The sequence below is a fragment of the Chitinophaga sp. OAE865 genome (assembly GCF_040546735.1).
Classification (GTDB): Bacteria; Bacteroidota; Bacteroidia; order Chitinophagales; family Chitinophagaceae; genus Chitinophaga; species Chitinophaga polysaccharea_A.
Map to the genome: position 1 here is coordinate 2,091,169 of NZ_JBEPOF010000001.1, position 461,373 is coordinate 2,552,541.

General features: G+C 45.7%; 347 protein-coding genes, 5 tRNA genes, 1 other RNA gene, 2 pseudogenes and 1 riboswitch (1 of these 356 only partly in view). Of the genes and pseudogenes, 227 read left to right on the plus strand and 128 right to left on the minus strand.

All coding sequences use genetic code 11. The features are described from left to right. The 3 genes in view from ABIE50_RS08715 to ABIE50_RS08725 are tightly spaced (at most 43 nt apart) and all read left to right on the plus strand, a layout consistent with a single transcriptional unit that may run on beyond the window. Positions 1-130, plus strand: the 3' portion of a protein-coding gene (locus ABIE50_RS08715) for a glycerophosphodiester phosphodiesterase family protein (RefSeq protein WP_209864521.1). Its footprint begins 809 nt before the window's first position; the window shows 130 of its 939 coding nt (coding positions 810-939); its start codon lies off the left edge, out of view; its stop codon occupies positions 128-130. Positions 131-173: 43 nt separating this feature from the next. Next, complete coding sequence (locus ABIE50_RS08720) at positions 174-3,242, plus strand: SusC/RagA family TonB-linked outer membrane protein (protein ID WP_209864518.1); 3,069 nt, start codon at positions 174-176, stop codon at positions 3,240-3,242. A gap of 20 nt (positions 3,243-3,262) precedes the next feature. After that, on the plus strand, positions 3,263-4,840 hold the full coding sequence (locus tag ABIE50_RS08725) for a RagB/SusD family nutrient uptake outer membrane protein (RefSeq protein ID WP_209864515.1): 1,578 nt from the start codon (positions 3,263-3,265) through the stop codon (positions 4,838-4,840). A gap of 234 nt (positions 4,841-5,074) precedes the next feature. Here the strand turns inward: ABIE50_RS08725 and ABIE50_RS08730 are convergent, their stop codons facing one another. Together ABIE50_RS08730 and ABIE50_RS08735 are read right to left on the minus strand one after the other, a co-directional pair. After that, complete coding sequence (locus ABIE50_RS08730) at positions 5,075-6,421, minus strand: HlyD family secretion protein (protein WP_209864512.1); 1,347 nt, start codon at positions 6,419-6,421, stop codon at positions 5,075-5,077. Between the two features lie 16 nt (positions 6,422-6,437). Beyond that, the gene (locus ABIE50_RS08735) at positions 6,438-8,624 is read right to left on the minus strand and encodes a peptidase domain-containing ABC transporter (protein WP_209864509.1); all 2,187 of its coding nucleotides are present in this window, start codon (positions 8,622-8,624) and stop codon (positions 6,438-6,440) included. A gap of 355 nt (positions 8,625-8,979) precedes the next feature. Here ABIE50_RS08735 and ABIE50_RS08740 point away from each other — a divergent pair, with 355 nt between their 5' ends. Next, positions 8,980-10,608, plus strand: a complete 1,629-nt coding sequence (locus ABIE50_RS08740; RefSeq protein WP_209864506.1) for a vitamin K epoxide reductase family protein — start codon at positions 8,980-8,982, stop codon at positions 10,606-10,608. A gap of 93 nt (positions 10,609-10,701) precedes the next feature. Here ABIE50_RS08740 and ABIE50_RS08745 read toward each other — a convergent pair whose 3' ends face one another. Continuing rightward, a complete protein-coding gene (locus ABIE50_RS08745; protein WP_209864503.1) occupies positions 10,702-10,971 on the minus strand; it encodes a hypothetical protein in 270 nt (89 codons plus the stop codon). Positions 10,972-11,112: 141 nt separating this feature from the next. On the opposite strand from ABIE50_RS08745, the gene ABIE50_RS08750 reads away from it, so the two are divergent. Both ABIE50_RS08750 and ABIE50_RS08755 read left to right on the plus strand, forming a co-directional pair. Beyond that, complete coding sequence (locus ABIE50_RS08750) at positions 11,113-11,430, plus strand: transposase (protein ID WP_354027934.1); 318 nt, start codon at positions 11,113-11,115, stop codon at positions 11,428-11,430. A gap of 139 nt (positions 11,431-11,569) precedes the next feature. After that, positions 11,570-11,785, plus strand: a complete 216-nt coding sequence (locus ABIE50_RS08755; protein ID WP_209864496.1) for a hypothetical protein — start codon at positions 11,570-11,572, stop codon at positions 11,783-11,785. A 142-nt stretch (positions 11,786-11,927) separates the two neighbouring features. Here the strand turns inward: ABIE50_RS08755 and ABIE50_RS08760 are convergent, their stop codons facing one another. Then, on the minus strand, positions 11,928-12,326 hold the full coding sequence (locus ABIE50_RS08760) for a hypothetical protein (RefSeq protein ID WP_209864493.1): 399 nt from the start codon (positions 12,324-12,326) through the stop codon (positions 11,928-11,930). A gap of 387 nt (positions 12,327-12,713) precedes the next feature. On the opposite strand from ABIE50_RS08760, the gene ABIE50_RS08765 reads away from it, so the two are divergent. The 6 genes from ABIE50_RS08765 to ABIE50_RS08790 all read left to right on the plus strand — a co-directional run bounded on the left by ABIE50_RS08765 (position 12,714) and on the right by ABIE50_RS08790 (position 23,109). Then, the gene (locus ABIE50_RS08765; RefSeq protein ID WP_209864490.1) at positions 12,714-13,730 is read left to right on the plus strand and encodes a GntR family transcriptional regulator; all 1,017 of its coding nucleotides are present in this window, start codon (positions 12,714-12,716) and stop codon (positions 13,728-13,730) included. Between the two features lie 436 nt (positions 13,731-14,166). After that, positions 14,167-17,391 carry a SusC/RagA family TonB-linked outer membrane protein gene (locus tag ABIE50_RS08770; RefSeq protein ID WP_260607319.1) on the plus strand — a complete coding sequence of 1,075 codons (3,225 nt, stop codon included), beginning with the start codon at positions 14,167-14,169 and terminating at the stop codon, positions 17,389-17,391. A 19-nt stretch (positions 17,392-17,410) separates the two neighbouring features. Next, complete coding sequence (locus ABIE50_RS08775) at positions 17,411-19,321, plus strand: RagB/SusD family nutrient uptake outer membrane protein (protein ID WP_209864487.1); 1,911 nt, start codon at positions 17,411-17,413, stop codon at positions 19,319-19,321. Between the two features lie 77 nt (positions 19,322-19,398). Next, on the plus strand, positions 19,399-20,625 hold the full coding sequence (locus ABIE50_RS08780; RefSeq protein WP_354027935.1) for a DUF4959 domain-containing protein: 1,227 nt from the start codon (positions 19,399-19,401) through the stop codon (positions 20,623-20,625). A gap of 54 nt (positions 20,626-20,679) precedes the next feature. Then, on the plus strand, positions 20,680-21,909 hold the full coding sequence (locus ABIE50_RS08785) for a DUF4998 domain-containing protein (protein ID WP_209864481.1): 1,230 nt from the start codon (positions 20,680-20,682) through the stop codon (positions 21,907-21,909). A 360-nt stretch (positions 21,910-22,269) separates the two neighbouring features. Further along, on the plus strand, positions 22,270-23,109 hold the full coding sequence (locus ABIE50_RS08790) for a DUF899 domain-containing protein (protein WP_209864478.1): 840 nt from the start codon (positions 22,270-22,272) through the stop codon (positions 23,107-23,109). Positions 23,110-23,118: 9 nt separating this feature from the next. On the opposite strand, the gene ABIE50_RS08795 is transcribed toward ABIE50_RS08790, so the two are convergent. Next, on the minus strand, positions 23,119-24,012 hold the full coding sequence (locus ABIE50_RS08795) for a hypothetical protein (protein WP_209864475.1): 894 nt from the start codon (positions 24,010-24,012) through the stop codon (positions 23,119-23,121). A gap of 357 nt (positions 24,013-24,369) precedes the next feature. On the opposite strand from ABIE50_RS08795, the gene ABIE50_RS08800 reads away from it, so the two are divergent. The 5 genes from ABIE50_RS08800 to ABIE50_RS08820 all read left to right on the plus strand — a co-directional run bounded on the left by ABIE50_RS08800 (position 24,370) and on the right by ABIE50_RS08820 (position 28,713). After that, positions 24,370-24,531: a hypothetical protein gene (locus ABIE50_RS08800; RefSeq protein WP_354027936.1), complete on the plus strand. Its 162-nt coding sequence runs from the start codon at positions 24,370-24,372 to the stop codon at positions 24,529-24,531. A 132-nt stretch (positions 24,532-24,663) separates the two neighbouring features. Beyond that, positions 24,664-25,350: a tetratricopeptide repeat protein gene (locus tag ABIE50_RS08805; RefSeq protein ID WP_354027937.1), complete on the plus strand. Its 687-nt coding sequence runs from the start codon at positions 24,664-24,666 to the stop codon at positions 25,348-25,350. A gap of 969 nt (positions 25,351-26,319) precedes the next feature. Then, positions 26,320-26,985, plus strand: a complete 666-nt coding sequence (locus ABIE50_RS08810) for a response regulator (protein WP_209864472.1) — start codon at positions 26,320-26,322, stop codon at positions 26,983-26,985. A gap of 81 nt (positions 26,986-27,066) precedes the next feature. Continuing rightward, positions 27,067-27,279 (plus strand): hypothetical protein, encoded by a 213-nt coding sequence (locus ABIE50_RS08815; RefSeq protein WP_209864469.1) that lies wholly within the window; start codon positions 27,067-27,069, stop codon positions 27,277-27,279. A gap of 342 nt (positions 27,280-27,621) precedes the next feature. After that, positions 27,622-28,713, plus strand: a complete 1,092-nt coding sequence (locus ABIE50_RS08820; protein ID WP_209864466.1) for a DUF4236 domain-containing protein — start codon at positions 27,622-27,624, stop codon at positions 28,711-28,713. Here the strand turns inward: ABIE50_RS08820 and ABIE50_RS08825 are convergent. Continuing rightward, a complete protein-coding gene (locus tag ABIE50_RS08825) occupies positions 28,710-30,098 on the minus strand; it encodes a UCP032817 domain-containing protein (protein ID WP_209864463.1) in 1,389 nt (462 codons plus the stop codon). The two genes, ABIE50_RS08820 and ABIE50_RS08825, sit on opposite strands and share 4 nt — an antisense overlap. Positions 30,099-30,190: 92 nt before the next feature. Between ABIE50_RS08825 and ABIE50_RS08830 the strand changes: the two genes are divergently transcribed. From ABIE50_RS08830 to ABIE50_RS08965, 28 genes are all read left to right on the plus strand, one after another. After that, the gene (locus tag ABIE50_RS08830; RefSeq protein ID WP_209864460.1) at positions 30,191-31,093 is read left to right on the plus strand and encodes a hypothetical protein; all 903 of its coding nucleotides are present in this window, start codon (positions 30,191-30,193) and stop codon (positions 31,091-31,093) included. Positions 31,094-31,200: 107 nt separating this feature from the next. Continuing rightward, positions 31,201-31,515, plus strand: coding sequence for a winged helix-turn-helix transcriptional regulator (locus ABIE50_RS08835; RefSeq protein ID WP_209864457.1), 315 nt, complete (start codon positions 31,201-31,203; stop codon positions 31,513-31,515). A 222-nt stretch (positions 31,516-31,737) separates the two neighbouring features. Further along, on the plus strand, positions 31,738-32,952 hold the full coding sequence (locus ABIE50_RS08840) for an alginate lyase family protein (RefSeq protein WP_209864454.1): 1,215 nt from the start codon (positions 31,738-31,740) through the stop codon (positions 32,950-32,952). Between the two features lie 404 nt (positions 32,953-33,356). After that, positions 33,357-37,445 (plus strand): hybrid sensor histidine kinase/response regulator transcription factor, encoded by a 4,089-nt coding sequence (locus ABIE50_RS08845; protein WP_209864451.1) that lies wholly within the window; start codon positions 33,357-33,359, stop codon positions 37,443-37,445. 129 nt (positions 37,446-37,574) lie between these two features. Further along, complete coding sequence (locus ABIE50_RS08850; protein ID WP_209864449.1) at positions 37,575-40,430, plus strand: TIM-barrel domain-containing protein; 2,856 nt, start codon at positions 37,575-37,577, stop codon at positions 40,428-40,430. 19 nt (positions 40,431-40,449) lie between these two features. After that, a complete protein-coding gene (locus tag ABIE50_RS08855) occupies positions 40,450-43,572 on the plus strand; it encodes a SusC/RagA family TonB-linked outer membrane protein (RefSeq protein WP_209864446.1) in 3,123 nt (1,040 codons plus the stop codon). 17 nt (positions 43,573-43,589) lie between these two features. After that, complete coding sequence (locus tag ABIE50_RS08860) at positions 43,590-45,182, plus strand: RagB/SusD family nutrient uptake outer membrane protein (RefSeq protein WP_209864443.1); 1,593 nt, start codon at positions 43,590-43,592, stop codon at positions 45,180-45,182. 614 nt (positions 45,183-45,796) lie between these two features. Then, on the plus strand, positions 45,797-48,952 hold the full coding sequence (locus ABIE50_RS08865; RefSeq protein WP_209864440.1) for a SusC/RagA family TonB-linked outer membrane protein: 3,156 nt from the start codon (positions 45,797-45,799) through the stop codon (positions 48,950-48,952). 27 nt (positions 48,953-48,979) lie between these two features. Continuing rightward, complete coding sequence (locus tag ABIE50_RS08870) at positions 48,980-50,551, plus strand: RagB/SusD family nutrient uptake outer membrane protein (protein ID WP_209864437.1); 1,572 nt, start codon at positions 48,980-48,982, stop codon at positions 50,549-50,551. 22 nt (positions 50,552-50,573) lie between these two features. Then, the gene (locus ABIE50_RS08875) at positions 50,574-51,791 is read left to right on the plus strand and encodes a glycan-binding surface protein (RefSeq protein WP_209864435.1); all 1,218 of its coding nucleotides are present in this window, start codon (positions 50,574-50,576) and stop codon (positions 51,789-51,791) included. Between the two features lie 25 nt (positions 51,792-51,816). Next, complete coding sequence (locus tag ABIE50_RS08880; protein ID WP_209864432.1) at positions 51,817-53,277, plus strand: cellulase family glycosylhydrolase; 1,461 nt, start codon at positions 51,817-51,819, stop codon at positions 53,275-53,277. A 58-nt stretch (positions 53,278-53,335) separates the two neighbouring features. Then, the gene (locus tag ABIE50_RS08885; RefSeq protein ID WP_209864430.1) at positions 53,336-55,525 is read left to right on the plus strand and encodes a glycoside hydrolase family 3 C-terminal domain-containing protein; all 2,190 of its coding nucleotides are present in this window, start codon (positions 53,336-53,338) and stop codon (positions 55,523-55,525) included. A gap of 42 nt (positions 55,526-55,567) precedes the next feature. Then, positions 55,568-56,467, plus strand: coding sequence for an alpha/beta hydrolase (locus ABIE50_RS08890; RefSeq protein ID WP_209864428.1), 900 nt, complete (start codon positions 55,568-55,570; stop codon positions 56,465-56,467). A gap of 28 nt (positions 56,468-56,495) precedes the next feature. Then, complete coding sequence (locus tag ABIE50_RS08895) at positions 56,496-58,085, plus strand: GH39 family glycosyl hydrolase (RefSeq protein WP_209864426.1); 1,590 nt, start codon at positions 56,496-56,498, stop codon at positions 58,083-58,085. A gap of 64 nt (positions 58,086-58,149) precedes the next feature. Next, entirely contained in the window at positions 58,150-60,258 is a 2,109-nt protein-coding gene (locus ABIE50_RS08900; protein ID WP_354027938.1) for an alpha-L-fucosidase, read from the plus strand. A 263-nt stretch (positions 60,259-60,521) separates the two neighbouring features. Further along, the gene (locus ABIE50_RS08905) at positions 60,522-64,745 is read left to right on the plus strand and encodes a hybrid sensor histidine kinase/response regulator (protein ID WP_209864424.1); all 4,224 of its coding nucleotides are present in this window, start codon (positions 60,522-60,524) and stop codon (positions 64,743-64,745) included. Between the two features lie 634 nt (positions 64,746-65,379). Continuing rightward, complete coding sequence (locus ABIE50_RS08910; protein WP_209864421.1) at positions 65,380-66,450, plus strand: LacI family DNA-binding transcriptional regulator; 1,071 nt, start codon at positions 65,380-65,382, stop codon at positions 66,448-66,450. 98 nt (positions 66,451-66,548) lie between these two features. After that, positions 66,549-69,428 (plus strand): SusC/RagA family TonB-linked outer membrane protein, encoded by a 2,880-nt coding sequence (locus ABIE50_RS08915; protein ID WP_209864418.1) that lies wholly within the window; start codon positions 66,549-66,551, stop codon positions 69,426-69,428. An 18-nt stretch (positions 69,429-69,446) separates the two neighbouring features. Next, positions 69,447-71,225, plus strand: coding sequence for a RagB/SusD family nutrient uptake outer membrane protein (locus ABIE50_RS08920; RefSeq protein ID WP_209864416.1), 1,779 nt, complete (start codon positions 69,447-69,449; stop codon positions 71,223-71,225). Positions 71,226-71,253: 28 nt separating this feature from the next. Beyond that, positions 71,254-74,334, plus strand: a complete 3,081-nt coding sequence (locus ABIE50_RS08925) for a SusC/RagA family TonB-linked outer membrane protein (RefSeq protein ID WP_209864414.1) — start codon at positions 71,254-71,256, stop codon at positions 74,332-74,334. Positions 74,335-74,350: 16 nt separating this feature from the next. After that, positions 74,351-76,117, plus strand: a complete 1,767-nt coding sequence (locus tag ABIE50_RS08930) for a RagB/SusD family nutrient uptake outer membrane protein (protein WP_209864412.1) — start codon at positions 74,351-74,353, stop codon at positions 76,115-76,117. 34 nt (positions 76,118-76,151) lie between these two features. Next, positions 76,152-76,640 (plus strand): CHRD domain-containing protein, encoded by a 489-nt coding sequence (locus tag ABIE50_RS08935; RefSeq protein WP_209864410.1) that lies wholly within the window; start codon positions 76,152-76,154, stop codon positions 76,638-76,640. Positions 76,641-76,737: 97 nt separating this feature from the next. Then, the gene (locus ABIE50_RS08940) at positions 76,738-78,753 is read left to right on the plus strand and encodes an alginate lyase family protein (protein ID WP_209864408.1); all 2,016 of its coding nucleotides are present in this window, start codon (positions 76,738-76,740) and stop codon (positions 78,751-78,753) included. Between the two features lie 81 nt (positions 78,754-78,834). After that, entirely contained in the window at positions 78,835-83,808 is a 4,974-nt protein-coding gene (locus ABIE50_RS08945) for a LamG-like jellyroll fold domain-containing protein (RefSeq protein ID WP_209864405.1), read from the plus strand. Positions 83,809-83,947: 139 nt separating this feature from the next. Continuing rightward, a complete protein-coding gene (locus tag ABIE50_RS08950) occupies positions 83,948-85,609 on the plus strand; it encodes an alpha-L-fucosidase (protein ID WP_209864401.1) in 1,662 nt (553 codons plus the stop codon). Positions 85,610-85,690: 81 nt separating this feature from the next. Continuing rightward, positions 85,691-87,298 (plus strand): glycoside hydrolase family 43 protein, encoded by a 1,608-nt coding sequence (locus ABIE50_RS08955; RefSeq protein ID WP_209864397.1) that lies wholly within the window; start codon positions 85,691-85,693, stop codon positions 87,296-87,298. Positions 87,299-87,353: 55 nt separating this feature from the next. Next, a complete protein-coding gene (locus ABIE50_RS08960; protein WP_209864395.1) occupies positions 87,354-89,849 on the plus strand; it encodes a glycoside hydrolase family 95 protein in 2,496 nt (831 codons plus the stop codon). A 104-nt stretch (positions 89,850-89,953) separates the two neighbouring features. Then, positions 89,954-91,348, plus strand: coding sequence for a sialate O-acetylesterase (locus ABIE50_RS08965; protein ID WP_209864392.1), 1,395 nt, complete (start codon positions 89,954-89,956; stop codon positions 91,346-91,348). 29 nt (positions 91,349-91,377) lie between these two features. Here ABIE50_RS08965 and ABIE50_RS08970 read toward each other — a convergent pair whose 3' ends face one another. Next, positions 91,378-91,902 (minus strand): DinB family protein, encoded by a 525-nt coding sequence (locus ABIE50_RS08970; RefSeq protein ID WP_209864390.1) that lies wholly within the window; start codon positions 91,900-91,902, stop codon positions 91,378-91,380. A 229-nt stretch (positions 91,903-92,131) separates the two neighbouring features. Between ABIE50_RS08970 and ABIE50_RS08975 the strand changes: the two genes are divergently transcribed. The 3 genes from ABIE50_RS08975 to ABIE50_RS08985 all read left to right on the plus strand — a co-directional run bounded on the left by ABIE50_RS08975 (position 92,132) and on the right by ABIE50_RS08985 (position 97,455). Further along, entirely contained in the window at positions 92,132-93,100 is a 969-nt protein-coding gene (locus tag ABIE50_RS08975) for an NADP-dependent oxidoreductase (protein WP_209864387.1), read from the plus strand. A 5-nt stretch (positions 93,101-93,105) separates the two neighbouring features. After that, positions 93,106-94,023 (plus strand): helix-turn-helix domain-containing protein, encoded by a 918-nt coding sequence (locus ABIE50_RS08980; RefSeq protein WP_209864384.1) that lies wholly within the window; start codon positions 93,106-93,108, stop codon positions 94,021-94,023. 351 nt (positions 94,024-94,374) lie between these two features. Next, complete coding sequence (locus tag ABIE50_RS08985; protein ID WP_209864381.1) at positions 94,375-97,455, plus strand: DEAD/DEAH box helicase; 3,081 nt, start codon at positions 94,375-94,377, stop codon at positions 97,453-97,455. 1,002 nt (positions 97,456-98,457) lie between these two features. Here ABIE50_RS08985 and ABIE50_RS08990 read toward each other — a convergent pair. The 3 genes from ABIE50_RS08990 to ABIE50_RS09000 form a co-directional block, all read right to left on the minus strand. Further along, entirely contained in the window at positions 98,458-98,991 is a 534-nt protein-coding gene (locus ABIE50_RS08990) for a hypothetical protein (RefSeq protein ID WP_209864379.1), read from the minus strand. Between the two features lie 323 nt (positions 98,992-99,314). After that, positions 99,315-99,746 carry a DMP19 family protein gene (locus tag ABIE50_RS08995; protein ID WP_209864376.1) on the minus strand — a complete coding sequence of 144 codons (432 nt, stop codon included), beginning with the start codon at positions 99,744-99,746 and terminating at the stop codon, positions 99,315-99,317. A 352-nt stretch (positions 99,747-100,098) separates the two neighbouring features. Then, the gene (locus ABIE50_RS09000; protein ID WP_209864374.1) at positions 100,099-104,082 is read right to left on the minus strand and encodes an RICIN domain-containing protein; all 3,984 of its coding nucleotides are present in this window, start codon (positions 104,080-104,082) and stop codon (positions 100,099-100,101) included. A 913-nt stretch (positions 104,083-104,995) separates the two neighbouring features. On the opposite strand from ABIE50_RS09000, the gene ABIE50_RS09005 reads away from it, so the two are divergent. After that, positions 104,996-107,962, plus strand: a complete 2,967-nt coding sequence (locus tag ABIE50_RS09005) for a TrlF family AAA-like ATPase (protein ID WP_209864371.1) — start codon at positions 104,996-104,998, stop codon at positions 107,960-107,962. Between the two features lie 398 nt (positions 107,963-108,360). Further along, complete coding sequence (locus ABIE50_RS09010; RefSeq protein ID WP_209864370.1) at positions 108,361-108,543, plus strand: hypothetical protein; 183 nt, start codon at positions 108,361-108,363, stop codon at positions 108,541-108,543. A 34-nt stretch (positions 108,544-108,577) separates the two neighbouring features. On the opposite strand, the gene ABIE50_RS09015 is transcribed toward ABIE50_RS09010, so the two are convergent. The 9 genes from ABIE50_RS09015 to ABIE50_RS09055 form a co-directional block, all read right to left on the minus strand. Further along, positions 108,578-109,054: a DUF695 domain-containing protein gene (locus tag ABIE50_RS09015; RefSeq protein ID WP_209864367.1), complete on the minus strand. Its 477-nt coding sequence runs from the start codon at positions 109,052-109,054 to the stop codon at positions 108,578-108,580. Positions 109,055-109,104: 50 nt separating this feature from the next. Further along, a complete protein-coding gene (locus ABIE50_RS09020; protein ID WP_209864365.1) occupies positions 109,105-112,077 on the minus strand; it encodes a BamA/TamA family outer membrane protein in 2,973 nt (990 codons plus the stop codon). 24 nt (positions 112,078-112,101) lie between these two features. Further along, positions 112,102-112,875 carry a hypothetical protein gene (locus ABIE50_RS09025; RefSeq protein ID WP_209864363.1) on the minus strand — a complete coding sequence of 258 codons (774 nt, stop codon included), beginning with the start codon at positions 112,873-112,875 and terminating at the stop codon, positions 112,102-112,104. Positions 112,876-113,283: 408 nt separating this feature from the next. Further along, positions 113,284-113,700, minus strand: a complete 417-nt coding sequence (locus tag ABIE50_RS09030) for an SMI1/KNR4 family protein (protein WP_209864360.1) — start codon at positions 113,698-113,700, stop codon at positions 113,284-113,286. A gap of 3 nt (positions 113,701-113,703) precedes the next feature. Further along, positions 113,704-117,774, minus strand: a complete 4,071-nt coding sequence (locus tag ABIE50_RS09035) for a DUF6443 domain-containing protein (RefSeq protein ID WP_354028283.1) — start codon at positions 117,772-117,774, stop codon at positions 113,704-113,706. A gap of 191 nt (positions 117,775-117,965) precedes the next feature. After that, positions 117,966-121,409, minus strand: coding sequence for a hypothetical protein (locus ABIE50_RS09040; protein ID WP_209864355.1), 3,444 nt, complete (start codon positions 121,407-121,409; stop codon positions 117,966-117,968). 114 nt (positions 121,410-121,523) lie between these two features. Beyond that, positions 121,524-123,068 (minus strand): hypothetical protein, encoded by a 1,545-nt coding sequence (locus tag ABIE50_RS09045; RefSeq protein ID WP_209864352.1) that lies wholly within the window; start codon positions 123,066-123,068, stop codon positions 121,524-121,526. Between the two features lie 700 nt (positions 123,069-123,768). After that, positions 123,769-124,209: a hypothetical protein gene (locus ABIE50_RS09050; RefSeq protein WP_209864349.1), complete on the minus strand. Its 441-nt coding sequence runs from the start codon at positions 124,207-124,209 to the stop codon at positions 123,769-123,771. A gap of 57 nt (positions 124,210-124,266) precedes the next feature. Continuing rightward, complete coding sequence (locus tag ABIE50_RS09055; RefSeq protein ID WP_209864346.1) at positions 124,267-124,929, minus strand: hypothetical protein; 663 nt, start codon at positions 124,927-124,929, stop codon at positions 124,267-124,269. A gap of 230 nt (positions 124,930-125,159) precedes the next feature. On the opposite strand from ABIE50_RS09055, the gene ABIE50_RS09060 reads away from it, so the two are divergent. The 14 genes from ABIE50_RS09060 to ABIE50_RS09125 all read left to right on the plus strand — a co-directional run bounded on the left by ABIE50_RS09060 (position 125,160) and on the right by ABIE50_RS09125 (position 139,782). Next, complete coding sequence (locus tag ABIE50_RS09060) at positions 125,160-126,287, plus strand: DNA cytosine methyltransferase (RefSeq protein ID WP_354027939.1); 1,128 nt, start codon at positions 125,160-125,162, stop codon at positions 126,285-126,287. Between the two features lie 38 nt (positions 126,288-126,325). Continuing rightward, entirely contained in the window at positions 126,326-127,246 is a 921-nt protein-coding gene (locus tag ABIE50_RS09065) for an amidoligase family protein (RefSeq protein ID WP_209864341.1), read from the plus strand. Beyond that, positions 127,243-127,479 (plus strand): hypothetical protein, encoded by a 237-nt coding sequence (locus ABIE50_RS09070; protein ID WP_209864339.1) that lies wholly within the window; start codon positions 127,243-127,245, stop codon positions 127,477-127,479. Before ABIE50_RS09065 ends, ABIE50_RS09070 begins: the two co-directional genes overlap by 4 nt. 229 nt (positions 127,480-127,708) lie before the next feature. Then, complete coding sequence (locus ABIE50_RS09075; protein WP_209864336.1) at positions 127,709-129,259, plus strand: hypothetical protein; 1,551 nt, start codon at positions 127,709-127,711, stop codon at positions 129,257-129,259. A gap of 70 nt (positions 129,260-129,329) precedes the next feature. Continuing rightward, positions 129,330-129,950 (plus strand): hypothetical protein, encoded by a 621-nt coding sequence (locus ABIE50_RS09080; RefSeq protein ID WP_209864334.1) that lies wholly within the window; start codon positions 129,330-129,332, stop codon positions 129,948-129,950. A 57-nt stretch (positions 129,951-130,007) separates the two neighbouring features. Further along, positions 130,008-131,594, plus strand: coding sequence for a hypothetical protein (locus tag ABIE50_RS09085; protein WP_209864332.1), 1,587 nt, complete (start codon positions 130,008-130,010; stop codon positions 131,592-131,594). A 268-nt stretch (positions 131,595-131,862) separates the two neighbouring features. Continuing rightward, positions 131,863-132,258: a plasmid mobilization protein gene (locus ABIE50_RS09090; protein WP_209864329.1), complete on the plus strand. Its 396-nt coding sequence runs from the start codon at positions 131,863-131,865 to the stop codon at positions 132,256-132,258. Then, on the plus strand, positions 132,252-133,487 hold the full coding sequence (locus tag ABIE50_RS09095; RefSeq protein ID WP_209864326.1) for a relaxase/mobilization nuclease domain-containing protein: 1,236 nt from the start codon (positions 132,252-132,254) through the stop codon (positions 133,485-133,487). The genes ABIE50_RS09090 and ABIE50_RS09095 overlap by 7 nt, the downstream gene beginning before the upstream one ends. 36 nt (positions 133,488-133,523) lie before the next feature. Then, on the plus strand, positions 133,524-134,159 hold the full coding sequence (locus ABIE50_RS09100; protein WP_354027940.1) for a YWFCY domain-containing protein: 636 nt from the start codon (positions 133,524-133,526) through the stop codon (positions 134,157-134,159). A gap of 32 nt (positions 134,160-134,191) precedes the next feature. After that, a complete protein-coding gene (locus tag ABIE50_RS09105; RefSeq protein WP_354027941.1) occupies positions 134,192-134,500 on the plus strand; it encodes a hypothetical protein in 309 nt (102 codons plus the stop codon). A 230-nt stretch (positions 134,501-134,730) separates the two neighbouring features. Continuing rightward, a complete protein-coding gene (locus ABIE50_RS09110) occupies positions 134,731-135,591 on the plus strand; it encodes a type IV secretory system conjugative DNA transfer family protein (protein WP_354027942.1) in 861 nt (286 codons plus the stop codon). 346 nt (positions 135,592-135,937) lie between these two features. Beyond that, a complete protein-coding gene (locus tag ABIE50_RS09115; RefSeq protein WP_209864324.1) occupies positions 135,938-137,548 on the plus strand; it encodes a helix-turn-helix domain-containing protein in 1,611 nt (536 codons plus the stop codon). 80 nt (positions 137,549-137,628) lie between these two features. Beyond that, positions 137,629-138,810, plus strand: a complete 1,182-nt coding sequence (locus ABIE50_RS09120; protein WP_209864321.1) for a cytochrome P450 — start codon at positions 137,629-137,631, stop codon at positions 138,808-138,810. 6 nt (positions 138,811-138,816) lie between these two features. Next, entirely contained in the window at positions 138,817-139,782 is a 966-nt protein-coding gene (locus tag ABIE50_RS09125; protein WP_209864318.1) for a terpene synthase family protein, read from the plus strand. A 23-nt stretch (positions 139,783-139,805) separates the two neighbouring features. Here ABIE50_RS09125 and ABIE50_RS09130 read toward each other — a convergent pair whose 3' ends face one another. The 6 genes from ABIE50_RS09130 to dinB all read right to left on the minus strand — a co-directional run bounded on the left by ABIE50_RS09130 (position 139,806) and on the right by dinB (position 148,652). Continuing rightward, on the minus strand, positions 139,806-141,584 hold the full coding sequence (locus ABIE50_RS09130; protein ID WP_209864315.1) for an ATP-binding response regulator: 1,779 nt from the start codon (positions 141,582-141,584) through the stop codon (positions 139,806-139,808). Positions 141,585-141,866: 282 nt separating this feature from the next. Then, positions 141,867-143,147 carry a restriction endonuclease gene (locus ABIE50_RS09135; RefSeq protein WP_209864312.1) on the minus strand — a complete coding sequence of 427 codons (1,281 nt, stop codon included), beginning with the start codon at positions 143,145-143,147 and terminating at the stop codon, positions 141,867-141,869. Between the two features lie 28 nt (positions 143,148-143,175). Further along, positions 143,176-143,967: an SOS response-associated peptidase gene (locus tag ABIE50_RS09140; RefSeq protein WP_209864309.1), complete on the minus strand. Its 792-nt coding sequence runs from the start codon at positions 143,965-143,967 to the stop codon at positions 143,176-143,178. A gap of 4 nt (positions 143,968-143,971) precedes the next feature. After that, positions 143,972-144,457, minus strand: a complete 486-nt coding sequence (locus ABIE50_RS09145; RefSeq protein WP_209864307.1) for a hypothetical protein — start codon at positions 144,455-144,457, stop codon at positions 143,972-143,974. 3 nt (positions 144,458-144,460) lie between these two features. Beyond that, entirely contained in the window at positions 144,461-147,439 is a 2,979-nt protein-coding gene (locus ABIE50_RS09150; protein ID WP_209864305.1) for a DNA polymerase III subunit alpha, read from the minus strand. 73 nt (positions 147,440-147,512) lie between these two features. Further along, positions 147,513-148,652 carry a DNA polymerase IV gene (dinB, locus tag ABIE50_RS09155; RefSeq protein WP_209864303.1) on the minus strand — a complete coding sequence of 380 codons (1,140 nt, stop codon included), beginning with the start codon at positions 148,650-148,652 and terminating at the stop codon, positions 147,513-147,515. A 73-nt stretch (positions 148,653-148,725) separates the two neighbouring features. Here dinB and ABIE50_RS09160 point away from each other — a divergent pair, with 73 nt between their 5' ends. From ABIE50_RS09160 to ABIE50_RS09195, 8 genes are all read left to right on the plus strand, one after another. Further along, complete coding sequence (locus tag ABIE50_RS09160; protein ID WP_209864300.1) at positions 148,726-149,520, plus strand: XRE family transcriptional regulator; 795 nt, start codon at positions 148,726-148,728, stop codon at positions 149,518-149,520. Between the two features lie 106 nt (positions 149,521-149,626). Further along, a complete protein-coding gene (locus tag ABIE50_RS09165) occupies positions 149,627-151,000 on the plus strand; it encodes a hypothetical protein (RefSeq protein WP_209864298.1) in 1,374 nt (457 codons plus the stop codon). Positions 151,001-151,628: 628 nt separating this feature from the next. Continuing rightward, positions 151,629-153,026, plus strand: coding sequence for a V-type ATP synthase subunit I domain-containing protein (locus ABIE50_RS09170; RefSeq protein ID WP_209864296.1), 1,398 nt, complete (start codon positions 151,629-151,631; stop codon positions 153,024-153,026). A gap of 49 nt (positions 153,027-153,075) precedes the next feature. Next, positions 153,076-157,167 carry a DUF5977 domain-containing protein gene (locus tag ABIE50_RS09175; RefSeq protein ID WP_209864294.1) on the plus strand — a complete coding sequence of 1,364 codons (4,092 nt, stop codon included), beginning with the start codon at positions 153,076-153,078 and terminating at the stop codon, positions 157,165-157,167. A 37-nt stretch (positions 157,168-157,204) separates the two neighbouring features. After that, positions 157,205-161,563: a DUF6443 domain-containing protein gene (locus ABIE50_RS09180; protein WP_209864292.1), complete on the plus strand. Its 4,359-nt coding sequence runs from the start codon at positions 157,205-157,207 to the stop codon at positions 161,561-161,563. A gap of 5 nt (positions 161,564-161,568) precedes the next feature. Beyond that, the gene (locus ABIE50_RS09185) at positions 161,569-162,213 is read left to right on the plus strand and encodes a hypothetical protein (protein WP_209864290.1); all 645 of its coding nucleotides are present in this window, start codon (positions 161,569-161,571) and stop codon (positions 162,211-162,213) included. A gap of 410 nt (positions 162,214-162,623) precedes the next feature. Continuing rightward, the gene (locus ABIE50_RS09190; RefSeq protein WP_209864288.1) at positions 162,624-163,391 is read left to right on the plus strand and encodes a hypothetical protein; all 768 of its coding nucleotides are present in this window, start codon (positions 162,624-162,626) and stop codon (positions 163,389-163,391) included. A gap of 314 nt (positions 163,392-163,705) precedes the next feature. Continuing rightward, on the plus strand, positions 163,706-165,157 hold the full coding sequence (locus ABIE50_RS09195) for a beta-helix domain-containing protein (RefSeq protein ID WP_209864285.1): 1,452 nt from the start codon (positions 163,706-163,708) through the stop codon (positions 165,155-165,157). An 81-nt stretch (positions 165,158-165,238) separates the two neighbouring features. Here the strand turns inward: ABIE50_RS09195 and ABIE50_RS09200 are convergent, their stop codons facing one another. After that, complete coding sequence (locus ABIE50_RS09200) at positions 165,239-167,533, minus strand: T9SS type B sorting domain-containing protein (RefSeq protein ID WP_209864282.1); 2,295 nt, start codon at positions 167,531-167,533, stop codon at positions 165,239-165,241. A gap of 29 nt (positions 167,534-167,562) precedes the next feature. Continuing rightward, a complete protein-coding gene (locus tag ABIE50_RS09205) occupies positions 167,563-169,494 on the minus strand; it encodes an SBBP repeat-containing protein (protein WP_209864279.1) in 1,932 nt (643 codons plus the stop codon). A gap of 221 nt (positions 169,495-169,715) precedes the next feature. On the opposite strand from ABIE50_RS09205, the gene ABIE50_RS09210 reads away from it, so the two are divergent. From ABIE50_RS09210 to ABIE50_RS09220, 3 genes are all read left to right on the plus strand, one after another. Continuing rightward, positions 169,716-171,626 carry a tetratricopeptide repeat-containing sensor histidine kinase gene (locus ABIE50_RS09210; RefSeq protein ID WP_209864276.1) on the plus strand — a complete coding sequence of 637 codons (1,911 nt, stop codon included), beginning with the start codon at positions 169,716-169,718 and terminating at the stop codon, positions 171,624-171,626. Beyond that, positions 171,623-172,255 (plus strand): response regulator, encoded by a 633-nt coding sequence (locus ABIE50_RS09215; RefSeq protein ID WP_209864273.1) that lies wholly within the window; start codon positions 171,623-171,625, stop codon positions 172,253-172,255. The genes ABIE50_RS09210 and ABIE50_RS09215 overlap by 4 nt, the downstream gene beginning before the upstream one ends. A gap of 177 nt (positions 172,256-172,432) precedes the next feature. Beyond that, positions 172,433-175,186: a lantibiotic dehydratase gene (locus ABIE50_RS09220; protein WP_209864270.1), complete on the plus strand. Its 2,754-nt coding sequence runs from the start codon at positions 172,433-172,435 to the stop codon at positions 175,184-175,186. Here ABIE50_RS09220 and ABIE50_RS09225 read toward each other — a convergent pair. Both ABIE50_RS09225 and ABIE50_RS09230 read right to left on the minus strand, forming a co-directional pair. Next, positions 175,183-175,899, minus strand: a complete 717-nt coding sequence (locus tag ABIE50_RS09225) for a LytR/AlgR family response regulator transcription factor (RefSeq protein ID WP_209864267.1) — start codon at positions 175,897-175,899, stop codon at positions 175,183-175,185. The two genes, ABIE50_RS09220 and ABIE50_RS09225, sit on opposite strands and share 4 nt — an antisense overlap. Beyond that, positions 175,896-176,933 carry a sensor histidine kinase gene (locus tag ABIE50_RS09230; RefSeq protein WP_209864265.1) on the minus strand — a complete coding sequence of 346 codons (1,038 nt, stop codon included), beginning with the start codon at positions 176,931-176,933 and terminating at the stop codon, positions 175,896-175,898. The genes ABIE50_RS09225 and ABIE50_RS09230 overlap by 4 nt, the downstream gene beginning before the upstream one ends. A gap of 579 nt (positions 176,934-177,512) precedes the next feature. Between ABIE50_RS09230 and ABIE50_RS09235 the strand changes: the two genes are divergently transcribed. Next, the gene (locus tag ABIE50_RS09235; protein WP_209864263.1) at positions 177,513-177,818 is read left to right on the plus strand and encodes a hypothetical protein; all 306 of its coding nucleotides are present in this window, start codon (positions 177,513-177,515) and stop codon (positions 177,816-177,818) included. Between the two features lie 32 nt (positions 177,819-177,850). Here the strand turns inward: ABIE50_RS09235 and ABIE50_RS09240 are convergent, their stop codons facing one another. From ABIE50_RS09240 to ABIE50_RS09265, 6 genes are all read right to left on the minus strand, one after another. Next, positions 177,851-179,329, minus strand: a complete 1,479-nt coding sequence (locus tag ABIE50_RS09240; RefSeq protein WP_209864261.1) for a TlpA family protein disulfide reductase — start codon at positions 179,327-179,329, stop codon at positions 177,851-177,853. Position 179,330: 1 nt separating this feature from the next. Next, on the minus strand, positions 179,331-180,674 hold the full coding sequence (locus tag ABIE50_RS09245; RefSeq protein ID WP_209864258.1) for a RagB/SusD family nutrient uptake outer membrane protein: 1,344 nt from the start codon (positions 180,672-180,674) through the stop codon (positions 179,331-179,333). Positions 180,675-180,719: 45 nt separating this feature from the next. Beyond that, positions 180,720-184,307, minus strand: a complete 3,588-nt coding sequence (locus ABIE50_RS09250; RefSeq protein ID WP_209864255.1) for a SusC/RagA family TonB-linked outer membrane protein — start codon at positions 184,305-184,307, stop codon at positions 180,720-180,722. A 27-nt stretch (positions 184,308-184,334) separates the two neighbouring features. Further along, positions 184,335-185,552: a FecR family protein gene (locus tag ABIE50_RS09255; RefSeq protein WP_209864252.1), complete on the minus strand. Its 1,218-nt coding sequence runs from the start codon at positions 185,550-185,552 to the stop codon at positions 184,335-184,337. 134 nt (positions 185,553-185,686) lie between these two features. After that, the gene (locus ABIE50_RS09260; protein WP_209864248.1) at positions 185,687-186,277 is read right to left on the minus strand and encodes an RNA polymerase sigma factor; all 591 of its coding nucleotides are present in this window, start codon (positions 186,275-186,277) and stop codon (positions 185,687-185,689) included. Positions 186,278-186,420: 143 nt separating this feature from the next. Beyond that, positions 186,421-186,822: a hypothetical protein gene (locus ABIE50_RS09265; RefSeq protein WP_209864245.1), complete on the minus strand. Its 402-nt coding sequence runs from the start codon at positions 186,820-186,822 to the stop codon at positions 186,421-186,423. A 143-nt stretch (positions 186,823-186,965) separates the two neighbouring features. On the opposite strand from ABIE50_RS09265, the gene ABIE50_RS09270 reads away from it, so the two are divergent. The 3 genes from ABIE50_RS09270 to ABIE50_RS09280 all read left to right on the plus strand — a co-directional run bounded on the left by ABIE50_RS09270 (position 186,966) and on the right by ABIE50_RS09280 (position 189,842). Further along, positions 186,966-187,826, plus strand: coding sequence for a LytTR family transcriptional regulator DNA-binding domain-containing protein (locus tag ABIE50_RS09270; RefSeq protein ID WP_209864243.1), 861 nt, complete (start codon positions 186,966-186,968; stop codon positions 187,824-187,826). A gap of 358 nt (positions 187,827-188,184) precedes the next feature. After that, on the plus strand, positions 188,185-189,033 hold the full coding sequence (locus ABIE50_RS09275; RefSeq protein ID WP_209864241.1) for an RteC domain-containing protein: 849 nt from the start codon (positions 188,185-188,187) through the stop codon (positions 189,031-189,033). Positions 189,034-189,056: 23 nt separating this feature from the next. Beyond that, positions 189,057-189,842, plus strand: a complete 786-nt coding sequence (locus tag ABIE50_RS09280; protein WP_209864238.1) for an RteC domain-containing protein — start codon at positions 189,057-189,059, stop codon at positions 189,840-189,842. Positions 189,843-189,853: 11 nt separating this feature from the next. Here the strand turns inward: ABIE50_RS09280 and ABIE50_RS09285 are convergent, their stop codons facing one another. Beyond that, positions 189,854-190,285, minus strand: a complete 432-nt coding sequence (locus tag ABIE50_RS09285) for a hypothetical protein (protein ID WP_209864235.1) — start codon at positions 190,283-190,285, stop codon at positions 189,854-189,856. A gap of 117 nt (positions 190,286-190,402) precedes the next feature. Here ABIE50_RS09285 and ABIE50_RS09290 point away from each other — a divergent pair, with 117 nt between their 5' ends. The 31 genes and pseudogenes from ABIE50_RS09290 to ABIE50_RS09440 all read left to right on the plus strand — a co-directional run. Then, entirely contained in the window at positions 190,403-190,825 is a 423-nt protein-coding gene (locus ABIE50_RS09290) for a hypothetical protein (RefSeq protein ID WP_209864233.1), read from the plus strand. A 73-nt stretch (positions 190,826-190,898) separates the two neighbouring features. After that, complete coding sequence (locus tag ABIE50_RS09295) at positions 190,899-191,225, plus strand: DUF4134 domain-containing protein (protein ID WP_209864231.1); 327 nt, start codon at positions 190,899-190,901, stop codon at positions 191,223-191,225. Between the two features lie 12 nt (positions 191,226-191,237). Continuing rightward, positions 191,238-191,594 (plus strand): hypothetical protein, encoded by a 357-nt coding sequence (locus tag ABIE50_RS09300; RefSeq protein WP_209864229.1) that lies wholly within the window; start codon positions 191,238-191,240, stop codon positions 191,592-191,594. Continuing rightward, the gene (locus tag ABIE50_RS09305) at positions 191,563-192,030 is read left to right on the plus strand and encodes a hypothetical protein (protein ID WP_209864227.1); all 468 of its coding nucleotides are present in this window, start codon (positions 191,563-191,565) and stop codon (positions 192,028-192,030) included. The genes ABIE50_RS09300 and ABIE50_RS09305 overlap by 32 nt, the downstream gene beginning before the upstream one ends. A 44-nt stretch (positions 192,031-192,074) precedes the next feature. After that, positions 192,075-192,845 carry a hypothetical protein gene (locus ABIE50_RS09310; RefSeq protein WP_209864225.1) on the plus strand — a complete coding sequence of 257 codons (771 nt, stop codon included), beginning with the start codon at positions 192,075-192,077 and terminating at the stop codon, positions 192,843-192,845. A gap of 6 nt (positions 192,846-192,851) precedes the next feature. Next, positions 192,852-193,268: a DUF4133 domain-containing protein gene (locus tag ABIE50_RS09315; RefSeq protein WP_209864223.1), complete on the plus strand. Its 417-nt coding sequence runs from the start codon at positions 192,852-192,854 to the stop codon at positions 193,266-193,268. Continuing rightward, positions 193,201-195,729, plus strand: a complete 2,529-nt coding sequence (locus ABIE50_RS09320; RefSeq protein WP_354027943.1) for a TraG family conjugative transposon ATPase — start codon at positions 193,201-193,203, stop codon at positions 195,727-195,729. Before ABIE50_RS09315 ends, ABIE50_RS09320 begins: the two co-directional genes overlap by 68 nt. Positions 195,730-195,780: 51 nt before the next feature. After that, a complete protein-coding gene (locus tag ABIE50_RS09325) occupies positions 195,781-196,452 on the plus strand; it encodes a conjugal transfer protein TraI (protein WP_354027944.1) in 672 nt (223 codons plus the stop codon). A 165-nt stretch (positions 196,453-196,617) separates the two neighbouring features. Continuing rightward, entirely contained in the window at positions 196,618-196,887 is a 270-nt protein-coding gene (locus ABIE50_RS09330) for a hypothetical protein (protein ID WP_209864220.1), read from the plus strand. Positions 196,888-196,904: 17 nt separating this feature from the next. Further along, positions 196,905-197,330 (plus strand): hypothetical protein, encoded by a 426-nt coding sequence (locus ABIE50_RS09335; protein ID WP_209864217.1) that lies wholly within the window; start codon positions 196,905-196,907, stop codon positions 197,328-197,330. Beyond that, complete coding sequence (locus tag ABIE50_RS09340) at positions 197,320-197,970, plus strand: hypothetical protein (protein ID WP_209864215.1); 651 nt, start codon at positions 197,320-197,322, stop codon at positions 197,968-197,970. Before ABIE50_RS09335 ends, ABIE50_RS09340 begins: the two co-directional genes overlap by 11 nt. A 42-nt stretch (positions 197,971-198,012) precedes the next feature. Next, positions 198,013-198,849, plus strand: coding sequence for an adenine nucleotide alpha hydrolase family protein (locus ABIE50_RS09345; RefSeq protein WP_209864211.1), 837 nt, complete (start codon positions 198,013-198,015; stop codon positions 198,847-198,849). 66 nt (positions 198,850-198,915) lie between these two features. After that, positions 198,916-199,542 carry a TerB family tellurite resistance protein gene (locus ABIE50_RS09350; RefSeq protein ID WP_209864208.1) on the plus strand — a complete coding sequence of 209 codons (627 nt, stop codon included), beginning with the start codon at positions 198,916-198,918 and terminating at the stop codon, positions 199,540-199,542. A 40-nt stretch (positions 199,543-199,582) separates the two neighbouring features. Further along, positions 199,583-200,584 (plus strand): conjugative transposon protein TraJ, encoded by a 1,002-nt coding sequence (traJ, locus tag ABIE50_RS09355; protein WP_209864205.1) that lies wholly within the window; start codon positions 199,583-199,585, stop codon positions 200,582-200,584. Between the two features lie 29 nt (positions 200,585-200,613). Further along, entirely contained in the window at positions 200,614-201,231 is a 618-nt protein-coding gene (gene traK / locus ABIE50_RS09360) for a conjugative transposon protein TraK (protein ID WP_209864201.1), read from the plus strand. A 2-nt stretch (positions 201,232-201,233) separates the two neighbouring features. Further along, complete coding sequence (locus tag ABIE50_RS09365; protein WP_209864198.1) at positions 201,234-201,578, plus strand: hypothetical protein; 345 nt, start codon at positions 201,234-201,236, stop codon at positions 201,576-201,578. 10 nt (positions 201,579-201,588) lie between these two features. Continuing rightward, complete coding sequence (traM, locus tag ABIE50_RS09370) at positions 201,589-202,875, plus strand: conjugative transposon protein TraM (protein ID WP_209864195.1); 1,287 nt, start codon at positions 201,589-201,591, stop codon at positions 202,873-202,875. A 24-nt stretch (positions 202,876-202,899) separates the two neighbouring features. Continuing rightward, positions 202,900-203,730: a conjugative transposon protein TraN gene (gene traN, locus ABIE50_RS09375; RefSeq protein WP_209864192.1), complete on the plus strand. Its 831-nt coding sequence runs from the start codon at positions 202,900-202,902 to the stop codon at positions 203,728-203,730. A 29-nt stretch (positions 203,731-203,759) separates the two neighbouring features. After that, complete coding sequence (locus ABIE50_RS09380; protein WP_209864189.1) at positions 203,760-204,260, plus strand: hypothetical protein; 501 nt, start codon at positions 203,760-203,762, stop codon at positions 204,258-204,260. A gap of 31 nt (positions 204,261-204,291) precedes the next feature. Continuing rightward, positions 204,292-205,131, plus strand: a complete 840-nt coding sequence (locus tag ABIE50_RS09385; RefSeq protein WP_209864186.1) for a hypothetical protein — start codon at positions 204,292-204,294, stop codon at positions 205,129-205,131. Between the two features lie 35 nt (positions 205,132-205,166). After that, positions 205,167-205,436, plus strand: coding sequence for a hypothetical protein (locus ABIE50_RS09390; protein ID WP_209864184.1), 270 nt, complete (start codon positions 205,167-205,169; stop codon positions 205,434-205,436). Between the two features lie 152 nt (positions 205,437-205,588). Next, positions 205,589-206,425: a DNA adenine methylase gene (locus ABIE50_RS09395; RefSeq protein WP_209864181.1), complete on the plus strand. Its 837-nt coding sequence runs from the start codon at positions 205,589-205,591 to the stop codon at positions 206,423-206,425. 57 nt (positions 206,426-206,482) lie between these two features. Continuing rightward, a complete protein-coding gene (locus tag ABIE50_RS09400; RefSeq protein WP_209864179.1) occupies positions 206,483-207,454 on the plus strand; it encodes a hypothetical protein in 972 nt (323 codons plus the stop codon). A gap of 39 nt (positions 207,455-207,493) precedes the next feature. Then, on the plus strand, positions 207,494-208,570 hold the full coding sequence (locus ABIE50_RS09405) for a DNA-methyltransferase (RefSeq protein ID WP_209864176.1): 1,077 nt from the start codon (positions 207,494-207,496) through the stop codon (positions 208,568-208,570). Then, entirely contained in the window at positions 208,557-208,988 is a 432-nt protein-coding gene (locus ABIE50_RS09410; protein WP_209864173.1) for a hypothetical protein, read from the plus strand. The genes ABIE50_RS09405 and ABIE50_RS09410 overlap by 14 nt, the downstream gene beginning before the upstream one ends. A gap of 74 nt (positions 208,989-209,062) precedes the next feature. Continuing rightward, a complete protein-coding gene (locus ABIE50_RS09415; RefSeq protein WP_209864171.1) occupies positions 209,063-209,491 on the plus strand; it encodes a hypothetical protein in 429 nt (142 codons plus the stop codon). Positions 209,492-209,502: 11 nt separating this feature from the next. Continuing rightward, a complete protein-coding gene (locus ABIE50_RS09420) occupies positions 209,503-210,153 on the plus strand; it encodes a hypothetical protein (protein ID WP_209864168.1) in 651 nt (216 codons plus the stop codon). Positions 210,154-210,208: 55 nt separating this feature from the next. Beyond that, entirely contained in the window at positions 210,209-210,511 is a 303-nt protein-coding gene (locus tag ABIE50_RS09425; RefSeq protein ID WP_209864165.1) for a hypothetical protein, read from the plus strand. A gap of 74 nt (positions 210,512-210,585) precedes the next feature. Further along, positions 210,586-211,038, plus strand: coding sequence for a recombinase family protein (locus ABIE50_RS09430; RefSeq protein ID WP_209864161.1), 453 nt, complete (start codon positions 210,586-210,588; stop codon positions 211,036-211,038). Positions 211,039-211,127: 89 nt separating this feature from the next. Beyond that, on the plus strand, positions 211,128-211,316 hold the full coding sequence (locus tag ABIE50_RS09435) for a hypothetical protein (RefSeq protein WP_209864158.1): 189 nt from the start codon (positions 211,128-211,130) through the stop codon (positions 211,314-211,316). Continuing rightward, positions 211,282-212,067, plus strand: a pseudogene (locus ABIE50_RS09440) (recombinase family protein); the annotation flags it as partial. The gene ABIE50_RS09435 and the pseudogene ABIE50_RS09440, both read left to right, overlap by 35 nt. A 728-nt stretch (positions 212,068-212,795) precedes the next feature. Here the strand turns inward: ABIE50_RS09440 and ABIE50_RS09445 are convergent. Next, positions 212,796-212,869: transfer RNA gene (locus tag ABIE50_RS09445), tRNA-Asp, on the minus strand. A 146-nt stretch (positions 212,870-213,015) separates the two neighbouring features. Between ABIE50_RS09445 and ABIE50_RS09450 the strand changes: the two genes are divergently transcribed. Together ABIE50_RS09450 and dapA are read left to right on the plus strand one after the other, a co-directional pair. Continuing rightward, the gene (locus ABIE50_RS09450) at positions 213,016-213,969 is read left to right on the plus strand and encodes an acetyl-CoA carboxylase carboxyltransferase subunit alpha (protein WP_185937079.1); all 954 of its coding nucleotides are present in this window, start codon (positions 213,016-213,018) and stop codon (positions 213,967-213,969) included. Between the two features lie 79 nt (positions 213,970-214,048). Beyond that, entirely contained in the window at positions 214,049-214,924 is an 876-nt protein-coding gene (gene dapA, locus ABIE50_RS09455) for a 4-hydroxy-tetrahydrodipicolinate synthase (protein WP_209864155.1), read from the plus strand. A 70-nt stretch (positions 214,925-214,994) separates the two neighbouring features. Here dapA and ABIE50_RS09460 read toward each other — a convergent pair whose 3' ends face one another. Continuing rightward, on the minus strand, positions 214,995-215,903 hold the full coding sequence (locus ABIE50_RS09460) for a ribonuclease Z (protein ID WP_209864153.1): 909 nt from the start codon (positions 215,901-215,903) through the stop codon (positions 214,995-214,997). Positions 215,904-215,983: 80 nt separating this feature from the next. Continuing rightward, positions 215,984-216,358, minus strand: coding sequence for an STAS domain-containing protein (locus ABIE50_RS09465; protein WP_209864150.1), 375 nt, complete (start codon positions 216,356-216,358; stop codon positions 215,984-215,986). Between the two features lie 298 nt (positions 216,359-216,656). On the opposite strand from ABIE50_RS09465, the gene ABIE50_RS09470 reads away from it, so the two are divergent. The 7 genes from ABIE50_RS09470 (at position 216,657) to ABIE50_RS09500 (ending at position 229,495) form a co-directional block, all read left to right on the plus strand. Next, positions 216,657-219,191, plus strand: coding sequence for an ATP-dependent Clp protease ATP-binding subunit (locus tag ABIE50_RS09470; RefSeq protein ID WP_142683475.1), 2,535 nt, complete (start codon positions 216,657-216,659; stop codon positions 219,189-219,191). A gap of 532 nt (positions 219,192-219,723) precedes the next feature. Continuing rightward, positions 219,724-221,586: a phage tail-like protein gene (locus ABIE50_RS09475; protein ID WP_209864147.1), complete on the plus strand. Its 1,863-nt coding sequence runs from the start codon at positions 219,724-219,726 to the stop codon at positions 221,584-221,586. Positions 221,587-221,664: 78 nt separating this feature from the next. Further along, complete coding sequence (locus tag ABIE50_RS09480) at positions 221,665-223,701, plus strand: hypothetical protein (RefSeq protein WP_209864143.1); 2,037 nt, start codon at positions 221,665-221,667, stop codon at positions 223,699-223,701. A 5-nt stretch (positions 223,702-223,706) separates the two neighbouring features. Then, positions 223,707-225,278, plus strand: a complete 1,572-nt coding sequence (locus tag ABIE50_RS09485) for a T9SS type A sorting domain-containing protein (RefSeq protein ID WP_209864141.1) — start codon at positions 223,707-223,709, stop codon at positions 225,276-225,278. A 113-nt stretch (positions 225,279-225,391) separates the two neighbouring features. After that, positions 225,392-226,081, plus strand: coding sequence for a (d)CMP kinase (cmk, locus tag ABIE50_RS09490; protein WP_209864139.1), 690 nt, complete (start codon positions 225,392-225,394; stop codon positions 226,079-226,081). 639 nt (positions 226,082-226,720) lie between these two features. Then, positions 226,721-228,673 carry a tetratricopeptide repeat-containing sensor histidine kinase gene (locus ABIE50_RS09495; protein ID WP_209864137.1) on the plus strand — a complete coding sequence of 651 codons (1,953 nt, stop codon included), beginning with the start codon at positions 226,721-226,723 and terminating at the stop codon, positions 228,671-228,673. A gap of 57 nt (positions 228,674-228,730) precedes the next feature. After that, on the plus strand, positions 228,731-229,495 hold the full coding sequence (locus tag ABIE50_RS09500; protein ID WP_209864134.1) for a LytR/AlgR family response regulator transcription factor: 765 nt from the start codon (positions 228,731-228,733) through the stop codon (positions 229,493-229,495). Between the two features lie 268 nt (positions 229,496-229,763). On the opposite strand, the gene ABIE50_RS09505 is transcribed toward ABIE50_RS09500, so the two are convergent. Together ABIE50_RS09505 and ABIE50_RS09510 are read right to left on the minus strand one after the other, a co-directional pair. Continuing rightward, the gene (locus ABIE50_RS09505; protein WP_209864131.1) at positions 229,764-230,987 is read right to left on the minus strand and encodes a 4-hydroxy-3-methylbut-2-enyl diphosphate reductase; all 1,224 of its coding nucleotides are present in this window, start codon (positions 230,985-230,987) and stop codon (positions 229,764-229,766) included. 36 nt (positions 230,988-231,023) lie between these two features. After that, a complete protein-coding gene (locus ABIE50_RS09510; protein ID WP_209864129.1) occupies positions 231,024-231,902 on the minus strand; it encodes a rhomboid family intramembrane serine protease in 879 nt (292 codons plus the stop codon). A 355-nt stretch (positions 231,903-232,257) separates the two neighbouring features. Between ABIE50_RS09510 and rpsA the strand changes: the two genes are divergently transcribed. Both rpsA and ABIE50_RS09520 read left to right on the plus strand, forming a co-directional pair. Continuing rightward, entirely contained in the window at positions 232,258-234,162 is a 1,905-nt protein-coding gene (gene rpsA, locus ABIE50_RS09515; RefSeq protein ID WP_142683466.1) for a 30S ribosomal protein S1, read from the plus strand. 295 nt (positions 234,163-234,457) lie between these two features. Further along, positions 234,458-234,910 carry a hypothetical protein gene (locus ABIE50_RS09520; protein ID WP_209864125.1) on the plus strand — a complete coding sequence of 151 codons (453 nt, stop codon included), beginning with the start codon at positions 234,458-234,460 and terminating at the stop codon, positions 234,908-234,910. 94 nt (positions 234,911-235,004) lie between these two features. Here ABIE50_RS09520 and hxpB read toward each other — a convergent pair whose 3' ends face one another. Then, positions 235,005-235,664 (minus strand): hexitol phosphatase HxpB, encoded by a 660-nt coding sequence (gene hxpB / locus ABIE50_RS09525; protein ID WP_209864122.1) that lies wholly within the window; start codon positions 235,662-235,664, stop codon positions 235,005-235,007. A gap of 611 nt (positions 235,665-236,275) precedes the next feature. Here hxpB and ABIE50_RS09530 point away from each other — a divergent pair. From ABIE50_RS09530 to ABIE50_RS09540, 3 genes are read left to right on the plus strand one after another with little or no spacing between them, the layout of a single operon-like run. Continuing rightward, positions 236,276-238,387: a ferredoxin-like domain-containing protein gene (locus tag ABIE50_RS09530; RefSeq protein WP_209864119.1), complete on the plus strand. Its 2,112-nt coding sequence runs from the start codon at positions 236,276-236,278 to the stop codon at positions 238,385-238,387. A 29-nt stretch (positions 238,388-238,416) separates the two neighbouring features. Then, a complete protein-coding gene (gene cobA / locus ABIE50_RS09535; RefSeq protein ID WP_079469057.1) occupies positions 238,417-239,193 on the plus strand; it encodes a uroporphyrinogen-III C-methyltransferase in 777 nt (258 codons plus the stop codon). Between the two features lie 45 nt (positions 239,194-239,238). Next, positions 239,239-239,787: a precorrin-2 dehydrogenase/sirohydrochlorin ferrochelatase family protein gene (locus tag ABIE50_RS09540; RefSeq protein ID WP_354027945.1), complete on the plus strand. Its 549-nt coding sequence runs from the start codon at positions 239,239-239,241 to the stop codon at positions 239,785-239,787. Here ABIE50_RS09540 and ABIE50_RS09545 read toward each other — a convergent pair whose 3' ends face one another. Then, on the minus strand, positions 239,788-240,129 hold the full coding sequence (locus tag ABIE50_RS09545; protein ID WP_209864114.1) for a DUF488 domain-containing protein: 342 nt from the start codon (positions 240,127-240,129) through the stop codon (positions 239,788-239,790). 74 nt (positions 240,130-240,203) lie between these two features. Here ABIE50_RS09545 and ABIE50_RS09550 point away from each other — a divergent pair, with 74 nt between their 5' ends. Then, positions 240,204-240,866 (plus strand): HD domain-containing protein, encoded by a 663-nt coding sequence (locus tag ABIE50_RS09550; protein ID WP_209864112.1) that lies wholly within the window; start codon positions 240,204-240,206, stop codon positions 240,864-240,866. Between the two features lie 146 nt (positions 240,867-241,012). Here the strand turns inward: ABIE50_RS09550 and ABIE50_RS09555 are convergent, their stop codons facing one another. Then, entirely contained in the window at positions 241,013-241,537 is a 525-nt protein-coding gene (locus ABIE50_RS09555; protein WP_209864109.1) for an acyl-CoA thioesterase, read from the minus strand. 333 nt (positions 241,538-241,870) lie between these two features. On the opposite strand from ABIE50_RS09555, the gene pyrG reads away from it, so the two are divergent. The 3 genes from pyrG (at position 241,871) to ABIE50_RS09570 (ending at position 246,858) form a co-directional block, all read left to right on the plus strand. After that, the gene (gene pyrG, locus ABIE50_RS09560) at positions 241,871-243,517 is read left to right on the plus strand and encodes a CTP synthase (protein WP_209864107.1); all 1,647 of its coding nucleotides are present in this window, start codon (positions 241,871-241,873) and stop codon (positions 243,515-243,517) included. Between the two features lie 474 nt (positions 243,518-243,991). Next, a complete protein-coding gene (gene yidC / locus ABIE50_RS09565; protein ID WP_209864104.1) occupies positions 243,992-245,842 on the plus strand; it encodes a membrane protein insertase YidC in 1,851 nt (616 codons plus the stop codon). 83 nt (positions 245,843-245,925) lie between these two features. Next, complete coding sequence (locus tag ABIE50_RS09570; RefSeq protein WP_209864102.1) at positions 245,926-246,858, plus strand: M20/M25/M40 family metallo-hydrolase; 933 nt, start codon at positions 245,926-245,928, stop codon at positions 246,856-246,858. On the opposite strand, the gene ABIE50_RS09575 is transcribed toward ABIE50_RS09570, so the two are convergent. From ABIE50_RS09575 to ABIE50_RS09595, 5 genes are all read right to left on the minus strand, one after another. After that, complete coding sequence (locus tag ABIE50_RS09575) at positions 246,855-247,475, minus strand: SprT-like domain-containing protein (protein ID WP_209864099.1); 621 nt, start codon at positions 247,473-247,475, stop codon at positions 246,855-246,857. The genes ABIE50_RS09570 and ABIE50_RS09575 overlap by 4 nt on opposite strands. A 5-nt stretch (positions 247,476-247,480) precedes the next feature. Next, on the minus strand, positions 247,481-247,867 hold the full coding sequence (locus ABIE50_RS09580) for a hypothetical protein (RefSeq protein ID WP_142683454.1): 387 nt from the start codon (positions 247,865-247,867) through the stop codon (positions 247,481-247,483). Then, complete coding sequence (locus ABIE50_RS09585; protein WP_142683453.1) at positions 247,860-248,084, minus strand: AtpZ/AtpI family protein; 225 nt, start codon at positions 248,082-248,084, stop codon at positions 247,860-247,862. The genes ABIE50_RS09580 and ABIE50_RS09585 overlap by 8 nt, the downstream gene beginning before the upstream one ends. Continuing rightward, the gene (locus tag ABIE50_RS09590) at positions 248,053-248,475 is read right to left on the minus strand and encodes a bactofilin family protein (RefSeq protein WP_142683452.1); all 423 of its coding nucleotides are present in this window, start codon (positions 248,473-248,475) and stop codon (positions 248,053-248,055) included. The genes ABIE50_RS09585 and ABIE50_RS09590 overlap by 32 nt, the downstream gene beginning before the upstream one ends. Before the next feature lie 69 nt (positions 248,476-248,544). After that, positions 248,545-248,949: a hypothetical protein gene (locus tag ABIE50_RS09595; protein WP_209864096.1), complete on the minus strand. Its 405-nt coding sequence runs from the start codon at positions 248,947-248,949 to the stop codon at positions 248,545-248,547. Positions 248,950-249,216: 267 nt separating this feature from the next. Between ABIE50_RS09595 and porW the strand changes: the two genes are divergently transcribed. Together porW and ABIE50_RS09605 are read left to right on the plus strand one after the other, a co-directional pair. Then, positions 249,217-252,315, plus strand: coding sequence for a type IX secretion system periplasmic lipoprotein PorW/SprE (gene porW / locus ABIE50_RS09600; protein WP_209864093.1), 3,099 nt, complete (start codon positions 249,217-249,219; stop codon positions 252,313-252,315). Between the two features lie 163 nt (positions 252,316-252,478). Continuing rightward, positions 252,479-254,860 carry a penicillin-binding protein 1A gene (locus tag ABIE50_RS09605; protein WP_209864090.1) on the plus strand — a complete coding sequence of 794 codons (2,382 nt, stop codon included), beginning with the start codon at positions 252,479-252,481 and terminating at the stop codon, positions 254,858-254,860. A gap of 269 nt (positions 254,861-255,129) precedes the next feature. Here ABIE50_RS09605 and sucC read toward each other — a convergent pair whose 3' ends face one another. Continuing rightward, entirely contained in the window at positions 255,130-256,341 is a 1,212-nt protein-coding gene (gene sucC / locus ABIE50_RS09610) for an ADP-forming succinate--CoA ligase subunit beta (RefSeq protein WP_142683448.1), read from the minus strand. 128 nt (positions 256,342-256,469) lie between these two features. Here sucC and ABIE50_RS09615 point away from each other — a divergent pair, with 128 nt between their 5' ends. From ABIE50_RS09615 to ABIE50_RS09645, 7 genes are all read left to right on the plus strand, one after another. Then, positions 256,470-257,291, plus strand: a complete 822-nt coding sequence (locus tag ABIE50_RS09615) for a purine-nucleoside phosphorylase (RefSeq protein ID WP_209864086.1) — start codon at positions 256,470-256,472, stop codon at positions 257,289-257,291. A gap of 73 nt (positions 257,292-257,364) precedes the next feature. Beyond that, the gene (locus ABIE50_RS09620) at positions 257,365-259,239 is read left to right on the plus strand and encodes a putative porin (RefSeq protein ID WP_354027946.1); all 1,875 of its coding nucleotides are present in this window, start codon (positions 257,365-257,367) and stop codon (positions 259,237-259,239) included. 128 nt (positions 259,240-259,367) lie between these two features. After that, positions 259,368-259,757: an HYC_CC_PP family protein gene (locus tag ABIE50_RS09625; RefSeq protein ID WP_209864081.1), complete on the plus strand. Its 390-nt coding sequence runs from the start codon at positions 259,368-259,370 to the stop codon at positions 259,755-259,757. A gap of 91 nt (positions 259,758-259,848) precedes the next feature. Continuing rightward, on the plus strand, positions 259,849-260,394 hold the full coding sequence (locus ABIE50_RS09630) for a heavy-metal-associated domain-containing protein (RefSeq protein WP_209864078.1): 546 nt from the start codon (positions 259,849-259,851) through the stop codon (positions 260,392-260,394). Between the two features lie 14 nt (positions 260,395-260,408). Further along, positions 260,409-261,272, plus strand: a complete 864-nt coding sequence (locus tag ABIE50_RS09635; protein WP_209864075.1) for a hypothetical protein — start codon at positions 260,409-260,411, stop codon at positions 261,270-261,272. A gap of 3 nt (positions 261,273-261,275) precedes the next feature. Next, the gene (locus ABIE50_RS09640) at positions 261,276-261,848 is read left to right on the plus strand and encodes a helix-turn-helix domain-containing protein (protein ID WP_142683442.1); all 573 of its coding nucleotides are present in this window, start codon (positions 261,276-261,278) and stop codon (positions 261,846-261,848) included. Between the two features lie 404 nt (positions 261,849-262,252). Continuing rightward, a complete protein-coding gene (locus ABIE50_RS09645; RefSeq protein ID WP_354028284.1) occupies positions 262,253-263,788 on the plus strand; it encodes a L,D-transpeptidase family protein in 1,536 nt (511 codons plus the stop codon). A 72-nt stretch (positions 263,789-263,860) separates the two neighbouring features. Here the strand turns inward: ABIE50_RS09645 and ABIE50_RS09650 are convergent, their stop codons facing one another. After that, complete coding sequence (locus tag ABIE50_RS09650; protein ID WP_142683440.1) at positions 263,861-265,090, minus strand: NADP-dependent isocitrate dehydrogenase; 1,230 nt, start codon at positions 265,088-265,090, stop codon at positions 263,861-263,863. Between the two features lie 442 nt (positions 265,091-265,532). Then, complete coding sequence (icd, locus tag ABIE50_RS09655; RefSeq protein ID WP_142683439.1) at positions 265,533-266,804, minus strand: NADP-dependent isocitrate dehydrogenase; 1,272 nt, start codon at positions 266,802-266,804, stop codon at positions 265,533-265,535. 190 nt (positions 266,805-266,994) lie between these two features. Here icd and ABIE50_RS09660 point away from each other — a divergent pair, with 190 nt between their 5' ends. The 6 genes from ABIE50_RS09660 (at position 266,995) to ABIE50_RS09685 (ending at position 271,383) form a co-directional block, all read left to right on the plus strand. Next, positions 266,995-267,600, plus strand: a complete 606-nt coding sequence (locus ABIE50_RS09660) for an SGNH/GDSL hydrolase family protein (RefSeq protein ID WP_354027947.1) — start codon at positions 266,995-266,997, stop codon at positions 267,598-267,600. 44 nt (positions 267,601-267,644) lie between these two features. Continuing rightward, complete coding sequence (locus ABIE50_RS09665) at positions 267,645-268,313, plus strand: ferredoxin reductase domain-containing protein (RefSeq protein ID WP_209864067.1); 669 nt, start codon at positions 267,645-267,647, stop codon at positions 268,311-268,313. Between the two features lie 117 nt (positions 268,314-268,430). Further along, on the plus strand, positions 268,431-269,165 hold the full coding sequence (locus ABIE50_RS09670; protein ID WP_209864063.1) for a LiaF transmembrane domain-containing protein: 735 nt from the start codon (positions 268,431-268,433) through the stop codon (positions 269,163-269,165). A gap of 60 nt (positions 269,166-269,225) precedes the next feature. Beyond that, positions 269,226-269,579, plus strand: a complete 354-nt coding sequence (locus tag ABIE50_RS09675; protein WP_142683436.1) for a DUF4288 domain-containing protein — start codon at positions 269,226-269,228, stop codon at positions 269,577-269,579. Positions 269,580-269,597: 18 nt separating this feature from the next. Further along, complete coding sequence (locus tag ABIE50_RS09680; protein WP_209864061.1) at positions 269,598-270,662, plus strand: sensor histidine kinase; 1,065 nt, start codon at positions 269,598-269,600, stop codon at positions 270,660-270,662. Then, positions 270,640-271,383: a LytR/AlgR family response regulator transcription factor gene (locus ABIE50_RS09685; protein WP_142683435.1), complete on the plus strand. Its 744-nt coding sequence runs from the start codon at positions 270,640-270,642 to the stop codon at positions 271,381-271,383. Before ABIE50_RS09680 ends, ABIE50_RS09685 begins: the two co-directional genes overlap by 23 nt. A 183-nt stretch (positions 271,384-271,566) precedes the next feature. On the opposite strand, the gene ABIE50_RS09690 is transcribed toward ABIE50_RS09685, so the two are convergent. Genes ABIE50_RS09690 through ABIE50_RS09700 form a run of 3 tightly spaced genes read right to left on the minus strand, consistent with a single transcriptional unit; the run spans position 271,567 to position 274,542 of the window. After that, positions 271,567-271,953, minus strand: a complete 387-nt coding sequence (locus ABIE50_RS09690) for a thioesterase family protein (protein ID WP_209864058.1) — start codon at positions 271,951-271,953, stop codon at positions 271,567-271,569. A 33-nt stretch (positions 271,954-271,986) separates the two neighbouring features. Further along, positions 271,987-273,867 carry an Nramp family divalent metal transporter gene (locus tag ABIE50_RS09695; RefSeq protein WP_209864056.1) on the minus strand — a complete coding sequence of 627 codons (1,881 nt, stop codon included), beginning with the start codon at positions 273,865-273,867 and terminating at the stop codon, positions 271,987-271,989. A 15-nt stretch (positions 273,868-273,882) separates the two neighbouring features. After that, positions 273,883-274,542, minus strand: a complete 660-nt coding sequence (locus ABIE50_RS09700; protein WP_209864053.1) for a metal-dependent transcriptional regulator — start codon at positions 274,540-274,542, stop codon at positions 273,883-273,885. A 132-nt stretch (positions 274,543-274,674) separates the two neighbouring features. Between ABIE50_RS09700 and ABIE50_RS09705 the strand changes: the two genes are divergently transcribed. From ABIE50_RS09705 to ABIE50_RS09720, 4 genes are all read left to right on the plus strand, one after another. Then, positions 274,675-275,616 (plus strand): hypothetical protein, encoded by a 942-nt coding sequence (locus ABIE50_RS09705; RefSeq protein ID WP_209864049.1) that lies wholly within the window; start codon positions 274,675-274,677, stop codon positions 275,614-275,616. A gap of 318 nt (positions 275,617-275,934) precedes the next feature. Next, a tRNA-Val gene (locus ABIE50_RS09710) sits at positions 275,935-276,009 on the plus strand. A gap of 39 nt (positions 276,010-276,048) precedes the next feature. Next, a tRNA-Val gene (locus tag ABIE50_RS09715) sits at positions 276,049-276,123 on the plus strand. Positions 276,124-276,160: 37 nt separating this feature from the next. Then, a tRNA-Val gene (locus ABIE50_RS09720) sits at positions 276,161-276,235 on the plus strand. 75 nt (positions 276,236-276,310) lie between these two features. Here the strand turns inward: ABIE50_RS09720 and ABIE50_RS09725 are convergent. Then, entirely contained in the window at positions 276,311-278,455 is a 2,145-nt protein-coding gene (locus ABIE50_RS09725) for a cation:proton antiporter (RefSeq protein ID WP_354027948.1), read from the minus strand. A gap of 104 nt (positions 278,456-278,559) precedes the next feature. On the opposite strand from ABIE50_RS09725, the gene ABIE50_RS09730 reads away from it, so the two are divergent. The 4 genes from ABIE50_RS09730 (at position 278,560) to ABIE50_RS09745 (ending at position 281,724) form a co-directional block, all read left to right on the plus strand. After that, positions 278,560-278,868 (plus strand): ATP-dependent Clp protease adaptor ClpS, encoded by a 309-nt coding sequence (locus ABIE50_RS09730; protein ID WP_142683429.1) that lies wholly within the window; start codon positions 278,560-278,562, stop codon positions 278,866-278,868. 8 nt (positions 278,869-278,876) lie between these two features. Then, positions 278,877-279,515 carry a leucyl/phenylalanyl-tRNA--protein transferase gene (gene aat, locus ABIE50_RS09735; protein WP_209864044.1) on the plus strand — a complete coding sequence of 213 codons (639 nt, stop codon included), beginning with the start codon at positions 278,877-278,879 and terminating at the stop codon, positions 279,513-279,515. Positions 279,516-279,571: 56 nt separating this feature from the next. After that, positions 279,572-280,180 carry a DinB family protein gene (locus ABIE50_RS09740; RefSeq protein ID WP_209864041.1) on the plus strand — a complete coding sequence of 203 codons (609 nt, stop codon included), beginning with the start codon at positions 279,572-279,574 and terminating at the stop codon, positions 280,178-280,180. 77 nt (positions 280,181-280,257) lie between these two features. Then, entirely contained in the window at positions 280,258-281,724 is a 1,467-nt protein-coding gene (locus tag ABIE50_RS09745; protein ID WP_209864039.1) for an MFS transporter, read from the plus strand. On the opposite strand, the gene mtaB is transcribed toward ABIE50_RS09745, so the two are convergent. Further along, positions 281,721-282,998 carry a tRNA (N(6)-L-threonylcarbamoyladenosine(37)-C(2))-methylthiotransferase MtaB gene (gene mtaB / locus ABIE50_RS09750; protein WP_209864036.1) on the minus strand — a complete coding sequence of 426 codons (1,278 nt, stop codon included), beginning with the start codon at positions 282,996-282,998 and terminating at the stop codon, positions 281,721-281,723. The genes ABIE50_RS09745 and mtaB overlap by 4 nt on opposite strands. A 91-nt stretch (positions 282,999-283,089) precedes the next feature. Between mtaB and ABIE50_RS09755 the strand changes: the two genes are divergently transcribed. The 3 genes from ABIE50_RS09755 to priA all read left to right on the plus strand — a co-directional run bounded on the left by ABIE50_RS09755 (position 283,090) and on the right by priA (position 286,800). Continuing rightward, on the plus strand, positions 283,090-283,524 hold the full coding sequence (locus tag ABIE50_RS09755) for a DUF4258 domain-containing protein (protein ID WP_209864033.1): 435 nt from the start codon (positions 283,090-283,092) through the stop codon (positions 283,522-283,524). A 73-nt stretch (positions 283,525-283,597) separates the two neighbouring features. Continuing rightward, positions 283,598-284,365, plus strand: a complete 768-nt coding sequence (locus tag ABIE50_RS09760) for a lysophospholipid acyltransferase family protein (RefSeq protein WP_209864030.1) — start codon at positions 283,598-283,600, stop codon at positions 284,363-284,365. After that, positions 284,362-286,800, plus strand: coding sequence for a replication restart helicase PriA (gene priA, locus ABIE50_RS09765; protein ID WP_209864028.1), 2,439 nt, complete (start codon positions 284,362-284,364; stop codon positions 286,798-286,800). Before ABIE50_RS09760 ends, priA begins: the two co-directional genes overlap by 4 nt. A gap of 2 nt (positions 286,801-286,802) precedes the next feature. On the opposite strand, the gene ABIE50_RS09770 is transcribed toward priA, so the two are convergent. Together ABIE50_RS09770 and ABIE50_RS09775 are read right to left on the minus strand one after the other, a co-directional pair. Continuing rightward, the gene (locus ABIE50_RS09770) at positions 286,803-288,767 is read right to left on the minus strand and encodes a hypothetical protein (protein ID WP_209864025.1); all 1,965 of its coding nucleotides are present in this window, start codon (positions 288,765-288,767) and stop codon (positions 286,803-286,805) included. Between the two features lie 32 nt (positions 288,768-288,799). Continuing rightward, positions 288,800-289,462, minus strand: coding sequence for an oxidoreductase (locus tag ABIE50_RS09775; RefSeq protein ID WP_209864022.1), 663 nt, complete (start codon positions 289,460-289,462; stop codon positions 288,800-288,802). Positions 289,463-289,535: 73 nt separating this feature from the next. Here ABIE50_RS09775 and murB point away from each other — a divergent pair, with 73 nt between their 5' ends. Next, positions 289,536-290,552, plus strand: a complete 1,017-nt coding sequence (gene murB / locus ABIE50_RS09780) for a UDP-N-acetylmuramate dehydrogenase (protein WP_209864019.1) — start codon at positions 289,536-289,538, stop codon at positions 290,550-290,552. Between the two features lie 229 nt (positions 290,553-290,781). Here the strand turns inward: murB and ABIE50_RS09785 are convergent, their stop codons facing one another. The 16 genes and pseudogenes from ABIE50_RS09785 to ABIE50_RS09860 form a co-directional block, all read right to left on the minus strand. Then, complete coding sequence (locus tag ABIE50_RS09785) at positions 290,782-291,750, minus strand: YpdA family putative bacillithiol disulfide reductase (protein WP_209864017.1); 969 nt, start codon at positions 291,748-291,750, stop codon at positions 290,782-290,784. A gap of 15 nt (positions 291,751-291,765) precedes the next feature. Next, complete coding sequence (locus tag ABIE50_RS09790; protein ID WP_209864015.1) at positions 291,766-292,461, minus strand: type 1 glutamine amidotransferase; 696 nt, start codon at positions 292,459-292,461, stop codon at positions 291,766-291,768. Positions 292,462-292,498: 37 nt separating this feature from the next. Then, positions 292,499-293,380: a class I SAM-dependent methyltransferase gene (locus tag ABIE50_RS09795; RefSeq protein WP_209864013.1), complete on the minus strand. Its 882-nt coding sequence runs from the start codon at positions 293,378-293,380 to the stop codon at positions 292,499-292,501. Positions 293,381-293,493: 113 nt separating this feature from the next. Further along, positions 293,494-294,450: a YeiH family protein gene (locus tag ABIE50_RS09800; RefSeq protein ID WP_209864011.1), complete on the minus strand. Its 957-nt coding sequence runs from the start codon at positions 294,448-294,450 to the stop codon at positions 293,494-293,496. 95 nt (positions 294,451-294,545) lie between these two features. After that, a complete protein-coding gene (locus tag ABIE50_RS09805) occupies positions 294,546-295,385 on the minus strand; it encodes a hypothetical protein (RefSeq protein ID WP_209864009.1) in 840 nt (279 codons plus the stop codon). Between the two features lie 73 nt (positions 295,386-295,458). Then, positions 295,459-295,839 carry a hypothetical protein gene (locus tag ABIE50_RS09810; protein ID WP_209864008.1) on the minus strand — a complete coding sequence of 127 codons (381 nt, stop codon included), beginning with the start codon at positions 295,837-295,839 and terminating at the stop codon, positions 295,459-295,461. A gap of 96 nt (positions 295,840-295,935) precedes the next feature. Then, positions 295,936-296,514 (minus strand): hypothetical protein, encoded by a 579-nt coding sequence (locus ABIE50_RS09815; RefSeq protein WP_209864005.1) that lies wholly within the window; start codon positions 296,512-296,514, stop codon positions 295,936-295,938. A 63-nt stretch (positions 296,515-296,577) separates the two neighbouring features. After that, positions 296,578-297,009, minus strand: a complete 432-nt coding sequence (locus ABIE50_RS09820; protein WP_209864002.1) for a phosphohydrolase — start codon at positions 297,007-297,009, stop codon at positions 296,578-296,580. A gap of 58 nt (positions 297,010-297,067) precedes the next feature. Then, a pseudogene (nagB, locus tag ABIE50_RS09825) lies at positions 297,068-298,999 on the minus strand (glucosamine-6-phosphate deaminase); the annotation flags it as partial. Between the two features lie 234 nt (positions 299,000-299,233). Beyond that, the gene (locus tag ABIE50_RS09830) at positions 299,234-301,528 is read right to left on the minus strand and encodes a glycoside hydrolase family 20 protein (RefSeq protein WP_209863999.1); all 2,295 of its coding nucleotides are present in this window, start codon (positions 301,526-301,528) and stop codon (positions 299,234-299,236) included. Between the two features lie 18 nt (positions 301,529-301,546). Then, complete coding sequence (locus ABIE50_RS09835) at positions 301,547-302,314, minus strand: endonuclease/exonuclease/phosphatase family protein (protein WP_209863996.1); 768 nt, start codon at positions 302,312-302,314, stop codon at positions 301,547-301,549. 7 nt (positions 302,315-302,321) lie between these two features. Beyond that, a complete protein-coding gene (locus ABIE50_RS09840) occupies positions 302,322-303,206 on the minus strand; it encodes an alkaline phosphatase family protein (protein WP_209863994.1) in 885 nt (294 codons plus the stop codon). Positions 303,207-303,293: 87 nt separating this feature from the next. After that, positions 303,294-304,049 carry a copper homeostasis protein CutC gene (locus ABIE50_RS09845; protein WP_209863992.1) on the minus strand — a complete coding sequence of 252 codons (756 nt, stop codon included), beginning with the start codon at positions 304,047-304,049 and terminating at the stop codon, positions 303,294-303,296. Between the two features lie 64 nt (positions 304,050-304,113). Further along, positions 304,114-305,169, minus strand: a complete 1,056-nt coding sequence (locus ABIE50_RS09850; protein WP_209863989.1) for a glycosylasparaginase — start codon at positions 305,167-305,169, stop codon at positions 304,114-304,116. Positions 305,170-305,202: 33 nt separating this feature from the next. Next, the gene (locus ABIE50_RS09855; protein ID WP_209863987.1) at positions 305,203-306,168 is read right to left on the minus strand and encodes an ROK family protein; all 966 of its coding nucleotides are present in this window, start codon (positions 306,166-306,168) and stop codon (positions 305,203-305,205) included. Beyond that, the gene (locus tag ABIE50_RS09860; RefSeq protein WP_209863983.1) at positions 306,140-308,056 is read right to left on the minus strand and encodes an MFS transporter; all 1,917 of its coding nucleotides are present in this window, start codon (positions 308,054-308,056) and stop codon (positions 306,140-306,142) included. Before ABIE50_RS09860 ends, ABIE50_RS09855 begins: the two co-directional genes overlap by 29 nt. A 197-nt stretch (positions 308,057-308,253) precedes the next feature. Here ABIE50_RS09860 and ABIE50_RS09865 point away from each other — a divergent pair, with 197 nt between their 5' ends. Both ABIE50_RS09865 and galK read left to right on the plus strand, forming a co-directional pair. Next, positions 308,254-309,576: a sugar MFS transporter gene (locus tag ABIE50_RS09865; RefSeq protein ID WP_209863981.1), complete on the plus strand. Its 1,323-nt coding sequence runs from the start codon at positions 308,254-308,256 to the stop codon at positions 309,574-309,576. A gap of 109 nt (positions 309,577-309,685) precedes the next feature. Then, entirely contained in the window at positions 309,686-310,831 is a 1,146-nt protein-coding gene (gene galK / locus ABIE50_RS09870) for a galactokinase (RefSeq protein WP_209863979.1), read from the plus strand. A gap of 228 nt (positions 310,832-311,059) precedes the next feature. On the opposite strand, the gene ABIE50_RS09875 is transcribed toward galK, so the two are convergent. Then, positions 311,060-312,454, minus strand: a complete 1,395-nt coding sequence (locus ABIE50_RS09875) for a Gfo/Idh/MocA family protein (protein ID WP_142683402.1) — start codon at positions 312,452-312,454, stop codon at positions 311,060-311,062. A gap of 471 nt (positions 312,455-312,925) precedes the next feature. Between ABIE50_RS09875 and ABIE50_RS09880 the strand changes: the two genes are divergently transcribed. The 10 genes from ABIE50_RS09880 to argH all read left to right on the plus strand — a co-directional run bounded on the left by ABIE50_RS09880 (position 312,926) and on the right by argH (position 324,432). After that, positions 312,926-314,989: an alpha-L-fucosidase gene (locus tag ABIE50_RS09880; RefSeq protein WP_209863977.1), complete on the plus strand. Its 2,064-nt coding sequence runs from the start codon at positions 312,926-312,928 to the stop codon at positions 314,987-314,989. 607 nt (positions 314,990-315,596) lie between these two features. Further along, the gene (locus ABIE50_RS09885) at positions 315,597-316,376 is read left to right on the plus strand and encodes a GNAT family N-acetyltransferase (protein ID WP_142683400.1); all 780 of its coding nucleotides are present in this window, start codon (positions 315,597-315,599) and stop codon (positions 316,374-316,376) included. A 50-nt stretch (positions 316,377-316,426) separates the two neighbouring features. Then, complete coding sequence (gene argG / locus ABIE50_RS09890; protein WP_354027949.1) at positions 316,427-317,629, plus strand: argininosuccinate synthase; 1,203 nt, start codon at positions 316,427-316,429, stop codon at positions 317,627-317,629. 65 nt (positions 317,630-317,694) lie between these two features. Then, a complete protein-coding gene (locus ABIE50_RS09895) occupies positions 317,695-317,904 on the plus strand; it encodes a four helix bundle protein (RefSeq protein WP_354028285.1) in 210 nt (69 codons plus the stop codon). A gap of 93 nt (positions 317,905-317,997) precedes the next feature. Continuing rightward, entirely contained in the window at positions 317,998-318,978 is a 981-nt protein-coding gene (gene argC, locus ABIE50_RS09900; protein WP_142683398.1) for an N-acetyl-gamma-glutamyl-phosphate reductase, read from the plus strand. Positions 318,979-319,011: 33 nt separating this feature from the next. Continuing rightward, complete coding sequence (locus ABIE50_RS09905; protein WP_209863975.1) at positions 319,012-320,139, plus strand: aspartate aminotransferase family protein; 1,128 nt, start codon at positions 319,012-319,014, stop codon at positions 320,137-320,139. Positions 320,140-320,154: 15 nt separating this feature from the next. Further along, a complete protein-coding gene (locus tag ABIE50_RS09910) occupies positions 320,155-321,162 on the plus strand; it encodes an N-acetylornithine carbamoyltransferase (protein WP_354027950.1) in 1,008 nt (335 codons plus the stop codon). Between the two features lie 2 nt (positions 321,163-321,164). Then, on the plus strand, positions 321,165-321,953 hold the full coding sequence (argB, locus tag ABIE50_RS09915; protein WP_209863973.1) for an acetylglutamate kinase: 789 nt from the start codon (positions 321,165-321,167) through the stop codon (positions 321,951-321,953). A 3-nt stretch (positions 321,954-321,956) separates the two neighbouring features. Then, complete coding sequence (locus ABIE50_RS09920) at positions 321,957-323,021, plus strand: M20 family metallo-hydrolase (RefSeq protein WP_209863972.1); 1,065 nt, start codon at positions 321,957-321,959, stop codon at positions 323,019-323,021. Positions 323,022-323,097: 76 nt separating this feature from the next. Then, positions 323,098-324,432 carry an argininosuccinate lyase gene (argH, locus tag ABIE50_RS09925; RefSeq protein WP_209863969.1) on the plus strand — a complete coding sequence of 445 codons (1,335 nt, stop codon included), beginning with the start codon at positions 323,098-323,100 and terminating at the stop codon, positions 324,430-324,432. A gap of 63 nt (positions 324,433-324,495) precedes the next feature. Here argH and ABIE50_RS09930 read toward each other — a convergent pair whose 3' ends face one another. Further along, positions 324,496-326,871 (minus strand): TonB-dependent receptor, encoded by a 2,376-nt coding sequence (locus ABIE50_RS09930; protein ID WP_209863967.1) that lies wholly within the window; start codon positions 326,869-326,871, stop codon positions 324,496-324,498. Positions 326,872-327,108: 237 nt separating this feature from the next. On the opposite strand from ABIE50_RS09930, the gene ABIE50_RS09935 reads away from it, so the two are divergent. From ABIE50_RS09935 to ABIE50_RS09955, 5 genes are all read left to right on the plus strand, one after another. Continuing rightward, a complete protein-coding gene (locus ABIE50_RS09935; RefSeq protein WP_142683391.1) occupies positions 327,109-327,516 on the plus strand; it encodes a single-stranded DNA-binding protein in 408 nt (135 codons plus the stop codon). Between the two features lie 111 nt (positions 327,517-327,627). Next, a tRNA-Met gene (locus tag ABIE50_RS09940) sits at positions 327,628-327,699 on the plus strand. Positions 327,700-327,810: 111 nt separating this feature from the next. Then, a complete protein-coding gene (gene era / locus ABIE50_RS09945) occupies positions 327,811-328,680 on the plus strand; it encodes a GTPase Era (RefSeq protein ID WP_209863964.1) in 870 nt (289 codons plus the stop codon). A gap of 57 nt (positions 328,681-328,737) precedes the next feature. Beyond that, positions 328,738-330,051 (plus strand): ribosome biogenesis GTPase Der, encoded by a 1,314-nt coding sequence (gene der, locus ABIE50_RS09950; protein ID WP_209863962.1) that lies wholly within the window; start codon positions 328,738-328,740, stop codon positions 330,049-330,051. A 90-nt stretch (positions 330,052-330,141) separates the two neighbouring features. Beyond that, positions 330,142-330,360, plus strand: a complete 219-nt coding sequence (locus tag ABIE50_RS09955) for a hypothetical protein (protein ID WP_142683388.1) — start codon at positions 330,142-330,144, stop codon at positions 330,358-330,360. Positions 330,361-330,480: 120 nt separating this feature from the next. Here ABIE50_RS09955 and ABIE50_RS09960 read toward each other — a convergent pair whose 3' ends face one another. Together ABIE50_RS09960 and topA are read right to left on the minus strand one after the other, a co-directional pair. Next, positions 330,481-331,353: a transglutaminase-like domain-containing protein gene (locus ABIE50_RS09960; RefSeq protein WP_209863959.1), complete on the minus strand. Its 873-nt coding sequence runs from the start codon at positions 331,351-331,353 to the stop codon at positions 330,481-330,483. Between the two features lie 127 nt (positions 331,354-331,480). Then, positions 331,481-333,829: a type I DNA topoisomerase gene (gene topA, locus ABIE50_RS09965; RefSeq protein WP_142683386.1), complete on the minus strand. Its 2,349-nt coding sequence runs from the start codon at positions 333,827-333,829 to the stop codon at positions 331,481-331,483. Positions 333,830-334,055: 226 nt separating this feature from the next. Between topA and ABIE50_RS09970 the strand changes: the two genes are divergently transcribed. The 4 genes from ABIE50_RS09970 to ABIE50_RS09985 are packed head-to-tail and all read left to right on the plus strand — an operon-like array spanning position 334,056 to position 336,913. Next, positions 334,056-334,820 carry a Rossmann-like and DUF2520 domain-containing protein gene (locus ABIE50_RS09970; protein ID WP_209863957.1) on the plus strand — a complete coding sequence of 255 codons (765 nt, stop codon included), beginning with the start codon at positions 334,056-334,058 and terminating at the stop codon, positions 334,818-334,820. Between the two features lie 43 nt (positions 334,821-334,863). Further along, the gene (locus ABIE50_RS09975) at positions 334,864-335,385 is read left to right on the plus strand and encodes a KdsC family phosphatase (protein WP_142683384.1); all 522 of its coding nucleotides are present in this window, start codon (positions 334,864-334,866) and stop codon (positions 335,383-335,385) included. 14 nt (positions 335,386-335,399) lie between these two features. Beyond that, on the plus strand, positions 335,400-336,341 hold the full coding sequence (locus tag ABIE50_RS09980; protein WP_209863954.1) for a geranylgeranylglycerol-phosphate geranylgeranyltransferase: 942 nt from the start codon (positions 335,400-335,402) through the stop codon (positions 336,339-336,341). A gap of 2 nt (positions 336,342-336,343) precedes the next feature. Further along, positions 336,344-336,913, plus strand: coding sequence for a Maf family nucleotide pyrophosphatase (locus ABIE50_RS09985; protein ID WP_209863952.1), 570 nt, complete (start codon positions 336,344-336,346; stop codon positions 336,911-336,913). A 65-nt stretch (positions 336,914-336,978) separates the two neighbouring features. Here the strand turns inward: ABIE50_RS09985 and ABIE50_RS09990 are convergent, their stop codons facing one another. Both ABIE50_RS09990 and ABIE50_RS09995 read right to left on the minus strand, forming a co-directional pair. After that, positions 336,979-338,160 (minus strand): homoserine dehydrogenase, encoded by a 1,182-nt coding sequence (locus ABIE50_RS09990; protein ID WP_209863949.1) that lies wholly within the window; start codon positions 338,158-338,160, stop codon positions 336,979-336,981. A gap of 98 nt (positions 338,161-338,258) precedes the next feature. Next, the gene (locus tag ABIE50_RS09995; RefSeq protein WP_209863946.1) at positions 338,259-339,437 is read right to left on the minus strand and encodes a trans-sulfuration enzyme family protein; all 1,179 of its coding nucleotides are present in this window, start codon (positions 339,435-339,437) and stop codon (positions 338,259-338,261) included. 184 nt (positions 339,438-339,621) lie between these two features. Then, positions 339,622-339,739, minus strand: a riboswitch (SAM riboswitch). 127 nt (positions 339,740-339,866) lie between these two features. Here ABIE50_RS09995 and ABIE50_RS10000 point away from each other — a divergent pair. Next, positions 339,867-341,150, plus strand: coding sequence for a DUF2851 family protein (locus ABIE50_RS10000; RefSeq protein ID WP_209863943.1), 1,284 nt, complete (start codon positions 339,867-339,869; stop codon positions 341,148-341,150). Positions 341,151-341,360: 210 nt separating this feature from the next. Here ABIE50_RS10000 and ABIE50_RS10005 read toward each other — a convergent pair whose 3' ends face one another. Then, the gene (locus ABIE50_RS10005) at positions 341,361-341,768 is read right to left on the minus strand and encodes an OsmC family protein (protein WP_142683378.1); all 408 of its coding nucleotides are present in this window, start codon (positions 341,766-341,768) and stop codon (positions 341,361-341,363) included. Positions 341,769-341,934: 166 nt separating this feature from the next. Between ABIE50_RS10005 and ABIE50_RS10010 the strand changes: the two genes are divergently transcribed. The 5 genes from ABIE50_RS10010 to ABIE50_RS10030 all read left to right on the plus strand — a co-directional run bounded on the left by ABIE50_RS10010 (position 341,935) and on the right by ABIE50_RS10030 (position 349,800). After that, the gene (locus ABIE50_RS10010) at positions 341,935-342,762 is read left to right on the plus strand and encodes a hypothetical protein (RefSeq protein ID WP_209863941.1); all 828 of its coding nucleotides are present in this window, start codon (positions 341,935-341,937) and stop codon (positions 342,760-342,762) included. A 36-nt stretch (positions 342,763-342,798) separates the two neighbouring features. Beyond that, positions 342,799-343,698: a lipoyl synthase gene (lipA, locus tag ABIE50_RS10015; RefSeq protein ID WP_079468971.1), complete on the plus strand. Its 900-nt coding sequence runs from the start codon at positions 342,799-342,801 to the stop codon at positions 343,696-343,698. Between the two features lie 403 nt (positions 343,699-344,101). Next, entirely contained in the window at positions 344,102-345,436 is a 1,335-nt protein-coding gene (locus ABIE50_RS10020) for a TolC family protein (RefSeq protein ID WP_142683376.1), read from the plus strand. A 27-nt stretch (positions 345,437-345,463) separates the two neighbouring features. Then, positions 345,464-346,588, plus strand: a complete 1,125-nt coding sequence (locus tag ABIE50_RS10025) for an efflux RND transporter periplasmic adaptor subunit (protein WP_354027951.1) — start codon at positions 345,464-345,466, stop codon at positions 346,586-346,588. 29 nt (positions 346,589-346,617) lie between these two features. Next, complete coding sequence (locus ABIE50_RS10030; protein WP_209863935.1) at positions 346,618-349,800, plus strand: efflux RND transporter permease subunit; 3,183 nt, start codon at positions 346,618-346,620, stop codon at positions 349,798-349,800. 65 nt (positions 349,801-349,865) lie between these two features. On the opposite strand, the gene ABIE50_RS10035 is transcribed toward ABIE50_RS10030, so the two are convergent. The 4 genes from ABIE50_RS10035 to ABIE50_RS10050 form a co-directional block, all read right to left on the minus strand. Then, positions 349,866-350,249 carry an SdpI family protein gene (locus tag ABIE50_RS10035; protein ID WP_209863932.1) on the minus strand — a complete coding sequence of 128 codons (384 nt, stop codon included), beginning with the start codon at positions 350,247-350,249 and terminating at the stop codon, positions 349,866-349,868. Between the two features lie 675 nt (positions 350,250-350,924). Beyond that, on the minus strand, positions 350,925-351,617 hold the full coding sequence (locus ABIE50_RS10040; RefSeq protein ID WP_209863929.1) for a hypothetical protein: 693 nt from the start codon (positions 351,615-351,617) through the stop codon (positions 350,925-350,927). An 18-nt stretch (positions 351,618-351,635) separates the two neighbouring features. Further along, positions 351,636-353,240, minus strand: a complete 1,605-nt coding sequence (locus tag ABIE50_RS10045) for an FAD-dependent oxidoreductase (protein WP_209863926.1) — start codon at positions 353,238-353,240, stop codon at positions 351,636-351,638. Between the two features lie 532 nt (positions 353,241-353,772). Beyond that, positions 353,773-356,475, minus strand: a complete 2,703-nt coding sequence (locus tag ABIE50_RS10050; RefSeq protein ID WP_209863923.1) for an AsmA-like C-terminal region-containing protein — start codon at positions 356,473-356,475, stop codon at positions 353,773-353,775. A 51-nt stretch (positions 356,476-356,526) separates the two neighbouring features. Here ABIE50_RS10050 and ABIE50_RS10055 point away from each other — a divergent pair, with 51 nt between their 5' ends. Both ABIE50_RS10055 and ABIE50_RS10060 read left to right on the plus strand, forming a co-directional pair. After that, positions 356,527-357,189, plus strand: coding sequence for a TrmH family RNA methyltransferase (locus tag ABIE50_RS10055; protein ID WP_354027952.1), 663 nt, complete (start codon positions 356,527-356,529; stop codon positions 357,187-357,189). Positions 357,190-357,198: 9 nt separating this feature from the next. Further along, on the plus strand, positions 357,199-358,026 hold the full coding sequence (locus ABIE50_RS10060) for a helix-turn-helix domain-containing protein (RefSeq protein ID WP_209863917.1): 828 nt from the start codon (positions 357,199-357,201) through the stop codon (positions 358,024-358,026). Positions 358,027-358,045: 19 nt separating this feature from the next. Here ABIE50_RS10060 and ABIE50_RS10065 read toward each other — a convergent pair whose 3' ends face one another. The 3 genes from ABIE50_RS10065 to ABIE50_RS10075 form a co-directional block, all read right to left on the minus strand. Beyond that, a complete protein-coding gene (locus ABIE50_RS10065; protein ID WP_209863914.1) occupies positions 358,046-358,507 on the minus strand; it encodes an ORF6N domain-containing protein in 462 nt (153 codons plus the stop codon). 149 nt (positions 358,508-358,656) lie between these two features. Beyond that, positions 358,657-361,029 (minus strand): ribonucleoside-diphosphate reductase subunit alpha, encoded by a 2,373-nt coding sequence (locus ABIE50_RS10070; protein WP_209863911.1) that lies wholly within the window; start codon positions 361,027-361,029, stop codon positions 358,657-358,659. Between the two features lie 39 nt (positions 361,030-361,068). Beyond that, positions 361,069-362,043, minus strand: coding sequence for a ribonucleoside-diphosphate reductase small subunit (locus tag ABIE50_RS10075; RefSeq protein WP_209863908.1), 975 nt, complete (start codon positions 362,041-362,043; stop codon positions 361,069-361,071). A gap of 447 nt (positions 362,044-362,490) precedes the next feature. Between ABIE50_RS10075 and ABIE50_RS10080 the strand changes: the two genes are divergently transcribed. Both ABIE50_RS10080 and ABIE50_RS10085 read left to right on the plus strand, forming a co-directional pair. Beyond that, complete coding sequence (locus ABIE50_RS10080) at positions 362,491-363,132, plus strand: ABC transporter ATP-binding protein (RefSeq protein WP_209863905.1); 642 nt, start codon at positions 362,491-362,493, stop codon at positions 363,130-363,132. A 1-nt stretch (position 363,133) separates the two neighbouring features. Next, complete coding sequence (locus ABIE50_RS10085; protein WP_209863901.1) at positions 363,134-364,261, plus strand: hypothetical protein; 1,128 nt, start codon at positions 363,134-363,136, stop codon at positions 364,259-364,261. Here the strand turns inward: ABIE50_RS10085 and ABIE50_RS10090 are convergent. Both ABIE50_RS10090 and ABIE50_RS10095 read right to left on the minus strand, forming a co-directional pair. Next, the gene (locus tag ABIE50_RS10090) at positions 364,240-364,818 is read right to left on the minus strand and encodes an NADPH-dependent FMN reductase (protein ID WP_142683360.1); all 579 of its coding nucleotides are present in this window, start codon (positions 364,816-364,818) and stop codon (positions 364,240-364,242) included. The genes ABIE50_RS10085 and ABIE50_RS10090 overlap by 22 nt on opposite strands. 15 nt (positions 364,819-364,833) lie before the next feature. Beyond that, the gene (locus ABIE50_RS10095; protein ID WP_142683359.1) at positions 364,834-366,387 is read right to left on the minus strand and encodes a hypothetical protein; all 1,554 of its coding nucleotides are present in this window, start codon (positions 366,385-366,387) and stop codon (positions 364,834-364,836) included. A gap of 153 nt (positions 366,388-366,540) precedes the next feature. Between ABIE50_RS10095 and leuC the strand changes: the two genes are divergently transcribed. The 6 genes from leuC (at position 366,541) to ABIE50_RS10125 (ending at position 372,610) form a co-directional block, all read left to right on the plus strand. Continuing rightward, positions 366,541-367,947, plus strand: coding sequence for a 3-isopropylmalate dehydratase large subunit (leuC, locus tag ABIE50_RS10100; protein WP_209863899.1), 1,407 nt, complete (start codon positions 366,541-366,543; stop codon positions 367,945-367,947). Positions 367,948-367,962: 15 nt separating this feature from the next. Beyond that, entirely contained in the window at positions 367,963-368,712 is a 750-nt protein-coding gene (locus ABIE50_RS10105) for a class I SAM-dependent methyltransferase (protein ID WP_209863897.1), read from the plus strand. Between the two features lie 14 nt (positions 368,713-368,726). Further along, positions 368,727-369,326, plus strand: a complete 600-nt coding sequence (gene leuD / locus ABIE50_RS10110; RefSeq protein ID WP_209863895.1) for a 3-isopropylmalate dehydratase small subunit — start codon at positions 368,727-368,729, stop codon at positions 369,324-369,326. Between the two features lie 36 nt (positions 369,327-369,362). Further along, the gene (gene leuB, locus ABIE50_RS10115; protein WP_142683355.1) at positions 369,363-370,442 is read left to right on the plus strand and encodes a 3-isopropylmalate dehydrogenase; all 1,080 of its coding nucleotides are present in this window, start codon (positions 369,363-369,365) and stop codon (positions 370,440-370,442) included. 26 nt (positions 370,443-370,468) lie between these two features. Then, a complete protein-coding gene (locus ABIE50_RS10120) occupies positions 370,469-371,974 on the plus strand; it encodes a 2-isopropylmalate synthase (RefSeq protein WP_142683354.1) in 1,506 nt (501 codons plus the stop codon). Between the two features lie 246 nt (positions 371,975-372,220). Then, positions 372,221-372,610: a hypothetical protein gene (locus tag ABIE50_RS10125; RefSeq protein WP_209863892.1), complete on the plus strand. Its 390-nt coding sequence runs from the start codon at positions 372,221-372,223 to the stop codon at positions 372,608-372,610. A gap of 162 nt (positions 372,611-372,772) precedes the next feature. Here ABIE50_RS10125 and ABIE50_RS10130 read toward each other — a convergent pair whose 3' ends face one another. Beyond that, a complete protein-coding gene (locus ABIE50_RS10130) occupies positions 372,773-373,483 on the minus strand; it encodes a M15 family metallopeptidase (protein WP_209863890.1) in 711 nt (236 codons plus the stop codon). Between the two features lie 146 nt (positions 373,484-373,629). Between ABIE50_RS10130 and ABIE50_RS10135 the strand changes: the two genes are divergently transcribed. The 9 genes from ABIE50_RS10135 to ABIE50_RS10175 all read left to right on the plus strand — a co-directional run bounded on the left by ABIE50_RS10135 (position 373,630) and on the right by ABIE50_RS10175 (position 381,301). After that, positions 373,630-374,412, plus strand: coding sequence for an SDR family NAD(P)-dependent oxidoreductase (locus tag ABIE50_RS10135; protein ID WP_209863888.1), 783 nt, complete (start codon positions 373,630-373,632; stop codon positions 374,410-374,412). Positions 374,413-374,494: 82 nt separating this feature from the next. Then, on the plus strand, positions 374,495-375,241 hold the full coding sequence (locus ABIE50_RS10140; RefSeq protein ID WP_209863885.1) for a hypothetical protein: 747 nt from the start codon (positions 374,495-374,497) through the stop codon (positions 375,239-375,241). Between the two features lie 19 nt (positions 375,242-375,260). Continuing rightward, positions 375,261-376,115: a fumarylacetoacetate hydrolase family protein gene (locus ABIE50_RS10145; RefSeq protein ID WP_209863882.1), complete on the plus strand. Its 855-nt coding sequence runs from the start codon at positions 375,261-375,263 to the stop codon at positions 376,113-376,115. A 2-nt stretch (positions 376,116-376,117) separates the two neighbouring features. Next, positions 376,118-376,447, plus strand: coding sequence for an L-rhamnose mutarotase (locus ABIE50_RS10150; protein WP_142683349.1), 330 nt, complete (start codon positions 376,118-376,120; stop codon positions 376,445-376,447). A 48-nt stretch (positions 376,448-376,495) separates the two neighbouring features. After that, positions 376,496-377,323, plus strand: a complete 828-nt coding sequence (locus ABIE50_RS10155) for an amidohydrolase family protein (protein ID WP_209863879.1) — start codon at positions 376,496-376,498, stop codon at positions 377,321-377,323. Between the two features lie 20 nt (positions 377,324-377,343). Continuing rightward, positions 377,344-378,126, plus strand: coding sequence for an L-fucose dehydrogenase (locus ABIE50_RS10160; protein ID WP_209863877.1), 783 nt, complete (start codon positions 377,344-377,346; stop codon positions 378,124-378,126). A gap of 58 nt (positions 378,127-378,184) precedes the next feature. Then, positions 378,185-379,423 carry a sugar MFS transporter gene (locus tag ABIE50_RS10165; RefSeq protein ID WP_209863874.1) on the plus strand — a complete coding sequence of 413 codons (1,239 nt, stop codon included), beginning with the start codon at positions 378,185-378,187 and terminating at the stop codon, positions 379,421-379,423. Positions 379,424-379,490: 67 nt separating this feature from the next. Beyond that, positions 379,491-380,246, plus strand: coding sequence for an MbnP family protein (locus tag ABIE50_RS10170; RefSeq protein WP_209863871.1), 756 nt, complete (start codon positions 379,491-379,493; stop codon positions 380,244-380,246). A gap of 5 nt (positions 380,247-380,251) precedes the next feature. Then, a complete protein-coding gene (locus ABIE50_RS10175) occupies positions 380,252-381,301 on the plus strand; it encodes a cytochrome-c peroxidase (protein ID WP_209863868.1) in 1,050 nt (349 codons plus the stop codon). A gap of 266 nt (positions 381,302-381,567) precedes the next feature. Here ABIE50_RS10175 and ABIE50_RS10180 read toward each other — a convergent pair whose 3' ends face one another. From ABIE50_RS10180 to ABIE50_RS10195, 4 genes are all read right to left on the minus strand, one after another. Next, positions 381,568-382,134: a DNA-3-methyladenine glycosylase I gene (locus ABIE50_RS10180; RefSeq protein ID WP_209863865.1), complete on the minus strand. Its 567-nt coding sequence runs from the start codon at positions 382,132-382,134 to the stop codon at positions 381,568-381,570. Next, positions 382,122-384,314: a DUF4954 family protein gene (locus ABIE50_RS10185; RefSeq protein ID WP_209863863.1), complete on the minus strand. Its 2,193-nt coding sequence runs from the start codon at positions 384,312-384,314 to the stop codon at positions 382,122-382,124. The genes ABIE50_RS10180 and ABIE50_RS10185 overlap by 13 nt, the downstream gene beginning before the upstream one ends. A gap of 89 nt (positions 384,315-384,403) precedes the next feature. Next, complete coding sequence (gene glmS / locus ABIE50_RS10190) at positions 384,404-386,239, minus strand: glutamine--fructose-6-phosphate transaminase (isomerizing) (RefSeq protein WP_142683341.1); 1,836 nt, start codon at positions 386,237-386,239, stop codon at positions 384,404-384,406. Between the two features lie 262 nt (positions 386,240-386,501). Next, positions 386,502-388,865, minus strand: coding sequence for a S9 family peptidase (locus ABIE50_RS10195; RefSeq protein WP_209863860.1), 2,364 nt, complete (start codon positions 388,863-388,865; stop codon positions 386,502-386,504). 102 nt (positions 388,866-388,967) lie between these two features. On the opposite strand from ABIE50_RS10195, the gene ABIE50_RS10200 reads away from it, so the two are divergent. Next, positions 388,968-389,501: a histidine phosphatase family protein gene (locus ABIE50_RS10200; protein WP_209863857.1), complete on the plus strand. Its 534-nt coding sequence runs from the start codon at positions 388,968-388,970 to the stop codon at positions 389,499-389,501. A 35-nt stretch (positions 389,502-389,536) separates the two neighbouring features. Here ABIE50_RS10200 and mgtE read toward each other — a convergent pair whose 3' ends face one another. Together mgtE and ABIE50_RS10210 are read right to left on the minus strand one after the other, a co-directional pair. Next, positions 389,537-390,913, minus strand: coding sequence for a magnesium transporter (gene mgtE, locus ABIE50_RS10205; protein WP_209863855.1), 1,377 nt, complete (start codon positions 390,911-390,913; stop codon positions 389,537-389,539). A 58-nt stretch (positions 390,914-390,971) separates the two neighbouring features. Further along, entirely contained in the window at positions 390,972-391,850 is an 879-nt protein-coding gene (locus ABIE50_RS10210; protein ID WP_142683337.1) for a bestrophin family protein, read from the minus strand. 127 nt (positions 391,851-391,977) lie between these two features. Between ABIE50_RS10210 and ABIE50_RS10215 the strand changes: the two genes are divergently transcribed. The 6 genes from ABIE50_RS10215 (at position 391,978) to hutG (ending at position 398,679) form a co-directional block, all read left to right on the plus strand. After that, on the plus strand, positions 391,978-392,382 hold the full coding sequence (locus ABIE50_RS10215; protein WP_209863852.1) for an SET domain-containing protein: 405 nt from the start codon (positions 391,978-391,980) through the stop codon (positions 392,380-392,382). A 130-nt stretch (positions 392,383-392,512) separates the two neighbouring features. Further along, on the plus strand, positions 392,513-392,992 hold the full coding sequence (locus tag ABIE50_RS10220; RefSeq protein ID WP_142683335.1) for a MarR family winged helix-turn-helix transcriptional regulator: 480 nt from the start codon (positions 392,513-392,515) through the stop codon (positions 392,990-392,992). A gap of 29 nt (positions 392,993-393,021) precedes the next feature. After that, positions 393,022-394,590, plus strand: coding sequence for a histidine ammonia-lyase (hutH, locus tag ABIE50_RS10225; protein WP_209863849.1), 1,569 nt, complete (start codon positions 393,022-393,024; stop codon positions 394,588-394,590). Then, entirely contained in the window at positions 394,568-396,238 is a 1,671-nt protein-coding gene (gene hutU / locus ABIE50_RS10230; RefSeq protein WP_209863847.1) for a urocanate hydratase, read from the plus strand. The genes hutH and hutU overlap by 23 nt, the downstream gene beginning before the upstream one ends. A gap of 213 nt (positions 396,239-396,451) precedes the next feature. Continuing rightward, positions 396,452-397,678: an imidazolonepropionase gene (gene hutI / locus ABIE50_RS10235; RefSeq protein WP_209863844.1), complete on the plus strand. Its 1,227-nt coding sequence runs from the start codon at positions 396,452-396,454 to the stop codon at positions 397,676-397,678. After that, entirely contained in the window at positions 397,675-398,679 is a 1,005-nt protein-coding gene (gene hutG, locus ABIE50_RS10240) for a formimidoylglutamase (protein ID WP_209863841.1), read from the plus strand. The genes hutI and hutG overlap by 4 nt, the downstream gene beginning before the upstream one ends. Before the next feature lie 30 nt (positions 398,680-398,709). On the opposite strand, the gene ABIE50_RS10245 is transcribed toward hutG, so the two are convergent. After that, a complete protein-coding gene (locus ABIE50_RS10245) occupies positions 398,710-399,543 on the minus strand; it encodes a CHAD domain-containing protein (RefSeq protein WP_209863838.1) in 834 nt (277 codons plus the stop codon). A gap of 33 nt (positions 399,544-399,576) precedes the next feature. Further along, on the minus strand, positions 399,577-400,446 hold the full coding sequence (gene purU / locus ABIE50_RS10250) for a formyltetrahydrofolate deformylase (protein ID WP_209863835.1): 870 nt from the start codon (positions 400,444-400,446) through the stop codon (positions 399,577-399,579). Between the two features lie 36 nt (positions 400,447-400,482). On the opposite strand from purU, the gene ABIE50_RS10255 reads away from it, so the two are divergent. After that, on the plus strand, positions 400,483-400,971 hold the full coding sequence (locus tag ABIE50_RS10255) for a metallophosphoesterase family protein (protein ID WP_209863832.1): 489 nt from the start codon (positions 400,483-400,485) through the stop codon (positions 400,969-400,971). Positions 400,972-401,001: 30 nt separating this feature from the next. Then, positions 401,002-402,051, plus strand: a complete 1,050-nt coding sequence (locus ABIE50_RS10260) for a DUF4421 domain-containing protein (RefSeq protein ID WP_209863830.1) — start codon at positions 401,002-401,004, stop codon at positions 402,049-402,051. On the opposite strand, the gene ABIE50_RS10265 is transcribed toward ABIE50_RS10260, so the two are convergent. The 3 genes from ABIE50_RS10265 to ABIE50_RS10275 form a co-directional block, all read right to left on the minus strand. Continuing rightward, entirely contained in the window at positions 402,048-402,629 is a 582-nt protein-coding gene (locus ABIE50_RS10265) for an LOG family protein (protein WP_209863827.1), read from the minus strand. The two genes, ABIE50_RS10260 and ABIE50_RS10265, sit on opposite strands and share 4 nt — an antisense overlap. A gap of 9 nt (positions 402,630-402,638) precedes the next feature. Next, a complete protein-coding gene (locus ABIE50_RS10270) occupies positions 402,639-403,253 on the minus strand; it encodes an HD domain-containing protein (protein ID WP_209863824.1) in 615 nt (204 codons plus the stop codon). Positions 403,254-403,333: 80 nt separating this feature from the next. Then, positions 403,334-405,604: an aconitate hydratase gene (locus ABIE50_RS10275; protein WP_209863821.1), complete on the minus strand. Its 2,271-nt coding sequence runs from the start codon at positions 405,602-405,604 to the stop codon at positions 403,334-403,336. Positions 405,605-405,950: 346 nt separating this feature from the next. Here ABIE50_RS10275 and ABIE50_RS10280 point away from each other — a divergent pair, with 346 nt between their 5' ends. Then, on the plus strand, positions 405,951-406,172 hold the full coding sequence (locus ABIE50_RS10280; protein WP_089894158.1) for a PspC domain-containing protein: 222 nt from the start codon (positions 405,951-405,953) through the stop codon (positions 406,170-406,172). Positions 406,173-406,247: 75 nt separating this feature from the next. Here the strand turns inward: ABIE50_RS10280 and ABIE50_RS10285 are convergent, their stop codons facing one another. Together ABIE50_RS10285 and kdsA are read right to left on the minus strand one after the other, a co-directional pair. After that, a complete protein-coding gene (locus ABIE50_RS10285; RefSeq protein ID WP_209863818.1) occupies positions 406,248-406,676 on the minus strand; it encodes a hypothetical protein in 429 nt (142 codons plus the stop codon). 94 nt (positions 406,677-406,770) lie between these two features. Beyond that, positions 406,771-407,592: a 3-deoxy-8-phosphooctulonate synthase gene (kdsA, locus tag ABIE50_RS10290; RefSeq protein WP_185937072.1), complete on the minus strand. Its 822-nt coding sequence runs from the start codon at positions 407,590-407,592 to the stop codon at positions 406,771-406,773. A gap of 249 nt (positions 407,593-407,841) precedes the next feature. Between kdsA and ABIE50_RS10295 the strand changes: the two genes are divergently transcribed. Continuing rightward, positions 407,842-408,780: an NAD-dependent epimerase/dehydratase family protein gene (locus tag ABIE50_RS10295; protein WP_209863815.1), complete on the plus strand. Its 939-nt coding sequence runs from the start codon at positions 407,842-407,844 to the stop codon at positions 408,778-408,780. 233 nt (positions 408,781-409,013) lie between these two features. Here the strand turns inward: ABIE50_RS10295 and ABIE50_RS10300 are convergent, their stop codons facing one another. The 3 genes from ABIE50_RS10300 to ABIE50_RS10310 form a co-directional block, all read right to left on the minus strand. Further along, the gene (locus tag ABIE50_RS10300; RefSeq protein ID WP_209863813.1) at positions 409,014-410,261 is read right to left on the minus strand and encodes a sulfate adenylyltransferase subunit 1; all 1,248 of its coding nucleotides are present in this window, start codon (positions 410,259-410,261) and stop codon (positions 409,014-409,016) included. An 80-nt stretch (positions 410,262-410,341) separates the two neighbouring features. Next, positions 410,342-411,250 (minus strand): sulfate adenylyltransferase subunit CysD, encoded by a 909-nt coding sequence (gene cysD, locus ABIE50_RS10305; RefSeq protein ID WP_209863810.1) that lies wholly within the window; start codon positions 411,248-411,250, stop codon positions 410,342-410,344. A gap of 35 nt (positions 411,251-411,285) precedes the next feature. Then, entirely contained in the window at positions 411,286-411,969 is a 684-nt protein-coding gene (locus ABIE50_RS10310; protein WP_142683318.1) for a phosphoadenylyl-sulfate reductase, read from the minus strand. Between the two features lie 209 nt (positions 411,970-412,178). Here ABIE50_RS10310 and ABIE50_RS10315 point away from each other — a divergent pair, with 209 nt between their 5' ends. After that, complete coding sequence (locus ABIE50_RS10315; protein WP_209863808.1) at positions 412,179-412,412, plus strand: hypothetical protein; 234 nt, start codon at positions 412,179-412,181, stop codon at positions 412,410-412,412. Here the strand turns inward: ABIE50_RS10315 and ABIE50_RS10320 are convergent. From ABIE50_RS10320 to ABIE50_RS10345, 6 genes are all read right to left on the minus strand, one after another. Next, positions 412,396-412,815: an RrF2 family transcriptional regulator gene (locus tag ABIE50_RS10320; RefSeq protein ID WP_142683316.1), complete on the minus strand. Its 420-nt coding sequence runs from the start codon at positions 412,813-412,815 to the stop codon at positions 412,396-412,398. The two genes, ABIE50_RS10315 and ABIE50_RS10320, sit on opposite strands and share 17 nt — an antisense overlap. Positions 412,816-412,966: 151 nt before the next feature. Further along, positions 412,967-413,686, minus strand: a complete 720-nt coding sequence (dapB, locus tag ABIE50_RS10325) for a 4-hydroxy-tetrahydrodipicolinate reductase (protein WP_209863806.1) — start codon at positions 413,684-413,686, stop codon at positions 412,967-412,969. 42 nt (positions 413,687-413,728) lie between these two features. After that, positions 413,729-414,367, minus strand: coding sequence for a DUF5683 domain-containing protein (locus tag ABIE50_RS10330; RefSeq protein ID WP_142683314.1), 639 nt, complete (start codon positions 414,365-414,367; stop codon positions 413,729-413,731). A gap of 61 nt (positions 414,368-414,428) precedes the next feature. Beyond that, positions 414,429-415,346, minus strand: coding sequence for a ParB/RepB/Spo0J family partition protein (locus ABIE50_RS10335; RefSeq protein ID WP_142683313.1), 918 nt, complete (start codon positions 415,344-415,346; stop codon positions 414,429-414,431). Then, on the minus strand, positions 415,330-416,151 hold the full coding sequence (locus ABIE50_RS10340) for a ParA family protein (protein WP_142683312.1): 822 nt from the start codon (positions 416,149-416,151) through the stop codon (positions 415,330-415,332). The genes ABIE50_RS10335 and ABIE50_RS10340 overlap by 17 nt, the downstream gene beginning before the upstream one ends. A 67-nt stretch (positions 416,152-416,218) precedes the next feature. After that, positions 416,219-416,899: a metal-dependent hydrolase gene (locus ABIE50_RS10345; protein WP_209863803.1), complete on the minus strand. Its 681-nt coding sequence runs from the start codon at positions 416,897-416,899 to the stop codon at positions 416,219-416,221. A gap of 445 nt (positions 416,900-417,344) precedes the next feature. Here ABIE50_RS10345 and ABIE50_RS10350 point away from each other — a divergent pair, with 445 nt between their 5' ends. The 4 genes from ABIE50_RS10350 to lon all read left to right on the plus strand — a co-directional run bounded on the left by ABIE50_RS10350 (position 417,345) and on the right by lon (position 423,003). Beyond that, complete coding sequence (locus ABIE50_RS10350) at positions 417,345-418,610, plus strand: metallophosphoesterase (protein ID WP_209863800.1); 1,266 nt, start codon at positions 417,345-417,347, stop codon at positions 418,608-418,610. Between the two features lie 123 nt (positions 418,611-418,733). After that, a complete protein-coding gene (locus ABIE50_RS10355; protein WP_209863797.1) occupies positions 418,734-419,642 on the plus strand; it encodes a TorF family putative porin in 909 nt (302 codons plus the stop codon). A gap of 112 nt (positions 419,643-419,754) precedes the next feature. Then, positions 419,755-420,375 (plus strand): porin family protein, encoded by a 621-nt coding sequence (locus ABIE50_RS10360; protein WP_209863794.1) that lies wholly within the window; start codon positions 419,755-419,757, stop codon positions 420,373-420,375. A 225-nt stretch (positions 420,376-420,600) separates the two neighbouring features. Continuing rightward, on the plus strand, positions 420,601-423,003 hold the full coding sequence (gene lon, locus ABIE50_RS10365) for an endopeptidase La (RefSeq protein WP_209863791.1): 2,403 nt from the start codon (positions 420,601-420,603) through the stop codon (positions 423,001-423,003). A 148-nt stretch (positions 423,004-423,151) separates the two neighbouring features. Here the strand turns inward: lon and ABIE50_RS10370 are convergent, their stop codons facing one another. Together ABIE50_RS10370 and ahcY are read right to left on the minus strand one after the other, a co-directional pair. Beyond that, the gene (locus ABIE50_RS10370) at positions 423,152-423,883 is read right to left on the minus strand and encodes a pyridoxine 5'-phosphate synthase (protein ID WP_209863789.1); all 732 of its coding nucleotides are present in this window, start codon (positions 423,881-423,883) and stop codon (positions 423,152-423,154) included. A 97-nt stretch (positions 423,884-423,980) separates the two neighbouring features. Beyond that, entirely contained in the window at positions 423,981-425,309 is a 1,329-nt protein-coding gene (gene ahcY, locus ABIE50_RS10375; RefSeq protein ID WP_142683305.1) for an adenosylhomocysteinase, read from the minus strand. A 518-nt stretch (positions 425,310-425,827) separates the two neighbouring features. Between ahcY and ABIE50_RS10380 the strand changes: the two genes are divergently transcribed. Genes ABIE50_RS10380 through ABIE50_RS10395 form a run of 4 tightly spaced genes read left to right on the plus strand, consistent with a single transcriptional unit; the run spans position 425,828 to position 440,766 of the window. Then, positions 425,828-435,100, plus strand: a complete 9,273-nt coding sequence (locus tag ABIE50_RS10380; RefSeq protein WP_209863786.1) for a Calx-beta domain-containing protein — start codon at positions 425,828-425,830, stop codon at positions 435,098-435,100. 56 nt (positions 435,101-435,156) lie between these two features. Further along, entirely contained in the window at positions 435,157-436,071 is a 915-nt protein-coding gene (locus tag ABIE50_RS10385; RefSeq protein WP_209863783.1) for a PorP/SprF family type IX secretion system membrane protein, read from the plus strand. Between the two features lie 20 nt (positions 436,072-436,091). Beyond that, positions 436,092-438,239 (plus strand): OmpA family protein, encoded by a 2,148-nt coding sequence (locus ABIE50_RS10390; protein WP_209863780.1) that lies wholly within the window; start codon positions 436,092-436,094, stop codon positions 438,237-438,239. A 43-nt stretch (positions 438,240-438,282) separates the two neighbouring features. Beyond that, positions 438,283-440,766: a Calx-beta domain-containing protein gene (locus tag ABIE50_RS10395; RefSeq protein ID WP_209863777.1), complete on the plus strand. Its 2,484-nt coding sequence runs from the start codon at positions 438,283-438,285 to the stop codon at positions 440,764-440,766. Positions 440,767-441,035: 269 nt separating this feature from the next. Here the strand turns inward: ABIE50_RS10395 and ABIE50_RS10400 are convergent, their stop codons facing one another. The 7 genes from ABIE50_RS10400 to rplU form a co-directional block, all read right to left on the minus strand. Then, positions 441,036-441,530: a GNAT family N-acetyltransferase gene (locus ABIE50_RS10400; protein WP_209863774.1), complete on the minus strand. Its 495-nt coding sequence runs from the start codon at positions 441,528-441,530 to the stop codon at positions 441,036-441,038. A 4-nt stretch (positions 441,531-441,534) separates the two neighbouring features. Then, positions 441,535-442,170, minus strand: coding sequence for a DsbA family protein (locus ABIE50_RS10405; protein ID WP_209863771.1), 636 nt, complete (start codon positions 442,168-442,170; stop codon positions 441,535-441,537). A 59-nt stretch (positions 442,171-442,229) separates the two neighbouring features. After that, entirely contained in the window at positions 442,230-442,934 is a 705-nt protein-coding gene (locus ABIE50_RS10410; RefSeq protein ID WP_209863769.1) for a PrsW family intramembrane metalloprotease, read from the minus strand. After that, entirely contained in the window at positions 442,931-444,619 is a 1,689-nt protein-coding gene (locus tag ABIE50_RS10415) for a helix-hairpin-helix domain-containing protein (RefSeq protein ID WP_209863766.1), read from the minus strand. The genes ABIE50_RS10410 and ABIE50_RS10415 overlap by 4 nt, the downstream gene beginning before the upstream one ends. A gap of 105 nt (positions 444,620-444,724) precedes the next feature. Further along, entirely contained in the window at positions 444,725-445,156 is a 432-nt protein-coding gene (locus ABIE50_RS10420; RefSeq protein ID WP_209863763.1) for a hypothetical protein, read from the minus strand. A 64-nt stretch (positions 445,157-445,220) separates the two neighbouring features. Beyond that, the gene (gene rpmA, locus ABIE50_RS10425; RefSeq protein ID WP_079468897.1) at positions 445,221-445,499 is read right to left on the minus strand and encodes a 50S ribosomal protein L27; all 279 of its coding nucleotides are present in this window, start codon (positions 445,497-445,499) and stop codon (positions 445,221-445,223) included. Between the two features lie 52 nt (positions 445,500-445,551). Further along, positions 445,552-445,908, minus strand: coding sequence for a 50S ribosomal protein L21 (rplU, locus tag ABIE50_RS10430; protein ID WP_246121200.1), 357 nt, complete (start codon positions 445,906-445,908; stop codon positions 445,552-445,554). A 375-nt stretch (positions 445,909-446,283) separates the two neighbouring features. Here rplU and ABIE50_RS10435 point away from each other — a divergent pair, with 375 nt between their 5' ends. From ABIE50_RS10435 to ABIE50_RS10460, 6 genes are all read left to right on the plus strand, one after another. After that, complete coding sequence (locus tag ABIE50_RS10435; protein WP_209863761.1) at positions 446,284-447,783, plus strand: GH3 auxin-responsive promoter family protein; 1,500 nt, start codon at positions 446,284-446,286, stop codon at positions 447,781-447,783. Positions 447,784-447,792: 9 nt separating this feature from the next. After that, the gene (locus ABIE50_RS10440) at positions 447,793-448,959 is read left to right on the plus strand and encodes a 1-deoxy-D-xylulose-5-phosphate reductoisomerase (RefSeq protein WP_142683294.1); all 1,167 of its coding nucleotides are present in this window, start codon (positions 447,793-447,795) and stop codon (positions 448,957-448,959) included. Between the two features lie 84 nt (positions 448,960-449,043). Then, a complete protein-coding gene (gene rseP / locus ABIE50_RS10445; protein ID WP_209863758.1) occupies positions 449,044-450,378 on the plus strand; it encodes an RIP metalloprotease RseP in 1,335 nt (444 codons plus the stop codon). A gap of 70 nt (positions 450,379-450,448) precedes the next feature. Beyond that, positions 450,449-450,820, plus strand: a transfer-messenger RNA (tmRNA) gene (ssrA, locus tag ABIE50_RS10450). 211 nt (positions 450,821-451,031) lie between these two features. Then, positions 451,032-451,772 (plus strand): phage integrase SAM-like domain and Arm DNA-binding domain-containing protein, encoded by a 741-nt coding sequence (locus ABIE50_RS10455; protein ID WP_209863754.1) that lies wholly within the window; start codon positions 451,032-451,034, stop codon positions 451,770-451,772. Between the two features lie 486 nt (positions 451,773-452,258). Beyond that, positions 452,259-452,741, plus strand: a complete 483-nt coding sequence (locus ABIE50_RS10460; protein WP_209863751.1) for a DUF6705 family protein — start codon at positions 452,259-452,261, stop codon at positions 452,739-452,741. A gap of 1,435 nt (positions 452,742-454,176) precedes the next feature. Here ABIE50_RS10460 and ABIE50_RS10465 read toward each other — a convergent pair. From ABIE50_RS10465 to ABIE50_RS10485, 5 genes are all read right to left on the minus strand, one after another. Beyond that, the gene (locus ABIE50_RS10465; protein WP_209863748.1) at positions 454,177-454,965 is read right to left on the minus strand and encodes a hypothetical protein; all 789 of its coding nucleotides are present in this window, start codon (positions 454,963-454,965) and stop codon (positions 454,177-454,179) included. A gap of 11 nt (positions 454,966-454,976) precedes the next feature. After that, positions 454,977-455,765: a hypothetical protein gene (locus tag ABIE50_RS10470; protein ID WP_209863745.1), complete on the minus strand. Its 789-nt coding sequence runs from the start codon at positions 455,763-455,765 to the stop codon at positions 454,977-454,979. Between the two features lie 26 nt (positions 455,766-455,791). Further along, positions 455,792-459,229 carry a TonB-dependent receptor gene (locus ABIE50_RS10475; RefSeq protein WP_209863742.1) on the minus strand — a complete coding sequence of 1,146 codons (3,438 nt, stop codon included), beginning with the start codon at positions 459,227-459,229 and terminating at the stop codon, positions 455,792-455,794. Positions 459,230-459,397: 168 nt separating this feature from the next. Continuing rightward, positions 459,398-460,360, minus strand: a complete 963-nt coding sequence (locus ABIE50_RS10480) for a FecR family protein (protein WP_209863739.1) — start codon at positions 460,358-460,360, stop codon at positions 459,398-459,400. A 96-nt stretch (positions 460,361-460,456) separates the two neighbouring features. Beyond that, on the minus strand, positions 460,457-461,035 hold the full coding sequence (locus tag ABIE50_RS10485; protein WP_209863735.1) for an RNA polymerase sigma factor: 579 nt from the start codon (positions 461,033-461,035) through the stop codon (positions 460,457-460,459). Positions 461,036-461,373: the final 338 nt, after the last annotated feature.

Sequence of the window (461,373 nt, forward strand, 5' to 3'; positions counted from 1 at the left end):
CCACGCTAAACATATTCAGATTGTTCCATGGACAGTGGACGATGTTAATGAAATGAAGAAATTAAAAGGACTGGGCGTTGATGGTATTATTACCGACTACCCAAACAGGTTACGCGAAGCAGGGCTCTGACCATTATTTTATCTACCAAAACACTTAAAAAAAACACGCACTTATGAAATGGTTTTCACGACTCCGCCAGTTAAAACCGGCGATTTTTCTGTTGCTGTGTATCGGGATCACAGGCATTGGCAGCCTGTCCCTGCAGGCACAGGATATTCCCGTTACCGGTAAGGTAACTGCCGCCAATGGTACGCCACTGATAGGGGTGAATGTACAGGTAGCAGGTACCAGCCGCGGCGCCGCTACTGATGTAAACGGCGCTTTTAAATTGAATGCACCCAAAGAAGCTACACTGAAATTTACCTTTATTGGTTACCTGCCAAAAGAAGTAAAAGTAAAATCTTCCACTGTTCAGGTAGTGCTGCAGGAAGATATCCAGAAACTAAACGATGTTGTGGTGGTAGGTTATGGTACACAGAAGAAAGCCACTCTCACCGGCGCCATCACCACGGTAAATATGGTAGACAAGGAAGGGCAGCCGCTTACCAACGTGAGTAACGCCCTGCATGGTGTGCCCGGCGTATTCGCCAACCTGAGCAACAGCCAGCCTGGTGTAGATCGCAGCACCATCCGTATCAGGGGAGTGAATACTTTTGGCAGTACGGATCCCAGGGCCAACGATCCGCTGGTGCTGGTAGATGGTATTGAATATTCTATGGACGAGCTCAATCCAAATGATATTGAAACCGTTACGGTACTGAAAGATGCTGCTGCTGCCATTTATGGCTCCCGTGGCTCCAACGGCGTTATCCTTGTTACCACAAAAAAAGGAAGAGGCAGTTCCCGCGTAAACTACAGCTATTATTACGGCCAGCAGAAAGCTACTTACCTGCCGGATGTGATCAGTGATCCCATTGTTTACATGAAACTGAAGAACCAGGCCCTCATTAACGAAGGCAAAGCAATCGAATACAAAGAATCTGATATCGAGGAATATCAAAAAGGAATGGCGACAGATCCTTTCACTTACCCGGCCAACAACTGGTATGATATTGCGCTGAAGAATGGTGTAATTCAAAAACATGACCTGAGCATTTCCGGCAGCGGCGAAAAGTATAATTACCGCTTATCTCTTGGTTATCTCGACAGGAACGGCATTCTTTTCGGGCCCGGTAACCATGAGAAGAAATATTCTGTAGGACTGAATGCTTCCATGGATGTAACCAAACGCCTGCGCGCCGGTATTACTATGGACGGCTATTACAGAACCTACACCACACCGTTTTACACTGATACCTGGACCTACCTGGCCCGTACATTGCCTATCCTTACAGATACGCTGCGGGACGGCCGTTATGGCAACTCCTGGCTCAGAACCGCCGGCCGTAACAACTGGGAGAACCCCCGCATGCTGGCATACAACGGGTTGCAGACAAAACAGATCCAACGTTTCCTGACCACCGTTTTTGCAGAATATAAACTGCCCTTCGATATCAACTATAATATTAAGTTCGGTGTGGATAAATACGATGGCTTGCTGAGCGGCTTCACGCCACGTATGCAGACCTTTAATCCGAAAAACGGCGATGCCATTAACTGGAATAGCCCGGCCACCGCGCCACGGTCGGCCAAAACGGATTATAACGATATGAACATCCACTTCTATAATACGCTCGACTGGAAGCACCAGTTCAAAGAGAAACATAATGTTTCCGCCATGGTGGGCGCCAGTTACGATAACTTCGATTCCGACTCCTGGGCAGCCAGTATGTATGGTTACCTGGATGGCCGGCTGGATGCGTTAAGTGCTGGTACTATCTGGAATGCAACATCGGGCAATCTTACCCGCGATGTACTGGAATCTTATTTTGGCCGTTTCAATTACGACTATGATGGGAAATACCTGCTGGAGGCTACTTTCCGTTATGATGGCTCCAGTCGCCTTGGAAGACATAGCCGTTGGGCATTTTTCCCTTCTGTATCTGCCGGCTGGCGCATTGATAAAGAATCCTTTTTTCACTCTGATTTCATAAACGTACTGAAGCTGCGGGCTTCCGTCGGCAAATTAGGCAACCAGGCCATCGCATTGTACACCACAGAGCCAACAGTAAACCTTGGTGAAGACTACAGTTTTGGCGGCGTACTGAATTCCGGTGCGGCCAAAACGGCTGATGCGGATTCCACACTTAAATGGGAAATCACCACTGCATACAATGTTGGCGTTGATCTTAACTTCTGGAATAATCGTATAGGCCTTACCGTTGATGCCTACAAAAAACGTACTGATGGTATCCTGCGCGAAGTGGGCATGCCATCACAGGTAGGAAACCTGGCCGGCGCAAAACAGAATGTGGGCGTGGTAGATAACACCGGTTTTGAAGTAACCGCCCAGTACCGGGATCATATCGGTGAAGTAGATCTGAATGTTTATGGAAGCGTTGCCTATAATAAAAACGAAGTGGTGGATCTGCATGGTGAAATTATTTATGGTTCAGGTACCATCACGCAGGCCGGATCTCCTATTGAGTCTTTTTATGTATTACAGGCAGAGGGTATTTTCCAGAGCCAGGCAGAAGTGAATGCCAGCGCAAAGCAATCTGCCAATACAAAACCAGGCTACATTAAATTCAGGGATGTTAATAACGACGGGATCATCAATGGCGATGACCGTGTAGTTGTGAACAGCTCTTCTTCCGTGCCGAAATATACTTATGGTTTCGGATTTAACGTGGGTTATAATGGGATCACCCTCAGCGCTTCCTTCCAGGGTATAGGCGGCATAAAAGTATTGCCTACCGCTAACCTGGCATATCCGTTCAATAATGGCGCCAATGCCACCTGGGAATGGACAAGGGATGCCTGGACCCCGGAGAAGCCAAACGCACGCCTGCCTATCATAACCACCAGCACCGGCAGCATCGACAATTTCCAGCGCTCTACTTTCTGGTTAAGGGATAACTCCTACCTGAGAATGAAGAATATACAGCTGGGGTATGCGCTGCCACAGCAATGGTTGTCGAAAGCAAAGATCCAGAAAGTAAGTGTGTTTATTAATGCGGAAAACCTGCTCACTTTCTCCCGTTATAAGGATTTCGATCCGGAATCCATACTGGATCAAACAACGTTGTATACTTATCCCATGTTGAAAACCTTTAACGGTGGTATTAACGTTACCTTCTAAACATCCAAATCATGAATAGTATGAAAAAGATATATCTCTTACTTTCCTGCACCGGTCTCCTGGCTGCAGGTTGCAACAAGGACCTGCTGAACACCTCCCCGCACGACCGTTACCCGGAATCAACTTTCTGGCAAACGCCGGAAGCAGCCAACGCCGGCCTGGTAGGCTGTTACTCCGTACTGCGCAACCAGGGCATATTTGGTGGTAAAACATCCAACAATGCCACTGCCCTCTGGGAAGAAACCATTTCTCCGAATGCTTATAACCAAACGGATGCAATGAGCTTTAACTCCATTGCACGTGGTACCCAGATGTCCAGCACAGGCGGTATCGTTACCTCCCGTTATTCTGATTGCTACAGCGGCATTGGGCGTTGTAATACATTTCTGAAGAAGGTAGATGAAGTGACAGCGCTTGATGAGGATACCCGGAAGACGATGAAAGGAGAGGCTTATTTCCTGCGTGGGCTTTATTACTTTATATTGGAGAATTATTATGGCGCAGTGCCGTTGATCCTGGATCCACCTGATAGAAACGCACAGGCCAAACTTCCACGTACACCACGTGCAGAAGTGGTAGCCAATGTGTTGAAAGACCTCGATATGGCTGCTTCGCGGCTGCCGGTGAAATTCACCGGGGCGGATCTCGGTCGCGCTACAAAGGGCGCTGCAATGGCACTGAAAGCAAGAGTGTTGCTGTACGAAGCCAGCCCCCTGCTAAACCCTTCCAACGATGTGGCCAAATGGAAAGCCGCAGCTGATGCAGCCAAGGCGGTAATGGACCTGGGAGGTACCGGCTACGGGCTGTTTGCAAATTACCGTGGGTTGTTCCTGCAACCCAACGAAAATAACAAGGAAGTTATTTTTGATGTGCAGTATATTTTCCCGCAACAAGGTAGTTCGTTCGACCTGATCTGTACGCAATACAATACCAACGCACCGCTGCTGGACCTGGCCAAAACCTATTACATGAACAATGGGTTGCCCATCACCGATCCGGCTTCCGGGTATAAGGCAGATAGCCCTTACCTGCGCCGTGATCCCCGTTTATACGGTACCTTCACTTATCCCGGCGATATGTACCGTGGCGCCATTATCCCTGCTACCCGCTTTGCTATTACCGGTTATGGTATGAAGAAATATAGCCTTTACGACAGCATTGCACCGCCAAAAGATAAGTCGGATCTGAAAGACGGTCAGTCTGATATTAACTTTATTGTGCTGAGATATGCCGATGTCCTGATGATGTATGCAGAAGCGCAGAACGAAGTAAGCGGCCCGGATGCCACCATCTTTGCCGCGCTCGACGCTATCCGCGACAGGGTGAAAATGCCGCATATTTCCAATACCTTATCTAAAGACGCGCTGCGTGCAGAGATCCGTCATGAGAGACGCGTGGAGTTTGCAGGGGAGGGATTGTATTACAATGATATCCGCCGTTGGAAAACTGCTGAAACAGTAATGAACGGGCCTATTGAAAATTATGCCGGTAAAAAGATAGAAACCCGTACGTTTGATAAACTACGCGACTATTGGTGGCCGATACCGGTAGGTGAAAGAGATCTGAACCCTAACCTGGAACAGAACCCGGGTTACTAATTGTCAGGTATAGTAGGGCTGACCAAAAAGTAAAAGAACGCTTTTTTGGTCAGCCTTCTTTTTCAGGTGATAATTTTCCTGAGTGCCAGAAATACTGTCTGCAATGAAGTTTTCCGGGATGTGGAACCATGCTCCTGCTGTTGTTCCGGATGTTCTTTAAAACAGGCGCCGTCATTGGTTTTTTGATGAACGCTGTAACCGGTAATGAACTGTTTTTCCGTGGCAATTAACACATTATTTGTTCCCCACGGTAACAGACTTGTTTAAATTAAACCATAACCGTTGTAAAAGGCGCAGATCCCGGGTGATAACAATGGCCTGGGCTGTGAGGCCACTCTTGTAAGAAATGGGGCGGCCGGTATTGGTCACAAGGCCGTGGTCTAGCTGTACAGTTGCCAGGAAACCACTGTCGGAGGCCACATGAGAGATATAGTTGATGGTGCCATCCACAAATCCTGCTTCCTGGTAGGGGTAAGCGTCAAAGCGCAGTTGCACCTTTAATCCTATACTTGCCTTCCCAAAATTATTTTGCGGTAAATAGGTTTCCGCGTAAAAACGGGAATCATCAGGATTAATATATCCGATTAATTTGCCGGGCTGCAGGAATTGGTTTTCCTGTAATGGAATGATAAAAAAGATATTGCCATCAACAGGTGATTGCAACACATATCTTTTTTTCCAATCGTCGATCACACTTTTAAGTGATTGCAATGCCTGCTGGAATATGATACGTTGTTGTGCGATATCATGATTCAACTGGTAGATCTCTTTCAGTTTATCGCGCTTTTGAGTTTCATTCCCAATTAATGATACTTCCAGTTGCGGTAACTGCATTTGCTTACTGAGATATTTGCTTCTTTCTACCCTGAACTCTTCTTTCGACAACACTTTTTCATCCGACAGGGCCCGGTTCATATCAAACGTTTCTTCCGCAAGCTTAACATCCTGCTCTATCAGTAATTTCTGACGTTGCATTTTTTCACTGGTGACTTCCAGTGCCCGGATATCATCCCGGAGCATATTGACTTTCCGTGGGTAGAAACCATTTACCAGGTAATCATTGAACTGTTGCCACACTGTAATAAATGACTGGTATCGTTCCTGTATCTCTCCCAAATTATTATAGGGCCTGTTAAAAAGGCCGGACACCCTGGGCACTTCACCCGACTCCAGAAAAGCAACGCTGCTATCCACCCGGCTGGAGAGTTCCATTACTTCATGATGATCGGCGGTACTTTCTATCCATCCAATGACATCTCCCCTTTTTACTTTTTCATTGTTCCGGACAAATAATTTTACCAGTCGCCCTTCCTGTCGCGGAACGATCTCTTTAGGAGCATTGGCGGCAGTGAGGGACGCACGGGTTTCAATGAAGTCGGGATACCTGATGAACCAGCTGAGGGCAAGCAGGAACACCAATATTCCCAGGAAGATGAGCAGAGCCCACCGCTCTATAAATCCTGCCTTGTGCGAGATGATCTCTTCTGCAATTTCAGAGCGCCTGTTAACGCTGCTGATTATTCTTGCCTCCTGATTCGCCTGTTCGGCGGTAACAGTCACTTCCATTGGTAGTTCTTCCATAAACATTTTTATGTGATCAGGAACCGAGTTCCAATTGATTTCTTACCAGTTCATAATATTGTCCCCTGATGGCGGTCAGACGGTCATGTGTCCCTTCCTCTGCGACTTTCCCTTTATGCAGCACGATGATGTTGTCAGCATGCCTGACGGTGCTGAGCCGGTGAGCAACGATGATCACTGTTTTTCCTTTGAAGAATCGCTGAAGATTTTCCACAATCACTTTTTCGTTATTGGCATCCAGGCTGTTGGTAGCTTCATCAAACAACAGAAATTGCGGGTCTTTATAAACCGCGCGGGCGATCAGTAAACGCTGTCGCTGGCCCTGGCTCAGCCCTACCCCTTCTGATCCCAGCAAGGCGTTAAAACCGTTGGGGAGCGTTTCTATAAAAGATAATATATTGGCCATCCTGCAACTATGGACCAGCTTTTCGTGGTCTATATATTCATCCCCTACGGCTATGTTACGTGCAATGGAATCATTAAAAATATAGCCATCCTGCAGCACAGCACCACATTGTCGTCGCCAGAATGAGGGACTGAAATGTTCGAAGCCGGTTTGCCCAATCCTGATCTCTCCTTCATAACCCTGGTACACTTTCAATAGCAGTTTCAGGAGGGTAGTTTTACCACTGCCGCTTACCCCCACAATGGCCGTGACTTTGCCTTCCGGTACGTTGAATGAAATATTTTCCAGCACGGGGTCATTACCGGCGCCGGGATAAGTGAAAGACAATTCTTTTAGATGAATACCGGTATTTTCCGGCAGATAGTTCATCATCATTTTGCCTGCAGGTTCCTCATCTTCCATTTGATGGATCTCGTTGAGGCGCTCCATACTGATTTTTGCATCCTGGATACTTTGCGATAAGCCGATAAACTGTTGCACCGGAGCGCTTAACTGACCAATGATATATTGAACGGCCAGCATAGCGCCAAAGGTGAGCTGCCCTTGTACTACCAACTGCGCCACCATAAAACTGATCACAATATCTTTTCCCTGGTTGATGAACAAAGCCCCTGTAGACTGCCATTGCCCATAGTTCAGGCTTTTGAAGTTGAGTTTGAATACACTGGCCTGAATACTTTCCCATTCCCAGCGCTTTCTCCGCTCCGCATTGTTCAGCCGTATTTCCTGCATGCCCTGAATCAATTCCAGCGTCGCATTATTTTCTTTGGCCGCTACATGAAAGATTTCGTAGTTGATCTTACGCCTGATGCGCAGGAATAACCTGATCCACGCAAAATACAACAGGTTGCCAAGGGTGAATACCAGGAATAGCGGAATACTATAGATGATCAGTATCACTGAGTAGATAAGGAAGTTGAGCACAGAGAAGGCAGTAGTGATGGCTTCCCCTGTAAAGAATTCCTGTATCTGCCTGTTGTCGCCGATCCGTTGCAGCACATCACCGGTATGCCGGGTATCAAAGTAAGCCAGCGGTAGCCGGGTGAGCTTGATCCAGAAATCAGATAATATGGAGATATTGATGCTATTGGAGATCCGGAGCTGTAAACGGCTGCGGATAAATCCCACCACGGTGCTGCTAAACGTGAGCATCAGCTGTGCGATCAACACCATAGAAATGTATTGCATATTCCTGGTATTGATACCCGTATCTACCATGCTCTGGGTAAGGAAAGGTAATACCAGCTGCAACAGGGAGCCGATCAGCAACGCAATAAAGATTTGGGAGAGCTGCCACCTGCTTTGCCGGAGATATTGCGTAACCCTGCTCCAGGTGAGCTTCTGTTCCTCTTCTCCCGTAGCTGCATAAAATGAAGGAGTAGGTTCCAACAGCAGCACAGTACCGATATCTTCATTGCCTTCCAGATTGTTGGAAACCCAGTGACGTTCTAATTCTTTTTTTGTGTATGTAAGTATCCCTTTTGCAGGATCGGCTACTTTCGCGCCTTTTTGATCCACTTCAATCAGTATCAGGAAATGGTTCTGATCCCAATGCAATATAGCCGGCAATGGCGCGCTTTGCAATTTACTGTAACTAATCTGTACGCCCCTGGTACGGAAACCGATCTTCTCTGCTACGTCACTGATGCCCAGCAAAGAAACACCGGTCTTGCTGAAACCTGCCAGTTCCCTGATGGTATCGGCATTATAATGCTTCCCGTAATGCTTAGCGATCATTCTTAAACAGGTAGGCCCACAATCCATTGTATTCAACTGTTTGTAAAAGATAAACGACATAGTGAAGATGAATATTTTTTTGGGTTAAAAGGGGCATATTGATAGCCATCGAAAATTTCATTGTTCTAAAAGTGATATAATATTAGGAGAAATTTCTTGCTGAAAAAAAATTTTGCCGGAAAGTTTTTTTCTCCTAGTTTCGATTTAGGTTCATGGATACCCGTTTCAACAACAGTGAATAATTCTGGAACGATTTGTCGATGTGATGATCACCCTGATCACCTCTTTTTTAATCTGTCAGTGAGCAATATACACAATGATTGATTGTTATTTGCGTTCTCTGTTTGTGCTTTGTTAAACCTTTTTAATCCGTGAATATTGTATTGTTTTGTTTGATAACTCATAACTGAATCCTTTGATTTCCTTTTTCAACAAGCCGTTATTACCCGAAAGAAGTGGACCGGAAGCTGCAAAGCTCCTGCTGCAGCTGCTCCATGTGCAGGTATCGCAGGATACGCTCTTCAAAGAAATGGAAGAGCATCCTGATCACACCAGCCTTGCCTGTATCAGCGATGTGCTCAGTCGGTTCGGAGTAGAAAATATTACGGCACGCTTTGAGCCGGAAAAATTCATCCAGGTACCTGGGCCCTTTATTACACAGATCAGAAGTAGTACAGGCAAGGATCAGTTTTTTACCGTCGTTAAAACAATAACAGCGGATAGCATCCATTTTTTTGAGCCGGAGAAAAAATGTTGGGTAACACAACAACTGCAAGACTTTTTTGATCGTTGCCAGGGCATCCTGCTAATGGCCGAAGCCACGTCAGGAGCAGGTGAGAAAGACTATCAGAGAAAAGTAAGGGAAAAAAACGAGGAGCGAATCAAACGATACCTGCTGATCTTCAGCGTGCCTGCTGTCACCTTGTTTACCGTAGCGGCAACTGTTAGTGAAGGAGGTGCTGGTGCTATACTACCTTGCCTGTTCTTATTACTACTACTCGCCGGTGCTGTTGTCTCCACTTTGTTGCTTTGGTATGAGTGGGATCAGGATCATCCTGTATTACAACAGATCTGCCATGCAGGTAGTGGCGCCAACTGCCATGCAGTGCTTCAGTCCTCCGCATCGAAGATCGCGGGCATTAGCTGGAGTACAATCTCGTTCAGTTATTTTGGAGGTGGCCTTCTCTTACTGCTGATGTCGGGCCTGCATCCTGCGGGCCTGTCGATTGTTGCCTGGATGAACGTGATGGCATTGCCTTATACAGTTTTTTCCATCTATTATCAATGGCGCATCGCCAGACAATGGTGTGTATTATGCCTTGCCGTGCAGGCCATCCTGCTGTTACAGTTTGCCACTGCCTGTACAACCGGTTGGTACAGTACGCCATTCGGCGATATAGACCTGGTGCAGGTTATCTTATGCTTTCTGCTGCCATTTGTCGTGGCCAGTTTACTGGTGCCTGCCTACCGGTCGGCCGCCATTGGTAAGCGCCATTACATTGCCCTTCAAAGGTTGAAACACAACCCCCAATTTTTTGATGGAGTACTGAGTAAGCAGAAAATGATCACTTCAGGCACGGAAGGACTGGGCATCAATCTCGGCAACCCCGCGGCGCCCTACCAGATCGTCAAGGTATGTAATCCCTATTGTGCTCCTTGCGCACAAAGCCACGTGGTGATCGATGAATTGCTTAGCAATAACCCGGATGTTCAGGTGAAGATTATATTCGCTGCCAGCAGCCAGCCAGAAGATATCAAAGCACCTCCGGTTAAGCACTTGCTGGCTATTGCCGGTAAAGAAGATGAGAGTTTGCTCAAACAGGCACTCGACGACTGGTACCTGGCCCCGGAAAAGGAATATACCAGCTTTGCAACCAAATACCCCATGAACGGCGAGTTAAACATGCAGGACGATAAGATAAAAGCAATGGAACAATGGTGCAGCCAAATGGAGATCTCATTCACTCCCGTATTTTTTATTAATGGATATCAATTGCCTGAAATATACAGTGTAAGCGATCTGAAATATTTCCTTACTGTTTAAACTCGAGTAACAACAGCAAGGAATATTCTTTATCCCTGATGGATAAAGTCTCATTTTGTTAATTATCAAAGTACAAACATGAAAAACCTACAGTTAAAAGCAATGCAGTTTGGTGCAAATGAGATCCTCACCAGACAGCAATTGAAGAACACCATTGGTGGCACTGCGCAAGCTACTTGCCGATGTCGTGACGAACGGCAGTGGATTACTTTTACCGCTGATAACCACGCGAAACTCATAGACAAGATCAACGCCCGTTGCCCCGACAAGGTAACGAGCCTCGAGTTGGCCTACAGGTGCAGAATAAATTAAATCATGGGGCTGACTAAAAAGTGAAATGTAGGTGCTGAGAATGGCGTGCACGCTGTTTTGTCTCCATCGCCTACCCGAGAGGGTGCCTTTTTTTGTCAGCCCCTTTTTTAACCGGTCTGTTTATGGACGAATCGATTTAAACGCCGCCCGCAACTCTGCGGCATACAATTCCGGCTCTTCCCACGATGCAAAGTGGCCTCCTTTATTTACTTCATTAAAATAAACCGGTTTCGGAGCGGAGGTACCAGTGCCTATCATCCCCGTATGATGATTAAGATATTACTAAATGCATATTCAGTTAAAATTTACACCGGTCGTCGTACTGCCGGGGCATTACGGCAAGATGTTGCCTTCGGGTGGTTGGCAGGCCACAACCGTCCTGGTTTTCGGACGATCAATAATTTTCGTAGTGGGTGCTTAAAACGACAATTGAGGAGCTATTTACGCAAAAGCAATGGAACAATGGTGCAGCCAAATGGAGATCTCATTCACTCCCGTATTTTTTATTAATGGATATCAATTGCCTGAAATATACAGTGTAAGCGATCTGAAATATTTTCTTACTGTTTAAACTCGAGTAACAACAGCAAGGAATATTCTTTATCCCTGACGGATAAAGTCTCATTCTGTTAATCATCAAAGTAAAAACATGAAAAAACTACAATTAAAAGCAATGCAGTTTGGTGCAAATGAGATCCTCACCAGACAACAGTTGAAGAACACCATTGGTGGCTATGCTTGCTTATGTCAGAACGCAGGGCCACGCCCCCCTAAATTGACGCAGGGCGCGAATGAAACCATCCTCCAGTTTAAAGCTAGAGTCATAGCCCGTTGCGGCGCAGGAAACTTTACCTGCGGCTTGTAGTGACCTTGATTTTAATTAAATCATGGGGCTGACTAAAAAGTGAAATGAAGGCGCTAGGAACGGCGTACAAGCTGTTTTGTTTCCATCGCCTGCCCTAGAGAGGGGTTGACTTTTGGGTCAGCCCCTTTTTTAACCGGTCTGTTTATGGACGAAGCGATTTAAACGCCGTCCGCAGCTCTGCGGCATACAATTCCGGCTCTTCCCACGATGCAAAGTGGCCTCCTTTATTTACTTCATTGAAATAAACCAGTTTCGGATAGGCCCGCTCCGCCCATGTTTTAAGCGCCTGATAAATTTCTCCGGGAAATACGGTAATGGCAACGGGCACTTTAATATCAGCTGTTTTCTGTTCTGCTGCGTTAAAGTTGTTGTTGTTATTTTCCCGGTACAACTGTGTACCGGAAACGGCGGTATTCGTAAGCCAATACAGCATGATGTCGTCCATTATCTCATCTTTTGTCAGCGACTTCATTGCATTTGCATCGCTGTAAATCCATCTCAAAAACATCCATACAGCTGCCTGAAAGTCAAAATTGACCACAAAAACACTGTTTACTTCTTTTGAATTGCTCTACAGTTATTTATGCCCAAAAAAACTATAAAGCCAGTCGAAAAAAATTGAGGCTGACCAAAAAGCCCTTTTTTACTTTTGGGTCAGCCAGAAACGGGCTTCTGTATGGCAGCTGTTTTATTTTGCCCGTAAGCATATTATCTTCAATGCGGCCGTCTGTAATATGCCGGGCCAAAGTGATTGCCGGATGCCATTTTATTGAACTTTCCGGGAATATAAAGCAAAACATAGGGTATCAGTGGATTTTTTATCAGGGAGATATAAAAAGGGAATATTATTTTTGTCGGAATAGAATAGGACAGCAGCTATTGCTTTCCCGGAAAAACACTATTAACAGTGACAACTTAATTAACCCTTATGAACCACGTATTTGAACAGATTTATGAGATGGAGGCAGTGAGCGGATTATCCAAACATGAACAACTGGTAAATGGTATTTTAAATGCCATACAAAATAAAGGGCTTGCACAGGGCGATATGCTGCCTTCTGTGAATGAGCTGATCAATGAATTCGGGTTCGCCCGGGAAACAATTGCCAAGGCCTACAAGGAACTGGTAAGCCGGGGAATTGTGGAGCCCAGGAACCGCGTTGGGTTTTTCGTGGCCAATGTGAATATAAAGCAACACCTGCGCATCGCATTGGTGCTATTTGCATTCGATGCTTTCCAGGAGATGTTCTATAAAACATTTCGTGCCGGTTTGGGAAAAGATGTGCATATAGATATTTTCTTCCACCACAATAACATAGAAGTACTGCAAAGCATTGTGAACAGCGTGAAAGGTAAATACGGCATGTACGTGGTAGCGCCCATCCCGCATAACAAAACTGCCGGCATCCTGGGCACGCTCCCGATGGATAAGTTCCTGATGATTGACCGTTATGAACCCATTCCGGGTGATTATTCCTATGTAGCGCAGGAGTTTAAACATGCCTCCTATAAAGCCTTTTCTGCGCTGGCAGGCGTGATCAAACAATATAAAGGCATGATATATTATCATCGCCCGGTGGCAGATACACCCATAGAAATTCTCCAGGCGTTTAAGAAGTTTGTAAAAGATTTTAATATTAAAAGTGAGATAAAGCCCGAATACCTTCCCGGCACCCTCGAAAAGGGAAAGGTATATTTCACTATTAACAACGCAGAGCTTTGGACCATGCTCAAAGACTGTAAACAGATGAAACTAAAACCGGGCAAAGACATCGGTATCCTGTCGCACAACGACGACATTGTAAAAGAACTGATCTTCGACGGTATCACCACCTATACTACCGATTTCAAACTGATGGCGGAAAAGGCCGCTGCTTTTGTATTAACCCGGGAGAAGATCCGGGAAATCATTCCCACTGTACTCATCAGGAGGAAGTCGTTATAACCCCACTTTATTAATTGCCGCGCAAAAGGGACCGTTGTTAAACGTGCCCTTATGCCTGTTCTGGTACTCTTTTAGCCTAACCTGATTGCCGTTTAACCTGCTCCCCGTTTTTTTGCGGATACGCAAAAAATAATCGCGCATTTCTTTTGGCGGTTATGAAAAAAATATATATTTGCTATAGGATAGTATAGGATAGTACAGAATAGAATTCCTATTTCACGTGATACCAGAATCAATCATTAATTACTTAGGATCAGTTTCCAGGTTAAGATGGAATGAATGAAGTAAACGTTATGAAATAAAACTTTTTTCTCCCTTTTATTGCTGAATGCCACGTACACTCATGATGGCCGTTTGCCCCGCCGGGCGCGGAAAACACCGTTATGCACATAAACGCACGTTATGTTTTTTTATTCTTCCAATAATTGCTCTTAATATGTTCAGGAAATTTACTTGCTACAAGAAGAGATTTATTGCCGTGTTGCCAACGGCATTATCCGCTCCCTGCTACCTTTTGATCCTGCTGTTTATGATAATGGCAGGAAGCGCCACTGCGCAAACACCCGCCCGGGTAACTATTACGGGGTCGGTGTCCGATACCGCCGGAAGGGCGCTGGAAGGCGCCACCATTGCTGTAGACGGCAGAAGCTCCGCTGGAACAGCCACCGACAGGAATGGTAAATTTATCCTTGATGTAGCAGTAGGCGCTACCATCCAGGTAACTTTCGTAGGCTTTATTGAACAACGCTTCGTGGTAAACGCCACACAAAAAGATTATCACATCCGGCTGAAAAGTGTGATCGCTTCGGTAGATGAAGTAGTGGTAACGGCATTCGGCCGCAAACAAAGAAAAGAAGCCGTAGTAGGCTCTGTTACCAGCATCAATCCCGGCGACCTGAAGATCCCCACCAGTAACCTTACCAATGCCCTGGCCGGGCAGATGGCCGGCGTAATCGCCTTCCAGCGGGGAGGGCAGCCCGGGGCCGATAACTCACAGTTCTTTATCCGCGGGGTTACCACCCTCGGGTACAGCGCCAGCCCCCTCATCCTGGTGGATAACGTGGAGCTGAGCGCCAATGACCTGGCCCGCCTGCAGGTAGATGATATCGCCAGCTTTTCTATCCTGAAAGATGCCAGCGCAGCAGCCCTCTACGGCGCCAGGGGCGCCAATGGCGTGATCCTCGTTACTACCAAGGAAGGTAAGCCGGGCAAAGCCAGGGTAAGCGTTCGCCTGGAAGATGCCATTTCCACACCCACACAAAACCTGAAACTGGCAGATCCTATCACCTTCATGAAACAATACAATGAAGCTGTAACAACCAGGAACCCACTTGCTACACCCTATTTCACCCCCAATACCATACTCGCTACCCAGGCTACCATCGATAAAGCACCGGGCAGTAATCCGTATGTATACCCGGCGGTAGACTGGATGAAGACATTGTTCAAAGACCAGACCACCACCAAACGCGCTAACTTCAGCGTACAGGGAGGATCTGATGTTACCAAATATTATATGGCCGGATCCTATTCCCGCGACAACGGTATCTTACAGGTAAACCCGGTGAATAATTTTAACTCCGGGATGAAGTTTGAAAACTACCAGCTACGCTCCAATGTGAACGTAAAGATCACCAAAACAACGGAGGCAGTGGTACGCCTCTGGGGTAACTTCAACGACTATACGGGGCCTATTACCGGCGATGCTTCCGGTTTGGCCACCGACCTGTACTCAAGAGCGCTGCATACCAGTCCCGTGGCATTTCCTGCCTACTATGAACCGGATGCAAATAATGTGAATACCAAACATATCCTGTTCGGCAGCGCTTATGGCAACGATGGTTCCCTGCTGAATAATCCCTACGCCAGCCTGATGTACGGGTATAAGAACTTTTCAGAATCCAGGATGTCGGCGCAGTTTGAACTGAACCAGGACTTTAACTTCCTAACAGAAGGGCTCACCTTCAGGGGTATTTTTAGTACCAACCGTTACTCTTATTTTGATCTGAGCCGTTCCTACAAACCATTTTATTATGGTGTGGGAAGCTACGATCCCGATGCCAATACCTATGTGCTTAACTGGCTGAACAGCTCACCTGGCCAGGCCCAGGAGTTTCTCGGGTATTCAGAGGGCGCCAAAAATATTTATAGCTATATCTATTTGCAGGGCGCACTGGATTATAACCGCGACTTTGGAAAAAATAACCTGAGCGGCACACTGATTGGTACCCGGCAGCAAACGCTATACGGCAATGCAGGAAGTTTGTTAGGATCCCTTCCTTACAGGAACCTGGGCTTTTCCGGCCGCGCTACCTACTCATTCGATAAGAAATATTTCCTTGAATTTAACTTCGGTTATAATGGCTCGGAAAGATTTGCACCACAACACCGCTGGGGATTCTTTCCCACTATCGGTGGCGCCTGGGTGGTATCCAACGAATCATTCTGGGAAGGTGGTATCGCTAAAATCATTTCCCGCCTGAAGGTCCGCGGAAGCTATGGCCTGGTGGGGAACGACAATATCGGCAACCAGCGCTTTTTCTATCTTTCCAGCGTAACGCCGGATGATGGCAACGGCCCCGGCGCCACTTTTGGCACTAACAACAGCTTTACCCTCAAAGGCACTACCATACAGGCATACCCCAACCCGGATGTAACCTGGGAAACTTCCAGAAAAGGTAACCTTGCAGTGGAAATGACCATTGCCGATAAACTGAATGTAACAGCGGAAGTATACAATGAGAACCGTTATAATATCCTGATCAGGCGTGGCTACATCCCTGTTACCGCAGGTATCGAAGGCTCTGCCTCCGCCAATCTCCAGGCAAACCTCGGTAAAGTGGATTCAAAAGGATTTGATCTTCATCTTGATTACAAACAGAATTTTTCAAAAGATATGTGGTTATCTGTGATGGCCAACCTCACGGTAACAGATAACAAGGTGCGATATTATGAAGAACCGGAGTATAAATATGCTTACCGTTTCTCTACCGGTAACCCGGTTAACCAGCAGTTTGGATATGTGGCAGAACGGCTTTTTGTAGATGATAAAGAAGCCGCCAACTCACCCGTGCAGAACTTTGGCAGCGAGTTTCCCAAAGGCGGTGATATCAAGTACAGGGATATTAATGGTGATGGCGTAATTAATCAGGACGACCAGGTACCCATCGGCCTTCCTACCACACCGCAGATCATTTATGGTTTCGGTTTTTCATTCGGGTATAAAAGCTTTGATGTAAGCGCCTTTTTCCAGGGACTGGCCAGGGAATCTTTTTTCATTGATCCCAAAGCTACAGCGCCATTTGCAGATAATGCCCAGCTGCTGCAGGTGTATGCAGATAATCACTGGTCTGAGGAAAACCAGAACCTGTACGCTCTTTGGCCGCGCTTGTCGACCACGCACATTGCCAACAACGAACAAAGCAGCACCTGGTGGTTGCGCGACGGCAGTTTTATGCGGTTGAAGTCTGTTGAAATGGGTTATTCACTGCCCAAAAGATGGATCGCACCATTGAAGTTAACCAGCTTCCGTGTGTATTTCAGTGGCCTGAACCTGCTCACCTTCAGCAAATTCAAACTGTGGGATCCTGAGCAGGCGGGTAACGGCTTTGCTTACCCTATCCAGAAAGTATTCAACCTGGGCGTAAATCTTAATTTCTAAGTATAAAAAATATAAAACAATGAGATTTTTTAAAAGAACATTGTTGGTAGTATTGCCGGTCATCTTATCAGTATCCTGTAAAAAATACTTAGATGTAACACCGGATAATGTGGCTACGCTGAACAGTTCATTTGCCAACGCAAATGAAACACAGGCTTACCTGTTTGGTTGTTATTCCAACATGCAGGGCCTGGCGGATGTAAGGCGCAATGCGGGTTTTACCAGCTCCGGTGAAGTGATTTTCCCGATAGACCTGCTGGATAAGAACACACTCGGCGGCGCAGGCGGTGATAATGGTTTTAATGTGATGCGCGGCCTGCAGAACAGCCCCAATCCTTTATTAAACTTCTGGGATGGTTATAACATGGGATTAAACCTGTGGCAATCCATCCGCATGTGCAATACCTTTCTCGACAACGTAGACCAGCCGCTGGACCTGCCACAGTTCCAACGCAACAGGTGGGTGGCGGAAGCAAAATTCCTGAAGGCGTATTATCATTACTGGCTTATCAGGATGTATGGTCCCATTCCAATTTCTGATGTGGCATTACCGGTAAATACGCCCACGGAAGAAACCCGGCTGAAACAACAATCCGTCGACTCCTGCTTTGGCTATGTAGTAAGCCTGCTGGACCAGGCCATTCCCGACCTGCCGGATGTGATCCAGAATGCAGGAGCAGAAGCAGGACGTATTACCTCCGTAATTGCAAAAGCCGTGAAAGCAGAGGTACTGGCTACGCAGGCAAGCCCGTTGTTTAACGGCAACCCTGATTATGCCGCTATCAAAGGAAAAGAAGGACAAAGCCTTTTCCCCGTAGCCTATGATGCCTCAAAATGGCAACGCGCCGCTACCGCCTGTAAAGCAGCCATTGATGCGGCGGTGGCCACAGGCGCCGCTATTTACCAGTTCAGGGCCAGCGGCGGGATTGTACATATGTCCGACAGTACCAAACAACTGGTAACACTGCAGGGCGCCGTTACCGACCCGTGGAACACCGAACAGGTATGGACCCTCAACCCCCAATTCGGATGGCAGTACATGGCTTCACCAAGAGTTACGGCGGATGCAGCCTCCAACGGTTTTGCGGTGTATTCCAACTTCTCCGTTCCAATAGCGCAATCCGAATTGTTCTATACACAAAACGGCGTGCCTATAAATGAAGACAGGACCTGGGATTACGCCAACCGCTATAAAACACAGGCCGGCGACGATGCCCACAGGTATTATATCCGCAAGGGTTATACCACCGCCCGTGGCAACTTCTACCGGGAAGCCCGCTACTACGCAGATGTAGCCTTTGACGGCAGCATCTGGTTCGGCTCCGCCAATACCGACGATAACAACGCCAATTATGTAAATGCCGTGAATGGTTTTGCTGCGTATACCCCTACCCGTTATAACATCACCGGCTATTGGCCAAAGAAACTGGTGCCATGGCAAACAGCTTTCGGTCAAACTACCGTGCAAACCAACTACTCCTGGCCCTTCATGCGCTTGCCGGCCCTATGGCTCCTGTATGCAGAATGCTTGAATGAAGTGAGCGGCCCCGGTGCGGAAGTGTACAGCTATATCGACAAAGTAAGGGAAAGAGCCGGTTTACCGGGAGTAGTACAGGCCTGGTCCAACTTCTCCCGAAATCCCACCAAATACAGCTCCAAAGAAGGGCTAAGAGCCATCATCCACCAGGAAAGAAGAATAGAACTGGCCTTTGAAGGACAGGCAGGATGGGATCTCCGGAGATGGAAAGAACTGCAGGCAGTGCTCAACGGACCTTTCCAGGGCTGGAATGCAAAACAGCGCACTATACAAGGTTTCTACCAGCTCACCAACGTATACCAACCGGTATTCGGGCTGAGGGATTACCTGTTCCCCATCCAGGACTACGACATGCTGACCAATCCCAACCTGGTACAAACACCATACTGGTGATAACAGGCAGGTAAGGACAAAATCATTTCAAACCAGTTTTAATTTTTTATATGGATGCTATATATAAAATATGCCGTGTGTTAATACCGGTAGTTACCATACTGATGATCCAGTTCTCCTGTAAGAAGAGTGATGGATACAATGATATTATCTCCGGTGATAAAACAAAACCACAACCGGTTACCAATATAAAAGTGATCAATAAGAATGGCGGCGCATACATCACTTATACATTGCCGCCATCAAAAAATGTATTGTATGTGCAGGCAGAGTATATGATCAACGATACGAAAAGCAGGCAAACCAAATCCTCTTTTTATTCAGATACAATTGCGGTTGGTGGATTTGCCAAAAGCCAGGATTATACAGTAACACTCTACACGGTTACACGTGCAGATGTTAAGTCGGATCCCGTGCAGGTAACCGTACACCCCGGCACGCCCACTTACCTGGAGGCATTGCCTACAGTAGTGTTGCGCCCTGATTTTGGAGGGATTAATATCAATGTTACCAATACAACAAAGGATAATATAGGGGTGATCACCATCACAGAAGACGCGACCACAAAAAAAATGGAGATCAAGAACCAGAATTATACCAACCTGGAGAATATCAACTATAGTATCAGGGGATATGATACCATCCCGAGGAAATTTGGCGTATACCTGACAGATGAGTTCGGGAATATTTCTGATACGGTGTATGCTACTATTAAACCGATCTACGAAACGATCATGGATAAATCGAAGTTCAACGTTTATAAGCTCAATTCCGATGATGGATCCAGCTTTGGATGGGAACTGCGTTACATGTGGGATAACAACCTGGGCAGACCAGGTTATCACTCCACCTATCCAACTACAGTGCCACTGCCTAAATGGGTAACGTTTGATATGGGCCAGGCGGCAAAGCTTAGCCGGTTCACGCTCTGGGGCCGGGGCCTGGATGATGGCAATTACCTCTGGGGATACGGCAACCCCGATACCTGGGTAATGTGGGGCCGTGCAGATGAACCGGTGGATGAAATATTACCCGATACCATGCACCTGCCGGCAGTAGGACAGGCAACACCAGGAGGCTGGATCAACATGGGCATTTATCATCTGCCCGCGCAGCCATCCGGACTGGTATCGCCGGCATATAACAATGCCGACCTGGCTTTCTGGAATGCAGGCTTTGGTTACAATTTTTCCCTGAACCTGCCCAAGGTAAGATACATGCGGTTTGAATGTGTAACCAATGCAGCGCACAGTAATGAATTCTTTCACATCATGGAGCTCAGCATATGGGGCGATAACAGGTAGCGTATTTCCTTTATTGATATTGTTTTAAAGTTATTTTATTAAAAATATAAAGAGATGAGAAAGTATCTTATTGCTGCAAAACTCCTCTTACCACTTTGCGGCTTATTTTTCTTCATAGCCTGTACACGGAAGGCCACTGATTTCCGCGACTTCCTGGGTAATACGGAAGTCCAGTATCCGGGCACGGTATCAGGGATTACCATACTTCCAGGCAACGGCCGGCTGGCCATTGCCTGGAAGCCCAGCCCGGACCCCGGTATCAGCAAATATGTGCTGTTCTGGAACAACCGCCAGGATTCCGTAACCATCAATGCCACTTCACATAACCCTTCAGATACGGTACATTGCCTCATCACTGGTTTGAACGAATACGCCTATACGTTTTTCCTGTATTCGTATGATGCTGAAGGCAACCGCTCTATTGTAACGGAAATAGATAATGCGCATGTATATGGCAATATCTATAGAAGCACACTGCACAACCGTTTGCCTGATGCCGCTACACCATATAAAATACGTGACGACGGTTCCGTAACCCTGTTCTTCTCCGTGCCTGATACCATTAATATCAATACTGTTATTAAGTATACCAACGCCGCAGGGGTAGCTGCCATCGCTACTATTGCAGGCAACCAGGATTCTGTTAACATACCGGGCTACAAAGCCGGGCAGCCGGTAACCTATCAATCGTCCTATATCCCGTCTAAAGGCGCCCTGGATACTTTTTATACCAACAGCTACGATACTTTCCCCGACATTTACAAACTGGTAGCCTGCGATAAAAGCCTGTTCCAGGAACATGACCTGCCAAATGATATGGGCATCTACCAGTCAGATACCCGTGTCAGCAAATTATGGGATGGGAGTGTAGGGCCACAGGGATATCCCAACATTTTCCATAGCGATGATAACGGTTCCAATTCCCCGCTGCCGCGCACCCTTACTTTTGATATGGGGAAAACGTACAACCTTGGCCAGATAGAAGAAACAGGCAGGGATTGCTGTAATAATCCTTCCGAATTTGAAGTATGGGGAATTGCAGATATCACCAATGCCGCCACCTCGCTGAAAAGTACCGATCCGGGCTGGGCCGCTGAAATGAGCAGCAAAGGATGGACGCTTTTAACCACTGCTGTCAGGGGCGATAACGGTAACGACCCTATGAAATTTAACTTCATCCCCCAGGCGCCACCTGTACGCTATATCCGCATAAGGGTTTTGCATACGGTGAATAATTCCAACTCTGTCAACATGAGCGAAATAACCATGTTCAGCAAGCAGTAAACCTGTTTTCAAAGCAGCAGGAAGTTTATCTCCCTGCTGCTTCGCTGTGCAATAACCATAACATACCAGGCAAGCTGCCAGGAGATAAGCAGGTGATAACCCGCATCTATTAAGATATGGCTTATATGTGGCGTATATATGGCTTATATATGGGGGAACTATGGGGTATACCGGGAGTAGCCATATAGTTTGCATACAGGAACATGTCCCTGTTTATAAATATAAGCAGGAATAGCGATAATGAATAACCTTTATCGCCCATTAATTTCAATATCCCCCGGCGGCAGGTTTAAGGCAGGAATTTTGTGGCTTACAAAATCCTGTGTTCCAGGTATTGTATAACCTTTAAAAAGCAACATGATGGCAAACATGAAAACCGTTGACGGAGCTGAAAACCATAAAGTGGTCTCAAAAGAAGAGTGGCTGGCCGCCAGGCTTGAGCTGCTGGAAGCCGAGAAGGAACTGACAAGGCGCAGCGACGAACTGGCAGTGCGCCGCCAGTCGCTTCCCTGGGTGAAAATAGACAAAGACTACCAGTTTGAAACAGCAGAAGGGAAGGTTTCCCTCGCAGATCTGTTCAGGGGATGCTCCCAGCTGCTGATCTATCACTTTATGTTCGGGCCGGACTATGCGGCCGGTTGTCCCAGTTGCACGGCTATTGCCGACGGTTTTAACGGTTTTGCTACCCATCTGGCCAATCATGATGTGATGCTTTGGGCGGTATCCCGTGCGCCAATCGAAAAGCTGCTGGTTTACAGGCAAAGGATGGGCTGGAGCTTTCCATGGGCTTCCTCCTATAACAGCGATTTTAACTACGATTTCAACGTCAGTTTCACAGTGGAGCAGCAGCAATCGGGCGATATTGATTATAACTACAGGAAACCTGTATTTGAATGGCGCCCGGGCCAGGAGGGAGGCGGCGCCGAAGCAGAAGATAAGTTTGCCGCAATGGCCGGTACAGATACAGCCACCTATCACCGGGAAAGGCCCGGTATGAGCGCTTTCGTGCTGGAAGATGGGGTTATTTATCACACCTATTCCACCTACGCCCGCGGATTGGATGGGCTTTGGGGAATGTACCAATGGCTGGACCGCGCCCCAAGAGGACGGAATGAAACAGGAGGCATATGGTGGCGCCGGAACGATGAATATGGTAATGACTCCGCTGGTAACATGGGTGTAAAAGATTGCTGCAGGTAACTGATCCATCTAGTTGGGACGGACATATTTATATATAATGTAGTCGGTTAACGGTCTTAGCCTCTTCTGGTGGTATATGGGATGGTATCCGTCGGATGTATAAAACTCTATTCCCTCATCTACCTTTACATACCAAACATATCCCTTTGCCCTTCCGGTGATGGTATCAGGTTTGGTTATTTTTTTGAAACGATGCAGCATTACGGAGTCTAAGGCCACTACCAGCGTATCCTTAAATTTCTGATTGCAGGAAACGGGTTCATAATGGTCACCCGCCCAATACATACAGCTTTCTTTACCGGTTAAAACTATTTTAGACGTTTTACGATTCAGTAACCAATAAGAACCACCACCAATAAATATAATCAGGAATGCTAATATAATAATGACCCGGTTCTTAGAGCCGGGTTTTGTTTTTTCAGGAACATGCTCAAACATCTTCATTACCCCTACGTTTGCTCCACTCTTATCAACTTTCCCTGTAGCAACTTCCTGTTCCTCTTCTTCTTTTTCTTCTTCAACGGGCTCCGGACCAGCACCGGCGGCATCATACTTTTTCCCTAATTGAAATGGCCTTGGCTCAAAATTGATCAGCCAGGCCAGCAGCTCAGTATTTTTCTGATCGGTGCTTGCAACCTGGCCTCTCAGGTAATTCACCAGGGGCTTAAACCTGTCTGTGTCATGTTTTTTTATCGCCAGGATATAGCCCGCCACATCATCCCTCTTTCCAAAAAAAGTTCTCAACACCTGTTCATCTTTTGCCTGGTACCGCTCTTCACATACGGCAATACATTCATCTCTGATTTGGGCAGGCGTAGGAGATCTCAGGCGTAGTGAAAGTGCATTCCCTGCCTTTTTTTCCTGGTAATCTTTAAGGACTAACGACTGATAATCAGGATACATTTTACAAGTATAAGGGTGAAAACTGTCGGAATTTATGGAATCCGTCCGGCATTTCAGGAATCTTCCCGGAATTACCGGAATTATCGGAATATGTTGCTAATCAACCACTTACCCCGGAATATCTTTGCTTTGAAATCAATTGGATCCCGCATTAGCTAGCGGTTTTTACTGCGCAGAATTGGTTTCACCCCGAGCAACGAAAGCGGTGGTTGATAGCCGGCCTGGGAAGCGATTACCAGCTTCCGCAATCAATGCTCTCCCTCTCTTCCCAAAAGTGTAAGAAGCGCTTCTTACCCCTTTGCAGTGCGGCCTTTGGGCTGACTGCCCCCCAATTCTTTCACTTTAAACTTAACTACAATGTTTTCTATTTTTATAGCCTTGTTTTGGGCATTGGTGTGCCCCGATCATACTAACACGACAAAAAATTGCGATCATGGTTCACAGGTAACCACTATGGATGATACCGGCGGAGAAACAGGTCATGTGCCTCCTCATCCCCCGATTCCACCAAAAGGATAACAGACAATAAAGATAAGGCAAGTTTTTACTTGCCTTATCTTTTATCCCATACCTGAGCATTGTAGCCCTCTTTTTTATTTTTATTCCTTATTTTTCCATAGACAATCCTATTTTTTAAGCAAAATTGTCGTTTTGAGAACGCCCCTTTTTTCCCTTATACTAACCGCCTGCCTTTTTGCATGTAACAGGAAGAACAGTATTGTTGCTGTAGAAAGAGAGCCTGATTTTAAAAAGGCAGAGTCTTTTTTATACTATAGGAACGATTCTGCTTTTTATTACTTTAATAAAGTTGTTTCCAATTCAAAAGACAGTCTGCAAATTGCGATGGCCTATAATGGCATGGCAGTAATCCTGTCTGATGCCGGTGATTACTTCGGCGCCCAGGAGAACCTCTTAATATCTCTCAGTTATCTGGATGAGCAAAAGGAAAAGGACCGCTATTGTATTTCGTCGGATTATAATGAACTGGGCGGCACCAGTTTAAATTTAAAAAATTACGACGCAGCCATTGATTATTATGACCGTGCATTAAAATTTGCAGAAGATGATGGGTTTAAGCTGATGTTTTTGAACAATAAAGCAGTTGTTTACCAAAAGACACGGGATTTTGCAAAGGCTATTGCCATATATGACTCCATACTGGGCAAAGGTAAGAAAGATGAAAAGGCATATGCAATGGTGTTATCCAACAAGGGCCCGGACGAGATGGCTGCAGGATTCCGGTTACCGCGCCACCCCGGAGTTACTGGAGGCATTACAGATCAGGGTGAATCAAAAGGATTACTGGGGACAAAATGCCAGTTACGCTCATTTGTCTGATTATTACGCCAATTCCCATCCTGATTCCGCATTGATGTATGCAGATAAAATGTATGCAATTACCCGTTATCTTAACAGTCCTGACGATGAAATAGAGGCGCTGCAAAAATTAATATTACTCAGTCCCCCGCAAAATATCCGGCAATACTACAAGCGCTACCAGTATTTAAACGATAGTGTTCAAACCGCCCGCAATACGGCTAAGAATCAATTTGCGCTTATCCGTTATGATGTGGAGAAAAATAAGGTTGAAAACCTGAAGCTGCAAAAGGAGAATGCTGATAAAAAAGTGCAGATTATACAGCAACGTTTAATGATCTATGGTGCGGCAGCAGCCATGATTTTAGGTGTTTTTCTTGTTGTCATCTGGAGCCGGAAACGCAGGCAGCAAATGGCATGGAGGATTCATGAACATAAACTGAAAACTTCGCAGAAAGTGCACGACGTGGTGGCCAATGGCCTGTACCGTATTATGACTGAAATTGAGCATCAGCCCATAAAAAAGGAGATCCTGCTGGATAAGATCGAGGATATGTATGAGCGGTCGCGCGATATTTCTTACGAACAACCTGAAATTACCAGTACCGATTTCCAGGCGGAGATAGCCTGGCTGCTGAAAACTTTCAATACAGATACTACCAGGGTAGTGACTGTTGGAAACGATGAAGGATTATGGGAAAAAGTAGATGCTAATATAAAAAAGGAAGTAAAATATATCCTGCAGGAATTAATGGTTAATATGAAAAAGCATAGCCGTGCCAGTCACGTGGCTATCCGGTTTAAGCAATCAGGCAACCGGGTGGAAATTCAATATACTGATAACGGCGTGGGGCTGCCGGCAGCCCATAGTTTGGGAAACGGATTAACCAATACGGGAACCCGTATCAGGAATATAAATGGTGAGATTACTTTTACCAATATAAATACAGGGCTTAAAATCCTGGTTTCTTTTCCAATAGTATTGATAAAATGATTAAAAAAGTACTTATAGCAGAAGATCACGAAAGCGCAAATTTTTCTGTACAGAAAACCCTGGAAGAGTTGGGGATTACTGATCCGGATTATGTGTACTATTGTGACGACGCACTGGCAAGGATACAAAAAGGTGTGCAGGATGGTCAGTCTTACGACCTGCTGATCACGGATCTTTATTTTGAAGAAGATACACGGGTACAGAAAATTTCCAGTGGCCTGTTGCTCATACCGGCTGTTCGCCAGGTTCAGCCGGATTTAAAAATAATCGTTTTCTCAGCGGAGAACAAGCCCTCAGTTATTGAAATGTTGTTTGAGAAATCAGATATCGATGGTTATGTGCGTAAAGCGAGGAATGATGCAAAGGATCTTAAAGCGGCTATTGAAACTGTTGCCAGGAACCAACGCTATTTCCCGCGGCATCTTACACAGATGATCAGGCAAAAGAACGTTTATGATTTCACAGAGTACGATATCACTATTATCTCCCTGCTTGCAAACGGCATGCGCCAGAAGGATATTCCTGCTTTCCTGCTCGAAAAGCAGATCACTCCATCGGGCTTAAGCAGTATAGAGAAGCGATTGAATTATATAAAAGAAACATTGGAATTTACAAAGAATGAACAGCTGATCGCGTTTTGCAAAGACATGGGCATTATATAAAAAGAAGGAAGTGTTACGGTTTCCCGTAAGAATTATCATCGGCAGATATCTACTTTTGATATATAACAATTGTGAAAAACTATGAAACGGAATTATTATGTATCAAAGGTTGCACAAAACAGCAGTGGCGATCATGAAGTACATGATCAAACCTGCAGGTACCTGCCGGCATCTGAGCACCGGTTATTCCTGGGGGAATTTGAATCCTGCCGCGAGGCAGTAAGCACAGCTAAAAAGATCTATTATAATGCTGATGGCTGCAGGTTTTGCTCACCGGAGTGTCATAGAAGATAAGGTGTTTAATATTCCGCTGGATGAAAACTTTTTTACTCATATTCTTTCTTTTCAGTACCGCCGGATGCGCCGGTCCCAAAACGGTGTATATCTGTAACAGTAAGAATGCCCGGAAGTATCATTATACAGCGGACTGCAGGGGACTAAGCGATTGCCAGTACCGGATTGTAAAAACAACGCTGAAGAGCGCAGTTAGCAAGAACAAAACACTTTGTGACTGGGAGCGTGATTCCTCGGGTACTGCGTCGCGGGGTCGCTGAGCACAATACTTTATTACATCCCATACCCCCGTCAACCCTGAATTATCCTGGCTATTATTTCATCTGAACACAATCTTTTATTATGGGCTGGTCTTACCGGAAATCTTTTGGTGTATCACCATTCAGAATAAATTTGTCCAAAAAAGGCATTAGTTATTCGATGGGCGTGAAAGGAGCGCGCGTTAATATAAGCTCCCGGGGAACATATGTCAGCTTAAGCTCTCATGGCATTACCTATCGTCAGAAGATATCCGGGCCTGCTGCTCCTGCGCGGCAGACAGCGCCCCCGATACCATCAGGCGGAATAACTGATAATATAACATCCGCCCATGTTGATCAGCTGACAGATGCGGATTCACAGGCATTCATTACGGAATTGAATCAGAAAAGCAGGCAGGCCTCCTATGTAAAGCGATGGGGCATTTTACCATTATGCACCATATTGCTGATATTGTTATTAACTCCGTATGGCCGGCAGGAAGAAGTAATGAAACCGGCATTGATCCTCTGCTTTTGTTGCTTTGCGCCCCTTATTTATTGGTTGGGGAAACTGGACAGGAAGCGGTTCACTATGGAACTTCATTATGATATGGACGACAGGTATCAACAGGTGTACCGGCAGTTTAAGGATCATTTTGCCACCTTTTCCCAATCTTCAAGGATCTGGCAGTATCTCAATACAAAAAATATAACTGATTATAAGCGGAACGCAGGCGCAGGCAGGTTGATCAAAAGGGCCAGGCTACGCGGGGTATCGGCCAGCAAAATGCCTATGCCATACTTTATGACCAATGTGGCCATTCCCTGTATCTCCCTTAATAATATGGATCTGTTTTTTTTGCCTGAACGCCTGTTGATAAAACGTGGTAAAACTTTTGCCGCCGTATTTTATAAGAATTTGCGCATTACCAGCAATGTTACCAGGTTTATTGAATCCGAGCTTTTGCCTGGCGATGCCAAAGTGGTTGACTACACCTGGCGGTACGTGAATAAAAGCGGAGGGCCCGACAGGCGCTTTAGCAGTAACCAACGGCTCCCCATATGCGCCTACTCAGAATATATGTTTACCTCAGACACGGGGGTCTTTGAAGTGATTTCTACTTCAAAGCCATTAGCCATGAATGATTTTGCAGATTTTCTTTCAAAAATAGGACAGATGCAGAGGTACCGTTAACAACCGCAACTGCAACTTGGGCGGGCGGCTCCGCAACCAGCTCCTGTACTAAAGAAATTAGCTGTTTTTTTGAAGAAGGGAACATCCCAAACGCCGTTTAAGCGATCCAGGATGATCGCCCGCTGTTGTACGGTACTGATATTGTTAAGAACAGCACGTTGTTTCCTGATTGCTTTTTCCATAATAGTGTGATCACTGTCCGGGCAAAGCCAGGAAATAAATGAAATGAAGCACAGGAAGAAAAATATGCCATATAAGAGACCGGTGAACAAATTAACTTCTTCGGCAGGGAAACAAAAAAACAACATAAGGGATAACGCCGGCCAGACAAGGTAAAGCATGTTATCCCTTTGCGGGGGTGCTGTTTGTACGGTAGCAATGGGATGCAGGTAGCCGTTTACCGCAGCCGACAGCTGGGCAAGACTGAATTTTGATTTATTATGCAGTTGATCCATGGATTGAAGTAAAATTTCCGGCCGGATGAAATTTTGATTTCCGGGAGATGTTGTTTGATCAGTTATGAGCGAAGAGTATTTTTTTGCAAATTCATTTTTTGTATCGCGTATCCTGATCCAGTTGTTTTCCACCAGGTCATTTACCAACAGTAAAAATGCATTGTTATAGCCACCCGATAAATAAGCCAGTTGATACCTGTTGTAAAGTGGCAGGTTCCTTATAACAGGTTTAAGATGCCTTTCCTCTCTCATGGCAACAAGTTTTCTGATGATAAAGAGCAGGGGGGTGAAAAGAACGAAGTACTGCAGCACGGAAAGATCATGAAGCGGCAACTCACCAAATACCAGCCAGGTGAATATAAAAGGGAGCGCTATTGTAAGATAATAAGCCAATTGGCCTGTACCGGTGCGGGAGCCCACGGGGGATGGCTGAATGCCGGGAATTTTGTCTGGATACAGGAACGGCGTTAACGCCGGGGGAATGCGCCAGAACTTCGCTGGCGGATTTTGTTTAAACACCTTTATGTATAATAGGAGGGTTTCCAGGTACCAGTCGTGATGTTTTGTATAATCTATAATACCGCCCACATTGGGAAAATGGTGAAGCTCGCGTTGCAGGATATTGGGGCAGAAGTTTTTCCAGTATTCGGTAGTATACAATAAATGCATATGCCAAACCTTATCTACAATAACAGACGGGGAAGCTCCGTTTCCGGATATACAACAGAGATAAACAAACCGCTTATATTCCAGGATAGCATCTTTCGTAAAATCACCGGTCCAGTTCTCTGTTTGTGCCAGCTTTTTTGAAAAAGGAATGGCGGCATTGGCGTCATCAATAGCATAATTCTCAATCCTTATCCAAAGCGCATTTTCCCGGTAGTTTATATGTTCGTCGGTTAACAGAATATTTGAATGCAGCGGTTTCATGGCGTTGTTTTAATACTAACTTCTGCAAATTGTAAAACATAAAAGTCTTACATTGGTATTATCTGACGCTGTTTTTATCTTATATTCGTCTTATGAAAAAAGAAGACCTGTTACACCTTGAAAAGCTGATGAGTTTTCTGGCGGCTCATTTTATCCGGAAGAGCTCATGGAAAGATGTCTCAAAATCGGAGTGGATGTATATTGCCGGGGAGCTGAACAGGTTGCTGCTGGAGCAGCACAGGAAACTCAGGATAGGAAAGGAAGCGGATTTAATGGGTGCAAATTATCTTTACGAGCATCTCATCATTAATAAGCTAAAAGCCTATGAAGGGAAGAAAAACCTTGCCGGTGCCAGTACGCCTAACCTCAGTAAATTAAACCGGATCGTGCAGGTTTTAGGATACGATAATTACTTCGATTTTATTAACTCACACAAGGAGGCTTTTAGTTTTAATGATTTAAAGATCGAGATTCCAAAGGCAACGGTGAATACCAAACTATTGGATGAATTAGTTGGATTCTGGTATTCCTATAACCGTAATTTACCCGATAACCCGGATAAGATAAATGAAGAAAGGATCTGGCGCTCATCAGTGGAAATATACAGGTCAGAATCTTCAGGCGAATACCTGATAGAGAGGAGCGGAGGCGACAATCATAAGTATTACGGCAAAATAACGGCTTATGCGGATTATGTTTTCATTATTATGAACAGCAATACCTTTATCAGGCAGCGGCATTTTATTTCCCGTCTGAAAGATATTAATGAGAAGCTAAAGCAACCGGGTTATAAATTAAGCGAGATGCATTTTATCAGCACCTGTATCAGTTTTAACCAGGAACCGATAGCGTTGTTTGAAATCTTCCAGAAAGTAAACAATACCAGGAACTTTGTTGCCGATTCTATCAGTTTCCTTATAGAAAGCAAGGAGCTTCCGGCAAGCGTAGTGGCCCATTTAAAGAATACGGAAGGGAGCCGTATTAATTACAGGTAAATCAGAGTTTTGGGGGTAACACAATGGATATGATAAATCCTTTAATGTCTATATTTGCTGTCCAAAGGTTCTGAATTTAATTCAATCAAACAATAAGTCAGATTAATATGACCACACGCAATAGCACTGCCAACCAGGAAACCTGTCCCGCGCAGGCACTGCTTAAATTGTTATCCGGAAAGTATAAAGCGGAAATTTTCCGTCTTGCTACCACCGGCCCTGTACGCTTTAGCAGCTTACTACGCGATATCCCTGAAGCCAACCGGCAATCCATATCGGTAGCCCTGCGTGAGCTGGAGGAGCATGGATTGCTGAAAAAGGACATTATTAAAAACAAGCCGCTTCACATTGAATATCAGCTAAGCCCAAGAGGTGTGGAGGTCATTTCTGTTTTTAAGCAATTGGAAGGATTGATAGGATAACATTATGCTAACCCTGGTCCGGCTTTAAGATACCTCACTCCCCCGGTAAAATAAACACCGGAGATCCGCGTCCCCGCCCGGGAAGCCGCGGTATAACAATATGCCATAGAGAAACTTTCAGCTACATGTTTTGTCACACTGTAAAATATCAGCAGGCAACCTGCGTTAATGACTTGCCGTATAATATATATTGTCATTTTAACAATTATAATTGGAAAACCTATGAAAACTAAGAGGCTATGCACTGTTGGAGTAATATTTTTATTTTTCGTGGCAGCGGCATGTAAAAAAGAGATGGGCAGCGCAGCGGAGAAGCTGGCGTTAAATAATCATGACACTGTTTTTGTGCATCCGGGATTATTGCATAAACAATCGGATTTTGACCGCATGAAAAGTAAAGTGGGCGCAGGAGCGGAGCCCTGGCTGTCGGGCTGGCATCAGCTGACCGCCAATCCGCATAGTGCGCTCAGCTGGCAGCCCCACCCGGCAGATACCGTTTACCGCGGTAGTGATGGTGTTCACAGGGAAAACTACGCTCAGCTATATAATGATATCGCTGCGGCCTATGCCACGGCATTAAGATGGAAGATCTCGGGGGAAGATGCTTATGCCGATAAGTCGATACAGATCATGAACGCATGGTCGGGCACACTTAAAGGCCTTGGCGGGAATAACGATGTTAACCTGGCTGCGGGCTTATACGGCTATCAGTTTGCAAATGCGGCCGAAATCATGAGGACTTACAAGGGCTGGGCGCCGGCGGACTTTTCCCGGTTTCAGAAAATGATGCGTAACATTTTTTACCCGATGAATCACGCTTTCCTGACAAGGAGGGAGCGGTGTATGAGTCATTTCTATGCCAACTGGGACTTATGCGTCATGAATTCCATCCTGGCAATAGGCGTGTTATGCGACGACCGGGACCTTTACAATGAGGCCATCAGCTATTTTAAATATGGTGCCGGTAACGGCGCTGTTAGGAATGCCGTTTACTTTGTTCATCCGGATGGCCTGGGGCAATGGCAGGAAAGTGGCCGTGACCAGGGGCATACCACCCTTGGCATCGGTTTAATGGGCGCTTTTTGCGAAATGGCCTGGAATCAGAACGACGATATGTATGGTTATGATAATAACCGCTTCCTGAAAGGCGCAGAGTATGTAGCTGCATATAACCTCGGCGACGCTGTGCCCTATAAACCTTACACCAACTGCGTGGGAGTAGTACAGAATGAGATCAGCAGTGGCAGCCGTGGAAATAACCGCCCGGTGTGGGAACTGGTATACAATCATTATGTAAACCGCAAAGGGCTGGCTGCTCCGAATTGTGCGCGCTTTGCCCAAAGGGTACGGCCGGAGGGCGGCGGTGGAAATTACGGGCCTAACAGCGGAGGCTATGACCAACTTGGTTATGGAACATTAACCTGCACACTGAAATAGGAAGAGGCCCTGGCTTAAAAAAAGGAGGAGGTATCAGATTTGATCGTATACCTGATGAAGAAAATTTCCTCTCAGTGTTATCAGGTTATTTTTGATATAACCTCCTATTGGTATAGTTGAACATACCGGATCAGTTGTATAGGTATTGGCTATGGCAAAAGTTCACTGTAGTTAGAACCGGGATTTAAATACCTGCCGGGGATCCCGTGTCAGCCCGGAATTTGTTGTAATAATATTTATATGTTATTTTGACACTTAAATATGAATATGCTGAATTATGGTATAAAATGTTACAGTGCCCTGGAAATAAGTATCTTTCCGGCAAACATGAATGGAGCGCAGTGCGTGCGGAAAGCGCATTGATGCCGGGCGGGCTAAGTTTTTTATACCTAAAACCTACAGTGATGCGTTACCTTTTAGGAGTTGTTTTATTGTTGCAATCCGTTGCAGCTTTATCACAAAGTGTGCATTTTAATTTTTCAAAGTTCAATACCTTTAATGGACTGTCTAATAACCAGGTAAACGCAGTGTTAAAAGACCAGGATGGTTTCCTGTGGTTTGGAACTGTTTATGGGCTGAACCGTTATGATGGGTATTCCTGCAGGATATTTCGCAACGATCACAACGACAGCACTTCTCTCAGGGCTAATAATATCATCAATTTTTATGAGCTGCCCGGCCGGAAAATGTGGGTATCTACCACGGGAGGCCCCTGTATCTATAACGCAGATACGGAGAAGTTTGATGCTGACTATGATGGTTATTTATCTTCCATTGGTTTGCCTGCAGGTACAATTTCCAATATAGTAAAGGGAAAGGAGGGGAGATACTGGTTCCTTTATGATTACAAGGGACTATATTTATATTCAGCCAATGATAAACGTGCAAAGCCATTTAATCCGGCGGGAACAACTTCCCCTGCTGAAAAGATCACCTCCATAAAAGAAACAGCGGATGGGAAGCTATGGCTGGTATATCAGTCAGGATTTTTACAGGAGTATGATATAAGATCGGAGAAAGTTATTTTTTCCAGTACAGCAATACAAAAGCAGCATAAGGGCGGGGATAATCCGTTATCCCTTTTGGTTGACAATGATGGTGACCTATGGTGCTGGAACTACAATAGTGGCCTCTTCTTTTTCCGTCCGGGGAATAATACTGCTACCCGGATAGGCAAAAATTCGTTTCCTGCCAAGCTGAAATCGGAACTGGTAAGCCAGGTTGTTCAGGACAATAATGGCCTGCTCTGGGTAGGAACAGACCATGGAGGTGTAACCCTGATCGATAAAAAAAATAATTTCAGTTCCAGTTACCTGCTGAATAATCCCAATGACCCCAAGAGCATCAGCCAGAACAGCATCACTGCAATTTATAAAGATGATCAGGGGATCATCTGGCTGGGCACCTACAAGCAAGGTGTAAATTACTACAACAGCAGCGTTATCCAGTTCCCCTATTATCATCACGTTGAGTCAGATCCAAGGAGTTTGCAGTTTGACGATGTAAACCGTTTTGTTGAAGACAGATGGGGTAATATATGGATAGGTACCAATGGAGGAGGGCTGATTTATTTTGACAGGAAAAATAATACTTTCAGGCAATACCTGCACGACCCCAATAATAGCAATAGCCTGAGCAATAATGTAATTGTGAGCCTGTGGATCGACAGGGAAAACGTCCTTTGGGTGGGCACTTATCTTGGCGGGCTCGATAGATTTGACGGCAGGAAATTTACAAACTACCGGCATCACGACAGTGATTCTTTCAGCCTGGCACATGATATAGTGTGGGAGATATTTGAGGATAAGGACCGGCAAATATGGATAGGTACTTTAGGGGCAGGACTGGATCGCTTTGACAGAGCAACCAACCGGTTTACGCATTATAGAAGCAGCGGAGGAGGGAATTATGTTTCAGTTGTTATGCAGGATAAAAAAGGTGATTTATGGATCGGTTCAAGTGGAGGGATCACTGTTCTTGGAAAAGATAATACGACCACTACTTATCAGCATACAAACGGGAAGAACAGCCTGAGCGACAATGGTATCTTCTGCCTGCTGGAAGACAGCAAAGGCCGGATCTGGGCAGGAACGAGGGAAGGACTTAATTTGTTTAACAGGCAAACAGGGGAATTTCAGACTTTTACCACATCAGACGGGCTGCTGGACAATATGATATTGGATATCCTGGAAGACGAACATCAAACACTCTGGATTTCCACCCCTAGTGGTTTATGCAACGCAATTCCCAGGCAAAATAATGGCCATATTAGTTTTTCTGTTATTAATTACGATGCCACCAATAACCTGCAGAACCGGGAGTTCAATAATAGAGCCGCACTAAGAACACGGGGAGGTGAATTGATCTTCGGGGGCCCATCCGGGTTTAATATCATTAACCCTGCTTCCATTAAGCAACCTGTAAGGCACTCAGCAATTACTTTCACGGGTTTCCAGATACTGGATAAACATATTGAGCCTGGTGAACGGGTTAATAACCGGGTATTGTTAAACCGTGCTTTATCGCAGTTGCAAAGTATTGACCTGAAATATAAGGAGAATGTTTTCTCTATCGACTTTGCCTCTCTCGATTTTTCCCATAGCCCCAATGATAAGTATGCATACATGCTGGAAGGATTTAACACCGGCTGGCTGTATACGGACGATAACCAACGGAGAGCCACCTATACCAATCTCAGCCCGGGCCATTATATTTTCAAAGTAAAAGTAATGGACAGAACAGGAGCCTGGAGTGAAGTAAAGACTTTACAGATCAATATTGAGCCGCCATTCTGGCGAACTCCCCTTGCTTACTTTATATATTTGCTGATTGCTGCGGGCCTCTTTCTGCTCATCCGGCGTATTACTTTAGACAGGATTCACATGCGCTTTGAAGTCAGGCAGCAACGTAAAGAGGCGGAAAGGGCCCATGCACTGGAGCAGTTAAAGACAAAGTTCTTTACCAATGTAAGCCATGAATTCCGTACGCCGTTAAGTCTTATCATAGCGCCATTGGACAGGATCATTAAACATGCTACCGACGATGAACAGATCGCACAATTGAATCTGGTACAACGGAATGCCAAACGTCTTTTGAACCTGGTAAACCAGCTGCTTGATTTCAGGAAGATGGAAGTACAGGAGATAAAGCTGCATCCCGCCGTAGGAGATATTATCAGTTTTTGCAGGGAAACCAGCCTTTCTTTCACCGATATTGCGGAAAAGAAGAAAATCCTGTTTTCATTCTCAAGTAACATTGATCACCTGGAAATTTACTTTGATAAGGATAAAATAGAGAAAATTTTATTTAACCTGCTGTCTAACGCATTTAAGTATACATATGATAATGGAAATATAAGTGTCAAAATGACATATAACGCGCCGGATACATATGACACAGATGGAACGCTGGCCATCAGCATAAGCGATTCGGGTATCGGTATCCCGGCAGATCAGCATGGGAAGATATTCGAACGCTTTTTTCAGACAGAGGTACCGGATAGCATGGTGAACCAGGGAACAGGTATAGGTTTAGCCATCACAAAGGAGTTTGTGAAATTACATAATGGTACCATCACCGTAGAAAGTGAGCCGGATAAGGGAACCTGTTTTACGGTACTGCTCCCTGCAAAAAGGATGCATGTTCCGCCCCGTCCTGTAACTCATCCATCACCTGTGGATGAAGGGGAACAGATAATAGTGGAGGAAGGGAAAAAGGGTTCCGGCAAGAAAGTAATAATGATAGTGGAAGACAATGAGGATTTGCGCTTTTATCTGAAAGACAATTTAAAGGAGCAGTATCATGTTGAGGAAGCTACTAACGGAAAGGAAGGCTGGGAGAAAATAAAACGGCTGAATCCCGATCTCGTGGTAAGCGACATTATGATGCCATTGATGGATGGGGTTGAACTGGCCGGAAAAATTAAGTCGGAAATGCTCACCGCGCATATCCCTGTTATTTTACTTACCGCCATAGGCAGCGAGGAGAAGCAACTGGAGGGATTGAAAGCAGGAGCCAATGATTACATTACAAAACCTTTCACCTTTGAGATCCTGGCCTCCCGTATTAATAACCTGCTGGCACAGCAACAGTTATTGAAAAAAAGATTCAAGAAGCAGATAGAGGTCAATCCGGAAGAGGTGACCATAACGCCTGTAGACGAAAAATTCCTGAAGCAGGCAATGGAGATAATTGAAAAGCAAATGGATAACCCGGATTTTTCGGTAGATGAATTTAGCAGGGAGATGTTTATGAGCCGGGTGACCTTATATAGAAAGATCAATTCCCTCACCGGCAAATCGCCGTTGGATTTTATCCGGTCCATCCGTTTGAAAAGAGCGGCTCAGTTATTAGATAAAAGTGGAATGTCTATATCAGAAGTAACCTACCAGGTAGGGTTTAATAATCCCAAGGTATTCCGTAAACTATTCAAGGATGAATTCGGAATGACACCTTCCGACTATGCAGCAAATCTCAGGAAGAAAACCTCATAGTCACCCGCCTGCCGGCATTATAGGCGGTAATATTCATTCATTTGTAACATTTGAATCCTGTTGTTGAATCATTTGAGCCCCTGTCCTTTTGTAGTGTAGCAGTAGTTTTACAGCAACTAATCCACGTGTATGAAATTGCGATTGTTGCTACTGGGTATGCTAACCTTTGTATTATTAAATAAGTTGGTAGCTGTACCGCCGTCCTATATTACTTTCCCCAACGGGGTAATGATTTTCACAGATTCTCTTAATACGGGCTCTCCGTATGCCGTTAAGCTGGAGGTGATAGCAGATAATATTATAAGGGTGATTGCGGCGCCGGGTAAAGAAATAGCAGCCGGAAACAGCCTGGTCACCGTGTATGACAAGAGGCCGGGACTTACCTGGGATATCATCCCGTCTAAAGAGAACCTGGTGCTCAGGACCAAAAAACTGGTTGCTACAGTCAACCGTAAAACCGGGGCTGTTACTTTCACAGACCTGGCAGGCAAAAAAATATTGGCTGAAAAGCAACTCTTCGGGAGAAATTTTCAATCGGCCGTATTTGACGGCAAGCGGTACTATACGCTTACTCAAACATTTCAGGCCACAGCCGGAGAGGCGTGGTACGGACTTGGTCAGCACCAGGATGGTGTTATGAATTACCGGGGGCAGCAGGTTACCTTCTTCCAGAATAATACCGAGGTAGCCGTTCCCTTTTTGATCTCCAATAAAAACTATGGTATCCTGTGGGATAATTATTCCCTGACCAGGGCAGGCGATATCAGGCCGCTTCATCCACTTTCTTCCATGCAGATCTTTTCGAAAAAAGGCGAACCGGGATGGCTTACTGCCAGCTATGCCAACGATTTGAATAAACCACAGGAGATAAGTGTTGAAAGGGCTGAGGCCAATATTAATATGGAGTTCCTTGGAGAGTCGAAGATCCAGCTGCCACGGGAATTTACACCTGCCACCGGCATGGTTACCTGGGAAGGTATGCTTTCCAGTAACCTGGAAGGTGTTCACCAGTTCAGGTTTGTTTATGGAGGTTCCCTGAAAGTATGGCTGAACGGAAAACTGGTACTGGATCGATGGAGAAAGGCCTGGAACCCTGCGTCTGCGGTAATTCCCTGGGATTTCGCAAAAGGGGCAAAAGTGCCTGTGAAAATTTTATGGATACCGGAAGGGGCTGAATCTTATCTCTCTTTAAAATGGCAGGAGCCGTTGAGCGAAGAACAACAAAACAGCTTTGGCTTTTGCTCCGAAGCGGGTAAACAGGTTGATTATTATTTTGTGTACGGTAATAATATGGATGAGGTCATCTCCGGTTATAGAACGCTTACAGGTAAAGCGCCTATTGTACCAAAATGGGCATTGGGCTTCTGGCAAAGCAGGGAGAGATACAAAACGCAGGAAGAAATAGTTACTACTATAGATGAATTCCGGAAAAGGAAAATCCCCATTGATAACATCGTGCTCGACTGGAGCTACTGGAAGGAAGCCGAATGGGGCAGCCAGGAGTTTGACGAAAAACGTTTCCCCTCTCCCGATAGTATGATTGATCTGTTGCATAAAAAATACAATGCCCGGATCATGATATCGGTGTGGCCCAAATTTTATGATGGGATATCCACCTATAAGGAGTTTGATAAGAACGGCTGGCTCTATAAAAGAAATATAGCGGATCAGCAAAGAGACTGGATAGGCAAAGGATATATTTCTACTTTTTACGATGCTTTCAATAAATCCGCCAGGAAAGGATTCTGGGATCTGATCAATAAAAAGATTTACAGTAAGGGAATTGACGCATGGTGGATGGACGCCAGTGAGCCGGATATCTTATCCAATGTAAACCCCGAGAGAAGAAAGCTGCAGATGACGCCAACAGCTTTAGGCAGCGCAGCAGAGTTCCTGAATGCTTATCCATTGCAGAATGCAAAAGGGATTTATGAAGGGCAACGCTCCACAGATCCTGATAAAAGAGTTTTCCTGCTAACACGTTCCGGCTTTGCGGGCTCACAACGTTATGCTGCAGCCATATGGAGCGGGGATATTGGTTCCACCTGGGTGGATATGAAGGCGCAAATAGCTGCAGGCATTAATTTCTCTATGTCGGGGCTTCCGTATTGGACCATGGATATAGGTGGTTTTGTGGTGCCGGCGAAGTTTGAAAAACCCGATAGCGAAAGCAGGGAAGAATGGAGGGAGCTGATGACCCGCTGGTCGCAGTTTGGGGCATTTGTTCCTTTGTTCCGTTCGCATGGGCAGTTCCCATATCGGGAGGTATTTAACACTGCACCGGAGGATCATCCTGCCTATAAAAGCTTTCTCTATTATGACAAACTGCGTTACCGTTTGCTGCCTTATATCTATTCGCTGGCAGGATGGGCATATCACGACGACTATACCATCATGCGCGGCCTGCCGATGGACTTTTCAAAGGATACTGCCGTATTAAACATCGCGGATCAATATATGTTTGGTCCTGCTCTCCTGGTAAACCCGGTTTATAACTACAGGCAAACCGAGCGTAGACTGTATCTGCCGGAGTGCGCAGGGTGGTATGATCTCTACTCAGGAAAATGGTACGCGGGCGGGCAAAGCATTACTGCCGCTGCTCCATATGAACGCATGCCTTTATTCGTGAAAGCCGGATCTATACTCCCTTTCGGCCCCGAATTACAGTACACTGCCGAAAAACAGGCGGACACCATCACCCTAAATATTTATACCGGCGCCGACGCATCTTTTAATCTTTATGAAGATGAGGGAACCAATTACAATTATGAGAAAGGCGCTTTTTCCATCATCCCGATAAAGTATAGCGAAGGAACCTCAACAGTTACTATCGGGGACCGGAAAGGCTCATATAGCAATATGTTAGCCAAAAGAACATTCCGTATTAATATGATAACGCCAAATAAAGCCATGCACCTTGATCCTGGTACAACATGCGATAAAGAAGTAGTGTATGAAGGAAAGTATATAACTATAAAAAAGTAGCCAATTTAAATCCACACGTATGAACTCAGCCAGATTTATTCGCTTGCGAATATTATTGCTATGGGGTATTATTTTACTGTTTGCCCATAGTAAAAGCACTTTTGCTCAAACTGCGAAAGTAAGTGGGACAATAACCAGCCAGACCACTGCCTCGCCGGTTTTGGGAGCCTCAGTTACTGTAAAAAGCACTCATGTCTCTACTGTTGCTGATGAAGCCGGCAAGTTTACTATTGCGGCATCCATCGGTGATGTACTTGTAATTTCTTCGGTTGGGTTTATTCAGAAGGAGGTAAAAGTTACATCATCTGAATTGAAAATTCAGTTGCAGGATGCCGAAACCCAATTAGAAAACATAGTGGTGATTGGATACGGGGTACAGAAGAAAAAGCTTGTAACGGGCGCCAATGTGCAGGTGAAGGGCGCGGATATTCAGAAACAGAATACGACCAATGCCCTGCAGGCATTACAGGGACAGGCTCCCGGCGTACAGCTCACCACCTATTCAGGACAGCCTGGAGCAGGTATGAATGTGATTATCCGTGGTAAAGGTACTGTTGGTAATTTTGGGCCTTTATATATTGTGGATGGTGTTCAGACCAGTGATATTTCCTACCTGAACCCCGCTGATATAGCATCAATAGATATTTTGAAAGATGCAGCTTCCGCCGCCATTTATGGCTCTCAGGCAGCGAATGGCGTTATACTGGTTACCACCAGAACAGGAAAAAACAATCAGAAGCCACAGGTAACCCTGGATGCTTTTTATGGTTTACAGAATGTAGCGCGTAAAGCAAAATTGCTGAATGCAAAAGAGTATGCCACTATCATCAATGAAGCAGCTACCAACTCCGGTAAGGCGCCCTACTTCAGCGACGAGGTGGTAAACAATCTTCCGGTAAATACCAACTGGATGGATCAGATGTTTAAAAGTAACGTACCTACTCAAAACTATGTATTAGGAGTACAGGGAGGCGGAGCTAACTCCACTTATTCTATGTCTCTTGGATATACCAGCCAGGGAGGTATTGTTGGTGGCTCTGATATTTCTTATTTCGACCGTTATAATTTCAGAATAAACTCTGAACATAATTTATATGAGAATATTGTTAAGATAGGAGAACATCTTACGTTCAATTATCAAAACAGTCATGGAATTTTGGTAGATGGGCAATACAATAACACTTTACGTAGTGCTTTCGGTGTTAGCCCCTTTTTGCCTATGTATGACGATGCCGGCAATTATTACCCCAGTGACAGAAAAGGCTGGTATCCCGGAAAGCCCGACCAGTCATGGAATAACGGAGAAGCCAACCCCTATGCTGTAATGGATTATACCACGAGGAACAGGAACAGCAGCCAGGGGTTATTTGGGGATGTGTACGTGCAGGTAGAACCCATTAAAGGGCTTAAGTTCCGGTCAAGCCTCGGTTTAAATTATTATTCAAACCAAAGTCATGGCTATACGCCGGTGTATCACCTGTCTATTTATTCATTTAATGACACCGCTAAAGTGACCCAGTCTATGGGTAATGGACGGACAATTCAGTTTGATAATTTACTCAGTTATGATTTCGATGTGCACGCAGATCATCATTTTAGTGTAATGGTGGGTAGTTCTTCGCTGAAACAACAAACGGTGGCTATGAACGGCAGCAACTGGGATCTGCGTATTGCCGATATGCAACACGCTTATTTATCTGTTGCCCAGAATGTGACCAGGGGCGCACCTTATATGAGTGTTGGCGGAGGGCCAACTGCAAGCGCGCTCATGTCTTATTTCGGAAGGTTTCAGTATGATTTCCAGGAGAAGTATTTACTGAATGTCACTTTCAGGGGAGACGGATCATCGAGGTTTGCGCCGGATAAACGCTGGGGCTATTTCCCTTCCGTGTCTGCAGGATGGGTAGTTACCAGGGAAAACTTCATGCAGGATGTTCACTGGCTTGATTTCCTCAAGATACGTGGTAGCTGGGGACAAGTGGGAAATCAGAATGTGGATGCTTACCAGTTTTTATCGCCTATCAGTTTCGCCAATGCAGGTTATATCTTCGGACCTGTTGAAGGGGTAAATACACAGGGCGCTTATCCCAGCCGCATTGCCAATCCCAATGTAAAATGGGAAACTTCAGAACAGACCAATATAGGCTTTGACGCTACGGTATTACAGCGCCTGAATGTGACTTTTGAGTATTATGTCAAAAAAACAAAAGACTGGTTGATCAGAGTCCCCATCCTGGCTACTGCCGGAGCTGATGCGCCTCTTATTAATGGTGGTGATGTGAAAAATACGGGTGTTGAACTGAGCCTTAGCTATAGCAACAGTATCGGTAAAGACTTTAATTACAGTATTGGTGTAAATGGTGCGTATAACAGAAACAGAATAGGAAATATACCTACCAACGATCATGTGATCCATGGTAGTACCAATTCGCTGTATGCCAATGCAGGCGAGTTTTACCGTGCTGCAAACGGAGAACCGGTTGGTTACTTCTGGGGATACAAAACTGCCGGCCTTTTCCAGACAGAAGATGAAGTACAGGCTTATAAAGGTAAAACAGGAGCGCCTATTCAACCTAATGCCAAGCCTGGCGATGTTCGTTATGTTGATTTAAATGGAGATGGTGTTATTGATGCCAGCGACAAAACAAAAATCGGGGATCCTAATCCTGATTTGACATTTGGGTTTAATATAACCCTTGGCTGGAAAGGTTTTGATTTCTCCGTACAGGCATCTGGTGTATCAGGTAATCAACTGGTGCAGTCATGGAGAAGCCCGGGTGGTTTTGCCAATTACTCTACTGAGATCCTTGGTCGCTGGCACGGCGCGGGAACATCTAATAGAATTCCGAGGGTAACGGAAGATGGTGTCAACTGGGCCCAGTTCTCCGACCTGTATATTTACGACGGTAAATTTCTTCGTATCAACAATATTACGCTGGGCTATGATTTTTCCAGATTGGCAAAGAAAAGTTACCTGGGTAAATTGAGAGTTTATGCGTCTGTACAAAATGCCTTCACCTTTACCAAATATAATGGCATGGACCCTGAGGTAGGATATAATGAAGGTTTTTCATCCGGAGTGGATGTAGGTTATTATCCCCGGCCCAGAACTTTTATGGTAGGCGCAAATATCCGTTTTTAATTTAAAATGAATTGGCGATGAAAAACTTAAAATCTTATATACTGGTTACCGCATTGTTATCATTGATGGCCTGTAAAAAGAGCTTTCTGGATACAGAAGACGTGACCTCTGCTACTGAGCAGAACTTTTACAAAACACCGAATGATGCCTGGAAAGCGCAGGTAGGTGTTTATGACGGATTACAACGTGTATGGTCCGGTGGGGTAGCCTTTCCTGTTGCCTCCACCATCATGTCTGACGAAGCGTTTGGCGCTACAGGCAATGCTGATGGCTTCGGCTATCAGATGATGGATGAATTTGACAAGCTCCGTTCTCCTTCCGACCAGGATATGTTTGGTGATTCATGGAGCCTTTATTATAAGGCTATTTACCGCGCCAATATGTTGTTGTCGCACCTCGACGGGATAGATTGGCAGGGGAATACCAGTTTGCGCAATACCTATGAAGCGGAAACAAGATTTATCCGTGCCTATTGTTACTTTGATATGGTAAGGTTATGGGGTAATGTTCCATTGATCACTAAGCCTACCACTGATAATGTGCCACAGGCCAATCCGGACGATGTTTACAAACTGATTACCGACGACCTGAAATTTGCGGCTGCTAACCTTGCAGCCACCAGTTATGGCAGCCAGGACCCTTCCACCCGCGGACGGGTAACCAAATGGGCCGCTGAGGCACTGATTGGCCGCGTGTACCTGTACTACACCGGCTATTACAATAAGCCCGACCTGGTAGGAGCCGTGTCAAAAGCACAGGCCCTGGCTTACCTGGAGGATGTTATTAATAACGGCGGATTTGGTTTGGTCGACAAATTTGCCAACTTATGGCCCGCAGCTTCACTGAATAGTTATGTAGGGGAGGATAATAAAGAAACCATATTTGCTATCAAGTATACCTATACGAGCGACTGGAATGGAAATGTAGATGGTAACACCTGGATGGTAATGTATGGTATCCGTATTCAAAGTATTTATCCATACGGAATGGGCTGGGGAGGCGCCACAGTGAATCCAAAGCTCTGGAATGCCTATGCTCCGGGTGATAGCCGCAGAAATGCCTCTATCATCTCCATAAAGGATGAAAAGCTCGATTTTCAGAATATAAAGGATCAGCGGGAGTATACAGGCTACAACATTAAAAAATATACCCCTATGGCAGATGAGGCCGGGAGAAGCCTGGCAGAAAAAATGGGAGGAGCGAGTTTTATGATCAGCCAGTTCCAGGATTATGTGTCTATCCGCTATGCCGATGTATTGTTAATGGCAGCTGAATTGGGTGCTGCCGGTGCGCAAACTTACTTTGACGATGTTCGCAAAAGGGCATTTGGTGCTGCTTTTGTGCAGATTCCGGTAAATAAGGAGAATATTATGAACGAAAGACGACTGGAATTCGCCGCGGAAGGCATCCGTTACTGGGATTTGCTTCGCCAGGGTATAAATGTTGCCGCAGCGGCCATTGCCGAGTCTACAACGGTTCAAAATGGAGGCGTAAATACCACCAAAACCATTTTAGCCTCGAAGATCGTGGAAACAAAAGGCCTGGTACAGGTACCATATTCCCAGATTACTTTATCTAATAATGTATTGAAACAAAACGCCGGGTGGTAAGATCCCCCTGTTTCCCTTAAAATCATCCATTCTAATAATATAATATAATATAGATCAGGAAAGCCGGTTTGGGAGAAATTGCCGATGTTGGATGAATGCAAACATGACGCTTCCGGCTTTCCTGATTTTCTAATAACCGGGTGTTATTTCTATAACGCGTAACCGGGAAAACGATAATCTCTATACAGGCAGCGATCAGGGGATCTGAAGAATGACAGGCTATTTGTAACATTTGGCGCCCCTAGTTGAATCAACCAGACCCCATGAATGAGCTGCTATAACTATAGCTTTACAACATTTAATCCACGTATATGAAACTACAATTACAACCACTTCACATGCCAGCCTGTGTCCCATTTAGGGAGTTGGCAGGCCATTCTGTTCATAGGATAGAACACGGCCGTCCTTTTACCGTTATGATGTCTTTACCATTTCACTCACCTCAAAAGTACATTTTATAGTTATCAGGTCATATTTAATAAATGGATAATAAGACCAGCTCTTGAAAAAATTGCCGCTTTAATAGCCTGGCTCCCGTTATGAATGTTCTGGCCTAATGAAATGTCATCTCCGCCTATCGGGGATAATCATCCACACAAGTAAAAAATTATCAAATGAAGTCAACCAAAATGATTCGCTCGCGAATACTGCCGCTATTGGGTATCCTTTTGGGGTTCCTTTCCAGCACAAGCCTTTCTGCACAAACAATAAAAATAGCCGGTAGGGTCATCAATAAAAGTTCTTCTGCCATCCCCGGGGCAACCGTTACCTTAAAAAACACCAATCGCTTTGTTATTACCGATGAAGCGGGCAAATTTACCATTGATGCTTCTCTGGGGAACACCCTGGTAATTACCATAATAGGCTATCAGAAGAAAGAAGTAGTGATAAATAAAGCCACCCCTATCGAAATAGCGCTGACGGAAAATATTTCGCAGCTGGGAGATGTAGTGGTGATTGGCTATGGTAAGGTAAGACGCCCCGATGTAACCGGCGCTATCTCTTCTGTTTCCGGTGATGAACTCCGTAAAACGCAACCGGTGACCTTTGACCAGGCCCTGCAGGGAAAAGTTCCCGGGCTGGTAGCCCAGCAAATATCTGGTCAGCCCGGCGGAGCGGTATCTGTACAGATCCGCGGCCTGTCTTCTTTTGGAGGCGGCTCGCCTATGTACGTTATCGACGGGATTATTATTGGCGGTACTGCCACATTGGGCGCCGGTGTGAATCCACTGGCAGGGATCAACCCGTCTGAAATTGAATCTGTTGACGTATTGAAAGATGCTTCTGCAACGGCCATTTATGGTTCCCAGGCCACCAACGGTGTAATAGTGATAACCACCAAACGGGGTCAGATCGCTCCGCCCAGCATTACTTACGATATGTACACCGGCTATCAGCAGATACCTAAAAAGTTGCCCCTGATGAACCTGAGAGAATATGCCTCTTTTATAAACGACAGGAACACCGGATTGGGATGGGGATTTGATACCCGCCCGGAATTCGCGAATCCCAAGTACCTTGGCGATGGCACCGACTGGCAGAAGGAGCTTTTCAGAAATGCCCCGATGTCCAGTCACACGCTCACTATCAGCGGGGGAGATGTCAGAACCCAATACCTGCTGTCCGGTTCCTATTTCAACCAGGAAGGTATAGCCCTCGGCTCCAACTTTCGCAGGATGTCATTAAGACTGAATCTTGACAATAAAACGACCAACTGGTTGAAGATCGGTACCAGCCTGCAATTGGTTAACATAAAAGAAAGTGTGAATTCTACCAGTTCCAATGTAATTAATACGGCATTAAGTCAGACACCGGATATAGCGGTGAAAAATGAAGATGGCAGCTGGGGTGGCGCCTATAATCCGAATGGATGGGTGAATAGCACTGTAAATCCCTATGCCATCGCCCTTATTAATAAAGATGAGGTAAAGAGGAACCAGCTTTTTGGAAATTTATATGCTGAAATTGCATTTACCAAAGACCTGACCCTTCGGAACGAGCTAACAGGAAGTTTTTCGATGGCTACAGAAGACCGGTTTAATCCCTCCTATACCTTTGGGCTTGTAAAAAACACTACCAACAGCGCATCTTATAATTTTTCCCAGAACCTGTATAGTACCATAAGGAATTTCCTGACCTATGCCCATTTGTTTAAAAACAAATACAATGTAAATGTGTTGCTGGGCCATGAAGCACAATTGGGAACCAATGAAAATTCTTCTGCAGGCAGAACTAATTTCCCTTCCAACAATGTACAGGTGATCAGCAGCGGGGATCCAACCACCGCCACCAACGCTGGCAGTAAAGGACAAAATGCCCAGGAATCATACTTTGGCCGCTTAAACTTTGGTCTCAATGATAAATACCTGTTCACCGCCAATGTCAGGGCAGATGGCTCCTCTAAGTTTGCTCCTGAGAACCGCTGGGTAACTACCTACTCAGGCGCTTTTGCCTGGAAATTAAATAATGAAGAGCTCCTGAAGCAGGTTAAGGCACTGAATGAGTTAAAGCTGCGTTTGGGCTATGGTTTAACAAATAACCAGAATATCCGCGATTACGCCTATACATCAACGCTGGCTACAGTAGCTACCGGACTAACAGGTATCGCACAGCTCACCCAGAATGTGGGTAATCCATATGTACAATGGGAAAAAACAAAGTATGCAAATATAGGACTGGACGGTACGCTCTTTAACTGGAGAATAAATTTCTCTGTGGATTTCTACAATCGTAAAACGGATGGACTGGTGCTGCAGATCCCTTTGCCCCTGTATTCCGGTACGTCTATCGGTTACGCGCCGGGCGCACTGGATGCGCCTTACGTGAATGTGGGCACAGTTAATAACAAGGGCTTTGATTTCAGGATCAGTTCAACCAATATTAAAGGGAAAAATTTCACCTGGAAAACTGATGTAACCGTTTCGCGCAATATCAACGAAGTATTGAAGCTTAACACTGATGGTGCTTCGCTGGACAGGCAATATAGCAAAACCGTTGTGGGCAGGTCTATTGGAGAGTTTTACGGGTATGTGATCGATGGAGGAGTATTTGCGACACCGGAGGATTTCAAGACCCACGCTTTACCAACTAAAAATGGTGTGCCTTTACCTGTAGGGGCTGCCGGTGGAAGCATCTGGTACGGGGATCTGAAGTTCAAGGATTTTAACGGCGATGGCGTAATTGATGAACATGATCAAACGTTTTTGGGTTCTCCCATACCTAAATACCAGCTTGGTTTCAACAATACCTTCTCGTATAAAAATTTTGACCTGAATATATTTTTTGCCGCCAACGTTGGCAATAAAGTATATAACCAGCTTCGTATAAATGGTGAATATCCTGGTACCAGTTACGGATATCTCAGGTCATTAATGGACTATGCAAAACTTACATTAATTGATCCGAACGGAAGCGCCACTGATATTAATAATATAAAGGTGACCAACCCGGAAACCAGGATTGTGGGAATAAGAAATGATAATACCAATGATAATAACCGGAACTCTGATAAGTTCGTGGAAAACGGATCTTTTTTAAGATGTAAGAATATTTCTTTAGGATATACGCTTCCGGAAAGCCTGATTTCAAAGGCCAGTATTAAGTACCTGAGAGTTTATGTCAATGTTTCAAATGCTTTCATCATTACCAACTATAAGGGAATGGATCCTGAGATCGGATCATGGGACCCACTGAGCGCCGGCGTGGATGGTGGCTATTATCCGCAGCCACGGGTGTTTACCGTTGGAGCCAGCATTAAATTGAATAAATAAAATATTCATCTGTCAATATCAATAGTTATGAGATCAATATTGGACAAAATAATTGTGTTCCTGTTTATAATAATAACAATGACAGGATGCTCCAAAAGTTTTTTGGACCGTCCGCCATTGTCACAAATAAGTGCCGATAACTTTTATAAAAGCACCAATGATCTGAGGCTGGCAACGGCGGCGTTGTATGCGGGCAGCCCCTGGGCCGACTGGAACTATAACTGCTATTTGCCTGTTGGAGATGTGCTGAGTGGAAATATGGCGGTAGGTTACTGGGGAGATGCGGTACAATTGAATACTTTTACCGTTACCGGTATGAACGGGATTATGATCGCCAACTGGAAGTCGATGTATAAGATCATCGCACATTGTAATGTTACCATTAGTGCCATCCAGCAAAAAGCACCTGATACAATTCCCGATAGGGACAAGAATGCTGCAATAGCTGAAGCCCGGTTCATACGCGGGTATGCCTATTATAATCTCGCCGTGCATTGGGGCGCTGTTCCTGTGATTGAAGATAACAGCAAGTTGATTATCACTCCCCTGGTTAACCGTATAAAAACGGAAGACGTATATAAATTTGCGATCAATGACCTGACATTTGCAGCCAGTCACCTTCCCGCTGCCGATGTTGGAGGAAGAGTAACTACCTGGTCCGCGCAGGGTATGCTGGCAAAGGTTTATTTAACAGCTGCGGGGTTGAACCAGCAGGGCACCAGGAACCAGCAATTCCTTGATAGCGCAGCAAAATACGCAGGAAATGTGTGTAAGAACAGCGGGCTGGCGTTGGTAGGTAATTATGCAGATATTTTTAAAACCCAGTTTAATGATAATCCTGAGTCACTGTTTGCATTGCAATGGGCTCCGGGCGGCTCCTGGCTGGAAGGCAATATGCTGCAGATCTACTCCACGAGCCCCGAAATATCTGCCAATGGCTCGGCCGGCTGGTTTGGCATAGGGCCAACAGTGGATATGTACAAGTTATACGCTACAAGAGATTCAATAAGGCGTAAGGCTACGTTTATGATCAACGGCGACTATTATCCTGAGCTGAATGCCGCCGGCGGTGGATTTAAATATACCGGCTCATGTGCGCTGAAAAAACATATTATCGGCACAAACAAGGATAACAGCGCCCCCACCATGACTCAAACCTCTTCCACAGAGCACAATGCATTACTAAGACTGGCGGATGTTTATCTTCTGTATGCGGAGGCCATACTGGGTAACAATGGTTCCACAAGCGATGCTGATGCCCTTTTATATTTTAACAAAGTTCGCACGAGGGCAGGAATGCTCCCCGCACCTAAAATAGATGCCGATAGCGTGCTGCTTGAAAGAAGAATTGAGCTGGCAGCAGAAGGGCAGTACTGGACAGACCTGGTGAGGTTATCTTATTATAATCCCACAAAAGCAATCAATAAATTAAAAGGTGAAGCGCGCGTAACCTTTACGTTGACAGACGGTGTTTTAACACCTGCCAGTCCATACGGGGTCATCACTCCTCCCACTATCCAGAGCTTTACTTTCCCAATACCTTCTTCTGAGGTGACTGCTAATCCAAAGCTGCAGGAACCCCCGGTATCATATTATTAAAAGAAACTAAAACTATTATACCGTGAATAAAGTAACATTCCACCAAATATATAGAAGCTGGCCGCTTTTTGTGCTCGCGATGATTTTTACCTGTATACAATCTGCCTGTAAGAAGGATGTAACAACAGGAGGCCCGGAAATAACAAGCGTTAGAAATTACGCAGCGTCTCCTGCAGACACTCTTGTCAGCACTATCATTACCGGTCAGCGGGTAGTGTTGATAGGGCACAATTTAAAGGATGCAGTACAGATATCCTTTAATGGCGTACCGGCTTCCATCAACAGCGTATTGTTTTCCGATACCAGCGCTACAGTGCTGGTACCTGAGGTGATACCATTTCCATCGGTACCTGCGGAAAGCCTTAACACCATCCGCTATGTTACCCGGCAGGGGGCCACTACCTTTACATTCAGCATTGCTGCGCCACCGCCGTCCATCACCGCTGTTTCCAATGAAAATGCCAAAGAGGGTGATTCCGTGTACATCTCCGGGCTGAATTTATTTTTTATAAGTGAACTTTCCTTTGCAGGTACAGCGATCACTCATTTTTCGGAAGCTACTGATGGTACCTCTGTCGGATTTGTACTGCCTGCGCTTACCCAAAGCGGGCCGGTGGTGGTCAATACCAAATCCGGGATTGCTACCACCCCTTATAATGTGAATGATGATAAAACAGGTGTGCTCTGCAATTTTGATGATATCAACACCTTTAGCTGGGGCACCAACACCGATAACAGCAGCGTCGCTTTCCCGGGAAACAGGGGCTACTATGCGGTGCTGAAAAACGACGTATTGCCGGCAGGTGATGGTAACTGGTGGAATGGGGGACGGAGCATAAATACCAACGATGTTCAGTGGATTCCTACTGATAGTTTAGGCGTTTCCATTGATGATTATGCTTTGAAGTTTGAGATCAATGTTCCGGCTGCATGGAGCGGTACTTCTATTTATGTAGTAAAAGGTTACGCATTCGATTACCTGGCCCGGTATGAACCCTGGCAAGGCACTAATGGTGCTGTTACTCCTTTTACTACAAAAGGCTGGCATACTGTAACGATTCCTTTATCGCTGTTCAGAACCAATGATGGTAAAGGCACGGCAGCTGCTGACCTGACCACTTTGTTGGGAGCCACTGCCACCGGTGCTGTAAATATCCAGACCAAAAACTTTTCCGGCTCTCCTTCGGCTTCCGGTTTACAGGCCGCTGTTGATAATATCAGGGTGGTGAAAATTAAGTAGTATCAATAACTTTTAACCCGATTATATGAATGTGAGAATCAGCAGAAGGTATGTAATTATAGGCCTTCTCCTTTTTGCCGTGACGGCTGTGTGTTGTAGTAAGAAGAGCACTGTTACACCAGAGTTGTCAGTTTCTTTATCAGAAATTATTTTCCAGCCCGAGGGAGGCGCTACGGACGTTTCTATTGCCAGTAATGTAAACTGGAGCGTCAGCAATCCGGCTTCCGCCTGGTTGCAGGTAAGCCAGACAAGTGGTAATAGTGGAAACGCAGCTGTCAGGGTAACCACCGTACCTAATAACACCGGCGCAAGCCGGTCGGCGGTGTTGATGATCAACGCCGGAAGCAGCCAGGTACGTAGGATTAATATACAACAGTCGGGCAGTTTATATCCAAGCTACAATATATCACCGGCGCCGGCAGATGCAAGCGGTATGGGAAGCAATGCCGTACAGCTGGCGGCAAAATTCAAACTGGGCTGGAATATTGGAAATACCATGGAAGCTATTGGCGGAGAAACTGCCTGGGGAAATCCCCTGATCAGTGAAAGCTATATCCAGGCTGTAAAACAGCAGGGATTTAACGCCATCCGGCTGCCTTGCTCATGGGACCAGCATTCGGATAAAGCTACTGCCAAAATACAGGACGACTGGTTAAACCGCGTAAAGCAGGTAGTACAGTATTGCGTGAATAACGACATGTATGTGCTACTCAACATCCATTGGGATGGCGGCTGGCTGGAAAACAATATTAACAGGGCAAAGCAGGATTCTGTTAATGCAAAACAAAAAGCATTCTGGGAACAGATCGCTACCAAAATGCGGGATTTTGATGAGCACCTGATGTTTGCCAGCGCCAACGAACCTGCCGCAGAAAATGCCGAACAGATGGACGTTCTCAGCAGTTATCATCAAACTTTTGTCAATGCGGTGCGGTCTACCGGTGGGCGCAACAGTTACCGGGTACTTGTGGTGCAGGGGCCATCAACGAATATTGAAAAAAGCAATGAGCTGATGAATACACTTCCTGTTGATGCCGTGAAAGACCGCATGATGGTGGAAGTACATTATTACTCTCCTCCCCAGTTCTGTATACTGATGGACGGCGATGCATCCTGGGGCAAAATGTTTTATTACTGGGGCGCCGGCCATCATTCTACCATTGAGCCTGAACGCAATGCTACCTGGGGTGAAGAAAGCGAAGTGGATAAATCTATGAGTCTTATGAAAACGAAATTCACCGGTAAACAGATCCCTGTTATATTAGGTGAATACGGTACTTACCGGCGCGGAAACAGCAGGTACGTGCCCAAGGATCTGGCCACTCACAATGATGCTGTTGATTATTGGCTGACGTATGTAACCAGGCAGGCAATTGCCAATGGTATGAAGCCCTTTTACTGGGACACCGGCGGCGCGCTGGACAGGCGTAATAATACAGTGCTTGATCAACGCACTATGAATGCACTCAGGGCAGGTGGCAATTAACTTTACAATTCTTCCTGTTAAAGAGCGGCTTAAGCGTAATAAAAGAATTTGAAACCTGATGGAAATTAAAAGAATAGCAAGGCAACTGGTGCTGGGGCTTACCGGCCTGTTGATAGGAGGTATGGCCAGCGCACAGTTGCCGGTAAATGACAGTAAGCGGGAGGAAAAGATCCGTTCCCTGGTACGCAGGATGACCCTGGCAGAAAAGGTTAGCCTGCTGCATGGAAATTCAAAGTTTTATGTATCAGGAGTAGCGAGATTGGGGATTCCGGAATGGGCATTGAGCGATGGCCCGCATGGGGTGCGTGCGGAAATAAACCGGCACGACTGGGCTTATGCCGGGTGGACCAATGACTCTGCTACCTGCTTTCCGCCGGGAACTGCACTGGCGGCTACCTGGAATCCTAAACTGGCTTATGAGCGTGGGATTGTATTGGGAGAAGAGGCCCGTTACCGGAAAAAGGACATCTTACTGGGACCTGGTATCAACATTATCCGTTCACCGCTTTGTGGAAGGAATTTTGAGTACATGAGCGAAGATCCGTTGCTTATTTCAAAAATGTCTGTTGCCTATATCAGGGCGTTGCAGTCGAAAGATGTGGCCGCAAGCGTAAAACACTGGCTGGCCAATAACCAGGAAACACATAGAGATTCCGTTGATGTGCACATGAGTGAGCGCGCCTTACGGGAAATTTACCTGCCGGGATTTAAAGCATCGGTAACGGAAGGCGGCGCCTACACGGTAATGGCGGCGTACAATAAATTCAGGGGCGACTGGTGTTCTGAAAATGAATACCTGAACAGGGAAATTCTTCGTAAAGAGTTTGGTTTTAAAGGGGTATTGATGACCGACTGGGCAGCAGCACATTCCACTGTGAAAGCGGCATTAACCGGGCTTGACCTGGAAATGGGAACGGATAAGAAAGACTACGATGAATGGTACTTTGCCGATCCATTGATCAGCGCTGTAAAGGAGGGGAAAGTTCCCGTTGCGGTTGTTGATGAAAAGGTAGCGAACATATTGCGGGTGATGATGGCGACCAGAATGTTTGATGAAGGAAAACGGGAAAAGGGAAAAATGAATACGCCGCAGCATCAGCAGGCAGCATATAACGATGCCGTTGAAGCAGCAGTATTATTACAGAATAATGGAAATATACTTCCGGTTGATTTCAAAAAAATAAAGTCGGTTGCCATTATCGGCGATAATGCTACGCGCAGGCATTGCGATGGAGGGCTGAGCTCTGAAATAAAGGCGCTGTACGAAATTACGCCGCTGGAGGCTATCCGGAAAAAATTCGGAGCTGATGTAAAGATCAACTTTGCCCGGGGATATGAAAAGCAATCCTCTTTTAAAGAAGGCAGCAATACCGGTCAGACAAACGTTAATAAGGTTGATTGGAAATTAATTGACGAAGCCGTTAAAGTGGCAAAAGAATCAGAAGTGGTGATCGTTTTTGGAGGATTAAATCATGATTTTGATACAGAATCTTCTGATAAGCAGAATATGGACCTGCCTTATGGGCAGGATGTATTGATCCGTGAAGTAGCAAAGGCTAATCCAAATACCGTGGTGGTTATTATAGCCGGATCACCGGTAAAATTATCAGGCATTGTTCAACGGGTGCCCGCAATATTATGGTCCTGGTTTGGCGGGATGGAAGCAGGCAATGCGGTGGCTGACCTGTTGAGTGGTAAAGTGAGCCCTTCGGGTAAGCTGCCATTTACATTGCCGGTATCACTGGACCAGTCGCCTGCGCACGCATTGGGTAATTTCCCGGGAAGAGAGCTTAGTGTAAATTATGAAGAAGATATTTTAGTAGGATATCGTTGGTTTGATACAAAGAAGATTGTTCCTCAGTTTCCATTTGGATACGGGCTCTCCTATACCGGGTTTTCAATCAGTAATTTTTCTGCAGACAAAACCAGTTATGGTAAGGATGAAACTATTCATGTAAAATGCACGATAACAAATACAGGTTCCAGGGAAGGTGCAGAGGTGGTGCAGTTGTATGTAAGTGATCCGCAGTGTTCTGTGTTACGCCCTGAAAAGGAATTGAAGGCTTTTGAAAAAGTTTTTCTTCAGCCTGGCGAAACGAAAACGGTTGAACTGGTGGTGAAAGTTGCTGATCTGGCATTTTATGATGAGGCAAAGAAGTCCTGGAATGTAGAAGCAGGTGATTTTGTATTACATATTGGAAATTCATCCCGCAATATTTCATCCTCTGTGAATATCCTGGTGAAGTGAGATTAAATACCAAAGATCGTATAGAACATTATAAAAAATAAAATGAGTAACAGGTATTTATTTATTTCGATCCTATTTATTATTGCCAGCCATATTTGCCTGGCCCAAACAGATAAGGTTTCCTTTAAGGCGGATACGGTACCTACTTTTCCTGATCCGCCTGCCGGGTTTAATGCGCAGCGTAGTAATGTGCCCCGCGGGAAATTAACAGTGGTTCAGTACCAATCCAAAACGCTTGGGAAGCTCCGGGAAATGAGCGTATATACGCCTCCCGGGTATTCCCCGGATAAGAAATATCCTGTGCTGTACCTGTTGCATGGTTTGGGGGCAGATTACCGTCAATGGATTGAATGGTGCCAGGCAGATAACATTGCAGACAACCTCATTGCAGAGGGCAAAATCCAGCCTGTAGTGATGGTTTTCCCCAACTGCGATACCAGGCTTACTGTAACAGATACATCGTCTGCCAGCCGTTCAGGAAGGGCAGATAATTTTGAAGGATACAGAAAACCATTTGAGGATGACCTGTTGAAAGATATAATTCCATACATCGATTCGCATTATTCCACTATCAGTAACAGCGAACACCGTGCATTGGCAGGTTTGTCGATGGGCGGAGGACAGTCCTTAAATATAGGTTTGCATCACCTGGAAACATTTGCCTATGTAGGCGGATTCTCTTCCGCACCCAATACCAACAAGTTTGGTGGCATGTATACGGATGTTCAATTTGTTCCTGATATTAAAGCTGCCCGGGAAAAGCTGAAACTGTTATGGATAGGATGCGGTAACAAAGACGGCCTTTTCCGGATCAGTGAAAAGGCCCATCAGTACCTTAGTGAAACTGGCATCCCACATGTCTGGAATGTAGATACTAACGGGCATGATAATACTGAGTGGGATCGTAACCTGTACCTGTTTTTCCAACAGGTTTTTAAATAGTTATAAGAGGGGAAAAAAATACCAGAAGATGAAAAAAGTTGTCTTTTTTTTGTTGATCCTGCTTTCTGCGGTGGCAGAAACATTGGTTGCACAAAGAATAAAGAAACCGGTTATTCCTGAACGGATCATTAATATTGACTTCAAAAAAACAGCCGGTAAGCTCAATACCATGTTTAATGAATGCGTTGGCGCAGGCCGCGCCAATGAAGGGCTTCGGGCCGACTGGCAGCAGCAGCTTTCTTATGTAAGAAAGGAATGCGGTTTCAGGTATATCCGTATGCATGGCCTTTTAACAGACGACATGGCTGTATATACTGAAGACAGTAAGGGGAACCCGGTTTATAACTATATGTACATTGATGCTTTATTCGACTTTTTGCAGAGCATTGGAATGAAACCCTTCGTGGAGCTGGGTTTTATGCCTTCCGCGCTGGCCAGCGGGTCTAAAACAATTTTCTGGTGGAGAGGCAACGTGACTCCGCCAAAGGATTATGAAAAGTGGGGAGCATTGGTGAAGGATCTTACCCGGCATTTTACGGAGCGTTATGGCGCCGATGAAGTAAAGACCTGGTATTTTGAAGTTTGGAATGAACCTAACCTGGATGGATTCTGGGCAGGGAGCCAGAGCGACTATTTCAAATTGTATACTTACAGCGCCAGGGCGATTAAGAGCATAAACCCCTCTTACCGTGTAGGAGGGCCGGGAACTGCGGGAGCCGCCTGGGAGCCTGAAATGATTGCCTATTGTGAGAAGAATAATGTACCTATAGATTTCATCAGCACTCACGCCTATGGGGTGAAGCAGGGATACCTCGACGAATTTGGCAACTCGGGTACCGTACTCGATAAAAATCCTATGAGCGTAAGTGGCGATGTGATTCAATCACGGAAAGAGATTGCCGGTTCCGCTATGCCTCATCTGGAACTTCATTATACCGAATGGAGCGCTTCTTATACTCCGGCTGATCCTATCCACGACAGCTATCATGAAGCCGCCTATGTGCTGCAAAAAATTAAACAGGCGGGCAAAGCTGCCAATTCAATGTCTTATTGGGTTTTTACTGATATTTTTGAAGAGCCAGGTCCCCGTTTCACGCCTTTTCACGGAGGCTTTGGCATGCTGAATACGCAGGGCATTAACAAACCGGTATTCTATGCGTACCAGTTTTTGAACAGGCTGGGGAACACTGAGTTGGTAAATACCGATTCTACTTCCTGGGTATGCAGGGATTCCGCAGGAAATATTCAGGCGCTGGTCTGGGATTTTACCAATACGCATCCGGGCGACTCCGTGCACAACCAGCAATACTATATTCGTGACCTCCCTTCCAGATCTAAAGGAAAGCTGAAGGTCAATATCGCAAATGTTCCCCGCGGTACCTATGCTCTTGAAATTTATAAAGTAGGATATCATATTAACGATGCTTATTCCACCTATCTCTCCATGGGGAAACCGGCACAACTTACCAGGCAGGAAGTAGAACAAATAAAGAAGCAAAACGATGGTTCGCCGGTTACTAGGGAAATTGTTACTGTAAATGCTGATGGCTCCTTTGCACGGGAACTGGAGCTCCGTGAGAACGATGTTTTCTTTTTGAATATTATCAGGTTGCAGTGATGCCGGTTATGTAGTTCGGGTAGAGGCCGTAAAATAGTTAAGGCGGTAAAATAAATTAAAAGGAATGAATATTATTAATGAGAGGATTGTTAGCAAAATGAAGCGCTTATTGTATTGGCTTATTCTTGGTCTTTGTTCCATTGGTACTATTCATGCGCAGGTAAAAGCGCCGGCTCCGTGTGGGCCTGTGCCTACGGAGAACCAGATGAGATGGCAGGAAATGCAGTATTATGCTTTTGTTCATTTCTCATTAAACACTTATACAGATCAATCCTGGGGATTTGGTAATGAGGATATCAACTTATTTAATCCTGCAAAACTGGACTGCCGTCAGTGGGCGCGTATATGCAAAGAAGCGGGCATGAAAGGAATTATATTAACCGCGAAACATCACTGTGGCTTTTGTCTCTGGCCATCCAAATACACAGAGTATTCTGTAAAGAATGCGCCATGGAAGAATGGAAAGGGGGATATAGTGCGGGAAATGGCGGATGCCTGCAAAGAATATGGTTTGAAGTTAGGAATATATTTATCGCCCTGGGACAGGAATCACCCGGATTACGGAAAGCCTGCATACATCACCTACTTCCGGAATCAGCTCACGGAGTTACTTACCAACTATGGACCGATTTTCGAAGTATGGTTTGATGGAGCAAATGGAGGCTCAGGTTATTATGGCGGGGCCAATGAAACGCGTGTCATTGACCGGACTACCTATTATGACTGGCAGAATACCTATAAGCTGATCCGCAGATTACAACCTGATTGCGTAATATGGAATGATGGTGGCGATAGAGGAGACCTGCGGTGGGTAGGTACCGAAGGTGGCTGGGTAGGAGAAACGAACTGGAGTTTACTAAATGCCAAAGGCGAGGTGGAGTGGAATATGTTGCATCATGGTTTGGAGAATGGAGATTCGTGGGTGCCGGCCGAAGTAAATACCTCTATCAGGCCGGAGTGGTTCTATCATCCGCACGAGGATGGCCAGGTAAAAACGGTACCCCAATTAATGGAAACCTATTATAACTCCATTGGACGTAACGGCACATTGCTTCTTAATATCCCGATTATGCCCAATGGCCTGATCCATCCGAATGATGAAAAATCGGCACTTGGACTGGCCAAAGCGGTAAAGGAAGCATTTGCAGTTAACCTGGCCACAAACAGGAAAGTAAAGGCATCAAATGTTCGTGGCAATACAAACAGGTTTGGGCCGGCTATGGCAATTGATAATGATAAAAATACCTATTGGGCAACAGATGATGATATTACGGACGCTTCCCTGACCATAGATTTTGGTAAACCAACCTCATTCAACCGTTTCGTGGTACAGGAGTATATCCGGCTGGGACAACGCGTGAAATCTTTCACAGTGGAAGCGCTTGTCGACGGAAACTGGAAAGAGCTTACCAAAGCAACTACCATCGGGTATAAGCGTATTCTCCGTTTCCCGGATGTGAAGGCAACTGCAGTCCGTTTGCATATTACCGGTTCAAAAAGCAGCCCTGTGATCTCCGGCATAGGAATTTATAATGCGCCTCAGATCCTTGCAGCACCTTCTATTATCAGAGACCAATCCGGTGAAATAACCATCACACCGGCAGATGCAGCATCCGTTCTGTATTATACCTCAGACGGCCGGCAACCTACTTCAACATCAAAAAGATATAACGGCCCCTTTCATGCAGATGGAAAAATAGAGATCAGCGCTATTGCCTACGAACCTGCATCGGGTAAAAGCAGTCCTGTATCACATGAAAAATTTGACATTTCCCGGAAACACTGGACAATTGCCGGTATCAATGACGAAAAGGCAAATCTCATCCTGGATGGTAAACCATCTACTGCGTGGCATCAGGGTAATGACAAAAAAATGCCTGTTGATCTTGTGATCGATCTGGGAGAAGAACAGCATCTATGCGGGTTCAGGTACCTGCCGGACCAGGGCAATACGGCCGGTGCAATTGCAAAATATCAATTCCTGGTTTCCCAAGACAATATTGAATGGAAACAGGCAGATGAGGGAGAGTTCCCGAATATAAGAAATAACCCCGTGTGGCAAACGAGGAATTTTTCACCGGTAAAGGCCCGTTATATACAGCTCCGATCCATGCAGGATGTTTATGGTAAAAGTAATGCCGGGTATGCAGAGGTAGATGTAATTACCCGGTAAACAATAGCATTATCCCCGGAATCACCGGGTACTGTGTAACCGTGGGCAGGGCAAAAATTCACGGCCGCCAAAACATTACGGCCATTGATAAGTTAACCCAAACGGGATGGATTATGCCATTTCCTGCTTTACATTTTTTCGCCTATATTGTAAGGTGTATTTAAGCCTGTACCTGGCCAATGCGCAACTTAAAGACTGTAGATATATGATTATATAATTATACAATCGGGTGCCGTATACTTATTTGCCAATTGCCACGTTATATGAAATCTTTTTTTAAAAAGCTTGTCTTCCTTGCAGCGTTCTTTCAGTTCCCTGCCTGGTATACGTCCTTTGCCGGCTACCCGGTGAGGGCCTATCTTGGGATTGATCAGGGTTTGTCGAACAATTTTGTAAGATGTATCTACCAGGATAAAAATGGGTTTATGTGGTTTGGTACTTATGACGGACTAAACCGCTATGACGGATATGAGTTCAAGATCTTTAGAAATAGTTTCAAAAACGACCGGTCACTGATTAACAACTGGATCAATGCCATCAGTGAAGATGAGAAAGGGAATTTGTGGATAGGAACAAGACAGGGAGCATGTGTTTACCAAAGTTTGTATGACAATTTTTCTTTCCTTTATTATTACACTCCTGGAAAAAAAGCGGAACAGCTAAAATCGGTTGTCAAAGACATTGAAGCGGACCTGCAGGGAAATATGTTTGTTGCTACAGCCGACCAGGGCTTGCTTTTTTTCCCAAAAGGAGAAAGGGTTGCCTACAGCATACCACTGGAGAAGGATGCCGGTTCATCTTATGATGCTACCTCAGTCAAAACAGGAAATGATAAAAATGTTTGGTTTTTTGTTTCTAACAAAGGACTGTATGTTTATGAGTATGGAACAAACAAGGCAAAGCTTGTAAATGCAACCATCAAATCAGCTAATTGTATTGAAGCGGCGAATGGTTATTTGTGGATAGGAACAAATGAGGGGCTGTTCCGGTACAATATCAATTCCAATTCCTTCGACAAAGTTTATAATGTAGCGAATGGAAAATTGAACTACAATGTAGTTGCAGGGATCACAATGAATAAAAGCAATGAATTGTGGATTGCAACAAATGGAGGCGGGGTTGTTATTTTGAATACAGAAACCGATGAAACACAATTTTTGTCGGGTACCAAAGAGGCTGGTTCTTTATCGAGCAATGCTGTTTATTCTATCTGGATTGACAAACAATCAAGAAAATGGATTGGCTGTTTAAGAGGTGGAGTCAATGTTATTGATCCCAATAAAGAACGTTTTCAAAATATTGTTTCCGGTAATTCCACAACCAACACGCTTGTCAGTAATTATATTTTGTCGTTTTATGAAGCACCCAACAGTGATTTATGGATAGGAACGGATGGAGGCGGCTTGAGCATTTGGAACAGGAGATTGAACTCGTTTACCAATTACCGCCACGAAAGTGGGAATCCATATTCATTAAGCGACAATTTTGTTACCGACATCCGGCCGGATTTTCAAAACAATATCTGGATAACCACCTATCGTGGAGGAGTAAATCGTTTTGACAACGGAAAGTTTGAGCACTATAACTGTGTTGACCCCCATAACGCTGCGCTCACTTTACGTCCTATAGGTCCGAATCTTCTTGAAGATGCTGAGAAAAATTTCTGGCTAAGCACCCAGCAATACGGCCTGTTTAAATTGAACCGGGAGAAGAGGGTTTTCGAATTGTTTGATGACAGGCTTAAGGATCTGTTTTCGCTGAAGGAAGATAAGAATAATGTTTTTTGGGGAGGCAACATCAATCATTTGGTTCAGATTGATAAGGTCAGCAAAAAACATGTTTCTTATTTTATTGGCAAGCCGGTTAATGTTATAACAGAAGACAGCTCAGGTAATTTTTGGCTCGGTACGGAGGGGGGAGGATTAATTCTGTTTGACAGGAAGCAGGGAAAAATTATTGCGCGTTACACTACAGATGAAGGACTGTGCAGCAATTCCGTATTGACGATCCTTGAGGATGCAGAAGGTAATCTTTGGATGAGCACTTTTAATGGTATTGCCAGGTTTAATCCCGGGAGCAAAACATTTAAAAACTATTATCAGGGCGATGGATTGCAAAGCAACCAGTTTAATTACCATGCTGCATTGAAATTAAGATCCGGTGAAATTGTTTTTGGTGGTATTAAAGGATTTTCTTTGTTCCGCCCCGAAAGTATTGCCATAGTTAATGGTAATCCCAAAGTTTTTTTAACAGGTGTGAAAGTTGCCAACACTCCGCTTGAACAGGATTCTTCACTTAAAATCCAAACCAGTTCCAATCGTATTGAGCTCATCAGAATACCTTATAATAAAGCCTTTCTTTCATTTGAGTTTGCAGCGTTGGAGTATTCTGCACCGGATAAGATTCAGTATGCCTATTATATGCAGGGATCGGATAAGGACTGGATCTATTGCGGGGAGACGAGGAAAGTAACTTATAACCATCTTTCAGAAGGCGTTTACACATTCAGGGTTAAAACAACCAATACCGAGGGTCAGTGGAACCAGGAAGAGGCGCAGATCAGGATCATTGTTCTCCCTCCCTGGTACAGGAGCTGGTGGGCATACCTGATATATACAGTGATGGTTGGCGGAGCTGTTTACTTTTATCTGCAATACCGCGCAAAGCGAACCAGGCTGCAATATGAAGTGAAAATTGCAAAGCTTAATGTAGAAAATGAGCGCCTGGAAAAGGAAAGGAGCCTGGCCGAACTGGCGGTGGAGAAAACGGAGCTGGAGAAGGAGAGAGCGGAGAGGGAAAGAGAACATGCCGAGCGTGAAAAGGAAAGGATCCTGAATAAGAAAGAAAGGGAAATTCATGAGAAGAAAATTTCTTTCTTCACCAGTATATCTCATGAATTCAGAACACCACTGACATTAATTATTAATCCCGTGAAAGAGTTACTGGGGAAGCGCTCCGGTGAACAAAATGACAAAGAGGAATTAAATGTTGTTTATCGTAATGCAAGGCGGATGCTCAGTCTTGTTGATCAGCTGCTTTTATTCAGGAAAACGGAGAGTGGTTTGGATAGTATAAAACCATCCAGGCTGAACCTTCATGACCTGGCGTACGAAGTGTATTTATGTTTTGTACGGCAAGCGAAAGCGCAGCGCATTAATTATATTTTTGATTGCCCGAATAGGAACCTGGAAATATATGCCGACAGGGAGAAACTTGAGATCATATTATATAATCTTCTTTCCAATGCATTAAAATATACTCCCGCTGATGGCAGCATAAAAGTGTTGTTTGAAGAATCAGAGGAAGATGTGGTGATCAGGGTTGAAGACAATGGTGCAGGCATTCCGTCTGCAACCGGAGAAAAGATCTTTGAAAAATTTTATAAGGCAGAAAGAAAGGGAGCCAGTTCCCCGGCTGGCTTTGGTATAGGTCTGTTCCTTGTAAAGCATTTTACAGAACAACATGAAGGAACGGTTTCCTATGAAAGTGAGGAAGGACACGGAACAACTTTTATATTAAAACTTCGGAAGGGTAAAGCGCATTTTGGCGCGGATGTTATTATTTCAGAAACAGAGGCTGTACCCCAATTGATCGAAGCGCTCAAGGAAGAGGCCGAAACCGGGGAGAATAATGAGAAAGAGGAACCTTTAACGGAACTGGTTTCTGAAAAGCAATCTATTCTGATCATAGATGATGATGAATCTATCAGGCAATATCTTGTCCGCTTATTTAAAGACACATATATAACATACCAGGCAGAGAATGGGGAAGCTGGTTTGGCTATGGCCCAAAAGTATTTACCCGACCTGGTTATTTCTGATATTCACATGAAGCAGATGAGTGGGATAGAGCTTTGTAAGGCAGTTAAGGAAAGCGAGCAGTTAAGCCATATCCCCGTTATCTTACTTACCGGCGCCACGTCTGATGAGCTCAAGTTACAGGGAGTGGAGGGAGGCGCGGATGATTATATTGTAAAACCTTTTGACAGTAAACTGGTGGTTGCACTGGTTACCACTCTTCTGAAGAACCGCCATGCGATTCAAAAATATTTTTACAACGAGATAACTTTCAACAAAAGCGATTTCAAGGTTTCTGCCGAATATAAAGAGCTTTTGGACAAATGCATTCTCATTGTTGAAAAGCATTTAAGAGATAAGAACTTTAGTATTCAAACTTTGCTCAGCGAGCTGGGCATGAGCCATTCCAACCTGCTTCGTAAAGTAAAACTGGTTTCCGGGCAGCCGGTAAATACCTTTATCCGGTCCATCCGCCTCAGGAAAGCCGCCGAGCTATTTATCAATACGGATTATAGTATCAAGGAAACCGCTTACACTGTGGGCATCAGGGATATTAAATATTTCCGGGAGCAATTCAATAAGCTTTTCGGTATGAACCCGTCTGATTATGTAAAGAAGTACCGTAAGGTTCATGGAAAGCAATATACGGTTGACAAAGAGTCTATCCTTCCTCAAACTAAATCCATTTAGTGAGGGGAAGAGCGGCATCATTATTATACGGCCCTTCCCTTATCCTGCGTTATAACCTTTTGCAGTTACTCATGATAATCTTTTTTCCGTCCATTCTTTAAGCATTGAGGGAGCAAGCGATCACAGAAACCTGGCTGTAGTAGCCAGAATGTCATGTGTTGTTCCTTGTTTATATATTTATTAGTGTCATAATGACGGTTTAAATTCACCCTTAAGTATTCATCATTGAGAGTTATAATCCCGGTTCCGGATACCAAACGGTGATCATCATCACAGATCCTCTAAATCGATTATCTGAAAAGACAAGTGATCGGCATTCCCGGAAGAGCGGTCAGGATGAATATGGTTATATATTAATTGTCAGTTTTATTTGAATACCCTGTTTTGGCGTTTCCACCCCCCTTTTTGGGAGTATACCCCCCTCCTGAATTTCCCAAAACATTTATTTTAAACAGGTAGATTTACGCTATCGATTTTTTAAACCGGTTTTTCTTCCGGTTTGGAACGATTTGATTTGAATAAGGGCTTTACCTATAAGTCAGGGCTGATACATCCGATTCCACGGTTTATGTCCACTGTCCGCCACTAAATCGATTAATAAAAAAATTTATAAAGGATCCTGATTGCTGGCTAAATGAAAAAGAAGATTTCCATACACGACATAGCCAAAGAACTTAATCTTTCAGCTACCACCATATCTTTTGTATTGAATGGCAAGGGGGATGAAAAGAAAATCAGTGAGGATGTTCGCAGAAAGGTATCAGATTATATAAAAAAAGTAGGCTATCAGCCAAACATGATAGCAAAAAGCTTACGAACGGGGAAATCCAATATTATAGGAATGCTGGTGGAAGATATTTCCGATCCGTTCTTCTCCGGTATTTCCAGGGGAATTGAAGCCATCGCATATAATCATAAGTATAAAATATTCTTTGCGAGCACTGAAAATGATACCGAGAAAACAAAAGTATTGATAAAATTATTCCGGGAGCGACAGGTAGATGGGTATATTATGGCGCCCCCTTCGGGCGTAGAAGATGAAATAAAGGCGCTTATGGATGATAATGTACCGGTGATCCTTTTTGACCGCTACCTGCCTTCTCTTAATACCAGTACTGTAATCATTGATAACTACTCCGGTTCATACCAGGCGGTAAGGCATCTGAGGGAAAATGGTTATTCCAACATTGCCTTCATAACGCTTAACTCGGAGCAAACGCAGATGCATGGCCGGCTGCAGGGTTATATCAAGGCTATGGAAGAGGGCCTGTGCGATCCGATCGTTGCAAAGCTCCCATATAAATCAAGTAGCCAGGTGAGTACAGAAAAATTAGTGCAGGAGTTTATTAAGGAACATGATAAAATTGATGCGATCATTTTTGCGACTAATTATTTAGCCACAAACGGGCTAAAAGCGATCAGGGATTTGGGATTAGCGATACCGGGTGATATAGCGGTAATAGGCTATGACGATAATACCCATTTTAATTTATTTTCTCCTTCCATCACAGCCGTAGCTCAACCAATAGAAGAAATAGCACAGGAAGTAGTACAGCAACTGATCAATGCTTTATCAGATGAAAGGGAAAGCAAAAAACGAAGAACGGTAACATTACCGGTTAAGTTAATTGTAAGAGATTCTTCTTTTCCCAAAGCGAAAAAGGAAATTATTCACACAGCGCCATCAACTATGAAGAACAGTTAATCGGTTAAGTAATCAATCAAAATTTCAATAATAACTAATAGGGTAAAAAGGCGGTTTTTACCCTAACAGAATTCTTTTGTCTTTTATAAACTTCCACTATGAAAAAAAATCTAACCGCAGATGTTCTGCTACCTTCAGGTATTTGGAGGCAAGTGTACGGTAAGGTTCACCTGGTTTTCCTGGCTGCAATGCTGTTTGTATTTTCTTCTGCCAGGGCACAGGTTGCCGATACAACAAAGGTTGATCCAAAATCCGGGGCTGCAGTTGAGATGCCGGAAAACGCCGCGATTGTTCCAATTCTTTATGGAGAGCAGGCGAAAAGCAGGTTACTCCAGTCGGTAGCCACTGTTTACACCAACCAGTTAATCACAACGCCAAGCCCGCAGTTCCTGCAGGCCCTACCTGGCCGCCTGCCCGGGCTGAATATCACTTTTGGCAGCGGAGGGCCAGGCCTGGACGGCAACGGGATGAGCTTCAACATCCGCGGCGCAAGGGCGCAGATCATCCTGATTGACGGTGTGGAAAGAGGGTACCAGTCTATCGACCCGGAACAGATTGAATCTATCACCGTATTAAAAGATGCACTTTCAACAGTGATGTTCGGTCAGCGTTCCTCGTACGGAATAATCTCCGTCAGAACAAAAAAAGGAGATGTAGGCAAGCCCCGTATTTCATTTACCGCCCAATCGGGTTTTGAAACGCCAACAGCTCTTCCCAAACCTTTGCCTGCCTGGCAGTATGCTACCCTGTATAATGAGGCCAGGCAAAACGACGCCGGTATAACACCGGTTATTCCTCAATATTCCCAGGACCAGATCGATGCCTATAAAAATCAAACAGATCCCTATACCTATCCTGATGTAGACTGGTACAACACCGTGCTGAGTAAAAGAGCCGGTGTATCGCGGTACAATCTTAATATACAGGGCAGTGGAAAAGGATTCAGGTATTTTGTTGACCTGGATAATATGAAAGAAAAAGGAATTATCAGGACCAGTGATGAGAATAAGTATAATACAAATGCCCAGCTGAACAGGTATGCATTGCGTTCGAATGTTGGTGTTGATATAACACCGGTAACTTTTATGCAATTGAACCTCTTCGGCCGTTTTCAACGCTACAACCAACCGGGAGGAGGTGTTTCGGGCATTTTTTCATCCCTGTTAACTACCCCCCAACTTGCGTATCCTGTTTTCAATCCTGATGGGACATTAGGAGGGAGCGACAAATACCAGGGTAATGCGAACATCTGGGGCCAGGCCGTTGCCCGGGGATATCAGTTCCAGGATGTGAGAGATATTGCAGTTGACCTGGAGGTTACCCAGAAACTGGATGTACTTACAAAAGGTCTTGTGCTGAAGGCTAAAGCTTCCAACAACAATACCACCTATTTCACCACCAAACGGGACAAGAATTTTGAAGTATACCAGTATCTGGACGGGGCTTACACGAAGTATGGGTCAACAACCGAGCAAACAACCGGGGGAGGCGCAAATGAAAGGTATCGCATTGTATATCTGGAAGGATCGCTTGGTTATGACCGGACTTTTAAAAAGCATGCTATTTCTGTATTGACAGTGGCGAACCAGCAAAGCAGGCTGGCATTTAATACCACGAACCTTCCGGAAAATTACACTGCGTACTCGGGTAAACTGAACTATTGTTTTGATGAAAAGTATATAGCCGAAGGTGCTGTTAGCTATGGGGGATACAACTGGCTGGCGCCATCAAAACATTGGGCAACATACTGGGCCGGCGGGCTTGGCTGGAACCTGCATAAGGAAGCGTTCATCAGCCGTAACCTGCCTTTCATCAGCAATCTGAAATTAAGGGCCAATTATGGGCTCACCGGCCAGGTAAATGCCGGGTACTTTTCCTATATACAAACCTATTTCAGCGTTAATGGTTATTGGTTTGGCTCCGGCTCTTCACTTGAAAGAGGTTCAGGGGAGAATGCCATTGCCAATACAGGCCTTAATCCTGAAAAAGCCAAAAAGTTCAATGCAGGCATTGATCTTGGGCTGTGGAACAACAAGGTGACAATAACTGCGGATTATTTCTTTAATAAGTTCTATGATCTTGTTGCAGCGCCTACTTTAACAACGGCTGTTTTTGGTGCGGGATATCCGGCACAGAACTACCAGCGATTCAATTACTGGGGTACAGATATTTCCGTGAACTGGCAGCAGCGCATAAAAGCGTTTAACTATTTTGTTTCCGGTAATTTCTCTCTTGTTCAGTCGAAGGTGGTTTATAATGCGGAATTGCCCAAAAATTACGATTACCAGATCACGACAGGAAGGCCGGTAGGGCTGCAGTATGGTTATACCGCAATTGGCCTGTTTAAATCCTATGATGAGATCAATGATCCCGCTACTGCGGTGATGCCTTCCTCTCCAAAATCTTCCCTGAGACCTGGCGATATACGCTACCTGGACCGCAATGGTGACGGGCAGATTACAGTGGATGACCAGAGCCCGATTGGCAACGCAAAACCCGCAATATATTATGGTCTCTATACCGGATTTAGTTTTAAAGGTCTTGATCTCTCCATACTTATCCAGGGCACATTAAACCGCCAGAGTATTTTAAGCGGCGATTTCATGAACGGTTTTGGGAACAGCGGGCAGAATAATGCCTATGAGTATAACCTGGGCCGGTTTACAGCAGCAACCGCAGGAACTGCCAAACAACCAAGGTTGTGGTTGGGTAACAACACCAATAATACACAAACATCCTCTTTCTGGTTGAAGGATAATGATTTTGTGCGCCTGAAAAACGTAGAGATAGGCTACACTTTCCCTGAAAAATTATCCCGCAAAATTGGTCTTCCTTCTGTGCGACTGTTCACCAATGGATTGAACCTGCTTACCTGGGCAGAAATTTATGATATAAGGAAAGATCTCGATCCGGAGGCCTGGGGCGCTGCTTATCCCATTATGAAGATTTTCAATTTCGGTATCAACATTAAATTTTAACCGACAATGTATTGTTGTATGAAAAAGAATTATGGCTGGATCTGTCTTATTTTCGCTGCAGTCATTTTTACAGTATCATCCTGTAAAAGAGCGTTTGAAGACAAACCTCTTGAGCTGCTTACTATAGACTATATCTTCGATGAGAATGACCCTACCGGTGACCAGGCATATAAGTGGGTGACAAATATATATGGGAAAATCCCTTCCGGGTATAACCGGATGCTGGGTGGTTCCAGTTTTGGCGGCAATAATTCAGCCAGGAGTAATATTTCCCTGGTACCGCTGGAGTGCTTTTCTGACGATGCTGTTCCAAGCGGCGATGGAAATGAGGGATGGAATGTTATTCGCGGCGGGTACAGTCCTGTAGCTACATTTGATGACAACTGGGGCAATTGTTATAGTGCTATAAGGGCAGCGAATATTTTTTTAAAATATTACCAAAAAGTTCCGTGGGCGGATTCCTCCCGCAAAGTATGGTTGCCTAACGAGGCCCGTGCGCTCAGGGCTTACTTTTATTACGAACTGGTAAGAAGGTATGGAGGTGTGCCACTGATAGGTGATAAAATTTTTGATTCAAATGATCCCGAGTTGTTAAACCTGAAACGCAACAGCTTTGAAGAGTGTGTAAACTACATTGTATCAGAACTTGACATAGCTAAGGACAGTCTGCGTCCGGATGCCTCCCTCGCCGGCAGAACAACTGATGCCGATTTCGGAAAAATGCGCAAAAGTATTGTGATGGCAATTAAGGCAAAGGTATTGCTCCTGGCAGCGAGCCCTTTATTTAATCCTTCGCCAACTCCCGGCAGGTCTTATACCGGTTATTCTTCCTACAGTGCAGAAAGATGGAAAGCGGCTGCAGATGCTGCGAAAGCAGTGATGGATCTGGGTATTTATGACCTGGAGCCTAATCGTTATACTTTGATGTTGGCAAGGGCGAACAAGGAACACATTTTTTTCCGGATGAGTGATCCGCGTATTGATAATGTATATGCCTATTACATGTCTCCTCCCGGATACAAACCTGCCAACCGCAATAGTGAAGGACGTGTAAGTCCCACGCAGGAATTTGTTGACGCCTTCCCGATGAAGAACGGGAAAGCAATCGCTGATCAATCTTCCGGGTATGATCCATTAAACCCATATACCGGTCGCGATCCGCGTTTGGAACAGACCGTGTTTTATAATGGCGCTAAATGGCTGCAAAGACCCGTAGAAACTTTTGAAGGTGGAAAGGATAAACCAAATGATGCAACCCTTGCTCCTGTGCAGACACAAACCGGCTATTACGCGAAAAAGTTTTGTGCAAATGACAGCAGCAGTGCCAACTATACCAGCACTTTTTACCGGGACGCCGGTTTTATTCCGCCGGGGTGTATTATCAGGTATGCGGACATTCTTTTAATGTATGCCGAGGCGCAAAATGAGTATTCAGGGCCTGATGCCTCTGTATATGCAGCTGTTGAAAAAATCCGGCAGAGAGCCGGTCTTTCTCCTTATACGCTGCCTCCCGGATTGTTGCAGGGGCAGATGCGTGATGCTGTACGTAATGAGCGTCGTATCGAGTTAGCATTTGAAGAGCAGAGGTTTTGGGACATCCGCAGGTGGAAAACTGCGAAAGCCGTTTACGGAACTGCGCTTCATGGAGTTACTATTACCAAAAACGCAAACGGCACATTCAACTATTCCCCGAAGGTGGTTACCACTCCCTATTTTACAGATGCCATGTATCTGTTTCCTATCGCAATAAAGGAAACGCAGGTAAATAGCGGAATTGAGCAGAACCCCGGGTATTGAATCTTTTTGTTACAATAAACAGCATAAAATGAAAATAAAGATATTCATATTGATGTGGTTTTCGCTGATGTCAACTGTTGCATGGTCTCAGAATATGATCATAAGAGGGCGTGTTGTAAATGATAAAAATGAGGCGATAAGCGGAGCCACAATTTCAGAACTGGACAACAGGAAGAACGGGATCGTTTCTGATGAGCACGGGAATTATACCATCTCGTTAAAGCCCGGCGGTGTAAGGAAACTGGTGATCACCTGCATAGGCTATCTGCCCCAAACCATTACCGCGGTTGCAGGCGCTCCGATGCTCGTTCACCTGACGCCGGATGTAAAGGGCCTGGAAGATGTGGTGGTAGTTGGTTTTGGGCGTCAGAAAAGGATTACAAGCACAGGGGCCGTTAGTTCGGTAAAGGGTGAAGAGATCAGGACTGTTCCTACTGCCAGTATTCAGAATACGCTTATCGGCCGTTTGCCTGGTTTTTTTAGCCAGCAAAGAAGCGGGCAACCCGGGGCAGACGCCGCTGATTTTTTTATCAGGGGAGTTAATTCTATTACCGGCGATAATAAACCGCTGATCATTGTAGATGATATAGAGTATGACTATACGCAGCTTTCACAGCTGAATGTAAATGAAGTTGAATCTGTTTCCATCCTGAAAGATGCGGCTACAACATCCATTTACGGGTTAAAAGGAGCCAACGGAGTTCTGGTTGTGACTACTACAAGGGGGCGTATAGGAAAGCCACGGATTAACTTCACCGCAGAAAGCGGTATTAACCAAACTATCAGGATGCCGACATTCCTTGATTCGTATACTACAGCCCTGCTTCGCAATGAAGCAACTATAAATGATGCTTATGGCCAGTCCCAAACCCCTGTGCTTCCATTTACCCCGGAGGATCTGCAGAAGTTCAAAGACGGCTCTGATCCTTATGGTCATCCAAATGTTAACTGGGCGGATGTTTTATTTAAAAAAGCATCAACACAATCCCGTTATAACGTGGATGTAAGCGGGGGAAACTCTCTTGTGAAATATTTTACATCATTAGGTTATTTTTCCCAGAATGGTATTTTGAAAGACTTTAAGCCGGTGGGGGATTATGTTAATACCAATTATTTCTACAGGCGTTTTAATTACCGTTCGAATCTTGATATTACCCCGACAAAAACGTTAAAGATCCGGTTTGATGTCAATGGCCGCTTTGAAACAGTTAACAATCCAAGCGGACCTGTAGAGGGCGCCGGGCTTTTTTATGAGCTGGGTGCATTCCGTTACATGGCTCCTTATGCCATGCCGGTAATAAATCCCAATGGCAGCGCCAGTTACGCATCACATTTGGGAGCCACAACCAACAACGGCGCTATTAACCCGGTTTTCAGGTTGGCAAACGGCGGGTATATAAGAAGTTTCAGGAACAACTATAACATTGTGGTAGGTGCAGACCAGTTGCTTGATTTTATAACTCCGGGTTTATCTGCTAAAGTAAATGTTTCTTACGCCGGCAATAATAATGAGGGCCGCAATCTTAACCGCAGTGGTTTGCCTGCCTATAAGTATAACGCTGCCACGAACTCTTATTCAATAAGGGACGCGGGTCAATACCGCATGCTGCCATATTCAGTTGCCGCTCCAAGCAGCGCTTTTAATTCTACCACTATTCTTCAGGCGTCCCTTAATTATGATCGCACCCTTGGTGGCCATCATTTCACCGGGCTTGTGCTGTTAAATCAGCGGAATTATATAAATGGTGTAGCGATTCCCATCAACTACCGGGGCACCACTGCGCGACTGGATTATGATTTCAGGCGTAAGTATCTCCTGGGCATTACCGTTGCCCGTAATGGCAATGACCTGTTCCAGGAAAGCAACCGGTATGGAATATTCCCGGCAGTATCGTGGGGGTATAACCTGGCTGAAGAACCGTTTTTTAAAAACCTGTTTCCATTTTTCGACATGTTTAAAATCAGGGGGTCTTATGGCCTTGTGGGATCAGATGCCAGTTATCCGGGTACAGTGACCTCTGTTATCCAGTATGCTACCACGGGATCGAATTATTATGGTAATACCACGGTAGAAGGAGCATTGGTAAATCCTGATGTTACCTGGGAAAAAGAAAAGAAGACAGACCTCGGTTTGGAGTTGAACATGTTCCAGGGAAAAGTTACGCTGAGCGGCAGTTATTTTTATAACTACCGTTACGACCAGTTGATCGACCAGGGAGGCGTTCCCTTGTTGATTGGACAAGGGCTTCCAAAAAAGAATATTGGCAGATCAGAGAACCAGGGATTTGATGGAATGATCACCTACAGGAATGATAAGGGAAAGATCAATTATTCGATCAGCGCAAATGCTTCTTATGCAGTAAACCGTATAGTTTATATAAGTGAGGCTCCGGATTATCCTTACCAGGCCAGAACGGGAACCAGGCTGGGTTTAACCATGGGGTACCATAGTCTTGGATTTTACCAGCAGGATGATTTTGATGCGAATGGGAAAGTGAGAAAAGGCATTGCCGCACCGTTATGGAGTGTTATACAACCGGGCGACCTGAAGTATGCTGATATGAACGGGGATGGCGTTATTACAGATGCTGATAAAACCTGGTTATCGAAACCTAATTTACCCAGCACCGTTTTAGGAGCTGAATTTACAATTGGTTATAAGGGATTAACATTAAGAGCGCTGCTGCAGGGGTCTTTTGGTTATTCTGTACAGGTAATAGCTGAAGGCGCCGGTGATGCTTTCAACGGTAACCTACGCCCCTGGAACCTGGAACGCTGGACACCCGCAACAGCGGCTACCGCCACTTATCCCCGCATTGGTTTAAACTCCAACATAAATAATATCTCCTGGCAAACGGTTTCTGATTTCTGGTTTGCCGATACCTGGTATGCCCGGTTAAGATCACTGGAGCTGGCTTACCAGATTCCACGGGGATGGTTAAAAAGCACGAAGGTAGTTCAGAATGCGAGGGTGTATGTTTCAGGATATAATCTTGTGAATATACAGGAAATGGGTAAGTTCCAGCAGGACGCTGAAATTGCTAACGGCACCGGTGGCGCCTATCCCAATACTGCAAACTTCAACTTTGGATTGCAACTAGGCTTCTAACTCAAAAAAATTACTTATGACCAGACATATATACAGGAGAACCTTATTGGCAGGGTTGCTTATAGCTGCAGGTTTTATCACTGCCTGCAAAAAAGATTTCCTCGATCAGAAAACATTATCAGCTATTGATGAAACAGCGGTTTTTCGGGACAGCACCAGGTCACTGGGCGTGGTTAATAACCTTTATTCAAGCCTGGGAATATCTTTTAATCCCCGGAGATTCAATAATACCGGGTTAGACGCGGCTTGCGATGAATCGGAGCCTATTGCTGATCCTACTTTTTACACCTATAAAATTTCAAGTGGCGGCATTAATGCCAACAATGCCGACAGGGGGCTTTGGGGAACCACTTTCCAGATGGTGAGAGCTGCGAATATTTTTCTGAAGAATAAAGACAGCATCCCTGTATCAGTTGCAACGAGGGACTACTGGGTGGGGCAGGTACGGTTTTTAAGAGCATGGTATCTCTTTACCCTGTTAAAACATTATGGCGGCATACCATTAATAGGCGATAAAATATTTGCCGACAATGAAAAGATAGATGTTCCGCGCAGCTCATTTGAGACCTGTGTTAAATATTTAACCGATGAACTGGATGCGGCTGCTGCCTTACTCCCGCTATCTTACCGTTCCGGAGATGTAAATCAGTTGAAAGTGACAAAAGGGGCTGCATTGGCAGTAAAGGCAAGAATGCTTTTATACGCAGCCAGTCCCCTGTTCAATAGTGGGTCAAGAGCTGATGATCCCGAACATCTGCTCACTTTTGCCAGCGCAGATCCCGAACGCTGGAAACAGGCTTCAGAGGCTGCAAAGGCGGTGATCAGCCTGGGTGTTTATAGTTTGTATACCTCCTCAGCTACGCCTCTTTATACACTTTTCCTGCAAAATACGCCCCAGCAGGAGCATGTTCTCGTTTACTGGCAACCCTGGACAACTGCCAATAATTTTTATGTTGAAGCCAGCGCAAATCCAACTTCCAGGGGAGGTATGAACGGATGGGCCGGAACCAAGTATTTTCCGACGCAGGAGTTAGTAGATGAATTTGATATGATCAACGGGCTGCGGATAACAGATCCTGCTTCCGGTTATCCGGGTATAGGTGATAACATGTACAAGAACAGGGATCCACGGCTTACTTACACCATTCATTATAATGGCGCCATTCGCAGTATGGGCTCGTTTGGCGACCAGCCGGTCAATACCTATACAGGCGTAATTCCGGCAGGGAATGCAGCAGTAACCAGTGCCAGTGTTGATGGCATTTATACATCCACAGGTACATTAACCGGGTATTTCAGGTATAAGATGTGTAACGGCGGTGGCGGGGAACTGTATCGCCCATGGGTTGTGATGCGTTATGCAGAAGTGCTGTTAAATGCGGCTGAGGCAACAAATGAATTCCTGGGCCCAACTGCTGAAGTATATGACTGGTTGAAGATGATACGTAGCCGCGCAGGTATTATAGAAGGTGAAAATGGTTTGTATGGTTTGAAGGCAGGTATGACCAAAGAAGAAATGCGGGAAGCTATCTGGCACGAGCGCCGTGTGGAGCTGGCTTTTGAAGAGCATCGCTTCTGGGATGTGCGCCGCTGGAAGATCGCCCCCCGGACAGAAAATGCTGAAACACACGGAATGGAGATCACAAGGGCCGCGAATGGAAGTTTTTCTTACCGCGTGATCCCTATAAGAAAGCATGTATTTACCGAGGCAATGTATTTCTGGCCTATACCACAAAGCGAGTTAACGAAGTCGCCTGCTTTAAAACAAACGCCGGGTTATTAAAAGACAAGTTTAAAACAATTTTAATGTTCAAATTATGAGACGCATTATAACTGCCTTTACTCTTATTGCCGTTTTTTCAATCATTGGCTGTACAAAAGGAGGAACGCTGGAAAGGATCAGTGGCAGCCAATATACGGTTACATCGGCTGCGAGCAGCAAACAATTGGTGCCTGCAATAGATACCACGTCTGCCGGTACATTCACAGGTTTTTATGATGAGCAATCGAACATCCTGACCTTTACCATAACATGGACTGAGCTGTGGGGAGCAAACAAAGACACCATTACCTCGGTAAATTTTTACGGTCCTGCCGGTGTAACGGAAAATGGCGTTTTGGTGCGTTCCTTACCGTTTGTTAGCACAAACAATGAATCCAGGGTCAATTTAGGTTTAGCTGGTTTAAACGGATTCAGCGTGATCGAAAAGAAAGATTTCCTGGCAGGGGCCTATTACTTTACCATCAATACAAAGAAGTATCCCAACGGTATCATCAGGGGGCAGTTGGCTGTAAAAGAACAGTAAACCTGGCAGCCCGGAATTGAAGCGCTGCCACGAATTAAAGGCGATAGAAAATTATGGCCATACGGAATGACAATAACGATAAAAGAAAAATATTACAATGAATCAAGTAAAATACTTATCATTTTTCCTGTTCCTTTTTTACAGTATTTCAATATCAGCACAAACATTTGTGCATCCGGGAGGCTTACATACACAAAGCGATTTAGACCGGATGAAAACCCAGGTAGCAGCCGGAGCGCATCCGTGGATTGACAGCTGGAATGCATTGATTGCTCATCCCAAAGCGCAAAACACTTACACTGCGGCAGCGCAGGGCAACATGGGGGTCAGCCGTCAGCGGGCTTCCGCCGATGCTGTTGCTGCTTATCTGAATGCTTTGCGTTGGTACATCTCAGGTGATACTTCCTATGCAGCCTGTTCGCGAAGAATTCTGAACGCATGGGCCTATAGTGTAAACCAGGTTCCAAGTGGCCAGGACATTCCCGGATTAATGGGAATAGCGATTTATGAATTTGCAGTGGCAGGGGAAATACTGCGTCTTTATCCTAATTGGTCGCAGACAGATTTTAGCCGGTTTAAAAACATGATGACCACTTACCTGTATCCGAACTGTCATGATTTTTTAACCCGTCACAACAACACCTGCATCAGTCATTACTGGGCCAACTGGGATATCTGTAATATCACAGCCATTTTAAGCATTGGTGTACTGTGCGATGATACGACCAGGTTCAATGAGGCTGTTACATATTTTAAATCCGGTGCAGGCAACGGTAACATTACCAAAGCAATTCCTTTTTTGCATCCGGGAGGTTTGGCTCAGTGGCAGGAAACAGGCCGCGACCAGGAGCATGCGCTGTTGGGAGTGGGAATGCTGGCAAGCTTTTGCCAGATAGCGTGGAACCAGGGACTGGATCTGTATGGGTATGATAACAACCGCCTGCTTGCCGGTGCGGAATATACCGCCAAATACAACCTGTGGAAAGATGTACCATACACTACTTATAACAACTGTGATAACGTCCGCAATTTTTGGGCCTCGGAGCAAAATAGTGGCGGCAGGGGAAGATTGCAGCGCCCTATCTGGGAAATGATCTACAATCACTACGTGGTAAGAAAAGGATTAAGTGCTCCCAATGTAAAAGCCATGGCTGAAATAAACCGTCCGGAAGGATTTGAACATGATGATAACCTTGGCTTCGGTACGCTCTGTTATACACTAAATGCATCTGCTTCTCCTTATCCGGCGTCTCCTGCACCATCTGCGCCGGCAGGATTGCAGGCAACAGCCGGTGTGAAAAGGGTATGGCTAAGATGGAGCCCGGTGGCTACGGCAACCGGTTATAATGTATTACGTTCAACAACAGGCAGTGGCCCCTATACTACCATTGCAACCTACAGGGGAACCTTTCCTTTATATGAAGATACAAGCGTAATGAATGGTACCAGGTATTACTATGTTGTATCTGCCATTAACCAGGCAGGAACAGGCGGTAATTCTTCAGAAGTAAATGCAACGCCGGCAGCTACAGGTGCATTGCCTGCCGGTTGGAGTAAACAGGATATCGGGACGGTTGCTGTTGCAGGCACAACAGGTTATGCCAATGTAAGTAACGGAACTTTTGTAGTGAGTGGTTCCGGTGCGGGTATCGGCGGCGCGGCAGATGGTTTGAGCTATGTGTATAAAAGTATAACGGGCGATGCTACGATTACTGTACGGGTTGCAGCAGGTACATGGACTGGCGGCGGTTCACAGAAAACGGGCATCATGATCCGGGAGTCGCTTTCTTCCAATGCCGTTGCTTTCAGCATGACATCAGGAGATGGAGGTATTCGTGAAGCAAGATTTGGAAGCCGTACTTCCCCCGGCGGTTCCATGGGTTTTCAAACAGGTAATGCCTACACCCGTACACCTACCTGGTTCCGCTTGCAAAGAGCCGGAAATACTTTCACTGCCTATCAGTCGACCGACGGAAAAACATGGTTTGCCGTAGGTTCCCCGGTTACGGTATCAATGGCGCGCACCTATTATATTGGATTGGCTGTTTCCTCAAACAGTTCCGCTATAAACACAGCAACATTCGATAATATAACAATAGCAGGGCAACAGTAAGTGAAGAGGAGCTTGCAGGCATAGAAAGTATTTTGGAAATATTTACTGATACAAATTTTTTAACCTGACAAAATAAATCCTATGAACTTTTTTACACATGGTACTTTACCAAAGACCAGGAGGTTCAACTGCTTTTGGGCAGCGATCTTTATCTTTTTGTTTTCCTCAAATGTTGGGGCGCAAACCTTTGTGCACCCAGGTATTCCTCTTTCCAGCTCGGACCTGGGTATTTTGAAGGCTCATGTGCAGGCCGGTGATTATCCGTGGAAACAGGCTTATGATATCCTGGCGACAGATGGCAAGTCTCAACTGACCTATACCATGCAGGGGCCTTTTGCCTCCGTTAGCCGTAATCCTCATATAAATCGTAACCAGTGGATGAATGATATGAGCGCTGCATTTAACCTGTCGCTGATGTGGTATTTTACGGGCAATAATGCATATGCTATAAAATCGCGGGATATTTTAATGGCCTGGGCTAATACCCAAACGGAGTTTGTGGGCATTGAATCGAACCTGGACCTGGGTGATTTTGCTTATGCATACGGCGGTGCTGCCTCCATTCTCCGGGGCACCTGGAGCGGCTGGACGCCTGCCAATACCACTGCCATACAAAACCTCTTTAATAATGTGTATTGGCCCGCAACCGGTTGTGCCGGTTACGCATTAGGGCCTGCCAATAAAGGCACTTTGAGCATAGCGGCAGGTGCTGCTATCGCTGCATTTTCTGATGATCAGGCAAAAGTGGCACATATTATTTTCCTGATGAGATATATAGGTGCTACCGGGTTTAAGAACACGCTGCCCAGCGGGCAAAATGGTGAAAGCGGAAGGGATCAGGGTCATTCTCACGGTATGTGGAGCTCCCTGGCCTTTGCCGCAGAAGTTTTATGGAAGCAGGGCCTGGACCTGTATTCTGAGCTGGATAACCGGCTGCTTGCAACGGGGGAATATTTTGCCCGGAAAAATGCGGGTGAGCCCATAGGGTTTGTACCTTTTGGCCCTACTGACTGGTATTACCTAACCGACGAAACCGGCGTTTGGGATGGAGGAAGATGGGGATTAACCCTGCTGCATGGCGCTTATACAGTACGTAAAAATATAGCTTCCCCTTATGTGACAAAGCGGCTTACAGACATTCCAAGACGCTTTGATCCCGTATATACATGGTTTTATAAATCCGAGGACAATTCTACCGCCGTTGTTCCGCCGCAAACCCAGGTTGTTCCTGATCCCGGGAAAGTAGGCGCTGGTGGTTTAACAGATCTGGACGTTGGAGCCGCTTCTCCCGCAGGAGGCAGCACTTATAATAATAATGTGTGGACAGTAAGCGGAAGTGGAACGGACATATGGACACATTCTGCAGACGGCTTTCACTTCGTTTACAAAGAGGTGACCGGAAACTTTTCTATCATAGCCAAAGTGGATTCGGTTGGAAACACTGCTGCCAATGCAAGAGCCGGGGTAATGATCCGTTCTGACCTTACTGCTACATCCGCACAAAGGGCATGGATAGCGGTAACGCCCGGCAAAAAAGGAGAGGCCTTCATGCATGGATGGACGGAAGTAAGGGCAGGATCCAATTGGGAAAAACAATCGAGGGCAATCCCGGGTATTCCCTATTGGGTAAAAGTTGAACGGATCGGAGATATGATCACTACCTATTATTCTCCTGATGGCGCAAGCTGGGCAGTGGAAGTAGAGGGAAGGTTTGCCGGCTTTACCGGCAAGGCATACATAGGCCTGGCTGTTTGCTCCATGGCCAACGGCGTTCTGAACACTTCTGTTTTCAGCAATGTTAGCATTACAGGAGGACAGGGAGGCGTTGTTACCGTACCTGAAGCTCCGCATTCAGTATATGCATACGCTGGAAATAACCAGGTACGGGTTCGCTGGCTTTCTTCGTTTGGTGCAGAGAGCTATACGCTTAAACGCGCGGGCTCGGAAAATGGAACCTATACAACAATTGCGTCCAACCTTTCCGGGAACAGCTTTCTGGATAATAATGCAACGAACGGGCAAACCTATTATTACAAGGTTTGTGCTGTAAACGCTGCCGGCACAAGTCCTGATTCACCCGCAGATGCCGGTACGCCAAAAGCGCCATATGTGCCCCAAACATTAAATGGCCTGTACCGTATTATAGTAACGCATAGCGGTAAAGCCGTTGAGGTTAAAAACAGTTCGCTGGCCGACAGCGCCCTGTTGGGACAAAGAACGTATTCTTTTTCAGGTAACCAGCATTGGATCATAAGCCCCATATCTGGCACAGATTATAAGATAATTAATTTGCTCAGCGGAAAAGCTATGGATGTAGTGGGCAATGCAACAACGAATGGTGCGGGTATCGAACAACGCACCTACTCGAGTACAGATGAAGCCCAGGTTTGGTCCATAAAAGACAGGGAAAACGGAACTTTTAGTATTGTAGGAAAACCAAGTCAGAAATCCCTGGAAGTTCCCGGGTCAAATACCGCAGATGGAGTTGTAATGAACCTTAACAGGTGGCTTGACGGAACAAACCAGATCTTCAGGATAGAACCGGTTACGGACTCAGAAATGGACTCCGTTTATCTTCAAAAGCTGGCTGAGGCTATAAAATTGCGCGATACCACAGCGGTGACCACAACAAATGAACTGGGTAAATTTCCGGTAGCAGCCAAAGCCCGGTTAAATGACAGTATTATATATGTGCAGTCATCGTATAATTCCCAATCGACCGTTACCGAGGTTTGTGGTTATGTTGCTGTACTGGAAGCTGCAATTAAACGGTATAAGGCGTCTATGTATTACGGAATAAATTCCCTTGCTGATGGGAATTACTATCTTAAACCGCTTACCAATGATTCATTATGGACCAGGAACACCACCAACACGCCTTTATTTGATATAGTGAATTCCGATCCTTTACTCCAGATATGGAATGTCACAAAGCAGGGCAATGGCAGGTATAAAATTATTTGTCTCAGCGCACCGCCATCCTTCAGCAATTATATCAATGAAAGCGCACAATTTGGCCGTAGTGTTACGCCCTATTCGGATGCCTGGAATTCAATGAATATTTACTTCGACGGAACCTCGTATGCAGTTCAGAGAGCCCAAACGGCCGGCAATGGCTACTGGTATATAAGTGGTAATCAAATACAGTATATAGTTGGAAGTGATAACGATCCGGTTCCATATAGCTTTCCCTTCCGTTTTGTGCCCGTGGAAACTGTTCCTGTAAACCTGACAGTGGCCGCAGGCGATGCTAAAAATATCCTGGAATGGGACCCTGTTTTCAATTCCATTTATAACATAAAGCGTTCAACTACGCCAGGCGGACCTTATACCACTATTGCAAACCAGAGCGCCACCAGGTTCACAGACACCGCTGTGAATAATGGAACAACTTATTACTATGTAGTTGCTTCGACAGATAGTTCGGCTTTAAGCCCGGAGGTGGCGGCATTGCCGAATGTTGGCCAGATGGTTTACCTGAAGTTTGACGAAACAAGCGGAACACGTGCTATTGATAGCTGGGGGGCAACACACGGTACATTGGCAGCTGTGGCAACCCGTGCAGCCGGGAAGAAAGGAAATGCGCTTAAGCTGAATGGTACGGCCAATGCCTATGCCACATTGCCAACCGGGATCGTAAGTTCTTTATCAGATTTTACCGTTTCAGCCTGGGTGAAAATGGATGCAATGGCAAACTGGATGAGAGTATTTGATTTTGGCAATAGTACCACCCAGTATATGTTCCTTTCAGTTCAGGCAGGAACTACTACTGTCAATAATGTTAGTTCATCAATAGTCCGGTATGCTATTAAAAACGGCGGAACGGAGTTGAATGTAAGCTCCCCTTATGCCTTCCCGCTGAACACATGGGTTCACCTGGCTGTTACCCAATCAGGAGATACCGCCCGTCTGTATATAAATGGAGCTTTGGTATCAAGTAATGCGGCGATCAATATCAAGCCCTCACAACTTACCGCTGCGGGTACTGCTACCGGTACCACTTTAAACTACCTGGGTAAATCTCAATTCTCTGATCCGGTTTTCAACGGCTCTATTGATGAATTTAAGATTTACAGGAGAGCATTAAGCAATGCAGAGATTGCAGAAGGTATTGCACTAATTGTTGTAGATGATCAAAAGCCAATACTTACTGCACCTGCAGATCAGTTCTTCTGTAACGATCAATCGGGCGCCTACACCGTTCCCCCGTTAACAGCAACCGATAATAGCGGCATTGATTCGGTAAGTTATAGTGTAAGCGGAGCTACTTCAAGAAATGGAAACGGGACAGATGCCAGTGGTTCATTTAATGCCGGCCAATCAGTCATTACCTGGAAAGTAACCGACATACATGGTAATGTGAACACTGCGTCAACTACTGTAACAGTAAACGCTGCTATAAGTGCAAACATTCCTGATGTGTATGCTATGAACCCGGCAGTAGATGCAAAGAACACACTTTACATTGGCTATGGGCCAACGTCGTTGGCTGTAACTGCAAATTGTTCCGGTGGTACTGCACCATACACCTATCAATGGGGCGGTGGACAAACCACTCCGTCTGTCAGTGCAAATGCAGCCGGAACATACACGGTTGTTGCTACTGACAGCAAGGGATGTTCTTCAACCGGCGCTGTTCTCATTAAAACATTAGATGTACGTTGTGGCGGCAATAGCAATAAGGTAATGATCTGCCATAATAATAAAACGATCTGTATTTCTCCGGAAAGTGTTCAGGATCATTTGAACCATGGCGATTACCTGGGCAATTGTGCTGCGTCTGTAGTCTGGAAAGAAAATGAATCAGCGAAAGTAAGTAACGGGAATGTTATTGCTTATCCTAATCCTGTAACAGAGGTATTGAATATACAAATAAGTAAAACGGCCGCCGGTTCTGTTGTAAAATTGTATAATCAAAACGGTACGCTGGTAAGGACTTTGTTGATGAATGGAACATCCGGGGTTATTCCGGTTCATGGTTTAGCTGCCGGCCAGTATTATTTACAGATAAATACCCGGGGAGTGCTCACTGTCAGAAAGGTTGTGAAGCTATAATCCAATTATTCCGGTACTGACGGCAGTATTCGCTAATCGGCAGACAGGAAAAGCTATGGGAATAGTTTTTCCTGTCTGTTTTTATTAATCAAAAGAAGTTGATTATTATTAACCTTTTTAAACATACAGACTCTTTATAATGGAACGCAGAACATTAATTAAGGGAATGGGGATCGCGTTGCCTTCCCTGTGGTTATCCCGTGCATTGGGCAATACTTTTTTGCAAACAGAATACTTGAGCGAGCCCATTGCAAAAGGCCCGTTCAAACCTACGTGGGAATCTTTGCATAATTATAAGACGCCTGATTGGTTTCGTGACGCAAAATTTGGGATATGGGCGCACTGGGGGCCGCAATGCGAGCCTGAGGCGGGAGATTGGTATGCAAGGGGAATGTACCAGGAAGGTTCCCGGCAGTATAAAGTGCACCTGGAAAAATATGGCCATCCTTCCGCGTTTGGATTCAAGGATGTGATCAATAAGTGGAGAGGGGAGAACTGGGATCCCGAAGAATTAGTGAGTTTGTATAAAAGTGCCGGCGCACAATATTTTATGGCGATGGCTAATCATCACGACAATTTTGATTTATATGACAGTAAATACCAGAAGCATTGGAATGCTACTAAGATCGGGCCTAAGAAAGATCTGATCGGCGGGTGGGAGAAGGCCGCCAGGAATAATGGTCTTCCATTTGGTGTAAGCGTACATGCCTCACATGCGTGGAGCTGGTATGAAGTGGCGCAACGTTCTGATAAAACAGGCCAGTATGCAGGTGTTCCCTACGATGGGCATTTGACCAAGGCAGATGGCAAAGGAAAGTGGTGGGATGGTTTGGATCCGCAGGAACTGTATGCACAAAACCATCCCCTGAGTGAGAACAGCTGGAATAATAGCTCCATTCACAGGCAATGGGGATGGAGTAATGGCGTTTGTTTACCAGACAAAACCTATATTGAAAAATTTTACAACCGCACCATTGATCTTATTAATAAATACAACCCTGATGTAGTTTATTTCGATGACTCGCAACTTCCGTTCTGGCCGGTCAGCGATGCTGGTTTGCGTATCGCCGCACACCTTTACAATAAGAGCATAAAAGATCATGGAGAGCTTCGTGCAGTGATCAACGGGAAAGTATTGGATGAGAACCAGCGTAAAGCCATGGTGTGGGATATTGAAAGAGGACAGGCCAATGAGATCCAGCCGCTGCCATGGCAAACTGATACCTGCATTGGCGGATGGCACTATGAACGTAGCTTGTATGAACGTAACGGATATAAAACAGCAAAAACAGTTATTCAAACTCTTGTGGATATTGTAAGTAAGAATGGTAACTTAATGTTGAACATTCCTGTTAGGGGGGATGGAACTATTGATGAAAAGGAAAGAAAGGTTGTTGAAGAAATAGGAGCATGGATGAAAATGAACAGCGAAAGCATTTATGGCACAAGGCCGTGGAAAATATTTGGTGAAGGGCCCGCTCAGCAGGCTGCGGCACAGCTTAATGCCCAGGGTTTTAATGAAGGGAAAGGAAAATCGTTTACCCATGAGGATATTCGTTTTGCAACAAAGGGTGATGCGCTTTATGCCACTGCAATGGGCTGGCCTGAGAATGGCAGGCTGACTATCAAATGCCTGGCAAAGAACAGTCAGTATCTTCCGATAGGAATTCAAAAGCTGGAATGGGTGCCCACAAAGGAGTCGCTCACCTTTGAGAGAAATGAAGATGGTCTGATTGTTTCTCTGCCGGGAAGAACTTCTGATGAATTAACATATGCAAATGTGATAAAAATTATTTCATAGGAGTAATTGCCGTTTTTTGTAAGGATTCCGATAGCATTGAGGAGTGATATAATTTTAGAAACCAAAAGATATTCTTTTCAGATGATTTGTACCAGATTTTTATTGCTCTTGTTTTGCTGGCAACTGGCAGGTTTATGTTTGAAGGCTCAAATGAAGGGAGGCTGGGGAGACCAGGGAAATGGAACTTATGTTAATCCTGTTCTTCCGGCAGATTACAGCGATCTTGACGCTATACGCGTTGGGGATGATTATTACGCCATATCATCTACCATGCAATTTTCACCTGGCATGGTAGTGATACATTCCAAAGATCTCATCAACTGGGAAATTATTGGTCATGTGACCGGTGATCTCACACGCATTAGCCCACAATTGAACTGGGACCGGATGAATTGTTATGGCAAAGGCATTTGGGCAGGGTCCATCAGGTATTATAAGAATAAGTTTTGGGTGTATTTCGGGACGCCTGATGATGGTTTTTTTATGAGCGCTGCTAATGATCCTGCAGGGCCATGGGAGCCTGTTCAGCAATTATGGAAGGTAAGCGGTTGGGACGACTGCTGTTCATTTTGTGATGATGACGGACAACTCTATTTTATTGCTACCAATTTTGCAGTTGATGTTAAAAACAAAAAAAAGTACAATATCCATTTATTTAAAATGACGCCTGATGGAAGAAGTCTCATTATGGAGTCTGATTCCATCATCCATCAATCCAATGGGAGTGAAGCAAATAAGCTTTATAAGATCAACGGACTTTATTACCATTATTTCAGCGAAGTAAAACCGGAAGGACGTGTGATCATGATGGAACGTTCTAAAAATATATACGGCCCCTGGGAAATAAGGCAGTTAAATCATGTGGATCAAAAGCATGACAGAGAGCCCAACCAGGGTGGATTACTGCAAACACCGGCAGGTAAATGGTATTTTCTTACCCATCACGGAAGTGGAGATTGGGAAGGACGTCCTGCCAGTCTTTTACCCGTTGAATGGATCGATGGGTGGCCGGTGATTGGAGAACCAGGCGCCGATACAATAGGACGTATGGTTTGGGCTGGTAAAAAACCTATATCTTATAAAGAAAAAATTTCTATTCAGAGCAGCGATGAGTTTAAGACAGGAAAGTTAAATGTTCAATGGGAATGGAACTATCAGCCACGGGCCGGCAAATGGTCTTTAACAGAACGCAGGGGTTTTCTCCGGTTGTATGCTTTTACACCTATTTATTCAGGCAAGCAGGAAAACATAATACTCAGGGCAGGAAACACACTTACTCAACGCAGTATGCGTACGCCTGCCAATGTAGTAACGGTAAGGATCGACATCAGCCATATGGTTGACGGGCAATTCGGCGGACTGACACATTTTTCAACCACCAGCAATAGCTTGTTTGGTATCAGGCAGGAGAATGGAATACGGAGCCTGGTATATTCCGTCAACGGAAAGGATACTTCAGGGATAAGCGTTCAGGGGAAATCTATTTGGCTTCGCTCAACATGGGATGCCAACGGAACCAGTTATTATGCCTTTAGTACAGATGGAAGGGCTTACCAATCTTTCGGAGCTGCGTATCAGCTAACCTGGGGCAGTTACCGGGGAGACCGTATCGGGATTTTTAATTTTAATACTAAGGAAGATAACGGATACATTGATGTTGACTGGTTCCGATATGATTACGGGAAGTGATAAAGAATAAAAGCAGATGATCTTACAAACAGGTCTTAAATAAATTATCAGGTGTATGAAAACGACTTCTATTCATATTGTTCTAGCATCATTCATTGTTTTCCTGCTTACTGTTACCCGGCAGGTAAGTGCGCAGTCTGATCTCCGGTTATGGTATAACAGTCCGGCTACGGAATGGGTAGAGGCGTTACCGGTTGGGAACGGTCATATAGGTGGAATGGTTTTCGGGAGGGTTGAGGAGGAACTTATCCAATTGAATGAAAGTACGCTCTACAGCGGCGGACCGGTAAAGCAACAGATAAATCCGGATGCCTTTCAATATCTTCCCCGCATACGGGAAGCATTGTTGAAAGATGAGGATTATTCAAAGGCAAACGAACTGGCCAGGAAAATGCAGGGGTATTATACCGAATCGTATATGCCGCTGGGTGATCTGCTCCTGAAGCAATCGTTTAATGGCAGCGAGGTATCCGGTTACCACCGTGAACTGGATATCCGAACGGCTGTTGCCACTACCCGTTTCACTGTTAATGGCGTGAAGTATATCCGTGAGGTTTTCTGTACGGCGCCTGCCAATGTAATGGTCATTCGCATCCGCTCCAGCGTTTCCGGTGCCGTTAATCTTTCTGTGGCATTAAACAGCCCTTTGCATTACACATTGGCTGCGAAAGCAAACAATGAAGTGATCATGAGCGGGAAAGCCCCTGCGCATGTGGATCCGAGCTATTATAATCCTAAAGACCGGCAGCCTGTTATTTATGAAGATACAACCGGCTGCAACGGCATGCGCTTTCAATGCCGGGTAAGAGCCATTTCAAAAACGGGAACGATCACTGCAGATACTTCGGGGCTGAAGATAGCGAATGCATCGGAACTGGTATTGATCTTATCCGCTGCCACCAGCTTCAATGGCTTTGATAAATGTCCCGATAAAGAGGGGAAAAATGAGCAGGCTATTGTTGCTGCACTGGTCGGCCGGGCGGCAGAACGGTCCTATGCCGCATTACAACAGGAGCATGTAAAAGATTATCAGCGCTATTTCAACCGGGTTTCGTTTACATTAAAGGACACAGGAACAACAAATAATAGCGGTAATGCGCTTCCCGTCGACAAACGGTTGAAGACATATTCAGCAGGAGGATATGATCCGGGACTAGAAACCTTGTACTACCAGTATGGGCGCTATCTCCTGATCTCTTCGTCAAGGCCGGGAGGACCGCCGGCTAATTTGCAGGGCATCTGGAACAAAGAGCTGAGAGCTCCGTGGAGCTCCAACTATACGATTAATATCAACACGCAGATGAATTACTGGCCGGCAGAGAGCACCAATTTATCTGAAATGCATATGCCGCTGTTACAGTGGCTAAAGGGGCTTTCAGTAACCGGCGCCCGTGTAGCCCGTGAGTTCTATCATTGTAATGGCTGGGTAGCGCATCATAATTCAGATATATGGGGTTGTGCTAACCCGGTGGGCGACTTTGGAGCCGGTGATCCTGTGTGGGCCAACTGGTACATGGGGGGCAACTGGCTTTGCCAGCATTTGTGGGAGCACTATGCTTTTACACGGGATAAGAAATTCCTGGAAGAAGCATACCCGATCATGAAACAGGCAGCTTTATTCAGTCTTGACTGGCTGGTAAAGGATAGCAGTGGTTATTGGGTTACGGCGCCTTCTACTTCTCCCGAAAATAAGTTCCGCGATGCAAAAGGCCGTGCACAGGCTGTATCTGTTGCTACAACAATGGATTTGTCCATCATCTGGGATCTTTTTACGAATGTAATAGAAGCTTCCGAAGCGTTGGATAAGGATCAGTCATTTCGCAACCGGTTGGCCGGCGTAAGAAAGGACCTGTATCCATTGAGAAAAGGGAATAATGGGGAATTACTGGAATGGTATAAGAATTTTACCGAAACGGATCCCCAACACCGCCATGTATCCCACCTGTTTGGTTTACATCCGGGACGCCAGATATCAAAGAGTAATACGCCGGAGTTTTTTGCAGCAGCAAAGAAAACATTGGAAGTAAGAGGAGATGCCGGTACAGGCTGGAGCCGCGGATGGAAGATCAACTGGTGGGCGCGTTTGCAGGATGGGGATCATGCCTATAAGCTCATTCGCCAGCTGCTGAACTATTCCGGCGCCGATGGAAAGGGCGGAGGCGGTACTTATCCTAACCTCTTTGATGCGCATCCACCATTCCAGATAGACGGTAACTTTGCCGGAACAGCCGGCATGACGGAAATGCTGTTACAAAGCCATTTGGGAGAGATACATCTTTTACCTGCACTGCCATCTGCATGGAAAGAGGGAGAAGTAAAAGGGCTGAAGGCCCGGGGTGGATTTACGGTAGATATGCAATGGTCTGAAGGGAAACTAAGTAAAGCCACGATCATAGCCACTGCCGACGGGATCTGCCGGATCAGGAGCAACAGGGAGTTTGTTGTGAATGCAGACAGGGCAAAACAGGAGGCTGATGATTTTGTGCTTTCAGTAAAAATGAAGAAAGGGCAGCAATGCAATATCCGGCCGCTGGAACACCCTGGGAATTAAAAAACTTTGGCTCAGAAAAAGCGTATACTCAGTAAATGTTAGCCCGCATTTTCATTTGTAGGGTATGGATATTATATTTAACCCCCAAAGTATTAAGCGCGATTATGAAGAAACTTCTCCTTTACGGCATTGTATTACTGTTTCCTGCAGTACTTCATGCCGCCATCAGGTTGCCGGGGCTCGTTGGCAGCAACATGGTGCTGCAGCAAAACGACAGTATAACCATCTGGGGCTGGGCAAGCCCTTCAGAGAAAGTTACCGTATTTACGGGCTGGGATAATAAAACAGCGACTGTCACCACCAGCGGAGACGCAAAGTGGGCTTTGAAAGTACATACACCGGCAGCAGGAGGGCCTTATGAAATAAGGCTGAAAGCATCCAATGAGATTGTATTGAAAAATATTCTGATCGGCGAAGTCTGGCTATGTTCAGGGCAATCCAACATGGAATACAGCTACTATAACGGCATCCGGCAGATTACAGAGGAGCTGCCTGTTTGTAATAACAATAATATCCGGTTCTTTAACATACCCAAAACTACAGCAATATATCCCCAGGAGAATTGTCCCGGAAGCTGGGAAGTGTGCGACAGTAATAGCCTGAAATCCTTTAGTGCAGTAGGGTATTTTTTCGGGGCGAAACTACAGAAGTCCCTGGGGATACCAGTTGGACTGATCAATGCCAGCTGGGGAGGAACACCGGCAGAAGTATGGGCGCCGGAACATATTGTAACCGGTGAACCCTCACTTGCAGCAGCTGCCGCTAAGCTGGCCCCTGCTGCCTGGTGGCCGCATAAACCGGGTTATGCCTATAATGCGATGATAGCCCCTCTTACAAATTTCAACATAAAGGGAGTTATCTGGTACCAGGGAGAAGCCAATGTGAACACCGCGGATACCTATACCCCGTTGTTTACCGGCATGATAGAGGCATGGCGTGGCGCATGGCAAAAACCGCTGCCTTTTTACTATGTTCAGATAGCCCCGTTCACTTATGAAAAGGAATACCAGGCTGCACTGCTTCGCGAAGCGCAGGCGCGTAGCAGTAGTCTTGCCGGAACCGGTATGGTAGTAGTAACCGACGTTACAGAAAATGTGAAAGATATTCATCCCCAGGATAAGAGAACAGTTGGCAACAGGCTTGCCGCCTGGGCACTTGGAGAAAATTACGGTAAAACCGGGTTTACCTGGAAAAGCCCGGTATTCAAAGAAATGAGCATCAGCAAAAACAAAGCGGTACTCCGTTTCAGCAATGTTCCCACTTCTCTCAAAATCAATGGCAAGGCGCCGGCAGCCTTGTATATAGCCGGGGCAGACCACGTTTTCTATGAAGCATCCGCAAAGATGGAAAAAGATGCGTTGATCGTTTGGAGCAAAAAAGTGGATAAGCCTGAATCAGTGAGATATGAATTCTCCAATGCCGCTATCGGTAATATTTTTTCTTCGGAGGGATTACCTGTTGCCCCTTTCCGTACCGATAGCTGGCCGGTTTCACGGTAAGTGTTCAGCTGTTGGCTATATCTGGTAATTCAGGCCTTACCGTGAATATTATAAAAATTGTAATCCGTCATAGGGGCATCAGTAAAACCAAGTTGCCGGCCAATAGAGGTGATCTGGCCCCTGTGATAAGTACTGTGGTTCATCACCTGCATGATGTATTCAAAATTGGCAAAATCGCATTGGAACCATTGACTTGTTATTAAAGTAGGGTTGGTTACCTCCTCAGCGGTCATAGTATCCACAAAAGCCGCAAATTCTTCAGATTGCTTAACAAAAGTGTCCAGAACTTCATCAAGCGAGCCTCCTATGCCTTCAAAAGTTGCTTCATTCTTTTGTATAATGGATAGCCAGTATTGCTGGCATTCCAGGATGTGGGAGATGGTCTTTTTTATACTGGAAAAGCTGGAAGGCATTTCCTGTTCCAAGAGATTTTGAGGTTTGGTCCTGAGCCAGTTTACAAGGGTTTTATTAGCCCAGAAGTTGTAATTGGCGTAATTCTTCATTAAAGATACGATGGCAGTTTCAGTGATAGCGGCGGTAGTAGCTTGTTGCATATGTTTAAGGTTTTGATTGTAATACAAAGTAACAACCGCAGTGTGACAACGGTATGTCAGTTGGGTTTGAGAAAGGTAAAGTTTTTTTTCAGAAAGGACTTATTTGGGGGAGGATAACCCGGCAAGCTCCTGACATTACCTCAAAGTAGCCACTTCGGTTAAAACAAAGGGCATTCCGGTTGAATTTAGCAAGGTATGGTGGCAGACCTTTGTATAAAAAAAGGTAAATATGAAAGCAATCAGAATTTATGAGTTCGGCGAGCCGGAAGTGATGAAAATTGTTGAGGTTGAACGTCCGGTTCCCGCACCGGACGAAATCTTAATAAAAGTCTATGCTGCCAGCGTAAACCCGGCCGATTACATTATACGGAAAGGTGGGAATGAAGGTTTAAAGCCACTTTTGAAGCTACCGATGGGATTAGGTATTGATGCCGCAGGAATTGTAGAAGAACTTGGAAGCGAAGTGACTGAATTCAAAAAAGGCGACCGTGTGTATGGGGTGCCTAACTATTTAGATGGTAGCTATACTGAATATCTGGCGGCTAAATCTAACCAATTTGCCCATATGCCGCATACACTCAGCTTTAACGAAGCTGCTGCTTTACCAGCCTGCGCGCGTATGGCATGGAGCGGCATGGTAGAGAAGGCCAGGGTAAAACCTGGTCAGCTGGTACTGGTTCATGGTGCAGCGGGAGGCATCGGCAGCCTGGCATTACAATTTGCCAAAGCCTTTGGGGCCAATGTCATTGGTACAGCATCGGCACACAATGCTGATTTTTTAAAACAATTGGGAGCCGATGAAGTGATTGACTATAACACGCAAAAATTTGAGGATATTGTGAGTGATTTGGACGTGGTATTCAATGCTACCCCTACCACTACCGTTGATGAAGAGTTGCGTCTGAGGTCCGTTAAAGTTCTGAAAAAAGGCGGTATTTTTGTGTGTACGCACGGTGTATGGCCCAATGAGGAATTTAAGGAATTACTGGCCGGGAAAAATGCAACTGTGCTGATGGCTGGTGTTGATATCAATCATTATCATTGCCTGACTGAGGTGGCGAGGTTGATTGACGCAGGGAAAGTGAAACCTGTTATCAGTAAGGTTTATCCGTGGGAGCAGGCCGCAAAGGCACATCGTGATAGTGAAACAAAGCATGTCCGGGGCAAAATTGTACTTGAGATTCAGAATGAAGATTAAAATTTATGGTGCACTATAAAACTATCAGCGAATGGTTCCAGGCCTGGCAATTGCCCGGTCCTGAGCATCCGCTGATTAGTGTTATTAAGGTAGATGTTGCCAGAATCATTCATAGTAGCGATACTGTGAGATCTTTTTGCGATTTCTATTGTATAGCGCTGAAGCGGGTTACCGGTGCTGAAAGTCTCAAATTAAAATATGGACAGCGCCCTTATGATTTTAATGAAGGGATTATGTCTTTTGTATCACCCGGCCAGGTAACAAGCCTTGCCGTCGAAAAGGATACAGAAGTGAAGCAATCGGGATGGTATTTGATTGTCCATCCCGATTTTCTGTGGAATACGCCCCTGGCTAATAGTATTAAACGATATGAGTTCTGGGATTATGCTGTAAACGAATCCTTATTCCTGTCTGAAAAAGAGGAAGATATTATTATTGGTATCATTGAAAATATACACCGGGAAACACACGCAAACATTGATAAGTTCAGTAAGCAAATCATCATATCACAGTTGGAAAGCCTGCTCATCTATGCAGGACGTTTTTATAACCGTCAGTTTGTTACACGCGAAAAGGCGAATCATCAGGTACTTGATCGTCTGGAAAAAGTCTTAAATGATTATTTAAGCAGCGGCCAGCCAGCTGTAAAAGGTGTTCCTTCTGTGAACGACATTGCAGCCCTGCTCGCCATCTCTCCTAAATACTTAAGCAGCTTGTTACGGATGCATACCGGGCAAAATACGCAACATTACATCCACGAAAAGCTAATAGAAAGGGCCAAAGAAAGAATTTCCACCAGCGATCTTTCCATGAGCGAGATCGCTTACGAATTGGGGTTTGAGCATTTGCAATCTTTTAGCAGGTTGTTTAAGGCGAAAACACAACTTTCACCTCTGGAGTTCAGGCAGTTATTCAAGAATTAGTATTGGGCTATCATTATTTTTTGCTCGGTCCCAGTGGGTTTAAATAAGAAAAGCCACTTATTATGAGTGGCTTATGGGGTAGGATTGACAATTAATGAACACTCCTTTTTAATCTCTAATGTCCTTTCGCATTTGTAAACTGCGATTAACCTTACAAATCATAGGGATACTAAATTGCGCTGATTAACTGATTGTTAGTAAGTTATTGCAATATCCATACAAGTATTCTATGCGTATTAACTTTACAATGTCTTAAAAAAAGATTATTTTACCTGTTAAGTGGCTGTATAATACCGCTTAAACCCAAGAAATAACTGTCTGCTAACTCCATTTCACTGAAAACTATAAATATTGAAGCAACAAGATATTTTGGCATTTTGGAGGGATGTTGAAGTATTTAACCTTCCAGATTTTAATAAGGATTGTTACTTAGTTCGGCCCGATGTTCCTTTTCCGTGGCTAAGCGAGCGACCTCTTCGTAATCCTAAAACTAATGTATGGCGATATACCCTATTTTTTGGGAAAGTAAAAAAGCAAGATGTTATCGATACAATTGACTGGCTATTAGAGAAAACGGATATCCCTATTGATTGGGAAGATCCGGTAACCGGAGATACCTGTTTTTCAGCATTGTTGTTAAATCAATATGGGCGGCCTGATACCAAAAGTTATGTACCAGCATCTTTTATATTTGGGATAAACTGTCTTGCAGAAAAAACGCCTGTATCGAAAGTTTCTAATAAGTTAAGTGAAGCGCAGACTGAATTTGAATTGCGTTACAATATTCCGGTGCCGGTTGAAGGACAATCTGAAACTTCGGGTCCTCCTATAACCTGGCAGCATCTACAAGAAGAAATAAATTACTTAAATGGTATAACCGGTAATTGGAATAAGTCATCAATTGAAGCATATATCATTGCAAAGGAAGTCCCTAAAGATGCAGAACCCGATACCAGTTTTCTTAACAGCTTTTACCTGGATGACCTGAATCTGCTCATTACTCAACGCGAGCAGGACTATGGCATGGCGTTTCAGCGCTATGTTAGTTTGACAGTTAGTGAGCATGAACGCGAAGACCTGATTGCTAACAGGAACTATCTGTATCAAAGCATTGATCCAGGGATAATGCCAATGGGGCGATGGCCTGCTAATATTACACATGGTCTATATGCAGCTCAGTTAGGTGCGGTGAGTACAACAATAGCAGGATTGAAGGATGAAACTGGCATAAAAGGAATAAATGGCCCGCCGGGCACAGGAAAGACAACATTGTTGCTGGATGTTATTGCAGAGGTAGTAGTAACACGGGCTATCAAACTTATGGAAGAAGGTCCTGACAGGCTTTTTGCACGATTTAACCGGATAGAGAAGGAAAGTGGCTTCAGTGGTTATTTCGATTTGAAATCCAACCTGTTACATAATAATGGGATTGTAGTGGCCAGTAACAATAATGCTGCAGTTGAGAACATTACTAAAACACTGCCTTCAACCAGCAAAATTGATAAGGATACTTTTAAAGATATAGATTATTTTTCTTTGTGTGCACAACGGTTGATAGACGGAGATAGCTGGGGCATACTCAGTGCAACTCTTGGCAACGCGCAGAACAAAAGCAATTTCAAATGGAAGTTCTGGATGACAGATGCCGAAAAAGGAATGCCTGGCTTCCAGGACGTCCTTTGGGAGGTGTATAAAGATCCGGAAAATGATCAAACGTATGTATATAGGCAAAAATTTGATGAGGTAAAAGATGATCTGAAAATCCTGGTGAAGGAATTCGATGCGTTTAAAAAACAAGCTTCCCATTTTCATAATCAATACCCGATCTTTCTGGAAAACGTTGGAGAAAGGGAGAATCTAGAAAGGGATCTCCATAACATACAAGCGGAAATTAGAGGTTTGTCAAATGAAGAAAATAGTCTCAAACATCAAATAGCAGTAACAGATGATCTGATTCGCCTTTCAGAAAACATGTTGACGCATGTGAAGCAACAAAAGCCGTTATTTTTCTTTTTTCAGAAATTGTTTAATACCAAGGCTTATAAGAAGTGGAGAATTGATTATGACTATAATTTGGCGCAACTGCGGGAACATACTGAAAAAAGAATGCTGTTATCCCGACAGCTCGCCGATATTTCCTTAAAGCTGCGTATTAGTCAGGAGAAGGAGACAGGTATAAGCAGAAGCCTTACTAAAGTAAATAAAGCTATTGAGAAATATCTTGAACTGAAACAGGAATTACACCAACTATATGGAATAAACTTTCCCGTTTTTGGGGGCAGCAATTTTTACAGTGCGCCAATCGATTTAGTACAATTAAGCACTCCATATTCATCCGGGAAAATTAATACGCTTCGAAGTAATATTTTCATTAAAAGCCTGGAACTGCACCGATACTGTATTCTTTCAAATGCGAAGCAAATCAGAAATAACCTTAACCTTTTCTTTGAAATGATCGAAGGCCGGGCGGAGGTCAGTGCATCAATCTGCCAGACTTTATGGGGGACTTTATTTCTTTGCGTGCCTGTCATCTCGACGACGTTGGCTTCGGTCAGCCGTTTATTTTCATCAATGGGGAAGGAAAGTATTGGATGGCTATTGTTGGATGAGGCAGGGCAAGCTACGCCACAATCCGCCGCCGGAATTATCTGGCGTGCGAAAAGATGCATTATAGTTGGTGATCCCTTACAAATAGAACCGGTAGTTACCGTTCCTTCTAAATTGATATTTAAACTGAGGCAACAGGAAGGAATAGACCTGATATGGTCGCCAATCAACAGCTCTGTCCAGATCTTGGCAGACAGGGTGTCAGAAAAAGGTACTTATATGGGAGTAGGAGGAGAATCTGATGAAAAGATATGGACCGGTTTTCCATTGCGAACACATCGACGTTGTGAAAATCCGATGTTTAATATCGCTAATAAGATTGCATATGCTGGACAAATGGTGAAAGCAACGAAAGACATAGTAGAACATGGCTATATCGGCGAGTCGGCATGGTTTCATATTGTAGCGAATAGCGCTCCAATTAACAAACATGTATTGACAGAAGAGCTGGATTTATTGCTGGTGAAGATAAATGCGTTAAGGGTAAGTGGCTATACAAATGAAATATTTATTATTTCTCCATTTAAATCAGTTGCCAAAGCGTGTGAATCAGCATTCAAGCAGGTTGCCAAAGTTTCATGTGGTACTATTCACCGATTTCAAGGAAAAGAGGCGGACGTTGTATTTTTAGTTCTAGGTGGGAATCCCGCTTCTCAAGGAGCCAGAGATTGGGCTTCAAAAAAGCCTAATATGCTTAACGTTGCCCTTACCAGGGCGAGAAAGCGCTTTTATGTAATTGGTAATAAGAGTCTATGGGGAAAGTGTAGCTATTTTGATATTATGGCTGCCAGGTTGCCAAGTGTAAATATTTTGCCTCGTGTGTGATGTGAATTAATAAAAAGAATTTGACAGAAACCTGAGAGTTAACTGAGTGAAGCCTTTGTTGTCAACCTCCAAACACACAAATTCTATGTTATGCACCAAATTTTTTTTGCTGGCAATTTCAATTCATAATATAAGGACTACTAACTATGTTTTATATTCTCCCAACCCTTCGCTTCAGAAGTTCTTTTCGTTTATGCCTGTTCGCAGGTTTGTAGCATTGAATGAAATTGTTCAGGTCTTCCAGTTTGAGTGGGTTCTTCTTTAATGTATGAGGAACATTCCTACGGTAATCATACACCAAGACCTCTTTTGTCCGGTGATTTTTGCACGGAAGGTTTAACTTCAGGTCAACATCAATCCGTTATTCGTCCGAATTGCCCAATTACAGCGGGAGGTAACTTAAAACAAAAAAGGGGACAATCATCTTTTAGATGACTTATCCCCTTTTGCGGGCTGGGCGGGACTGCAATCGAACCCCTAGTGCCGCTTTTGACCTTTATTGGTAGTGTTGAACTCGACAAATCGATTGAAAACCATATCACAAATAATAAGACAGTTAGTAAGAAGCAAGTGAAAAAGAGAATAAAAGGCCGTCATCTATGATGCCCGCCTAGTTTCGGCAGCTATTTTCACTGCTAATACTTTTATAATTGCTGATCATTGGCAAGCGATTTCATGACAGAGGTTGATCTTTTTTTAAAGGTATTTTCCATTCCCACATTACCAGCAAAGGTCAGTACCTTGATGATAGAAATGTATATATCTTCTAGTAGGTAATAGTTTTTGTAACAGATATTTTCTGGATTCGGTTGATAAAATCTAATAGAGCAACAAAAATACGAATCTAAACAGACAACTAAATGCAAAAATGAATTTCCGTTAGTGTTTCAACCGGATTTGTCTAGCCTAAATTTATATTCGATTCAATATTCCTAAAATCTGGTTGCTTGGAAAAGCATTTATTGAGGCTAAAACTGGCATTCGTCTAATTATAGACTAAAATTACAGAGACCTTGCATATCCACCGATACAGTAATCAAATAGATAATTTTCCTTCCGAAGCTGGCTGGTGATCTTACTTAGATGTTTTTTTCCATCTTCATAAGCGACCTCGTTAAATTCATAAGATCCTTTAACCCTTATATACCGTGTGTTTGCAAGACGGTAAATATTGCCCGCTTCAAACTGTTGATTAAGAAAGGGAGATTCAAATATTATGTCCCCTCCCGCCTGAGCAAGTGAATCAGCAAGTTCAGGTATCAATTCCGGTTCTTCCCAATAGTCAGGTAAGGATGCAATATTTAAATTGACGAAATTTCGGCTAAATTCATCAGTTGAATAATTAGCAAGAGCAAATAGGCCATTATAAACGCCTTTTCTGACTAGTTGGTTCATTTCAGGCATTAATTGTTCGGATAAATGGTTCACATGAAAATCTTCCAACTCATCCCTTACCACGCGTGCGATAATCATCGAGATTTTCTTCATCGCCTCCTGATTATTTAGCTTTAGTGCCTCAAAAATCAAACTGCTCATGGTTAAAGGATTTGTTATGTCCTAAAATTATTGAAACTTTTCGTATGAGCGGTAATATGGATAACTTTAAACCGAATTAATATTGTTTTTTCGAGTCCGCTTTTGTTGTTGTGCGACTGTCAGCACGGCTTATCGGTGGAAAACCTGTTTTGAAAAAAAGTTAAATTCACTTTATACGAGAATACGTTATCCAATTCAATATGTTTGGTCGAACCTTTCGGCACTATTCCAGCCAACCGGAAAACGGCCCTCTCAACGCCAAATAAAGTTTTAGTGAAGATCTCGTTCATGACTAAAGGCTGGAACAGTGGAAGTCAATATTTTCAGTGTTCTTCAATCGAATTATCAAATAAAAAATTGCCTAGCAATTTGAAAATGTCTTCTTCCTCCAGATCCCAATACTCATCGCCTATTGAATCCAGCTCATCTATAACAGCATCTGAGTCAAATAAACCTGGTAAATTTTTAGCTACGATTTTTTCTCTAAATAGTTCCGGAGAATAGCTTTCTTCATTTACAATCTTTAGCGCATTGGCAAGCAAGTGGGCTCTTTTTGTGGCTCCTATTTCTTTTAAGGCCGGAATGGTTTCAATAGCAAACCTTCCATAAGCATTTACAAAGTATTGATCAAATCCTCCGTTATGTACTTGTTCATGCATAATCATAATCATGTAACAATAACGCTCCTTTTTGGGAAGGGATACAATATAGTCGTACCATTGGGCGCCGTTGCTTAGAATCCATTCATCTTTCAAGCCTTCGAGAACTTTGTTATAATATCTTGTAATTATTTGCTCTGCTGTAATAAGCTTTCATATTGGTTCAAATATTTAATATATTGCCTTTAGGAAGAACTCAAAGTAAATTCCGAGAACGACTATGGACACTATCAATATATTGCGAATAATAAGTGGTATAATATCCATTTCCTCAAGTTTTAGCGATTTGTAAGGCTACTTGAACATACAACAGTTCGGGCTTGATAGTTCTCCTCTTTGGGACAAGTTAGAGAAGTCTAGCCATGTGTGTTCATACCTTTTTCTGAAATGAGCCAAAAGCCATGGGCGCCGAAAGGCGCCCATGGCAGTACATATCCTTTTAGTTGTTCTAAGCAGTAATCGCAACCTCGATGAAAGCCATACCGTTAGTTCCATACTGGATTTTGATATTGCAGTTGAAGGGACTAGACTGAGAGAAGTTGCCGATAGTATAGGTCGGGGCGGGTATTTCTGCTACGGTCTTATAATCCTGCTCGGTTGTTGAGTTGTTGATGTCGAACTGCGCAACCGCTTGTCCATTGGCGGTAATGCTAACTCCTGGCGTATGTTCTGTGTACATGGCATGCGCCCAGTAATTCTTAGCTGTGCCCCCGCTCGTCATTTGATCCGGTGTCGCGAAGTCACCACCTGGAATCTGGATGGATCCGAAGGGGGCAACAGCAATTGACGATGGGTTGGTTTGGTAATCGCTTGCGGTAAGTAAACCCAGCTGTAGCGTTACAGCCAGGGCCACATTTGTAAAATTTTCGATGATAATCAGCGAGGCTGCACCCTTTGGGACATAGTCCTCCCACGGCGTGCCGTTTTCATCTTCCATCAGCCCCTGATATTCGGTGGCCAACGCCCATCCATTGAGCCCAGTAAAGAACGCGGTTTGGTTTGCCCCGCTTGCCAGCACCATGTTATACAGCTGGCTACTCAGGTTTATTCCTGTATAGGTATTCTGGGTGCCGTCAACATTGTTGATGTAAAGTGTAGAACCGTGCCACCCTTCACTAAGACGCTTGCCATAATTAATGTGCAACGTCGCATTTATCTGTATGTTAGAATTGGCCGGCAACAAAGTTTTAAGTACACCCTGGCTGTACATGGTAAGCATTTCATCAGTGTTCATGGCTGCCATGGTTGAAGGCCAAAAAAGAGAGGACATGTTGCCATAGCTGCGGCACATACCAAAGACCGCCTGAAGCTTATAGGCATCGCCAAGGATCAGTGCTTCGACGCGTCCCAAAGCATTGCCCAATTCTTCAAATTCATCGAGTAGCCCCTGCTGCAGCTGGGACACAGTCATTTCGTAGTTATAGATGTTCTGCTCGTAAGTATGCAGCTTGGTCATATCGGTCTGGGTATTGCCAGTCAGGTAGCTCTGCCCGCAGGTAAAGCCGGCTGCCATAACGTTTGCAAAGCATGGAAGCACGTTTTTGGCCACAAAGCCTGCATCTTTGATTTCACCCACGCCAGCCCCGGCCAGGTTCATACCGGTATAAAGTATTCCTTCCACAAGATCCCATATCCAGCTTTTGCTTTTTTTGCGCGGTGGCACTTTCGTATTCACCGGATCGGTAAACGAACAGTTGGTGATCAGGTTGGCAAGCGTCATAGCCTGGCCCTGGCTAAGGGAAAGGTATAATGTTGTCGCCTGCTGAAAAAGCAGTTGCACCGAAATTACGGCTGTAATTTCTTTTTGAAGCTGCTGGGCAACATCTTGCAGGATGGGGATATCAGCCGCTGTTATTGCCGAACCGTCCGGTTTTATTCTTCCTGTTGCCAGGCCGACCGCGATCATATTAATCTGGGCCTGGTAGCTGCTCATGGGCGCAGTCAGGTTCTGGTACTGGGTGCGGATGCCGTGGGGAAGTCCGAGCTCACTGCACAAATACGTATAGGCTTTCTGCTCCTCCGCTGTTCCGGTGTCGAATGCTACCGCTGGCTGCTGAAGGACAGCCTGCAGTGCCCTGCCCGGTGAAAAGTCCCATACCTGGCATGGGTTTACCATGCCGGGCTGGATCGAAGCGGTGGTTACACTGCAGGAAGATGCCGGCGGTGACGAAGGGGCAGGGACGGTTAGTGCCTTGCCGTTGCTCTGGTTGATGATCAAACCCTCGTTGGTTACCGTCCACAGCTGGAACAATTGGGCGCCAGGCTGGCGTGGATAGGCAACGATATTATCCGTAAATACTTCGTTCAATATCGTATTTCCACTGCCAAGCTCCAGGGATAGCACAAATTCGTCATTTACGCTGCTTACCAGATAGCCGGGATATTCATAGGTCCACATGGAAAAGGTGTTATTTTCCGGGATAGCCTGCGCATTGACCGGATAGACCCCAGACTGGGCCGTATTTGCCAGGGTCAAGTAAAGGCTGTTGGTTCCACCTTCCGCCCTGGTACCGATGGTAGTAGGCTGGCCAAAGGGCATCGCCTGCGGAACGATATACCACAGTTCGCTCGCGGTATAAGCCTCAGATTGCGATGGCGGGGCCTGCAAGGTCGTATTGTTCAGTATCTGGCTGAAGCCCACACTTTCAAGCGTTCCGGCGATGATTTTCTCCTCTTTACCATTTAGAGTACCGGTATTGAACTGCGAATATCCGGTAACCCATTTTTGGTTTGCATTGCCCGCATCAATCAGCGATAGGCCTAGACCGCCGTCAGATTCCAGGGCGGTAAGGGCTAAGCTGGGATTGGTAGCGCTTACGATAAAACCATCGATCGTCTTGCGCCAGAGCTGGTATATCGCTGCCTGTCCCGTTGGCGTAACGGATCCTCCTTCAGGCCCGGCAAGTGTGACGCTTCCATCTGTGGTCACGGTAAGCATTGCGCTCAGCGGCCCGTTTGGCGCGTAATTGGTATTCCGGATGGTAAACCAGAGGCCCTGCGGTTGATACGGAAGAGGCACCCAGATTTCATTACTTGGGGTGCCGAAATCATAAATAATCAGGTTTGCGCCGGAAGAGGCGTTACCTCCTTGATCCACGTTAAGGTAATAGTTTAGTCCTGGTCCTCCGGTAGCAAGCATACCGTTGGACATCAGGAACCACTGCTGGTCAAAACCTGCCTCTCCCACGCTTTGTATCGTAACATTCTGTTTGTTACCGGATTCCGCCGAAAGGCACATAGAAAGATTCAAGGCACTGATAATATCACCGTCAGGGGTCATCTTCCACAACTGTGCGGCAGCGCCGGGCAGCATGGGTTCAATCACCACAGCGGTGCCTGCGCCACCTGTACTCTGCGAAACCGTCATTACATACTCCAGGCGGTCGTTTGCATTGTTGGGCATATCCGTTTTCAGGTAGAACCAGTCTCCATTCATGATAGGTGCTGCCTCAATAAGTATCCAGGATTCATTAGTGCCCTGCGTCTGCGCATAGGTGATCACTGGTGTCCCGGAAGCAGGTCCCCCAACTCCCTGGACATTGAGGTAACAATTGTTTGGACTTTCCGCACTGCCCAGATTGACGTAAAACTGTCCGCCGTTCCAGTACCAGATCTGTTCAGCGCTTGGTGTCTGGGTGCTGCTGTCAAAGCTTTGTAGCGTTACCTGGCCGCTGCCCGAGCTGTCTGCCGTGAGTACCGAGCCGCTGTCGTTGGCGGGGCTTATCGTGCCAGTCCCATTAAACGACCAGATCTGAGCGCTGTTGCCGGGAGCGATTTGGTCTATCACCACACCATTGTTGTTTGCCAATACATACGGGTTAGCCGCATTGTTTTCTGGTCCGCTTAAGGCTGTTTGGATATAAAAACTGTGGGCCACAATCTGGACAGGAGTTGCAGGGAACAGGAACCATTTTTCGTTATCGCCATCAGAATATTCGTAGGTAACCACGATGGTACCGGGAGTTGTATTGGCCTCATACAGGTTCAGATATACTGTGCCAATACTGCCGCCCATGTTCACGGATAAATGGTTGTCATTGACCGTCCATATCTGTGCAGCAGTAAGCTGCTGACCGCTGGCAAATGCTTCAAGGGTAATCTGCACGCAACTTGTGGGGCTGGTACTTTGCGCCGTCAGTACCAGAGCGGTAGTGCCGGCGGGGCTGATGCTGCCGTCGCTGTTGAACTGCCACATCTGTTCCGGATTGCCTGGAACCCAGCCATCAATGATGATCCCATTCTTACGGGAAAGTACGAAATTAGTAGTCTGAGAGGCTACGGATCCAGTAACCTGACTGTCCGGACTTGCGCCTATGGCCGTCTGGATATAGAAAGCCGCTGAGCCCAAAATGGCAGTATCGCTTTGGGAGAAATTTTGATTATCCATCGTTTGTGCTCCAGGCACAATTTCGGGGAAAGGAGAGTTATTCATAATTTACTTTAGTTTAAACAGATTAATTTTACTAAAGATAAAAACCATCATCTTACATATTCATAATAATTAATGTAGCATTTTTGGAGATTTTAATGCATGACTTTTCGAAGAGTTTTGAATACCTCTTCGGTCTAAATTTGAATCTGCCAGGAGGAAAGATTTGCAGCGGTATGCCGTTGAAGTTTCAATTTATGTTGTAAATGATTGTGCGGAGAGGTATTTGGTAAAATAGAGGAGAAAGGAATATAACAATGAAGAAGAAAATAGGAGGTGAAAGTACATTTCATAGTGACGAGTAAAAGTGTTTGCTTAAATTTTGTACTCAAGCCGTACAACACAGTTCGGAAATGTACTTGAGAGCATGTTAATGCCGAAATGTTGCCAGGCCGCCATTAACGACGTTCAGCGCCCTGTCTACCCCTTGTACCTCTTTTGACCTTTATTGGAAGTATTGAACTTGACAAATCAATTGAAAACACTATAAGAAAGTGGACGGAAAACCAGATAAAAAGATAACAAAGGGAAGACACTTATAAAAACTTATACTTTCAAACTGTCCGGGAGTGGGAAATTCTTTGAATAGCTTCCTGAATTCATCTCCAAATTGTAACATATTATTCCAAAAAATAACGACATTGATAATCATTCAAAAAAAGGACCAGGGGAAATGAGACTTTAAAATACTAATCATGACTCCCTTCTTCCAGCGAAGAGGGATTGGATTTGAACCCACAAGTATTGGACGTATGGTCAGGTTTGCCTTCCCAGCAGTTTTCAATGATGGTACGCGGAGCGTAAACAGGCCATCTCCCAAAGGCTGCCTTTGGGAGGGCAGTTATAATTATAGATCTTTTGGCAATCAAATACCTAAAATGTAGTTTTGTTATTACACATAAACCTCCACGGTATAATGAACTATAATGAATATGCAAAAGGTAGCGAATGGCGCAGATGGGATCTGCACGTTCATACACCAAAATCCTATTTAAACGGATTCCCTGATAACTTTGACATTTATGTTGAAGAACTGATTAAGGCTGTCGACAAACACCAGATAGCGGTGATAGCTTTGGCAGACTATTTTATTATCGATGGTTATCGAGAACTTCTCAAATATTACGATAAGGCAACCCATACCTTGAGCGTAGGCAGGTATTCTACGCAGGTATATATTATTCCCGGAATCGAATTAAGGTTGAATATCTTTACTGGCAGCAATCAGTCTATCAATTACCATATCCTATTTGATCCAGAGCATTGCACACCTGACTTTATCCAGGAAAATTTTTTGGAACAGTTGAGCGTTCTCGCACGCGGCGCCACCTATAAACTGAAGGTGCGCAACATGCTCGCTATCGGCCATGCGATCGTCAATGACGGACCAATCAACGTCACCGCGGATTATTCCCACTTGCCACAGGCTGAGAAAGACAAATGCTATCAGGCGGCTTACTCTACCGTAACTCTCGAACAGCGCGATATAAAAAGTGCCCATGATGCCATTCTGGGTATATTTGAATCCCAGCAGATCGGCAAAAAACCGTATGTGAAAATAATTGCGGGAAAAGGTCATGGCTCGCTTAAATCTTTGAAATGGTTTGACGAAGAAGGGCAGTTCTCACGTGTTGGGCTGACTCGCGAAGATCTAACCAATTTTACAGATATGGTTTTTTCCAACGATCCGGACGACATTGATTTCTATGTTGGCAAGCGTGCAAAGACACCGGAAAAAGAAGTGAAAATACGTTTTGGAAGCCTGAAAGCCTGCGTATGGGGTTCAGATTGCCATGAAATCAAAACATTGCTGCATCCTTCAAATGGCAATACACAACTGTACACCTGGGTGAAAGCCGATCCATCCTTTGAAGGTTTAAAGCAACTTATATTTGAGCCCATTGACCGCGTTCGCATCCAGGAAGATAAACCCCAGGAGAGAACCGATTACCTGGTGATCGACAAGGTACGTTTTATCATGGACCCGGCTGCCAAAGACTTCGGACAGGACTATATCGAAATGAACACTAATATGAATGCCATCATTGGCGGGAAATCTTCCGGGAAGTCCATTCTGCTGCATCATATCGCCAAGGCCATCGATCCAGGCCAGGTAGCTGAGAAAGGCGGTGTTGTCAAAGAGAAGCCATATGATTTCCATAAAAAGATCAAGGCCTTTGATTTTGAAGTGGTCTGGCGGGACGGCCATGTCGACCGGCTAAGCGACGGCCCAGATCAGAAAACACGGCAGATCACCTACATTCCACAATTGTTTATCAATCATCTGGCAGAAGAAAAAGGTGAAGAAAAACTAAAGCAACTGATCGAAAGTATTCTGTTGCAAAATAAAGGTTTTAAAACGCTTTGGGATAAATATAAAGCCGATATTCAGATCATCAACACCGGTATTACCGGCAATATTGCGGGTTTGTATGCTTTGCGCGAAACACTGAAGACAGCTACCGGTGAATTAAAAGCGCTGGGTGATAAGGTCGCCATCAGCGCCAACATAGCCAAAATAAAAAGAGATATTGAAGAGCTTAGAAAGACAGCCGGATTTACGGAAGAGCAAAACAAGCGCTATGAAGCGCTGATCGCCAAGCGTGACCTGATCAACGGAAAAGTGAGCCGGGGCAACGATTATATCGAAAAACTAATAAATTATCTCGGATCACTGGAAACGCTAAAACGGTCTGCTATCATGGGTATAGAAAGCGGGATAGAAGATCTGCGGGCGTTATACCAAAATGATTATTTTGCTCACGCCTATATTGATTTTGCGGCGGGGGATAAACAACTGACCGAAAAGTTCTTTGATGGCCTGATGACACATCACCAGGCTATGATCACTGCCCTAGAAGGGCAGATCGCCACGTCGAAGGTCAAACTGGAAGCGATCCAGACGACCCTCCAACCTTTTTTGACACTTATTACCAATCAGACCCTGTTAAAGACTCTTACCGATACACTTGCGGCGGATGAAGCGAAACTGAAATCCATCGCGGATAAAGAAAAGACCAATCAGGAGCTCATTACATCGGGGAAAAAGAAAAAAGAGGAACTGGTTGAGAATTATAAATTGTTATACAATTCGTACCACGTCATAGAAACCGAACTTCAGCGCCCGGAACTGAGCCAAATCAGTGACTTGCAACTAGATTCCGCGTTGGTTTTCAATGTGACAGACTTTACCAATGGCTTCGGCAATATGTTGGATAACCGTGCGAATTTCCGTACCTTGTTCGGCGAATATTTCAGCGACAAGAATGAATACGTGTATGACGCCGCGAACCATATCGACCATTTGATAGATATCTTTGACAAGATTTCAAGCCCCGAAAAAAACGGCATCAAATTCAAGTCTGGCATTGTATCGCAGGATGCAGCCTTCAAGCTGTTCGCCGATTACTTCACGTTCAAATATAATATCAAGCAGAATGGCGACGATATTATTGATATGTCACCGGGTAAACGCGGCCTCGTGTTGATGCAGCTAATATTGCACCTAAGTAATGCCGAACACCCTATATTGATTGACCAGCCGGAGGATAACCTAGATAACCGCACTATCTTCAATGAGCTTAACCAGTTCATGAAAGACAAAAAAATTCAACGGCAGATCCTGATTGTCACCCATAACGCAAACCTTGTAGTCTCTACTGACGCTGAACAGGTGATTGTGGCAAACCAATTAGGCCAGGAAAAAGGCAAAGGGAATCGCTTTTATCAATTTGAGTACGTGAGCGGCGCCCTCGAAAACTCTTTCAAAAAGGATAAAGAAACAGGTGTTTTGTATCAGATGGGCATCCGTGAGCACGTGTGCGATATTCTCGAAGGTGGAGAGGATGCATTCCGTAAGCGAGAGGAAAAATATAACTTCTGACGAATGGATTAATCAATAAAAAGATTAGACAATATGATAAAAAATAACTCATTTAATCGAAGGTTGATAAAAGATTTTCTGGAAAGTATTTTGAAGATGATATTATTGACAAAATTATCACTCCCATTTTTTCGGAGAATGGTTGCCATGTTTTAAAGAAATATTCATGGTCCGGGAGTGATGGCCGAAATGCTCTTCCCGTAGTAGACAACATAATTTTGAAGAAAAACAGGAACAGATAAGAAAGTTAAAGATAACTTATTAGAACATTTCTTCACATTGGGCATTTCCAAATATTAGAACATGTAATCGAAATTTCCATTTCTCGAGAAATTTTAGTTATTTCATTTTTCAATTATAATCACCCTCTATCTATTTAATCCCAAAAATCTTTTCTGATGAAAAATCAATCTGACAACAAGCTTGAGATCAACAAAACAACTATCGCAAACCTTGAGACTACGAGTCCCCCATCCCAACCTGAAGATACTCCTGATAAAGATATTATTAAACAACCAGATACAGCGCTGATTAAGCCTGATCTACAGCCAGCTCCACCAGCAGAAGAAGAAAAACCTTAATAACCCTTCAAAAGGCGTAAATCAATATTTTGCGCTATTCAATGGAATAGTAATTTTGCCAGTATGGATCAAATTCATTGCAGGTCATAATCCTATATTCTTTAAAAAGAAACTGGATTCTTGAAAAGCGTTGAGTAAACTCTTCCAGGTCCTTCAGATATAAGATATACTGTCTAACCCCTTGGGTAGTTATAATTGCACTGATTACCGCTTGCATATCGGATTCAAAAACTTCGAACAACTCGTTATCCAATTTCTTCAGTCGTGGTTCCTTCATGAGATTCGGAAGCCCATCCTCTCTTGGCAATTGAAGCTTAAAAGCGAGGATACAATTAATCGGATACTCCTTTATAAAACCATAGGTGGTCACAAAACTTTCATTTTTCATAATGATTGTTGGGTGGCCATTTGTGTTAATTTTCTTTAGGCTCCACCTGTGTTGTATTAGGGTATTTAGTTGTTGCGTGGAAGAGTCTACATTCTTTTTAAATAGGCGTTTGAAAAATTTCATGGTGTTTTGAAAATATTAATACATGATGTGGTGACCGAAGCTTAACGACCTTATTTAAATGTAAAAGCCAGGTACCAAACCGGTTTCGCAGAAAAACCTTCCTGTGGCCAGGCCAGGTCGAAGCGGATAGGATAGCCGGCCAGCATCGTTCTTGCGCTGCAACCGAATGACTGCAGGTGGCTGGGCCTGGGAGGTAAAGCAGCCCGGTCGCCTGCTGTAGCCGCGATATCGGTAAACAGCCCCAGTTGTAACTGATTCAACGCAGAAAAAGACGTTCGCAATGGAATCAGTTTGCTGAACAAGGGGATATAAAGATCGATGTTCAACAGGGCGTAGCTGCTGCCATACAGGCTGTTCTGCCTGTAACCACGGAAAGGTGTGACCAGCGATTGAAAAGCATAAGGAGCATCCTGCGCAAAGCGCACGGAAGTATCGGTCCGCGGAACGATATTGTTATCGATCCCGCCGAAGTCGTAGAGTATTTTACTCTGGCCGCCGCTATGACCTGCATTGCCGCTGAGCACAAGATTGATATCGCGGAACAAAGGCTGATGCCAACTGAAACGGAACGTTGAGCCATAAAGGATAGTCGCCTTTTTACCGGTAGCAACCATACCATCCACTAAAAGCTTCGCTTCCCATCCCCGGTATAAAAATGGGATGGTTGGATGCAACTTGTTTACCGAGAGGGTCATGTTATCGATGTTCCACCAGGTTTGCAGGGCTTCATAATTGAGGCTATAACGGTCTGAGGCCAGGAATACCGTCCGGTCGCGGCGCGCGGCAGCCGTAAAGTCCAGCGACCAGTCGTACCGTATGGGATAATGGAAACCCAGCTCATAATAATGCGTCTTCACTTTAGCCTGGTGTGGGTAAGGCCTGTCCTGCTCATCTTTCCAGTCGCGTTGCGGATCGGGTTGCAGGCTTTCTACTTTGCGGAAAAACAGCACATGCCAGTCCAGTTTCCTCGCTGTATTTTCATACCGGAAAAAGAAATCACTGCCTTCCGATCCTGCAGGCATGCGATAGCCGATATTAAAATGATGGTTGTCGAACAGATCGCTAAAGCCTCCCTTAACCATGGCGCCGACATCCGGGAACTTAAAAGTACCCAGGTAGTTCTGGTAGGGTTGCAGCCGGTTGATGTAATAATCGTTATTGATGCGCGCCGAAAAATAGGCACTGTACAACTGCAGGATATAAGGCCTTACTTTCTTCGGGCTGTAAGCCAGGGCTATGGCCAGGCTATCCTTTTGCTGCTGTACCTGCTCCCTGCTGCTATTCCCTTTTAATACAGATCCCAGTATAGATGACTCCTCTTCCTTTTTCCATTTTTGTTCCAATGCAGCAATGCTGTCTTTAACATGTTTATCCTTCCTGTAATCGCGCAGCCAGGGCGCCGGCGCCTGGCTATTCAGGTCAGGTGCCGCCTCTTTTGCCATCAGGGTATCATTATGCGTAGTACCGTCAATGGTTTGTTGTAAGCTTAGCTTACCGTCCTCTACCATTTGCTGCGGCCGCCAGTTTACATATGCAGCATCTTTCAGCCATAAAGTTTCATCAGCCTTCGCGGTATTTTTCAGGTCTTCGCTGATCGCTTTGGTATAGACGCCATAAGCTTTGGTAGCAGTATCCCTGTGGTAGAGGCTATCGGCCGGGTAACCGGAGCGGTATATCAATAGGGCCTGGCTGCGATCGGCAACCAGGTCCGTATTATCCTCCGGATCGTCGGTAAGCGGGGTGAAACGGAGCTTGCCGGCATCATACAGCACAATATCGCTCTTAGCCCTTCGGTAAGCCGCAAACAGCCAGCGATCCCGGCTCCAGGTCTGCAGGGTACTGACGCCGTCCACACCATACAATTTCCTGCGGTCGGCATAAGCCCCGCCGGCATGGTATCGTTTTACCTGTATCCATCCCTGTTCCGGTAAAACGGTATACCATTTTTTTTCGGATTCCGACCAGTGCAGTAAAGGATAGGGATCGGCGCTATGTTCCGAAAGCCAGGGTGGCAGGGTATAAACCGCTGTCGCCCTGCCTTTCTTCCGTTGTTGTTGCAGCCGATCTGTTGTGGTAATGTATACTTTACGTTTATGGTCCCGCTCTGTAATGTAAGCGAGCTGTTTGCCGTCGGTGCTGTATTGCAGGTTGATCAGCCGGCTGCCGGCATGTATTATTTTAAGGATATCCCCGATGCTATCGGTTACCGCGTTTTGCTGCGGCAGACGGTCAAAGAAAAAGGAATAACACTGCGCGGTAAGGGTATCAAGCGGACGTTTGGCGATCAGGCGCACGGCACGGCTCAGCGACTTGCCGCTGCGCAACTGGAACAGGATCTGCCGGGCTGCATCCGGACGATATTTTTGTGCCAGGAAATAACAGAAGGCTTGTCCTGCCAGCCGGGGTTGGTCCGTTGAAAGCGAAGCCCAACCTGTAGTTCCGGCAAGCGATCTGTATAGCGCATCTTCATCCTCAATGCGCCAGTCATAGGCAAACCAGGCAATAGCCCCTTCTTTGAACCAGGCGGGTACCAGTGCTTTCTTTGCCAATGCCTGTTCTTCCAGGTCGCTCTTGAACTGCTCCTCCCAGGCCATCCTTACCCAGGCTTCCGAAAGCTGCTCCCGGAAACGGGCGTAGGAGCCACCGAAAGCCACCATCATCCTGTTACCTTTTAAATAAATGGTCGGGAAAGTTTGTACACCTGCTTCATATAAACCGATATTACTTTCGTATAACTGATCAGCTGAAGGATACAGGATAATATTGGGTGTTTCCCTTACGGTGCTGCCCATATTTTTTTTTACCCCGGCCATAATACCCGGCAGCTGAACGGAAGCAAAGCTGGCCAGGCTATCATAACCCACAGGAAAGCAAATGCGGTATGCATCTACCGAAAGCACCTTCCATTTGTACTTATGATACTGGAAACGGTTATACTGTTCGGCAACCTGACTGAAAGCCTTTACAAAGCAACAGATAGCCAGAACCCATGACAGGAACAGTATTTTGAATGATCGACGCAAAGCGAAAAATTTGAGTATGAAATATTATTTCCAGCGCTTGCCGAAGGACAGTCCAACAAAGAAGGACGCCTGGTAAGAATAGGACTTACGTTCGGCCATAATTTCAATTTTAGAGCTATAAAAAGCAGCATTGCCACCAATGGTGATGGTTTTCACAAATGACTTCGGTTTCTCCGGTTCCAGGGCGATAGCAAGTTCGGCAAACAAGCCCGGGACAAAGCGCGTCTCACCAAGGCCCTTGCTCCATTTTTCACTGCCCAGTATATATGAAGGGTTCAGGAAATGATCTGCATTATCTTTTGAAAATCGTTCGACCAGCATATAGGAGTGCTCTTCTGGTGTATACTCCACATACAACATTTTTAGATAATAAGGTTTCAGCATAGCCAGCGCAGGTCCTGCGGTATACCGAAGACTTAAAGACAGGTTTCCATCCAACAATGCAGGAAATAGCATCTGTTCCTGGCCATAACCCAATTGTAGGGTATAAGCATTGTTGATTTTGCCCAGGCTGTATGCCGTATTTTTGGTAAGATAATTATAAGTAGTACCCGTTCGCTGCTGCTTTATTTCCTTTTCATGCAGCAGACCGGAGAAATGCAATTGCCAGATTGTTCTCTTTCCTGCCGATTGCTGCTTCAGGTAATACGCATCGCCACTCCATCCGTTTGTATTCAGGCGTATGCCGATCGACAAGGCATGGTTATACTTCGGATCGAGCCCCCATTCCTGGACGTGTTTTTTCCATTGCTTTATTTTACTTACCTGCTTTGTACCTTTTTCTCTGATTGCCGTCATTTTTTCTTTACCGCCATCCCAAATGGATTGTTGCGAATATGCAAACTGGGTGTAAGCGGTGAAAATTGAAACTAATAGAACACACGTGTACTTCATAGCCTTAATCCTGTTTTATTGAATTAGAATCTATCGACTTTGATGGAAAAGAAGACAGGTAATTAATGCCAGACAAACTAAGTCATCACTTAGAGTTATTGCCGAGCGAACCACTATCGAATCTAAACCAGAAATTTGTAGCCTCTAACTTAGTGTGAGATGGATAAAAGGATGTTCTTGGCGGACAAAGTCGCAATTGAGAAAGCGGTATAACAAAAGTTCAAGAGATTTGGAAAATATTCTCAGACGAACCCAAACTTAGACAAGGAAGGGTTAAGTGCCTCATCTAAGTTTACTGATTCGCCTCAGGAATTATTCGTATTCAGTATCTAAAGAACTAATAAACTCATCGAAAGTACTGCCATAATTATCCAAAGTATCGAATTCAAAATTTGACATTAAACCAAAAGCATGATAACTGTGCTTTTGTTTGTGAAATGCATATCCAGTATCTGCTGCATCCTTTGCAAACAAATAGTAATCAGGGATTTGTTCCATAACAAATTCATACGCCTCGTTCATTTCTTCCAATTCATTGATTGGGAAAAGATCTAAATAACCATTTTTGCCAACTTCTCCTTTGCCAGCATGAATTTCGACCAATGCGTTTTTCAAATCATTGGGGAATATTAGACCTTGTTTTTTTTCAAACGCTTCGATCTCATTTAATGAAACTGGTTTAGCATTACTAATTACTTGTTTAAGCAATTCTTTCGTTTGACTATTCATATTTTAAGGTTTCTTTTCGATACTTTTTTGAATTCTATTCCACCATGGAGTTACCTGTTTCCGATGAAAACTGGCTTCCAAAAATACTTTATTTTGCACATTAGTTGGCGAGCCTCCAAATTTAACAGGAATTACTTCATGAATGTCAACTTCTTTTTTTGCCAAGTCTAAGGTACTGTTGAGGGCCTTATTTGCCTTGTTTGCAGCTGCCCTCGCGGCAGTATACTCCTCACCGTATAACAGTCTAAAAGGGCCTTTGGGCTTTGGTAGACCTTCCGGATAACCTGACCAATTCCAGATCGAAAAGGTACCTTCAGCGTATTGAACAACTTGGAAACTGGATTTTGCTCCGGATGCGATTGTTCCTGCAGATTGTTCTGCGATTCTTAAATCACTAGCAAGAATTGTATTTTCTGATTTAGCTACTGAACTTGGAGAAGACTCAAGAGCAAGATAAGGAGTCGACAATAGCATAATCATATCAATCCCCTTAACGAAATCACGATTGAACCTCGAAACTGCTTCTTTACTAGTTTTGGGAGCACGTTCATGAGTAGGCATAGAAAGCTGTCTTCCTACCATTCCAATCGCGCTCATAACTCCAAATATCGTCCGATCTACAACCCCTAGCTTTGTGTCATCATCCCGAGCCTTATCTCCCAATGGATCAATTTTTGAAACAGGATTATCATCCATAGAGGCATATGGACTAATGCTACTTGTCGCTTCTGCTTTGGGGTCAACTTGTCTGAATCGACCTATTTGAGGATCAAGGGCTCTATAGTGCGTTTCGTATGTTTCAAGGTTCAAATTCCGTTCTAACTCAATGCCTTGATATTTTATAGGTTGTTCTACATTGGTTGTAGGATTATTAAGGGTATTTAGGGTTAACCCATAGGGGTAGTAATGGTCCTCTGATAAAACGTTACTTGTATAATGTTCAAGATGAATATTGTCAAACCAAACTTTTTTTCCAATGCTTTGGTTGTCGACATATATTACTACATAACCAGGGAATCCTGGCCCGATTCCAGTACAGTTGCAAATACCTTTAGTCTTACTTTGAAACCCCGTGGTACCTGTTCCTTGGGGTACCTGGATACGACCACTTATTTCAGATATAAGCTCCATCTTTTCGTTAAAAAACAGATAGTTGAGATAAGCTTTGGGAGCGGCAGGATCAGCGTCTTCAACAGGTAGTGTTTCAATAATCCCACCAAGTGAGGGGTTTGTGAAAATTTCTTTGACAGTTCTGATATTATCTGGAAGTTCATTAAGTGGTACACCATCATAAGTGTTTCCTCCCATCAAAGCACCCATAACTGATTCTACAACCTCATTGCCAGAAATTGATTCTCCGGGATTAAAATCACCTTCATAATAAGAGTCTGCCCCAATAGTAAATTTATCGCCTGGTAGTACCCTAAGCATAATGGCAGTGCCAACACGTTTTGCAGGATCTTCTGCAACTAGTCCTGCGGCCATATTATCATCCGGATTTGTACTTCCTGGCTTTAGGTCCCTAACATTCGGTATGTTATCAAAAACCAATTGCTCAACATTGGCTAAAGAGATTTCATGTTTGGCTAGATAACTTGGATTTATAGGAGTGGCAGTAATTGTGCTTCTAACATTTCCTAAATGGTCTTTGACGAAATAGTCGTAGACAAATTTGGTAAGGTTGGCAGTGTTAGTATTAGCGATGGGTCTAGCTTTTCCTTCCTCATTCGAAATGTATTGCAAAACTTTGTCCTTATAAACGACGTCGCCAACATAATCATATGTAATGGCCTGCCCGTCATTTAGGATCTTTTTCCTTAGTTTATTACCAGTGGCGTCATATGTATAAATCACCTTACCCTGTGCGCCTACAACAATCTCCTCAATGTTGTTAAGGTCATTGTAAGTAATGGAAGTTATTTTTTTGTTCTCGTCATTGGTGAGATTTCCATTTTGATCATATTTGTACTCTTCTGCGCCCGTCACATTGTTCTTAAAATCGGGGAAAGAATTATCTGAAGAGCCAGCATCTTCAACTGTTTTAAGCTGGTTGGAGTTTGGATAATAATCATAACTGAGAATATCCATATTAAAGGAAGAACTTGCGCCTGAAGGATCTCCGCCCCGTTGATTCATAGTAAGTAGATTACCATTGAAATCATACGACATATTAGATGCGGTAAGATCTACTGGATCATTCGTCCACTGAGAGCCATCATACTGATTGTATTGGGCATGGGTTACTCTGTTGACCTTATCATAGCTGTAGCCATAGGCTTTTTTTATTGCATCTGAGCCACTCCAGACTATTCCGGCTATATTTCCATTATAAAGTTTACTTTTGAAACCTTTGTCGTAGCTGATGTTTTCCTCGAATATCGGCGCAAAAGGTGAAACGCTATGGTTTTCAGCAATAATACGTGAAAGCATTCCTCTGATATTGTAGTCCTGACGCACTATTCCCGCTCTAAAATCCTTAATAGTTACCCTACCTAAATGGTCATAGTCATAATTTACCAAGTTGAAAATAGGTCCATCGTTGATCTGCTGATTGATCTGCCAAACCCTATTTGTCCCACCATTTAAACCGTAATTCCTTTCATATGTCTTTACGATTTTAAAATCCTTAATTCCTGGACCATTTGCACCAGGAACTGGTTCAGAACCAGGATTCTGATGACGTAAAATTGATTTCCAAATATCTCCCTGGAAGGAATATATATTCGACGTAATGTCTACGCCACCTAAATGGTTTTGACTAAATGTTTGGATTATCTGTCCTTGGTCATCAAAGTAATTTACAGTATTTAGCCACATTTCTGAATCAGGCGATTCGGGATTTAAAACCCGGACTTTCGAACCTGTAAGTTTTCCTTTCGTGCTTTTGCAAACTTTGGGTTCGACTACAAAAGGTTTTGTGCTTGTTGCAGGGAGCTGGTTCGAAAACTGAGACTGATCAAACGCGTAGGATGGCAATTGATCATAATCATCGTAGTAATAGTAAGAGAGGAACTTGCAGCCAGCTAAATTACTAGGCGGATAAACATGATATAAATTGTACGTTTTTATGTAGTAGAGGAAATCTGTATTTGGATAAGTCGTGTTATCTTCAACATAGCTTACCAGTTGTTCCCGACTGACGGAAGCCTCTGCCATTCCTGAAACAAGTGGACGATCAAGTACATCGTAAAAAGTAAAGGCTACAAGATTTTTGGCTCGTTGATTAGCATCCTGAGTCATACAAACCCTATCCCTTAAGTCATAAATTAAATATTCAACTCCCTTTCCTGGTATTTTCCTTTCGACCACCCTTCCTTTTTTGTCATAATAGTAGCTGAAACAAAGCTCTGGCACTGATGCAACATTCCAGGAACTTTCGATTGCCTGCACAGCCTTTGGTGGGATGGTGTAACGAAGTTGTCCTTTATCGTCATAAACAAAATAGGTTGCTGCGTATCCAAGATGAGGATTATTCGTTCCATTATTTAGACGCGATTTAGATAAAATGACTTTACCATTTTTATCTTTGTACTCAATCACCGTTGAACCATCTTCATCAGTCGATTCGGTGACATACAAATTATAAGCCTTGTAGGTTCCTGTATTTACAGGAACTGCGTCACTTGCTTCGCCGATTGTCCAGATTTTTACTCCCTCGGTATCTTCATTGCCCCTGTAGTGGGTTACTATGCCGCGTCCGGTTCCTACCCAACTTTTGCCAGGAGCCAGAGACTTAAGTGTTCTATTAATTGGTGAGTTATCATAAATAGTCTTGCTATAGGGTTCTTCATCGGGACCCGCTTGGTCATAAAAGGCCCTAAGTTTAGTTTTAGGGTTTGGAACAAAATACCCGGATATTATATTGAGAGGATTGGCAAATGGTAGATATTGATACACCTCTTTGCCAGTTGAATCATATACATGGTGTTGAACAATGTCATATCCAGAAGGATGGGCATTTTGTTCTACCGATTGTAGCAACCTCCCTAATCCATCATAATAATTGGTCTTTTGATTATGGAGATAATGTACAGGCCAAATCTTAAAAGGGGTCTCAGGCGTTATTGTTCTTATATAATTTTATCTGGTCAGTCCGGTGTAATCCTTTAGTCCAGGGTAACTTACTGTCATCGGATTCGACGGAGTATTCTCCGGAATGTTTGCCTGAGGTGAAGAAGCAGGCTGCCCAAATAATGTCGTACATTCTATACAGAGCCACAGTATGGCAGATAGAAATTTGAAATTCGTTTTCATGTTTGTTTTTTTTATTGAGGGCCTTGAGATTTATAGATATAGCCTTTTATGATATTATCATTGTGATCTTTTGTAAAAATTAATCGACCAAGCAGGTCAAAATCACATTTATATCCATACCCATTGTCCTGGGTCTTACTGGTAAGCCCAATGCCATAGTTGAAAGTAAAAGTGTTGAGCTGAGATGATGCCGGCCTGACTGATAGTTCATCCATTATGGAACCATCGCCGCCAACAATGTCGGTGATGCCATTGTGATAAAAAGTATTGGTTTTATACTCCCAATCGCTGCCATTGTACTTCCACCACCCAATTAAATACTCCCCTGGAATTAAACTTCCTCCTGGAATGGTCTGAGTACCATAATTTGCGTATCTGCCGAATTTCACCTGTGAGATCGTAGGACTGGACGCTAAATCCTCAAATCCATTGTATTGAATTTGGTTGGACTTGGCATTTTTTACATAAGCCATTGGGAATACCCCGGTAAGATCATAAATGATAGTGTAAGGAATGTTGGTTTGATCCACAGCTTCGGTAAGCTTTCCAGAATAGTTGTAGGCATTGCATTCAAGTTTTTTTACAAACCGGTTATCAAAATCGAACACATTATTGGAAATCCAGCTTAATAAAGCTCCTGTATTGGGCTGCTCCAATTCTAATGAATAAATTTGCCAGGGATATATCTTTCCTGGTTTGAATTCCTTAAAAGTGTTTAAAATAGCAGCTTGAACTTGGTCAATGCCGTCTCTGTTTACGATCGTTACTTCTTCAATCACGTTGTTGAGCATATTCTTTTGCAGCATCTTATTTAGAGCATTTGCCATAGGTTCAATACTGCCTGGTGATGTAGAATAATCACTTGTATATTTTTTTCTAATCTCTTTGATTGAGCCATCACTTTGTTCTTGTCGGATACTTATCGGCAGGAGGCTTAATGGACTATAAGAGTAATTGATTTCTTCAACTACTGGATTAGGAATATTGTCATCTGGATAGGTTAAGGTCTTTTCTTTGCTTAAATAAAACCATTGGGAGTTGTAGTTCGTAAATCCAAAATTTATTTTTGTCCCTGTAACATTTGCAGCGCAATATGAACTAAAACCACCTTTTGCTCCTTTTATTTCGTGAAAATTATCTGTTGCATCAAAAGTATATTCTTTGATTTCTTCTTTAATTATTCGATCATCTTTGTTGAAGTATAATGTGTGAATGGGAAGGCCACGTTTCCATTGATTTGATGTTGCAGCAGGATAAGGGAAAAGCTGTAGTGTTGCATCGCCTGCCATCGAGAATCTATGATCGATATAACCGCCTTCACCATTTTCTCCATCATACTCTATTACTCGAGAATAGCCGACCGTGCTACCATCCGAAAATGTAATAGGTGTATTGCTGTTGCTCGATAAATTCAGATAAATCCTTTGGGAGTTACATCCAGGGAGTGTGCTTCCAGTATTACAATCAGCCCAAGTTGTGGAAACGAAGGTGTAAAGAGGTAATGCTTGAATAACTCCAGAAGACCTATTTGGGTCGCTAATGTCCAAATAACTGAAACGTTTTATGTTTACGCCCCCAAATGCGTCGAAATTTTTTATTCTCTTAACCCTCAATCCTCCGGAATACAGTTTTTGTGTATATCCGGTTTTCTTTTTGTAATTAATGTAAACGTATCCATAGTCAAGCGCTTCTGCTGTTGAAATAGTTAGCGTGTAGGTTCCAGGATTTAATTCTAAGAATTGAGTTTGGGGATTTACTACAGGTCCACTTATATTTATTGTTGCACCTCCGGGTTTAGTAATAATCATCTGGGTCATACACGGTTCGATAGTGCAATTGTTTCCGCCATTTGGCGGATTCCCGTTGCAGTTATCTCTTTTGGTGTCAAACCGCACTACGGTAGTAGTATCCAAAGTAAATGAATATGTTGTCGACCCTGCCCCGTCAGTTGTAGTTCTTCTTATTACTGTATTTGCAAAATTTGTGTATATTGGTTGGGAAACCGGTTGCAGGACCCCACCGGAAGGATTATACATACTTCCATAGTCATTTAATTCGAATTCAAATTCTGTAGTGCCACCAGTGGGATAGGTGATTGTTTTTAATATCCCATTGGCAGTTGATATTGACGGCTCCCGATTCGCCGAACCAATATATTGACTTCCGTACCACATATATGGAAAAAGAGTGGTATTGTTTGCCCCATTGTAGAAACCCCAGTGATCTATTGCTTTACTATCCTGATTTGGGATTTGTCCTGGTATATATGACAATTGATATCCGCCTATCTTCTCTCCAGACATAAAATGGGATAGTGAGTCAAGCCTAAGCTTTCCGGCACCGGAATAATAGCTTTGGTAAAATTTCCATGCATGCTTGATTCCAAAATTATTTAGGTTATTCTTTTGGATAAGTACCGAGTCTAAAGCTAAAGATTGGTCTGATCTTGGCTTATATTTTATAGCGACGCGTTCTAGAGAACTTCTAATTTCACTAATTAGAAGACTGTGGTAATCAATTGTATTATACGTTGTGGAGCCTCCTTCGTTGATCATTATAGGCGAATAATTTCCACTGCAACTTCCAACTGCATTAGCCTGCACTAACCAGGCTTGGGAATAAGAGGTTATCGGAACTTGATTTAGAAATTGATCATCCACATACGAAAACTCAAACTCTTGTGCGCCATCTGGGCCTAAGATTCTTGTCAAATACCATTGGGAGGTATAGTGACCATTAGATTCATTTTCGCCACCACTTGAAATGAAGTGATAGTCCAGTTCAGAAGTTCTATCAAATATATACTGAAAGCCCTCTTCATCGGTAACTTCGAAGGATTCAGGCGAATTAATCCTTCGTATCGAAAGTTTTGAGTAGGGCATTGTATAATATTGTCCATTAGCAGGATCATAATAGAACTTCCCACTTCTACCATTGATTGTAAAAGAGAACTCGTCTGGTGATAGATCAATCAGACCTGTTGTCGCCTTATACAGTGGGTCTGTGATCATACTAGTGGGTGAATACATTGCTGGAACACTAAGGGCATCTGTAACTTTCTGATAGTTGTCATTGTACCCCAACGATGGGCGATCATCTGGAAGGCCATTAACGGTTCTCGTAATTACGCTGGCAGCATTGAAGTTCCAGTTCATGCCGGCGCTTGTTGCTCGTTCTTGTACCCTTATTCCTTTGTGGTCATAAGATAAGGAAAGTGGATACTTAAGTCTGATACCGCTCACTTCATGCAGCGGAATCGAAATGTCGACCTGTCCAGAGGAAAGATTCAAATTATAGTTTCCATATCTTCCGAGATTTCCGGCTTCTGGATCTGGAGGTATAATTCGCTCTACCTTATCAAGTGGTCGTTGACCATGGGTTTGATGGGGATACCCAAGCATAAGGCTCACGATGAAGAGTGCCATTTTTCGGAGCCAATGTTTTAATGGATTCATATGATTGTTGATTTGTTGTGATCTTGAAAATGGTTTATTGCTAACCACTCTATTCATTTGGAGTGAACAAAGGTATATATGAGGTCCGCCATCAGTTGACGGAGCAACGGATGTTTATTTCCCCCAGCCGAATCGAAGTATAAATGGTGATTTTAAATAGTTGTCTCTCCATAAAAAATTATAGCCTGCCAGGAAGGTACCGCTCCACTTATTGCTGATACGGTAGCGCTTCATAATACCTGCATAAGCCACATGCTGCTGCCCGCCGAATGCGACTTTCAGGGCATTGTCGCTTTGTTGCGGATTTGGATTCTCGGGATCGGCCTGCTCCTTAAGATAGGGACGGTTCACAGGCCGGAAAATCTGCTCATAACCCACTTGCGCGCTGAAGCCATAAATCAGGAGCCAATCGGCATAAGCCCTTGTACTGACACCTTCATAGCTAAGTTTTATATTTTGCCAGTTCGGACCCAAGCCGATACTGGTGCCGACACCGATACCATAGCTTAGTTTAGGGGTATGTTTAAATGCTACCGAAGCGCCCAGCTCGAGCATGGCCGGTCGCAAACCATCGGGTGTGGCTCTCGTGGTCTGGAAATTGTATTGCGTCTCCAGCCGTTGCAAGAAGGGCTTTGCTCGTTCCGGGTTTTTCTTGAAGCTAGGTTTTTCGATACGTTTTAATTTGTCTTTAGCTGCCTTAGCTTCGCCAAGCCCTAGTTTCGCTTCGTTCAGCGCGGCCTTCCCTTCGTTCACCTTATCGTTCACCTCGTTCAGCTTTTCACTGAACTGCTGCACCTGCTTGCCCATGCTTTGCTGTACCGCCTGCAGGTTACCACCAAATTTCTCCTGAAGCATCTTGCCCATTTGATCTTTGGTCTGGTAACCCATACTTTGCAGGTCGGCAGCTGTTGCACTTGCACCCAAACCCCCAAACGCACCCTTGTTTGCATTTAAGTAATTTCCAAATCCTTCAACGCCCTGCAGGTACTCCATAGCTTGTTCTTCTGCTTTATCCGGATCATCGGCCAGCTCCCGCCAGGCTTTCATTTTCTCCTTGGCATAGTACACTTCTTTTTGAATGCTTTGCAGACAGGCTATGTTTTTACCGCCGGCCATTTGCTCCAATGCCTGGCTGCGTTGTTGGATCAAATCTCTTATCTGTTGTTCGGCATTCAACTTGGATTCGAGTTCAGCAATCTTCGAAGCATACTCAGCACCGGGCAATTCTTTATCGGAAAGATCTGCCATCGTATTCAGTTTACCACTTTGTTTGACTATAAATTGTTGTATGCCTTTCAAGCTATCTATTGTAGGATTCCGACTAGCTTGCCTTTTGTTTGATGCAACAATATCCAGGGATAAAGAAGATATAGAATCGTAAGTCATAGGCATATTCAGGTAGTGCTGATATGCCAGAGAATCCTTTCCTTCAAGACTCTTCATAAATCTTTCTTCTTTTTTCTTCAGGCGCCTCAATAATTTTTGTTCGATTGATTTTGATCTTTTTAAATATTTATCCAATTCAGAGGTCCGGTCATTAAGATACATGGTCGCATACCTGGCATCGGAGTTTTCTTGTGCATGCAACGAGAAACAAAATATTAAGGCGATAAATAGCAATAGAAAATACAGGCTAAAACTGAGCAAAAAGGTTCTCATAAAGTTGTCTTTATTCTTGATAATGATAATCGTCCGGCTAGATTTACGAGCATTAAAAGGGACTTCATGAGCGGACTTTAAACCGTTCAATGCATGGAAAAGTGATTCAAAAAGTCAAATTATTTTTGTTAGGCAGTAAAATGAAGTTTGAACGAAACATTTATTGCAAAGGATAATTGAAACCTTTACTGCCTATTGTCGATGCAAAGGTTCGAAATGTTTTTAATCTGATTGATAGGAGAACACCGGAATTTGGTCAGGGGAAATTTCCCCTGCCTGGTAGAGGAAAACCCCGCATCAGCTTTCTGGATAGATAGAGAAAACTGGATCAAGAGGAAAGAAAAATAAAAAAAAGCCCCGTTGATTGCAGTGACATGGTGCAATAGGGAGGGAAATTGTTTGGGGCCTTTTTTATGAGGGGAGATAACTAAAAGAACCGCTGCTACCAGCTAAAATAACAGCGGTCAGGAATATCGTAGCCTTTTGTTTAAATGGGTTGGGATAAGTGAAAGGGGCTGCAATTTTCAGATGCAAAGATTCATCAATTTTTCGGATAAAAAATACGAGTTTCCACGTATTTTTTTTATGCACCTTTTTTTACAGATAAAAACCTGAGCTTTATCAGTAAATTGAGTAAGAAGGAAATACAATTTAATTATTGTAGATACATCAATTCTAAAACCATCATAATTTATAGCTTTCAATCACTAAAATCAACATATACACTCCATTTATCAATAACATTATTTACCAGTATTCTCATTGCTTTTTCTACCAGTAAAGTTTCCCCACTTGGTATAATTCCTGTTTCTTCAGCAAGCTTATGAAGCTGTTGATCCTCATCGATCATCTTTATCATGGCAGCCATTTTTCGTCGTAGATGGTCTCCGGGGATATACGTTTTACTCAGCTCATAGAAACTATTGTAAGGTGCAATCTTTAATGGGATAGCTTTTAAAAAACTATCGCCAAGCTCCACTGCGGTCTCTGTAACCTCTGGAATATTCCAATTTGCTAATGCCGGGCTTTTATTTGAAAGATGATCGATCATAATGATGATATCTAAGAGCCCTTGTGGTGTTGTAGACCAATCTGCATTATTTTCAAGTATCAATGTAACTAATTCACGGCTTAATTTCATAGGAGATATTAGAGAGAAAAAGAATATAAGAAACAGCATTAAAATTGTGTAGAGAGACTATTCGGCAATGGCGTTTTCAGAATTTCCTAAAGATTCTGCTTTGACATTTCGTTCCATAAAAAATGCAATTCCATAAAATACATAAAGCAAAAGATTTAGGTAGCGCGTCATAACAGTAAGCAATTGATCAATTACAAATGATGTATCCTTAAAATAATTTCGGAAGCCAAACGCAAATACTAATCCTGGGTAAAATATAAAATTACCGCAATTTATCCAGAAGTTACCGTCATACCTCATTGAATAGCGTATAGGTTTAAACATTATCTCGCTAAAAAATATTCCAGTCCAGATTGAGACACAGACCGATAAAATCAAAAAGTCATAATAATTCGAACCCCAGGTGTCTGTTTCAAAGAATAAATTTATAATGAGCATAAATGCTGTAAAGAACAACAATCCTCCAAAAAGTATTAACCTTTTGTTTGTCGCTAATATTAAATAATAATAGTAAAACCAGAAGAGTAATTCTAGACGCATATAGACATGCTCAGTAAAATAAATCTGAAATTCATTTAGGAATTTCTTCAATACCTCAACAGATAGAGCCACTATAACAAGTGCTAAATTCAGTTTGACAGAGGGGCTTAGACACTTCCGTCTAACAAGCCCTATAATGACGCTACTTAGAATCAATATAATATAGAGGTACCAAAGCATTTAGATCCTGTTTAGTGAAGTGCCACTGCTTGAAAATGCAAAATAAACTTTTTCCATTAAGTCCGCGTACAATAACCCATTCCCGCACAGTAGATTCCTGTAACTATTTTTATTACCTAATACGATAGTAATACTTTCTAACTTCCGTCTATCAGACTTTTGTTCCCGTAATAACACCTGATTCCAGGACAAGCCGGGCTTCTGTATTTTTTATACAAAAGCGGTTTTAAATGGCTGAAAGAACAATTATCAGGCACGGTTCCCTTTTCAGTGGGATCGGTGGTTTTGATCTGGCAGCAGAGTGGATGGGATGGGAAAATGTATTCCATTGTGAAATAGACACATTCTGCCAACTGCTACTAAATTTTCACTTCCCAAAATCTTTACGCTATGGGGACATCAAACAAACAGATTTCAGCTGCCACAGAGGGCAGATCGATATCCTTACCGGAGGATTCCCTTGTCAGCCCTTCAGCGTTGCCGGAAAGAGAAAAGGGAAAGAGGATGACCGCCACCTGTGGCCTTTCATGCTTAAAGCAATTAAGCAGATTAGACCCAGGTGGGTCGTGGGCGAAAACGTTCGCGGCATTGTTAGTTGGAATGAAGGTCTGGTATTCGAAGAGGTGCAAGCTGACCTGGAAACTGAGGGATACTTTGTACAACCGTTCGTACTTCCTGCTGCAGGCATCGGTGCTCCCCACCGACGGGAGCGCGTCTGGTTTATTGCCTACGCCTGTGGCGATGGATACGGGAGCAACGGATTTACAGAAAATCACCAACAGGCGAGCAAAGCTCAAGGCCAAAGGCATCAATGGCAACGGTTTCGGAACAAGTCTGATGGAAATGGTACAGAGGCAGCTGCTTCCAACGCCTATAGCATCGGACTGTCATCTGAGGGAAATCCTCGGCGAAGGAGAGACCATCCGGATTTCGGGGTGCAAGGCCAGGAAAGTCATAAAAAACGGAAGCACGGCGAGCATTGGCCTGGCTTTACTGGTGAGGCTACTGCCGACGCCAGCTTCCAGAGACTGGAAGGGGCAACACGCCCGGGAATTCTATCTGAATCCAGAGCAAAGACCGTTGGCGGCCAGAAGTATTCCTGGAATTATCGAAACCAAAGATGGGACGGTTTCCCGGAAACTGAACCCACAATTTGTTGCGGAAATGATGGGGTTTCCTCCGGACTGGACCCTAGTACCTTTTTTAACGAACTCGGTAAAGCTCTGACGGGTATTACCTTCCCGAAATGGAGAAACGACAGTATTAAAGCATTGGGCAATGCCGTAGTCCCTCAAAATAGCTTATACCATCTTCAAAGCCATTCGCAAATACGAACGAAAAATAAGAAGGTAAAATGAAACCCAACATCTGGAATTGCACTTTATGGAAATGAGACATGACTGCCGAAGAAATTTTATCCGCTGAGTTAACAAAGGCCGAAAAGGCCCGCCGGCTATATGATTTGGGGCATACGCGTCGTGATGTGGCACAAATGATCTGTGGAGGCAACTTCGGCTGGGCGCATAATATCTACAAGCGACATTTCGGACTGGAAACAAGGACGCGGGTAAATAATCAAGTTTTCGATAGAGAGTTTGGAATCGAAATCGAATCGTTCGGTATCAGAAGAGGCAGACTTTCCGGATTGCTTAGAGATGCAGGTATTCAGGCAAAAGCTGAAGCCAGGAATAGAATAACGGTTTCATATTGGAAAGTCGTAAACGATTCCTCTATTTCCGGAGAAGATCGCTTTGAGCTAATTAGCCCCATACTCAGGGGACAAGCAGGGCTTCAGGAGGTAGAAAGGGTTTGTAACATACTAGGGGAAGCAGGTGCCAGGGTGAATAAGAGCTGTGGACTCCATATTCATTTTAATGCCAGGCGTCTGACGATTACGGATTGGCGGAATCTCTTTAAAAACTATATAAACCTTGAAACGGATATCGATAGTATCATGCCTGGAAGCAGAAGAGCCAGCAATAATCACTATTGTAAAAGTATGCTTCATCATTTCACTAGCAAAAATGAGGCATTTGCTGCCATTGATCGTGCAGGAGATGTAGCTGCTTTACATAATAGTGTTACCCAGCAGGATCGCCATTTTAAGCTTAACGCCGGTAGTTACCAGCGTCACGGAACAATTGAGTTCCGACAGCATAGCGGCACTATTGATTTTGAGAAGATTTCCCACTGGATAATGATCTGCGATGCAATAATAAACAGATCAGGAATCGGCTTAGTAACCAAACTAAACAACATCCTGACTGCAGATCAAAAAAGATATTTCAACCAAAGAAAACAAATATTTCGGATATGAAGGTTATTGTAAAATATGATGACGACAAGCAGGTAATTGAGGTCGCCTCATGCCAGGAATTAGTAGAACGTCTTAACGATACGGCAATATTTAGATCTGAATCGACAAGACAATATATGTTTGACTACGCCAGGCGGGCCGTCATCGCTCGTAATATCGATATCAGAGCTACCGACTATGAGTCTTTCGTTGAAGATCTGGTTAAGGCTGGGGATATTGAGTTGACTTGCTAGGTTCCATGCACGACGTCTATGCCGGCTGTGCGCTGATTCCTCGTTTGAAAATCAAGACATCTCGAAGGGCATTAGCTTTTCAAGTGGAGGAAAGAGAGTGACAATAACTTGGGAAATGCGATAAGTTCCCCAAATTGCCTATCACATTTTTAAGGCAATACATCAAACCATGAATTAATACGCTTGGAATAATAGGCCAAGGACTAATATTATTAAATGACATCAATATATGCCAGAACCAGACCGTTTCCTTATAAGGAATTTGAAAGCTTTAGGGATTGATAACCGGCGGTTATTCGAACAGGTTGACTACCTGGTGTCATTGGGGACACCATATTTTACCCTAACCTGCCCTATCAAATTTGCCGATGGCAGATTGGATATGCAGCTGCATTGCCAGCAGGATGGCGATACAGGAGAATGGGACCTTTCTGAGTATACAGCAAGATTTACGAGGCCCATTATTTTACCGACTGAGCATATTTCTGGAATTGATGTATTATCCCTGGACAGATCAATGGCAACTGTAAATTGGGGAAATGTAATGAGGGAATTGCCTATAGGAAGCCCCTATAAAAAAGAGCTATTTAGGAAGATGATAGCTCTTGAGCATGCCGGCCAAAAGGGGCGTAATGCCTTTGACTTGCTGAGCATAAAACACTGGACCGGCACCGGCCTGTATGATCCAAACTTGGACGACCTCAAAAAAAAATACGTTACCGAACAACATTTTACGGCGAAGGAACCACATATAGAGAATATAAGATTCTGCTACCAACTCTTGTCTGGAAGATTCGATCAGTATATGGCGAAATTGGAGGATATCGGCTTTTCTTCGCCCTTATACCTTAAGCGAATGCTTGCATATTCCGAAGGGGACTTCCAACTTGTTCACCATAAAGTCATGCCGGAAGGAATTATGACGGTCACTATTCCCTTATTAAAAAAAGGTGGCACCTATCAAATGGACAATTACAAGGTGAAACTTACCGCTACGCCGCCGATAATAGATGGGGTTTACAACGGTGTGGATACATCGGTGCTCCAACAGGAAATGAAACAAATAAATTGGCAAGACGAGGATAGCCACTACAAACATGTTGATGGCGAGGAACCTCGCTTTGTTGAAGAGGTAGAGCGTATCGTCGAGCAGCTTCAGTATGTGCTTGCTGATGAACCTTTCGGACGTAATGTATCTTCTCAGATTCAGTTAAAATATTGGGCAGAAAGCCCGGATTTCGGCGGCATAATCGATAATGAGACCTGGGACTACTTGAACTCATTAACATCGGAGAAGTTAATCCTTCCAATTTATATTAACATTATGCAGGGCTATCAATTGATGACCGGAAACGTGTTGTTCTATAAAGACCAATCTGAAATGGTCGGACAGTGGATGCATGCTGTCCCTGATCCGGATCAACCAGGGGCGTTGCAATTTCGTTCCGACAAGGGTATCGCCAGTAGCCAGTTAAAAAGGCTTTTGCAGCTGCTACCTTGTGGCAAAACAGAAATTGATGCAGCACTAAATGATATAAAAAATGGCCGAATGGGCTCTGTGATTCTCAATAATGGTCAACCAGTCCGGGTATCCGTCGATCCTTTTCAGGGGCAGCTTAAGCTGTTTTCTGCAGATGGCATGCCTATCCACCATCAGCTATACCAGCTATCGTCAACATCGCTCCCGCTAAAGGATACAGTAAACAAGTATGCTTTTCGGGGGGCAAAGCATCTATTGAAATTACAACAACATAAAAGGAAAAAAGGGAAAGGCCTTTAGGCTCTGTGCTGGCTGGTCATTTAGGACAGTTTATTCTGCCCTTCTATTTCATTACGCCAAAGCTATTCATATGGATATAGAACTTAAAAATATAAAGTATTCGCCGACCCTAAGCGATGACTCAAATGCCTTTAGTGCAAACTTATACATAAACGGTAAGAAAGTGTGTATGGTCAGCGACAACGGAAACGGTGGTGGACTTGACTACGGTATTGTAGACCCACAGCTCAGACCATTGTTAAATGAAGCTGAGCAATGGTGCCGGCAGCTTCCGCCCATCATTTCGTCCCTCTCAGGTGAAGAGCCCCGCTCACTGGAAATGGATCTCGAGCTTTATATCGGCGACCTTTTAGAAAAACATCTCGAGGGGAAGGAACAAGAAAGAATGGAAAAGAAAATGGTTACAGCATTCGTAATAGGCGCGACAGACAGTATTGAGTATACATCTTTCGATTTTAAGACCGTCACGCTTCAGCAAATTCTGGATCATCCGGAAGGCCATAAAAAGATGGAAGAAATGATACGTACGAAGCTCTTGCCAAAATTAACTGATGGTATGGTTCTACTCAACACCAACATTCCAGAGGATATTCTTTTGTCGGCTGGATTAAAGGAAGGACAATACGTAAAACCCCAAAATCAAACAACGGTATCTCAAAATAAACAACGAAGCCCGGGCCGGCGTCCATAACATTGCCTCGCATTGTTACTGCCTACTTTTAATATTTCTGAAAATTTGAGCTGAGTAATGGAAGAAAAAGATATTAAAAAGCTATTGGAATACCTTGCTGAAAAAGGCTTTGAGAGCCGAGAACTTGAATCGTCTCTTCGGTCTAAAATCAAAACCGGGCTGCCGGAATTTAGCCTTGAGCATACCATACATTTCAGTCACATGGAAGACCAGACCGTTATGTACCGGCTGCAATTTCAAAAAAATCAGCAGATAAATGCTTACCTCTTTCACCGGTATGAGTCCAACCTGGTTATATTGCCGGAAATTCCCAATAGGCAATACGGAGCGATAAATTCACAAGAGCTAGACCGTAAAATGCAAAAGGTTCACTGGGGTTTATACTTTAGAGGCGGAGCCGTACAGGGGGTAGACAATACAGGCATGGCAAAGGAATGCCTCCCCCTGCTCAATCAATTGTTAACTGAGAAGGGAAGTGACGAGGCAGTATTTGCTCGAACCCTGATGTTTAAATATTGGCCCAAGGATCAGTTAAATCCGGAATGGGCTGGAGCAATGGAACGGATGTACCAAAGAAAACGTGATTTTACCAGCTCCGTTCATGCTAACCTCGCTTATTATTTATTGACCGGAAAATTGGATGATCTATATGAGAAATGTGACCCTATCGGTCTAACCAGTTTTCGTGGATATCATTTCTATAATAGACTCTGTGAAAAGCTTGTTTCAAATCCGAGTTCCTTTCAAATGGATGTTGAAAAATTTTGCAAAGATGGTATTGGAGAGATTCGGCTCTATATTGATCAAGTTGGCAATAACTATAAACCGGAACAATTAATTGTAAGCTTCAGAAAATTCCCACCAATTGAGCATCGTACTTTCGCAGGTATCGATACAAAGATTCTTGACATTGAAATGTCTTCCATTGATTGGAGTAAAGATAGTGAATTGTTTATATTTGAAGATGGCGATGTGCCGGATTTTACCCCGCCGGTGGAAATGATTTCCAAGAAAATGAATAACCTTCTTTCTTATCCTGATGGCCAGAAAATTTACGACATGCTGTCGCTTAAGTATTGGGTCGGCGCAACTTTTTTTGAAGATATGGTCCGGGATGAGGCATGGGAATTGGCGAAGTCCTTTCCCGAAATCAAAATGCCGTTTCCATCTAACACGAATGCCCATGTAGCCATTAACCTGCTTGCCGGAAGAGCTGCGATGGCTACCGAACTTTTCAGGAACTATGAAGGAACAGAGCAATGGGCGCGCTTGAAACAAGGCGATCAGTATGGTCCAAAGCTGCATTTCTTTATTGGACCGACAAGCAATGATCTTGTAAATCTCATCGATAATTTTCGGTTTTTCCGGCGCCCGGAAAACCTGGCTTTAGAGCTTTCCAAGGGCGACATTTGCCAGGAAATCCATCCGAGTGGAAGGAAGATATTAATGATGTGCGTGCCTGAAGAAAAGACTTTGGCCTTCTTTGCTGAGGATAGCCGGCCGATCCCTGTAAATATAAATTTCGATCCTGATTGGCATCCACCGTCATATACACTCGACCAATCCTCCAAAATTGTGCAACCCCAGGTTCAAAAGAAACTAACACAAAGAAAATCAGACAACAGGAAACCGGGGTCCCTTTAACCAGTTGAACGCAGCAATAACTGACGGAATATTACCCCTCAGCTGTACCCGAATAATATTGCTTGCTGCCAGAAGAGCAGAATATCTGTAAGTGCTTTAGTTACAAGGTGAAGCATTTTCTGGAAATGATCGGCGCCAGCTGTGGCGCGGCAAGATGTAGGATTGTATACAATCCCATCTTGCCCTCCGCACTGCGTTGCGGCGGAGGGGGAAATGGCCTCCGGAGTCGGCCATTTCAGCACCCTTATCACAAACAGTATCTGTGTGTATGGAAAAGAAGAAGAGAGAAAAAAGACTACTGCTAACTTGTGTTGTTCCTATCCGGATCAGCGCTGAAAAATATCAGGAGTTATCCGGCCTGCTGGAGCAAAGCCGGTGCCGTTCCATGAGTGAACTGCTCCGGAAGGTGATCGATAACAGGAAGATCATCGTGGAAAATGTCGACCAGGCCAGCCGGCTGCTACTGGAAGAGCTGGCGCTGATTCGGAAGCAAATCCAGGCCATCGGCGTCAATATCAACCAGGCAACACGCGCAATCCATGTAGAAAAGCAACCGGCCCAGCGTGCAGTCTTGGCCCTGGAAGTTGTCCGGCTCTTTCAACAAGCAGACGAGCGTATCAGTATGCTCTTTACCATGATGGCTAAGCTTTCTGAGCGATGGTAGCTAAGATTATCACCGGTAAAAGTATCCGTAAGGCGCTGTATTATAATGAGCACAAGGTTTCCCTTGGCGATGCCATACTGCTGCATTCAGGCGGATACCTACAGGATCCTGCCAGCCTTTCCTTTCACCAGAAGCTGCAGCGGTTTACTGATCTTACCCAGCTAAATGAGCGGACAAAGACCAATGCAGTACATATCTCGCTCAATTTTTCGCCGGCAGATCAGCTTGGTGTCGACCGGCTCCGGAGCATTGCCAGTGAATACCTGGAGCAGATCGGCTGGGGAGAGCAGCCCTACCTTCTTTACCAGCATATGGATGCGGGGCATCCACATGTGCATATCGTCACCACCAATATTAACCGGTATGGTGAAAGATTAGAGACCCACAATATCGGAAAGATCCAGTCGGAAAGAGCCCGGAAGCAAATTGAGGAAAGCTATGGTTTAGTAAAGGCTGAGGAGCAGAAAAAGGAACCTTATTTCTCATTAAAGCCTATAGATATTGACAGCGTCGTGTATGGAAAGCAGCCGACCAAGGCAGCCATTTCCCGTGTCGTGCGAGAGGTTATAGCAACCTATAAATTCTCTTCCCTGCAGGAGTACAATGCAATCCTTTGTCAGTTTAATGTTTGTGCGGACCGGGGAAAAGAGGATAGCCTTATGTATGCCAAAAGAGGATTACAATACCGATTACTCGATAAGGAAGGTAACCTGTCTGGCGTTCCGATAAAAGCCAGCAGCATTTTTACCAGCCCAACACTGGCTAATCTGGAAAAACTTTATCCTGCTCATAAGGCAGAAAAAAAGCCTTACGGAGAGCGCATTAAGCACCTGGTATCAAAGGCGCTTACCCCTGGCGCCACCCTGGAGTCCCTGCAGCAACAGCTCAGGGAAAAGGGTATCAGAATCCTTTTGCATCGTGGCGCAGAGGGGAAGGTGTTCGGCCTTTCTTTTATTGACAACGCTACCCGCTGCATCTTCAAAGGCTCTGAGCTGGGAAAAGATTTCAGCGCAGCTAAGCTGCTGGAAAAGATAGAACGCTTTACCGGCACGGATATCAATACATCAGTAATTCAGCCCCCACAATATTCAAAAAAGCAGGCCCCCGCTCTGTTCCCGGCCCAGGCTATGCCCGTATTCTTCTCGCTTTGGCAGGAGCTAACCAGCGATGAGCATATGGAAAGCAGCCCCGGGACGCTACGGAAGAAAAAGAAAATCCCCGGGCTGTAATGGCCGGCGGACATCCGACAATTTAAAGTAATGCATATGAATACAGGAGAGAACGCCGAGGCGCTCAGGAAGATCACGGACCTAATCCGTAAATGCAGTATTGTTATTCTTGGCCTGCATTTCTATTATTATTGCTACCAGGCTTTCGTTACCTGGGGACTTACCTACAAGATCACTGAAAACATTTTGGCCAGCATCGCTGGCACAGGACTGTTCCGGCAATTCTTTATTTCAAAGGGCATGGCCCTGGGACTTTTGCTGGTATCTCTTATCGGCATCAAAGGTAAAAAGGATGAGAAACTTACCCTACAGGCTGCACTTCGTCCATTAGTTTTCGGCATTATTGTATATGGGTTAAGCCATATGCTGCTCAAACTCAATGCCTCTGTCCAGGTGCTGGCAGGGTTGTATATGGTAGTTACTGGCATTGGCTTCCTGCTCTTCCTCCACGGTGGGACGCTTCTTACCCGTATTCTCAAGGACCGCCTACAGGGTGATATTTTTAATAAGCTTCAGGAGACCTTTCCACAGGAAGAACGGCTGCTCCAAAATGAGTACAGCATCAACCTACCCGCCAAATATAACCTTAAAGGAAAAATTCACAACAGTTTTATAAACATCATCAATCCGTTCCGGGGGTCGCTGCTTTGCGGTACCCCCGGATCCCGATGAGAAAAAGAAAGAAATAAGGAAAGAGCTACTTCGTGGTGCGCCATGTCATCACGCAACATATCCAGAAAGGCTTCACCGCTTTCATCTATGATTTTAAGTTTCCGGACCTATCCCTGATTGCTTACAATACTTATCTTAAAAATAAACATGCCTATAAGAAGACACCGAAGTTTTATACGATAAACTTCGACGACCTCTCCCGATCCCATCGCTGCAACCCGTTGGACCCGGCAAGCATGACCGATATTACCGATGCTACCGAAAGCAGCAGGACTATCATGCTTGGACTTAACCGGGAATGGATAAGAAAAAGCGGGGGTGGCCGGGCCATTTTTAATTAAATGGCCCGGCCACCCCCAAAACAGGAGATTTTTTCGTGGAGTCGCCAATAAATTTCTTAACGGGAATTATCTGGTTCCTTCGCAAATACAAGTCTGGTAAGTACTGTACCCTCCCACACTGCATAGAGCTGATGCAGATGCCCTATGATCAGCTGTTCCCGGTTCTTCGGACCGAGCCCGAGATTGAGGTGTTGATCAATCCATTCGTCCTGGCTTATATAAACGGGGCGATGGAGCAGCTGGAAGGCCAGATTGCAAGTGCAAAGATAACGCTGGCGAGGCTTTCAAGCCCACAGTTATATTATGTGATCTCCGGCAATGAGTTTACGCTGGACATCAACAATCCTGATGATCCTAAGATCCTCTGTATGGGTAACAACCCACAGAAGCTTCAGGTGTACGGGCCGGTGCTTTCCTTGTTTGTTACCAGGATGCTCAAGCTGGTCAACCAGAAGGGCAAGCTCAAGTCCAGCCTGGTTATCGATGAACTGCCCACTATTTATATCGGCGGCCAATCGGGTGTTGAAGCCACCATTGCCAGTGCCAGATCCAATCGGGTCAGTACATTCTTAGCTGTCCAGGATATTAGCCAGTTGCGTAAGGACTATGGAAAGGAGATCGCCGATGTGATATTTGGCATTGTCGGCAATATTATCTCAGGGCAGGTAGGCGGCGATACTGCGAAAGCCCTTTCAGAAAGGTTTGGACGTATCATGCAGCAGCGGGAAAGCTATTCCATTAATAGCTCCGAAACCTCTGTCAGTAAGTCCACACAGCTGGAATCAGCCATACCCGCGTCTACCATTGCTTCATTATCATCGGGTGAATTCGTGGGCACCGTTGCTGACAATCCCGACATGAAGATCGCTTTGAAAACTTTTCACTGCGAGATTCAGAATGATCACGCGGCTATTGCTGCAGAAGAAAAAAGCTATAAGCCCATTCCAAAAGTCCGGGATATAACGCAGGCAGAGATTGACAGAAATTATGTTTCCATCAAAGAGGATGTCGTTCAAATCATAGAAGAGGTCATGGAACATATTTATAACACCCCTGAGCTTACTCATCTGCTTATTGCCAGAAATGACTAATAGTAAAATAATAGAAAAGTAAATTAAGTTGGTAGATGCACTGGTTACATCTGGATACTTTCCAGACACCAATAAAAAAATCTATGGCACCGATACCTAAAGCGATCACTCCCATCAAGGTTGTAAGTAAAGGCGTCGTACTTCAGCTACCATTGGAAGCATTTTTTTTGTATCTTAGCGCTGTAACGATTCTATACTTCCCTCTTTTACCGATTAAGCCGGCGAGCTAATTAGCTTCAGATAATACCAACGATAGTAATGAATATAATTATTCTATATCATGGATAAGGAATATCCATAATACGGAACTTTTTACTCATTGCTATATAGCGTAAATCTGTTAAAGTTGATCGAACCTGTTACTCTTCAATCCACAGAACAAAAAATTATAGACCTCTACAAACAAGGGGAAAGTCCGGATCGTATTGTCCGGACTTTAATTATTAGCTATGGCCTGGTAATTTCTGTGCTGAGGGCTCATTATCTTCTGCCTCCCAAAGAAGAAGAAGCCAAACGGGACTGCCGTCTTATCATTAGGTTAAGTAAGGCGGGGCTTACGGCTGCGGAAATTGCCCGAAAACTGGCAGTTGATCATGAATTTGTATTAAAGACAATAGAAACAAATCGGGTAGCGGAAGCAGCCAGGAAAACTACGGAAGTTCCGGATCATTTACGGGTTGTCAGCACAAATGTGGGCAGTCCTGCTACTCGTCCATTCACGTTTACTTTAGATCCACCCAAACCCAAAGCCTTAGATGTTAAGTTAGCGCTGTATATATTTGGTGATATGCTAAAAGGCAAGCAACCCGCCGATGTGGCAAAGTGGCGGATTGTTACCACATCACAAATTACCAGCCTGTTTAGTATTATTGGCATTGGCAAAAAAGAGGTAAAAACAATCAGGCGTCTTGCAAAATGCAGGGATACTATTGTTTGCCAGCAATTATTCTCTAATGGATATACCATCCGTGAAATCGCTTCTTATCTTCAACTGCCGGAATCTGCTGTCCGGTTGAACTTAGACCTACCGGTATCTAATCTACCGTATCCAAATGACCATGCACTAATTGAGCAACTGATCGATCTTGAAACGCAGATTAACCAAAGAGTACAGGAATATGGATTTAAGTGTTGTGGAAAATACCAGGTAAGCAAAACGTATATTACGAACTTTCTTAGAGGATCGCCCCGAAAAATTCCGTTTAAAGGAGATAAGCTGAAAAGTAAGCTGGCCGATCCTGTGAAAGTTTTGGCTATAGCTACTAATCTAAAAAAAGAAATCGAAGCTGGAAATAAGTTGAAAGTGATCGCTATCCGTTACCATATTTCCGTTCGCCTCATCCATCGCTACCTTGAAGCCACTGGCACAAGCGTAAAGACCTTGCGACAAAGCATTTCAGATCAAAGATCAATTGCAGAAAAAAATAGAATTGCGCAATTGAAGCGCCTATATAGAAGCTTAGAAAACGGCAAAGCAGTCATGGAAACTACGGGGCACTCCATCCAGGTCATGAAGCATTTGCAGAAGAAAGCCAGCATTTTTAAAAATACAAGAATCCAAGACAGGATAAAAAAAATATACCTTAAGGGTAATACAATAAAACAGATCGCTAATGATTTTTTATGTAGTTGTACGGCCATCTCCAAAATTCTTGGACGCAAATTAATTGCTGGTAACCACAAACAACATAGAAAACAGAGGGCAAGTCAATATAAGCAGTTGCTACAAGCCGGCAGGAGCCTTCAGGAAATTGCCGGTACACATAAAATATCTGTTACGACGGTAAGGAACTACCTGGAGAAATATGGGAATGTTTATATACCTGCCTTTAGGAAAACCAAGGCCCAAAAGGTAAAGGCGGCGCTGCGCAGGGGCTGGTCCAAAGAAACGATCTTACGAAAAGGAATCGCCAGTCAGGCTACCATTAATCGTTGCAGACGTGAATTAGGTTTGTAGTGTCTTTTTCTGGCTATAGTTATTCGTTACAAACAAGCAGCAAATGAACTACCGTATCCTTGATCTAGTGTACAAACTGCATGGAAATTGCAGTATCGCCAGTTATCTTACCAAGTATAATAACTGCCGACATGACAACCGCATTTCCTATAACAGCGCTGGTCCCACATTTTGATCCGGACTTTAAATTAATGCATGGTAGCTCCGGCGCCTGGCAATTTTACTGTTATGACCAGGTACAGAAAATTTTGTTTGACGCAGGTAGCTTTAGCAACAATTATATGCCCTCGGACGGCGACCAATTGCTGGGCAGCAATATCAACCAAGTAGATCCGCCCTTGCATGGCAGGCTTAGAAGCCTTATTAGCGGCTTCTTTTCTAAAGCGGCTATAGAGGCTGGGGAGCCCTGGATTCATGAGGTGGCTGGTAGCCTTTTGTCCCCTAAGACAACTTCCATGGAAGTGGCCAGCGAGTTTGCCTTTCCACTTACTACATCCGTTATCTGCCGGATCATTGGGGTACCTGAAGATTATCATAGCAAGGTCAATGGATGGGCAAAAGCTATCGTGTCTGCCGGGTATTCAGAGGGCGGACTCTTAAATGCCGCTACTGCACAAAAAGAAATGGGGCAATTATTTTTTGCTTTGCTAGAAGCCAGGACAGCTGCTCCACAAGCAGATCTGTTATCCGCACTGGCGAATGCAGAACAGTCTGATGATGCCTTCACATTGCCTGTAAAAATAGGCACTTGTATGACGCTCTTACTTGCGGGATTTGAAACAACGGCCAATTTGCTGGTTAGCTGCATTCACACCTTAACGGAAATACAAGGCCTTCAGGAGGAATTGAGCGCAGATCCTGGCATGGTTCCAACGGCTATCCTGGAAACTTTAAGGTTAAAGCCAAGCCTGGTGAGCATGTACCGGAGAGCAAGCAGCGACATGCACTTTGGCGGTTGCCACATCCGGCAAGGGGATATGGTCAATGCATGGGTCTGTGTAGCGAACAGGGATCCGGATGTCTTTACCGATCCACACCGGTTTGCATTGGACCGGCCGAATTTAAGTAAGGTATTGTCCTTTGGATATGGTATCCATCATTGTATAGGTGCTGGCCTGGCAAAAGTTCAGGTCCGTATTGCCCTGGAGCTGCTTTTAGCCAGGTTTAAAAGCATAAAGCTACGCCAGGGCGCAGTATTAATGCCCTTAAATAGCCAGATATCTTACGGTCTTCAGGCACTGCCTATTACCTTTAATTCCTAACCAGACATGGCTGAACCCTTACTGCGGTATCCCTTTGATGATAGCATAAGCACCTATGCTGATGAGATGGAGCAAATGACCAGGGAGTGGTTACAAAATGATTATTCTTTTTTGCCACCTGAAGTTAGAACGAGGTATGCCAAAACCAAGACTGGCTACCTTACCGCCCGGTTTTTTCCTCATGCCTCCAAAGAGCGGCTGGTGGCCCTTTCCATGTGCTCTCTTTGGGGATTGGCATTTGATGATTACTACGAGCACGCTGACCTGAAGACCTATGATATCCTGCGAAAAAAGATAGGCGCTATCATCCGGGGCGAAGCAGTCGCCGGTAAGGATACCAATGCCTTTTACCGGCAAATGGCAATTATCGCAAAAAAATTCAGGTCATGGATGCCGGAGCATTGGATGCATCGCTTTGCCCACAGCATGGAAAAGTATATCGATGGCATGATAGAAGAGTCGGTATACAAACGGGAGCAGCTCTTCCCCACGCCCAAGGAATACGAAAACATCCGGTGGAAAAGCGTCGATGTGCTCCAGATGATCGATGGCGTAGAAGTGGCAACCGAGCTGCCGCTTTCCGACCTTGTCCGACATCACCCCCACATGGAAGCCATAGCTGTGCTTGTCTGCAGGATAATTGCCTGGTGCAATGATTATTTCTCCGTGCAAAAAGAAACTGGCAGAGATGTGATGAACCTGATCCTTGTATTGCAGTATGCCTATAAACAAAGCCGTGCAGATGCTGTCAGCAAATTGTTACTACAACATGACGTTGATCTGGGCAAATACCGCCAACTTACCGCCACCCTGCCAGATTTTGGCCGGGAGCAAGCTGCGGTAACTAAATTCATCGAATACAATAATTTGATGATAGCCGGCCACTGGCGCTGGTACATAACCGACACGCTGCGGTATAAAAGCGGCGGCTCGCCGGCAATTGATGCCTTTGCCGACGTGCCGGCATCATAAATATTCCCCGGTGTTAAAAAAAATTAGCTACTGGTAGGGATATTATTTTTTAGAGCCCCGAGCTTGACCAGGCGGTTAATAGATCCTACAAATTCCAGATTGGTAAAGGGTTTGAAAAGAAAATCATCAGGAGCCGGATGAAATTGTTTAATGATGTCCTTACCTCGGTCTCCGGTTGCTACAAGCACAGGTATATTTCTTAGCTGCGGATCGCTGCGCAGCCTGGAAAGGACTTCCTTTCCGCTGATATCCGGCAGATTGGAGTCAAGGATAATTAAATTGGGTAGCTGTTTTTTGGCAATATCCAATCCTTCCCATCCGCCAGTGGCCAGCAGTACCTCATAATCCAAAGAAGATAAGATCAGCCTACTTGATGTCCTTGCCAGATCGTTGTCATCGATGACCAGCACGCTAACTTTAGTTTCAACTGGGCTATTGGAAAATTGGGGTGCCGACATTCTGGTATCAGTAATGTGTTCAGCGAACTTAAAGGGTATCAGCAATCGGAAGGTACTGCCCATGCCTTGTTCGCTTTCCAATTCTATCTGCCCTCCTAATGTCTCAATGGTCCTTTTTACGATATGAAGGCCCAAACCGGTTCCCTGCTGGCCTTCCGTAACGTACAGGTCAAATATTTTTTGCTGCTTTTCGGCTTTGATCCCTTGGCCCTGATCCGTTACTTCCAGGCATAAGTCGCCTGCGCAAAGGCTAATGCTTAAGGTAACCAGGCCGCACTCCCTGGTAAACTTTATGGCATTGCCCAGTAGGTTTTTCACAGCCTTTTCCAGCAGCAAAAAATCGGTATCGATAAACTGCGGCACCTCCTGCTCCAGGATCAGGACGATTTTAATCAGTTTGCTGTTTGCATTGAACTGCATGGCCTCCACCAGGTTATAGCTCCACGCCTTTAGGTCTCCCGTCGTATTTTTGGGTGCATCGAATTCTCCTGCTTCGATCCTTCTTAGGTCCAGAATATTTCCTACCAGGGAGCTCGCCCTGATACTTGCCGCATTCTGAACGGCAACCAGCTGCTGCAGGCGGCTATACTGATGGCTGGCGCTTATTTCCGTTGCAATTTGTCCTCCCATTGCCAATTGGGCGCTAAGCTCATCGTTAATATCATGGGCAATGGCCCGAAAGAACAAATTGAGGTTTTGGTTGGCTTTTTCCAGTTCGACCGTCCGCTGGCGGACCAGCAGGTCGAGGCTTTCATTTATCTTTTTGAGCTTTTCGATCAGGTTCACGACGTACTTCTTGAAAAAGCCTATTGCGGTTATGATCAGGATAAACAAGGCGATCATGCCCCAATCATGAAAAAGATTACCAGGATCCCGGACCTTCTCAGAGGTGATGAAATTTGTACGTTGATTGATCTTCGCTAGAGCAAGCCCTGTGCAGCTGATGGCTATACTGATTGAAATTTGCCAAACGGATTTAAGGATTAAAAGTGAGGTTATGATCAGGAAAACGGTAAGCATTTCTTCTTCAATGACCATACCCTTCCATACTCCAAAATAAAGGATACCAATGTTATGGACAGTTAGAAATGCCATTGCCGCGGTCATGTGCCTGTGGTAGTAATTGATCAGGATAAAGCCGCTAAAGAACAGTACCTCTAACCAGGCAGCGACGAAAATGGATAGATCTCTTAATTCGATAGCTATGCCGGTGCCGATCGTGCCGGCAAGTAAAGCCGTCATCAGGCTTAGGGTATTTACCACGATAACCTGATCTTCAAATTCTGAGGGAACGCCATCTGTTCCGGTCCTGGTGAGGGCTGAGAGTCGCTTTAATAGTTGCATTTCAGGGTAATTTTGCCAATAGGGGCTCTGCCGTTATGCGGGATTGCCTATTATTTATATTGAAAATAAATAATGGGTGCCCTTGATCTGTTAATATATATCGAATGAATCCGTATTAACAAATGGAGTAGAGAGATAAGCCCAAAAGGGCCCGCCAGCATAACCACCCTTAAATGGATTACTAGCTACAAAATCCCATAATCTTTGAGGGTACCATTGAACGGCTTTTAAAGTGTGTCTGGTTTTCTTCAGAGTAGGCCGGAATTACCTTTGGAATAGATTTTAGAAAATCTCTGTCCAACCTAATTTTCGAAGATGCGGCTGATAATTTTCTATTAGATACTGTTTAATCATCATCTTATAATTTAATCCGTCCTGATCTTTAAGCCATTCCAATGGCATTTCTGCATTCATTACGGCTGCTATTTCATCATTTAAATACTCGATTAAATCGTCCAAAGTTTCCAGCGTGTGAGGAAAATCGTCATAGTCACTGGGCGCATCGACTTCCTGACGCTCATAATCCCAATATAAATCCTGGAGTCTACTAGCAATAATTTTTTCAGGTTCTGGATAAGGATTGTATTGGTCTTCTGCAATAACAGTAATATAGTCATTCAACATAGCCAAAATCTTATCATTACTCATCCATAACGAGCGGAGATTGTTCTGGCCTTGCGTTACATCTATTGGGTTTAAAAATAAAAACAAGGGAGTTATTGGTATAGATGAGTTTTCAAATTGCTCTGTAATATTATCAAGCTTTCCTTTTGTTATTTCAGAATTAAAATCTTCCTCTAATATAATAATTACCCCCTTTGCTGAACCAAATCTTTCATAAGCACTTATAAGCGAAGGTAGCGATGCTAATGTTATCGATTCCTGAAACGACGTTATTCGATAGGATATATCACAGGTTGATCTAAAGGTTTCCATTAAATCTTTCGCAACATATATGCTATCAATGTGCTCGACAAAAACAAGAATATCTTCAATTGAAGGTATAAGACGCGCTTCGGTCTCTGAATAATTTATAGATGGTTCTGCTTGCGATGTCGAAAGTTTGCTTGCGATTGCCTTTGTATTATATGGAACATATAAACTTCCAGTGTCGCCTGCCTCCCTGAGTTTAAAGATCAGCATGTCAACAAAATCAACATGCCCCTTGAATAGTAGTTCAACGTCATTGCCATCGAAAAGCAAAATGTTCAATGTTTTTCCGAACTTCAATGCAAGTTCAGCATCTTCACTAAAGCCACCTACAGAAATAAATATCCCGCTGGTGGTATGGAATTTTCCATCTAGTTTGCCTTTAAATGAATATATACTGGAAGCCGGAATTGCTTCCTGGGTCCATTTAGCCTCTAAGAGAAAAGTTTGGCCTTGCCAAAAAAAAGAACCATCGATTTGCTCACCCTTTGCTTTATATGAACCTTTGGGGGACAATTCATTTAATTCAAATAAAGCTTTAATTAGTTTCTCAAATTCGTAACCTCTCTTTTTTGTATTTTCTAATACCTTAACTTTTTCGTATTCAGTCTGTATTTTCTTGCTTGCTAGCATAGGTCAGTTTGCGCCGGTAAGGGCAGGTTCAGAACATTTCTGTTTGTACAGAATTCATACCTAATGGGGGCAATCCCGGCCAGTCCCAGGGATCGTATTTATGACCTCCATCGGGTCGAAGCTTACCGCCCCTAAGTGTATACACTGCATGATACCCTAAATCAGTACTAGGAACTTCATAGTTTAAGATTTCCTTCATTTCAGACTCTTGGACGGAAGAAGAAATCCAGGCTTTAGCCATATCCAATGGCACAAATAAAGGCATTCTATTTTTATTAGCTCCGGAATTATGAATTTGAGACATTACATCATTTGCCTTCCTTGTAATGAGTCCAAAGCTATTGTGCTCTTGAACGACGCCATCTTCATCTGCAAATTCGATCTTCTGATATAGGCCAGGTATGTAGAAGGGCTTTGACCCATTATAGCATACAAAATAGGGTATTTTATTTTTGATCCCTTTTACCTCTCTATGCTCGTATATGCCATCAACGGGTATTAAAATCCGGTTCTTTCTGATCCTATACCAAGTCGAGCGTTTATCTTCGAATATCCGTTCACTCTGTATATTCACCATGCTCGTCCTCCGCACTGATTGTTCTTTTTTATCTTCGATCCAGGTGGGTAATACACCCCATTCCATTGTGGTTGCTTCAATTCCATCGTTTGCTTCCCGAATGACGTAACAAGGTGGGAAAGCAAATGCCATTATTTGCTCTGCGAAGTCACTGCTGAATGGTTGCGTTTTATTGATCACAATACCCGGAAAGGCCTCCTGCGTTAACTGGATATCACTATGAAAGGAAATATCAACACACATCAGATTAAGCGTTTAAAATTTTGGATATAGGAACTTTATAGTTTTGGCCTTTATCATTCTTGAGCTCAATGACCACACGACCATATTCAAGGCTGAGTGTTGCTTCTACGGCTCCTCTTCCTGCAAAATGAGCTTGACGAATATAAGCAATAAACTTGTCTTTAAAAGCTGCCTTCAGGTTTTTCTCCCAATCTTTATGAAGAGTATTGCTAAAAAAATGAAAGCCCGAATCCGGGTCCATAAGACCAGTAATTTTCGCTGCTTCTTGACTGATATCAAGCGATTTTCCTTCTCCTGGCCCCAGTGCACGGGAATGATCCATGGCATCGCTTTCCATTTTATATCTACTTACAATAAAGCCTTTTTTAAGGGGAACTCCTGGCCACTCAAAACGCTGGATTACCCAATAGATCTCCCCGGAGGAAATGCTGTACTGGATCATAGCTTCGGTCAACCGGTCGAATGGATTATATAAGACTTTACGTTTCATTCCTTACCCTAATTTAAGAAAATTTTGCTGGGCAGCATACCTCGGATCTTGCCGAATCGGCAGTTTTACCATTTCATCGACGATTATAGATGGAAATCCGAAACTTTCCGCGACCAGCCCATAGATTTTATAGATTCCGGACTGCCTGAAGGGATATTGGAGGTATGCTTTGGGAAAGTGTACTGTATCGAAAAACTGACCGTCCTGATCGAGGAAGGTGCCAAATGCCATCGCTTCCCCTTTGCGTGTGCGCGTTTGCTTCATGGTTACAAAAAGGCCCGTAATAGCTATTCTTTTGCCAACATTTCCCATTAAATCATTGCACCTGATACTTTCATCAGGTTGCTCTTGGAGCATAAAAAAAGGCGATAATGAAACTGAAAACCCGAGCAGCTCCATCTCATCAAAAAAATCCTCGTCATTTGCCCATTCAAATTGAGGCACCTCCGGCATCCTGAACGCCGGCTGAAAGAGCAGCGCCACGCCGCTATGTTTCCCTTTATGTGCCTTGTTGCCGGCAAGCAATAAATGAGCTTTCCAAAGTAGTCCTTTTTTATCCTCGCCGGTAAATCGCATGGCCCCGGTGCTGATGAGTAGCAATAGCTGCTCCAGCCCAGGTTGGCAACGGGCTACAAAGTCTTCCATGCTACTAAAATGAGCAGCCTTGCGTTGCTCCAGGATAATTTCGACCATTTTTGTCTCCAGACTGCGGACCATATTGAATCCTAAATAGATATTTTTACCGTATAGCATGGTCTTCATTTCGGAATGATTCACGCAGGGCAGGTTAATGATCGCCCCAGCCTTCCTGGCTTCCGTAACATACAGCCACCTGGAATAAAACCCACCCTCATTGTTGATTACCGCCGTCATGAATTCTATAGGATAGTGCGATTTAAGGTATAGGCTTTGGTAGCTCTCCACCGCGTAGCTGGCCGAGTGGGCCTTGGAAAAGCTATAACCGGCGAAACTCTCCATCTGCCGCCATACCTCCTGCGCTATTTTGAGGTCATGCCCAACACTTGCGCAATGACCAAAGAATTTTTCGCGTATCTCTTCCAAGTGATGGCGCCCTCTGTTCTTGCCGGACATTAACCGGCGTAGCACATCGGCGTCCGCAAGGTCAAGGCCACCGAAATGGTGCCCCACTTTAAGGACGTCTTCTTGGTAGATCATGACGCCGAATGTTTCTTTTAGCTGTTCTTCCATAATGGGATGAAGATACTGGAAGCCATCAGGGTTATGGAACCGTTTTATATACTCATCCATCATGCCAGAGGAGCCGACCCCTGGCCGGATAATACTGCTGGCCGCAACGAGCGTCAGGTAATCATTGCAATGCAGCTTTTTTAATACTCCCCGCATCGCAGGGCTTTCAATATAGAAACAACCGATGGTATCGCCCGACTGTAGCTGCGCACAGACTTTCGGATCCTTTTTGATCTCGGCTACAGCATGGACGTCTACATCCTTGCCCCGGTTTTCCCGGATGATTTCCACAGCTTCTTTGATATGGCCGATGCCGCGCTGGGAAAGGATATCCAACTTTTCAAAGCCGATCTCTTCTGCTGTATACATATCGAATTGTGTCGTTGGTAATCCCTTCGGTGGTAAATCCAGGGCAACGTAAGCTGTAATCGGTAGTTCAGAGATCAGTACCCCGCCTGCGTGAATACTACGCAAATTGGGAAAATCCTTTGGCAACTGCTCGTAGGTAGAAATAATTTTATCGACAATGTCGCTGCGATTATGAAAAGATGCGGGATGGTTGATCAGCCGGTCGATCTCGCCCTTCGGCAAACCGTATACTTTGGCGATCTCCCGAATGATGCTGCGGTCCTTAAAGGTTGACATCATTCCTAGCAAAGCAGTATGCTTCTTCCCATAGCGCATGAAAATGTATTCAAAAACCTCATCTCGGTCCTTCCAGCTGTAGTCAATGTCAAAGTCCGGTGGTGTTTTCCGTTTTGGATTCAGAAATCGTTCAAAGTACAGGTCTAGCTCCAACGGGCAGACATCCGTAATTTTTAAACAATAGGCGACTACGCTGTTGGCACCGCTACCTCTGCCTACGTGGTAAAAGCTCCTGTGCATCGAATACCGTATGACATCCCAGGTGATCAGAAAATATGATGAAAAGCCAAGACGGTCGATAACATCCAGCTCCTGTCTGACCCGCTCCAAAGCCCTTTTATTTTTGGAGCCATAGCGTTGTTTCCAACCATCCAGTGCCAGCTTTTCCAGTAGTTGACGGTCATCGTATGGACTACCAGTATAGGTTTTTTTATTCTTTACTGTCGTGAAATCAAAATCGAATGAGCACTGCTCCAGCAGCTTGCTTGTGTTGATAATAATTTGTGGAAAGCTGCTGTACCGGGAGATCAGCTCTGGCTGTGGCAAAAGTACTTCATCCCGGCTGCCGGCCTGCGCCGGCTTCAGTTGGGAAAGCAGTATATTATGGCTGATAGCCCGCAGCTGGCAATGCAACCGGAAGTCACTGAGTTCGGCAAAGCTTATAGGTGCCCAAATTACCAATCGCTCCTGAAAAGACCTCGACCTCATTACGATGCGTGTCAGCTGTGATGGTCGAATACCAATATACTCATTGTCACGCAACGGCTGCTCCTTATCTGGCAGGAATGGGTAAACGAAAAATACATCAGATAGCAGCGGAGCCTGTTCAGGCAGCGGAAGGCTTTCCAGATTATGGGTGGTCAGGAACTCATTAAGCTGCTGGAACCCGGCGTTGTTACGGGCAATGCCAATATACAATAGCGTATCCTCCCGGCGGAATTCAATACCTGCAAGCCCGTTAAACCCTTTCTGGTGACAATGTTTAATAAACTCCAGCATACCAGTGCTGTTGTTGATATCCGTAAGGACAGCCGTTTCGTATCCTTCCGACAATAATAAATCAACTAATTTCTCTAACGGTATGGTACCATACCGAAGCGAATAATATGAGTGACAATTAATTAGCATAGTACCTCCTTTTTATCCCAGGGGCCATAGGATTGTTGGGTGTGAGCTGGTAAGCGTTTGGTTGGTATTGGGTTTAAAGACAAACTGCCTTTTTCAAAAGTTCAGGCCCAAATCGTTTTTTAATGCTATCGACAGCCTGATATAAACTAATCTTCTCCAGGGAGTCGGCAAATAAGTCTATCTGATACGAACCGGAGACAAAATCGCTGAATTTAACGCCCACAAGGCGGACCAGCATCCGCTTATCATAAAGCTTTTCAAACAAGTCCAGTGCGGTTTTCATTAGTATATCGTCAGTGCTGCTGTAAGGAATGCGCGTCTGTTTTGTATAGGTATTCCAATCCGCATATCGAATTGTGATTGTCACACAAGCAGTCAACCGTTGTTGACTGCGTAATTCATATGCCAGCTCATCTACAAAACCAATAATGGTCTTGCGTAGAATCCCCATATCGGTAGTGTCACGATCGAACGTAGTTGATTTACTGATACTCTTTTGCTCCTCGTATGGGACCACGGGACTGTCGTCAAGACCATTTGCTTTATTATAGATCATCATTCCTGCCCTTCCGAAAGTTGCTTCCAGCAGCTCAGCCTGCAGTCGCTGCAAATGATAGATATGGGAAGCTCCCATTTTGCAAAGCATCTTGTAAGTCTCAGGGCCGATACCCGGGATCTTGTTTGCCGGCAGCGGTGCCAGGAACTCACGTTCCACACCATGGGCTATATCCAGCTCACCATTGGGCTTTGCCTGCCCTGTGGCTATTTTGCTGACCGTCTTATTCATTGAGAGGCCCATGCTGATGGGCAGGCCGGTTTCCCGGATCACCTTGCGGCGAAGCTCCAGCGACCATTTCCAGCAGCCGAAGAAACGGTCCATGCCGGTCAGGTCAAGGTAGTGCTCGTCTATAGAGGCCTTTTCTACCTGCGGGGCTGCACCGGTAAGGATTTCTGTAACCATTTTGGAATACTTGCTGTACTCATCATAATCTCCCTTACGGACAATAGCCTCGGGACAAAGCCGCTGAGCCAGGCGCATAGGCATAGCGCTATGCACACCGAACTGTCGGGCTTCATAGCTGCAGCTGGCGACCACAGCTCGATCGCTGTTACCGCCGACTAAAACCGGTTTGTTAATTAAACTACTATCCTTCAGGCGCTCTACGCTGACAAAGAACGTATCCATATCCATATGCACAATACTGCGGTCCATCTTTTTTCATTTACTTTCACTACCTTTGTTATTATTAATAACATTGTGATGTTATCAATAATGACATTTTTTTATGAGCGGACAAAATTTTTTCTGGGCCAGGAATTTAAAATTCCTCCGGGAACGCAAGCAACTTACTCAGGATCAGCTTTCTGTAAAGCTTGAAATTTCCAGGGCAAACTTACAGGCCTATGAGTCGGGGGCTACAAAAAATCCACCTTTTGACGTGCAAGTAAGGGTCTCGGACTTTTTTAAGATCAGTATTGATTCGCTGGTGAGAATCGACATGAGCAAACTGGGCGAATTGAAATTGCGTGATCTGGAAGCGGGAAACGACGTCTATACGGCCGGCAAAAAGCTGCGTGTTCTTGCAACGACCGTAACACCGGACAATAAAGAACAGATTGAGCTGGTGACACATAAAGCAAAGGCCGGATATGCAGCCGGCTACGGAGATCCTGATTATATCTCCAGCCTGCCCGTCTTTCATATGCCGCAGTTGCCCAAGGATAAAAAATTCCGGATGTTTCCGATAAGCGGAGATTCCATGCTCCCCGTACCGGAAGGATCTTACGTGATCGTGGAATACGTGCAGGACTGGAATCTGGTAAAGGATGGAACACCATGCGTAGTCATTACAAAAAACGAGGGAATCGTTTTTAAGATCGTCAATAATCGCATTAAAGAAGATCGTAGCTTAGCCTTGATTTCGCTGAACCCGCTTTACAAACCTTATGACCTTCCAATCCGTGAGGTCATAGAAATATGGCGATACCATAGCTACTGGACAGATGGAAAATTGTACCCACATTTTAATAAAGATCAGGTCTTACTTGCCATTGATGAGCTACGAAAAAAAATTGAGTGATACTTTTAACCGCTCTGATAAAAGGTTTAAATTTCATAAAGCTATAGATAGCCACAGTCTTGAAATCGGACAGCAAATTAACTAACGCTAAGCACTTATTTTGCGGATGAAAAATGGCAATAGGAAAATAAAAGAACTTTGTTGTTATTGCAACGAAGAACCCGCCAGCACCAGGGACCACGTTCCTCCCAAAGGTATATTCAATAAGCCACGACCCAGCGACCTGATTACAGTCCCCGCCTGCTTAAAATGTAATCAGGGAGCCTCTGTTCATGATGAACGGTTTAAGGTCTATCTGGGACTACATGTTGCCCGCTTCCGGAATGAAGGGGAAAGATTATTTAAGGAAAGGGTACTTCCTTCGGTGCGTCATAATCAGGAACTCAAAAGGAAGATTATCGAGAGTATGGAGCATGTCACCATATTAAGCCACGATGGAAAAGCTCCGGAATCAGGGACTTCAGTTCTTTGGGATTCTGAAGCCCATGATTCAATAATCCACCGGATCACCAGAGGGCTGTTCTATCATCATTTCGGATCCGCTTTACCCAAGCATGCCCATATCGTAATATACTGGTTTAAAGCGCTCCCTGAAGTGGATCATACTATCATGGAAACAAGGACTATCGCTGGAGGTTCGTTTGTTTATCACTTTGCTAAAGTTGAAGAATCGACAGATTCCATGTGGTTTTACGAATTTTACGGGGGGCATTTCGCCGGAGCAATGATCCATGATGAAGTGCCAGTCGAGGATGAAGATGAATCTGAAGAAAGCCGGCCAATCGCAAAAACCATCCCTCCGATTCACTCATCCATAATCAGCCCTTCTACTATAGATTCTTATATTGAAAAATTATTAGACAAAATGGGAGCTGAATATGAGCCGGAAATTGTTCCTGTTCAGCCAGAGTATTATGCAAAGATTGATAGTTGTTTTTATAACGTTCAGGAAAAGGTTAAGCGAGAAGGCGGAATAATTCACTATGGCTGGGCCATATTCAAGTCGCCTAATATGTATGAGGCAGAGCGGCACGCGGTATGGGAATCGCCTGATGGATCTTTGATCGACATAACACCGCGAGTTATTGATTTTTCTACAGTCATGTTTGTATCAGATAATAATTTCGTTTTCAATGGCCAGCTAACTGATAACATCCGAATAAATGCAACAAAGAATCTTGTTGTCGATGATTTTATTTTAGTCAATGAAGCCTGCACAAGATTTTACATGTTGGGAAAACGAGAGGAACAATTTAAGATTTCAATTCCAGCATATGTCGCACCGTATATCCGGGAATATGAAAAGCTGAAATCAAATTATCAAGTTTATCTAAATGCCAACGGAAATATGTCGAGTATATGTTTTTGCCATGGCCGTAAAAACTACAAGAACTGTCATGGGCAAATAATTCGGCAGAAAATACAGGAAGATTTACGTACTGTTAATGCTTTGCACCAAAAGTTTGGCAGCAAATCGTAATTCCTCGCAGGAGATTATGTCCCCAACCAGAGCTTAAAACTTTACACATGTGACGGCAAGAATTAGTAGGAAGGCCAAATCGGCCTTCTTTTTTTATAGGGTGTTTTAAAACGCACATTCAATGCGTAACGAACCTACATCTTTGTATGACTGAGCCGGAGTGGAGGATACGTATTTGTACGCAAATGGTGACAACAGTATTTATACGCATTTTTAAAACAATAGCAAAAGATATGTATTTGTTATATAATTTACAATTGGCTATAAGCATTTAATACCTATCCACGCTGTGGACACTGTATTATAGCTGCTATATCTGTGAAGTAGTTTAAGCCTTTGACACAGTAGAAGAGCGTCATGATGAATGGGACATTGTTTTGTACGTAACCTTTTAATCTTTCCTTCGATGAAAGCAATTTACTTTCCTCTGTATCATCCTTAGACCAGAAGATTTTAGCTGATTTATTATTTCAGCTTTCCTCTTTTCACCAGGTCACTTCTATTATTTACCTGTGGATGCGATTATAGCTGCAGAAACCATTGGCCTCATTTTAAATGAGCATGGTAGCTGTGGGTAAGTATTCTTGTGCCGTACCCCTGGTACATCTTTCACACCTTAATCCATAGCATGAAAACGCTATTATTTCTATTATTCCTTCTCATGACAACCCATGAAGTATGGAGTCAGGAAGCACAAAAGGACTCGGCTATCATTCCTCTTGCGTTCTTTAAAGACGTAACACGCAAATCCGACAGGTTAGCTAAAGCTCTTGACCGGAAAACGAATAAGGCCCTTAGCCAGTTTGTAAAGCAAGAGAACAAAATTAAACATAGGCTGGACAGAATTGATTCTCTTAAAGCAGCCGACCTCTTTGCACAGTCAATGACATCCCGAGTTACAGGTAAACTTGGAAAGTTTATGGGTGCCGTAACGCAAACAGACGAGCCCTATCTTGATAGCCTCAGCAATTCTTTGTCCTTCCTGAAAGACACGAAAGGTTTACTCGCCGGGAGCAAAGACATTTCAGATAAACTAAACCGTTCCCTGAGATCTGTTGATGACCTGAAAGAAAGACTCGCCCAGGCAGAGCAGATCAAAGCCTACATCCGTGAACGTAAGCAACTGTTGAAAGAACAGCTCAGCCAGTATACCGGCTTTACTAAAGACCTCCAGAAGCTAAACAAGCAAGCCTATTACTATGTACAGCAAATAAATGAGTACAAGGAAGTCTTTAAAGATAGAAGGAAAGCAGAGCAGAAGGCTATGGAAGTAATCAGAAAGATCCCAGCATTCAATGATTTTATGCAGAAACACTCCCAGATCGCCAGCCTTTTTAATATACAAGGCGCCACAACGTCTGCTCAAAGCCTCGAAGGGTTACAAACCCGCAGCCAGGTGGAAGAGCTTATCCAGCAGTGCCTGGGCAGCGGACCCAACGCCAGCGCGGCAGTAAGCCAACAAATGGCTGAAGCCCATAGCCGATTCAATGAGCTGAAAAGCAAGTTCCCAAATCTGGATAATGCTGCAGAGATGCCGGACTTCAAACCGAAGGAAATGAAAACAAAACGCTTCCTGAAAAGACTGGAATTTGGCAGCAATATCCAATTCCAACGCAGCAACCGGTTCTTTCCTACCACAAGTGATATTGCTGGCCAGGCTGCCTATAAGTTCCATAAAAACGGAAGCGCCGGTATTGGGCTTTCTTACAAACTGGGACTAGGTACAGGTTTCGATAACATTCAGTTCTCAAGTCAGGGCATGGGTATTCGCACTTTCATTGACTGGAAACTGAAAGGAACATTTTTCCTCAATGGTGGCTATGAACAAAACTATCAACCGGAATATGTCGGTGTGCCTAATGGCTTGGGGCAAAAGTGGATCGAGAGCGGGCTAATTGGGATCAGTAAGAAGTATAAGATTAACAGTAAGCTGAAAGGCAATGCAATGGTTCTTTTCGACTTTTTGTATAACAAACATATTCCAAAGACCGATCCGGTTAAATTCCGCATAGGCTATAATTTTTAAGTGCCGCATAAATTCTCTATATCATAAACAATAATTTAATATCCGTTTTATGAAATGTAACTATTTTTTTGTTCTCCTTATTCTTCAACTTGCCTTCTTTGGCGTATCAGGACAGGTTGATTTACCCACCGGACGCGCCCTATTTAATGTCCCCATTTTCAGCTATAGCGACGGAAACCGGCTGCACTTTGATATTTCCATAAACTATACTGCAGGTGGCGGTATCAAAGTAAATGATTTACCAACCTGCGTTGGATTAGGTTGGGAGCTGGCTGCCGGCGGGGTAATTTCCCGGCAAACTGTAGGTGAGCCCGATGATCAATTCGGTGGAACCTACGATGGTATACGGTATGGTGATGGTTTTATGGTGTATAATGACTGGAAGTTACAACCAATCGGACCCAGGGCCGGCTATATACCGCTAGTCCTTAATACGGGTGGCGACTCCTATTATCAGCCCGATGACCGGACACTTCGGGACTTGCAACAGGATATTTTTGTCTTCCAGTTTGGTGGAAGAACCGGTCGCTTTGTTATCAAAGAAAATGGCACTATTGTATGCCTTGACAATTCAAAACTTAAAATTGACAAAGCGGAGTTTGAGGTAGACGGGACTGATTGGAATATAACCAGCATCTATAAATTCATTATTACCGATGAAACCGGGGTCCAGTACATTTTCAGTCAGAGCGACAAATGTAACCTTATCAGCAATAAAAAGGGCACTTATGGATATTCAAGTGGAGGTAGCCGTATTTATTATACGGATTACCAGGTAAACAGCCATGGCGTCCGAAATAACTGGTACCTGTCCCAGATCAAAGATCCCTATAATAAAAATGTGATCAATCTGTGGTATGAGGATTACAATGTTGAATATATCGCTGGCTATGAAGCTGTAAAGACGACGTCTGTAGGCGATGGGAAAACCAATGAGGCTGTTCAAAGCATACCTGTGCGATTTTCAGGAACAAGGCCAAGACTTAAAGAAATTTGGTTTCCTAGTGGCAACACGAAAGTTTCATTTGTATACGATGGCACTGATTTAAAGGATTTACCTGGAGAAAAGGCACTTAAACAGATCCTGATAAAAAGAGATACAATGACCCTAAGCGGTTATAATTTTGATTATAATTATTTTTTTAAAGATTCGACCAGGGCATATAATTATGCCTTCACTGCCGCAGATCTTCCTTACGCAAGGCTTAGCCTCAAATCCATTCAGAAAATCGGCAGATTTAATAGCCTTGAAGCCCCTTACACCTTCTCCTATATAAACAAAATTGCCTATAGAGCTGGTACGCCAAACTTTGTTATAGTGGGCGTACCCGGACGCCTTATGGGAGGAAGGGATCACTGGGGATACTATAATGACACCTGGGTAAATGATCAAAACTATGCTACACACACGGACGCTTATAACAGCGCTGTTACACTGACTACGCCGGTTCGTAAAAATGTTACTCCTGGCGGCCATGCTTCATTAGGTATTCTCCGTGAGGTGAAGTATCCTACAGGGGGCAGGCTTCAATTTGAATATGAGGATAACCGGAGCTTAACCGTCGCTGTTGATACGCCTAGTGGAGGAGTTAGGGTAAAGAAGACAATTTTGCTCGATGGTATAGATACCTCCAGGAAAATTGTAAAGGAATATAGATATGTAAACGCTGATGGTACCTGTTCAGGTTGGGGTTATGAGAAACCAATTTATACCGAGGTTGGTTATACTAAAATGGTCATTCCTCCCTCCCAATATGGGTATAAGGGGGCAAATTTCTTCTTTAATATTGCTATGTCACCCTATATTATACCCAGAATCTATTCGAATTGGTCGGTGGGTTATACAGCAAACCTGAACAATATGATTGCCCAGACCATCTTTATTAACATGGTCATAGCCATCCTTATTGATATAACAACGCCGCCGCCTACCACTAAGGTTTTTACCGCGACCAATACACAGGACTTTAGCTCCCACGCTTCAAAAGGTAATATACTGCCCCACTTATATAAACGCGTAGAAGTGTTTAATGGAAGCCAGTCTTCCAATATGGGTAAGATGGTATATGAATTCACTTCACCAACAGAATTTCCCATTTTGGTACCGGTTCAAAGCCAACCTTACTCTAATGAGACAAGGTGTTTCCCATGGGTATATGGACTACCCAAAAGGCAATTAGAATATAGTAGAAATGGAAAGCTACTTTCAGAGGTAGTCAACAACTATAGCCCTGTTACCCCCTCAGAGGTAGCATTGAACGTAGCATGGCGCCCTAAAACAACCTTGATGTGCCCGGAATCAGTATTCAATGGTTACACCACTTCCATTGAACTCTACAAACAGGAATATTACACGCTTTCGGGTAGAACCGATCTTATGTCAACTGTAACGAAGGATTATGATAGCACCGGCAATTTTTCACAAGTGACAACTTCTTTTACTTATAACCCGGTAAACCTGCTACCGTCAAAGGTTACCGCTGCCAATAGCTATGGAGATACTATTCAAACAAGGACGTATTATCCCCAGGATTACGCGCCGGACAAATACCCGGTTCTCAGGGCGCTAAAAGAAAGTAATGCTGTTGGCATTCCGGTGGCAACTGAGAAATGGCAACTTAATGGACCTGTTCAGAACTTAATTAGCGCTTCCCTTACTGATTTTAAGTTCCAGCAGTGGGGGGAGATAAAAGCAGAGCAGGTTTCGGCGCTTCAAACCGATATCCCTATTACCCTTGCAAGGACCGGAAATTTTAATCCTAATCTGGTCAATAGAATTCCACTCTATATCAAGAAAATTGGGGGAGGCAGTTATGACCAGGAAGGTAATTTGCTATTGTCTACCGATCCTAGTGGCCGGGAAACAGGGTACCAATGGGGATATGGCTACTATGGAAATGGCAAGCGATTTCTCACTGCTGAAGTTAACGGCGCCCATCCTGCTCACTCCGAGAAAAATGGGCCGGTGAGCGCGGTGACCAATAGCAATATCAGGGTTCCCAGCAAGTCGCCTTACTCCTTACCGATTACACTTTCCCAAAGGGGGACGATCTACATCGCCATAGATGATTCCCTTAGTGATCAGCCGACCTTTTGCAATTATACGCTTTCGGGAGGAAACCCTGCAGTAGATTACTCAGGCAGCCTTTTTGATCTCAGATTTGTTCCCCGTAAGGGTAGCACTTATTATGACTATGCTATGAGTCTGCCCAGATACGTGGTATACTCCGATCTGCCTGCAGGTACCTATACGTTAACCACCACCTCGGACGACTATTCTGGTGCATACAACCTTCATTGTACCTACTTTACAGACCCGGTAACAAGTTTTGCTGCTGAATTTGCCTATGAAGGGTTTGAGGATAATGGGAGCACCAGTCCAGTAGCGCCCTATGCCGGCGCAGGCTGCCTTCAGGGGGATTATACCACTACCTTCCAGGCCCCTGTCGGTAGAACATATAGAGTTGACTATAGGTACTATTCCGGTGGGAAATGGTCATATACTGCCAAACCCTACACGAACGGTATGATACTTTCTGATGGAGAGGCCATCGATGAAGTCAGGATATATCCCACAGATGCAAGCATCACTACCTATACTCATGATCCGCTCGTTGGTGTTACTTCAGAAACTGATAATAACGGTAATACCGTTTTTAATGAATACGACTATCTGGGAAGATTAAGCATTGTTCGGGATCAGTATAAAAATATCATAAAGCGCATCTGTTACAATTACTACGGACAAGCGGAAACCTGTGGTGGAAAGTCCTATTCAAACACTGCACTTTCGCAAACTTTCACTAAGGAAGGATGTGGATCAGGCTTTACACCCGGAACGGCAACTTATACTGTTCCTGCCGGAAAATATACCTCGGACGATTCGCTAGCTGTAAGCGTAATGGCCCAGGAGGATATGCGGTTGAACGGGCAAGCATATGCGAACCAAACGGCGCAATGCCAATGTAATGGGGTTGATAAAAAAGTAATAAACGGTTCTTGTATTACCGGAAAATTAGAATACTTCAATGAACCCATCCCGGGAAATCCATTTAAATGCAAAGTCGGGTACCGTTACAAATTTCCTGATGGCACTTATGGCCCCAAAACTTACACAGGCGAAGAACCTTGTGCAGGATAGAAGCTCATCCATTAAATAAAACGTAACAATGTTATTTATGAGAAAGAACATTATTAAATCCGGAATTTCAGCTACTATATTGTTTCTAACGATAAATTGGAGCGCTAATGGACAAGTATCGCCGACTACTGGCTTTCATTTAGCCGCTACACCAGTGGCCCAGCCACCTGCATACATTAACCCCACCGTAAATTATATCCGCATCTGGGAGCCTATTAAGCCAACCACGGATGTGGTAGATGTAACGGGAACTGCCCGTACAGTAGGAGAAATCAGGCAGTCCACCATTTACTCCGATGGTCTCGGGCGCCCTATACAATCTGTTATAAAAGGGGTTAGCGGCTCCGGCAAAGACATGGTTACCCCATCCGTATATGATGCTTACGGCAGGCAGCAACTCCTGTATTTACCCTATGTGCAAACTACGGGTAACACTAATGACGGGAAGTTAAAACTGTCTCCATTTGCCAGCCAGCAGGTGTTCTTATCAAATCCCGGATTAAATCCATCAGGCGCAGGCGAAAGCATTTTCTATGGCCAGCAAATCTTTGAGGAATCCCCTTCTTCCCCTGTGCAGAAAAGCTATCAGCCAGGTAATAGCTGGGCATTAGAAGGAGGCAAAAAACCCGTACAACAATATACCTTCAGCAATACGGTGTCCGATTCCGTGCGCGTATGGAAAGTAGTATCTGACCTACCCACTTCTCCCAGGACGTATCCTGCAGGAGAACTCAGTAAACGGATAACGATAGATGCAAACAGCAACCAGGTGATCGAATACTTCGATAAAAGCGGCAACCTCGTGCTTAAAAAGGTGCAGAATGCCGCAAGTCCCGGCAGTGCACATATCGGTTGGCTCTGTACCTATTATGCTTACGATGATTTAGGAAGATTAAGGATTGTTTTTCCGCCGCTGGCTACAGAAAAAATGATGCCTTCCTGGTCACCCACTGCTGTTCTGGCAGGGCTCTGTACCATTTACCGGTATGACACTAGGGAAAGAAATATCGTGGTGAAGCTGCCAGGGGTCGATTCCCTCGAAACGGTCTTTGATGTTCGTGACAGGCCCATTCTATTCAGAGATGGGGCATTAAAATCCAAAGGAAAATGGCTGCTGACATTTTATGACGGGTTAGACCGTCCTGTTAAAACCGCACTTTATAGTAATGCGACCATTACCAGGGAGTCCTTACAGGTCAGTGCCAGCGCAGCTGCGGCAGGGTCGTTGCCCTTCATTGCTGCCGGAAGCTATGCAGAGGAGAACTATTATTTCTACGATGATAATTATGCCTTCCCGGGAGCGTTGGCGCCTCTTACCGGCGATTTTGGCGCGCCACAGAAAGGTACAAACTCCTACGAGGTTCCTAACACAGAATACAGCCACCGTGCAATGGGAAAGCTCACCGGGGTCAGAAGCCGGATAGCCGCTACTAACCAATGGCTTACCACCACTATTTACTATAATGATAAGGGAAGGGTATTGCAGACTATCCAGGATAACATCTATAGTGGTAAGCAGACAACTACCTTCCTGTACGACTTCAGCGGCAAGGTATTAAGTACTTATATCAGGCAAACCAATCCTCATAGTACGGTTACCCCTGAGACCAGGATACTTATTTGTGCGACATATAATCCGGTAGGTAATCTTACGGAAATTAGCACGACTATAAACGATGTGACTTCGACGAAAAGGGTGGTAGCCTCCTACACCTATGACGAGTTAGGGAATGTACGGACAAAAACACTTCCCAAAGAAAGCCAGTCCTTCGACCTTAACATTAACGGCCAACTAACGGCCATCAATAAGGCCTATGTAACAACGCCTGGTAGCAGTTCCAACTGGTTTGGAGAAGAGCTGGCGTACGATTTTGGGTTTTCAGCCAGTCAGTTTGATGGTAGTATTGCCGGAGCAAAATGGAAAGGCCGGGGAGATGGTATCGCCCGTGCACATGGATTTTCCTATGATAAGCCCGGGAGGCTATCTGTAGCAGATTTTTCACAGCAAAATCAAGGTTCGACAGCATGGTTAAATGATAAGGTGGATTTCACTGTCAATGGTTTATCCTATGACGCAAATGGCAATGTTTTATCTCTTAAACAACGAGGGCTGAAAGGTTTAGCTAAAGCCACCATTGATAGCCTTAAATATGGCTACAGTGACAACAGGCTTTTATACGTGACCGATGGTGTCAATGATCCTAACAGTAAGCTGGGAGACTTCAAAGAAGTTACCCCAGGTACCAGTATAGACTATACCTATGATATTGCAGGAAACATCCTGAAGGATTCTAACCGGGTAATATCAGAAAGAACGTATAACTATCTGAACCTGCCTGATTATATAGGCGTTACCGGCAAGGGCAAAATTGCCTATCTCTATGATGCCTCGGGAGAGAAAATCCGTAAAACGGTCACAGATGCAGCTGGTAAGGTCACTGTGTATGATTATATGGGTGGCTTTGTATATAAAAACGACTCCCTGCAGTATTTTGATCAACCGGAAGGAAGAATAAGGGCGCTGTATGCTACCGGCAAGCCCGTGCAGCTTGTCTATGATTATTTCCTTACTGATCACGTGGGAAATACCCGCGTGGTCCTCACCGAAGAATCAGGAAAGCAAACATACGCAGCCACATTAGAAACCGCCGGGTTAGCTAAAGAGAATGCGCTCTTTGCCAATATCAATACTACGCGGGTAGCCAAACCTGTAGGTTATCCGGCAGATGCAACTACAAACCCGAATGATTTTGTAGCAAAACTAAATGCCTCTGCTGGTTCTCAGAAAATTGGCCCATCGCTGGTCCTCCGCGTAATGGCTGGTGACACCGTACAGGCCGGCAGCAAGGCGTTTTATAAATCTGCTGCCGCCAGTACCTCAAGCACCACTGTGGCTAATATGTTGGCGGCCCTGATCCAGGCTTTTGCTACTGGCACCGGCCCTACAGATGGCGTCCATGGAAATGGTACCGGCGCCGGTTCCCCGATTACAAATTTCACCTCTGCAAATTACCAGTCAATCAGGGACAAAGACCCCTCTCAAAATGTTGCCACGATGCCCAAAGCCTACCTGGCGTATGTACTCTTTGATGAACAAATGAACATGGTAGATGAAAACAGTGGCGTGAGGCAGGTACAAGGAAGCCCCGATCAGCTTCAGACCCTGGCGACCAGCCTGATGGTGATGAAAAAGACCGGCTTTCTATATGTGTATACCACCAATGAAAGTATACAGGACGTATACTTTGACAATATTGTAGTCAATCATAACCCTGGGCCATTACTGGAGGAAACCCATTATTATCCCTTTGGATTAACCATGGCGGGCATCAGCTCAAAGGCGCTGAAAAACCCCTACAGTAAGAACAATTATAATTACAATGGGATAGAACAAACGGATGAATTTGGGCTGAATCAATATGATGCTTATTACCGCACCCTGGACCCGCAAATAGGCAGGTGGAACCAGGTGGATCCTGCTGCGATAAAATATCCCGGAATCAGTCCGTATAATAGTAATTTCAATAATCCCATCTCCATTTTTGACCCTTTGGGAGATGATCCTCCATTTTGGGGGCTGGTCAATGGCGTTTGGGGGTGGCAATATAGAGCCTTTGATGTAGTCGGCCAGCAAGTCGGCAGAAGTGCTGTTGAGGCAGGAATTAGAAGTTTTACTACCAACGGATTCAATCAAATTGGCGCTTATGCGGCACGTCAGCAGCAAATGCGGCAGGCCTATGAGCTGCAAAGGCTTCAGTCATTGCAAAGATCATATGATATTCAGGCCCAAATAGATCTACAACAAAGCCAGCAAATTGAAATGAATAATGGCTTTCCCGTACGTCAATTTGAAGATCCGAATACAACCGGAGCTGCCTGGCGTCGGGGAATGGGAAAAGCACATAAATCTTTTATATTTGTAACTGATTATGTTGAACCTGTTGTAACTAATGTTGCGACTCTGGGGCTGGAAGGTTTGGTCGCTTCAGGCGCAGCCAGCACAGTTGGAAGAACAGTTGTTTCACAAACAGCTGAAGGCGCAGCTGGAGGGAACAGATTGTGGCGATGGCTGCGGACTGGGGGTAAGACATTTAACGAATATAAGGCGGCACGGGGTGGAACAGAGACTTTAGCAAGAATTCGGACCACTGATGCAGCTGGGCGAGCGGTAGAACAAAGAATAAGCACCGAATTTCATCATTGGCTTATTACGCAAAGAATGCAAAGGGCATACGGAATACCAAATTGGTTAGTAAATAATAGGTTGAATGTCCTAAAGCTCAACACGGTTCAGCATTCACTTATAGATCCAATGAGATTTAGATTTTTACGTGCCGGATTCAAGCAAGAAATTGGTTGGTTCAGAGGGGAATATACATGGTTTACTAAATTTTAATAATTATGTTTGGATTGTTTAATAATAACAAGGTTACAGACGAGCAAATCGAGCTTCTTATAAGCGTTTTCAAAAAACTCCCAAGCGAATTTGATCCGTTTGTTAAGCAACTTAAATCTGGATTGCTGAATAGAAAGCTTCCAAGTTCGAAAGTAATTCCAGGTTTTATAGGTTTCTCTTACAATGGCCAAATTTCAAAGCAATACGAAAAAGCTAATATGGGCGCATACAAGTTATCGCCGATAAAAATTTACGATAAAAAGTCTCAAAAAACTGTAACCCTTGATATTTATATATCAGCTGGATTAGTAACCGGTTATACTTTGAGTACTGCTTCAATTACAAATTTGGATCTGAATAAAATAGACATTTCTGATTACAAAAAGCTTCCTTTAGATTCCGAGAATAGTGAATTCGAAACAGTCAAAAATTTATTGTCTCCAACGGATGTGAAGCTAATCGATCCAACTCAGGTCTATTCTGTTGATTTGGATGGCAAAATCTATTATCATCTAAAAGATCTTGAGGATGGCGATTTCATAGGGATTGATAACTCAGGTATTCTTTATGAGATAACACACGACCCCTATGAAATAAAAAGAATCGCTCAATCATTGACAGAATATATAGAAAGAATAAGAGGGAATTAATGCCTATCGTTAATTAACGAATTAAAATCAAAACGGCATATCAAAGGCTACCATAACACAGGTAGCCTTTTTTAATATCTGTAGGTGTTCCATCCTCCACATGTCAAACCTGCTAGTTAACTGCTACCATTTCAATATTTCATGATGCAATTTTTACACTTAAAATGGGACTTCCTACAATCACGGTTAAAAAACATCATCTTTTCTGATTTCGGATGCAGAACAAAGGAATGGCCCAAAACTATCAAACACGGATGCAAGCTTATGAATTAAACACTTTATATCTTTCCTAATGACAGATTTAATTTTTAAAGCCACAAAATTTGATACCTAATAGGATAGTAATTAAAACGTAGTTAGTATAAGAAGACCTTGGTGGGGATAATTATTCATAATTAAACCCAATCAGTATGAAAGTTTTTTTTGCAATCCCACTTACGATCTTACTTTTCGTTTCCTGCAAACGTGATTTTAAAGAAGAGAATGTACTCCAAGCTGACAATTTGAAGGGTTTGGCTGCAACTGAGATGTCACATGGCCAGATTCTTAAGCCAGATAACCCTAGAAACAAATGTGATAGCATAGGTATTATCCATAACCAGACCCTTAAATATGTTTATACGGCAATGTTGGCTAACAATGACTCCAGTTTAGCATTTATGCGGAAATCGGTGATAAGGTTTTTTATCCAAAAATACGGGTCCAACATTGGCGCCCATCTCGCTGAAAAGGATATTGCATATCAGCCTTTCAAGAACATGGACATTAAAAAGCTTCTGAGCTTGCATATTGTTCCGCAACAAATGTCTGGTTTCCTTTTAGAAATGGTGCAGGCAGCCTATCTTCTGAAGTCCCCCCAGGATTTCAATAAGTTCTATAAGATAATGGTCAATCTTGAAGAAAGAATAAATGGTAGTAATAAGGTTTTGACCCCCATACAGCGCGACCGGTTACTGCATGTTGCATCAGTCACCCGCCATTCTGCTTGGTTTTGGCTAAGTTTTATGCCCAATCAGGGACAAACTACCGATGGCTTTCTGAGGTCACTTTTAGGACTATGGGCCGATCAGCACAATGCAATTTGGGCGCTGCTAACCTTTCAGGAATTCACACACCTGGCTGAATACGCCGCGGATGAGAGTGCTATGGCACTTTGGTATTATGACGCCTGGATGTAACTCCAATTAACTATCAGTATAAATTGATACCGGTAGTTATTGCTATTGAATTAGCTACCTTTCCGTAAGTTCAAAAGCAATAAAAAAAGGTGACGTGCTGCAAAGAATACTTTCGCGATTTGTTTTTTGAGCTAATAGGCGTTCGTATTTGCTTAATTAATCCATTTTACATGGCATTTCGCGTGGCATTTCGCATGTAACGGCCCCTTTTTACCAGTTGGTAACAGTTCCAGGCTTCATTTTTCCGTCCTACCTTCTGAGCAATATATCTTCACCCTGATACCTTTTACTTCATAAACCCAAAATCATGATGTATGAAAAAACTATTCGTCGGGCTGGGCTCCGCCGCTTTTATTTGCCTGGTTTTCTTTGCCTGTAAAAAGAGTTTTCAGCAGGATGCTGAAAATAAGGACTTAGGCAGCCTATCAAAAGCCAAGGCGCTGCAGGCCTGTGTATTTGAAACATTATCCGGTAACATTGTGTCCAATCGAACACTTTCTGCTTCAACGGTATATAAGCTTGATGGCTGTGTTACTGTAAAAAGCGGTGCGACCTTAACTATTCCAGCCAACACATTGCTACAGGGGATGAAAGCGCCAAGCTCCGGGGGCAAAAGCGTACTGATCGTTGAGCGGGGTGCAAAACTCAACATTAACGGTACAGCCACGAATCCCGTTATCTTTACCAGCGACCAGGCACCGGGCTCAAGATTACCTGGTGACTGGGCCGGCCTCCGTATTTTCGGCCAGGCGCCCAACAATAACAGTAATGCTCTAAATGTTGATCTCGGTTGCGCCACCTATACTGGTGGGGGAACTAATTCTGCGGACAACTCCGGAACGATGCAGTACTTCCAGGTCCACTTTGCCGGCGCAGCGGCTAACGCCAATGACTTCAGCCAGGCGGCTGTTATGCTTAACTCTGTGGGGACGGCAACGACCTTCGATCACGTGCAGATTTCCAATCCTATCAATGATGCCCTGGCAGCCTTTGGTGGAACGGTAAAACTAAGCAATATCGCCAGCTATAATGCCGACCGGACAGATTTCCGGTATGAATTCGGGTATAGGGGTAACTCCCAATTTTTGACTGCAATGCGGCTAAATAACAGTGCTATCCCTTCCGCTTTAGCTTATGGTGTAGATATAACCAATAACAGGTTTGCACCAACTGCAGTCTTATTTACGCAGCCGGTCATCTCAAATTTTACAGCTCTTGGCCCCAACTATTGTAATGGAACCATGCCCAATGGTAATTTTAGGGCTTCCGTAAGGATAGGAAATCAAGCAGCCGGAAAAATTTATAATAGTGTTCTATCAAGTTGGAATCCAACCGCCACATCGTGTGGATTTCTTATAGATGGTGCTACATCTATTAGCAAAACTGCAACCAACGACCTGCAATTCTCTTACAATTCCTTTCATAACTCTGGTGCAACACCATATGGGATAATTGGGACATGGACTTCTGCCTGCGATGTCAGTATGCTCAACTGGATCACCGGCGCCGGCGGCTTACCTTGTGATGAAACGGGTAACCAGTTCAGTGTTTCGACACTTGGCTATAACACCAGTTTCTGTAGTAATTTCTGTAGTTCATTTACCTCCAACTTTACATTGGGTACAACGACCCTTGCAAGCCCAAATTACGGATGGGATACCGGTAGTGGTTTTGCACATCCAAGCTACCGTGGCGCATTTGGAGCAACAGACTGGACGCAGGGCTGGACTGATTGGTGTGCGCAGAATAAAATCTATTGTAATTAGCATGAGGATTAGGACTTAAGGTTAACAATAAAAGAATAACCAGGGCATCCCTTTTAAGGGAATGGCCCTTTTGTTTTGTCGTTACCGGATCAGCAACACGTCGCCTTTAAAGAATTTTAGGCTTCCATCGGGGTAATAAATACCGATATCATAATAATAGGTGCCGCTTTCGCATTGCCTTCCATTATACGTACCGTCCCATCCTTTCTTTATATCTGAAGTGGTGAAAACAAGTTGCCCATAACGATTGAATATCCGAAAGTGGTCCAGTTTCTGAAACTTTGCTCCTTCGAGGCGGAATTGATCGTTTAATCCATCTCCATTCGGGCTGAAAGCGTTGGGCAATAATTCTACAGCAGAAAAATCAATATCAACTTTTACATAACCTGTATCAGTACATCCATAATCATTCCAGCCCCTAACGGTGTACAACGTAGCCTGTACCGGATGTGCCACCGGATCGCTTTTTACAGCCGAATCAAGGCTACCCGAAGGGGTCCAGACATAAAAGAGCGCGCCGCTTGCATGTAAGGTTATGCTGTCGCCATAACGGATGGTAGCTTGTGCAGGATCCGTAATTATTTCTGGGACGGGAAGTGCAGGAATGCTAATATCAACTTTAGTCTCACAGCCACCGGCAATACTTATCTTCAGCTGGTATGCTCCGGTGTCTAAGTTAATCAGGGTATCAAAACGCCCTTTAATCCTTTGATCAATGATACCACCCTTTCCATCGTACCAGGTAAAGGTATAATGGCCCGTATCCGGTGCTTCGAAATTTACCGCAATCATACCATTAAATAATCCCGGGCAGGCAGGCGTAGCAATGGCCTCAGGTGATTTGACAAATATTACATTAAAAGTGTCGGTAGTAATATGGCAATTCTGGAAATACCGAACAAAGTATTTTCCATCCTGGTAAACAGTTCTGTACTGAGAAGTACTACTGTCATTCCATCTATAACAACTACCGGAATCATTGGCCTTAAGCGTAAGACTATCTACAAAGCAGGCTATTTTTAGCAATGAACTCCCTTCCACAGTATCAGGTCGTTCATTGTTTACAATAATGTCTTGAGGTAACCATGACTGCCCTCCCAATCCCGATCGATAAAAATCCCCTCCGTAGCTGGTAGGCGCACTTACATCAATTACATTAAGTTCTGGCCCAGTGGAAATTCCAGTAAGATTGGGATAGTTTAACCGGTGAAAGCCTGGGCCTGGATTGTAGCCTGAAACTAAAGCCCAAGGGGGCCGGCATGTTACGCTTCCATTATCAACATATAACTTGCCATCAGGCCCCATTTTAATTTCTCCCAAAGGATTTGGGGTATGGGCTAAACAAGCGCTGATATCGCCTACGATGGAATGAATATTTATTAATACCACATTCCTCGAGGCAATGATAGATGAAATGTCGAACGTGCTCAGGTCATATTGGATCAATTTGCCGCTATCGGCGGCAAACCCGGTAATATCGGGTCTATTTCTATTGTAGGTGGCATATAATTTTTTACTGTCGGGAGAGAAGGCAACATCCGTAAAGCGTCGACAATTGTAAAATGATTGTGCATATGGTAGTGGATTATTGGTCGACTCGATAATGCCAAAGTCCTTTATTTTTCCACTACACTTTTCAAATGTATATAGCTCTACTCCGTAATAGCTTGCCAGGCCCAGTAGTGAACCATCAGGAGAAGACTTCAGATAGCCTATCATGTCATAAATAGGCTGCATGCCGGCATGTGATACTATCTTCGTTGTATCGATTCCATCCCGGCTGACATGGTAACTGTAGTATCCATTCATGATCCGGGAACGAACTACCAGCCAAACCCCATCGCAGCCTTTTACCGGTGCCATTTTTTGGGCAATCACAGTTCCGTATGGTGCAATCACAATGTCTTTCTGGCCAACAACGATCCCCCCTTGTCCCCCATTAAGGCTCATATCCAATAAAGAGTATAATAACCCATTGGCATAGGGGTAGAATATATAATACTGGTTGCCATTTCCAGGCCGGGGAATAATTACAGGTTGCGCGACTTCATCTGTAACGGTACAGCGTAAGTTACTATTTGGAACAGGGCTACCATCGGCCCTTACTATATTGTAGTAGGTCGGCCCCCAAGTGAGGTAATCGCCAAGCCGGACGGTAAACCGTAGCTGACCGTTGGGGAAACATACGGCGCCACCAAACATACCATGATGGCCTGCAGTCGTATAATGGGACATTGATAACTCTGGAGTTGCAGTATTGAAATCAACTGATTTAATTCCAGATAAGCCACCATCAGAAAATGTCCAGATATTATTTTCTCCCTGCGCAAGGACCCGAAGCGGTAAAAAAAGCAGGATTAAAAAAATGGTTTTCATAAAATTAAATTTTGGGTCAATGCAATTACTTACTGGCCAGCCTTAATAAGCTTCCGGGTAAATGAGCTGCCTGATTTACAAACAAAATGGATATAGTATATTCCATCGGCGATACTTTTCAGACTTACTTGTGAGCTACCTTGCGGAATACTGCCATTAAGCATAAGTTTACCATCGAGGGAATAGATAAATATTTGAGACTCTTCGGCTACAATAATCTGGATATGATCGGCAGCAGGATTAGGAATTACAGCATACCCTTCAGCATGAGGATCGTTGATGCGGGTCACGTTGATATTTACAGAAACGGAACCAAGGGTATCGCAGCCCGGGTAATTGTTCACCTGTACGGAATAACTTCCCGATTCAGTCACGGTGTAGGTAGGGCCAGTAGCTCCTGCAATGGCAACATTATCTTTATACCATTGATAAGAAAGATAAGCATGGGTTAGGGATAGCAAATAACCTGTCGCAATAATTACCGGAGTATCTATTACGGGGCATTGTTGTAGTTTTAAAAGGAAGCCATCGCTGACACCGCCGCCGAATCCTATTTGATAGGCTCCCGGAGTTGCTATGCCCGTAGCGCTGGTTGTATTGCCTGCCAGGTATACATTTCCACTACTATCAAACACTGCTGCTTTTACCTGATCGATATCCAGCCCACCAATATAGCTGGACCACAGCTTTGTAGTACCCGAGGTATCAACCATAGATATAATTCCATCTGTTACACCGGAAAAACTGGTTTGCATTCCGTCTAAGGTTGCAATACCGGTGTCACTCGAAGTATAGCCACCGAGCAGCAGTCTGTTGTTGTTGTAATCTACGGACCACAGCAGATCACTTTCACCGCTCCCAAAATAACTTGACCATTTGCGAACACCTGCTGAATCAAAGGCTGCTACAAAACCGTCTCCGTTAGTACTGCCTCCATAACTTTGCTGAAAGCTGCCATTAGTAGCCATACCCGAATCGCTTGTCGTAAGGCCGGCAATATAGACCTTGCCCCCTCCATCGGTTGTAAGTCCATAGGCCCGGTCGAGCCCTGTTCCCCCAAGATAAGTGGACCATTGCCGGGCTCCTGTGGCAGCAAACTTAAAAAGAAACGCATCCTGGTTGCCGCCTGCTGTAGGCTGCCATGCAGAAGCCGAAGCAATGCCCGTACTGCTGGCCGTATATCCCGTTGCATATATATTGCTGTTGTCATCCACTGCAATACCGCTCACGAAATCTTCATCCTCTCCACCGAAATAAGTAGCAAATATGCGGTTGCCCGATCCGGAAAATTTAATGAGGTAAGCATCTTTAAGCCCCGCATTCGAGCTTTGGTAGGCACCCGCTGTCGTTAAAAAATCCGTGCTCTCGGTAGTGAGCGCAAGATATACCGCACCGGACATATCGGTTGTTACTGATAAAGGACTGTTGGAAAATCCGTCGCTACCACCACCAACATAAGTAGCCCAAAGCCGGTTACCTGAAGAATCGAATTTGGCAAGATAGGCATCAAACCTGTCGGCGCCGCCCCATGCACCGGCGCGGATAGGCTGGTAACAGCCCGGTGTAACTATCCCGGTATCGCTTGCGGTCCAGCCGCAGAGGTAAATGTTACCCGAAGGGTCTATGGCAAGCGCAGATCCTACGTCGGTTTGAGTACCGCCAAAATAAGTCGCCCAAAGTGGGCTACCTTCGGGGCTAAAACGTGCTATAAAAGCATCGTTTCCCAGCATGTTTGTCCCTCCTCCACTTATCGTTTGAAAAGCGCCAGGCGTTGCAATATTATCCAGGCTGGTGGTGGAGCCGGTTATATAAACAGATCCGTCCGGGCCGGTAGCGATGGACCTTATATCTTCGAAACCGATATCACCGAAATAAGTAGCCCATTGTTTTGTAATGGTAATGGCAAAAGAGAGGGAAACGCAAAGCTGGCTGAGTAACAGCAGGGTTAAGAACTTTTTCATACAAGTATTTGAGGTTACAGATAAAATTATCGTGGGACAAAACTAAAATGGTGTTTCTGAAAAATCTAAAGGGTAAACCCTCTTTTTTGAGGGGGTAAACCCTTGTTTTTTCAGAATAAAATCCGTACCCACAAGGGTTTTCCCTTGTTTTTTCAACATCTGTTCCATTTCAGAGCGCTTACTCTATTTTTGTAGGTCCCACTCGGAAAAACCATGCTGCTATGATACCTTACCCCATCATTTCTTCCATCGGAAAAACCCTTTTAGCCACTTTACTCTTCGCATCTTATTCCGCAGATTCGCGGGCTGCAATCGATACGGCTACAATAAACGAGGGTATTAATAACATGGCCGCAATGAACAATGAAAAGGCCATCCCTGGTTACGTTACCTTATTACAACAATGCAGGCAAACAGGTTATAGGCATGGCGCCATCCGGGTGCTAAACCTGTTAGGCCAGCGTTATTTCAGCTCAGGTAATGACCAGGACATGATCCGCTGCCAGCATGAGGCCATCTCTCTTTCCAGGCTAGACCCAAAAGAATACAAACAGATCGCTTTGCTTTACAATAATTTAGGGATCTGTTATCAATCCACCTTACGATATGATTCCTCGCTGTTTTATTACCAGCTTGCCATAGTAAGCCAGCAACAATTGGGTACCGTCGCGTCAAAGTCATTACCCTTTATAAATCTTGGGCTCTTATACCAAAGGATAGGCAGAATAAAAGCAGCCGCCCGCTGTTATAACCGCGGTAGGCTTTTGGCTGAAGCAGAAAAGGATTCAGGTATGATGGCCGCAGCCCTGCTCAATACAGGCGGGCTATATTCTTCGATAAGTGATAGCTTCCGGGTAGCAGAACGGCTCCTGTCCCAGGCTATTACTTTGGTGCAGGATAAAGTCCGGCCCGATATCGTTCATAAGGCTTATTATATGATGGGCGTCATGGCAGAAAAAAAAGGCATGCATGATCTGGCCGTTGAAAACTATAAGAAGGCCTTACGTACACCAATGGGTGTAAGGTATGATGACCTGATCCCGCTTATAAGCCTTGGACAGGTTTATATCCGGCAAGGAAAGCTTAAAGAAGCAGATAGTATATTGCATGCCGGACTTCGGCAGGCACTTTCTCTGAATCCGTTGCCTGATTATCTTTTGGATTTTTACCGATACCTGGCAAAAGCCAACAAGCAATTGAACCACTACAAATTAGCTGCGGCTTATTTTGACCGTTTCACGGAGTTAAATGATAGCCTATGGGGAAAAGGGGCCAATGACCGCATTGATGAGTTGGAGGCCAAAAACCGGCAGATGCAAAGTAGTAATGAACGCATTAGCCAGCAATTAGTCATTACCCGGCAACAGGCCCTTATTAAAGGTAATAGGTTGGTGATGATTATCTCCGCAATTACACTCGTTTTTTTGATCTTATTACTTTTGTTGTATTTGCGCAGCCGCTCTATAAAACAACAAAAGCTGCAGCAAAGAGCCCTTTGGCAGGCTACGCTGCAGGGGGAAGAAAAAGTCCGGGCAGCTGTTGCCCGAGACCTCCATGACCATATCGCAGGGGCACTAACAAATATTAAGACGTGGTTTGCTACTTTAAGGGCCGCCAATACTGCCTCGTCTGAAAACAACGAATATAATGGGCCCCTTCAAGAGCTGGATCAAACCATAAAGGACGTCCGCTCCATTGCCCATCAGCTTATGCCCGAATTGTTGCTCCATCAGGGTCTTGCTGTTGCTGTCATGAACCATTGCCAGTATGTAGAGAAAGCAACCGCGATAAAAGTGGGTTTCCGTTACCTCGGATTATGGGACCGGAGCCATAAGGCGCTTGAGCTGATCATTTATCGTAATATCCAGGAACTGATTCAAAATGCTATTCGCCATTCAGGAACAAATAAAATACTGGTACAACTCAGCTGTCACCAGGAACTACTTATGGTAACCGTTCAGGATTGGGGTAACGGGATGCCGGCCTCTGCTGACCATTCCATAGCGGGCATGGGCCTGATTCAGGTACGCAAAAGCATCGAGCAATTGGAAGGGACTTTTTCCATAAGCTCTAAGCCCGGCGAGGGTACCAGTATCAATTTTGAAATAGATCTTAAAACCTACAAGCTATGATCAAACTGGCAATAATCGACGATCACCCTATTGTTCTTGCAGGTTTGCGGCATTTGCTTGAGGATTATGCTGCCCTTTCCATAGTAGGAACTTTCAGTAATAGTAACCAATTACTGGATTTTATCGCACATCAGCAGGTTGCCGTTTTGCTCCTTGACCTCCAGTTGCCGGCGACAGATCCTGTTCAGTTCATTAAGGCGTTGAAGCGGGCCAGGCCCTCCATGCGTATTTTGGTGCTGACAAATATGGACCAGATATTTACGGCAAGGACAATGTTGGCAGCCGGGGCTGACGGTTACGTCCTAAAGGGAATCGATAAATATACTTTAATTGAAGCCATTGAAAGCGTATCCCAGGGTGTTCAATATATTGATGCCTGTCTTAGGGATGATTTGCGAAATACCATGTTGGGCACCGGGGACGGCTTACCCCTGCTCACAGATAGGGAACAAAGGATACTGGAAATGATAGCGAAAGAAATGACCACCAAACAGATCGCAGCCGAGATCCACCTGAGCAGTAAAAGGGTTGAATCCCTGCGTAGCGACCTTTTTCAAAAGCTTCAGGTAAAAAATACTGCAGGCCTGGTTCGCAAGGGCATAAATCTTGGCCTGCTTCCGGGGTTGTAAACTTGTCCAGTATTTCCCGTTGGACCGCTCTGTTTGCAGGTTTAGAAAATAATAAAGGCCATTAAAATATTGGGCTGTGTTCTTGCACCAAGCTTATTTTACCTTAAAGGAAAAATGCCCAAACCACAAAAGATCGTCATACTCCCCGCTGCAATTTTCAGGATACCGCAATTTCCCATGGATGCCTCCCTTGAATCCTGTTGGCCGGAACTAAAGCGATCAATCGGTGAATCCTCTGCCACTTTCCATGACATCATTAAAGACTTGAACTATGAGGACCTTTTCCACCAACCGGAAAAAGTACAAATTTCTATTGCCAAATATTTTAACCGTGCAAGGTTCCGGCCAGTACCCTATGGCAAATTCGCTGCTGTGGGAATGGTTCAAACAGGTAATGAGAGCCTGCCTATCAGAATTAAAGATGAAACCATCTGCCATACCTTTTTTGATTGGAGTCAGATAGAAGAGCTGCAGTACGAATTCTGCGATGTTGAAAATACAAATGCCAGGGTATGGGCCAACAGCACCTGGTACGAAGCCGGTCAAAATATCCGGTATGTCCATCAAAGCAATGATGGCAGCCATCAAATACTGGAGCTTGCCCGAAGTGAACAGCTGATTAATATATTGAAAAAATGTCGGCAACCAATACCGTTTCAATTGCTGATGGACCAGCTGGCACCATTAACATTAGATGTGGCGACGACCAAAGGGTTCTTAGAAGAAATGATCTCAGCAAAGCTGCTGCTTACCGAACTGGATAAAAATATCATTGGCCCTGATTATTTTAAGCGCAGATCAATGTGTAGTACCGGGCAAGTGCAAAAACAATATATACTTTGCGAGCGTCAGCTGGAATCCGGCTACCTGGACACGCGGCCCCTTAAACATCTGCCAGGGCTGGTCTCCTTGCTGCAGCAGTTATATTCCAAACCTGTATACCCGCAACTGGAAACTTTCGTAAATCTGTTCCGGGCAAAATTCGACCAACGCGAGGTGCCGCTCATGGTTGCCCTGGACCCGGAGCTGGGGGTTGGTTACGGAAACACCATTCGCAACAGTGAGGGCGATGATGCCATTTTTGATATCATCGGCGCACGAACAAGGCAGGAAGCCAGCCAGGAGCAATTTAAAAGGATCTTTGTAGAACAACTGGAATTAAATTTGCAGGTGCTTCGGTTGCAAAATCTCCGGCTAAGTGCAAATAAAGATATCCTTCCGCTGCCTAATACCTTGAGTGCTTTGTTTACCCAATGCGGTAACAACATTATTGTTGATCATATCGGTGGCACTACCGGAACTGCACTGGCTGGCCGGTTTACAAAAATCGGCGCCTCCATTCGCGAACATTGCCGAAATATGGCCGCTTTAGAACAGGCTGCCAATCCTGGGGTGTTATTTTTCGATATCGGTTATACGGCAGAACAGAAAGTGGATAATGTTAACCGTAGGGAAGCCATATACGACCTGCAGCTCAATATTCTCAACTTTGACACTACCGAGGAACCATTGACTGCTGATGATATCCTGGTAAGCCTGCGCCATAACAGCATAGTACTACGGTCCGCGTCACGAGGCAAACGGCTTATTCCAAGGCATGCTTCGGCCTATAACTATACCCGTTCAGATCTTGCCTTATTTCGCTTTCTATGTGATCTTTCCCATCAGGGCATACAAACTAACCTGATACCTGATATAAGGACAACCTACCCGGGCTTGAATTACTATCCACGCATGGAATACGAAAATATCATCGTCAGCCCGGCAACTTTGCTGGTGGAGGCTTCTGCTTTTAATGCCCCTGCAGAAATCCGTATTTACCTACAAAAGCATAAGATGGAAGGATATGTTAAAGTCGGCAGCGGGGACCAGAAACTTGTATTAAATACGGCAGCAACAGCCGACCTTGACCTGCTGTACCTGCAAATACAAAAAGCCGGTAGACTCTGGCTGGAAGAAGCCTTTATAAACGAAATGGGGATGGGCAGTGTACAAGATAGTAGTGGCCATAACTTCTTCAGCCAATTTTTAATTACCCTATACCATAAAAATCCTATTTATAGTCCTTCTGATGCTGCACCTCAGACTTCCGGGATTGAACGGTGTTTTTGCCCTGGTACCCAGTGGCTATATTTTCAGATTTACATTTCTACTAATAAGGCCGACCACCTCATTACAAACTATATTAATCGCTTTTTGCAAAATAACGGAGCGCTTATTAAAAAATGGTTTTTCATCCGCTACAACGAAGGCGGCGATCATATAAGACTCCGGCTGCAACTAAAAAGCAGCGAACAGATAGATGGCATGATGGCCAGGCTCCAGGATCTGCTCCTGCCCGAATTGGAGGCGGGAACGATCACAGATATCCAGGTAAGAACTTATCAGCGGGAACTGGAAAGATATGGCCCCGAGTATATAGAGCAGATAGAAACACATTTTTACAAAGACAGTCTTTACGTATTTACCTTACTTCGGCATGCTTTAAGCGATGATCAGAAATGCCTGTTATCTGTTCAGCTGATGAGGGACTTACAGCAGGCAGGGGTTTTTAGCCCGGACCATTACCTGGAATTTATAAAGAATAGGTATGAATCCTTCCGCGCCGAATTTGGTATCGGTGCAGAGGCCAGTAAAAAGATTGCTGCACGATATGATGTCTTTAGCAGTCAAGGGGACTTTTCCCTAAGCGAAAAGATAGCCCTTAGCCTCCATGCCTTTAAGGGCTCGCTGATTGAAGCTTTGCAAAAAAGGTTTTTACATGAAAGAAAACAATTGCTTGCCGATCTTTTGCATATGCACGTTAACCGGCTATTTGCCGAAAACCAAAGAGCGCATGAAATGCTGCTATACTATTTTTTGATCCGGGATTGGTATAAGCAAAGAAATAGTAAGGAATTGAACCATGAACCATTACAGGCCAGGGGTTAGTACCCTGGCCGGTAACGTCCCAGGAAGGCAAAGAGTGACTGTCGGTACATATCGCCAATAGGAAGCACTTTTTTGCCGGTCAGCACTACCTCAGAAGCATTTACCTGCTCGACCATATCCAAGTTGACGATATAGGAACGGTGAATTCTCAGGAATCTTGGTGGCGGAAGTAAAAGTTCCATTTGCTTTAGCTTGACGGTACAAAGGTAATCCCGGCTTTTAGTTTTTATGGTAATATAGGCAGCCGTGCCTTCAATCCAAAGGACCTCCTGTTTATAGATCTTTATCAAATTATACTTACCGGTACCATTGATAAAAAAGTAGGGTAATTGCTCATCCACATCCTTTGGTGATAGGGTCAGCCGCTGAACAATCTTTTCTACCGAACGGGAAAAGACCGGATAACTGATGGGTTTCACCAGGTAATCGGCAGCATTAACCTCAAATGCTTCAGGCCCAAATCCACGGTGTGCGGTGGTAAAGACAATTACCGGATCTGTCCTCACCGCTTTCGCAAAATCCGAACCATGTAATCCGGGCATTTCAAAATCAAGGAAAATCAGGTCCACGACTAATTTTCCTGTGTTAATTTTCTCCAATGCCCGTATCGGGTTTTGTTCAAAGCCGGCCAGTTGCAAATAGGGGTTCTCCAAAACATATTCCTTAAGCAGCTCCCCGGCATGGGGCTCATCATCTACAATCAAACTTCTCATAACCGTATATTTAGTTCAACCATAAAATGGGTATCCGTATTATCAATCGATAAGGTATGGGCATTGCCATAATGCTTTAGCAGCCTTGCCCGGGTATTTGCCAGCCCGATCCCTGTGCGGGAGGAGGGAATTCGGGCTATGTGTTGGTTCCAACTTCGGAAGTAAAGGACTTTATTTGAGACAGATATCTGAATTTGGGCAGGACGATGCTGGTCATAGAGCTGTCCATGTTTAAAAATATTTTCAACGAGATCAGAAAATAGCAAGGGTGGTATTTTCAAAGCATTGTCCTTACCTCTTATGTCGGCGGAAAAGATGACCTGCAATTTATGATCCCGCGTAGCCTGTCTTAGCTCGATTATGCGACGTAGCTGGCTGATTTCTTGCTGTAGAGAAACCCTTCCCGATTCATCGTTATGTTCGCTGCAATAGGCTAAGATATCGGCAGCCAGCAGGATAATGGAGGCCTGCTTCGGTGATGTACGGAAAATACCGGAATATACAGAGTTTAGCACATTGCCCATCAGGTGGGTGTCAAGTTGTGATCGCAGAAAACGACTTTCCAATACTGCTTCCCTTTTTTCAGATTCATGCCTGAGCTGCGCTTGCAACTTTGCTTCTTTTGCCCTGCCGATACTGTGCATTGCAAACCAATAAGACAAGGCAGCGCAGAAGAATAAAAGCCCCCTGTTAAGTAATAATATCGCGACATTAAAAGCCGACCTGAAATCCCATATACCAAAGTAAAAATGAGAGAGTAGCAGAGCTATAAAAATCGATATTATGACATAGGCCAGGATGACCAGAATCATCAGATCGATTAGAATCAGTATGTCTGAAAATCTTTTCTCACAAAACGGTATGAAAACAAGGGCTATGAAATAGAAAAAAGCGACATTATAAAGGTAATAGCATCCTGTAACAACCGGGTTAAATCTTGCACCGGTTATGGTTAACCCTAAAACTTCAAACAGAATCAAGGCTGCTATAATCAGAATATGAATTGCAATAATTCGAAAATTTCCCCTGCTCATCTTCGCTATTTTCCTGTTGAGGGTTAAGAAATGCCCGTTTACAAAACAATAAAGGGTGTTTACATTATATTTCAGCAAACAGGAGCCTTCCCGTACTATCTTTGAATTGTTATTAAACCAATCAAACCTTGAATCATGAAACAAACCAAAACTTTTTCCCAACTGGTATTAAGGCCGGTATTTTCCTTTAAATCTGTACAAGTAATTGCAAAAGACATTTCTACGACTTGCGATCCTACTACAGTCTTTACGCAGCCAACGGTAAGTTTTACCTGTCAAACCCGTTAAGAAAAATAAGTAGATGACCAGATCACCGGTAAGACTGAATCGGTACCAGCTTACCGGGATTTGATCCATGATAACCCCAATAGCGAAGTGCAATAAAAGCATTGTTACCCCATATTAATCCACCTGCCAATCCTGCTACCTCAACGCATATACGAAAATATATATTTTTACACCATAACATTACTAATAATTTATACTTTCAGTTAATCCATTTGTTTACAGGTTTTTAAAGGCGCCCGCCTTGCCGGCGCGATGACCATCCATTTCTTAACCTCCCAAAAACAACCAATTATGAAAGCTTTAAAATTCATCCCTGCACTGATCTTTGTGCTTAGCGCTTCCCTGGCCTTTGCCGGCGATAAAACCGAAACCCCGTCCAAATCGGAAGGACAAACCCAGCTCAATGTTTATTATGTTACCGGAGAAAGCGGCTCAAACTATTTGCTGAGCACTTCACCCAATCCGGAATGTGATATGGGATCCGCCCGTCCATGTGAAATCACATCCACCAGTACCCTTGGGGCAACCGTTCCCAAAGCCCAGGTAGATGGCCAGACCGGTGGTATTCATATTGAAAGCTTCCAGCCTGAATTCTAAACAATAAGGAGAGGGCGGTTTCCCTCCTCTCCTTATTTAATCTTTTCTATAAGTACAATCAAGCTGTCTTTATGGTAAAGGTCCTGGGTATTATGCTTAAATATGTATCCATCCTTGTTTACAAGAATGACAGTAGGAAATGATTTTATGAAATTATCAGATATCACGGGATGGGCCTCCCCTTTTGGGCCTGTATAAAGGTTAATGGCATCATTTGAGGTATAAAAACCTGTTCCAATGCCATCAATCCAACGCTTCCTCCATCTATCTGCTCCAATGGATAAAAATACAACAGAACTGTCATGTGCGAATTTCTCCTCAACATATTTAAGTGCCGTTTCATAAAAGAGCTTACATCCCCCGCATCCATTTGTCCAAAAGTCCAGCAATACCGTTTTGCCTTTGAAATCAGCATAGCTTACCACGTTGTTGTTGATGTCAAATAGTTCAAAACCCGTAAATAGTTTTTTGCCGGTAGCTTCTTTAATTCTTCGAAGAATGACACTAGCATCATTTTCCGATACAAAAGAGATAGCATCATCCAATGTGGTATTTGCATCCACGGGCAATCTATACCTACTGAATAAAACAGCTATACAGGCATCTTTCAATGACTGCGCTTGGTCACTGCTTTTTATCGAATTGTAAATCCACATAAAATCAAAACGGCCGTTAACCAAGATGCTTTCTGCTGCATATCTGTAACGGATAAATTTGAGGTAATCCAGTGACTGAAGCAATCCTGAAGCTGTGTACTGTTTATTAAACCGTTCCTTATAAACAGATTGGTATTTTTTTATAGCATTAGACCTTTCCGTAACACTAAGGCCTTGCCAGTAATTTTTTAATGGAACAAAGACGGAATTTCCATTAAAAAAATCAATTTTGATCCTGAGTATTTCCCAGTCCTGTTGCGATAATCCTCCTTTATGATTATCTAAAAACGCTCGTGCTATGGGACGTAAAACTTCATACGGATCTACGATCCCATGTTTAGCAATCAGATCTGAACTTGACTCTTGGGTTGGAAGAAAAAGAATAGAATCTATTGAAGCATTTAAAGTATACCGGAGCGCCCCTAAACCCTGAAATGTATAATGCCCGTTGATTCCCGCGTAGGTTTCTCTTACCGATGCATTGATAAAAATACTATCCCCATTCCTCCAAATCTGCTGGCTTATTATCATAGCAGTTCCGGCTCCAGCGCCGGTGTCGGTAAATGTTCTGGCTTTTGATACTGAGAAATATCCACTAGCTGATGTTACCGGAATCTCAAAGCGGAACAACCCGGAATCAAATGTGGCCTTATACTCCTGGCGGTAAGGATATTCAGCGGCAAAAAGGGTTGCGCTGCCCACTTTTAATTTAAGTTCATCTTTTGCTGTGGCACCAGCCAATTTAATCAGCACCTTTATCTGATTCTTAGGTACGGCTTCTGCGGACAATAAGGTAGCGGAGAGCCATACTGCCACAAGTAAAAAAATGTAATTTTTCCTTGCTTTCATTTGCATATTAATAGTTGTTTTGTTCTAATCCACTAAGCTGGATCTCATTTGGCGGTATCGGAAAGGCATACCTCGGGCTTGCAGGGCCTAAAATAAATTCCCTACCATTTATGAATCGTTTTATTTCTACCTTTCGGTCCTGATCAGCACTTAGTCTTCGGATATCATCCCACCGGCTATTGAATGTAAAAGGCAGCTCTTTGCGCCTTTCGTTTAATACAATATCCAGGGCCTGTTTTTTATCTGTTGCAGTTAGGGGAAAGAACGTCCCGGTTTTATATCTGGCAGCTAGTAACCTGTTAACTAAGGTCATTGCATCGGTAACCCGGCCACTCCGAACCAGGCATTCGGCTTTGTTTAGCAGTATCTCATTGGTTGCTATGCCGCAAAAATTATAGAAATCACCGGTGTATCCTCCTCGGAACCGTATGTTATTGTTAGTCCGTACATAAAAGGTGACCTTGCGCAGGTCGTTATCACTATAAGATCGGTATAGCGATGAATCCACGTCGGCTTTTGTTACTGTCGTAGGCCGTACCAGGCCGTTTGTTCCAGCATAAGCATAAAATTCTACTTCATTATTGCCGACACCGTTTGCTGGGAACCTGTAGGTAGTAGTTGCACTTACTTTGTCACTGTTGAAATCCAGCAGATCACTTTTTTGTTCCAGAAAATGGGTCGCATAGATTTCCGCATCTTCAAACCTGCCCATACTCATAAATACCCGTGACAGAAGGCCATAAGTAGAAAGTTTTGATGGGCGCGTAATAAATGGCTGATGTGTGGACAGCAGCTCTACGGCTTTTTTTGCATCTGTTATTATTTGACCATAGGTATCTTCTAAATCGGAACGATTATAGATAGTATTGACATCAGCACTTAGCCTCAGTGGGAGTCCTTGCAGATCCCTGGCCGATTGTGGGTCATATTGCCGGCAAAAGATAAGAGCAAGATTATAAAGGGCAAAAGAACGGTAAAACAAAGCCTGACCCAATACATTATCCTTTTGGGCGGAACCGGATTTTAGTGCGTCAAGCCCCTCAATAACAATATTGGCATAAGCGATAGTGCCATACAGGTAGTTCCACTCAACGGAAGCCCCGTTATTCTCCGACCAGGGGTTTAATCCCCATAAATAAATTTCCTTTTCATTATTTCTTAAGGTTCCGAAGGCGGCATCGCTAATAATTATATTATCGGCTGCTGCCAGACCGGTACTTACAAACCGTCCGTTTATTGCCTGGTTGTTATCCAGTATAGCTTGAAAATCTTTTAAGGTCTCAGGTTTTACATCGGACTTAATCCGTTTGGCATCCAACCATTCGTTATTATTACAGGCTATCAGGGCCATTAGACTAATTAGTATAATCCGATAGAACATATGCTTTAGCATGATTTAGAATTTTGCGTTTATACCAAATGAAAAAGAAACCGGGTTTGCCATTCCGAAGCCAAATGTATCGGGGTCGATACCTGTTTTGCTTTGCTGCCAAAGTAAACCAACATTACTCAGGTAAGCATATAAGTTCAAATACTGTATTACTTTTCCCGTACCCTTAAAGCGCACCTGATAGTCTAGGCGGATATCTTGCAACCTGATATGGTCCCCTCTTTCTACCAATACTTCAGAATAGGTGTAAAACCGGCTCCTGTTGCGGTCTTGCAGTAATACCAAAGCGGGCACTTTTGTATTGTTTTCATCGCCTGGCTTCTGCCACCTCTGTTCGTAATCCATATTTGCCCTGGACTCTATTAATTCTGAATAATTAAGCGGCGTAGATGGGCGCCTGAATACATACCCTAGTTTAAAGGTGATGTTGAAGGAAATAGCAAAATTTTTATATCTCAACTCATTTCTAAATGCCCCGTATTTTGTTGGCCTGGCTGAACCATTGTACTGCAGGGAATCAGGATTAAAATTGTTCATTACGGCTTCATAGTCCTTACTTTTTCCGCCATTCAAATAACCTACCGGGTCACCTGCTGCATCGACACCTGCGTAACGGTAAGAAAAAACGCCGTAGAGGGGCCTTCCAACAAGGCCGCTAATCTCTCCATACTTTTGGATGCTGTTGATTGTCTGCGGGGCATCGAATCGGACTAGTTTATCATTCATTATACTCAGCAGTAAGGTTGTTGTCCATTTAAGTGGGCCATCAAGGTTGCTGGTGTTCAGGGTAATATCTATCCCTTTTGTCGAGGTCAAAGCAGTATTGGCCATAACCGTGGTAAAGCCCGTTTGTGGTGCGATAAACGTTGGCTGTACGAGGTCCTTTCCATTTTTCTGATAACCTTCTATTACACCGCTTATTCTGTTATTAAGGGCTGAAAAATCAATGCCTATATTTATATTCCTTACTTTTTCCCAACGCAGCGCGGGGTTTGGGGGTGTTTCAATAGCGATACGTTCCAGTCCTGTGACCGGTGCCGTTAAATACCGGCCTGATAAATAGGCTGAGCCATAGTAAACGTTTCCGTTGAAACCATAAGAGCCCCTGATTTTTAACCGGGGCAGCCAGCGGGTATTATAAAAAGCCTCGTTGCTAATATTCCATCCCAGACCAGCCGACCACAGGGGCGTAATTTTGTCGTTTGTTTTAACGCCGAAAATGTTGGCCCCATCCCTGCGACCACTTAAATTGAGGACATAACGGTTATCATAAATTACCGAGCCATTGAAATACTGCGACAGGTACCGGGTAAGAGAGCCATTTACATCATTATCCGGCGATGGGATAAATGCGGTCCCACCGGGGTTAACGGGATAGGCAACATTGTAGTTTAAATTTGAAATGTCCGTGCCGAATTGGTCATTGTACCCGTAAGCTATGCGGGGATAGCCCTCTGTTTTACGCTCCCTGAGCTCATAACCTCCGAGTGCGTCCACGGCAAAGGAGCCGAAGTTCTGATGGTAATTAAGCTGTGCCCTCGCATTCTGGCTTCGCCAAGTATAATCAGCCGTTTCTAAAATTCCTCCCTTGGGAAATACATATTCTGCAATGCCAGTTGCAGCATCAAAGGAGGTAAACCTGTTTACCATATTGCGTACATAATATGAACTCGCGTCCCTGAAATTCCTTTGAAAGATCTGCTGTTGCTCATGCTGGTATTGAATTTCAATATCGAGTTGCGGTATGATCTTGTATTTACCCATCAAACGCAGAAGCAGGTTGCTGCTTTTAGTATTGTTATCTGCCAGGTGCAATTCCTCATAGGGCCTGAAACCCCAATCCAGAAATCCGTTCTGTGCGGCCTTTTTGACATAGCTATCCCGGTAATTAAGCGTTACCGGAAGACCGTCCCCATTTGCTGATACCAAACTGGCATAGGGATATAGATAGTTGTTTTTATAATTACCCAGCCCCAGGGCCATAAAATCTTCAAATGAATAATTATTGGGTTGGGCGGTATTACTGCTACTATAATTAATGGCTGAACTAAATTCCAGATTCTTTAAAGGCCGAAAGGAATTGAAGCTGTTAAGCGTTATCCGCTTGGAGCTATTACGGACCAGCGTTTGCCTGTCGTTATCAAAACCGGCCGACAGATAATAGGTCGTATTTTCAGATCCACCTTTTAGGTTGAGAGCATATTGTTGCATTATAGCAGGTTGATAAAACCTTGAAGACAGGGTCTTTCTGAAGTCAATCGCTGCAAGGTCATCTATAATAGATTTGGCCTTGTCCGCACTTATTTTACCAGCCCTTAACTCTGCGTAAATATCTACTCCGGGTGTAACCGGCGTCATTGAGCTTTCGTCTGCAATATCAAAATCATAGTATCCCTGATCAAATAATAGCTTTTCAACATCGAGGTAGCTTCGGGAGGAAAGAAAATTGCGATTCTTAAAAATATCCGGCTTTTTAGAAATAGTTACGTTTGTATTGACCTCCAGAGCTAGTCGCTGATTACGTCTCCCTTTTTTTGTTGTAATAACGATAACGCCGTTTGCCGCATTGGCGCCCCATATGCTGGCAGCTGCGGCATCTTTGAGGACCGTAATTGTTTCCACGTCATTGGGATTGATAAGGTTGATATCTCCTCCGAATGGGAAATTATCAAGTACGATCAAAGGATTTTTACCAGCATAAAGAGAGCTTTCCCCGCGGATATTAATACCAACATTCTGCTGGTCATATCCTAAAGGGTTTATACGTTTGTCCGTTAATCCATTAAAAAATAACCCCGTAACAACTCCATCCAGGCGATCTAAAACATTTGCAGACACTCTTCTGCTAATCAAAGCGCTGTCCAAAATGAAAAAAGAACCGGTAGCCCTTTCTATGGGTATGTTCTGATAACCGGTAGAAACAACATTAATACCTGCCAGTTTCCTTTCCTCCGGCTCAAGGCTTATCGTTAAAGCATCAGCAGGGCTTTTTATTACCATGACCTTTGAACGAAAGCCAACGTAGCTAATGGCTAAAGTCGTCCCCCGAGTTGCCTGCAAGCGAAATAATCCATCTTTATCAGTAGCCGTCCCCATTTCAGTTCCAATAACTTTTACCGAGGCGCCCTCCAGCGGCAGCCTTCCTTCAGCCGCGAGTACCCGGCCTGATACACTTATGGTATCAAGGCCAGGCATAGCCGGCAGATTGGTTTTAGGGGATGGCGTAATTAAATCTTTAGGGCCAATGGAAATATAGGAGCCATTTATCTCGTAGGTTAATGGCTGCTTTTCAAAAAGCAGTTCCAACAAAGGCTTTAAGGCGACTGCTTTAACCGAGAAAGTTACCGGGTGTGCTTTTTGGATAAGTTCATTCTTATAAGTAAAGCTGATCGTATTACCGCTGTGCTTTTCAATACTGTCCAATGCGCTGACGAAAGAATGATTTTTAAAAGTGAGTGAATACAGGCGGGATTGAGCCTCTACTTGAAGTCCTGCAAGGCAGAAGAAAATAGCCGATAGAAAAGAAGGCCTGAATTTATACCAATACATTATCATTACCCTTTGATTAAAGGGTGCAGCAATCACATTATACATGACGATTATTTTTTGCCCAAAGGGCTGTTATGGTTGATTATCTGTTCTCCGTTTTTTATAGGGAAATATTATCAGCTTTTTATCTTCGATTTTAAAGGAAGCGATGGCAGAAGCCTCCATTATCCTGAGCACCCGGCTTAAAGGTTCCTGTCTTTTGATCCTTGTACTAATTCTGGTCTCTTTTTCCATAAACGAACCGTCGTAAACAACAGTAAGATCATACCATCTGGCTACCTCCTCAAATACCTCGCCTGCAGCAGCATTATGGAATACAAACATACCGTTCTTCCAGGCCATTATGTTTGCCGTATCAGCTGTAGATAGCTTAATGCCGTTTGCATTTATCGCTGCCATCTCACCTGGTTTCAGTAAAGTACTAAAGCCATCCCCATTTACTTTGATCCTACCGCTTAGTAAAGTAATCTGCTCACTGCTTTCTATCAGATAGGATTTTACATTAAAGCGGGTACCGAGAACCTGGATGGTTCCCTGGGGGCTATGAACCCAAAACGGACGGTTTTCATCTGCTGCCACCTCCAGGTACGCTTCTCCTTCAATACTTATCTGCCGTTTGCCGTCAGCAAACCGGTCGGGGAAACTTAACCTTGTATCAGCGTTTAGCCAAATGCCAGTACCATCCATTAACCGGATAAAATAAGTTCCACCTTTTGGTGTAACTACCGATAGGCTTGCTGCAACTTGTTTGCCGGAAGCCGGTGACTTTATTGTGAGCATACCATTCTGGCTTCTTAGAATTGCAGAAGGGGTAGATAGTAAAGTATCGGCTGAAAATGGAAGGGATATTGGCTTTCCGGAATTAATGGAAAGTGTTGCCTTATTGGTTGCAGGTCCGATATCATAAGGGGGCACCCCCGCCTGCTGCTTATTGACCCTTGCAGGATGATTAGGCAATAAATATTTAAAGCCAACAGCAAATAAAATTATAACCGAGGCAGCGGCAAGAGCAGTGATTACAATAGGCCTATATGAATGTATTGATTTATTACGTTTCATGGAAAGGCGCTGCCAACCTTCTTTGACACTAACCTGATGCATCAGCGCTAATGCCTCCATTTGAAACTCTTCGCTATGTAAGCGTTCCATGGACTGCCTGTTAGCTGCTGAGGTATTTTCCCAAATTTCCAGCATATGGGCCTCTTCGGCGGATATCTCCTGGCCCATCGATTTACGACCGATGGCTTGTCCAAGCTCCAAAGCATGTAATATTTGATCATTTTCTGTCATAATGCTGATTTTCCCATCGGGTAATTAGAAAACAACACAGTCAGCAGATCCCTCGCAGTTTTTATTGCTTTTATATTAAATAATCAGTTGTGGCGACCAATAAAAAAATACGGTTAAAATAGTATAACTAATTATTAATTGCCTGAATGCAGGATAAGAAGAAGGACCAGAAAGCTTTTCCTGGAGAGTACTTTTTGGAGCAATTGGATCCCTCGGGCTTTTTGATTATCTACAGTACTCTGGTTAAGGCCGAGCCGTTCGGCTATCTCTGTATTTTTTAGCCCTTCATTAAAGGCAAGGTGAAGCACACGCCTGTAATGCTCGGGAAGAGTTGAAATCGCCTGACGAACTTCAACCAGCACCTCTGTCTCTATTATCTGATCGATGAAATTATCTTGTGTAAAGGATTCCTGGCTCACCGTCCAATCCATTTCCCGTATAACACGCCTTTTTTCCCCCTTTAGGTAATTGAGGCAGCCATTACGGATAGAAACGTAAAGAAAGGACTTGATGGCAGGCAGGGATTCAAAACCCTTATGCCGGTGCCAGAGCTTCAAAAAACAATCCCCTGTTACTTCTTCGGCTGCTGATAAATTACCAGTGATCTTCACCCCGAAGTAACACAATGGCTGATAAAGGTGCTCAAATAATGCTCGAAAGCTGGACTCGTCCCCTTTTTTTAATGCTTCGATTGAAAATCCTGAAATTATTTCCACGTTCGTCATTGGATTTATTTATGCCCAGGTTGCCATCAGGATAAAAATGCCCCAATGCTTAGAGGCAATATAGTTTAATATTGACTGAAAGCATTGAGGACAAAGGAATTTAGAGCTTGATTTTTCAGAATTATTTTGTTATCCCCAGAGTACTATGGAAGATCAATTACCTTAAATGTTATATTGATGGACTGATCTGATGTAAAGGTAGGGGCACTATTGGGATATGGAATAAAGGTTCCTTTACCGAAAATTTCCAAAGTAAATTCCTTGGTCCTGCGCGGGGGATCATATTTTTGAGGCTTAGGGATATCTATGGGTCCCCTGGTTATGACCGTTGAGGATATAAGGCCTGCCCAATAAGCCAGCACTTGTGCAGGTGCAGTGTCAAGATAACTTTTCTGATCAGCAGTAAAGCTAAAGTTTAAATCCAGCCAGGCCCGGAAATTAGTCGTCATACTTTTTGCTTCGGCAAGTAGCAAGGCATCTGTAAGGGCATATAACTCCTGTTGCTTGAGTTGAACGCCACTTTGCGTAAAGGGTTGTTGTGTCATGGTATGCTGTTTTGGGTTAAAAATCCTCTTAGGGAACATTGCTAATAAATATAAGTAAAATGGTTAGGGCTTGCAACTAAAATATAATTTAATTATATTTATTTACAGCGTTTAAATAACCATTTACAGATATCGAAATGACAATGGACTCTTATGAAAAACCTTATCAATACCATGACGGATGGATAAGATTTGCCATTTCACTTATTGGCGCTCACATCGTTACGGAATATGGTGGAGTAGAACCCTGGTATAAAAGAATATTTACGGGTGAGTATTACCGTGAGTTCGGTGCAACATTACTCATTACCCTGTTGATAACTTATCTTGTATTTAAAGTTACTGTATTGCTGGACCGCCGATTTGACTGGAATGAAAAAACACTTGTCCGCTTCATGCTGCAGCTGCTTTTAGGACTAGTTTTACCGGCCGCCATCACTTTTTTACTCGCTGCACTCTATTTTCGCATGTATGGCCTCAACATACTTGACTACAATTATCACTTATATGCATTCCCATTTATTGTTTCCCTCATTGGCATCTTCAATATCTATTATGTTATCCGGTACTTACATGCCGATAAGCTTGCTTATAAAAACAAACTTGAAAAACAGAGATCAGCAACACAGGTTAATGCCATAGGACCGGCTCCGGAACCCATAACACCAAAGCGAGGCATTACGATCCACACACCAACAGGGAGTTTTCAAATGTCCATCTCTGATATCGCATATTTTTACAGGACCTCCAGCAGGGTTTATGTCCGGTCCCTCAAAGGTGTTGATCAACTAGTTGCCCAAAGCCTTGACCAAATTGAAGAAACGCTTTCGCGAGACGATTTTTTTCGGGTTGCAAGGCATATAATAGTTAGTCACAAAGCCATTGTTCGCTACTTCCCCTTAAATTTCGGCAAGCTTGGCGTTGAATTAAACCCGCCTTTTAAAGAAGAAATAAACGTCAGTAAGCTGCAGGCCCGCGATTTCAAAAACTGGTTTGATCAGTAACTGTTTTTGCCAATCTTCCCTGCGGATATCATAAAGGTTTACGCGGATATCCGTAAAACGAAAACGAATAAAATATCTTAATAAAGCGTACGCAGCAATTTTTTTAAGTTTGCCCCTTATTATTACGGAGGCCGCTGCAAATATCAGCTACAGGTATGTTAAGTACCCAGGAAGCTTTATTTTGTAAATTTCTCCGAACACTACATCATGCATTTGAACACCTGAACCTGGAATTTTACCATTTCGTAGTTTTTTAGCGCCCCAGAATTTGTTCCAGCTCTCATTGTGACTTTCTTTTGCCTTTGCTTATTGCGTCCCGGCTACCTTTGAAACTCTTGCAGATATTAAAACGTTTCCTATGGTGCAATTTTGTAAAAGCCTTTATGCGGAACTTCAACACCTGCTTAAAACCCTCGATGAGCAAGGTCTGCCAATCTTACAAATGGCGGAAAAAGCAATTGGCATCTGCGGCCAGAGCCTTAGAAAACTCAAAGATTATATCGTCAATTATGAATTCGAGGGAAAAGAACAGGAGGTATTGTTTTTTAAAGAAACGAAGCCCATGTTTTTACAGGAGCTGATTTATTACAGGCGCCTTTTCGAGATAGAGGCTAAAATACCCAATGGCACTACTCAGATGCAGATCGAATACTATCTGGCCCAGATATCGGCATTAAATACCTTTTTTGAAAGGAACCAGTTTCTGCTGCTCTATTACTACACAGCCAAATCCTATTTTGACAGCTCCCTATTTGTCAGGCAACCGGAAGAAGTCCCTTTCCTTGCGGAATATAACCTGGAAAACGATGATAAATTCGCCAATATTTATAGCTATAAGTTTTCAAAGATACAGGCATATGAACACCTTATCGTCTATCTCCAGGGCAGGATCAGCTATCTGGAAAAGGGGGATGGTTTTGAGACCTCCGATAACAGCAAGATAAAAAAAGTCCGTTTTGTGGGCTCTAAGGCTTCATTTTACGAAGTGGTCTTATCCTTGCATGAAGCCAAACTGATCACCGGTGATATCAAAACTGCGATGGAATATTTCGGATTCTTTCTAGAGTTAAGCCCTGGCAATTATTATGCTTATCAGCAGGCCATGCGCCTTAGAAAAAAGAATATGACACCGACGCTTGATCTGATGAAATCCTCGCTGCTACAACAATGGGAAGAAACTGACCTCCATCCCAAAGGCCGAAAATAGGCAATCAGGTAAAATATTTCGACATGGCCACAAATCCACAAGCGCTGCTGCGCATGATGAACACGGACCTGAAGTGTATTGCATCCAGACCGAAGATGACTGCATTAGCCATTGCCGAACTATCACTTATTAATGCCTCCGGTCATCTGCTGGAACTGAAGGCCCAGATCAGACGGCTGCCCTTAAAAAAAATTAAAGAGCAGGTCCTATTCTTTAAATTGGTTCAGCCACAGTATTTCTGTGCTTTGCTTTATTATCAGTTCATCTGTTCGCTGGAACGTAACAAGCCTGTGGCAAGTACCAAACAGCACATGCTGTATTATCACGACGCACTCAGACAAGTCAATCATTATCTTGATTCCAGGCAGCATTTTGCCATGTACCACAAGCTAGATTGCCGCTATTTGGACAAGATACTGTTTACCCTGCCACCTGATGATCTGTCCGTTTATCCGCAAAATGGCAGTTTTCATTATACGGAGTACTTTAGTTTTTTTAGCTATTGCAAGGCAAAAGTTATGGCCTATGAACGTTTGCAGCTCTTTTTGTCAAAGGCGGTAAAGAGCGGCGCTGCACGTTTCAGAGGCGAGAAGAAGAAAACAAAGAAGGAGCCTGAAGCGAAGCTCAAAAAAATAACAAAATGGCATTTAAAGGAGCGCGATGAGATCCTGGCAAAGATCGGTTGGTTGGAAATGAAAACCGAGGCGCGATGCAATATCTTTTATAACACACTGAAATCTTGCATTTCCCGAAAAAATCGCCGGGTAACGATACTGGAATCCATCACTACGATTCTGCAAAAAGCTTAAATTCATCCATACTATACAAAATCAATATAGGGTCTTAGCGCATTGACTATGCCCCTGGACTTGTATTCAGAAAACCCCTCTTCCAGCATAGTTTCCATACTTAACTGAAGCTGTCCTTCATCGACCAGGTCATAGAACTCATCATCTGCCCGGCTTTCGTCGCGCATGTGATTTAGTATTGCTAAAAGGTCAATTTTCAGCGCCGCCTCGCGCTCAAGCTGAGCATAGTGCTTATAAGGACCAAGATCTATTTTAAAGGTGGCAATAAACACCTGGGCCAGTTCTGTTTCGTCTATGTCAGGACCAGGCAAGCCTTCAGCGTGTTTGTGTAGAGCAGATAAGGCGGCAGTTACTTTAATAAATTCCAGAAAACGCTCCGGGGAATGGCCCCAATCCGGATAAAAATCCAGGACGATCATTACCAGTTCTTCATTAAGGGTCATAAACGGAAATTAACAAAAAATAAAAATTTATTAGCTAATACGATAGATATATAAACAGAATTCGCGCTGGATCACCTTTGCCTACATCAATGAAGCGAATACCTAAAACTAAAAACTATGCTGAGCAATATTTCCTGGTCGAACTATATTATCGGAGCAATATTACTGCTTTTAGTTTATTACACAATTGTAGCATTTTTATTTTATCGCGCCGAGATTCTCCATCTCCTGCGCAACGTAAAGCCTCTACCTGATAAGATGGGATCTATGAAGGAAAGGTTGGGCGTCAACTCGATTGAAGGGCTCAAAACGGTAGTGGCTGATATCAGGGCAATCCTGGAACTGGCAGCAAAAAACAGGGTCAGCAAAGACGAGCTTTTGGGGCAGCTCGCCGACAGACTGGCAAACTTTGACGGGTTACATAATACTGCCTACAGGATTGCCCTTTCTAATTACATTATTAATAATGCTGAAAATACTAGCGGGGTGGCAATTAATGAAGATGAATTAGAGGTTGTGTTTGAGGGGCTGCCCCGCTAATTTTTAAAATAATGACTGTACAGTAAAATCAATATATGCATGGCCATGCACCTAACTTTTAAAAGGTGCATTTATGAACGAAAGAGTATGTGGGGCAAAGAAGAGGCTTGCACAAGCAGCTATTGTAACTATTTTAATAATGCTGGTTATTAATGTCCATGCGCAGGATGGCAATGCCGGTATTACAGAGGCGACAAACAAGGTCAAAGGTTATTTTGAGAAGGGAACGTTTCTGATGTACGCCATAGGGGCCGTAGTCGGATTGGTGGGTGCAGTAAAGGTTTATAACAAATGGTCAAGCGGGGAACCGGATACAGCTAAAGTGGCCAGCAGTTGGTTTGGCGCATGTATTTTTCTGGTAGTCGTTGCCACAGTGCTAAAAAGTTTCTTCGGAATATAAAATGCAGTACAAATGGAAAGACCAAGGCCCGTAGTAGATGTAAGAGGAACTGCGTTTTATGTAGACGTCCTCCATGAAGATTTGCGGCAGAAGGGCAATGAAAAAAACCGCATTTCATTTAATGCTTTCTACCAGGAAGGCGATGGTTATACCTTCCTCTATGATACATTATTGCTTAATACGCCCGAGGACCCATCCCTAATTACGGAATTCGGAGAGCGGTATGTATGGGTTACGCTTCCTGCGTTAATGGAACTTGACCCTGTCGGTATTGCCATTAAATACAACATTCCGCTGGAAGTGCTTTGTCCGGAACTCTCGGGGTTAAAAATCTTTGATGATGAAGATCAACAACCGGAAGGGTTCTGAGGGGTGTTTATTAGATGACTTGCGGCCACGTATCGATGTGTTGGGTGAAACCTTCATCGTTGCCTGGGAAGCGCGCAAATTACTTGCAGCAGAAAATACCTCCGGACCCGGCATAGTCCTCTTTAACCTGCCGCTCACGGAAGACGGAAAATCTTACCAGTGCATCTATGATCCCGTAAACAAAAAGTCCTTGGACATTATTTGCGCCCGTAAGGGTTTACCCAAAGGGGCTGTAGTGATAGAGATTCCTAATGAATTAACACTCGACCCCAAAAGTGTAGCAAGGGAAATGGGACTAAATGCAGCAGAACTTTTAAAAGTTTATCCAGCGGGAAAAGTTTTAAAAGCAAAGGCCATTTTATGGGAGGAGTCGAGATTTCCTGCCTTGTTAAAAAAGATGAATTCACTTTCTATAAAGAAAAATAAACTGCGGTAGCATGCATGCTATAATAACGTAGCACATCAGTTCAAATGCGAAACATGGAAAAACTTCCGACATACAGGATAAGGCAGGTAGATTTTATCGTAGATGTTCAGTGTTGTATACTAAGGCATCCGCTGGATGAAAATATATTCTTTCATCTTCTGAAGCAGAATCGAAATGAAGATGGAACTTATAATATAACATTCAGCTTAAAGGATTTCAAAGCTACCAAGCCAGTTAAAGGTAACGAGCGGCAACAAACTGTTGTTGTCCCGTCAATGGTAAAACTCGACCCGCTAAAAATGTCACAGAAGTTTAACCTGCACCCGAGTGATTTACCCGAAAATGATACGCTACTTCATTGTAACAATGAACTATTTCAAACCCGTAAAGCAGGAAGGCGACCCATTATTGACATTGCAGGCGAAGGCTTTATGGTCGACTGGCAAAAGCGAAATTTAATGCCGCTTAACGATCCTTTCCACCCCGGGCTTAACTTTCATAAAATGCGTTCCGATAGGTCTCATACCAGGTATTTTTTTTTTTACGACAAGGGAAAGCAACGGCAGGTAGATATTGCACCAACCCTAATGACGATACCCAATAATATTATTGGCGTAGAAATTCCCGTAATTGAATTTCTTGACCCTTATGCCAGGGCCGTTGAATACGGCTGGCAAAATCAAATGGGTTGGTTTGATCATCATCCGGTTCAATTGCACTTAAAAGCGTCTATAATACCCTTGGAACAAACGATACTACCAGACCTTGTTCGGTCTAATATTGCCCGCCATCAAATGAAAAATAAAAAGGGGTTTGGATTATAGGTCACAATGGAGCGGATAAATTATATCATAAATAAAGGAGTTAACAGGCCTGTTGAATTCCGGGGGCTGAAAGGGCAATATATCTATATCCTTGCAATAGGGCTTGCTGCATTGCTTATTGTTTTCTCCATACTTTATATAGCAAAGGTACCTGCATACCTGTTACTAGCGGTTGTTGGAATAGCAGGGTTTGGTTTGTTTACAGGTGTATACCGGCTCAGTCACAGGTTTGGCGAATTTGGGCTCATGAAAACACTAGCCCGCCGGCAGGTACCCTTTGCTATTTTTTGCCTTACAAGAAGGACTATAGAAAAATTATCTGAGCAGATAAGTGAAAAAGAAAATGTGAAATCAGATGACTTTAATATTAATACTCCTGGCGGTGACGCTGGCAGCCGTAATGCTGCAAAGCCGCACTTATAAAGAAAACGAAAAGGACCTTGCCGAAATCTTCCCATTATGGAAACTGGAGCAAAATTGTCTCCTTAGCAAAAAGGGCGATATAACCATAGGCTTGCGCCTTGAACTACCTGAAATTTTCACACTCTCCGATGAAGAGTATGAAGCCTTGCATTTCGCATGGTTAAAGGCCATAAAGGTACTTCCTGCAGGTACCATCTTCCATAAGCAAGATTGGTTTACACAAGAGCGGTACAAACCGGACTCCGGGGCTGATCCCGATAATTTTCTCATGCGGAGCAGTGACCGTTTTTTTAACGAGCGGCCGTTTTTGGCTCATCAGAGTTTTGTTTTTATTACCCTGGTTGCTGCAGACCGTAAACCTGTTACTTCCGCTTTTTCCTCCCTGCTTAAAAAAAGCATGGTCCCTTCCCGGGCTACCGACAAAGTGTTATATCAGAAACTTAAGGAAAGTATCGGCCAATTCAGCCGCATCCTTGATGATAGTGGTTTTATGAAAGTTTCTTTACTATCCTCTGTCGACCTTGTGGGTAATGGGAAACAACAGGGGATCATTGAAAACTATCTTAATCTTTCCGGCCAGGGCTATCCCGTATTAAAGGATATCACCTTTAAGCCCAATTTAAAGATCGGTGGTCAGCATTGCCTACTGTTTTCACTTGCCGATGCCGATAAGCTTCCAGCTCAATGCAGCCCACGGATAAACTATGAAAAATATGCTACGGACCGCACCCGCTTTTCTGTAGGCTTTAGTTCGCCTATCGGACAGTTGCTTCCCGTAAACCATATCTATAACCAATTTATGGTGATCGGTGACAGCCCAAAGACACTCAAAGAGATGGAAGCCAAACGTAGAAGGCTCCAGTCCCTGAGCACCTATAGCCGAGAAAATTTGATCAGCCGCGATGCCACCGCCGAATTCCTGAACGAAGCAATATCACAAGCCAGGACACCGATTCGGGCGCATTTTAATCTGATGTGCTGGACCGATAAAGAAGATGACCTGAAGGAGATCAGAAATACGGCGACAGCTGCCCTGGCTGCTATGGAGGTTATAGCACACGAGGAAACAGTTGGCGCCCCCCAGCTTTGGTGGGCAGGTATTGCCGGCAATGAAGCAGAGCTTCCCGATAACGAATGTTTCCACTCCTTTGCAGAACAGGCAAGTTGCTTTCTTAACATGGAAACAGCCTACCGGTCTTCGCAAAGTCCCTTCGGTATTCGGTTAGGCGACCGGCTCACAGGTGTGCCCCTACACGTCGATATCTCTGATGAGCCAATGCAATCTGTTTGCACCAATCGCAATAAGCTGGTAGTTGGTGGTTCTGGATCAGGAAAATCGATGTTTATGTGCCATCTTACTCGTAGCTACGTCCAACAGGGCGCCCATTGCGTCATACTCGATGTAGGACACAGTTATGAAGGGCTCTGTAAGTTACTGGGCGGGTACTACTTTACCTACACAGAAGAAAATCCCATCAAGTTCAACCCTTTTTACATCGGTCCCGGCGATGTGCTGGACACGGAGAAAAAAGAAAGTATAAAAACCTTGCTAGTAGGTCTTTGGAAGGCTAATGACGAAAGTTTCCGGCGCTCGGAATATGTCGCTGTCAGCAATTCACTGCAATCATTTTATAACTACCTGGACCGCGACCAATCCATTTTTCCCTGTTTTGATTCCTATTATGAATTCCTGCAAAACCATTTCATCCGGGAGCTGGAAGGTGACAAGGTAAAAGACCGGGATTTTGATATGCACAATTTTCTGTACGTGCTGCGTCCATTCTATAAAGGTGGTGAATTTGATTACATCCTCAATGCCCGGGAAAACCTTGATGTACTCCGCCAACCCTTTGTGGTCCTTGAACTGGATAATATTAAGGACCATCCCATCCTGTTCAGTATCGTAACGCTCTTGGCAGCAGAGCTGTTCATTTCAAAAATGCGGAATCTAAAAGGTGTCCGAAAAGTGATCGTCATCGAAGAAGCCTGGAAAGCGATCGCCAAGGCTGGGATGGCTGAATTTATTAAATACCTCTATAAAACAGTAAGAAAATATTTTGGAGAAGCTATCGTCGTTACTCAGGAAATCGACGATCTGATCACCAGCCCCATTATTAAAGAGGCCATTATTAATAATGCGGACTGCAAGATCCTATTAGACCTCAAAAAATTCACCAACAAATTCGACTCCATCCAGGCCACGCTTGGTATGACTAACAAAGGCCGGGACCTGGTACTTTCCCTGAACAGGGCCATAGAACCGGGCAAAAGATACCGAGAAATCTATATCGAACTGGGTAACACCTTGATGAAGGTATATCGTTTTGAACCCTCCCCGGAAGAGTATTACGCTTATTCCACTGAGCAAAAAGACAAACTGAAAGTGCAGCAATATACAGAACGCTATGGCGGCGACATTAAAAAAGGCCTGCGAGAACTAGTAAAAGACATGGCTGCTTAGCCCGGTATTGCAAGCAGATAGATAAATGATTTTTTCACAAATAACAGAGCGATGAAGAAGGGATTGATGGTGTTGGTACTCTGTATTGGCTTTAGCCTGGCCCCCACGCAACAAAGCCATGCTATCTGGTGGTGGGTGGCCAAGGCAGCTATAAAAAAAGCAATCAAGGCCGCTGACCTGGCCATTCAACGGCAACAAAATAAGATTATCTGGTTGCAGAATGCCCAGAAAACACTGGAAAATGCAATGGGGAAATTAAAACTTAATGAAATATCGGAATGGTCTGAAAAACAACGGAAGCTTTATGATGATTACTTCCAGGAATTATGGAAAGTAAAAAACGCTATTACTACCTATCAGAAAGTAAAGGCAATAATTAGCAGACAGCTACAAATGGTCGAGGAATATAAAAATGCATGGGCGCTTTTACAGCGGGATGAAAATTTCACGCCACGCGAGGTCCGCCAAATGTTCCAAACCTACTCCGGCATAATTGACGAGAGCCTTAAAAATATTGATGAGCTTTTGCTGGTAGCTAATTCCTTCGCCACGCAGATGTCTGATGGCAAAAGAATGGCTCTTATTTCGCAGACCGATGTTAAGCTGGAACAAAACCTTATCGATCTCAGAAAATTTAACAATCAAAATTTCAGGATCAGCTTATCCCGAACAACGGATGCGCAAAAGCTTGCTGGACTAAAAAAGCTCTATGGCCTGGATTAAGGTATTTATATGAAACAGCATGAACGGCAGCGGTATATTACTGATTTTACAACATTTATGTACCAAAAGGGTTACAGGGCGAATTATAGATTGGATCAAACAGAAACGGACCGCATATTTTTTTCCGGTAATCTTAGGAGTTGCCTGGAACAATATTTCAGCTTGATGGCGGATAAATCCTATGGCGCCGGTTTAAAGCTATCTACACACCCGGTCTATGAACCTGGCATTGACTGTCAGTTCGATATTATGTTCGATTCCGTTAAGGGTTTTAAAGTACAGGCTATGCGCATTGAAGATATAATGGCCGGGCAGCTGAGAACATACCGGTTTCAAAACAACCATCAGATCCCTGGTGCCTCCAGCCTTTACAGCCTGTTTCCAAGAAAGAAACCCTGGGATGATTTTTTGAAAGGAAAAAAGTTCCGGCCTTAATCTTTAAACCAAATTTTATGGAGCAGCAAAGATTAGATGAGTACATAAAATCCTATCAGCAGTTATTTGAAGAGAAAGGATACGGAGAAGCAGCGCTTGGCAGCGGTGTTGAGGAAGGGGAACTTAGTAAAATGGTCCGTATAGGATTTACCGCCCTATCTAATGAAAACGGGGAGGCAGACGTAAGTCTTAGGGTTTTCGGATTCTTTGGCGAAACGCGGGAACGCATAGGCATCGCCTTCCGGTTCCGGTATGACCAGCAAAAAGAAACCATTGACCTTAAACACATCATTGCGCAGACCCCGAAAGAAGATATTGTCATTGTTTCAAGACTAAACAGCAGTTTTCCAACGAGCCAGCAGTTATACGATCACGTCTTAGCGTATCGGGAACGAAATAATATGGTAAAACGTCAACCCAAAAAGAATGGACATGGCCTGTAAGCTAAAGTTATTCAGGATTAACCTTTGTTTTTTTTGCCTGGTCTGGGCCATCTCTTTTTCCTGCAATCCAGCAATTGCCCAAATCAGCATATTTAATCAGAAATCTACCCAAACCAAATACCTCTTTCAACAGATCGCTGCATTAAGGGTATATACCGATTATCTCAAGAAAGGCTACGCTGTGGTAAAGGATGGTACCGGTCTTATAAAAGATATTAAGAATGGTGAATTTGACTTGCATAAAAGCTATTTCGGTAGTTTAAAATCCGTTAGTAGCGCAATTAGGAAGCATCCCAAGGCTTCGGCCATCTATAAGATGTTATCCGAAATAGAACAGCGAAGGGGCAGTATTTATAGTCTTTGCCCCTCGTTACCGCCCGCTCAAGCTACGGAGCTTAAAGCTTTACTGGGTTCCATTGCTTCTCAGTCCTCGATTGAGCTTGATGAGTTGCTTATGGTTTTAGAAGATGGCTATGTTGAAATGACAGACGACCAACGGATAAAACGGATTGATGATATCTATACCCGGGTACAAAAGACCTGGGCCTGGCAACGGGAACTGCATAGGCGCACTGCGGCTCTTGTCAGCTATTTGCAACAGTCATTACATGACCTCGACCAACAACGAAAAATGCAATAATATCTATATAGTGATAAACAGGGTTTAAATGTGCAGTAGATTATGAAGAGGATTATATCACTTGGCCTCGGCCTCCAAAGTACCGGCATGTATTTTATGTCCTGTAAAGGACTTTTACCTAAAGCAGATTTTGCCATTTTCTCTGATACCGGGATGGAAGCCGAAGCTTCTTATAAGTACCTACAGTGGCTCCTAAACTGGCAAAGGGATAATTGCGGAATACCCATTATCGTTTGCCGTGATAAAAACCTGTTTGAAGATCTGCTACACAGCTCGCCGGATGTTCATAATGTCTCTATACCGGCATTTACTGCAAATGAAGATGGCTCCATTGGTATGCTGCGCAGGCAATGCACCCATAAATATAAAATTCAGGTCATTAATGACTATATCCGCGATCATATTTATGGACTATCCAAAGGCGCGCGCAGGCCGCCAACGGCCATATGGTTGGGTATCTCAACAGATGAAATCGAACGCATGGCATATCCCCAACAGTCATGGTGTATCAATACTTATCCTTACCTGGGTTATTATACCACCCACAAAGGGGAGTGCAACCATATAGACTGGGCACGTCCCATGAACAGTCAGGACATTGTAAGATGGCTTGTCCTACAAGGGCTTCCCATTCCTACCAAAAGTGCCTGTGTATTCTGCCCTTATAAATCGGATGCTGCCTGGGCGGCACAAAAGGAATTTGCGCCACAGGATTTTGCCTCAGCTATAAGAATAGATGAAGCCATTCGCAACAGTACCCCAAAAGGTGTCAATAGCCCGGTTTACTTGCATCGGAGCTGCACCCCGCTTGCAACAGTTGACTTTGACCCCGAGCAAAAGCAAAACTGGGGGGAATGCTCCGGCACCTGCCATATCTGAACTGCATCAATCAAAAAATGCCGCGCAAACCGGATGCTCCGGTTTGCGCTCCAAAATTCTTTGCTTATGAAACTCCTGCTTTCTTTTTTACTGATCGTCGCCTGCTGCTTACAGCTACAACTGGCTTGCGCCCAAGCGGCGGAGCTTGAACAGTTAGCCCTTAATATTGAAAAACTCGCCCAGTTTAAGTCGATACTTTCCAATATGAAAAAAGGGTATGATCTGGTCAGTAAGGGGTACACGAAAATTAAAGATGTGACCGAGGGCAATTTTAAAGTACATGAGGTTTTCCTCGATGGCCTGATGGCAGTTAACCCAAGAATCGCCCGCTATCAAAAAGTGCCGGCCATAATAGAGGACCAGATCAGCATTTTAAATGAATACACTCAGGCATGGAACCGGTTTCGGGGTGATGGAAGGTTTACCGAGAAAGAACTTACCTATCTGGCCAGGGTTTATAGCAATCTTTTTAACCGAAGCCTGGCTAGCATAGATGAGCTCACGATGATCCTTACCGCATCAACGCTACGCATGTCTGATGATGAAAGGATCGAGGCCATTGACAGGATATATGAGCAAACGCAACAAAAACTTTCCTTTTTGCGGGGCTTTAATAAAAAGGCTTCCATTATAGATCAGAAGCGCAAAAAAGCCATTGAAGACAATGAGCGGATACGCGCCCTCTATGAATAGTGAACCTCATTTTAGAATCGGGTAATAAAAATGTGTTGTAATGAAAAAGTGTTGGATCGGCTACATTATTGCCTTAATATTTTTTGCGCTCCCAATTACCGCCCAGGCCCAATCTGTAAGTGGTAGTATTTACAATCTCAATAACGTTTTAGAACGCCTGTTTGAGCAAATGCTGCCATTGTGTAAACGCATGATTGATATCGGAAGGGTAATCGGGGGCTTTGGAGCCCTTGCCTATATCGCGGTCCGGGTCTGGAAACATATTGCCCGGGCGGAAGCTATAGATTTCTTTCCGCTGCTGCGCCCTTTCGCTATTGGCCTTGTAATATTATTATATACTGATTGCATTGCCTTGATAAACGGCGTATTAAAACCTGTAGAGGTTGCTACCAGAGCGATGGGCGGTGATGCCAAGAAAGCTATTCTCTATAACATTGATCAGCAAGAACAGGCTATCAAAAAAGATGTCCCGGCAGGCGTTTACCCCGACCAGGGCAGCGATATGGATAAATATGAACAGCCCGATGGTAGCAGCGAAGATGGCATTTTCTCCGGACTAAAGAGTGCCTTTTCAATGTTCAACATTAAAAGCATTATCAAAACGTTCATTGTTGAGGTAGTGCAGATTATCTATACCGCAATTGGGCTTTGTATCAATACCATCAGGACCTTTTACCTGCTTATCCTGGCTATCCTCGGACCACTCGTATTTGGGCTTTCCATTTTCGATGGCTTTCAAAATACCCTCTCTTCCTGGTTCGCCCGGTACATCAACGTTTTCATGTGGCTGCCGGTCGCCAATCTTTTCGGTGCCATTACTTCCAAAATACTGGAAAACATGATGACCATGGACCAGGATTTTTTCTCCAGTACTGCTTACATCATATTCATGATCATCTCCATCGTAGGCTATACAACGGTCCCCAACGTTGCCGGCTATATCATTCAGGCTGGAGGAAAGGATACACTGCTGCACAAAATCAACAACATGGCCCAAACAGCAGGTAAAGGAGCCGCTGCTGGAATGGGCAAGTTATTTTAAATCATCTCCCCCCGAAAACTCATCAGTAAATGTTCCGGCAATTTCAAAATATAGAAACTGCATTCCGGCATGTGCGCCTGTTTTCTTTCGTGCTCATTGCCGCATGTATGGCCATCACCTGTTTTGCCATTATAGAAAGCTATAAAATGGTCGCTGAGCAACAACGTAAGATCTATATCCTGGCAAATGGTAAAGCCCTGGAGGCTTTTTCAGCAGAGCGAAAGGATAATATCGGTGTAGAGGCACGCGACCATATCAGGATGTTCCATTTTTATTTCTTCTCCCTTGACCCGGATGATAAGGTAATTGCTACAAATATTGGGAAGGCTTTATACCTGGCTGACGGCTCAGCGAAAAAGCAGTTCGACGACCTTACTGAAAGCGGATACTATGGAGGCGTTATTTCCGGAAATATCAGCCAGAAAGTGGAACCAGATTCAATCATTGTCAATTTAAATACCAGCCCCTATTATTTCCGGTACTATGGCAAACAGCGCATTATCAGGCCCACAGCCATTCTGGACCGCAGCCTGGTCACCGAAGGCTACCTGCGTAATGTGGAGCGATCAGATGCCAATCCCCACGGCTTTCTGATCGAACGATGGAGAATACTTGATAATCGCGACCTGGAAGTAAAAAGCAGATAGTTATGGAAATAATTAAAAAAGATATCAAAGAAACGGTTTCCGATAAAGCCGCGGCGTCGATTGCTACGATCATCATCCGTTTGCAGATAAGTGTTGCCGGATGGCTCAGCCGATATGATAAGCGCATGCGACCAGGGCAACGAAAAATACTGTATGCCACAATTGCCATTCTGGCATTTGCCTGCCTGGTATTTATACTCACCAGAGCTTTAACGGCGCCAGACCACTACCGTATAAAAGCCCAGTGGCTTAAAGTTTCCGAAGATACCTCCCGGTCCCCAAAGGATCATAGCCCTGTATTTTTTCCGCTCCGCCACGGCAACCGGGGGACATTTTTCAATCATTAAATAAAGGCATATGGAAAAAGAAGAACAGTTTTTAAAAAGAAGAAAATTTTTAATGCTCCTGCCACTACTTACTTTGCCCTTTATTACACTCGGGTTCTGGACCCTGGGCGGTGGTAAAGGTGAAGTATTGCAACAAAAACCGGAGCAGGGCCTCAATGCCGCCTTACCGGGCGCCCATCTGGGCCAGCAACCCCAGGATAAGATGGGAGTGTATGCTAAGGCCGCAAAAGATTCTGCCGGTAAAATTCCCCAGCTTTCCTTTGAATCATTTATGGAACAGGATTCGATGACAACCGCTGCATGGGATACCACCACGCCTTCTACTTCTGTTTATAGCGGAGGTATTAAAAAGGATTGGACAACGGGCATGGACCCCAATGAAATTAAAGTAAGGAGCGGATTGCAACGGCTGGAAGAAGCGATAAGCAGCCCTTTACCCCAATCAAAGATGCCTGATTATTCCCCCCTCGATCATACAACTGATGAAAACCTGGGCAGGCTCGAAGCCATGATGCAAAGCGTTACCGCTTCGCCAGGGCCTGATACCGAGATGCAGCAAATTAATGATGTACTGGAAAATATTCTAGATATTCAAAACCCTGGCAGGGTGCAGCAAAAATTAAAAGAACAAAGCCTTAAAAACCGTGGACGGGTTTATGCTGTTTCCAAACCTCAATTAGAAACTACGGCAGCCTATCTTTCCAATGGCGCTGCACCCTACGGCGCCCAATTGGTTGATTCGGGTACCATTCCCGTATATGAACCATCCCCGGCGAGAAACGCCTTTTATGATCTGCCCACCGCGGATTATGAAACAAATGAAGAAACGGCGATTCCCGCTGCTATTCATGGCACCCAAACGCTTGTTAATGGCTCGACGGTAAAAATGCGTATCCTCGAAGACATCTTAATAAACGGTGTTACCGTTCCCCAGGGCACTTTTATCTATGGCAACTGCGCGATCAGTGGGGAGCGTCTGAAAATTGAAATTCCAGGCATCCGGTATGGTAAGAATGTTTATCCAGTAGCAATGATAGCCTTTGCCCTCGATGCAATCGAAGGTATCCCCATCCCGGGAACACTCAACCGGGATGCTGCCAAGGAAGGCGCAGACCGCACCCTGCAAAGTATGCAGCTCATGAGCCTTGACCCTTCTATTGCCACGCAAGCTGCGGGAGCAGGCGTTGAAGTTGCCAAAGGATTATTTGGTAAGAAGGCCAAACTGGTGCGGGTAACCGTGAAAGCCGATTATCCGATACTACTTATGGATGAAAAAACATTACAGGACAACCATTAAATGATTCCCCAAAAACAAAATAATATGAAGTATTTAATAGTATTCGTAGTGGCCATTTTTACTACACTTCAAATCCATGCACAGACAGCAACAGCGAATACCCCCTTATCTGTTTTGCCTGCTTTCCCTCTTGAACTAAGCTGGCATAAGACCCAATTACTGATTTTTCCGGAACCGATCAAGCATGCCGATCGCGGAGACTCGTATGTTTTAGCGGAAACTTTCAAGGCCGCTGATAATATCCTTAAAGTAAAAGCAGGAAAGAAAAACTTTGAGGAAAGTAACCTCCAGGTTGTTACCAACGGAGGAAAGGTGTATTGCTTTACCGTTACGTACCGTGATGGCATAAGCGCCCAGCCAATTGATATGGGGAAAGTGAGACCGTATGCCCCAATCACCTTTCGCGGCCTGTCCCTTAACAGCAAAGAGATAGAAGATTACGCAAAGAAAATAGTAGGCAATATGCCTTTCCTTTCCGGAGGGAAATTCTCCCGATACGGCATGGAATTTTCAACAGAAGGTATCTATATAAAAAATGATGTTTTGTTTTTCCAGTTTCACCTGCATAATGATACGCATATCGGGTTTGAGAGCTCTTCGGTACGTTTTTTCATTCGCGACCGCAAAAAAGCAAAGCGTACAGCAGTACAGGATAAAGAAGTAGAACCTTTATTTGTATTACAATCCGGTATCCCGGAATCCGGTAAGGGACAGACTATTATAGCGGCATTCCCCCGCTTTACCATTGCGGAAGGTAAACTCTTTACCATTGAGATCATGGAAAAAGATGGAGACCGCAATCCAACAAACCACATCAAACAAAAAAAATTACTAAAGGCGCGAAACCTTTATTAATAAACACCCCGGAAAATTTGCCAATGAATATGGAAAACGAATTAAGGCCCGCCTATGCTAATTCCATTATGGCCGAACTCCATCAGTGGAACCAACTGGAGCGGGACCTCTCACAAGCTTTTAGAAAAGGCGGCAAGGAGCAACTTGATGACAGGGATTTTAAAAAGCTGACCCTTTCCGAGTACGACAGGATCGCAAACCTTTATGCCGGTACCCCCGCAACACGGGATGAAAAGGTATGGTTCAAGGTCTTGCAATACCAACGTGCAAAACTGGAAAAATCTCTTTATCCCGGATTAATCACGCGGCTCCTGCGTCGGATTATCCGAAAACTCCGGCAACCCTCAGAACTCAGAAATGAAGCCTATATGGCACGGCAGGCAGGTATGAACGAGTATTACACCAACAGCAATTTTCCTGCTCACAAACAAGAGCAAGGCATGGACCAACAGCAATCTCCCAAAACTTACGGCCCGGATTTAGGTGGCCGGAAATGGGATGCTGATAAGAAACAGGGAATGCACCCTTAAAAAACATTTGTAAATATAAAACATCCTAAAAATGGGAACAGATAATCTGGAAGAACTCAAGGAGGTTATGTACCGAAAAGGATTTGGTACTGACCATACCGAAGAACTGGAACAAAAGTTAAACTCCGGTGAACGGGAATTCCTTATTAAGCACAATGAGAAAGTGAAGGGTGACCACGCGGCATTCACTATTCATTTTGCCAGGGGTGGAGAAGAAAACAAGGCATACCTCAATAGCTTTGACCTTGCCTACTACCCCAATAGTGATACCGGTATGAAGCCGATGTTCCAAAATTTCCCTGCAAAGTTCCTTATCACAGCAGCAGAGGCATTGCGGCTGCTTAAACATGGAACCCATGTAGCAGTAAATAAAACGTTACATAACAAAAACCATGAAAAATACAACACCTGGATAAGTATTGATACCACCGGTGCAAAAGATGAGTACGGTAATTATCCACTAAAAACTTTCCATCAAAACTATTACGGCGGGGAAGCTTTTGATGTGAAGGAAGCTTTGAAACAACTCAAAACACCGGTCAAAGAGATTGAATTTCCTATGCAGCTGCAAAACGCGGAAACAACCCTTAAAAAAGGAAATATCCTTGAGGTTACCATTTTACATAACGGATCAGAACAGAAAGGTTATATAACAGTTGACCCGCAGCACGCCGGTGTTAAACTTTATGATCGTCATCCTGACCTCAAAGATGCTATTGTTATAGAGCATATCAGCCGTCCGAAGAACCGGCAGGGTATTGCTGATAATAATAAACAACAGGCCAATTCGGAAGCTGTGGATGAAAAAAAAAAGTACCGACCAAGCGTGAACTGGGAAAAGAAAAGCCAGAATAGGGGTTACAGACCCTGATGAGTTCCGTGTCCTGTTATTTTAGAATCAGTGTTATGACTGAAGATCAAATTGATTTTTACCGGCAGGCCGCTATAAATGGAAGCCTGCCGGATGAGTTAAATCCTATTTATATTTTCTCGCTCACCAAGGTAGATTTGTTGGTGATGATCGCTTCTCAAAAATTGGATGCTTCGTTTCTGGCCTTAAAAGAACTGGAGCAACGCGGTTTAGATCAGCATGGTGTATGGGTCGGGTTCAAGGACCATATCCAAAATGAACGGAAAGAAAAGAGCCGAAAAGGAAATCGAAAAAATAGACTTTAATTCTGATATATAACTGCTGCTTTTAATTGCAATCAGAGAAAAGTGAAGGAATAAATGCATCTATCGAAATATGGCTTGCTCCGAATAAGATGCTACATACCAAACGGAGCTAAAATAGCCGGATGAACAGTAACTAATATCCGGCATTTATTGTGGAAAGACAGAAAAGTGTAAAAATGACAAAAAACGCCATAAAACCACCCCTCTCTTATTACGGAGGTAAACAGACGCTTGCTCCATTAATATTGTCACTAATTCCACCCCATGTTCTTTATGGAGAACCATTTGCAGGTGGAGCTGCTATCCTGTTTGGTAAGGAACCATCAAAATCAGAAGTAATCAATGACACCAATGGTGAGCTGATGAATTTTTATAGGGTAGCACGGGATAATTTTAACGAGCTGCAATCCCTAGTGAGTTCTACATTACACAGCAGAGACGCCTTCCGGCAAGCTACGGTCATTAATCATAACCCCGACATGTTTGATCCTGTCAAACGGGCATGGGCAATTTGGGTGATCAGTTCGATGAGCTTTGCTTCAAAGTTGAGCGGTCCATTTGGTTTTGATAAAACGTCAGACTGTACCTCCAAAAGAATAGCCAATAAACGGCTGGCATTTACGAGTGATATTGCGGCAAGGCTTGCTCGGGTCCAGATTGAATGTGCCGATGCTCTTTATGTAATAAAAAGCAGAGATCATGAAGGCGCATTTTTCTATTGTGACCCTCCCTATGTCGGCAGCAATTGCGGGCACTACAAAGGTTATACGGAGGCAGATTTCGAGGCCTTGTTAAGCCTGCTTTCGGCTATTAAAGGCAAATTTCTCTTATCATCCTACCCATCTACAATACTGGACAAATTTGCCCGCAAATTCAAATGGAAGCAAATGTCCAGAAAGATGCTTGTTACCGTAAATGCGAAAGGTGGCAATCATAAACAAAAGGTTGAAATGCTGACCGCTAACTATCCATTGCCTGCAAACACGTAATTATCAGGCGCTCCATCCCAAAAAAAAATACATTATTTATCGATAATACTTACTCACATGACTGAAGAAAAAGCAGGTGATTTGCTTAACTATCTGGATGAGCTATGGCTGTCAACTCCCTTGATCACAAAGTCGCTACTGGAGAGCAATGGACTTACCCATATCCATGTGCGTGGACAGATTGCACCAACGGATACGGACCTGATCAAGTTCTACTATAACCTTAATAAAGTGCCGGATGGTTTCAGCGTAGTTAATTATAACTCGTTCATAACGGACAACTCCCCAATTCAGCATGTAAAGAATAACCTGGTAGACTCAGATAAAACTGAAAAAGCCATGAAGGGGATTAATTGGAATCAAAGCTATAATGAGCTCAAAGACAAGAACCCCGCCGTCGAAGATATAATAAACGAAGTTCTGTTTCTGAAGTTGTTTAATCAGACCAAAGACATTGCCGACAAGTTAATGATCAAGTATTGGTTTAATACGCCTATGCAAGAGCATGTAAACTTGGATGTCATCTCTGGTATACCTATGCCAAAGGTACTTTCCCTTCCATTAACTGGAAATTTCACAGATGTCGATCTAAAAGAAGCATTCGCCTTGCTTAGCGGAAGGGCCGTCATGAAGGTCGACACGGAAGGAATGCAACCAGGAGTAATACCGACACCTCATTGGCTGGTTTATGAAGATGGGAAACTTCAACAGCTGCCTGCCTTCGAAATGGATAAAGTTATTCGCTCCCTTAGTCATCAGACCAAACCTGATGAGCAGTCTTTAATAGCGATGATGACCCAACTGATCAAAGGAGAGCTTGCCCCGGCGAAATTAATAATCGAAGGAAAACCAATTGAAGGCTATCTGGAGGCCGACCCAAGGGCAAAGAATGTCCGCTTTTATGATGAGCAGGGAAATAAGATTGAGCTGAATCATCCATCCTTACTTAAAGCGGTGAACGAAACGGTTACTGTTAAAACAAATCAGCGGAATATAAGTAGTCAAAAGAAGAAGGGGCCGAGTTTGTAGCCTTTTGATTGAATACGTTAAGCAAAATTGATAATAAGAATGGAACCAATTAGCCCGGACAGTATAATTCCTGTTGATTGCCTTGTGGGGTTAAAGTCGTTACCCGATAATTATATTCAATGTTGTGTAACCAGCCCGCCTTATTGGCGACAGCGGGATTACCAGGTGCATGGCCAGATCGGCATGGAACAATCCCTCGATGATTACATTGAAAAATTAATGACTGTTTTTGAACAAGTACGTCGTGTCCTTAAACCGGACGGTGTCCTTTGGCTTAACATTGGAGACGTCTATTGGGGCTCAGGTAAGGGAGGCAAAAAAGTACCCTTTCTGAAGAAAGCGGCCACGATACTGCCCATTAGTGTACAATCCGGCTGGCCGACCACAGCTAGGCATCCTGAACTCAAGCCAAAGGATCTGATCGGACTACCCTGGCTGATTGCATTCAGACTAAGAAGCCAGGGTTGGTACTTACGGCAAGAGATCATATGGTACAAAAAGAATGGTATGCCGGAAAGTGTTCGTGACCGTTGTACCCGGACCCATGAGACCATCTTCATGCTTTCAAAATCCTCCAGGTATCATTATAATCATGATGCCATAAAGACCCCTTTCGCTGAAGCTACCAGGCGGGATAAGCGTTTGCTCAAAGCTGGCGCTTATAATAGAATCAAAAACTATGAGGGTAAGGCAACAGGCAATCAACTTTCTTCAGATGAATATAAATCTTCCGGAGATTTTCCTGTCGTTGGAAGAGGATCGAAGCAGGACAGCCTCGGCCCCCGCCATAAGAGATTTAATGAACGTTGGGCAAAACGGGCTGCGGAGATCCTTCCCGGAGCTGGCGCCAACCGGCGCAGTGTGTGGGTGCTTCCTTTTCAGCCTTACAAAGGAAATCATTTTGCAACTTTTCCTCCAGCCTTGCCTGAAATCTGTATCAAGGCTGGCAGCAGGCCAGGCGACATAATTTTAGATCCTTTCATGGGAGCCGGGACCACAGCGATGGTAGCTAAATCTTTAAAACGCCGTTATATTGGATTTGAACTAAATCCGGATTACGTACGACTTGCAGAAAAGCGAATCATGGAAAATTGCGATGGTTATGGTAAGAAATAAGAAATACATTTCGCTGATCGGTAAGTTGGTTATGGTGCACCCTGAATTAACCACCGATCCTATCAACATGCGAGGCAATACCGGGCGTATCGAAGAACAATTCCCGGATGAAGTTGTCAAAGTTTCCTTTGGAGATGGACGGAGTGGTGAGTATTATACCAACGCACTTCTTATGCTTAATTCGGAGTCATCCATTATTACCCGGTTCCTGGATAACCGAATAAAGTTAAGGCCTTCAGATGGAGATTTGTTTTTAAAGGTTATTAAGCTTATGTCTATCCACCAGCAAGCCTTGGCGATGAAAGAAGCAATCAGCTCTCCGGTTGTCGAATTTTATTGCATGTTAACTGCTGACCAGTGGGTTACTGAACAAAAACTAATAAAAGAAATTAAATCCGGATTGGGTTTGTCATTATAAATACTGTTGTGGCAGATATGGCGCCTAATATACCTCGTACTTATGTAAGGGGAAATAGATATACTGAAAAGGTTATGAAGTCAAAATTGAAGAATATTACCCCTTTGGATAAAATCGTGATGGTTAACCCAGACCTAACAACAGATCCAGCTAACATGCAAGGCAAAATCGGTAAAGTTACCGGGCTAATTTCTATAGACACGGTTGCAGTTTCTTTTCCCAATCTCGGCACACATACTTATGACACCGACGCTTTGGCTACATTAATACCCAGGAAAGATTTAATCGAAATGCTGCAGGTCAATTTAGATGATATGTCCGCCATTGAGCAGAAAAAGATACTTGAAATTATAAAAGCAAGCATGGATAAAAACCCTGTGGCTGCCTTGGCGAAAGCAATGGAAAATGAAACAACGAGATATTATTGTACCATGAGCCTGGTAGACTGGATGGCGCTAAAACGGGAACAAAGAGATAGGAAATCTCAGTCGCCAGGCCTTTAAATTGTTTCTACATGGGAGAGTATATTGTATATCGCGGAGAAGAAGTAATGATTGGCACATGCGAAAATCTCTATTACGTATCTTTTGGAAAATATATTGCTGCGCTAAACTCAGGTGCCCTTAAACCTTGCCCCGCCAGCGAAGATCCGGTAAATTACGTTCAGCCCGATACGGATAACCGGTTCCGTTTTCCCTTTCCTGATGAAGATAAACTTCCTTTTGGGGAAATCATAGAACCTTATGACAGGGCAATACCAATTAAAATCAATAGCCAGGACATTCCAACAAAAAGCAGGGACTTATATATTGGCGACTCTTCATTCTATGAGGTTGAGGTCTTCCAACAAAGATTAGTCCATAGGCAATCAGATGGGCAACTGTGCCTCGCCCTCGTTTTACGGGAAAAAGGGATTGGATTATTTCGAATCGAAGATGATAAAGCAATTAAGGATATTGTCAGTCAAATAATAAGAAATAACATTTCCATAGCTAAGACATTAGAAGAAAAAAACTTTCTCAGAAAAATTGCGGCCCGTATTCTAAAGGGATATCAGCTGGATCACCCCGAACAAAAAAACAGCCCAACTAAAACAATGTCCTTCAGAAAAAAGGATGGGACCCATTCCACCAGTAGGAAGAAGTCAAATAAGCTAAAGCCTTGAATGCAATATGTTCTTTTAGATTAATCCCGCATGATGAAATTTAAAATAAAGAGTTATGACTGAAATTAAAAAGCGTGTATTATCCTTCTCGTCAGGAAAGAAAATTAAACTCTTCGGAACTTGTATTGGAATCAGTCCATCACTAGAACTTGGCGAGTGCTACGTACCAAATATGCTCTCTCAAAGCGCCGGTCTGGAGAAGGAAAATCCAATAGCACTTAATAATCCCAACAGGTTTACAGTAGAGGAACTGATGGAACTTGCAGATTACAACATGCGGTTATGGTTGGAATTTAAAGAGAAAATACGCCAATGCGGAATTGCACCAAAGATTTTCAACAAGGACGCTATGGTATAATTGAAAATGAGTGGTGGCAAAAATGACAAAAAAGCAAAGTGCTGAATGCAGCATATTTAAGTAAACAGCAAACGATGAAGGCAATCGCATACACACGATCTGCAACAGTTCAGAAAGATGGAGAAAATCAACTCTTTCGACAAGAGATTGAAATAAATCTTTATTGCCAACAAAACAACTTGGAACTTCTGCAAATATTCACAGATAATGGGGCATCTGGTTCGAACTTGGATAGGGCCGGATGGAAAGCACTACAAAATCATTTAAAAAAGTACAAAGGTTTTATTAAATATCTCATTGTCGCTGATCTGAACCGCATCAGCCGTGATAGCTTTCTAACAATGTCGGCGGTGCGTGATTTGGAAAAGGAATTTGGCGTTATAGTAAAGACGGTAATGGTACCATTGATTGAAAAAGCTGGGGTGCTTTCAAAGGAAGAGGATAATAATATTTCGAAAAAGAGATCTGAGAGGATAAAACAAGGAATACGGCATGCAGCAATGAGAAGGAGCGGCGGTAAGGGATAATAGCTACGGTGAAAGAGTTGGCATTTTAAGAGTGAGAAAATATTTGAAATTATTAAGCCCGGTAAGGGCTTTTTTTAAAAAGCATGTAGATGGAGAGATTTGAAGGAGCGGATAGTGCTGACAACATTGTCGGATCACCTGGGAGGGGAGAGGTAGAAAATTCAAACCAGTTGACGCAAAGCGGAGGAAAGTTAATTTCATTGATTGTGAAAGTTATTGTTAATGCAGTAGTTAGGGAATGCAATGAAAAGAGCGATAAGATATCTGAGATTCAGTGATAAACATCAAAGTAACGGGTCAATTGAGCGGCAGGAGTTATACACTGATCAGTGGATAAAGAATAACCATGTAGAACTAGTTGACACATTTATCGATCGAGGTAAAAGTGCCAGAACATTTGACCGTCCTGACTTCAAAAAGCTTGAAGCGTTTATTCGCAAGCACTATCGTACTGTGGACTACCTTTTGGTTGATCAATTGGATCGTTTCAGCAGGGACGCGGGAGACGCGATAAAACTGGTGAAGAAGCTTCAGATGGAATTTAACATCCAAATTGTAAGTGTCACTGAAGGAATTACCTACGATTATACAACCCCGGGTAGCTTCTTTAGAACGGGCCTACAATTATTGTTAGCGGAGGAAGATAACATTAACCGTAGCGTCAAAGTGCGCGGCGGCGTTTACACTGCAAAGGCGAAGGAGGGGAGGTACATCTATAAAAATCCTCCTTTTGGTTATCGCAAAGTCGGAGTTGGCAAGGAGCGGCATTTAGAAATAGATGAGCGAGAAGCCGATGTCGTAAGATTTATTTATGACTCCTTCCTCAATGGCGTGCCTATTTATAAGATTGCCGAGAAAGCCAGGGAGATGGGTTATAATCGTCTTGGTAATGTCGCTATACAACGGACGCTGACCAGCCCCATTTATGCCGGCAAACAGTTTGTTGAGCCGTACAAGGAATATCCTGGTGGGCTATTTGATGCCATTCACCCGGCCATCATTGACTACGTTACATGGCAAAACGTTCAGCAGAAGATTGCTAAGATTGAAAAACCAAAAGTTATCGTCGTTGATGAACTGCCTCTTAGAGGTGTCTTGAAATGCCATTGTGGTAAACCACTTACCGGGGCACCTTCTCGAGGCCGTTGGGGGGGGTATTATTACTATTACAAATGTAATAAAACAACCCATCTCAATCTCAGTGCTAAGAAAGCACATGAACAGCTTGAACAGATTTTTGAGCTGATGAGCTTACCGTCAAACATTGTGAAGTTGATTAAGGATGAGAGCGAGGCTGCAATTAATCTAAGAATAAAAAATGACAAGCTTTTACTTGCGGAAAAATTGAAGGAATTGGCTGAAGAAGAGAAAAAGCTTTTTTCTATTGAGGAAAAGTGGATCAGCAACAAGATAAATCACGACACTTATCAGAAGTGGTATAATATTATATCAAATAATAAGATGGTTTTGAATGCTGCAATTAGCCGTCTAAGTCAGGATCAAGAGAAAGTGTACAAAGAACTATATAAACATATAGAATTACTGTCCGACCTTAAATATGTTTATACACATGCCGATACAACCGAAAAACAAGAGTTAATTAGACTGGGGTTCGATAACAATCTTTACTATCAAAACGGCATGTATCGAACCCCTACCATGATCGAAGAATTGTCTCATAACCATTTGATAATGAAAGAAAGAGGATTGCTTGAGTATAAAAAAAAGCGGGGGCATCTTACGATACCCCCGCTCAGCGGACCGGACGGGACTCGAACCCGCGACCTCCGCCGTGACAGGGCGGCATTCTAACCAACTGAACTACCGATCCATCCTAAGAACTTGTGTCCCAATTCGTTGTGTTCTTCCGTTTTGGGATTGCAAAGATAGCAACAAAGTTCCCAATTAAGCAAATCTTTTTTAAAAAATATTTTCAGCATTATCTTTACACCCGATCTTTAACCAATTAATCAAATTATGCAATTCCTGGATTTCGAGAAACCTATCGCTGACTTATACGATCAGCTGGAAAAGCTGAAGGAAAATGGTGCAAAATCAGGCGTAGACGTTTCTGCTACTGTAAGCGAGTATGAGCAAAAGATTGCTGATACCCGGCAGAATATCTACGATCACCTTACTCCCTTCCAGCGCGTACAGCTGAGCCGTCATCCCGATAGGCCCTATACACTGGAGTACATCGAAAAAATGTCCACCAATTTTACGGAACTGCATGGCGACCGGAATGTAAAAGATGACAAGGCCATGGTAGGCGGTTTCGCCGACCTTGATGGCGAAACAGTCATGTTTATTGGTCAGCAGAAAGGCGTAAACACTAAAATGCGCCAGCTCAGAAACTTTGGTATGGCCAACCCGGAAGGGTACCGCAAAGCGCTGCGCCTCATGAAACTGGCTGAAAGATTTAATAAGCCTATTGTTACCCTCATTGATACTCCCGGTGCTTATCCCGGTCTGGAAGCGGAAGAAAGGGGCCAGGCGGAAGCCATTGCCCGCAACCTTTTTGAAATGGTAAAGCTCCGCGTTCCGGTTATCTGCATTATCATCGGTGAAGGCGCTTCAGGTGGCGCGCTGGGCATCGGTATCGGCGACCGTGTATTTATGCTTGAAAACAGCTGGTACACTGTTATCTCCCCCGAAAACTGCTCTACTATCCTCTGGCGCAGCTGGAATTTCAAGGAAAAAGCAGCTGAAGAGCTGAAACTGACTTCTGATTATATGAGCCAGTTCGGCCTGGTAGATGGTATCGTACGTGAACCGCTGGGTGGAGCACATGTAAATCCTGATGAAATGGCCAGCCTGTTGAAGGCGCGCATCAAGGAAACACTCGCGGAATTGAAGAAAATTGATCCGGATACGCGCATAGAACAACGTATAGATAAGTTCTCCCGGATGGGTTTCTACGAAGAGAAATAAAAAATATTTAGAGATAACAATAAAAATTTCGAATTTCGGCCTTCGAAGTTCGAAATTTTTATTTTCCCGTAAACGCAATATGGAACAACTAAAAGGCACCGGGGTGGCATTGGTAACACCCTTTAAAGCAGATGAAAGCATAGATTGGAATGCTTTGGAAAAGTTGATCAACTACGTGATCGATGGCGGCGTGAACTATGTTGTGTCTTTAGGCACAACCGGCGAAACGCCTACTCTTTCTGCAGATGAAAAGCTGGATTTGATAAAATTCACTTTCGAAAAGGTGTCGAAGCGGGTGCCTGTAGTGATTGGTGTTGGCGATTATAACACACGGGATGTAGTGAAGCGCCTGGAGAAATGCCCGCTGGATGAAGCGGCCGCAGTGCTCAGCGTAGCGCCTTATTACAGCAAACCTACCCAGGAAGGTATTTACCAGCATTATAAGACCATTGCTGCTGCTTCTCCCAAACCGGTGATCCTGTATAATGTTCCGGGTCGTACCGGCCGGAATATGACGGCAGAAACCACCCTGCGCCTGGCGCATGAGGTGGAAAACATCGTGGCTATGAAGGAGGCTTCCGGCGATATGATGCAGTGTATGCAGATTATCCGCGATAAACCAAAGGATTTCCTCGTTATCAGCGGCGATGATGCCCTGGCCCTGGGTCAGCTGGCCTGCGGCATGGATGGGGTGATTTCAGTGGCAGCCAACTATTTTGCGGCCGATTTTTCCAGCATGGTGCATGCTGCCCTGGTAAATGACTACCCGGCTGCGCGTATCCTTAATAATAAAATGCTGGAAGGATTTGAACTGATGTTCTCAGAGAACAATCCTGCTGGTATCAAAGCATTCCTGCATCATGCGGGGATTGTGGAAAATAGTTTCCGTCTGCCTGTGCTGCCCGTTACGGACGGATTGTATGGCAAGATAGCTACCTATCTGAAGAAGTATTAATAATACAATATTAAAAATAAGAAAGCAGCAGCGGCTCCTTCGGGATTGCTGCTGCTTTTATTTTATAGCTTTAAATAATATAGGTTACGCCCTCTTCCGCAATTTCCGTATCCCGGAAAACCGGCCTGGATTCATCCAGGAAAGGCTGCAGGTCGGTGTATTTGGAGGAAAAGTGCCCGATCAGCAGTTTTTTTGCCGCCGCTGCTGCCGCCAGGGAGGCCGCCTGAACGGAAGTGCTGTGAAAGCGCTCTGCTGCGCGGTCTTGCAGGTTATGCAGGTAAGTGGTTTCATGATATACCAGGTCCGCATCTCTCAGGTGTGGTAAAAGGGTTACGTCATACAGGGTATCAGCACAGTACACATAACGCTTGCCCGGGGGCGGCGGGAGGGTAACCCAGTCATTTTTCACCAGGGTACCGTCTTTCCGCTGGTAATCGGCTCCATCCTGTAATTTACTGAAATAAGCAGCCGGGATCTCATAAGCCCTTGCCTGTTCAGGGATCAGTTTACGTTTACGCTTCTGCATCTCAAAAGAAAAACCAAAACAGGAAATCCGGTGCTGGGTAGGAAAACACCGCACTGTGAGCTCCTTATCCTCCAGGATAACACCGCTGAAACCTGGTTGCAATGGTATAAATGAGAGTTCAAATTTTAACACGGTGGCAGAGCAATCCAGCTGCAACTGGATGATTTGTTCCAGCTCCGGTGGCGCATATACGCTGATCGGGTCGGTACGGCCCATAAGACTGAGGGTGTTCAGCAGGCCTATAAGACCGAAATAATGATCTCCATGCAGATGACTGATGAAAATATACCTCAGCTTACTGCGCCTGATCCGGTATTTTGCGATCTGTATCTGTGTGCCTTCTCCGCAATCTACCAGCAGGAGCTGCTCATTGCAGGTAACTACCTGGGCGGTGGGGTGCCTGTCCAGGGTGGGGATAGCAGAATTGTTACCTAATATTGTGACTGCGAACATGTAAATAGCTTTAATCGTTCAATTGCCTGCTTTCCTGCATCACCCTTATGTGGGAGTCCAAAAAGCCGGGCAATCCATCTTTATTCCAATCCATCCAGCAACTCCCTTTCCAGCTCTTCCATCATAACAAGGTCGATTGCCTCTGCCATTGTAGGGGCAAGATTAAGCATATCGCCGCCGGCAGATTTCAGGGTTGCTGTTAAAGTGTTGTTAAGACCTGTAACGGCACAGGATAAATTATTGTCATACATACGCTGATAAACTGTTAAAATGGCTTCAACGCCTGTTGTATCCATTTTTTGTACCAATGTCATATCCAGTATGAGATTGCGTCCTTCCAGCTCAGGCAGCGCGGTCACTGCAGCCGTGAACTCTTCTGCCAAATTAGCATCCAGAACGGCTTCCTCCGGACAAAAAACGACTATTTTTTCTTTGGTATCAATTTTGAATTTCATGCGTTGGACGTTGTTTTATACTTTTAGTAAAAATAAATTTGAACAGAGGGAACCCGCCTATAAAATATAACCGCAAGAGATCGAAACAAAAACCTCTTTTTCTTCGTAGATATTTTTAAACGAACGTACCCGCATTAACGCAAAAATAAATCTTATACTATTAAAGTGTAAGAGGATTGAGTTTAAAAAGAAATAACTTCATTTCATTAAAAAGCGTGATAATCGTAAGTCAGAATTATTCGTTATTATTGTATAAGCAAGCCCCCGTAAGGGTTTTTGATAATTTAATAATCTCACAATGGACCAGAATTTTTCACCGCAAGTTAAGGAGATCATTTCGTTCAGCAGAGAGGAAGCTTTACGCCTGGGAAATGACTTCATAGGTACTGAACACCTGCTGTTAGGTATTATTCGAGAAGGCGAGGGCACGGCCGTAAAGATTCTGCAGGCTTTGAACGTAGATCTGTATGAGTTACGCAAGGAAGTAGAACTGGCTGTTAAAGATAAGACAGGAAAGAATATCGCTAACATCAATAGTCTCCCGCTTACCAGACAGGCAGAGAAAGTTATACGGGTTACCGTACTGGAAGCCAAGGCACTGAAAAGTGCTACGGTGGAAACGGAACACCTCATGCTTTCCATACTCAAGAATAAGGAAAACGTTTGTACACAAATCTTACAACAATTTGACGTGGACTACGATACTTTTAAAAACGAACTGGGCTTTGTAAAATCTGCGGACCCTAAGTCAGAATTTGACGATCCGGGCGAAGAAGAGTTTGAGGACGAAAGAAAGAGTTACGCATCCAAAGCCAAACAGACAAATACCAAATCCAAGACGCCCGTACTGGATAACTTTGGTAGAGATATTACCAAGCTGGCCGAAAGTGGCAGCTTAGACCCGATTGTTGGCCGCGAGCAGGAAATTGAAAGGGTATCCCAGATACTTTCCCGCCGTAAAAAGAACAATCCGATTCTTATTGGTGAACCCGGTGTGGGTAAAACCGCCATCGTGGAAGGTTTGGCGCTGCGTATCGTGCAGCGTAAAGTTTCCCGCGTGCTGTTCGACAAGCGCGTGGTAAGCCTCGACCTCGCCGCCCTGGTGGCCGGTACCAAATACCGTGGCCAGTTTGAAGAAAGAATGAAGGCCATTATGAATGAACTCGAGAAAAACAGGGATGTGATCCTGTTTATCGATGAAATTCATACCATCGTCGGCGCTGGCGGTGCTTCAGGTTCCCTGGACGCTTCCAACATCTTTAAACCGGCCCTGGCAAGGGGAGAGCTCCAATGCATTGGCGCTTCCACCCTCGATGAATACCGTATGTACATCGAGAAAGATGGCGCACTCGACCGCCGCTTCCAGAAAGTGATGGTAGAACCGCCTACAGTGGATGAAACCATCCAGATCCTCAATAACATCAAGCCCCGTTATGAAGAATACCATAACGTAAGCTATACGGATGCAGCCATTGATGCCTGCGTGAAACTGAGCGACCGCTACATGACCGACCGTCTTCTGCCCGACAAGGCAATTGATGTGCTGGACGAAGTAGGAGCAAGGGTGCACCTGAAAAACATCAATGTTCCCCAGAATATCCTCGACCTGGAAAAACAGATCGAAGATATCAAGCAGGAAAAAAACAAAGTGGTAAAAAGCCAACGCTTCGAAGAAGCCGCTGCCTTACGCGATACTGAAAAGAAACTGGGTGAAGACCTGGAACGCGCTAAAGCAATGTGGGAAGAAGAAGTGAAGCATAAACGCTACCCGATCGATGAGGAAGCCATCGCGGAAGTGGTAAGCATGATGACCGGTATCCCTGTTAAAAGGATGGTACAGGCTGAAACTGAAAAACTCCGCCGTATGGGTGAAGACCTGAAAGGCGCCGTGGTTGGACAGGACGAAGCCATCAGCAAAGTCACCAAAGCCATTCAGCGTAACCGTGTGGGTCTGAAAGATCCGAAGAAACCAATTGGTACCTTCATTTTCCTCGGTCCTACCGGTGTGGGTAAAACAGAGCTTGCCAAATCACTGGCCCGCTATATGTTCGACTCAGACGAAGCGCTGATCCGCATCGATATGAGCGAATACATGGAGAAATTCTCTGTTAGCCGCCTCATTGGTGCGCCTCCGGGATATGTTGGATACGAAGAAGGTGGTCAGCTGACCGAAAAGGTTCGCCGCAAACCTTACTCCGTGATCCTCCTGGATGAAATCGAAAAAGCGCATCCGGATATTTATAATCTCCTGCTGCAGGTACTGGATGATGGTATCCTCACTGATGGCCTCGGCCGTAAAGTGGATTTCAAAAATACCCTCATCATCATGACCTCCAACATCGGAGCCCGTCAGCTGAAGGATTTCGGCGCCGGCGTAGGTTTTACCACCAGCGCAAGAGCCGTAAATGAAGAAGAGAATACCAAATCAGTGATCGAAAAAGCACTGAAACGTACCTTCTCTCCTGAATTCCTGAACAGGATCGATGACGTGATCATCTTTAACTCCCTGGCGAAAGAGCACATCTACACCATCATTGACATTACAATGAAGAGTGTACTGAAGCGCCTGAATAACCTCGGATTCAGCCTGGAACTGACAGACGAAGCAAAAGGCTTCCTGGCAGACAAAGGTTACGACCAGCAGTTTGGCGCCAGACCACTCCACAGGGCTATCCAGAAATACCTGGAAGATCCCCTGGCAGAGGAAATCCTCAACATGAACATTCATGATGGAGATATCCTGGTGGCAGACCTGGATAAGGAAAATCAAAAGCTGATCTTTACCCTGAAAAACAACTCTTCCAAGAGTAAATCAGAAAAATCAGAAGCGTAAGTAAGTACGTAGTAAATAAATGAAGGGCTGACCGATATACCGGTCAGCCCTTTTTATTTAGTTATTTGCCCCGGAAAACCAGGCAGCTTCATTTTCCGGTTGCTCCTTTTATAACATGAACATGTTAACCATCCTACTTCTACTGGATTAGTTTAAACAAACGCATCCATTTGAAGCCTTTGTAACATCCTTTATATGCAACCTTCAACCCGTTTACCGGTATCCTTATACCCGGAATTGGTGAGATAGAATATTCGTCAGAACTATTTATTCAAACTAAAATGGTATGATCATGCCATTTTTTAGAAAGCATAATATATCACATTTGCATCATGTATTTAATATGATCTATGTAATTGTTTATTTATTAAATTATAACGATTTAATAATTTTATTATTATATAGATTAATATAAAATATGGCCGATGAATTCCTTATACTTCTAATTGAATCTATCTATCCTTATGACTGTCACACCGGCAAATATTAATGCCGGAGGTGTGCTTGACATTAACTATTTATCCCTATATCTATGAGAAAATCTCTACGTATTGCAGCGCGGGTAATGCTGGCTGGCGGTGTAGGCATGATCGCCTCACAGGCGAATGCACAGCTGAAAGTTGGTAAAAATCCTACTACGATAGAAAAATCCGCTATCCTCGACCTGGATGCAGACAAACAAGGTTTATTACTGCCACGTTTAACAGACACCGTTGGCATCACGGGCTTAACCCCACCGGACGGTATGGTCATCTACCTGAAAAAAGCCGGGGAAGAAGGCTTTTATGTCAGGAATCATGGCTACTGGCAAAAAATGGCTAACTCCGGCGATGTTGCCAATACCTGGGGCCTTAGAGGAAACCCTGGTACCGCTGGCGACTTCATCGGAACTACTACCAACGTACCGCTTTCCCTCAGGGCAAACAACGTGGAAGGTTTCGTGATAGACAACGGTTATGCCTTCCTGAAAAAGCTCGACCTGGTAACTACGGGTGTTGATGTATTACTTATTGATCCCACAACCGGAAAGATCAGCAAACGTACAATTTCAGAAACCGCTTTCACTACAGCAATTAATAAGATCAACGGGTTAACTGCTGCCGATCAGAAACTGACCACTGCAGCGCCGGCAGCTACCCCCAACGATTATGTTTTTTCTACCACCGGAACAGACACGCACGTACTCACCATCGCCACACAGAAAGGCCTGACCGGCGCAGGAGAGGTGACAGCGGGATTGCTCAGTCTTGCCGACTATAAACGTTTTGATAAAGCCACGCTGGCAATGATCATCGGTGCTTTCGACGCTGTACCGGTAGCGGAAGGTCTTTCGATCGACAACACCAATCCCGCCGTTGCGCCCAAACTGGTCCTGCACGCCGCAGATGCCACGCATCCGGGTGCCATGTCAACCGGTACACAGTCGTTCGACGGTTTAAAAACCTTCCTGCAGTCGGTTACAGGTAATGAAGACCTGACCATCCTGAAGAAAGGTCAGTTCGGAACGGGGTTAACCGTGCTGGCAAATGGCGCCACTATTACGGGTAACTCTACTATTACAGGTAACCTGTCGTTACCGGGAACAACCAGCAATCTTTCTGTAGGAGGTAACTCCGCCCTGGCCGGCACCCTGGATGTAACGGGGGCCACTAAACTGGCGGGTACCCTCGGCGTTACAGGTAAAGCTACGCTGGATAACGATTTGCAGGTAAAAGGCAATACACAGCTCGACAATAACGTAGTGCTCACCAACATTGCAGATGGAACCACCCAGGATGTAGTATTGCTCCGTGATGCAACCTCCGGTAATGTTGTAAAGAGAAAGCTTTCCGCCACAGCATTTAAAGACCTGACCTTTAAATCGGATCATGCGGGTCTTGACCTCGCTGTAGCGCAGGTAGCTGATGAAGTTACCGTAAGTATTCCTGTTGCTTCACCTGCTACCACCGGTGGTTTGATGAGCAATACCGCACAGAGTTTTGCCGGTGCGAAGAAATTCGGCAACGAAGTGTCCATCAAAAAAAATGTACATATCGGTGATACCAATAACATCGGCAATTCCACCTTACAGGTGAGCGGTTCCGTGTCTATGTCTATCACTACCGTGACCGCTGCAAGCTACACAGTGGCAGCAACAGATAACACCATTCTTGTTAGCGCCGGCACTCCCAGCAGTATAGTGCTGCCCGATGCTACCACCTGCACAGGGCGTATTTATACCATTAAGAAAATACCTGCAGCATCAGCTCCGGACGATACCCAGATCAACAATGATGTGCAGATCACTTCTGCAGGCGGTACGCTCGAAGGCGGCGCCAAACTCACCATTTATAACGACTGGACCTTTTACACGCTCCAGTCGAACGGAGCAAACTGGTACGTGATCAAGAAATAAGCTGAGATATAACAGGAACGGCTATGTGAAAAATCATAGCCGTTCCATCCTTTGGGTACATTCCTAAAATGTTGATGTATGAAGCTGCAAGGGCTTATGAAAGTATGTGCTGCAATGCTGTTTTGCTTAGGTAATCAGCAGCTGGCGGCACAACAGTTAAAGCTGGGAACTAATCCTTCTCTGGTAAAACAATCTGCCTTACTTGAACTGGAAAGTAAAAAGCAGGCGCTCCTCCTTTCCCGTATCGCGGATACCAGTCAGATCGTTTCCCCGGTAAACGGGATGATCATCTACCTGGAATCCGATAACACTTTGCGTATCCGCGCCAATAACTACTGGACAAAAGTAATAGCCGAGGGCACTGCCATTCAATCTATTAACAACAGTTTTTCCCCCACTCAGGAAATTAAAGCAGTGTATACGCCAGGCGGGGCCTTTGGTTTTTCCACCACCGGCGGTATCCATACCCTTACTATCCCGGATGCTTCTCCTGCTGCTTCCGGGTTTGTTAACTACAGCTTCCAGTCGTTCAAAGGATTAAAGAATTTTACAGAAGGGCTGCAAGCTTACTCATTACGTGTAACCAACGACGTTAGTACACCCATAAAAATACTGGGAAAGGACGCCAGCGGGGATGTTGGCACCCTGACCATTGATAATAATTTATCTGTTACAGGAGGGCAGCTTGGGGTAAAGAACAGCAGCAGCTTATGGAATGCAAACAAAATAGCGAACTACGACGTACTGTTTGGTGCTGCTCCGGTAAATAATGATGTGCTTACTTTTAATGGCACGCAGTGGATCGCGAAAGCGCCCGGTGGCGTTACTTCAGTGGGATTATCACTGCCATCAGTATTTAATGTAACAACGCCATCGGTAACTTCTTCAGGAACGTTAACGGCTACACTGAACACGCAAACTCCCAATACGTTTTTTGCAGGGCCGGCTTCGGGAGCTGCTGCCGGTGTTCCGGCTTTTCGCGCGCTGGTAGCCGCAGATATTCCTGCTTTAAGCGGCTATATTCAGAACAGCACTTCCACGCAGGCAGGCTCAAATTTTAATATATCGGGGAATGGTATTATTGGCGGCACTTTGAGAGTCGCAGGCAGTTCCGGTACCGCAACAAACATACTTGGCCGCGATGGAACGGGAAATGTAAGCAATGTAGCCATTGACGCCACCACGCTTAAAATAACAACCGGTGCGCTGGGTGCAAAGAATACAGATGCAATATGGAATGCCGGCCAACTGCAGGGGAAAGCAATTGCAGCCACCGCTCCCACAGAGGGGCAGGTGTTGAAGTGGAATACAGCTACAGCTGCTTTTGTACCGGCAGACGATATCACCGGCGGTGCTTCTTACGGCACTTTACCGGATGCGGATATTATGGGCGCTATTTCTTCCGACCCTAATTACCGGATGAAGATATGGAAAGGAGGAGGATCAAAAGTTGTAAACGGCCCGGAAACTGGCTCCAATGGCGCTGCGGCATGGAGCGTATTGTCGTTTCAGAATTCATCAGGAACAAATCTTTATACCACACAACTCTATTTTGACAAAAATACACTGGCTCTCAGGGAATGGGGCGGCGCTGACCCCCTTGTTGGAAACCCCTCCAATCCCTGGTATAAGGTAGTGACAACACCCGGTAACAAACAATTTGAAAATGGAGGAGTGATATATGGTAACATGTCTTTTGATGCCACCTCTGAGGTGGACCAGGATGCTGCTAACTTTAACTGGAACAGCAGCACAAAACGCCTGGGTTTAAAAACCGGAACGCCTAATTCTACTTTACAGGTAGCAGGATCTGTTTCAACAAACATCCGTACCATTACCTCATCGACTTCATTTACCGTGGCTGACGACGATTATACAGTGATCATCAATACACCGGTCCCTGCTTTAATCACTACCACCGTTACAATCACCTTACCCAATGCCGCGGCGGCTAATAAAGGAAGGATCTATGTGATCAAAAGGATCAACGCGGGATCGAGACTCGTGGTAAATGTGACTTCAAACAGTATAGAAGCCGGTACTTCAACAACTTTAACAGCTGGAGTTAGCTACCACTTTCAATCAGACGGTACCAAATGGTGGATTATCAATTAAGCCCCATGAAATTATTCCCTGTCATATTAATCCTGCTATTGAGTGGTTTTATGAAAGCTTCTGCCCAGCAAGGCGTTTACATCCCTGCTGGCGCTACCGTATGGCTTTCCGGAAATACCAACGTAGGCATCTTCGCAGATATGACGAACAACGGTATCCTCGGCTCCAACGCTAACGCTACCTTTTATATTCTCAGCAGGTTATGGACTAACGGTAATGGATCTACGCTTCCGGACGAAAGCACGGATGGTAGTTCCGGCACGGGCGGTACCTTCCTTTTTTCGGGCACTGGTCAGCAAAGGGTATTTGGCGCCTACAGCTTCATCAGCGGAACAGGAACCAGCTTCCCCAACCTGCAGTTGAATAATCCCGCCGGCCTGTTACTGGAAGATTTCAGCGACCTGAAGATCAGGAACAACCTGCATTTCGCCAGTGGCCGCATTTATCTCAACGGCTGGAACCTCCAGGTGGGTGATAAAACGCCTGGCTCCATTACCGGCTATAACGATTACCGCTATGTGGTGACAGGGAAAAGCATTGCCGGAGGGCTGCTCTATCGTGCCGCCATTACCAATGCAAATGGAAAAGTAGTGTTCCCCATAGGAACAGACGATTATAATTATTCACCCGCCGCCGTGCTTATTACGACGGGTGCAAAGGATATGGTAGGCGCCCGTGTATACGACAGCGTATTCACGGTGGCCGCCGGCGGCGTTGCTTATGCAGACAGCTTTGTGAATAAATCCTGGAATATCCGCCGGGTAGAAAACAGTGGGGGAGAAGTGGATGTGATCCTGCAGCATATGGATGTAAGCGAGTTACCGGCATATGCTACTTCCCGCGACAGCAGTTTTATTACCCGCTTCGTGGGCGGCGTGTGGGATGCCGTACCGGCTATTACCACCCGGCCATTGCCCGGTACATTATCCACTACCGCCATGATACAGCCGGCCACCATGCACCTGCGGCATTTCGAGGGGTTGGGCGCCAGCGAATATTTTGCAAAAACAGCCCTCATCGGCTCTGCCAAACCGGCCATGTTCCTCAGCTTTGAGGCTTTCAGAACAGCCCCGCTGCTGGTACAGCTGAACTGGACCACCAGCCGCGAAATCTATAATGCTACCTTTGAAATAGAACGCCGGTATGAACGGCAGGAACAATTCGTGAAAATCGGCGTACTGCCTACAAAAGCCATTAATGGCAATAGCAGCGTGCCTTTGAGCTATATTTTCCCGGATGTGAATGATTATGAGGACTGGACCTATTACCGCATCAGGGCAATAGGCCGGAATGGAAAGGTCACGTATTCCGAAATACGCGCCGTGCCTCCGTTTGTACAGATCAAGGTATTCCCCAATCCGAATAATGGTAACTTCAGGGTCACTATCCGCGGTATCCGCGGGGATATGCTGATGCAGCTGCACGATACCTGGAGCCAGGTAATGCGCCAGTATGAAGTAAGAAGAGATGCCGACGTAAGTATTTCTGACCTGCCATCGGGCGTTTACTTCCTTATCATTTACCATAAAGACACTATGAAAGTGGCCTATACCTGCAAAGTGGTGGTTACACAATAAAAGGCCGGAGTTTCCCTGCCGGAAATTCCAGCCTTTTGTTTTGATTTTCTCGGAGATTTCCCCCAATTTTGTAGGGTTCTTCCCAACAGGCGATTCATTTTAAACAGATAGTTTTGAAAAAAATAATCATCACGATAGATGGCTACTCTTCATGTGGCAAAAGCACTTTGGCCAAGCAACTGGCTAAAAAGCTGGACTATACATACATTGACAGTGGCGCCATGTATCGTGCAATTACGCTTTATTTTATTCAGAACAGGATCGACTGGCTATCACATGAAGCAGTAGCCACTGCGTTGAAGGATGTACACCTGGATTTTGTACCTAATTCGCTCACCGGTGTTAGTGAAATGTACCTCAACAGCGAAAATGTGGAACACCTGATACGGGAAATGATAGTGGCCGAAAAAGTAAGTGAAGTGGCTGCAGTGAAGGAAGTACGTGACCTGGCGGTAGCACAGCAGAAAAAAATGGGCGTCCGCAAAGGTATTGTGATGGATGGCCGTGATATTGGTACGGTGGTATTTCCCCATGCAGAACTGAAGATCTTTATGACCGCCGATATTACTATCCGCGTGCAGCGCAGGTTTAAGGAACTTTATGAGAAGAATAAGAATATCACGCTGGAAGAAGTAAAACAAAACCTCGAACTGAGAGATTATATAGATGCCAACAGGGAAATAAGCCCGCTCCGCAAGGCAGAAGATGCTATTATCCTGGATAACAGCCACTTGAGCCCCGATGACCAGCTTCAGCTGGTGATGCAATGGGTGGAAGACGCTATAATGGCGCACTCCTCATAAAATTATTTTCTTTTATTAAAACTCTTTTATACATTTGTTATGTGGCTGTTAGTCACAAACCCGATAATTTTTCCACATCCTCCCGAATTTCCAGTAGAATTTTATTTTCATGCCTGAATGATGTCAGCTTTTTATTGACGCTTTCCGCATACCTGAACCTGATCCTCCCTGAAAAATACTGCTTAGGTAATTTTTGTATGGACAAAATAATTGTGCTGTTGATGAAGTGTGGCTGGACCTTTTAAGACATTAAGAACAAGTGCGTAAGACGCGTTATTATATATCGTGCTTCCGGGGAAGGTCTTATCCTAGCTATATCCATAAAGGACCCTTTGCTATTAACCGACTATAATATTGCTATATATAAAATACAGTCTGTTCCGGTATAACCGCTGCCGGCAGACATTTAAAGGTAATGTGGGATGGCGTGGCACGCCATAGCCGTTCCATATTTTCAGTAGGTGTATTCGGTTAATAGGAAGAAGGGGCGAATTCTTTCGCCCTTTCGCTTTTTTGAACCTTTTGATTGTCAGTGCATATAATGGCCTATAGCGTTATCCCCGTTTAACCGGATATCTTTAAATCGCTACATGTTATTCGTAATTCTTTTTTAAATTGTGTAGTCACACAGACCGGCCAATGTCTATAAAAGGTGTATGTTTTCTATACTTGCTCCTGTCGGGGGCCTGTTTTACGGCGATAGCCCAGGACTCCCTGCGTATATACAAACAGCTCGACTCAGTACACCGGCTTCCTTCAGACACCGGCAAAGTATCAGCATTGCTGAAAAAAGGCGGACAGAACAACCGCTTCTTTGAAGCGCATAAAATAGAAAACCCCTTCTGGCAGGAAGCGCTTACCTTATCACTCCAGCTTAAATATCCTAAAGGAGTATCTCAGGCTTACAATGAACTTGGCACTGCAAAACGGAATAGATCACTGTACATTATTGCAGAGGACTACCACGAAAAAGCCCTCAAAGCCGCAGAAGAGGCAAGAGATACTTTTCTCATCGTATTCTCACTGAATAATGCAGGGGTGGATTGCCGCCGGCAGGATAAATTGCAAAAGGCATTTGACTACCACGTAAAAGCCCTGATCCTTGCTGAAAAGATCAATGATATCCGCAACGTTTGTGTGGCCACCAACAGTATCGGAAATATTCAGCTTTCCACGGAAAAATATGATGATGCCATCACGCACTTTACCCATGCCCTCGAACTGGAAGAGAAAAGCAACAACCAGCTGGGGGTAGCCATTAACCTCGGCAACCTGGGATTCGCTTACCAGGGCCTGAATAAACTGGATATGGCTATCCAGTATCATAAACGTTCCCTTGCCATCAACCAGAAAATGGACCGGCCCATTGGTATGGCCATATGCTATAACGCCCTCGGCGCTGCCTACAAGGAAAAAAAAGACTATGCGGCCGCCATGGAATACCTGAAAAAAGCGCTGGAAGTAAACGATAAGGTAGATGACAAGGTACATGTGGCGGAAAGCTATTTAAGTATAGGCAAGCTGCTTAGCGCACAGGGAAAGCACGACGAAGCACGGAAAAACATTATGCAGTCGATAGATATCAGCACTTTCTGGGGCTTTAAAGCCATGCTGATGGATGCTTACAAGGCATTGGCTGCTGATTTCAAAGAAAGCGGGGAGTTTAAAAAATCGCTGGAAGCCACTGACAGATCACTGCTCTATAAAGACAGTATCCTCGACGAAAAATCCGCCATGGCCCTTACCCAGATGCAAACCATTTATGAGGTAGACCGGAAAGATAACCAGATCCGCAATCTTGAGCATGATAAAATGGTGGGGGAGCTGCGTACCAAGCGTAATGTGGTGATCACCTTTGCCCTGGCGGCATTCCTGCTGATGGCTATTGTGGGTGGCCTTTTTTATATCCGCCACCGCAACCTGAAAGCCAATAAACAAACCCTGCAACTGGAGCTGCGTTCGCTGCGCTCCCAGATGAACCCACATTTCATCTTTAACTCTCTCAGTTCCATCCACCGGTATATCTGGAGCAATAACCAGGAGGAGGCATCTGATTACCTGACCAAGTTCTCCCGGCTGATGCGCCTCATCCTTGACAACACCCAACATACTTTTGTTACACTAAATAAGGAATTGGAGTCATTAAGGTTGTATCTTGACCTGGAATCATTGCGTTGTAACGGCATCTTTGAATACCGTTTCCTGATAGATGCGGAAATTAACGACGAAGAAGTGCTGATACCCCCTATGATATTACAACCATATGTGGAAAACGCCATCTGGCATGGGCTTGTACACAAGCACCCGGATGAAAAGGGCCTGCTGGATATTGAAATCGTGTTACAAAAAAGAAGCCTGGTATGTACCATCACAGACAACGGAATAGGCAGGAAGAAAGCAATGGAAATAAAAGATAAGAAGGGACGGCTGCATAATTCTGTAGGCATGAAAGTGACGGAAGGCAGGATAGACCTGATCCGGAAAATCAATAACAAAGAAGCAAAGGTAACTGTCACAGATCTTGAAGATGAGTCCGGAAAGGCCACTGGTACAAAGGTGACCATCATTTTACCTGCGGAATTTATATTTTAATTTACTCACTGATAAACCTAAAACAGCTGATAGCTAACAGCTACAAAAGCTACTTGTATGAGCGAAATAAAAGCTATCATCATTGATGATGAGCAACACTGCATTGATGCGTTACAAACGATGCTGGAAAAAAAATGTCCCGGTGTTCAGGTGACCGGCACAGCCAAAAGCGTAAGGGAAGCAAAAGTGCTGATAGACGACCAGCAGCCGGACCTGGTATTTCTGGATGTGGAAATGCCTTATCAGAACGGGTTTGAGCTGCTGAAATTATTTGATAAGGTATACTTCGACGTTATTTTTACCACCGCATATGAACAATACGCCCTCAAAGCAATTAAGTTCAATGCGCTGGATTACCTGCTGAAACCCTTCAGCGTAAAGGAATTACAGGATGCGTTGGAAAAATGCAGGGAGAAGAAATTAAACAGGCATAAAGACCAGGGCATATCACCCATGGACGTGTTTCTGCAGAACATGAAAATCATGCAGCAAACCCATAAGAAAATTGCCCTGCCCACTATTAACGGCCTGGTGTTTATGCCCGTGCAGAACATTGTGCGTTGCGAATCTACCGGTAACTATACCCGTATCTTTTTTACCGATAAGAAAAACCTGATGGTATCCCGCCCGCTGAAAGAGTTTGAAGAGTTGTTGTCTGATGTGGATTTCTTCAGGGTACACAATTCCCACCTGATAAATATGCAGCAGATGCAGTCCTATATCCAGGGCGAGGGAGGGTTTGCGCTCATGAGTGATGGTACGCAGGTAGAAGTGTCCAGAAGACGCAAAGCAGACTTCCTGAAAAAGGCCATGCAGTTTTAAGTAGTGATTCTCAGCGGATTCTTAAAAGCGGCATTCCGATTTTATTCGTTTTTATGCCAGTTATGACTAATAACCTACCATATAATAAATGGCTATTGCGGGCATATTGCAGATAAGCTACTTTTGAATTACGATTTCAATATAACTACAATATAAAGATTTTATACTCTGCATTACTAGCGTGATTAGCCCCAAAGAAAAAAGACACCATCTGGTGTCTTTTTTGTTATGATGATTTTTTAAGCCAGTGTTATACAGATGGTTGATTTTAATCAATTATAGCCATTTCATCTGCTTTATGCTCCAGTTGGTAAAAGGAAAGCAGCCGGCGTATTACTCCTTCCACAAGGGCATCCGGGCAGGATGCGCCACTGGTGAGCAGGATGGTCACCTTTTCTTTTTCCGGTAAAAAACTATCATGGCTGATCTCTTCTTTATGATGAAAATCCCAGTGGTTGATAGCGTTTGCGGATAGTATTTTTTCGGGAGATGAAATAAAATAAGTAGGCAGCTTTTCTTCGCACAGTTCCACGAGATGCGATGTGTTGGAACTGTTGTATCCCCCTACCACGATCGCCAGGTCGGCCGGTTCCTGTAACATACCGGTAACGGCAGTCTGGTTGTCGTTTGTAGCATAGCAGAGCGTATCGCGGGTATCTGCAAACCGTTCTCCCGCTGTGGCTTCCGTAAGCTGGAAATGCGTTATCATCACCTGCCGGATATAGTCGGCAATAGCCTGTGTTTCGGTAGCCAGCATAGTAGTCTGATTTACTACGCCTACCCGTTGAAGGTCGGTAACCGGGTTAAAGCCCGGTGAGTACTGGCCTTTGAAAAGGGTATTGAACTCTGCGGGAGCGCGTTGGCCGGTAATGAATTCTGCCAGCAGTTCCGCTTCCTTAATATCTTTTACCACCACGGTAGGGGTACCGGAGGCGCTATGTGAGAAGGTAGCCCTGGTTTCCTCGTGTTTGGGTTTGCCGTGTACTATTACAGTATAGTTCTTTTTGCCGATCTGGTCGGCTTTATTCCATACCCTTTCCACAAAAGGGCAGGTAGTGTTGTATTTAAGCGGTTCAATACCCAGAGAAGACAGTTGCTGTTCGGTTTCAAGGGTAGTGCCAAAGGCAGGGATGATCACAATATCATCTGGTTGCAGGCTTTCCCAGGGGACCAGCTGTTTGCCTGCCGTATCCATAATAAACTGAACGCCGCGATCCAGCAGATCGTTATTCACATGCGGGTTATGGATCATTTCACTAAGCAGGAAGATCCGCTTGCCGGGGTTTTCATCCACTGTTTTAAAAGCAATTTCGATGGCGTTTTCCACGCCGTAACAGAACCCGAAATGCCTGGCCAGTAAAATCCGGATGGGCCCAAAATCAAGCTCAGTGGGGCTGAAGTCCTTTTTCATGCGGTCCTGCTGTTTGCGCTGGTTTTTAATGGCGCTGATCAGCGGGCTGCGATATATAACCGGGACGTTGAATGTTTTCATGTGTTAGAATAACGGAAAATTAAAGGACAAAGTTAATCAGTTTTCTTTGCTCACTTTGTCCAGCCATGCTTTTTCTTCTGCACTGAGGCTGTTGTAACCTCTCTCATTGATTTTATCCAGCAGTTGGTCCAGCCTGGAAGGATCTTTATCTTCTGTTTTTTTCACCACTTTCAGCGGTGATTTTTTGGGTTTGAATTTACGGGTAACGGGCCGTTGCTTGCGGCGGTTGTTGAAATCAAACAGCCATATCAGGGGCTGGCACAGGTCGGTGCCCGCCTGCAGGATACGTATATAAAGGAAGCCGAGCAGAGAGCCTCCCATATGGGAGATCAACCCGCCGATATTACCATCGGGAATGGAGATCAGTCCAAGCAGCACCAGGCCCAAAGCCAGCCATTTCAGTTTTACGCTGCCCAGGAACATGAGGCCGATCTCGAAATTGGGCATCAGGGTAGCGGAAGCCACCAGGATACACATGATGGCGGCGGAAGCGCCTACCATGGAACTACCTACATATTCGGGGAAAAGACTGGCGCTCAGCAGGTACAATAACCCGCCGGCTATACCGCCCAGCAGGTAAAGGGGCAGCACCCGCTTGTTGCCAAGGAAATCTCTGAACAGGTTACCAAACCAGTACAGGTTGATCATATTAAAAAGAGCATGGAAGATCGCTACGTGGGTAAACATGTAAGTAACCAGTCCCCAGGGCTTTAGTATAAATGCGCCCAGCGGCACGTTCATGGCCAGTTGCTCGTAGGTCCAGGCAAAAGGAGCGGGCTGTTTGGTGATGAACGCAATAAGTCGCAGAATATTTAATCCCAGGAAAACGACGATATTCCAGAAAAGCAGATGATTGACTGTGTTTCCTTGCCTTAGCCAGTAGCGAATATCCGATTGAAATGAGGTCCCGTTCATATATACAAATTAAAATAAAATCCGGGATTTAATAATTGTAATTAACATTTTGAATGAAGGAAAAATAAGCGCGTTCACTGCAAATGAATATCATCTTCCCATCTCCTGTTAACAACAATTAATCCGGCTGCCGGTTCTTCCCGCGTCAAAAAAAATGCCCGTTTATGCAGTTTAATTTTTTATCGTAATAAAAATATTAATAATACATTTTAAAAATATCTGAAAATACCGTTCCATACCGCAGCGAACGTTGATTTTCTTCAATAAAAATACGTATAAACGGGTATTTTTTCGTATTTTTGCCGTCCCATAAAACAGGGTATCCGGGTATTCCGGGTAAAATTTTAAATTTTTTATGAGCGAAAACAACATTTCTAACGAACAAAACGCTGAACAACAGGCTCCGCAAGCAACAGCTGCGGTTGAAACAGCGACACCAAAGGCACCTGTAGCAAAAGTTGAAACTGCACACGACGATTTCGACTGGAGCGTTGACAAACGTAACGTTTCTTCTTACAGCAAAGAAGAAAAAGAAAAGTACGACCAGACTTATGACAGCACTTTCAAGGTGTTTGAAGAAAACAGCCTGCTGACTGGTACTGTTGTAGGTTTAACCAACACAGATGTGGTGATCAACATCGGTTTCAAATCTGATGGCCTGATCTCCCTGAACGAATTCCGTGATTTACCAGGTCTGAAGATCGGCGACGAAGTAGAAGTACTGGTAGTGGAAAAAGAAGACCGCGATGGCAACCTGCACCTGAGCCGTAAACAGGCTCGCCAGAAACGTGCATGGGAAAAGATCGTGGAAGTTTACAAAACAGGCGAAGTGGTTACCGGTACCGTTACCAGCAAAACCAAAGGCGGCCTGATCGTAGATGTATACGGTATGGAAACATTCCTGCCGGGTTCTCAGATCGATGTGAAACCAGTTACAGATTACGACCAGTTTGTAGGCAAAACTATGGAGTTCAAGGTGGTGAAAGTAAACGAAACCATCCGCAACGCCGTTGTTTCCCACAAAGCGCTCATCGAAAGCGATATCGAGCAACAGAGAGTGGATATCATCAGCAAACTGGAAAAAGGCCAGGTGCTGGAAGGTACTATCAAAAATATCACCGACTTCGGTGCGTTCATCGACCTGGGTGGTCTGGACGGTTTGCTGTATATCACCGATATCAGCTGGGGCCGTATCTCCCATCCGAGCGAAGTACTGCAGATGGATCAGAAAATCAACGTTGTTGTGCTTGACTTCGACGACGAAAAACGTCGCATAAGCCTGGGCTACAAACAACTGACCCCGCATCCGTGGGATACTTTACCAGCTACTATCACCGAAGGTGCTAAAGTGAAAGGTAAAGTTGTGAACATCGAAGATTACGGTGCATTCCTGGAAATCATGCCAGGTGTGGAAGGTCTGGTTCACGTATCTGAAATCTCATGGGCTTCTACGCCTATCAACGCTAAGGAATTCTTCAAATTAGGAGAAGAATACGAAGCCGTTGTAGTTACCCTGAGCAAGGAAGAACGCAAAATGAGCCTGTCTATCAAGCAACTGACAGAAGATCCATGGTCTACTATCGAAACCAAATTCCCGGTTGAAAGCCGTCATAAAGGTATCGTGAAGAACATCACTCCTTATGGCGTTTTCGTTGAACTGGAAACCGGTATCGGCGGTATGATCCACATCTCTGACCTGAGCTGGATCAAACGTTTCAACCACCCTTCTGAATACACTAAAGTAGGTAACGAAATAGATGTAGTGATCCTGGGTATTGATAAAGACAACCGTAAACTGAGCCTCGGTCACAAACAGATCGAAGAAGATCCATGGAACACTTTTGAAACTATCTTCCCGATCAACTCTATCCATGAAGGTACTGTTGTGAAGAAAGATGATAAAGGTGCTACCGTTCAGCTCCAATACGGTCTGGAAGCATACGCTCCTGCACGTCACCTGAGAACTGAAGATGAAAAACCAATCAACGTAGAAGATGTGAAAGAATTCATGATCATCGAATTCGACCGCAGCGAAAAACGTATCCTGGTTTCTCACACCCGCGTTTGGGAAAAAGCTCAGGCTGAAGAAAAACAAGCTGTTGTTAGAGAGAAGAAAGAAGAAGCTGACAAAACCCGTAAGGCTGTGAAAAACATCCAGGGTAAAGTTGAAAAAGCTACTTTAGGTGATCTCGGCGCTTTAGCTGAACTGAGAGAAAAACTGAAACAATCTGAAGGCGGCGAAGAAAAAAGCGCGCAGTAAGATCCGGTTTCATTAAATAATAAATCCCGCTCCTGCAAAGGCAGCGGGATTTTTTTTGCCTGTAATTTGTCTTGTTAAATTATTCCCCGTAAAAAATTTGAAATAGTGAACTATTTAGCTAATTTGTTTGCTGTAGAGAATACCCCGTTGCTGCTTGATAAACCATACCCTCATTTTAAAACAGAATAATTCACAACATGAACCCTGATAACTATGGCTTTGCCCTTGTTATGTAATTACCAGTAAAACATTCAGGTTATTCCACGTTTTTCTTTAATTATAAATTATAGTATTTATGAAAACAATCCGTATTACCTGTAGCATGTTACTTGCTGCCACCCTGTTTGCTGTATTGCCTGCTATGGCAAAAACAACTTCTTCCGCCGCTGCTCCTGTAAAAGTCTGGAAGCCTATAGTAATGAAGCCTTTCGCTGTTGTAACCAAGACTTATTTTTTTAATTTTGCCAACAGCCCTTATCATTCCCTTAAGATCTCCCTGTTGTTCGATGACACGGATAACAATCTGATTGACGGTAACATCCAGAGCAATACCCCGGGCGTATACATGCAGGAAGAAACTCAGCACACCCTTACACCAAATGCCTCTTCCAATGTGAGAACTGTAAATTTCGTATTCAGAGGCTATCAGAATGTTTATGGCAACAGAACCAGCTACTGGATCGAAGGTATCTGGTATATAGACCCAACAGGCGCTGAAAACTGGTACATTACAAGAAATACCTATTAAAACAGGTGCACCTGGAAAGCAAAAGGCCGGTTAAACACTTAACCGGCCTTATAGCAATTTCATCATTATAGCACGCTTATAGCCTATAATTATCTTATTTTCTTAACAGCTCCAGCTTTGCATCATTAAATTCCAGCAAGCTGTCCAGCTTCATATTGGCCAGTGCATACCTCGGATCATGACGGTTGTGCGCTTCAGGAACCACCACTGTGGTCATTCTTGCTGCCTTGGCTGCGGTCATTCCCGTCACAGAATCCTCAAAAGCAATACAGTCCAGCGGGTCGCTTCCCAATGCTTTGGCACAGGCCAGGTATACGGCAGGATGCGGTTTACCATAATCTTCAAACTCGGCAGAATATACCGCCTGAAACGCGTCTTTTATCTGCAAATGTTCCAATGCTGCATTGATCAGGCGAAGCGGCGAAGAGGATGCCAGCCCCATTTTGAACCCTTTCTCACGGAAAAACTGAAGGATATACTGTAAACCCTCCATGGGATGCCCTTCTGTTCTGATCTTATGGATCACACTGTCGATGATCTCATTTACCACCTGCTCGGCACTTTTTCCCTCCCATTTGTAGTAATTATGCCAGTAACTTACCACCTCTTTGGTACGCAAACCAGTAGTTAAATGCGTTAGCTCAGGAGAAAGGTTCACCCCTACCGTAGCAAACACTTCCCGCATGGCAATGCCCCATAAAGGTTCTGAGTCGATCAACAGGCCATCCATATCAAATATTACCGTATCTATCATATGTTTTCCGTTTATGCGCGGCAAAGATAAGAAGTTATGGGGGAGATGACGGGCAATACAAAGCAATACCCGCCCGCCATTGAGGTGCAACTGTTAAAAACAGCCCTGATTCCCCCGGACCAGGTAAACGTCTGCCCTGGGGCGCCATTCATTCCGTCGCTCCCATAACAATAAGTTATACGCCATAAACTTTGGTTATCACATCTGCTGCAGCGGCTCATAACCCGATAGGCTCAAATCCCTTCCGGATCAGGGTTTACATCTCTTATACTGCTGTAAACCTGCTGTTTCTGCCAATTTCCCTCTTTTTTGGGGCCTTATTGAATGTGGAAAAAAGTTTTGGAAAGATGCCCTGCATTTATATCTTTGTATTACTCTACTAAAATTATAGGGAATATGGGTAATGATAGAAAGAATTGTCACAAAAACAGTTGTTGTTCATCAACACCCATGAGGCGCGTGTAATATGGAAGATCAGTGATCACATTACTGTAAATCAACATTATACGAGGCCTCCGAAAATATACCGGGGGCCTTTTGATGCTAAAAAACGACCAATACCCCCAACCAGAACAAAAATTGCTTTTTACCACCACCTGAAAATACTTTTTATGCAAAGCTTCAGAACAGAACTAGAAAATCCAATTGTTGAACAAGATATTATAGACCTGGAGAAGAAGATCCGCCTGTTCCGTGAGGGCGCTGTGACCGACGAAAAATTCCGTAGTCTTCGCCTGGCCAGAGGTATTTATGGTCAGCGTCAGCCCGGTGTGCAGATGATCCGTATCAAACTGCCATACGGTAAAATGACCCTGCAGCAATGGCACCGCATTACCGAAGTATCTGATGAATATGCTACCAGCAACCTGCACCTCACTACCCGTCAGGATATACAAATCCACTACGTGAGCCTCGACAGGACGCCTGAATTATGGTCCAAACTGGAAGAAGATGGTATCACCATCCGTGAGGCCTGCGGAAATACCGTTCGTAATGTTACGGCATCAGACCGCGCAGGCATTGATCCGGATGAGCCATTTGATGTAACGCCTTATGCAGATGCCACATTCCGCTATTTCCTGCGCAACCCTGTAAGCCAGGAAATGGGCCGTAAGATCAAGATCTCTTTCTCCTCTTCTGAAAAGGATACAGCCTGGTCATTTATGCACGACTTTGGCATGATCCCTAAAGTAAAGATCATCGACGGGAAGGAAGTGCGTGGCTTTAAAGTATTGGTAGGCGGCGGTTTGGGTGCACAACCCTTTCTCGCTAAAGTGGTGTACGAATTCTTGGAAACAGACCAGGTCATCCCATATATAGAAAACGTACTGCGCGTATTTGATCGCTACGGCGAAAGAACCAGCAGGAATAAGGCCCGCATGAAATTCCTCATCCAGAAAATAGGCATGGAGGAATTTGAGCGCCTTATCAAAGAAGAATACAAAGCCATAAAAGTAAAAAGCGTACCGGTGGATGCGGATGCATGGCAGGCTACCACACCGCCTCCACCAGCGCCGGTACCGGCTTACAGCATCAAGGATCCTAAAAAGTACGAAGCCTGGAAAACCACCAACACCTTCGAACAAAAACAAAAAGGATACATTGCCGCTTATGTTAAAATAACGCTGGGCAATATCGGTTCAGCTGTGAGCCGCAAACTCATCGAAGCCCTGCGTCCGGTAATAGCAGATGATGTGCGTGTAACCGCCAACCAGGGTCTGTTGCTGAAATACATCTCACCGGCAAATCTTCCCTATGTTTACAGTGTACTGGAAGAAGCTGGCTTTGCAGAGCCCGGGTTCGACAGCATCGCGGATATCACCGCCTGCCCCGGTACCGATACCTGCAACCTCGGTATCTCCAGCAGCACAGGCATTGCCAAAGTGCTGGAAGATGTGATCACCGGGGAATTCCCGGACCTCGTTTATAATAAAGACATCAAAATAAAGATCAGCGGATGTATGAACTCCTGCGGTCAGCACGGTATTGCCAGCATCGGTTTCCATGGCAGCTCCATGAAAAGCGGCGGTAAAGTGCTTCCCGCATTGCAGGTACTGCTTGGTGGCGGTATTGTAGGCGATGGTATTGGCCGTGTAGCAGATAAGGTGATCAAAGTACCCAGCCGCCGTGGCCCGGATGTATTGCGCAGCTTACTGCACGACTACGAAATCAACGCCGGCGAAAATGAACTGTTCAATGAATATTACGACCGCCAGGGTGAAAAGTATTTTTATGAACTGCTGAAACCACTGGCAGATCTGAGCTCTCTCACTGCGGGCGACTTTGTTGACTGGGGCCAGGCACAGGATTATGCTACTGCCATTGGCGTTGGCGAATGTGCCGGCGTGATCATCGACCTGGTAGCTACCCTGCTGCTGGAAGCGGAAGAGAAACTGGAGCTGAGCAGCGCGGCCATCATTAAGGGCGCCTACTCAGATGGTATTTACCATGCTTATTCTTCCTTTGTACAGGGTGCAAAAGCACTGTTACTCGGTGAAGCAATAAGCGGTAATACACAAATCGGTATCATCAACGATTTCGATAAACATTTTGTGACTACCGGTAAATTCAGCTTTGAGCCCGACTTTAAATCAGTTGTGTTGCAGATTAACGGTAACGAGCCTACGGAAAATTTTGCAAAAACCTATTTCCAGCAGGCGCAGTCATTTTATAACGCTGCACAGGTATACCGTCAGAAAGCCAGCGAACTGGTACAGGCTTAATTATTTTTTTATCAAAAACACAACCACTCATGCAAAAGATACAACCCAAACTCACATTGATAGGTGCAGGCCCAGGTGATCCGGAACTGATCACAGTTAAAGGGTTAAAGGCTATTCAAAACGCCAGGGTAATCCTTTATGACGCATTGTCCAGCAACGAATTGCTGGACCATGCGCCGGCTAACTGCCTTCGCCGTTTTGTGGGTAAGCGTGCAGGTATGCATGTATACTCCCAGGACGAAATAAACAGGATGATTGTAAAATATGCATTAACTTATGGCAGCGTTGTCCGCTTAAAGGGAGGCGACTCCTTTGTATTTGGCCGTGGCCAGGAGGAAATAGCCTTTGCCCAGCAGTTTGGAATTACCGCGGAAGTGATTCCCGGTATTTCCAGCGCGATCTCTGTTCCGGGTGTGAACAAAATCCCCGTTACCGCACGTAATGTAAGCGAGGGATTTTGGGTGATCACCGGTAACACACAGAACGGGAATTTATCCCGCGACCTGGATCATGCCATCAGGGCCAATACTACAGTGATTGTACTGATGGGGATGAGCAAACTGGCAGAAATTGCAGGGATCTACAGCGCAGCAGGAAAAGGGGAAACCCCTGCCGCTATTATCCAGAACGGTACGCTTCCTACTCAGAAAATGGGAGTGGGTAATGTAGCCGATCTGTTGGAAATAGCCGCTACGCACGATCTGCACAATCCTGCTGTTCTGGTAATAGGCGAGGTGGTAAGCTTCCATGAAGCTTTCCAGGCCTTGAAGAACAAGGTGTCAGAAGAACTAAAAATTGCCGTATAATGGAAGAGAATCATTTATTTCCGGTGTTATTTCAAATTACACCGTTTGCACGTACTCGTTGTAGGCGGTGGTAATATCGGACTGGAAAAAGCCAATGCCATGCTGGAAAATTGCGCAGATGCAACTATTACAGTAGTGTCATTGGATTTTTTACCTGAGCTGGAAGCGTTAACGCACCAGTATCCCAATATCACCCTTGTTCAGAAATCATTTTCATGTGGCGACCTCCTGGGAAAAGACCTGGTGATTGCCGCTACCAACAACAGGGAGTTTAATTACCACATCTGGGAAAAAGCCAAATGCAGCAAGGTGCTGATCAATGTGGCGGATACCCCGGAGCTTTGTGATTTCTACCTGGGCTCAATTGTAAAAAAGGGCAACCTGAAAATTGCTATCTCTACCAATGGTAAATCGCCCACCATTGCCAAGCGCCTGAAGCAGGTACTACAGGATGCCATTCCCGATACCCTCGATGAAGTACTGAATAAACTGTCGCTGATCCGCGAAAAACTGAGCGGTGATTTTGCCAGTAAAGTAAAGAAGCTCAACAGCATCACCGAGGTACTGGTGAAGCCGGAAAGCGAAGGTGTATAATTATTTTTTCAGCAACTCCAGCAGTACCTGTGCCTGGTTGTGTGTTTCGTCTTTAGCCCCGTATAGTAAAGTTACCCGTTGCCGTTTTGCCCTCTTTTTGATGGCGGCCAACAATTCACTTTTCTCCTGTAATTCATGTTTATATTTTGTTTTGAATTCAGCAAACCGCGTTGGATCATGGTGAAACCATTCGCGCAGTTCGTTGCTGGGAGCTATTTCTTTTGCCCATTCGTCGATATGGGCGCGCTCCTTTGAAATACCCCGCGGCCAGAGCCGGTCTACCAGGATCCGGTAGCCATCGGTATCTTCATAATCATCATAAATTCGTTTAGTCTGTAACATACTTACATAACGCCCGGGGAAACCGTATTGTTTTTCATGTTTCTGTCTTCCTGAAAATTAATATCATTGCACCTATGATACATCACGAACAGATTATTACCGCAACGGTGAATTTTGTAAAAGAGGAATTACAGGGAGCAGAAGGGGGCCACGACTGGTGGCATATTTACAGGGTATGGCAACAGGCAAAACATATTGCCGCAGCTGAAACCGCCAATGTGCTGGTAGTAGAGCTGGGCGCCCTGCTGCACGACATAGCAGATTCAAAATTTCATAACGGCAACGAAGATATTGGTCCCGCAAAAGCAACAGCGTTCCTGCAAACGCTGGAAGTACCGGCGGATATAATTGCACAGGTGGAAAATATTATCCGTCATATTTCTTTTAAGGGCGGTAACCAGGAACGGACCTTTTTTTCTGCAGAACTGGCCATTGTACAGGACGCCGACAGGCTGGATGCCATTGGGGCTATTGGTATTGCAAGGGCTTTTAATTACGGAGGCTTCAAAAACAGGCCCCTGTATGATCCTGCTGTAAAACCCAATATGCAGATGACAAAGGAAGAGTATAAGAGCAGCACGGCGCCTACCATCACGCATTTCTATGAGAAATTATTACTGCTGAAAGACAGGATGAACACTACCACGGGTAAAAAGCTGGCAGAGGAAAGACATGCGTTTATGGAATTGTTCCTGGAGCGGTTTTACAAAGAGTGGGAGGGCGGGGATTTTGTCTGACTCAGGATTAGGCTGATTTTACTGATTTTTTAAATAATAAAGGGAGATAAAAAGCAAAATATATCCGCTTTTATCTCCCTTAGTTTTTATATCTCCAAAAATAAAATCAGTGAAATCAGCCTAATCCTGAGTCAGACAAAATCCGCTTAGATCTTCTCGAAGAAAAGCGCTTTTAATTCATCCGCATCCTCGGGTTTCATTTTACCACCAAGGATCAGGCGGAGCTGGCGGCGGCGCAATGCGCCATCATATAATTTTTTTTCCTCTTCTGTGTCGGTGATGATACCTGGTACCGGGCGGGAATTGCCGTTAGGGTCCAGGGCTACGAAGGTCATGAAGGCCTCATTTGATTTATAACGGTACTGTTGTACGGGATCTTCCCCCCAAACCCTCATATGTACTTCCATGGAAGTATTGAAGGCCCGGCTTACTTTGGATTCAATATGTACCACGTTTCCCAGCTTAATGGGATTTTCGAAAGATATATTATCTACGGAAGCGGTTACTACGGGAGCGCTGCAGTGTTTCATGCAGGCCAGTGCTGCGGCAATATCCATCCAGTACATCAAACGGCCTCCCATAAGGTTGCCGAATGTATTGGTATCATTCGGTAAAACCAGTTCGGTCATCTGTATCAGCGAGTCTTGGGCTCTCTTTGGCGTTAAAGTCATCTTTAATGTATTTCGGACGCAAATTTACTGTTTATATATTTATAGTCGCGCACGCATTTACTGCGGTGTTGCACCGGCTAAAGGTTTTTAACAAATAATTTCCGGTACTTGAAAATTCTTTAAAACGCGCTACAGATCAGTGATGAGAGCTGAATATAATCTCCAAAAAATTAACAAACAAATAAAGCGCTGCCGTAAAAAACTTGGGAGCGAAGCAAATTTGTGTAACTTTGCATGACCTTCGGAAGTAGTTTACTTGATCGGTTTTACACCAAACGCAGTCCGGCACTTCCCCGTTTATAGGTCAAGTATTCTTAGCAGAATTTTAGTTTTATGGCAAAATATATCTTCGTTACAGGAGGTGTTACATCTTCTTTGGGTAAAGGAATTATAGCTGCCTCACTTGCAAAATTATTGCAGGCGCGCGGCTTTAGAGTGACTATTCAGAAATTTGATCCATATATCAATGTGGATCCGGGTACATTAAACCCTTATGAACATGGTGAATGTTATGTAACGGAAGATGGTGCGGAAACCGATCTGGATCTCGGACACTACGAACGTTTTTTGAATACTCCCACTTCGCAGGCCAACAATGTTACTACCGGCCGTATTTACCAGACAGTGATCAACAAGGAAAGGGAAGGCGCTTACCTGGGTAAAACCGTACAGGTGATCCCTCACATTACGGATGAAATCAAACGCCGTATCCTCCTGCTTGGTAAAGATGGCAAGTTTGACATCGTTATCACGGAACTTGGCGGTACAGTGGGCGATATCGAATCCCTCCCTTATATTGAGGCGGTTCGCCAGTTGCAATGGGAGCTGGGTGAAGAAGATTGCCTGGTAGTGCACCTTACACTGATCCCGTACCTGCGCGCAGCGAAAGAGCTGAAAACCAAACCTACACAACACTCTGTACGCCTGCTGAGCGAATATGGCGTACACCCCGATATTATTGTTTGCCGTACAGAAGAACCGCTGTACCGCGACCTGAAAAAGAAGATCGCCCTGTTCTGTAACGTACAGGTAGATGCTGTAATCGAAGCAAACGATGTTCCCACCATCTATGAAGTACCATTGGAAATGATGCGCGAGAAACTCGATGTGTCTGTACTGAAAAGACTGGGATTACCCGTGGAAAAAGAGCCTGAACTGGTTAAATGGCGTGAATTCCTGGATAAGCTGAAGTATCCCAAATCCAAGGTTACCATCGGTTTGATCGGTAAATACGTGGAATTGCAGGATGCCTATAAATCCATCCTGGAGTCATTTATACATGCCGGTTCCCTGAACGAATGCAAGGTAATTGTACAAAATATCCACTCAGAACATATTACGCCTGAAAATGTAAGTGAAAAACTGAAGAACCTCGACGGGCTCCTGGTAGCTCCGGGCTTTGGTCACCGCGGCATTGAAGGTAAGATCACCGCTATCCAGTATGCCCGTGAAAACCAGCTGCCGTTCTTCGGTATCTGCCTGGGAATGCAGATGAGCGTGGTGGAATATGCCCGTAACGTACTTGGCTGGAAAGATGCGCATTCCGTGGAAATGAACCCTGATACCGCTCACCCGGTGATCAACCTCATGGAAGAGCAGAAGAAAGTTACAGCAAAAGGTGGCACCATGCGTTTGGGCGCTTATGCCTGTGAACTGGCGCCAGGTTCCAAAGCAGCTGAAATATACGGCAGCACCAGCATCAGCGAAAGACACCGTCACCGCTATGAATTCAATAACGACTTCCTTCAGCAGTTTGAAGATGCCGGCCTGGTACTTTCCGGTAAAAACCCTGAAAGCGGCCTTGTTGAAATCATAGAACTGCCTGGTCATCCGTTTTTTGTGGGCGTACAGTTCCACCCTGAACTGAAAAGCACCGTAGAAAGCCCGGCTCCTGTATTTGTATCCTTTATCAAGGCTGCAAAGCAATACGCGGAGGCTAAGAATGGCAAAGCCAAAATGGAAGAGACGATCACAAAGTAAGCGCGGAGGATCGCCTTCGGCGATGGAAATTGCCTTGGCTCAGGATTAAACTTATTAACTGTGATTATCAGGATTTGATTAATATTTATTGTAAAAGACTAAGGGAGATAGCGGATTACTCGCTTATCTCCCTTAATTATTATTATCTTTTTCAGGATTAAAATGATTACGCCGATTACACCAATTCTCTTTTTGTGATCCAGGAGATATATGAATAAGTATTATTATATTTCCTTTAATCTTCTAAAATCCAATGATCAAATCAAATTAATCAGTATAATCAGCGTAATCCCGAGTCAGACAACCTTCGCTCAATCGCCGAAGGCGATCGTATTCGCTCTGATCCTCAATGTAATACGCATCTCCTTTACTTATTTATTATTTTAACCGCATTTAACAGGGGTTTCACCTAAAAAGCATGGTCATTTCATAAAATCCTGCTTACCTTTGCTGCCTAAATTTTAATTGCATTTCATGGATAGAAATTCGGTCATTGGGTTTTTACTGTTGGGCGTTTTGCTGGTAGGATATATATTCTTTAACCAGAAACAACAGGCAGGAGCCGCAAGGGAAAAAGCCAGGCAAGATTCCATCGCAGAGCTTAACAAGCCTAAAACACCTTTAGCTGATACTGTCAACCTTGCTGCAGCTGCCGCAGGAGGACAGCTGGATTCAGCCCACCAGGCGCTGTTAAACGGTGAATTCGGCACATTTGCCGCTGCCGCTACCGGCAATGTGCAAAATACAGTACTGGAAAACGACGTGGTAAAGATCACTTTTTCCAATAAAGGTGGCCAACCGGCAAGTGTACAACTGAAACAATACAAAGCTTATGATGGCGGTCCGCTGATGCTGATGGAAGGCTCCTTTAACCGTCTTTCGGTAGAAGTGCCGGCCAGCCTGACAAAAACGCTGAACAGCGCGGATCTGTTCTTTACAGCCAGCCAGCCACAGGAAGGTGGGGGTGGTGTAAAAACAATCGCTTACCGTCTTAATACCAGTAATCCAGCTTCTTACCTGGAATTTATTTACTCCCTGAAACCAGGCAGCTATGTGGTGGATTACACTATCCATGCGGTTGGTTTGCAAAACCTGCTGCCGGGTAACCAGAATTACCTGAGCCTGCAGTGGAATACCCAGGAAGATAAACAGGAGCATGATATAGAAAACGAGCGCCTGAACAACCAGGTGCACTATATGCTGGAAAATGACAAGCATGATTACTTTACCCTTAACCGTACCAGTCATGAAAAACTGGAAAACAAACTGAAATGGGTAAGTGTAAAACAGCAGTTCTTCAATACCACGCTGATTGCTAAAAAGGAACTTTTCAATAATGTGGATGTAAACACGAAAGTTCCTGTAAGCCCTAATATCGTAGGACAAACCTTCAGCACCATACAGATCCCGTACAACCGCGCCAACGATTTCTCCTTCCCGGTTGAAATCTATTATGGCCCTAACCACTATAAAACACTGAAATCTTTTGATATCGGTCTGCAGAAGATCATCCCGCTGGGTACCGGTATCTTTGCTTTTGTGAAGTATGTGAACATCTTTATTATCATCCCGGTGTTTAACTTCCTGAGCGGATTTATCAGCAACTACGGTATCATCATCATCATGCTCACCATTTTCATTCGTTTGCTGATCGCTCCTTTTACTTACCAGAGCTATGTTTCCCAGGCGAAGATGAAAGTGCTGAAACCTGAAATTGATGAACTGAAAGCGAAATACGGCGATGATCAGCAGGCATTTGGTGTAGAACAGATGAAGCTCTTTAAGAGCGCCGGCGTAAACCCGCTGGGCGGATGTTTACCTGCGTTGCTGCAGCTGCCTATCCTGGTGGCGATGTACAGCTTCTTCCCGTCGTCTATTGAGCTGCGCCAGGAAAGCTTCCTGTGGGCGAAAGACCTGTCTACTTACGATTCTATCCTGAACCTCGGCTTCAACATACCGTTCTACGGCAACCACGTGAGCCTGTTCACCATCCTTATGACCATCACCAGTTTGATCCTGGCCTTCTACAACCGTGGAATGACCGATCAGAGCAACCCGGTGATGAAGTATATGCCTTATGTGATGCCGGTAATGCTGCTGGGTATCTTTAACCGTCTCGCTGCGGCGCTTACCTTCTACTATTTCCTGTCTAACGTGATCAGTATCCTGTTACAATTCGTGATCCAGAAGTTTATCATTAACCATGATAAGATCCACGCGCAGATCCAGGAAAACAAAAAGAAACCAAAGAGCAAATCCAAATGGCAGGAAAAACTGGAAGAAGTCCAGAAACGCCAGCAGGAAATGCAACAGAAGAAAAAGTAGGATTAATACAATCTGAACATTTCAATGATATTTTTTCGCAGAAGGCTTCCCCTTAAGGAAGCCTTCTCTATTTTTGGACGGATATGATAAAGAGATGGATTTTATTGATGTGCGCTGCCGGCTCAATCACGGCCGCACAGGCACAGGATACCATTCCTGATGCCGCAAGGATACAGGGAATAGTGAACTACCTGGCCTCTGATAAGCTGAAAGGCAGGGGCACCGCGGAAAAAGGAGGGCAAACCGCCAGCCGTTATGTGGCCAAACAGTTTAAGAAACTGGGACTGCGGCCGGTGAATGGCGGCAGTTTCTTCCAGGATTTTACATTCGACAGGAAAGCGCATAAAAACATTCCCAGCCGGAATGTGATCGGGTACCTGGATAACGGGGCCGCACGTACGATTATTATTGGCGCCCACTACGATCACCTGGGAACGGCTGCATTATTTGATGGTAAATATCCGGTTGGTGAAATCCACAACGGCGCGGATGATAATGCTTCCGGCGTAGCCGGCCTGCTGGAACTGGCCAGGCATTATGTGAAAAACCGTGGCCAAGAACCGTTTAATTTTCTCTTTATTGCTTTTGGCGGAGAAGAGCTGGGACTGCAGGGATCAAAATACTACACGGCGCATCCACTGATGCCGCTGGATAAAATGCATTTCATGCTCAATATGGATATGATAGGGCGTTATAACCCGGAACGAGGAATTGGTATTGGTGGCTATGGCAGTGCGGAAGAATGGCCCGCCGTATTTAAGGAAGTGCAGCAACCCGGTATTAAGTTCTTTACAGATGCGGCTGGGAAAGGGGCGTCCGATCATCACAATTTCTATGTAAACGGAGTGCCGGTGATGTTTTTTCATACCGGTGGGCACGACGACTATCACAAGCCCACTGATGATGCGCCAAAGCTCCGGGCAAAAGCAGAAGCGGAAATCCTTCAGCTGGAAATCCAGCTGATTAACCGTGCCATGGCTTACCCGGTATTACATTATGTAGGGGAGAAGAGCTAGGGAATAAGCTCCACTTCGTATACAGGACTGAAAAGGAACCATTTTTGAGACGCTATCTCTTCACAGCGATAGCGTTTTCTTATTTTCTCCCCCCTGCGGAATACGCGTCCATCTTTGGTTTTAAACAGGCCGTGTAACGGTACCTGCTCTACGAAGAAATGATTTTCCTTTTGCCGGTCGTAGTTTTTCAACACCCGCATCAGGTTTTCATCGGCGCAGGAGCTGGCAGCAGGATTGGCCATACTTTGGCGCACGGCGGCTTCCACATCGGGAGGCAGCAGGTTCTTTCCTACAAAATCGCGCAGGATAAAAGAAAATTCCTGTTTCCATTCTTTGCCATGTGAGGCCACCCTGTTGGCATATTTATTAAAAGTGGTGAGATGTGCAATTTCGTGCAGCAGGGTAAGGAGGAATGCATATTTATTCAGGGAACCATTCACGCTGATGCGGTGACCTTTACCCTGGCCATCAGGGTGCCGGTAGTCGCCAAGTATACTGGACCGTTCGCGTGTAACAGTCAGATGTACCTTATAGGTAGTGAGAAAATCCATTACCTGTCCGAAAGTTCCTTCTGGCAGGTAGGACGCTAAAGCATTTAAAGGCGCCTCTTTTTTCAAATAGATTACTTTTTTAGCCTTGTCAGCCGGAAAAGGCTGATTGTTTCAAATACAGTATACACCAGATACAGGAACAACAGCATGAAAATAGTCAGCTTGCTTACGTTGGGCTTATAAATAAGCACATAAACAGCGATGCCTATAACGCAAAGAAAGAGTTTGCTGAGGGTGGCGCCATAAACGGCCCTGATAAAGGCATTGTGGTTGGAAGAAGCGAGTCCCCGGCGGCTCATCAGATAAGACACCAGGGAGATAACAGCCATGATCAGGTTACCGGCCATCAGCACATTCACATGCGTACCGAGGTCCAGCAACCTGGGTTTGAATATGATAACAAGTCCGTTTAAAATTCCAAAAACTGCGAATAACCGTATAAAAAATCTATCACTCATTCCGTCGGGTGTCTTTTATAATTTGCCACAAAAGTATGGCTAATGCAACTAAAGAAAAAATGATCAGGAAAACCGGGAACCGCCAGCCTATCCAGTGGTCCAGTTTATATCCTGCAAATACACCCAAACCCAGCGTGGTCATCATCTGGAAGGCCAGGCCGGCGTAACGTAACAGCGGATTCCGGTTATTCTGCTTCCTGGAGGACGGTTTTTCCATGTTTCTGATTATCAGCCGGCTGCTGATCGTCCATGTAGCAACGGCCATTGAACTTAGCAGTAGGCTCCATTTCGAAATGAGCGGTGTATACATCGCCTTTCACCAAAGCATTTCCTTTCAGGAACAGTAATTCATCCACCTTGATGATGCCTGTTACCCGGCCCAGGATATCAGCGCTCTGGCATATCAGGTCGCCAGTGATCTCCCCTTCAGGACCCACCACTATTTTAGCTTTTGTAGATACCAGCCCGTTTACCTGGCCATCGATCCTGATGTCGCCTTCACACACAATATCACCCTGGATAGATGTGCCATTGCCTATAATATTGACAGTTGATGTAGGCAGCATGGCCTTGTTGTCGCCTTTCGATTTCTGATTGTTATTAAACATAGGGAATCAGGTTTTTCAAGTTTAGTGTGTAATTTAAATAAATATATATAAATTTTTTGTATTTATATATTAATAGGTACTGTTATCTACAGCAGGCACCTTTAGCATAGTGGTGTCCACTTTCCCGTTAAAGTCGCCGTTAATCACCTGTTTGATATTGTTCAGGTACTGGTCGCGGGCGTTGATGGCGGTTTCCAGCGAGTCTGCCCTCATTTTAAGATGGATAAATTCTTTCCGTTGCTTCAGGTCTCCGTAGCCTGGTATGTAATACCGCAAAGGTGTAAACACTACGGTAGCCACTGTAATGGCCACCAGTAATACAAAAAGGGTACTGAAGGCTATATATACGCTCATCCGGGATAGTTTGAACGAGGTCACTTCTTCATAGGTATCATCATTCATAATTACCAGACGGTATTTATGACTCAGTTTCTCCAGGTTTCGTCTGCTGTTTTTATTACCCTTCTTAGCCATGTTTTGCGGTACTTCTTAAAGAACACTGTTTCTTTTAAGGCGGGCTAAAGTTAATCATTATTGTAAAATAGGAAACAGTGTTTTACGGATTACCGGCAGAAAGAGGGGTTTTTATCTGAAAACCAGGAGGTTAAAATATATGCTTTGTTGGAAAAAAGTCGGCAGCACTTCTCCCGCACTCATATTCAATCAACTATTTTATCCTATCTTTAAAATATTTTTTCAAACTATAAGTTATATATATTTAGCCTATACACCCTGGCATCCATGAATTGCATCAAACTGCTACTAAAATATCTGGGAATAATAGTATTGTCATTTTGCCTGGTTTTGCCGGCTGCCCGGGCACAAAATACGCCTCAAAATCAGCCTCAGCAAACAAATCCCCAGGCCCCCAATAAACAGCAACAGCAGCAAAGACCTGCTGTCAAGCCCCTTTTTAAACCACGTGAACAACGGGTACAGGATCGCCGTCCCCCTTCCGAAGTAATGCTGGAAAAAAAGAAATGGACCTGGAAAAGACAATTCTTCCAGAACATGGCTACCCGGTTCAATTATTACTTTCATGCCAGGGTGAAGCTCGACAGGGTGGTGAAAACCGCTAACCGGGACGGACAGGACAACTACAACATCCTTCTGCCGTTTTACCCCTTCAGCCTGCAGAGCCAGGGCTTCAGCAAAGGAGAACTGGATTCCGTTATCGATAAAACAAACATGGCCATCCAGCTTCACGATCCCCGCGGTAAATGGATCGACGACTGCTTCCTGCTCATGGGACGCGCCTACTTCTATGAAGGAGACCTGGAAAATGCCAATAAAACCTTCCAGTATATCAATATTGCTTTCGCCCCGAAAACAAAGTCGGAGTACAAAACAGTAGTGGGTGCGCATGAAAATGACCAGATCTCCATCGCCACCAAAGAAAAAAGAAAAGGCTTCTTCGGTCGCCTCAAACATACCAAAGCACGTAACGATGCCTTCCTTTGGAGGGCCCGTACCCTGTTGGAACAAAAGGAATATGATGAAGTACAGGCGCTGCTAAACATCCTGAATACGGATCCGAATTTCCCGCACCGCCTCGATGGCGACCTGGCGGAAGTACGCGCCTACAGCCATTATATCCAGAAAAGATACCCCGAAACCATAGAGCCGCTGAAAGTGGCCATCGATAAAAGCCACGATAAAGTAGCCAAAGCCAGGATGTCGTATATACTCGGCCAGCTCTATCTTCAGCAGCAACACCCGGATTCCTCGCTCGACCAGTTCCGTACGGTGATCCGCATGAAACCCGATCCCATGATGGACTTCCAGGCCCGGTTACAGATTGCCAGAACCAATGCGCAAACTACCGGTAATGTGGCCGCCAGCATTGCAGGGCTCCGCCGTATGCTCCGGAAACAGCGGTTCGAGCGCTTTCGCGACGGGATCTATTATACCATGGGCGTTCTTGAATACCCTGATCACCCCGAGGCCGCTCTCAGCTATATGACGCAATCACTGAAAATACCCAGTGACAACCTCATGCAACGCGCCATTACCTACAAAGGCATGGCCGATATTTATTATGACCTGCGTAACTACACCGAAGCAAAGAAATATTATGACAGCACCGCGGGCGTAATGACCAAGGATTTTGTGGATGCGTCTACAGTGGAAACCCGCAAAAATGTGCTCACGGAAGTGGTAGCCCGGCTGGAAACCATTCACCGGGAAGACAGCCTGCAGCGGTTAGCCGCCTTATCTCCTTCAGACCGGAACATCGTACTGTCAAAAATGGTGGCTGCAAGGGAAAGCGAAGCCGCCGAAAAGAAAAAGAAAGAGAAACTGGCCGCCGCCAATCCCCTGGAAAACCCTGCAGCTTTCAGCATGAGCGGAGGTACCGCCTATTCGCCAAAAGAGGAGACAGGCGACTGGTATTTCTATAACTCGGCCAGTAAATCGGCCGGCTATTCGGAATTCAAACGCAGGTGGGGAAACCGCCAGTCTGTAGATAACTGGCGCCGCAGCCAGAACGGCGTGGTAAATGCCACCAACAGCAATGGCCCTATAGAAATAGCAGAAGAAACAAAATCCGTTACCCTGGGTGAAGTGCCACCAGACAGCGTTAGCACGGAAACACTGGCAGCGGGCCTGCCACTCACGCCGGAGAAACTGGCTGCCTCCCAAAAAGCAGTGCAGGATGCCTGGTTTGACCTGGGTAAACTGTATTACGATAAGCTGGAAAATTACTCCCTGGGAATAGAAACCTACGACTCCCTGCTGATCCTCTTCCCGGATCACCCCCGTAAGCCGGAGGTATTATATTCCCTGTATGTATGGCATGGAAAACAAAATCATACCGCCCAGGCGAATCACTATAAAGCAATGGTACTGAACCAGTACGGCAATACCAACTTTGCAGATATTATCCGTTCCGGCGGGTTGAGGGATATTGATGCCCAGAAAAAGAAAGAGATCAGCGCGGCCTATGACGCGGCCTATGAAGCTTTCCGCAAGGGGAATTATGCGGAGTCTATGGCCATGAAAAAGCAGGCCGACAGTACCTTCGGCATCAATTTCCTGCAGTCTAAATTCGACCTGCTGGAAGCCATGCTGATCGTGAAAACCGATACATTGTTCGCTGTAGACAGCCTGCGGGCCGGAGATACCCTGCAGCTGTCGCGCAAGGCTGTGCAGGCCGTGCTTACCAAATACGCTGCAGATGAACCTGTGCGTAACCAGGCTCAGGCCCTCATGGATGCACTGAACCACCGCGCGGAACTGACCGATTACCTCGCCAAACTGGAGGTAAGGAAGAAAGACGCCAACGGCGTATTGCTGGATGAAGACATTTCCATGCGTTATCCCTGGCAGAACCCACAGCCGGTGCTGGCCGACAGGATCAATACGGCAAAAGCGCCGGCAGATTCCGCTAAAATAACTGCCGGGGTAACCGGCACATTGCCGGCTCCAATGGCCACCGTTGCGCCGCCCAAACCGGTCACCCCTTATAAATTAACCGCTGATAACCCGTTTTTTGTGGTGCTCTCTTTCCAGCGCGTGTCTAAAGAACTGATGGATGAAGGGCTTAACCAGTTTACCCGGTATAATGCGGCCAAACATGCGGCAGATAAAATTGAAGTAGGCAGTTTTGTGCTCACCCCCAATGATGTGATGCTGATATTCCGGCTTTTCCCTAACGAAGACAAGGCCCTGGCCTACTACGATGAGATCCGGGATGAAGCCGCCTCTAACATCATCCCCAGGATCAGGCCTACAGAGTACAATTTCTTTGTGATTTCCAGGGATAATTTCATCTTATTAAACAGCACTAAGGACCTGACAGGCTACCGCAAGTTTTTTACAGATAATTATGTGACCCAGTAAGTATTTTTGGAATTTTAAATAGCTTTGTCGGTCAGACTGTCACAAAACAGGCTTATTTATTGCGTATTGACCTATCGGGAAAATCATAGCCAACAGATAGTGATAAATTATTTCATATAAAAGAATTCGGGCAAATCTGGCCATAAAACAAATTAACTAGCGCATGAAAAAATCGGTGAAAATATTGTGGCGGGTGGCTTTTGGTATCTTAGCATTCCTTATTCTGTTAGTTTTACTCATTAACTTCCGGATCATTGGCAGTATGCCATCACTGGAAGAACTGGAAAACCCACGGGCAGCACTGGCCGCAGAGGTGATTGCCGACGATGGTACCATTTTGGGTAAATACTACCAGGTAGACCGCTCCAGCAGCGACTATAATGAGATCTCCAAAAACGTGATCAACGCGCTGATAGCAACTGAAGAAACCCGTTTTTATGATAATTCAGGTATTGACCCAAAAGGCACACTGGCCATCCCTTTTTACCTGCTTATTGGTAAAAAACGTGGATCCAGTACCATCACCCAACAGCTGGCACTGAACCTGCAAACGGATAACCTGGGAAAAACGCGCTCCGGTAACCCTATTGGCAGGGCCTTCCAGAAAATACAGGAATGGATCATCGCTGTAAAGCTGGAAAGGAACTTCACCAAGCAGGAGATTCTTACCCTGTATCTGAATACCGTAGCTTTCGGGGATAATGTATATGGAATAGAAAACGGGGCCAGGACTTTTTTCAGTAAAGATGCCGGGCACCTGTCTATTGAAGAAGCCGCCATCCTGGTGGGAATGCTGAAAGGCAATACTCTTTACAACCCGCGCAGGAATCCGCAAAATGCCCTCCAGCGCCGCAATACCGTTATCAGCAACATGCAGGAAGCCGGTTTCATTACCCCGGCCGAGGCAGCTGCTGCCAAAAGCAAGCCTATTGTACTGCATTATAACAAAATTGACCATAACAAAGGATTGGCTCCTTATTTCAGGGAAGTGTTGCGGGATGAGCTGAAAGGCTGGTGCAAAACACATAAGAAAGCCGATGGGTCTGAATATAACCTCTACCGCGACGGGTTGAAAATATATACCACCATCAACCCGAGAATGCAGTTATATGCAGAAGAAGCTGTGGCCAAACACCTGGCTGTACTGCAAAAGTCGCTCTCTGCACAAAACGATGTAAAAACAGGCAGCGTTTGGAAGAAATGGCCCAAATACCTGGATCAGTATATGAAAGAATCTGACCGGTATAAGGCTATGAAAGACGATGAAGCAGACGATTCTACCATTGCGCGGGCATTCAATACCCCTGTGAGAATGAAGGTGTTCGGCTGGAGAAGCTCTACTGAACCGGACCTGAATGAAATAGATACTACCATGACCCCGCTGGACTCCATTAAATATATGCGCGCTATTTTACAGGCGGGCTTTATGGCAATGGACCCCGAAAGCGGAGAAGTGAAAGCCTGGGTAGGCGGACCGGATTTCCGTTATTTCAAGAATGATCACGTGGCTAAAACCCGCCGTCAGGTTGGTTCTACCTTTAAGCCTTTCCTGTATTGCTTTGCGATCATGAATGGTATGTCGCCCAATACTATTCTGCCCAATGAGCCCATCTCCATCAACGGATGGACGCCACATAACTCGGAAGGAAGCACCGGTGGTACCATTACCATGGCTGGCGCGCTTGCCAAATCACTAAACCTGGTGGCCGCCTACCTGATCAAACAGATTGGCGCCAAACCGTTTGCTGATTTTGCCAAGAACAAAGTAGGCTTTACCAGCGATATTCCTGCTTACCCGGCCATTGCACTGGGCGCCGTGGAGTTATCGCTTTATGAACTGATGCAGGGATATACCATGTTTCCTGCCAGGGGAATTAATACCAAGCCTATTTATATTACCCGTATTGAAGACAGGAACGGCAATATCCTTGAAACATTTGCACCGGTAAAACGTGAAGTGATCAGTGAAAGGGAATCTTATACTATGGTGAAGATGATGGAAGGAGTGGTAGCGCCCGGAGGTACCGGTGCGCGTATCCGTTCCCGTTTCAACATCCAGGGCGAAATAGCCGGTAAAACCGGTACTACCAACGACAATACCGATGGCTGGTTTATGGGCTATACACCGAAATTACTGGCAGGTGCGTGGGTAGGCTGCGAAAACAACTTTATCCACTTCAGCACTACAGCCATTGGGCAGGGTGCCAATACGGGTTTACCTATCTGGGGTTATTTCATGCAGAAAGTATATGCCGACCCCACCCTGAAGATCAGCTCCAATGATCATTTCCCGGTGCCGCCGAATATGAGTGAAGACGATATTTACATGAATTACGATTCCAACGTAAAACCCGGCGCCGAATCAGAAAACGTGGGCAACGGATCTGCAGATGACTATGGCTCCGGCGATGTCAGCGATTACGCCACACCTGGCGCCGACAGCCAGGAACCTGCTCCGGCAAAGCCGAAAGAGGAACATAAGGACAATAAGGAAAACAAACCCAAGGCTACTATGCCGGCCCCGACGCCTAAGAAAGGAGAGTAGGGCGGATTTTGTCTTGGAACACTGATTTTGCTGATTAGTTTGATTCTATTTTTTAGACTTTATAAAATTAAGGGAGATAGATGCGATATCAGCATTTATCTCCCTTAACTATTTATAAAAGCCTGAAGTGAAAACCGGTAAATAATTAAGGGAGATAAAAGCAAACTTCGCTTTTCATCTCCCTTAAATATCTATAAAAATTCAAAAATAAAATCAAACTAATCAGCAAAATCAGCGTAATCAGTGTTCCAAGACAAAATCCGCTGTGATCAGCTAACCGCTTTGTTCACCAGGGCAGCTGCCTCGCTGAGCAGGATAGCTGACTGTACTTTCAGACCGCTTTCTTCGATCAGTACTTTAGCTTCTGCAGCGTTGGTACCCTGTAAACGGACGATGATAGGAACGCTGATGTTACCAATGGATTTGTAAGCATCAATAACACCCTGGGCAACCCTGTCGCAACGCACAATACCACCAAAGATATTGATCAGGATAGCTTTAACCTTTGGATCTTTCAGGATGATACGGAAGCCTGCTTCCACGGTTTGAGCGTTGGCAGTACCGCCTACGTCCAGGAAGTTGGCTGGTTCACCGCCGCTCAGTTTGATCATGTCCATGGTAGCCATGGCCAGGCCGGCGCCATTTACCATACAACCTACGTTACCATCCAGTTTTACAAAGTTCAGGTTGTATTTGCTGGCTTCTACTTCTGTAGGATCTTCTTCAGAAATATCGCGGAGCGCTTCCAGGTCGGGATGACGCATCAGGGAGTTGTCGTCCAGGTTTACTTTGGCATCAACGGCAATGATCTTGTCGTCGCTGGTTTTGAACAGCGGGTTGATTTCCAGCATGCTGCAATCCAGTCCTACGTATGCGTTATAGAGGTTGGTCACAAATTTCACCATGTTTTTGAACGCTTCACCGCTCAAACCGAAGTTGAAGGCGATGTTACGTGCCTGGAAAGGCTGCAGGGTCATATTTGGTTTTACCCACTCTTTAAATATTTTCTCAGGAGTGCTGTGTGCTACCTCTTCGATATCCATACCACCTTCAGTGGAATACATGATAACGTTCTGGCTTTTAGCACGATCCAGCAGGATAGACAGGTAAAATTCCTTTACCGGGTTAGCGCCTGGATAGTAAACATCCTGCGCTACCAGTACTTTGTTTACCAGTTTACCGGCTTCGCCGGTTTGAATGGTTACCAGGGTGCCTCCCAGGATATTTCCTGCTATGTTTTTAATATCTTCTGCATTTTTTCCTACTGCCACACCTCTCTGTTCCGTACCACGGATCTTACCCTTTCCGCGTCCACCCGCATGAATCTGGGCTTTTACAACGGCAAATTCATTACCAAATTGCACTTTCAGCTGCTTATATGCTTCCGCAGCCGCTTCAGGGGTATCCACCGGAATACCTTCCTGTACCGGTACATTATATTTTTTCAACAGTTCTTTAGCCTGGTACTCGTGTAAGTTCATCGGAATAAAATTTGCCGCTAAAATAGGTCATTATGATTTAAATATAAAACTGCAGTCATTTGTGAATTAAAAAATAACTTTGCGCGGGTTTGTTTTTTAAACCCGGCTTTTAATTAACGTATAAACAGATGAGTGAACTAACAGCAAAGATCACAGCAGCGGGGGAATATATCAGCAAATTCTGGCAGCATAAGCCGGTGGCAGGGATTATACTGGGCAGCGGCCTGGGTAACCTGACAGCGGAAATTGAGGACAGCATCGAAATTCCATACAGCAGCATACCCCATTTCCCCGAATCAACGGTGGAAGGGCATTCAGGCAAACTAATCCTGGGGCATATGCAGGGAAAGCCGGTTGTGGCGATGGCAGGGCGTTTTCACTTTTATGAAGGGTTTTCCATGCAACAGGTAACTTTTCCGGTGCGCGTTATGAAAGCCCTGGGTATTCATACCTTGTTTATTTCCAATGCCGCCGGGGGAATGAATCCATCCTTCCAGGTAGGCGATCTGATGATCATCAGGGATCATATCAACCTGCAGCCGGAGCATCCGCTGCGCGGTAAGAACGAGGACTCACTGGGCCCCCGTTTCCCCGATATGAGTGAGCCCTATGCCAAAACACTGATCGATGCAGCAGGTAAAATTGCTGCAGCCAACAATATATCTTTACATAGCGGCGTATATGTAGGGGTTCAGGGGCCCACCTTTGAAACCCGGGCAGAGTACAAATATATGCACATCATCGGTGGCGACGCCGTAGGAATGAGCACCGTACCTGAAGTAATTGTAGCGGCACATGCCGGTTTGAAAGTATTTGCCATGAGTGTGATCACCGATATCGGTATCCGTGAAGAAGAAAATGTGATCACCCATGAAGAAGTACTGGCAGCTGCGAAAGCGGCAGAACCCAAGCTTACGCTGATATTTAGTGAATTAATCCGGCAACTATAAACGCTTTTGTTACTTTCGGATGAGGCAAATTTTCATTTCCATAGCCCTGCTGTTCTTGTGCGGGAATCAATTAATGGCCCAGTTCAACTCTGGACGCTTCGGTAACATGGGCGGCGGTGGCGGCGGTACCAGCAAAATGCAGCGGGATACCTCAAAACATGAGCATGAACCGGATACGCTGACATTAACCTACCGCATCCTCGGTGAGCCCACCGATTATAAGCTCGACTCGTCCATATCGGATTTTCAGACCAATTACCTGAGGGTGCCCTCTTCATACACCACACTTGGGAATACCGGTGGCGCCGCCTATAACATGATCTTTACACCACGCATGAAACCCGGGTTTGATGCAGGGTTTCATGCTTATGACGTATATTCCAACACGCATAAGGATGCCCGTTTCTATTATACTACACGCCCCTACACAGAGCTGCAGTACCTGGTAGGCAGCAAACAGGAACAGGTAATAGGGCTTTCCCATACGCAGAACAGGACGGAGCGCTTCAACTTTGCTTTCGACTACCGCAAAATCAATGCGCCGGGATACTATCGTTCGCAAAATACCAATCATGATATTTACCGCTTTACTGCCCGGTACCAGAGCAAAAATAAACGCGCCAATACCTACCTGAGCTTCTATTATAATAAGATCAACGGTGGAGAGAACGGGGGGATCCAGAGCGATACGTTCATGACCAACAATACTTTCAAGCAACGGAAAACCATCCCGGTAAACCTCGGTAACAGCGCTTCTACAACGTATGCCTTTTTCGGGGGCTCCATCCCGGTGAAATCCAATTACCGGGAAACCGGATTCCTGATCCAGCAACAGTACGATTGGGGCCGGGGCGATAGTATCCATGTGAACGATACCACCGATTATTATAAGTACGACCCGATATTCCGTGTGCAGTACACATTCAATTACCAGAACAATAACTATGAGTTCCTCGACTCCAGCCCGGATACCGCTTTCTATTCCCGCCACTATAATTTTTTACCCGGCGATACGGTAGCCTCCAAACACCAGTGGAAGATGATTTCCAACGACCTTTCGCTCATCCAGTTCCCGGTGCTTGGCAACCTGGGGCATTTTATTAATATAGGAGCGAGGTTTGAAAGTCTTACAGGCACTTTCCTGGATGCGGATATCAATTTCAGCAACCTGGCAGTACATGGCGAATACCGTAATAAAACCCGTAACCAGAAATGGGATTTTTCTGCAAGAGGTGAGTTTTATGTAGCAGGACAGAATATCGGGGATTATGGATTTTACGGGATGTTAAAAAGACATATCAATGATTTCCTGGGAGATGTGCGCTTGTCGGTGAGCAACGTAAATAAGGAACCATCTTACGTTTTCAAGTATTTCGCCAGCACTAATGATGCCTGGTACAATACCAGCCTGTCCAAGGAAAATATTACCCAGCTGCAGTTTGCCACTGAGAATAAAAAGCTGGACTATACCCTGGCAGCCAATTATTTCCTGTTTACCAATTACACCTATTTCAGGGATTTCTATCACAGTGATCAGTATAACTCCCTGTTTAACCTGTTACAGATCACCTTTAGCAAGAAGTTCAGCATAAAACCGTTTTCCTGGTACCTGGATATCGCTTTCCAGCAGTTGCATGGCAACGGGCCGCTTAATGTACCTGCTTTCTGGACACGTAACCGGTTTGCCTTTGAGAAAAGACTGTATACGAACCTGAACCTGATGACGGGCATAGAGCTGCGCTATAACACCGGTTATTATGCAGATGACTATTCTCCGCTCACCGGTCAGTTCATTTACCAGAATACAGCGAAGATCAGCAATCCGCTCCCCGATATTGCCGCATTTGCCAATTTTCGTATCAAATCCTTCTCTGCCTATGTACGCGCAGAAAACCTGAATACTTTTATTGGCAACAACAATTATGCAGGGCGCGCTGTACCCATATAATAACTTCGCTTTCAGGGTAGGGCTCAGATGGTGGTTTATTAATTAACTTTTTGTATCTGACTATATGATGACCGGTATGGTGGCAACACGATACCGGTCATTTTTTTTATGTATCTTTGTAATTCATCATGAAGCAATTTTTTGCCATATTATTTGCCACACTGTATATTACGCTTACCAGCGGGTTTGCAGTAAACGTGCACCACTGCATGGGCAAGCTGGCGTCCATTGACCTGCAGGAAGCTCCGGCCGATCACTGCGGTAAATGCGGAAAGCCGGTAAAGGGCATGGATTGTTGTAAAGATGAGTTTAAGTTCTGTAAGGTTACCGAAACGCACCAGGCCGCAAAAGCCTTGCAATCCGATTTTGGTCCTTCCACAAACATGCAGCTGCCGGTAAGGATCTTACCTGCTTCCGTTTTGCCGGTGCAGGAAATGCTTAATGTCGGCCGCCCCCACGACCCGCCGGACATCCCGTCCGCACCTATTTTCCTCCGGAACTGTACCTTCCTGGTCTGATACAGTTTTAATGTAATGTTGGCTGCTGTCATACAGCATCCTTATTGCCTTAACTGTTATTATTCTTTTATTCAATTTTATTCATCAGACCATGAAAATAGTATCCATTATATTGCTCGCGCTGGGCCTATCTTTCGGCGCAAATGCACAATTTAAGAAAGCCAGTGTTCACGCTACAGGCCTTACCTGCGCTATGTGCTCAAAAGCTACTTACGAGGCGCTGGAATCATTGCCTTTTGTTGATAAAATAGATACGGACCTTGATAATACCACCTTTGTGCTGATCTTCAAAACCGGGGTACCGGTAAGCATCGATGCCATAAAAAATAAAGTGGAAGATGCCGGGTTTTCTGTAGGTAAACTGGTAATGACTGCCAGCTTTGACGGGGTAAGCGTACAGAACGACGCACATGTGCCGTTTGCCGGCAGCACCCTGCACTTTATGGATGTGAAGAACCAGGTATTGTCGGGTGACAAAGATCTTACGGTGATCGACAAGGACTTTGTTTCTGCCAAACAATTTAAAAAATTCAGTACCGAAACCACTATGGCCTGTTATAAAACAGGCATGATGGGCGACTGCTGCAAATCTGACGGAGCTACTGCTTCCAAAAGAATTTATCACGTCACCATTTAACAGCTGGCCGGTATATGAAAAGATTTTTAATAACAGCCCTGGTCATCATGGCCGGCTATAGTATGGCCGCTGCCCAGGAATTATATGTGAATACAGAGCCGGCGAGCAACATGCCCGCCAACTCACTGGGCATCCGGCTTTCCAATAAGGTTTTTGACATGAAGCATTCCGGTGACAATGGGATGCGTTTTGAGCCGGAAGTGATGTGGGGCGTAAATAAAAAGCTCATGTTACATGTGCTTGGATATGCCTCCAACATGATGCAGCCATCTGTAAAACTGGAGGGCGGCGGCGTATACGCCAAATACCGCTTCCTGTCGCTGGATCAGCAGCATGCGCATTTCCGTATGGCAGCCTATGTACGTGGCTCCGTGATCAATAACCCGTATTACCCGGAGATGCCGGATGGAACTCATGCCATGCGCCCGTACAACAATAAGGAACTGGATCTGGAAGGTGCCACCTCAGGCGTAAACGGAGGGATCATTGCCACACAACTGTTGCATAAACTGGCATTATCCACAACGTTAGGGTATTCCCGTTATATGAACAATGTGAAGGACAATATCCCGGACGAATTTTCCAGGAATGCAGTGAATTATAGTTTGTCGGCCGGCTACCTGGTGTTGCCCGTAAAGTATAAAAGCTTTCAGCAAACCAATTTAAACCTGTATGTGGAACTGTTGGGTAAAACCAATACAGACGCAGCAGGCAAAGGCTCCTACCTGGATATTGCCCCGGCAGTGCAGTTTATTTTTAACAGCACTACAAGACTGGACCTGTCTTACCGCACCCAGCTAACCGGAAGCATGCCGAGGAATTCCCCCAACTCTTTTTTGATCAGGGTGGAGCATAACATTTTTAATATTAAAAAGTAACCGATGTCTACAACAGATCTGTTTATAAAGAATATGGTTTGTCCGCGTTGCATCAAAGTGGTTACTAATACTATTGCCGCGCAGCAACTGAGCGTTAAGGAAATACAGCTGGGTAAAGCAGTAGTAAACGGGACCGTTTCAGAGCAACAGTTACAGCAGTTATCAGCAGCGCTTCAGCAGGAAGGATTTTTATTGATAGATGATAAAAAACAACAGCTGATCGCAGGCATAAAAAGTATTATTGTACAGGCAGTGCATCATTCAGAGCTGGATGAAATGAAGGAAAACTTCTCCACCTTACTGGCAGGGAAGTTGCAGAAGGACTATCATTATCTCAGTAATCTTTTTTCTGAAACTGAAGGTACCACCATTGAACAATATATTATTCAGCAGAAAATAGAGCGGGTGAAAGAATTACTGGTATATAACGAATTAAGCTTAAGTGAAATCAGTTACAAGCTGGGATACAGCAGTGTAGCACATCTATCGGCGCAATTCAAAAAAGTAACAGGTCTTACACCCAGTAAGTTTAAACAATTGAAGGCCCCTGAGCGTATACCAATAGACAAGATCTGAATACGCCGGGGGTAAAGAAATAAAAGTTAGTTGTTTTAGTTTTAGTTTAAAGAGAAGCTGCTGCACACCGTGGCTTCTCTTTTTAAAAAATCCGGACATGAAAAAAGTAGTTGCAGGTATATTAAAGTTTATCCAGTCACTTTTTGTGAAGAAAGACTGCTGCCGGTAGGGAATAGATGCAATAGCAGAGAAGTCCCGGGCTTCTTCGCACAAAAATTTTCAGCACAGTATTTGTAAATCCCTATCTTTACCATAGCGATTTACTGCAGATGAAGAACAAAATTTTTATTATCAGTTTGTTATGCGGATCTGGAGTGTGCTTGTTGTTAGCCTGCGTCAATAAAAAAAAGCATACCGCCCCAAAACAAAAACAGATTGTAGCAAACATCAGACAGTTGGACGAAGTGATCACCGAGAGTATCACTGAGCGATTGTCGGCCCTGAAAGATAACGAAGGCGAACTGGAAGACAGTTTGCAATCCTTCCGACCTTCAGCAATACAGGAATTTTACGGCGCTGATAAACCGGCAAGCCAATGGTCAAAGAACGGGATCACCAATCCTGCTGCGGATTCTATGCTGTATATGATCCAGCATGCGGAAGACGTGGGACTGCTGCCGGCGCAATATCATGAGCCTGCGCTGACTGCTGCATGGGAACAGATCAGCAGCGATGCTACTGCCAAAAAAGATGCCGCCCTGTGGGCAAAAGTAGACGTACTGATGACGGACGCTTTCATGAAAATGGCATCGGACCTGCGCTATGGTGTTGCGCCGCGTGATAGCATTACCCTCAGAAAGGATTCGGCATTTACGGATGAACAACTCATTACACAGTTGAAGCAGGCGCTTGAAGAGAAGAACGTAACAGGTATCCTTCATTCACTGGAACCCACCCATGAGGGATATCTTGCCCTGAAGGAAGGGATCCGGACATTCAAAGCCAAATATGCGGACTATCACTGGGATACATTACCACTTAATTATACGGATACGCTTGGCTTCCGCCAGCTGGTGTTCAACCGCCTGGTGCAAAGCGGGCATGTTGATACCACCGGCCGTGAGCTGGATTCAGCGTTGCTGAAAACGGGTGTAAAAGCATTTCAGAAAGAGTTCAATATCTATCCGGACGGGGTGGCCGGAAAAAGAACGGTGATGGCCATGAACCGCTCTGCGCACGACTGGATCATGCAGGCGGCAGTAAACCTCGATCGCTGGCGCAAACTGCCAGACACATTGCCTTCCAGGTATATCCTTGTGAACCTGCCGGGTTATAACCTGAAAGTGGTGGATAGCGGGGAAGTGGTGCTGGAATCCCGTGTAATTGTAGGCACGCCGCGCACGCGTACACCGCTGCTCAATTCCTATATGACCAATTTTATGATGTTCCCTTACTGGCGCGTTCCTTACAGCATTGTATTTAAGGAGATGCTGCCGGCTATAAAGAAGGATATCGGTTATCTCGCTAAGAAGAACCTGGAAGTAATTGATAGGAATGGTAATGCAGTGGATCCTTATACTATCGACTGGTCAAAGCTCAGTAAAGGGCATTTTCCTTATGTGCTCCGGCAAATGGATGGAATTGACAATTCACTTGGCGTGATGAAATTTAACTTCAGGAACAAGTATAGCGTATACCTGCATGATACCAACAACCGCGGGTTGTTTAAGAACGCTATGCGTGCTATGAGTCATGGTTGTGTGCGGGTGCAGCAATGGGATAGCCTGGCGCAGTACCTGGTGCGTGCTGATAGCCTGAGGCATAGTGGCGATAGTATCCGGGTATGGCTGGCACGGGAAGAAAAAAGACAGATAGATCTGCCTAAACATATTCCCATCTATCTCCGGTACTTTACTGCAGAAGGAAAGAACGGAGAGCTGGTTTTCTATGATGATATTTATGGAGAAGATAAAATATTAAGAAGGCAGATGAAGCTATAAAGTCTTCACCTGGTTAAAATAAAAAAGCAGCGGAATGATATTCATCCCGCTGCTTTTTTTATTATTGATAAATTAAGCCAGTTTCGCTTTCAGTGCGGTATCCAGCGCTTCCAGGAATTCTTCGGTATACAGGTAGTGTTTACCATGTTCTACTTTATTTCCATGGATACAAACAGCCAGGTCTTTTGTCATTTTACCACTTTCCACAGTTTCGATACAAACCTGTTCCAGTGCCTGGCAGAAGTTGATCAGTTGCTGGTTGTTATCCAGTTTACCACGGAACTCCAGGCCGCGAGTCCATGCGAAGATGGAAGCGATGGGGTTGGTGGAAGTTGGTTTACCAGCCTGGTGATCGCGGTAGTGACGGGTTACAGTACCGTGAGCGGCTTCAGCTTCCATTGTTTTACCATCAGGAGTGATGAGAGTGGAAGTCATCAGGCCGAGAGAGCCAAAGCCCTGTGCGACGGTGTCAGACTGTACGTCGCCGTCATAGTTTTTACAGGCCCATACAAAATTACCGTGCCATTTCAGCGCGCTGGCCACCATGTCATCGATCAGGCGATGCTCATAGGTTAAGCCGTTGGCCTGGAATTCAGCTTTAAATTCCTGTTGATAGATTTCTTCGAAGATATCTTTGAAACGGCCATCATATTTTTTGAGGATGGTGTTCTTGGTGCTCAGGTATAAAGGCCATTTTTTCATCAGTGCCTGGTTGAAACATGCACGGGCAAAGCCTTTGATGGATTCGTCGGTATTGTACATAGCCAGTGCAACACCATCGCCTTTGAAGTTGTATACTTCATGTTCAATCACTTCACCGTTTTCGCCTTCAAACTTAATGGTCAGTTTACCCTTTCCTTTTGTAACGAAATCGGTAGCGCGGTACTGGTCGCCAAAAGCATGACGGCCAATGCAGATCGGCGCAGTCCAGTTTGGCACCAGGCGTGGAACATTCTTTGTTACAATTGGCTCACGGAATACGGTACCATCCAGGATATTACGGATAGTTCCGTTGGGTGATTTCCACATCTGCTTCAGGTTAAATTCCTTTACACGCTCTTCATCCGGTGTAATGGTAGCGCATTTGATACCTACGCCTACTTCCCTGATAGCATTGGCTGCATCAATGGTTACCTGGTCGTTGGTAGCATCGCGGTGCTCCATGCCCAGATCAAAATATTTGATCTCAACATCCAGGTATGGAAGTATCAGTTTATCCTTGATGAATTTCCAGATGATTCGTGTCATTTCATCACCATCCAGTTCAACTACCGGATTAGCAACTTTAATTTTTTCTGCCATTTCGGGTTTTTTAAAATTAGATTAAAAGCATTTCACAACAATTATTCAAGCGAGTCCCAATTGGGATAATCACGAAAAATACGAATAGCTGTGAAAAAAACAAAATTTCACGGAAATTGTCTTGGAACACTGATTACGCTGATTATACTGATTTGTTTGATTTAAACAAGCTGGGAGATGGAAGCGGATTTTGTCTTTTCCAGGATTATGATGATTATGATGATTTCGGGGATATTTTAATAAATAATTAAAATGGGTCGGGGAGATAAAAGTGGGTTTATCCACTTCTATCTCCCCGAATTATATAAAAATTAATCAGCTTAATCAGCGTAATCCTGAGTCAGACAAACTCCGCTTCCATCTCCCCAACCTGTTTAATTCAAAAAAATAAAATCAAACAAATCAGTATAATCATCATAATCCTGAGTCAGACAAAATCCGCTTAGTGCTGCATTTGCTTGATCACTTCATCCGCAAATTCGCTGGTTTTTACCAGGGTGGCGTCATCCATCAGGTTGTAGAAGTCGATGGTAACGCGTTTGCGCATAATGGCGGTGCTGAGGCCGTGAACAATGATTTCAGCGGCTTCTTTCCAACCCATGTATTCCAGCATCATTACGCCGCTCAGGATCACTGAAGACGGGTTCATGGTGTTGGTATTGGCAAAGCGTGGCGCAGTGCCGTGAGTGGCTTCAAATACAGCATAGCCGGTGAGGTAGTTGATGTTGGCGCCCGGAGCAATACCAATACCGCCTACAGCCGCCGCTAATGCGTCGGAGATATAGTCGCCGTTCAGGTTCAGGGTAGCTACCACAGAGTAATCCTGCGGCGCCAGCAGTATCTGTTGCAGGAAGTTATCTGCAATTACATCCTTGATCAGCAGCTTTCCTTTTGCGGTGGCCACTTTCAACTCTTTATTGGCTTCTTCCTCACCCAGTTCTTTCTTGGTTTTTTCCCAGTGTTCCCAGGTATATACTTTATCGCCGAATTCTCTTTCTGCCAGTGCGTAACCCCAGTTTTTGAAACCGCCTTCGGTGAATTTCATGATATTGCCTTTATGCACCAGGGTAAGCGACGGGCGCTTATGTTCCAGCGCATAAATAATAGCGGCACGTACCAGTCGTTCTGTACCTTCAATGGATACCGGTTTAATACCCAGGGAAGAGGTTTCTGGGAACCTGATCTTCTTAACGCCCATTTCATTTTGCAGGAAATCGAGCAGTTTTTTTGCTTCAGGTGTACCCGTCATATATTCAATGCCGGCATAGATGTCTTCGGTATTTTCGCGGAAAATCACCATGTCCACTTTTTCAGGGTGTTTTACCGGGGAGGGCACTTTGTTGAACCAGCGTACAGGCCTTACACAGGCGTAGAGGTCCAGTTCCTGGCGCATAGCAACGTTCAGGGAGCGGATACCGCCGCCAACGGGAGTTGACAGGGGACCTTTGATAGACACCAGGTATTCTTTCAGTGCATCCAGTGTAGCCTTTGGCAGCCATTCGCCTGTTTGCTGGAAGGCTTTCTCACCTGCCAGTACTTCTTTCCATTCAATTTTCCTGTCACCGCCATAAGCTTTCTCTACAGCTGCGTCGAATACGCGTACACTGGCTCTCCAGATGTCCGGGCCTATTCCGTCGCCTTCTATAAATGGGATGATGGGTTGTGCAGGGACCTGTAACAGGCCATTGTTCATCGTTATTTTTTCTGCCGGCATAAAACGGTTTCTTTATGCGTTACGTAATTGTTGTAATCGCGTGCAAAGGTAAGGCTTTTCAGTTTACGCAATGGGAAGATTTGCTCTTTATTCCGCAAATTTAACACCTGCATATAACTTTTTGCTTATGTTAGGATTAATGTTATTTTGCTGCTCATTTTTTTGCAGCAACAAAATTTCAGCTACCAGCATGATACCAGTTACGTATCTCGCCCTTGGCGATAGTTATACCATAGGTGAACAGGTTGCCTATTCCGAATGCTTTCCTGTACAGGCCGCCGCCTTGCTGCGGGAACAGGGCATAGCAGTGGAAATCCCGCAGATCATAGCCACCACAGGCTGGACCACCGGCGAACTGGAAGCCGGTATCGCTGCTGCTCATATACATAAAACTTACGATATAGTAACGCTGCTGATCGGCGTAAACAATCAATACCGTGGCCGCCCGGTGGAAGAATATGCAGCGGAGTTTACCGCCCTGCTGCAAAAGGCCATTGCCTTTGCAGGTAATAATCCGGCCCATGTGGTAGTGCTGTCTATCCCCGACTGGGGCGTAACGCCCTTTGCGGCAGACCGTAACCGGGAGCAGATCAGCCGGGAAATAGATGCCTACAATGCTGTCAATAAAACTATCGCAGGGGAATGGCTGGTGCCCTACCTGGATATCACGCACTTTACCCGGGAAGCTGCGCAGGACCCGGAACTGGTAGCGGCAGATGGGCTGCACCCTTCAGGGAAAGACTACAGCCGCTGGGCAGCAGCATTGCTGCCTTTATTGCTGCAGGCATTGCGCTGAGACGAAAATTTACCCTACTTTCATATCCAAGAAAACCTGAACAAATGGAAAGCCATATTGTAAAAATCCTGGCTGTAGCCCCTGTAACACACAATGTCCGCCAGTTTACCGTGGAAAAGCCCGCCGGATACACCTTTGTGCCCGGCCAGGCCACAGAAGTATCTATCAATAAACCCGGATGGGAAGAAGAAAGACGCCCTTTTACCTTTACAAGCCTTACCTCGTGGGATCAACTGGAATTCACCATTAAGATTTACGATGATCATAACAGCGTTACCCATGAACTGGGGCTGCTGAAAGCCGGAGATGAACTTATCCTGCACGATGTATGGGGTACCATTCATTATAATGGGGAAGGCGTATTCATTGCCGGGGGAGCGGGCGTTACCCCCTTTATTGCCATCCTGCGCGATCTGCAGCAGAAGGGCCAGCTGGGCAACAACCAGTTGATCTGTTCCAATAAGACCCTGGCAGATATTATCCTGAAAGATGAGTTTGAAGCCATGCTGGGCCACCGCTTTATTAATACCCTCACTGAGCAGGAGGTACCCGGCTACGATCATCATACCATCGATGAAAGTTACCTGAAAGAGAAGATCCGTAACTTTAACCAGCATTTCTATATCTGTGGCCCCGATCCTATGGTGCAACAGCTGAAAGCCATCCTGGTAAAACTGGCCGGAAACGATGCCCTGGTAACGGTGGAAATATAACCCGTCATTTTCACCGGCTATTTCCTGCTTTTTACCGGTTAGGGTGCTTTATTAGCCTAAACCCTGTTTCCAATAACAAGGGGCCGTTCTACATTTGTATCATAAACAATAAAACAAATGAGAAACGAAGATATCGAAGCATCAAGAAGAAAAGGCCGTTTTGTAGGCGGTGCAGTTCTTATCATCGTTGGTGCCTGCCTGTTATTACAACGCCTGGATCTGAACCTGCCCCACTGGCTGTTTTCCTGGCAAATGATCCTGATAGCGGTCGGTATCGTTATTGGTGCAAAACATAATTTCAGGTTGGGAGGATGGATCGGGATGGTTTTGCTGGGCGGAATCTTCCTGGCAAACGAAATATTGCATCTGCCTTATGCCTCCGCCAAGTTTATATGGCCGGTAGCATTGATCCTGGTAGGAATTATGCTGATCTTTAAAAGGAATTATCCCGGTAAAGATCGGGCAGCCCGGAAAAAGAGCTTCGGTGCAAGCCAGGAGTTTGCAACCGGTGAAGATGTGCTGGAAGCCACTGCCATTTTTGGCAGCGTGAATAAGGTGATCATGTCCAGGGACTTTAAGGGAGGCGACGTAACCGCCATTTTCGGAGGCGCTGTACTCAACTTCATGAAGGCAGATATCAACGGTGCCGCTGTAATAGACATATCAGCCGTTTTTGGTGGTTGTGAAATTGTTGTGCCGGCCAACTGGAAGATACAGGTGGATATTACTACCATCCTGGGTGGCGTGGAAGATAAACGGCACACGGATCTGATAACCAACGGCCCCGCTGAAAAGCTGCTGATCCTGAAAGGCGCCTGTGTATTCGGTGGCGTGGAAATAAGAAGTTACTGATCATAAAATATCCATATCTCAACCTTTATTCTATCTTCTCCAACTTTTAAATTTAATTTTATGCATTGGTTTGTTGCGAAAGTTGTATACCAGATCATCTGTGGCGAAGGCAATCACACCCCGCAGTTTGATGAACAATTAAGATTAATCAGCGCTGTTACCAAGAAAGACGCCTGCGATAAAGCCCGCGAAATTGGTATGCAGGAACAATATGCTTTTAAGAATCAACAACAGGAACTGGTACAGTGGAAGTTCATCAATGTACCGGAGGTATATACCCTTGACCAGCTGACAGATGGCATGGAACTGTACTCCCGCATCGAAGAACCGGGAGATCCTAATTCCTACATCGCCTGGCTGCAGATGAAATCTGCCCAGTTACAGGGCCAGCAGTACATTGAGCTTAACGTATAACAAGAAAAAACGGCTTCTTTGTTTAAACAATTGATGAAAGGCAATTCCTGGTGGGCTTTCCTCACTTCCTTCGCCATATGGATGTTCTTATATGGCGGGCTGTTGTGGTACTGGTACGACCTCCCCATCTGGGAATCCGCTACAGACAGCGCAATACACGTGATACTACTGGGAGCCGCCGGTATTATAATCAGCCATAACGTGGCTTATTACCGCCCGGCAGACGGCACCATGAAGTTTGGCTACGTGGCCATCGTGAGCTTTTCCCTGTCTGTACTGTGGGTATGCCTGAGCCGCTGGCTCCTCGTCTCCGCCTTTCCCGACAACGCACGGTATATCAACTGGCTGAATAATGCTATTCCCATCCATGCCTTCGTTGGATGGATGCTGATTGCTGGCATCGGCTTCAGAAGCCAGATGTGGTACGATGTGGAAGAACAACAGGAATCCCGCGACCGTAAAGAAGCTACGGAGAAAATAGTAAGAGAAGCAGAGCTCTTTAAACTGCGGCAGCAACTGCAGCCGCATTTCCTGTTTAACAGCCTTAACTCCATTAACGCACTGATCATGCTGCGGCCCAAGGAAGCCCGCCAAATGGTGTTGAAGCTTTCTGATTTTCTGAGAGGATCCCTGAAGCGGGAAGATGACCAATGGATCACACTTGCCGAGGAACTGAACTACCTGCAGCTTTACCTGGATATAGAAAAGGTGCGGTTCGGTCATCGGTTAACCACCAACATTGCTTCCTATGAGGAGACAGAGAACATGCTGCTGCCGCCCATGCTGCTGCAGCCTGTAGTAGAGAACGCCATTAAATTCGGACTATACGATACCACTGGTGATATCACCATCAGCATAAAAACATGGTCGCAGGATAATATGTTGCACATCGCGGTACAAAACCCGTTCGACAACGAACTGCAGCAACCAAACAAAGGAACAGGCTTTGGTTTATCGTCCATACAACGCAGGCTCTACCTGCTGTTTGCACGACAAGACCTGCTGGAAACCTCCGCTGTTGAAAATATATTTACTACCACTATTAAAGTACCACAATCGCATGATAAAAGCAGTATTAATTGATGATGAGCCATTGGCCAGGGAAGTGGTAAAGGAATACCTGTTAAACTTCCCCCAGATAGAAGTAGTACAGGAATGTAATGATGGATTTGAAGGGTTAAAGGCTATACAACAACATCAGCCGGATATTATTTTCCTGGACATTCAAATGCCCAAGATCACCGGTTTTGAAATGCTGGAACTCGTGGAAAATATGCCTGCAGTGATCTTTACAACCGCCTTTGAAGAACATGCTATCAGGGCTTTTGAAGTACATGCGGTCGATTACCTGCTGAAACCTTTTTCCAGCGACCGCTTTGATAAAGCGGTGCAGAAATGGCTGGATCATTTTCAAACAGCCACCGCCGGTAACAACACGGAAGCACTGCTGGAAACCGCGGCAGCAACACCTTTGCAAAGCAATCGTGTGGTAATAAAGATCAACGGGAAAATCAAGATCATCCCGGTACAGGATATCCATTACCTGGAAGCAGCAGATGACTACGTTAAAATAGTAACGCAGGAAGGCAGCTTCCTGAAGAATAAAACAATGTCGTTTTTTGAGAAGATGCTGGACCCGCAACAGTTTACACGGGTGCACCGCTCTTATATCCTCAATGTAAACCAGGTAACCCGTATAGACCCTTATGAAAAGGAAAACCACCTGGCCATCCTGCGCAGCGGTGCAAGGGTACTGGTAAGTAAAACCGGTTACCCGCGGCTGAAGGCGGCGCTGGGACTGTAGCGGAGGTTGTCTGACTCAGGATTATGATGATTTTGCTGATTTTTATTTTTAGATACTTGTAATTATTATTAGGAGAGATGAAAGCGGATATATCCGTTCTCATCTCTCCTAATATTTTATAAAATAAAATCAGGGAAATCAGCAAAATCATCATAATCCTGAGTCAGACAAACTCCGCGGAGATCAACGTGCGAAAAGTTTTTCCAGTTTTTCTTTTGGGAGGATCTTCTGCACCTGCACCCCCCTCGCCACTACACGGCCATTGCAAACGGCTTCGTAGTTACAGGTAATTTCGTGATGATGTATCCGTGTAATAACGGCAGTAAAATCCACCCGGCTGCCGGCTACGGCTGGGGAGAGGTGATCCACGGTAAGCCGGGTGCCAATACCTTCTTCATGCCCCTCCTTCATTTCCAGTACAAACAACCGGCAACACCATTCTGCATCCCGCGCCAGTGCAAAGGTGGCATATACGGGATGAACACTGCCGCTGTCGAAGGTGGCACAGTCTTCCTGCCGCACCGTGCGACTGAAATGCCTGGTATCTCCCGGCTTAAAAATGGAAAGCATATATTTATCGTTTACCCGTTATAGTTAGTATGTTTATTGCACCACCAATACGGGGATCTTTACCTGGTGCCTTACCTGGTTGGCGGTTTCCCCATACAGCCAGTCTTTGAAACCCCGGTGCCCGTGCCCTCCCAGTACAAGGAAGTCGGCCTTTTCCTGGCGTACAATGCGGGCAATTTCACGGGCCCGCCTGCGGAACCCAAGCACGCCTTTGGCCTTGATATTGCGGCTTTTCAGCAGGGCAATATAAGTATCCAGCTGTTCCTGGTCGCGGCGTGTTTCCAGGTCGTCTGATTCTTTCCCGAAGTATTTGGCGGAGGCGCTTTCCACGATGTGAATAAGGATATACTGCGTGTGTTCATTACCGTGAGCAATGGCGTTGGTCACTATGTCCTTATCACGTTGCGAAAAATCCAGGGCCATTGCAATGCACTGATAGGAAGGCTTTTCCATTTCTCCCAGCGATACCTGCGTGGTATGGATACCGGCAGCTGCATCTTCGCGGTAACGGCGCCGCAGGGGATATACAATGGTGATGAGCAGCAGCACCACGAAGCCGATGCAGCCGGCCATAATCAGTCCATCTACAAATATATTCCCGGTACCAGACATATACTCAAAGGCTTCTGATAATACCATCCGCATGTTAAGGTACACCAATAAACTGGTGACCAGCCAGCTGAAGATTTTAGTGACAGGCTTAATGGCGAATGCGCCCATTGTCTTTTTATCGCTTACAAAATGGATGAGTGGGATAATGGCAAAGCCGAGCTGCAAACTGAGCAGCACCTGGCTGAACACCAGGAGCGCGCCTACTTCTTCATCGCCGGCAATGAGTATTACCAGCAGGGCGGGGATGATGGCCAGCAGCCGGGTGAGGAGCCTGCGCAGCCAGGGGTTGATACGCAGACGCAGGTAGCCTTCCATTACAATCTGCCCGGCCAGTGTACCGGTTACCGTGGAGCTTTGTCCTGCCGCGATCAATGCCACTGCAAACAGGACCGGCGCCAGCTTGCTTCCCAGCAACTGATCCAGCAGCCGGTGCGCATCCTGTATTTCCGCCACATCTGTTCTGCCGCTTTTGAAAAATACGGTGGCCGCCAGTATCAAAATGGCGGCATTCACCAGGAAGGCGAGGTTCAGCGCAATGGTGCTGTCGATGAAATTCATTTTAAGAGCCTGCCTGATACCTGTATCATCCCGTTTTATTTTCCGTGTTTGCACCAGGGCAGAGTGGAGATACAGGTTGTGCGGCATCACGGTGGCGCCAATAATACCAATAGCGATATACAGGGCGGTGTTGTCGGGGATGGAAGGAATAAAACCTTTCACTACCTCGTTCATCTGCGGTTTTACCAGTATCAGTTCCACGAGGAAGGAGGCGCCTACAATGGCAACAAGACTGATAATAAATCCTTCCATTTTACGGATGCCATAGCGCTGCAGAATGAGCAGGAGGAAGGTATCCAGTACGGTGAGGCTCACGCCCCATACCAGCGGCAGCCCTGTCAGCAGCTGAATACCGATGGCCATTCCCAGTACTTCCGCAAGGTCGGTAGCTGCTATGGCTATTTCTGCCAGTATATACAGGATGAAATTTACCAGGGGGGGATAGGTTTCCCGGTTTGCCTGTGCCAGGTCACGCCCGCGCACAATACCCAGCCGCGCGCTCAAACTTTGGAGCAGCAGGGCCATGAGATTACTCATGAGCAATACCCACAATAATTTATAGCCGTACTGGCTGCCACCTGCCAGGTCTGTGGCCCAGTTGCCGGGGTCCATATAACCTACGCTCACCAGGTAGGCGGGGCCAAAGAAAGCGAAAATCTTTTTCCACCTGGATTTTCCGTTTGTTTCTACACTCTGATGTACCTCACTTAACGATGCTGATGAATGTGTATGCTCGATGCTCATAGTATATGCTGATGATTATAGAGGTCTGACCATAATATTTTTCGCCACCTGTTCGCTGATGGTGATGGGAGATTGCCCTTTTACTTTTATTTCTATGGAATTATCGTATTCGTAATGAGCTATGATTTCCAGCTGGGTGCCAAGCTTTATCCCTTTGGCGTTGAGAAAGGCCAGCAGGGCGGTAGACTGGTCCGTTACGGCGGTTACCACCAGCCGTTTGGCATTGGCCTGATCCAGCGAGGTTTGAGGGCGGGGTTTGACCAGTTTCCCGTTGGCATCCGGGATAGGGTCGCCATGAGGGTCTATTACCGGGTTACCCAGGAATTCGCTGAGCCGGTTGGTAAGCTTTTCGCTGCGCACATGCTCCAGCTCCTCTGCCAGTTCATGCACTTCTTCCCAGCTGAACGATAGTTTATCCACCAGGAAGCACTCCCACAGGCGATGGCGGCGCACAATCTGCAGGGCCGCCTTCCTGCCGTCGGCGGAAAGCGTAATACCCTTGTATTTCTCGTATTCAATCAGTTTCTTCTCTTTCAGCTTTTTAGCCATGTCAGTAACCGATGCCGGCTTTGTATCCAGCTCATATGCCAGTGCATTGGTGGTAACTACCGCATCGCCCTCCTGCAGTTTATAAATCGACTTAATATGGTTCTCCTCTGCGATCGATAAATTCATGTTATCTAAAATATTATTTAGACAAATCTAAATAATAATTCTGAACATTTATCTATCCGGTATGTTTTTTGATTTTTTAACGCGCACATATAAAAATTATATATAACTTTTCGCCCAGAATTAACTATTGTAATGAAGCGTTTCCTTTTATTATTACTGGCCATTGGTATGCTGGCAGCCTGCAAATCAAAAAAGAAAAAGGGTGATGGCAATGAGCCCATGACATTTGAAGACTTTCAGGCATTGTTTACCCCTGGTACACTGCCCTACAGGCTTACCCCGGACACGCTCCAGCTGAAACAACCGGATTCATTGCGGCTGGATACTGCTGCCATGCGGTTTTTAACAGATACCCTCACGAAAGGTGATTTCTCCAGAAGTGAGCCGGTGAAATATTTTCCGTTGCAGCGGATCCCCGGCAATACGGTGAATTATATGACAGTAAAGGCTACAGGCAGGTCGCAATCTGTAGGTTATCTCTGCTTCCTGGATAAAAAAGGCAAATACCTGGGCAGGATACGTGTAGCCAACACCGGTAGTGCTGATGGAACGGTTACCTCCCTGGTAATAGACAGCAAGAATGTAGTAAAGATCAGCAGTGAAAAGAAACTGTCGGGTAGCCGCAGTGCATTGAAGGAAGATTTTTATATGGTAAATCCCGATGGAACTGTGACATTGATCATGACTAACTCCAACGGGCCTACGAATGCGGGACAGATCTTTAACCCGATCGATACCTTACCACGTAAACATAAATTTTCCGGCGACTATACTTTCGGCGATATGAATATTGTATCCATCCGCGACGGGGATGATACCAAATCATTTCAGTTCTTTATCACCTTCTCAAAAGACAACGGTAACTGCAAAGGAGAACTGAGCGGAAGAGGACATTATATTGGCGGTAACAGGGGAGAGTACAAAGACAAAGAATCATCCTGCGGCATCGCTTTCCAGTTTACCGGCAATCGTGTCAGCATCCGTGAAATAGGTGGTTGCGGCGCTTATCGGGGTATCAAATGCTTTTTCGAAGGCGGCTTCACGAAGAAGGTGGAAAAGAAAAAGAAGAAGTAGAGATCGCCTTCGGCGATTTAAATTGTCTGTTGCAGGATTAAACTGATTACGCTGATTGGATTTTGTAATGATTTTAAAAGATTTAGGGAGATAAAAGCGAATATAATTTCCTTTTATCTCCCTAAATTATTATTAATCATAAAATCACAACATGATCAAATCAGGATAATCATGATTAATCAGTTTAATCCTGCAACAGATAATTTAAATCGCCGAAGGCGATCCCCACGTTTTTTCAAAAAATATTTGGTGAAATAAAAATAGTTTATACCTTTGCGATCCAATCGAACGAAAGGGACGATAGGTTAGCAACAAAAAGGGAGCTTAGCTCAGCTGGTTCAGAGCATCTGCCTTACAAGCAGAGGGTCACTGGTTCGAATCCAGTAGCTCCCACACAAAAGTAGTTTGACATATTTCCGAAGATCTTTAAGAGGGAGCTTAGCTCAGCTGGTTCAGAGCATCTGCCTTACAAGCAGAGGGTCACTGGTTCGAATCCAGTAGCTCCCACACAAAATTGTTTGACATATTTTCAGAAGATCTTCAGGGGAGCTTAGCTCAGCTGGTTCAGAGCATCTGCCTTACAAGCAGAGGGTCACTGGTTCGAATCCAGTAGCTCCCACACTACACAATTAAAAAGGTCCTGCAGAAATGCGGGACCTTTTTGCATTTAGCCACCGGCAGCCGGTAGTAACCATTATTTTTTGAATATCCGTTTCACTGCTTTACCCAGCTTATTAAGGTTTGCAATCTGTTCCTGGATGGGCGCCAGCGTAAGATCTTCCGATTGCAGCCCTGCTTCCAGTGAATCAAACTCTCTCTGTTCCGGGTATAAAAGGATCACATTATTGTCTTTGAAATGACGCTCCAGTTTAGCGGGAATACCATCCATATACGCATGATAGGAAAGCGTGCTTTTACGGGCGGTAACCACCACTACCAGGTCGTCGCGGTTGATTTCCCTTGAAAGCACCAGGAAATCCTCGATGGTATCAAACTGCCGGAAACCCAGATCCACGCTCATCTTTGTTTGCTCCGCAAATGCCGTGGTAATGGTTTGTGTTTTTTCATTACAGAAAACCAGTAACCTGGCGCCTGCCTGTTTGGCGAGCATAAACATTTTTTGCATGTAATGCAGGAAGCCCAGCTCATATTCTGCGTTGGGCGGTATTATCAGCGCCATCTTTTTAGTGGTGTTCAGGGGGGAATGGAAATTACATACATATACCGTTTCCCATACACGCTGTAAAACGTTATCCAGCGTAGTACCAAAAATGTTGCCCAGCCAGCGGTCGGTGGTGCTTGTTTTATCAGTCCAGCCAAGTATCACATCGCTGATCAGCAGTTCTTTTGTAGCACGTGTAATACCATCGGAAACGTTGAGATCAATACGGGTAACTACCTGTACATCACTTTCCGTGGCGGCGGCATGTATCACAGCCTTTTCCAGCATTTTATTGGTGAGGTGAATCTTTTCTTTTGCCTCTTCATTATCCTGTACTACCGCCAGCGGGTAAATAGGCGTTTGGGCGCTGTGATCTTTGATCATTACGGCAAAGTCGAGCAGCGCTTCAATACGATCGGGGTTGGAAACCGGCACCAGTATACGTTCCGGCTGATCGTCCGGTTCCGGTTTGCTTTCCGCTTCCAGGATGGCCAGCCGGCGGCCGGCATTTTCTGTAACAAAAGAACCCACCAGGCAGGTAATAAGAATAAGTATCACGGTACCGTTCAGTACATGTTCATCCACAATATGCATATTGTACCCGATGAGTATTACTGCGATAGTAGCGGCGGCATGTGCGCTGCTGAGCCCGAAGATCACCTTGCGCTGGTTGGGGCTGTATTTAAAAACCAGCTGTGTGAACAGGGCCGCCAGCCATTTGCTGCTAAGCGCCATCAGCGTGAGCGCGCCGGCTATGATCAGTGCTTCGGGGCCTTTCAGTAATACCCTCAGGTCTACCAGCATACCAACACTGATGAGGAAAAAAGGAATGAAAATAGCGTTGCCTACAAATTCGATGCGGTTCATCAGCGGGGAGGTATGAGGGATCAACTGGTTGAGCGCCAGCCCGGCAAGGAACGCACCGATAATACCTTCTACACCAGCCAGTTCTGCCAGGAAGGCGGAAGCAAATACCAGTGCGAGCACAAAAATGAAATGCGAGGTTTTATCGTCTTTTATCTTCTTAAAAAACCAACGGCCAAGCATAGGCATCAGCCAGAGGATAATAGCGGCAAAAATGGCCAGCGAAATGCCCAATCGTACCCAGAAATAAGTATTGAGATTACCAGCCTGCGCACCGGTGATCACTGCCAGTATCAGCAGCACCGCTGTATCCGTAATAATAGTGCCGCCCACTGCCACGGTTACGGCTTCATTTTTAGTGATGCCGAGCCGGCTTGCCAGCGGGTAGGCTACCAGCGTATGGGTGGCAAACATGCTGGATACCAGCAGCGTAGCCATGAAGTTAAACTCCAGCACATAGGTACACACCACGTATCCCATTGTAAGGGGAATAAAGAAGGTGAAGGCGCCGAACACCATGCTCCGGTAGCGGTTCTTGCGAAATTCGGTCATATCCAGCTCCAGGCCCGCCAGGAACATAATATACAACAGCCCGGCCTTGGCAAAGAGGTCGATACTGTCTTTCTGAATTATTTTAAAACCATGATCACCGATCAGCATACCTGCAATGATCAACCCTATAATACTGGGTATCCGCAGCTTACGTAACAGGATAGGCGCCAGCAGTATTATAAACAATACCAGCGAAAAGATCGGCACCGGATCTTTCAGCGGTAAATTAGTATTCATCAGTAAAACCAGTCCGTTCATCATAACCATTTTTTAAATTCGAAGCATCCTGAAATCCGCAGATCTCTGCTAAATATGGATAAATTAACGAATAATCCATGTAATTTTGCATAAAGCTTTTATTAAAGATGAGCGATCATACAAGTACAAAAGGACTACCGGAGGAAGAGACAGATGTGCTGGTGGCGGAAGATGAGCAGTTTCCGTTCAGCCTGGTAGTCTGGAATGATGAGGTGAATACATTCGACTGGGTCATTTCTTCACTGATGGAGGTTTGCGGGCATACGCACGAGCAGGCCGAACAGTGTGCGCTGATTATTCATTTTAATGGAAAGTATGCTGTGAAACAGGGCGAATATCTCAAGCTTCGCCCCCTTTGTGAAGCCCTGCAGGAGAGAGGGCTTAGTGCCACTATTGAAGAAATGGCAGGCAGCTGATCCCTGATATGACTGTTTTTCGTCTTAATAAACAATTGGTTTTTCCACCTGTTCAGCTTTCCGAGCCGGACGGATTACTCGCCGTAGGAGGGGACCTGTCAGTGGAGCGGTTGCTGCTTGCTTACCGTTCCGGTATTTTCCCCTGGTACGACGAACCGCCTATTTTGTGGTGGAGCCCTGATCCCCGCTTCGTATTATTCCCCGATGAACTGAAAGTATCCGCCAGCATGAAACAGGTGTTGCGTAAAAAGCAATTCCGGATCACTTTCAATGAAGACTTTGCAGGTGTGATTGCCCGCTGCAGCAGTATTCCCCGTCCCGGCCAAACCGGCACCTGGATTACGCGGGAAATGCAGGAAGCCTATATACGGCTGCACCAGGCAGGCTATGCCATGTCTGTAGAATGCTGGCAGCATAATGAACTGGTGGGTGGCCTCTATGGTGTTAAAACGGGTCCTTTCTTTTTCGGGGAATCCATGTTTGCTACCGTGAGCAATGCCTCCAAAGCGGCGTTTATCACTTTTGTGCAAACTTATGCACATGAGCTTCAGATGATCGACTGCCAGGTACATACCGACCACCTGGCCTCACTGGGCGCAGGATTTATTACCAGGGAGGAATTTCTGGAGATCATCGGTTTTTCGTAATTTGCCTGTCTTCTGATCAATAACTCCAATTTCCTGGCACTTAAATTTTAACCACGATGAAAAAGTTACTACTGCTGCTGACAATAACCGTTTTTTCAGCAGTTACCGCCTTCCGCCCTGTACCGGGCGTAAAGGAAGACAGATCCCTTCTCCTGGCTCAGCTACAGCAAACAAAGGATCAGCTCCTGAAAGATGTGCAGGGCCTCACGGATGCGCAATTGGAGTACAAGCCCTCCACCGACCGCTGGTCGGTGATCGAATGCGTGGAGCATATTACCCTGATTGAAAAAGCTATCATGGAAGGAGAGCAGAAACTGGTACAGCGGCCAGCCAACCCCGAAAGAAGAAAAGACATTAAAACCACGGACGAACAGATCATTAAAAACGTGGAAGACCGCAGCCATAAAGTAAAAGCGCCTGAGTATGGCATTCCCAAACACAACTACTCCTCCAATGCGGAAGCGATCAAAGCATTTACAACCCAACGCGATAAACTCATCGAATATGTAACCAGCACCCAGGACGTAATGCGTGATCACATTACCGACCACCCTGCGCTGGGGCCTATCGATGCTTACCAGTTGTTATTGCTGGATGCCGCACACACCAACCGCCATACGCAGCAGCTCGAAGAAGTAAAGGCAGACCCGGGTTTCCCGAAGTAATACAGCCATCCCTGCTGTTTGGCATGGTATAATCATTGCCGGTGCACGGGTATCTGTTTATACTGAAAGCTGAAAGTATGAATCTGAGACCGCGCACCGACATCACCGAATCCGAAAGGGCACAGGGAATGAAGCTGATCATAGGCGACGGGCTGGCGGCTGAAGCCATGATCACGCTTACCGGAGGGGCATTCCTGGTGGCAATGGCACTGTTGATGGGAGCCAATAACCTGCAGATCGGGTTGTTGTCCGGCCTCCCCACTTTCACCAACGTGTTCCAGTTAATATCCATATGGCTGGTGCGCCGTAGTAATAACCGGCGACTGGTAACAGTGCTGTGCTCCCTCCTGGCCAGGATCCCGTTACTGCTTATAGGCGCCATTCCCCTGCTGTTCCCGCAAACGGGCAATATCAATTTCCTGATCTTCTTCCTTTTCTTTTTTTATTTCTTCGGCTCGATCGCCGGGCCCAGCTGGAACGCCTGGATAAAGGATCTCATTCCCGAACAGGTCATGGGGAGTTACTTCGCCAAAAGAAGCAGCTACACACAGGGATTGAATGTGATATTAAGCCTGGTGGCCGCTTTTGGCGTGGATTATATCCGGCGGTATTATCCTGCCTATGAGCTCACTACTTACTACTATATGTTTATTGCTGCCGGTATTGCCGGTATTGTGGGCGCATTTATACTGGCGGGCGCAGTAGAGCCACAGTCTTACATGGACAGGGAAAATTTCTTCAGGTTGCTTGCACGCCCGCTGAGGGATAAAAACTTTCTCCGTCTGCTGGTTTTTAATTCCGCCTGGGTGTTTGCCCTGAATATAGCCACTCCCTTTTTTACGGTATTCATGATGCAGGGCATGCACCTGTCTCTTTCTGTGATTACCATATTGTTGATGGTAAGCCAGCTTACAGGCGTATTTACTTTCCGTATCTGGGGAGTATTTGCAGACAGGTACAGCAATAAGACCATCCTGGCCATCAGTGGCCCCTTATATATTGCCTGCGTAGTGGGATGGTGTTTTGTAGGGATTTATTCGGAGATGTATGCCAATATGATATTGCTGGTGCTCATCCATATTTTTACCGGTATTGCCAATGCAGGCATTAACCTTTCTCTGACCAATATCGGGCTAAAACTGGCCCCGGTAAAGGATGCTGTGGTATACTTATCCACACGGAATATTATCACTGCTGTTTTCTCCGCAGTGGCGCCGTTGGTAGGTGGTTATGTGGCCGATTTCTTTGCGGCAAGGCATTTACAGATAGATGCCACCTTCACCGGCCCGCATACTACAAAGGTTTTACACCTGGTGGCCCTGCATCAGTGGAGCTTCCTGTTCCTTATCAGCGCCATCCTGCTGTTGATGTCGCTGGAATTGTTGTTGCTGGTAGCGGAAAAGGGAGAGGTTGGAAAAAATATTGTGGTACGCATTATGCGCAGCAGTATCAAAAGCAACCTGAAAGATTACTTCCTCATAGGCAACCTGATCTCCTGGCATGATCATTTCCGGGGCTTCCTGCTCCGGAGAAAATCCGGTTAGCGCAGGTCCCAGTCGATCAGCTGGTTATGCCATTCCTGGCGGAAAGGAGTGGTTACTTTGATATAGTTATCCGTATAGCCTTCCATCATACCATCTTTCCCCAGCGATTCAAACAGCACTTTCCTGGTTTGATGCAGGTGCTGTTCATTAAAGAACTGCTGCTTTTTGTGGCTGAGGTTGCGCAGCATTTTGTTGCGCTCGTTTCTGGTATGTACAGGCACTACCGGCCTGATCTCCAGTGCAGCGGTATTGGGGCGTTCGGAGTAGGTGAATACGTGAAGATAGGATACATCCAGTTCATGCAGGAAATCGTATGTTTCGCGGAAATGCGCATTGCTTTCACCGGGGAAACCTACGATCACATCCACGCCAATGGCGCAATGCGGCATAAATTGTTTGATCAGGGCTACTTTTTCTGCATACAGTTCACGGCGGTAGCGGCGGCGCATGAGGCCCAGTATCTCGTTACTGCCGCTTTGCAGCGGAATATGGAAATGAGGCATGAACCTGCGGCTGTTGGCTACAAATTCAATGATCTCATTGGTGAGCAGGTTAGGTTCTATGGAAGAAATACGGTACCGGGAAATGCCCTCTACTTTATCCAGTTCCTGCGCCAGTTCAAAAAAGGTTTCTTCCCTTTTTTTCCCGCCTTCAAAGCCTTTACCAAAATCGCCCAGGTTTACGCCGGTGAGCACAATTTCCTTCACACCGTTGGCAGCCAGGTCCTGCGCGTGTTTTACCACGTTGGCAACACTGTCGCTGCGGCTTTTGCCACGAGCCATTGGAATGGTACAAAAGGCGCAGGTATAGTCACAGCCATCCTGCACTTTCAGGAAGGTGCGGGTGCGGTCGTTCAGCGAATAGGAAGCATGAAAACTATTCACCTCCTCAATATCGCAGGAGCAGATCTTCGCGCTGTCTCCCTTGGTGAGCGTTTTGAGGTGTTCGGCGATATTAAATTTCTCTGCCGCACCCAGTACCAGGTCCACGCCTTCAATAGAAGCAATTTCTTCAGGTTTCAGCTGGGCATAACAGCCGGTGATCACTACCATGCTGCCCGGCGCGCGGCGCTGTATGCGGCGTACCAGCATACGGCACTCCTTATCGGCATTATCTGTTACAGAACAGGTATTGATCACATATACATCTGCTGTTCCATCAAAATCCGTTTTTACAAACCCATCCTGTTCCAGTAACCTGCTGATTGAAGAGGTTTCTGAAAAGTTCAGCTTACAGCCGAGTGTATGAAATGCTACTGTTTTTACCTGTTCCATAAAGGGAGGCAAAGGTAGGAACTTTTTATGTCATAGTTAGGTAAGGAATTTTTAACTATTTTGCGCGCCGTTCTGTTGCTTTATGAAATCAATGCAAAAATATCTTCCGGTTTTCCTCTTATCTCTGCTGTTGCTGGCCGGCTGGCAGCAGAAATGGTGGAAAAGCACGCCCGCTCCCTCCTCTACCGGCAGCCGCCCCGTTGTGGCCCGTAGTAACTCCGGCAGCCCCGCCATTGCCGGGGAAGTGATCAACAGGCACGCCCACCTGGAATATACGAAACACGCCATCTGTCGGATGGATTGTCGCCAGGTGACAAGGGCAGAAGTGGAGGAAATCCTTGCCGAAGGAAAAGTTAACCCGGAAAAATCCAACCCCAACGATCATCCCTGCCCAACCTATGCGGTGGAAGGCTATTCCAGCGAAGGACAGCATCTCCGGATCGTTTTTGCGCCCTGCGATTCACTGAATGCTAAAGTAATTACCTGTATAGATCTTGATAAGGACTGGACCTGCCACTGCGATTAATTCAACGCCTCTTTCCGCGTAATTCGTAATTTTCTTCGTAGTTTTCCGCCATATTAAACCTTCAGAGGCGTCTATGAATTTTTTACTGAAACCGTTGCGTGTTATTTATGTGATATACGCCGCTGCTGTTTTCCTGGGCATCATGTTCCTGATATTGCCGCCTATTTTCCTGGCTTCCCTGCTGGGCAGGCAAAAGGGAGGTAATATTATATTTTATTTTCTCCGTTTCTGGGCGCATGCCTGGTTCCCGCTGGCAGGCATGTGGGTAACACGCAAATATTTATGCGAGCGCGACAATGAGCCCTGCATCTACGTGGTGAATCACCGCTCTTATCTCGATGCAGCCATCGCCGTGAAAGTAATGCGGCTCCCGTTCCGCCCCCTGGGCAAAGTGGAAATGTCCCGGATCCCCTTCTTCGGGTTTATCTATAAAAATTCAGTAGTACCGGTAGACCGTTCCAGCGCAGCCGCCAGGGCGCGCAGCGTACGGGAGATGATGACAGCCCTCAAAGCGGGTATCTCCATCCTCGTATTCCCGGAAGGCACCACCAACGACACCGATCAGCCACTACGCCCTTTCCATAACGGTGCATTCCGCATGGCCATTGAGCTGCAGAAACCGATTAAACCGGTACTGTACCTAGATGCAGGCCATCGCTTACCACATAAAGGACCCATGCACCTTTCTCCCGGTAAATGCCGCGTGGTGTTCCTGCCGCCAATACCTGTTACAGGAATGACGCTGGAAGATATCAATACCCTCAAACAACGGGTGTTTGATGCGATGGACACCGAATTACGTAAATATCATAAATACCCAACCCTGCAGCCAATAGGATGAAGTACGCAGATGTAATATTGCCGTTGGCGCTACCCAAAAATTACACCTACTCGGTTCCTGAAAATATGTCCGGCCTCCAGGTAGGATGCAGGGTAGCCGTGCAGCTCGGAAAACAGAAAAAGTACGCCGGTATCGTGAAAGCTATTCACGAACAGGCCCCCCTGTATAAAACAAAACCATTGCTGGATATGCTGGACGCATCGCCCATCGTATATCCTACCCAGTTAGCCTTCTGGGAATGGGTGGCCAGCTACTATATGTGCACGGAAGGAGAGGTGCTGAATGCCGCACTGCCGGCCCACCTCAAGCTTTCCAGCGAAACGCTCCTGCTTTTTAATGATGCCTTCGGCGACGACTTTACCTCTCTCGACGATGATGAATACCTCATCGCGGAAGCCCTGCATATCCGTAAGGAACTGCGCATAGAGGAAGTACAAATGATCCTCGACAAATCAGAAGTATATTCTGTTATCAAGAAACTGATAGAGAAAAAAGTATTGCTGGTATATGAGGAACTGAAAGAAGTATATAAGGAGAAACAGGAAAATTACGTGCAATTGCATGCACACTACCAGGAAGAAGAGCAACTGGCAGCCCTCTTCAACGATATGGGCCGGGCCCCGAAGCAAATGGAATTGCTTCTCGCTTATCTTCACCTGCTGAAAACACAGGGCGCTGTGCTGCAGAAAGAATTGCTGAAGAAATCCGGCGCCACAGTAGCCCAGCTGAAAGGCCTGGTAGATAAAAATATCCTGTGGGTGGAGAAACGTACGGTAGACCGTATCGCTACCGGCAAAATGGATGCACAGATCGATTTTGACCTGAGCCCTGCACAGGAAAAAGCATTGGAGGAAGTACAAACGCATTTTAAGGATAAACAGGTAACCCTGCTCCACGGGGTTACTTCCAGCGGTAAAACGCAGGTATATGTGAAGATGATGGAGGCTTGCCTGGCCAGTGGTAAACAGGTACTGTACCTGTTGCCCGAAATAGGACTTACTGCGCAGATAATCCGCCGGCTGCAAAAGCACTTCGGCACCAGCATTGGCATTTATCACTCCAGGTTTAATAATAACGAGCGGGTGGAAATATGGAACAAGGTGAAAACAGGCGAGCTGCGCATCATACTGGGCGCCCGTTCCAGCCTGCTGTTGCCCTTCCCCGACCTGGGCCTGATCATCCTTGATGAAGAGCATGATGCGTCTTATAAACAACAGGACCCCGCGCCCCGTTATCACGCAAGGGATGCCGCCATCTATTATGCCGGTCTCTTCAAAGCCAAAGTGCTGCTGGGCTCTGCCACGCCATCCCTGGAATCGTATTTTAACGCCCAACAGGGAAAATATGGACTGGTTGAACTGAAAGAACGGTTCGGCGGTGTGGAAATGCCCGTTATAGAAATAGTGGATATCAAAAAGGAAATGGCTGAGAAAACTATGGACGGCCATTTTTCTTCTGCGCTGAAAGCTGCCATCACACAAAGTATGACTGATGGAAAACAGGTGATCCTTTTCCAGAACCGCCGCGGATATGCGCCTTTCCTGCTATGCACTACCTGCGGCTGGATACCGCATTGCAAACAATGCGATGTATCCCTCACATATCATAAAAACCAGGATAAGCTCCACTGCCACTACTGCGGCACAAGATATCCCTATGTGCATACCTGCGATGCCTGCGGCTCTCAAACCATTGAGCCCAAAAGCTTTGGCACGGAAAAAATAGAGGACGACCTGCAGATGGCTTTCCCGGAAGCCCGTATCGCCCGTATGGACGTAGATACAGTGAGAAATAAAGACAGCCACAATAAACTGATCCAGTTGCTGGAAGACCGCAGTATTGATATACTTGTAGGCACCCAGATGGTGGTGAAAGGATTGGATTTTGAAAACGTAAACCTGGTAGGGATCCTGAGCGCAGACAATCTCCTGGGTTTCCCCGATTTCCGGGTGAATGAAAGGGCCTTCCAGATGATGGAACAGGTAAGCGGGCGCGCCGGCCGTAAAAACGGGCTGGGTAAAGTACTGATCCAGGCCAGCAATACAAGGCACCCGGTATTGCATTATGTAACAGCGCACGATTATAAAGCGATGTTTGAAGCGGAAATTGCCGAGCGGCAGGTATTTGGTTACCCGCCTTTCTTCCGTTTACTGAAATTAACTATCCGGCATAAAAACCAGCAGACTGCAGAACAGGCTGCACAGATCCTGGCCAGCTGGCTGCAACCGCATATAGGCGCCCAACTGGTTGGACCGGCAGCACCACTGGTAGCAAGAGTACGTAACAATTACTTACAGGAAATGCTGATCAAACTGCCCCGTGAAACGAGATTGATTGCTCATGTAAAAAGAGTGTTGCAGGAATTCATTATCCAGCTTAAAACGGAAAAAAGATTCCGTTCCGTGGTGATTATCCCGGATGTAGACGGCGTATAAAGCTATTCTTTTACCAGTACCAGGTCCTGTTGCTGGAGCACCTGCATCCTTTTCAGCAACTGCCCGAATGCAGCTTTACTGTTGCCGGAAAAGTCGGTTTGCTTATACCACTCCAGCACAAAAATGCGCAGCTGGCCGCCATCCTGTTCACACCGCATTTTAAAGCCCAATGCACCTTCTTTATCATTGATCTCTGCAGAGAAATCTGCCTTATTCGCTACCTTATAACCGGTTGGCACGGGGATGACTATACGTTTTTCCTGGTAATAGGGAAAATTGATCTGCACCGGCAGATCGCCGGGCGGAAGCGGCATCTCGGCAGTCAGGTTATTTCCCAGCAAAGGTCCTGCGTGGATCACTATACTGTTTTCTTTATTTTCTACGGAAGATGTGTTAAGCAACGTACTGTTCAGCAATACAGGCTTATCAAGGGAGCGGTTATTAAATACCTCGTTTTCGGCTTTTACTTCCAGGGGCTTCCTTACGCCGGGTTCAAAAGGAAGGATGGCATTATATACCTGCAGCCGGCCCTCCGGTGTGCTGCCGGTGCCGGCAAAAGCAGTTTTCAGGTTAGAGGCAGGGTAACCTCCAAAGGATTGCTTTACTTCCCAGGTAGGATCCGTTACCGACCGGAGCGTGGCTTCCAGGGTGATGTTACTGAGCGTATACGGTGGCGCCGGTGTTTGGATAAAGTCTGTGAGCACCTTGTTTTCCGTGCCTACCAGGGTATCGCGGCAGCGCAATGCCGGAATGCCGGTCTGTAAAGAGGGGTAACATGGAAAGCGTGTATTCATTTCCGTGGGAGCCAGTGCCTGTTGCACCGCCGGGAAATAGAGCAGCACATTAGTGGGCAGTTGCCGGTATACCAGCTGGCTGTCCATCAGCAGGCTGTCGCGTGAGGTAGTGAATAATACCTGGGTTTGAATATTCAGCATATAATACACCGCATTCAGCAAACGGGTGAAGCCCGCTTTTTCTGCCTGTTTATTGCGGATGATGGAAATGATATCCACTGTTTCGCCGGTTTCGGAAGGCGCTACCAGGCTGTAATTGGATTTTATATATTGCTCCACCAGGTAGATCATCTGTGGAAGCGGGAGACGTTGTTTTACAAAAGGCCATTTCTGCAGTTCTTTTTCCAGTTGTTTGAATTCCGCTTTGGATACCGCTACAATGGGAATATAATTATCTTCCCCAAATTTCTGCCAGGTCATACGCACGGTATCTTTCCCTTCTATGGCCTGCTTCAGCCCGAAGTCAACCCGTTTCAGTTGCGGCAGGTAAAAGAACAGGTCGTTGGCGGGAAGATCCGGCACGTGTTGCATATTCAGCCAGTAATAACGGTTGTTGCCGCTAACGCTGTCCTGCAATGCAGGCAAACCGGCACCTGGCTTTATCACAAAATCAAGTGTTTTGGGGGCTATTAATACATAGCTGAGCTGGTTGCAGGGGATGCCCGACTGGAGGTAGTCGGTGCCCGCATAATCGTATTGCACCTTCAGGCTCATTTCATATTCGATCTCACAACCGGCTTCCAGTACGAGGTTATTAGCTACTATGGCTTTCCGCCCCTGGTTCATCTCAATCATCCTTACTTCGTCGTTCAGGTTCGTTATGCTGCCGCCGGGATGTATCACCCTTATGCGTAGGCCACGCAGTGCTTCGCCTGGCTCCATGGACATTACCAGCCGTGTGAGGCTATCCGCCGCGCGCTGTGTATTAACCCTGATATTTTTATACAGCATTTTATAATGCGAGGTGGCCTGTGCCTTATCACGGGTGCTCACATTAAAATCCCTGACTATCCTGTAATCAAGGATAGTATAAGGATCATTTGCAGAAGAAGTGGTATGCAGTTGTGGATTTTCTTTCCATATCCCTGGAAAGTAGCTGTTCACCTGCGCTTGCATAGATAGCGGCAGCATGGCAATAGCTGCAACAGCCAGAAGAAGGGCCCATTTTTTCATACGCGCTAAAGATAAGACGCAATTCCGGATTTTCATGACTCGCCCATGCTTTGGATAGCATCGGATTCATAGATGCTCACTCCTTCATCATTCTCTTTTGCAGCTACTATCATGGCGTTGGCAACGGTAGCGGCTTTGATACCCCGGTATTTTTTCCATCTTCCCTGTAATAAAAAATAGAACAGCTGGATAAGATATCTTCCTATCCATTCACCTAAGCGGAATTCTTTACGCTGGCCTATCAGTACAGAAGGACGGAAAATATTCACACTGTGGAAACCCGTTTGCTGGATAGCGTCTTCTGTTTGCCCTTTGGTGCGCAAATAGAAGTTGCGTGAGCGGGGATTGGCGCCAATGGAAGACATCAGCAGGAATTGGGAAACGCCTTGTTCCTTCGCTATCCTGGCGCATTTTACCGGAATGCCATAATCCACCGCCCTGAAATTTTCCTGGCTGCCGGCCTTTTTAATGGTAGTGCCAATGCAGCAGAAAAGGATGTCGCCCTGCAACGCTGCGGCCAGGCTTTCATCATCATCAAAGTCCACGATAATGCTTTCCAGTTTCGGCCTGGCATGTGCCCATGGCTGCCGCACCAGTACCTTTACTTTGCTGAAGGCAGGGTCGTGCAGCAGTGCTGCCACCAGGTGCGTGCCTGTAAGTCCTGTTGCGCCTAATACAATTGCCGTTTTATTCATGGAACCAGATTATGGGATGTATGATTTCTAAATGATTTGCGGCTATCTTTGCTGACCATAAATTTAAGTTATTATGCAGGTATCAGAAAATGTTCTGCTCAAATCATATAATACTTTCGGGATCGACGCCACTGCACGTTATTTCGCGCCATTTTCCTCCGTGGAAGAGCTGATGGATATTACCAGGCGGCAGCAGCAGGATGGCCTGCCCCGGATGATCCTCGGCGGAGGCAGCAATATCCTTTTCACTCAGGACTTTAATGGCTGGATGCTGAAAAACAATATCAAAGGCATCAGCGTTACCGGAGAGGATAACGATTACGTATATGTGAAAGCAGGAGCAGGAGAGAACTGGCATGGGTTTGTGCAGCATTGTATTGCGCAAAACCTGGCCGGACTTGAAAACCTCTCACTGATACCCGGCAATGTGGGCGCCAGTCCTATGCAGAATATCGGCGCGTATGGCGTGGAGATAAAGGATGTGTTCCATGAACTGGAAGCCTTCCACCTGGACGATCACAGTATGGTTACCTTTAATAACGCCGGTTGCCATTTCGGCTACCGTGAAAGCATCTTCAAAAAGGAATACAGGAACCGGTTTGTTATCTTGTCTGTTACCTACCGGTTAAGCAAGCGGCCGCATTTTAATACCAGCTACGGCGCCATCAATGAGGAGCTTCAGCGCATGAATGTGCAGGAGCTTTCTATCCAGGCCATCAGCCAGGCGGTGATCAACATCCGTTCTTCCAAATTACCCAATCCTGCGGAAATAGGGAATGCGGGCAGCTTCTTTAAAAATCCTACGGTTACGAAAGAAGTTTATGAAAAATTACATGCGGAATTTCCTGGCATGGTGGCCTATCCTGTAGCAGATGATCATTTCAAGCTGGCCGCAGGCTGGCTTATTGAGCAATGCGGCTGGAAGGGATACCGTAGCGGCGATGCAGGTGTTCATGCCCGGCAGGCATTGGTACTGGTGAATTACGGCCAGGCAAAGGGCAGTGACATCTATCACTTGTCCCAGCAGGTGCTGGATAGCGTGAAGAACAAATTCGGCGTAGAACTGGAGCGCGAGGTGAATATTGTATGATCGCCTTCGGCGATTAAAATTGTCTGACTCAGGATTAAACTGATTAACCGTGATTACCAGGATTTGATTATGTTGTGATTTTATGATTAATAATAGTTAGGGGAGATAAAGCAAATATATTCGCTTTTATCTCCCTTAATCTTTTAAAATCAATATTGATCAAATCCTGGTAATCACGGTTAATCAGTTTAATCCTGAGTCAGACAATTTAAAGCGCCGAAGGCGCTCCCTACGCATTAGCGCGGATATGCGCCATGATCTTCCCCGCGTGCTCCCTGGAGTTCTCAATGAACCACACATGAGTGTTCATCCCGCCACAAACCACACCGGCCAAATAAATGCGCGGCATATTGGTTTCCATAGTAATCGGGTTATAGGAAGGCAACCTCAGCCGGTCGTCTGATAAGGCGATGCCTGATTTTTCCAGCAGGCTGAAGTTGGGCTGGTAGCCGGTCATGGCGATAACAAAATCGTTGGCAATAGTGATAGGGCCATCTGGTGTTGCAATGTCCACTTCCTTATCACGGATGGCGGTGAGCGAAGATTTAAACCATGCCTTGATGGAACCTTCCTTTATGCGGTTTTCAATATCCGGGCGTACCCAGTATTTTACACGGGAGCCAATGTCTTCCTGGCGGATCACCATGGTAACGCGTGCGCCTTTGCGATAGGTTTCCAGTGCAGCATCTACGGCGGAGTTATGTGCTCCTATCACTACTACGTCCTGTGTGGCATAAAAGTGAGGATCCTTATAATAGTGGGTTACTTTAGGAAGCTCTTCGCCAGGGATGTTCAGCAGGTTGGGAATATCGTAAAAGCCGGTAGCAATTACCACGTGGCGTGCATGATAGGTACCTTTGCCGGTAGTGATCGTATATTCGCCGCCGTTAGGCGTTACCTGCGTTACCTCTTCAAACAGTTTTATATTCAGCTCATGTGAAGTGGCTACCCGCCTGTAATATTCCAGTGCTTCCGGCCTGGTAGGTTTCGGGTTGATAGACACAAAGGGCACGTTACCAATTTCCAGTCGCTCAGAAGTGGAGAAAAAAGTCATGTACAACGGGTAGTTATACAGGGAATTCACCACGCATCCTTTTTCAAGGATAATATAGCTCAGTCCTGCTCTTTTGGCTTCCAGTCCGCAGGCGAGGCCAATGGGGCCGCCGCCGATAATCAATACATCAAACGCAGCATTCATACGGTCATATTTTATTTACAGCGCTGCCATATAATCCAGCAGGCGGTACATGGTTTCAGTGTTTTGTGTAAGCAGGTTAGCGTGTTGCAGTATCTTCTCTTCACTTTGTACGAACGGTCCTCCTGCTGCAATGGCGTTGCTGCCATGCAGGATCATTTCCTGCAAACTTTCTGCCGTTAATTCCAGGTGGAACTGTAGGCCTATTACCCGGTCGCCGTAAATGAAGGCCTGGTGACTGCAGGCTGCGGAGGCTGCAAAGCGGGTAGCGCCGGCGGGTATATCAAATGTATCGCCGTGAAAATGGAAGGTGCTGAAATGGGAGGGCAGTACGCCTTCCAGCGGAGCGGCCCGCTCCTGGAAGCTCACATCCAGCGGGAACCAGCCTATTTCAGGCTGCGTATGCGGGTATACGTTGGCGCCCAGTGCCGCCGCAATCAGTTGTGATCCCAGGCAAATACCCAATACTTTTTTATTCTGACTGATAGCTTCCCTGATAAGCGCTATCTCTGTAGTCATCCACGGATGATGATCCTGTTCATATACGCCCATTGGCCCTCCCATGATGATGAGAAAGTCGGCAGCCGCGAGGGAAGATGTGTCGGTGCTTTCATACCAGCGGGTGTGGGTTACTGTGTGCCGGTGATCGTTGGCCCAGCCGGCAATACAGCTTAATCCTTCAAAAGGTACATGCTGAAAGTAGTGAATATGCATATGCAGAGCGCTAAATAATACACCGAAGATACGGCTGCTATTTCACTTCTGCTCTTACTACCCTTAAATATTCATAGCCTTTCATATGCCTGCTCTTTTCGCCGAAATATTTTGCGCGGTAATCATCGGCGCCGCCATCGTAATGCAGTTGCAGGTGATAGGATTCCAGGTAGGCATACAGCTCTTCCGGGCAGATACCGAAATCCCAGTTTTCACCGGCACGGCGCAGCAGCCGGTTAATGCGTACAAATCCATAAAAGGCTGTCGGGTTTTCCAGCACTGCTTTTTCCACATAAGTGAAAATGATCTGTGTGCCCGGATGAAAATTCTTCACATGATGAAAGATTGTTTCCGCCTGTTTGGCTTCCTGCCTGGTAGTAAGCCCTTCCCAGAGGAACAGTGTTTTATAGTGCGAGCCATAGAAGAGTTTGGGAAACACTTCGGAAATCTGCTGACGGTTCATATCCAGCTCCACGTAATCCACATGAATAGTGGGCAACCCCACCAGGGCCGACAGGATCTTCTTCTTTGTATACTGAAGCGTGGGATGATCCATTTCCACATAATGCAATGGCATGCCAACATTGAGGCGGTGCGCCCTTGTATCAAATGTAGCATTGAGAATGATCACCTGGTTAATTCCCTGTGATTTTACCGCATGAATGATCATATCATCTATCAGTCTTGTTCTGGCAACAGCAGCGGTGAAGCTGCCCGGCCAACGGAACTGGATACACGCAGTAACAATTCTCCTGATGAAGGGAACCATACAACCTGCCAGTATAAGCTGGTAGAACTTCGACAGGAAAGCGCCGGCAAAAGGATCGTATAAAAGACGTTCTTTCTCCGGTTTGGTACTTTCTATTGCCCGGAATGCCGCCATGTAAGTGCCGGATTTTGTAGCTGGAGACCGGCTCATAGATTGTGTGTAGTCATCATCGTTATTGAGATAAATGCTGCCAGTATCACAAGAATCAGTGATCAAATATATGTAAAAATGAGAATAGGATTATCACGGGATTTTCCCCGGTATCAGGCCATAAAACAAATAACCAGTAAGGTACCGGCACTGATCAGCACCCATAGTATAACCCCGTGTATCAATGGTTTGCGGCCTATACAGCGTAATGCTTCCCGGCTCAAATGGGTACCTATCAGGAACAGCGTGAGGGATAAGCCGGTTTTGGCGCTTTTTACCAGGAAGAGACCCGTTGGCTGAAACTGGGGCATCCAGGTATTAAGTGCCATGGCGCCTGCAAATACAGCAATAAACCAGGGGATCCTGATGTTGCCGGTATCCGTTTTAAATAAGAGGGTAGTTATGAATGCTACGGGAATGATCCATAAAGCGCGCGACAGCTTCACGGTGGTAGCTACCTGCAGTGCTTCATCTCCATATTTGCCGGCAGCGCCTATTACAGAGCTGGTATCGTGAATGGCAATGGCGCTCCAGAGGCCAAACTGCTGCTGGGTTAAATGCAGTCCGTGACCCACTGCAGGGAATATAAAAAGGGCCAATGCATTCAACAGGAAGATGATGCCCAATGCAGCGGATACCTGTTTTTCCCCGGCTTTCATCACGGGTGCAATAGCAGCTATAGCGCTGCCCCCGCAAATAGCTGTGCCGCAGGAAATAAGATGAGACGTTTTTTTATCGATCCCCAGCAGTTTGCCCAGCAGTGCGCCCGTTAGTAAGGTAGCAGCAATAGCCGCAATGGTGAACAGGAATCCTTCTTTACCGGTTTGCAGCGCGCTATGCACATTCATGCCAAAGCCCATTCCAATGATCGACAATTGCAGCAACCAGTGCGTAATGCGCGGGGTGACTGCCGCAAAAGGGTTGCCGCTGGTTTGCGCCAATGCTACTCCCAGCAGCAAAGCTACAGGCGGTGTTACCACCGGCAACAGTGTGATGGCTGCTGCAGTGAGGAAAATTATTTTCTGTGTGTTCTCCGGCAGCCAGGCGGCCGCTGTATTCTGTTGTTGCATACACAAAACGTTTGTAACTGGATCACAAAGTTCCGTATCACAACCCCCGGAGTCAAATGTTTATAAGTGATAGATGATAACTAAAAGTTATGGGCTTAATCAACAGAAAGAATAAACTTGTTGAACTTCACAGCAAAATCTTCTTTCAGGCTTTTGTCGATACCATTGAGATAGCTAACGGTAAAACCGCGCTGCAGCCTGCGTACACTGCTGCCATCCAGCTGAAGGGGCCGGGCATGCAGCACACCGATCAGCTGTTTTCCCTGGAACACAAGAGCCAGCCGGTACAAGGGGCTGGGATCATCGATGCCGCTTTCATAGTTGAAATACAGCACATAGGGCTTAAGGATAGTTTCTTTTTCCAGTTTGAAATTGTGGATAAAGGGATCCATATCGTCGATGCTGCGGCCTGTATGTTGCTTCAGGTAGCTGCTTAACCCAGATTCGATGATGCTGCCATTGCGGATATTTTTCTTCTGCGTATAGCCGGTAACGGTAGCCCACATCCTTTCGCCGTTGGTAGCTACCGGTAGTTTGATATCGCGTTGCAGCACGCCTGCTTCCACGCCATTTACCTTTATTTTGCGGCCTTTGTGAAAAAGGGGTTTGCTGAATTCATCTTTCGTAATATCAAAGTCCAGGCTCACCGGGTACCAGTCTTTTTTTAGAGGTGCACAGCGTAACGGGATATAATCTGCCAGAGTAACCAGCGGTTCTCCGCCGGGATTATTCAGGATAGCGGCGGCGCCATTAATTCTTTCACCTATGATGGGAGCCTTGCTGCGGGCAGGTTTGGTGGCGGGGGCAGTGGATGACTTTTTTTTATTGTTGGCTATATCTTCTTCGTTGTCGTATTTGCTTGGTTTGTTATTCAGGTTGCACGATACCAGTAATACTGCCAGTAGCAGGCAGGGTAATTGTTTGTTGAGATGCATATGAAAGTTACTGTTTTAGGCGGATGGAAGTACTCCGGCTTCCATTCTTGCTGCATCTGCACAAAGATTGGGCCTAGAATTCAGTGAATATAACGGTGTCGGCTATCTGCAAACGGTATACCTGTTTCATGGTGGAAAACGGGTCCAGGGGCGACCAGTCCTGCGTGGTGTAAAGCTGTATGCTTTTACCCGCCAGCTGCTGCTCAAGTGTTTTTAAAGATATACCGGTATTGGTTTTACGGGAGATGTAATAAATTTTAGGGTCCTGCTTCAGGTGGATCATGATACCGGGAGGCCCGTTTTTAATTTCCTGTACTACGCCGGTAACAGGGGCACAGTTTTCCTTTTTAGCCTTCCGGGCAGATGGAATACCGGAAATAAGCAATACCAGTATCAAGGTGGCCACCAGCAACAATGCTGCTGCTGTGCCTTTTTTGTTGGCTTGTTTCTTCATGATCTGTTGGCGTAAGTCAGGTTAGGTACAGTGAACCCAAATTACAAAATATATGAATAAAAAAAGCAGGCGGTAAGCCTGCTTATATTCAAGGTATTATTTTTCTTTTTGATCCCCCGCATCTTCATCCCAGTCGTCTTCTTCCTGCCAGTCTTCATCTTCTTCCCAATCGTCGTCCTCATCTTCTTCATCGATCAGTAGGCTTTGTTCGGAGCCGGGCTCTATATGGTTTGCCCGCCAGTGGGCCACAATTTCATCTGCCTTTTTCTGTACAGGATTGAAATCGCTGATGGCGGCGCCTTCAAATTCCACTTCCACATCGGGCAGGGCTTTGAGGGTATGGAAGCAATCCTGCAGAAGGCTGATAGTGGCGGGTGCATTGCGCAGGGCGCTGTAAGACAGCCTTATGGCATCGAAAGGGCCGCTGTTGTGAAACACTTCTTCCCCGTTGATCATGGGGAAAAGCCAGATCAGCACATCATCGCCTGATTCTTCGCTGTTAAGGATACCAAAAAAATCATCGAGTTGTTCAAAACCCAATGGGGCCAGTTGTGCGAATGCTTTGTTCCTGGCTGGAAATTTAGGATGCTCTTCTCCTGTGATTAAGAATAATTCACCGAACCTTGGCTTCTCTTTTGCAGCGAACCTAAAATCAATGAGGATGTCGTTTTCCATTGATGGCTATTCTGTTTTCTACTGTAATTTAATAGTTTAATCGGAAGGCGTTGAAAAAATATTCTACTGGATAACAGCGGCCGCTATCCGGCGGTAAGCGTGCAGGTATTTGTTCAGGCGGGCTATATCCTGCTCTTTTATTGCTGTCATACGCCTGATATCCATGTTGTCGGTCAGGTCGTTGAGCTTAACCATGCAGGCCAAACGGTTCTGGAGGGTACGGTCTACGAAGTGGTTGTAATCTTCATCCTCCTCCAGCTTGGTAACACAGTAAAGGGCTGCCAGCAGGTGAGGGGCTAGTCCTTCCTGTTCAAGGGCCTCAAAGGTCCAGTCGGTATCTTCTACCACGTCATGCAGTACGCCAACAATTTTCTCGTCTTCGGTGCGCCCCATTTGCATTACCCGGAACACGTGTCCTATATAGGGTTGCCCGTATTTGTCTACCTGGTCTTTATGGGCGGTAGTAGCTATTTCGATCGCTCTGCTCAGATTCATATAAAAAAATAAAAGGGGCTGCGATGGTTATCACAGCCCCCTAAAATTATGATTTTATTTACATAAAATGATAACGTACAAATGCTTCCATGGCGGCATACTTCTGCAAGCCCAGGCGGTCGTACAGGTCGGCCGTGTTGGCGTTGCGGTCTTCAGCACGCTGCCAGAACTCGCGGAGATCTGTTCCCTGGAAAGGCACTACATCTTTCTGGCTCTGGTGGATGAAGATACCGAGGCGTTTCTGCATTACCTGGTCGGGGCTCATAGGAACGGCCATTTCAATTTCATGAATATCCCATTCCTGCCATGCGCCTTTGTACAGCCATACCCAGCAGTCTTTCGCCCAGTCTTCAGTTTTCACGATTTCCAGGGCCGCAAAGATAATGTCCAGGCACACCTTGTGGGTTCCATGCGGATCGGCAAGATCGCCGGCGCAGAAGATCTGTTGCGGTTTCAGTTTACGCAGCAGTTCTACGGTCACTGCCACATCTTCAGGTCCCATTGGTTTCTTTTCCACCAAACCGGTTTCATAGAAAGGCAGGTTCATGAAATGGGCATTTTCTTCCGGGATACCTACATAACGGCAGGTGGCTTTTGCTTCGCAACGGCGGATCAGCCCTTTGATAGCGCGGATCTCAGGAGTATCTTTCTGGCTTGGCTTCTTGGTACGGATGAATGCTTTTGCTTCATCCAGGATCAGGGAGCTTTTGCTTTTGTCAATGTCGAACATTCCTTCAAAACCTACGGCAAAGTCGATGAAGCGCAGCAGGAACTCGTCTGTTACGGCAATGTTACCGGAGGTCTGGTAAGCTACATGTACATCATGGCCTTGTTCATGCAGGCGGATGAAAGTACCGCCCATAGAAATGATATCGTCATCAGGATGCGGAGAGAAGATCAGCGCGCGCTTTTTAGCGGGTTCTGAACGCTCAGGGTGATTGGGTAACTGCGGGCCTGGTTTACCTCCGGGCCAGCCGGTAATAGTATCACGTATAGCGTTGAATTCTTCAATATTCAGCTCATAGGCAGAACCATACTGTACGATCAGGTCGTTCAAACCATTTTCGTTGTAGTCCTTATCGGTGAGCATCAGGATAGGCTTGTTCAGCTTCAGGGCCAGGCTGGTTACCGCTTTGCGGATCAGGCCTGGTGTCCACTCGCAGTCGCCGGTGAGCCATGGTTCATTGAAACGGGTGAGTTCAGCCGCTGCCTGTTCGTCGATCACAAACTTGCAGTTGGCATGTTGCTGCAGCAGGGAAGCAGGCACCTGGTCGGTACTATGCCCTTCTACAGAACGGCGAACGATCTTTGATTTATGGGAGCCCCATGCCATCAGGATGATACGCTTTGCTTTAAAGATACTGCTGAGGCCCATGGTGATAGCAAGGCGTGGCACCTGGCTCATATTCGGGAACTCATACGCATTGGCTAAACGGGTGCTGTTGTCCAGCGTCACCAGACGGGTGTGGGAATTAATGTTGGCGCCGGGCTCGTTGAAACCAATGTGACCGTTGTTACCAATACCCAGTACCTGGATATCGATACCGCCTAAGTCTTCAATACGTTTGTCGTAAGCCTCGCAATATTTCTTGATCTGGTCCTTTGGAATGGTACCATCAGGTATGTTGTACCGGCCTTCAGGAATATCAACATGATTGAACAGATGCTCTTTCATAAAGCGGTTGTAGCTCTGTAAAGCATCCGGCTCTATAGGGTAATACTCATCCAGGTTAAATGTGATGACGTTCTTAAAGCTAAGCCCTTCTTCTTTGTGCAGGCGTACTAATTCTGCATACAGATATTTAGGAGTAGAGCCGGTGGCCAGTCCTAAAATGCAATCCTGGCCGGCAGCCTGCTTTTCGCGGATCAGTGCGGCAATTTCCTGTGCTACTGCTTTGGAACCTTCTTTGGCAGAAGGATGTATTTCCACAGCAATTTGTTCAAAGCTGTCGATCAGTTCGATTTCCTGATGATTAATCGTCATTTGTAAACGTTTTTGATTAGATGCGGTTTAAAAACGAGCCGGAAAATTAAAGAATTTACTGCTAACGCGCATTTTTATGTAGCAATATTTAAATTATAATTTCTTCAGCTTATAATAAACCATTTAATATTTGATCTCGTTAATATGTTTAGCGCACAGCGGTTGAAGGCCGTATCACATTTTTGGTGTAGGAGTCATAAATGAAAACCGTTCTGCATTTTGCCGGGACGGTTTTCTCTTTTAATTGATGATAAACTCATCAGCAAACAGCCATGCACCGTTGCCTGCTCCTGGGGCCCCGGCGGGAATCTTACCAAAGTTCTGCATCTGCACTTTCACAAACTTTCCACGCACCGCCTGCAAATGGCCTCTTACTTTGCTGATACCCTGTTGTGCAAAGGTGCTTTGTTTGTATACCTCTTTAAATGTTTTACCATCGTCAGATACCGCAAACACTACCTGTTTCGGCGGGTAGATCCAGTCGCCCTTTGCATTGACAGTATTAATGCCCACCAGGTGAATATCCTGTACACTGTCCAGTTCCACTATTGCTTCCATATCCTTTCCGTTGAATCCAAACCACTCATTGTCGTTGTAAGCGGCATTCCCTTCTATACCATTTACCAGCACGAAGTTGGTATCCGGCCGGTGGCCAGCATCTGCCGCGGTCATGCTGCTGATCTTTTTAGCCAGTCCTTTGTGAAATAAAAATGCCTGGTTGTATTCATTGCCAAAAGGTTTGCCATCCAGGAACACCTGTGCGCGCAGCGTGCCGGTATGCGTGATCTGCACGGGCGTGGTATAGGGAGTCGCCTGAGGGGTAGGAGCAGTACTATCGGTGGTAAAAAATATTTTACCGCCATCCAGTTTGGAAGCCAGTATTACATCCACACCGCCTTTACCGTTATCCGTTACTTTGCCGGTCACTTCAAAAACATGTTTGGCATAGTTTACTTTTTTCAGATCCAGTCTTTTCAGATGCACTTTCAAACGTTCGGTAAAGTTGTCGTAGTTACGCTTATCTTTTGGCGACCAAAGCACTTCCGATAAAGCAGCTGCACGCGGATATACCATGTATTCGAGATAGTTGGTGTTGTTAATGTACTCTGTCCATACGTTGGCCTGCGCGCCTTTGATATATTTGGCTTCATCGCTGTTCAGTTCTGAAGGCACCGGTTCGTAGGAGTATACTTTGCTTACCGGCAGGAATCCGCCGATAGCCAGTGGCTCATTGGGGCCTCTCGACTGGTAATGATCAAAGTAGCAGAATTCGCCCGGTGTCATAATTACATCGTGTTTTTGTCTGGCTGCAGCAATACCGCCTTCAATGCCTCTCCAGCTCATTACAGTGGCGTTGGGCGCCAAACCTCCTTCCAGTATTTCATCCCAGCCGATGATCTGCCTGCCTTTGCTGTTCAGGTATTTCTCCATTCGCTGAATAAAATAGCTTTGCAGGGCATGTTCATCTTTCAACCCTTCCTGTTTCATGCGTGCCTGGCATTTAGGACATTTTTCCCAGCGTACTTTGGGCGATTCATCACCGCCAATGTGGATATACCTGCCGGGAAACAGCGCCATTACTTCGTCCAGCACATCCTGCAGGAAAAGATAAACGCTGTCGTTACCGGCGCAGTATACATCATCGTATACGCCCCAGCGGGTACCTACTTCATACGGCCCCCCGGTACAACCCAGGTTGGGATATGCAGCAAGCGCCGCGAGTGAATGTCCCGGCATTTCAATTTCCGGGATCACCGTGATGAAATGATCAGCAGCATACTGCACTACTTCTTTTACCTGTTCCTGTGTATAAAAGCCACCATAAGGTTTGCCATCGTATTTATTGTCGGCATAACGGCCTGCCATTGTTTCTTTCCGTTTGGAAGCCACTTCCTGCAGGCGCGGATATTTTTTGATTTCAATTCGCCAGCCCTGATCTTCTGTTAAGTGCCAGTGAAACGTGTTCAGCTTGTGCATCGCCATCAGGTCGATATACTTCTTTATAAAATCAACAGAAAAGAAGTGCCGGCCCACATCCAGGTGCAGCCCGCGGTAAGCAAAGCGTGGCGCATCGGTAATGCTTACGCCGGGTACAAACATAGCGTGTGCTTTTTCCACCGGCAGCAGCTGGATCAGCGTCTGTACGCCGTAAAAAGTGCCGGCCCCACTGTTGCCTTTAATGATGATGTTGTTGTGACTGGCAGTAAGCGTATAGCCTTCTGCGTTAGTACTGTCGTTACCGGTTTGCAGGAGGATGGCATTTTTATCTCCCTGCGCTTTAACCTCCAGTTCATAGCCTGTAAGTTCTTTGAGCCAGGCATTGAATAAAGCGGCTGTTTTTTTGTCGCTTTCATTGCCGGCAACAATCACGGTTTGCTTGTCCAGTAAAAAAGAATCAGCTGTTTCGCTGATGCTGGCAGGCATAGGAATGATGCTCACATTGCCCCTGGGAACAGCCGGCTGCCGTTGGGAACAGCTCCACAGGCCGGCTGCAGCCATCAGTAGGCACAGGTGAATTACGCTTTTCATTGTCATATAATGGATTGTTTTTTCTTATTTCATTTCCAGCTCACACAGCACCGGCCGGTGGTCTGATGCAACGGTTTCTTCAATGATCCGTGCACCGGTGACTGTCCACCGGTGTTTGGGAGCAATCATGATATAATCCAGTTTTATCTTCGGCGAATCGGAAGGAAATGTAGGTCCCATCTGGCTGGTTGCGTCCATGAACACTTCTTTCAGGATGTTCACTTCTTTTGATGCAGGTGCGGCGTTAAAATCTCCTGCAATAATAACGGGAGTAGCCGTTGCCCTGAAATAGCCGGCCAGTTCGTTCGCCTGTGCAATACGGTCGCCGGCCTTTTTGCCTGCATCCAGGTGAGTGGTCACAAACTGCAGGGAGCTGTCGCCAGGCAGTTTTACGGTAACAATACCTGCTGCCCTGGGCTCATTTCCTTTTCCGGAAGGTAATAAAAGGGTAGTGTTGCTGCTGATGGGAAAGCGGGAAAGGATACCAGTGCCGTAACCACCGCCATCAAAATCCATTGCCTTGGCAAAGTAGGTATACATGCCGGTGATGGAGGCCAGTTCTTTCAGCTGGTCCGACTGGCTGGTACGGCCGGTAGCGCTGTCTACCTCCTGCAGCGCCACCAGGTCGGGATTGGTGGCCAGAATCACGTTGGCAATACCCTGGAGGTCCAGTACCTGTTTCATGTTCTCCCCATGATGAATGTTGTAGGTGAGCACTTTTACTTTTTGTGTTTGTGCAAAGAGGGCGCCACCGGCCACACACACCATCGTAATAAGCAGCATTTTTTTCATATGAATATCATTTGAACGCTTCCGTTACGGGTCTTCCGGTCCACACCTGCGGTGTTTTCAGCCCGAAGATCCAGGCAAGAGTTGCAGCAGTATCGTAGGTAACCACGCTGCTTTTGATCTCTTTGTTTTTTGCCACACCAGGGCCACGGATGATCCAGGGGATCTGCATTTCTTCCATCGTTTTGCCGCCATGTCCTTTCCTGATACCGCCATGATCTGCCGTGAGCAGGATAATGGTGTTATCCCACATCCCTGCATCTTTCACAGCCTGCAGAATTTTCCCCAGCAACACATCATTCTTTGCTACCTGGTCGAAGTAAGGTTGTATATTATGACCAATATTGTGCCCCGTTCCATCGGGCTCATCAAAATGGATGAACAGGAAATCCGGTTTCTTCTCCTTGATGTATGCTACAGATGCTGCGGTAGCAAGACTGTCGTTATCATGCGTACCAAGGTCTTTGTTAACCGCCGCTTTGGGAAACAGGTAACCGATACCATCCCAGCTGTAAATAACGCCTATTTCTGCCTTTGGCTGCTGCCCGCGCAACAACGTATAAATAGAAGGAAACATTCCATACTGATCCAGTTCGCGGGAAGGCAGTTCCGGTTTGCGGCTGTCCCATTCTGTATAACCATGTACTTCAGGACCCGCGCCCATCACCATAGAGGCCCAGTTAACCGCACTGGAGGAAGGCAATACACTACGGGCCTGCAAGGTCCACGCACCGTCCTGCATCATTTGTTTCATGTTGGGGTTGTCCACTTTCGGGAAACAGTAAGCGCCGAAGCCATCCATGCCTATCAGGATAACATGCTTTACCCCTTTGACCTGTGCCTGCGCGAAGAATCCGCCAAGCAACAAGCCTGTTGCAATGATCAATTTTTTCATTTCGTTGTTCACTTTTGGGACCGGCATGTGCCGGCCGCTATAATTATTATTGGGTTTTCAATAAAGCTTTCAGCTAAACATCAACGGCTAAGATAATAATGTTTTCTCGCCTATTTCACGGATCAATGCTACTTCTTTTTTCTGTGTGGCAGAGATGCCATACTCAGGAACGCCGGGAATGCCGCCCATGCTCACATTGGGGTTGCGGTAAATCATGCCGCTTTCTTCATAGGCTTTTGCGGAAGTATGATATTCCGTAACACCGGTAGCTGTGATCAGTTGTGCAATATTAGCCGCCCGCACACCGGAGCCGGCCATAATGGCAATACGGTCGTTAGCCCTTTCCACCAGCTCTTTCAGCAGAACGGCGCCTTCCAGGGCAGTATTGCGCGCTCCTGAAGTGAGTATCCTTTCGCAGCCAATGGAAATAATATCTTCCAGGGCTTCAAACGGGTTGTCTGTCATGTCGAACGCACGGTGAAAAGTAACGCCCATTGGCCATGCCAGGTCCACAAGTATTTTACATCTTTTTTTATCCACCCGGCCATCCGGCATAAGGATACCGATCACCACACCATTGCAACCCAGTTGTTTGCTCAGTTCGATATCACGTTTCATTATTTCAAACTCCAGGTCCGAATAAAGAAAATCGCCGCCCCGCGGGCGGATAATAGGGTAGAGATCTATCTTCACTTTTTCCCTTGCCAGCGCAATGGTGCCATAGCTGGGCGTGGTACCACCTTCCAGCAGGTTGTCACAAAGCTCTATCCGGTTTGCGCCGCCTTCTTCCGCAGCAATGCAGGAGGCCACGGAACCTGCGCATATTTCGAGGGTGAACGACATAAACACAACTTTAAAGATAAGATGCAGGTACAGGGACCAGCATTGTAGTGCTGATCCCTGCCTGTCAGAAATAATGTTTTCCGTCAATTAACACATTGCTGGTGTCGCTGGTGCACACGGCATAGCTAAAGCCTTTCTGGAGGCAGTAAGCGCCATGTTCACCTTTTTTATTGAGGGCCAGGAAACCAACCTGGATTTCTTTTGCTTTGGAGGGGCTTCTTTTCACGATGCGCTCTACCGCTTCTTTACAGGCCTTTTCAGGCGGGTAGCCCTGGCGCATCAGTTCCACTACAAGATGGCTGCCTACTATTTTTATCACTTCTTCTCCAACACCGGTACTGGTAGCAGCGCCTACTTCGTTGTCTACATATAATCCTGCGCCAATGATGGGCGAATCGCCCACGCGGCCATGCAGCTTGAAAGCCATACCGCTGGTAGTGCAGGCGCCGGACAGGTTGCCGGCGGCGTCCATAGCTACCATGCCTATGGTATCGTGGTTGTACACATTCCCCGGCAGCATCAGCGGATTAAAAGCCGTGGCGCCGTTGGTGGGTGTATACGATTTATTTTCTATGTTGATGACCGGTTTGTATTCTGATGTTTTCAACCACTCTTTCCATGCTTTTTCAGATTCCGGGGTCAGCAGGTTTTCCTTTTGGAAACCGTTGGCCAGTGCGAACTGCAATGCGCCGTCGCCTACCAGCATTACGTGCGGTGTTTTCTCCATCACCATGCGGGCTACGGAAATAGCGTGAGTTACATGTTCCAGCGCGCCAACCGAGCCACAGTTGCCATGTTCATCCATGATGCAGGCATCGAGGGTAACACGGCCGTCGCGGTCAGGGAAACCGGAGAAACCAACGGTATGATTATTTGGATCTGCTTCCGGGATCTTTACGCCTGCTTCTACCGCATCCAGTGCGCGGCCGCCCTGTTTCAGCACGTCCCAGGCAGCTGCATTGGCCGCACGGCCAAAGTCCCAGGTAGATACCACAACAGGCTTCCCTTTTACCGGTCCCCGCTTCCCCTGCGAACGTGCAGGCGTTCCCGTTACTCCATCCAAAGAGAAAACAGCGGCGCTGAGGGCCGCTGTTTTCAGGAATGATCTTCTATTACTCATATAAAGCATTTTATACTTTTCTGCTGCTGAAAGTTAATCTTTCATTTCCCATGCCAGCGCGCTGGCGCCCAGGATAGCTGCATCGCTTTCTTTCAGTTCAGAGAACAGCAATTTAACCTTATTCTGGAAAATAGGAAGCAGGTTCTTTTCCATATGCTCCCGTACCGGTTTCATAATGAGGTCGCCGGCTTTGGTAAGTCCGCCGAACAGCACAATGGCTTCCGGGCTGGAGAACATAACGAAATTGGCGAGGGCTTCACCGAGTATCTTACCGGTGAACTCATATACCTCCATGGCCAGCGGATCGCCTTTCATGGCTGCTTCATAAATGAGCTTGGAATTGATCTCTTCATTGGTATGTTCCCGCATCATGCTCGGTGTATCCGGGCGGTTGGCCAGGAACTCGATAGCGGTGTTGGTAACGCCGGTAGCGGAAGCATAGGCTTCCAGTGAACCATGCGCACCTGTGCCCGCGTGCAGCCTGCCACCGGGGATCACAATGCAATGTCCCAGTTCGCCGGCGAAGCCGTCGTGGCCATAAATCAGCTGCCCGTTGGCCACAATGCCGCTTCCCACGCCTGTACCCAGGGTGATCACGATAAAGTCTTTCATGCCCCTGGCTGCACCGTAGATCAGCTCGCCCAATGCCGCTGCGTTGGCGTCGTTGGTGAGTACGGTAGGTAAACCAAATTTCTGTTCCAGCAAACTGGCTAATGGCACTACGCCTTTCCAGCGCAGGTTTGGCGCATATTCTATATTGCCGGTATAGTAGTTCCCGTTGGGAGCGCCTACGCCGATGCCTTTCATGTTTTCAATACCGCCGGCTTCATTAATAAGAATAGACAGGTGTCCGTGTAATTCATCCAGGAAGCCGTCTACATTTTCATGCTGATTGGTCAGCATACGACCATCACCAATAATATTACCCCTGCGATCTACAATACCGAATTTGGTGTTAGTACCCCCGATATCAATGCCCACCGCTAACTGCTGACTCATAATCAATTCCTTGAGATTTTAAAATGGTTTTAACTCTAAATGCGAAGAACGCGAGATAAGCAAAGCACAGCGCCGGAATAATGTAAGAGGCGTGGATACCAATGCTTGAAATGTCTGCCAGACCGCCCTGTACAGGAGGAATGAGGGAACCGCCGAGGATCATCATTACCAGGAATGCAGAACCCTGACCGGTATACTTACCCAGGCCTGCGATAGATAATGCGAAGATGCTTGGCCACATTACAGAGCAGAACAATCCGCCGCTGATAAAGGCAAATGTAGCCAGCTGCCCGGTGGTGAATAACCCGATCAGCACAGAGCCAACTCCCAGCAAACCAAAGATGGTGAGGGTTTTGGCAGGTTTGTCCTGGCCGGCGAAGAAACCTATGATCTGTACCACAATACAGATGGCATATGGATATAAAACACTGATATCATTGCCTTTGATACTGTTGGCGCCGAGAATAACACCGTAAGCTACAAAAGGTACAATTACACAGAGAATATTACGGGTTGTTTTGGAAACATTGAATACGCTGATAGCGCCGGTCCAGCGGCCAATCATCATACTGCCCCAGAACAGCGATACATAGGGATCCAGTTCTGATTCAGCCAAACCTTTCACTGTAAGGAAACCAGGATGTTTCAGCAAAGCGCCGAGATTACTGGCAATAGATACTTCCACCCCTACATAAATAAAAATGGCCAGCATACCGAGGATCAGCTGCGGATATTTCATGGCGCCCCATCCTTCGCTGTTATTCGCGGACGACATTTTAGTATAAAAGAGTATGCCTATAATACCTACAATACCTGCGATGAACATAGGCAGCTCAAATTTCAGCACCAGCCCGAGGAGGATGAAGATAAACATCAGCGTGATACCCAGCAATGACCTGGTAGCTTTCGGAGATGATTCAAAACCTTCGGTATCCTGGCTTTCCGGCATCTTCACAAAAGCGAAAATAGCAGCGGCAATCAGGAACAGGGCAATGAGCAGGAAATATAAAGTGTTGATCTTACTGATATCGGTGCTTACTTCGCCGCCTTTAATATTACCAAACAGCAGCATGCTCACGATAATAGGCCCGATGGTAGTACCAAAGGAGTTAATACCACCTGCCAGGTTCAAACGGTGAGTACCTTTGGCAGGATCTCCCAGTAAAATAGCGAATGGATTGGCAGCGGTTTGCTGCAGTGAAAATCCTAAGGCAACTATAAATAAGGCCATCAGGATAAGGGCAAAATATCCGAACGTAACGGTTTGTTTAAAATCTGTGTCCAGCACGGTAACTATCTTTTCCAGGTTGGCTTTGGAGAAGGTGGCAGCATACTGGTGATGCTCTTCATCTTTTGTAAAACCTCCGGAAACCGCGGAAAGTAGCTGGGCATTGGTGGTGTACTTTTCAGCAGATTCATTGTTGCTGATCAGGAGAGAGTAAGTGTCAGGATCCTTTTCGCGGCGGATCTTTACCTGCCTGTCGGAAGTCTGCAGCTGTTGCTCTACCTGGAAACCATTGATGTCGCTTACAGTTTCCTTAATAGGAACAATCTTTTCCTTATTCACACATGGAATCATGATGACCGAACCCAGCACGGAAATCAGCAGTCCGTATATGATACCCTTTTTATACCCGATCTTGTTGAGGATATCCACCTTTCTTGCCGTGGAAGCCAGGTACAGGATCAGGGAACCTATAAAATAGGCGCTGTAAAAAGAGAAGTCAATAAGTTGTGACTCCAGTTGGGTAAGATTAAAGTGAGATTTGCAGAAAGGGATAAAGATACTGTTGGATGCAGCCAGAAATCCCCAGAAAAAGAAAACCAGAATAAGCACAAAGAACGAAGGATGGGTACTTTGTGCGGTTTGTTTCGATTGCTGAATCATAAACGTGTTAAGTTACGGTGAAATTTTGCCGGTTAAATGTATAATTATTTTTTTAAAATTTTTTAAAAAGTCAAAATATTCTTGCAATTTAGTAATTAGGTAAAACGTTTTAGCAAAAATAATTGCGAAATATACAAGAAATATAGGAGAAGTTTAGTTATGTTCGTGCTTATCAAAAAAAATAATTCTGACAGCTTATGTCCAACCAAACAGTAACAATGAATGTACCCTCCAAGCAGGCCGGGTATGCGCAATCAATGGCTATCATCGGCATATTGTTTTTCGTATTCGGTTTTGTTACCTGGCTCAATGGAACGTTGATCCAGTTTTTCCAGATCGTGTGTGAACTGAATGTATCCCAGGCATTGCTGGTAACCATGGCCTTTTATATGGCCTACTTCTTCCTTTCTATTCCTTCTTCCTTTATCCTGAACAAAACGGGTTTCAAGAACGGGATGGCCTTAGGACTCCTTATTATAGCCATAGGCTCACTGGTCTTTATTCCTGCTGCCAACGCGCGCAGCTTCGCTATGTTCCTCACCGGCCTGTTCATCCAGGGCGCAGGATTGTCGTTACTGCAAACCGCTTCCAACCCCTATGCCAGTATCATCGGGCCAAAGGAAAGCGCCGCCAAACGCATCAGTATCCTCGGTATCTGTAACAAAAGCGCAGGCGCCCTTGCTCCATTGATCCTCAGCACTATTGTACTGAAAGGGGCCGACAAGCTGGAAAAAGATATTGCCGCAGCGGTAGACGCTGTGCAGAAAAACGCATTACTCGATAGCCTGGCCTCCCGCGTGATCGGGCCTTATGTGGCTATCGCCATCATATTAACCATACTGGCGTTTCTCCTGAAACGTTCTTCTTTACCGGAAATAGATACGAATACAGAAGATGAAGCTACTGCTGCAGCTACTACCGGTAAAACAAGCGTATTCCAGTTCCCCCAGCTGGTACTGGGCGTTCTCTGCATCTTTGTTTATGTGGGCGTGGAAGTAATGGCCGGCGACGTAATCGGCCAGTACGGAAAAGCACTCGGCATGAGCGTGGACGATACCAAGTATTTTACCACCTTTACCCTGATAGCCATGCTGGCAGGCTATGTAATAGGTATTGCCACCATTCCCAAATACCTCACCGGTAAAAAAGGATTGCAGATCTCCGCAGTACTGGGCGTACTGTTTACCGTAGCCGCTTATTTCAATACCGGGTTCTCCGCGGTAACGTTCATTGCTTTACTGGGACTGGCCAACGCACTCATGTGGCCCGCTATTTTCCCCATGGCGATCGACGGGCTGGGTCGCTTTACCAAAATAGGTTCCGCTTTACTGGTAATGGGTATTGCCGGTGGCGGGGTGATCCCGCAGATCTACAGCGGTATGTTCGACCAGCACAGCATGTTCAGCTTCCTGTACAGCAGCAGCATCGATTTCAGGCACGCATTCCTGTACTGCATGGTACCCTGCTACCTGTATATCCTCTTCTATGCCCTGGTGGGCGATAAAATAGGTAAGAATTAACTACTCCTGATATTATTTGAAAGGTTGTTCTGTTTTTCAGAACAACCTTTTTTATTTCTGAATCATTTTTATATTTTTAGGTGTAAATTTTACGTTTAATATTCTATTAATGATACAAGAAACCAGGGAGCAGTTTATCCACTTATTTGAAAAAGAGCCATTGATGGTCGTTTCCCCCGGAAGGATCAACCTGATCGGCGAGCATACAGATTACAACGACGGATTCGTTTTACCCGCAGCTATCGATAAAAAGATTGTATACGCCATTGCGCTTAATAATACCAGGCAATGTAATGTACACGCGGTTTTTATCAATGAAACCGTGTCATTCCAGCTGGAGGATGTGAAACCAACCCCGGGATGGATCAACTACCTCATGGGCATAGTGTATCAGCTGCAGGAGCGCGGGTTGGAGGTGCAGGGCTTTGATTGTGTACTGGCCGGAGATGTCCCCGTGGGCGCCGGTATGTCGTCGTCCGCTGCAGTTGAGGGCGGCCTTGTAGCGGCACTGGACCACATTTTCAAATATGGACTGGACCGTATGCAGATGGCCCTCATCGGCCAGAAGGCGGAACATACTTTCCCTGGTGTAAAATGCGGCATCATGGACCAGTTTGCCAACCTGCACGGTAAAAAGGACCAGGTAATGTGCCTCGATTGCCGCAGCCTGGAGTTTGAATATTTCCCATTCAATTTCCCCGATTATAAAATAGTACTGTGCAATTCCATGGTGCACCACTCCCTTGCTTCTTCCGAATATAATGTTCGCAGGCTGCAATGCGAGGAAGGCGTGAAAGCTATCCGGGTCAATCATCCTGCGGTTAAATCCCTGCGGGATGTCAACATGGATATGCTTAATGAAGTACGCGCCCAGTTATCTGATAAAGTATACGATCGCTGTAATTACGTGATCGCTGAAATACAGCGTGTACAGGATGCCACGGCATTGTTGAAAAAAGGCGACCTGCAGCAGTTTGGTGAGCTGATGTATGCCACCCACGAAGGACTGAGCAAACTGTATGAAGTAAGCTGTCCCGAACTGGATTTCCTGGTGTCGCTGGCAAAGGAAAGAAAAGAAGTGGCCGGCGCCCGCGTAATGGGAGGCGGTTTTGGCGGTTGCACCATCAACCTGGTAAAAGCAGACAAGGTAGACGAATACGTATCTTTTATCAAATCAAGATACCAGGATCAATATGGTAAAGAGCCGGAAGTATATGTAACGGTAATCGAAGAGGGCGTGTCTATTATAGACTAGAGCGGAGGGGATCGCCTGCGGCGATTGTCTTGGAACACTGATTACACTGATTACGCTGATTTTGATGATTAGTTGATTTTATTTTTTTAGAGAAGAAAGGGAGATCAAAGCAGATATACTCGCTTCGATCTCCCTTCTTTTATTAAAACTCAAGAGAACATCAAACTAATCATCAAAATCAGCGTAATCAGTGTTCCAAGACAATCGCCGCAGGCGATCCCCTTCGCTCTAGTACTCGTCGTTCAGCGCAAAGATCGGTGTCCTGTTCATCCAGCGGCCACGGGTAAAGTCGGGGATGAATTGTACGCTGCCGCCTTCTGCTACTGATTGCTCACTCAGCGGAGTGATGGCATACCAGGTAGCCATGTCGTATACATCCAGCGGGTATGGAGCGCCGCGTTTAATACATTCCAGGAAGGAATTCAGTACAAACCAGTCCATGCCGCCATGACCAGCGCCTGCTGCATCGTTGGCATATTTTTTCCACAACGGGTGGTCGTATTTGCCGAAGTAGCTGTTAGGATCGTTGAAGTCGCCGGTTTTTTCCCACTCATCGTATTTGCTCTTCTTCTCTATATAAATAGAGCTCTGATCATCCATCCATAAACCGTTGGTTCCCTGAACACGGAAGTTCAGCGAATAAGGACGCGGAGAGTTGGTATCGTGCGACAGCATGATGGTTTCACCATTGTTGGTTTGGATCAGGGTAGACACGATATCGCCCAGTTTGAACCGCACCTTTGCATTTGGATGATTTTCACCGCCGTTATCCACAATGTACTTATGCAAGCCACGTGATTTGGTAGCTACGGATGTAAGCGACACCAAACGGTTACCGCGGTTAATGTTGATATAGTTGTTAACAGGGCCCAGACCATGGGAAGGGTAAAGGTCACCGTTACGGTGCACAGAGTGGTTGGTTCTCCATTTGGCTTCAGACAGCGCTTTTTCACCAAACTCTACGCCACCGCCATAATATTGCTTGCCATTGTTGAATTTCACCGCGCGAAGATCGTGCTGGTAGCCTCCCTGTAAGTGGGTAAGCTCGCCGAATAAACCCTGGCGTACCATGTTCAGCACGGCCATCACATCCCTGCGGTAACATACGTTTTCCATACCAAATACAGGGATACCGGTTTCTTCACTGGTGTTCACCAGCTCCCAGCATTCCTGGATATCAGATGCGCCGCATACTTCCACCGCCGGTGTTTTACCTGCTTTCATACAGGCCACTGCCATGATGGAATGCCATTCCCATGGAGTGGCAATGATCACTGCGTCGATGTCATCGCGCTTCAGCATGTTGCGGAAATCTTCAGGGCCATTGGTGTACTCAGCTACTTTTCTTTTGCCGCCGTATACCTTTTCAATCATTGCTCTTACCTTGGGAAGAGTGTAGGCAGTGTCGGGATCAGCGAAAGCAACAACTTCCGCATCTTCGCGATGGAGGCAGAAATTCAGGTGACCAAGTCCGCGGGCGCCAACGCCGATCAGGCCGATTCTAACCTTGGGTTTCTTTTCGCTGGCAAATAATTTGGCAGAAGAGCCAAGCATAGAAAGTCCTACGCCAGCCGCTACCGTGTTTTTCAGAAAGCTTCTGCGATGCAGTGGATTTTTATTCATTGTTCAAAGTTTATCGGCGTATACATTATACGTCTTAGAAGGGACTAAATTTATAAAAATTGATTTATCAAAACCAACCCAATGAGAAATAATCTTACATTTTTGTGATAAACGGCGGGGAAAACACCACTTGTCCCGTTCCGGAACATGGGGAATTTAATAGGGGGGAAAATTTACTGATCGCGGCGCTTATAGTATGGATACTCCCTGTTTCCGCCGTATTTCCCCCGTATCTCCGCCGTATTTGAAAGGTAGTTGCCTTATATCTATATAGATACAGGTTATCTGAAGCTTATTATTGTTGCTCCCACAGGCGAAGTATGAATAGCTGTGCCGGTTCATAAGGCTTACCTGCCTTAAACGCCGGTTAAAGCTAAAATTGAATTACTAATGGGGAATTTGAGATTGAACCAATCTGATAATCTGCCCTATCTTCGCTGACATCCTAATCCGTAACTTTTATTTCCGGCAATGAAAAAAAACACGTTACTCCTCGCAGGACTGCTTGGGTTTAATATGGCAATGGCCCAGGAGATCAAGCCTTATGGCGCGCTACCTTCAAAGGCACAGGTATCCTGGAATGATATGGAATATTATATGTTCATTCATTTTGGCCCCAATACCTTTACCAATAAGGAATGGGGACATGGAGACGAAGATCCGAAGGTGTTCAATCCTACCCGCCTGGATGCCCGTCAGTGGGCGAGAACCGCTAAAGCAGCCGGTATGAAAGGCATCGTGATCACTGCCAAGCATCATGATGGCTTCTGTCTCTGGCCCAGTAAATACAGCACGCACACTGTGCGTGAAAGCGCCTGGAAAGATGGGAAAGGAGACGTGCTGGCGGAACTGTCGGCCGCCTGTAAGGAGTACGGGCTGAAATTCGGTGTGTACCTCTCCCCCTGGGACCGCAACCATCCCGAATATGGTAAGCCCGGTTATAACCAGGTGTTTGCCAATACGCTCAACGAAGTGCTCTCCGGCTACGGCCCTGTATTTGAACAATGGTTCGACGGCGCCAACGGAGGCAATATCAAACAGCCGTACGACTGGAACCTGTTCCATAGCGTGGTGTACAAGAACCAGCCCAACGCCGTTATTTTCAGTGATGTGGGCCCCGGATGCCGCTGGGTAGGCAATGAAAACGGTATTGCCGGCACTACCAACTGGAGCACGCTGAATGTAAAGGGCTTTTCTCCCGGCGCCAATGGCCCGGCTACCAAATCGCTCAATGAGGGTAATGAGGATGGCGAACAATGGATCCCTGCTGAATGTGATGTATCTATCCGGCCGGGATGGTTTTACAGCCCGGAAACAAACGATAAGGTAAAATCGGTGTCCACCCTGCTCGATATTTATTACGGCTCCGTAGGCCGCAATGGTAACCTGATCCTGAATGTACCGGTAGACCGCGATGGGCTTATCCACCCGAACGATTCTACCCGGCTGATGGAGCTGCGCCGTGTGCTGGACGCGTCTTTTAAAAATAACCTGGCAAAACAGGCAGTGGTAACAGCTACCAATACACGCAGCAATAATAAAAACGTAAAGGTGTCGAACCTGAACGATGGCACCAATACTACTTACTGGGCCACCACAGATGATGCCACCACTACGGTGATCAACCTGCGCTACAAGCAGCCGGTCACCTTCAACAGGGTAGTGCTGCAGGAGTACATTGCACTGGGTCAGCGGGTAAAAGCCTTTAGCGTAGAGATCCTGGAAAATGGCAGCTGGAAAGAGATTGCAAGGGAAACGACTATAGGGCATAAACGTATCCTGCGTTTGAAGGACTATACCACCACACAGGTGCGTATTAACATCCTGGATGCCAAAGCAGCGCCGGTGATCAGTGAGGTACAGCTGTACAGAGCGCCGGGCTTACTTACCCTGCCGCAGATTGGCCGCACAGCTGATGGAAAGGTATGGATCCGCAGCGAGTCCGGCGATACAGAAATACACTATACCCTGGATGGCAGCGAGCCTACTTTAAAATCACCGGAGTATACATCAGCCGAAGGGGGAACTGTTATCAATCTGCCAGGAGGCGGCGTGGTGAAAGCGAAAGCCTTCCTGGATAAGGGTAAAACCTCCAGTGAAACAGTGACCGCCACTTTCGACATTGCACCTGCCAAATGGAAGGTGATTTTCCCCGAAGCAGGCAACGACCCGGCTAAGGCCATTGATGGCAACACTGCCAGCATTTATGTGGCAGGTAACAAAGAGGCGTCCGCCAGGTACCCACACGAACTGCAGGTAGACCTGGGCGAAAACCTTTCCCTGAAAGGATTTACCTATACGCCTGCCGGCAGCGGCATCATTTACGGCTATGAGTTTTACACCAGCGCAGACGGTAAGAACTGGGGCAGCCCGGTAGCCAGCGGGCAGTTTGCCAATATCAAAAACAATCCTGTGCAGCAAACCGTAACGTTCAGGAAAACGACCGCCCGTTATATCCGCTTCGTAGCCACTTCACCGGCCGACGAAAACGACACGCGGGCTGCTATTGCTGAATTGGGGGTACTTACCCGCTAGGCACGGCGCCCGGAGCGGAGTTTGTCTGACTCAGGATTAAACTGATTACGCTGATTACGCTGATTTGATTTTTTAGGATTTTTAAAGATTCGGGGAGATAGAAATGGAAATGCCATTTTTATCTCCCTGAATCATTATTATAAAATGCAATGGATATTTTAAAATCTCTAATCTTCTAATAATCAGTATAAAATCACAATATTATCAGCGTAATCAGCGTAATCAGTTTAATCCTGAGTCAGACAAACTTCGCGCGTTTGTTAAAATTCTTCTCCACCCAAAAAAAATTCGACCATTTAAAAAGATATTGTTATAACTTTGCCGATAATCTAAACTAAAGACAATATTTATAACAATTTAACGCTGAACTGAAGTTGGAAAAAACCGCAACTCATACCAACATCTCTGCATATCATCCCGCTTTAAACAAAGGGGTATATTCTGTTGGGTTCAATGTCTTTAGATTCCTTTCCCGACGACCTAGAATTTGATAGCGCTTGTCTGATATAACCGCTATCGCACCGTGATTCCCCAATCCTCCGGTGAACCCTTCCATTAATGGAATTTCAAGTTAGTTTATTGATTCACGATTTCAATTTTTAAAAAGTTGGAAAATCAACATATCATCGTTAGGGTAGCCACTCCTGACGATATTCACTATTCAAATACCATCACAGACGAGATGGAGTCATCTGCAAAAGCAAGAGGAACCGGCATTGCCAAGCGTTCCCCTGATTATGTGGAGCTGAAAATGAAGGAAGGTAAGGCCGTTATTGCTGTTACCGACCAGGGCGATTGGGTGGGCTTCTGTTATATTGAGGCCTGGGGGCATGAGAAATTTGTGGCAAACTCAGGACTGATCGTTAATCCCGCCTTCAGAGGTCACGGTGTTGCCAAATCAATCAAGAAAAGAATATTTGAGCTGTCGAGAGAGAAATACCCGGATGCCAAGATATTCGGTTTAACCACCGGTCTGGCCGTAATGAAAATCAATTCCGAGCTGGGTTATGAGCCGGTAACCTATTCTGAGCTTACCGACGATGAGGAGTTCTGGAAGGGTTGCAGAAGCTGCGTGAACTTCGACATCCTTACTGCCAAGAACAGGAAGAACTGTTTATGTACCGCCATGCTGTACAATCCGCTGGAGAAGCTGAAAGAAGCAGAAGAAAAGGCGATGGCCGAAAAAGCTGCCGCCACGGAATCACAGCCACAGCCACAATTATCTGTGAGCGCCAGTGGTCATATGCATCACGCCAGGCGTCGCCGCAGATTTAAAGGAAACATAAAGCTCTATGAGCGTTGGTTACGTTTTAAAAGATTTGTTTTGCTGAAAAGCAGGAAAGAAGGTGGCGCTACGGGGTCTAAAAAGAAATTTTTCCTGTTCTGACTACAGGGTTGTCAATATTGTTATCTGGATCTATAAAAAAAGATGTCATAATGAAAAAAGTAGTACTGGGATTTAGCGGAGGACTTGATACTTCCTATTGCGTTAAATATCTGACCGAAGAAAAAGGATATGAAGTGCATTCAGTGATCGTAAACACTGGTGGTTTCTCTGAGCAGGAACTGCAGGAAATAGAAAAGCGCGCTTACAGCCTGGGCGTTAAAAGTCATAAAACTGTTAATGCAATACGTACTTATTATGATGGTGTGATCAAATACCTCATCTTCGGTAATGTACTGAAAAACAATACCTATCCCTTAAGCGTAAGCGCAGAGCGCATGAGCCAGGCGCTGGCCATCGCAGAATATGTGAAGGAAGTGGGCGCCGACGCAGTGGCGCACGGCAGCACCGGCGCAGGTAACGACCAGGTGCGTTTTGATATGGTATTCCATATCATGATCCCCGGTGTGGAGATCATTACCCCTATCCGTGATATGAAACTGAGCCGCGAAGAAGAGATCACTTATCTCCGGTCAAAAGGAGTGGAAGTGAACTTCGAAAAAGCCATGTACTCTATTAACAAAGGTATGTGGGGAACTTCTGTTGGTGGTAAAGAAACACTGACCTCCAATGGTATGTTGCCTGAAGCTGCATGGCCTACCCAGCTTACAAAGCAGGGAGAAGAGCAGGTGAAATTAACATTTGAAAAAGGAGAGCTCACCGGTGTGAACGATAAAACTTTTGATCACCCGTCTGAAGCCATTCAATATTTACAAACCATCGCTGGCCCGTTTGCCATTGGCCGCGATATCCACGTAGGCGATACCATTATCGGCATCAAAGGACGTGTTGGGTTTGAAGCTGCTGCGCCTATGGTGATCATTAAAGCGCATCACGCATTGGAAAAACATGTGTTAACCAAATGGCAGCTGAGCTGGAAAGACCAACTGGCGCAGTTCTATGGTAACTACATGCATGAAGGACAGATCATGGACCCGGTAATGCGCGATATCGAAGCTTTCCTGCAAAACACCCAGGAGAATGTATCCGGCGAAGTATTTGTAACCCTGATGCCTTACCGTTTCCAGGTAACCGGTATCAGTTCCCCTTACGATCTGATGAGCAGCAAGTTTGGTAAATACGGTGAAATGAACACCGGCTGGAGCGGCGATGACGTAAGAGGATTCAGCAAAATTTTTGGTAACCAGACCATGATCTGGCACCAGGTGCGGGAGAGCGTAAAGCCGAAAGCGTAAAGCTGTTGCGTTGGAGATTAAGTAGCAGATTGTGTGTTCAGTATAGTCCGGTTTAAAATATTTTTATTGTTGAGGGATGTGGTAGAACAACAGAAAAAGATTTTGCGAGGTTTCTTGATCATGCCCTGGGTTCTGCACATGAAATAGAATATTGCGCATTGCCGGCATTTGATTTGAAATTTTTGGATGAATCAGTTTATACTGATCTCAACAAAAAGGTTAACGAAGTAAAAGCTATGTTAATAGCGTTTATCAAAGCTTTAAGAGTATCATGAGCTAAAAAAGAAGAATAAAAGCATCATCAATCGCTGTAATAGCTTTGGGCTTTATGCTTTGTCCTTTCAGCTTTTTAGCACAATAAATCATAAATGAAACCATCAAAAATAAAAGTAGCTATTGTAGGCGGGGCAGGTTATACAGGCGGTGAAATGATCCGGCTTTTACTGAACCACCCGGATGTTACTATTTCGTTTGTACATAGCCGTAGTAATGCGGGCAACCCGTTGTATGCTGTGCATGCCGACCTGCTGGGAGAAACAGAACAGCTGTTCACCGGCGACCTTAGTAACGATATCGATGTGATGTTCCTTTGCCTGGGCCATGGCGAATCAAAGAAATTCCTGGAAGCCACTGATGTGGCGCCTCATGTAAAAGTGATTGACCTGAGCCAGGATTTTCGTTTAGGCGAAACCGTTAAAGAGCGCGTGTTTGTATACGGCTTACCGGAAATGCAGCGGGAGCAGATTAAAACCGCACAGAACATCGCCAATCCCGGTTGCTTTGCCACCGGCATCCAGCTGGGCCTGTTGCCGCTTGCAAAAGCAGGGCTGCTGGGAGAAGTGCATACCACCGGTATCACCGGTTCCACCGGTGCCGGGCAGAGCTTACAGGCGACCTCCCACTTTACATGGAGAGCCAATAATATTTCCACCTATAAAGTATTGACGCATCAGCACCTGAAAGAAATACGACGAAGCCTGCAGCTGCTGCAGCCAGGCTACAATGGTGAGGTGAACTTTGTTCCGGTGCGTGGCGATTATCCAAGAGGAATCTGGGTAACCTCGTATATGCAAACCGACTTATCGCTGGAAGAGGCTGTGAAGCTGTATAAAGACTTTTACGCCGGTCATCCGTTTACACACGTAAGCGATAAACAGATAGATCTGAAGCAGGTAGTGAATACCAACAAGTGTTTGATCCAACTGGAAAAAACCGGTAACAAACTGGTGGTCCATTCCATTGAAGACAACCTGCTGAAAGGCGCTTCCGGTCAGGCAGTGCAGAACATGAACCTGATGTGCGGACTGGATGAAACGGCAGGACTGAAACTGAAGTCCATCGTGTTCTAAACGTTTTTATCATTCTCAATTTTATTTGCCGGTATGAAACTCTTCGACGTATATCCCGTTAACGATATCATTATAGAAAAAGCCCTCGGCTCCCATGTTTGGGACGATAAGGGTACACAATACCTGGATCTGTACGGCGGGCATGCCGTGATCTCTATTGGCCACACGCACCCGCATTATGTAAAGCGCCTTACAGACCAGTTACATAAAGTAGGCTTTTACTCCAATTCCGTAAAGATGCCTTTACAGGAAGAACTGGCCGCCTTGCTGGGTAAAGTATCCGGTAAGGACGATTATCAGTTGTTCCTCTGCAACTCCGGTGCGGAAGCCAATGAAAATGCGTTGAAGCTGGCTTCGTTTTACAACGGTAAAAAGAAGGTCATCGCTTTTAAGAAAGCATTCCATGGCAGAACATCCCTGGCAGTAGCCGCTACCGACAACCCGAAGATCGTAGCGCCGGTAAATGAAACGGACAACATAGTGTTTTTACCATGGGAAGACCAGGCCGCGCTGGAGCAGGCTTTCGGGCAGTATGAAGTATCCTCCGTGATCATTGAAGGCATACAGGGCGTAGGTGGTATCAATGTAGCCAGCGAAGCTTTCCTGCAAAAGATCAGGAGCCTCTGCGATGCGCACAACGCTGTGTTCATTGCAGACTCCGTACAGTGTGGATATGGCCGCAGCGGTAAATTTTACTCGCACGATTTTGCAGGTGTAAATGCAGATATCTATAGCATGGCAAAAGGAATGGGTAACGGTTTCCCTATCGGCGCCATCATTATTGCGCCTAAGTTCCAGGCCGTGTATGGCATGCTGGGCACAACCTTTGGCGGTAATCACCTGGCCTGCACAGCAGCGCTGGCCGTACTGGAAACCATCCAGGCGGAAAAACTGTTGGAGAATGCTGCTGCCATAGGTAATTATCTAATGGAAAACCTGCGCACCTTTGATAAGGTGAAAGAAGTAAGAGGCCGTGGTTTGATGATCGGTATAGATCTTCCCGAAGAATTATCACATGTAAGAAAAGAACTGCTGCATACCCATAAGATCTTTACCGGTGAAGCAAAACCAAACGTGATCCGTTTGCTGCCTTCACTGGCCCTTACACAAGCGCATGCAGACCAGTTCCTGGAAGCATTCGGAAAAGCATTAAATAAATAAGTAAAACAACCATGTATGGCAGGCAGTGTGCCTTTACATCTTTCCACTGCCTGTTTAAAGCCTATAAGCGAAATGAAACAATTTATTTCTACAGCAGATGTTCCCAGTGTCCCGCGGTTAGTGGACATTGCGTTGAACTACAAGAAAGATCCTTTGAGGGATAAGGAATTAGGTAAGAACAAAACAGTGGGAATGATATTCCTGAATCCCAGTTTGCGAACACGCTTAAGTACACAGATCGCTGCAAAGAACCTGGGTATGGAAGCAATCGTGTTTAACATTGATAAGGAAGGCTGGGCGCTGGAAATGAATGATGGAGTGGTGATGAATGGCAACACCACGGAACACGTAAAAGAGGCTGCAGCGGTAATGGGGCAGTATTTCGATATACTGGCTATCCGTACATTTCCCGGTTTGAAGAATAAAGAAGAAGATTATACAGAGAAATATATTAACCAGTTCATTAAGTATGCCGGTGTGCCGGTAGTAAGCCTGGAAAGCGCTACCCTGCACCCTTTGCAGAGTTTAACAGATGTGATCACCATTAAGGAGAACTGGCAGCAAACCCGTAAACCTAAAGTGGTAATGACCTGGGCGCCTCATGTAAAAGCGCTGCCACAGGCTGTTCCCAACTCTTTCGCACAATGGATGAACGCATGGGGAGAAGCAGATTTTGTGATCACTCATCCTGAAGGCTATGAACTGGATGAACAATTTTCCGGTAATGCACACATTGAATACAACCAGGATAAAGCATTGAAGGATGCAGATTTTGTATACGTGAAAAACTGGTCTTCTTACAAAGACTATGGCAAGATCACCTGTACAGATCCTTCCTGGATGTTTACCAACGAAAAGCTGGCGCTCACCAATGCTGCCAAAGTAATGCACTGCCTGCCGGTAAGAAGGAATGTGGTAATTGCAGATGAAGTACTGGATGGTCCGCAATCCATCGTTATCCGCGAAGCGGGTAACCGTGTATGGGCTGCCCAGGCGGTTTTGAGTGAAATACTGAAAGGATAATTATGATCGACTTATTTATTATCAAAGTAGGCGGAAACGTGATCGATAACCCGGAATTGCTGCAAACCTTCCTCGGGAAGTTTGCGGCAATTCCGGGTAAAAAGATCCTGATACATGGAGGCGGTAAAATCGCTACCCGTATCGGTGATAAGCTGGGCATAGAATCAAAATATGTAGACGGCAGGAGGATCACGGATGCTGACACCATCGATGTGGTGACAATGGTATACGGTGGTTTGGTGAATAAGCAACTGGTAGCCCGGCTGCAGGCCAATGGTTGTAATGCCATTGGATTAACCGGTGCAGACGCCAACATTATCCCCGCGGTAAAAAGACCGGTAAAGGAAATTGACTATGGTTTCGTAGGCGATATACATACCGGCACCTTGCATACCGATCCGCTGAAAGCCTTACTGGATACCGGTGTTACGCCGGTGTTTGCACCGCTTACGCATGATGGCAAAGGACAGATCCTTAATACGAATGCGGACACCATTGCATCTTCGCTGGCTGTTGCTTTATCTGAGCATTACAGCGTGAGACTGATCTACTGCTTTGAAAAGAAAGGGGTATTACGGAATCCTGCAGATGATGACTCCGTGATCAATCTCATCAACAAAGAAATTTACCAGCAGCTGCTGGAAGAAAAAATACTGACAGACGGGATATTGCCTAAACTGCAAAACGCTTTCGGGGCAATAGACAATGGAGTAAAAGAAGTGCTGATAGGGCATGCAGATGATGTTCTGAGCAATACAACCCCCGAAGTGGCAGGCACTCTAATATGCTAACCTATGTGGAACGAAAAACTATATGATGTGGCGGTGGCCCTGCTGAAACAGATGATCGCCACCCCTTCATTAAGCCGCGAAGAAGACGGCACCGCGCAACTGATCAGTGAGTTCCTGACGGCTATGGATATTCCGCATGAGCGGCATCTCAATAATATCTGGGCCTTCAATAAACATTATGATCCCTCCAAACGTAATATACTCCTGAACTCCCATCATGATACCGTAAAACCTAATCCACAATATACCCGCGATCCTTTCAGCCCAGATGTGGAAGACGGAAAGCTCTATGGCCTTGGTAGCAATGATGCCGGCGGTTGCCTGGTAAGCCTGATCGCAACGTTCCTGCATTTTTATCACCGTAGCGATCTTAGCTACAACATCATCCTTACAGCTACCGCAGAAGAAGAGATCAGCGGCGCTAACGGGATAGAAAGTATCCTTCCGGAACTGCCCGCTATTGAATTTGCCATTGTAGGCGAGCCTACTTTGACGCAACTGGCTATCGCTGAAAAAGGCCTGATGGTACTGGATTGTACCAGTTACGGCAAAGCAGGTCACGCGGCGAGGGAAGAGGGCGAAAACGCTTTGTATAAAGCGTTGCCTGATCTTAATTGGTTTAAGGATTTCCGCTTCCCTAAAATATCGGAAACACTGGGACCGGTGAAGATGAGCGTTACCGTGATCAATACTTCCAATAAAGCGCATAACGTAGTGCCGGCCGACTGTACCTTTGTGGTAGATGTACGGGCTACTGATCAATATACACTTGAGGAGCTGCTGGAAATTATCCGGGCCAATGTATCCTGCGAAGTAAAGCCACGGTCTATGCGGATGCGGCCATCCTTTATACCGATGGACCACCCGTTTGTACTGGCAGGTGTAAGCGTGGGCAAATCCTGCTACGGATCGCCTACCACTTCCGACCAGGCGCTGATACCGGCTACCTCGGTAAAAATGGGCCCCGGTGATTCCGCACGCTCACATACCGCAGACGAATATATTCATCTGCACGAAATCAAAGACGGCATCCAGAGTTATATACAATTGCTTGAAATGATCCAGTAGCATGAATTTTGAGCCTGTTTTGAAAATATGATTTTTAATTTCATGCTGTAACAACGCATGAAAAAACTATAGTATCATGAAATTGTGGCAAAAAGATAAAGCCTCCTTAGCGGCGGTGGAAACATTCACTGTAGGAAAAGACCGTGAAATGGATGCCTTCCTGGCGCCGTTTGATGTGCTGGGCTCTATGGCACATATCACCATGCTGCAAAGTATAGGATTACTGGAGAAGGAAGAGCTCACCATACTGAAACAGGAACTGAAGAACATCTACCAGGAAATCCGGTCCGGCAATTTTAAACTGGAGGAAGGAGTGGAAGATATTCACTCACAGGTAGAACTGTTGCTGACCCGCCGTTTGGGTGAAGTAGGCAAGAAGATCCACAGCGGCCGTTCCCGTAACGACCAGGTGCTGGTAGATCTGAAGCTGTTCCTGCGTCATGAGCTGCAAACCATGACAGAAGAAGTACTGGCCTTATTCCACCTGCTGCAGCAGAAAAGCGAGGAATATAAGGCGCACCTCATACCGGGCTATACTCATCTGCAAATTGCCATGCCTTCCTCTTTCGGACTATGGTTTGGCGCTTATGCAGAAAGCCTGGTAGACGATCTTACTATGTTACAGGGCGCTTACCGGGTAGTGAATAAAAACCCGCTTGGCTCAGCTGCCGGTTACGGATCTTCGTTCCCCCTTGACCGTGAGCTTACCACCGCATTGCTTGGTTTTGATGCACTCAACTACAACGTGGTATATGCACAGATGGGACGCGGTAAAACGGAAAAAATAGTCGCTTTTGCACTGGCAGGTATTGCGGCTACTATCGCTAAAATGGCTATGGATGCCTGCCTGTTCATGAACCAGAACTTTGGCTTTATCAGCTTCCCGGATGAACTGACCACCGGCTCCAGCATCATGCCGCATAAAAAGAACCCGGATGTGTGGGAATTGATCCGCTCTCATGGCAACAAGCTCCAGGCGTTGCCTAACGAAATAGCCATGATGATCACCAACCTGCCTTCCGGCTATCACCGCGACTTACAGCTGCTGAAGGAGAATCTGTTCCCGGCTTTCCAGACGTTGAAGGACTGTATCCGCATGAGCCGCCTGATGCTGGAAAATATACGCATCAAGGAAAATATACTGGACGACGATAAGTATCAATATCTCTTCAGTGTGGAAGTAGTGAACAACCTGGTATTACAGGGCACTCCTTTCCGTGAGGCCTATAAGAAAGTGGGGATGGACATTGAAAACGGTACCTTCTCCCCCGACAAGGCTGTAAATCACACCCACGCAGGTAGCATCGGTAATTTAGGCACACAGCAGATTGCAGCACAAATGGATGCGGTGATTAAAGGGTTCCCTTTTGAATCGGTAGATAAGGCGATAGAAAAATTGCTTAATAGCTGATAAACATAATTGCATAAAAAAAGCGGGGATCAATATTGATCCCCGTTTTTTTTATGCAATTAATCAGAGTCCGATAGTTATCCCTGCAAAGAAATTAATGCCGGCCATCGGGTAATAATAACTATCATATACCACGCGGTTGCCGGCCAGGTCGTAGCTGCTGTAGGTGCTTCCGTTGGGTTCATATTTTACGTTGAAAACATTATTCAGCATGAATTGCAGTCCCAGTTCCCTGAATAACGGTTGCGGTACTACGTAGTTGATACGCAGGTTGTTTACAAAGTAAGGATCCAGGCTGCCGTCTTTGTTGGATGTGTTATCCATATACTGGCGGCTTACATATTTACCGAGTACATCGATGTTCAGGTTTTTAACCGGCTTCACGGTTAACGTGAACCCACCTACGAAAGAAGGGGAAAAGGAAATGTCTGTTTTGTTGAATACCTGTGTATGTGCGGCCGCGTCGCCATCGTAAGTAACGGCATGATAATCCAGTACTTTGTTCTGACTCAAAGCTGCGTTGGCGGCTATGTTCACAAGGCTGCCCAGTTTTACATTACCATTCACTTCAATACCCATGCGATAGCTTTTAGGAATGTTGGTACGCATATAGGCGCCTACATCGGTGAGCATACCGGTTTGCACCAGCTGGTTTTTGTAATTCATGTAGTATAGGTTGGCCTGTATGGCGGCAATGTTGTTGTTCCATGAATAACCGGCTTCCACATCGCGGAGTATTTCCGGTTTGGGGGTTGCTACGCCATAGTTGTTTTCAAAGTCGCCGCGGTTGGGCTCTTTATGAGCAATGGCAACAGACGCGAATACCCGGTTAGTAGGATTGATGTTATAAGAGATACCTGCTTTGGGGTTGAAGAAATTATAGTTCGCATGCGCGATGTAGGAAGGCGCCGCTTCAAAACCATCCATGTTGTACATGATGTTGCGGTATTGCATATCTGCAAAAATGCTCAGCGCAGCAGTGAGTTTATATTCACCTTTCCAGTAAATATTGAAATCATTTTTTGCTGCAGGATACCTGTAATATTCGTGGTCTTTACCGATGCCGGTTTGCGCCCAGATGATTTTGCCGTAATGGTCGCCGGTATAGCGGTTCCAGCCGCCACCCAGGCTCCAGTTGAACTTTTCTCCGGTACGGTTTACAGAGAACACGGAGCCATAGAAATAGTTGTCCAGCCACAGCTGCCGGACGAGATCGGTGGTATCAACACTTTTGCCATTGATCACCGGTCCCTGTAATCCGTAGCCGGAAAAAAGCTGCTGCGCTTTGTATTGTTCGTAGTAGCCGCGTCCGCGGGTGAGGTGGAAGGCTACGTTGAAGTTGAGATGTGAATTCACTTCCTGGTTCAGGAACAGCTGGTAGTGATCCTGCTGGTAATTATCGGTTTCATTATCGTAAGGGCTGCCTGGTTTTTCTGTGCCGGCGGGATTGTACGTGCGGTCTGTTTCCAGGAGTGCCTTTGGTACGCCGTACCAGGCCTGGTATGTTTTTTCTTTCCCGGAGAAGACGTTCAGTCTTATGGCTGTTTTGGCGGAAACGTAAGCGGCGGAAGTATAGAAAGAGCTCAGGTCGGAAGTGGCGCGGTCTATATATCCGTCTGATGAAATTTTAGAGAGGCGCGCATCTATGGTGAAGTGATCGTTGATGAGGCCGGAACCTGCTTTCACTGTATGTTTCCAGCTATTGAAGGAGCCGTAGCTGTTGCTGATCTCACCGTATGCTTTTTCATTGAATTCGTTGGTGCTGAGGTTCAGCGTAGCGCCGAAAGCGCCGGCCCCGTTGGTGGAGGTACCTACGCCGCGCTGCAGCTGAACGCTGCTTACAGAGGAAGCAAAGTCCGGCATGTTCACAAAAAAGGTTCCCTGCGATTCCGCATCGTTCACGGGGATACCGTTTACGGTAACGTTGATACGGGTAATATCAGAACCGCGTACGCGCATGCCCGTATAGCCGATACCGGTACCGGCATCTGAACTGGTAACTACGCCGGGTTGCTGATCCAGCAGGATGGGCAGGTCTTGTCCGAGGTTTTGTTTTTTGATATCCGCTGCGGTTAAAGTAGTGTTTACGAAGGGAGAATTTTTACCTGCGCGTAAACTGCTGATCTCTACCGGTTTTACAAACAGCGCCGTTGTTTCCAGGGAAATGTCGGTAAGCTGCGTGGTATTGTTGGCGGTAATGGTGGTGGTGAATGTTTTAAAACCTACAAAACTGGCTGTTAAAGCATAGTTTCCTTTTTTAGGAAGATGGATACTGTAATGGCCCCTGCTGTCGGTAACAGCGCCGGTTTGGTTGATGGAAATAGTAACACCCTCCAGTGGCTGGCCGCTGGCTTTACTGGTAACGGTACCGGTTACCAACGATTGTGCATGTAAAGTGCCTGCTACAGATAGCAGCACTAATAACATTAGCTGTTTCATTTTAAATATGTCTGTTTTCTGTTTGTTCATTCCTAACCAGCATTACCTGGTCCAGGTTCATTGGGTGTGATCTCAGCCTGAAAGTAAGGCACCCCATGTGTTGCGTTACTGCAAAGGTATACTTGTATGAACTATAAATCAGAAATTATTTTTTGAGAGAAGGAAATTGCTTAATTTTCAGGATACTTCTCTCAATCATCTTTTATAAATTTTTAATCATTTAAATCTTTATTTCTGATGATGAAACTTCAGTTTATCGGGCATCTTGGCCGCGATGTAGTGAAAAAAGAAGTCAACGGCGCCACTGTCTTCAATTTTCCGGTAGCGGTGAATGAGCGTTTTAAGAACGCACAGGGCATACTGGAAGAAAGAACCACCTGGGTGGATTGCGCGCTTTGGGACAAGTTCAATGTTGCTCCTTTTTTAACGCAGGGTGTAATGGTATACGTAGAAGGCGCTCCAAAAGTGGAGGCCTACGTAAGCACGGCAACCGGTGCATTATGCGGGGCATTAAGGTTACGGGTGTTTTCGCTGAAGTTGCTCAGCCGTAAGGATGAGGAAAAACGGAAAATCACGGTACCTGAAATAACCGTACCCGAGGCAGAGCCCGTTCAGGAACAGCCCGCTGACGACCTCCCATTTTAACAATGTATGAAGCATTCCAATATGAAAGCCAACCTTTTATGGTTGGCTTTTTGTATTTTTTTCAAAAAAGATTTGGTGCTGAATGAAATAATTGTATCTTTGCACCCTCATTGCGAGGTAGAGCAGAGGTAGCTCGTCGGGCTCATAACCCGAAGGTCAGTGGTTCGAATCCGCTCCTCGCTACAAAATAGTACTGAAGAGTGCGTAAAAAGATTAAGAGCCGAAGAAATTCGGCTTTTTTTATTTCGGTAAGTTTGAGTTGCAACAGCAGCGTCATCAGGTTTAATTGTCATCATGCATAAAGCAGGTTTTGTAAATATTTTCGGTAAGCCCAATGCGGGGAAAAGCACATTGCTGAACGCCATTATTGGTGAAAAGCTCGCTATCATTTCCCCTAAAGTGCAAACTACGCGTCACCGTATCACCGGGGTATTAACGGACCCTGCGTACCAGATCGTTTTTTCCGACACACCGGGTATCATCGATCCAAAGTACAAGCTGCACGAAAAAATGATGGGAGCGGTTAAATCGGCCCTGGAAGATGCAGACGTGGCCCTGCTGATCATGGACGCCAAAGATAATATGGACGAGAACCTGGAGCTGTTTGATTCGCTGAAACTGAAAGTGCCCATCATTCTCATCCTTAATAAAATGGATAATATCCTGAAAGAGGATATGGAAGTTTTAACGGAACGTGCCAAAGCCTGGGGCAAAGCGGCAGCTGTAGTGCCTATATCTGCCATGCAGAAAAAAGGAATAAAGGAGCTGCTGGCTGAAATAGTAAAACTGTTGCCCGCCGGCAACCCGTTCTATCCTGATGATACACTAACGGATAAGTCTACACGCTTTTTAGTGGCAGAAATGATCCGTGAAAAAGTATTCCAGCTGTTTGAAGAAGAGATCCCGTATCACACCACGGTAATTGTTACACAATTCCAGGAAAAGGATACGTTAACGAAGATCACTGCTGAAATTATCGTTACCCGCGATACCCAGAAAGGCATTATCCTGGGTGAAAGGGGCAAATCCATCCGTGAGCTGGGAACATTGGCCCGGCAGGAGATAGAGAAATTTATCGAACGGAAAGTATTCCTGGAACTGTTTGTAAAGGTACGCGGCAAATGGCGCGACAATGACACATTCCTGAAGGAATACGGGTATTAACACTAAAAAATTCCTGGGTGTATTATCCAGGTTAGTACGACAAAATATAATAACAAAATGGCAGGATTTACAGTAGCTATAGTGGGCCGTCCCAACGTAGGCAAGTCAACGTTGTTCAACCGTTTACTGGAACAGCGGAAGGCCATCGTGGACGACCAGAGCGGTGTAACCCGCGATCGTCAATACGGTATTGCTGATTGGAACGGCAAAACCTTCAATGTAATCGACACAGGCGGATTTGTAACCCACAGTGATGATGTATTTGAGCGGGAGATTCGCAAGCAGGCAAAAGTGGCTATGGAAGAGGCCAATGTAATCATCTTCATGTGTGATGTGACTACCGGTATTACAGACCTGGATGCAGATGTGGCGGATATTCTGCGCCGCACCTCCAAACCGGTTTTCCTCGTGGTTAACAAAGTAGATAACAGTCAGCGCCAGCTGGAAGCCACAGAGTTTTACAGCATGGGCTTTGAACGTACCTACTTCCTTTCTTCCATGACAGGCAGCGGCACCGGCGAATTGCTGGACGACGTGGTAACTTTTATTACCCCGGATATGGAAGACGCCAATCAGAATGTAGATATTCCAAAAATAGCGATCATAGGTCAGCCTAATGTAGGGAAATCTTCCCTGCTGAATGCACTGGTGGGCGTGGAGCGTAATATTGTGTCTGATATTGCCGGTACAACCCGCGATACCATTCACACCCGTTACAATATGTTCCAGAAAGATTTCATGCTGATTGATACTGCGGGTATCCGCCGTAAAACAAAAGTGAATGAAGACCTGGAATTCTATTCCGTGATCCGTGCCATCAAGGCGGTAGATGAATCCGATGTGGTAATGCTGCTGCTGGATGCGGAAAAAGGTATCACTGCGCAGGATCTTAGTATTTTTAGTCTCGCTGCCCGAAAAGGCAAGGGCGTAGTGGTCCTGGTGAATAAATGGGATCTCGTGGAAAAAGCCACCAACACGGCCAGGGACTACGAAAAAACACTGAAAGAGCGACTGGCGCCTTTCTCCGATGTGCCTATCATCTTCACTTCCGTAACAGAAAAGCAACGTATTTTCAAAGCTATTGAAACGGCCCTGGAAGTATATGAAAACCGTACCCGCCGGATCCAGACATCCGTGCTGAACGAAGTGCTGCTGAAAGCGATTGAAGCATATCACCCGCCGGTGGTGAGGGGTATTCCTATCCGTATCAAATATGTAACGCAGCTGCCTACACATACACCGGCATTTGCCTTTTTCTGTAATCTCCCGGACGATGTGAAAACGCCGTACCGTAACTACCTGGAGAACCAGATCCGGACAAAATTTGATTTCAAAGGAGTACCGCTGAAGATCTTCTTTAGAAAAAAATAAATACTTACCGGAAAAGAGGTAAAGCAGATTTTGTATTTTATAAAATTTGCATACCTTTGCGGCGGTTTTAAAAATAAAACAACCTAAAAAATGAAAAAATTATTCGTATTAGCTGCTGCCGCTGGCCTGTTCTTCGTTGCTTGTAACGGTGGTAGCACTCCTGCTACTGATTCTGCTGCAACTGCACCTGTAGACACAATGAACGCTGCTCCGGTAGTAACTGCTCCAGTTGACTCTGCTGCTCACGTTGATTCTGCTGCTGTAACTGCTCCGGTTGATTCAGCTGCTGCTGCAACTCCAGCTAAGTAAGAGATTAATATCTTTTCTTGCAAGAAATTAGGAAGCCCATCGCTTATGCGGTGGGCTTTTTGATTTGCGCTGCGCCTTCGGCGCGCGTGCGGATTTTGTCTGACTCAGACAAATTCCGCGTTAATCTTCGAGTATACTCGCCAGGTTCATCAGTTCATCCGTTTTGTAGGCGTCTTTGTCGTCGCGAAAACACTTGGACAGTTCTTCCAGTAAGAACTGCACGATGCGTTTGTTGGATTGTGGTTTGAAGTAGGAGGGGACCGGTGGTACGGATACTCTTTTCAGGTAAGTGTCCACATCCTGCTGGGTATAGATCTGGCCCTGGATGGGGTCTATAAAGAACAGGATGCGGTGGTCGCCGGGTTCCGCGGGGGTGGAAAAGTCAATATAGCTGTCGAAATACGCCAGGATAAACTGCCTGGGGATATTCACCGCGTATACAGGGAGGTCCAGCATGGCGCAGAGGCTTTGGTAGATAATCCCGTTGGTAACAGGATTTCCCTTTTTGGACTCTACCACCTGGTTGATAAAGAACTGGTTTTTGCGTTGGTAGGAAACTTCTTCTCCCTTAAGACCGAAATAATTATAGATCATGCTGTTCAGCACATTGATCTGTTCCAGCGGGGTAAGATAATTGTTCAGTTCCAGCCATATATTACGTTTGATGCGATCTATTTCCGCTATGATAGGTGCATCCATAAGATCGGGGAACTGGTACCTGGCAGCCAGTATGGCGCCCTGCATCAGGTCCTGGGATGATGAAAGCCCCCATACACGTAACGCTGCCTGCAAATCCTGGTAATGAACCCGGTGGATCAGCAGCTCTATCCTTTCCTGAATAGCCTCGTCAATTGTATTCTCCCACAAATTCTCCAGGTTCGGAATGATATCTTTACCGTACAGTAATATTTTACTGGCAACCGTATCAAATACCTCCAGATCCGGATCATCCAACAGGTGGAACAAAGCGTTTATTTCTCTGTTTTCGTTCATACCATTATTATGATCATGTGGTAATCATTAAATAATGTGATCCTGTCGGCAAATTTAATAATAAACATACCATTCACACTGCAGTTATTATCATTGCCCCGATTTTCAGCATATTCTTACCACAGCGTTATTCAGCTTTCTTCTTCCTGGGAGGCGCTTTTTTCTTGGGTGGATTGGCTTTAACGTCCTCAATAATGGCTTTGGCTTCTTCCACGGTCAGATCAGCAGCGTTATCTATTTTTTCCTTCGGTATCTTATAGTTCTTCAGGCCTTGTTTGATATAAGGGCCATACGGTCCTTTCAGGATCTGAATTTTTTCCTTTTCAAATATTTTGATGGTCCGTTCATCCTTGGCAGTACGTTTCTCTGCGATCAACGGTGCTACTTCATCCAGTTCCACGGTGTAAGGGTCCATTTCCTTTTTCAGGGAATAGAATTTCTTATCGTGCTGTGCATACGGACCAAAACGGCCGATGTTGATAATCACATCGGAATCTTCAAACTGGCCAATGTTACGGGGCAGTTTAAACAATTCCATTGCCTCATCCAGTGTAATGGTTTCAATGCTTTGTGTGGCCTTTAACTTGGCAAAGCGCGGCTTTTCCTCGTCTTCCACGCTACCTATCTGGATCATAGGTCCATAACGGCCCATACGTGCTACAATCGGTTTACCGGTAGCGGCATCAGTGCCCAGCGGACGTTCGCCTTTCACCCGCTCTGCATTTTCCAGGGTGTTTTCCACATCTTTATGGAAAGGAGAATAAAATTCGCTGATCATCTTATTCCATACCTTTTTACCGCTGGCAATTTCATCAAATTCCTCTTCAATCTTGGCGGTAAAACCGTAGTCCATTACATTATTAAAGTACTGGTTCAGGAAGTCGGTTACAATCATTCCCAGGTCTGTAGGGAATAATTTCGATTTTTCTGCACCGGTATTTTCTGAGTCGGTTTGTTTGGTGATCTTATCGGCCTTAAGCAGCAGGATACGGAAATCCCTTTTCACACCTTCCTTATCCCTTTTCTCCACGTAATTACGTTTCTGAATGGTGGTAATAGTAGGAGCATAAGTAGATGGACGGCCAATGCCCAGTTCCTCCAGTTTCTTTACCAGGCTGGCTTCCGTATAACGGGGAGCCGGGCGGGAGAACCTTTCGGTGGCTTTCATTTCTTTCAGATCCAGGGATTGTTTTACGGCCAGTGGAGGTAAGGAACCTTCCTGTTCTTCTGTTTCATCTTCATCATCGTGGCTTTCCATGTATACTTTCAGGAAGCCGTCGAATTTCAGTACTTCCCCGCTGGCGGTCAGCTCTTCGTGGTTGGTAGAGATATCGATCTTGGCGATGGTTTTTTCCAGTTCTGCATCAGCCATCTGGCTGGCAATGGTGCGTTTCCAGATCAGTTCGTACAGTTTGCGGGTGTCGCTGTCATCTACCGTGGTGTTTTCCATGTAGGTAGGGCGGATGGCTTCGTGCGCTTCCTGTGCGGACTCATTTTTATTTTTGAATTTCCGGTGCTGATGGTATTTGTCACCGAAACTGGTTTTAATAGCTTTTTCAATTTCACTTACCGCGGTATCAGACAGGTTTACGGAGTCGGTACGCATGTAGGTGATATTACCGCTTTCATACAGCTTCTGGGCCAGCAACATGGTTTTGGAAACGCTGTAGCCGAGTTTGCGGCTGGCTTCCTGTTGCAGGGTAGAAGTGGTGAACGGTGCTGCGGGCGATTTCTTGCCGGGTTTTACCTGTATATCTTTTACGGTATAGGCGGCGCCAACACATTGCTGCAGGAATTTCTCCGCATCTTCCGCGGTTTTGAATTTGCCCGGGCCCTCGGCTTTGAAGGAAATATTCTTACCATTAATATCCTTACCGGTGAAATAAGCTTCCACTTTAAAGGTGCTCACGGAATTGAAAGTGTTGATCTCTCTTTCCCTTTCCACGATCAGTCGGACCGCTACGGATTGCACACGGCCGGCCGACAGGGAATTGCGCATACTCATTTTACGCCACAGCACGGGGGAGATCTCAAAGCCTACAATACGATCTAAAATACGGCGGGCCTGCTGCGCATTTACCCGGTCCATATCCAGCTTGCGGGGATGTTGTACGGCGTTTTCTATGGCAGGCTTGGTAATTTCATGGAAAACAATACGTTTGGTCGTTTTGGGGTCAAGGTTCAATACCTCGCACAGATGCCAGGAAATGGCCTCCCCTTCACGGTCCTCATCCGTTGCCAGCCATACCTCATCGGTATCCTTCGCCAGCTTCCTCAGTTCCTTCACCACCTTTTCCTTATCTTCCGGGATCACATACTTAGGCTTGAAGTTGTTATCAATGTCTATCCCCATGTCATCCTTCTCCAGGTCACGTATGTGACCGAAGCAGGACTTGACTTCGAAGTCTTTGCCCAATATTTTTTCTATGGTCTTGGCTTTCGCCGGGGACTCAACTATAACTAAATTTTTTGCCATGTATGCTTCTTTAATGTGCTGCTAAATACGCAAAATTCTACAAAATAATTACTTCTATGAATTCCGCAATAATATAAAAGTACCTTCAAATTAAAAAATAAGGTCGCTTTTAAACGTTAAAATACGTTGTAATGTAATGAAAAAAACGGGTACCCGCTAAAACACGTATATTAGAAACCACGAATCCGATCGATACCGGCGGTTTGTTATTTTAAAATTAAATATAATGGATGTAGTTATCGTTGGCACAGGCAATGTTGCGCATTGTTTCGGACATCTCCTCAAAATTCATGGTCACCAGGTAAAACAGGTGGTGAGCCGGCAGAAAGACCATGCCAGGGAGCTGGGGGAGATGCTCCATGCAGATTATACGAATGATCTGCAGGATATAAATATGGACGCGGATGTATACCTGCTTGCAGTGAGTGATGCGGCCATCCCTGAGCTGAACGACGAACTGCGCCTGGGAAAGCGTATGGTGGCGCATACGGCCGGAGCGGTGCCCCTGGCTGCCATCTCCAGGATATCCTCCAATACAGGGGTGGTGTATCCTTTACAGTCGATCCGCAAGGAGGTGAAAAATTACCCGCCCATCCCCGTGATGCTGGAAGCCAGCAACGACGAGGTGCTCAGGCGGCTGCAATCACTGGCCCAGAGTATTTCAGGCAGCGTTACGGTTACTTCTTCCGAACAGCGGTTGAAATACCACCTCACGGCCGTGCTGTGTAATAATTTTACCAATCACCTGATCGCCCAGGCAAAAGCCTATTGTGAAAAAGAGCAGCTGGATTTTAATTTACTGCAACCTATTATAAAGGAAACCTTCGACCGGCTGGAGAAATTTGCACCGGAGCAGGTACAAACAGGGCCCGCATTGCGGCAGGATGATACTACCATGAGCCTGCACCGGGATCTGCTGGCCGGAGATCCCTACCTGCAGCTGGTATACCAGGTCATGTCAGACGCTATTTACCAGTTCCATAATAAATAGGGAATAATCGATTGTTAATGCGTAATTGGCTATTTTTGGCCCCATGAACGTATTGGCTTTATTTAAATCTATCACCACCTTTGTACTGGATGTGGATGGTGTGCTCACGGATGGCACCCTGCAATTGCTGCCGGGCGGCGAAATGTCGCGCAGAATGAATATAAAGGATGGCTATGCGCTGCAACTGGCGGTGAAAAAGGGTTACCGGGTGGTGATCATCTCAGGGGGAAAATCGGAAAGCGTGGTGAGCAGGTTACAGGGACTGGGTATAAAAGATATCTATACAGGGGTACACGATAAGCAGGAGAAACTGCAGGATTATGTTTTTGAAAATGATCTTCGCTGGGACGAGATATTATATATGGGAGATGATATCCCGGATTATCTGCCTATGCAACTGGTAGCTTTACCCACCTGCCCCGCAGATGCAGCAGCCGAAATAAAAAGTATTTCGAGGTACGTGTCCCCTCTGCCCGGGGGCCATGGTTGCGTAAGAGAGGTAATGGAAAAAGTATTGAAACTGAACGGACATTGGTTAATGGATGAAGGAATCGCATCGAAATAATAAAAGAGAAAACTATGAAGCTCTGGGCTGCATTTTTTAAACTGATCAGGTACCCGAACCTGGTATATATTGCCCTCACCCAGTTCTTACTGCAATACTGCGTGGTAGAGCCGGTGTTACGCAGCTCCGGCGAAGAGCCGTCGCTACCGGTTCCCCAGTTTGTTTTACTGAGCCTGTCTACCATACTGGTGGCGGCTGCGGGTTATATTATCAACGACTATTTTGATATAAATATAGACATCATCAACAAGCCGGATAAGATGGTGCTGGATAAAATCATCAGCCGGCGCTGGGCAATGGCCTGGCATACCATGCTTAACCTGGCCGGTGTATCGCTGGGATTTGTGGTGGCATGGAAAACCGGGCAGTTCTATCTTGGCTTTACACAGGTGATCTGTTCACTGCTGCTCTGGTTTTATTCCACTTCTTTTAAAAGACAGGTGCTGATCGGGAATGTGATCATTTCCCTGTTAACCGCCCTGGCCGTGGTGGTGGTGGGCTTTTACGAAAGCCAGATCTATCATAGTTTTGAAGCCATCATTTCGCCTACCGGCAGGAAGCTGATACAGATCATCGGGGTATATGCATTATTTGCTTTTCTTATTTCCATGGTCCGGGAAATTGTGAAGGACCTGGAAGATATGATGGGCGACAGTAAAGACGGATGCCGCACCCTGCCCATCGCCTGGGGAGTACTGGCAGCCAAGCGTTTTTGTAATGCCCTTTTGCTGGCATTGGTAATTATTATCCTCCTGGTGGAGATCAGGGTATGGATCTTGGGCTGGTATGCAGCCATCGGTTACCTTCTCCTGTTTGTACAGGCGCCCTGTGCCTACATTTACGTGTTGCTGAAAAAGGCAAGTCTCCCAGAACATTATCACAAAGTAAGCTCACTGGTAAAAGTGATCATGCTCACCGGAATTTTATCAATGATATTTTTTAAACTTTATTTATAGAGATGTATAACCGTGCACCCGTTGTCCTGGCTTCACAGTCGCCGCGCAGAAAGCAATTGCTGGAACAGGCCGGCATTCCTTTCCAGGTGAAGGTGATAGAAACAGCAGAAACTTTTCCTCCCGAATTAGCCATAGTGGATATTCCCGTGCATATTGCGCGCCAGAAGGCCGCCGCCGTGCGGGAGCTGTGCGCTCCCGGCGATGTTATTATTGCTGCTGATACCGTGGTGGTACTGGACAATGATATTATCGGTAAGCCAAAGAACCGGGAAGATGCCATTAACATTTTATCGCGGCTCAGCGCAAGAGAGCATCGTGTAGTCACCGGCGTTATTATCAGGCAGGGAGAGAAGGAAGTAGCCTTTTCCAAAACAACGGCTGTACATTTCAAGCCGTTAACCACAGAGCAGATCACTTATTATGTGGATGAGTACAAACCTTTCGACAAGGCAGGCGCCTATGCCATACAGGAATGGATCGGCGCTGTGGGGATAGACAGTATAAATGGTTGCTTCTATAATGTAATGGGGCTACCGGTAAGCAGGGTAGTAGAAGAGCTGGAAAATTTTTAATCAATAAGAACGGCGCAGGGAACTGCGCCGTAATCATGATTGGTTTTTGCTTTATTACATCTCTTTTATTCCAATATCAGGATATTCACATCTTTATTTTTCAGCCAGCCGGCTTCTCTCAGTTTCTGCAGGTTGATAGTACCTACCACATAGCGCCATTCAGTAGACTCATATTTTTCAGAGATATTAAAGAACTCTGCCAGGTCTACCTGGTCGGGTGATTTGTAGCGCAGGTATACTTTCAGTTTTACATCATTTGTAAAGCTGGGCTGGTTGTTTTGTTTGATCTTTTTGTACTCGTAGCGGTAGTTGTACAGCAGTGCGGAGATATCCGATAATACGGCGCTGCCGGTGGCGGTACCGCCTGCGCCTTTACCTACAAAGAACTGTTTGTCGGTGAATGCGCTTTCCAGCAGGATACCGTTGTATTCGTTGTACACATCGTAGAGCAGGTTGTGCTCCCTGATCAGGTGTGGCAGTACATAAGCGAATACATGCCCGTTCTGACGGCGGCATTGTGCAATGAGTTTGATAGTACAATTCCTTTGTTTGGCAAACTGGATATCAAAATCATTCAGGTGATGGATACCGAAGTTGAACACTTCTTCCGGTTTCACAAAAGTACCGAATGCGTGCAGCAGCAGGATCACTATTTTGAATTTCGGATCATATCCTTCGATATCCAGTGTTGGATCTGTTTCCGCGAAACCCAGGTCCTGCGCTTGTTGCAGGGCGGTGGCAAAGCTGAGGTTCTCTTCAAATATTTTTGTAAGAATATAATTCGTAGAGCCGTTACAGATACCTTCCACTGCATTGAGCAGGTCGTTATCGTAGTATTCTTCCAGGTTACGGATAATGGGAATACTTGCGCAGCTGGATGCTTCATACAGGAAGGGTACTTTGTTTTCCGCCTGCAGCTGGTACAGAGCCGGCAGGTTTTCAGCGATCATGCGTTTGCTGGCGCTTACTACGGCTTTACCGTTGCGGAGCGCTTTGCTCACTATTTCAAAGGCTGCTTCGGTTTCATTGATCAGCTCTACTACTACGTCAATGGTAGGATCTTCGAGTATTTCATTTTTGTCTGTCGTAAAATAACTGCTGTCGATCGGTCTTGATTTATTAGGATCTTTAATACAGATCTTTTTGATCCGTGCATTAATACCTTTTGTTCTGTTCAAAACTTCATAGAGTCCTTGTCCTACGACGCCGAATCCGAAAATGCCTAAATTGATGATCTTGTTTTCCATACTTTTTTTGAGCTTGCAGCCTTAGCAATCAGTCTTTCGCCGTGCAGAGATGATCAGTTTCCGTACATTGAAAGTGGTGTTACCAACCACTAATGGCTTTATTGTAAAACTGTAATTTGCTTGCCGGCCGGATGGTTTAGTTTATCCAGCGCCTGTTTCAGGTCGTTGATCAGGTCATCGGCATCTTCGATGCCTACTGATAAACGGATGCAGGAATCCTGCAGTCCTGTTTTTCTCCGGAATTCTTCCGGGATGGTACGATGCGTCATGGTGGCCGGGTGGGCCAGCATGCTTTTCACGCCGCCAAAGCTTTCTGCCAGCTTAAATAATTTGGTAGCGTTTACGATACGGATCGCATTTTTGATATTGTCGCTTTTCAGGGAAAAGCTTACCAGAGCGCCGTAATTTTTTTGTTGTTTACGGGCGATGTGGTGATTTTTGTGGGTGGCCAGTCCGGGATAGAACACTTTATCCACCGCAGGATGTGTGGCCAGCCAGTTAGCGATGGCGCTGGCGTTGCTGCATTGTTTTTCCAGGCGGAGGTACAGTGTTTCGATACCGCGTATAGTAAGCCATGCTTCAAAGGGGCTGAGTATACTGCCGGAAATATTCTGGTTATACCGGATCTGGTCTGCCAGTGTTTTTGAGTTCACTACTACAAGGCCGGCGATCACATCGCAATGGCCTGCCAGGTATTTGGAGGCGCTGTGGATCACAAGATCCGCGCCCAGTGTTAACGGCTGTTGCAGTAATGGGGTACTGAAGGTATTGTCTACCGCCAGCAGGATATTATGCTGTTTGGCAATTTTGCTGATAGATTTAATATCAGATACGCGCAAAGTGGGATTGGTGGGCGATTCCAGCCAGATGATCTTTGTATTGGGCGTAATTGCGGCCAGTACTTTATCGAGGTTGCTGGTATCTACAAAATTCACTTTGATCCCAAAGCGTTCAAACATGTGGTTAAAGATCTGGAAGATGCCACCGTAGGTATCTTCCACGGCCATGATCTCATCGCCGGACTTTAACAGCTTCAGCACTGCATCTATGGCCGACATACCGCTGGCAAACGCAAACCCGGCAAACCCTTCTTCCAGGTTGCAGATGAGGTCTTCCAGCACTTTTCTCGTGGGGTTGTTTGCCCGCGAAAACTCAAAGCCTTTATTGATGCCGGGTGATTCCTGCACAAAAGTGGACGTTTGATAGATAGGCACAGAAATGGCGCCTGTCAGTTCGTCTACCGGTATGCTGTGAATCAGTTGTGTAGCTGTTTTCATGTTATAAATTATTTTTAATGATGTTCAATGTGCACAATTGCCAACTGCAACGATATCATTAAAGATCAACTTAAACAACAACAAATCCATGAAAGGGCGGGGAGGGGGCATAAAAAAAGCTCTCCCGTTTGTTGGAAGAGCTCTTTTAGAAAGTTATATATATCTGTGAAGTATTATCTCTGCCAACTTATCTTTCCCCGGTTTGCACCAGGGCAGGAATTAGCACCTTTTTCCCGATCATAGATCAGGAAAGGTTGCTAAGGCATCGCAGGGCCAAGTCCCTCCGCCTTTCTGGATAAGTGATGTGTAAGAACTGGCGCAAAGGTAATATCACTTTAGGCAGATTTCCAAATTGGAGTAGTTTTTTATTTATTAACCGGTGTTTTATTACCTTTGGATGATATTATTTTATACCCAACCATATCTTTTATGTTTGTTAACCCGTTGCTCTCAGAAGAGCTGTTCCAGCATATCTGGGCCTTCCGGCTATTTAAGCAGGATCATCTGACCACCACCGGCGGAGAGCCGGTACAGGTAATATTTCCAGGCGTTCATAACCACAATGGCGGACCGGATTTTTCGGCTGCCAAGATCAGGATCGGCGCTACTTTATGGGTAGGCCAGGTGGAGCTGCACCTGCGCACATCCGACTGGTTCCGGCACGGGCATCAGTATAATGCACAATACGGCCGTATTATCCTGCATGTGGTGTTTGTGCACGACATGCCCGATGTTGTTACCGGGAATGCTCCCTGCCTGGAATTGCAGCAGCATATCCCCAAGGTGCTCCTGCAGCGTTATGAGCAGTTGAAATCATTATCGCCTTTTGTGCCATGTGCCCCCCATGCCGTGCAGGTGCCGCAGCTGATCTGGCTAAGCTGGAAAGAGCGGTTGCTGGCGGAGCGCTGGGAACGTAAGATCAGCAGCCTGCGGGCCTGGCTGCAGCATAATCATTACAATTGGGAGGAAGTGTGCTACTGGGCAGTGGCGCAGAGTTATGGCGCACCGGTAAATGCCTTGCCTTTCCTGCAGGTGGCGCAATCGCTTCCCTATAAAATGCTGATGCGGTACCGGCACCTGCTGCTCCAGGTAGAGGCGCTGCTGTTTGGCCAGGCAGGGATGCTGGAAGCCTCGCAAACCGACGGGTATGCGTTACAGTTACAGGATGTTTACGGGCACCTGCAGCACAAATTCCGGCTCAGCCCAATTCCGGCCCACCACTGGAACTGGCTGCGGATGCGCCCTGCTGCCTTTCCCACCATGCGGCTGGCCACTTTTGCCGCATTGCTGCAGCAATCCACCCACCTGTTTTCCCGGATCCTGGAAGCCCCTGATGTAACAGCCCTGGAACAACTTTTTTTCGTGCAGCCGTCGGCGTACTGGCATACACATTACCGTTTCGGGCAACCCGTAGCGCGCACCCAGCGGCCCGGGAAGCAGGCGGTACAGGGTATCCTGATCAACACGGTGCTGCCCCTGCTGTTCCTGTACGGACAGGATAAGAATGGCAAATATTACCAGGAAAAAGCCCTGCATTTCCTGCAGCAGCTGCCGCCGGAAAGGAACCATATCACCAACAGCTGGAGCCAGCTTGGTATTGGCCAGGAAAGCGCGTTGGAATCGCAGGCGCTGCTGCAGCTGAAACAGCATTATTGTGATGAGAAAAGATGCCTGCAGTGCGCCATAGGAGTGAAGATCATTTCAGGCGTGTAGCGGATTTTGTCTTGGAACACTGATTACGCTGATTTTGATGATTTGTTTGATTTTATTTTGGGAGTTTGATAATAAATTAAGGGAGATATGAGCGGATTCACCCGCATATATCTCCCTTAAAAAAATAAGATCTTAAAATAAAATCAAACAAATCATCAAAATCAGCGTAATCAGTGTTCCAAGACAATTTAAACCGCCGAAGGCGGTGCACTACCAATTAAAGGTGACATCCTGTACAATGTCCGGGTGCACGCTCATGGCCACGGGACAGGTATGTGCCGCCCTTTCCAGGATGGTCCGTTCTTTTTCACCAAGGCCATGGCCTTCGGGGAAGTCGAATACGATGGTGATGCCCGTGATACGGCGCGGGTCTGTGCCCATTATTTTCTGTACGCTTACTTTGGTGCCCTCAATAGCCCAGTTATTATCCATTGCCTTGATGCCCATAATGCTGAGCATACAGGAGCCCAGGGCAGTGGCTACAAGGTCGGTGGGAGAAAATCTTTCCCCCCTGCCACGGTTGTCAACAGGTGCATCTGTTTCGATAACAGTGCCTGATTGCAAATGGGTGGCGGTGGTACGTAACTGGCCGGTATAGATAATAGATGCTGTTTGCATGATATCTTTTTAAATGATCAATCCGTAAAATTAAATGTATTTTTATTATAAGTGTATCCCTGGCAGTAAAGGTCCCTGGTAAACTAAAAAAAAATTAGCTACGTTTGTAATATATACATAACAATACCTTTGTTCAAGCGTTTATTTATTATAATAATAGCCCACTGTGAAAAAAATATACTTAATCCTGTTTTTAGCAACAATATCCGGCGGCTTGTTTGCGCAAACCACCACCCGGCAGCAAAGCACCAAGAAAAGTGATAAGGAACAGCGTAAGCTGAAAAAGATCTCCATTTTCCGCGAACAGGAAGAGGGGGAGAATGTTTTCCAGCGTGATTTTTCTGCAGGGGCAAGGCTGAACACCGACGGATGGTCTGGTTTTGCGGAACTGGGATACCGGAAAACGAGGAAAAAAGTGAATTATTTCCAGTTTGAGTTTGGGGAGAAGAAGAGTAATAAGGAAGTAAAGGTCAATAGCGGGTATGCCTTTACCCAGCGCCCATATATTTACGGTAAACAGAATAATTTTTACCAGGCAAAACTGGGTGTAGGCCAACGGTACCTGATTGGCGGTAAAGCCAATAAAAACGGGGTGGAGGTAGACGCTGTCTATTACGGGGGCGTATCCCTGGGGCTGGTAAAACCCTATTACCTGAATGTGCAGAATGAAACGGGTGAAAATGTGGATATCAAGTACACCCCTGAAACTGCGGACCTTTTCCTGCACAAAGAGCAGATCAACGGCGCGGGCGGTTTCGGAAAAGGATGGAACAACCTCAGCGTGGTTCCGGGATTGCATGCCAAATTGGGTATGCGGTTCGACTGGGCCCATTTCAACGAGGTGGTGAGCGCCCTGGAAGTGGGAGTGAATGGTGAATATTATACCAAAAAGATTCCTATTATGGTGGTAGTAGATGGAGTTGACCAGAATAAACAGTTCTTTTTTAATGCATATGTCAGCATCCAATTCGGGAAGCGCTGGAATAAGAGATAAGTATTAACTTTGCTCTTCTAAAGAAAGGAATAAGCGATGCAAGAACTACCCGTAATAGCCGCCGAACCGGCTACAACAAGAGTGAAAAAGCCCGACTGGCTGCGCGTTAAATTACCCATAGGCGAGAATTATAAACAGGTTAGAAACCTGGTAGATACCCATAAATTACATACGATCTGTGAAAGTGGCAACTGCCCTAATATGGGCGAATGCTGGGGAGCCGGCACCGCTACTTTTATGATCCTGGGAAACATCTGTACCCGTAGCTGCGGCTTTTGTGCCGTAGCCACCGGCCGGCCGGAAGCAGTGGATTTCGATGAGCCGCAACGGGTGGCGGAAGCCATTTACCTGATGAAAGTAAAACATGCCGTTATCACCTCTGTAGACAGGGATGAGCTGAAAGACGGCGGTTCCATCATCTGGGCCAACACCATCAATGCTGTTAGGGCATTGAATCCTGAAACCACCATGGAAACCCTTATCCCGGACTTCCGTGGCCAGTGGGAAAATCTCCAGCGTATCATTGATGTGGCGCCTGAAATTGTATCACACAACCTGGAAACGGTAGAACGTTTAACCAAGCAGGTAAGGATACAGGCCAAATATCACCGCAGCCTGGAAGTGATCCGCCGCCTGAAAGAAGGTGGCATGCGCACCAAGAGCGGTATCATGCTCGGTTTGGGCGAAACAAAAGAAGAAGTGGTACAGGCCATGCAGGACCTGTACGATAACGGTTGTGATGTGGTAACGCTGGGCCAGTACCTGCAGCCTACACCAAAACATCTGCCCGTGGCACGCTTCGTTCATCCTGATGAATTTGCAGAATTACGCGAGATAGGTTATAACATGGGACTCGACTACGTAGAGTCAGGACCGTTAGTAAGATCATCCTATCACGCAGAAAAACATATTGTCAGCGGTCGTAATAAAGGATGACCGGAACTGATTTTCACTTATTTGTTAAAATCCACCCGGAAGGGTGGATTTTTGTTTTCATAACGTTATCTTAGCGCCCGAATTCGTTTTACCTAAACAACAAGATTAGTTGTTGTATACCTACTTCGCTGTTATACGTTGTATTCAGATACCTGGAACCACTCTGGAAACCGTGCGTTAAAGTTCCAGATGATTTTGAATCCGCGACTCTCTAATCAACCTACCTGTTTGCTGTAATCATTACAGCCTGACATGTTTTTGCGGCAATTAAAAATGTTGTGATGCGGATAGCGTCGCAACAAATACAGGACAATAATGCTATGCCATTAAAAGCCGGGCTTTTTATGTATGCGTTATTTCCTTTCGATTGGTACAATGATGAACTGAATGTCAAAAGCCTTTTATGAAAAGAGCATTTTATTTGTTAGCTGTGGCATGCGGATTAATTATATCCCCGCAGGTATTTGCACAGCAATCTTCTGATTCCCTGCTAACCAGCGCTACCCTGCAGGACTGTGTAAGGTATGCCCTTACCCACCAGCCGGTTATCAGGCAGTCGCTTATTGATGAAGCGATCACCGACCGGACAGTGAAGAGTAAACTGGCCGATTGGTATCCGCAGGTAAACCTGGATTATAACATCCAGCATTACCTGGAACTGCCCACTTCCATTTTTGGAGGTAATCCCACCAAAGTAGGCGTGGCAAACACTTCCACTGCATTGTTCGGGCTGAACCAGAATATCTTCACCCGGGACCTTTTACTGGCCACCAATACGGCAAGGGACATAAGGAGGCAAAGCCGGCAAACAACCGCACGTAACCAGATAGACCTGGTAGCAGATGTAAGCAAGGCCTACTATGATGTGCTTCTCACTACCGAACAGATCAAGGTACTGAACGAAGATATTACCCGCCTGGAAAGAAGCCTGAAAGATGCGAATAACCAGTATGCCAGCGGTGTGGTAGATAAAACCGATGCCAAGCGCGCCACCATTTCGCTGAACAATGCACGTGCACAACAAAAGGCAGCGCGTGAGCTGCTTACAGCCAAACAGGCCTACCTGAAACAGCTGATGGGATACCCGGTGAACAGCGGAGATGTGCCGCTTACAGAAGACTCTGCAGCTGTGGCCGCACAGGTAACCGGCGCGGATACCCTGCTTACTGCGGATTATAAAAACCGTATCGAGTACCAGTTACTGGAAACGAATCAAAGCCTGCAGCAAGCCAACCTGAAATATAACAAATGGAGCTATCTGCCTACCGTATCCGCATTTATCAATTACTCCTTTGCCTATCAGAACGAACAGTTTGGCAAGTTGTACAGCGAGAATTATCCGAACTCTCTACTGGGATTGAAGCTATCCTTACCCATTTTCCAGGGAGGAAAAAGAGTGCACAACATCCGCATGGCAGAGCTGCAGTTACAGCGTACCCAATGGGATTTTGCGGCTTTAAGAAGCCAGATCAATTCGCAGTATGCGCAGGCGATGGCCAATTATAAAAGTAATTACAACGACTATCTCACATTGAAGGAAAACGTGCAGATGGCACAGGATGTATATGATATGTTGCAGCTGCAGTATAAGGAAGGGATCAAAACCTATCTCGATGTACTGGTGTCTGAAACAGAACTGCGTACCGCGCAGCTGAATTTTTATAATTCCATGTACCAGGTATTGTCCAGCCGGATAGACCTGCAAAAAGCATTAGGAACCTTAACAGCTAATTATTAAATGGTAACCGGAACGGATATGAAAAAAATGAACCACATTGTCTTAATCAGCGCTGCCAGCATCCTGGGCTTTACTGCCTGTAAAGGTCCGGCCCAGAAGGGAGCGCCCGCTATGCCCCCTACACCGGTGAATATTACGGAGGCATCCGTAGCACCGGCCGTTTATTACGATAAATACCCCGCCACGGTAGTAGCGTTGAACCAGGTAGAACTGCGTTCCCAGGTATCAGGGTTTATTACCGGGATCTTTTTTAAAGAAGGTGAAGTAGTGCAGAAAGGAAAGCCCCTGTATGAAATAGACCGCCGCAAATATGAAGCGGCTTATTTGCAGGCACAGGCCAATGTAGCCAGTGCAAAAGCCAGCTTTGAAAGGGCAAAGAAAGATGACGACCGTTACCAGCGCCTGGCCGACCAGGATGCGGTGGCCCGCCAGATACTGGATAATGCAAAAGCAACCCTGGAAACTTCCCGCAGCCAGCTGGCTGCAGCAGAAGCCAGTCTTGCTGCCGTTCGTACAGACCTGGATTATTCCCTGATCAAAGCGCCGTTTACCGGGCGTATAGGTATTTCCCAGGTAAAGCTCGGCGCACAGGTGAGCCCCGGTACCACCCTGCTGAATACCATCTCCAGTGAAAACCCGATAGGAGTTGATTTCGTGATAACAGAAAATGAGATCTCCCGTTTTGCAGGCATGCAGGGTGGAAAAGCCAGCGACTCTACTTTCCGTCTGCAGTTATCCGATGGCACTGAGTTCGTACATGCCGGTAAGATCCTCGCCATTGACCGCGGGGTAGATAATCAGACCGGTACCATCCGTGTGCGTATCGAGTTCAATAACCCGGACGACAGGCTGAAAGACGGTATGAGCTGCGTATTGCGCGTGCTGAATGAGCAGTCCGGAGAAAGACTGATCATCCCGTATAAAGCGCTCACTGAGCAGATGGGGGAATACTTTGTATTTGTTGCAAAAGATTCCGTGGCTGCCCAGCAGAAAGTACACCTGGGACCAAGGATCGGCGACAGGATCGTGATCATGGATGGTATCCAGGCCGGTGATAAGGTGATCACAGAAGGCTTCCAGCGTTTACGCGATGGCGGCAAAATACAGATAGGAATACCAGCCGCTCCAACAGGTGCGCCTGCGAAGAAATAGTTTATCAGTAGAATCAACAGCAGAAGATCATGATTGCAGATACTTTTATAAAACGACCCGTAACGGCTATAGTAATATCTATAGTACTGGTACTGGTGGGAATACTGGCGATGATGAACCTGGCCATAGGTCAGTACCCGGAAATATCGCCTCCCACCGTACAGGTAACAGGTACCTATACCGGGGCGGATGCACAAACGGTGGAACAAACCGTAGCCACACCCGTGGAAGTGCAGGTGAACGGTACGCCGGGCATGACCTATATCAACACGAACAACACCAGCAGCGGGCAGATGAGCATGACGGTAAACTTTGAAGTGGGTACCGACATCAATATTGCCGCGCTGGATGTGCAGAACCGTGTGGGAATTGCGCAGCCTACCCTGCCACAGGAAGTACAGCGTTTAGGGCTCACCGTTAGAAAGCGTAACCCCAGTATCCTCATGCTGGTGGCACTGTACTCACCTAAAGGCACACACGATATTACCTTCCTGGATAACTATACCAACGTATATGTAAAAGATGCATTGCTGAGGGCAAAAGGGGTGGGCGATATCTTCACCCGTGCGGATGATTTCAGTATGCGTATCTGGCTGAAACCCGATAAGCTGGCTGAAATGGGCGTAACCGCCGATGATATCCGCGCAGCGCTGGCAGAGCAGAACGCGCAGATCACTGCTGGCTCTGTTGGTGCACCGCCGCAGCAAGCAGGGCAAACATTTGAATACAACATCTTCACAAAAGGACGTTTATCCACTCCGGAGGAATTTGGAAATATCATTGTTAAAACCCGTCCTTCAGACGGATCGCTGGTATACCTGAAAGATGTGGCCCGTGTGCAGTTAGGTAAATTTAACTACTCCGGTAACAACTTCGTTGATGGTAAACGCGCTGCCTACCTACTTGTATACCAGGCGCCGGGAAGTAACGCGATTGAAACTGCCAAGAATGTGACAGCCGCTATGGAAGAGCTGAAGAAGCAATTCCCCAGCGATGTGGAATACGTAGTGCCGTTTGAATCCATCTCCGTAGTAAAAGTATCTATAGAAGAGGTGGTGCATACTATTGTGGAAGCGCTGATCCTGGTGGTGATCGTAGTATTCCTGTTCCTGCAGAGCTGGCGCGCTACACTGATCCCGGTACTGGCTATCCCAGTATCCATTATCGCTACCTTCATCTTCTTTATACCACTTGGATTTACCATCAATACGCTTACCCTGTTCGGTTTCGTACTGGCAATCGGTATTGTGGTGGACGACGCCATTGTGGTGGTGGAAGCGGTGCAGCATAATATAGACCATGAAAAGATGTCGCCCAGGGATGCTACCGCAATGGCCATGAAGGAAATATCCGGGCCGGTGATTGCGATTGCACTGATCCTTGCAGCGGTGTTTGTACCGGTAGGGTTTATACCAGGTATCGTAGGCCGGCTTTACCAGCAGTTTGCGATCACTATTGCCATCTCTGTAATGATCTCCGCATTTGTGGCGTTGTCATTAACACCGGCATTGTGTATCCTCCTGCTGAAACCCATGCACCTGGACAAAGATTCGAAAGGGCTGAACAAGTTCTTCTTTAAATTCAACCGCTGGTTTGGGCATACCACTTCCCGCTATTCTGTGGGCGTGAAAAAGAGTATCCGCTATTTCCGCTTTGTGATAGTGATCCTGGTCTGCATTTTTGTGGGTACCATGATGTTGTTCAAGAGCAAGCCAACAGGTTTTATACCAACGGAAGATGAAGGCCGTATCTACATTACATTCGATTTGCCGGAGTCTTCTTCAACAGAGCGTACCCTGGCCGTAATGCAGCAGATGATGAAAGACCTGGATAATACGGAAGGTATTGCCCACTATGCCGCGCTCGGAGGATTGAACGTGGTAAACTTTGCTACTAAATCGAACAGTGCTACTATCTTCTGCCAGCTGAAACCATGGGATGAACGTAAGCCGGATTCCCTGCAGGTGTTCGGGCTTGTGGCCACGCTGCAGAAGAAATTGTCGAAATACAAAGAGGCCAATGTGGTGGTAATTCCACCTCCGGCCATTCCGGGCCTGGGTTCCACAGCAGGGTTCTCCTTTGTACTGGAACAAAAGGGCGCCGGTGAAGTAAAGGCATTTGAAGGCGTGTTGCAGAACTTCCTGGCTGCCGCCAACAAGCGCCCTGAAATAGCGAAGGCATTCTCTTTCTTCACCGCACGCACACCCGGCTATCAGCTGGATATTGACCGTGAAAAAGCGAAGAAAATGGGTGTGAAGATCTCCGATATTGCTACTGCATTACAAACATATATGGGTAGCGCCTATATCAACGACTTCACCATTTATGGCCGTAACTTCCGCGTGGTAACGCAGGCGGATTCCACTTACCGCGGTGATATCAAAAACCTGAGCCAGCTGTTTGTACGCAACAGCGCCGGTTCTATGGTGCCGTTAAGCGCTCTTACTTCCTATAAGGTAATAGAAAGCGCCCCGGTGATTTCCCACTACAACCTGTTCCGTTCTGCGGAAATAAACGGTAACCCGGCTCCGGGATACAGTAGTGGTGATGCCATCAATGCACTCAAGGAAGTGGCGGCGCAAACGCTTCCGGAAGGCTATGGTTATGAGTTCTCGGGTTTGAGCCGTGAAGAGCTGTTGTCGGGATCCAAAACCATATATATTTTCGCCTTGTCTATCATCTTTGTATTCCTCTTCCTGGCCGCATTATACGAAAGCTGGTCTGTTCCGTTCTCCGTGCTCCTGGCGGTGCCTATCGGCGCCTTTGGGGCCATTACGGTGCTTACCTTCCTGCCTAAGCTGAGCAACAACGTATATGCGCAGATCGGGTTGATTACACTGATTGGTTTGTCGGCCAAGAATGCGATCCTCATCGTGGAGTTTGCAAAAGAGCGGGTGGATAAGGGAATGGACCTGGTAACGGCGGCAGTGGAAGCGGCGAAGCTGCGTTTACGCCCCATTATCATGACATCGCTGGCCTTCCTGCTGGGTATCCTGCCACTGGTATTTTCTTCCGGTGCAGGTGCGGAAGCGCGTAAAACGATGGGCTGGACAGTATTGGGCGGTATGTTCACCGCTACATTCCTGGCCATCTTTATTGTGCCGGTATTGTACGTGGTGATTACCCGTTTGGCTTACGGTAAGGAAAAGCTCCGTAAAATGAAAGAGAGCTACCAGGCAGTGCCAGAGCACGATGTGCAGGGCAGACTGTAATAATCAGCAGGGTTTATAATTGTACATATACAAGAAGGCGTTGCGAAAGCAGCGCCTTCTTTGCTTTATTCAGGGAGAATACGCTTACCGTCTTTATCGAAATGCCGGGTTAATTCCCATTCGGTATCGCCCACCAGGTACATGGTACCGGCTACCACAGCCCCCACGGTGATATACCAGAACCAATCCGACTGCCTCTCAAAAATAAGTGCGCATGCCACGCCGGTGAGCAGGAGCACCACGCCTACACGCCGTGAAATATAGGCTGCATACTCATTGGCAGAACGCCACATTTCAGGTGTTTTGGTAGACAATACGCTACGGTAACCATACCATGATTTTGTGCTTTTAGGAGGAAAGCGGTGTATGAAATAACCCATGAGATAGAACAGTATGCCTGCAAAAATAGCCGCGTTGCAGTAAGTGGAATGAAAGAAGCGTAACCACATGGTCCGGGGTTTTGGTTACCATAAGTTACGCAAAAAAAGCGAATTTTGTCTTGGAACACTGATTACGCTGATTTTGATGATTCGTCTGATTTTATTTTTTTAGATTTTTATAAGAATAGTTAAGGGAGATAAGAGCAACATGCCGCTCATATCTCCCTTTATTATTAATCAATAGTTCGGTAGTTATTTAAGCGGCCATCGATCCAATATTGAGGCACCACATACGGGTGATGACCTGCAGCCCCATGTTCAGCACCGGAGCTATGAACGTCTTCTTTGAGTGTAGAGACAGAAAGAGTAGGAAGGAGTATCCGGGAGTATGTTATAGAAGGAAGGTACGGGAATATTTTTTGTGGGAAGCAAGGCGGTAGCAGCAAGGATAAATACGGGGTAGTATTCCAGAAGCTCAAATAATACTACGGACAGTTGAAAAATATAAGCCCAGGCACTATAACTTGGGCTTATACTTCTGTTTCCTTTCAATGAAATATTAGCCTAGCCTTCGCAATATAATTTCGAGGGCTCAACCAAATCAATGAAATGTTTTTTTGATAAAGGAATGATAGATCTTCAAATGTCAGTGCTCTTGTAAATTTTTCTGCGGCCTGATCAACTATAATTTTTCGGGAATTACAATTAGCAAATCGAGCAAATACGGATGAATGATGCAATTTTTTATATGTTTGCCGTAAATTTATGAGGTTGATTTTTTAGACATAATTCTAAATATTTTTGACTTAAAGGTTTGATGATCATTCGTTCTACCTCAAAAAATGTATTCAGTTCTTTTAGCGGAATTCGTTTCATTTGCCATGTACCATTCATTTCATTGCCGATGGTATTTGGATGGAATTTTCCATCAAACCAATCTTCAAACTGACTTATCTTAGTGGTTTCAAAGCGAAAATGCTTGAATATCATATCAGCTATTTCATAGATGCTTTTATCCGAGTCGCCCAGAATGGGGTCAGCTACGCCTACCCAACATTCGGGAGAATTAGTATCTTTTACATACGCATCTCCCGAACCATGCCATATCCATATAAATGAGATTATAGGGATTTGTTTTATAGATGTATTGACAAGGTCTGTCCTATCTTTTACCGATGAAAAATCAGCATAGAACCTTCCTAACCAGGATGGGGTCCATAAATAAAATGGATAGTCACTGTCATCTGAAAGTTTGTACCCACTGTCATTTGAAAAAAAGGTGTTTTTTGATACGCTTTCTAAATTAACACCATACTCCTTTACTCTAAATCTTATTTCTATAAAATTAAAAAGTGCTCTAATATCCTGATAATAATCTTCAAGGCCATTAATTGATAAGGGTAGGTTCTCTATGGTTTGATTTCTGATAATTGACATAAATCTTATTTTATTGTTTTAAATAAATTTCGTTTTTAACCAGTTTGGCTTTGAAAGCCCTAAATTATTTTGCAACATCTTTTCGCTAGTTTCTAAAGCCCCCTGAACTGACCCCGGTTCTTTTGCCCAACTCTCACCTACGATATAAACTTTCTCTTTTGGGAAAGGCTGCCTCATATAATCCATAGATTTTTCCGATGAATAGCCTTTATCCCATACATGCCAACCCGGACGACCTTGGGATTCGAGCCATAACTCGTAGAACACATCAATTGGCAAGGGGGCATCCATAATACCAATCGCTTCTGTCAGAAAAACATGAGCTACTCTTTTTAGTTCTTCTTTAATGTAGTAATTCTCACTATTTGGCATTTTTTTTTCGAGACAACTTTGTTTGGTATCATTTATCAAATCGTTCCAGTAAATCACGTCAGGGCCATTACAATAAGCCGCCATTATTAATGCCGGAGTACTAGATTTGTCATTAAACTTATTATAGTAGAATTGTCTTATGGGAAGGTCTGTTGTATCCCTGCCTTTGTTACCTCTGGCCTTTTCCCACCAAGCGAAAGGATAGGTTAGAAAGAGTTTGAAAGCATTAACACTCTTAATGCTTTCAAATATTTTCTTATTAATTTTTTTGCTAAAAGAAGTATTGTCAATTAATTTGGCCAATGCTGGTTTAGGCACAGTTAATATTAAAAATTGAGTGCTAATTTGCTTAACTTCTTTCCCATTTTCAAAAGAAAGTAAATACTTATCATCACTTTTGCTAACTGCAATCAATTTATAGTTAAGTTTTAGTATTCCACCATTCTTAACAAAGTCACGACAAAGTTTAGCTGGTAAACTATTAAAACCAGAGGAAAGGCATTTATATTGTACATCTTTTGGAGTGTAAAAAATGTTGTCTAGCCATGAAGACGCATTCCCATTCGAATTAACGATTTCATAACCACCGATATCCTGTATAAATGCAATGGCTTCTGTTGAAAGAAATGCATTCAAAAATTGAAACCAAGAGATAGATTCTATGCTATTTCCTTCCCAATTAGTTTTACTTTTTATATCTTCATATTGTTTTGAAACCTCACCGACTAAAGCCCAATTCTTTTCTTTGTAGCATTGATGATAACGATCATGTAAAGGATAGAACCAATTGAAATGTTTTTTAATAGCGAATTCAATAAGCCCCTCAGCAGAGGTAGACTGCTCATCAGGTGACAAACTGTAAAGTGTGTTAATTAATTCAAAATCATCCAATCTTACGGACCTTTTCTTAAGATAGCTTAGATTACAATTCGAGCTGAAGTCGAATTGTTTTACCTTCGAAGTTAGATTCAGGTGTGTGAGTAAATCTGATAGCATTGGGATCTCCTCAAAAAAACGCATTCCTCCTAGTTCAATATAATGCTCGCCAAATTTTATAGATTTCAATCTACCCCCAATAAAATCATCTTGTTCGTATAAAACTATTTTTTGTCGACCCTCTCTTTTCAACAGCCTCTCTTCAGACCTTAATCGATAACTTGTATAGCATCCCGCTATACCGGCGCCAATAATCGCAATATCGACGGTTTCATCATCGTCAGTTCCCCGCATGTTTTTATTTTCTTTGTTCATGTTTTTGAATTTACCTGTAATGCAGTATCAAAAAACGGAGCTTTTACAAATCGAAACACAAAAAACGAGAGCGTTAATGTTTAACTTGATCTATTGATTAGGAACACGAACAGGTACAAGACAGTAAATGTAAATTTTATGCCATGTATTAATAGTTTCATAGTAATTAATTAGAATGTAGGGTTAAAGGGTTACAATTAAAGGCTTACATTCTTCATCCAAAGCTTATAATATAAGATCAGAACACATATAATGTTAGGCATTTTGATCAACATATTTATTAAAATAGTTTAATAAATCAGAATGTTATTAAATGAATTTTAAGCACTGATTGAATTGTTTCGTGGGTTCAACCAAATCAATGAAGTATTTTTTTTGATAGAGAAATGATAATAACTACCGAACTATTGATTAATAATAAAGGGAGATATGAGCGGTATATTGCTCTTATCTCCCTTACTATTCTTATAAAAATCTAAAAAAATAAAATCAGCCGAATCATCAAAATCAGTGTACCAAGACAAATTCCGCATTAATGCTTCGTACTATCCGCGGCTGGTTTCTTCTTGCCGAACAAGCCGTTAAGGGTATTCTTCACGGATTCACCGGCTTGTTTGCCCACATTTTCAAGTGGCTTGCCGGAGGAGGTTTGTGAGGAGTCCTTCTTTCCGCTGAGCTGATTTTTTAATTCGTTTTTCAGGGAATTGACTGCTGTATTTTTGATCTGGTTAAGACTATCCTTTACCGTGTTTTTTACGGTGTCGATCTTGTTCTTTACCAGCTCTGCTGCCTGTGATTTCAGGTTGTTGGCAGTTTCACGCAGGTCTGTTTTTACACTTGGCTTGAGGATATTGCCGGCCATTAACACCTGCAGATGAACGCTGTCGCCCAGTTGAACAGGAATGCCTTTGCTTTGTGCCTGTGAGGCCAGGTTGTTCACCAACGTGTTACCGGCAGTGCCCATCAAACTGCGTGGCAGCGCCAGTTGCAGCGTGTAATCGAGCGACTGGTCAAAGCCGTGTGAGCCTGCAATGTCCATTCGTATGCCATTCACCGTTACTTTGAACGGGTTTACTTTTACGCGGCCGTTTTCAAAAGAGAAATAGTTTTTGATATCACGCAGTGAGATATCTTTCAGCTGTGAAATATTCAGGGAATTGGCCAGCTGGTCAACAGGGGCAAACTGTTTCAGGAATCCTTGTACAAGCAGCAGGCTGCCATCTCCGGTAAGCGTACTCAGATCGGGCGACATATTTTTTCCCAGCTTGCCATGCATGGTTAACTGCGACGTAATTTTACCCGAAAGGAATTTGCCGATAGGCATTAATTTCTGCACGGTATTAAAGGTGTTGAATGTTTGTTGTACATCCAGGTTTTGCACGTCATAAGCCAGGTTAATGTCGGGGTTTATTTTGCTGGCCTTAGTGCTGTAGCTACCGTTGATTTCCATAGTACCCTGCAGGGCATTGGCTTTCAGCTGTTGCATGGTTACCGTTTCATCTTTCACCAGCAGCTTACCGGATACATTGGTAAGATCAGCTTTATCGTAATGGATCTTATTCACATTGGCCTGGAGCCCCAGGTTAAGATTGGCAGGCACTGCAAACGGTACAGCGGCTGCGGAATCTTTTTTAGCAGCAGATGGTTCGGAAGAAGCGGGCTTGTCGGTCCCCATCCATTTATCAAGATTTATTTCATCTGCCTTGAAATTCATCTGACCATCCAGCGGTTCATTTTTAAACGTATAGGCGAGGAGGTTATTAACTTCACCATTGGCCTCAAAGTTAGTGCCCAGGTATTGCCCGTTCAGATCCTTTACTGTTACGTTTTTAGGATTGAACTGCAGGGAGAGATTATTTACTTTTACGCCATCGGGATAATCTTTGCTTTTATACAGCATGTTGCTCAGTTGCAGGGTGCCGGCGGCATAGAAGCGGTCGTACTGTTGTTTTTCGATGGCGCTCATATTGCCTTTGGCGCTGATGTCCGCGTCGAGCAGGCCGGATAAATTGGTGCCGGATTCCAGTTTTACAAACTGGGTGATCTTGGAAAGATCCAGTTTGCCTTTGGCGGCTGCGTCCACATAGAGGTCGGATACCGGTGTTTTGATGAGCATACGCAGGTCAAGCGGGGTGTTATCCATTTCCAGGTGACCGGTAGGCATATCTATTACTGTATGATCCGGTACGCCGTCCGGATTGCTGATCTTCATAGCGATCTGGATATTTTTTACCGGTTTTGGAAGATCCGGGTATTGGAAGAAGCCATCTTTCACGGATAGGTCCAGTCCAAATGCGGGCATCTGCACAGGTGAGTAAGTACCTTTTACAAATCCGCCAAAAGCGGCGGTACCGCTGGTTTTTATCTTATCAAAATCTGTTTTGTATACGGCAGGTATTAAAGACAGCAGGTCTTTAAAATTGGTGGAGGGTGCTTTGAAGCTCATGTCCATGCCATAGGTAGAGTCGTTTACCAGCTTAAAGAAGCCCTGCAGCGCCAGTTCCAGGTTGTTGAGCGATGCTTTGCCGTCTTTAAACGTATAGGTGTTACTGTTATTATCCACCTGGATAGCTGCGTCCAGGGAAGTTTTTACCTGTGATAAATAAGGGATAAGGCCATACCGGAAAGTAATGCCGGAGGCGGTGGTGCTGGTTTGCAGCAGGAACTGGTCCTGTGTAAAATCGCCTTTACCCTGGTGGTTCAGGCCTGTAACCAGTAATTCCATGTTGCCCTGCCGGTCGTCATAATCGATCCAGGCATCTTCAATTTTATATTGCTGCAGGCTGAGGGCAAAGGTGCTTTTGCTGGTATCTGCCGGGTTTACCGCTGCAGTATCCGGTTTGGTGATATTCCAGTTAGCGGCGCCGTCTTTATTTACAATAGCGTGTATACGTGGCTGTAAGAGGGCAATGTTGTAGATGTCCATCTTATCTCCTTTAATAACGCTCATCAGGTTAAGGGCTACGTCTATCTGTTTTACAGAAAGAAGGGTATCGGCGGCAAATTCACCGGTGCCGATCACCTGCAATTCTTCCAGGCCTACTGCCAGTCGTGGAAAATGACGGAACAAGCTGATATCCACGTCTTTAAAATCTACTCTGGCAGTCAGCTGCTTATTCAGTTCTGTTTTTACTTTCGCTATTATCTTGTCTTTAAAGAAATACGGGATGGCAATAGCGGCCAGTATCAAGACCACTATTGCGATACCCACAATTTTCAGGATCTTTTTGATCATAGGTTATTTATATTTTGGGGGTGAAGATAAGCATAATGTATAAAGGAGAAAATGAGGGTGCGGGACCATCTCTGCACTATTTCGTATTTTAGCGGCAATATTCAGCGTATGACACCGGAAAGAAGAGAAAAATTATTATCTGTATTGGGTAAACGGCAGGCTAATTTAACCGTAGTGTTGGAGGATGTACAGGACCCTCATAATGTGTCGGCGGTGATGCGTACCTGCGATGCCGTGGGTATACAGGATATTTATATTATCACCTCAAAAGCGCCGCGGAGAAAAAACTGGGGCCACAGGAGCAGCAGTAGCGCCAAACAATGGCTTACCATACATGATTTTGATAACGCAGCAGATTGTTTTGCCGCGTTGCGTAAACGATATGATAAAATACTGACCACCCATCTTGCCGCGGATGCGGTAAGTCTTTACGATATTGATTTCAGTGGCTCGGTAGCGCTGGTATTCGGGAATGAACAGAATGGTGTAAGTGATGATGCCAGGGCCATGGCGGATGGTAACTTTATCATTCCGCAGATGGGTATTATCCGTTCGCTGAATATTTCGGTGGCCTGCGCGGTGAGCATTTATGAAGCCATGCGCCAGAAAACCATTGCCGGGCATTATAAGCAGCAAAGCCTTCCTGAAGAGCAATATCAATCGCTGTTAAGCGAATGGGGCTTCAGGGCAGAGGATCTTGAAGCAGAAAATTAACCGTTTCTTATGGCATACGAAGGAACACATTTCGAGGTTGTACCGCCGTTGTCGGATATTGTGAAGCATTTTTATGTGATCCGGTCCGGTGAGGATGCTGCAACTACTGTTGCGCATCTTTCTCCCAACTATGAAATGATGTTGCTGTTCAATTTTGGAGCCCCTGTAAGGTTTTCTTTTGCAGCTGAAGCATTGGGTAATATGCAGATAGAGAAAGCTGCTGTTTTGGGCCCTTTAAGGAAGATGCTGAACTACGAGTTGCTGCCGGGGGCGGACCTGCTGGCCGTGGTATTTAACCTGGATGGTTTTTACCGGTTGTACCAGGTGCCGGTAGATGAGCTGAACGGGGAAGAGCTGCATTATCCTGAGGATGCCCGGGAATTGTGGGAGGTGTTGAAGAGATGTGCATCCCCGGCTGAAAGGGTAGAAATATTAAAGGATTATATTTCTGCAACTGCACTTGCTGCAGAGGAAGGGGCGCAGCCTTTGCTTAATGGCGCCGATTATTTTAACGATCCGCTGATACAACCGGCTAAAGCCATTGCCGCAGATGCAGAACTGTCTGAACGTACCGTGCAGTTGCGTTTTAAAAAGTATGTGGGTTATTCCCCCAAGGAAATGTTACGGTTTCTCCGTTTCAAACAGGTGATCAGCAGCATAGAGCATAGTACAGCTGCGTCTGTAGATTGGTTTGATCTTATCCACGATTTCGGTTATCATGACCAGAGCCACCTGATCAAAGATTTTCAGCACTACCTGGGCACTTCTCCGGAGGTATTTATTAAACAGATAGCAGGGAAGGAGTTTTGCACCACGAAGCGGGGGAGGAGGTATTAAATTGCGTACACTGTCCAGGCTAGGCTTTGACCTCACCATGTCGTGTAAAACCAATTATATTACGTGGTTCCTGCGGGGGACTTAGTAATTCCCTCAGGTATTCAAAGATCAGTTGTATATCTGCATCATGGCTGCCGGACTTCTTTTCCAGCTGTTCCAGTTTCAGTAGAATATCTTTGTTAGTGGACAACATCTTCCGCATCTTCACAAAAATTTCAATAATACGGATGCTCACTTGTATGGCTCTTTCACTACGTAATACATTTGCCAGCATTAATACACCATGTTCAGTAAAAACATATGGGAAATGGCACCAAGGTGCTGTTTGGATGGTATCGCATTTTGCGATACCATCCTTTCTGTTTCCTCTTCCGTTAACTGGAACAAAGTTTTCGGGGAATCTGTCCATATTCCGTTTTACCTGCTCCCTTAACTGTATTGGTTTTACATTGTATAGCTCTGCAGGATCACGGTCTAGCATTATCCAATTTTTTGTAACCTATTCTGTTCATTAACTTATACACATGAAAGCTCTTTAAGGCCACATTCATTACCTCAATTCTTTGTCAGGTTAAAAAAAAATCCCTGGCCATTTAGGCCAGGGATCCGCATTTATACTTACATAAACCCTTATGCACTGCAGGTAACGCAACCTTCTTCCATGGTGCAAACAGCACCCACTACAATCTCTTCTTCTGCATTGCCGCCGGTAGCAACTACTGGCTGGATCTGCTGACCGCCTTGTTTTTCAACGGTAAACTGAACGGCCTGTGCAGCAGCCTGGGTACGCAGGTAGTACATACCGGTTTTCAGTCCTTTCTTCCAGGCGTAGAAGTGCATGGAAGTAAGTTTGCCGGTAGTTGGCGTATCAACGAACAGGTTCAGTGATTGCGACTGGCAGATAAACGCTCCGCGGTCGGCCGCCATATCAATGAGGTTACGTTGTTTGATTTCCCAAACTGTTTTGTACAGTTCTTTAATATTGGCAGGTATTTCAGCAATGTTCTGGATAGATCCATTGTGTGAAATAATCTTCGTTTTCATGTCATTATCCCACAGTCCCAGTTCTACCAGGTCTTTCAGCAGGTGTTTGTTTACCACTACAAATTCTCCGCTCAGTACACGGCGGGTGTAGATGTTAGAGGTGTATGGCTCAAAGCACTCGTTATTGCCGAGGATCTGTGAAGTAGAAGCGGTAGGCATTGGCGCCAGCAACAGGGAGTTGCGGATACCATCTTTTATGATAGATTGCTTCAGGCTGTCCCAATCCCAGCGTGCGGAAGGTTTTACATCCCACATATCAAACTGGAGGATTCCTTTGGAAGCCGGGGAGCCGGGGAAGCTTTCATAAGCGCCATCTTTTTTAGCGAGTTCGTTGGAAGCGCTCAAACCTGCGAAGTAAATGGTTTCAAATATTTCGCTGTTCAGTTTTTTAGCTTCATCGCTTTCAAACGGATAACGCATCAGGATAAACGCATCAGCAAGACCCTGTACACCCAGTCCTACAGGGCGGTGGCGCAGGTTGCTGCGTCTGGCCTCTTCGATAGGGTAGTAGTTGTTATCGATGATCTTGTTGAGGTTCAGGGTAGCCTGGTAAGTTACTTCGTATAATTTGTCGTGATCAAATTTACCGTCAATAACAAAGCGTGGCAGCGCCAGGGAAGCCAGGTTACAAACAGCTACTTCATCTGCATCGGTATATTCGATGATTTCAGTGCACAAGTTGGAACTCTTGATGGTACCCAGGTTCTGTTGGTTGGATTTGCGGTTGGCGGCGTCTTTATACAGCAGGTAAGGGTTACCGGTTTCGATTTGTGCATCGAGGATGGCAAACCAGAGATCCTGTGCCTTCACTGTTTTACGGGCGCGTCCTTCTTTTTCGTACTGTTCGTACAGTGCTTCAAATTTTTCACCCCAGCACTCATGCAGTCCTGGTGCTTCATGAGGGCAGAACAATGACCAGTCGCCATTGGATTCTACGCGTTTCATGAACAGGTCTGGCATCCAGAGGGCATAGAACAGGTCGCGGGCACGCATCTCTTCTTTACCGTGGTTCTTACGCAGGTCCAGGAATTCGAAGATATCGGCATGCCATGGTTCCAGGTAGATAGCGAAAGCGCCTTTGCGTTTGCCACCGCCCTGGTCTACATAACGTGCGGTATCATTGAATACGCGCAGCATTGGGATGATACCGTTGGAGGTACCGTTAGTGCCGCTGATATAAGAGCCTGTAGCGCGGATGTTATGAATGCTTAAACCGATACCACCTGCGCTCTGAGAGATCTTCGCGGTTTGTTTCAGGGTATCGTAAATGCCCTCGATGCTATCGTCCTGCATGGTGAGCAGGAAGCAGGAAGACATCTGTGGTTTTGGTGTGCCGGCGTTGAACAGGGTAGGTGTGGCATGTGTGAACCAGCGCTCGCTCATCAGGTTATATGTTTTGATGGCGGAGTCGATGTCTTCTTTATGAATGCCAACGGCTACGCGCATCAGCATATGCTGCGGGCGTTCCTGTACTTTACCGTCTGTTTTCAGCAGGTAAGAGCGTTCCAGTGTTTTGAAACCGAAGTAGTCAAAAGCAAAGTCGCGGTCGTAAATGATGCTGGAATCCAGTATCTCTGCATTTTTCCTGATGATGTCCCATACGTCGTCAGACAGCAGTGCTGCTGGTTTGCCGGTTTTTGGATCAATGTATTCATACAGTTTCTTCATCGTTTTGGAAAACGACTTGATGGTATTCTTATGCAGATTGCTTACTGCTATGCGTGAAGCCAGCAGTGCATAGTCCGGGTGCTTGGTTGTGAGGGATGCGGCTGTTTCTGCAGCCAGGTTGTCGAGTTCGCTGGTGGTTACCCCATCATACAAACCTTGTATTACTTTTTTCGCTACGTCTATGGCATCTACGTATTCAGTATTGAAACCATAGCATAGTTTCTCAATACGCGCAGTGATCTTGTCGAACTTCACTGCTTCTTTCCTTCCATCTCTTTTGATTACGAACATGGGTTTGTGAATTTAAGAGGTTAGTAATTCAAAATGTTTTTAAAAATCTTCTTCCAGGCTGAATGTCTGTGATTCTTTTGTACCACCCATTACGCCGGATTTCTGGTAATCGCCCACACGTTTTTCAAAGAAGTTGGTCTTACCCTGTAAGGAAATCATTTCCATGAAGTCGAAAGGATTAGACGCATTAAATATCTTGGAATAGCCCAGTTCCCCGATCCATCTGTCGGCCACAAATTCAATGTATTGCGACATGAGCTCGGCATTCATACCGATCAGTCCAACCGGCAGGGCTTCTGTAATAAATTCTTTTTCGTAAGACACCGCATCACGGATGATCTGGTGTACCTGTGTTTCGCTCAGCTTATTTTCCAGCATGCTGTACAGCAGGCAGGCAAATTCGCAGTGAAGGCCTTCATCCCGGCTGATCAGCTCGTTAGAGAAGGTCAATCCCGGCATCAGGCCTCTTTTCTTCAGCCAGAAGATAGAGCAGAAGCTGCCGCTGAAGAAGATCCCTTCTACCGCGGCGAAGGCTACCAGGCGCTCAGCGAAGGTGCCGTTCTCGATCCAGCGTAAAGCCCATTCTGCTTTTTTCTTTACCGCAGGCACGGTATCGATCGCATGGAACAGGCGGTCTTTTTCCGAAGGGTCTTTTACGTAGGTGTCAATCAGCAATGCATATGTTTCAGAGTGGATGTTTTCCATCATGATCTGGAAGCCATAAAAGCAACGGGCTTCCGGGATCTGTACTTCACTCATAAAGTTTACAGCCAGGTTTTCATTAACGATCCCGTCGCTGGCGGCGAAAAACGCCAGTACATGGGAAATAAAATGACGTTCTCCATCATTCAGGCCTGCCCAATCCTTAAGGTCGCTGCTTAAATCTATTTCTTCTGCTGTCCAGAAACTGGCTTCATGTTTTTTGTATTGCTCCCAGATTTTCGGGTATTTGATCGGCAATAGCACAAAACGGTCCTTGTTCTCTTTTAAAAGAATTTCATTCTCGTTACTCATCTTTAATTATTTTATGGGTACTGTCGAAGGTTTTTGGTTTTTCTTCCTGGGGTCAGCATACTGAAATCTCACTGTCCTGTCTCCCTCAGATCATATTTCAACATCATCGTTTCCTAAAATCCATACGCTCAGGATTACAAATGTAAGCATCCCGCTCACCGTGTATAACTTTAGTTACTAACAGGTGTGGAAAAGATATAGAACTTTAATGAAACTATAGTGGCAGCGCGTGTTTCACGGGTTTTGCACCTTGTGCATATGCAATATCCTTTGTATGTGAAAGGGCAACTGTGAAAATCTGGCTTATATGATTATTTTTTTAACTGCTACGGCTAAATGAATGATGATCAGTAGAAAAATGTGCCGGGAAAATTTTTGTTAAAAAGATAGCCGTCCGTAGATATATATGCGTTAATTTTTCATATTTACACTTTTAAGCATTTTCATATGTCCGAACCGGTTATAGCCCTGCATGCAGTGAAGAAGAATTACCAGGATGTGCCCATCCTGGATATAGCCCGGCTGGAGCTGCCCGCCGGCATCTACTGGCTGCAGGGGGAGAACGGCGCCGGCAAAACCACCTGTATGAAGGTAATGGCAGGATTGATCCCCTTTAAAGGCGAGATCCTGCTCCAGGGGAAGGTGAGCAGCCGCCGGCATCCGGTACAGTTCCGCCGCCTGATCAACTACGCAGAAGCAGAACCGCTTTACCCGTCGTTTCTCACCGGCCGCGACCTGCTGCAGCTTTATCTCAATACCAAAGGCGGCAACCCGGATGATATCCGGGCCATCAGCGAAAAACTGGGAGTACACCTTTTTGTGAATAACCCGGTAAGCAGCTACTCAAGCGGAATGCTGAAGAAGCTTTCCCTGCTGCTGGCTTTTACCGGTACACCGGCCCTGATCCTGCTGGATGAGCCCCTGATCACCATAGACACCCGCGCACTGGCGGTTTTATACGACCTGATCCGGGAATACAGCGCCAAAGGCGTTTCTTTTTGTATTACTTCCCACCAGCCGCTGGATGCGGAAGAATTAACGGTAACGGGCACACTGAAAGTAGCCCATAAAAACATTACGCTCAGCTAACATGCGTACTACCTCCGCTATACTTGGTAAAATATTTACACAACGGTTCTATATTCAGAATACGGGCTTCTTCCTGGTACTGTTTTACCTGCTCTTCGGGGTGGTGAACAGCGCTAACCTCCTGGCCTATCACAAAGGACTGATGCTCGGTTTCCTTGGCAACTATACCTTCCTGTTCCTGGTACTGCTGCTGTGGACTTCCTACGCGCTCAAATGCGTGGGCTTTATGCTGAAAACATTCCAGCTGCAGGGATATGATTTCCTGTATCCCACCTTGGGAAGTATAGACAGATCCGCCCGCCGTATGATCTGGCTGCGGCTTCATACGGCCATTTATATGCCGGTACTGGTATATGTGGCCATTACACTTATTGTTGCCATCCGGCAAGGGTATTATACACAGGCAGCTATAATTGCAGTTATCAACATTGCCAACTGCATATGGCCGTTAAGGTTATATGAAAGGAAGCTGGAACAACCAGACGTGATCTTTTTTACCGGTCACCTGCAACGGTGGCTCAACCGGCATTTTACCAAACCGCCGGTATTGTTTTTCCTGTATGAACTGTTTACAAACTTTCCCCGTCGTATTGTGAGCACCAAGCTGGTGTCGGCGGGAGTGCTGTGGTTAACCTTTCTGATAATGGACAGGGGCGGTTATTTTGATCTGCGCGGATTACAGCTTGGCGTTATGATCAGTGTGCTCACGCATATGCAGCTGATGGTGCATCACCGCGCATTTGATGATACCTATCTCAATTTTATGGAGAACCTTCCGGTTAGTTTGTTCTCCCATTACATGCGGCTGACCGGTGTGTATATCATTACTTTTTTACCGGAGATGATCATCATCGGTGTTAATGCATATACGAAAACAACGCCATGGGGGCTGATAACGGTTTTCTGCACGGCATTGTCATTATTGATCCTGTTCCGTACCATGTTGTTTTTCCCGAAAATGAACCCGGAGGTACATGTACGTTATACCATGCTTACTTCCTTCATTGTGCTGTTCATGGTGCTTGGTCATTATGAATGGCCGGCTGTACTGCTGCTGCAGACAGCTTCGGCCATCATCTTCTTTACAAAATACCGTACTTACGAACCTTATATAGAATCGGGCTCATGACCCATCTTATCGCTCAGGCGGGCCAGCGACTGCAACAGCAGCGGCAATTGCTTAATATAAAACTCATCGGTGAGGTTGCCGTTTTCATCAAACTTATGCTGGGCGCTGCTGATCATGATCTCCGGCTTATTGATCACAAACGCGTTCAGGAACACCATTACCTGGCGTAAATGATATTGCATCCGAGCGGTACCTATCTGGCCCTGGGAGGCGCCCATAATAGCCACCGCCTTTTCACTGAAAGGCTTGTCGGGGTGCCTGGAAACCACGTCTATGGCGTTCTTCAGCGCACCGGGAATAGAGTAGTTGTACTCCGGTGAAACAATGATCACCCCATCGGATTCCTTTATTTTATGCACCAGCGGCACCACTTCTTCCGGCAGTTGTTCTGTATGGAGATCGGCGTTGTACATGGGGATCTTGTCGAAGAATACCTGTTCAACGGTAATGTTGGAAGGCGCCAGTTGTTGCAGCGCTTTCAGTGCCATGGTGTTGTAGGAGCCCTTCCGTAAACTGCCGGAGAGGGCAACAAAATGATAATGTTTTTCAGCAGACATATACTCGTATATTATTTAAATGCGTTTCTCTTTATTCACAAATTTCCGGTGGATCACTTCCTGTACCGGTATGCCTTCAATCTTGCTTTCCAGCCAGGAAATAATATCCAGATAAAGGAAGGAACGGCGTTCGTACGGATCCTCTGAAATCTGTTCCAGCCTGTCTTTCAGATCCACAAAGGCATTGCGCAGCGCTTTGGGATTGGCATAAATATAACGGCGGAGGAATTTCATGATCTCTTCCATCACCAGGCCAAGATCCTTGTGCTTTGAAATGAAATGGTAAACAGATTTGATCAGGTATTCTACCAAACTGTAGTTCTCCAGTTCATAATGAGCAATAAGATGCAGGATACGTGCAAAGCACTGGATATCTGCCCGGAGGTTGCCGATCTTTAAATTGATAATTTTATTAAGATAGACGATGGCTTTATCGTTATCGCCACTACCAAAATATAGGCAGGCAATCTTATAGTAGAATACCAGCACGCGATGCTGGTCTATTTTCAGGGTATGCTTGCTGATCTCTGTTTCCAGTTCGGGCACCATTGCCAAACCCTGGCTGAATGTGCCTTCCAGGAAGTAACGGTTTATTTTCGCGGTGTACAGGTATACAAATGCCGATGTACGGGTGTTTTCATGGAAGTTATCCTGGTTATCGCGGATAAATTCTTCCAGGTCGCACAGCGCCGCCTTGAATTTTTCAAAATTGGAAGTATAAAAATGCGCAGTGAGCAGGTTATGCTGTGCTTTGATGTACAGGTCCATATCCGTTTGCTGCAGCGAGGGGTATTTACGGAACAGGTCCACCCACTTCTGCGTATAGCGGTAATACATCACAAAGTCCTGCAAAATATAGTAGTACCAGCTTGATGCCTGGTACATGTACACTTTTTCATAAAAGCTCATGTGCGCATGTTGCAATGCCGGCAGCTGGCTTTCGAAAAAGGACTTCACCATTTCAGCGTCGCGCTCGTTGCGCGCATGGCCCAGCTTCAGATACAGGCCATACATCCGCAGGGAAAGGGTAGAGAGGCGGCTGATATTGGTAAGCTGCTGCTCAATTTGCCTGGATTCCGTGCTCAGCACCTCCGCCCTGTTTTCCAGGCTCCGTGTGATATGACGGGACTCAATCAGTTTTTCGAACTCCACAATTTCATAGGTGAGCATTACCTCTTCCTGTTCCTGCGCCATGGTTTTAGCTTTGGCCAGTATTTTCAGGCTCTGGTTATACAGTCCTTTATTATACAGTACCCGCGCATGATCCAGCTGCTCGCGCAGGTCGATCAGGGGGTCTTTTTGTTTATATAACTGCCGCAGGCTGGACAACAGGTGTTTGTAAAGATGTGCTTTTACGTTCGACAGCTGCTGCTTTTTGATATCGGTTATTTTCTTCAGGATCTGCTCTTCATCATAGTCCTTCATTTTGTCCAGTGTGTTGAACAACTGGATAAAAAGTACGTCCTCTTTGGTATTGTTTTTATTGAACGCGAGCTGAAAATTGCGTTTTTCTGCTTTTGTTAAGGTTTTTATTAATATGAATAATGCATCACTTTGACTGTTGGGCATCGTTATTAAAATCTTGTAAATAATTGATAAACAGTATTTTAATGTGTATCAGAGGTGTTTAAAGGTTGTAATTAAAGCAAATTTAGCGATATGGCAATTAATTAATGACCATTAGATTTGAAGGTATAAACAATTATAAAAGGAAGCAAAAGGATGGGAAAAACGTTATTTGATAAAATCTGGGACAGCCACATCGTGGTGAGCAAGCCGGGGCATCCCGATGCCGTGTATATTAACACGCACTTTATTCACGAGGTAACGAGCCCCCAGGCATTTGACGGGCTCCGCAAGCGCGGCATCCCGGTGTTCCGCCCGGCTAAAACCAGGGCTACCGCCGACCACAACGTACCTACCCTGCACCAGGACCAGCCCATTAAAGAAGCATTGAGCCGGCACCAGGTGGAAATGCTCACTAAAAATACAGCCGAGTTTGGCGTGGAGTTGTATGGACTGGGCCACCGGTTCCAGGGCATAGTACATGTAATAGGACCGGAGCTGGGAATTACCCTGCCGGGTATGACCATCGTTTGCGGCGATAGTCACACCAGTACCCACGGTGCTTTTGGCGCGGTTGCTTTCGGTATCGGTACTTCCGAAGTGGAACAGGTGCTGGCCACCCAGTGCATTTTGCAGTACAAGCCTAAGCGGATGAAGATCGAAGTGAAAGGGCAACTGGGCAAGGGCGTACTTTCCAAAGACATCATTCTTTATATTATCTCCAGAATATCCGCCTCCGGCGCTACCGGTTACTTCGTGGAATATGCAGGGGAAGCAATCCGCAGCCTCAGTATGGAAGCCCGTATGACCATCTGTAATATGAGTATCGAGATGGGCGCCCGCGGAGGACTGATCGCTCCCGACGAAACTACTTTCGATTATATCAAAGGCCGTGAGTTTGCTCCCAAAGGAGCAGACTGGGACAAATCCCTCGAATACTGGAAAACCCTGTACTCCGACAGCGACGCCGAATTTGATAAGGTACTCACCTTTGATGCCGCCGATATAGAGCCACAGATCACCTATGGTACCAATCCCGGTATGGGCATGGGCGTTACCCGCCACATCCCTGCCCTGGACCAGCTCGACGAAAAGGAAAGACCCTCTTTCAAAAAGTCGCTGGAATATATGGACCTGCAACCCGGGACTGAACTGCTGGGTAAAAAAATAGATTATGTATTCATTGGCAGCTGCACCAACTCCCGTATTGAAGACTTACGCCTGGTAGCAGATTTTGTAAAAGGCAAACATAAAGCCGATGATGTGGTGGTATGGATCGTGCCCGGCTCCAAACAGGTAGAAGCCCAGGCGATGGAAGAAGGTATCGACAAAATATTTGCCGAAGCCGGTTTCCAGCTGCGCGAACCAGGCTGCTCTGCCTGCCTGGCCATGAACGAAGACAAAGTGCCTGCGGGTATGTACTGTATTTCTACCTCCAACCGTAACTTTGAAGGCCGCCAGGGCCCCAATGCCCGGACCTTCCTGGCCAGCCCGCTCACCGCGGCGGCTGCAGCCATTACGGGTAAAGTAACAGATGTAAGGGAATTGCTGGTAAACAGTTAATAAAAGCCGGAAGCTATGGACCAATGGAACGCTGATTTATACAAAGAAAAACACGCCTTCGTGTTTGAATATGGCAACAGCCTGATCGACTGGTTACAGCCACAGTCGGGGGAAAACATCCTGGACCTGGGCTGCGGCACAGGGGAGCTTACGGCGCAACTGGCGCAAAAAGGCGCCACCGTAACAGGAATAGACGCTTCCGCCGCCATGATAGAAAGCGCCCGTGCGCACTTCCCGGGCATCACCTTTGAAGTGGCCGACGCTACTACCTTTTCCCTGCCACAATCCTTCGATGGTATCTTTTCCAATGCCACCCTTCACTGGGTACGCGAAAAGGAAAAGGCTATCAGCCGGATGTACGCACAGCTGAAAAAGGGCGGACGGCTGGTGATTGAAATGGGTGGCAAAGGCAATGTGCAGCAGATCCTTACTTACCTGGAAAGGGCCATGCAGCAGCGGGGTTACACCTACGAGCCCTTCTGGTATTTCCCTTCACCGGCGGAATATATTACCCTCCTGGAAAAGGAAGGCTTTAAAATAGACAGGGTGCATTTTTTTGACCGTCCGTCGAAACTGGTGAACCCGGAAACAGGCATCATCGACTGGCTGGAAATGTTTGGCGCCCACTTCTTTGCCGGTGTACCGGAGAAAGATAGAAACGCCATCCTGCAGCAGGTACAGCATGAACTGGCGCCACACCTGATGAAGAATGGTGAATTGTATGCAGATTATGTGCGCCTGAGAGTAGCCGCTACAAAAATTTAAACTGGAAAATCAACATGAGTAAAATATTTCAACACCTCGTTTCCTCTGCGGTACCTGTACCCATCGAAAATATAGATACCGACCAGATCATCCCGGCGCGCTTCCTGAAAGCCACCACCCGCGAAGGTTTTGGCGAAAACCTGTTCCGCGACTGGCGCTATAACGCTGATAATACACCGAAGGCTGATTTTGTAATGAACAATCCTGTTTACAGTGGCCAGATCCTGGTAGGGGGTAAAAACTTTGGTTGCGGTTCCTCCCGGGAGCACGCCGCCTGGGCCATTGCAGATGCCGGCTTTAAAGTAGTGGTAAGCAGTTTTTTTGCAGATATCTTTAAAAATAACGCCCTCAATACGTTTATTTTGCCCATCCAGGTGTCAGAAGGCTTCCTGGACCGTATCTTTAAGGCCATTGAGGCCGATCCTAAAGCACAGCTGGAAGTAGACCTGGAAAACCAGTTCATAAAAATTGTAAGCACCGGCGAAAAGGAAAGCTTCGATATTAACCAGTACAAAAAAACATGCCTGCTCAACGGGTATGATGATATCGACTACCTGCTGAGCCTCCGTAAGGAAATAGAACAATATGAAACCACAAGAACATATAATTTCTAACCATCAAAAAGCCAAATACTAAAGCTAAAAACATATATGGGCGTTGAGAAGAAAATACTAGTTATACCCGGAGATGGGATCGGACAGGAAGTGACGGCATGGGGACAAAAAGTGCTGACAACGATAGCCAAAAATTATCATCACACTTTTACCTTTGAAGAAGGTATTATGGGCCACGTAGCCATTGAAGCCACCGGGGATCCGCTACCTGAAGAAACACTGCAGAAAGCAAGGAACTCTGATGCTATCCTGTTCGGCGCTATCGGTCATGCTAAATACGATAACGATCCTACCCTGAAAGTACGGCCTGAACAAGGTTTGCTGAAGATCAGGAAAGAACTGGGATTGTATGCAAATCTCCGCCCGATAAAGTTATTTGATGAACTACTGGAAGCATCCAGTATTAAACCTGAAATACTCCGTGGTTCTGATATTCTCTTTTTCCGGGAGCTCACCGGCGATGTATACTTCGGTGAAAAGGTAAGGACTGCCGACCGTAATACGGCTTCCGACCTGATGATCTATCATCGCTATGAAGTGGAGCGTATAGCCCGCAAGGCATATGAAGCTGCACGCACCCGCCGCAAAAAGCTATGCTCTGTAGATAAGGCAAACGTACTGGAAGCAAGCCGCCTGTGGAGGGAAGTAGTACAGGAAGTGGCAAAAGAATACCCGGATGTGGAAACAGAACATATGTTCATCGACAATGCCGCCATGCAGCTCATCAAAGATCCGAAACGCTTTGATGTGGTAGTTACAGGTAACCTGTTTGGCGATATCCTTACCGATGAAGCGTCACAGATCGCCGGTTCAATGGGAATGCTGGCATCCGCCTCTGTGGGCGACAGTACCGGTTTTTATGAGCCCATCCACGGATCTGCGCATGACATCGCCGGTAAAGGCATTGCCAATCCGCTGGCGTCTATCTTATCTGCCGCCCTTATGCTGGATATTTCCTTTGGCCTGAAAACAGAATCACAACGTGTGATCAAGGCGGTGGAAGCTACGCTCAGACAAGGCTACAGAACGATGGATATCGCCAACAAGCATACGGTGAACGATTTCATTATGGGCACCGACGCTATGGGCGCCAAAGTATTAGAGAATCTGAATTAATCATTCAATAAAATTATTACACTATCATGGATAAAAATCGTGTATACGTCTTTGATACCACCTTGCGTGATGGAGAACAGGTCCCTGGCTGTCAGCTGACAACCGTTGAAAAAATTGAAGTAGCCAAAAAACTCGAAGCACTCGGCGTAGATATTATTGAAGCAGGTTTCCCCATCTCCAGTCCCGGCGACTTCCAGAGCGTTGTGGAAATATCCAAAGCTGTAAGTGAACCGGTAATATGCGCGCTTACCCGTGCCAATAATAAAGATATAGACGCTGCGGCAGATGCCCTGCGCTTTGCAAAACGTAAGCGTATCCATACCGGTATCGGTTCTTCCGATATGCATATCAAATACAAATTCAACAGCACCCGCGAGGAAATTTTACAGCGTGCAGTAGCCGCTGTTTCCTATGCCCGCAAGTTTACCGATGATGTGGAATTTTATGCAGAAGATGCCGGTCGCGCGGACAATGAATACCTGGCCCGCATGATCGAAGCGGTGATCGCTGCCGGTGCTACCACCGTTAACATCCCGGATACCAACGGTTACTGCCTGCCCGACCAGTACGGCGCAAAGATCAAGTACCTTGTAGACAATGTTTCCAATATCGATAAGGCCATCATTTCCGTTCACTGTCATAACGACCTCGGTCTGGCTACCGCCAATACCATTGCAGGCGTTATTAACGGTGCCCGACAGGTGGAGTGTACCATCAATGGTATCGGTGAGCGCGCCGGTAACACCTCCCTGGAAGAAGTGGCCATGATCCTGAAAACGCATCATGCGCTGGGATATCATACCCAGATCAATTCAAAAGGTATCTACGAAATCAGCAATCTCGTGGAAACCATGATGCACATGCCGGTACAGCCCAACAAAGCCATTGTGGGCCGTAATGCTTTTGCGCACAGCTCCGGTATTCACCAGGACGGTGTGCTGAAACACCGTGAGAACTACGAGATCCTGAACCCTGAAGATGTAGGTATCAACTCCAACTCTATTATCCTCACCGCCCGCAGCGGCCGCCATGCGCTGAAGCATCATTTGTCGAGGCTCGGATACAACCTCGAAAAAGTGAACATCGATGAGGTATATCAACGCTTCCTGCTGATGGCGGATACCAAAAAGGAAATCAACGATGCGGACCTGCTGGAACTGATGGGTGATGGCGATGCTCAAACCTATGGTGATAATGCCATCAAGGTAACCTTACTGCAGGTGGTATGCGGTGATCCGCTCCGCCCTATGGCTACTGTTAAACTGCGCATTAACGGTGAAGAGAAAGAAGCCAGCGCTGCCGGTAACGGCCCGGTAAATGCTACCATCAATGCTATCCACGATATTATTAAAGATGATATTGAACTGGATGAATTCAATATTCAATCCATGCGCGGCGGCAGTGAAGATGTAAGTAAAGTGAATATGAGGGTAAAGCATAACGGGCAGTCGTATTATGGTTTCGGTATTTCTACCGACATTGTGAACGCTTCAGTACATGCTTACGTGGACGCGCTGAATAAAATATACTAGCGGATTTTGTCTTGGAACACTGATTACGCTGATTTTGATGATTACACTGATAATTTTTTTGAATTTTTTATAATAGTAAAGGGAGATATAGGCGGGTATTCGCGTATATCTCCCTCATTTATCATAAAACGCTAAAAAGATATCAATGTAATCATCAAAATCAGCGTAATCAGTGTTCCAAGACAAAATCCGCCGCTGTAACCTTTGCTGCGCCTTCCCCGTTTTACAGGGGTGAAATAAACCCTGATGAAAACAATTCCCTTACTTCTGGTTATTTTATTTGTTACCGCCTGCAGCAAAGAAGCGGATAATTGCTCCCAATATGGCTGGATGCCTATCCAGGACGCGAAATACCTTGGGAAAAGCAGCAGCAATGTAAGTGGGCAGAACGGTGTTTTTTACGATGTAAGCTGCATCTTCAATAATTCCTGTTACGCTATCAATAAAATAGTGGCATCAAAAGATGGGGATACCGTGGTGCTGAAAGCAGAATACGTTCTTAATACATGTACCGTCTGTACCCAGTCTTTTATTACACAAACAAAAACCTATTCTTTTGTTCCTCCCGGTAATGGTACCTATTACCTGAAATGGGACGGCATTGCCAATCGCGTGGATACGATAACAGTGCCATAATAATCGCCTTCGGCGATGAAAATTGTCTTGGAGCAGGATTACACTGATTAGCTTGATTTGACCATATTGATTTTTTTGATTCGGGGAGATGTAAGCGAATGCGCTTATATCTTCCCGAATCTTTTATTAATCAAAAAAATAAAATCCTGTTAATCAGCATAATCAGCGTAATCCTGCTCCAAGACAATTTTCATCGCCGAAGGCGATATCCATCAGCGGGTATTTTTTATAATCAGGGAGATAGAAGTGCCACCATTCTGTAGAGCTTCCTTTAAAGCCGTGCTGCAGCATGGTATCTCTCAGCAATTTGCGGTTAGCTGCCACTGTGGGGTCCGGAGGGGAGTAGTTCTCATGCGCTTTCATGGTAAAATCGTCGAAGTCCGTAGGCATAGCCACGGGCTTGTTTGTTTTGAGGTTAACCATACTGAGATCTATGGCCACGCCACGGTTATGCCCCGACCCTTTGCGGGGATCGGCAGCATACAGGTCGTTGGGAACTATTTTAAACATTGCTTCCGTTACATGATAAGGACGGTAGGCATCGTAAATAAGGAGGCCATATCCTTTTTTCCGCAGCGATTCCTGTACGGCTTTCAATGCTTTGGCCGCAGGCAGGCGGAGGTAAATTGCGGTGTTGGTGTATAATTGCTGTTTGGTGAAATTATTCGTGGTAGCGTAACGCACATCTTTTTTAATACCCGGGATATACTTTTCAAGGTTTACCAGTTGCTGGTTGCTGTCGGCTTTTACCAGCTGTGCATATTGTTGTTGGGTGCCCAGAACGGCGAGCCCGTATTTATTAACCGGTATTTTCTGGGCAGGCAGCTGGCTGGAGATGCTCCACAGAAGCGTTGTTAACAGTATTATTCTCATATGCTTAAAATTGCAGAAAAAGCCCCGGATTTGGTCCGGCTTATTGAATTTTATGAAAATTAGGCAAGAAAGTATGAAATACAGTGAAAATACAATTGCAATCACCTTATATTAATAGGTATTTTAGAACCCTTAAATTTTATACGATGGAACTGTTCAGATTAGATAATAAAGTAGCGGTTATCACCGGTGGTGGTAGCGGCATAGGACAGGCAATTGCAAAAACATTCGGGGCACAGGGCGCGCAGGTGCATATCCTGGAGCTGAATGAAGATGGTGGTAAAGCTACAGCAGAGGAAATCAGGACAGCAGGCGGCCAGGCGACCGTGCATGCGTGTAACGTGGCCGACCAGGCAGCCGTGATCGGCGTAATGGATGGTATTGTGAAAACCGCGGGTAAGCTGGATATCCTGGTGAACTGCGCGGGCATTGCCCATGTGGGTAACCTTGAAAATACCGCTGAACAGGACTTCGACAGGGTGTACCAGGTAAATGTAAAGGGCACCTATAACTGTATGTATGCAGTGATCAAACAGATGAAAGCACAGGGCGGCGGCGTGATCCTGAATGTGGCCTCCATCGCCTCCAGTGTGGGTATACCGGACAGGCTGGCCTACTCTATGAGTAAAGGCGCGGTACTGACCATGACGTTATCCGTGGCTAAGGATTATCTCGGCGCTAATATCCGCTGCAACTGCGTGTCGCCCGCAAGAGTGCACACCCCGTTTGTGGATGGGTTTATTGCCAAGAACTACCCGGGCAAAGAAGCGGAGATGTTTGAAAAACTGAGTAAAACCCAACCGATAGGCCGTATGGCCAAACCGGTGGAAGTAGGTAACCTGGCGTTATACCTGTGCTCCGATGAAGCAGGTTTTATTACCGGCACCGACTACCCGATTGATGGTGGTTTTATCAGGTTGAATAACTAAGAATTAATGCGATGTGTGTTTTAAAGTGCGGACGATTACCCGTATCTTTCAAGTTATTCATTCATTAATTTTTAGTTATATCATGCAACATTTTCGAATAGGGCTGGCGTTAGCACTGGCCATATTATCTGCCTGTAATTCCGGTACCAACAAGGAAGCCGCTACCGGGGAATCCGCATCTGTAGTAAAACCGGCAACACCGGAAGGTACCATATCGGTTACCTTTTCAGACAAGGAAAAAGATACATCGCTGATCAACATTAAGATTCAGCTGAAAGAAGGAACAAAAGAAAAGAGCTTTGAACAGGCCATCCTGAAGGATGTACCGGAATCGGACCTTTACAAGGTATTATGGAATGAGCCCAACAGCTGTTATATCGGCGTTATGAAACCGAATCATCAGCCACGTTATTACCACGCTTTTGTAGACAGCAAAAAAGATGTGAAAATATTATGGGCCGCCACGCCGCCCCAGCCTATCTGGGAGTATATGGAAGGAACACTGGGTCTTGGAAAGGTGACAGCCGGCAGTGAAATGTTGCAGCAATATAAAAAAAGCTTCCAGTCCGGTAATATCCTCGCGGATTTCATCGTGGAAATAAAACCGGATGCTTCGCCCGACAGCCTGGAGCTGTACGTGGAATTTGGAGGTTTGCGTAAAAGCATGTTCATGCCCGTGCCTTCCGGCAGTAAAGGCGTGATCCAGCCAACAGGACAGGATGATCATGTGTATTTCTCTTTTGTAAAAGATGGAAAGGCAGAACCGGTGATCGACCTGCATGTGGAAAGCGGAAGACTACAGATTAAAACACTGAAAGAAATTAAGTAAGAAAATAAATAGTATTGATATGAAACTGATCAGGTTTGGTTTACCGGGAGAAGAGAAACCGGGTGTTGCCACCGCAGCAGGAATGTTTGATGTGAGCGCATTCGGTGAGGATTTTGGAGAGAAATTTTTTGAAACCAATGGGCTTGCGCGTTTATCCGAATGGTATGGCGTACATGCCGCGGAATGCCCGCAGGTGCCTGCCGGTACCCGTTTGGGCTCGCCTATCCTCCGTCCTTCCAAAATTATCTGCATCGGGCTGAACTACGCGGACCATGCGCGTGAAACCAATGCAGCCATTCCTGCAGAACCTATCGTGTTCTTTAAAAGTACCAGCGCACTGGTAGGTCCGAACGACGACCTGGTGATTCCGCGCAACAGCCAGAAAACCGACTGGGAAGTGGAACTGGCAGTAGTAATTGGCAAAAAAGCCAGTTATGTGGAAGAAAAAGACGCCATGGACTATGTAGCAGGTTACTGCTTGCATAACGACTACAGCGAAAGGGCCTTCCAGATCGAAAGAAACGGACAATGGGTAAAAGGCAAAAGCTGTGATACGTTTGCACCTTTAGGCCCATGGCTGGCTACCAAAGATGAAATAGCCGATGTGAATAATCTTCGTTTATGGCTTACCGTTAACGGTCAGAAAATGCAGGATGGCAACACCTCCAACTTCATCTTTAATGTAGCTTACGTAGTGGCTTACCTGAGCCAGTTTATGACCCTGCTCCCGGGAGATGTGATCTCTACCGGAACACCGGCTGGTGTAGGCCTGGGCATGAACCCGCAGGTATACCTGAAAGCCGGGGATGTGATTGAACTGGGTATCGACGGATTAGGTACTTCCAAACAAACTGCTGTAGCATATAAACAGTAATTATGAAAAGATATTGCCTGGCGCTGGATCTGGTAGATGATCCGCAGCTGATCAGCGAGTATGAAGCCCATCACCGCAATGTATCTCCTGAAATAAAAAAGAGCATTACTGATGCCGGTATTACCGTAATGGATATTTACCGCGCGGGTAACCGCCTGTTTATGATCATGGAGGTAGATGATACCTTTTCCTTTGAACGTAAAGACGCCATGGACGCAGCCAATCCCGCCGTGCAGGTATGGGAGCAGCTTATGTGGAAATACCAGCAGGCATTGCCGGTAGCGAAAGAAGGAGAGAAGTGGATCATTATGGACCAGATTTTTGCATTGTAAAGAATACCGGGCGCCGGTACCTTCCGGCGCCCGGCAAAAAATATTTACATGGTTATTGACGCACATCAGCATTTCTGGCAATACGATCCTGTACGTCATGCATGGATAGATGAATCCATGCAGGTGATCCGCCGTGATTTTTACCCGGAAGACCTGGCTCCTGTGCTGGCCGACAACGGGGTACATGGCTGTATAGCGGTACAGGCCGATCAATCGGCAGATGAAACTGCCTTTTTACTGGCACTGGCAGATAAGCATGATTTTATTAAAGGCGTAGTAGGATGGGCCGACCTTCGCGCTGCCAATATCAGTGAACAACTGGAACAGTATGCCGCATATCCCAAACTGAAAGGCTTCCGGCATATTGTACAGGGAGAACCGGATAACAGGTTTATTCTAGGTGAGCATTTCTGCCGCGGTATCAAAGCGCTGCAGCAACATCAGTTCACCTATGATATTCTCGTATATCCGAAACAGTTACCTGCAGTAGAAGAATTTGTGCGGCAGTTCCCCGAACAGGCGCTGATCATTGACCACCTGGCCAAGCCGGATATCAAAGCGGGAGAACTGGATGCCTGGGCAGCACATATGCGTCGCATTGCACAATCGCCCAATGTATACTGTAAACTGAGCGGCATGGTAACGGAGGCCGACTGGCAACACTGGGAACCGGGACATTTCCAGCCTTTTATGGAAGTGGCACTGGAAGCCTTTGGTGCAGGCAGGCTGGTATATGGCTCCGACTGGCCCGTGTGCCTGGTGGCAGCAAAGTACCGTGAAGTAAAAGAACTGGTAACAGATTTTATCAGCACATTATCAACAAGTGAACAAGAGCAGATAATGGGAGGCAATGCCCGCTCATTTTATCATCTATAAAAAATAATATCATACAAACTATGGATTTAGGATTACAGGAGAAAGTGATCATCGTTACCGGTGGTGCAAAAGGGATCGGAGAAGCTATTTCAAAGCTGGTGGCGGCAGAAGGCGGCATCAGCGTGATTGCCGGCCGCAGTACTGCCGATAATGAAAAAACAGTGGGCGAGATCATCGCCGCAGGCGGTAAAGCCACGGCTATTACGGCGGAACTGGGGAAAGTGGAAGACTGTAAAAAAGTGATCTCTGAAACAATAGCAAAGTATGGTAAAATAGACGCCCTGGTGAACAATGCCGGCGCCAATGATGGCGTGGGACTGGAAAGCGGCAGCCCGGAGAAATTTATGCAGTCGCTGCAGAATAATTTATCGCACTACTACAACCTGGCACATTTTGCATTGCCTTACCTGAAAGCCACCAAGGGAAATATTGTAAACATCGGTTCTAAAGTAGCCGATACCGGTCAGGGTAATACCAGTGGCTATGCGGCTTCCAAGGGCGGTATCAATGCGCTCACCCGTGAATGGGCCGTGGAACTGCTGCCTTACTCTATCCGCGTTAATACAGTGATCCCTGCTGAAGTATGGACCCCGCTGTATGAAACCTGGATCAATTCATTGCCAAATCCAAAGGAAAAACTGGCATCTATCACCGCAAAAATTCCATTTGAAAAAAGAATGACCACATCCACGGAAATTGCCAACAGCACCGTGTTCCTGTTGTCGCCACGTTCCTCTCATACAACCGGACAAATTGTATACGTAGATGGTGGTTATACCCATCTCGACAGATCCATCAGCTAAGGATAAGAGCCAACACCTGTTACAATATTCAATCACCTGAAACATTAAATTCTTCGTTATGGCCGGAGGCGCAGTAAGTAATTCCACCTATACCACCAATAAAGATACGAGTGCAAAACCGGGCAGTTATTTGTTCCCGCTGATCCTGGTTACCAGCCTGTTTTTCTTATGGGGACTGGCATACGGGCTGCTGGATGTACTGAATAAACATTTCCAGGAGGTATTAAATATCACTACCAAACGTTCTACTTTATTACAGGGCGCTTATTTCGGGGCTTATTTCCTCATGGCATTACCGGCAGGTATGTTTATGAATAAGTTTGGTTATAAGAAAGGAATTATTCTCGGTTTGCTGCTGTATGCCACTGGTGCATTCTTGTTTTTTCCGGCAGCCGGAGCACTGAGCTTCGACTTTTTCCTGCTGGCATTATTTATTCTTGCCTGCGGGCTGGCCTGCCTGGAAACGGCTGCCAATCCGTATGTAACGGTGCTGGGAGATAAAGCCACATCTGAACAAAGGCTGAACTTATCACAATGCTTTAACGGGCTGGGATCTTTCCTGGGTCCTATTATTGGCGGTAAATTATTCTTTGGCAGTGGCAGCGGTGATCTTACTACCGTAAAGCTCACCTACATTGTAATAGGCGTGGTAGTATTGCTGATCGCAGGGTTTTTCTACAGAACTCCATTGCCTGAAATCAAAGAGGCCGAACAGGAAGGTCCTGAAGTAATGGCAGATACCCGCCCGCTTTCTGCCCATCGTCATTTTGTACTGGGCGTAATAGCGCAGTTCTTTTATGTAGCGGCGCAGGTAGGTGTAGGCGCATTGTTTATTAATTATGTAACCACATACTGGCACGGGATCACTACGGAAAACGCTTCCTACCTGCTGTCGGTAGGACTGGGATTATTCATGGGCGGCCGTTTTGTGGGCACTGCGCTTATGCGTAAAATAGCGCCCAATAATTTATTGTCTGTTTATGCGCTTATCAATGTGGCGTTAAGCGTTTTTGTAATGACCGGCAATGGCGCGGCTTCCGTATATGCGCTGATCGCTATTTTCTTTTTTATGTCTATCATGTTCCCTACTATTTTTGCGTTAGGGGTTAAAGACCTTGGCGTGCATACCAAACGCGGCGCTTCTTTCCAGGTAATGTCTATTGTGGGAGGGGCTTCTGTTCCTTACCTGATGGGTGTTGTAACGGAGTGGCAATCGCTTGCCATTTCCTTTGGCATTCCTGCTTTCTGCTTTGTAGTGGTGTTTTTATACGGCTGGAAAGGATATAAGAGAGTTTAGCCGGAGGCTTCTTTTTAATATTTAATCCGCAAAATCATTGTAACTTTCTTTAACAAAAGAGGATACCATGATTTTGCGGATTTTTGCTTCCTATGCTTGCTGGTTCCTGGTTATAACCACGTTATTTGCCGGGGCGCCTGCCGGTCCCGGGCCTGTACTTTCCCTGCAATTGTCGTTCACCCATCTGATGGGGCAGCAGCCGCTGGTAAGGAACCAGGCTACCTATACCAACGCTTCCGGCGAAACATTTACGATCAGCCGTTTCCGTTATTTCCTCAGTAATTTTTCACTGGAAACCAGCGATGGGAGTGTGGTCACTTTACCCCCTGCTTATTTCCTGGTAGATGATGCCATTGACAGTTCAAAAAATATCCGGCTGGACAGTATCCCTGCCGGCACCTATAAAAGCATCCGTTTCCTGATCGGGGTAGACAGTATCCGTAACGTAAGCGGTGTGCAGTCTGGTGCGCTGGCGATGGAAACCGGTATGTTCTGGACCTGGAACAGCGGCTATATCATGGCGCAAATAGAAGGCCATTCCCCTGCGGTTAATACACCTATGCAGGAGTTCCTGTTTCATTGCGGGGGATACAAAACAAAGGACGGGGTGTTGAAATATGTAACGCTGCCACTCCCGGAGCCGCTCACCGTCCCGGCTGCGCGCCAGCCACAGATCAATCTTACAGCCAACGTGGAAAAATGGTTTTTACCTGATACGGTGAGTTTTAAGAAGATAACAGTGATCATGGCGCCGGGAGTAAAAGCAAGACAGGTAGCCGGTAATTACCAGCACATGTTTAACATAACAGGCATCTCTAATTAACCACATTGAATAAAAGGACATTATATATCATCGGGGCGTTTTGCCTGTTGCTGGCGCTGGTGCAGGCGGGCACAAAGAAACGCGTAACAAAAGGCCCCGAGCCTTTTTTGCTGCAGCTGCCGGCCCACTTTCCCCGCCCGGTATATGATTTTACGCGCAACCCGCTTACCAAACCAGGTGTGGCATTGGGGCGGTTTATGTTTTATGATTATCGTCTTTCGCAGGATAGCACGGTTTCCTGTGGCTTCTGCCACCAGCAGTTTGCGGCCTTTGGCCATTTCGATCATGCACTGGCACATGGCGTTGCAGGCCAGCAGGGTATCCGCTCGGTGCCGGTGCTTTTTAATATGATCTGGCAAAAAGCATTCATGTGGGACGGCGGTGTAAACCACCTGGAACTGCAGGCGCTCACCCCCCTAACGGACCATAACGAAATGGCGGTAGACCTGAAGGAACTGATGCAGAAAATGCAGGCGGACCCTCAATACCGGAAGATGTTCAAAGCCGCTTTTGGTACGGAAGAAATTACCAGCGAGCGCATGTTCAAGGCATTCACACAGTTTGTGGCCACTATGGTATCTGCCGGTTCCAAATACGATAGCGTGATGCTGAAAATACCTGGTGTGGCTTTTACAGCAGAGGAAAATGCAGGGTATACCGTTTTCCGGGATAAGTGCGCGGCCTGCCATAAAGAACCATTATTCACCGACCTGACCTACCGCAGTAACGGGTTACCTTATTTACCTGCATTAAATGATGTGGGCAGGATGAAGATCACAGGTAATACAGCTGATAATCTTCATTTTAAAGTACCTTCCCTGCGCAATATCCTTAAAAGCGCCCCTTATATGCACGACGGCCGTTTCTTCGATATTTTCCAGGTATTTGACTTCTACGATCATGGTGTGAAAGTTACTCCCACCACCGATCCGCTGGTGAAACAGGGGATTAAATTATCCGGCCAGGAAAAGCGGCAGCTGTATTTCTTTTTGAATACCCTCACCGATCACACTTTTATCAACAACGCCGCTCTTAGCGAAGTACGGATCGAGTAAGATCGCCTTCGGCGATTTAAATTGTCTTGGAGCAGGATTACGCTGATTTTAATGATTTTGAGGATGTTATTTTCTGATTTTTTTGATTCTGTGTTGATTTTATAAAAGATTAAGGTAAATAAACGGATATGTTCATTTATATCTCCTTTAATCTTTATAAAAATCCAAAAAATAAAATTCAAAAAATCAGAAAATAACATCCTCAAAATCATTAAAATCAGCGTAATCCTGCTCCAAGACAATTTCTTCGCCGAAGGCGAAGAACACTATTTTTTCCAGCAATCCTCCGCGTGGTCATCCACCATGCCGGTAGCCTGCATGTAGGCGTAGCAGATGGTGGAGCCCACAAATTTGAAGCCCCGCTTCAGCAGGTCTTTGCTCATAGCATCCGAAATGGCTGTTTTGGCAGGAACGCCGGACATGCCTTTACGGTAGTGGTTTACGATGGGTTTGTGGTTTACAAATGACCAGATGTATTTGTCGAAGCTGCCGAATTCCTTTTGAACTGCGAGATATGCTTTTGCATTGCCGATAACTGACTTTATTTTAAGGCGGTTGCGGATGATGCCCTCATTCTGCATCAGTTGCTCCACCTTTTTTTCGCTGTATTTGGCTATTTTTCTGGCGTCCCAGTTATCAAAGGCTTTGCGGTAGTTCTCTCTTTTGGTAAGTACGGTATACCAGCTGAGGCCCGCCTGTGCGCCTTCGAGACATAACATTTCAAAGAGATGCTGATCATCGTGACTGGGCATGCCCCATTCTTTATCGTGGTAATCCTGGTACAGCTTGTCTTTGTTGGACCAGCTGCATCTTACTTTTTCTATAGCTGCCATTCGCTGATAGTTTTATTCACCTGCAATTTATATATTTCCAGATCTTCAGCGGTTTGTTTAATGAAACTATTGTCTTCCAGGCTGCCTACTACAGCGTTCATTTCTTTCTCACTTTCATAAGCCAGCTGACGGAAAGGGTTTTTATAATCCTTTTCCCTGGAACGCCTGATCTGTGCGGTGATCCATTCCATGGTAGCAACAGAATCGTTCATCCATTGCGCCAGGTTAGCGGCGGAAAGATCGCTGTTTTTGAGCTCCAGTAAACAGGCTATGGCATGTTGTAATTTATCGGCTGCATATTCCTTGCCTATTTGTTCATAGGCGGTATGCAGTTCAGGCCAGCTGGCGATCTTGTTTTCCCGGATCTTTGTTTTGAGGGTGGCCACGGTTTCTGCTTTCATCAGCTGCCCGCCAATGTTTTGCCAATCGCCGCGTTTGGCTGTTTTAACCGCATCCTGTAAATCAGCAAAGGAAGATTTTTTTGCTGCCAGGATGTTTTTTACTGCATACAGCACCACCATGTCATTGAACAATGGATAAGCCCTGTGTACTTTCAGCAGTTCCACATCGCGGGAGCTGTTTTCAAAACCTTTGGAGAGAATGGTCAGTGCGGCTACTTCTTCCGGGTTATTTTTTAACAGTTCTTTCCCTTTGTTGCGTATATCCTGTTCCGTTAGCTCTCCTGTGGGAATATTTTCCTCCAGGGCATACCATGCTTTGCCGGTGGCGGTTTCCATGATGGCCAGTGCCTGGAATATTTCCTCTACCGAATCGGGGGCCAGGTAATCGTATTCAATGAGTTGTTGTTTATCGGTGCGTTTGTCGCGGTCTACATATTTCCAGGAGTTGCGCGCAATAGCGTACATATTGTAGAGGAACCAGTAGCCCGGCATTATTTTCAGGCGGTTTTCATGTTCGTCGTTTACCACCAGGCTGAATGGAATGGAGATATTCAGCTCCGACATGTAATTGCCTTTGGAAATAAGCGTAAAGCTGGCGAAGCGGGAGTTATGTTTGAGGCTTACGCAGAGGCCCGGCCAGAATCCCCTGCCGGCGATGATTTCACCGTCGGCCCCACGTGAATTGTGATTAGAGCCGATGGTAGCGCCGGCGGCCATATTGCTTTGCCCCATGATAAGCGCCGCACACAGGAACGAGTTATTATGGTGTTGTTCATGTGCGGGGAAGATGAGCGAGTTGAGCACTTCGCAGCAGGAAATAGTGGCGTTGTTGCCAAGGTAGGAGTTGATCAGCCTGGCGCCGTATTTCAGTTGTGAGTGGGAGGCCATTACAAAGCGAACGGCTTTCACGCCATAGAATACGCGGCAGCCGTAACCAATTATACCATTCACCATTTCGCAACCCTCACCGATCTGTGAAGAGGCTTTGCTGTTGCTGTTGATGGTAAGGTTTTTCAGTTTGTTGGCGCCTTTCAGGTAAGCATCCGTACCAATGGTAACGTCTTTGATCATCTTACAGTTCTTGATCACTGTACGATCACCTACCATACCATAGTAGCCGCGTTTTTTATCAAATTGTTTTTCTGTGAATGTTTTGAACTGTTGCTGCAGTTGTTCATCGTCGCGGTAGCGGGTCCACAGGTAAGCGTCTCCGGGGAGCATGCCATCAAACGGCATTACGCTTCTGCCGCCGTTTTCATTACATAATTCCATCCAGATGCGCCCGCTTTCGTTTTCCCCTTCCTTTACGATGCCGTTTCCGAATTTGGCGTAATCAGTGGTAGCCATTTCATTTACATTGGCTACAATCACTTCATTGCCGAGGATATAATGCGACAGGTAGTTTACATTATGCACCACTACATTGTCGCCGAAATCGCAGGCACAGATGGTGCTGTTGTATAGTCCTACCGGCATCCGCAGGTTGTGGAACTCCAGGTAGTAGGGCTCCAGTTTTCCGATACGCACCATCCCGAAAAAGTGGCAGTGCTGTACCAGTTGCGGATCAAATTCGTCGGAAACAAAAATAATATTCCAGTCATCGGAGGTATTATCATTACGTACCAGTGATTCTATTTCATGTGCGGTTAATTTCCTGTATTTGTCTCTTCTGCTCCATTGCTCATTACGAAGATAGTATTCGTCTTTGCCTTCCGGTAACGTGGTTTCAATGAAATTATACCCCAGATCAGAGAGGGGTCTTTTTTGGATATTATTCATGAGGATACATCATTTAGGGAAATGACCATCTGGTTATTTTATTATGCGTGCAGATAATAAAATAACCAGATAAGGTATCTCCATTTTCTTTATTCTACTGTAACTGATTTTGCAAGGTTCCTGGGCTTATCAACGTCCAGGCCTTTGAGCACGCCTATATGATAAGCGAGCAGTTGTAACGGCACTACAGAGATGATGGGTGCAACCATTTCATCTGCCGCAGGCACAAAAATCACATCATCCGCCATAGGGGGGATGGTGTTGTCGCCTTCTGTTACAACAGCGATCACTTTACCTTTACGGGCTTTAATTTCCTGGATGTTGGACACTACTTTTTCATAGTAGCTGTCTTTCGTGGCAACAATTACTACCGGCAGGTTTTCATCTACCAGTGCAATAGGGCCATGCTTCATCTCCGCAGCGGGATAACCCTCCGCGTGGATGTAGGAAATTTCTTTCAGTTTAAGCGCTCCTTCGAGGGCTACCGGGAAGTTGTATCCACGACCCAGGTAGAGGAAATCGCGTGCGTCTTTATATTTATCAGCCACCTGTTTGATCTGGTCATCCAGTTTAAGGGAGGTAGCTACTTTTTCAGGAACCTGTTCCAGTTCATCGAGCAGGTGCTGGAACCTTTGAGGAGTGATGGTGCCTTTATCGGCGGCCAGTTTGAGGCCTACCAGGCAAAGCACTGCCAGCTGGGCGGTGAAGGCCTTGGTACTGGCCACGCCTATTTCAGGGCCTGCGTGCGTATAGGCGCCTGCGTGAGATAAGCGTGCAATGGAAGAACCTACTACGTTACAAACGCCAAGGATGATGGCGCCTTTTTCTTTGGCGCTTTCGATGGCCACCAGTGTATCGGCAGTTTCGCCGGATTGGGATACGGCAATGATCACATCGCCGGGGCCTACCACCGGGTTACGGTAACGGAACTCGGAGGCGTATTCCACTTCCACGGGGATGCGGCATAGTTCTTCGATCATGTATTCGGCTACCAGGCCGGCGTGCCAGGAGGTGCCGCAGGCCACAATGATGATACGTTTGGCATTGCTCAGTACATCCGCATATTCGCGCATACCGCCCATGGTGAGCGTGCCTTTCTTTGCATCAAGACGGCCGCGTAAACTATCGAAGATGGTTTGGGGCTGTTCAAAGATCTCTTTCAGCATGAAGTGTGCGTAGCCTCCTTTCTCAATGGCGGCCAGCTCTATATCCAGCTTTTGAATGTAAGGCGTTTGCCTTTCATTGGAAATATTTTTCAGGATCAGCTCATCCGCTTTGATGATGGCAATTTCGTAATCATTCACATACACTACTTCTTTGGTGTATTCAATGATGGGAGAGGCGTCGGAGGCCAGGAAGTGCTCGCCCTTGCCTACACCAATTACGAGCGGGCTTCCCTTACGGGCAGCGATCAGTGTATCGGGGTTCTCTTCATCGATCAATACAATCACATAAGCGCCTACCACTCTTTTTAAAGCAATGCGCAGGGCCTCTTCCAGTGAGCACTGGTTTTGTTTTTTGATCTCCTCGATAAAATGAAGCAGTACTTCGGTGTCGGTATCACTATGAAAAACGTGGCCCTGATTGACGAGCTCCTGTTTCAGCTGTACATAGTTTTCAATGATGCCATTGTGGATCATGGCCAGTTTACCGTCGCCTGATAAATGCGGATGCGCATTCCGGTCGCATGGCTCACCATGTGTAGCCCAGCGGGTATGACCGATTGCAATATGGCTCCGCAGGTCTTTTCCCTCAACAAATGCTTCGAGGGCGGCAACTTTGTCTTTTTTCTTGTATACCTGAAGCCCGTTGTTGATCAGGGCTACTCCCGCGCTGTCGTATCCGCGGTATTCCAGTCTTTTGAGGCCTTTTAATACTACCGGGTAGGCTTCTCTCTGCCCGATATAAGCTACTATTCCACACATAAGGTTTTTGGATTTGTGCTAGGTTTTATCATTGCAATATCGCATTAAAATGTTAAGATCACATCAGGAAATGTGAATATTGTTTAATTAAAGATATGGTCTACATAGTATTCTACATCGTCTAATGTAAAATGAAAAAGGGAATACGGAAACGATATTGACGAAAATTAAGATTCCTTAACATTCGCCTGCATCATTCACCGTATTCCCTTTTATATTTTTTTTATTGAGATAGAACTAAATAAAAAAAATTAAAATGCAATCATCTCTTCAAGAGCGTACTCTCGAAGAGCAAAAGTATTCTTTTATATTCATCTGTCCAGCTGCTGGGGGTAGTAAATCCATGATCTTCTACAGGATATACTGCCAGTTCCCAGTTATTCTTCCCTAATTCTATCAGTCGTTGTGACAGGCGCACAATATCCTGGAAATGCACATTGGTATCTACCATGCCATGACACATCAGCAGTTTGCCTTTCAGTCCTTCTGCAAAATAGATGGGCGAAGACCTGCGGTAGGCAATGCTGTCAGTGAACGGCTCATTTAATATATTGCTCGTATAGCCGTGATTGTAATGGGCCCAGTCCGTTACCGACCGCAATGCAGCGCCGGATGCGAACACATCTGGCTGGGTGAAAAGGGCCATCAGCGTCATAAAGCCGCCGTAACTGCCTCCGTAGATACCAATACGACGGGCGTCCACCTGCAATTTTTCTGCCAGATATTTGGCCCCGTCCACTTCGTCATCCAGGTCTTTCCCGCCCATATGGCGATAAATGCCGGTGCGCCAGTTGCGGCCGTAGCCTGCACTGCCGCGGTAATCCATATCCAGCACCGTATAGCCTTTATCGGTAAGCAGGTTATGAAACATATATTCCCTGAAATAGGAGCTCCACCATTTATGCGCATTCTGTAAATAGCCGGCGCCATGTACAAAGATCACCGCGGCGCCGTTATTTTTAGCAGGGTCGGGCGTATACAGGCGGGCGTATACGGGCTGGTTATCGCGGGCAGTAAAAGTAATTACCTGCGGATCGCGCCAGGGGTATGACCTGAATTCGTCCGACTGCGCCAGGTTGGTTACCTGTACCGGTTTTGAGCCCGGGGTATTGGGTTGCAGATATAATTCCCAGGGCTTGTTGGAATAGGAATAGCGGAAGGCGATCCATTTGCCATCGGGCGATATGCTTACATCATTGGCGCCGGGCATGGTGGTGATCTTTTCCGCCTTTCCACCGGCAACGGCTAAACGATAATATTGCTGTTCACCGGGATGTACTTCGTTGGTGGTGATATAGAAATATTTTTTATCGGGAGATAGTTGTGCGGTTTGTACTTCGTAATTGCCGCTGGTGATTGGTTTCACATCGCCATTAGTTACATTGGCGGTATACAGGTGGGAGTAACCGGTGGCTTCAGACTGGAACCAGCAGGTGTTTTCATCTATCCATCCGAGGTTGGCGCCGCCCATGCTCCAGCCAATACCAGGACCGGCTATCCAGGCTTCATCGCGCTGGCGGTTGATGGTTTTCAGTGTCCCGGTAGTCCCGTCCAGTAAGGCGATCCAGCGGTCTTTGTTGTCCTGTGAACGGATGTCAACGATGGCATGCGTGCCTTTATCCGACCAGTACGGGCCGTTCACGATCACCTCCCTTACTTTGGGCGTATCTTTTTTCGTATAGTCCTTAACGTAATCGGGCTGGTCTTTGATGCCGGGGAGATCTGAGATTTTGATGGGGAGTACGGTATCGCGCTGCCGATCGTAAACAAAGCTTTCAAAGCTGCGTTGGGGTGAGCCCACCTTGTCGCGGGCGGCGATATCAGTAGTATATCCGGAAGCTGTGACAAACTCCGGTACAATGGTAGTATGGCTTTTTACCTGGGTACTGATTTTGTAGGTTATAAAACGGCCATCGGGGCTGATTTGTATATCCCGCTGGAATTTGCCTTGCTTACCCAGATTGCGTAGTGGCTTTGGGGTATAGCGCTCGTTAAAAGCATCACTCGCATCTTTTTTCGCTTTTTCATCCCGCACCACTTCCATTATCTCCAATTGCTGGGCCTTCAGGAATTTGTCCGCCGCATTTAGATTGTCGTCTGGATCATCGTTGTCATTGGGCCAGCTGAAATCGGTCAGCTGTGTGGTTTTCCCCGTTGCCTTTTCCCAGGCAAAAAGATTACCGCCATCCTGGTATACGACCTGCTTCTCTCCAAAACTGAATACGGGGTCGGATTTACGCGATTTTGTTTGTGTGATTTGAATGCTTTTTCCTGTTTTTATTTCCTGCAAATAAACATTAGACTGATAGGTATAAAGCAGTAATGTTTTATCTGCATTATAATTACCATTTGCCCTGGCATTAATCAGCGAACGTTCATCCGCTGCCGTTTTTCGGGGCGTGTTGTTTTTTACGCCGGCATAGTAAAGGGAATCACTCAGTTGTTTATCCGGGTTCCAGCTGAAGTAAACGGTCTGGTTGTCGGGCCCCCAGAAAACGTTATCAGGAGAAGTTCCTATCCATTTGGGATCGCGCATGATCTTTTCTACCGTAAGCGGTGCTACCTGCTGGGCGCAGAGGCGGTTGGCTGATAAAAAAATAATGGCGGGCAGTACCCATTTTCTCATAGCGGTTCATTATTTTGTTGGGGAATAAATGTAACGGTTTAATCATAAATTGCCGTAAGTTTTGGATGGACGTAACGCGGTCATCTGCCTTAAATCCGTTCTATGCGTATATTGCCACTATTGCTTTCCTGCCTTTCTTTTGCCGCCTGCAAGCCCAAACGGCCCGTGCGCCAACCGGTGCCGGTGTCTGAGGATACCACTTTTTTAACCGGTACTTTTTATGTGATCAGGCATGCAGAAAGAAACCCCGGCCCGGATTCTACATTAACGGTAGCCGGCCAGGAAAGGGCAGGTGCTTTATACCGGCTGCTGAAAGATTCAGGGCTCAATAAAATTTACTTCACACCTTACAAACGAACCATTGCCACGGCCGATAGTATGCGGATCCGTTTACATCTTGATACCTGTTTCTATGCAGCGGATACCAGCGGGGAGTCTTTTATTTACCAGGTTACCCGGCATGGCGACTGGGGCAAGCGTCTCCTTGTGATAGGGCATTCCAACACGGTGGTACCTATCCTTCGCAGCCTGAAAGCCAATCCCCATATGGATATTATAGGAGAGAACGAATACGACAGGTTGTTTATAGTGCGGAAAACAAGGGAGGGTACGGAGCTTAAAGAAATATGTTACTAGCGGAGGAAAAGCTTTTCCCCCGCTATAGTGGCGCGTTACAGCAATATGCCTTTCATAAGCGTATAGGCCACGGTGAAGTAAATGAGCAGTCCCGTTACATCCACCAGGGTAGCTACAAACGGGGCAGAAGACGTGGCCGGGTCCGCGCCGCATCTCTTTAACAGCAAGGGCAGCATAGAGCCAGACAACGTTCCCCACAGTACAACGCCTACCAGGGAAATGCCTACTGTAGCCCCAATCAGTACGGTATGATCGCCATAAGTATGGAACAGGGAGTTCCAGAGCAGGATACGCAGGAAGCCGATGGCGCCCAGTACGCCGCCAAGCAGCAGACCGGAAATGATTTCCCTGCGCATTACCCGCCACCAGTCGCCTATGCCGATCTCGCCCAGGGCCATGGCCTGGATGATCAGGGTAGATGCCTGTGAGCCGCTGTTACCGCCGCTGGAAATGATAAGCGGCACAAACAGCGCCAGTACTACGGCCTTTGCAATTTCATCTTCAAAAAATCCCATGGCGGTAGCCGTGAGCATTTCACCGATAAACAATACTACCAGCCAGCCTACCCGTTTTTTTACGAGGCGCAGCAGGGGCATATCAAGGTATGGCTCATCCAGGGCTTCGGTACCACCGATCTTCTGAATATCTTCGGTGTGCTCTTCATTGGCTATCCATAACATATCATCGATGGTCACAATGCCGAGCAGCACGCCCTGGTCGTCTACCACGGGCAAGGCTACCCTGTTTTCCATCCGGAATACCTGTATGGCCTCTTCCTGGTCATCGTTGGCATGGAGCGATACAAAGCGGTCGTCCATCAGGGTATGTACCACCGTATCCGGCGATACCAGCAGGAACTCGCGTATCCGGAAATCATCCAGCAGCTGTCCTTTTTCATCAATTACATAAATTACATCGATGGTTTCACTGTCTTTGCCATGTTCCCGGATATAATCCAGCACTTCCTTTACGCTCCATTCTTCCCTCACGGCAATATAGTCGGGCGTCATGATACGGCCCACACTGTTCTCCTTGTAACCCAGGAGGGAAAGGGTGATCCGGCGCTCTTCGGGGTCCAGCAATTTGATGAGCTCTTTTACCGCTTCGCTGGGAAGCTCTTCCAGGAAGGCGGTACGGTCATCCGCAGGGAGCTCGTTCATGAGCTCTGCTATTTTCGCGGGCGATAAAGTGCGTATTACATCTTCCTGCAGAGGAAAGTCCAGGATACGGAAAGCCGCTGCCGCTCTTCCGATCGACAGGTGATTGATGATTGTTCCGGCATCTTCAGGGACCTCGTGAATCAATTCGGCTATATCCGTAATCAGCTGGTCATCCAGGTAAACTGACAATTCGCGGTAATTTTTCTCATTTGTCAGTGTCTGGAATTTCTCCAGTAAAGCTTCATTTTCCATGTACAATTTGCCTCTATCTGCGAAATTAAGTTAAAATAGGCACGCTGCCGGGCAGCCCTTATAATAATTCTGATACATGCAGGCGGATGTTGCTGCAAATATTATCCAGCGGCAAATCGTTGGCGTCTTTGCCGAAGGGGTCTTCAATTTCTTCTGCAATGAGCTCCAGGCTTGCCAGCACAAAGAATACGAACACAATCATGGGTATAATGAGATAACCCAGGCTGAATACATATCCAAAGGGCATGGACATTACATAGAAGAAGATAAATTTCTTGATAAACACGCTGTAGGAGAACGGGATAGGGGTGTTCCTGATCCGTTCGCAGGCGCCGCATACATCGGCAAAGGACTGCAGCTCGGTGTTCAGCAGGATGAGCTGATCGCCGGTCAGCTGCCCGTTGCGGTACAGGTCCATTGTTTTGGAAACAATGAGCTGCGACAACTGGTTAGGCACATGTTTGCTGATATCGGTATGCAGGGGTTCCTGCCCGGGGATAGCCTCCATCTCCTCATGAATATAAGTTTTACGCAAATGGTTTTTCAGGCTATAGGCAAAATTCGGGATCATTACCTTAAAGAATTCCCTGTCGGCTTTGTTTTCAGCCGGCAGCATGGCCTGGATCTTAATGGCCAGGTTGCGGCTGCTGTTCACCAGGGAGCCCCATAGGCGGCGGCCCTCCCACCAGCGGTCGTACGCCGTGTTGGTGCGGAATACCAGTAACAGGGAGATCACAAAGCCCAGCAGGCCATACATCAGCGTTATATTCTTTAACTCGCTCTTTTCAGACAGCTTCCATACCTCCAGCTCCAGCCAGGCAATGATGGCAGAATAAACAGAAAGGGCAATAAACATGGGGAACAGCTTCCTTACCGTATCTGCTTTATGGAGACGGAAAATGAACGTAAACCATTCTTTCGGGTTATAATTGATCATATATACAGGTTAATGAAAGGCAAAAAAAATATTTTCCGGGCGGCAAACCTAAATTTTTTAAACATGATTTTGATAACTTCCTGCTTTAACTTTACTTTACGTCTTCTTTTATTTTTGAAATTGCGCTATGATAAAGCCGTATTTGTACATTGATAAGTCGAAAGGAAAGGGCCGGGGTGTTTATACCAAAGAAAGGATCCCTGCCGGAACAAGGATAGAGACTTCACCTGTGCTCGTTCTTACTTACGACGATACCGAGATTGTGGATAAAACAAGACTCCATAATTATATTTTCCTCTGGGGTGCAAAAGAAACCCGTTCCTGCGTGGCGCTGGGCTTTTGCTCTATCTATAATCACGACTACGACCCCAACTGTGAGTATGAGATGGATTTCAAGGAAGAAACCATGAGTATCATCACCCGTCGTGAAATCAAGAAAGGAGAGGAGCTCTTTATCAACTACAATGGTGATGTAACAGACAATTCCCCCCTCTGGTTTGATACCAAAAAGAAACAGACGGTAAAAAAATAACAGGTAGTACGAATAGTGTCGTTGCAGGCAGATAGCAGTGAACAACAATTCCTGCCAGGCAACGCTATTATTCGTATTTCTTTCGTAATATTGTATAAGTACTTATATAATTTTAACGTCAACCTTTTATATGTCATTCTATCCGTCACTGGGCTACCTCGTTTTTGGCAGCCGCCTGCGCAGGCTGAGCGAATACTTTCTTATGGAAGTGAACAAAGTATACGAACAGGCGGGCATTCCCTTCGACGCCAGCTGGTTCCCCGTGTTCTACCTCTTATCAAAACAGCAGCCGGTTCCCATGATAGATATCGCCGAACAACTGGAAATATCCCACTCCGCCGTAAGCCAGATGGTGACCAATCTGAAAAAGAAAGGGCTCCTCAAAACAACGCCCTGCAAGGAAGACGGGCGCCGGCAGCTGGTGGCCTTCTCCAAAAAAGGAGAGGAACTGCTGCAGCAGATACAGCCTGTATGGGAAGCCATTACCACGGCTATGGAAACACTGGTAACAGAGAATAAACAAAGCCAGCAGATACTCACCGCTATTGCGCAGATCGAACAATCAGTGCAGCAAAAACCTTTATCAGACAGGATCAGGCAACAACTATAATATATCATACACCAGAAAAATCGAACGACATGAGTGATATTTTTAAGTACGGTATCGACCAGCTCACTGTTGCCAGCGCCATTGATATTGCCGCCGGCAGGGTAAAAGGCATACTGGTACCGGAAGTGATTACACGTGTACAAACCAGCTTCGGCTATGTACAAACCATCGTGGCGCAGCATACCACGGTATATGGCATTAACACTGGTTTCGGCCCGCTATGCGATACCAAGATCTCCGAGGAGGATACCCGTGCGCTGCAGTACAATATCCTGCAAAGCCATAGCGTAGGCGTAGGAGAAAATATCCCGGAAGAGATTGCCCGCATCATGCTCATCACTAAAGTGCAGGCGCTGGCCCAGGGTTACTCAGGCGTAGCATTATCTACCCTTGAAAGGATCATCTGGCATATTGAGCATGGCATCACACCGCTGGTCCCTGAAAAAGGCTCTGTAGGCGCTTCGGGCGATCTTGCCCCGTTGTCGCATCTCTTCCTGCCACTGATAGGGCTGGGGCATGTGATGTACCGTGGCCGGAAAACAGATACCGCTTCCATGATGCAGCAGGAAGGCATACAGCCGGTAGTACTGGGCCCTAAAGAAGGCCTGGCGCTTATCAACGGCACACAGTTCATCCTGTCGTTTGCAGTGAAAGCCGTGCAACGGCTGTATAATGCGCTGGAAGCCGCAGATATCATCGGGGCTTTATCTCTGGAAGGACTCATGGGCACTGCCAAACCTTTTGATCCCCGCCTGCATGTGATCCGGCCCTATCCGGGCAACCAGCTGGTGGCACACCGTTTGAAAACGCTGCTGGATAATTCGGAGATCATGTCGTCGCATGTAGACTGCGGCCGTGTGCAGGACCCCTATTCCCTGCGCTGCATGCCACAGGTACATGGTGCATCGCGCACTGCATGGCAGCACCTTCGCGAACTTACCACTATAGAGCTGAATGCCGTTACGGATAACCCGATCATCTTCAGCGCGGAAGATACCATCAGTGGCGGCAACTTCCACGGGCAGCCCCTGGCATTGCCGCTGGATTACGCTACAGTGGCCGCTGCGGAGCTGGGCAACATTTCCGACAGGCGTTGTTATATGATGATTGAAGGAAGATACGGGCTGCCGAAATTACTGATACAGGACGCCGGCCTCAACTCCGGTTTCATGATACCACAATATACCACCGCTGCATTGGTAACGGAGAATAAAACATTATGTTTTCCTGCCAGCGCAGACAGTGTGCCTACCTCGCTGGGGCAGGAAGACCATGTATCCATGGGCTCCATCAGCGGGCGTAAATTAAACCAGGTGATCAGCAACCTGGAATACATCCTTGCTATTGAGCTGCTGTATGCCGCACAGGCAGTGGATTTCCGCCGGCCGCTGAAATCGGGCCCGGTGCTGGAAGCCGTGCATCAATACACCCGCAGGCATGTATCCTTTGCAGATAAGGACCGCATCTTCTCCAACGACATTGCCGCTTTGCATCATATTATTACTGACCAGTCGCTCGTACGTGTGGCCAACGAAGCAGCGGCTAACCATCAACTTAACTTAAACGGACTTTATAATGACCAGTTTGGACTTTATTAAAACATATGCAGCTCACCCGCATTATAAAGCGCCGCGTGGTACACAGCTGCACGCCAGATCATGGCAAACCGAAGCGCCCCTGCGTATGTTGCTCAACAATCTTGATGCAGAAGTAGCCGAAAACCCGGACGAGCTGGTGGTGTATGGCGGTATTGGCCAGGCAGCGCGAAACCGGGAATCTTTGCAAAAGATCATCGACATATTATTAACACTTGACGATGAACATTCCCTGCTGGTGCAATCCGGTAAGCCCGTAGGTATTGTGCGCACGCATCCCCAGGCGCCAAGGGTAATGCTGGCCAACAGCAACCTGGTGCCCAAATGGGCTACCTGGGAGCATTTCAACGAACTGCGCTCCAAAGGACTGATGATGTACGGCCAGATGACTGCCGGCAGCTGGATCTATATCGGTACCCAGGGTATCCTGCAGGGAACCTATGAAACCTTTATGGAATGCGGCCGCCAGCATTTCAATGGTAACCTTTCAGGAAAACTGCTGGTAACCGCCGGTATTGGCGGTATGGGAGGCGCACAACCACTGGCCGCTACTATGGCCGGTGCGGTGTTCATTGGCGCTGATATTGATCCTGCACGCATTCAGAAAAGACTGGACACCCGCTATATCGACCGGATGACTTATTCCTACGAAGAAGCCATTCAATGGGCGAAAGAAGCCCAGGCTAAAGGTGAAGCCTTGTCTATAGGCCTGGTAAGCGATGCAGGCGATATGCTGGAACGAATGCTGAAAGATAATATCATACCAGACATCCTCACAGATCAAACCTCTGCGCATGATCCGCTGAACGGGTATATCCCCAACGGCCTCACCCTGGAAGCCGCACCGGAGCTGCGTAAGAGCGATGCTGCAAAATACAGGGAGCTATCGCTGAAAAGCATGGCCCGCCATGTAGGCTTTATGTTGCAGCTGCAGCAAAAAGGCGCCGTTACTTTCGACTATGGCAATAACCTCCGTGAATTTGCACGCGAAGGCGGGGAGCCCAATGCTTTCAACTTCCCCGGCTTTACGCCGGCATATATACGCCCGTTGTTCTGTGAAGGGAAAGGCCCCTTCCGCTGGGTAGCCCTTTCCGGCGACCCGGAAGATATTTACACCACAGATCGTGCGCTGATGGAGGCTTTCCCGGAAAATACCCACCTGATCAACTGGCTGAAACAGGCACAGGAAAAAGTGGCTTTCCAGGGATTGCCCGCACGTATCTGCTGGCTGGGATTGGGCGAGCGTGAGAAAGCCGGTCTTATTTTTAATGAACTGGTGAGAACAGGGAAAGTGAAAGCGCCGATCGTGATTGGCCGTGATCACCTCGACTGTGGCTCCGTGGCATCTCCCAACCGTGAAACGGAATCCATGAAAGACGGCTCCGATGCTGTGAGCGACTGGACCCTGCTGAACCTCATGGCCAATACCGGCGGCGGCGCTACCTGGGTATCCTTCCATCATGGCGGCGGCGTAGGCATGGGTTATTCCCAGCATGCGGGTATGGTAGTGCTGGCAGACGGCACAGACCGCGCAGCGGAGTGTTTACGCCGCGTGCTTTTCAATGATCCTGCATTGGGCATTTTCCGTCATGCTGATGCCGGTTATGAAAAGGCGCAGGAATGGGGAGAAAAATTTAATATCAGCATTTAACAAAGATTACGCGAAGGTTGTCTGACTCAGGATTATGATGATTAAGCTGATTATGATGATTTTTATTTGGGGAATTTGAACAGAAATTAATGGAAATAGAGCGGATAAATTCGCTTTTATCTCTTTTAATTAAATATAAAATCAATGTAATCAGCTTAATCATCATAATCCTGAGTCAGACAACATCCGCGTACAGCTTTTAATCAATTGCCCATGAAAACATTAATCGGGCCTTTTGCCCAGATCCTCCCAATGACCGGGCTGTCGCCCAAAGGCACCCTGCACGATGAGCAGTTAACCGTGATAGAAAAAGGCGGGGTAGTGGTGGAAAACGGTGAGATAGTGGCTATAGCGGATTACAAATCCCTGTTGCAGAAATACCCGGATTGCGAGATCGCTTTCCAGGATACACCACTGGTTTTATTGCCGGGATTTATTGATTGTCATACACACATTTGTTACGATGGTACCCGCAACCGTGATTATGCTATGCGTATTGCCGGTAAAAGTTACCTGGAAATAGCCCGGGCAGGCGGTGGTATATGGGACTCTGTTACCAAAACGCGTATAGCCGATGCTGTTACCCTCGCGGAAAATACAGTAGCCCGTGCCAACCGCCACCTGGCAGAAGGAGTAACCACTATTGAAGTAAAGAGTGGATACGGCCTGAACCTGGAAGATGAATTAAAGATGCTGCGCGCTATACAACAGGCGGGATTGCACACACCTGCCACCCTGGTGCCTACCTGCCTGGCAGCGCATATGAAACCCCGAGATTATGAAGGCAGTGAAGACGCTTACCTGCAATGGATCTTAGCGGAATTACTGCCGGTGATACAACAGGAGCAGTTGAGCAACCGGGTGGATATTTTCATAGAAGAAACCGCATTTTCTGCAAAGGCCGCCACCGGCTTCCTGCAACAGGCTATGCAGCAGGGGTTTGTGGCTACTGTGCATGCGGATCAGTTCAGCGCCGGCGGCGCCGAAGTAGCCGTAAATACCGGCGCATTATCTGCCGATCACCTGGAAGCCAGCACTGAAAAAGAAATTGCCCTGCTTGCAAATTCTGGTACGGTTGCAGTAGTTTTGCCAGGTGCTTCTCTGGGGCTCGGAATGGGGTATGCACCGGCACGCAAATTGTTGAATGCGGGTGCATGCGTGGCCATTGCGAGCGACTGGAACCCGGGATCGGCGCCTATGGGCGACTTGCTGGTACAGGCAGCTGTAATGAGCGCTGCAGAGAAATTGTCGACCGCAGAAGTGCTGGCCGCAATGACCGTGAGAGCAGCGCCCGCATTGCAACTGAAAGATGCAGGCCAGCTGCTGGCGGGTTATGCGGCAGACATGCAGGCATATCCCACTGCCGATTACCGTGATATACTTTATTACCAGGGTAAAATGAAGCCAGCCCTGGTTTGGAAGAAAGGAATTGCAGTATGATAACAAAAGAAAATTACCTGCCCTCCACTGTTGCATCATGGAGCGGACGTACTGATGGTACGGAACCCGACCTGCTGCGCTGGCACCAGGTGATTACCATAACGGACCTGCTACAGGCGCCGCTGCCGGTACTGAAGCAGGGGCAGAAAGGCATTGTGTTCCTTGGCTTTGCCTGCGATGAAGGCGTACGCCGCAACAAAGGTCGCACGGGCGCTGCAGAAGGGCCTGCCGCTTTGCGTAAGGCCATTGCCAATTTTCCGGTTCACTTTAACGCACAAATGGTGTTACTGGATGCCGGCGATATCCTGTGTATCAACGGCGAACTGGAAAATGCACAGCTGGTGCTCAGTGAAGCGGTAAATGCCATTCTCACTGCAGGATACCTGCCACTACTGCTGGGCGGGGGCCATGAAATTACGTATGGGCATGCCCGTGGTATCCGACGGTATGCCGGGAAGCAACAAACAGGCTTTATTAATTTTGATGCGCATTTTGATATCCGTATACCCGGACCGGAAGGCGCCAGCTCAGGCACCGGCTTCTGGCAACTGGCGCAGGATGCCAAACAGGACGGTACACCTTTTCATTACCTGGCACTGGGCATACAAAAGAATGGCAATACCCGCCAGCTGTTCAATACCGCCGGGGAGGAAGATGCTACCTATGTGAGCGCCGATGCTTTTCATTTGCAGGATAAAGACACGCTGTTTGCCGCCATACAGCATTTTCTCAGCCAGGTGGATAAAGTATACTTAACTACCTGCCTCGATGTATTTGCAGCGCCGTTTGCACCAGGAGTAAGTGCTACCGCTTATAATGGCATCATGCCGGGAGGCTTGTTCCTCCAGTGTTTCCGTAAAATATTGCAGAGCGGGAAAGTGGCAGGGGCTGATATTGCGGAGTTAAACCCTTCACTGGATATAGACAACCGTACCGCGAAACTGGCAGCTGCCCTGGTTTTTGAAATTGTGATGGCATATAGCGGGGAAGAAGCATTTTAGCGTGTAGCCGTTTACTTTAACGGGTATATGTTAAATGCCGCTTACCGCTTTCAGCTCTTTCACCTGCCAGGCGCATTGCGCCAGTTGTTCCTTCATATCTCTTTGCAGCAGTTGTATCAGCTGTTGCGCATTTACAGGCAGTACGGTCTTTTCTTTTTTCAGCTGTGCCACTGTTGCCTTTACAAACAATAATAGTTCGCTGGTATCATGCCATTGCCCCAGCAGCTCGCCCGCTTTACGGGTGGGCGTTACCAGGTTTTCTGTGAACACCGCAGGAAGTACCTGTTCCAGTATATTGAGCTGGTAGTATAAAGCCTTTACTTCTTTCCGTACCTCATGCCATACCGTATGATGGGCCCTGCTGGCAGGCACGGTGATCTTTTTATGCTGCTCCTGCAGGTAACTGATCAGCGCGGCGGTAGCGGCTTTGCTGTCTATATCCGCTATTGCATCCTTAAATCTTTCCGGCAGTGTATCCAGTTTTTTCAGGGAGGAAAATTTCACGGTGGCCTGTAACATTTCACTGGCAGTGGCAGCTTTGTTTTGCAGCAGCAGGTGCGCAAATGAAAAACGCCACGATACCTTTTTTTCATAGTTGCGCAGGTTTTTTTCCTGGAGATGCGTGTCCCTGGAAGCGCCGCCTATAGACTGTATCAGCCTGGCGGTGCGCAGGTGCCTGCCAGCTCCGAACGAATAACCAGGTAATTGTTTTGCCAGCGAAAAGAATGCCCGCAGTTTTTTTACGCTTACCCGCATGGCGTGAATAGCGGCAGCATCGCCGGGGGCCTCCCGCAGGGTATGGTATGCGGTTGTTACGGTATCGCACTCCTTACGGAGATAATGATATAAGGCAGTTTGTAGCATGCCTTTAAGTTAACGAAAAATTCCCCGCTGGGATCAGAATACGATGGTTTTGTTCCCATGAAGGATCACGCGGTTATCGATATGGGCTTTTACCGCCCTGGTGAGCACTTGCCTTTCAATATCCCTCCCCAGCATTACCAGGTCTTCCACGGTATGTTTATGGCTTACCCTGGCCACATCCTGTTCAATGATAGGGCCTTCATCCAGTTCATTGGTAACGTAGTGAGCAGTAGCGCCAATAAGCTTTACGCCCCTCGTATAGGCGTTGAGGTAAGGTCTTGCCCCTGCGAAAGCGGGCAGGAAAGAGTGGTGAATATTGATGATCCGCTGCGGGTAGCGGCTTACAAACTGCGGAGACAGGATCTGCATATACCTGGCCAGCACGGTAAAGTCTGCCCGGTGCTGTTCCAGCAGCCCGATGGCGGCGCGTTCCTGCAGTTCTTTGGTACTGCTGCTAACGGGGAGATAATGAAAGGGGATGCCCAGGCTGGTGCATTCTTTTTCCAGGGCTGCGTGATTCGAGATCACGACCGGGATATCTACCGGCAGCTCACTGCTTTTCCATCTCCATAATAATTCCAGCAAACAATGATCATAAGCCGATACCATGATAGCCATACGCTTACGGCGATCGCTGTAATCTATTTTCCATTCCATTTGCAGGGGAATAGCCACCTGCTCCCGGAATGCTGCTTCCAGCGCGGCTTTATCCAGGTTAGCCAGCTGGAATTCCATACGCATGAAAAATAATCCTTCGCGGGGATCGGTACTGTGTTGACTTGCATCCAGTATATTTGCACCCAACAGGTACAGGAACTGTGAAACACCGGCTACAATGCCAGGCCGGTCCGGACAGCAAATAAGCAAACAGGCGGTGATATGAGGGATTTCTTGTGTTAACATATACTGCCAAAATATAAATATTAATACAATTTTCCCTTGAAAAAGATAGGATTGATGTCGGATACCCATAGCTATTTGCATCCGCAGGTATTCAAATATTTTGAAGAAGTAGATGAAATATGGCATGCCGGGGATATCGGAAATGTGGAATTAGCCGATAAACTGGAAAATTTTAAGCCTTTCCGGGCCGTTTTTGGTAACATCGACGGGGCGGATATCCGTATCCGTTACCCCGAAATCCTGCGTTTCAACCTGGAAGGAGTAGAGGTTATGATGACACATATTGGCGGATATCCGGGGAAATATGCCCCCGGTGTGAAGGAGCAGCTGAAACAGCATCCTCCCAAACTCTTTATCTGCGGACATTCCCACATCCTGAAAGTAATGCCGGACGCGGCACTTCGTTTGTTACATATGAACCCGGGAGCATGCGGACAGCAGGGATGGCATAAAGTAAAAACGCTGTTGCGTTTTCAACTGGAGGCCGGTAATATTCAACAACTGGAAGTGATAGAGCTTCCCTGATCAACAACATTGTTTCAACCTACAACGTTTATGAACCTACGATTTTTAGCATGGCTGGTAATATTGGTATTGGGAGCAGCGCAGACCAGGGCGCAGGGAAGATTCCTGAAATGGCTGAAAACCGAAAATGATACCGCGTATATAGAAGATCATACGGAAGATATTACCTTCCGGCTGTACGGCTCCCGGAAATATACCAGGTACGATATCATGGACCGGAAAACGAAAACCGATATCCTGTACAGGCCCAACACCCCCTTTAATGTGGGGTTTGGCGCCAATTACCGCTTTATAGGCCTTAATATCGGGTTTAACCTGCCCCTTATTAACAGCAACGACCGGTACGGCAAAACCAAATACATTGATCTGCAGTCGCACGTATACCTCCGCAAAATTGTGGTAGACTTTTACGCCCAGTATTATAAAGGCTACTACATTGCCAACCCGGAAGAAGTATTTGGTAAAGCCTACACTGCTAAAAATCCTTACCCACGGCGGCCTGATATCAGGAATACCGACTTCGGTCTGAACGTTGGGTATATTTTTAACGATAAACGTTTTTCCTACCGCGCTCCCAACCTGCAGAATGAGTACCAGAAGAAAAGCGCCGGCTCCCTGATCGTGGGAGGGGAAGTGTTCCTGGCAGGCATCAAGGGCGATTCTTCCCTTATCCCCTCCAATATGGCGGATACCGCCTTTTTACGGGATGAGCATTATTACAGGACCGGTATTTCCTCCCTGGCCGCCAATGTGGGCTACGCCTATACTTTTGTGCTGAAAGAGCATTTCTTTTTATCGCTCTCGGTTACCGGCGGGTTAGGAGGGAACATCACCTCACTGTTCCTGGTGAACGGAGATGTGAGCCGTAAGGTGGGGCTGCAATTCAGCAACACGGTGCGCGCTTCGCTGGGATACAACTCCAGCCGTTATTTTGCCGGGATCCACTACGTGGGTATGAATACCCGCAGCGGCATGTCTATACCACACACCTACCAGACGTTTGGTACAGGCAATTTCAGGGTGAGCCTGGTGCGCCGTTTCACCCTGGAGAAGCCGTTGTGGAAAACCAAAACGATCTAGCTTTGTGCCGGCGAGATCCATTTCGACCTGGCAGGCGGCTGGTACCTTTCCATTTGTGATAACAGGTCGCTGATATCATTGCTGGATAACAGCATATCCCGGTTTTCTGCTGTGAGGAAGCCTTGTTCGAACATGGTTTGGGAAAGGGCGGTAAGGGCGTCGTAAAAGCCGTTTACATTCAGCAGGCCTATAGGTTTTTTATGCAGGCCCAATTGGCCCCAGGTGAGCATTTCAAACAATTCCTCCATGGTGCCGAAACCGCCTGGCAATGCGATGACCCCATCAGACAATTCATTCATTTTGGTTTTGCGCTCGTGCATGGTATCTACCAGGATCAGTTCTGTAAGGCCGGTATGCGCCAGTTCCTTTTGTTGCAGGAAATGCGGCAGTACGCCAATAGCTTTCCCGCCTGCGTTTAAGGCGCCATCTGCCACTGCGCCCATGAGCCCTACTTTTGCACCGCCATATACCAGGGTGAGGCCGTGTTGGGCCAGTGCTGCGCCCAGTAATGCAGCCTGTTCCATGTAAATGGGGTTGTGACCGGCGCTGGAGCCGCAATAAACAACAATCCGATTCATATCTTCTGGTTATAAAGTGTTTAATTCTGCCTGGATGTTGGCCTTGGCGGTTGTTTCATATAATTCCCGGAAAGCCTGCGTCATATAGATCACGGGCATATCCAGGAAGTGCTGCAATACTTTTTTACGTCCCGGCATATACACGTTATCGGGGTACACCTGGTATTCCTGCCTGATCTGCCGGGCATATGCCTGGTATGTTTCCGGGGAAGCGCCCAGGATCTGCAGGTCGAAATCCAGGAAGTAGTCCAGGTCCGGGTCCCGGTGGGTATTGATATGTGTTTTGGTGGCGATAATGAAATCGCTGATCTTGCCGGTTTTTTCCGCGGGATAATTGATCCTGTGCAGATGGGCTACTGCGGCGGCAGCGCTCTGCTCCTCATTATCGGGTTGCAGCGGGTTGTAAATAATATCATGAAAGAAGATGGCAAAGAGCACCGCTTCCGGATCTGTAAGCTGATCTGCATAGGCCTGTTGCAGGGTTACCAGCTGCTGAATATGCGACCAGTTGTGGTAATACCTGCCAGGCGACTGGTACGCCTCCTGCAATGCCGCATAGGAGCTGTTTACCAGCGTTGCAGCGGTATTGGGATGAAGGGAAGACCAGATGGCGCTTAATTGCATATGGTGCTTTTTGGGTGGCTGTAAAAAAGGAACGGGCAGAAAAAGATTCCTGCCCGTTCCTGGTATGTGAAAGCTTTGTATTAAGCTTTTTTGGCAGCTTCTGCACGGATCACGTTCAGGGCGCCACCGGCTTTAAACCACTCGATCTGTTGTTCGTTGTACGTGTGGTTTACAGGGAATTCACTGGTGCTGCCATCTTTGTGATGAAGCACAACGGTGAGTTGTTTACCCGGGGCAAAGGTGGTAAGGCCAAGGATATCGATGGTATCATCTTCCTGGATCAGGTCATAATCTTCTTTGTTAGCGAAGGTCAGACCCAGCATACCTTGTTTTTTCAGGTTGGTTTCGTGGATACGGGCGAAAGATTTCACCAGGATAGCACGAACGCCGAGGTGACGGGGCTCCATGGCAGCGTGTTCGCGGCTGGATCCTTCACCGTAGTTTTCATCGCCTACTACTACTGCGCCAAAGCCGTGTGCTTTGTAGTCGCGCATGGTAGCCGGTACAGCACCGTACTGGCCGGTAAGGGCATTCTTCACGGTGTCGCTTTTATCGTTGAATGCGTTGATCGCACCAATGAGCATGTTGTTGGAAATGTTATCCAGGTGACCGCGGTATTTCAGCCATGGACCGGCCATGGAGATATGATCCGTGGTACATTTGCCTTTTGCCTTGATGAGGAGCTTCAATCCTTTCAGATCGGTGCCTTCCCATGCAGCAAATGGTTCCAGGAGCTGTAAACGGTCGGAAGTAGGGGATACTTTCACCTGAACGCCGCTACCGTCAACTGCAGGGGCCTGGTAACCGGCATCTTCTACTGCGAAACCTTTCGGAGGCAGTTCATAACCTACCGGTTCATCCAGCATTACTTCTTCACCGTTCTTGTTTTTCAGCTTATCGGTCAGCGGGTTGAAGGTAAGATCACCTGCAATGGCCAGTGCGGTTACAATTTCAGGGGAAGCCACAAATGCGTGGGTAGAAGCGTTACCATCATTTCTTTTCGCGAAGTTACGGTTGAAGGAAGTGATGATAGAGTTCTTACGGTTTGGATCGTCGATATGACGAGCCCACTGGCCGATACACGGACCGCAGGCGTTTGCCAGTACTACACCGCCTACCTTGTCGAAGGTATTCAGCAAACCGTCTCTTTCGATGGTATAACGTACCAGTTCAGATCCGGGAGTGATGGTATATTCAGATTTCATTTCCAGTTGCTTGTCGATTGCCTGCTGAGCCAGGGACGCAGAACGGGAAATGTCTTCATAAGAAGAGTTGGTGCAGGAGCCGATGAGGGCTACTTCCAGTTTTTCGGGCCAGTTGTTTTCTTTTACTGCCTGTGCAAATTTGGAGATAGGCCATGCCAGATCCGGGGTGAACGGACCGTTTACATAAGGTTCCAGTTCATCAAGGTTGATTTCGATCACCTGGTCGTAGTATTTAGCAGGATCAGCGTATACTTCTGCATCCGGGCGGAGGTGATCCCTTACTTCATCAGCCAGGGTAGCCACTTCTGTACGGCCGGTGATTTTCAGGTATTCCGCCATTTTGCTGTCGTATGCAAAGAGGGAGCAGGTTGCGCCGATTTCAGCACCCATGTTACAAATGGTGGCTTTACCGGTAGCGCTGAAGCTGTCTGCACCTTCGCCGAAATATTCCACGATAGCGCCGGTACCGCCCTTTACGGTGAGGATACCTGCTACTCTGAGGATAATATCTTTGGCAGAAGTCCAGCCACTCATTTTACCTGTCAGTTTCACACCGATCAGTTTCGGCATTTTCAGTTCCCAGGGTAAGCCAGCCATTACGTCTACTGCATCTGCACCGCCAACGCCGATAGCCACCATGCCTAAACCGCCGGCATTAGGGGTGTGGGAGTCGGTACCGATCATCATACCACCGGGAAACGCATAGTTTTCCAGTACTACCTGGTGAATGATACCGGCGCCTGGTTTCCAGAAACCGATGCCATATTTATCAGAAATTGAGGAAAGGAAATCGTAAACTTCTTTATTGGTGTCAATAGCAGTTGCCAGATCTTCTGTAGCGCCTACTTTTGCCTGAATGAGGTGATCACAGTGAACAGTGGAGGGAACCGCAACTTTATCGCGACCGCAGGTCATAAACTGGAGCAATGCCATCTGGGCGGTTGCATCCTGCATAGCTACACGGTCCGGTGCAAATTCAACATAGGATTTGCCTCTTTCGTAGGGCGTGGTACTCGGTGCATACAAGTGTGCGTACAAAATCTTCTCAGCCAGCGTCAGCGGTCGACCCAGCATTTTACGGGTAGCTTCCACTTTACCCGGGAGTGCCGCATACACTTTTTTAATCATGTCAATATCAAACACCATGGGAAAAAAATTATTTAAGAGCGGTTAAAAATTGCTCGCAAAATTAACTAAAATCAGCAAGTTTTTAAATTAAATACTTAACATATAGCCAACTGTGCATAAACTCCCTGTACTTTAACAGTTCCTTAAAATCGATGCAGGGTAAGGAAAAGGACATTTTTCCATCTTCCAGAAAAATTATTAAAAAATACTATATTAAATTTATCCGCCCTGGTAAAATTAACTTGCTCATGCGGTGAAAAAGCAGTCCCGCGGCAAAGATGCTCATATTCAGCCGTGTAAAGGGATGTGCTTTACCAGGCCTTTTTTCCTTGTTTTTCCAGCCGGAATTTGATAAATTTGATGTATGAACCGGATAAAAGACTTCGTGGAATGGAAGGCGTTCGGTGTATGTGCCGCTATAGGAGATAAACTTGGAGTAGCCACATCCCGCATACGCATCTTTTTCATCTATGCTACTTTCCTGACAATGGGGTCCCCGCTCATTGTATATATGATCCTTGCCTTTTGGGTGAATATGAAAAATTATATCCAGAATGCCCGGAGAAATCCATTACGTTATTTATAGATAATTAATATAAAACAAAAGAGGTGGTTCGCATTGTCTGTGAGCCACCTCTTTTGTTTTATATATTGTTGTCGTTTATTCAAGATGAAACAGCGTCATACCGTGATAATGATTCTGTAGCTCATTTAACGTGATGGGCGCCGTAAGGTTACGGGTTTCATCGCGGTAATGCAGCTGCATGAGGGGATCATGTCCTTCCTCGAACCAACGGATTGAAAAAGGCCCTCTCACATACAACGTTCCACCTGCCGGCGAAGACGCCGATTCCTCTTTATGAAACTGGAGTTTCAGCAGGGTGGCTTCGGTCAGATGGATAGGCTCCAGGTTATCGAGATCATACCAGAACTCATTTTCATCTGTAGCCACCAGCACTTTTTTGTCTTCATGATCTACCTGCAGGATCTTTCCCTCCTTTTCTGCCCCGCCATACTTTGTGATAATGGTATCACCTGATTTTAATTCATGGATATTGATCATAGTGAAAGTGGATTTTATGTGTTTCATGAATTTACTGAAAAAAGTGCAAAGCTTCCTATAAAGAAAAAGCTATTATCACCCTGCGGTAATAATAGCTTTTTAATATTATGTTCTGGTTATCTTAAAACTTCCTTACAACCTGGCGGAGCTCCACCAGTTGTTCCAGCAATGGTTCCAGCAGATCCAGGCGGAGCATATTTGCGCCATCGGATTTTGCGCAGGAAGGGTCGGGATGCGTTTCAATGAACAGGCCATCGGCGCCTGTAGCAATAGCTGCCCTGGCAATGGTGCTGATCATTTGCGGGTTACCGCCGGTAACACCGCTGGTTTGATTAGGCTGTTGCAGGGAATGGGTGCAATCCATCACCACCGGTTCGCCCAGGTGCTTCATGATAGGAATGTTGCGGTAATCCACTACAAGATCCTGGTAGCCGAAAGTGGTGCCACGTTCGGTAAGGATAATATGATCATTGCCGGCTCCTTTGATCTTTTCCACGGCAAATTTCATGGATTCGCCGCTGAGGAACTGTCCTTTCTTTACATTTACTACTTTACCTGTTTCGGCAGCAGCCAGCAGGATATCCGTTTGGCGGCAAAGGAAGGCAGGGATCTGCAACACATCCACGTAAGCGGCTGCCATGGCAGCTTCTGCGGCAGAGTGAATATCTGAGGTAACCGGAACATTAAAGGTTTTGCCTATTTTCTGCAGCAGCTCCAGTCCTTCTACATCGCCAATTCCCGTGAAGGAATGTACGCTGGTACGGTTAGCTTTACGGTATGATGCTTTGAAAATATAGGGGATGGCTAAACGTTTACAGATAGTAGTTACTTTTTCCGCTACTTCCATCAGTATCGATTCTTCTTCTATCACACACGGACCCGCAATCAGGAAAAAATTTTCGGGGTTGTACTGTTCTTTAAATAAAGATTTTAAATGCTTCATATGTTGAAAAAATTGGGTCATTTAATTGAAGGTGCAAAGATAGGCATTCTCCGCCAAAGGGAGGTGATGCTGCCATGTCATTAATGGAGATTGTCATGATATTGTAATCCGAAAACCATGTGCATAACCTGCTGTTAATTTCATTGTTATAGCATTGTCATGCGCTGAGGTGGGGTGTGTGGAAATACGGGGGAACCCGTTAATATTACGCTTCGATTTTTAAAAAAAAGCTTACAATTATATTTTGGTATGAAGAAAGATAAGATACTGGTTATTGGCGCCTGCGGACAAATTGGCGTTGAACTGACGCTGGCCCTGAGAAAGATGTACGGGGATGCAAATGTGCTGGCCTCGGATCTGCGTGAGGAGCACGACCTGCTGAAGGGAACCGGTCCGTATGTATCGCTGGATGTGATGAACAAGGAGATGCTGCATGTGCTGGTGATCCGTCATAATATCACCCAGATCTATCTGCTGGCGGCGATCCTGTCGGCCACCGGTGAAAAAAATCCATTGCTGGCCTGGCATATCAATATGCAGAGCCTGTTGAATGTACTGGATATTGCCAAAGAAGAAAATCTTGATAAAGTATACTGGCCCAGTTCTATTGCGGTATTCGGGCCTAATTCCCCCGCGCAGGAAACGCCGCAGCATACTATCATTGAGCCTACCACCATTTACGGGATCAGCAAATTTGCAGGCGAGCGCTGGTGCGAATATTACAATCACCGCTTCGGCGTGGATGTAAGGAGCCTGCGTTACCCCGGGCTGATCAGTTACAAATCAGCGCCCGGAGGAGGTACTACAGATTATGCCATCGAAATTTTCCATGAGGCGAAGGAGCACCAGCAATACACCAGCTTTCTTTCTGAAAACACTTACCTGCCAATGATGTATATGCCGGACGCCATCCGTGCCACCATTGAGCTGATGGAAGCAGACGCCTCAAGGATCACCGTGCGTTCCGCCTATAATTTAGGCGCCATGAGCTTCTCCCCGAAGGAGATAGGCGCAGAAATAAAGAAACATATTCCTGCCTTCAGTATGGCCTACCAGCCTGATTACCGCCAGCAGATTGCTGACGGCTGGCCCAACAGCATCGACGACAGCCAGGCGCGCGCCGACTGGGGCTGGAAACCGGAGTTCGACCTCGAAGCTATGACAAAAGATATGCTCACGCATATATAGCTTAACCGCCTCCGGCGGTGTTAAATTGTCTTGGCTCAGGATTAAACTGATTAACCGTGATTACCAGGTTTGATTATTACTGATTTTAAAAGATTAAGGGAGATATAAGCGGATTCGCTTTTATCTCCCTTAATTATTGTTAATCATAAAATCACAACAAAATCAAATCCTGGTAATCACGGTTAATCAGTTTAATCCTGAGCCAAGACAATCGCCGAAGGCGATCCCCCGCACTATTCGATAAAACCTACCGCCACCGTGGTGTTGTTGAATTCATCGATGAGAATGAAGGCCCCGTTGGCGGGGTTCTGTTCGTAAGGATCTGCAAATACAGGCGCGGCTGTTTTCAGTGTGATACGGCCGATATCATTCAGTGCCATAGAGGTTTTGTCTGTTACCTGAACATGATTGGTAACGTCTGTTACATAATTGATCTGCTGTACTTTTGCCTTCACGCGGTTCACGCCGTGCTGCAACAGGTAGGTTTTACCGGCAGCAAGGGGCAGCTGGTCCATCCAGCAGATGTTGGCGCTTATTTCTTTCAGCTGCTGCGGTATTTCGTTTGTTTTCACGAGCATGTTACCGCGACTGCTATCTATTTCACCTTCCAGGGTGATCACCACGCTTTCACGTGCATGCGCTACCGTTAGTTGTTTCTCGAATTGCTCAATGGTTTTGATGCGGCTCTTTTGCCCGGAGGGCAGGGAAACCACTTCATCGCCTACAGAGAAGTGCCCGCTGGCCACTTTACCCGCAAAGCCGCGGAAATCGTGGTATTCAGTAGTTCTGGGGCGGATCACACTTTGAATGGGGAAGCGGGCCGGGTGGTTACGGTCTTCATGATCAAAAGACACCTGCTCCAGGTATTCCAGCAATGTGCTGCCGTTGTACCAGTTGATAGCGCCGGTGCGACTTGCCACGTTTTCACCATACAGGGAGGAGATAGGAATAAATTTCACTTCCTGTCCTTTGAATCCTGCATTATTGAGCATCTGCTGGAAATCTTCCACTATCTGGTTAAAGCGGGCTTCGCTGTAATCAACCAGGTCCATTTTATTTACACAAACCACCAGGTAGGGAATACGAAGGAGGTTGGCGATAAAGAAGTGGCGGTGGGTTTGTTCCACGATGCCCCTGCGGGCGTCTATAAGGATCAGTGACACTTGTGCATTGGAGGCGCCGGTAACCATGTTGCGGGTATATTCAATATGCCCGGGGGTATCGGCAATGATGTATTTGCGGGTAGGGGTGGAGAAATAGATGTGGGCCACATCTATAGTAATTCCCTGTTCGCGTTCTGCTACCAGTCCGTCGGTGAGCAACGACAGGTCGGTAAAGTCCAGTCCTTTGCGTTTGCTGGCAGCGTGGAGCGCTTCCATTTTATCTTGCGGAATAGAATTGGTATCGTATAATAAACGGCCTATTAAGGTACTTTTACCATCGTCAACACTACCGGAAGTGGCTATACGTAAAACCTCCATTATTTTTATTTTTTGGCTTTCAGCGACGGGCGTTGAAAGATGTGTTCAATTAAGTTGAGTGTATATAACAGGAAATGCTGTTAGAAATATCCTGCCTGTTTTCTTTTTTCCATAGCGGCTTCAGAGCGTTTGTCGTCTATACGTGCGCCACGTTCGGAGATCTTTGCTTCCATGATTTCAGCAATGATGTCTTCCAGTTTATCTGCTTCAGATAATACGGCGGCAGTACAGGTCATATCGCCTACGGTACGGAAACGTACTTTCTGGCGGAACGGTACTTCGTCGGCAGTGGTGTTGAGGAAAGAGGAGTAAGGCCAGTAAAGACCATCGCGTTCTATGATTTCTCTTTCATGGGAGAAGTAGATAGACGGGATCTCCAGTTTTTCACGGACGATATAGTTCCATACATCCAGTTCTGTCCAGTTGGAGATAGGGAATACGCGAACGTTTTCGCCTATGTTGATTTTACCGTTGAGGATATCGAACAGTTCAGGGCGTTGCATTTTGGCGTTCCACTGACCAAATTCATCTCTTACCGAGAAGATCCTTTCCTTGGCGCGGGCTTTTTCTTCATCCCTGCGGGCGCCGCCTATGCAGGCGTCGAACTTGCCTTCTTCGATGGCATCCAGGAGGGTCACGGTTTGCAATGCGTTCCTGCTGGCGTACTTGCCGGTTTCTTCCTGGGCTTTACCCTGGTCGATGCTGTCCTGTACATTCCGGATGATGATATCCAGTCCGAGTGTATTCACGAGCCAGTCGCGGAACTGGATGGTTTCCGGGAAGTTGTGGCCGGTATCTACATGCAGCAGGGAGAAAGGTATTTTACCGGGGTAAAATGCTTTCTGCGCCAGTCGTACGAGTGTAATTGAATCTTTACCGCCTGAGAACAGGAGCACCGGTTTTTCGAACTGTGCCACTGTTTCACGAAGTATGTAAATGGCTTCATCTTCCAGTGCCTGAGGAAATTCCCAATTTATCTGATTAGTCATGGACTATAATAATTTATTCAAAAAGCTAATATTTATTATCCGTGCAGTCCGCATTCTTTCTGCGACTGTTCCCACCACCAGCGTCCGGCGCGTGGATTTTCTCCAGGTTCAATGGCGCGCGTACATGGAGCGCAGCCAATGCTGATAAAGCCTTTGTCGTGCAGCTTGTTATAAGGCACCTTATGTTGCTCCAGGTAGGCCAGCACTTCATCGTAGCCCCAGTGGATCAGCGGGTTGAATTTGTAGAGGTGGCGATGTTCGTCCCATTCAAGGATTTCCATGCCCTGCCTGTTTTCGGATTGTTCTGCCCGGAGGCCGGTGATCCATACTTTTACGCCTTCCAGCGCCCTGTTAAGGGGAACAATTTTGCGGATGCCGCAACATTCCTTGCGGTTTTCCACGGATTCATAAAAGCTGTTGGGTCCTTTGGCGGAAATCAGTTTTTCTACTGCTTTGGTATCGGGGTAATATACTTCTACAGGCTGTTTATAACGGGCCATGGTAAGGTCCATTACATCGTATGTTTCCTGAAAGAGGCGGCCCGTGTCCAGGGTAAAAACTCTAACCGGCAATTGGTTACGCCAGATAATATCTGATATCACCTGGTCTTCCTGGCCAAAAGAAGTAGAGAATGCTACAGCGCCGGGGTATTGTTCCAGCAGGTACTGTATAGCCTCCTCCACCGGTTTGTTGACCAGCGCGGTGGTAATGTCTGTCATGTAGATCTTCCTTATTGAATTGATATGTCTAGTGCCAGCGGAGCAATTACGGTTGCTCCTGCAACAAAAATACATAAAACCTATAAAAAAGATAGACTAATAATGTAAAAAATTATTTCTTTCGGGAAGATGGGCTATGGTGGGGGATATGTGGAAAGACGAGGCCGGGGGGTAGGGCCGACCAGGGCGCCAACTTTTGGATACCGGGGGTGATTGCCGGGGGCGGCTTAGCCGACATTGCCGGCCGGGAAGGGCTTAATTTCCCGGGTGGGGGCCGCTTTGCAATGGGATGGGAATTACTTCACGCTTACCTGGCACTGGCAGCGTTACTGCAGGGAAAGTGGAGGGGAGGTGGACTTGATCCTGAAATCCTTTACAGGCGTGAAAAAGCCGGCTTAATGGCCGGCTTTGATATTTTAACCCTGATCAGCTATTCCTGGTAAGAATATCCTTCAGTGTTTTGTTTTCAAGGATCTTGAGAGCGGAGTCCCTTACGCGGCCCATTACTTCGTTGAGGCCACATACCGCTTCGTCGCGGCAATTTTCGCAGCGCTCGTAATAGTTGAGGCTTACGCATGGGAGCAGCGCAATAGGACCGTCGAGCAGCCGGATGATCTTAGCCAGGGCGATCTCTTTCGGAGGCCGCATGAGGTAATATCCCCCGCCTTTTCCTTTTTTACTGCCGAGGATACCGGCATTCTTCAATTCCAGCAAAATGTTTTCCAGGAATTTGATAGAAATATTTTTCTCCTGTGCAATCTCCGATATAAGGATGGGGCCTTTATCTACATTTTCTGCCAGGTGTACTAATGCGTGAAATGCGTATTGTGTTTTTTTTGATAACATACAGACTTTTTTGCATCCCTCCACGGATGAACTTATAGTTCGGTTGCTAACTTTATATTCCTGCAAAGATAAGCAGTTTTTAGCTGCCAGCAGTGGGCGACTGCCTTTTAGCCGCCGGAAAGGGCCCCGGGGCTAAAAGTGTATCGTGCTGCTATCCCAGGTTCAGCACATCCCGCATGGTGAACACGCCGGTTTTGCCTTTCAGCCATTCTGCTGCTACTACAGCGCCGGCGGCAAAGCCTTCGCGGGAGTGTGCGGTATGAGTGATGGTGATATCGTCGATGGCGGAAGTATAGTTAACGGTATGTGTGCCTGGGGCCGGATCTATCCTTTTGGAAATGATAGGCAATGTTTCCGGTTGATCGCTGTCTTCGTTTACCCAGCCGGTTTTACGGGTCACCGATGCCAGTACCTGCTCTGCCAGTGTGAGGGCGGTGCCGCTTGGTGCATCCTTTTTCTGGGTATGATGGATCTCTTCCATCTTCACGTTGTATTGTGGCTGGCCGGCCATGAGGTCTGCCAGTTTCTTGTTCAGTTCAAAGAAGATATTTACGCCTATGCTGAAATTAGTGGCATGAAGGAATGCCTGGTTCTTTTCCAGGCAGAGGGCCTTTACTTCCGGTAGCTTATCCAGCCAGCCTGTGGTGCCGGAAACTACCGGCACATTGGCGTCGAAGCATTTCAAGATGTTGTGGTAGGCTGTTTCAGGGGTGGTGAACTCGATAGCTACGTCAGCCTGTGAAAGGTGTTCTTTTTCCAGCAGGTGTTTGCTGCTAATATCCACGCGGAGTATTATTTCATGACCTTTGGCAGTGGCAATAGCATCTATTGCCTGTCCCATTTTACCATATCCTATGAGCGCTATTTTCATGACCCTTGAAAGTTGTATTTTAAGTTGATGTATTAGTGAAGATCAGCGGCCTGCGAAGTAACGGCTTTTTCCCTTTTTACCGCCAAAGGAAATATTAAGGCCGATGCCGAGTGTACGATTGTTGATCAGTGTGGGAGAAACCCGCATGCTGAGGTCATCCGACATATCGAAATTACGGAGATGTGCAAATACGGTAGCGTCTATAATGTTGACGCCGTACGCCAGGATGAAGAACAACACCGAATAATCCACATACTGCCGGAACTGGTCGCGGCCTACTTTGAGCGATTCGGTATCATAAGGTTTGGTATCCGGGCTGGTATCGTTGGTATCCGGGTTGCCGTCTACCCGGAGGCGGTAGGCATCGCGATACAGCTTGTACGTTTTCATGTTATCCACAAAGAAGTAAACACAGGTACCAATAGCGGCGTATGCGATGGGAATTTTCCAGTATTCTCTATTGTATGCCTGTCCGAGGCCCGGCACTACAGCAGAGTAAAGGGCGGCTTTACGGGGGCTGTGCGGGAGTTTGGAATCGGGAACATAGGCGCTGTCGGTGAAGATGGCTTTGTTTGCTTTTACGGTATCCGTACCGGGTGCGGGTATAGGCCGGATAATGGTATCCATTGTTTTGGCAATGGGGCGCAGGGTATCCTGTTGTGCATGTAATGGCGCAGCCATTGCTACTGCAATTAAAAACAATAAAGCGTGCCGTAGTGAATAAAATATGTATTGAGCCCTATTAGCCACCGTATAGATCTATTTTTTCCAGGATACTATCCAGCTCTTCATCCGAATAGAATTCAATTAAAATGCTGCCTTTGCCGCTTTTTCCCCTGTCCAGTTTTACCTTGGTAGAGAAGTGGGAGGCAAGTTTGTCCTGTATTTTCTGGTAAGCAGGCGGTAGTTTTACCTTGGCTGCTTTTTGCTGATGATTTTTGTCGGCCTGGTTAATATTACGTGCCAGTTCTTCTGTTTGCCGTACAGACAACCCGTTTTTCAGGATTTCGTTGTACAGGAAGAGTTGGTTTTCCACGTTTTCCACACCGGTCAGCACACGGGCGTGGCCCATGCTGAGCTGGCCATTGCGCACGGCTACCTGGATATCCGGTGGCAATTTGAGCAGGCGTATATAGTTGGTAACGGTGCTTCTTTCTTTGCCCATGCGGTCGGCCACCTGTTCCTGGGTGAGCGTGCATTCTTCCATGAGCCTTTTGTAGCTGAGGCCTACCTCAATGGCATTGAGGTTTTCCCTTTGCAGGTTTTCCAGCAGGGCGAGCTCCAGCAGCTCCTGGTCGTTCACCTGGCGGATATACGCGGGGATATCTTTCAGCCCGGCCAGTTTACTGGCTCTCAGGCGACGTTCTCCGGCGATGAGCTGGAATTTTTTAGCATTGATCCTTGCCACCGTGATGGGCTGGATCACATCATGCAGTTTGATGGACTGGCTTAACTCCTGTAAGGAAACTTCATCAAAGTCGCGACGCGGCTGTTTCGGATTGGTTACAATCAGATCCAGTGATATGCGTTCAATGCCTGTAGCGGCAGCTACTACTTTATCACCCAGGGCGCCGGCAGTTTGCTTCAGATCTGTATCGATATTTTGAAGCAGAGAGCGGATGCCTTTACCCAACGCTTCTTTCTTACTTGGATTGGTCATCGTTTATAGCTAGGATTTTGTCTTTGGATTTAATTTTGGTGAAATTATGTTTCTGCAGGATTTCCTTGGCCAGGTTCAGGTAGTTAATAGCGCCTGTGCTGGCAGCATCGTACATAATAACGGATTTACCGAAGCTGGGAGCTTCTCCCAGTTTGGTATTACGGTGAATGATGGTATTGAACACGCTTTCTTCAAAGTGTTGTTTTACTTCATCCACCACCTGATTGCTGAGGCGCAGGCGACCATCGTACATGGTCATCAGGATACCTTCAATTTCCAGTTCTATATTCAGGCGGCTTTGTACAATCTTGATGGTATTGAGTAATTTGCCGAGACCTTCCAGTGCAAAGAATTCACATTGAACGGGGATGATCACGGAGTTGGATGCTACGAGGGCATTTACGGTGATGAGGCCCAGGGAGGGGGAGCAGTCAACAATTACGAAATCATAATCTGCTTCCACGGAGTCGATCACCTGTTTCATCACTCTTTCCCGGTTAGGGTGATTGATGAGCTCCAGTTCAGCGCCTACCAGGTCTATATGAGAAGGCAATACCTTCAGGTTGGGAGTATCTGATTCCAGGATCACATCTTTGGCCTGCACATCGTTCACCATACAATCGTACAAGCTCTGCTGCACATTGCGCAGGTCGAAACCCAGCCCCGTGGTGCTGTTTGCCTGCGGGTCGGCGTCAACCAGCAGTGTCTTAAATTCCAGCACAGCCAGGCTGCTTGCCAGGTTTATTGCACTTGTAGTTTTTCCTACGCCACCTTTCTGGTTAGCGATTGCGATTATTCTAGCCATTGTGTAATTTAAAAATTCAAAGGTTATTTATAGGATAAAGGATAAATCAGCAATGATCACTTCTTCCTCAAACCTCTATGGTACTACCTATTTCGGGTAATATCAGTTCAAGCCCGGCATCAATAAACTGCATTTTTGCTTCGTTGGTATCAATCTTAACGTAGCCGAAAGTGTTGTAGTGTACGCCGATTATTTTATCACATTCTATCAATTCAGCGGCTGCAATAGCATCTTCAATGCCCATGGTGAAATTATCGCCGATAGGCAGTATGGCAAAATCCAGCGAGGAAATGCCCGGTATCAGCTCCATATCCAATGTAAGCGCAGTATCGCCGGCATAATAAAAGTTCCCTTCGTCCGTCATAAATATAAAGCCCATCGGGTTGCCGCCATAAGTGCCATCAGGCAAACTGCTGGAATGGTGTGCTACCACGCATTTTACGGTTCCGAATTCAAACTTCCATTTACCGCCGGTATTCATGGGATGTAATTTTTCAATCCCCTGTTTACCTGCCCAGGTCACTATTTCAAAATTAGATACTACAGTGGCATTGGTTCGTTTTGCCAGGGCTACCAGATCGGCCGTATGATCCTCGTGCCCATGGGAAACAAAAATATAATCCGCCTCAATGGCATTGATATCTACTTTGGCCGCCAGTTCATTATGGGTAATGAAAGGATCAAAAAGGATCTTTTTACCCATAATCTCCACTGCAAAACAGGAATGTCCATAGCAAGTATACTTCATAATCAGTCCATTTGAATTATTCACGACAACTTCGGGGGGAGATCTGGTCTCCGTCATCCGTTATTAATCTACACCTATATCTAAAAGTAACTTTATTAAAAGTAGCGTAATCGGACAAAAATACAACGATTACCTAAAATTCGGGTGCTGCAGTATATTTATTTATACACAAACTGTTCGCAGAACGGGACCCAATACCCGTTAACGGGTTAATTTTTAGCCAGTTTCAGCAGGGGTAAGATCAATATATTAATAAAATATTAAAATTATCTATACCGGTCGCCAGCAAATGTACTGTTTCTCCATTCTTAATAAAAAAAATAAAAACATACAATTCCCGGCATTGTTATTCGTCTTGTAATAATACAACTGCCTTTTAACTTTTCAGACCAGGTAAGTTGTGTTAAATTGCTTAACTATTGTATATCTATATTAAATTTCTATAATGCGACCCGGGATTAATTCCATTATACTTATTGTTTTCCTTCTGTTACTGGATATTTATGTTTTCCAGGCTGTAAGAGCCATGGTGTATATGTCTGCTCCGAGAGTAAGGAATATTACCTATTCCGTTTACTGGTTTATTTCTCTTGCCTGTGTGCTGATGATCGCTTTGCTGCCCTATATTAACTGGCATAGCTGGCCTCCTACGCTGAAATCGTACCTGATGGCCATTTTCATGGGCCTGGTACTGGCTAAGCTGCTGGTAACGGTATTTCTGCTGATCGACGACCTGCGCAGGGGCGTACTGTGGCTGATCCGCAAGTTCAGCGGCGCGCAGGCAGCAGCACCAAGCCCGGCGGTAAGCGGCTTATCCAGGTCGCAGTTCATTAACCGCCTGGGCCTTATCACCGGCGGCGCCTTTTTTGGTACACTCATTTATGGCTTCTCCAACAAATACAACTACCGGGTACATAAGATCAAAATGGCCTTCAAACAACTGCCAGCCTCCTTTAAGGGACTGAGGATCGTACAGATCTCCGATATACATTCGGGCAGCTTTGCCAACCGGGAAGCAGTAATGAAGGGGATTAAGATGATCAACGACCAGAAACCGGACCTGGTGCTGTTTACCGGCGACCTGGTAAACGACCGTGCCGTGGAAATGGCGGAGTGGCTGGATGTGTTCAGTGAAGTAAAAGCGCCAATGGGCGTGTATTCTACCCTGGGAAACCACGATTATGGCGATTATTACCCCTGGCCCGATAAAAATGCCAACGGCTACAGCGCCCTGCAGCACCAGAACCTGGAAGACTTAAAAGCCGTACACGGCAAGCTGGGCTGGAAGCTGATGATGAATGAAAATGTGATCCTGAACCGCAACGGGGAACAGATTGCCCTCATAGGTATTGAAAACTGGAGCGCTATTAAACGATTTCCCCGCTATGGCGACCTGAAAAGGGCCTATGAAGGGGCGGAACATATACCGTTTAAGATATTGTTGTCGCATGACCCTACCCACTGGGATGCGCAGGTACGTACCGAATACCCCGACATTGCGCTGATGCTGGCAGGCCATACCCATGGCATGCAGTTCGGCGTGGAAATACCCGGGCTGAAATGGAGCCCGGCGCAGTATTTCTACAAAGAATGGGCAGGGTTATACAAAAAAGGTGAGCAGTTCCTGTATGTCAACAGGGGCTTCGGATTCCTGGGATATCCCGGACGAGTGGGTATCCTGCCTGAAATTACGGTGATAGACCTGGTATAAAGGCAGCAGGTACGCACTGACCGACAGAAAAGCATTGTTTAGCCACACATTTGTCCCATTCACGGGATGTGGGGTTAAACAATTCCCATTTACGCTTATATTGCAGCGACGTACTTTTACAACATGCGCCTATACTTCTTAACCTTCCTGTTGTTATGTAGCCGTGTAGCATCGGGACAAAGCCTCGCAGAGCTGGAGCGGCAGCTCGATTCGCTGTTGCAGAAACAACAGAAAAGCGAACTTGTGGCTGGTATCGGGTATGGGAACAATCCTGCTTATGGTAGTAAAGTAGTTGATTTCGAGCTGCCTGTTGTTTTAAAAACATTCGTTGCTCCTTCTTTAAGCTATTACCACAAAAGCGGGTTGTATGTAGGCGTAAGCGCCTATTATCTTTTCAACTCCATTAACAAGCCCTGGTTCGAATGGGACTTTACCGCCGGTTACGACTATACGAAGAACCGTAATTTTCTTACCGGTATATCTTACACGAAATATGTTTTTGCCGATTCTTCAGATGTTCCCGCCACGCCTATTAAAAATGAGATTTTTGCTTATTTCTATTACCGTAAGTGGTGGCTGCAACCCGGATTGAGCCTGGATTACGGCTGGGGGAAGCATGTATCGGAGGGACTGCATACCAAAGAAACCCTGAGGGGAAATGATTTTAATATTATTGCAGCAGTGAGGCATCCGTTTATTTTTTCAGGAGTAGTGGGAAGGTTTGATGTGCTGATGGTGACGCCTTCAGTGAATATGACGCTGGGAACGGCCAATTATTACAGTAACCTCAAAGCATTCCAGTATATCACAAGATCGCCGCAGATGATAAAACTCAGGCCTCCGCAGGGAAAGGAGCTTAGTTTAGAAGACCATACCGAGTTTGAGCCCCGCGCAATAGATATCACCACAAGCGTATCCTATTTTATTGGCCGCCTGAACCTGGCGCCATCTTACACCGTATTCAAGCCCTTAACCGGTACAGATCAAAGCATTATGAGTTACTTCACGGCCCGGATATTATACAGTTTTTGATTTCTTTAACAAGTAGCACGGAATTTGCAATTACGGGAAATGTAATTGCAACATAGGGGTATTTTTTACTCCGGACGTCTATATTTTAACCATTACTAACAATACGTAATTTATGAAAAAACTGTTTTTCGCCGTAGCAGTGCTGATGATAACTGCTGTTTCAACCGTGTCAACTGTGAATGCACAAACATCAAAATTCCTGCGTTTTGGTGTGAAAGGAGGCGCTAATCTTGGAAAGCTGGATGGTACCGGTTTCCAGGACGGGTTTAAATTAGGTTATCACATCGGTGGATTTGCCCAGGTAAACCTTGTAAAAGGATTCGGGGTTCAGGGTGAGTTGATATTTTCTTCTACCAAAACAAAAACTACAGACGATTTCAGTGAGATCTACAACACCGGAAACCTGGAAGATAATGGTAAGAAGATCACTATGAGCTACCTGAGTATTCCGTTACTGGCCAACATCGACCTGGGAACCCCGCGTTTAAAGCTCCAGGTAGGACCTCAGTTCAGTGCGCTGGTTAGTGATAAAAAAGTATTGGGTGCTGCCAAAGAAGCATTCAAAGGCGGCGATATTTCCGGTGTAGCCGGTTTATGGTTGCAGCTGCCGATCGTTAACGTAAGTGCCCGTTATGTGATTGGCTTTAACGACGTAAAAGACATCAACAGTGTAGCCAACACCAGCAACTGGAAGAACCAGAGCATACAGCTGGGTGTAGGTGTATCCTTCTAGTAACCCGGCGTTCAGCATTAAATTTGTATGATGCAGCAAAGATTAAAGTGAATACTTTGATCTTTGCTGCATTTTTTTGTGCAAAACGCCAAACGCTACACTGCTGTCTGTTACTGCCAGAGCGTCACTTGGCACCAAACTTGACAATATAGGGGTACATAAAAAAACGAGGACTTTTGCCGGGTTGTATGACAGAATGTCCTCATGAGGCTTTAAATATCTCAGATGAACAGATTTTATTTAGGAAATTCGGAAGATGAAATGGAGTTCATGCCTATTATCCCTTTGAATGAAGACGGGGAAGGACAGGAGGATGAAAAGATTCCCGATGAACTGGCATTATTACCATTACGAAATACAGTATTGTTTCCGGGTGTTGTGCTGCCGATCACGGTAGGCCGGGACAAATCCATAAAAGCGGTGAATGATGCGTACAAAACCGACAAATCGATCGGGGTGGTGGCGCAGAAAGACAGTACCATAGAAGATCCGGGAGTAGCGGATCTGACAGAAGTAGGCACCGTGGCGCGTATTGTGAAGCTCATAAAAATGCCCGACGGAGGCACTACCATCATTATACAGGGCCGTAAGCGCTTTAAAATAGATGAAATACTGTCAGAAGATCCGTATTTCAAAGCGAAGATCAGCGTATTGCATGATGAAGCGGCAGAAGACGATTCAGAATTTGAAGCATATATTTCTTCCATTAAGGACCTGGCCGGGCAGATCATACAGCTTTCTCCCAACCTGCCTTCGGAAGCAAGCATCATCCTGAAGAATATCGAGAATCCTTCCTTCCTGGTGCACTTTGTTTCTTCCAATCTCAATTCAGAGCTGAAAGAAAAGCAGCAATTGCTGGAGATCAACAACCTGCGCACACGTGCAGAATTGCTCATGAAGCTGTTGCAAACAGAGTTGCAGCTGGCGGAGCTGAAGAATAAGATCACCAATAAAACCAAAGCGGACCTCGACAAACAGCAGCGTGATTACTTCCTGCAGCAGCAGATGAAATCGATCAAGGAAGAGCTGGGAGGAGACGCCAACGACCGGGAGCTGAAAGAAATGAAGCGCAAGGCCGAAGAAAAGAAATGGCCGGCCGCTGCCGCAGAAGCATTTGCAAAAGGTGTTGAGAAGCTGGAGCGTATGCATCCGAGCACGCCTGATTACAGCGTGGTATATAATCACCTGGACCTGCTGCTGGATCTGCCCTGGGGCGAGTATACCACTGACAGTTATGACCTGAAAAAGGCGAAAAAGATATTGGACCATGACCATTACGGCATGGAAAAAATAAAGGAACGCATCCTGGAATACCTGGCCGTACTGAAACTGAAGGGAGACATGAAGTCGCCGATCCTCTGTTTCGTTGGTCCTCCGGGTATCGGTAAAACCTCCCTGGGACGATCTATCGCCAATGCTGTTGGCCGTAAATATGTTCGTCTCAGCCTGGGTGGCTTACACGATGAAAGCGAGATCCGGGGGCACCGTAAAACCTATATCGGCGCTATGCCGGGCAGGGTGGTACAGTCGATCCGCAAAATCAAATCATCAAACCCGGTAATGATCCTTGATGAAATTGATAAGATAGGCAACGACATGCGCGGCGATCCAAGTTCAGCGTTGCTGGAAGTACTGGATCCCGAGCAGAACAGCACCTTTTATGATAACTACCTGGAGCTGGAATATGACCTGAGCAAAGTGTTGTTCATTGCAACCGCCAATAATATCAATTCCATTCATCCTGCGCTGCGCGACAGGCTGGAGATCATTGACCTGAGCGGGTATTCCATTGAAGAGAAAGTAGAGATTGCCAAAAGGCACCTGTTGCCCAAGCAAAAGGATGCACATGGCCTGAAGGATACTAAAATAAAGATCGGTAATACCGTGATTGAGCAGCTGATAGCTGACTATACGCGGGAAAGCGGTGTACGTGAGCTGGACAGGCAATTCGCCGCCATTATGCGTAACCTGGCCAAACAGGTAGCGATGGATGAGAAATTGCCGGATGCACTGACCGAAGAAGGGCTTCAAAAGATATTGGGTAAACCCCGTTATTCCAATGAGATCTATAAGGTGGGCAATCCGCCGGGAGTAGCGGTGGGGCTTGCCTGGACCTATGTAGGCGGTGATATCCTGTTTATTGAAAGCAGTTTGAGCGAAGGCAAGGGAGATCTGAAGCTGACGGGTAACCTGGGTAATGTGATGAAGGAATCGGCAGTTACGGCGCTTACCTACCTGCAATCCCATGCAGACGAACTTGGTGTGGATCCGAAGAAGTTCGTACAGAAGAGCGTGCATGTGCATGTACCTGAAGGCGCTGTACCAAAGGATGGCCCAAGTGCGGGTATTACCATGCTTACCGCATTGGCTTCTGTATTCACCGGGCGCAGGGTAAAATCCTATCTGGCAATGACCGGTGAAATTACGCTCCGCGGACAGGTGCTGCCGGTGGGCGGTATCAAGGAAAAGATACTGGCCGCCAAAAGGGCAGGTATCCGTGAGATTATTTTATGCTGGCAAAATGAAAAAGATATCAAGGATATTAATCCGTCTTACATTAAAGGGATGAAATTTCATTATGTAAAGCAAATGAACCAAGTATTGGAAATAGCGTTATTAAAGAAGTAACAGGGCGTAACATTGCTGCCACTCATGACGGCAAACTATATATGTTCATACCGGTTTAGTTGTGACCCGTTATGAACTTCATGTTGATTGTTTTAAGGGTTGATAAAGCCATTCCGTAAATGCGGAATGGCTTTATTGTTTGGTATAATTAGTCTGCGAGTTGTCGTTTGTAGAGCTGGATGGTATTTTCCAGGCCGAAGTAGAGGGCATCCACCACGAGTGCATGACCGATGGATACTTCCTTGAGTTGTGGTATATGCAGTTTAAAGAAGCGGAGATTATCGAGGTTGAGATCGTGGCCGGCGTTGAGCTCCAGGCCAATAGCGGTAGCTTCTTTAGCGGTATTTTTATAATCGTTGAACAGCTGCAGGTTTTGCGGCTGTGTGCGTGCGTTCGTATATTCTTCTGCGTAGGGGCCGGTATAGAGCTCTATGCGATCAGCGCCGGCAGTTTTGGCGCCTTCTACTTTGGATACATCTGCATTAAGGAAGATGGACACGCGGATCCCTGCTTTTTTCAGGGTGGATATCACATCTTTCAGTTGCGACTGGTAGGCAACGGTATCCCAGCCAGTGTTGGAGGTAATGGCGTTGGGCGGATCGGGTACCAGTGTGCATTGATGGGGTTTCACCGCCAGTACCAGGTCCATGAAGTCCTGCGAAGGATATCCTTCTATATTGAATTCTGTTGTTACCAGGGGTTTCAGATCTCTTACGTCCTGGTAGCGGATATGCCGTTCGTCGGGGCGGGGGTGAACCGTGATCCCGTCGGCGCCGAAGCGTTCACAATCCTGCGCCACTTTTAGTATATCCGGTAGATTGCCGCCCCGTGCATTGCGCAGGGTTGCAAACTTGTTGATGTTTACACTCAGCTTTGTCATGCGGCAAAATTACGGCTTTTAGCTTTTACAAAAAATGCAGCGGAGAAAAAGTAATGACTTCTTCCCCGCTGCATTTGTATTTGTTGGTCGTTTAAAACTAGTATCTGTAATAGTCTGGCTTGAAAGGACCTTCTACAGGAATACCGAGGTATTCTGATTGTGTAGTAGTGAGTACATCCAGCTCCACGCCGATTTTTTTCAGGTGTAAGCGGGCTACCTTTTCATCCAGGTGTTTAGGCAGTACATATACCTTGTTTTCGTAGTTTTCTGAGTGCAGCCACAGTTCCAGCTGAGCCAGTACCTGGTTGGTAAAGGAGTTACTCATTACGAAAGAAGGGTGGCCGGTAGCGCAACCGAGGTTTACCAGGCGGCCTTCAGCCAGGAGGATAATATCTTTACCATCGATGGTATATTTATCTACCTGTGGTTTGATTTCCACTTTGGTGTTGCCATAGTTTTTGTTTAACCAGGCTACATCAATTTCGATATCGAAGTGACCGATATTGGAAACGATGCATTTGTCTTTCATCAGTTTGAAGTGCTCGCCGGTGATGATATCGCGGCAACCGGTGGTGGTTACAATGATATCAGCTTCTTTCACAGCGTCGTTCATTTTCTTTACTTCATAACCTTCCATTGCAGCCTGTAAAGCGCAGATAGGGTCAATTTCAGTAACGATTACACGGGCGCCTGCACCTTTGAGTGATTCAGCGGAACCTTTACCTACGTCGCCAAAACCGGCAACAACGGCTACTTTACCGGCAATCATCACATCGGTAGCGCGACGGATCGCATCTACGCAGGATTCGCGGCAGCCATATTTGTTATCGAATTTGGATTTGGTAACGGAGTCGTTGATATTGATAGCAGGCATTGGTAAAGTACCGGCTTTCATACGTTCGTATAAGCGGTGAACCCCTGTAGTGGTTTCTTCACTTAATCCTTTGATATGCTGGATAAGCTCAGGGTATTTATCGAATACCATATTGGTAAGATCACCACCATCGTCAAGGATCATGTTCAGCGGACGGTCGGGGCTGCCAAAGAACAGGGTTTGTTCAATGCACCAGTCGAAGTCTGCTTCATTCAAACCTTTCCATGCAAATACGGGTATACCGGCAGCAGCGATAGCAGCAGCGGCGTGGTCCTGCGTAGAGAATATATTGCAGGAGCTCCAGCGCACTTCTGCACCGAGGGCTACGAGGGTTTCTATTAATACGGCAGTTTGGATAGTCATATGCAAACAACCAGCAACACGTGCACCTTGCAATGGCTTGCTGTTACCATATTCTTCTCTCAATGACATCAGCCCGGGCATTTCGGCTTCTGCCAGTTCAATCTCTTTACGACCCCAGGCCGCGAGAGACATGTCTTTTACCTTGTATCCGAGGTTAAAGTCAATGTTTGATTTTGCAATTGTTGACATTCTGAATTGTTTTTTGCAAATCTAGGGTTATTTTAACTTTTAACATAACTCCCATGCATATATAAGGTATTATAAGCGCTAAAAATTTGTTAATCACTCTCTTCTGCCTGCTCTCCTATTACCAGATAAAATAATTTGATTTAATATAAATATTATTATAGATTTGCTAATTAAAATATATGATTTTATATTTAATTGTTTGAAGATTTGGTACAGGTGGAAGGGTATGGTATAATTAAAGAAATCATAAATAACGCCCATGAGTGCGTTTCAGGGCCCACCACCACATGATCAGAGAGATAAATATAATTGCCGGCGGCTGGTTTTTCAGTTTCATCAGAAGAGAAGAAGAAGCAATACAGATGCCTGCCGGGGAGAGCCAATTTTAAGAGATCCGCATATAGGGTTTTACAAAGGACTGTTTTCACATTTTTGACTTAAAATCTATATGTATTAATAGAAATTTACACGCTTATATGTTACTCCTTTCCTATCCTACGAAATTAATCAAGCAAGGTATGCCCCATCGTATCCATGTGTTCCTGTACCAGGTTGTTTTCTTCATAGCCGTTTTCTTCCTGACAGGTAAGAGTGTACAGGCACAGGTTACTATTAACCCGCTTGGAGGTAATACACTTACTGATGGATTGAGGATAAAGATCAATGCGGACGGTACCTATGAAATTACGAGGAATGGAAGATCTGAATCCAGGAAGGAGAACGCCAGTGCGGTAATGGGCATCCGCTCAAATTTCAAGATGGAGAATACCACCGGCTTTTTTACGCCTTCGCCACTTGATATCAATTTCACGAAAATATCCGAGATAATGGGGGCGGGCACAGTGGCAGACCCTTATAAGGTTTGTTTGGCCGGTACTCTTTCCTATTATGAAAATTTCGGCAGGGGACCCTTTGATCTCACCATGCTGATGACCATCACCTATGTGGTGCCCAACAGCTACTTTGTATTGGATTATACTTTTTATAACGACCGGCCCTCCACCACGTTTCACCTGTACCTGAGTGAATTTCCCACCATGCAGGATAACCCGGTGGCGCCTATACTGGATAATAACAAAAGCGCTACAGGGTTTATGAATCCTCCCGGTGGCGGCCCCAACCCGGATATTATCGGGTTTATCCGTCCTCCCGGCTATAACCCTGCATATCCCAACGCTACAGTCGGAACGTTTTCGCATACCTATCACGCCTATACGACGTTTTCTTCTTACGTGGCAAAGTCGGCAGGCGACCGGCAGGTATTCAACAATATGGAGCTGGTAAACGCAATTGATGAAGGTGGCGTAAACACTTCCACAAAAGGGCTTGCAGCGGCCATTAACCTGGGAGTGAAGCCCACTGCCAAAGCTGTTGGTACCCGCGTGGCAGTTGACTACGGTTATGATAACTCACCGGTGCATATTAACCTGCAGGGAACGCCCCTCAGTACCAATACAGAGCCTATTTCGGTATCATTTGAAAAAGATTCGGCCACCGGCCCTGAAGGAAATAACGGGGATCTCACATCACCTAATTTATACCTGGTAGTAAATAATACGGCTACCATTACTTCGGAGATGTATGTAAAAGTGGCGTTGGTACCTCCGTCCGGCGGATCGCATAATGCTGTGCAGGGCACGGACTTTACCTTTTACGGCGGGTTCATGATCCCTGCAAAGGCCTATGTCCCGGGCGATAAAATACAATTAAGCAATATTAAGATCATTGGTAACAATGCACTGGAATACAGCAGGCATATGACTTTCCAGCTGATACCTGTTACCGAGAATAAACTGGTGACCGTTACCGGCAAAACCACCTGTACCTATACGATCCAGGACGATGAGCCACGGAATATTACCCTGTCTGCTCCTGCGAAGATCCGTGAAGGCAGTATTACAGACTCCATCCGTGTAACGCTCCCGCCGGGAGTACTGGCCTCCGAAAGAACCAGGGTGGATATATCTGTTGTAGCTGCCGGAACAGAAGCCATTGCATCAGATTTTACCTATGATAATGTTGCCTATATAGAAGTGGATTCCAACGGGGTGAACATCCCGGTAAGACCTGTGAAAGACAGTATCCTGGAGAAAGATGAGCTGGTGAATTTCAAAGCAGATGCGATGGTTATGGGACAGGCCCAAACATTTTCCAGATCCCTGCATATAGAAGATGGTACAAGGCTGGATCCAACACTAACCGTACTGTCTTTTGTAACGGATGATCCAACGCTGTTGAAAGAGCCGTACAACGGGTTGGTAACTATTTCCTTACCAAAGGATGTTACCACCGATCTGCCCATTGATGTAGTCATCAATAAAAAAAGTACTTCTACTGCTACTAATGGTACCGACTATGAGTTGAATGGCCCCGTTACCATTCCGCAGGGAGCGGGCCAGGTTACCGTACCATTTAAGATCAATACCGACAATGCAATAGAAGGAACGGAAAAAATAGAGATTGAGCTTTCCGCTTCCGATCCCATACCCTCCACTACTTACACCTCCACTGTTACACCGTATGTAGTAAATATTACAGATGCGCAGCTGCCCATGACAGCCCCCATCATTTTACACATTTCTGCAAACAGTGTTAATGAAGGCGCTTCGCCAGGTGTGTGGGCAGAGTTGCCTGTAGGCCTTACTACTGAAATACCCATCCAGGTGGACTTTACCCGGGGTAGTTCCTCTACAGCAGCAACGGGAACATATACATTTCCTTCCGGTACAGTAACTATTGGGCCCGGCAAAACATTGTCTGATACCATATTGGTAGGCGCCACCGCCAACCAGGTATTTGATGATACCCGTAAGCTGGTATTAACAGGAAGTACACCGGGAGCCGGTATCCTGGTGAAAGACAGTCTCACGCTTACCATTAACGACCAGACTGCACCAGCGCAAAAGAAACTGACTATTGCCCCGCTGAAGTATCACCTGAATGAAAGCGACAGCACCGGGTTTACCATTGCACTCCCAGCCGGGTATACTTCTGCAAAAGACATTGTAATTGCACTGAAAAGAAATGCAGTTGGCTCCGATGCAGGTGTGACCGATTTTGGCTGGATATCGGAAGATACCATTCGATTACCCGCCAATACAGCCTCTCCTTATACCACTTCTTACACCGTTATAAATGCGGTAGGCGATGATAATATTATTGAGAAAGATGAACGACTGGCGCTGACCGGCAGCGTATACGGACTTAGCGGATACACTGTGTCAGATACCGCTGTTATTATTGATGATGCCACACGCCGGGATGCTGCCAAAACAAAGATCACCTTCACATTGCCAATTGTAGCAGCGAATGAGAACAGCACCAACAATATTGGTTTCAGTTTACCATCCGGTGTAACTACGGAGATACCGGTAAAGATAACGCTTGGCAGTGCCACTGGTACGGCTATACGTAATACTGATTATTACCTCCCTGCGGATACTTCCTTTACAGGTGCATCCGGTATTGCGGAATTGAAAGTAGCGGGTGATATCCTGGTAGAAGATGCAGAAGATATTCACATCACCCCGGCAGTGAGCGATGCGCTGGGCACTGTATATACTTTTCTGCCCGTAACTATGGATATTAACATAAAAGATGCGCAGTATCCTTTCCCTGCAGGCGATTCAGTATTGCTTAGCAGCGCCCCCAACCCGGTAACAGAAGGAGGAAGCGCAGTTATTACCGCTACCTTCCCTCATGGCTGGAAAGCTGGCAAAGCCTGGACCATCAGCCTGGCAAAAGATGCAGTGAGATCTACCACAGCAGATACCAGTCATGGCGCCATACCCGCTTCTATTACCATTGCAGCCAATGCGCCATCCGGTGTAGCTACTGCCATTACCACCAAAACCAACAACGTATTTGACGATGGAGGATTTATAAAAGTAGATGGTAACACAGGTAACAGCAACATGCCCGCTACGAGCGCTATCATCAATATCACTGATGGCACTGACCCCGCTCAGAAGAAGCTGGTATTAACCGCAGTAACGCCAACGCTTACAGAAGGCAGCAGCACTACGTTTACAGTATCCTTACCGGCAGGTTATTCCGCCGCCAGAGATGTGAACATTGCATTAAGTACCAATTCTACCGGTACCGATGCCGCCACTGGTGATTACCAGGCTTTACAGGGCAGCATCATCTTCCCGAAGAACAGCAATACTTACACTACTACCGCAGCAGTGATCAAAGCTACTGCCGATGATGTGATAGAGAAAGATAAGCAACTGAAGATACGCGGTACCGCTGCCGGCTATACGATCACAGACGCTGCCATACAGCTGAATGATGCCACACGCCGGGATGCTGCCAAAACAAAGATCACCTTCACATTGCCAACTGTAGCGGTGAGTGAGAACAGTACCAATAACATCGGTTTCGGTTTACCATCCGGTGTAACTACGGAGATACCGGTGAAGATAACGCTTGGCGGTGCCACAGGTACGGCTATACGTAATACTGATTATTACCTTCCTGCGGATACTTCCTTTACAGGTGCATCCGGTATTGCGGAATTGAAAGTAGCGGGTGATATCCTGGTGGAAGACGCAGAAGATATTCACATCACCCCGGCAGTGAGCGATGCGCTGGGCACTGTGTATACTTTCCTGCCTACAACTATGGATATTAACATAAAAGATGCACAGTATCCTTTTCCTGCGGGTGATTCAGTATTGCTTAGCAGCGCGCCCAACCCGGTAACAGAAGGAGGAAGCGCAGTTATCACCGCTACCTTCCCTCACGGCTGGAAAGCAGGCAAAGCCTGGACCATCAGCCTGGCAAAAGATGCAGTGAGATCTACCACAGCAGATACCAGTCATGGCGCTGTACCCGCTTCTATTACCATTGCAGCCAATGCGCCATCCGGTGTAGCTACTGCCATTACCACCAAAACCAACAATGTATTTGACGATGGAGGATTTATAAAAGTAGATGGTAACACAGGTAACAGCAACATGCCCGCTACGAGCGCTATCATCAATATCACTGATGGCACTGACCCCGCTCAGAAGAAGCTGGTATTAACCGCAGTAACGCCAACGCTTACAGAAGGCAGCAGCACTGCGTTTACAGTATCCTTACCGGCAGGTTATTCCGCCGCCAGAGATGTGAGCATTGCATTAAGTACCAATCCTACCGGTACCGATGCTGCCGCTGGTGATTACCAGGCTTTACAGGGCAGCATCATTTTCCCGAAGAACAGCAATACTTACACTACCACCGCAGCAGTGATCAAAGCTACTGCCGATGATGTGATAGAGAAAGATAAACAACTGAAGATACGCGGTACCGCTGCCGGCTATACGATCACAGATGCTTCCATACAACTGAATGATGCTACGCGCCGGGATGCTGCCAAAACAAAGATCACCTTCACACTGCCAACTGTTGCGGTGAATGAGAACAGTACCAATAACATCGGTTTCAGTTTACCATCTGGTGTAACTACGGAGATACCGGTGAAGATAACGCTTGGCGGCGCCACAGGTACGGCTATACGTAATATTGATTATTACCTTCCCGCGGATACTTCCTTTACAGGTGCATCAGGTATTGCGGAATTGAAAGTAGCGGGTGATATCCTGGTGGAAGATGCAGAAGATATTCACATCACCCCGGCAGTGAGTGATGCGCTGGGCACTGGGTATACCTTCCTGCCTGCAACTATGGATATTAACATAAAAGATGCACAGTATCCTTTTCCTGCGGGTGATTCGGTTATCCTGAGCAGCGCGCCGGATAGCATTTATGAAGGCGGCAACGCTGTTATCACCGCCACTTTCCCGCATGGCTGGAAAGCAGGTAAGGACTGGGTGATCAGCCTGTCAAAAAATGGGGTTGCTTCTACGGTGGCAGATACCCGTCATACTGCGGTACCGGCCAGCATTACCATTCCCGGCACCCAGGGCGCCGCTTCTGCTCCTGCTATTACCGCCATCACTAATATCATACTGGATGATGAAGGTAAACTGGTGATTGATGGTAACAACGGTAACAGCAATATGCCGGCTACCAGCGCAGGTATATTTATAAAAGACTACACAGAGAAACAATCAAACGCCAGGAAAATGACACTTACTCCCGATGCCACACTGGTACCGGAAGGGAATAAAGTGATGGTAACGGTAACCGTGCCTTATGCATCTACAAAAGATGTAAGCATACAGCTGGCAGTTGATAATGCACTGACCACGGCCAGGAACACCGGCGACTATACAATGTCTGCTGCTTCCTATGTATTGCAGCAGGGACAAACCACCGCTACCTTTGAACTGCTGAAAACAGTAACAGATAAAGTGCTGGAAAAGAATGAAGCACTGGTGGTGAATGCTGCTGCCAACAGGTATACGGTAAATAATCTGCCACTGACCATACAGGATCTTACCCGTACAGATGCGGCTAACCTGGCGTTGAATATAAGCACCTGGAAAACGTCGCTCGCGGAAGGCGACAGCGGGGCATTAACCGTGAGCCTGCCTGCGGGCGTTACCACGGAAGTGCCTGTGCATATACTGCTGCCTCAATCGGGTGGCAATGCGGAAGCAGGACCGGATTATGTACTGGCTCCCGATGTATACCTGAACAGCGGCAACAGCATGGTTACGGGATTGAAGCTGAATAAAGATAACTTCACAGAGGGCCCGGAAAGCCTTACCATTAACGCCAGCGTTACAGATGGTATCAGCACCTTTACTATCAATAAACCTGTGATCACTATTAACGATGATCCAACACAGTATCCGTTGCCGGCTCCTGTAATACTGAACAGCACCCTGGCAGCTATTGATGAAAATGGCACCGGCGCCATACTGAGTGCGCAATTGCCCAATAACCTGCAGGCAGGTAAGGACATTACCATTCATGTAACGAAAGACAATGCGCTGAGTACTGCAATAAATGCGGATCACAATGCTTTGCCATCTCCTTATGATATTGTTATCAAAAAAGGACAGAACACAGGCACCCATACGTTTGCGCTGAAAGCGGTGAAAGACCTGGTGCTGGAAGATGATGAAGCAGTAGTATTAAAAGGCAACATTACGGATGCTACCTTCAGCACCGCCGTTGTAAAGGACACCACTATTACTATTAAAGACAGAACGCATGATGACCCCGTTACCGGCTTCATACATCTTACCGCTGTTACGCCGGGAACGAAAGTGCTGGAAGGAAATGCCTACCAGATGAAGATAAGCCTGGCGCCCGGCGTTACTGCCAGCAAGGATATTGTGATAACATTAAACATAGGGGCAGGATCAGTGGCAACAGCAGAAGATATTGACCAGTTGCCTGCAACGGTAACCATTCCGGCAGGTATCCAGGATGCCACCTTCTCCTTTACTGCAAAGACGGACCTCGTGCTGGAGAAACCGGAACTATTGTGGATAACTGCTGAACCAAACGGTTTTGCCGGAATGAAAGGCGATAAGTTATCAGTAACAATTGATGATGCTACACGCCTGAACCCCGATAACCTGAAGATTGAAATGCGTGTAGACTCTTCCGTTATACACGAAGGCAGCGGCAGCGATGTAACTATCGGGTTTGCAAACAGCCAGATCACCTCGTCAGAGAATGTGATAATTAATATAAGCAGGAATGCGGCATCTACTGCGGATGACGCCGACTATGGCGGCGTTCCTGCACAGGTAACGCTGGCGGCCGGCGAGCATAATAAAGTTTACCAGCTGAAAGTAACCGCTGATAATATCCTGGAGGGAGATGAGCAACTGCAGTTTACTGCGCAGCTGGTAACAGCAGGTTATACGCTTACCCAGCCGGGTATGGTGCTGATCCCTGAAACAGGCGATATGCGGGTGCTGCTGCAGAAAGATAAAGACGCGGCCGAACCTGGTACTAACGGGGCTTATACAGTAAAACTACCTGGCTCTGGCACAGCAGCAGCCGATGTAAAAGTTGTATTCTATGTAAGCAGCATAGCAGGCACTACTAACATAGCGCCCATACAAACTTCCGCTGTAATACCGGCCGGGCAAAACAGTATATCCGTTCCCGTTAATGTGATAGATAATAAGGTAATTGAGGGAAATGAGCAGGTGAGGATGTCGCTCATGCTGGCGCAGATGAAGCGGTTCAACAGGAACATAGCGCTGGATGTGGACGATAAGGACACCGTTACTTTAATTGTGCATGACGATGAAAGCAATGCGCCAGGCCGTGAAATGATGATCATCAAAACAGCGGATGCCACTGAGCCTGAAATGCCCGGCGCCTTTAGAGTGAGGTTTTCTGATACGCAGTTATCTGCTGTGAAAGATGTGAGTGTTAACTATACCGTAAGTGGTACTGCCATTGCGGATACCCGTTATCATAAGCTGAGCGGTACGCTGCTGATACCGGCTGGTCAGAATGGTGCAGACATTAATGTAATGCCGATCGATAATAATATAGTAGAGGGAGATGAAGATGTGAAAGTGCAGCTGCAAACCGTTAGCAGCAGCATGGCGGGTATTACATGGCCGTTATCAGCCGGTGCGTCAGCCGGTGTGATCATCCATGATAATGATACACTGGTAGTAGAAATATCGGCAGAAGCAATAACAGCTGAAGAAGGAAGTGGTGTGAAATTTACATTGAGCTCGCCTGCCTCCGCTGCCTATGATGTACCGGTGAGGCTGCGCATAACTCAGGATGCTGCGCGCACGTTTATTGCCGGTGAAGGAACGTTGAGCGGTAACATTTTAACCATCAATATGCCGGCCCTGGCAAAGCAACACTCGTTTGTTGTTACTACCGGTGATAATGATGTCAATGATGACGATGGATTCCTGAAGGCGGCTATACTTCCATACATTGGCGGCAACAGCACACTGGTATACAAAGCCGGCGCCACCGATACAGCGAGGGTAGCGATCACTGATAACGACCCGCTGACGCTTTCTTTCGCCGTTGATAAATTCAGTGTGAAAGAAGGCAACACAAATGAGAATACACCACTCCGGTTTAATGTACAACTGAGCAGGCAAAGCTCCCGCCCGATCACGATTAACTATGATTTTGAAGCATCCACGGATGGAGTGTCATATCCTTATATGGACTTCAAAGCCACGCCGGGTGTGGATTTTGATAATACTATAAAACAAACGGTGATCGCCCCGCTGCAAACCATCGGGCAGGTAACGGTGAATATAAAAGGCGATACCAGCTTTGAACAGAATGAGACCTTTATCCTGAAAATGACTACAGTATCCGTTCCATCAGGGCAACATACACCCACTTTAGGAGGGCCTTCCAAAGCAACAGGGGTGATCCTGAATGATGATCCTATGTGCAACAGCTGTGATACGGATGGGGACGGACTGTCGGACAAGCAGGAAGATATCAATGGTAACGGCGATCCTTTTGATGATGACACCGACGGTGATGGTATACCTAACTTCCTGGACCTGGATTCCGACGGTGACGGCGTTGCAGATTCCGTAGAAAAATACACTACCGACGGAAGGCGGATTAATAACAACAGCGGTAAGATCAGGGTACACCCGGCGCTGTCGCCCAACAACGATGGTATCGGAAATGACGTGATGTACATTGAGAATATAGATAAATACCCGGATAATGAAGTAGTGATATTTAACCGTTGGGGTGGTACCGTATTTAAACAGCAGCACTATGATAACAAGTCTAAGAACTTCCGTGGAAAGGCAAATGCCGGCGGCAGTGCTGGGAATGATGTGCCTGATGGCTCTTACTTCTACAGTATTGAGGTAACGATAGATGGTAAGAAGGAACGTTATACCGGGTTTGTAGTGATAAAACGTTAAGGGTTATACGAATTTGAAGCAGATGTATCTGAACAAAAATAATTAAGCTGATACCTATGAAAAAGCGCCTTATGAAAGCTTTAGGGGTTACTATCTTATGCTGGTGCTGTTGCCTGCAGGTTGCTGCGCAGCAGCAACCGCTGTACTCACAGTATATGTTCAACGGCATGATCATCAATCCGGCTTATCCTTCTATGGATGAATCTTCCAGTCTTACGGCAGTGGGCCGTAACCAATGGGTAGGAGTGGAAGGCGCCCCAAAAACAGCTACCGCTTCCTTTTATACGCCGATCAAGGCTACCAACACCAGTTTTGGTGTATCACTGATGAATGAGAAGATTACCGTGAATTCGCAAACGGCGGTGAACCTGAATGTTTCCCAGCGGGTGAAGCTGAGTGAGAAAATTTACCTGGCGCTGGGACTGAAGGGTGGTATGTCTCATTTTAAGGAAGACAACAGTTCACTGAGCACTACCGATCCTGTTTTTGCGCAGAACCAGAGTTACTGGAAAACAGATGTGGGCTTTGGGTTCATGTTGTTTACAGACCGTTTCTTTATAGGGTTGTCGTCGCCTACTTTCAAGAGCTTCGACCTTGGCAACAGCGTGAATAAGGTAGTGGTGGAATCGCACTACTATCTCCAAACAGGTTACCTGGTGAATATTAATGATGATGTAAAGCTGAAGCCAAACGTGTTACTGCGGCAGGTGAAGGGCGCAGGTTTCCAGTACGATCTGAATGCCAATATCCTCCTGAAGAATGTAGTGTGGCTGGGCGCATCCTGGCGTTCCGAGAAAACAGTGACGGGACTGGTACAGGTGCAGGCCACCAAAAACCTGCAGATAGGATACTCTTATGATACGCCTATGCAGTCGAACCTGAAAGGCGCGCAAACGGTGTCGCATGAAGTGATGATCAATTACCGCTTCTCGTGGTCGAAGTGGAAAGTGGTGGCGCCGCGTTATTTCTAAATTTAAAAATCAAGAATGGTATGCGAAAATACAAATTCTCTTCCCTCATACTTTTCCTGGGTATTATTCCCCTGTTTGTTTCCTGCAGCTTTGTAAAGGACCGTGTGCAGCTGGGCGGTGTAGGCAGTATGGCCAAGGTAAAGCGTGCCGAACGGCTTTACAAAAGACAGGAGTATGAAAGAGCTATCTCACTGTGTAATGAAGTGATCAATAATGGCAGCAGTGAGGAAATATTACGCCGTGCGAAGTTGCAGTTAGCCCGGGTGTATTTTGAAACCAGGCAGTTTGAGAAAACGATCAGCCTGTACGATGAGCTGTTGTATAAACCAGGAAAAGATGTACTGGTAACAGACGTAACCAATTACATTGATCTGCTGAAACGTACCGGCAGGGTATTGAAAGCGCAGGAGATCAGTGCGGTGTATGCCAATAACTATAAGAACAATGCCCGCTTTACCAACCTGAAAGAGTCCCTGGTGAACTATTACAGTTTCTTTAACCGTGATTCCATGGAGAATGTGAAAGTGGACAGCTTGCGCCTGAATTTACCCGGTTACCAGTATGGCCTCGCTTTATACCGTAATAATATTGTATTTCTTTCCAACGACATCCGGAAAAACGAACAGCAATCTTTCTATACCAACTCCAGATTATACCAGATCTCTGAAGATGGGGTAGAGCCTTTTAACAACAGTCTGCGTGGTGTGTTACAGGTAGGACCTGCCTCTTTTTTTGATAACGGGCAAAAGGTGATCTATACTTCCAACCGGTTTACCGATGTAAAGAACGACAAGAACTCCTATATTAATTATAACAACGGCACACAATTGTTATCGGCTGTTTACCAGCAGGAGCATGATATGTGGAGTAAGCCGGTGCCGGTGAAGCTGGTGAAGAATATGGACACTTATTCTTTCCTGCATCCATCAGTTGCTCCGAATGGTAAACGTTTGTACTTTGCATCCGATATGCCTGGCGGTCAGGGTGGTACGGATATTTACTATGCTGACTGGGACAAAGAGGCCAAACGGTGGAAAGCGCCGGTGAACCTGGGTCCGCAGGTAAATACCAACGGGAATGAACTGTATCCTTTTGTAGTGGGCGATAAGTTGTTCTTTTCCTCCAATGGCCTTCGCGGATTTGGAGGACTGGACATCTTCATGATAAATATTAAAAAGCCGGAAGAAGGAACCGTACATTTGCCCTATCCTGTGAATACACAGTTTGATGATCTGAACCCTGTGCTGGATGAAAATAAATTGTTACTATACTTTACATCAGACCGTTCAGGAGCGCATGATAATGATCACATTTATGTGCTGAACCTGAAGAAAAATCCTTTGAAACAGCTGGATCTGCCTTATCCCGGCAAACCAGTAAAAGAAGACGACCGAGTGCCTTATACCATGAACCAGACGGATAGCCGCCGTCAGCTGACTTTAGCAGGAACCAGAGAATACGACAATCTCCCTGTGCAACAACCGGTGGTGGATAGCACCGTGTTAAAACCCGTTCCCGCAATAGCCGTTGCCGTTAGTCCGGAGCGTAACACGGTAGATTATACCAACGAGGTTACAGACAGTTCTCCCGAAATGATTCCCTGGCAAAACGATCATCCCGGTACCAACACTGCTGCTTCAACCATTACTGTTACCACTGCTATCAAAGCGGCAAATACCGGCGGGGCAACTTACAGCAATTCTGAAATGGTGTCGTGGCAGCAAACGGGCAAAGGATTTTCCGTAACTAACGCTGCCGGTTACACGCTGATGAAAGACAGTACTGTAAAAGCATTGGAAGCCTTGTGGAAAGTGCCCGGCGTGATCTATTACGACCTGAATTCCTTTATACCACAGGACCAGGAATGGCGCAAGCTGGATTCTATTTTCAGGATATGGAAGGCTAACCCTCACCGGATCATACTGGTGAACGGGCATACAGATATTATTGGCACCGAGCGGTATAACCTGTCGCTTTCAAAAAACCGTGCGGTATATATCCAGGAATGCCTGCTGAGCAGGGGCGTGACGCCGGATAAAATAAAGATCAATTATTTCGGGTCTACCCGCCCGGTATGGATGGCGGGGAATCTGAGGCTGGAAGAGAACAGGGATTATTTTATACAACTGCAGGGCGTAAACAGAAGGTGCGAGATCAGGATTCAATAAACTATTTATCGGTTATTTTTTAGCGTATATCAAACTAATACAAATGAACAAATTTTCCTCACTAATGCTATTACTGGCTGTAGGCACACAAGCCATCGCACAGGAGATGCCTGTTGTGTTCAACAAGAGTTTCAGCGCTCCCAAAAACCAGTACAGGAAGCTGGCCATTGCGGAGAACAACGCTATTGTTGCCATCGGGGGCGGAACAGATAATGGTTGCATTACTAAATTATCTGCCACAGGCACGCTTATTTACAATGCCAAACTGAATAAAGGCGGCCTGGTAGCGTACCAGGACCTGTTGCTGCTGCCCAAAAATGAACTGGTAGCAGTAGGTGGTGGTACCATTGCCTATGGCAATGCACGTATTACAAAACTGTCGGCCACCGGCGAAGTGGTATTTGACAAAAGCATCGGTAACGGCCAGGGTGGCTATTTTACCAGGGTGATTACCGACCGGCATGGTAATTACATTACTGTGGGCGTTGATGGCAGCAAGCCCGCACAGGCACGCATCACGAAGATGTCGCCCGATGGCAAAGTAGAATTCGACAAGGGTTTTGGCGCGCATAATGTGTTTACCAATGTGCTGATAGATGAAGATGAAAACATTGTTGCTGTAGGCGGCGATGTGGGTGATGGACAGGGAAAGGCTTATATGGTAAAAGTAGATGGAAAGGGAGAGAAACAATTTGAGCTTTCCTTTGGTAAACCAGGCGCTACATTTGAAAAGATGTTACTGCTGGAAGATGGCGCCGTACTGGCTATGGGCGGCGGTGCTTATGGCACCGGCAATGCCAGCCGTATTGCTAAAGTAAACGCTGAAGGACAAGTAGTATTTGATAAAGAATACAGTGCGGCGGATGGTAAGTTCAACGCCATGAAGGTGAACGACCTGGGGCAGATTTTTGCCTGCGCAGAAGAGAAAGACAAAGGCCGTATTGTGAAACTGCGCCCGGATGGTACAGAGTTGTTCAACAGGGAAACAGATGCCGCATTATATGCACTGGAAGTAGGCAAAAACGGGAAAGTAGTAGCTGCCGGTGGCAATGTAAGCAACAACACGGGTAAGATCGTGAAGCTGCTCCCTGATGGTACTGTTTCCATTGATAAGAACCTGGGCTCTGTATTCCAACACCTGTTACTCACAGAAGATGATGAGATCTGCGTAGTGGCAAAAGAAGGCTACCGTATGATCAAGCTAAGCCCCGATGGTGAAATGATGTTTGATAAACAACTGGGCAAGTACGATGCAAAAACTACATTGGCATCGTTGCTGATGAGCCCTTCCGGCGAGATCCTGGCAGCAGGCGGCGGTGATGAAGACGGTAACCGGATCATCAAGATCAGTCATGGTGTATCCATTAATGATATTGCCGTTTCCGAACCATTGAATGGGTTATCCAATGCTACACTGACCATTACCTTATCCGGTTTTTTAAGAAGCAACGGTGTTCGTACGCCCGTTAACGTGCATTATAAAACCATACCTCATAAAGGTGGCGCCGGTGCATCGGATTTTGATGTAACCGAAGGAACCATCTCTTTTGTGCCTTCCGAGTTTGCCGCAGGCGCTATCATCTCCAAATCTATCCAGATCCCTGTTAAAAGCGATAACCTGCTGGAAGGTAAAGAAGCTTTCCACGTGGAAGTACTGGATGCTTCTGAGCTGTACCTCACCAAGGCAAAGGGCGAGGTAACCATTTTGGATCAACCGGCTATGGTAAAATTCATTGGCGGCAACAACGGCGCAGAACCGGCTACTGATGTAGTATTTTCTGCAGGTTTGTTTAAACGCGATAATACCCCGCTGATCAATGCCACTTCCAAACCGGTTAGATTAACTTATAAGTTTGGTAACGGAACAGCTTTGCCCGGCGCTGATTTTATCAGCAGTATCAAAGCGCCTTTTGTGATTGACAGCGGTGCTACCACTGCCAGCCTGAGCGTGAAGGTAAAAGACGATAACCGGTTTGAGCTGGCTGAAACTGTTGTGCTGGTGTTAAGTGAAATTAAAGCGGAGAATGAAGCGGTGGTTGGATATAATGGAGATGTAACTTCTATATCTGCTTCACAATACATACAGGATCAGGCTGCTTATATTACCCTGGTGAAGCTCACTGATGCAAATGAGTCTGCCACCGCCCCGGTAAGTATGTTTAAATGTATACTGGTAAAAGCATCCGACCAGAGCGTGCAAACAAATTGCACAGGAAGTGATATCAATATTTTCTTCGGGGTAGACTCTTCCAGTACGGCTGCTTACGGTAAAGACTACGTGATTATGAATGGCGACATGGTAAAGATCACCGGAGATTGCGCTTTCAGTGAAACCGACATACAGGTGGCGCTGGTAAATGATCGTGTAAAGGAAACGGATGCGCTGGTATCTGTAAAACTGCGCGATGCTACAGCCGCAGCCAACGCAGGGGTATTGAAGATTTCACCTGAGCTGAAGCTGCATAAGGCGGTGGCTGTTATCCACGACGATGATAACGATGAAGGCACTGTGCTTACCGCCAAATAACAACGGCTTGGATCAATAACCGATATACGCGCTTCAGGCACACTACATTCCTGCATATTTAATTATGCGGGAATTTTTTTGATATTAAATTTAAAAGCAGCATCTTTTATATTAGAATATAAAAGATGCTGCTTTTTTACGTATGGATAAATCCGCTTATTAGCTGTTCTCGTAGATAACAATAGATTAACATTATTTTTTTTAAAAAAGAGTTGTGTCTTTTAATGGTTAACTTGGGAATAGCCTGGTATCTCCTTACCGGGCTTTTTTTATAGTGGTTTACGCATCACATAATCGTCCATGATATAGCCGCTGCCGATATCTGTTTTCTTCTCTTTCAATACGCTGAATCCCTGTTTTTCGTAGAAGTATTTTGCTTTGTTGAAGCGGTTTACATCGAGTTCCAGCGTATGGGCGCCGCGGTCTTTCACCTGGTCTGCCACCTGTTGCAGCAGGAATTTGCCTACTCCTTTTCCCTGGTAGCTTCCATCAAGATAGATCTTATGCAGTTTAAAAATGCCGGCTGTATCTGTAGTGCCGTAAGCGGCAAAGCCGATAGGCGCGCTGTCGTCCAGCAGGATGAGGAACTGGTGTCCAAGCTCCGTGATCTGTTTGTTCAGGGAGGCGGAACTGTACATCATGTCTAGCATGTATTCTATTTGTTCAGGTGTAAGAATGGATTGGTAGGTAGGTCGCCAAATCTTTTCTGTGAGCTCCTGTATAACAGGAATATCGTTAACGGTAGCTGCTTTGATGTGGTACATAATATTAAAGGCTGTTATTTTCTTTCAGTATGTTTTCTATGGTTTTTTCCAGTTGATCGAGGGGTGCATATCCCCTGGCGCAGAGGTACAATTGTTTACCCGTGTCCAGGATGGCAGCGGGGAACCCGGTGATGCCCCAGTTCTGGATCAGCTGGAATTCCTGCTGGGTTTCATAGCGGTAATTTTCATCATGCAGGCGGCTGATAAATTCATCTTCCGGCAGGCTGAACTTTTTGATCAGCGAACGGTAAGTACTGTCGTTATTCAGGCTCTGGCCATTATAATTCAGCGCTACCTGCATGTCGTGCGCAAAGGTGATGGCGTTTTCCGGCTGGTATTGTTTAAAGACTGTAAGCGCAATCCCTGGTTTTTCGGAATCCATGATCTCTTCTGAAGGAAGCAGTTTTTCCAGGAAGGCTGCGCCGAATTTTGCGCCCGTCATATTTTCCACATTGGTGTGCTCCCGCAGGATATATGCCTTCATGGAAGAAAAGGGATGGCGGTTATCGCCGGTGATCATTCCTCCGGAGAGGATATCAAATTCCATGCTCCCGGTATTGCGTTCCTGTAGTTGTTGTACTACAGGAGTAAAGCCATAGCACCAGCCGCACAGCGGATCGTAAATATAAATGAATCTCATAGCAGTAGCTTTTAGGCCCTGTAACAAAGGTACTAAAAGCTTACTGCCGGAAATGGGAGCTACTGGTTGTCCTGTTCAAAAAAATGTTCCTCATGTAGTTTTTTTGAGAGGGCGCTGTCCTTTCGTATAGCCTTGACAGATAGACGTATTGCAAATACAAGGGTAATAACAGAAGCGCACATGAGAAAGATGTTATTGCCGAGAAAAAGGAAGAAATCGAATGTTCCGTGAAAGAAAACGGCGATGAGGAGTGCTCTGAACAGGAGCGCGCTGCTTTTTTGCGGTACAAATTTAGCCAGGCCGGCGTAGTAACCCATTAGTACGGCAAAGGCGCCGTGGGCGGGCACGGAAAGGAACATGCGGGCAATGCCGGTGCCTACGCCGAACCTGCCTACGTAGGCAATATTTTCCAGAGTGGCAAAGCCCATCCCGATCATAACGGCATACACGATCCCGTCCAGTGGTTCATTGAATGCTTTTTTGGGATAGGCAAACAGCAGTAGTACCAGGAATTTAGCCAGCTCTTCAGAGATACCTACCACGCCATAGGCAAATGCGGCTGTGCCCAGTATAGTGCCGTTATTTTCGCGGAGGCCAAGTTCAACGGCGAGGCCCTGTACTGTAAGTGGCAGTGCCACGCAGAGCATACCAAGCAAAAAGCTTTTTACCAACAGGTTGGTGGGCTCCCGGTCGTATTTGTCTACCAGGTATATAAAAAGACAGATAGCAAAACCAGGGGCCACGGCCAATGCCAATAACATCATGGAAGGATATTTTTTTGTTGCTTACGTTGCAGCAGGTAGTTATTGAGCATGTCAACTGTGAAACTGCTAAGATTGTTTGCTTTTGTGATACCTCCTTTTTGTGCAGCGAGGGTACCATACCTGATATCCTGGAACCCCGGGATGCTGTGGGCATCGGGATCTATGGAGATGAGCACCTTTTTTTCCAGGGCATAATGCAGCCAGGTCCAGTCGATATCAAGACGGCGTGGATGTGCGTTGAGCTCTATTACCACATTGTTGGCAGCGCATGCGTCGATGATGGCCTTATGATCCACGGGGTAGCCATTGCGGCTGAGGAGCAGGCGACCGGTCATGTGTCCGAGAATGGTGGTGTATGGATTTTCGATGGCTTTCAGGAGCCTGGCCATTGCTTTTTCTTCTGTCATTTTGAGATTGGAATGCACAGAAGCAATTACAAGATCAAATTTTGCCAGGATCTCGTCCGGGTAGTCCAGTGCGCCATCGTTGAGAATATCGGATTCTATGCTTTTAAAAATGCGGAATGGGGCCAGTTTTTTATTCAGCTCATCGATCTCGGCATGTTGGGCCAGGATCCGTTCTATCTGCAGGCCATTCGCATAAAAAGCCGTGCGGGAGTGATCGCTGATCACGAGGTATTCGAAGCCCTGTGCTTTGGCCGCGATGGCCATTTCTTCCAGGGAGGATTCGCCGTCGCTCCAGTTGCTGTGCGAGTGGATAATGCCTTTGATATCGGAAGAAACGATCGTTTCCGGCAACTGATGGTTGCGCGCCAGTGTTAATTCGTTGATGCCTTCCCGTAGGAACGGTGGTATGTAGTCCATTCCGGCCGCGCTGAAAATGGCTTCTTCAGAAGTGGCATTGTGGATGAAGGCAGTGCCGCCTGCCGCGTTGAATTTATCGATAAAGGCAGGAGAGCCGGTGGTGTTAAATAAGGTGGCTGCAAAACTGGCTGCATCGCAGCAGTGGGTGATCACTTTCAGTTTTTCATCCAGTTGCCATACGAGGTTACCGGCATTGGCAGTGGTGAGGGAAAAGCCGGGCAGGGTGGATAGTTGTTGTTGTACTACCTCCACCGGGGCTGCTATGAGCAGTTCTATTTCGTCGATGATAATACTGTGGCGGCGGAAGGCGCCGGTGAGCGACACAGCAGCGGGTGCCATGAGCTGTTGCAGTTGTTTTTCCAGTTCCTGGCCGGTAGCCGCTACTTCTGCAAAGAGGAAGCGGTGGCGGTTGGAGAGATAGAATTCGATGTTCTGGCGAACGCTTTCCTGTGTTTTGGCGCCGAATCCTTTGAGGAGCATGAGGCGGTTTTCATTACAGGCGTAGAGCAGTTCACCCATGGATTCTATTTCCAGTTCTTTCCAGATGGTGGCTATTTTTTTAGGGCCCAGGCCTTTGATCTTCATGATTTCGAGGATACCGGCCGGGGTAATTTCCATGTAATGGTTCAGGAGTGAGCATTGCTGGGTATCGAGCATTTCCAGGATGCTTTTCCCGGTGGATTCGCCTATGCCTTTGATCCTGAATATCTCATCACGGGGAATATCTTTGAGGGGGCTGGGCAGTTTTTCGATAGTGAAAGCTGCACTGGCGAAGGATTTGGCTTTAAAGCTGTTTTCTCCGTGGATATCCATCAGTTTGGACAGGAGGGAGAAGTTATCTGAGATTGAATAATTATCCATGCCGTAAAAATACGGAGTTACGGGGATTGTGTTGGGGGGTGGGTATAAAAAAAGATCCCGGCACATATGCCGGGATCCTTATAACTACATTTTGTAATTCCGATCTTAGTTAGCCGGAGCTGGTGGAACTGTTGGTGCAGCAGCAGGTGCTTTTTTAGGAGCAGCTTTCTTCTTAGCAACAGCTTTCTTAGCAGGAGCGGCTTTCTTAGCAGCAGCTTTCTTTTTAGGAGCAGCTTTCTTAGCAGCGGCTTTTTTAGGAGCGGCTTTCTTAGCAGCAGCTTTCTTTTTAGGAGCAGCTTTCTTAGCAGCAGCTTTTTTAGGAGCGGCTTTCTTAGCAGCAGCTTTCTTTTTAGGAGCAGCTTTCTTAGCAGCAGCTTTTTTAGGAGCGGCTTTCTTAGCAGCAGCTTTCTTTTTAGGAGCAGCTTTCTTAGCAGCAGCTTTTTTAGGAGCAGCTTTTTTTGCAGCAGCTTTTTTAGGAGCAGCAGCTTTCTTTTTAGGTGCAGCTTTCTTAGCAGCTGCTTTTTTAATTGTTGCCATTGTTTTTTGAATTTGGGTTAGTAAAAAAATTGGGTATTAAAAAAAACTTTATGGCTAACACTGATTAGGCTTCCGCCTGAGCAGTGGTATCAAATGCTTTAACAGAAACGTAAGTCTTGTTTTCGCGACCTTTTCTGAATTCCACAACACCGTCTGCTACTGCGAAAATGGTAAAATCTTTACCAACGCCTACATTTTGACCGGGATGATAAACCGTACCTCTCTGGCGAACAATGATGTTACCGGAAATAGCTGGCTGACCACCGAAGATTTTTACTCCCAGCCTTTTGCTATGGGAGTCACGGCCGTTCTTTACACTACCTTCACCTTTTTTATGTGCCATTGTATAATTACTTTATTAATTGTCTGATAAAAAATTCAGCTTAATCAGGGAATTAAGCTATTTCATTGATTTTGATTCTTGTAAAGTGGGTACGGTGACCAACTTTCTTTCTGAAGCCTTTTCTTCTCTTCATTTTGAAAGCGATGACCTTGTCACCCTGAACATGAGCCAGAATCTCTGCTTTTACTACTGATTTTACATCAGTGCCTACGGACAGCGTACCAGCATTATCTGTTAACAGTACATCGGAAAACTCCACTTTGTCTCCAATATTTCCCTGTAACTGCTGTACAAAAATTTCCTGGTCTTTTTGTACTTTAAATTGCTGACCTGCGATTTTTACAACTGCAAACATAATTATCCAAAATATAATTTCCGCAAAAGTAACCTTTTGTTTTCTAATAGACAAAGTTTTTCGGTCTTTTTTAAATCACAATGTATAAACACATAGGACGGACCGTTTAAAGCTTAATCTTTTCAAAGATACATACTTTCCTGAATTTTAAATTATTTTAACAAATAATGATTTCCGGCCACGGGCCGCCACATCCACTTTTTATCCTGTTTCCCGATCTCTTAAAAACAGCTATCTTGCTGTGCAAACCAACGCAATTTTGTATACTTTTGTCGTTTACACGAATAAAAACAGATAGGATGAGCACATTTACTTATTTATCTATTTAATTAATAAGAGGGCCATTTCTCCCGAAATTCCTCATAATCAATTAAATCTTCAGTAAATAAATATGCCCAACTGTAGTCTCTCAATTATAAAACAACAGGCATGAAGTTTAAATCACTGCTGGCCAAACCGTTTGCTTCTATCGTATATAATAAGATAAAGAAGGAAATGTTAAGGGCGGTAGAAGATCAGGAGGCTATCCTGCAGGAGCTCCTGAAGACAGGCAGAAAGACGGAATTCGGAACAGAACATAGGTTCAGCGGGGTACAGACCCACGACGATTTTAAGCAGGCCGTGCCTTTGCGGGATTATGAACAGTTTAAGCCTTATATTGAAAGGATCAAGGAAGGCAAGCAGAATGTACTGTGGAAAGGACAGCCGATTTACCTGGCCAAAACCTCCGGAACTACCAGTGGCGTTAAATATATACCCATCTCCAAAGAATCTGTGAACAATCATATAGATACAGCCCGTAATGCGTTGCTGAATTATATGGGAGAAACCGGTAATACGGCGTTTGCAGATGGTAAAATGATCTTTTTATCGGGGTCGCCGGAGCTGGAAAGAGTTGGAGGCATTCCTACCGGAAGGCTTAGCGGCATTGTGAACCATCATATTCCCAGGTACCTGCGCACTAACCAGCTGCCATCGTATGAAACCAACTGTATTGACGACTGGGAAACGAAGCTGGACAAAATTGTGGAAGAAACCATTAACCAGGATATGACGCTGATCAGCGGCATACCACCGTGGGTACAAATGTATTTCGACCGTCTGATAGAGCGCAGTAATGGTAAGCGGATCAGGGAAATATTTAAGAATTTTGATGTGATGGTATATGGAGGAGTGAACTTTGAGCCTTACCGTTCCAAGCTCATGGCCTCTATCGGGGCACCGATCCACACGGTGGAAACGTTCCCTGCTTCCGAAGGCTTTTTTGCATTCCAGGATTCGCAGGATAAAGAAGGGCTGTTGCTCAACACCAATTCAGGCATTTTTTATGAATTTATACCGGCACAGGAAATTTTCAATGAAAATCCTACGCGACTGTCGCTCAAAGACGTGCAAACCGGCGTAAATTACGCAATGGTGGTCAACAACAACGCCGGTTTATGGGGATATAACCTTGGCGACACGGTGAAGTTTGTATCCACCAACCCTTATCGGTTGCTGGTAACCGGCCGGATCAAGCATTTTATTTCCGCGTTCGGGGAACATGTGATCGGGGAAGAAGTAGAGCACAGTCTAATGAAGGCCGCTGCGGAAGAAAATGTGCAGATCACCGAATTTACCGTTGCCCCGATGGTGCAAACCGACGGCGAGCTGCCTTATCATGAGTGGTTTGTAGAATTTGAGAATATGCCGGAGAACCTGGAAGCATTTTCCAGGAAGGTGGATGAAAACCTGCGTCAGAAGAATATTTATTATGATGATCTGCTGACCGGAAATATTTTGCAGCCCCTGAAGATAAGGACTGTACGTAAACAGGGCTTTATCGACTATATGAAAGCTATTGGAAAACTGGGAGGCCAGAACAAAGTGCCTCGTTTGAGTAACGACAGGAAGCTGGCAGATGAGCTGGCTGCGTATTTAAAAAAGTAAATCACCGTAATGAATAAACGAAAGATTGCCATCTTCGGATCTACCGGATCTATTGGCATACAGGCACTGGAGGTGATCGCTGCGCATCCCGACAGGTTTAGTGTAGAGGTACTGACGGCACAACAGAATGCTGACCTGCTGATTGAGCAGGCGCTGAAATTCAAGCCCAATGCGGTAGTGATTGGCAGTGAAGCAAAATACAAACAGGTAAAAGACGTATTATTTGATAAAGGCATTAAAGTATTTGCCGGTGCGAAAGCCATGGTGGAAGTAGCCTCATGGAGCTCGATCGATATGGTACTGGCAGCCATCATGGGGTTTGCCGGTCTGGCGCCTACGTTGTCTGCCATTGAGCAGGGAACCCCGGTGGCATTGGCCAACAAGGAAACCCTGGTAGTGGCCGGTGATATTGTTATGGCTACTGCCCGCAGGAAAAATGTGCCTATTATACCGGTAGACTCAGAACATTCCGCTATTTTCCAGTGCCTGCTGGGAGAGCCTTTCAGCAAGGTGGAGAAAGTGATCCTTACCGCTTCCGGCGGACCTTTCCTGGGAAAGAAACCGAACTTCCTTATCAATGTAAAAAAAGACCATGCCCTGCAACATCCCAACTGGAGCATGGGCGCTAAAATCACTATTGATTCCGCCACCCTGATGAATAAAGGGCTGGAAATGATTGAAGCGCGCTGGCTGTTCGGCCTGGCGCCGGAAAATATCGAGGTGGTGATACATGCACAATCCATCATCCACTCCATGGTACAGTTTGTAGATGGTTCTCTCAAAGCACAGATGGGATTGCCGGATATGAAACTGCCCATCCAGTATGCGTTGGGATACCCCGACCGGCTGGCCAATGATTTTCCCCGCTTCTCTTTCCGTAATTATCCGTCGCTTACTTTTGAGCAGCCGGATACCAAAACTTTCCGGAACCTGGCCATTGCCACCGAGGCGATGCACAAAGGCGGAAACGCCGCGTGCGTAATGAATGCAGCCAATGAAGAAGTAGTGAATGCTTTCCTGAAAAACAGGATCGGTTTCCTGCAGATGACGGAAGTAATTGAAGAAACGCTGGGCAAAATACCGTTTATTGAAACCCCAACCCTGCATGACTATTATGAATGCGATAATGCCGCACGTGAACACGCTGCATCCCTTATCAATTCTATCGTTATATAAATTGCCGGTAAAAATTAACAAAGAGTTTTGCCGGAATATGTATTAAAACTGATATATTAGGCAGATTAAAGCAGAAACAATTAAATGACTACAGAGGTAATATTGGTGAAAGCCGGACAGTTGTTACTGTCCCTTTCTATTTTGGTAGTGTTGCATGAGTTAGGCCATTTTATCCCGGCCAAGTTGTTCAAAACCAGGGTGGAAAAATTCTATTTGTTCTTTGATCCGTGGTTCTCTCTCTTCAAAATAAAGAAGGGTGAAACTGAGTATGGTATCGGATGGCTCCCTTTGGGCGGATATGTAAAGATATCCGGGATGATAGATGAAAGTATGGATAAGGAGCAGCTGGCCAAACCTCCGCAGCCGTGGGAGTTCCGCGCCAAGCCGGCCTGGCAGCGTCTTATTATCATGATAGGCGGCGTTACCGTGAATATTATCCTCGCGTTTTTCATATACGCCATGATCCTATGGCACTGGGGTGAAACCTACCTGCCTACCGCCGCCGCCAAATACGGTGTGGTAACAGATTCGCTGGCCCGCAGCATTGGAATGAAAGACGGTGATAAGATCCTTACCATCGATCATCACCATGTAGAAGCGTTTGAAGCTATTCCCGGAGATGTGATCCTTTCCGAAGCAAAAAGCATCCAGGTAGAGCGCGATGGCAAGGCTATTAACCTTCCCATCCCCGCGGGTTTTACCCGGCAGCTGCTGAAGCAGAAAGCGCCTTTTGCCATGCCCCGGCTCCCTTATATTGCCGATAGCACCCTCCCGGGATCAGCTGCCGCAACAGTGGGAGTGAAGAGCGGCGACCAGCTTATCGCCATTAATGGACAGGCAGTCCCGTACTACCATGAGTTTGCAACGGAGATCAGGAAACATAAAAATGAAAATGTGATAGTGACCGTTGTACGTGGCAATGATACCCTGAATCTCGCTGCCAAACTAAGTGAGAAAGGAACCTTTGGCGTATATCCCAGGGATCCTTTTGAGTATAAGGTAAAGAAATACACTTTCCTGGAGTCTTTCCCCGCCGGTTTCCACAAAAGCATCGACAAGCTCGTTAAATATGTACAGCAGCTCCGCCTGATCTTTGTTTCCAAAGAAGTAAAGGTGAGCGAGTCGCTGGGTGGTTTTATGACCATTGCCAAACTGTTCCCGGATGCATGGGACTGGCAGATGTTCTGGGAGATGACCGCATTTTTGTCTATTATCCTGGCATTCATGAATATCCTGCCCATCCCGGCGCTGGATGGAGGTCATGTGCTGTTCCTGCTGTATGAGATCGTTACAGGCCGCAAGCCAAGCGAGAAGTTCCTGGAATACGCGCAGATTGTGGGGATGCTGATCCTGTTCGGCCTGTTGATCTTTGCCAACGGACTGGATGTTTGGCGAAACCTGCTGAGCGGATTGTTTTAAAATATTGCCGGCATTTGATTTAGTTTTCAAATGCCGGTTTTTTTTAGTATCTTTGTGAGCTATTTTAGCTGGGGGTGCCTGGTTTTGACAGCATAGATCTTTGAGAGTGTAAGCATGCCGTGCGTTGGATAATTAGCACGATAATCTGAATATTCAAACTTTAATTGGCGAATCTAACTACGCCATGGCTGCCTAATTAAATTAGGTACCCATTATAGCCGCCCGGAGTTGTCGCCTTATGCGACTCCCGCCGCTGAATCATAAACCCATAGGGATAGGTATTCATGGTTTCTGTGAGTGAATACCGAAGCTACAACGGATAAGGAGACGGTTGGTTCGTTACGCCCCTGCCTGATCCCGACAAAACAATGCGTAAATAAGCATGTAGAAAGCTTTCGGCGAATATGTTTGGACGCGGGTTCGATTCCCGCCACTTCCACTTTTGGACGCGGGTTCATTTTCCCGCTTTGTTAAAATTTTTAAAGGCCACTGATTTTCAGTGGCCTTTTTTGTTTCTATTGACTTTGAAAGAGTACTTTAGTGGGTAATTCGGTTAGCTTTTTTCTTTTAAGATCACTAACCGAATTTTTCGGAAATTTGTGAAGAGCTTTATAGCAAAGGAGGGTTCAAGCCCGGAAAAAAATTGTGATGTTATGAAAATGAATGCTAAGTTGTCGATCCTTTTCTGGCTGAATGGTAAGGCGACAACAGACCAACAAAAAAGCCTATACGCCAGACTAACAATTGATGGCCTTCGAGCCGAATTATCCTTAGGAAGAAAAATTCCTATAGACCTATGGAATCAGGATTCCGGCCAACTAAAAAGCAACTCTGCGGAATCTTTACAAGTAAATCGATATATCTCTGAAGTAAAATTAAAACTTGAAAAGATCTATGATCTTTTGGAATATCAGCACTCAATAGTGACACCGCAAATGGTGAAAGAAGAGTATGTCGGGCATAAGCGGGAGAAAAAGACTTTAATTGAAGTAGCCGATTTTTTGATATCAAAATTTGAAAATAAAGTCACGAAAGGCTTACGATCAGAACAATCACTTTCTAAATGGAGAACCGTACGAAGTAAGATAAAGCAGTTTCTGAAATTTGAATACAAAACGGAGAATATCCTTCTTTCAAAGATCAACTATTGTTTTGCCGGAGACTTCGTTGATTATTTGACTACAGAACAAAGTATAAATACTAATTCAGCTTTTAAATATTGTAAGCAGGTTAAACAACTCCTCAAACTTGCTGTAGAACGAGGTTGGCTGCCAATCAATCCTATTCAGGGTTTTCGTTCAACCTACAGACAACCCGACAGGGATATTTTGGATTCTAAAGAGTTGCTACAATTGTATAATAAGGAATTTTCCACCCCAGATTGGAGGAAGTGAAAGATGCTTATCTATTCATGTGTTTTACCGGATACGCTTTTAAAGATGTAAAATCGCTTACTCATGCAAATGTTACAAAGTATTTTGATGGGGAGTATTGGATAATCAAAAACCGGCAGAAGACATGGTGTCGGGAAAATGTACCTTTACTGCCAATTCCAGGTGAAATAATAACTAAGTAAAGGTGGCTAATCCGGCCCAATTTACGACATTTGCTACCGCTAATTTTACGACCCAGGCGCAATTTATCGCATTTGAACTTTCCTATAATAATAAAATAAATCAATATTCTCCCCTGTCAGGTGCAATTCAGGGACACGAAAAGGCGTTACTCAAGGTATTGGAAAATTCAGGGTTGCAGGTATTTAAAGGAAATAATATATTCACTGAGTGGAAGCAACTAACTTTGAATCAGCCTACACCTGCTAATCTGTCAACACATACTATTTCAGAAACAAATTGCTCTGTACATTAAATTAAACCCAAATGAAAACTATATTCTTTTTAGCTTTTATGCTTTTATCAAATCTTGTCTTTTCCCAGACACGGATTGCTACACCGGAACTTGCCCCATTTGCAGGCACATGGGAATACACTGGAAATAACCAGACCTTCCGTATTGAATTGAAATTAGAAACGCTTGAAGAGTCGGGTGTAGCCCTAGATGTATTGCAGGGACGGCTGATCTATTCGGCGGACAATAAAGTAGTACAAAACACAATGGATTCCTCTAAGCCTAATATTCTAAATGGCGTTCTCGCTGATAAAACCGCCTCCGTTAGCAAAGTGCGGTTCTTCTTTATTGATATTGTTAAAGGGAAGAGTGGTAGAGGTTTTATGGAATTGATGCCTGGGAGTAATGATAAATTATTATGGACCTTGAAAAATGGGGAAATAATTTCCTTCGGTGAAAAGGTGGATTATGATTTCTCAGTTCCTGTAAAGGCAACACTACGGAAAATAAAATAGGTAATTCACTTAAAATACAAAAGGGCTGCGGTATTCCGTCAGCCCTTTTTTTGTGGTTCCTGCAAACCTTGAGTACATTAAAGTGCAAGGCTTAAAAAAGTCCTTTGGTAGGATTCATTGCCTAACAATCAGAAATAGGTTGTTTGATGGAGGACGGTATTTAGTAATGTGATCCAAACATGGCAGCCTCCTTTAGGCCAGATCCCGTCTGAAAGAAAATATCAGAAAATGGGCGAAATCAAACGGTGTAGAAATTGAGTTTAACCGGATAGACGCGGTGCTCAGCAAGATCGGGATTTATTGATAGAACCAGCAAGGGGAGCTTTGTTTTTCGGGGATAGCTGCCTGGCAGCGAACTGGTAATTACCGGCTCGGGCTATGCCCATATTTTTGATTTCCCGTAAGCTATAGGTTACCCACTATTAGTTGCCGAGTTTGTCCACCTGAAAATAAATTAAGTATTAAATTAATATAAAGCTATTTGTTATAGGATACTGCCTCTTTCCAGTGACCAAAAACCAGAAGTTTTCCATACCTGGATTGGTTTGTTACGGTTCTTGTTACGGTTGGTTTATAATTTATTGATAATCAATTGAATTTAGTATATGGTTGGGGCAACTGGAGGGCAGAAAGGCAACTACAGATCAAGGAAGATTATGCTACGATGGTTACTATAGATTGCAGGATTAAGAAATAGGTTTTTATCAGCCGGCAAATCCGCTCGTATTAAATGTTATGAGTTGATTGATGATAATATCAGAATATAATACTTTGCCGAACAAATATGGAGAATAGTCAAACAAGCAGGAGAGAGCTGTGACCTTGCATTATTATGTTGACTTGCCTTTTAGAGTATGGAACTGAAGATGTCAAATAGGCAGACAATAATATTTTTCAATTAATAGTACTGGCAAGATTTAGACTAAAATAGATCAGATTATATTACTTTTGCAGGTAGTTCTTTTTTTAAAGCAAATAACGATTCCCAAGAAATTCGATTACCAATTTGGTTACCACCGAAACTTTATCTTTGGGAAATCAATACTTTACTAGATTTGGCAATCTCTTTCGGGAGTCGCCGGCTCCACATCAAATTTTTGAGTATAAATGTTCACTCGCTTAAAATGTCCAAATCGCCCTGTAGGGGAGTGATTCGGTTATTAAGGGTGCCTCCTTTTGCTCAAAGTGAGTATGGTAGCGACTTTCATTTTTTAACATAAGTCCCGCCACTTCCACGAAAAAACGGGAACTGTGCATCAGGATGCATTGTTCCCGTTTTCATTTTCTAAAAATTGCAAATTAGCCAATTAGGAAAAGCAATTGGAAATACAAGATCATAGGAGCACTAACCATCTGGTGTTACTTTGCACTTTTTCTTCACAATAATGCCTCAGAAAGCGCGAAGCTTTCTGAGGCATTATTTTTTAACGCTTACTCACCTTACCCTGTCCGGATGGAAATACATCCTGGCAAAATCTAGCGTATAGCCTCCAGGGGTAATTAAATATTGCTGCACCAATCCTTTTTCTCCAGCAAGCGGCAACTGCATACCGGAAACACTGACGGTACTTTTAAACTGGTTGTCGTCAAACGCCCACTGATCTGTAGTGCCGGTCTTGGTAAAGTAAAGATTGGCTGCATCATCTACATTGGTCTTGGTATTGAAATCCGCCCCCGCCAGGTAATCTACATATACCCAGCTTCCAGGTTTTACATTTTTAGCTAAATAAGTTCTGTATTCCATGCCGTTGCTGTTATCCATCCTGTAAAGGAATATGTCAAGCGGTGTTTCATTGTCTGTATAGTGAATGTAGAAGCCCAGTTTATTGGTAGATGTATCTGCTGCCGGTGGTTGTATTTCCGTTACTTTACCATTTATATACAGAAAATTGATAGCTGCCTTGGTACCGTCGGACGGTAAAAGCTTACTGAAAATAACCTGTCGGGTAACCGTATCAGTCACTACCACTGTTTTCTGTTGTTGTTTTTCCAGGTAAGCATAAGCAACATTGAATTCGAACTTTTCTGTAGGCTTAAGCACTTTGTCACCAACATATGCTGTGGTATCTATCGTTATCCGGAGCGCATTTGCTAATCCGTTGTAGCCGTTAACTACTACATGCATGGCTTTCCTGACATGCTGATCCTCTTTGTTGCAGGCTACAAAAGCTACTGATAGTAATAACAATTGCGCTGCTTTTTTGTAATTGATAAATTTCCTCATTTCGTTCGTGTTTACAGTTCTAATTTTTTTGAGAATCTCATACTGTTGTTTACAGGCGTTTCTTCGAATATATATACTTTGGAAGATGCGGTTGATGCAGCAGGCTTGGGCGCAGTTGTGGAAGTTGCATGCCAGGTGTACCCCGATCCTTCTGTATAAAATTCATTGGTGCCTGCTTTGTAAATATATACCAGGAAAAGCACGGCTGTAGGCTGTCCGTTATATACCTGCCCGGTGGTAGGAAAAGTTGAAACGCTTACCGGAGCTGAAAATTCATTAGGCTTTACATTTTTAATCCGGGTGATCTCCTCAAATACTTTTGGAGTGAAATAGTATTTACCCAAAACAATATCTACAGGCTCCGCATATTTGGTAACAGTGGGTGTGAACATGTATGATATTTTGATCTTATCATCTTCGAGGGCAGGTATTTCCGGCATTTTGCTTACTTGTCCGTTAAAGTAGAAAAACTCGATGGTGGCAGGACTATCTTCCTTTTTCAATTCTTTGCTCATTACTGTTTTACCACTGCCTATTTCTGTAATGCTCAGGTGTAATGCAGGTTTATTAACAGGGATTACGCATCCTTTGGTAGCGTCAAATTTTCCGGGAGATGCTTCTGTAACCTGGAAGGTATCCAGTTTTACGGACAATGTTTCATCGCTTCCGTTGTAGCCTTTTACATTTACGGCCAGCATATTATCTTCATAAAGGAAGTCCTGCTCCTTTTTATTACAGGCCAGTAGTGTTGTCAGAAAAGTTCCTGTTAATACAGTAAAAAATATATGGATTGTTTTCATTTTTTTGTTTTTATAGAACAAGGGAGTCAGAATGTATAGGCTGCGGTTAAACTGAATGAAGCACCTACCTTCCTTACAAAGGTTTCCTTGTCGCCTATTCTGGTCTTCGATTTTCCGTCGGCGGTGGTTTCCAGGTAGCCTTCTTCATATTTCTGTGAGAATCCGTATTTCCATTCATAGATGTCGGACCATTCGGTGGCTGTAATATAAGATCCTCCCAGGCCCTGCCATTTATCCTGTAGCTTATACGTATCGCCGCTATTGAGGTAGAAACGGTATGGGCTGTTTGTGAGGTTACTCATGTTGAACCTGACATTCAGTTTTTTATTCTTCAGGAATGAGTAGCTGATCTGCGCATCCAGCTGGTTGCGTGGGCGTTCGTATTCCACGATGTTTGGTTCCATACCGGTGGCAAAGGTCTTATAGCCCATGTGGTTATAGGCTACGTTGGCGCCTAAGCGATGGCCGTTATATTGCAAACCAAGGTTGTATAATACCGGTACCTGTCCATACAGTGGACGTTTCTCTTTCAATAGTTTTTTGGTACGGTAGGAGTAAGTGTTGCCGTATATGTCGGCGCTCATCGACTTCTCTGTATACTCGGCTGCCTGTACAGTAGAGGTCTGGAAAGTGAGGTTACCGCTGAAGTATAATTTATCAAGGAAGTTCCAGTCCGGGTAAATGAAACCTAAGCTTTTGCGCAGATCAGCTTCCCAGCCATGTACCTTTGCCCATTCTGAATTACTGGTGGTAAGATATACCCGCATGCTGGCATCTGTCCAGTTACGATACAGTTCTACGGGTTTATCGAAGTATTTGTAGAAATAGCCGAAGGAGATCACTTCACCGGCTTTAGGATACCATTCCAGGCGAAAATCGTAATGATCTATAACGGTTGACAATACCCCTTCGTTGCGGCGGTAACCGGCAATAGCGGGGTCGTACCGTATCATCAGGGAGTTTTCGATCAATGCCGGCCGCACTACTGATTTTGAATAAGCCGCACGGATGTTGAAGTTTTCGAAGGGTGTTGCTGTAAGACTGGCAGAAGGCAGATAACGCCACGTTTTTTCCTCTGTTTCCGGGTCTGCAGTGGCAGTTACAATTTTTCCTGTTTCCGGGTCTACATATTTCTTTTTTTCACCCTGTTCTATCAGCTTATCAATACCCAGGTCATTGGCGCTGTTTTTTAGTTTTTCATATTTATAGTACTCCGCCCTGACGCCCCATACCAGCCGAAGCCATTTTGTAAAACGGTTATCGAGCATTGCATACAGGGCCTGGTTGTTGTTCTTGCCCTCATATCCGTTCCTGGAAAAAGCCGCAGGATAGTAAAGCAGGTCTTTCAGCGGATCTTTAAATTCCAGGAACTGTCCCCATTGCTGCACAGGTACATAAGGATAAACACCGCCCGTTTGCACATTGCCGATTGGCAGAATGATCCAGTCGTACAGGCCATGACGTTCCATAAACTGGTAGCCTGCTTTTGCAATTTGTTTTTGCCCTAACAGCTTCGCCTGATAACTCAATGCGCCTTCGGCAATTTTATTGGTTTCCCGGTAATAATATTGCGCCCTGTTGAATGTGCCATAGCCGGGATTGGTGAGCGCTGTGGGCGCCACGTTGTACACCGTTCCGTTGAGGGTTTTATAAGGATACAGCCAGGCTTCTGTTGCATCCAGCTCATTATTGGTAAGGTTGTTACGGGCCACATTCCATTCAAACTTAAGCGCGCCAAAAGTATGCTCGCCATTGATGCGGTTTTGCAACATATCAATAAACTTAGGGCGGTCATATTCACGGATTTCAGGAAGCTCGCCACCAATTTCATTTCCCCAGCCTACAATCCGGGAAAACTGGTTGTTGAAAACACGGGAGTAAAAATTGCGTAAGGTGATCTTATGATTTTTTGAGCTCCAGCCCACATTGAACAGCGCTCCCCAGGAGGTAACGAAATTATATTGATTGGAAAAGGTTCGTTGCAGTTCCTCACCTGTTATAGCGTCATACCTGGTATTGCCGATTTTTTCCCAGTTTCCTCTTTCAAAATGCGGAATATCGTCGATGGATTGTTCATTGCGATAGCTAAGCGAGCCTACAAATCCAAAGCGGCTGTTCCTGATATTGTAATTGCGCCCCAGGCTGAACTGGTAGTTTTGTCCCGGTGCCGCTTTATAAGTTCTTGTCCCGAGGCGCTCAAAACCGCCTATTCTTTTATTCTGTTCGGCTATCATAACAGGGGTGATAGGCGTTACGCCGGGAGATGGTGTGGCATAAGGATCTGTTAGTCTGTAATTCGCGTTGGTAAAAACCATCAGGTCTTTGGGAAAATGATTCCTGCCGCCATCGTCAAACCCCAGGTAATCGTTTTTTCCACGGCCATAACCCAGAAAATTTTTGCCGGTACTACCGGAAATATATTTTGTCCCTGCACTTATGGTAGTAAAATTTTCGTTGGGTATGGCAAATGTATTCACCTGTACAAGGCCTCCGCCAAAACCGAAACTCATATCGGGGGTAGCGGTTTTGGAAACGATCACATTATCTATCAGGTTGCTGGGAATAATGTCGAATTCAAAATCTCGTACCTGCACGTCTGTACTGGGTAAAACGGCGCCATCCATCATAGCCACATTGTAACGCTCTGCTATACCGCGTACTACCACACGACGGTTGTCGACGGTACTAACACCTGAAATCCGCTTCAATGTTTCGCCGACATTTTTATCCGGCAGGGCAGAAATTTGTTCCCTGCTGATCCCGTTTGTAATACCGGCTTCATTTTTTTGACGCGTGTACAGCGATGCAACAGATTCCCTGCTTGCGGAAGAGGTGATCACAATACCGCTTAAAGTGCCTTTCTGGCGTTTCATGGTCATATTCAACTGGAATGTCTGCCCATCCTTTATTTCAATATCTGTTACAAGTTTAGGCGCATATCCGATAGAGCTGACCCTGGCCTGGTATTTACCTTTGGATAAAGGAATACTGAACGAACCATCAGCTTTGCTGATGGTACCCAAACTGCCTATACGGATAGTTACATCCGGTAAAGGCTCTCCTGTTTCGTCGTCAATGATTTTTCCGGAGATGCAACTGTTTCCTGTTGTGGCACCTGCTTCATTAATAGAAGCCCCCGGCCCGGCTGCAGGCCTGAGTATAATAGCGCCATCGCTGATGCTGTAGGAAATGCCGGAAGTTTTATGCAATATTTCCAATACCTCTTTAATGGAGGGGTTGGAATGGCTGAAATGCAGCATCTTTTCCAGTTGTTCGCTAACCTCTTTCCCATAGGTAAACTGGACAGGTTCAAATTTTTCTATTAATGCAAGTACCTCTTTCCCTTTTATATCTTTTTGGGGAAGTTGGATAGATTTAGATACCACCTGCGCAGAAACTATGTTTATGGTAAGGAATATCATACTGAATAAAAAATAGGTGATACTGAGTATCCTTTTTTGCATAACTTTATTAATTAAATGTTACAGACTTCTTATTGGAACTGTGCGTTTAACAGTGCCGCGCAGGAGGTGAGATACCAGCGCAGCATATTCCGGTCTGAAAACGCAGACCGGTTTTTTTATCTCTTTAATCTTTCATTCTGATCATGGCGTAATAGGCATTTAGATTTGTTAATAAATAATGATCCTGTTGTTTTCCTTTTTATACTGAAATCCGAGTGTTGCTGATAATAGGGAAAGCGCTTCGCTGAACGACCTGTTTTTGATCCGGATAGTCACCCTTTCCTGTTTCCATTTGATACTTGTAATTGTTATTGGCACATTGTACCAGTCGGAGATGGATTGCACCACCTCTTCAAAAGGCGATTGGTTGAAAACCATTCCGTTGTTCCACCATTCGCAAAGCATGGCGGCATTTACTTCGTCGATCGTAAAGTGGTGTTGCTGCACATCAAACCGTAACCGTTTCCCCGGAATAAGATCGGCCAGTTGCTGCCCGTCATATTGCAGCCGCACCTTACCTGTGCGTACAATAACAGCCGCATGCAGACCATCTTGTGCAGTTACTTCAAAGGAGGTGCCCAGTACCTGGGTACGCAACCTGCCGGATTGCACATAGAAAGGCCGGGAAGGATCAGTTTTTACCTCGAAAAATACTTTCCCGGAAAGTGTAACTGCCCGTTCTTTAGTATTGAAATCATCGGGAACAGCCAGTGTGGCGCCGGGAAAAAGATGCGCAATACTACTGTCGGGCAGCTGTATTGTTTTTGGGGCGCCCTTTAATGCAGTAATCGTTTGTACAGGGATCGGCTGCTTCTTTAGTAAAGTGGTATTTAGCCAGATGGCACAGGAAGCCGCCACTATCGCAGCAGCGGCATATCCTGCCCACGAGCGGTAGTTGAACAGGGGGCGTGATTTACCTGCACCTTTGCTTGTTGCAAAGGATTGCCAGTTTGTACGATGGGTAAATGATTGCCAGAGCGCGGTGTGAATCGCCTGCTTATCTTCTTCCTTTAACGGTTGATCATCTTCAGGCCTTGCCTGCAGCCATTTTTCGATGAACTTTTTTTCCTGGTCGGTTGCCGTACCCTGGAGGTACCTGTCAACCATTTCCCTGATTGCTTCTATATTCATATAACCGGGAGCTTTTCAGGCTCCTGGCTATATGTCTTAAAAACAAAGATTTTAACTATCGGGGGATTGTTACCAAATTATTACCAAAAATGTGGTTTAGTTGCTATGCAGGAATATGGCGACAAGAATTGCTTCTTTTAAATGCTTTCTGAGCTTCTGATAACTTGAATTGAGCTGATTACGAACGGTTTGCTCGGAAATATTTAGTAAACCGGAAATTTCTTTTACAGAGAGATGTTGTTCCTGGCGTAACCGGTACACCTGTTGCATTTTTTCAGGTAACCTGGTTATTTCATTTTCCGCTAATGCCTCCAGCTCTTTTAAATGTAAAGGCGCTATATAGCTGCTTAGTTCAGATAAGATGCTTTTCCCGTATTCCAGGCTCCTGTCGGCCATTTTAGCAGCCTGTGAAAAATGGCTCAGCACTTCATATTGCACGGCGGTATGAAGGTAAGCGGCCAGGGTGGCTTCAATAACCAGGGAAGCCCGCCGCGACCATACACTGATTATTACTTCCTGCACCACATCCTGCGCATCTGCTGCCGATTTTAACCGGTTAAAGGCATACACATACAGCTTTTCCCAATACCTGTCGAAAAGTGTTTTAAAAGCAAAACCATTGTCTTGCTTAACCTGGAGCCACAGATCTAAATCGGAAAGTTCGTTCAATGCCATTGAGTGCAGAAGTACAATAACTGCAAAATTATATGGCTTTCCTGCAAATAATAAATTTTTGAATGGAAGATGACTGCTGTTTTTAACCCCGCTGTGGCCTGGATCGGGCTATGGTACCGCCTGCAGGGCCAAATGTTATCTTAGTATTAATCTACGGAAAAGGAAAATAAAAGGATCTAAAGTTATGATCCCTCCGCGGAGATCGATCTGCTTAAAGGCTACAGTGTGATCGCTCCGACGCAATACAAAGTGGTTTGCCAGGCCAGTGGTATAAGCGGTCCTAATAATGTGAATGAGGTGACTTTCATCCTAACCGGATAAAATTTTCCGCATCTCGT

What these genes read in the sequence shown, in the direction of transcription:
- ABIE50_RS08925 (WP_209864414.1), top strand. Translation starts at nt 71,254, where the DNA reads ATGAAAATAAAGATATTCATATTGATGTGGTTTTCGCTGATGTCAACT.
- ABIE50_RS08825 (WP_209864463.1), bottom strand. Translation starts at nt 30,098, where the DNA reads ATGAAACCGCTGCATTCAAATATTCTGTTAACCGACGAACATATAAAC.
- ABIE50_RS09030 (WP_209864360.1), bottom strand. Translation starts at nt 113,700, where the DNA reads ATGAATAGTCAAACGAAAGAATTGCTTAAACAAGTAATTAGTAATGCT.
- ABIE50_RS09700 (WP_209864053.1), bottom strand. Translation starts at nt 274,542, where the DNA reads ATGAATTTATCGATCGCAGAGGAGAACCATATTAAGTCGATTTATAAA.
- ABIE50_RS10155 (WP_209863879.1), top strand. Translation starts at nt 376,496, where the DNA reads ATGGTTATTGACGCACATCAGCATTTCTGGCAATACGATCCTGTACGT.
- ABIE50_RS08725 (WP_209864515.1), top strand. Translation starts at nt 3,263, where the DNA reads ATGAAAAAGATATATCTCTTACTTTCCTGCACCGGTCTCCTGGCTGCA.
- ABIE50_RS08890 (WP_209864428.1), top strand. Translation starts at nt 55,568, where the DNA reads ATGAGTAACAGGTATTTATTTATTTCGATCCTATTTATTATTGCCAGC.
- ABIE50_RS09920 (WP_209863972.1), top strand. Translation starts at nt 321,957, where the DNA reads ATGTGGAACGAAAAACTATATGATGTGGCGGTGGCCCTGCTGAAACAG.
- ABIE50_RS09580 (WP_142683454.1), bottom strand. Translation starts at nt 247,867, where the DNA reads ATGAGTGATAGATTTTTTATACGGTTATTCGCAGTTTTTGGAATTTTA.
- ABIE50_RS09505 (WP_209864131.1), bottom strand. Translation starts at nt 230,987, where the DNA reads ATGAAAACATTCAACGTCCCGGTTATATATCGCAGCCCGCTGATCAGC.
- ABIE50_RS08935 (WP_209864410.1), top strand. Translation starts at nt 76,152, where the DNA reads ATGAGACGCATTATAACTGCCTTTACTCTTATTGCCGTTTTTTCAATC.
- ABIE50_RS09990 (WP_209863949.1), bottom strand. Translation starts at nt 338,160, where the DNA reads ATGGAAAACAAGATCATCAATTTAGGCATTTTCGGATTCGGCGTCGTA.
- ABIE50_RS08720 (WP_209864518.1), top strand. Translation starts at nt 174, where the DNA reads ATGAAATGGTTTTCACGACTCCGCCAGTTAAAACCGGCGATTTTTCTG.
- ABIE50_RS10005 (WP_142683378.1), bottom strand. Translation starts at nt 341,768, where the DNA reads ATGCAAACAGCATCTATTATCTATACCGGCCAGTTACGTACCACCGCC.
- ABIE50_RS08860 (WP_209864443.1), top strand. Translation starts at nt 43,590, where the DNA reads ATGAAAAACTTAAAATCTTATATACTGGTTACCGCATTGTTATCATTG.
- ABIE50_RS09860 (WP_209863983.1), bottom strand. Translation starts at nt 308,056, where the DNA reads ATGATTCAGCAATCGAAACAAACCGCACAAAGTACCCATCCTTCGTTC.
- dapA (WP_209864155.1), top strand. Translation starts at nt 214,049, where the DNA reads ATGGAACAACTAAAAGGCACCGGGGTGGCATTGGTAACACCCTTTAAA.
- ABIE50_RS09685 (WP_142683435.1), top strand. Translation starts at nt 270,640, where the DNA reads ATGATAAAAGCAGTATTAATTGATGATGAGCCATTGGCCAGGGAAGTG.
- ABIE50_RS09975 (WP_142683384.1), top strand. Translation starts at nt 334,864, where the DNA reads ATGAACGTATTGGCTTTATTTAAATCTATCACCACCTTTGTACTGGAT.
- ABIE50_RS08975 (WP_209864387.1), top strand. Translation starts at nt 92,132, where the DNA reads ATGAAAGCAATCAGAATTTATGAGTTCGGCGAGCCGGAAGTGATGAAA.
- ABIE50_RS09835 (WP_209863996.1), bottom strand. Translation starts at nt 302,314, where the DNA reads ATGAAAAAAATGCTGCTTATTACGATGGTGTGTGTGGCCGGTGGCGCC.
- ABIE50_RS09075 (WP_209864336.1), top strand. Translation starts at nt 127,709, where the DNA reads ATGCCAGAACCAGACCGTTTCCTTATAAGGAATTTGAAAGCTTTAGGG.
- ABIE50_RS09385 (WP_209864186.1), top strand. Translation starts at nt 204,292, where the DNA reads ATGGGAACAGATAATCTGGAAGAACTCAAGGAGGTTATGTACCGAAAA.
- ABIE50_RS10420 (WP_209863763.1), bottom strand. Translation starts at nt 445,156, where the DNA reads ATGGCAACAATTAAAAAAGCAGCTGCTAAGAAAGCTGCACCTAAAAAG.
- ABIE50_RS09995 (WP_209863946.1), bottom strand. Translation starts at nt 339,437, where the DNA reads ATGAAAACAGCTACACAACTGATTCACAGCATACCGGTAGACGAACTG.
- ABIE50_RS09545 (WP_209864114.1), bottom strand. Translation starts at nt 240,129, where the DNA reads ATGTTACAGACTAAACGAATTTATGATGATTATGAAGATACCGATGGC.
- ABIE50_RS08865 (WP_209864440.1), top strand. Translation starts at nt 45,797, where the DNA reads ATGAAGTCAACCAAAATGATTCGCTCGCGAATACTGCCGCTATTGGGT.
- ABIE50_RS10465 (WP_209863748.1), bottom strand. Translation starts at nt 454,965, where the DNA reads ATGAGGAAATTTATCAATTACAAAAAAGCAGCGCAATTGTTATTACTA.
- ABIE50_RS09815 (WP_209864005.1), bottom strand. Translation starts at nt 296,514, where the DNA reads ATGGAAAACGACATCCTCATTGATTTTAGGTTCGCTGCAAAAGAGAAG.
- ABIE50_RS10105 (WP_209863897.1), top strand. Translation starts at nt 367,963, where the DNA reads ATGGACCAATGGAACGCTGATTTATACAAAGAAAAACACGCCTTCGTG.
- hxpB (WP_209864122.1), bottom strand. Translation starts at nt 235,664, where the DNA reads ATGATAGATACGGTAATATTTGATATGGATGGCCTGTTGATCGACTCA.
- dapB (WP_209863806.1), bottom strand. Translation starts at nt 413,686, where the DNA reads ATGAAAATAGCGCTCATAGGATATGGTAAAATGGGACAGGCAATAGAT.
- ABIE50_RS10480 (WP_209863739.1), bottom strand. Translation starts at nt 460,360, where the DNA reads ATGAATATAGAAGCAATCAGGGAAATGGTTGACAGGTACCTCCAGGGT.
- ABIE50_RS10000 (WP_209863943.1), top strand. Translation starts at nt 339,867, where the DNA reads ATGTTTGTTAACCCGTTGCTCTCAGAAGAGCTGTTCCAGCATATCTGG.
- ABIE50_RS09970 (WP_209863957.1), top strand. Translation starts at nt 334,056, where the DNA reads ATGGATGTAGTTATCGTTGGCACAGGCAATGTTGCGCATTGTTTCGGA.
- ABIE50_RS08970 (WP_209864390.1), bottom strand. Translation starts at nt 91,902, where the DNA reads ATGCAACAAGCTACTACCGCCGCTATCACTGAAACTGCCATCGTATCT.
- ABIE50_RS08965 (WP_209864392.1), top strand. Translation starts at nt 89,954, where the DNA reads ATGAAGAAACTTCTCCTTTACGGCATTGTATTACTGTTTCCTGCAGTA.
- ABIE50_RS09070 (WP_209864339.1), top strand. Translation starts at nt 127,243, where the DNA reads ATGAAGGTTATTGTAAAATATGATGACGACAAGCAGGTAATTGAGGTC.
- ABIE50_RS10370 (WP_209863789.1), bottom strand. Translation starts at nt 423,883, where the DNA reads ATGACAAAGCTGAGTGTAAACATCAACAAGTTTGCAACCCTGCGCAAT.
- ABIE50_RS09470 (WP_142683475.1), top strand. Translation starts at nt 216,657, where the DNA reads ATGGACCAGAATTTTTCACCGCAAGTTAAGGAGATCATTTCGTTCAGC.
- ABIE50_RS09045 (WP_209864352.1), bottom strand. Translation starts at nt 123,068, where the DNA reads ATGAGAACCTTTTTGCTCAGTTTTAGCCTGTATTTTCTATTGCTATTT.
- ABIE50_RS09905 (WP_209863975.1), top strand. Translation starts at nt 319,012, where the DNA reads ATGAAACTCTTCGACGTATATCCCGTTAACGATATCATTATAGAAAAA.
- ABIE50_RS08770 (WP_260607319.1), top strand. Translation starts at nt 14,167, where the DNA reads ATGTTCAGGAAATTTACTTGCTACAAGAAGAGATTTATTGCCGTGTTG.
- era (WP_209863964.1), top strand. Translation starts at nt 327,811, where the DNA reads ATGCATAAAGCAGGTTTTGTAAATATTTTCGGTAAGCCCAATGCGGGG.
- ABIE50_RS10135 (WP_209863888.1), top strand. Translation starts at nt 373,630, where the DNA reads ATGGAACTGTTCAGATTAGATAATAAAGTAGCGGTTATCACCGGTGGT.
- ABIE50_RS09630 (WP_209864078.1), top strand. Translation starts at nt 259,849, where the DNA reads ATGAAAATAGTATCCATTATATTGCTCGCGCTGGGCCTATCTTTCGGC.
- ABIE50_RS09840 (WP_209863994.1), bottom strand. Translation starts at nt 303,206, where the DNA reads ATGAAAAAATTGATCATTGCAACAGGCTTGTTGCTTGGCGGATTCTTC.
- ABIE50_RS10060 (WP_209863917.1), top strand. Translation starts at nt 357,199, where the DNA reads ATGGCATACGAAGGAACACATTTCGAGGTTGTACCGCCGTTGTCGGAT.
- ABIE50_RS09165 (WP_209864298.1), top strand. Translation starts at nt 149,627, where the DNA reads ATGAAAAATGGCAATAGGAAAATAAAAGAACTTTGTTGTTATTGCAAC.
- ABIE50_RS09670 (WP_209864063.1), top strand. Translation starts at nt 268,431, where the DNA reads ATGAGAAACGAAGATATCGAAGCATCAAGAAGAAAAGGCCGTTTTGTA.
- ABIE50_RS09485 (WP_209864141.1), top strand. Translation starts at nt 223,707, where the DNA reads ATGAAATTATTCCCTGTCATATTAATCCTGCTATTGAGTGGTTTTATG.
- ABIE50_RS09390 (WP_209864184.1), top strand. Translation starts at nt 205,167, where the DNA reads ATGACTGAAGATCAAATTGATTTTTACCGGCAGGCCGCTATAAATGGA.
- traK (WP_209864201.1), top strand. Translation starts at nt 200,614, where the DNA reads ATGTTCCGGCAATTTCAAAATATAGAAACTGCATTCCGGCATGTGCGC.
- ABIE50_RS09210 (WP_209864276.1), top strand. Translation starts at nt 169,716, where the DNA reads ATGATACCTTACCCCATCATTTCTTCCATCGGAAAAACCCTTTTAGCC.
- ABIE50_RS09755 (WP_209864033.1), top strand. Translation starts at nt 283,090, where the DNA reads ATGCAAAAATATCTTCCGGTTTTCCTCTTATCTCTGCTGTTGCTGGCC.
- ABIE50_RS09205 (WP_209864279.1), bottom strand. Translation starts at nt 169,494, where the DNA reads ATGAAAAAGTTCTTAACCCTGCTGTTACTCAGCCAGCTTTGCGTTTCC.
- argG (WP_354027949.1), top strand. Translation starts at nt 316,427, where the DNA reads ATGAAAAAAGTAGTACTGGGATTTAGCGGAGGACTTGATACTTCCTAT.
- ahcY (WP_142683305.1), bottom strand. Translation starts at nt 425,309, where the DNA reads ATGTCAACAATTGCAAAATCAAACATTGACTTTAACCTCGGATACAAG.
- galK (WP_209863979.1), top strand. Translation starts at nt 309,686, where the DNA reads ATGATACAAGAAACCAGGGAGCAGTTTATCCACTTATTTGAAAAAGAG.
- ABIE50_RS10215 (WP_209863852.1), top strand. Translation starts at nt 391,978, where the DNA reads ATGATAAAGCCGTATTTGTACATTGATAAGTCGAAAGGAAAGGGCCGG.
- ABIE50_RS10285 (WP_209863818.1), bottom strand. Translation starts at nt 406,676, where the DNA reads ATGAAACACATAAAATCCACTTTCACTATGATCAATATCCATGAATTA.
- ABIE50_RS10210 (WP_142683337.1), bottom strand. Translation starts at nt 391,850, where the DNA reads ATGATCAATTATAACCCGAAAGAATGGTTTACGTTCATTTTCCGTCTC.
- ABIE50_RS08765 (WP_209864490.1), top strand. Translation starts at nt 12,714, where the DNA reads ATGAACCACGTATTTGAACAGATTTATGAGATGGAGGCAGTGAGCGGA.
- ABIE50_RS10065 (WP_209863914.1), bottom strand. Translation starts at nt 358,507, where the DNA reads ATGCTAGACCGTGATCCTGCAGAGCTATACAATGTAAAACCAATACAG.
- ABIE50_RS08840 (WP_209864454.1), top strand. Translation starts at nt 31,738, where the DNA reads ATGAAAACTAAGAGGCTATGCACTGTTGGAGTAATATTTTTATTTTTC.
- ABIE50_RS10340 (WP_142683312.1), bottom strand. Translation starts at nt 416,151, where the DNA reads ATGGCTAGAATAATCGCAATCGCTAACCAGAAAGGTGGCGTAGGAAAA.
- ABIE50_RS09875 (WP_142683402.1), bottom strand. Translation starts at nt 312,454, where the DNA reads ATGAATAAAAATCCACTGCATCGCAGAAGCTTTCTGAAAAACACGGTA.
- ABIE50_RS09235 (WP_209864263.1), top strand. Translation starts at nt 177,513, where the DNA reads ATGAAAGCTTTAAAATTCATCCCTGCACTGATCTTTGTGCTTAGCGCT.
- ABIE50_RS08880 (WP_209864432.1), top strand. Translation starts at nt 51,817, where the DNA reads ATGAATGTGAGAATCAGCAGAAGGTATGTAATTATAGGCCTTCTCCTT.
- ABIE50_RS10095 (WP_142683359.1), bottom strand. Translation starts at nt 366,387, where the DNA reads ATGCCCAACAGTCAAAGTGATGCATTATTCATATTAATAAAAACCTTA.
- ABIE50_RS10355 (WP_209863797.1), top strand. Translation starts at nt 418,734, where the DNA reads ATGCGCCTATACTTCTTAACCTTCCTGTTGTTATGTAGCCGTGTAGCA.
- ABIE50_RS09785 (WP_209864017.1), bottom strand. Translation starts at nt 291,750, where the DNA reads ATGAATGCTGCGTTTGATGTATTGATTATCGGCGGCGGCCCCATTGGC.
- ABIE50_RS09225 (WP_209864267.1), bottom strand. Translation starts at nt 175,899, where the DNA reads ATGAGAAGTTTGATTGTAGATGATGAGCCCCATGCCGGGGAGCTGCTT.
- ABIE50_RS09260 (WP_209864248.1), bottom strand. Translation starts at nt 186,277, where the DNA reads ATGACGAACGTGGAAATAATTTCAGGATTTTCAATCGAAGCATTAAAA.
- ABIE50_RS09025 (WP_209864363.1), bottom strand. Translation starts at nt 112,875, where the DNA reads ATGACGGCAATCAGAGAAAAAGGTACAAAGCAGGTAAGTAAAATAAAG.
- ABIE50_RS10280 (WP_089894158.1), top strand. Translation starts at nt 405,951, where the DNA reads ATGAACCGGATAAAAGACTTCGTGGAATGGAAGGCGTTCGGTGTATGT.
- ABIE50_RS09935 (WP_142683391.1), top strand. Translation starts at nt 327,109, where the DNA reads ATGATGAAACTTCAGTTTATCGGGCATCTTGGCCGCGATGTAGTGAAA.
- ABIE50_RS10150 (WP_142683349.1), top strand. Translation starts at nt 376,118, where the DNA reads ATGAAAAGATATTGCCTGGCGCTGGATCTGGTAGATGATCCGCAGCTG.
- ABIE50_RS10040 (WP_209863929.1), bottom strand. Translation starts at nt 351,617, where the DNA reads ATGTCAATTATCAGAAATCAAACCATAGAGAACCTACCCTTATCAATT.
- ABIE50_RS09320 (WP_354027943.1), top strand. Translation starts at nt 193,201, where the DNA reads ATGACTTTAATATTAATACTCCTGGCGGTGACGCTGGCAGCCGTAATG.
- ABIE50_RS09215 (WP_209864273.1), top strand. Translation starts at nt 171,623, where the DNA reads ATGATCAAACTGGCAATAATCGACGATCACCCTATTGTTCTTGCAGGT.
- ABIE50_RS08895 (WP_209864426.1), top strand. Translation starts at nt 56,496, where the DNA reads ATGAAAAAAGTTGTCTTTTTTTTGTTGATCCTGCTTTCTGCGGTGGCA.
- purU (WP_209863835.1), bottom strand. Translation starts at nt 400,446, where the DNA reads ATGTTAACACAAGAAATCCCTCATATCACCGCCTGTTTGCTTATTTGC.
- ABIE50_RS09625 (WP_209864081.1), top strand. Translation starts at nt 259,368, where the DNA reads ATGAAGCAATTTTTTGCCATATTATTTGCCACACTGTATATTACGCTT.
- ABIE50_RS10410 (WP_209863769.1), bottom strand. Translation starts at nt 442,934, where the DNA reads ATGATGTTATTGGCATTGGCCGTGGCCCCTGGTTTTGCTATCTGTCTT.
- ABIE50_RS09985 (WP_209863952.1), top strand. Translation starts at nt 336,344, where the DNA reads ATGTATAACCGTGCACCCGTTGTCCTGGCTTCACAGTCGCCGCGCAGA.
- argC (WP_142683398.1), top strand. Translation starts at nt 317,998, where the DNA reads ATGAAACCATCAAAAATAAAAGTAGCTATTGTAGGCGGGGCAGGTTAT.
- ABIE50_RS09000 (WP_209864374.1), bottom strand. Translation starts at nt 104,082, where the DNA reads ATGAATAACTCTCCTTTCCCCGAAATTGTGCCTGGAGCACAAACGATG.
- ABIE50_RS09855 (WP_209863987.1), bottom strand. Translation starts at nt 306,168, where the DNA reads ATGAGTCAGCAGTTAGCGGTGGGCATTGATATCGGGGGTACTAACACC.
- ABIE50_RS09290 (WP_209864233.1), top strand. Translation starts at nt 190,403, where the DNA reads ATGCTGAGCAATATTTCCTGGTCGAACTATATTATCGGAGCAATATTA.
- ABIE50_RS10350 (WP_209863800.1), top strand. Translation starts at nt 417,345, where the DNA reads ATGCGACCCGGGATTAATTCCATTATACTTATTGTTTTCCTTCTGTTA.
- ABIE50_RS09265 (WP_209864245.1), bottom strand. Translation starts at nt 186,822, where the DNA reads ATGACACAACAACCCTTTACGCAAAGTGGCGTTCAACTCAAGCAACAG.
- cobA (WP_079469057.1), top strand. Translation starts at nt 238,417, where the DNA reads ATGCAAAAGATACAACCCAAACTCACATTGATAGGTGCAGGCCCAGGT.
- ABIE50_RS10070 (WP_209863911.1), bottom strand. Translation starts at nt 361,029, where the DNA reads ATGTTCGTAATCAAAAGAGATGGAAGGAAAGAAGCAGTGAAGTTCGAC.
- ABIE50_RS09100 (WP_354027940.1), top strand. Translation starts at nt 133,524, where the DNA reads ATGAATACAGGAGAGAACGCCGAGGCGCTCAGGAAGATCACGGACCTA.
- ABIE50_RS09705 (WP_209864049.1), top strand. Translation starts at nt 274,675, where the DNA reads ATGAAGCGTTTCCTTTTATTATTACTGGCCATTGGTATGCTGGCAGCC.
- ABIE50_RS09005 (WP_209864371.1), top strand. Translation starts at nt 104,996, where the DNA reads ATGAACTATAATGAATATGCAAAAGGTAGCGAATGGCGCAGATGGGAT.
- ABIE50_RS08910 (WP_209864421.1), top strand. Translation starts at nt 65,380, where the DNA reads ATGAAAAAGAAGATTTCCATACACGACATAGCCAAAGAACTTAATCTT.
- ABIE50_RS09730 (WP_142683429.1), top strand. Translation starts at nt 278,560, where the DNA reads ATGAGCGATCATACAAGTACAAAAGGACTACCGGAGGAAGAGACAGAT.
- ABIE50_RS09760 (WP_209864030.1), top strand. Translation starts at nt 283,598, where the DNA reads ATGAATTTTTTACTGAAACCGTTGCGTGTTATTTATGTGATATACGCC.
- murB (WP_209864019.1), top strand. Translation starts at nt 289,536, where the DNA reads ATGCAGGTATCAGAAAATGTTCTGCTCAAATCATATAATACTTTCGGG.
- dinB (WP_209864303.1), bottom strand. Translation starts at nt 148,652, where the DNA reads ATGGACCGCAGTATTGTGCATATGGATATGGATACGTTCTTTGTCAGC.
- ABIE50_RS09590 (WP_142683452.1), bottom strand. Translation starts at nt 248,475, where the DNA reads ATGTTTAATAACAATCAGAAATCGAAAGGCGACAACAAGGCCATGCTG.
- ABIE50_RS08980 (WP_209864384.1), top strand. Translation starts at nt 93,106, where the DNA reads ATGGTGCACTATAAAACTATCAGCGAATGGTTCCAGGCCTGGCAATTG.
- ABIE50_RS10030 (WP_209863935.1), top strand. Translation starts at nt 346,618, where the DNA reads ATGATTGCAGATACTTTTATAAAACGACCCGTAACGGCTATAGTAATA.
- ABIE50_RS09185 (WP_209864290.1), top strand. Translation starts at nt 161,569, where the DNA reads ATGTTTGGATTGTTTAATAATAACAAGGTTACAGACGAGCAAATCGAG.
- ABIE50_RS08790 (WP_209864478.1), top strand. Translation starts at nt 22,270, where the DNA reads ATGGCAAACATGAAAACCGTTGACGGAGCTGAAAACCATAAAGTGGTC.
- traM (WP_209864195.1), top strand. Translation starts at nt 201,589, where the DNA reads ATGGAAAAAGAAGAACAGTTTTTAAAAAGAAGAAAATTTTTAATGCTC.
- ABIE50_RS08800 (WP_354027936.1), top strand. Translation starts at nt 24,370, where the DNA reads ATGTTTTCTATTTTTATAGCCTTGTTTTGGGCATTGGTGTGCCCCGAT.
- ABIE50_RS08815 (WP_209864469.1), top strand. Translation starts at nt 27,067, where the DNA reads ATGAAACGGAATTATTATGTATCAAAGGTTGCACAAAACAGCAGTGGC.
- ABIE50_RS10145 (WP_209863882.1), top strand. Translation starts at nt 375,261, where the DNA reads ATGAAACTGATCAGGTTTGGTTTACCGGGAGAAGAGAAACCGGGTGTT.
- ABIE50_RS09015 (WP_209864367.1), bottom strand. Translation starts at nt 109,054, where the DNA reads ATGAAATTTTTCAAACGCCTATTTAAAAAGAATGTAGACTCTTCCACG.
- ABIE50_RS08810 (WP_209864472.1), top strand. Translation starts at nt 26,320, where the DNA reads ATGATTAAAAAAGTACTTATAGCAGAAGATCACGAAAGCGCAAATTTT.
- ABIE50_RS08990 (WP_209864379.1), bottom strand. Translation starts at nt 98,991, where the DNA reads ATGAGCAGTTTGATTTTTGAGGCACTAAAGCTAAATAATCAGGAGGCG.
- ABIE50_RS09095 (WP_209864326.1), top strand. Translation starts at nt 132,252, where the DNA reads ATGGTAGCTAAGATTATCACCGGTAAAAGTATCCGTAAGGCGCTGTAT.
- rseP (WP_209863758.1), top strand. Translation starts at nt 449,044, where the DNA reads ATGACTACAGAGGTAATATTGGTGAAAGCCGGACAGTTGTTACTGTCC.
- ABIE50_RS09305 (WP_209864227.1), top strand. Translation starts at nt 191,563, where the DNA reads ATGATGAAGATCAACAACCGGAAGGGTTCTGAGGGGTGTTTATTAGAT.
- ABIE50_RS10405 (WP_209863771.1), bottom strand. Translation starts at nt 442,170, where the DNA reads ATGAGATTCATTTATATTTACGATCCGCTGTGCGGCTGGTGCTATGGC.
- ABIE50_RS10260 (WP_209863830.1), top strand. Translation starts at nt 401,002, where the DNA reads ATGAACCTACGATTTTTAGCATGGCTGGTAATATTGGTATTGGGAGCA.
- ABIE50_RS09300 (WP_209864229.1), top strand. Translation starts at nt 191,238, where the DNA reads ATGGAAAGACCAAGGCCCGTAGTAGATGTAAGAGGAACTGCGTTTTAT.
- ABIE50_RS10330 (WP_142683314.1), bottom strand. Translation starts at nt 414,367, where the DNA reads ATGGCTGCGCCATTACATGCACAACAGGATACCCTGCGCCCCATTGCC.
- ABIE50_RS09770 (WP_209864025.1), bottom strand. Translation starts at nt 288,767, where the DNA reads ATGAAAAAATGGGCCCTTCTTCTGGCTGTTGCAGCTATTGCCATGCTG.
- ABIE50_RS09130 (WP_209864315.1), bottom strand. Translation starts at nt 141,584, where the DNA reads ATGCAACTATTAAAGCGACTCTCAGCCCTCACCAGGACCGGAACAGAT.
- ABIE50_RS10080 (WP_209863905.1), top strand. Translation starts at nt 362,491, where the DNA reads ATGTCCGAACCGGTTATAGCCCTGCATGCAGTGAAGAAGAATTACCAG.
- ABIE50_RS09040 (WP_209864355.1), bottom strand. Translation starts at nt 121,409, where the DNA reads ATGAATCCATTAAAACATTGGCTCCGAAAAATGGCACTCTTCATCGTG.
- ABIE50_RS08915 (WP_209864418.1), top strand. Translation starts at nt 66,549, where the DNA reads ATGAAAAAAAATCTAACCGCAGATGTTCTGCTACCTTCAGGTATTTGG.
- ABIE50_RS09150 (WP_209864305.1), bottom strand. Translation starts at nt 147,439, where the DNA reads ATGCTAATTAATTGTCACTCATATTATTCGCTTCGGTATGGTACCATA.
- ABIE50_RS09255 (WP_209864252.1), bottom strand. Translation starts at nt 185,552, where the DNA reads ATGACAGAAAATGATCAAATATTACATGCTTTGGAGCTTGGACAAGCC.
- ABIE50_RS09110 (WP_354027942.1), top strand. Translation starts at nt 134,731, where the DNA reads ATGGAGCAGCTGGAAGGCCAGATTGCAAGTGCAAAGATAACGCTGGCG.
- ABIE50_RS08775 (WP_209864487.1), top strand. Translation starts at nt 17,411, where the DNA reads ATGAGATTTTTTAAAAGAACATTGTTGGTAGTATTGCCGGTCATCTTA.
- ABIE50_RS08920 (WP_209864416.1), top strand. Translation starts at nt 69,447, where the DNA reads ATGAAAAAGAATTATGGCTGGATCTGTCTTATTTTCGCTGCAGTCATT.
- ABIE50_RS09615 (WP_209864086.1), top strand. Translation starts at nt 256,470, where the DNA reads ATGAGTGAACTAACAGCAAAGATCACAGCAGCGGGGGAATATATCAGC.
- ABIE50_RS09120 (WP_209864321.1), top strand. Translation starts at nt 137,629, where the DNA reads ATGGAAATTGCAGTATCGCCAGTTATCTTACCAAGTATAATAACTGCC.
- ABIE50_RS09460 (WP_209864153.1), bottom strand. Translation starts at nt 215,903, where the DNA reads ATGTTCGCAGTCACAATATTAGGTAACAATTCTGCTATCCCCACCCTG.
- ABIE50_RS09570 (WP_209864102.1), top strand. Translation starts at nt 245,926, where the DNA reads ATGATAAAGAGATGGATTTTATTGATGTGCGCTGCCGGCTCAATCACG.
- ABIE50_RS08795 (WP_209864475.1), bottom strand. Translation starts at nt 24,012, where the DNA reads ATGTATCCTGATTATCAGTCGTTAGTCCTTAAAGATTACCAGGAAAAA.
- ABIE50_RS09085 (WP_209864332.1), top strand. Translation starts at nt 130,008, where the DNA reads ATGGAAGAAAAAGATATTAAAAAGCTATTGGAATACCTTGCTGAAAAA.
- ABIE50_RS09365 (WP_209864198.1), top strand. Translation starts at nt 201,234, where the DNA reads ATGGAAATAATTAAAAAAGATATCAAAGAAACGGTTTCCGATAAAGCC.
- ABIE50_RS09465 (WP_209864150.1), bottom strand. Translation starts at nt 216,358, where the DNA reads ATGAAATTCAAAATTGATACCAAAGAAAAAATAGTCGTTTTTTGTCCG.
- ABIE50_RS09585 (WP_142683453.1), bottom strand. Translation starts at nt 248,084, where the DNA reads ATGGAAAAACCGTCCTCCAGGAAGCAGAATAACCGGAATCCGCTGTTA.
- ABIE50_RS09845 (WP_209863992.1), bottom strand. Translation starts at nt 304,049, where the DNA reads ATGTCGTTCACCCTCGAAATATGCGCAGGTTCCGTGGCCTCCTGCATT.
- ABIE50_RS10310 (WP_142683318.1), bottom strand. Translation starts at nt 411,969, where the DNA reads ATGACAGACATTACCACCGCGCTGGTCAACAAACCGGTGGAGGAGGCT.
- ABIE50_RS09220 (WP_209864270.1), top strand. Translation starts at nt 172,433, where the DNA reads ATGGATGCCTCCCTTGAATCCTGTTGGCCGGAACTAAAGCGATCAATC.
- hutH (WP_209863849.1), top strand. Translation starts at nt 393,022, where the DNA reads ATGAGTGATATTTTTAAGTACGGTATCGACCAGCTCACTGTTGCCAGC.
- ABIE50_RS09530 (WP_209864119.1), top strand. Translation starts at nt 236,276, where the DNA reads ATGCAAAGCTTCAGAACAGAACTAGAAAATCCAATTGTTGAACAAGAT.
- glmS (WP_142683341.1), bottom strand. Translation starts at nt 386,239, where the DNA reads ATGTGTGGAATAGTAGCTTATATCGGGCAGAGAGAAGCCTACCCGGTA.
- ABIE50_RS10120 (WP_142683354.1), top strand. Translation starts at nt 370,469, where the DNA reads ATGGATAAAAATCGTGTATACGTCTTTGATACCACCTTGCGTGATGGA.
- ABIE50_RS08830 (WP_209864460.1), top strand. Translation starts at nt 30,191, where the DNA reads ATGAAAAAAGAAGACCTGTTACACCTTGAAAAGCTGATGAGTTTTCTG.
- ABIE50_RS10220 (WP_142683335.1), top strand. Translation starts at nt 392,513, where the DNA reads ATGTCATTCTATCCGTCACTGGGCTACCTCGTTTTTGGCAGCCGCCTG.
- ABIE50_RS10200 (WP_209863857.1), top strand. Translation starts at nt 388,968, where the DNA reads ATGCGTATATTGCCACTATTGCTTTCCTGCCTTTCTTTTGCCGCCTGC.
- ABIE50_RS09090 (WP_209864329.1), top strand. Translation starts at nt 131,863, where the DNA reads ATGGAAAAGAAGAAGAGAGAAAAAAGACTACTGCTAACTTGTGTTGTT.
- ABIE50_RS09790 (WP_209864015.1), bottom strand. Translation starts at nt 292,461, where the DNA reads ATGCATATTCACTACTTTCAGCATGTACCTTTTGAAGGATTAAGCTGT.
- kdsA (WP_185937072.1), bottom strand. Translation starts at nt 407,592, where the DNA reads ATGAAGCATTTAAAATCTTTATTTAAAGAACAGTACAACCCCGAAAAT.
- ABIE50_RS09430 (WP_209864161.1), top strand. Translation starts at nt 210,586, where the DNA reads ATGAAGGCAATCGCATACACACGATCTGCAACAGTTCAGAAAGATGGA.
- ABIE50_RS09420 (WP_209864168.1), top strand. Translation starts at nt 209,503, where the DNA reads ATGGGAGAGTATATTGTATATCGCGGAGAAGAAGTAATGATTGGCACA.
- ABIE50_RS09550 (WP_209864112.1), top strand. Translation starts at nt 240,204, where the DNA reads ATGATACATCACGAACAGATTATTACCGCAACGGTGAATTTTGTAAAA.
- ABIE50_RS10440 (WP_142683294.1), top strand. Translation starts at nt 447,793, where the DNA reads ATGAATAAACGAAAGATTGCCATCTTCGGATCTACCGGATCTATTGGC.
- ABIE50_RS09820 (WP_209864002.1), bottom strand. Translation starts at nt 297,009, where the DNA reads ATGAATCTGAGCAGAGCGATCGAAATAGCTACTACCGCCCATAAAGAC.
- ABIE50_RS09175 (WP_209864294.1), top strand. Translation starts at nt 153,076, where the DNA reads ATGAAATGTAACTATTTTTTTGTTCTCCTTATTCTTCAACTTGCCTTC.
- ABIE50_RS09640 (WP_142683442.1), top strand. Translation starts at nt 261,276, where the DNA reads ATGTCTACAACAGATCTGTTTATAAAGAATATGGTTTGTCCGCGTTGC.
- ABIE50_RS09880 (WP_209863977.1), top strand. Translation starts at nt 312,926, where the DNA reads ATGAAAAAAAACACGTTACTCCTCGCAGGACTGCTTGGGTTTAATATG.
- traJ (WP_209864205.1), top strand. Translation starts at nt 199,583, where the DNA reads ATGAAAAAGTGTTGGATCGGCTACATTATTGCCTTAATATTTTTTGCG.
- yidC (WP_209864104.1), top strand. Translation starts at nt 243,992, where the DNA reads ATGGATAGAAATTCGGTCATTGGGTTTTTACTGTTGGGCGTTTTGCTG.
- ABIE50_RS09830 (WP_209863999.1), bottom strand. Translation starts at nt 301,528, where the DNA reads ATGACAATGAAAAGCGTAATTCACCTGTGCCTACTGATGGCTGCAGCC.
- ABIE50_RS09660 (WP_354027947.1), top strand. Translation starts at nt 266,995, where the DNA reads ATGATACCAGTTACGTATCTCGCCCTTGGCGATAGTTATACCATAGGT.
- ABIE50_RS09195 (WP_209864285.1), top strand. Translation starts at nt 163,706, where the DNA reads ATGAAAAAACTATTCGTCGGGCTGGGCTCCGCCGCTTTTATTTGCCTG.
- topA (WP_142683386.1), bottom strand. Translation starts at nt 333,829, where the DNA reads ATGGCAAAAAATTTAGTTATAGTTGAGTCCCCGGCGAAAGCCAAGACC.
- ABIE50_RS10045 (WP_209863926.1), bottom strand. Translation starts at nt 353,240, where the DNA reads ATGAACAAAGAAAATAAAAACATGCGGGGAACTGACGATGATGAAACC.
- ABIE50_RS09010 (WP_209864370.1), top strand. Translation starts at nt 108,361, where the DNA reads ATGAAAAATCAATCTGACAACAAGCTTGAGATCAACAAAACAACTATC.
- ABIE50_RS10485 (WP_209863735.1), bottom strand. Translation starts at nt 461,035, where the DNA reads ATGGCATTGAACGAACTTTCCGATTTAGATCTGTGGCTCCAGGTTAAG.
- ABIE50_RS10295 (WP_209863815.1), top strand. Translation starts at nt 407,842, where the DNA reads ATGAAGAAAGATAAGATACTGGTTATTGGCGCCTGCGGACAAATTGGC.
- rpsA (WP_142683466.1), top strand. Translation starts at nt 232,258, where the DNA reads ATGAGCGAAAACAACATTTCTAACGAACAAAACGCTGAACAACAGGCT.
- ABIE50_RS09295 (WP_209864231.1), top strand. Translation starts at nt 190,899, where the DNA reads ATGAACGAAAGAGTATGTGGGGCAAAGAAGAGGCTTGCACAAGCAGCT.
- ABIE50_RS09480 (WP_209864143.1), top strand. Translation starts at nt 221,665, where the DNA reads ATGAAGCTGCAAGGGCTTATGAAAGTATGTGCTGCAATGCTGTTTTGC.
- ABIE50_RS10415 (WP_209863766.1), bottom strand. Translation starts at nt 444,619, where the DNA reads ATGGATAATTATTCAATCTCAGATAACTTCTCCCTCCTGTCCAAACTG.
- leuD (WP_209863895.1), top strand. Translation starts at nt 368,727, where the DNA reads ATGAGTAAAATATTTCAACACCTCGTTTCCTCTGCGGTACCTGTACCC.
- ABIE50_RS09805 (WP_209864009.1), bottom strand. Translation starts at nt 295,385, where the DNA reads ATGCATCTCAACAAACAATTACCCTGCCTGCTACTGGCAGTATTACTG.
- ABIE50_RS10320 (WP_142683316.1), bottom strand. Translation starts at nt 412,815, where the DNA reads ATGTTATCAAAAAAAACACAATACGCATTTCACGCATTAGTACACCTG.
- icd (WP_142683439.1), bottom strand. Translation starts at nt 266,804, where the DNA reads ATGCCGGCAGAAAAAATAACGATGAACAATGGCCTGTTACAGGTCCCT.
- leuC (WP_209863899.1), top strand. Translation starts at nt 366,541, where the DNA reads ATGGGAAAAACGTTATTTGATAAAATCTGGGACAGCCACATCGTGGTG.
- hutI (WP_209863844.1), top strand. Translation starts at nt 396,452, where the DNA reads ATGAAAACATTAATCGGGCCTTTTGCCCAGATCCTCCCAATGACCGGG.
- ABIE50_RS10400 (WP_209863774.1), bottom strand. Translation starts at nt 441,530, where the DNA reads ATGTACCACATCAAAGCAGCTACCGTTAACGATATTCCTGTTATACAG.
- ABIE50_RS09415 (WP_209864171.1), top strand. Translation starts at nt 209,063, where the DNA reads ATGAAGTCAAAATTGAAGAATATTACCCCTTTGGATAAAATCGTGATG.
- ABIE50_RS09745 (WP_209864039.1), top strand. Translation starts at nt 280,258, where the DNA reads ATGAATCTGAGACCGCGCACCGACATCACCGAATCCGAAAGGGCACAG.
- ABIE50_RS09335 (WP_209864217.1), top strand. Translation starts at nt 196,905, where the DNA reads ATGGAGCAGCAAAGATTAGATGAGTACATAAAATCCTATCAGCAGTTA.
- ABIE50_RS08885 (WP_209864430.1), top strand. Translation starts at nt 53,336, where the DNA reads ATGGAAATTAAAAGAATAGCAAGGCAACTGGTGCTGGGGCTTACCGGC.
- ABIE50_RS09180 (WP_209864292.1), top strand. Translation starts at nt 157,205, where the DNA reads ATGAGAAAGAACATTATTAAATCCGGAATTTCAGCTACTATATTGTTT.
- ABIE50_RS10125 (WP_209863892.1), top strand. Translation starts at nt 372,221, where the DNA reads ATGAAAACAATTCCCTTACTTCTGGTTATTTTATTTGTTACCGCCTGC.
- ABIE50_RS09795 (WP_209864013.1), bottom strand. Translation starts at nt 293,380, where the DNA reads ATGAGCCGGTCTCCAGCTACAAAATCCGGCACTTACATGGCGGCATTC.
- der (WP_209863962.1), top strand. Translation starts at nt 328,738, where the DNA reads ATGGCAGGATTTACAGTAGCTATAGTGGGCCGTCCCAACGTAGGCAAG.
- ABIE50_RS10275 (WP_209863821.1), bottom strand. Translation starts at nt 405,604, where the DNA reads ATGGTGTTTGATATTGACATGATTAAAAAAGTGTATGCGGCACTCCCG.
- ABIE50_RS10455 (WP_209863754.1), top strand. Translation starts at nt 451,032, where the DNA reads ATGAAAATGAATGCTAAGTTGTCGATCCTTTTCTGGCTGAATGGTAAG.
- mgtE (WP_209863855.1), bottom strand. Translation starts at nt 390,913, where the DNA reads ATGGAAAATGAAGCTTTACTGGAGAAATTCCAGACACTGACAAATGAG.
- ABIE50_RS10300 (WP_209863813.1), bottom strand. Translation starts at nt 410,261, where the DNA reads ATGGAGGTTTTACGTATAGCCACTTCCGGTAGTGTTGACGATGGTAAA.
- ABIE50_RS08950 (WP_209864401.1), top strand. Translation starts at nt 83,948, where the DNA reads ATGGAACGCAGAACATTAATTAAGGGAATGGGGATCGCGTTGCCTTCC.
- ABIE50_RS09410 (WP_209864173.1), top strand. Translation starts at nt 208,557, where the DNA reads ATGGTAAGAAATAAGAAATACATTTCGCTGATCGGTAAGTTGGTTATG.
- ABIE50_RS10195 (WP_209863860.1), bottom strand. Translation starts at nt 388,865, where the DNA reads ATGAGAAAATGGGTACTGCCCGCCATTATTTTTTTATCAGCCAACCGC.
- ABIE50_RS10460 (WP_209863751.1), top strand. Translation starts at nt 452,259, where the DNA reads ATGAAAACTATATTCTTTTTAGCTTTTATGCTTTTATCAAATCTTGTC.
- hutG (WP_209863841.1), top strand. Translation starts at nt 397,675, where the DNA reads ATGATAACAAAAGAAAATTACCTGCCCTCCACTGTTGCATCATGGAGC.
- ABIE50_RS09280 (WP_209864238.1), top strand. Translation starts at nt 189,057, where the DNA reads ATGGCCACAAATCCACAAGCGCTGCTGCGCATGATGAACACGGACCTG.
- ABIE50_RS09285 (WP_209864235.1), bottom strand. Translation starts at nt 190,285, where the DNA reads ATGACCCTTAATGAAGAACTGGTAATGATCGTCCTGGATTTTTATCCG.
- ABIE50_RS10025 (WP_354027951.1), top strand. Translation starts at nt 345,464, where the DNA reads ATGAACCACATTGTCTTAATCAGCGCTGCCAGCATCCTGGGCTTTACT.
- aat (WP_209864044.1), top strand. Translation starts at nt 278,877, where the DNA reads ATGACTGTTTTTCGTCTTAATAAACAATTGGTTTTTCCACCTGTTCAG.
- ABIE50_RS10385 (WP_209863783.1), top strand. Translation starts at nt 435,157, where the DNA reads ATGAAAAAGCGCCTTATGAAAGCTTTAGGGGTTACTATCTTATGCTGG.
- lon (WP_209863791.1), top strand. Translation starts at nt 420,601, where the DNA reads ATGAACAGATTTTATTTAGGAAATTCGGAAGATGAAATGGAGTTCATG.
- ABIE50_RS09910 (WP_354027950.1), top strand. Translation starts at nt 320,155, where the DNA reads ATGGCAGGCAGTGTGCCTTTACATCTTTCCACTGCCTGTTTAAAGCCT.
- ABIE50_RS10140 (WP_209863885.1), top strand. Translation starts at nt 374,495, where the DNA reads ATGCAACATTTTCGAATAGGGCTGGCGTTAGCACTGGCCATATTATCT.
- ABIE50_RS09450 (WP_185937079.1), top strand. Translation starts at nt 213,016, where the DNA reads ATGCAATTCCTGGATTTCGAGAAACCTATCGCTGACTTATACGATCAG.
- ABIE50_RS09955 (WP_142683388.1), top strand. Translation starts at nt 330,142, where the DNA reads ATGAAAAAATTATTCGTATTAGCTGCTGCCGCTGGCCTGTTCTTCGTT.
- ABIE50_RS10085 (WP_209863901.1), top strand. Translation starts at nt 363,134, where the DNA reads ATGCGTACTACCTCCGCTATACTTGGTAAAATATTTACACAACGGTTC.
- traN (WP_209864192.1), top strand. Translation starts at nt 202,900, where the DNA reads ATGAAGTATTTAATAGTATTCGTAGTGGCCATTTTTACTACACTTCAA.
- ABIE50_RS09055 (WP_209864346.1), bottom strand. Translation starts at nt 124,929, where the DNA reads ATGCTTTGGTACCTCTATATTATATTGATTCTAAGTAGCGTCATTATA.
- ABIE50_RS10090 (WP_142683360.1), bottom strand. Translation starts at nt 364,818, where the DNA reads ATGTCTGCTGAAAAACATTATCATTTTGTTGCCCTCTCCGGCAGTTTA.
- ABIE50_RS10245 (WP_209863838.1), bottom strand. Translation starts at nt 399,543, where the DNA reads ATGCTACAAACTGCCTTATATCATTATCTCCGTAAGGAGTGCGATACC.
- ABIE50_RS09315 (WP_209864223.1), top strand. Translation starts at nt 192,852, where the DNA reads ATGGAGCGGATAAATTATATCATAAATAAAGGAGTTAACAGGCCTGTT.
- ABIE50_RS09520 (WP_209864125.1), top strand. Translation starts at nt 234,458, where the DNA reads ATGAAAACAATCCGTATTACCTGTAGCATGTTACTTGCTGCCACCCTG.
- ABIE50_RS09160 (WP_209864300.1), top strand. Translation starts at nt 148,726, where the DNA reads ATGAGCGGACAAAATTTTTTCTGGGCCAGGAATTTAAAATTCCTCCGG.
- ABIE50_RS10075 (WP_209863908.1), bottom strand. Translation starts at nt 362,043, where the DNA reads ATGAGTAACGAGAATGAAATTCTTTTAAAAGAGAACAAGGACCGTTTT.
- ABIE50_RS08870 (WP_209864437.1), top strand. Translation starts at nt 48,980, where the DNA reads ATGAGATCAATATTGGACAAAATAATTGTGTTCCTGTTTATAATAATA.
- ABIE50_RS10035 (WP_209863932.1), bottom strand. Translation starts at nt 350,249, where the DNA reads ATGTGGTTACGCTTCTTTCATTCCACTTACTGCAACGCGGCTATTTTT.
- ABIE50_RS09135 (WP_209864312.1), bottom strand. Translation starts at nt 143,147, where the DNA reads ATGCTAGCAAGCAAGAAAATACAGACTGAATACGAAAAAGTTAAGGTA.
- ABIE50_RS09340 (WP_209864215.1), top strand. Translation starts at nt 197,320, where the DNA reads ATGGCCTGTAAGCTAAAGTTATTCAGGATTAACCTTTGTTTTTTTTGC.
- ABIE50_RS10345 (WP_209863803.1), bottom strand. Translation starts at nt 416,899, where the DNA reads ATGAAGTATACTTGCTATGGACATTCCTGTTTTGCAGTGGAGATTATG.
- ABIE50_RS09245 (WP_209864258.1), bottom strand. Translation starts at nt 180,674, where the DNA reads ATGGCCCTGATAGCCTGTAATAATAACGAATGGTTGGATGCCAAACGG.
- leuB (WP_142683355.1), top strand. Translation starts at nt 369,363, where the DNA reads ATGGGCGTTGAGAAGAAAATACTAGTTATACCCGGAGATGGGATCGGA.
- pyrG (WP_209864107.1), top strand. Translation starts at nt 241,871, where the DNA reads ATGGCAAAATATATCTTCGTTACAGGAGGTGTTACATCTTCTTTGGGT.
- ABIE50_RS08735 (WP_209864509.1), bottom strand. Translation starts at nt 8,624, where the DNA reads ATGTCGTTTATCTTTTACAAACAGTTGAATACAATGGATTGTGGGCCT.
- ABIE50_RS08755 (WP_209864496.1), top strand. Translation starts at nt 11,570, where the DNA reads ATGAAAAAACTACAATTAAAAGCAATGCAGTTTGGTGCAAATGAGATC.
- ABIE50_RS09775 (WP_209864022.1), bottom strand. Translation starts at nt 289,462, where the DNA reads ATGAATAAAACGGCAATTGTATTAGGCGCAACAGGACTTACAGGCACG.
- ABIE50_RS09240 (WP_209864261.1), bottom strand. Translation starts at nt 179,329, where the DNA reads ATGCAAATGAAAGCAAGGAAAAATTACATTTTTTTACTTGTGGCAGTA.
- ABIE50_RS10360 (WP_209863794.1), top strand. Translation starts at nt 419,755, where the DNA reads ATGAAAAAACTGTTTTTCGCCGTAGCAGTGCTGATGATAACTGCTGTT.
- cysD (WP_209863810.1), bottom strand. Translation starts at nt 411,250, where the DNA reads ATGACTAATCAGATAAATTGGGAATTTCCTCAGGCACTGGAAGATGAA.
- ABIE50_RS09310 (WP_209864225.1), top strand. Translation starts at nt 192,075, where the DNA reads ATGGAAAAACTTCCGACATACAGGATAAGGCAGGTAGATTTTATCGTA.
- ABIE50_RS08930 (WP_209864412.1), top strand. Translation starts at nt 74,351, where the DNA reads ATGACCAGACATATATACAGGAGAACCTTATTGGCAGGGTTGCTTATA.
- ABIE50_RS09230 (WP_209864265.1), bottom strand. Translation starts at nt 176,933, where the DNA reads ATGAGCAGGGGAAATTTTCGAATTATTGCAATTCATATTCTGATTATA.
- ABIE50_RS08945 (WP_209864405.1), top strand. Translation starts at nt 78,835, where the DNA reads ATGAACTTTTTTACACATGGTACTTTACCAAAGACCAGGAGGTTCAAC.
- ABIE50_RS09275 (WP_209864241.1), top strand. Translation starts at nt 188,185, where the DNA reads ATGGTGCAATTTTGTAAAAGCCTTTATGCGGAACTTCAACACCTGCTT.
- ABIE50_RS09435 (WP_209864158.1), top strand. Translation starts at nt 211,128, where the DNA reads ATGGAGAGATTTGAAGGAGCGGATAGTGCTGACAACATTGTCGGATCA.
- ABIE50_RS09930 (WP_209863967.1), bottom strand. Translation starts at nt 326,871, where the DNA reads ATGAAACAGCTAATGTTATTAGTGCTGCTATCTGTAGCAGGCACTTTA.
- ABIE50_RS08960 (WP_209864395.1), top strand. Translation starts at nt 87,354, where the DNA reads ATGAAAACGACTTCTATTCATATTGTTCTAGCATCATTCATTGTTTTC.
- rpmA (WP_079468897.1), bottom strand. Translation starts at nt 445,499, where the DNA reads ATGGCACATAAAAAAGGTGAAGGTAGTGTAAAGAACGGCCGTGACTCC.
- priA (WP_209864028.1), top strand. Translation starts at nt 284,362, where the DNA reads ATGAAGTACGCAGATGTAATATTGCCGTTGGCGCTACCCAAAAATTAC.
- ABIE50_RS09475 (WP_209864147.1), top strand. Translation starts at nt 219,724, where the DNA reads ATGAGAAAATCTCTACGTATTGCAGCGCGGGTAATGCTGGCTGGCGGT.
- argH (WP_209863969.1), top strand. Translation starts at nt 323,098, where the DNA reads ATGAAATTGTGGCAAAAAGATAAAGCCTCCTTAGCGGCGGTGGAAACA.
- ABIE50_RS10160 (WP_209863877.1), top strand. Translation starts at nt 377,344, where the DNA reads ATGGATTTAGGATTACAGGAGAAAGTGATCATCGTTACCGGTGGTGCA.
- ABIE50_RS09500 (WP_209864134.1), top strand. Translation starts at nt 228,731, where the DNA reads ATGAGCGAAATAAAAGCTATCATCATTGATGATGAGCAACACTGCATT.
- ABIE50_RS09850 (WP_209863989.1), bottom strand. Translation starts at nt 305,169, where the DNA reads ATGAGTAATAGAAGATCATTCCTGAAAACAGCGGCCCTCAGCGCCGCT.
- ABIE50_RS08730 (WP_209864512.1), bottom strand. Translation starts at nt 6,421, where the DNA reads ATGGAAGAACTACCAATGGAAGTGACTGTTACCGCCGAACAGGCGAAT.
- ABIE50_RS09065 (WP_209864341.1), top strand. Translation starts at nt 126,326, where the DNA reads ATGACTGCCGAAGAAATTTTATCCGCTGAGTTAACAAAGGCCGAAAAG.
- ABIE50_RS08855 (WP_209864446.1), top strand. Translation starts at nt 40,450, where the DNA reads ATGAACTCAGCCAGATTTATTCGCTTGCGAATATTATTGCTATGGGGT.
- ABIE50_RS09405 (WP_209864176.1), top strand. Translation starts at nt 207,494, where the DNA reads ATGGAACCAATTAGCCCGGACAGTATAATTCCTGTTGATTGCCTTGTG.
- ABIE50_RS08835 (WP_209864457.1), top strand. Translation starts at nt 31,201, where the DNA reads ATGACCACACGCAATAGCACTGCCAACCAGGAAACCTGTCCCGCGCAG.
- argB (WP_209863973.1), top strand. Translation starts at nt 321,165, where the DNA reads ATGATCGACTTATTTATTATCAAAGTAGGCGGAAACGTGATCGATAAC.
- ABIE50_RS09380 (WP_209864189.1), top strand. Translation starts at nt 203,760, where the DNA reads ATGGAAAACGAATTAAGGCCCGCCTATGCTAATTCCATTATGGCCGAA.
- sucC (WP_142683448.1), bottom strand. Translation starts at nt 256,341, where the DNA reads ATGAACTTACACGAGTACCAGGCTAAAGAACTGTTGAAAAAATATAAT.
- ABIE50_RS09960 (WP_209863959.1), bottom strand. Translation starts at nt 331,353, where the DNA reads ATGAACGAAAACAGAGAAATAAACGCTTTGTTCCACCTGTTGGATGAT.
- ABIE50_RS09425 (WP_209864165.1), top strand. Translation starts at nt 210,209, where the DNA reads ATGACTGAAATTAAAAAGCGTGTATTATCCTTCTCGTCAGGAAAGAAA.
- ABIE50_RS10270 (WP_209863824.1), bottom strand. Translation starts at nt 403,253, where the DNA reads ATGCAATTAAGCGCCATCTGGTCTTCCCTTCATCCCAATACCGCTGCA.
- ABIE50_RS08955 (WP_209864397.1), top strand. Translation starts at nt 85,691, where the DNA reads ATGATTTGTACCAGATTTTTATTGCTCTTGTTTTGCTGGCAACTGGCA.
- ABIE50_RS08905 (WP_209864424.1), top strand. Translation starts at nt 60,522, where the DNA reads ATGAAATCTTTTTTTAAAAAGCTTGTCTTCCTTGCAGCGTTCTTTCAG.
- ABIE50_RS09695 (WP_209864056.1), bottom strand. Translation starts at nt 273,867, where the DNA reads ATGAGCATCGAGCATACACATTCATCAGCATCGTTAAGTGAGGTACAT.
- ABIE50_RS10335 (WP_142683313.1), bottom strand. Translation starts at nt 415,346, where the DNA reads ATGACCAATCCAAGTAAGAAAGAAGCGTTGGGTAAAGGCATCCGCTCT.
- ABIE50_RS09510 (WP_209864129.1), bottom strand. Translation starts at nt 231,902, where the DNA reads ATGAACGGGACCTCATTTCAATCGGATATTCGCTACTGGCTAAGGCAA.
- ABIE50_RS09200 (WP_209864282.1), bottom strand. Translation starts at nt 167,533, where the DNA reads ATGAAAACCATTTTTTTAATCCTGCTTTTTTTACCGCTTCGGGTCCTT.
- ABIE50_RS09270 (WP_209864243.1), top strand. Translation starts at nt 186,966, where the DNA reads ATGGACTCTTATGAAAAACCTTATCAATACCATGACGGATGGATAAGA.
- ABIE50_RS10180 (WP_209863865.1), bottom strand. Translation starts at nt 382,134, where the DNA reads ATGGCAGCTATAGAAAAAGTAAGATGCAGCTGGTCCAACAAAGACAAG.
- ABIE50_RS10055 (WP_354027952.1), top strand. Translation starts at nt 356,527, where the DNA reads ATGAGGGTGCGGGACCATCTCTGCACTATTTCGTATTTTAGCGGCAAT.
- ABIE50_RS09145 (WP_209864307.1), bottom strand. Translation starts at nt 144,457, where the DNA reads ATGAAACGTAAAGTCTTATATAATCCATTCGACCGGTTGACCGAAGCT.
- ABIE50_RS08850 (WP_209864449.1), top strand. Translation starts at nt 37,575, where the DNA reads ATGAAATTGCGATTGTTGCTACTGGGTATGCTAACCTTTGTATTATTA.
- ABIE50_RS08940 (WP_209864408.1), top strand. Translation starts at nt 76,738, where the DNA reads ATGAATCAAGTAAAATACTTATCATTTTTCCTGTTCCTTTTTTACAGT.
- ABIE50_RS08845 (WP_209864451.1), top strand. Translation starts at nt 33,357, where the DNA reads ATGCGTTACCTTTTAGGAGTTGTTTTATTGTTGCAATCCGTTGCAGCT.
- ABIE50_RS09725 (WP_354027948.1), bottom strand. Translation starts at nt 278,455, where the DNA reads ATGATGAACGGACTGGTTTTACTGATGAATACTAATTTACCGCTGAAA.
- hutU (WP_209863847.1), top strand. Translation starts at nt 394,568, where the DNA reads ATGACCAGTTTGGACTTTATTAAAACATATGCAGCTCACCCGCATTAT.
- ABIE50_RS09605 (WP_209864090.1), top strand. Translation starts at nt 252,479, where the DNA reads ATGAAAAAATCGGTGAAAATATTGTGGCGGGTGGCTTTTGGTATCTTA.
- ABIE50_RS09595 (WP_209864096.1), bottom strand. Translation starts at nt 248,949, where the DNA reads ATGGCTAAGAAGGGTAATAAAAACAGCAGACGAAACCTGGAGAAACTG.
- ABIE50_RS10395 (WP_209863777.1), top strand. Translation starts at nt 438,283, where the DNA reads ATGAACAAATTTTCCTCACTAATGCTATTACTGGCTGTAGGCACACAA.
- ABIE50_RS10435 (WP_209863761.1), top strand. Translation starts at nt 446,284, where the DNA reads ATGAAGTTTAAATCACTGCTGGCCAAACCGTTTGCTTCTATCGTATAT.
- ABIE50_RS09080 (WP_209864334.1), top strand. Translation starts at nt 129,330, where the DNA reads ATGGATATAGAACTTAAAAATATAAAGTATTCGCCGACCCTAAGCGAT.
- ABIE50_RS08820 (WP_209864466.1), top strand. Translation starts at nt 27,622, where the DNA reads ATGGGCTGGTCTTACCGGAAATCTTTTGGTGTATCACCATTCAGAATA.
- ABIE50_RS09690 (WP_209864058.1), bottom strand. Translation starts at nt 271,953, where the DNA reads ATGCTTTCCATTTTTAAGCCGGGAGATACCAGGCATTTCAGTCGCACG.
- ABIE50_RS10475 (WP_209863742.1), bottom strand. Translation starts at nt 459,229, where the DNA reads ATGCAAAAAAGGATACTCAGTATCACCTATTTTTTATTCAGTATGATA.
- ABIE50_RS09555 (WP_209864109.1), bottom strand. Translation starts at nt 241,537, where the DNA reads ATGACTTTAACGCCAAAGAGAGCCCAAGACTCGCTGATACAGATGACC.
- ABIE50_RS10130 (WP_209863890.1), bottom strand. Translation starts at nt 373,483, where the DNA reads ATGAGAATAATACTGTTAACAACGCTTCTGTGGAGCATCTCCAGCCAG.
- ABIE50_RS09350 (WP_209864208.1), top strand. Translation starts at nt 198,916, where the DNA reads ATGAAACTCCTGCTTTCTTTTTTACTGATCGTCGCCTGCTGCTTACAG.
- ABIE50_RS09060 (WP_354027939.1), top strand. Translation starts at nt 125,160, where the DNA reads ATGGCTGAAAGAACAATTATCAGGCACGGTTCCCTTTTCAGTGGGATC.
- ABIE50_RS09495 (WP_209864137.1), top strand. Translation starts at nt 226,721, where the DNA reads ATGTCTATAAAAGGTGTATGTTTTCTATACTTGCTCCTGTCGGGGGCC.
- ABIE50_RS08785 (WP_209864481.1), top strand. Translation starts at nt 20,680, where the DNA reads ATGAGAAAGTATCTTATTGCTGCAAAACTCCTCTTACCACTTTGCGGC.
- ABIE50_RS09650 (WP_142683440.1), bottom strand. Translation starts at nt 265,090, where the DNA reads ATGGCAGAAAAAATTAAAGTTGCTAATCCGGTAGTTGAACTGGATGGT.
- ABIE50_RS10020 (WP_142683376.1), top strand. Translation starts at nt 344,102, where the DNA reads ATGAAAAGAGCATTTTATTTGTTAGCTGTGGCATGCGGATTAATTATA.
- ABIE50_RS09140 (WP_209864309.1), bottom strand. Translation starts at nt 143,967, where the DNA reads ATGTGTGTTGATATTTCCTTTCATAGTGATATCCAGTTAACGCAGGAG.
- ABIE50_RS10380 (WP_209863786.1), top strand. Translation starts at nt 425,828, where the DNA reads ATGCCCCATCGTATCCATGTGTTCCTGTACCAGGTTGTTTTCTTCATA.
- ABIE50_RS09620 (WP_354027946.1), top strand. Translation starts at nt 257,365, where the DNA reads ATGGCCCAGTTCAACTCTGGACGCTTCGGTAACATGGGCGGCGGTGGC.
- ABIE50_RS10185 (WP_209863863.1), bottom strand. Translation starts at nt 384,314, where the DNA reads ATGAATAATATCCAAAAAAGACCCCTCTCTGATCTGGGGTATAATTTC.
- ABIE50_RS09980 (WP_209863954.1), top strand. Translation starts at nt 335,400, where the DNA reads ATGAAGCTCTGGGCTGCATTTTTTAAACTGATCAGGTACCCGAACCTG.
- ABIE50_RS09125 (WP_209864318.1), top strand. Translation starts at nt 138,817, where the DNA reads ATGGCTGAACCCTTACTGCGGTATCCCTTTGATGATAGCATAAGCACC.
- ABIE50_RS10050 (WP_209863923.1), bottom strand. Translation starts at nt 356,475, where the DNA reads ATGATCAAAAAGATCCTGAAAATTGTGGGTATCGCAATAGTGGTCTTG.
- ABIE50_RS09675 (WP_142683436.1), top strand. Translation starts at nt 269,226, where the DNA reads ATGCATTGGTTTGTTGCGAAAGTTGTATACCAGATCATCTGTGGCGAA.
- ABIE50_RS09250 (WP_209864255.1), bottom strand. Translation starts at nt 184,307, where the DNA reads ATGTATAATGTGATTGCTGCACCCTTTAATCAAAGGGTAATGATAATG.
- ABIE50_RS09190 (WP_209864288.1), top strand. Translation starts at nt 162,624, where the DNA reads ATGAAAGTTTTTTTTGCAATCCCACTTACGATCTTACTTTTCGTTTCC.
- ABIE50_RS10470 (WP_209863745.1), bottom strand. Translation starts at nt 455,765, where the DNA reads ATGAAAACAATCCATATATTTTTTACTGTATTAACAGGAACTTTTCTG.
- ABIE50_RS09810 (WP_209864008.1), bottom strand. Translation starts at nt 295,839, where the DNA reads ATGAAGAAACAAGCCAACAAAAAAGGCACAGCAGCAGCATTGTTGCTG.
- ABIE50_RS09345 (WP_209864211.1), top strand. Translation starts at nt 198,013, where the DNA reads ATGAAGAGGATTATATCACTTGGCCTCGGCCTCCAAAGTACCGGCATG.
- ABIE50_RS08900 (WP_354027938.1), top strand. Translation starts at nt 58,150, where the DNA reads ATGAATATTATTAATGAGAGGATTGTTAGCAAAATGAAGCGCTTATTG.
- ABIE50_RS09330 (WP_209864220.1), top strand. Translation starts at nt 196,618, where the DNA reads ATGGCGGATAAATCCTATGGCGCCGGTTTAAAGCTATCTACACACCCG.
- ABIE50_RS09170 (WP_209864296.1), top strand. Translation starts at nt 151,629, where the DNA reads ATGAAAACGCTATTATTTCTATTATTCCTTCTCATGACAACCCATGAA.
- ABIE50_RS10165 (WP_209863874.1), top strand. Translation starts at nt 378,185, where the DNA reads ATGGCCGGAGGCGCAGTAAGTAATTCCACCTATACCACCAATAAAGAT.
- mtaB (WP_209864036.1), bottom strand. Translation starts at nt 282,998, where the DNA reads ATGGAACAGGTAAAAACAGTAGCATTTCATACACTCGGCTGTAAGCTG.
- ABIE50_RS10265 (WP_209863827.1), bottom strand. Translation starts at nt 402,629, where the DNA reads ATGAATCGGATTGTTGTTTATTGCGGCTCCAGCGCCGGTCACAACCCC.
- ABIE50_RS09665 (WP_209864067.1), top strand. Translation starts at nt 267,645, where the DNA reads ATGGAAAGCCATATTGTAAAAATCCTGGCTGTAGCCCCTGTAACACAC.
- ABIE50_RS09800 (WP_209864011.1), bottom strand. Translation starts at nt 294,450, where the DNA reads ATGCAACAACAGAATACAGCGGCCGCCTGGCTGCCGGAGAACACACAG.
- ABIE50_RS09050 (WP_209864349.1), bottom strand. Translation starts at nt 124,209, where the DNA reads ATGAAATTAAGCCGTGAATTAGTTACATTGATACTTGAAAATAATGCA.
- ABIE50_RS09865 (WP_209863981.1), top strand. Translation starts at nt 308,254, where the DNA reads ATGTCCAACCAAACAGTAACAATGAATGTACCCTCCAAGCAGGCCGGG.
- ABIE50_RS09400 (WP_209864179.1), top strand. Translation starts at nt 206,483, where the DNA reads ATGACTGAAGAAAAAGCAGGTGATTTGCTTAACTATCTGGATGAGCTA.
- ABIE50_RS09635 (WP_209864075.1), top strand. Translation starts at nt 260,409, where the DNA reads ATGAAAAGATTTTTAATAACAGCCCTGGTCATCATGGCCGGCTATAGT.
- lipA (WP_079468971.1), top strand. Translation starts at nt 342,799, where the DNA reads ATGCAAGAACTACCCGTAATAGCCGCCGAACCGGCTACAACAAGAGTG.
- ABIE50_RS09740 (WP_209864041.1), top strand. Translation starts at nt 279,572, where the DNA reads ATGAAAAAGTTACTACTGCTGCTGACAATAACCGTTTTTTCAGCAGTT.
- porW (WP_209864093.1), top strand. Translation starts at nt 249,217, where the DNA reads ATGAATTGCATCAAACTGCTACTAAAATATCTGGGAATAATAGTATTG.
- ABIE50_RS10390 (WP_209863780.1), top strand. Translation starts at nt 436,092, where the DNA reads ATGCGAAAATACAAATTCTCTTCCCTCATACTTTTCCTGGGTATTATT.
- ABIE50_RS09325 (WP_354027944.1), top strand. Translation starts at nt 195,781, where the DNA reads ATGAAGAAGGGATTGATGGTGTTGGTACTCTGTATTGGCTTTAGCCTG.
- ABIE50_RS10170 (WP_209863871.1), top strand. Translation starts at nt 379,491, where the DNA reads ATGATTTTGCGGATTTTTGCTTCCTATGCTTGCTGGTTCCTGGTTATA.